The 461,373-nt window shown below is 49.7% G+C and carries 358 protein-coding genes, 11 tRNA genes, 2 rRNA genes, 1 other RNA gene and 2 pseudogenes (2 of these 374 only partly in view); 190 read left to right on the forward strand and 184 right to left on the reverse strand.

Translation table 11 applies throughout. The features are described 5' to 3' along the window. Both AAA857_RS05595 and mvk read right to left on the reverse strand, forming a co-directional pair. Positions 1–291, reverse strand: the 5' end (the start) of a protein-coding gene (locus AAA857_RS05595; RefSeq protein WP_338173972.1) for a TATA-box-binding protein. 324 nt of this gene lie to the left of the window's left edge; only the first 291 of its 615 coding nucleotides appear in the window; the start codon lies at positions 289–291; the stop codon falls past the left edge of the window. A gap of 76 nt (positions 292–367) precedes the next feature. Further along, positions 368–1,468 carry a mevalonate kinase gene (gene mvk, locus AAA857_RS05600; protein ID WP_338173973.1) on the reverse strand — a complete coding sequence of 367 codons (1,101 nt, stop codon included), beginning with the start codon at positions 1,466–1,468 and terminating at the stop codon, positions 368–370. Positions 1,469–1,521: 53 nt separating this feature from the next. On the opposite strand from mvk, the gene AAA857_RS05605 reads away from it, so the two are divergent. The 3 genes from AAA857_RS05605 to AAA857_RS05615 are packed head-to-tail and all read left to right on the forward strand — an operon-like array spanning position 1,522 to position 5,239. Then, a complete protein-coding gene (locus AAA857_RS05605; protein WP_338173974.1) occupies positions 1,522–3,561 on the forward strand; it encodes a (Fe-S)-binding protein in 2,040 nt (679 codons plus the stop codon). 2 nt (positions 3,562–3,563) lie between these two features. Next, a complete protein-coding gene (locus AAA857_RS05610) occupies positions 3,564–4,559 on the forward strand; it encodes an A/G-specific adenine glycosylase (protein WP_338173975.1) in 996 nt (331 codons plus the stop codon). A gap of 41 nt (positions 4,560–4,600) precedes the next feature. Next, positions 4,601–5,239 carry a hypothetical protein gene (locus tag AAA857_RS05615; protein ID WP_338173976.1) on the forward strand — a complete coding sequence of 213 codons (639 nt, stop codon included), beginning with the start codon at positions 4,601–4,603 and terminating at the stop codon, positions 5,237–5,239. Here the strand turns inward: AAA857_RS05615 and AAA857_RS05620 are convergent. Both AAA857_RS05620 and AAA857_RS05625 read right to left on the reverse strand, forming a co-directional pair. Then, the gene (locus AAA857_RS05620; RefSeq protein WP_338173977.1) at positions 5,227–5,955 is read right to left on the reverse strand and encodes a hypothetical protein; all 729 of its coding nucleotides are present in this window, start codon (positions 5,953–5,955) and stop codon (positions 5,227–5,229) included. The two genes, AAA857_RS05615 and AAA857_RS05620, sit on opposite strands and share 13 nt — an antisense overlap. Then, on the reverse strand, positions 5,922–6,941 hold the full coding sequence (locus AAA857_RS05625; RefSeq protein ID WP_338173978.1) for an NAD-dependent epimerase/dehydratase family protein: 1,020 nt from the start codon (positions 6,939–6,941) through the stop codon (positions 5,922–5,924). Before AAA857_RS05625 ends, AAA857_RS05620 begins: the two co-directional genes overlap by 34 nt. 68 nt (positions 6,942–7,009) lie before the next feature. On the opposite strand from AAA857_RS05625, the gene cysS reads away from it, so the two are divergent. Continuing rightward, positions 7,010–8,497, forward strand: coding sequence for a cysteine--tRNA ligase (cysS, locus tag AAA857_RS05630; RefSeq protein ID WP_338173979.1), 1,488 nt, complete (start codon positions 7,010–7,012; stop codon positions 8,495–8,497). On the opposite strand, the gene AAA857_RS05635 is transcribed toward cysS, so the two are convergent. Continuing rightward, on the reverse strand, positions 8,498–11,056 hold the full coding sequence (locus AAA857_RS05635) for an amidohydrolase family protein (RefSeq protein ID WP_338173980.1): 2,559 nt from the start codon (positions 11,054–11,056) through the stop codon (positions 8,498–8,500). Between the two features lie 95 nt (positions 11,057–11,151). Between AAA857_RS05635 and trxA the strand changes: the two genes are divergently transcribed. The 3 genes from trxA (at position 11,152) to AAA857_RS05650 (ending at position 15,456) form a co-directional block, all read left to right on the forward strand. Continuing rightward, a complete protein-coding gene (gene trxA, locus AAA857_RS05640; RefSeq protein ID WP_338173981.1) occupies positions 11,152–11,523 on the forward strand; it encodes a thioredoxin in 372 nt (123 codons plus the stop codon). Between the two features lie 49 nt (positions 11,524–11,572). Further along, positions 11,573–13,381 carry a CocE/NonD family hydrolase gene (locus tag AAA857_RS05645; RefSeq protein WP_338173982.1) on the forward strand — a complete coding sequence of 603 codons (1,809 nt, stop codon included), beginning with the start codon at positions 11,573–11,575 and terminating at the stop codon, positions 13,379–13,381. Positions 13,382–13,464: 83 nt separating this feature from the next. Next, entirely contained in the window at positions 13,465–15,456 is a 1,992-nt protein-coding gene (locus AAA857_RS05650) for a hypothetical protein (protein ID WP_338173983.1), read from the forward strand. 117 nt (positions 15,457–15,573) lie between these two features. Here the strand turns inward: AAA857_RS05650 and AAA857_RS05655 are convergent, their stop codons facing one another. Next, positions 15,574–15,828 carry a hypothetical protein gene (locus AAA857_RS05655; protein WP_338173984.1) on the reverse strand — a complete coding sequence of 85 codons (255 nt, stop codon included), beginning with the start codon at positions 15,826–15,828 and terminating at the stop codon, positions 15,574–15,576. A gap of 7 nt (positions 15,829–15,835) precedes the next feature. On the opposite strand from AAA857_RS05655, the gene AAA857_RS05660 reads away from it, so the two are divergent. After that, positions 15,836–16,243: a hypothetical protein gene (locus AAA857_RS05660; protein ID WP_338173985.1), complete on the forward strand. Its 408-nt coding sequence runs from the start codon at positions 15,836–15,838 to the stop codon at positions 16,241–16,243. 9 nt (positions 16,244–16,252) lie between these two features. Here the strand turns inward: AAA857_RS05660 and AAA857_RS05665 are convergent, their stop codons facing one another. The 3 genes from AAA857_RS05665 to ileS are packed head-to-tail and all read right to left on the reverse strand — an operon-like array spanning position 16,253 to position 21,754. Further along, entirely contained in the window at positions 16,253–17,647 is a 1,395-nt protein-coding gene (locus tag AAA857_RS05665; RefSeq protein ID WP_338173986.1) for a hypothetical protein, read from the reverse strand. A 51-nt stretch (positions 17,648–17,698) separates the two neighbouring features. Next, complete coding sequence (locus AAA857_RS05670) at positions 17,699–18,454, reverse strand: helical backbone metal receptor (RefSeq protein WP_338173987.1); 756 nt, start codon at positions 18,452–18,454, stop codon at positions 17,699–17,701. A 9-nt stretch (positions 18,455–18,463) separates the two neighbouring features. Then, entirely contained in the window at positions 18,464–21,754 is a 3,291-nt protein-coding gene (ileS, locus tag AAA857_RS05675; protein ID WP_338173988.1) for an isoleucine--tRNA ligase, read from the reverse strand. A gap of 163 nt (positions 21,755–21,917) precedes the next feature. On the opposite strand from ileS, the gene AAA857_RS05680 reads away from it, so the two are divergent. Genes AAA857_RS05680 through AAA857_RS05690 form a run of 3 tightly spaced genes read left to right on the forward strand, consistent with a single transcriptional unit; the run spans position 21,918 to position 30,445 of the window. After that, the gene (locus AAA857_RS05680; RefSeq protein ID WP_338173989.1) at positions 21,918–27,782 is read left to right on the forward strand and encodes a hypothetical protein; all 5,865 of its coding nucleotides are present in this window, start codon (positions 21,918–21,920) and stop codon (positions 27,780–27,782) included. Positions 27,783–27,796: 14 nt separating this feature from the next. Further along, positions 27,797–29,563, forward strand: a complete 1,767-nt coding sequence (locus AAA857_RS05685) for an NAD+ synthase (RefSeq protein WP_338173990.1) — start codon at positions 27,797–27,799, stop codon at positions 29,561–29,563. Between the two features lie 39 nt (positions 29,564–29,602). After that, positions 29,603–30,445 carry a rhodanese-like domain-containing protein gene (locus tag AAA857_RS05690; protein ID WP_338173991.1) on the forward strand — a complete coding sequence of 281 codons (843 nt, stop codon included), beginning with the start codon at positions 29,603–29,605 and terminating at the stop codon, positions 30,443–30,445. On the opposite strand, the gene AAA857_RS05695 is transcribed toward AAA857_RS05690, so the two are convergent. Then, on the reverse strand, positions 30,432–32,624 hold the full coding sequence (locus AAA857_RS05695; protein ID WP_338173992.1) for a hypothetical protein: 2,193 nt from the start codon (positions 32,622–32,624) through the stop codon (positions 30,432–30,434). The two genes, AAA857_RS05690 and AAA857_RS05695, sit on opposite strands and share 14 nt — an antisense overlap. 66 nt (positions 32,625–32,690) lie before the next feature. Between AAA857_RS05695 and AAA857_RS05700 the strand changes: the two genes are divergently transcribed. Genes AAA857_RS05700 through AAA857_RS05710 form a run of 3 tightly spaced genes read left to right on the forward strand, consistent with a single transcriptional unit; the run spans position 32,691 to position 35,456 of the window. Beyond that, a complete protein-coding gene (locus tag AAA857_RS05700) occupies positions 32,691–34,073 on the forward strand; it encodes an aconitase X (RefSeq protein WP_338173993.1) in 1,383 nt (460 codons plus the stop codon). After that, positions 34,057–34,470, forward strand: coding sequence for a DUF126 domain-containing protein (locus AAA857_RS05705; protein WP_338173994.1), 414 nt, complete (start codon positions 34,057–34,059; stop codon positions 34,468–34,470). The genes AAA857_RS05700 and AAA857_RS05705 overlap by 17 nt, the downstream gene beginning before the upstream one ends. After that, positions 34,467–35,456, forward strand: a complete 990-nt coding sequence (locus AAA857_RS05710) for an SDR family NAD(P)-dependent oxidoreductase (RefSeq protein WP_338173996.1) — start codon at positions 34,467–34,469, stop codon at positions 35,454–35,456. The genes AAA857_RS05705 and AAA857_RS05710 overlap by 4 nt, the downstream gene beginning before the upstream one ends. On the opposite strand, the gene AAA857_RS05715 is transcribed toward AAA857_RS05710, so the two are convergent. Genes AAA857_RS05715 through bcp form a run of 3 tightly spaced genes read right to left on the reverse strand, consistent with a single transcriptional unit; the run spans position 35,447 to position 37,225 of the window. Then, positions 35,447–36,250: a flavin reductase gene (locus tag AAA857_RS05715; protein ID WP_338173997.1), complete on the reverse strand. Its 804-nt coding sequence runs from the start codon at positions 36,248–36,250 to the stop codon at positions 35,447–35,449. The genes AAA857_RS05710 and AAA857_RS05715 overlap by 10 nt on opposite strands. After that, positions 36,251–36,730 (reverse strand): acyltransferase, encoded by a 480-nt coding sequence (locus AAA857_RS05720; RefSeq protein WP_338173998.1) that lies wholly within the window; start codon positions 36,728–36,730, stop codon positions 36,251–36,253. A gap of 9 nt (positions 36,731–36,739) precedes the next feature. After that, a complete protein-coding gene (gene bcp, locus AAA857_RS05725; protein ID WP_338173999.1) occupies positions 36,740–37,225 on the reverse strand; it encodes a thioredoxin-dependent thiol peroxidase in 486 nt (161 codons plus the stop codon). Positions 37,226–37,410: 185 nt separating this feature from the next. Here bcp and AAA857_RS05730 point away from each other — a divergent pair, with 185 nt between their 5' ends. The 12 genes from AAA857_RS05730 to AAA857_RS05785 are packed head-to-tail and all read left to right on the forward strand — an operon-like array spanning position 37,411 to position 51,628. Further along, positions 37,411–37,845: a hypothetical protein gene (locus tag AAA857_RS05730; protein WP_338174000.1), complete on the forward strand. Its 435-nt coding sequence runs from the start codon at positions 37,411–37,413 to the stop codon at positions 37,843–37,845. Further along, entirely contained in the window at positions 37,838–42,757 is a 4,920-nt protein-coding gene (locus AAA857_RS05735; RefSeq protein ID WP_338174001.1) for a hypothetical protein, read from the forward strand. Before AAA857_RS05730 ends, AAA857_RS05735 begins: the two co-directional genes overlap by 8 nt. Further along, positions 42,750–43,697 (forward strand): hypothetical protein, encoded by a 948-nt coding sequence (locus tag AAA857_RS05740; protein WP_338174002.1) that lies wholly within the window; start codon positions 42,750–42,752, stop codon positions 43,695–43,697. Before AAA857_RS05735 ends, AAA857_RS05740 begins: the two co-directional genes overlap by 8 nt. Before the next feature lie 54 nt (positions 43,698–43,751). Then, complete coding sequence (locus tag AAA857_RS05745) at positions 43,752–44,276, forward strand: hypothetical protein (RefSeq protein WP_338174003.1); 525 nt, start codon at positions 43,752–43,754, stop codon at positions 44,274–44,276. An 11-nt stretch (positions 44,277–44,287) separates the two neighbouring features. Continuing rightward, entirely contained in the window at positions 44,288–44,818 is a 531-nt protein-coding gene (locus AAA857_RS05750) for a hypothetical protein (RefSeq protein ID WP_338174004.1), read from the forward strand. A gap of 33 nt (positions 44,819–44,851) precedes the next feature. Beyond that, complete coding sequence (locus AAA857_RS05755) at positions 44,852–45,712, forward strand: hypothetical protein (RefSeq protein ID WP_338174005.1); 861 nt, start codon at positions 44,852–44,854, stop codon at positions 45,710–45,712. Next, positions 45,713–46,366 (forward strand): hypothetical protein, encoded by a 654-nt coding sequence (locus AAA857_RS05760; RefSeq protein ID WP_338174006.1) that lies wholly within the window; start codon positions 45,713–45,715, stop codon positions 46,364–46,366. Positions 46,367–46,375: 9 nt separating this feature from the next. Next, positions 46,376–46,879 carry a hypothetical protein gene (locus AAA857_RS05765; RefSeq protein WP_338174007.1) on the forward strand — a complete coding sequence of 168 codons (504 nt, stop codon included), beginning with the start codon at positions 46,376–46,378 and terminating at the stop codon, positions 46,877–46,879. Next, positions 46,869–47,603, forward strand: coding sequence for an ATPase domain-containing protein (locus tag AAA857_RS05770; protein WP_338174008.1), 735 nt, complete (start codon positions 46,869–46,871; stop codon positions 47,601–47,603). Before AAA857_RS05765 ends, AAA857_RS05770 begins: the two co-directional genes overlap by 11 nt. Before the next feature lie 15 nt (positions 47,604–47,618). Then, positions 47,619–49,334 carry a type II/IV secretion system ATPase subunit gene (locus AAA857_RS05775; RefSeq protein ID WP_338174009.1) on the forward strand — a complete coding sequence of 572 codons (1,716 nt, stop codon included), beginning with the start codon at positions 47,619–47,621 and terminating at the stop codon, positions 49,332–49,334. 14 nt (positions 49,335–49,348) lie between these two features. After that, positions 49,349–51,151, forward strand: a complete 1,803-nt coding sequence (locus AAA857_RS05780; protein WP_338174010.1) for a type II secretion system F family protein — start codon at positions 49,349–49,351, stop codon at positions 51,149–51,151. A gap of 45 nt (positions 51,152–51,196) precedes the next feature. After that, the gene (locus tag AAA857_RS05785; RefSeq protein WP_338174011.1) at positions 51,197–51,628 is read left to right on the forward strand and encodes a hypothetical protein; all 432 of its coding nucleotides are present in this window, start codon (positions 51,197–51,199) and stop codon (positions 51,626–51,628) included. A 2-nt stretch (positions 51,629–51,630) separates the two neighbouring features. Here the strand turns inward: AAA857_RS05785 and nth are convergent, their stop codons facing one another. The 3 genes from nth to AAA857_RS05800 are packed head-to-tail and all read right to left on the reverse strand — an operon-like array spanning position 51,631 to position 54,490. Beyond that, positions 51,631–52,281, reverse strand: a complete 651-nt coding sequence (gene nth, locus AAA857_RS05790) for an endonuclease III (protein WP_338174012.1) — start codon at positions 52,279–52,281, stop codon at positions 51,631–51,633. Between the two features lie 16 nt (positions 52,282–52,297). Further along, positions 52,298–52,507 (reverse strand): hypothetical protein, encoded by a 210-nt coding sequence (locus tag AAA857_RS05795; protein ID WP_338174013.1) that lies wholly within the window; start codon positions 52,505–52,507, stop codon positions 52,298–52,300. A gap of 48 nt (positions 52,508–52,555) precedes the next feature. Continuing rightward, on the reverse strand, positions 52,556–54,490 hold the full coding sequence (locus AAA857_RS05800; protein WP_338174014.1) for a helix-hairpin-helix domain-containing protein: 1,935 nt from the start codon (positions 54,488–54,490) through the stop codon (positions 52,556–52,558). An 82-nt stretch (positions 54,491–54,572) separates the two neighbouring features. On the opposite strand from AAA857_RS05800, the gene AAA857_RS05805 reads away from it, so the two are divergent. Beyond that, positions 54,573–54,899: a hypothetical protein gene (locus tag AAA857_RS05805; RefSeq protein ID WP_338174015.1), complete on the forward strand. Its 327-nt coding sequence runs from the start codon at positions 54,573–54,575 to the stop codon at positions 54,897–54,899. 1 nt (position 54,900) lies between these two features. On the opposite strand, the gene AAA857_RS05810 is transcribed toward AAA857_RS05805, so the two are convergent. Next, a complete protein-coding gene (locus tag AAA857_RS05810; protein WP_338174016.1) occupies positions 54,901–55,218 on the reverse strand; it encodes a NifU family protein in 318 nt (105 codons plus the stop codon). A 182-nt stretch (positions 55,219–55,400) separates the two neighbouring features. Between AAA857_RS05810 and AAA857_RS05815 the strand changes: the two genes are divergently transcribed. The 4 genes from AAA857_RS05815 to AAA857_RS05830 are packed head-to-tail and all read left to right on the forward strand — an operon-like array spanning position 55,401 to position 59,160. Further along, a complete protein-coding gene (locus tag AAA857_RS05815; protein WP_338174017.1) occupies positions 55,401–56,435 on the forward strand; it encodes a sodium/proton-translocating pyrophosphatase in 1,035 nt (344 codons plus the stop codon). Further along, the gene (locus tag AAA857_RS05820) at positions 56,335–57,546 is read left to right on the forward strand and encodes a sodium/proton-translocating pyrophosphatase (protein ID WP_338174018.1); all 1,212 of its coding nucleotides are present in this window, start codon (positions 56,335–56,337) and stop codon (positions 57,544–57,546) included. The genes AAA857_RS05815 and AAA857_RS05820 overlap by 101 nt, the downstream gene beginning before the upstream one ends. Positions 57,547–57,594: 48 nt before the next feature. Further along, positions 57,595–58,548 (forward strand): hypothetical protein, encoded by a 954-nt coding sequence (locus AAA857_RS05825; RefSeq protein WP_338174019.1) that lies wholly within the window; start codon positions 57,595–57,597, stop codon positions 58,546–58,548. Between the two features lie 9 nt (positions 58,549–58,557). Continuing rightward, entirely contained in the window at positions 58,558–59,160 is a 603-nt protein-coding gene (locus AAA857_RS05830; protein ID WP_338174020.1) for a hypothetical protein, read from the forward strand. On the opposite strand, the gene AAA857_RS05835 is transcribed toward AAA857_RS05830, so the two are convergent. Both AAA857_RS05835 and AAA857_RS05840 read right to left on the reverse strand, forming a co-directional pair. Next, positions 59,153–59,428, reverse strand: a complete 276-nt coding sequence (locus tag AAA857_RS05835) for a glutaredoxin (RefSeq protein ID WP_338174021.1) — start codon at positions 59,426–59,428, stop codon at positions 59,153–59,155. The genes AAA857_RS05830 and AAA857_RS05835 overlap by 8 nt on opposite strands. Before the next feature lie 24 nt (positions 59,429–59,452). Next, positions 59,453–60,034 (reverse strand): hypothetical protein, encoded by a 582-nt coding sequence (locus tag AAA857_RS05840; RefSeq protein WP_338174022.1) that lies wholly within the window; start codon positions 60,032–60,034, stop codon positions 59,453–59,455. Between the two features lie 94 nt (positions 60,035–60,128). Here AAA857_RS05840 and AAA857_RS05845 point away from each other — a divergent pair, with 94 nt between their 5' ends. Further along, entirely contained in the window at positions 60,129–60,629 is a 501-nt protein-coding gene (locus AAA857_RS05845; protein WP_338174023.1) for an NAD(P)H-dependent oxidoreductase, read from the forward strand. A 4-nt stretch (positions 60,630–60,633) separates the two neighbouring features. Further along, positions 60,634–61,473, forward strand: a complete 840-nt coding sequence (locus AAA857_RS05850; protein ID WP_338174024.1) for a pirin family protein — start codon at positions 60,634–60,636, stop codon at positions 61,471–61,473. Between the two features lie 40 nt (positions 61,474–61,513). Here AAA857_RS05850 and AAA857_RS05855 read toward each other — a convergent pair. Together AAA857_RS05855 and AAA857_RS05860 are read right to left on the reverse strand one after the other, a co-directional pair. Then, positions 61,514–61,588 (reverse strand) — tRNA-Glu (locus AAA857_RS05855). A gap of 67 nt (positions 61,589–61,655) precedes the next feature. Continuing rightward, positions 61,656–62,267, reverse strand: a complete 612-nt coding sequence (locus tag AAA857_RS05860) for a VTT domain-containing protein (protein ID WP_338174025.1) — start codon at positions 62,265–62,267, stop codon at positions 61,656–61,658. A 77-nt stretch (positions 62,268–62,344) separates the two neighbouring features. Here AAA857_RS05860 and AAA857_RS05865 point away from each other — a divergent pair, with 77 nt between their 5' ends. Further along, the gene (locus AAA857_RS05865; protein WP_338174026.1) at positions 62,345–62,845 is read left to right on the forward strand and encodes a hypothetical protein; all 501 of its coding nucleotides are present in this window, start codon (positions 62,345–62,347) and stop codon (positions 62,843–62,845) included. 6 nt (positions 62,846–62,851) lie between these two features. On the opposite strand, the gene AAA857_RS05870 is transcribed toward AAA857_RS05865, so the two are convergent. Together AAA857_RS05870 and AAA857_RS05875 are read right to left on the reverse strand one after the other, a co-directional pair. Then, positions 62,852–63,166, reverse strand: coding sequence for a twin-arginine translocase TatA/TatE family subunit (locus AAA857_RS05870; protein WP_338174027.1), 315 nt, complete (start codon positions 63,164–63,166; stop codon positions 62,852–62,854). A gap of 71 nt (positions 63,167–63,237) precedes the next feature. Beyond that, positions 63,238–63,492: a MoaD/ThiS family protein gene (locus tag AAA857_RS05875; protein WP_338174028.1), complete on the reverse strand. Its 255-nt coding sequence runs from the start codon at positions 63,490–63,492 to the stop codon at positions 63,238–63,240. Positions 63,493–63,543: 51 nt separating this feature from the next. Between AAA857_RS05875 and AAA857_RS05880 the strand changes: the two genes are divergently transcribed. From AAA857_RS05880 to AAA857_RS05900, 5 genes are all read left to right on the forward strand, one after another. Next, positions 63,544–64,248: an ABC transporter ATP-binding protein gene (locus AAA857_RS05880; RefSeq protein ID WP_338174029.1), complete on the forward strand. Its 705-nt coding sequence runs from the start codon at positions 63,544–63,546 to the stop codon at positions 64,246–64,248. 32 nt (positions 64,249–64,280) lie between these two features. After that, the gene (locus AAA857_RS05885) at positions 64,281–68,852 is read left to right on the forward strand and encodes an FtsX-like permease family protein (RefSeq protein ID WP_338174030.1); all 4,572 of its coding nucleotides are present in this window, start codon (positions 64,281–64,283) and stop codon (positions 68,850–68,852) included. Positions 68,853–69,045: 193 nt separating this feature from the next. Then, positions 69,046–72,180, forward strand: coding sequence for a hypothetical protein (locus tag AAA857_RS05890; RefSeq protein ID WP_338174031.1), 3,135 nt, complete (start codon positions 69,046–69,048; stop codon positions 72,178–72,180). Between the two features lie 378 nt (positions 72,181–72,558). Next, entirely contained in the window at positions 72,559–86,364 is a 13,806-nt protein-coding gene (locus AAA857_RS05895) for a type IV pilin (RefSeq protein WP_338174032.1), read from the forward strand. Positions 86,365–86,522: 158 nt separating this feature from the next. Continuing rightward, a complete protein-coding gene (locus AAA857_RS05900; RefSeq protein ID WP_338174033.1) occupies positions 86,523–87,203 on the forward strand; it encodes an HAD family phosphatase in 681 nt (226 codons plus the stop codon). 5 nt (positions 87,204–87,208) lie between these two features. Here AAA857_RS05900 and AAA857_RS05905 read toward each other — a convergent pair whose 3' ends face one another. After that, the gene (locus AAA857_RS05905) at positions 87,209–88,858 is read right to left on the reverse strand and encodes a metallophosphoesterase (RefSeq protein ID WP_338174034.1); all 1,650 of its coding nucleotides are present in this window, start codon (positions 88,856–88,858) and stop codon (positions 87,209–87,211) included. A gap of 66 nt (positions 88,859–88,924) precedes the next feature. Then, complete coding sequence (locus AAA857_RS05910) at positions 88,925–89,617, reverse strand: CinA family protein (protein ID WP_338174035.1); 693 nt, start codon at positions 89,615–89,617, stop codon at positions 88,925–88,927. A gap of 81 nt (positions 89,618–89,698) precedes the next feature. Between AAA857_RS05910 and AAA857_RS05915 the strand changes: the two genes are divergently transcribed. Further along, positions 89,699–89,771, forward strand: a tRNA-Val gene (locus AAA857_RS05915). On the opposite strand, the gene AAA857_RS05920 is transcribed toward AAA857_RS05915, so the two are convergent. From AAA857_RS05920 to AAA857_RS05950, 7 genes are all read right to left on the reverse strand, one after another. Next, positions 89,772–90,077: a hypothetical protein gene (locus tag AAA857_RS05920; protein ID WP_338174036.1), complete on the reverse strand. Its 306-nt coding sequence runs from the start codon at positions 90,075–90,077 to the stop codon at positions 89,772–89,774. 4 nt (positions 90,078–90,081) lie between these two features. Next, positions 90,082–91,146 (reverse strand): hypothetical protein, encoded by a 1,065-nt coding sequence (locus tag AAA857_RS05925; protein ID WP_338174037.1) that lies wholly within the window; start codon positions 91,144–91,146, stop codon positions 90,082–90,084. A gap of 4 nt (positions 91,147–91,150) precedes the next feature. Next, positions 91,151–92,866 carry a formate--tetrahydrofolate ligase gene (locus AAA857_RS05930; protein WP_338174038.1) on the reverse strand — a complete coding sequence of 572 codons (1,716 nt, stop codon included), beginning with the start codon at positions 92,864–92,866 and terminating at the stop codon, positions 91,151–91,153. 94 nt (positions 92,867–92,960) lie between these two features. Then, on the reverse strand, positions 92,961–94,355 hold the full coding sequence (locus AAA857_RS05935) for an SPFH domain-containing protein (RefSeq protein WP_338174039.1): 1,395 nt from the start codon (positions 94,353–94,355) through the stop codon (positions 92,961–92,963). A 2-nt stretch (positions 94,356–94,357) separates the two neighbouring features. Then, a complete protein-coding gene (locus AAA857_RS05940) occupies positions 94,358–94,981 on the reverse strand; it encodes a hypothetical protein (RefSeq protein ID WP_338174040.1) in 624 nt (207 codons plus the stop codon). An 18-nt stretch (positions 94,982–94,999) separates the two neighbouring features. After that, positions 95,000–95,263, reverse strand: coding sequence for a hypothetical protein (locus tag AAA857_RS05945; protein WP_338174041.1), 264 nt, complete (start codon positions 95,261–95,263; stop codon positions 95,000–95,002). 1 nt (position 95,264) lies between these two features. Continuing rightward, entirely contained in the window at positions 95,265–95,648 is a 384-nt protein-coding gene (locus AAA857_RS05950) for a hypothetical protein (protein WP_338174042.1), read from the reverse strand. Between the two features lie 121 nt (positions 95,649–95,769). Here AAA857_RS05950 and AAA857_RS05955 point away from each other — a divergent pair, with 121 nt between their 5' ends. Beyond that, entirely contained in the window at positions 95,770–96,753 is a 984-nt protein-coding gene (locus AAA857_RS05955) for a hypothetical protein (RefSeq protein ID WP_338174043.1), read from the forward strand. Positions 96,754–96,777: 24 nt separating this feature from the next. Continuing rightward, the gene (locus tag AAA857_RS05960; protein WP_338174044.1) at positions 96,778–99,561 is read left to right on the forward strand and encodes a hypothetical protein; all 2,784 of its coding nucleotides are present in this window, start codon (positions 96,778–96,780) and stop codon (positions 99,559–99,561) included. 1 nt (position 99,562) lies between these two features. Here the strand turns inward: AAA857_RS05960 and AAA857_RS05965 are convergent, their stop codons facing one another. From AAA857_RS05965 to AAA857_RS05990, 6 genes are all read right to left on the reverse strand, one after another. Beyond that, positions 99,563–101,125, reverse strand: coding sequence for an acyl-CoA carboxylase subunit beta (locus AAA857_RS05965; protein WP_338174045.1), 1,563 nt, complete (start codon positions 101,123–101,125; stop codon positions 99,563–99,565). Positions 101,126–101,162: 37 nt separating this feature from the next. Then, complete coding sequence (gatD, locus tag AAA857_RS05970) at positions 101,163–102,518, reverse strand: Glu-tRNA(Gln) amidotransferase subunit GatD (RefSeq protein ID WP_338174046.1); 1,356 nt, start codon at positions 102,516–102,518, stop codon at positions 101,163–101,165. Positions 102,519–102,556: 38 nt separating this feature from the next. Beyond that, positions 102,557–105,004: an FtsX-like permease family protein gene (locus AAA857_RS05975; protein ID WP_338174047.1), complete on the reverse strand. Its 2,448-nt coding sequence runs from the start codon at positions 105,002–105,004 to the stop codon at positions 102,557–102,559. A 9-nt stretch (positions 105,005–105,013) separates the two neighbouring features. Then, the gene (locus AAA857_RS05980) at positions 105,014–105,727 is read right to left on the reverse strand and encodes an ABC transporter ATP-binding protein (RefSeq protein ID WP_338174048.1); all 714 of its coding nucleotides are present in this window, start codon (positions 105,725–105,727) and stop codon (positions 105,014–105,016) included. A 5-nt stretch (positions 105,728–105,732) separates the two neighbouring features. After that, a complete protein-coding gene (locus AAA857_RS05985; protein ID WP_338174049.1) occupies positions 105,733–106,389 on the reverse strand; it encodes a TetR/AcrR family transcriptional regulator in 657 nt (218 codons plus the stop codon). A gap of 78 nt (positions 106,390–106,467) precedes the next feature. Continuing rightward, positions 106,468–106,597: transfer RNA gene (locus AAA857_RS05990), tRNA-Met, on the reverse strand. A 130-nt stretch (positions 106,598–106,727) separates the two neighbouring features. Here AAA857_RS05990 and AAA857_RS05995 point away from each other — a divergent pair. Continuing rightward, on the forward strand, positions 106,728–107,645 hold the full coding sequence (locus AAA857_RS05995) for a hypothetical protein (RefSeq protein ID WP_338174050.1): 918 nt from the start codon (positions 106,728–106,730) through the stop codon (positions 107,643–107,645). 230 nt (positions 107,646–107,875) lie between these two features. Here the strand turns inward: AAA857_RS05995 and AAA857_RS06000 are convergent, their stop codons facing one another. Continuing rightward, the gene (locus tag AAA857_RS06000; protein ID WP_338174051.1) at positions 107,876–108,832 is read right to left on the reverse strand and encodes a replication factor C small subunit; all 957 of its coding nucleotides are present in this window, start codon (positions 108,830–108,832) and stop codon (positions 107,876–107,878) included. A gap of 149 nt (positions 108,833–108,981) precedes the next feature. Here AAA857_RS06000 and AAA857_RS06005 point away from each other — a divergent pair, with 149 nt between their 5' ends. From AAA857_RS06005 to AAA857_RS06015, 3 genes are all read left to right on the forward strand, one after another. Continuing rightward, a complete protein-coding gene (locus tag AAA857_RS06005) occupies positions 108,982–118,161 on the forward strand; it encodes a DNRLRE domain-containing protein (protein ID WP_338174052.1) in 9,180 nt (3,059 codons plus the stop codon). A 16-nt stretch (positions 118,162–118,177) separates the two neighbouring features. Continuing rightward, positions 118,178–120,817, forward strand: coding sequence for a hypothetical protein (locus tag AAA857_RS06010; protein ID WP_338174053.1), 2,640 nt, complete (start codon positions 118,178–118,180; stop codon positions 120,815–120,817). 96 nt (positions 120,818–120,913) lie between these two features. Next, positions 120,914–121,333 carry a ferritin-like domain-containing protein gene (locus tag AAA857_RS06015; protein WP_338174054.1) on the forward strand — a complete coding sequence of 140 codons (420 nt, stop codon included), beginning with the start codon at positions 120,914–120,916 and terminating at the stop codon, positions 121,331–121,333. A 15-nt stretch (positions 121,334–121,348) separates the two neighbouring features. Here the strand turns inward: AAA857_RS06015 and AAA857_RS06020 are convergent, their stop codons facing one another. Continuing rightward, positions 121,349–122,761: a Rid family hydrolase gene (locus AAA857_RS06020; protein ID WP_338174055.1), complete on the reverse strand. Its 1,413-nt coding sequence runs from the start codon at positions 122,759–122,761 to the stop codon at positions 121,349–121,351. After that, complete coding sequence (locus AAA857_RS06025; protein WP_338174056.1) at positions 122,758–123,660, reverse strand: hypothetical protein; 903 nt, start codon at positions 123,658–123,660, stop codon at positions 122,758–122,760. The genes AAA857_RS06020 and AAA857_RS06025 overlap by 4 nt, the downstream gene beginning before the upstream one ends. A gap of 99 nt (positions 123,661–123,759) precedes the next feature. Between AAA857_RS06025 and AAA857_RS06030 the strand changes: the two genes are divergently transcribed. Then, the gene (locus AAA857_RS06030) at positions 123,760–124,287 is read left to right on the forward strand and encodes a hypothetical protein (protein WP_338174057.1); all 528 of its coding nucleotides are present in this window, start codon (positions 123,760–123,762) and stop codon (positions 124,285–124,287) included. Here the strand turns inward: AAA857_RS06030 and panB are convergent, their stop codons facing one another. From panB to AAA857_RS06065, 7 genes are all read right to left on the reverse strand, one after another. Continuing rightward, complete coding sequence (gene panB, locus AAA857_RS06035; protein ID WP_338174058.1) at positions 124,288–125,109, reverse strand: 3-methyl-2-oxobutanoate hydroxymethyltransferase; 822 nt, start codon at positions 125,107–125,109, stop codon at positions 124,288–124,290. 72 nt (positions 125,110–125,181) lie between these two features. Beyond that, positions 125,182–126,630, reverse strand: coding sequence for an aldehyde dehydrogenase (locus AAA857_RS06040; protein WP_338174059.1), 1,449 nt, complete (start codon positions 126,628–126,630; stop codon positions 125,182–125,184). 2 nt (positions 126,631–126,632) lie between these two features. Next, positions 126,633–127,748, reverse strand: coding sequence for an asparaginase (locus tag AAA857_RS06045; protein ID WP_338174060.1), 1,116 nt, complete (start codon positions 127,746–127,748; stop codon positions 126,633–126,635). 9 nt (positions 127,749–127,757) lie between these two features. After that, a complete protein-coding gene (locus AAA857_RS06050) occupies positions 127,758–129,005 on the reverse strand; it encodes a hypothetical protein (protein ID WP_338174061.1) in 1,248 nt (415 codons plus the stop codon). A gap of 50 nt (positions 129,006–129,055) precedes the next feature. Beyond that, positions 129,056–129,907 carry a hypothetical protein gene (locus AAA857_RS06055; RefSeq protein ID WP_338174062.1) on the reverse strand — a complete coding sequence of 284 codons (852 nt, stop codon included), beginning with the start codon at positions 129,905–129,907 and terminating at the stop codon, positions 129,056–129,058. A gap of 9 nt (positions 129,908–129,916) precedes the next feature. Further along, positions 129,917–130,732: an SDR family oxidoreductase gene (locus AAA857_RS06060; protein WP_338174063.1), complete on the reverse strand. Its 816-nt coding sequence runs from the start codon at positions 130,730–130,732 to the stop codon at positions 129,917–129,919. Positions 130,733–130,767: 35 nt separating this feature from the next. After that, positions 130,768–131,514: a prolyl oligopeptidase family serine peptidase gene (locus AAA857_RS06065; protein ID WP_338174064.1), complete on the reverse strand. Its 747-nt coding sequence runs from the start codon at positions 131,512–131,514 to the stop codon at positions 130,768–130,770. 86 nt (positions 131,515–131,600) lie between these two features. On the opposite strand from AAA857_RS06065, the gene AAA857_RS06070 reads away from it, so the two are divergent. Beyond that, positions 131,601–132,017, forward strand: coding sequence for a hypothetical protein (locus tag AAA857_RS06070; RefSeq protein ID WP_338174065.1), 417 nt, complete (start codon positions 131,601–131,603; stop codon positions 132,015–132,017). A 4-nt stretch (positions 132,018–132,021) separates the two neighbouring features. Continuing rightward, positions 132,022–132,714: a type II CAAX endopeptidase family protein gene (locus AAA857_RS06075; RefSeq protein ID WP_338174066.1), complete on the forward strand. Its 693-nt coding sequence runs from the start codon at positions 132,022–132,024 to the stop codon at positions 132,712–132,714. 2 nt (positions 132,715–132,716) lie between these two features. Here AAA857_RS06075 and aspS read toward each other — a convergent pair whose 3' ends face one another. Both aspS and AAA857_RS06085 read right to left on the reverse strand, forming a co-directional pair. Further along, on the reverse strand, positions 132,717–134,123 hold the full coding sequence (aspS, locus tag AAA857_RS06080) for an aspartate--tRNA(Asn) ligase (protein WP_338174067.1): 1,407 nt from the start codon (positions 134,121–134,123) through the stop codon (positions 132,717–132,719). Next, entirely contained in the window at positions 134,120–134,383 is a 264-nt protein-coding gene (locus AAA857_RS06085; RefSeq protein WP_338174068.1) for a hypothetical protein, read from the reverse strand. The genes aspS and AAA857_RS06085 overlap by 4 nt, the downstream gene beginning before the upstream one ends. 24 nt (positions 134,384–134,407) lie before the next feature. Here AAA857_RS06085 and AAA857_RS06090 point away from each other — a divergent pair, with 24 nt between their 5' ends. After that, positions 134,408–138,394, forward strand: a complete 3,987-nt coding sequence (locus tag AAA857_RS06090) for an NEW3 domain-containing protein (RefSeq protein WP_338174069.1) — start codon at positions 134,408–134,410, stop codon at positions 138,392–138,394. Here AAA857_RS06090 and AAA857_RS06095 read toward each other — a convergent pair whose 3' ends face one another. Then, positions 138,395–139,180, reverse strand: coding sequence for a hypothetical protein (locus AAA857_RS06095; protein ID WP_338174070.1), 786 nt, complete (start codon positions 139,178–139,180; stop codon positions 138,395–138,397). Positions 139,181–139,316: 136 nt separating this feature from the next. Between AAA857_RS06095 and AAA857_RS06100 the strand changes: the two genes are divergently transcribed. The 5 genes from AAA857_RS06100 (at position 139,317) to AAA857_RS06120 (ending at position 147,869) form a co-directional block, all read left to right on the forward strand. After that, on the forward strand, positions 139,317–139,826 hold the full coding sequence (locus tag AAA857_RS06100; protein ID WP_338174071.1) for a hypothetical protein: 510 nt from the start codon (positions 139,317–139,319) through the stop codon (positions 139,824–139,826). Next, positions 139,750–142,836, forward strand: a complete 3,087-nt coding sequence (locus tag AAA857_RS06105) for a hypothetical protein (RefSeq protein ID WP_338174072.1) — start codon at positions 139,750–139,752, stop codon at positions 142,834–142,836. Before AAA857_RS06100 ends, AAA857_RS06105 begins: the two co-directional genes overlap by 77 nt. Positions 142,837–142,910: 74 nt before the next feature. Continuing rightward, a complete protein-coding gene (gene lonB / locus AAA857_RS06110) occupies positions 142,911–144,965 on the forward strand; it encodes an ATP-dependent protease LonB (protein ID WP_338174073.1) in 2,055 nt (684 codons plus the stop codon). 83 nt (positions 144,966–145,048) lie between these two features. Further along, positions 145,049–146,392, forward strand: a complete 1,344-nt coding sequence (locus AAA857_RS06115; RefSeq protein WP_338174074.1) for an MFS transporter — start codon at positions 145,049–145,051, stop codon at positions 146,390–146,392. Between the two features lie 43 nt (positions 146,393–146,435). Next, positions 146,436–147,869: an AI-2E family transporter gene (locus tag AAA857_RS06120; protein WP_338174075.1), complete on the forward strand. Its 1,434-nt coding sequence runs from the start codon at positions 146,436–146,438 to the stop codon at positions 147,867–147,869. A 3-nt stretch (positions 147,870–147,872) separates the two neighbouring features. Here AAA857_RS06120 and AAA857_RS06125 read toward each other — a convergent pair whose 3' ends face one another. Then, entirely contained in the window at positions 147,873–148,139 is a 267-nt protein-coding gene (locus AAA857_RS06125; protein WP_338174076.1) for a UPF0147 family protein, read from the reverse strand. 72 nt (positions 148,140–148,211) lie between these two features. On the opposite strand from AAA857_RS06125, the gene AAA857_RS06130 reads away from it, so the two are divergent. Continuing rightward, positions 148,212–149,207, forward strand: coding sequence for an A24 family peptidase C-terminal domain-containing protein (locus tag AAA857_RS06130; protein ID WP_338174077.1), 996 nt, complete (start codon positions 148,212–148,214; stop codon positions 149,205–149,207). 13 nt (positions 149,208–149,220) lie between these two features. On the opposite strand, the gene AAA857_RS06135 is transcribed toward AAA857_RS06130, so the two are convergent. Beyond that, positions 149,221–149,370 (reverse strand): 50S ribosomal protein L40e, encoded by a 150-nt coding sequence (locus AAA857_RS06135; RefSeq protein ID WP_338172776.1) that lies wholly within the window; start codon positions 149,368–149,370, stop codon positions 149,221–149,223. Between the two features lie 123 nt (positions 149,371–149,493). Here AAA857_RS06135 and AAA857_RS06140 point away from each other — a divergent pair, with 123 nt between their 5' ends. After that, a complete protein-coding gene (locus AAA857_RS06140; protein WP_338174078.1) occupies positions 149,494–150,255 on the forward strand; it encodes an MBL fold metallo-hydrolase in 762 nt (253 codons plus the stop codon). Here the strand turns inward: AAA857_RS06140 and AAA857_RS06145 are convergent. The 3 genes from AAA857_RS06145 to AAA857_RS06155 form a co-directional block, all read right to left on the reverse strand. After that, on the reverse strand, positions 150,252–150,821 hold the full coding sequence (locus tag AAA857_RS06145; RefSeq protein WP_338174079.1) for a hypothetical protein: 570 nt from the start codon (positions 150,819–150,821) through the stop codon (positions 150,252–150,254). The genes AAA857_RS06140 and AAA857_RS06145 overlap by 4 nt on opposite strands. 70 nt (positions 150,822–150,891) lie before the next feature. After that, the gene (locus AAA857_RS06150) at positions 150,892–151,170 is read right to left on the reverse strand and encodes a hypothetical protein (RefSeq protein ID WP_338174080.1); all 279 of its coding nucleotides are present in this window, start codon (positions 151,168–151,170) and stop codon (positions 150,892–150,894) included. 39 nt (positions 151,171–151,209) lie between these two features. Further along, positions 151,210–152,223: a TFIIB-type zinc ribbon-containing protein gene (locus AAA857_RS06155; protein ID WP_338174081.1), complete on the reverse strand. Its 1,014-nt coding sequence runs from the start codon at positions 152,221–152,223 to the stop codon at positions 151,210–151,212. A 260-nt stretch (positions 152,224–152,483) separates the two neighbouring features. On the opposite strand from AAA857_RS06155, the gene AAA857_RS06160 reads away from it, so the two are divergent. After that, entirely contained in the window at positions 152,484–153,785 is a 1,302-nt protein-coding gene (locus AAA857_RS06160; protein WP_338174082.1) for an adenylosuccinate synthase, read from the forward strand. Between the two features lie 59 nt (positions 153,786–153,844). Further along, positions 153,845–153,920: transfer RNA gene (locus AAA857_RS06165), tRNA-Ala, on the forward strand. A gap of 81 nt (positions 153,921–154,001) precedes the next feature. Here the strand turns inward: AAA857_RS06165 and AAA857_RS06170 are convergent. Continuing rightward, on the reverse strand, positions 154,002–156,995 hold the full coding sequence (locus AAA857_RS06170) for a hypothetical protein (RefSeq protein WP_338174083.1): 2,994 nt from the start codon (positions 156,993–156,995) through the stop codon (positions 154,002–154,004). Between the two features lie 185 nt (positions 156,996–157,180). Here AAA857_RS06170 and AAA857_RS06175 point away from each other — a divergent pair, with 185 nt between their 5' ends. From AAA857_RS06175 to AAA857_RS06200, 6 genes are all read left to right on the forward strand, one after another. Further along, positions 157,181–157,750 (forward strand): hypothetical protein, encoded by a 570-nt coding sequence (locus AAA857_RS06175; RefSeq protein WP_338174084.1) that lies wholly within the window; start codon positions 157,181–157,183, stop codon positions 157,748–157,750. Positions 157,751–157,913: 163 nt separating this feature from the next. After that, positions 157,914–158,750: a hypothetical protein gene (locus AAA857_RS06180; protein ID WP_338174085.1), complete on the forward strand. Its 837-nt coding sequence runs from the start codon at positions 157,914–157,916 to the stop codon at positions 158,748–158,750. Beyond that, positions 158,743–159,378: a HEAT repeat domain-containing protein gene (locus tag AAA857_RS06185; RefSeq protein ID WP_338174086.1), complete on the forward strand. Its 636-nt coding sequence runs from the start codon at positions 158,743–158,745 to the stop codon at positions 159,376–159,378. The genes AAA857_RS06180 and AAA857_RS06185 overlap by 8 nt, the downstream gene beginning before the upstream one ends. Further along, positions 159,375–159,569: a hypothetical protein gene (locus tag AAA857_RS06190; RefSeq protein WP_338174087.1), complete on the forward strand. Its 195-nt coding sequence runs from the start codon at positions 159,375–159,377 to the stop codon at positions 159,567–159,569. Before AAA857_RS06185 ends, AAA857_RS06190 begins: the two co-directional genes overlap by 4 nt. Next, positions 159,566–160,696, forward strand: a complete 1,131-nt coding sequence (locus AAA857_RS06195; RefSeq protein ID WP_338174088.1) for a metallophosphoesterase — start codon at positions 159,566–159,568, stop codon at positions 160,694–160,696. Before AAA857_RS06190 ends, AAA857_RS06195 begins: the two co-directional genes overlap by 4 nt. After that, entirely contained in the window at positions 160,696–163,341 is a 2,646-nt protein-coding gene (locus tag AAA857_RS06200; RefSeq protein ID WP_338174089.1) for a hypothetical protein, read from the forward strand. Before AAA857_RS06195 ends, AAA857_RS06200 begins: the two co-directional genes overlap by 1 nt. Before the next feature lie 645 nt (positions 163,342–163,986). Here AAA857_RS06200 and AAA857_RS06205 read toward each other — a convergent pair. The 3 genes from AAA857_RS06205 to AAA857_RS06215 all read right to left on the reverse strand — a co-directional run bounded on the left by AAA857_RS06205 (position 163,987) and on the right by AAA857_RS06215 (position 167,489). Continuing rightward, on the reverse strand, positions 163,987–165,351 hold the full coding sequence (locus tag AAA857_RS06205; protein WP_338174090.1) for a S8/S53 family peptidase: 1,365 nt from the start codon (positions 165,349–165,351) through the stop codon (positions 163,987–163,989). A 423-nt stretch (positions 165,352–165,774) separates the two neighbouring features. Continuing rightward, on the reverse strand, positions 165,775–166,035 hold the full coding sequence (locus tag AAA857_RS06210; RefSeq protein WP_338174091.1) for a hypothetical protein: 261 nt from the start codon (positions 166,033–166,035) through the stop codon (positions 165,775–165,777). Between the two features lie 131 nt (positions 166,036–166,166). Continuing rightward, a complete protein-coding gene (locus tag AAA857_RS06215; protein ID WP_338174092.1) occupies positions 166,167–167,489 on the reverse strand; it encodes a hypothetical protein in 1,323 nt (440 codons plus the stop codon). Between the two features lie 159 nt (positions 167,490–167,648). On the opposite strand from AAA857_RS06215, the gene AAA857_RS06220 reads away from it, so the two are divergent. Both AAA857_RS06220 and AAA857_RS06225 read left to right on the forward strand, forming a co-directional pair. Further along, the gene (locus tag AAA857_RS06220; protein ID WP_338174093.1) at positions 167,649–168,416 is read left to right on the forward strand and encodes a pseudouridine synthase; all 768 of its coding nucleotides are present in this window, start codon (positions 167,649–167,651) and stop codon (positions 168,414–168,416) included. Next, the gene (locus tag AAA857_RS06225) at positions 168,413–169,645 is read left to right on the forward strand and encodes an aminotransferase class I/II-fold pyridoxal phosphate-dependent enzyme (RefSeq protein WP_338174094.1); all 1,233 of its coding nucleotides are present in this window, start codon (positions 168,413–168,415) and stop codon (positions 169,643–169,645) included. The genes AAA857_RS06220 and AAA857_RS06225 overlap by 4 nt, the downstream gene beginning before the upstream one ends. A 1-nt stretch (position 169,646) precedes the next feature. Here the strand turns inward: AAA857_RS06225 and AAA857_RS06230 are convergent, their stop codons facing one another. Genes AAA857_RS06230 through AAA857_RS06240 form a run of 3 tightly spaced genes read right to left on the reverse strand, consistent with a single transcriptional unit; the run spans position 169,647 to position 171,389 of the window. Continuing rightward, complete coding sequence (locus AAA857_RS06230; protein ID WP_338174095.1) at positions 169,647–170,255, reverse strand: hypothetical protein; 609 nt, start codon at positions 170,253–170,255, stop codon at positions 169,647–169,649. A gap of 59 nt (positions 170,256–170,314) precedes the next feature. Then, complete coding sequence (locus AAA857_RS06235; protein WP_338174096.1) at positions 170,315–170,971, reverse strand: hypothetical protein; 657 nt, start codon at positions 170,969–170,971, stop codon at positions 170,315–170,317. Positions 170,972–171,002: 31 nt separating this feature from the next. Further along, positions 171,003–171,389 carry a DUF309 domain-containing protein gene (locus AAA857_RS06240; RefSeq protein WP_338174097.1) on the reverse strand — a complete coding sequence of 129 codons (387 nt, stop codon included), beginning with the start codon at positions 171,387–171,389 and terminating at the stop codon, positions 171,003–171,005. 107 nt (positions 171,390–171,496) lie between these two features. On the opposite strand from AAA857_RS06240, the gene AAA857_RS06245 reads away from it, so the two are divergent. From AAA857_RS06245 to AAA857_RS06260, 4 genes are all read left to right on the forward strand, one after another. Next, positions 171,497–173,434: a hypothetical protein gene (locus AAA857_RS06245; RefSeq protein ID WP_338174098.1), complete on the forward strand. Its 1,938-nt coding sequence runs from the start codon at positions 171,497–171,499 to the stop codon at positions 173,432–173,434. After that, the gene (locus AAA857_RS06250) at positions 173,431–175,491 is read left to right on the forward strand and encodes a DnaA/Hda family protein (protein WP_338174099.1); all 2,061 of its coding nucleotides are present in this window, start codon (positions 173,431–173,433) and stop codon (positions 175,489–175,491) included. The genes AAA857_RS06245 and AAA857_RS06250 overlap by 4 nt, the downstream gene beginning before the upstream one ends. Further along, entirely contained in the window at positions 175,488–175,964 is a 477-nt protein-coding gene (locus tag AAA857_RS06255) for a YkgJ family cysteine cluster protein (RefSeq protein ID WP_338174100.1), read from the forward strand. The genes AAA857_RS06250 and AAA857_RS06255 overlap by 4 nt, the downstream gene beginning before the upstream one ends. Before the next feature lie 99 nt (positions 175,965–176,063). After that, positions 176,064–177,230 carry a citrate/2-methylcitrate synthase gene (locus tag AAA857_RS06260; protein WP_338174101.1) on the forward strand — a complete coding sequence of 389 codons (1,167 nt, stop codon included), beginning with the start codon at positions 176,064–176,066 and terminating at the stop codon, positions 177,228–177,230. A gap of 2 nt (positions 177,231–177,232) precedes the next feature. On the opposite strand, the gene AAA857_RS06265 is transcribed toward AAA857_RS06260, so the two are convergent. Continuing rightward, positions 177,233–178,396, reverse strand: a complete 1,164-nt coding sequence (locus AAA857_RS06265; RefSeq protein WP_338174102.1) for a glycerophosphodiester phosphodiesterase family protein — start codon at positions 178,394–178,396, stop codon at positions 177,233–177,235. Positions 178,397–178,515: 119 nt separating this feature from the next. On the opposite strand from AAA857_RS06265, the gene AAA857_RS06270 reads away from it, so the two are divergent. Then, on the forward strand, positions 178,516–179,970 hold the full coding sequence (locus AAA857_RS06270; RefSeq protein ID WP_338174103.1) for a phosphatase PAP2 family protein: 1,455 nt from the start codon (positions 178,516–178,518) through the stop codon (positions 179,968–179,970). A 5-nt stretch (positions 179,971–179,975) separates the two neighbouring features. Further along, positions 179,976–180,764, forward strand: coding sequence for a twin-arginine translocase subunit TatC (locus AAA857_RS06275; RefSeq protein WP_338174104.1), 789 nt, complete (start codon positions 179,976–179,978; stop codon positions 180,762–180,764). Here the strand turns inward: AAA857_RS06275 and AAA857_RS06280 are convergent. The 5 genes from AAA857_RS06280 to AAA857_RS06300 all read right to left on the reverse strand — a co-directional run bounded on the left by AAA857_RS06280 (position 180,751) and on the right by AAA857_RS06300 (position 184,001). Next, positions 180,751–181,638, reverse strand: coding sequence for a PHP domain-containing protein (locus AAA857_RS06280; RefSeq protein WP_338174105.1), 888 nt, complete (start codon positions 181,636–181,638; stop codon positions 180,751–180,753). The genes AAA857_RS06275 and AAA857_RS06280 overlap by 14 nt on opposite strands. Before the next feature lie 42 nt (positions 181,639–181,680). After that, positions 181,681–182,667 (reverse strand): hypothetical protein, encoded by a 987-nt coding sequence (locus AAA857_RS06285; protein WP_338174106.1) that lies wholly within the window; start codon positions 182,665–182,667, stop codon positions 181,681–181,683. A 40-nt stretch (positions 182,668–182,707) separates the two neighbouring features. Then, positions 182,708–183,583 carry a bifunctional 5,10-methylenetetrahydrofolate dehydrogenase/5,10-methenyltetrahydrofolate cyclohydrolase gene (locus tag AAA857_RS06290; protein WP_338174107.1) on the reverse strand — a complete coding sequence of 292 codons (876 nt, stop codon included), beginning with the start codon at positions 183,581–183,583 and terminating at the stop codon, positions 182,708–182,710. A gap of 51 nt (positions 183,584–183,634) precedes the next feature. Further along, a complete protein-coding gene (locus AAA857_RS06295; RefSeq protein WP_338174108.1) occupies positions 183,635–183,865 on the reverse strand; it encodes a hypothetical protein in 231 nt (76 codons plus the stop codon). A gap of 59 nt (positions 183,866–183,924) precedes the next feature. Further along, positions 183,925–184,001, reverse strand: a tRNA-Thr gene (locus AAA857_RS06300). A gap of 99 nt (positions 184,002–184,100) precedes the next feature. On the opposite strand from AAA857_RS06300, the gene AAA857_RS06305 reads away from it, so the two are divergent. The 5 genes from AAA857_RS06305 (at position 184,101) to AAA857_RS06325 (ending at position 188,204) form a co-directional block, all read left to right on the forward strand. After that, positions 184,101–185,387, forward strand: coding sequence for an aminotransferase class I/II-fold pyridoxal phosphate-dependent enzyme (locus tag AAA857_RS06305; RefSeq protein ID WP_338174109.1), 1,287 nt, complete (start codon positions 184,101–184,103; stop codon positions 185,385–185,387). Positions 185,388–185,396: 9 nt separating this feature from the next. Then, entirely contained in the window at positions 185,397–185,774 is a 378-nt protein-coding gene (locus tag AAA857_RS06310) for a hypothetical protein (RefSeq protein ID WP_338174110.1), read from the forward strand. Between the two features lie 62 nt (positions 185,775–185,836). Then, positions 185,837–187,321, forward strand: coding sequence for a phenylalanine--tRNA ligase subunit alpha (locus AAA857_RS06315; protein ID WP_338174111.1), 1,485 nt, complete (start codon positions 185,837–185,839; stop codon positions 187,319–187,321). Positions 187,322–187,367: 46 nt separating this feature from the next. After that, positions 187,368–187,706, forward strand: a complete 339-nt coding sequence (locus AAA857_RS06320; protein WP_338174112.1) for a YbjQ family protein — start codon at positions 187,368–187,370, stop codon at positions 187,704–187,706. A 9-nt stretch (positions 187,707–187,715) separates the two neighbouring features. Then, entirely contained in the window at positions 187,716–188,204 is a 489-nt protein-coding gene (locus tag AAA857_RS06325) for a heavy metal-binding domain-containing protein (protein ID WP_338174113.1), read from the forward strand. 3 nt (positions 188,205–188,207) lie between these two features. On the opposite strand, the gene AAA857_RS06330 is transcribed toward AAA857_RS06325, so the two are convergent. Next, positions 188,208–188,681: a hypothetical protein gene (locus tag AAA857_RS06330; RefSeq protein WP_338174114.1), complete on the reverse strand. Its 474-nt coding sequence runs from the start codon at positions 188,679–188,681 to the stop codon at positions 188,208–188,210. 94 nt (positions 188,682–188,775) lie between these two features. On the opposite strand from AAA857_RS06330, the gene AAA857_RS06335 reads away from it, so the two are divergent. Then, complete coding sequence (locus AAA857_RS06335) at positions 188,776–189,243, forward strand: DUF120 domain-containing protein (RefSeq protein ID WP_338174115.1); 468 nt, start codon at positions 188,776–188,778, stop codon at positions 189,241–189,243. Here the strand turns inward: AAA857_RS06335 and AAA857_RS06340 are convergent. From AAA857_RS06340 to AAA857_RS06385, 10 genes are all read right to left on the reverse strand, one after another. Further along, a complete protein-coding gene (locus tag AAA857_RS06340) occupies positions 189,232–190,149 on the reverse strand; it encodes a hypothetical protein (protein WP_338174116.1) in 918 nt (305 codons plus the stop codon). The genes AAA857_RS06335 and AAA857_RS06340 overlap by 12 nt on opposite strands. 10 nt (positions 190,150–190,159) lie before the next feature. Then, positions 190,160–190,678 carry a hypothetical protein gene (locus tag AAA857_RS06345; RefSeq protein ID WP_338172371.1) on the reverse strand — a complete coding sequence of 173 codons (519 nt, stop codon included), beginning with the start codon at positions 190,676–190,678 and terminating at the stop codon, positions 190,160–190,162. A gap of 59 nt (positions 190,679–190,737) precedes the next feature. Next, a complete protein-coding gene (locus AAA857_RS06350) occupies positions 190,738–191,775 on the reverse strand; it encodes a PH domain-containing protein (protein WP_338174117.1) in 1,038 nt (345 codons plus the stop codon). 67 nt (positions 191,776–191,842) lie between these two features. Then, positions 191,843–193,051 carry a hypothetical protein gene (locus AAA857_RS06355; protein ID WP_338174118.1) on the reverse strand — a complete coding sequence of 403 codons (1,209 nt, stop codon included), beginning with the start codon at positions 193,049–193,051 and terminating at the stop codon, positions 191,843–191,845. Between the two features lie 9 nt (positions 193,052–193,060). Further along, positions 193,061–194,374, reverse strand: a complete 1,314-nt coding sequence (locus AAA857_RS06360) for an ABC transporter permease (protein WP_338174119.1) — start codon at positions 194,372–194,374, stop codon at positions 193,061–193,063. Then, on the reverse strand, positions 194,371–195,360 hold the full coding sequence (locus AAA857_RS06365; RefSeq protein ID WP_338174120.1) for an ABC transporter ATP-binding protein: 990 nt from the start codon (positions 195,358–195,360) through the stop codon (positions 194,371–194,373). Before AAA857_RS06365 ends, AAA857_RS06360 begins: the two co-directional genes overlap by 4 nt. Continuing rightward, on the reverse strand, positions 195,357–196,373 hold the full coding sequence (locus AAA857_RS06370) for an ABC transporter permease subunit (protein WP_338174121.1): 1,017 nt from the start codon (positions 196,371–196,373) through the stop codon (positions 195,357–195,359). Before AAA857_RS06370 ends, AAA857_RS06365 begins: the two co-directional genes overlap by 4 nt. Continuing rightward, on the reverse strand, positions 196,370–197,380 hold the full coding sequence (locus tag AAA857_RS06375; RefSeq protein WP_338174122.1) for an ABC transporter ATP-binding protein: 1,011 nt from the start codon (positions 197,378–197,380) through the stop codon (positions 196,370–196,372). Before AAA857_RS06375 ends, AAA857_RS06370 begins: the two co-directional genes overlap by 4 nt. Positions 197,381–197,447: 67 nt before the next feature. After that, entirely contained in the window at positions 197,448–199,685 is a 2,238-nt protein-coding gene (gene tgtA, locus AAA857_RS06380; protein WP_338174123.1) for a tRNA guanosine(15) transglycosylase TgtA, read from the reverse strand. A gap of 61 nt (positions 199,686–199,746) precedes the next feature. Then, complete coding sequence (locus AAA857_RS06385; protein WP_338174124.1) at positions 199,747–200,199, reverse strand: hypothetical protein; 453 nt, start codon at positions 200,197–200,199, stop codon at positions 199,747–199,749. A gap of 434 nt (positions 200,200–200,633) precedes the next feature. Here AAA857_RS06385 and sufC point away from each other — a divergent pair, with 434 nt between their 5' ends. Genes sufC through AAA857_RS06415 form a run of 6 tightly spaced genes read left to right on the forward strand, consistent with a single transcriptional unit; the run spans position 200,634 to position 205,769 of the window. Further along, a complete protein-coding gene (gene sufC, locus AAA857_RS06390; protein ID WP_338174126.1) occupies positions 200,634–201,395 on the forward strand; it encodes a Fe-S cluster assembly ATPase SufC in 762 nt (253 codons plus the stop codon). Between the two features lie 2 nt (positions 201,396–201,397). Beyond that, the gene (gene sufB / locus AAA857_RS06395; protein WP_338174127.1) at positions 201,398–202,804 is read left to right on the forward strand and encodes a Fe-S cluster assembly protein SufB; all 1,407 of its coding nucleotides are present in this window, start codon (positions 201,398–201,400) and stop codon (positions 202,802–202,804) included. Positions 202,805–202,815: 11 nt separating this feature from the next. Next, positions 202,816–203,841: a SufD family Fe-S cluster assembly protein gene (locus AAA857_RS06400; RefSeq protein WP_338174128.1), complete on the forward strand. Its 1,026-nt coding sequence runs from the start codon at positions 202,816–202,818 to the stop codon at positions 203,839–203,841. 4 nt (positions 203,842–203,845) lie between these two features. Beyond that, positions 203,846–205,036: a SufS family cysteine desulfurase gene (locus AAA857_RS06405; RefSeq protein ID WP_338174129.1), complete on the forward strand. Its 1,191-nt coding sequence runs from the start codon at positions 203,846–203,848 to the stop codon at positions 205,034–205,036. Next, positions 205,033–205,449, forward strand: a complete 417-nt coding sequence (locus AAA857_RS06410) for a SufE family protein (protein ID WP_338174130.1) — start codon at positions 205,033–205,035, stop codon at positions 205,447–205,449. Before AAA857_RS06405 ends, AAA857_RS06410 begins: the two co-directional genes overlap by 4 nt. A gap of 2 nt (positions 205,450–205,451) precedes the next feature. Next, a complete protein-coding gene (locus AAA857_RS06415) occupies positions 205,452–205,769 on the forward strand; it encodes a metal-sulfur cluster assembly factor (protein ID WP_338174131.1) in 318 nt (105 codons plus the stop codon). 122 nt (positions 205,770–205,891) lie between these two features. Here AAA857_RS06415 and AAA857_RS06420 read toward each other — a convergent pair whose 3' ends face one another. The 6 genes and pseudogenes from AAA857_RS06420 to AAA857_RS06445 all read right to left on the reverse strand — a co-directional run bounded on the left by AAA857_RS06420 (position 205,892) and on the right by AAA857_RS06445 (position 210,805). After that, the gene (locus AAA857_RS06420) at positions 205,892–207,379 is read right to left on the reverse strand and encodes an MBL fold metallo-hydrolase (protein ID WP_338174132.1); all 1,488 of its coding nucleotides are present in this window, start codon (positions 207,377–207,379) and stop codon (positions 205,892–205,894) included. A 52-nt stretch (positions 207,380–207,431) separates the two neighbouring features. Further along, positions 207,432–208,016, reverse strand: coding sequence for a glutathione S-transferase (locus AAA857_RS06425; RefSeq protein WP_338174133.1), 585 nt, complete (start codon positions 208,014–208,016; stop codon positions 207,432–207,434). Between the two features lie 31 nt (positions 208,017–208,047). Then, a complete protein-coding gene (locus tag AAA857_RS06430) occupies positions 208,048–209,163 on the reverse strand; it encodes a GTP-binding protein (RefSeq protein WP_338174134.1) in 1,116 nt (371 codons plus the stop codon). 81 nt (positions 209,164–209,244) lie between these two features. After that, positions 209,245–209,682 (reverse strand): thrombospondin type 3 repeat-containing protein, encoded by a 438-nt coding sequence (locus tag AAA857_RS06435; RefSeq protein WP_338174408.1) that lies wholly within the window; start codon positions 209,680–209,682, stop codon positions 209,245–209,247. Then, a pseudogene (locus AAA857_RS06440) lies at positions 209,665–209,769 on the reverse strand (thrombospondin type 3 repeat-containing protein); the annotation flags it as partial. The pseudogene AAA857_RS06440 and the gene AAA857_RS06435, both read right to left, overlap by 18 nt. 502 nt (positions 209,770–210,271) lie before the next feature. Beyond that, positions 210,272–210,805: a hypothetical protein gene (locus AAA857_RS06445; RefSeq protein ID WP_338174135.1), complete on the reverse strand. Its 534-nt coding sequence runs from the start codon at positions 210,803–210,805 to the stop codon at positions 210,272–210,274. 101 nt (positions 210,806–210,906) lie between these two features. Here AAA857_RS06445 and AAA857_RS06450 point away from each other — a divergent pair, with 101 nt between their 5' ends. Next, positions 210,907–211,590, forward strand: coding sequence for a hypothetical protein (locus tag AAA857_RS06450; RefSeq protein ID WP_338174137.1), 684 nt, complete (start codon positions 210,907–210,909; stop codon positions 211,588–211,590). A gap of 38 nt (positions 211,591–211,628) precedes the next feature. Then, positions 211,629–212,213, forward strand: a complete 585-nt coding sequence (locus AAA857_RS06455; RefSeq protein ID WP_338174138.1) for a nucleotide exchange factor GrpE — start codon at positions 211,629–211,631, stop codon at positions 212,211–212,213. Position 212,214: 1 nt separating this feature from the next. On the opposite strand, the gene AAA857_RS06460 is transcribed toward AAA857_RS06455, so the two are convergent. Continuing rightward, the gene (locus AAA857_RS06460) at positions 212,215–212,766 is read right to left on the reverse strand and encodes an adenylyltransferase/cytidyltransferase family protein (RefSeq protein ID WP_338174139.1); all 552 of its coding nucleotides are present in this window, start codon (positions 212,764–212,766) and stop codon (positions 212,215–212,217) included. Between the two features lie 9 nt (positions 212,767–212,775). Further along, entirely contained in the window at positions 212,776–213,960 is a 1,185-nt protein-coding gene (locus AAA857_RS06465; protein WP_338174140.1) for an alanine--glyoxylate aminotransferase family protein, read from the reverse strand. Positions 213,961–214,071: 111 nt separating this feature from the next. Between AAA857_RS06465 and AAA857_RS06470 the strand changes: the two genes are divergently transcribed. The 5 genes from AAA857_RS06470 to AAA857_RS06490 all read left to right on the forward strand — a co-directional run bounded on the left by AAA857_RS06470 (position 214,072) and on the right by AAA857_RS06490 (position 217,516). Beyond that, positions 214,072–214,767 (forward strand): hypothetical protein, encoded by a 696-nt coding sequence (locus AAA857_RS06470; protein ID WP_338174409.1) that lies wholly within the window; start codon positions 214,072–214,074, stop codon positions 214,765–214,767. A 14-nt stretch (positions 214,768–214,781) separates the two neighbouring features. Then, positions 214,782–215,849, forward strand: a complete 1,068-nt coding sequence (locus AAA857_RS06475) for a radical SAM protein (protein WP_338174141.1) — start codon at positions 214,782–214,784, stop codon at positions 215,847–215,849. A 45-nt stretch (positions 215,850–215,894) separates the two neighbouring features. Further along, a tRNA-Val gene (locus AAA857_RS06480) sits at positions 215,895–215,970 on the forward strand. Between the two features lie 78 nt (positions 215,971–216,048). Then, a complete protein-coding gene (locus AAA857_RS06485; protein ID WP_338174142.1) occupies positions 216,049–216,693 on the forward strand; it encodes a hypothetical protein in 645 nt (214 codons plus the stop codon). Next, a complete protein-coding gene (locus AAA857_RS06490; RefSeq protein WP_338174143.1) occupies positions 216,644–217,516 on the forward strand; it encodes a hypothetical protein in 873 nt (290 codons plus the stop codon). Before AAA857_RS06485 ends, AAA857_RS06490 begins: the two co-directional genes overlap by 50 nt. On the opposite strand, the gene AAA857_RS06495 is transcribed toward AAA857_RS06490, so the two are convergent. From AAA857_RS06495 to AAA857_RS06525, 7 genes are read right to left on the reverse strand one after another with little or no spacing between them, the layout of a single operon-like run. Further along, complete coding sequence (locus AAA857_RS06495) at positions 217,497–218,255, reverse strand: phosphatase PAP2 family protein (protein ID WP_338174144.1); 759 nt, start codon at positions 218,253–218,255, stop codon at positions 217,497–217,499. The genes AAA857_RS06490 and AAA857_RS06495 overlap by 20 nt on opposite strands. Then, positions 218,215–219,366, reverse strand: a complete 1,152-nt coding sequence (locus AAA857_RS06500) for a hypothetical protein (RefSeq protein WP_338174145.1) — start codon at positions 219,364–219,366, stop codon at positions 218,215–218,217. Before AAA857_RS06500 ends, AAA857_RS06495 begins: the two co-directional genes overlap by 41 nt. A gap of 10 nt (positions 219,367–219,376) precedes the next feature. Further along, a complete protein-coding gene (locus AAA857_RS06505) occupies positions 219,377–219,898 on the reverse strand; it encodes a hypothetical protein (protein WP_338174146.1) in 522 nt (173 codons plus the stop codon). Next, positions 219,898–220,584, reverse strand: coding sequence for an ATP-binding cassette domain-containing protein (locus AAA857_RS06510; RefSeq protein WP_338174147.1), 687 nt, complete (start codon positions 220,582–220,584; stop codon positions 219,898–219,900). Before AAA857_RS06510 ends, AAA857_RS06505 begins: the two co-directional genes overlap by 1 nt. Then, on the reverse strand, positions 220,577–222,349 hold the full coding sequence (locus AAA857_RS06515) for a hypothetical protein (protein ID WP_338174148.1): 1,773 nt from the start codon (positions 222,347–222,349) through the stop codon (positions 220,577–220,579). Before AAA857_RS06515 ends, AAA857_RS06510 begins: the two co-directional genes overlap by 8 nt. Positions 222,350–222,358: 9 nt before the next feature. Further along, on the reverse strand, positions 222,359–223,483 hold the full coding sequence (locus tag AAA857_RS06520) for a thiamine ABC transporter substrate-binding protein (protein ID WP_338174149.1): 1,125 nt from the start codon (positions 223,481–223,483) through the stop codon (positions 222,359–222,361). Beyond that, positions 223,484–224,344: a thiamine-phosphate synthase family protein gene (locus AAA857_RS06525; protein ID WP_338174150.1), complete on the reverse strand. Its 861-nt coding sequence runs from the start codon at positions 224,342–224,344 to the stop codon at positions 223,484–223,486. A gap of 401 nt (positions 224,345–224,745) precedes the next feature. On the opposite strand from AAA857_RS06525, the gene AAA857_RS06530 reads away from it, so the two are divergent. Together AAA857_RS06530 and gcvT are read left to right on the forward strand one after the other, a co-directional pair. Then, positions 224,746–226,176 (forward strand): aminotransferase class V-fold PLP-dependent enzyme, encoded by a 1,431-nt coding sequence (locus tag AAA857_RS06530; protein WP_338174151.1) that lies wholly within the window; start codon positions 224,746–224,748, stop codon positions 226,174–226,176. 26 nt (positions 226,177–226,202) lie between these two features. Further along, on the forward strand, positions 226,203–227,342 hold the full coding sequence (gene gcvT, locus AAA857_RS06535) for a glycine cleavage system aminomethyltransferase GcvT (protein ID WP_338174152.1): 1,140 nt from the start codon (positions 226,203–226,205) through the stop codon (positions 227,340–227,342). Here gcvT and AAA857_RS06540 read toward each other — a convergent pair. Then, entirely contained in the window at positions 227,339–228,484 is a 1,146-nt protein-coding gene (locus AAA857_RS06540) for a glycosyltransferase (protein ID WP_338174153.1), read from the reverse strand. The two genes, gcvT and AAA857_RS06540, sit on opposite strands and share 4 nt — an antisense overlap. A 120-nt stretch (positions 228,485–228,604) precedes the next feature. On the opposite strand from AAA857_RS06540, the gene gcvPA reads away from it, so the two are divergent. The 7 genes from gcvPA to AAA857_RS06575 all read left to right on the forward strand — a co-directional run bounded on the left by gcvPA (position 228,605) and on the right by AAA857_RS06575 (position 235,286). Next, positions 228,605–229,978: an aminomethyl-transferring glycine dehydrogenase subunit GcvPA gene (gene gcvPA, locus AAA857_RS06545; protein ID WP_338174154.1), complete on the forward strand. Its 1,374-nt coding sequence runs from the start codon at positions 228,605–228,607 to the stop codon at positions 229,976–229,978. After that, positions 229,975–231,471: an aminomethyl-transferring glycine dehydrogenase subunit GcvPB gene (gcvPB, locus tag AAA857_RS06550; protein ID WP_338174155.1), complete on the forward strand. Its 1,497-nt coding sequence runs from the start codon at positions 229,975–229,977 to the stop codon at positions 231,469–231,471. The genes gcvPA and gcvPB overlap by 4 nt, the downstream gene beginning before the upstream one ends. Positions 231,472–231,517: 46 nt before the next feature. Continuing rightward, positions 231,518–232,195, forward strand: a complete 678-nt coding sequence (locus AAA857_RS06555) for a hypothetical protein (protein WP_338174156.1) — start codon at positions 231,518–231,520, stop codon at positions 232,193–232,195. Positions 232,196–232,256: 61 nt separating this feature from the next. Continuing rightward, a complete protein-coding gene (gene purE / locus AAA857_RS06560) occupies positions 232,257–232,736 on the forward strand; it encodes a 5-(carboxyamino)imidazole ribonucleotide mutase (RefSeq protein ID WP_338172723.1) in 480 nt (159 codons plus the stop codon). 1 nt (position 232,737) lies between these two features. After that, positions 232,738–233,685 carry a glutamine-hydrolyzing GMP synthase gene (gene guaA / locus AAA857_RS06565; protein ID WP_338174157.1) on the forward strand — a complete coding sequence of 316 codons (948 nt, stop codon included), beginning with the start codon at positions 232,738–232,740 and terminating at the stop codon, positions 233,683–233,685. A 298-nt stretch (positions 233,686–233,983) separates the two neighbouring features. Then, positions 233,984–234,664 (forward strand): hypothetical protein, encoded by a 681-nt coding sequence (locus tag AAA857_RS06570; RefSeq protein WP_338174158.1) that lies wholly within the window; start codon positions 233,984–233,986, stop codon positions 234,662–234,664. A 214-nt stretch (positions 234,665–234,878) separates the two neighbouring features. Further along, the gene (locus tag AAA857_RS06575) at positions 234,879–235,286 is read left to right on the forward strand and encodes a hypothetical protein (protein WP_338174159.1); all 408 of its coding nucleotides are present in this window, start codon (positions 234,879–234,881) and stop codon (positions 235,284–235,286) included. A 237-nt stretch (positions 235,287–235,523) separates the two neighbouring features. On the opposite strand, the gene AAA857_RS06580 is transcribed toward AAA857_RS06575, so the two are convergent. From AAA857_RS06580 to AAA857_RS06610, 7 genes are all read right to left on the reverse strand, one after another. After that, a tRNA-Asn gene (locus tag AAA857_RS06580) sits at positions 235,524–235,596 on the reverse strand. 43 nt (positions 235,597–235,639) lie between these two features. Then, positions 235,640–236,953, reverse strand: a complete 1,314-nt coding sequence (locus tag AAA857_RS06585; RefSeq protein WP_338174160.1) for a thymidine phosphorylase — start codon at positions 236,951–236,953, stop codon at positions 235,640–235,642. 9 nt (positions 236,954–236,962) lie between these two features. Beyond that, complete coding sequence (locus AAA857_RS06590) at positions 236,963–237,910, reverse strand: 2-oxoglutarate and iron-dependent oxygenase domain-containing protein (protein WP_338174161.1); 948 nt, start codon at positions 237,908–237,910, stop codon at positions 236,963–236,965. A 7-nt stretch (positions 237,911–237,917) separates the two neighbouring features. Continuing rightward, positions 237,918–238,682, reverse strand: coding sequence for a Bax inhibitor-1/YccA family protein (locus AAA857_RS06595; RefSeq protein ID WP_338174162.1), 765 nt, complete (start codon positions 238,680–238,682; stop codon positions 237,918–237,920). A 31-nt stretch (positions 238,683–238,713) separates the two neighbouring features. Beyond that, positions 238,714–243,609, reverse strand: a complete 4,896-nt coding sequence (locus tag AAA857_RS06600) for a lamin tail domain-containing protein (RefSeq protein ID WP_338174163.1) — start codon at positions 243,607–243,609, stop codon at positions 238,714–238,716. 18 nt (positions 243,610–243,627) lie between these two features. Beyond that, entirely contained in the window at positions 243,628–245,130 is a 1,503-nt protein-coding gene (locus AAA857_RS06605; protein WP_338174164.1) for a tripartite tricarboxylate transporter permease, read from the reverse strand. Positions 245,131–245,139: 9 nt separating this feature from the next. Further along, positions 245,140–246,897 (reverse strand): hypothetical protein, encoded by a 1,758-nt coding sequence (locus tag AAA857_RS06610; protein WP_338174165.1) that lies wholly within the window; start codon positions 246,895–246,897, stop codon positions 245,140–245,142. A gap of 100 nt (positions 246,898–246,997) precedes the next feature. Here AAA857_RS06610 and AAA857_RS06615 point away from each other — a divergent pair, with 100 nt between their 5' ends. The 4 genes from AAA857_RS06615 to AAA857_RS06630 all read left to right on the forward strand — a co-directional run bounded on the left by AAA857_RS06615 (position 246,998) and on the right by AAA857_RS06630 (position 250,802). After that, a complete protein-coding gene (locus AAA857_RS06615) occupies positions 246,998–248,299 on the forward strand; it encodes an HD domain-containing protein (protein ID WP_338174166.1) in 1,302 nt (433 codons plus the stop codon). 45 nt (positions 248,300–248,344) lie between these two features. Next, a tRNA-Ile gene (locus tag AAA857_RS06620) sits at positions 248,345–248,418 on the forward strand. A gap of 100 nt (positions 248,419–248,518) precedes the next feature. Then, positions 248,519–249,448, forward strand: a complete 930-nt coding sequence (gene coaT / locus AAA857_RS06625) for a choice-of-anchor T family protein (protein WP_338174167.1) — start codon at positions 248,519–248,521, stop codon at positions 249,446–249,448. Between the two features lie 91 nt (positions 249,449–249,539). Then, positions 249,540–250,802 carry a hypothetical protein gene (locus AAA857_RS06630; protein WP_338174168.1) on the forward strand — a complete coding sequence of 421 codons (1,263 nt, stop codon included), beginning with the start codon at positions 249,540–249,542 and terminating at the stop codon, positions 250,800–250,802. A gap of 299 nt (positions 250,803–251,101) precedes the next feature. Here AAA857_RS06630 and AAA857_RS06635 read toward each other — a convergent pair whose 3' ends face one another. Further along, positions 251,102–252,946, reverse strand: a complete 1,845-nt coding sequence (locus AAA857_RS06635; protein WP_338174169.1) for a hypothetical protein — start codon at positions 252,944–252,946, stop codon at positions 251,102–251,104. A 91-nt stretch (positions 252,947–253,037) separates the two neighbouring features. Between AAA857_RS06635 and purD the strand changes: the two genes are divergently transcribed. The 5 genes from purD (at position 253,038) to AAA857_RS06660 (ending at position 272,540) form a co-directional block, all read left to right on the forward strand. Then, the gene (gene purD / locus AAA857_RS06640; protein WP_338174170.1) at positions 253,038–254,321 is read left to right on the forward strand and encodes a phosphoribosylamine--glycine ligase; all 1,284 of its coding nucleotides are present in this window, start codon (positions 253,038–253,040) and stop codon (positions 254,319–254,321) included. Positions 254,322–254,472: 151 nt separating this feature from the next. After that, the gene (locus AAA857_RS06645; protein WP_338174171.1) at positions 254,473–264,093 is read left to right on the forward strand and encodes an STT3 domain-containing protein; all 9,621 of its coding nucleotides are present in this window, start codon (positions 254,473–254,475) and stop codon (positions 264,091–264,093) included. 66 nt (positions 264,094–264,159) lie between these two features. Next, positions 264,160–265,374, forward strand: a complete 1,215-nt coding sequence (locus tag AAA857_RS06650; protein WP_338174172.1) for a S8 family serine peptidase — start codon at positions 264,160–264,162, stop codon at positions 265,372–265,374. A 202-nt stretch (positions 265,375–265,576) separates the two neighbouring features. Beyond that, positions 265,577–269,992 (forward strand): right-handed parallel beta-helix repeat-containing protein, encoded by a 4,416-nt coding sequence (locus AAA857_RS06655; protein ID WP_338174173.1) that lies wholly within the window; start codon positions 265,577–265,579, stop codon positions 269,990–269,992. Positions 269,993–270,119: 127 nt separating this feature from the next. After that, positions 270,120–272,540 (forward strand): tetratricopeptide repeat protein, encoded by a 2,421-nt coding sequence (locus tag AAA857_RS06660; RefSeq protein ID WP_338174174.1) that lies wholly within the window; start codon positions 270,120–270,122, stop codon positions 272,538–272,540. Here AAA857_RS06660 and AAA857_RS06665 read toward each other — a convergent pair whose 3' ends face one another. The 4 genes from AAA857_RS06665 to AAA857_RS06680 are packed head-to-tail and all read right to left on the reverse strand — an operon-like array spanning position 272,541 to position 277,185. Continuing rightward, complete coding sequence (locus AAA857_RS06665) at positions 272,541–273,017, reverse strand: hypothetical protein (protein ID WP_338174175.1); 477 nt, start codon at positions 273,015–273,017, stop codon at positions 272,541–272,543. Continuing rightward, positions 273,014–275,248, reverse strand: coding sequence for a hypothetical protein (locus AAA857_RS06670; RefSeq protein ID WP_338174176.1), 2,235 nt, complete (start codon positions 275,246–275,248; stop codon positions 273,014–273,016). Before AAA857_RS06670 ends, AAA857_RS06665 begins: the two co-directional genes overlap by 4 nt. After that, positions 275,245–276,306 (reverse strand): hypothetical protein, encoded by a 1,062-nt coding sequence (locus tag AAA857_RS06675; protein ID WP_338174177.1) that lies wholly within the window; start codon positions 276,304–276,306, stop codon positions 275,245–275,247. Before AAA857_RS06675 ends, AAA857_RS06670 begins: the two co-directional genes overlap by 4 nt. Positions 276,307–276,363: 57 nt before the next feature. Further along, positions 276,364–277,185 (reverse strand): MBL fold metallo-hydrolase, encoded by an 822-nt coding sequence (locus AAA857_RS06680; protein ID WP_338174178.1) that lies wholly within the window; start codon positions 277,183–277,185, stop codon positions 276,364–276,366. A gap of 189 nt (positions 277,186–277,374) precedes the next feature. Here AAA857_RS06680 and AAA857_RS06685 point away from each other — a divergent pair, with 189 nt between their 5' ends. The 4 genes from AAA857_RS06685 to AAA857_RS06700 all read left to right on the forward strand — a co-directional run bounded on the left by AAA857_RS06685 (position 277,375) and on the right by AAA857_RS06700 (position 289,859). Beyond that, positions 277,375–283,128 carry a hypothetical protein gene (locus tag AAA857_RS06685; RefSeq protein ID WP_338174179.1) on the forward strand — a complete coding sequence of 1,918 codons (5,754 nt, stop codon included), beginning with the start codon at positions 277,375–277,377 and terminating at the stop codon, positions 283,126–283,128. Between the two features lie 70 nt (positions 283,129–283,198). Then, positions 283,199–288,580, forward strand: coding sequence for a hypothetical protein (locus AAA857_RS06690; RefSeq protein ID WP_338174180.1), 5,382 nt, complete (start codon positions 283,199–283,201; stop codon positions 288,578–288,580). 9 nt (positions 288,581–288,589) lie between these two features. Then, positions 288,590–289,036: a hypothetical protein gene (locus AAA857_RS06695; protein WP_338174181.1), complete on the forward strand. Its 447-nt coding sequence runs from the start codon at positions 288,590–288,592 to the stop codon at positions 289,034–289,036. A gap of 37 nt (positions 289,037–289,073) precedes the next feature. Next, positions 289,074–289,859 (forward strand): hypothetical protein, encoded by a 786-nt coding sequence (locus AAA857_RS06700; protein WP_338174182.1) that lies wholly within the window; start codon positions 289,074–289,076, stop codon positions 289,857–289,859. Here the strand turns inward: AAA857_RS06700 and AAA857_RS06705 are convergent. Continuing rightward, positions 289,831–290,178 carry a hypothetical protein gene (locus AAA857_RS06705; protein WP_338174183.1) on the reverse strand — a complete coding sequence of 116 codons (348 nt, stop codon included), beginning with the start codon at positions 290,176–290,178 and terminating at the stop codon, positions 289,831–289,833. The two genes, AAA857_RS06700 and AAA857_RS06705, sit on opposite strands and share 29 nt — an antisense overlap. 94 nt (positions 290,179–290,272) lie before the next feature. On the opposite strand from AAA857_RS06705, the gene AAA857_RS06710 reads away from it, so the two are divergent. Continuing rightward, positions 290,273–291,286 (forward strand): NUDIX domain-containing protein, encoded by a 1,014-nt coding sequence (locus AAA857_RS06710; protein WP_338174184.1) that lies wholly within the window; start codon positions 290,273–290,275, stop codon positions 291,284–291,286. Here the strand turns inward: AAA857_RS06710 and AAA857_RS06715 are convergent. Continuing rightward, a complete protein-coding gene (locus tag AAA857_RS06715) occupies positions 291,272–291,787 on the reverse strand; it encodes a hypothetical protein (protein WP_338174185.1) in 516 nt (171 codons plus the stop codon). The genes AAA857_RS06710 and AAA857_RS06715 overlap by 15 nt on opposite strands. Positions 291,788–291,876: 89 nt before the next feature. On the opposite strand from AAA857_RS06715, the gene AAA857_RS06720 reads away from it, so the two are divergent. From AAA857_RS06720 to dnaJ, 3 genes are all read left to right on the forward strand, one after another. After that, positions 291,877–292,914, forward strand: a complete 1,038-nt coding sequence (locus AAA857_RS06720; RefSeq protein ID WP_338174186.1) for a glycosyltransferase — start codon at positions 291,877–291,879, stop codon at positions 292,912–292,914. 112 nt (positions 292,915–293,026) lie between these two features. Next, positions 293,027–293,905 (forward strand): hypothetical protein, encoded by an 879-nt coding sequence (locus AAA857_RS06725; protein ID WP_338174187.1) that lies wholly within the window; start codon positions 293,027–293,029, stop codon positions 293,903–293,905. 57 nt (positions 293,906–293,962) lie between these two features. Further along, positions 293,963–295,093, forward strand: a complete 1,131-nt coding sequence (dnaJ, locus tag AAA857_RS06730) for a molecular chaperone DnaJ (protein ID WP_338174188.1) — start codon at positions 293,963–293,965, stop codon at positions 295,091–295,093. A gap of 1 nt (position 295,094) precedes the next feature. Here dnaJ and AAA857_RS06735 read toward each other — a convergent pair whose 3' ends face one another. Further along, the gene (locus AAA857_RS06735) at positions 295,095–297,311 is read right to left on the reverse strand and encodes a hypothetical protein (RefSeq protein ID WP_338174189.1); all 2,217 of its coding nucleotides are present in this window, start codon (positions 297,309–297,311) and stop codon (positions 295,095–295,097) included. Positions 297,312–297,396: 85 nt separating this feature from the next. Between AAA857_RS06735 and AAA857_RS06740 the strand changes: the two genes are divergently transcribed. The 5 genes from AAA857_RS06740 to AAA857_RS06760 all read left to right on the forward strand — a co-directional run bounded on the left by AAA857_RS06740 (position 297,397) and on the right by AAA857_RS06760 (position 303,183). Then, positions 297,397–299,169 (forward strand): DUF5591 domain-containing protein, encoded by a 1,773-nt coding sequence (locus tag AAA857_RS06740; RefSeq protein WP_338174190.1) that lies wholly within the window; start codon positions 297,397–297,399, stop codon positions 299,167–299,169. An 84-nt stretch (positions 299,170–299,253) separates the two neighbouring features. Further along, positions 299,254–299,712, forward strand: coding sequence for a 30S ribosomal protein S15 (locus AAA857_RS06745; protein ID WP_338174191.1), 459 nt, complete (start codon positions 299,254–299,256; stop codon positions 299,710–299,712). Positions 299,713–299,783: 71 nt separating this feature from the next. Continuing rightward, positions 299,784–300,707 (forward strand): hypothetical protein, encoded by a 924-nt coding sequence (locus AAA857_RS06750; protein ID WP_338174192.1) that lies wholly within the window; start codon positions 299,784–299,786, stop codon positions 300,705–300,707. Positions 300,708–300,732: 25 nt separating this feature from the next. Further along, positions 300,733–301,083: a hypothetical protein gene (locus AAA857_RS06755; RefSeq protein WP_338174193.1), complete on the forward strand. Its 351-nt coding sequence runs from the start codon at positions 300,733–300,735 to the stop codon at positions 301,081–301,083. Positions 301,084–301,149: 66 nt separating this feature from the next. After that, positions 301,150–303,183 carry a hypothetical protein gene (locus AAA857_RS06760; protein ID WP_338174194.1) on the forward strand — a complete coding sequence of 678 codons (2,034 nt, stop codon included), beginning with the start codon at positions 301,150–301,152 and terminating at the stop codon, positions 303,181–303,183. On the opposite strand, the gene AAA857_RS06765 is transcribed toward AAA857_RS06760, so the two are convergent. Genes AAA857_RS06765 through AAA857_RS06780 form a run of 4 tightly spaced genes read right to left on the reverse strand, consistent with a single transcriptional unit; the run spans position 303,184 to position 308,624 of the window. After that, positions 303,184–303,594: a CBS domain-containing protein gene (locus AAA857_RS06765; protein ID WP_338174195.1), complete on the reverse strand. Its 411-nt coding sequence runs from the start codon at positions 303,592–303,594 to the stop codon at positions 303,184–303,186. 38 nt (positions 303,595–303,632) lie between these two features. Then, entirely contained in the window at positions 303,633–305,366 is a 1,734-nt protein-coding gene (locus AAA857_RS06770; RefSeq protein ID WP_338174196.1) for a glutamate--tRNA ligase, read from the reverse strand. Between the two features lie 29 nt (positions 305,367–305,395). Then, positions 305,396–306,136, reverse strand: a complete 741-nt coding sequence (gene rnhB, locus AAA857_RS06775; RefSeq protein WP_338174197.1) for a ribonuclease HII — start codon at positions 306,134–306,136, stop codon at positions 305,396–305,398. 10 nt (positions 306,137–306,146) lie between these two features. Next, positions 306,147–308,624 carry a hypothetical protein gene (locus AAA857_RS06780; protein WP_338174198.1) on the reverse strand — a complete coding sequence of 826 codons (2,478 nt, stop codon included), beginning with the start codon at positions 308,622–308,624 and terminating at the stop codon, positions 306,147–306,149. 93 nt (positions 308,625–308,717) lie between these two features. Here AAA857_RS06780 and AAA857_RS06785 point away from each other — a divergent pair, with 93 nt between their 5' ends. Continuing rightward, a complete protein-coding gene (locus tag AAA857_RS06785) occupies positions 308,718–309,110 on the forward strand; it encodes a hypothetical protein (RefSeq protein ID WP_338174199.1) in 393 nt (130 codons plus the stop codon). Here AAA857_RS06785 and AAA857_RS06790 read toward each other — a convergent pair. From AAA857_RS06790 to AAA857_RS06800, 3 genes are read right to left on the reverse strand one after another with little or no spacing between them, the layout of a single operon-like run. Continuing rightward, positions 309,101–309,778, reverse strand: coding sequence for an SOS response-associated peptidase (locus AAA857_RS06790; protein WP_338174200.1), 678 nt, complete (start codon positions 309,776–309,778; stop codon positions 309,101–309,103). The genes AAA857_RS06785 and AAA857_RS06790 overlap by 10 nt on opposite strands. A gap of 9 nt (positions 309,779–309,787) precedes the next feature. Continuing rightward, positions 309,788–311,536 (reverse strand): phenylalanine--tRNA ligase subunit beta, encoded by a 1,749-nt coding sequence (gene pheT / locus AAA857_RS06795; RefSeq protein WP_338174201.1) that lies wholly within the window; start codon positions 311,534–311,536, stop codon positions 309,788–309,790. Between the two features lie 10 nt (positions 311,537–311,546). Then, positions 311,547–313,124, reverse strand: a complete 1,578-nt coding sequence (locus AAA857_RS06800; RefSeq protein ID WP_338174202.1) for a hypothetical protein — start codon at positions 313,122–313,124, stop codon at positions 311,547–311,549. An 81-nt stretch (positions 313,125–313,205) separates the two neighbouring features. Here AAA857_RS06800 and AAA857_RS06805 point away from each other — a divergent pair, with 81 nt between their 5' ends. The 12 genes from AAA857_RS06805 to purC all read left to right on the forward strand — a co-directional run bounded on the left by AAA857_RS06805 (position 313,206) and on the right by purC (position 329,077). Next, entirely contained in the window at positions 313,206–314,312 is a 1,107-nt protein-coding gene (locus AAA857_RS06805) for a type II glyceraldehyde-3-phosphate dehydrogenase (protein ID WP_338174203.1), read from the forward strand. A gap of 70 nt (positions 314,313–314,382) precedes the next feature. Continuing rightward, the gene (locus AAA857_RS06810) at positions 314,383–319,383 is read left to right on the forward strand and encodes a S8 family serine peptidase (protein ID WP_338174204.1); all 5,001 of its coding nucleotides are present in this window, start codon (positions 314,383–314,385) and stop codon (positions 319,381–319,383) included. A gap of 41 nt (positions 319,384–319,424) precedes the next feature. Continuing rightward, positions 319,425–320,051 carry an adenylate kinase gene (locus AAA857_RS06815; protein ID WP_338174205.1) on the forward strand — a complete coding sequence of 209 codons (627 nt, stop codon included), beginning with the start codon at positions 319,425–319,427 and terminating at the stop codon, positions 320,049–320,051. 11 nt (positions 320,052–320,062) lie between these two features. Further along, positions 320,063–320,410: a hypothetical protein gene (locus AAA857_RS06820; RefSeq protein WP_338174206.1), complete on the forward strand. Its 348-nt coding sequence runs from the start codon at positions 320,063–320,065 to the stop codon at positions 320,408–320,410. Next, complete coding sequence (locus tag AAA857_RS06825) at positions 320,410–320,676, forward strand: YhbY family RNA-binding protein (RefSeq protein ID WP_338174207.1); 267 nt, start codon at positions 320,410–320,412, stop codon at positions 320,674–320,676. Before AAA857_RS06820 ends, AAA857_RS06825 begins: the two co-directional genes overlap by 1 nt. Positions 320,677–320,739: 63 nt before the next feature. After that, entirely contained in the window at positions 320,740–322,488 is a 1,749-nt protein-coding gene (locus tag AAA857_RS06830; RefSeq protein ID WP_338174208.1) for an ArsB/NhaD family transporter, read from the forward strand. Positions 322,489–322,552: 64 nt separating this feature from the next. Then, complete coding sequence (locus AAA857_RS06835) at positions 322,553–323,071, forward strand: hypothetical protein (protein WP_338174209.1); 519 nt, start codon at positions 322,553–322,555, stop codon at positions 323,069–323,071. A gap of 17 nt (positions 323,072–323,088) precedes the next feature. Beyond that, positions 323,089–323,988: a hypothetical protein gene (locus AAA857_RS06840; RefSeq protein ID WP_338174210.1), complete on the forward strand. Its 900-nt coding sequence runs from the start codon at positions 323,089–323,091 to the stop codon at positions 323,986–323,988. A gap of 246 nt (positions 323,989–324,234) precedes the next feature. Beyond that, positions 324,235–327,093 (forward strand): 23S ribosomal RNA (locus AAA857_RS06845). A gap of 101 nt (positions 327,094–327,194) precedes the next feature. Next, positions 327,195–327,314, forward strand: a 5S ribosomal RNA gene (gene rrf, locus AAA857_RS06850). 137 nt (positions 327,315–327,451) lie between these two features. Then, complete coding sequence (locus tag AAA857_RS06855; RefSeq protein ID WP_338174211.1) at positions 327,452–328,114, forward strand: translation initiation factor IF-6; 663 nt, start codon at positions 327,452–327,454, stop codon at positions 328,112–328,114. Positions 328,115–328,171: 57 nt separating this feature from the next. Next, the gene (gene purC / locus AAA857_RS06860) at positions 328,172–329,077 is read left to right on the forward strand and encodes a phosphoribosylaminoimidazolesuccinocarboxamide synthase (RefSeq protein ID WP_338174212.1); all 906 of its coding nucleotides are present in this window, start codon (positions 328,172–328,174) and stop codon (positions 329,075–329,077) included. 2 nt (positions 329,078–329,079) lie between these two features. On the opposite strand, the gene AAA857_RS06865 is transcribed toward purC, so the two are convergent. Then, positions 329,080–329,766, reverse strand: a complete 687-nt coding sequence (locus AAA857_RS06865) for a hypothetical protein (RefSeq protein WP_338174213.1) — start codon at positions 329,764–329,766, stop codon at positions 329,080–329,082. Positions 329,767–329,814: 48 nt separating this feature from the next. Then, positions 329,815–335,571, reverse strand: coding sequence for a CARDB domain-containing protein (locus AAA857_RS06870; protein ID WP_338174214.1), 5,757 nt, complete (start codon positions 335,569–335,571; stop codon positions 329,815–329,817). A gap of 273 nt (positions 335,572–335,844) precedes the next feature. Here AAA857_RS06870 and AAA857_RS06875 point away from each other — a divergent pair, with 273 nt between their 5' ends. The 4 genes from AAA857_RS06875 to AAA857_RS06890 are packed head-to-tail and all read left to right on the forward strand — an operon-like array spanning position 335,845 to position 337,117. Beyond that, on the forward strand, positions 335,845–336,411 hold the full coding sequence (locus AAA857_RS06875; protein ID WP_338174215.1) for a DNA-directed RNA polymerase: 567 nt from the start codon (positions 335,845–335,847) through the stop codon (positions 336,409–336,411). Position 336,412: 1 nt separating this feature from the next. Then, positions 336,413–336,616 (forward strand): transcription elongation factor subunit Spt4, encoded by a 204-nt coding sequence (spt4, locus tag AAA857_RS06880; protein WP_338174216.1) that lies wholly within the window; start codon positions 336,413–336,415, stop codon positions 336,614–336,616. 10 nt (positions 336,617–336,626) lie between these two features. Further along, on the forward strand, positions 336,627–336,950 hold the full coding sequence (locus AAA857_RS06885) for a hypothetical protein (protein ID WP_338174217.1): 324 nt from the start codon (positions 336,627–336,629) through the stop codon (positions 336,948–336,950). Further along, on the forward strand, positions 336,950–337,117 hold the full coding sequence (locus AAA857_RS06890) for a 30S ribosomal protein S27ae (RefSeq protein ID WP_338174218.1): 168 nt from the start codon (positions 336,950–336,952) through the stop codon (positions 337,115–337,117). Before AAA857_RS06885 ends, AAA857_RS06890 begins: the two co-directional genes overlap by 1 nt. 5 nt (positions 337,118–337,122) lie before the next feature. Here AAA857_RS06890 and AAA857_RS06895 read toward each other — a convergent pair whose 3' ends face one another. Further along, entirely contained in the window at positions 337,123–338,085 is a 963-nt protein-coding gene (locus tag AAA857_RS06895; protein WP_338174219.1) for a hypothetical protein, read from the reverse strand. 75 nt (positions 338,086–338,160) lie between these two features. Between AAA857_RS06895 and AAA857_RS06900 the strand changes: the two genes are divergently transcribed. Both AAA857_RS06900 and AAA857_RS06905 read left to right on the forward strand, forming a co-directional pair. Beyond that, positions 338,161–339,120: a D-aminoacyl-tRNA deacylase gene (locus AAA857_RS06900; protein ID WP_338174220.1), complete on the forward strand. Its 960-nt coding sequence runs from the start codon at positions 338,161–338,163 to the stop codon at positions 339,118–339,120. A 39-nt stretch (positions 339,121–339,159) separates the two neighbouring features. Next, positions 339,160–340,137, forward strand: coding sequence for a proline dehydrogenase family protein (locus AAA857_RS06905; RefSeq protein ID WP_338174221.1), 978 nt, complete (start codon positions 339,160–339,162; stop codon positions 340,135–340,137). On the opposite strand, the gene AAA857_RS06910 is transcribed toward AAA857_RS06905, so the two are convergent. Further along, positions 340,138–340,935 (reverse strand): HVO_0476 family zinc finger protein, encoded by a 798-nt coding sequence (locus tag AAA857_RS06910; RefSeq protein WP_338174222.1) that lies wholly within the window; start codon positions 340,933–340,935, stop codon positions 340,138–340,140. Between the two features lie 66 nt (positions 340,936–341,001). Between AAA857_RS06910 and AAA857_RS06915 the strand changes: the two genes are divergently transcribed. Beyond that, positions 341,002–341,742 (forward strand): hypothetical protein, encoded by a 741-nt coding sequence (locus AAA857_RS06915; protein ID WP_338174223.1) that lies wholly within the window; start codon positions 341,002–341,004, stop codon positions 341,740–341,742. Here the strand turns inward: AAA857_RS06915 and AAA857_RS06920 are convergent. The 3 genes from AAA857_RS06920 to AAA857_RS06930 are packed head-to-tail and all read right to left on the reverse strand — an operon-like array spanning position 341,734 to position 345,276. Continuing rightward, positions 341,734–342,921 (reverse strand): S8 family serine peptidase, encoded by a 1,188-nt coding sequence (locus tag AAA857_RS06920; protein WP_338174224.1) that lies wholly within the window; start codon positions 342,919–342,921, stop codon positions 341,734–341,736. The genes AAA857_RS06915 and AAA857_RS06920 overlap by 9 nt on opposite strands. 4 nt (positions 342,922–342,925) lie before the next feature. Then, on the reverse strand, positions 342,926–344,143 hold the full coding sequence (locus tag AAA857_RS06925; protein ID WP_338174225.1) for a cysteine desulfurase: 1,218 nt from the start codon (positions 344,141–344,143) through the stop codon (positions 342,926–342,928). Next, the gene (locus AAA857_RS06930) at positions 344,143–345,276 is read right to left on the reverse strand and encodes a hypothetical protein (RefSeq protein WP_338174226.1); all 1,134 of its coding nucleotides are present in this window, start codon (positions 345,274–345,276) and stop codon (positions 344,143–344,145) included. Before AAA857_RS06930 ends, AAA857_RS06925 begins: the two co-directional genes overlap by 1 nt. Positions 345,277–345,387: 111 nt before the next feature. Here AAA857_RS06930 and AAA857_RS06935 point away from each other — a divergent pair. The 4 genes from AAA857_RS06935 to AAA857_RS06950 all read left to right on the forward strand — a co-directional run bounded on the left by AAA857_RS06935 (position 345,388) and on the right by AAA857_RS06950 (position 347,546). Beyond that, positions 345,388–345,473, forward strand: a tRNA-Ser gene (locus AAA857_RS06935). Positions 345,474–345,588: 115 nt separating this feature from the next. Beyond that, positions 345,589–347,100: a hypothetical protein gene (locus tag AAA857_RS06940; protein ID WP_338174227.1), complete on the forward strand. Its 1,512-nt coding sequence runs from the start codon at positions 345,589–345,591 to the stop codon at positions 347,098–347,100. 57 nt (positions 347,101–347,157) lie between these two features. Further along, positions 347,158–347,232 (forward strand) — tRNA-Thr (locus tag AAA857_RS06945). Positions 347,233–347,360: 128 nt separating this feature from the next. Further along, on the forward strand, positions 347,361–347,546 hold the full coding sequence (locus AAA857_RS06950) for a hypothetical protein (protein ID WP_338171660.1): 186 nt from the start codon (positions 347,361–347,363) through the stop codon (positions 347,544–347,546). Here the strand turns inward: AAA857_RS06950 and AAA857_RS06955 are convergent, their stop codons facing one another. Further along, positions 347,547–349,022 carry an RtcB family protein gene (locus AAA857_RS06955; RefSeq protein ID WP_338174228.1) on the reverse strand — a complete coding sequence of 492 codons (1,476 nt, stop codon included), beginning with the start codon at positions 349,020–349,022 and terminating at the stop codon, positions 347,547–347,549. It lies immediately after the preceding gene. A gap of 110 nt (positions 349,023–349,132) precedes the next feature. Here AAA857_RS06955 and alaS point away from each other — a divergent pair, with 110 nt between their 5' ends. Next, positions 349,133–352,000, forward strand: coding sequence for an alanine--tRNA ligase (alaS, locus tag AAA857_RS06960; RefSeq protein WP_338174229.1), 2,868 nt, complete (start codon positions 349,133–349,135; stop codon positions 351,998–352,000). A gap of 2 nt (positions 352,001–352,002) precedes the next feature. On the opposite strand, the gene AAA857_RS06965 is transcribed toward alaS, so the two are convergent. Together AAA857_RS06965 and rmuC are read right to left on the reverse strand one after the other, a co-directional pair. Then, a complete protein-coding gene (locus AAA857_RS06965; RefSeq protein ID WP_338174230.1) occupies positions 352,003–352,728 on the reverse strand; it encodes an NUDIX hydrolase in 726 nt (241 codons plus the stop codon). A 48-nt stretch (positions 352,729–352,776) separates the two neighbouring features. Further along, on the reverse strand, positions 352,777–354,066 hold the full coding sequence (gene rmuC / locus AAA857_RS06970) for a DNA recombination protein RmuC (RefSeq protein ID WP_338174231.1): 1,290 nt from the start codon (positions 354,064–354,066) through the stop codon (positions 352,777–352,779). Positions 354,067–354,145: 79 nt separating this feature from the next. On the opposite strand from rmuC, the gene AAA857_RS06975 reads away from it, so the two are divergent. Continuing rightward, positions 354,146–354,856 carry an MBL fold metallo-hydrolase gene (locus AAA857_RS06975; protein ID WP_338174232.1) on the forward strand — a complete coding sequence of 237 codons (711 nt, stop codon included), beginning with the start codon at positions 354,146–354,148 and terminating at the stop codon, positions 354,854–354,856. Positions 354,857–354,859: 3 nt separating this feature from the next. Here AAA857_RS06975 and AAA857_RS06980 read toward each other — a convergent pair whose 3' ends face one another. Further along, a complete protein-coding gene (locus tag AAA857_RS06980; protein ID WP_338174233.1) occupies positions 354,860–356,011 on the reverse strand; it encodes a hypothetical protein in 1,152 nt (383 codons plus the stop codon). Positions 356,012–356,111: 100 nt separating this feature from the next. Here AAA857_RS06980 and AAA857_RS06985 point away from each other — a divergent pair, with 100 nt between their 5' ends. After that, positions 356,112–357,095: a hydroxyacid dehydrogenase gene (locus AAA857_RS06985; protein WP_338174234.1), complete on the forward strand. Its 984-nt coding sequence runs from the start codon at positions 356,112–356,114 to the stop codon at positions 357,093–357,095. A 55-nt stretch (positions 357,096–357,150) separates the two neighbouring features. After that, positions 357,151–358,281, forward strand: coding sequence for a DNA polymerase IV (locus tag AAA857_RS06990; RefSeq protein WP_338174235.1), 1,131 nt, complete (start codon positions 357,151–357,153; stop codon positions 358,279–358,281). A 2-nt stretch (positions 358,282–358,283) separates the two neighbouring features. On the opposite strand, the gene AAA857_RS06995 is transcribed toward AAA857_RS06990, so the two are convergent. Continuing rightward, positions 358,284–360,776: a class I tRNA ligase family protein gene (locus AAA857_RS06995; protein WP_338174236.1), complete on the reverse strand. Its 2,493-nt coding sequence runs from the start codon at positions 360,774–360,776 to the stop codon at positions 358,284–358,286. 171 nt (positions 360,777–360,947) lie between these two features. On the opposite strand from AAA857_RS06995, the gene AAA857_RS07000 reads away from it, so the two are divergent. From AAA857_RS07000 to AAA857_RS07055, 12 genes and pseudogenes are all read left to right on the forward strand, one after another. Further along, on the forward strand, positions 360,948–363,950 hold the full coding sequence (locus tag AAA857_RS07000; RefSeq protein WP_338174238.1) for an MMPL family transporter: 3,003 nt from the start codon (positions 360,948–360,950) through the stop codon (positions 363,948–363,950). A 37-nt stretch (positions 363,951–363,987) separates the two neighbouring features. Continuing rightward, entirely contained in the window at positions 363,988–364,467 is a 480-nt protein-coding gene (locus tag AAA857_RS07005) for an EVE domain-containing protein (protein ID WP_338174239.1), read from the forward strand. 46 nt (positions 364,468–364,513) lie between these two features. Further along, positions 364,514–365,725: an aminotransferase class I/II-fold pyridoxal phosphate-dependent enzyme gene (locus AAA857_RS07010; RefSeq protein WP_338174240.1), complete on the forward strand. Its 1,212-nt coding sequence runs from the start codon at positions 364,514–364,516 to the stop codon at positions 365,723–365,725. Between the two features lie 48 nt (positions 365,726–365,773). Continuing rightward, positions 365,774–368,821: a tetratricopeptide repeat protein gene (locus AAA857_RS07015; protein ID WP_338174241.1), complete on the forward strand. Its 3,048-nt coding sequence runs from the start codon at positions 365,774–365,776 to the stop codon at positions 368,819–368,821. 64 nt (positions 368,822–368,885) lie between these two features. Then, complete coding sequence (locus tag AAA857_RS07020) at positions 368,886–370,199, forward strand: serine hydroxymethyltransferase (RefSeq protein ID WP_338174242.1); 1,314 nt, start codon at positions 368,886–368,888, stop codon at positions 370,197–370,199. Positions 370,200–370,210: 11 nt separating this feature from the next. Next, on the forward strand, positions 370,211–371,254 hold the full coding sequence (locus tag AAA857_RS07025; RefSeq protein WP_338174243.1) for a hypothetical protein: 1,044 nt from the start codon (positions 370,211–370,213) through the stop codon (positions 371,252–371,254). 111 nt (positions 371,255–371,365) lie between these two features. After that, entirely contained in the window at positions 371,366–374,449 is a 3,084-nt protein-coding gene (locus AAA857_RS07030) for a hypothetical protein (RefSeq protein WP_338174244.1), read from the forward strand. 18 nt (positions 374,450–374,467) lie between these two features. Then, entirely contained in the window at positions 374,468–376,105 is a 1,638-nt protein-coding gene (locus AAA857_RS07035; protein ID WP_338174245.1) for a PKD domain-containing protein, read from the forward strand. A gap of 3 nt (positions 376,106–376,108) precedes the next feature. After that, on the forward strand, positions 376,109–376,351 hold the full coding sequence (locus tag AAA857_RS07040) for an aminopeptidase P N-terminal domain-containing protein (protein WP_338174246.1): 243 nt from the start codon (positions 376,109–376,111) through the stop codon (positions 376,349–376,351). Between the two features lie 16 nt (positions 376,352–376,367). Further along, a pseudogene (locus AAA857_RS07045) lies at positions 376,368–376,514 on the forward strand (aminopeptidase P N-terminal domain-containing protein); the annotation flags it as partial. Between the two features lie 180 nt (positions 376,515–376,694). Continuing rightward, entirely contained in the window at positions 376,695–377,483 is a 789-nt protein-coding gene (locus AAA857_RS07050; RefSeq protein WP_338174410.1) for a M24B family metallopeptidase, read from the forward strand. A 9-nt stretch (positions 377,484–377,492) separates the two neighbouring features. Then, a complete protein-coding gene (locus tag AAA857_RS07055) occupies positions 377,493–378,686 on the forward strand; it encodes a CofH family radical SAM protein (RefSeq protein WP_338174247.1) in 1,194 nt (397 codons plus the stop codon). Here AAA857_RS07055 and AAA857_RS07060 read toward each other — a convergent pair. From AAA857_RS07060 to AAA857_RS07080, 5 genes are all read right to left on the reverse strand, one after another. Next, positions 378,673–381,711: a peptide-N-glycosidase F-related protein gene (locus AAA857_RS07060; RefSeq protein ID WP_338174248.1), complete on the reverse strand. Its 3,039-nt coding sequence runs from the start codon at positions 381,709–381,711 to the stop codon at positions 378,673–378,675. The two genes, AAA857_RS07055 and AAA857_RS07060, sit on opposite strands and share 14 nt — an antisense overlap. 25 nt (positions 381,712–381,736) lie before the next feature. Next, positions 381,737–382,894 carry a hypothetical protein gene (locus AAA857_RS07065; RefSeq protein ID WP_338174249.1) on the reverse strand — a complete coding sequence of 386 codons (1,158 nt, stop codon included), beginning with the start codon at positions 382,892–382,894 and terminating at the stop codon, positions 381,737–381,739. Between the two features lie 9 nt (positions 382,895–382,903). Continuing rightward, the gene (locus AAA857_RS07070) at positions 382,904–384,118 is read right to left on the reverse strand and encodes an NAD(P)/FAD-dependent oxidoreductase (RefSeq protein ID WP_338174250.1); all 1,215 of its coding nucleotides are present in this window, start codon (positions 384,116–384,118) and stop codon (positions 382,904–382,906) included. Between the two features lie 57 nt (positions 384,119–384,175). Continuing rightward, positions 384,176–386,923 (reverse strand): DNA topoisomerase, encoded by a 2,748-nt coding sequence (locus AAA857_RS07075; RefSeq protein ID WP_338174251.1) that lies wholly within the window; start codon positions 386,921–386,923, stop codon positions 384,176–384,178. A gap of 100 nt (positions 386,924–387,023) precedes the next feature. Continuing rightward, positions 387,024–387,461: a hypothetical protein gene (locus AAA857_RS07080; protein WP_338174252.1), complete on the reverse strand. Its 438-nt coding sequence runs from the start codon at positions 387,459–387,461 to the stop codon at positions 387,024–387,026. Between the two features lie 54 nt (positions 387,462–387,515). Between AAA857_RS07080 and AAA857_RS07085 the strand changes: the two genes are divergently transcribed. The 3 genes from AAA857_RS07085 to ffs all read left to right on the forward strand — a co-directional run bounded on the left by AAA857_RS07085 (position 387,516) and on the right by ffs (position 389,413). Continuing rightward, on the forward strand, positions 387,516–388,637 hold the full coding sequence (locus tag AAA857_RS07085) for a quinone-dependent dihydroorotate dehydrogenase (protein WP_338174253.1): 1,122 nt from the start codon (positions 387,516–387,518) through the stop codon (positions 388,635–388,637). A gap of 34 nt (positions 388,638–388,671) precedes the next feature. After that, positions 388,672–389,064, forward strand: a complete 393-nt coding sequence (locus tag AAA857_RS07090; protein WP_338174254.1) for a cytochrome c maturation protein CcmE — start codon at positions 388,672–388,674, stop codon at positions 389,062–389,064. Between the two features lie 42 nt (positions 389,065–389,106). After that, positions 389,107–389,413, forward strand: an RNA gene (gene ffs / locus AAA857_RS07095) — signal recognition particle sRNA. Here the strand turns inward: ffs and AAA857_RS07100 are convergent. From AAA857_RS07100 to AAA857_RS07110, 3 genes are read right to left on the reverse strand one after another with little or no spacing between them, the layout of a single operon-like run. Continuing rightward, entirely contained in the window at positions 389,412–389,906 is a 495-nt protein-coding gene (locus tag AAA857_RS07100) for an archease (RefSeq protein WP_338174255.1), read from the reverse strand. The two genes, ffs and AAA857_RS07100, sit on opposite strands and share 2 nt — an antisense overlap. 9 nt (positions 389,907–389,915) lie before the next feature. Continuing rightward, entirely contained in the window at positions 389,916–390,977 is a 1,062-nt protein-coding gene (locus tag AAA857_RS07105) for a PfkB family carbohydrate kinase (protein WP_338174256.1), read from the reverse strand. A gap of 18 nt (positions 390,978–390,995) precedes the next feature. Then, a complete protein-coding gene (locus tag AAA857_RS07110; protein ID WP_338174257.1) occupies positions 390,996–391,949 on the reverse strand; it encodes a hypothetical protein in 954 nt (317 codons plus the stop codon). Positions 391,950–392,045: 96 nt separating this feature from the next. On the opposite strand from AAA857_RS07110, the gene AAA857_RS07115 reads away from it, so the two are divergent. After that, a complete protein-coding gene (locus tag AAA857_RS07115; protein ID WP_338174258.1) occupies positions 392,046–393,134 on the forward strand; it encodes a hypothetical protein in 1,089 nt (362 codons plus the stop codon). Here the strand turns inward: AAA857_RS07115 and AAA857_RS07120 are convergent. The 6 genes from AAA857_RS07120 to AAA857_RS07145 all read right to left on the reverse strand — a co-directional run bounded on the left by AAA857_RS07120 (position 393,120) and on the right by AAA857_RS07145 (position 400,538). Next, positions 393,120–395,234 (reverse strand): M6 family metalloprotease domain-containing protein, encoded by a 2,115-nt coding sequence (locus tag AAA857_RS07120; RefSeq protein ID WP_338174259.1) that lies wholly within the window; start codon positions 395,232–395,234, stop codon positions 393,120–393,122. The genes AAA857_RS07115 and AAA857_RS07120 overlap by 15 nt on opposite strands. Before the next feature lie 60 nt (positions 395,235–395,294). Next, positions 395,295–396,605 (reverse strand): twin-arginine translocase subunit TatC, encoded by a 1,311-nt coding sequence (locus AAA857_RS07125; RefSeq protein WP_338174260.1) that lies wholly within the window; start codon positions 396,603–396,605, stop codon positions 395,295–395,297. Between the two features lie 9 nt (positions 396,606–396,614). After that, entirely contained in the window at positions 396,615–397,571 is a 957-nt protein-coding gene (locus tag AAA857_RS07130; protein WP_338174261.1) for a choice-of-anchor V domain-containing protein, read from the reverse strand. Between the two features lie 72 nt (positions 397,572–397,643). Next, positions 397,644–399,065 carry an NAD(P)(+) transhydrogenase (Re/Si-specific) subunit beta gene (locus AAA857_RS07135; RefSeq protein WP_338174262.1) on the reverse strand — a complete coding sequence of 474 codons (1,422 nt, stop codon included), beginning with the start codon at positions 399,063–399,065 and terminating at the stop codon, positions 397,644–397,646. A gap of 1 nt (position 399,066) precedes the next feature. Next, on the reverse strand, positions 399,067–399,378 hold the full coding sequence (locus AAA857_RS07140) for an NAD(P) transhydrogenase subunit alpha (RefSeq protein ID WP_338174263.1): 312 nt from the start codon (positions 399,376–399,378) through the stop codon (positions 399,067–399,069). Further along, positions 399,375–400,538 (reverse strand): NAD(P) transhydrogenase subunit alpha, encoded by a 1,164-nt coding sequence (locus AAA857_RS07145; protein WP_338174264.1) that lies wholly within the window; start codon positions 400,536–400,538, stop codon positions 399,375–399,377. Before AAA857_RS07145 ends, AAA857_RS07140 begins: the two co-directional genes overlap by 4 nt. A 215-nt stretch (positions 400,539–400,753) precedes the next feature. Here AAA857_RS07145 and mdh point away from each other — a divergent pair, with 215 nt between their 5' ends. Then, positions 400,754–401,692, forward strand: a complete 939-nt coding sequence (mdh, locus tag AAA857_RS07150; protein WP_338174265.1) for a malate dehydrogenase — start codon at positions 400,754–400,756, stop codon at positions 401,690–401,692. On the opposite strand, the gene AAA857_RS07155 is transcribed toward mdh, so the two are convergent. From AAA857_RS07155 to AAA857_RS07165, 3 genes are all read right to left on the reverse strand, one after another. Next, complete coding sequence (locus AAA857_RS07155) at positions 401,686–402,339, reverse strand: hypothetical protein (protein WP_338174266.1); 654 nt, start codon at positions 402,337–402,339, stop codon at positions 401,686–401,688. The two genes, mdh and AAA857_RS07155, sit on opposite strands and share 7 nt — an antisense overlap. Positions 402,340–402,348: 9 nt before the next feature. Then, complete coding sequence (locus AAA857_RS07160; RefSeq protein ID WP_338174267.1) at positions 402,349–402,729, reverse strand: iron-sulfur cluster assembly accessory protein; 381 nt, start codon at positions 402,727–402,729, stop codon at positions 402,349–402,351. 78 nt (positions 402,730–402,807) lie between these two features. Further along, positions 402,808–405,150 carry a tetratricopeptide repeat protein gene (locus tag AAA857_RS07165; RefSeq protein ID WP_338174268.1) on the reverse strand — a complete coding sequence of 781 codons (2,343 nt, stop codon included), beginning with the start codon at positions 405,148–405,150 and terminating at the stop codon, positions 402,808–402,810. 104 nt (positions 405,151–405,254) lie between these two features. On the opposite strand from AAA857_RS07165, the gene AAA857_RS07170 reads away from it, so the two are divergent. From AAA857_RS07170 to AAA857_RS07180, 3 genes are read left to right on the forward strand one after another with little or no spacing between them, the layout of a single operon-like run. Continuing rightward, a complete protein-coding gene (locus AAA857_RS07170; protein WP_338174269.1) occupies positions 405,255–405,803 on the forward strand; it encodes an NADPH-dependent FMN reductase in 549 nt (182 codons plus the stop codon). A gap of 10 nt (positions 405,804–405,813) precedes the next feature. Beyond that, entirely contained in the window at positions 405,814–406,563 is a 750-nt protein-coding gene (locus tag AAA857_RS07175) for an SUMF1/EgtB/PvdO family nonheme iron enzyme (RefSeq protein WP_338174270.1), read from the forward strand. A 23-nt stretch (positions 406,564–406,586) separates the two neighbouring features. Then, positions 406,587–406,940: a hypothetical protein gene (locus AAA857_RS07180; RefSeq protein WP_338174271.1), complete on the forward strand. Its 354-nt coding sequence runs from the start codon at positions 406,587–406,589 to the stop codon at positions 406,938–406,940. On the opposite strand, the gene AAA857_RS07185 is transcribed toward AAA857_RS07180, so the two are convergent. The 4 genes from AAA857_RS07185 to AAA857_RS07200 are packed head-to-tail and all read right to left on the reverse strand — an operon-like array spanning position 406,917 to position 412,006. Next, positions 406,917–407,423, reverse strand: a complete 507-nt coding sequence (locus tag AAA857_RS07185) for a hypothetical protein (RefSeq protein ID WP_338174272.1) — start codon at positions 407,421–407,423, stop codon at positions 406,917–406,919. The two genes, AAA857_RS07180 and AAA857_RS07185, sit on opposite strands and share 24 nt — an antisense overlap. A 9-nt stretch (positions 407,424–407,432) precedes the next feature. Beyond that, positions 407,433–407,606: a hypothetical protein gene (locus tag AAA857_RS07190; RefSeq protein WP_338174273.1), complete on the reverse strand. Its 174-nt coding sequence runs from the start codon at positions 407,604–407,606 to the stop codon at positions 407,433–407,435. Between the two features lie 12 nt (positions 407,607–407,618). Beyond that, on the reverse strand, positions 407,619–411,194 hold the full coding sequence (locus AAA857_RS07195; protein WP_338174274.1) for a CARDB domain-containing protein: 3,576 nt from the start codon (positions 411,192–411,194) through the stop codon (positions 407,619–407,621). Positions 411,195–411,253: 59 nt separating this feature from the next. After that, a complete protein-coding gene (locus AAA857_RS07200) occupies positions 411,254–412,006 on the reverse strand; it encodes a hypothetical protein (protein ID WP_338174275.1) in 753 nt (250 codons plus the stop codon). A gap of 242 nt (positions 412,007–412,248) precedes the next feature. Here AAA857_RS07200 and AAA857_RS07205 point away from each other — a divergent pair, with 242 nt between their 5' ends. Genes AAA857_RS07205 through AAA857_RS07235 form a run of 7 tightly spaced genes read left to right on the forward strand, consistent with a single transcriptional unit; the run spans position 412,249 to position 414,836 of the window. Then, a complete protein-coding gene (locus AAA857_RS07205) occupies positions 412,249–412,737 on the forward strand; it encodes a 30S ribosomal protein S19e (protein WP_338174276.1) in 489 nt (162 codons plus the stop codon). 23 nt (positions 412,738–412,760) lie between these two features. Further along, positions 412,761–413,120, forward strand: a complete 360-nt coding sequence (locus AAA857_RS07210; protein ID WP_338174411.1) for a DNA-binding protein — start codon at positions 412,761–412,763, stop codon at positions 413,118–413,120. A gap of 13 nt (positions 413,121–413,133) precedes the next feature. Next, a complete protein-coding gene (locus AAA857_RS07215) occupies positions 413,134–413,289 on the forward strand; it encodes a 50S ribosomal protein L39e (RefSeq protein WP_338173090.1) in 156 nt (51 codons plus the stop codon). Between the two features lie 10 nt (positions 413,290–413,299). Beyond that, complete coding sequence (locus AAA857_RS07220; protein WP_338174277.1) at positions 413,300–413,575, forward strand: 50S ribosomal protein L31e; 276 nt, start codon at positions 413,300–413,302, stop codon at positions 413,573–413,575. Positions 413,576–413,580: 5 nt separating this feature from the next. Next, on the forward strand, positions 413,581–413,772 hold the full coding sequence (locus AAA857_RS07225) for a 30S ribosomal protein S17e (protein ID WP_338174278.1): 192 nt from the start codon (positions 413,581–413,583) through the stop codon (positions 413,770–413,772). Between the two features lie 25 nt (positions 413,773–413,797). Beyond that, positions 413,798–414,010 carry a hypothetical protein gene (locus AAA857_RS07230; protein WP_338174279.1) on the forward strand — a complete coding sequence of 71 codons (213 nt, stop codon included), beginning with the start codon at positions 413,798–413,800 and terminating at the stop codon, positions 414,008–414,010. A 13-nt stretch (positions 414,011–414,023) separates the two neighbouring features. Then, positions 414,024–414,836, forward strand: a complete 813-nt coding sequence (locus tag AAA857_RS07235) for an RNA methyltransferase (protein ID WP_338174280.1) — start codon at positions 414,024–414,026, stop codon at positions 414,834–414,836. Here the strand turns inward: AAA857_RS07235 and AAA857_RS07240 are convergent, their stop codons facing one another. Genes AAA857_RS07240 through AAA857_RS07260 form a run of 5 tightly spaced genes read right to left on the reverse strand, consistent with a single transcriptional unit; the run spans position 414,837 to position 417,846 of the window. Next, positions 414,837–415,286 carry a 6-carboxytetrahydropterin synthase gene (locus tag AAA857_RS07240; RefSeq protein WP_338174281.1) on the reverse strand — a complete coding sequence of 150 codons (450 nt, stop codon included), beginning with the start codon at positions 415,284–415,286 and terminating at the stop codon, positions 414,837–414,839. Then, a complete protein-coding gene (gene msrB, locus AAA857_RS07245) occupies positions 415,283–416,443 on the reverse strand; it encodes a peptide-methionine (R)-S-oxide reductase MsrB (RefSeq protein WP_338174282.1) in 1,161 nt (386 codons plus the stop codon). Before msrB ends, AAA857_RS07240 begins: the two co-directional genes overlap by 4 nt. An 8-nt stretch (positions 416,444–416,451) precedes the next feature. After that, a complete protein-coding gene (locus AAA857_RS07250; protein ID WP_338174283.1) occupies positions 416,452–417,111 on the reverse strand; it encodes a radical SAM protein in 660 nt (219 codons plus the stop codon). Positions 417,112–417,120: 9 nt separating this feature from the next. Further along, a complete protein-coding gene (gene folE / locus AAA857_RS07255; RefSeq protein ID WP_338174284.1) occupies positions 417,121–417,696 on the reverse strand; it encodes a GTP cyclohydrolase I FolE in 576 nt (191 codons plus the stop codon). Between the two features lie 9 nt (positions 417,697–417,705). Next, a complete protein-coding gene (locus AAA857_RS07260) occupies positions 417,706–417,846 on the reverse strand; it encodes a CopG family transcriptional regulator (protein WP_338174285.1) in 141 nt (46 codons plus the stop codon). A gap of 153 nt (positions 417,847–417,999) precedes the next feature. On the opposite strand from AAA857_RS07260, the gene AAA857_RS07265 reads away from it, so the two are divergent. Then, positions 418,000–419,499: an aminotransferase class III-fold pyridoxal phosphate-dependent enzyme gene (locus tag AAA857_RS07265; protein ID WP_338174286.1), complete on the forward strand. Its 1,500-nt coding sequence runs from the start codon at positions 418,000–418,002 to the stop codon at positions 419,497–419,499. On the opposite strand, the gene AAA857_RS07270 is transcribed toward AAA857_RS07265, so the two are convergent. The 8 genes from AAA857_RS07270 to AAA857_RS07305 form a co-directional block, all read right to left on the reverse strand. Then, the gene (locus AAA857_RS07270) at positions 419,496–420,713 is read right to left on the reverse strand and encodes an ABC transporter permease subunit (protein WP_338174287.1); all 1,218 of its coding nucleotides are present in this window, start codon (positions 420,711–420,713) and stop codon (positions 419,496–419,498) included. The two genes, AAA857_RS07265 and AAA857_RS07270, sit on opposite strands and share 4 nt — an antisense overlap. After that, complete coding sequence (locus AAA857_RS07275) at positions 420,706–421,527, reverse strand: ABC transporter ATP-binding protein (protein WP_338174288.1); 822 nt, start codon at positions 421,525–421,527, stop codon at positions 420,706–420,708. Before AAA857_RS07275 ends, AAA857_RS07270 begins: the two co-directional genes overlap by 8 nt. Before the next feature lie 7 nt (positions 421,528–421,534). After that, entirely contained in the window at positions 421,535–421,786 is a 252-nt protein-coding gene (locus tag AAA857_RS07280; RefSeq protein ID WP_338174289.1) for a hypothetical protein, read from the reverse strand. Between the two features lie 100 nt (positions 421,787–421,886). Beyond that, on the reverse strand, positions 421,887–422,324 hold the full coding sequence (gene mce / locus AAA857_RS07285; protein ID WP_338174290.1) for a methylmalonyl-CoA epimerase: 438 nt from the start codon (positions 422,322–422,324) through the stop codon (positions 421,887–421,889). A 9-nt stretch (positions 422,325–422,333) separates the two neighbouring features. Beyond that, positions 422,334–423,983: a methylmalonyl-CoA mutase family protein gene (locus tag AAA857_RS07290; protein WP_338174291.1), complete on the reverse strand. Its 1,650-nt coding sequence runs from the start codon at positions 423,981–423,983 to the stop codon at positions 422,334–422,336. Beyond that, entirely contained in the window at positions 423,958–424,461 is a 504-nt protein-coding gene (locus AAA857_RS07295) for a peptidylprolyl isomerase (protein WP_338174292.1), read from the reverse strand. The genes AAA857_RS07290 and AAA857_RS07295 overlap by 26 nt, the downstream gene beginning before the upstream one ends. Before the next feature lie 4 nt (positions 424,462–424,465). Next, complete coding sequence (locus tag AAA857_RS07300; protein ID WP_338174293.1) at positions 424,466–425,179, reverse strand: hypothetical protein; 714 nt, start codon at positions 425,177–425,179, stop codon at positions 424,466–424,468. Between the two features lie 191 nt (positions 425,180–425,370). Further along, positions 425,371–426,378, reverse strand: coding sequence for a bifunctional N(6)-L-threonylcarbamoyladenine synthase/serine/threonine protein kinase (locus tag AAA857_RS07305; protein ID WP_338174294.1), 1,008 nt, complete (start codon positions 426,376–426,378; stop codon positions 425,371–425,373). 51 nt (positions 426,379–426,429) lie between these two features. Here AAA857_RS07305 and hutI point away from each other — a divergent pair, with 51 nt between their 5' ends. The 4 genes from hutI (at position 426,430) to AAA857_RS07325 (ending at position 428,639) form a co-directional block, all read left to right on the forward strand. After that, complete coding sequence (gene hutI / locus AAA857_RS07310; protein WP_338174295.1) at positions 426,430–427,698, forward strand: imidazolonepropionase; 1,269 nt, start codon at positions 426,430–426,432, stop codon at positions 427,696–427,698. 69 nt (positions 427,699–427,767) lie between these two features. Beyond that, positions 427,768–428,091, forward strand: a complete 324-nt coding sequence (locus tag AAA857_RS07315; RefSeq protein WP_338174296.1) for a hypothetical protein — start codon at positions 427,768–427,770, stop codon at positions 428,089–428,091. Between the two features lie 231 nt (positions 428,092–428,322). After that, positions 428,323–428,502: a hypothetical protein gene (locus AAA857_RS07320; RefSeq protein ID WP_338174297.1), complete on the forward strand. Its 180-nt coding sequence runs from the start codon at positions 428,323–428,325 to the stop codon at positions 428,500–428,502. A 60-nt stretch (positions 428,503–428,562) separates the two neighbouring features. Then, positions 428,563–428,639, forward strand: a tRNA-Val gene (locus tag AAA857_RS07325). 64 nt (positions 428,640–428,703) lie between these two features. Here AAA857_RS07325 and AAA857_RS07330 read toward each other — a convergent pair. Together AAA857_RS07330 and AAA857_RS07335 are read right to left on the reverse strand one after the other, a co-directional pair. Then, a complete protein-coding gene (locus AAA857_RS07330) occupies positions 428,704–429,072 on the reverse strand; it encodes a hypothetical protein (protein WP_338174298.1) in 369 nt (122 codons plus the stop codon). 6 nt (positions 429,073–429,078) lie between these two features. Next, the gene (locus AAA857_RS07335) at positions 429,079–430,830 is read right to left on the reverse strand and encodes an EF-hand domain-containing protein (RefSeq protein ID WP_338174299.1); all 1,752 of its coding nucleotides are present in this window, start codon (positions 430,828–430,830) and stop codon (positions 429,079–429,081) included. Positions 430,831–430,945: 115 nt separating this feature from the next. On the opposite strand from AAA857_RS07335, the gene AAA857_RS07340 reads away from it, so the two are divergent. Beyond that, positions 430,946–431,803, forward strand: a complete 858-nt coding sequence (locus tag AAA857_RS07340; RefSeq protein ID WP_338174300.1) for a DUF835 domain-containing protein — start codon at positions 430,946–430,948, stop codon at positions 431,801–431,803. Here the strand turns inward: AAA857_RS07340 and hutH are convergent. After that, a complete protein-coding gene (gene hutH, locus AAA857_RS07345; protein WP_338174302.1) occupies positions 431,798–433,351 on the reverse strand; it encodes a histidine ammonia-lyase in 1,554 nt (517 codons plus the stop codon). The genes AAA857_RS07340 and hutH overlap by 6 nt on opposite strands. Beyond that, positions 433,351–435,381 carry a urocanate hydratase gene (locus AAA857_RS07350; protein WP_338174303.1) on the reverse strand — a complete coding sequence of 677 codons (2,031 nt, stop codon included), beginning with the start codon at positions 435,379–435,381 and terminating at the stop codon, positions 433,351–433,353. Before AAA857_RS07350 ends, hutH begins: the two co-directional genes overlap by 1 nt. Positions 435,382–435,545: 164 nt before the next feature. On the opposite strand from AAA857_RS07350, the gene AAA857_RS07355 reads away from it, so the two are divergent. Continuing rightward, positions 435,546–437,369: a CocE/NonD family hydrolase gene (locus AAA857_RS07355; RefSeq protein ID WP_338174304.1), complete on the forward strand. Its 1,824-nt coding sequence runs from the start codon at positions 435,546–435,548 to the stop codon at positions 437,367–437,369. Here the strand turns inward: AAA857_RS07355 and AAA857_RS07360 are convergent. Genes AAA857_RS07360 through AAA857_RS07380 form a run of 5 tightly spaced genes read right to left on the reverse strand, consistent with a single transcriptional unit; the run spans position 437,351 to position 442,754 of the window. After that, entirely contained in the window at positions 437,351–438,607 is a 1,257-nt protein-coding gene (locus AAA857_RS07360; RefSeq protein ID WP_338174305.1) for an MFS transporter, read from the reverse strand. The genes AAA857_RS07355 and AAA857_RS07360 overlap by 19 nt on opposite strands. 3 nt (positions 438,608–438,610) lie before the next feature. Beyond that, positions 438,611–440,902: an FdhF/YdeP family oxidoreductase gene (locus tag AAA857_RS07365; RefSeq protein ID WP_338174306.1), complete on the reverse strand. Its 2,292-nt coding sequence runs from the start codon at positions 440,900–440,902 to the stop codon at positions 438,611–438,613. A gap of 36 nt (positions 440,903–440,938) precedes the next feature. Continuing rightward, the gene (gene fdhD, locus AAA857_RS07370; protein ID WP_338174307.1) at positions 440,939–441,736 is read right to left on the reverse strand and encodes a formate dehydrogenase accessory sulfurtransferase FdhD; all 798 of its coding nucleotides are present in this window, start codon (positions 441,734–441,736) and stop codon (positions 440,939–440,941) included. Then, positions 441,733–442,287 (reverse strand): DUF367 family protein, encoded by a 555-nt coding sequence (locus AAA857_RS07375; RefSeq protein WP_338174308.1) that lies wholly within the window; start codon positions 442,285–442,287, stop codon positions 441,733–441,735. The genes fdhD and AAA857_RS07375 overlap by 4 nt, the downstream gene beginning before the upstream one ends. A gap of 5 nt (positions 442,288–442,292) precedes the next feature. Further along, on the reverse strand, positions 442,293–442,754 hold the full coding sequence (locus AAA857_RS07380; protein WP_338174309.1) for a helix-turn-helix domain-containing protein: 462 nt from the start codon (positions 442,752–442,754) through the stop codon (positions 442,293–442,295). Between the two features lie 148 nt (positions 442,755–442,902). Here AAA857_RS07380 and AAA857_RS07385 point away from each other — a divergent pair, with 148 nt between their 5' ends. From AAA857_RS07385 to AAA857_RS07395, 3 genes are read left to right on the forward strand one after another with little or no spacing between them, the layout of a single operon-like run. Next, positions 442,903–444,123, forward strand: coding sequence for a proteasome-activating nucleotidase (locus tag AAA857_RS07385; RefSeq protein ID WP_338174310.1), 1,221 nt, complete (start codon positions 442,903–442,905; stop codon positions 444,121–444,123). A gap of 50 nt (positions 444,124–444,173) precedes the next feature. Further along, positions 444,174–445,220, forward strand: a complete 1,047-nt coding sequence (gene ftcD, locus AAA857_RS07390; protein ID WP_338174311.1) for a glutamate formimidoyltransferase — start codon at positions 444,174–444,176, stop codon at positions 445,218–445,220. Continuing rightward, the gene (locus AAA857_RS07395) at positions 445,217–445,846 is read left to right on the forward strand and encodes a cyclodeaminase/cyclohydrolase family protein (RefSeq protein ID WP_338174312.1); all 630 of its coding nucleotides are present in this window, start codon (positions 445,217–445,219) and stop codon (positions 445,844–445,846) included. Before ftcD ends, AAA857_RS07395 begins: the two co-directional genes overlap by 4 nt. Here the strand turns inward: AAA857_RS07395 and metG are convergent, their stop codons facing one another. Next, the gene (metG, locus tag AAA857_RS07400) at positions 445,847–448,108 is read right to left on the reverse strand and encodes a methionine--tRNA ligase (RefSeq protein WP_338174313.1); all 2,262 of its coding nucleotides are present in this window, start codon (positions 448,106–448,108) and stop codon (positions 445,847–445,849) included. Positions 448,109–448,262: 154 nt separating this feature from the next. Between metG and AAA857_RS07405 the strand changes: the two genes are divergently transcribed. Beyond that, entirely contained in the window at positions 448,263–449,300 is a 1,038-nt protein-coding gene (locus tag AAA857_RS07405) for a CNNM domain-containing protein (protein WP_338174314.1), read from the forward strand. Here AAA857_RS07405 and AAA857_RS07410 read toward each other — a convergent pair. The 10 genes from AAA857_RS07410 to AAA857_RS07455 form a co-directional block, all read right to left on the reverse strand. Further along, entirely contained in the window at positions 449,282–450,292 is a 1,011-nt protein-coding gene (locus AAA857_RS07410) for an alpha/beta hydrolase (protein ID WP_338174315.1), read from the reverse strand. The two genes, AAA857_RS07405 and AAA857_RS07410, sit on opposite strands and share 19 nt — an antisense overlap. 5 nt (positions 450,293–450,297) lie before the next feature. Continuing rightward, positions 450,298–451,152, reverse strand: a complete 855-nt coding sequence (locus AAA857_RS07415) for a hypothetical protein (protein ID WP_338174316.1) — start codon at positions 451,150–451,152, stop codon at positions 450,298–450,300. Positions 451,153–451,157: 5 nt separating this feature from the next. After that, complete coding sequence (locus AAA857_RS07420; RefSeq protein ID WP_338174317.1) at positions 451,158–452,192, reverse strand: hypothetical protein; 1,035 nt, start codon at positions 452,190–452,192, stop codon at positions 451,158–451,160. Positions 452,193–452,292: 100 nt separating this feature from the next. Then, positions 452,293–453,492: a DNA primase small subunit domain-containing protein gene (locus AAA857_RS07425; RefSeq protein WP_338174318.1), complete on the reverse strand. Its 1,200-nt coding sequence runs from the start codon at positions 453,490–453,492 to the stop codon at positions 452,293–452,295. Positions 453,493–453,543: 51 nt separating this feature from the next. Next, positions 453,544–453,756 (reverse strand): hypothetical protein, encoded by a 213-nt coding sequence (locus AAA857_RS07430; RefSeq protein ID WP_338174319.1) that lies wholly within the window; start codon positions 453,754–453,756, stop codon positions 453,544–453,546. 58 nt (positions 453,757–453,814) lie between these two features. Next, positions 453,815–454,348 (reverse strand): HEAT repeat domain-containing protein, encoded by a 534-nt coding sequence (locus tag AAA857_RS07435; protein ID WP_338174320.1) that lies wholly within the window; start codon positions 454,346–454,348, stop codon positions 453,815–453,817. Further along, a complete protein-coding gene (locus AAA857_RS07440) occupies positions 454,314–455,195 on the reverse strand; it encodes an MqnA/MqnD/SBP family protein (protein WP_338174321.1) in 882 nt (293 codons plus the stop codon). The genes AAA857_RS07435 and AAA857_RS07440 overlap by 35 nt, the downstream gene beginning before the upstream one ends. 71 nt (positions 455,196–455,266) lie before the next feature. Next, positions 455,267–456,061: a menaquinone biosynthesis protein gene (locus AAA857_RS07445; protein WP_338174322.1), complete on the reverse strand. Its 795-nt coding sequence runs from the start codon at positions 456,059–456,061 to the stop codon at positions 455,267–455,269. 9 nt (positions 456,062–456,070) lie between these two features. Further along, positions 456,071–457,282, reverse strand: a complete 1,212-nt coding sequence (locus AAA857_RS07450; RefSeq protein ID WP_338174323.1) for a CofH family radical SAM protein — start codon at positions 457,280–457,282, stop codon at positions 456,071–456,073. A 43-nt stretch (positions 457,283–457,325) separates the two neighbouring features. Next, entirely contained in the window at positions 457,326–460,250 is a 2,925-nt protein-coding gene (locus AAA857_RS07455) for a cation-transporting P-type ATPase (protein ID WP_338174324.1), read from the reverse strand. A 114-nt stretch (positions 460,251–460,364) separates the two neighbouring features. Here AAA857_RS07455 and AAA857_RS07460 point away from each other — a divergent pair, with 114 nt between their 5' ends. Continuing rightward, on the forward strand, positions 460,365–461,373 hold the 5' portion of the coding sequence (locus AAA857_RS07460; RefSeq protein ID WP_338174325.1) for an oligopeptide transporter, OPT family. The gene runs 1,037 nt beyond the window's last position; only the first 1,009 of its 2,046 coding nucleotides appear in the window; its start codon is at positions 460,365–460,367; its stop codon lies off the right edge, out of view.

The following is a 461,373-nucleotide window of genomic DNA, read 5'->3' on the forward strand; positions in this document are numbered from 1 at the left end:
GTCCTTGAGGTCCCAGGTTTCAATTCCAGCAGCACGCAAGTCCTTGATCATTCGGTCAATACCTGTGTGGATGTTGTCTTCGTTCTTTCCACCGGTGCAGACAGCACGGCCGGAGCGGAACATTAGGATTGCAAGTTTTGGCTCAGTAACTCGGTAAACGACACCAGGAAATTGTTCGGGTTCGTACTCGCAGTTGAGTTGAATGGCGATGTCAGGAAGGTCAAGTTCTTCAGCAACACGGGTGCTTGCAACTACGTTTACGACAGTTAGGCGTTCTTCATCGGTGGTCATATATAACCCGAATGACCTTTAGTATATAAAAGGAATTTCGGCACCCCACGATTTTATACTCGTGGATGTCGGATGTTCATTCAGGCCAAAAAGCCTCTTTTGGTGCTGTTACGAGGGTAGCGCCTGGGTTTCCAAGCCGTGAGGTGAGTGTCCGACCACCTGCGAGTTCAATGGCTTCACTCGTCGCCTTGGGATTGCGCGTTAGCGCCACCATACACCCTCCGCCTCCGGCCCCGGTCAGTTTCGCTCCGAGGGCCGTTGGTAATGCTGCAGAAATCAGGGTTTCAAGTTCATCAGAAGAGACGCCTAGATTTCGTAAAATAATGTGATTTTCGCTCATGGCGTGGCCCACTGCGTCGTAATTCCCTTGTTGAAGCGCTTTTAATCCACGACGAGCGATACTCCCGATGGCTCGTATCTCGTTGATTCGGCTTGGATTGGCTTCAAGAGCAGCAGCAACCAAGGCGACTTGATGCGATGTAGGTGCGTGAACTCCTGTATTTCCCAAAACAAGGTACACCTCGTCCTGAGGAGGTGTCATCGTGTGAATCTCCCAAGTTCGTTTCCCCTCCGGAGTTTCGAGTTCACGTCTGAAGACCCACTCGCATCCAGTTTCTTTCTTGTCGGAGAGGACCACAATCCCTCCGAGGGTGCTGGTTGAGGTGTCCATTGGGGATGCACGGCCGGATTGAGCGGTTGCTTCAGCCATATGGGCGAGGTGGCTGATCTCATCGTTTCCAAGGTTGGCTTCCGAAATTGGTCGGCTCGCATCTAAAGCAGTACACAAAGCAACGCTTAATGCGGCACTTGAACCAAGACCAGATGCCCGAGGTATGTCTCCAGATACATGGACTGATAGGGGTTTTGGGTCGCTTTCAGTGGGCCATAGTGCATGAACGAGATGATGGATGTGAGGGTGACGTTTTGCGACAAGGGAGCTGCCGTCAATACTCCATGCTTTAGCCGGGGTAATACGGACTTGGAGGCGTTGCTCAAGAGCAACCGCAACCGCAGGCTCACCGTACACAACTGCATGTTCTCCAAAGAGAATGCACTTGGCCGGAGCGCTCGCAGTCGTAGCGTCTCCATCAAGGGCCATGGTCACTAGAAGCGGTCGGCCTTCATATTCCTTCTCACAACCACGAGCCATCCCGTTGATTTTTGACGGTGGTTTCAAAGTGCGTCTCCCCTTCGCAGACCTGCCCGAGCATGTCTTTGGCGGTGAACTGCATGGAACATCCCCTGTTTTTGGACTATGGACCCATTCCTGGATGGGTAATTTTGTTGATGCTCTTCGGCGTATCTGGAGGTTTTTTCCTCTTTCAAGTTCAGAAGGCCACTCGGCTGGTCCTCAAAGGAAAGCCAGAAAACCGGTTTGATAATTGGGGTACTCGAATCAAAGAGGTAGCAACCGGTTGGCTTGGACAAAAGAAAGTACTGAAAGACCGTGTTGCTGGAGGTATTCACGTCCTCATGTTTTGGGGCTTCCTGATGCTCTCAACCGACATGTTTGACCTCGCAACCGGCAATCAATTCTCACAAAAGGTACTGCCGGAAATGCTCCGCGGCCCTTGGAACATCGTGGTTGAAACCGGTTATACCATCGCCTTCATCGGCTGCGTGGCTGCTTTGATTCGTAGGGTTGCCTTCACACCTGAGAAACTTAAGGGCAAATCACAGCTTGAAGGCAACGCTATCTTGCTTCTTATCATGACCATCACCACCACTTCGTTTGTGGTAGAAGCCGGTGAATCGACCATCTCAAAAACATGGGAACCGATTGGCTGGTGGGTCGCGACAACAATGGTGCCCAGCGCCAGCATGGTCATTGCAGCCTATTGGGCTCACATGGTGGCCATCTGCGTGTTCCTGTTTTTGATTCCACTTTCCAAACACATGCACTTGGTCATGGCTTTCCCGAACGTATTTTTCCACGATTTGCGACCTATGGCGACCATGGAACCTCTCGCACGAGGAGAAGACGGCAAGGCCATTATGCTCGACGACCTGGACTTGGAATCCTTCGGGGCAGTTAACTACACTGATTTCACATGGCGAGACCTCATTGACGGATGGGCCTGTACCTCGTGTGCCCGATGCCAGGATGTTTGCCCTGCTTACGCTAGCGGAAAGGCGCTCAACCCAATGGAAATCATTCACGATGTCCGCCACTATGCAAACGACCATTCTGGAACGCTTCTTGCTGGCGAAACACCCGAAGAGGACATCATCTCTCGATTTGGAGAGGACGCCATCTGGGCCTGTACTACTTGCCACGCATGCGTTGAAGCATGTCCCATTTACATCGACCATGTGCCCAAACTTACCGATGCTCGTCGTCATCTGATGATGGAGCGAATGGAGTTTGACGAAAAGGTCGAAGACACCGTCATGCCCTTGATGATGACCATTGAAAACTTAGAATCCGACTCAAACCCATACGGCCTACCGTCCCACGAACGCGGCGATTGGGCTGAAGGATTGGATGTCAAGGTTGCAGAACCCGCCGAGTACATTTACTTCGCAGGATGTGCAGCATCCTTTGACGAGCGTAACAAGAAAGTTGCTCGTGATACCATCAGCATCATGAAGGAAGCAGGTCTTGATGTCGGAATCCTTGGCATGCAAGAAGGATGCAGCGGGGACGCTGCACGACGTGCTGGAAATGAATACCTCTTCCAGATGTTGGCCGAAACAAACCTGGCAACCTTTGAGGAGATTGGTGTCAAGAAAGTAGTGGCTTCATGCCCGCATTGTTTCCACACCCTTGGAAAGGAATACAAGGATTATGGCGGCGAAGACATTGAAGTCATGCATCACTCCCAACTCATCAACCATCTGCAAAATGAAGGGAAGCTTCCGGAGCCTAAGCATGACGGAACGGTGACGTACCACGATCCATGTTACCTCGGCCGCATCGGTGGCGAATTGGATGCACCTCGGGATGCTATCGGGGGCGTTGATGTTGAAGCAGAGCGTCACGGTCGAGATTCGTTCTGTTGCGGTGCAGGTGGTGCTCAAATGTGGATGGAAGAACATGTTGACGATGGCTACGACCGCGTGAACGTCATCCGTTCCAAAGAACTTGCAGCAACCGGTGCAGATACGGTTGCAGTGGGATGTCCGTTTTGTTCAACCATGGTCACCGACGGCCTCAATGCCATCGGTTCCGAGATGGAAGTCAAAGACGTTGCTGAATTGGTTTGGGAACAAATCAAAGCAAACGACGCTAAGATTGAGGCGAAGAAGGCTGAATCTGTCGAAGCGTGAGTGTGAGTGCCTTGAGTGGCCTATCACGTGAAAAATTGCTTCAATGGTACGATGAGAATCAACGTGCGCTACCTTGGCGAGAAACAAGCGACCCTTGGGCAATTTTACTGAGCGAAATATTGCTTCAGCAAACTCAAGTGAGTCGAGGGATTGTGTTCTGGCATCGTATGGTCGATGCCTTCCCAACGATACAGTCAATGGCGGATTCTCCAATGGACAGGGTTCTGAAGGCGTGGGAAGGCGCAGGGTATTACAGCAGAGCACGTCGGCTTCATGCATTGAGTCAGTTGGTCATGCTTCCTTCAGCAGAAGGTGGCTTTGACGGTTCTCTTCCTTCATCATACGAATCACTGCTGTCTCTTCCTGGAATTGGACCGTACACTGCTGCGGCAGTTGCAAGCATCGCTTTTTCTCTACCCCATGCCTGTGTTGACGGCAACATCAGGCGAGTAATGGCCAGGCAACAGCAGATGATGGAGCCCTCCAATCGGGAGGTACAATCTTGGGCAGACCAACATTTAATTCATCATCGTTCTGGCGATTGGAATCAAGCCTTAATGGAACTCGGGGCTACGGTTTGTACTCCTAAAAAGCCTGAATGCTCCCGTTGCCCAATCCAGACTTCATGTCGGGGTAAAGAAACACCTACATCTTACCCAAGGGCAAGAAAAACCAAGGTCAAAGAAGTCACATTTTGGACGTGTGTAGAATTTGACCGGGTTGGAAATCCGATCATCCATCAGCGGAGGCAAGATGGTTTGTTTGGGGGGTTATGGGGGCCGCAACTCCACGAGGGCGAACGTCCTGATGGCGAGGGTGATGAGACTTTTGTCGGCACTGTTGCCCATAAATTGAGCCACCGTGCAATGACCGTCAAGGTGTACGTGTCAACTCAAGCGAGCAACGAATTCGGGCGCAATCCGTCGGAAGTAGCCATGTCTGTGCTGGATCAAAAAATCATAGAATTAGCCACCAGTTCGGGTTATAGCCTCATTTGAACATTGCATATCGTGATATATCACAATGCTGGACCGTAGTTGTGGAGTGGACTACTTTGGGGTCGTTACTGGCCCTTCTTGCTGTTGGGATGGCCGTGCCAGGGCCTAATAACTCGACATGCGCTGCGCATGCATCAATACACGGGCGGCGGTCAAACATCGTGTTGATTGCAGGGCTTGGAATTGGATTCTTTGGCGTGAATGTTCTTTGCGGTTTAGCGGTCAATTCGTTTGATCCGGAAAGTTTTGTTGGGAAATTGCTTCACTATATTGGGTCCCTACTCATGATTGCTCTGGGAGTTTTGCTGATCTTCATCGGTCGTTCAACGTCGGTGTTCAATCTGGTTGAAACAATTCCCAAATTGGGATTGCGGACAGGGATTGTCATGCAGATTGTTAATACCAAGCAATGGATGGTTATTTTTGCCTTGATGACCGTCATGCTAGCATCGTTCGAATCTGAACCAGGTGGTATTCCTGGGGGTGTTGCCGGCACGCTTGTCATAGCGACCATCAATACCACCTTTGGACTGTTTTCGATGGGGCTATGGACCAATATCGGGCATCACGTCCAAGAACGAATCTCAAACCCTAAATGGGGGAGAGTCGTCATATTAGGTTTAGGAGTTCTACTGCTGATTTTGAGCCTACTGATGCTGTTAAGGTATCATTTTGCTTGATTTGAAACGGTTTCAGAGCTGACCGTTTGGTCTTCTTCAGCCTCCTTCAAATCCATTCCAAAGGATGCTAACGCCACCATGAGTCCACCAACAACAAGATATTCTGCTGGTCCTGCAAAATTGATACCAAATTGAGCCTTGTTGAGAAACTCCTCCGTGGTTAATCCGTTGGTGTCAAAAGTACTCACGGCGTACTGGAACGCCACGATCATCACGACCAGTGCGATGAGGGAGGTTGCAATTCCGACCTTCCTTAATTTTGCACCGGGGCTTGTTGTTGAATCAAGCGCGAGGTGCCCCATTGTGGCCCAAACGATGCCGCCTCCAAAAGCAATCATTGAAGCATAAATATGCATGTCAATGTGGTCGTACATGTCGTAGTATGCGACCAGTATCACATGGAAACCAACAACGATACCAGCGCCACACGATGCATTCCACAAGCGTTGATTCTTTGGTTTCAATCCATGGTAGAGATGCCAGGCAAACATCATCTGAAGGATTCCAGAAAGAACAAGCCCTGATGTGAATACGGTTCGTTGGAGTCCAGGGTAGTCTGCTTCAGAAATAAAGATGGGAAACGTCCTTGCCCCACCGGCAAAATGAACGGCCATTGCAACAATCACGGTAATCGTTGGAGCCAACCAACTGAGGACAGCAAGGAAACGTCCTTGATTTTGAGTCAAAGGTAAGCGTCGACCGTATCTTTGATGCATGTGTCAAAACCCTCCCATTCCATACCAAGTACTCGTTCCGCCTTTTCACTTGAATAATTCGTATCTCCTTTCTTAAGAGATTTTACTACTGCGCGGGTTAAATAGCGTTGCTTACCAAGTAAGCCACCGAACCAATCTTGGAACACAGCTATGGGGAGCAAGGCGTTAGGCAGTGCGATTTTTGGGGATTTCGTATCGGGATACAATTCTCGTATTTTCCGGCAGATGGTTGACAGCGTCAAGTTCGTATGTGGTGCGAGAATGAAACGTCCTTCTGCTTCATCGACCTCAAAGGCACGACGATGGGCTCGTGCAACATCACGGACATGGACTACAGCCATTGGAAATTTAGGGGCCACCGGGAAGGCTCCTTTCATCGCATCTTGGAAGAAATCAACGCTGGGTGTGGGGCGTGCAAAACCTCCACCGAGTACAGCGGTTGGATTGATCGCTCGGACATCGAGACGAAGTTGTTCAGCAAGTTCCCATGCCAACTTTTCAGCTTGTGTTTTTGCAGTCGTATAGGGGAGATTTGTGTCCGTCTGCCAGTCGGACTCATCCTTGATTTTACCCTTCGGCTCTGTCCCTACTGCAGCGGTACTTGATGTGTAAATCACTCTTGGGATTTGAGCGTTCGCAGCGGCGTGGAACAAGTGCATTGTGCCCTTGTTCGCTGTGTCAAGAATCGCTTGAGTATCGCCTTGTGTGCTGTAGATGGTGGCTGTATGAAACAATCCATCGCACCCAGCCAAGTGTTCTGACCAACCATCGGCATCCAGCACATCCCCTTCAACAAGTTCCAATCGGTCTTCGACTCCCAAATCCTTTGCATGTTGCAGCACATGGTCAACCTTTGATGGGTCAGTGAGGGAACGAACGGAGCCCTTGACGCTGTATCCATGTTCAAGCAGGTCGCGAACAATATGGTTTCCAATGTGGCCGTTCACACCGGTGACGAAGATACGGCGCCCTGAACTCTCTTCCATACTGTCGCCCAGCGACAGGTCTCGTATGAACCTTCAAGTGTGGCTGCATGCACCGCCGCATGAGACCCATGCCCATTCGCGTTCACGACACGAAACGACGAGAAAAGGTAGACTTCACTACCCTTGAACCGGGCAAGGTTTCGATGTATGTTTGTGGCGTGACGGTCTACGACCGTTGTCATCTCGGCCATGCACGATGTTACCTTGCTTTTGATCTAATTCACCGTTGGCTTGAAGCAAGCGGCTTTGATGTTGATTACGTCCAGAACTTCACCGATATCGATGACAAGATCATCGCTCGAGCCAATGAATTGGACGGGGATTGGAAAGCATTGGTGGACCAAAACATTGAGGCATACTACGAAGATATGGACGCACTCAACATTCTCAGGGCAGATGCATACCCGAGATGCACGGATTATGTTGACAAAATGATCTCAATTACAGAGGACCTCATCGATAAGAAGCACGCCTATGTGACGGAAGATGGCGTCTACTTTCACGTTGATTCAGCTCCTGAAAAATACGGTATGCTCACCGGTCAATCCATTGACGCCGTTCGTTCAGGCGCGGGTGGTCGAGTTGGTGGGACCGGTTCAGGTAAACGTGATCACAAGGATTTCGCATTATGGAAGGCAGCCAAACCCAACGAACCAACATGGGAGTCACCCTGGGGGCCCGGGCGACCCGGATGGCACATTGAGTGTACGGCGATGTCTCTTGACCACTTTGACAAGGAATTCGACATCCATGGCGGAGGTCACGACCTACGATTCCCTCATCATGAAGCCGAAATTTTCCAAGGTGAATGCCACACCGGTCACTCACCGGTCGTTCACCATTGGCTGCACAACGGCTTTGTGAACATCGATGGAGAAAAGATGAGTAAATCTCTCGGGAATTTTTGGACGATTCGCGACATTCTACAGCATGTTGATGCTATGGTACTCCGATTCGCTCTCATCAACGCACATTACCGTTCACCTATTGATATGAATGAAACCCTCCTCAAAGATGCAGAGCGCAACTATAACCGCGTTCTAGAATCGTATGTGTCGGCTTTGAAGGCGCGCTCTGATGAATCTCCCGTGAGCCTTCCCAAGTCCGATTTGACTTCGGAGCAACCCCTCGCCAGGACCTTGGGCCTGCTCGAAAAAATGGCTGAAGGTTTCGCACGTGCGATGGATGACGATTTCAATTCAAGAGAAGCCGTTGCCAAAGTTCTCGGCATGGCCCGTGAGATCGGGAAAATGTTGCAATTTGGACTTGATGAAACCGACATGAATGCATTTGGAAATTACGCGGTCCAACTCCTCGAAGAGACAGCAGGAACCGTCCTTGGTATTCTTCCAAGCCGTGAGATGGCATTAGCAGAACCTGAAGAAGACCCGCGCCGAGCGGAAATTGCTGATGAGGTGGAAGAATTGTTGTTGCAACGAAGCGAAGCAAGAACCAACAAAGATTGGCCCCGTGCGGATGCAATTCGAGATGAACTCAATGCGCTCGGCGTTGTCGTTGTTGATACATCGGAAGGCCCTACTTGGGACCTTGCGTGATCATTCTTCCTCTTTCGGGGGCTCCATCGGAGGCATCGAGGGTACGAACGCAACGTCTTGCAATACTTCCTCATTTCCTTCCTCCCACATTTTCTCAATGCGGACCTCTGCGGCTAGGGCGTCTTCCCCTCCTCGAGATACAAAGAACAAAGCCACAAGCAAGACAATGACAATGCCGAAGAACAACAACAAGGCTTTGTCCCTGGTTTCCTCTTCACTTGATTGTTGGTCGTCGAGAGGATTGTTCGGGATGTCCGTTCCGTCATTATCGGTGGAATCACCGTTGGTATCGGTTCCTCCACTGTCGGTCGAATCGTTGGTAGTATCCGTGTTTCCGTTATTGTCTCCGGAATTATCGTTTCCTCCGTCATTGCAAGGTGGATTGGTTCCATCATCACAGGGTATGACGGTTGGGCCTTCGATCACTTGGAAGTCGGTGACAGCGGGTAAATTTTCTCCACGGTCATAATAACGGTCGTACAACAATGACATGCTGATTTGAGCATTGGCGTTTTCTGAACCGTTAATGACGTTGAAGTAGCGTTCATCACCGTAGGTGTACCACGGGTCAAGTCCAACGTTTGTCATTCCGGAAGTGACGCTGTTAAAGTCAGATGCATCACCAAAAGCTGCTGACATTTCATCGGGGTCAAATCGCATGGCCATGGTAAGGTTTTCAGTAATGCTGGCCCATGTTTGAGCACCTTCAGGTGCTGCGAGGTAGGTGATGTCCAGAGATTTTCCGAAGGCTCCGGCAGGTTCATGATCGGTCCCTTTGAGCGCAGTCATCATGTCGGTATCCCCGTAAATAGCCAGTCCACCAACGATTGAAAGGCGAATGTCAGGGTCAACTGCATTGATGAGATTGCGGTAGGGGTTGGTGTGGATGTTGTCGACGACGACCAAGTCAGCAGCAGTTCCTTTGACAATGGTGCCGACTTCGTTCTGCCAATTTGTAGCCAGTGCGGCTCCAGATGTGACCATCTCGACCATTTCATAATCGGTGAAAATATCTCCAAGCATTTCATCGTCCCACAAATCGGCAACTTTGAGTTCATGAAGCGGCGACTTTGAGCCCGAGGGTGCCCAGTCGGGTGCAAGGGTGATGTGTACTCCTGCTGCCTTTGCTGCTGCGACATCTGCTGTATTTCCGTACAGCAACAGATTGGATAGAGGCGACCAAACCAAGGTCGAGCCTGCAGCGGCCATCTGTGTGAATTCATTTTGTCCAAGCGCTACGCCGTGAATGAGAACAAGTTCACCAACCAGCAAATTATTCTGTACGAGGATGTCAAACTCGGCCCGACTGCGTTCGTCAACGCCTTCAGCGATGTGGACAAACCAAGCATCCAATTCTTTGCTGGCATTTCCGTTCTTGATGTGATTTCCAACGTAATCCGATGTGAGTTCAGTGACCTTGGTATGGATTTCATCTCTTTGGAAATTGTAGTCCTCAATGTTACGGGCTAAGATGGTCCCGTAGCTGTCACTGGGGTTCATTGGGCTGCCTTGGGCAGCGGTAGTCCCGCCGACGATCGATTTCATTTCGATGTATTTCATGGCCTCCGATTCCATGTTCCAATACGGTCCAGAATGAACCAACATCTTGGGCTTAGTTACTTGTTCGCTGTAATCAGGGTGGTTTTTCCACTCGTAGCGGTTGTTGTAGCCACCCCATTCGTTTTGGCTGTTTTGTGAAAGGTGGGTGTCCATGTCCCAAAGTGGGGCTTGATTGTAGTGCAAGTGATTGTGGAGGTCGATCAAACCGGGGTAAATCGTTCCGTCAGTTTCGATCACAGGAACGTTAGAGATTTGAATGTTTGAAGGAGCGGTATCTCCCCATACAGCCTCAATCATTCCGTCTTGAACAAGGATGTGCCCTTCGTTGATGACATGTGCTTCGCCCGTCATTGGAACGACCCTTCCCTTGAGGATGTATGCACCCTCATGGCTGTTATCGCTAAGGCCGTAGCAACGAACCATATTTTGAGCGACGATATAGGTTGCTGAACCATCCCATCCTGGTGTGGGTGGGCTAACTTTGGTAACGGTTCCGGAGAGGTCTTTCATGTACGAAGTATCCCACCATGAGTCTTCAGCAGGATATGAAAGCGAGTCGATGAGGTTTCCATTGGCGTCAGAGATGCTGGCTGAGTCAGGGTCAAAGTAATCCAGTTCGATTCGGGAACTGTCTCGGAAAATCACGATGTATCCATCAGCCTCAATGGTTGTGTTCCAAGCCAAGCGACATGGTGCAGATCCTGCCTCTGGTGAATCGTCAAGAAGCCAGTTTGAGACATCAATCGGTTCAGACCCGCTGTTCCAGAGTTCAATGAACTGGTCGGAAGATGATCCGGTATAACCGTCGTTGTTCCAATCCGTACCGTTGTAGTCTTCGGAAGATGCCGATACGAGGATTTCACTGATTCGGATATCACTGGAATCCCGCCCTACTGTGGGCATGATTTCAGTATCTTCTTGCATCGAGATTGCAGGTCCTACCGTGGACATCAGGAACAAGGCTGACATGAGTATGGCGAGTATTGTGCCGTTTCGCATGAATGGTGGGAGAACGATTCAGCACATCAAGCAATCCCTTGTTGTCTTTGAGAGCAGGACATGAGTTCAAAAGGCATCAATGCCCAGCCCTCGCTATGGCCACCCTCGATTTGACCGAACCCATATTTGCTGAAACCATTGAAAACAACGACATCGTTATTTTGGATTTTTGGGCCGAATGGTGTGGCCCGTGCAAGGCTTACGGTCCTGTTTATGAGCGAGTTTCGGAAAAATATCCGGATGTTGTATTTGGGAAAATTGACACTGAAGACCAACAAGAACTTGCAGGGATGTTCGGGATTCGTTCGATTCCAACCACCATCGTTTTCAAGGAGGGAATCGGTGTATTCATGCAACCTGGAGCACTTCCCGAGGAGGCACTTCAAGACCTCGTTGAAAAAATCAAGGAAATCGACATGGACGAAGTGCGAGCTGAAATGGCCGAAAAAGAAGCCAATGAATCCTAAGGCCCAAGCATCCGATTGGTTCAAGAAACGCCGCCTCACCGGATACCATATGGACGTCAAGCCTTGGCTCGTGATGCTGCTCTTTACCACGAGCATGCTCGCTGGATGTTTCGGAGAGCAAAAAATTGATGACGGAGGCATAGAAACCCCCTATGACGTCTACCCTGACCCTTGGGACAGAACCAACCTTTCCTACGATGACAGCGATATTTTCTCCCGTGTTTCCATGAACGGTTCACATGGAATTGGTGCGGTACAATCCGTGTATGTTGAAGTCCCAAGCATCACTGCGGCAGACGGCGGTTCGGGACTCACCGGTGGAGCACAAGTCCACCTCGGCCTCTGGCTACCAGTGATTGAGGGATGCGATTACGAGAGCGAAAGTTTGGACGAATCCTGTCTTGTTCCAGTCATTGCCGAAATCGGTCCGTATTATGACGATGGAGATGTTGACGCCTTGACTCCAGCTGACCGCCTCGGAAAGATGTTGATTGAAAATTATGTTCCGCATGGTTTTGGCGTCGCCCAAGTTTCAGTGTTCGGGACGGGAGAATCAAATCATTGTATGGACCTCATGGGGACCGACGAACAACGAGGTATTGATGCTGCAGTGACCTGGTTAGGGACGCAAGCATGGTCAAACGGCAAAGTCGGTCTCATCGGTAAATCCTATGACGGGTCAACACCATGGCAGGCTGCTACCTTCGGCAATCCCCACTTGGCTACCATCGTCCCAATGTCCGGTCTCATCGGAGTTCATGAGTTGATGTGGCGAAACGGAAGCATGGAAGCAAGAGGTATGATCATGCATAACGGTGTTTACGGTTCATTTGGAATTGATGGAGACGCTGAAGACCCGGAAAATCTTTGCGAGGGTTACCTCGAAGGATACGCTAACGGACCAGCAGCCTACCTTTCAGGAGGAATGGTAGATTATGCCGGCAATACCTACTGGACCGAACGCTCTTTCTTGGACCGTGTGGTTGAAAATTACAACGGTTCGGTCTACATCATTCAAGGCATGCAGGATTGGAACGTCGACCCGCACATGGCCTTTCCAACGCATCAAATTGTCGAAGATGCAGGCATCGAAATTAAAACACTAGCAGGTCAATGGGCGCACGATTACCCGGACCGAAGCACAGGTCACAGCACGCTCCCGTCCGGCAAGGGCTTGGAAGCTTACCCCTACACGCTTAGATGGGACTGGGCGGATGAGATGTTGTACTGGTTCGACTGGTACCTCAAAGGAGAAGGGCGAGCCCCTGAACTTGGAGTTGAAATGCAAGACAATCGTGGAGGATGGCGATTTGAGTCCACATATCCTGCAGAGGATACCTTCTATCTCGAAGTTGGTGCGGCTGATATGAGCCCGTCCAGCGCTTCAATGGTCACGGGCACTGAAACCATCACGCTCACGTATGGGCCGTTTGACTCGGATGTTTACATTGCAGGAATGCCTACCTTCCATATCCCCATCACCCCCCACACGGCCAACGGAGCTCACGCATTCTTGGAAATGACCGATGGGTCAGGGTTGCGACTTGGCCATGCTGTTATGGATTTCCGATTCGCAGACGGAGGGCGCGACGGAGGTGTCGCTCTCGTTGCGTTCAGCACCGTTCTTGGAAAGATGGAATTCATGCCCATGGATGTCTTCATTGAAGAGGGTGAGACCATCACCATCACCATGACACAAACCGGAGAAGATTACGTACCATCACCAGCCGCTCTTGGGGGATATTCAGTCAATTGGGCTGGTGCGAGCATGACGCTCCCGATCGTCAATCGTACTTGCGCTGACTTGTTCCAAGCTCCAATTCACGGCTACGGCGAAGACGGGTCGCGTGTTTGTTGAAGGTTCACTTTGACTCCAAGAAGCCAAGTTCAGCCGCATCCCCTTGCGTCATCCTCTTAAGCCCTTGACAAACGATGGGTCGTATGGTTTTGAGCGCTCTTCCAGGTGTAAGCGAACGAATGGCTAAGAAAATGACGGAGCATTTCGGCTCTGAAGAAGCCGTAGTATCAACTCTGGAATCCGGTGATGTAGGCCGTTTGGCAGAGGTGGAAGGCCTCTCAGTGAAGCGAGCGCTTTCTCTTGCACGAAGTTTTGCTGGCGATGCCGGTCAGTTCTTAGCGACCAAGGAAGCAGTTCGTCTCCATCAACAACTCATGGCTCATCTCCAATCCTTCGCTGCATGTGCTGCATCTCGGGAACGTATGAGCCTCCTCACTCCTATTGCCCAACCGGAGCGCCGTCAAGAATACGTTAGAGCAGCCATGAAACTTTCCAACGAATGGCTGGTTCAACAACAGCAAGCATGGTCTTCGTTAACCCGTCTCCGTGACGTCAATGAGCGCTATGAGCGCGTGGTTGTAAGCCACGAACCCATGGACGAACTGAAAAAATATTGCCGTGTTCTTCAGCCCGGTGAAAACGAGACATGGAAAGACTATACCGTATTCAAGACCGTAACTTGGGTCGGAAAAGGTGCACCTATGGAGACCCCAGACGGTTGGCTCGTTCTTGGACAACCGAGCGAACCTTCTCTTCTGGTTCCAGAACGAACCATTGACTGGTTCAACATCAATCGCAAGACCCTCAATACGCTTTGCACGTTGATCGATGAATTCAATCAAGGCGATTATGCCAGCAATCATGCTCTTTCTGATTTAGCAGAGAGTTTGGATGAACTCGTTGAACTCCCCCAAGCCCTTGACGCCTTGGGGGACGGTTCAAAAATTGAGGAGGTTGAACGCATCAAAGATAATCTCTGGAAGGAGGCCAAGCGGCTTGAAACAGAAGTGAACAATGAGGTTGAGCAAGCGATGAACGATGCTAAAATGGCCCTCTCTGGTGCCGAATTGTTGGAAGCGTTAGCGGATGGAGCAGCCTTTCAACGTAAACTCAAGGAAGCAACAGGTCATGTCATTCAGGAGGCCATGCAGCGAGCACGCGACCATCTGGCTGAATTCTTGGAACCCGCAGGAATGCGATGCCCGTATGAGATCTTCACGAAGACATGGCCTGCGAAGATTGACCGTCAAACGATTGACGGCATCGACGGGACGCTCGAATCCAAGCTCAAGGCTGAGCAAACAGAACATCTCGTAACTCTTGCTCGTTTGCTCGGTCCGATGAAGATGCGCTGTGAGCGAGCCGTTCAGCGCATGATTGAATGCGACCAATGGCTCGCCATCGCGAGATGGGCCCATCACGATTCCTGTGTGATGCCGGAACTTGTTGACCATGGGATTTGGCTTGAACAGGGCCGTCACATCCTTCTTGGGGTGGCGCCAGACCCTGTCACTTACGGACTTGGCATGGCTGCCGAGAAGGGCGATAAGCAAACCTTAGCCCTGCTAACAGGAGCCAATTCAGGGGGTAAGACAACCCTGCTTGAATGCCTCGCACATGCCTCGATTTTAGCTCACATGGGCTTGCCAGTACCGGCAGACAAAGCCAGAATCGGCAAGGTTGATGCGCTTCACATTCTTGCAAAAGCAGGAGGCACTCAGAGCGCAGGTGCACTGGAACAGACTCTGATTGAACTTGCCTCTGTTGTGAGTGATAATATGCCTAAACTCATTCTTGCTGACGAACTCGAAGCCATTACTGAACCCGGAGCAGGTGCACGAATCATCGGAGGAATGCTTCTTGCAGCAGCCTCACAACCCGATACAACAATGATGCTTGTAACTCACCTTGCTCCAGCCATTCTAGAGGCCACAGGCCGTGATGATTTACGGGTCGACGGTATTGAAGCCCGAGGGCTTGGCGAAGATTTAGAATTGGTTGTTGACCGAACTCCACGGAGAAATTATTTGGCGAGGTCAACCCCTGAATTGATTCTAAGACGGCTTGAGAGAAAAACAACAGGAGCGATACAGGATTTGTTTGTATCCATCCTTGCTGGTTTTGAAGACGCGTGAAAACATGGTTTTTAGCCTGTTTCAGCCTATATGTTCAAATGTAGGATGATTTCATAACTTGGTTCATGCAACTGAGTGATGATGGAAATTTTATGTGGAATGGAACAGAATGGATACCTAATCCCGACGCAGCGTTAGCAACACCGGATCACAAGGTGGTGGAAGAAGTCGTAACCCGCCCCCTGAGCCAACGCCTGAGCCAATGGCTTCTTCAGCCCCTATTGCTGTAAATTCCGCTCCTATGGTCATGGAGCCAATGGCGACGTTGCCTGGCGCAATGGTCGTAGGGCCCCCCATGGCTTCTTCCTCTGGAGCATCTGCAATCAACATGGCTGCAGCACTATCTGTATTCAAATACGGTTTGTTGAGCATACTAGGGATGATTCTGTCAGTGATTGTCCTTTCAATCGTCTGGGCAGGTGCAATGGCCGTTGCTTTTGCAGGATCAGGGGATGACGGTGGCGGTCCAATCGCTCTCATCAGTGTGTTTGGTGCTCTTCTCATCACGGTTATTGGTTACGGTCAAATGATCATTTATCCCGTTGGTGTAGCCTTGAAGGATGGACGCAGCGATGCAGTCGCCTTTGGCTATGTTGATTCATGGAAGACCTCCATTGCTGGATTTATTGAATCCGTCGGAGTCACCGGTGGAATGGCGTTCATCATCGGAATCGGGGCATACCTCGAAAGCGTAGAATTGATGGGGATTGGTGCCTTTGCATTTGTCATTTTCATGGTGGGATACGTACCTTACATGGTGCGTAAAGCTGCAGAAATTATGAACTGATGCAGTTCATCAATTTGGTAGTTCCAACTCAACTGCGAAGAGCGGGTCAGGGTCAGTAGAATCGTGATAGGCAACAACCACCCCACCATCGTTAAGGATTGCTAACGAGGCGAAGTCAAAACGAATGTCATTGCCAGCACCGGAAGTGGAGTCAAGGTCCCCAAGTCCAACGTAGGTGAGCGTGTCGGGACTCATGTCCTCACTGTAGCCCCGGACATGATAGACGGTGTCTACATCTGGGCCTTCTGTGGACTGGTAACGAACATTGAGAACAAAGAGGTCAAGTTCACCGTTGGCCTGGAATTCCCATTCTTCGATGAGAGATGCGGTCTCACCCAACGTGTAGGTGTAATTGCTCCAAGTAACTGCGCCATCGGTTGACATGTAATGCGTGAATGTCGTCCCCGAGTTTGAAACGCAATGCAACGCTCCTGCTCGGTCGATTTGACAGTATTCCGAGGGAAATTGTACTTCAAGTTCGTTCCATGATAGGGTCGTATCCATGTAGGCTGCGTTACCGTTGGTGTAGTATGACGGGAACAGAAGTCCACCGCTTGGGACGGGGAAAGCACGCATTTCCTTGTGAGGTTTGTTGACATCCCAATACGCGGGGAGTTCTTCAGCAGTAAAATCAAGGTCGAGATCAATCGGTGGGTCCCCTCCGCTTCGGTCTGGGAATTGGAAGGGGTAGTAATTCAATCCGTCCACGCTGATTTGACCGCCTGCGTTTTGTGTTTGATGCCAAAAGTTGGAAACGACGATGCTTGCCCACTCTCCGCTTCCAAGAGACGAACTGATTGGCCCGACCACCTCGACCTGCCATGAACGGTCGTAGAAGGGTTCGGTGATTCGGTTGTAACACCACGTCCATTCCCCTTCGGATTCATCGTACAACAGTGCATAGAATTTGTCCAGTTTCAAATCCCCTCCGACATAAGGATACCAAGACATCGAAATGATATCGCCATTTGTTGCTTGTACAATACTCCCTTCGCCTAAGCCTTCCTGGCCAGGATTGGTTGGGATGAACGTACGGCACTGAGCGTCGGGAAGTGCACCTGGGATGTAGGTGTCCCATGCATGGCCACGGTCTGCGGAATACACTGGATATTCACCACCGATGTTCATGATTTGGCCCTCGATTGACGTGGCGAGATAATGTTCGCAACAGTTTCCGCCATAGGTTGCGTCGAAGACAGCCCAGGTGGTGTTGGTGGATAGATTTGTTCGCAGGTCCAAGGTGGTGAAGGTCGCCTCCAAGTCGTGAGATTGGGTATCAGCCCGTTCATAACTCTCCCAGATCGAGACGATTTCCTCTTCCTCAACTGTTCCGGAGCCATCGCCAAAACAACCAGCAAGCAGCATGGAACATACCAATACTAAACTCAACAAAGCCCGTTGCATGATTGTCCGTCCATGCGGCGTGATTTGAAGTCGTCGCTTTGAGGATAATTTTCAAATTGCCGACAATTCCTTCTCAAGTCGCTCAAGGCCTTCTGCAGTGAACGAGCCCATCCAAGTCAATGCTTCCCCGTCAATGCACAAGACCCATGGGCGTTTTCCACCCAGAGATTCCATGACGCTTGCAATGGCTTCACCTTCTTCATGAGCGAACTCATACGGCTCGCTTGAGAGAAGAATACCATCAACTCCATGCTCAATGAGGGTCTCTGCAATCACGACAGGGTATCCGGTGCCTGCTGCTTCAAATTCTGGAACCTCGAAGCCAAGCGCTTGGACCATGCCTGCAGCGTAGGTTCCCGATTGGGCAGCCATGAGCGGTTCATGCCAAATCATTGGAACGACGGTTCCACGAGAAACGGTTTTGTCCACCTCGCTAAGGGCGGCTTCAACACGTAGAGCGAGTTCCTCTCCACGCGATTCACGGTTGATGCATGAGGCCAGTTCGCGCAACATCGCTGGAACCTCATTTGGGTGTTTGACATCACAAACAAAGGTAGGGAACCCTTGTTCCACGCACCACTCATATACTGCTTTTGGATTCTCATCACGATCCAACACAACCAGTGTTGGTTGGGCTGCCTTGATCTTTGAGAGCGTAGGCGTTTTGGTACCTCCTACAACGGGAACGTCGTCGACCTGTTCTGACGGATGGATGCACCATGGCGTCCTTCCAACGATGGATGAGGAATCAAGACCAAGGTCAAACAGGGTAAGGGTCAAACTTGGTACGAGCGAAACGACTCGCATGTGAATTCCTCAAACAACGGTGAAGTGGACAACGGTTCCATCAACTTCGAAACGTTCGGCGCCAGCTGGAGGTGTAGCCTCTTTGGGATGGAAGATGCACGCTGAGGTGCGGGTTTCAGTGGCTACCCATTCTTCATCTGCAGCCATCATCGTAGGGGCATGCTCCATCCAAACTTCCAAATCAATGGTCGCCTCAAGTGCAAGGTCGAGTGTTTTGCGTCGTGCTTGTACTCGACGAGTGATGTCACGAGCCATTCCTTTCGAAAGGAGTTCGGGCGTGTCGTTCATGTCCAGCACAAGACTCACGTGCGATGTAGTCTCACCATGGCTTACCTCAACGGTCTGGGCAGCAAATCCTTCCCGTTCAACTCGCTTGACTTCTACGTCGGACCGCTCGATGGGGATCTCCATGATGGTAGCAGTTCCCGCATCAATTTCAGCGAGAAGACCCACCGGGTCGTCGGTTGATTTGATGGCGTTGGCGACATCGTTGACGTTTGCACGGGCTTTTGGGGCGAGTGCTCTGAAATTCGGAGCCAGTTCAATGCGCTGGAATCGGTCGAGGTCGTTTTCGACTTGAATGAATTCAACATTCAGCTCTTCTGCGAGTAAATCGTGGAAGGCAGACAAATCTGGGCCAGCCACAATGAACCCTTTGGAACAAGGCAATCGTTGTCGGCGGTTGTTGTCAATTCGGACCCTTCGGCCGGCCTCTGCGAGTTCTCGTACCAAATCCATCGACGCCTCAAGAGCAGGGTCATGTGGTGGTAGTGATGCTGTGGCTTTGGCTGCAGCTTCGTCCCAATGGTCTGCCGTAGCTCCTTCAATTGTACCCGGTATTCCAAGCGGCCAATCGGATTGGTGGACGGCTAAACCGGTGAGGTTCCTGTGAATGATGTCGACCATGAAAGGAGACACGGGAGCGATCAGGCGGCATACCGTTGTGAGCACTTCGTGGAGCGTGTGCTGGCATGCTAACTTGTCTCCACTTTCCGCTTCGTCCCAAAGCCGGCGACGGCTTCGACGAACGTACCAATTGGACAGGTCGTTGACGATGAAATCTTCCAAGTCTCGACACGCTTTGTGGAATTGCCAGTTGACGAAACCATCGTGATATTCGGTGGCCACGGTGTTCAAACGTGATAAAATCCATCGGTCCAACTCCGGGCGTTGGGCTGGGTCGCTGCTGGATGATTCGGGGTCAAACCCGTCTAAAGCTGCGTAATCTGCATGGAACTTGTACACGTTCCACAGGGTGAGGAACATCTTTGCATAGGTTTCCCGAACACCATTGGAATCAAACTTCAAAGGATTCCAAGGGGCACCCGCAGTGACCATGTACCAGCGTGTGGCGTCAGCACCTTCACGATTGAAATGGTCCCAAGGGTCAACGATGTTCCCTCTGGACTTGGACATCTTCTTTCCTTCGGCGTCAAGAATCAGACCGAGCGAGAGGCATCGTTTGTACGCTTTGCTGTCAAACACGGTTGTTGATACAGCAAGTAGGGTGTAAAACCACCCTCGGGTTTGGTCAACACCTTCACAGATGTAGTCAACTGGGAACGATGCATCAAATTGTTCTCCACCGTCAAAGGGATGATGCCACTGAGCAAAGGAAGCACAGCCAGAGTCAAACCAACAGTCCATGACAAAGGGTTCTCTGTGCATGGGTTGGCCGTCATCGGAGAGGAGTGTGAAACCATCAACAATCGGACGGTGAAGGTCAACATCATCCGGGCATTCAGGATTTTCAATACCAGATGCAACCGCCTTTGCGACTTCCTCTTGGAGTTCTGAAATTGAACCGATGCATTTCATTTGACCGTCTTCGGTTCGCCATACGGGCAGTGGAGTTCCCCAATAGCGTTCACGTGAAATGGCCCAATCTTTGACGTTACGAAGCCATTCACCAAACCGACCTTCGCCGACCCAATCCGGAGCCCATTCAACTTCGTTGTTGAACTCAAGGAGTCGTTCTTTCACTGCGGTCATCCGTACAAACCACGAATCCATGGCGTAGTAGAGCAGAGGATGGTCGGTTCTCCAGCAATGCGGGTAGTCGTGAGCGTATTCTTTCTCCCTGTAGAGCAATCCACTTTGCGGGCCTTTTCCGTTTGAACCGCCAGTTGCGCTGAGGAGACCGATGATGGTAGCATCACAGTCCTTGACGTAGATTCCGTCGAGTTCTGGGTGAGTCCCTTCGATGAAATTACCGTCCATTCCCACGGTGTGATGGGCTGGAAGCCCGGCATCCATCCCAAGGTTGTAATCGTCCTCACCGTACATGACTGCGGTATGTACGACGCCGGTACCGTCGGTTGTCGTGACCCAATCGGCTTCAAGAACGGTCCAAGCGGTCACCGAGTCCTTACGCGGTACGGCGTCAGGGAACAACGGTTCGTAGGAACGTCCAACCAGGCTGCTGCCGGGGAATTCTTCAACGATTTCAACATGGTGGCGCAACACTTCTTTCATGAGGTCCTTTGCGAGAATGAGTTCTTCACCAACATCAGCGCCTCCAGCACCGGTCCATGACTCACCAGCAGCTTCTTTGACGCGGCATCGAACGTATGTCACTTCAGGCCCAACCGCCAAGCCAACGTTTCCGGGGAGGGTCCACGGCGTGGTGGTCCACGCCAAGATGGATGCATCTTCGTCAGTTAGTTTGAATTTCACATAAACTGAAGGTTCCTCAACTTCCTTGTATCCCAAAGCGACTTCGTGACTGGAATATGAGGTTCCCGTTTGAGGGCAATATGGAAGAACTTTGTGACCTCGGTAGAGGTAGCCTTTGTCGAACATTTGCTTGAGTGCCCACCAACACGACTCAACGTAATTGTTGTCAAGCGTGACATAGGGGTTGTCCAAATCAACCCAGTAGGCCATTCGTTCGGTCATCTCCCTCCAAGCAGCCTCGTAGGTCCAAACCGATTCTCTGCAGGCCTGATTAAAAGCGTCCATTCCGAATTGTTGGATGGCTTCGTTGCTCATGAGATCAAGGCGTTTTTGGACTTCAATTTCTACAGGAAGTCCGTGCGTGTCCCATCCTCCCTTTCGCTCAACTCTGAATCCCTCCATTGTCTTCCAACGGCAAACGAGATCTTTGTAGGTTCGGGCAACAACGTGATGGATGCCTGGTTTTCCATTTGCGGTAGGAGGGCCTTCTAAGAAAATGAACGGTGCTCCATTCTTACGATTTTGAATGGAGGAAACAAAAGCTTGTTCTGATTTCCATTGCTCCAACAGTTCGGTTTCCAAGCGAACAGCATCCAGTTCACCTGCAGAAGAGGGTTGAGCCATACTCCTTCCACCCGCGAACTTGTTTTCAACCTCACTCCCGAAACAGTTCATTTGAGTCAAGTATGAGACCCAATGGGTGAAATGGGGTTTTGTTCCTTAACGGGCTCGTAAAGTAAACTTTTGGAGGCGTATGTTTCAAGTCCTTGGATGCATACCGAAAGGCATGGCGGATAGGTCTACGAGGGGTCAAGCGTTGGTTCTCGTCACATTGCTTCTGTTCAGCACTTGGGCTTCCACGCTTGATTGGAGTCACGAACCCAGCGATGAGGTGGCCTTTGACGAAGTCAACCCGAGTCACGTGGGTGCAGGCTCAAGCACCGATTTGACGGTTTCCTCAACCATGAATTCCAACCTGAAGTTGGATTTGCCCGCTGATGAACCGGTGACGAGTGCAGAATTGAATTTCAAACCAAAGACACTCCCCACTCAATCGGGTTTTGTTTGGGATGACTCAACCGATTGGGAGCACTCCGACGCTCTTGTCAACGGAACCTCAGTATCTAACGGCCACCTCACTGCATCGTCCGCTGGAAACCTCTGGGATTTCAACGCGAACAACAACGGTTGGACCTTTTCCAACAGCCTTGCTGCGAGGGTTACCAGCCCTGCGTGCGGTTTTAACGGCACCGCCCCGGGCGCTTCTCTTCGAACCTACGGCGGTTCAACGTACGCCACCTCCCCTGTCATCAATCTTGCAGGAGGCGCTAACGTCCCCTTCCATGCTTGGGTTCACGAAGGTCGCAGCGGATGCGGCGAAACACCAGACGCCAGTGAAAACCTGCAATTTCAATACAAAACTGCGGCTGGCATATGGACTGCATTCCGAACCTTCAACGGCGGCAGTCCCTCAACCAGCAACTTCCAGTACATGACGACCCTTCCTGCTGCAGCCCTCCATGTAAATTCGCAGTTTAGAATTCATCAAACCGGGGGCAGTGGAGGCAGCGGGACGTGTTGCGACTTTTGGTTCGTTGATGACGTCCACATCGCAACTCCCCCTGAATCCAACTGGACAAGCCCTTCGCTTGGCCATGCAAACAGCGTAACTCAGCCACTGGCGGAAGATACCTATGCTCCACTTTACATCGAAGCACAAATTCCAACAGGGGCTTATCTCAATTGGTCCATTCTTGACGGCTCGGGGGAAGTTGTGCCTGGAATGAAAGGTGTAAACCAAGCGATGATTCCAATCGATCTCCTCGACTACGCTGAAATCGATGAATTCCGTCTCCATCTGGAGTTCAAGGGCTCCGCAGCAGGAATCCCAGTCGTTTACTCCATCACAGGCGATGGTGCACGAACGGAATCATTCCAAGAACCCCCAACTGAGCGCGGATGGGAACTGAACGGTTCTTCCTTTATTGAAGAGGTACCCATTAACACTTCAGCCAGCGGTTGTGGCGTAGATGACTCTTTTGCGGACATTGTGTCGTTCGCCAAATACCCGGTCTTCAATCTCAGTCAATCGTTCCAAGGAACCATGATTTTGAAATGCAACCCGCTTGGAATGCCTATTCGTGCTCAATGGTCCATCGTAGACAACAGCGGGGCAACAGTGGCCTCAGGTTCCTCTCAGGCCGTTCCAGCAAACCGAATATCAAGTGCATACACGTCGTTCAATATCTTCTCTTCGCAACTCAATAACACCGTCCCAAAGGATTACACCCTGCGTACCGTGTATGAGGTCCTTCGTCCAACATCGCCAGGCTACACCCAAGTGGCCTGGTCGAATGCTTCATTTTCAACGGTCAATTGGTCAGGTAGCGGTACAAGTCCACTCTTTGCGGCAAATCCATGCATCTCCGACCCATCCTTTTCATCCGTCGATGTGTTCGCAACCCAAGACGCTTATTCCCGTGGGGAACTTTTGGACATGGTCATCTTTGGTGGTTGCTATCCAAGCAGTAACTTTCCAACGACACGAGCATCTTGGGAACTTGTGAATCCTTCCGGAGGAGTGCTGCATTCAGGCCAAGTATCACGCAATTCGGCAACCCCCGTCGTGAGCCGGTCAATCAACGGCCTTTCCCTCACCAACGCCGTTCCAGGCATCAACAACATCAACGTGTATTTAGAAGCCTTCAACACCTCATCCTCTCAATGGTTTGCACTGGACACGAGCACGTTTGAGGTCACGATTGATGAGAGATTACCCAACACCGTTCACGGCGGTGCATTCGATTCTGTAACCTCGCCTTGGTTCCTTGGTAGTTCAACGCTTTATGATCTTGAGGTCAATGCAATTGCCACGAACGCCCAATTCGAAATACGTCATCATCCGTTGCAGCCTTGGACCGTTGTCACACTCCCGCACAACCCCACAGTGGATGCAGAATCTGTTGGACTTCAGATTCGTGTTTCTGCACTTCCTCCAACCGATGGAAACATGAGCAATTTTTCATATTGGTACCTTGAAAGCAACGAAGTAGGCCTCTACGGCGGTCAAGTTCCGTCTCAAGCAGGATTGGACATCAACCTCGATGGTCGGTTTGAATGGGGCAGGGATGAAGCTCGCGTTGGGAGTTGGGGCGCTCAGGACCGGTTCGGTAATACCGAAGAACGAGCGGAAGTGACGCTTAATGCCGGCTCACCGGCTGTGGTCAAGGCATTGGTGCCTTCCGATGATTTGACATCATTCAGGTTCAGTTATCTCGTAGAAAACGGCCAAATAAACGATGTCGCTCTCTTCGTTCAAAACACACCCATCGCCAATTATTCCTCATCGAACTCAGCCGACACATTCGTACTGACAACAAGTGAATTCTCTGCGCTGGTTGCCGAATTGGGCCAGGTTGGAAATACGATTTCTGTATCCGGAACTGAATTCACCGAAGTCCGAATTGAATTGGCCGGGCAAGGCACAGCCATCCTTGGAGGATTGCGAGCCACGTACAATGCATCTCACAACTTCGTGGCCGATGCCGACTCGCCCTTTGTCATGAATCTCAATCAAGCACGAACATCTGTACCAAACATCGGGGGAATTCAATCGGTCCCATTGCCGTTTTTATCGAGTGAGCGTGGAGGCCTGACGGTTGAAGTTGTTCAATTGGATACTTCAAGCGCAGTTGTCCTGCAAAACGGTGAGATGCATGATGTTCAAACCGTCCTAACGCCCAGTCAAAAATGGCAGACCATCACCACCGAATACGAAGTTTTAGGAAGTTCCATTACACACCATAGACTCGACGTGTTCAGTGCGACCCATCAAGCAGTCTGGCTTTTCCCAGCTGGTGGCGGATCCCCTGCGGGTATCCTTGATTCCAACTTGGTTGAACTTCACCCAACCATGCCCATTGAATCGATTGTAGACGGCACGACGGTGACTACGAACATCACGTTCCGATTGCGACCGATGTGGGACGATGAAATGCTGGTCACGGCGACATCACGTCTGGTTCTGCAAAGCAGTGTTATCGCCATCCCATTTTCTCACACATGGGGCGACTTCAACACACAGGGTTATGAAAACGACCTCGAGATTAAAGGTGTAGAATTCTCCAATCAATTCGGCCTCTTCACTGAAAGCCGACAATATCTGAAAGGTGGCGAGCAAATGAACGTGTCCGTCAACATTGGATTTGAGGGGCTCTCAACAGATGAAGCGTTCCAAGATGGTGATGCAAAATTGACCCTCTACCGTGATGGAAACGAACTCTTCAACACGACCTCGCTGGATGGAACGTATTGGAATACAACCCTCAACATTCCGTTCACCTATGCCGATGTGACTTGGACAATTGGTTTTGAGGCCCTCAATGGCTCAACCATCCTCGAACCGGTGGAAGTGTCTCGTACGTTCACCGTAGATTCTGTAAAACCGCGTGTGATGTCTTCTTCCGTTGAACGCTATGACCACCGCACGCCAAGTCCAACACAGGTTCTGCAAATTACGATCACCGACCAACCCGTTCTACCGACCAACGTGAACGCCATGGTATGGAAGGAGTGGGTCGACGATTCAAACCTCAACGGATGGCCTGACGAGGGAGAATACAACTCTCAGTCCATGCTTCTGCCGAGTGATTTGACGGCACTTACAGGTGTTTACACGCTGATGCTTGACGATACTGCGGCGAGTTTAGGCCAGAAGGTTGCCGTCTACGTTGAAGGGACCGACCCTTCAGGCTACTCCATTCTTGATGGAGGGTCATCCGATGAAGGACAACAACTCTTCGTTTACCAACTCGCTGTAGACGGGGCACCTTCGCTTGAAGCCGATGCATTCGCATGGCAGGGTGGACGAAAAGCATGGCTTCATCCAGCACAGCCCTATGAACTGGATGTCAAAATTACTGAACCCAACGGTGGCTCAGACCTTGCGACCGTAGAAATCCAACTTGCTCATAATCAAGGCAGTGATACGATGTCCATCGTGTGGGATTTCAATACCGGAAATTGTACCACAGAATCGATTCACTTACTCATTTCAGATTGCGAGATGATGGGTGCAAACGGTCCTGCTGATCCGTTTGAAAAGGATATGTTGTTGAATGTTGAACTGCAGTTCGGGTGGAACACGCCCGATTTGGGCGATAACCGTCGTGAACCATCGATTCGAGTTGTTGACCGAGCAGGACAAGAGTCCGTGAAAACATTCCCCGAACACCGTTGGCGTTTCTCTGCTGGATTGGGTGTCCCTGATGAAACCGTCAATCTCTTCTTGACCTCAGGTTCCTTCCTCGGCGACGGTGCACGTGTTACTCCATTGACTCAAATGGAAGTCTCTGGGGCCTTGGAGTTCGTAGAGACTCATACGATTCCAGAATTCGACTGCGATGTTGAAGTTCTGTTTGCGGGACAGACTGTTCGAGCAATGGCGGTTGATGGCATTTGGTCTGTTGAATTACAGGCGCCTGTGGTTTCAGGCTCATTTTCGTTAACATGGAATGTGGCTTGCCTTGAGGGACAAGGTACTGACCTCACGGACAAAGAAAATTCAGTCCGCTGGATTCGAGTGGATGGAACCGGTCCTGAACCGATTGAAGTTCTCTCGCCCCGTCCGCAGGCCATCCTTGGTGGTGAAGACCACGAAGTCCGTGTAGTTCTCCAAGAATTGGGCGGTTTAGACGTTCAATCGTTGGAGTTGGTTTGGCGTGTTGAAGACTTCCTTACCGGCGATACGCTTCGCTCTGGACGCGTTCCAATGAGTCTTGTTGGAGACGAAATTGATGGCAATTATCTCGAGGTTTATGCCAATATGGACCTGACTGAAATCACCAATGAGATGATGTTGGACCGAATGATTGTGTCCATTCGAATCGACGGTCGTGACCTTGCTGGTAACGATGTTCTCAGCATTGGAGGAGAACCTGCTGGCCTCATGATTTCGACGTGGAACATGGAATGGCTCCAACCTAAATTCGAACTTTCACCGTCTGCAGTGTCCTATTCGCGTCTCTTGATCGATGTTGGTGAGACCACTTCGGTTCAACTTGAGGTAGAAAACACAGGCTCCCTTGCAGGCTCAATCGATGTCATCTTCGAATCGGTTGAGTTTGATGGAACCCGTGAACTGATCCAACGAACCTCCGTCACTGCCGAAGCAGGTGGAATTGGGCTTGTGACCTTGGATTGGGGACCGACAAGCCCAGGTGTTCAATGGGTCGTCGCTACCCTTGATAATGGCGCTACCAGCAGTGGCCCTACTGTGGACGTCCGTGCTGCAGTAGAACCATCCCTTGGAGAGAAGGTGTTTGGAGACGTGAACCCCATCATTGGAACCATTACGGGTCTCCTCTTCTTCTCCATCATCGTCACCCTCTTGGTCATGATGAAACGCATGACTGCAAATCAAGGTTCAAAAATATCGTACGATTGGGACGAATACTCCTCGGAACTTGAGGACGATGAAGAGGATGACTATGAGGACGATGATGATTCAGATTCTGGTGAAGCCCAACAATCCGATGGCGGGCTTGAAACCGACTGGGTCAAAGGCGCCGATGGTTACTGGTGGTATCACGATAAAGCAACGAATGAATGGTGGTACAAAGACGCTGATGGCGAAATTGTCAAACATCCTTGATTTGAGGTGAATGTATGAGCATCATCGCACTGTTGCAAATGGATGCTACCGTAGGCGATTTGAACGGTAACGCCGCTCGCCTTTCGCAACTTGCTCAACAGGCACACGACGCAGGAGCAACCCTTGGTATTTCGACCGAATTGGCCGTGTGCGGTTATCCGCCGCGTGACCTTTTGCTCGAGCAGGATTTCGTTCAACGGTCGTTGGATACGGCTCTTGATATCACAGCCCCAATGCCTCTGTTGATCGGCACACCGATTCCTCCTGCCGATGCTCGTTCATTACCGACCAACGGCGTCATTCGATGCGGGCCTGATGTTGCCTCGATCACGGCCGATAAGAGTTCACGAGTTGTTGCCCAAAAGCAACTTCTTCCGAGCTATGATGTCTTCGATGAGGCTCGGTATTTTGCTGCAGAAAACCGGTCAGGCCTCGCCCGTTCCATCGGAGGGATGACCCTCGGTGTTACGGTATGCGAAGATGCCTGGCAGTCGGCAGGGAAAACACCGTCTGCTTACGAACAAGACCCCATTGAACACATTGCGGAATGGTGCCGTCAAGGCGTTGATATCAATGCCACAGTGAACCTCTCTGCATCTCCTTTTCACAGTGAGAAATTCAGCACTCGTTTGGAGGTTGCTCGTCACGCAGCGCTTGTTCTCAACCACCCCTTCTTGTTAGCAAATCAAGTGGGCGGGAACGATGATCTTCTGTTTGATGGCCGAAGCATGGTTGCGTGGCCTGACGGTCGTGCAGTTGTTGCCCCATCATGGCAGGAAGGTGTGCTGCTCATTGATCTTGACGACCCAGAGGCTTGTACCTGGGTGAGGAGTTCTGCAGATGATGCCCTTTCCATTGGCCAAAGTGAATTCATCATGCTTCAACCGAACGATTCAGACCTCCCCGGAGAACACACGATTGAGGAAATCACCGACGCCGTAGTCACTGGGTTGGCGGATTATTGTCGCAAATCCGGAATTACTTCCATCGTTTTGGGGCTTTCTGGAGGAATTGATTCAGCAGTGGCTGCATGCGTTGCAGTTGCAGCCCTCGGCCCATCAAACGTAACCGGTTTGGCCATGCCGAGTCGACATTCCTCACAACATTCGATCGATGACGCAGAATACACGGCCACGTCGCTCGGAATGCATCATCGGGTTCATTCCATCGATGGGATGCATCAAGCAACGGAACTTGAGTTTGGAGCAGTGCTGGTCGACGGCCAAGCAGTCGCTGGGGAGAACCTTCAAGCACGCTTACGAGCCCTCCTCGTGATGGGTTACGCCAATGCTCAATCCAGCATGGCCATCACCACTGGAAATAAATCAGAAATTGCCCAGGGATACTGTACGCTCTACGGCGATATGGCCGGAGGATACGCTCCGTTAGGCGATGTCTACAAAATGGAGGTTTACGCTATGGCGGAATTGTTCAATCGTCGCGCTATCAATGCAGGAAATGCTCCACCGGTGAACCAATCAACGCTCACAAAACCTCCGTCTGCTGAACTTGCTCCGGATCAAATCGACGAGGATACCTTGCCGCCCTATGCGCTCTTGGACGAACTTCTGAAAGCGCATATTGAACTGGGGATGAACGCAGAACAGATGATTGAGCACGGCTATGAAGCGGCCACGGTCGCCGATGTATTGTCACGGTTGGAGCGAAACGAACACAAGCGTTGGCAGATGGCTCCAGCGCCACGAGTCACTTCTCGTGCCTTTGGACAAGGATGGCGCAGGCCGTTGGCCTCCCATCACGATTGGAGAAGTTCATTGTAGCGTCGGTGGAGTCAAGAAGCCAAAACATGACGGCATGGTATGGCGGGGCAAATTCACAACATTGCGGGCTACCGTTTTGTGAACCTCAATGATCGTGACGAATTGCAAACGTACTATCGCAGCGTTTGTGAAGACTTGGGATTGAAAGGGACCGTTCTTCTTGCACCTGAAGGGATTAACTTCTTTGTTGCCGGAACTGAACCTTCAGTTGATGGTTTCGTGGAACATCTTGAACGGGACAAACGCTTCACAGCCATTCAACTCAAGCGCTCGTTTACCGAATATCAACCCTTTAACCGAATGAACGTCCGGAAAAAGAACGAGATCATCTCCGTAGGCATGGACGGCATCAACCCTGCTGAATTTACGGGAGATGATATTCAACCAGAAGCCTTCAAAGCCATGCTGGACAAAGGTACTCCGGTTCATGTTCTGGATACGCGCAACGACTACGAGCTACGGGTTGGAACGTTTGAAAATTCCATTGACCTCGGCATCCGCACGTTTCGTGCCTTTCCCGAAGCGATTTCAAAGTTACCCGAATCGATGAAGGACGAAGAAATCGTTATGTTTTGCACGGGTGGTATTCGTTGTGAGAAAGCCAGCGCCATTATGCTCAATGCAGGTTTCACCAAGGTTAAGCAACTCAAAGGCGGTATCCTCGGTTACTTTGAAGCCGTTGGAGGTGCCCATTGGGACGGTGATTGTTTTGTTTTTGACCAGCGTGTAGCCGTCAATCCAGAGCTTGAAGAAACCGAGGTGGTGATCTGCTTTGCATGTCGAGAACCTCTGTCTTCCAAAGAACAAACTTCGGACGATTACACCATTGGTGAATCGTGTCCGTATTGCATCGGGCGCAACCCTGACGTTACTGCACGCTGAGCACGATCCAATCATCGGAGAGTTCACCATGGCTGAAGCGGTGCCATTCATGGCCAGTCGTTCCATCATGTGCGATGAAGAAGGCTTGTGTGGCCGTGAGGAGAAGTGAACCGTATGTCCCTCCAAGTGAGGAATTCGAGGCGCCAGGCCAAGGATTGTATTGCATGGACATGCCGCTGCCGTCCGTCGACCAAAGCGATACGCCATGCACGATGGATTCATCTTGTCCCGATGAGAGAACCAGCCATTCACCGTTCAACGGTACTGCATCAATCAGCGTTGAAGAACTCACGCCAGGAGTCATGTCCTGAATGAGCGATGTTCCATTCGCTGTCCCGTCAGTCACACAAAGTTCGGTTCCGTGTGCTCCCATGAAGCAATCAAACAACAAGCGATGTCCGGAAACAAACCCGCCAAGCGTTGCTCCTGGCGCGAAAAGGGACGTTGATAATTGGCTGGTTTCACCGCTGCTCAGGTTGGTTGCCCACAGCATTGCATCGGTTCCTGAAAGTAAGGCGTCAAAAACCAACGTGTTGTTGAGCAAGTGTATTCCAAGCCCTTCGCCAATGTGCGAATCTCCAGAAGAAGGGGCGAGGTTGGTCAGCCACTGCGAAGTCCCGTTGTCCATCAGATGAACCACCTGGCGCACGCTCCCTCGTAGAGCAACTGCGAACAAGTCTTGCTCATGACTGACCCAATTCGTAACCAGCGTATCTCCCGAAGGGCTGAGGTTCCAATTGAGGAGTTGGCCTTCCGAGTTCAGCCGATAGGGCTCATCGTCACCGTTTCCATCTTCTGCGTTGAACCACAAATGGGTCCCGTCCCCATGAAGCATACTGCTGCCGGCCGAGGAGAGCACCGCCAATCCGTCCGCAACAGTTGTTGAAACCGATGCCTCCCAAGACGGATGAAGATCGATGGAAATCAACTCAGAACCGTTGGTCCAGAGGAGGCCACCGCTCGTTGAACGAAGTACGACTCCGTCCATCCAATACACGGGCTGATTCAAAACGGCAGCGCCCAGTGCAAAGGTACCCGTTTGCGTTCCGTTTGTGACCCAAATTTGCCGTCCATTGACGCCATCATCGGCATCGAAGATGAGTGCTTCCGCAGTTGATTGGTTGAGGTAGGTGAATCCAATGTCCCTTCCGGGTAAACTTTCGCCAGTCGGGTTGATGTTTGCTAACAATCCCGTAGTTTCCGCGGTTCCATCGCTCATGTAGAGTTCACAGCCGTTCACCCCATCGGTGGCTGCGAAGATGAGTTGATGTGAATGCGGAAGAAAACCTGCGTGTTCACAGCCAGCAGTGAGGCTATCGCCTACTCCAGTAGAAATATCGGTGATGCGTTCTGAGATCAGTGGTGAAAAGCAAAACTTGAGCGACGCACGAAGTTCATCCTCATCCAAGCGTTCGTCACCGGCAACACCGTTGCCCCGACCATCGTCAACCCCAAACAAGAGAATGAACCCTTCGTGACAGAGATAGGCAGGGGCGTCGTGCCGCTCAATGAGGGCAGATGACCCGTTGACGCCAGAGCCTCCATCGCTTCCGTCCTGGCCGCTCGTTCCCGCTGCTCCATTGGCTCCATTGCAAATGGTATGAGAACTTTCAAGTTCCTCCTGTTCAAGAATGCCGTTGATGTTCTCATCAATTCCAGTGGTGATGGTAGCCCCACCTTGCAAGCATTCACTGGCTCCAGGAGCAATTTGAGCAGTATTCACGATTGAGGGGGGTGCGGATGCCCCGTCAATCCCTGGGAGTCCTGACGACCCGGAACTTCCTTGGATTCCGTTGCATAAGACGGCCGATGTAGAAACTTCATCCAAGTCCAAGGCCTCGTTTCCGTTGAGGTCAATTCCTGCTTGGAGCTCAGTTCCGCCATCATAGCATACATCTCCGTCTTCGACCTCAAGGCTCTGTACCAACATCGTTTCTGAAGTCCGTTCATCGTCGAACTGCGAGAGTAAGAATTGGTTGTATCCTGCAAGCCCTAAGGCGGACATGATCAGAACAATATGAAGTACAGTCCACATTTTGTTTTTGGAATCTTGTTCGTTTTCATGATGCCCATCGTGTTGATCTTGTTCTTGATTTCGTGCTCCATGACGTTCTTCTTGACCTTGGGATTCCATGGAATGGCTATTGCATTCATCCGATTCAAGGTTATTCCCGTTCATCATTTAGCGAAGCATATCTTTGCAATGAAGGGGTGAATTGATGAAGCATCGTGTCTTGGAGGGATTATGGACATCCCAAAGCGGTTGCTTGGTCAACTGAACGGTGACGAAGGGCCAACTCGGCAAAAAGCCGCTCGACTGGTTCTTGACCTCGCTGAAACCGCTAAAGCCGATGGATTTGTTGAAGCAGTACACGCCCACGTTTCAGGCGTTTCAGTGATCACTGGAGGGCACGGCCTTCGTCAATTTCTGGCTGACCTTTCAGCGAGCAGCGACGGCAAGGTCTCGATTCCAACTACGCTCAATTCAGCAGGCTGCGATCATGAAAAGATGGACGAAATGGACATAGCATGGCCAAATTTCCTCGAACAGCAGTTTGAAATCATTCAAGCGTACGAAGAACTTGGAATTCAAGCCACCCTTTCCTGCACGCCATACGACCGCGGAATCGATGACGGCTCGGGCATTGCTTCTTGGGCGGAATCCAATGCGGTGTGCTTTTCAAACACATGGACGTCGCTCTTGACCAACCGTGAATCCGGTCTTTCTGCCCTTGCTACTGCATTGACTGGATACGCTCCACGCTGGGGCCTGCATTTGCCCGAACACCGAATGCCGAACATGTTGGTTCATGTTGAGGCGAACCTGTCGGATTTGTCCGATTGGTCCGTGCTTGGTGATTGGATTGGAAAGCAAGTGCGACCGGAATGGGACATGCCTTTTGGTCCAATGCCTTTGATCACGGGGCTGCCTTCATTCATCAGTTTCGCCTCCAAGAAAGCCTTGACTGCTGCTGCAGCAAATTACGGCTGTGCGCTTCTTTGGGCCGATGGCCATTCTGCTGAACCTCCATTGACTCGAACAGAAGACGGATGGAATCCACCTGAGGCAGGTTGGCAGGGAAGGTTGACCTTCACTGAAGAGGACCTTGCAAAGAGGTACGATGAATTGGCTCCGACTGGACAAGTTGATCTGGTCGTGATTGGGTGTCCACAAGCCAGCCTTGAAGAAATCAGAACAACGGCTTCCGCGGTGCGATCACACATGGAAATGGGTAAACGCATCCCTGACCATCGGCTATGGGTGTTTACTTCCGGTGAAAATTATGAACTCGCACGAGCCGACGGTTCCTTGGATTTATTGGAAGATGCGGGAGCATTGATTCTCAAAGATACATGCCCTGAAGTAACACCTTACAATCGGGCCAAATACAACCACTTGCTCACCAACTCACTGAAGGCTGAGCATTACCTCACGAGTGGGCTCAACCGTTTGCCCACCAGCGTTATGCCCATTCAAGCATGTGTTTTACACGCCTTTGACCCAACACTCAGTGCTGGAGAGCGCCCAACGCTTCAGGCAAAAGCACAGCCTCAACATGCGAGCAACAAGACCCATCGGGCCGGTGAAGCGTGTCTTTTGGGTGAAGGGATTGAACTCCCAAGATGATTTCGTCGTCAAAGGACCTGCAATGGTCAGTGATGTACCCATCACCTACCTTGGTTATGTCAACCGAGATACGGGTGTCATTGAGGAAACCGGACATCCACTGGACGGCCAAGCGATCGAAGACACGATTTTGATTTATCCCAAAGGGTCAGGCTCAACCGTCGCTCCCTATGTGTTGATGGGGCTTCTCTACACGGGCAAGGGGCCCAAAGGAATTGTCAATCGAGACGTGTGTGCATTAACGCTCCCAGCCTGTTCATTGCTGAACCTTCCTTACGGTCATGGATTTGATGAGGATCCATGCTTGGCGATTAACAATGGTGATTTGGTTGAACTACGAAGAAGCGGCTCAACCGTGACCCTGACGGTCCTTGAGCGAGCAAAGGTGGACTCATGACGAAACGTATTCTGGTGACAGGGGCTGCGGGTTTCATTGGTTCTTCCTTGTGTGAACGCTTGGTCCGCGACGGGCATCGTGTTGTTGCCGTAGACAACTTATTTCGAGGCCGTCGTGAACATCTCAGCGCCCTTGAAGAGGTTCACGACTTCTATTTTATCGAAGGAGATGTCCGTGAAGAATCTGTGCTGAATGCCTGTGAGGCTATCTTTGGGGGTTTTGATCTCGTTCATCATCTTGCAGCAATCAACGGGACGCGTTGGTTTCACGAGGCTGCGAGGGACGTCATTGACGTGAACATCAATGCAACACTTTCCACGCTCGCTGCGGCTGAACGCTGGAATGCGAGGTATGTGTTCGCATCTTCACCTGAGGCCTTTGGAGAAGAGGAAGTCATGCCGCTAAGCGAGAGAACATCAACGACCTTCCCATCATCACATGAACACCAACGGCATTCCTATGGTGGGAGCAAATATCTTGGAGAAGTGGCCCTGCAACATGCTGTTGGTGCGGGCCTTGATGCCCGAATTGTCCGCCCATTCAATGCCTATGGGTCGAGACTACTCGGTGACGCCTATGGCCAAGTCATCGGAATGATGTTCCAAGCAGTGAAATTGAAACAAGCCGTTCAAATCCACGGTGACGGTTCTCAAACACGCTGTTTCACTCACATTGATGACGTTGTGAACGGCTTCATTCTTGCTGGGGAATTGGATGTTGGCCTTCTTCACGGCCAACCATTGGCGGGTTGCTCGTTTAACATTGGGAGCACTGAGGAAATCAGTATCGCAGAATTAGCTCGTTGCATCAAAGCCGCCGTTGATGATGCTGGCATAGAGGTCATCCATTCCGAAGGCTATTACGGCGATTCAAAGCGACGGGTCCCGGATTGCACTGCAGCCGAACAGTTGCTTGGTTGGCATTGCACGACAAAATTAGGGCCTGGCCTGAAGCGGGTTTGGCGGGAACTCGACGTTCAGCCGTAATGCTTGGTGACCCGTTTTGTCCATCCGGTTGGGGCGGGCGTCATGTCGTCCCTTCCATGCTGGCAGAGAACCGCTAATCCTCCTGCCGGTGCAGTTGTTGAGGAAAACCAGACAGCCGTGACGCGCATCACCGCTATTCTCGCCACGGCGCCGGGAAGCTCGTGTTCCTCCACGTATTCTGCTTCAATCGCTGCGATACCTTCCGATAACAAGAGGGGTTGTGAATCAACGGTTGCAAGAGCGTCGAAGAGCAGCCCTTCATCCTCTCCCGGTGGGAGTGGCGTTGCGGTCTCATCAACCAGTTCGACACCTCTTTGGGTGGCTGGCATCAAATTGAGTAGAATTCGCCCTGTCGAGCGCATGTTGGCCAGCGTATCACGGTGACGTCCGTCTTTGTGGACCGAAAAAGAAGCCGTGAGATAAGGGGGTGCGGTTGAAACGGCCATGACCGATGAAAGGGGCGCGAAATTGCGAATTCCATTCGAATCAAGGGTTCCCGCGACCACAACAGGTCGTGGTGAAAGCACATTGTTCAGCCATGTACTGCGTTCAACATGCGTCATCGCATCGACATCAAGACGATTTAGAGGCTGGCTGTGTTGGTTGTTTTCTTCAAACCAACGGTTGAGGGTTCCGTCTGCAATTTCCTCAATGGCGTGCTGATTGAATTCAACATAGGCTTCCCATCGAGGGATTTCTTCATCTTCTCCTCGTTCTATTTTCCTCGCAATGGATGCTCTGGCATAAGTATTGCAGCGTTCCAAAAATGCCGTGATAATTGATTTTTCATCCATTTAAATCGCCTCTTGTTTATCGTTGTACTCTTGTCGAGTCATCAGGAATGAAGCTGGGTTTCCGGCCCATACTTCGCCTGCTGGAAGATCTTTGGTAAGAACCGAACCAGCACCAAGAACACTTCCTTCACCAATATGGCAGCCGGCAATGACCGTGGCATTTCCTCCAAGGACTGCATGTTCAGCGATGCGAATTGGAGCCCACTTGGTCGAGTCGCCAGAAGGCGGGTATCGGTCATTGAGCAGGGTGGCGTTTGGCCCCACAAATACATTGTTTCCCAAAACAGATCGGTCAGCAATGTATGCAGATCCTTGGATTTTGCAATTTTCACCGAGGTTGACATGCTGGCCTACGTGGGCCAAAGCACCGATGGAAGTGTTTGCCCCAACGGTTGTCCCTGTTCCAATATGACACGGCCACCAGGCAACGGAACCGTGTCCAAGGTCGATGCGTTCTCCAGTAAGTGGGTGTTGCGACATAAAATCGCCTCAATCGTTGAGGGATAACTCACGCATGAGCATGTCCACGTGTCCTTTGGCTTTCACGTTGTACCTGCACCAAGTTAGAGCCCCATCCGAGTTAATGACAAATGTTGAACGAGCACAACCCATGTATTCTCTACCGTAGTTTTTCTTGAGGCGCCACGTGCCGAAGGCATGATGAAGAGCAAGGTCTTCATCAACGAGAAGAGGGAAGTTCAGCTCCTGCTTCTCCACGAACCGGCCATGGGATGCTGATGAATCCTTAGAAACTCCAAGAACGATATAACCCTCGGTCACGAAGCGAGCCATGTTGTCACGAAAATCACAGGCTTGAGTGGTGCAACCGGGGGTAGAATCCTTTGGATAAAAATAGAGAATGACCTGCTTACCTTGCGCCATGTATTCGCTTAATGTGTGCACCTTGCCATCTTGGTCCGTTACGCTAAAGTCAGGGGATTGTTCACCAGGGGAAAGGGATACGGTGTCGCTCATGGTAAAAGGCAGGGGCCCATCCTCCTAAACCCATTGCATCTCGTTTTGTCCCTAGGGGTGAGCGCACTGGCCCTCAGTTGTCTCTTTTTTAGATTATGCAGGTTGAATAAAAACCCACCCAGTCGTGAATGAAATCACTGTTTCGGACCGATTCTTTCAATAACCGGCGGGCTACAGTCCAAGCCATGGTCGGCTCACGTATGTCTCGTAAGGCACGCCGCCATTTTAAGAAAATTCAGCGTGCTACGACCAAGTTCATGCTTCAGGAAGTAGCCAGTGCAATTCAAACTGACCTTGACAAGCGTCATCTTTCCTACGATGAAGCGCTTATGCTCGGCAATCTTATCCAAAATCGAGCTGACCAGGTGCCCGGAGATGGTATCGTCTACGCCATATCGGACCGAGATGCCTATCGGCGAACGTTGGAACTGTATCTAAGGGACGCCCTTCTCACCCGAACAGAACAATTGTTACTTTGGGAGGAGCGGCGTCGATTGGGAATCAGTGAAGACGAGCACGAGCACCTCCTCACTCAACTTTTGTCCCAATGGAAGCGCCAAGGCAAGAACGTCACCATCGATCGCTTCGTCAAACCGAGTGGAGGTGCGGGCAATGTCTAATCGCACCTCCCCGCTTTTCTTAGTGGGGTTGCTTCTCTTTACGAGCCTTGCACCGCTCACTATGGCTGATGAAGGCGCTCGTTCGTCTCCGGATTTCATCGTCACTTCATTCACTCTCGATGATGCAGGCTCCATCATTGATGGAGGCTCTGTGGTTGCAGAAGCTGCTACGCATATCGTTCGAATACAAGTTCAAAACATAGGTCTCGCCGCCGGCCAAGCATCTCTCGCCCTTTACCATCAAGGCACATCGACCTCAGGAGAAACTGTAATCGACAGTACTGATTTGGGCGTCATCAACGCTGGTTCCAGCAGCAATGTCATCGTCTTTGCTTGGGCAGCAACCCTCGGCCCTGACCAAATACTGAAGGCTAAAGTCTCGTCATCCACGGATATTAACACTGTAAACGATGAAGAACAGTTGCTCGTTGATGTGACGACCGATCAGGCGGCATCGGTGCCGAGCATCATCGACATACCAGAACCTGCGGTTGGCCAAACAAGCGTCGTTTGGTCCAAATCCATTCATGATTTCAACATCAACGTCCGCAATGACGGGGTGAAGAATTTCTCGGCCTCGTACGATCTCGTATTCACCGACCCCTCAAATCCGGGCAACACCTTCACAGAAACATCCGCCACGGTTCCAATCGTGAGGCCCGGGTCTTTGTACGACGGCGGAGCCACCCCTTCAATCGTCTCTCTCAATTTTGATGCTACGGCCCGCACGGGGGAATGGGCGGTCGTCGGCACGATGACTGCAACCGGTATTGGTTGGAGTCAACAGGTACAATTCCTGGACTTTACGGTTGTATTTTCAAATTTCAACGCTGAAGTCACTGCGGCTCAGGACAGAAGCGTTGAGCCCGGCCAAGGAACTACGCTCACCTATCTGGTCAAGAACGTTGGACTGCTAAGCGATGACTATTCAATTGGCTTGACTTCTGCAAGTGGATGGGTGGATGCAACCGCAACTCCCGGAAGTACTGCGACGATTTCACCTGGCGTGACAACCTCCGTTCTCGTACAAGTTGATGTGCCCAATACAGCACTTCGAACGGATTCGGACCTCGTTACCCTTACCCTCACATCAACAGGTAGCAGTTTCGTGTACACCATGCAAACCACCGTATTGGCGGGGGAGTCGTACGACGTTACTGTAACCATGCCTCCAGCAACCGTTATGCTGGTGCCCGGTGATGAATCACCGATTCTCTTTGATGTAACAAACGATGGGAATTCGCCGAGTTCATTCGCGCTCACTGCTGGGCTCACCACAAACGCCATCGGGTGGGACTTGGAATTCACCCACCCCGTCACGGGTGTACTGCAGGCAGGGGAGACCGTCAGCGTGTCGCTTGGCGTGACTCCACCGACCATCAAGAATCCACTTGTTTCATCTGAGCACAATCGCGCTGGAGATTCCATGGGAGTCTACGTGCAGGCCCAATCCGTTTTGGGCGGGCTTCCTGGCATGGGTTCAACGCCAATCGAAATACGCCCGGTCATCATCGTTGACCCTGGCCTCCCATCTGAGGCCATTGACATGACCGTTGAACAGGTCCAGGCAGCACGTGCAGGAACCGGTTTAGAAGAAATCCTTGATCTTGAGGTCGAGGTCCGTCATAACCTTGTGAGCGAATTGACTGAAGAAGTAGATGCGACCCTTTCCCTTGGAACTTCAGTGTTCACATCGGATTCTTCAGGAGGCTTCGACGAAGCCTCACGATGGGCCATCGGTCTCACGCCCACTTCCTTCCCGACCATGTCTCTTGGAGATACAGAATTGTCTAAATTAACCATTCAGGGGCCAGCCGATGATTACCCCGTGTCGGGGCAACTCTCCATCCCGATCACCGCCACCCCCACATTAGGAGCCGTCCATCAAGGTTCGAACGTCATCCCTTCAGCCATCACTCAGACGCTTCTCCTCAATGTCCCTCCAGTGCTCGGCGCAGAGGGATATTCAGGCGGCCCGTTGGATGCCGTAGTTGGCGAAATGACCGAGTTTCCCCTTAGCCTTGGCAACTCGGGGAACAACATGACCTCCTATCGCTTGGTCATGGAAGATACTTTGCCGGAAAATTGGGTCGCTTCGTTTTCGTCAACAACGGCCCTCGTTTCGACCACGCTCGTTGATGTTCCAGCGAACGTTGCTGATTATCCGACTCTAGGAGACTCCCATATCAGCGACTACACTGTCGTCGTAACAACCGACCAATTTGCGCCTGCTCAAAGCATAGAGAATCTTAGAATCCGGGTCGAAGAACTTGGAACTGGGACGGTCATCACCCATTACGACCTGCCGATTCGGGTCGGCGAAAAGGTCAACGCAGACCTCAGTCCTGCGACCCAAGAGGTCAACCTTACCGCTGGAGAATCCCTCACAACGAGAATTACAGTGAACAATGTAGGCAATACTCCTGCGGATTTCTTGGTTTGGATTGATGATACAGATGCTGGTGAGATTTCCTTCACAATGGAGACTCCTGCTACCCTTTCAATTGGAGCAGGATATGCGGAAACCATCAAGATTCGCCTGACTCCATCCGATGACGCACGAGCCGATGAGGAATACAAAGCGATCGTATGGGTCTCAAACCCCGAATCCGACCTTCTCGTATCCGCTGAAATTATTGGAAACATGGGCGAAAGCCACGGAATGGCGATTTCGACGGTGGAAACCATGGGTGTTATCCCCGGGAAAGTGGAAACCGTAGACTTTGAAATTACAAATAACGGAAACCTCGATGAGGATGTTATTGTTGAAACCAAGGTGAACGGCGATTGGGTCGTTACCGATGCAAACTTTTCACTCAGCCTTGAAATTGACGAACTTTATCAGGGCACTCTTGACATTACAGTCCCTTCAGTTGGAGGAGATGATCAGTTGACTAACGGCGCTATCTACCCAGTGACCATTCGTGTCCTAAAGCCGGACACTTACGAGGAATTGGGTACCCATAGCTTCAATCTCGTCGTTGCCCCATTATTCATGGTAGAGGCGGATGAATGGCCTTCTAAAATGTTCTACCACGCGACCTGGACCCGTACTTGGAACGTTGAATTGACCAACACTGGGAACAGTGATGTTGAAGTTAGTGTCGACTATACGCTCCTCAAGGGAGGCCTAGCAGCTCCCTCCACAGATTGGGCTCTCGTCAGCCCTGCTCCTGAAACGCTGCTTTTGCCCCAAGGCCGTGCAACCAGTTTCACCTTTTCAATTCAATCAACCAATACAGAACCTGACCTCACGCTCGCAGCCAACTTGGCGGTAAAATTCACACCGACAGATACAGATGTTGAAGGAAGTGCAGAATTTTTCACCGACCTCACGATGAACCGGTTCTTTGAGGTCTCCGATACCAAGGTTAACCCCGGCGATGGGATAAGCGCGACTTACCCGATCTCCTATTCTCACATTCCAAACGGCCCAGGAGTTCCGGTGGCCTATGAAGTAGAACTTTGTAAATCTGAACGTTTGCTTGACTTCTCATCTTTGGGTCAAGATGAGACTCTACACCCTTGGTCGTTTGCAATTGTTGTAGATGAAACAGAATATCCTCTTGATTTGACCCAAGAATGTGGTTCCGATTCGCTTGGAGTTGATTCTAGAATTTCTCTACCCACGCGAAATGCATACGAGACCACTGCGCCAATCTCTCTGAAGGTCACGCCGCCAAGGGTTGACATTCTTCCAGGAGATGGTTGGGATCTGACGATGCGACTTTATCATCCTGGTGAGAACGCCGGGTATACCGTTTATGACGACGCTACCTTCACTTACGAACTTGCAGTATTCGCAGACCCCGCAATCGTCGACTATGGGCCAACTGCGGATGTACTCTATGAGGGCGAAGAGGCCAAGTACTCTGTCTCCATCAAGAACAAGGGCACGGCAATCGCCCTTGGCGTTTCAGTACAGTTGGACTGTGGCTCCGATATTGCAGTCCTCACGGCCCCTGAAAGGTTTGAAGACGGAAGTATGATTCCAATTCTTACCGCTGGTCAAACAGTGGATCTTGAATGGACCATCATGCCCGATACCATCGATTGGTGGGAAGTGCGCTCGCAGGCTGATTGCAATATATCCCTCACCTCCATTTACGCTGGAGACAACAACCTTGAATCCAACGACCAAGAATTGGTCGTACAAAACGTTCAATCCGCCTCCCCAGGTCTATCCATTGCTTTCATAGCATGTATCGTTGCAGCTCTTGTATCCTTTGCCTTTACCCGACTTGCTTCGCAATCTGAAAAGTGGCAGTTGGGCGGAGTATATGCCGGCGTCCTGAGTTTTGGATTTGCATTCCATCTTGGATTTGGCTACGAAGTCCAAGGGGTCCCCATATGGGGTCCAACAATTTTGATTCTCAATGCCTTGTGGATTTGGCGAATGACGTGGAAGAGCAGCGAAGAATTCCGCCTCATCCACGAAGATTACCAGCGAGCCCGCAAGGGGATATCAACGATCTATTCGGACCACTTTGAAGCACTGGGAGACGGTCGTCGCCAATTAACCATCATTCTTTCAATTCCAGTGCTTGGTATGTTGGCTATCGTTTTGGGCCTCCCCCCTCAACTCTCAGCGAACTCTCAGAACCTCGTTGTCATGGGGTCATACTTCCTCATTATCATGATCGGAGTTTGGTACTTCCTCAAGCGTTCAGACAAGATGTACGGTAACCTCTACGGTCGATTGACCGATGCTGAAATCAAGAGTATTCGTATCGAGCGAGACCTCGGCGACCCAGCACGTTTGCTCAACGATCTGGCAGACGATGGATTGGACCTGAGTTCGTTGCTCGGGGCAAGTGACAACGGCAACGAAGAGATGGTGGAACCTGAGGCCCCGAAGCCGATTGATGTTGGCTCCCTAGCCCTTGAGACGGAGGTGGATACCGATGTCTGAGGATGCTGAGATGGATTTCGAAGAGTCCTCACCAGAGGATCTCGCCTCACGAGAAGCGGGCATTCTAGAAGCGTCACAAACGTTAGAACGAATTGCTCGAAAGGCAGCTCGCCGAAACAATGCCTCGTTGACAGAATCTGAACTTGACCTTGGAGAAGCCAAGGTATACCTCGGCATGCACAACCTTTCGCGAGCCAAGAAAAACATCAAGCATGCTGAATCCATTCTCGAATCTCTAGAGGAGGATGTCTTGCATCTTCGCCGAAGCATTGCGATGCTTCACAGGCTTTTGGTACACAAGCGCATCAGCCTTGACGAGGCGGAACACATCCTCTTCAAACTACGAGAATCCACAGCGGCTGCCGAAGTAGGTGACATCAGGGCGGCAACGGAGGAAGTAGAATACCTCCTCGAAGACCTCATTGGAGGCAATTCCTCGACGCTTAACCCCTTCCTGTTCCGTCACTTCTGGATGGGTGTAGATACACGATGGCCAGCAGGCGGTGACGCGGGTGTCCTTCTTGTTCGGATCATCAACGACGGTCCGATTCCAATGCCTATGCTACGCCTCAAGCCACCGGTGCCAGAGGGTTGGACTGCATTCCCTCCGAACGTTGACCTACCAATTATTGCACCTGGCGGGAACATCCCGTTGCGATTTGAGATTAAACCGGATTACCGGATGACTTCCGAAGACATCCCCCTCACCCGCAAACTGTCGGTAGCAACCTCTTATGAGATGCGCTCCGGAGAGATTACCATCACCATGCGTGCACAAAATCGTTCAATGGAACCCCTCTCAGAGATTCTTCTTTCCCCATGGCTTCCAGCAGGTTTTACTGCTGAAGAACTTCCATTTATTCGTAATCTCGCTCCAGATGAAGTGGCCATCATACGCATGCCACTTCGAATTAACCTCGGTCAAGGAGGCTCTTCTTGACCCATCACATTCCACTCGCAGAGACGAGTGAACAAAACAAAAATGGTGAAAAATATGAAAAACGAAAAAACGAACGAAAACCGCGATGAACTTGCGGCTATTGGTATTGGTGCAATGATTGTCTTCATTGCTCTGATTCTTGTAGCTGCAGTTGCTGCAGCCGTCATTATTCAGACGGCTGAAAAATTGCAACAAAATGCACAAAAGACTGGCGACGATACTCAAAAGTCTATGTCCAACAAGATCAACATTATTGGAGGCGTCCGTGGCGCAACCAACACTGTTGTCTTGACCCTTGAACTTGCAGCCGGAAGCAGCACTGTTGCCGGTGTGGACGTCAAGTGGACTGCTATTTGTGCTGCTGGTGTAGATGACGGAGACATGGCAGCTGCTACCAACATCAATACAGTTGGAGTCAACCCTGCTGCATTTGCTCCTAACGAGATGTACTCGTACACAATGGCTCTTCCAACTTGCTCCACCGATGCGGACGTCACTCTCTTGATTGACTCTGCAGGTGCAGGATTTACATACGAACGATTTGATGCAACGGTCTCACAAGGCCTTGCAGTTATTTGAGGTGATGAAAGATGGAGAACAAAAATAATTCACAAAAAGAAGACACAGTTGCAGCAATCGGAATCGGTGCTATGATCGTGTTTATTGCTTTGATTTTGGTTGCCGCAGTTGCTGCAGCAGTCATCATCCAAACCGCTGAAAAACTTCAACAAAATGCTCAAAAGACCGGTGATGATACCGCAAAGCAGAGCACATCTCGTTTCATGGTAAACGCTGGTTCTGAAGATGCTGCAAACGATTACATGTTGTTTGTCAAGCTCGCACCCGGCAGTACTGCCGTTGCGGATACTGATGTTGTGGTCCAATTGTACTGTGGTACACAAAGCGACACAATCGACTCAGGAAACCACGTCTTCTATGACATGGACGATGTTAACGGGGCCGCCCAGGCAACTGTTAACCCCGGTACGGGATACGCATTCGTTGTTACTCCCAACAACTGTGGTGCGGGGACTGTAACAATGTGGATCCACATTGAAGGTAGCGGTTCAACCTACCAAGTGCTCGAAGTTTCTGGTACCGCTGGCCAGCCAATTATCTGATTTCTAAGCATTTTGCTTAGAGGAGAGATGAATATGGCATGGCCATTTAGTGGAATCTCAGGCGGAAATAAAAGTGCAGACCAATCGTTAAGCGAAGAGCGACTGAAGATATTGGCCAATGTGGCCATTGAACAAGTCCCATTTCCCGAACAGGGAATGCTGAGCGACGAAGATGCATGGACCATTTCCCCTGGACCGACCAAAGCTCGGATTAACAGTCAGCAGAGCGTACCAAACGTGGCAGCAACACTTGCTCCACAAGCCGCACCGGTGAACCTTCCCCCTGCGACGGTTGATACATCAGGTCTTGAACGACTCATCAGCAGTCGTCTCGACATGGTGGAAGACGTTCTTCGAATGGTTGAAGGTCGCTTAGAAGACGGAGCACTTCCTCAAGCCTCGGCAGATGGAACTTCATCTTCTGATGATGAATCCTCTTCCGACGACGAAAGTGACGAATTAGGTGCAGGAGATCGCATCATTACAGCCACCGGAGAAGTTGTTGAAGTTGGAGGGCAATCCCGAATGATGGAGCATGATGAAGCTCCCTTGGTTGAATTGTATGAAGCCCAAGCTCTCGCTGCTAATCCGTTCTTGAACGCACCAGCGGCAACAGTTACTGGCTCGGCAAATCAAATTGGTGCTCCGACAGTTTCTGCACTTTTGCTGGACCACATGTCCGGCATGGCTGCAGTGAGTTTTACTCAGAAGGCTATTGATTCAGGAATGTTGACAGACACTGAAGGTACAAGCGTTATGGCGATCGTCCAACTTGCTGAACCGGGTGACCCTGAAACAGCATTGGAAGACCATCTCCCACATCGTGAACTGTTGACCTTTTCGGCTCTTGTGTCTTCATGGCGCCAAATGGAACTCCTCAGAGGTGAAGAGTGAATGGGCGCATCGGTTGGAATTGGTGGATTGATCATAGGCATTTCGATGCTCGTCGTTTTTTCAATGGCGTATCAATCCATTTCATCTCAAATCGATACCGGTCTTGAACGACTGGACGATGCAGATGAGCCTATTCCGACCTTTACGATCGATGATGCTACGCTATGGGAGGGGGCAGTCGTTGCCACCACCATTGCGACACCGGGCACAGGATATACAAACGGAACCTTGAGTACCACAACAGGCAACGGTGGATTTGCAGGGACGTACACGGTAGGGTCAAGTGGAGAAATTATTGACGTGGTAATCACCAGCCACGGAAATTACTCCTCCGCACCGACCCTTGTTACGACCTGTTCAACCGCTTGTGTTGGAAATTCTGGTACTGCAAGCGTGACAGCAACATTAGGTGCTGCCGTATATGCTAACTTCACCAATTCAGGAACGCTGACCATTGACTACGATGAGATGTGGGTGTTCACTGACGGAGCCAACCCTGAACAGTTTGACACCATTTACACTTCGACGATATCGTCGACCAACTGGTATTCCGGGGAAACGTTGTTTCTCCAGTGGATTGATGCAGGTGCAATTGGAGAAGACAGGATTTCAATGACCGTTGGACCAACAACCGTTGGCCATATTCTTGCTTGAGGTGATGGCATGGCGGACGGCGGAGCATCTTCATTTATCATGCTGATAACGGCATTGCTGGTCTCTGGCGGTGCAAGTTCCCTTCTGATTAACGAATGGTCCGACGCAGTTCAAGTCACCACCAAGGCTGACCGTAAGGCGATGATATCTGGAGAAATAAGCGTGACTTTTGCAGGGGACCCAGCGATGGTCTCCTACGATGACAACCCAACGCTTCCAGCTTTTGAAAGCATGACATTTTATCTGTTAAACGATGGATTGCATGAACTTTCAACGACCAACTACCAACTGCTGATCGATGGAATTGAACCGTCAGGTGTATCCTTCGCCTTCGTGGCCTCTGCTACATCATGGGGTCCCGGTGACATGGTTGAAGTCACAGCTGATGACACAAGTTTTGGATACAGTAACGGCGACGATGTTCGAATATTTTTTACAGGTTCATCGGTTAAAGTTGGTGGATTCATACACTCTGTAACAACCGACGAAGAGGTGCGTTTACATGTCGTTTGAAGATAATCCATTCCTAATTGCTCACAAACCAGTGGAAGATGGCTTCCCCTTTGATGTTGAAACCGACTCGCTCGGAGACTCAATGGGTCTTCGAATGCCAAATCGTTCGCTCTATGTGTTGCAAGGAAAAGTCGGAGCGGGTAAATCGTTGATTTCTCAGCGCCTTGTACACGGTATGATTCAGAACGGAGTCAAGGTTCTCGTCGTTACGACCGAACTCACGACTCGTGGCTGGATTGAACAAATGGAAAGTGTAGGCTACGGTATTACCAATGCAATTCGGGAAGGCCGCTTGATGGTCATCAGTCGGTTTGGAACCATTGCCGAATCAAAAGGTGATGTGACGCTCGCGGATGTGCTGGCCAGTCCAGCAGTTCCCTCTGCTGACGTCATCCTCTTTGACTCTGGAAGTTCGCTCATGCCTGACAATCTTGATGATAATGGCCGTTTTCAATTAATGCAACAAATGCGCAAGGTCGCTTCCGAAGGACGTTCGTTCATGCTCTGCTTGGACCCGGACGAAATGGACGGCAAACTGCTTCACACATTGCGTGCATCGGCCGAGGTTGTTCTTGACTTGGAAAACGCACTTATCGGTGGAGAAATCAAACGTAATATCGTTGTCACACGGTTCCTACGGGCAGCAGGGCCCATTCAATCAAGTATTGGATGGCGTGTTGAGCCAGGAATGGGTTTTATCGTGGACATCACGGCGGTCAGTTGAGGAGGTGGATGTATTATGAGCGACGAACCTCGATTTGCTAAAGGAGACCTGAACGGTGTCATGGCGGCTTATCCTCACGTAGCCGACTGGGTTCGTGACTTTGAGCAACGCTACGGTACTCGGCCAATGTACTACGGCCCATTGGACCGTGACGCCATGAAAACTCGCCCTCTCAACTTGATTTATTTGACGAGGGAACCGATTTTTGTCCATATCTACGAACCTCCGGCAGATGACGATGGCGGTGGTACGATTCTTTGGTTCGGATTGGAGCCTCAATTGACTGAGGAAGAGGAAAACATCCGTCGTGAACTCATTGAAACACTTCTCCAAGAAGCTCCCTCAGCCCCTTCGTTTACCACCGATTCAGAATTTGAAAACATCTTGAGTCAAATGATTGACAGATACACCATCCTTGATACAGAAGCCAACAACCTCGTTCGTCGACAGGGTCGGCTTTGGGAAATGATCGGCATGGATGACAAGCGTCTGACCGTGAATGAAAAACAGCGGGAACGACTAACTTATGTCGTTATTCGTGACCTGATTCGAAACGGACCGCTTGAACCTCTGCTCTCTGATGAGATGCTGGAAGACATACACTCGGTAGGATTGAAGCACATTCACATGGATCACAAGGTCTTCGGAATGGTCACTTCCAACATTCGATTCCGTGAACGAGAACTTCTCTCCCGTTACCTCCGTGCTATGTCGGAACGTATTGGTAGGCCTGTTTCGGACAACAAACCGATTATTGACGGTGTTCTTCTTGATGGTTCACGTATCAACATCATTTTCTCCGACGACGTATCTATGCTTGGTCCGTCGTTCACCATCCGTAAATTCGCAGAAGAAACCATCTCGATTACTCAACTCATCCAGTGGGGTACGATGTCTTCTCAAGTCGCAGCCTACATCTGGATTTGCCTTGAATACGGTATGTCCGTTTTGGTGTCTGGGGAAACAGCATCCGGTAAAACAACAACCCTAAATGCGATTCTACCGTTCATTGACCACAACGTTAAGATTTATTCTGCTGAAGACACGCCTGAGGTTAAGGTTCGCCACAAGATTTGGCAGCGTCTCGTCACCCGTGATGCAAAAAATGAAGAATCTCGTGTCGAGATGTTCGACCTGCTTAAGGCTGCATTGCGAAGCCGTCCACGATACATCATCATCGGTGAGATTCGTGGTGTAGAGGGTGCTACTGCTTTCCAAGCCATGCAGACCGGCCACCCGGTCATCGCTACGTTCCACGCATCATCAATTGTCAAGATGATTCAACGTTTTACCGGCGACCCGATCAACGTTCCCATTCGTTTCTTTGACAATCTTAACTTTGCGATTTTCCAAGAAGTGGTTGAGGCCCCAGGTGGAGGTATTGCCCGTCGTATCACAGGAATTGACGAAGTCATTGGTTACAACAAACACAGTGACGGTGTGCTGACCCGTGGTATGTTCGAATGGGACCCTGTCAAAGATAAACACTATTTCCGTGGTATGTTCCAATCACATTTGCTTGAGAACAAGATCGCTGCAATGGCTGGTTTTGCGAACAAGCGAGATATCTACGATGAGATGCTTCGTAGGGCCGATGCCATTCAGCGAATGGTTGACCGTGGCTTGACTCATTATGACGACGTGTTTGACCTCCTTGGGCTCTACTATTCCAACGGCTGGGACCATTTCAGCCGAGCTATTGACACATGGGTCGGCGTCAACCAGAAATGAGGAGATGATGAGACATGGAGCGCATGCCGATCTGGCACATTGCACTGCGTCGTCTTGAGATGCCTATTGGGCGTTTCCTTAGCCTCTATGTTCTTCCGGTTTCGATTTTCACCTTCATCTTCTCGATTGTTCTTGTAGTTCTTACCGGAGGCCTCAGTGAAGGGGCGCTCTTTTCTGGAATTACTGGAATTTTACTGGTCATCCTCCTCACTGCTATGGCCTCTGTTGCTGCAATTGGCTTCCCAATCCTCGATGTCCAGCGTTCTGCCAGTCTCATTGAAGCAGAAATGCACATGTTTATCACGCGCATGGGTATCCTTTCAATTGGTGAGGTCGGAGCTCAATCAATCTTTGACATTCTCAAACAGATGAGGGATTATGGAGAACTCGCTACTGAAGTCCAACGAATTGAGACCTTGGTTGACAAATGGCACACGTCGCTTCCAGAGGCTGCTCGGATTGTTGCACAGCAGAGTCCAAGTCCGCTTTGGTCTGATTTTTTGAGTCGAATGGCGTTTTCAATTGAAGCAGGCCAGCCCATCGATCAGTTCATGCGTTCCGAGCAGGAAACGATTGCTGAACAATACAATACTCTGTACGATACACGACTGGAGTCGGTTGACACGCTCAAGGAAATTTATGTTTCCCTGGTGACTGCTGGGCTGTTTGGTCTTGTGATTGCAGGTATTCATTTGGTTCTCTTCGAGGTGGGCTCCGATACCGATACACCCATCGAAGTAGCCAGCCGTCTTCGTTTTCTTCTTCTGGCTTCCTTGGTGTTCGGATTCGTACAAATGGGGGCAGTTTTCGCCTTCAGGGCTACGATTCCAAAGGACCTCACCTTTGCCCGTGATGAAATGGATACACCCTTTAGAATTAATTTCAGACGCTCGTTATTGATTTCAGGCCTGGTCACCATCGTTCTCGTTGTGACCAGTGTTTTAACGCTCATTTGGGTCTTTGAAGAGTTAACATCCCAATGGGATAAATACGGTCTTCTGTTCATCGCAGTTCCACTTTCACCCCTTCTCATACCATCATTGATGATTCGTAGGGAAGAAAACCAAATCCAGCGTAGGGACCAAACATATCCGGATTTCATTCGGGCACTGGGTGGGACCGCACAAGCTCGTTCCTCAGAACCTTCTGCAACCATCAAGGCGCTCCGAGGTATTGACTTTGGAATGCTTGACAATTCCATTGACCGATTGGAAAAGCGCTTGTCGACCCGAATTGACTCGGACCGTGCATGGGACTATTTTACTGCAGATACCAATTCCGCCGTTATCTCTCGTTACACTCGAATTTACATTGAAGGCTCTCAGTCATCCGGCCAACCTGCAGCAACAGCAGAAATGGTATCAAGATCTGTTGGAAATCTCCTCTCACTGAGGAACAGAAGGTCATTGTCTGCAAATACCATGTGGGGAGTTGCCCTCGGTCTTTTGATTTCGAGTGTAGCCGCTCTTAACGTAACGACCGCCATTGTGCTGCAACTTGGAGAATCGATTGCTGGGGTTGCAGGTGGCCTTACCCAAACCGATGTTTCTGCCCTCTCTGATTTCGGGGCAGGTGTTGCTCTTCCCGTCATGGAAGATGCATCATCTGTAGATGACAACATCAGGATGTTCAAAATCATCATTTCCTTATTGATTTTGATGCAAGTGGTCGCCGTTTCGTCGATTGCCACACGGCTTCGAGGTGGTACTCGCTCAAGCGCAGTGGGGCAAATGATTCTCCTTACATGGGTTTCGGGTATCGCCTCCCTTTTGACCGCCATTATGTTAGAGAGTGCTTCAGGCGTCTTTGGGTCCTGATGAATCTGAGGAATGTTCATACCCTTCGTTTTGGGTGGGATGGATATGCAACCGCCCATGCCCCCGGCAATGAATCCTGCTGCTTCACCGTACCAACCTCCCGCTAACATGGCGAAAGGATCGATGTATTCTTTTCAAAAATGGTTGATGATCGGTCTCATCGTCCTTGTTTTTTCGACCGTTTTTGCTGAATTCCCATTGTCATCATCGTCCCCAAACGCTTCAGATTATGACCTTCTGACCGAGAAGGGAATTGATGACTTGGCTGAAGCGAATGATAGTTTTGAAGGTCAAGTGGCTCTTTTTGCGGCCATGAGCGCAATTCTCCAGACAACAGCCTTGTCGCTTGTTGCCTATGCATTCATTCGTGAGGCACACGAAGAAGAAGGGATGCATGTGGCCATGCGTGTGACGATGGTTCTCGCTGCAATCATCCTTGTCACGAGCATGGTTGGCCGCAACTTCTCGTTGTTCTGAACTCACTTACGAGCTTCTTCCCGAATTCGCTTTTTGGTGGCCGACCATGAGCAGATGGGACATTTCGCTAGGTCGTGGAAACGAGCGGGACAGTACTCACGCCCAAAGAAAATAATTTGGAGATGCAAATCGTTCCATTTTTCTTTTGGGAAAACTGCCTTCAAGTCCCGCTCTGTTTTGACAACATTGCTTCCATCGGAGAGCCCCCAGCGAGCAGCAAGCCGGTGTATGTGGGTGTCGATAGGAAATGCTGGTACGCCAAAGGCCTGTGCCATAACAACGCCAGCAGTTTTGTGCCCAACACCAGGAAGTGCTTCAAGGGCCTCAAAGGAATCGGGGACTTCCCCCCCATGCAGTTCGTTGAGCATTTCAGAAAGTCGGCGAATGTTCTTCGCTTTGGTAGGGGCCAAGCCGACTTGCCTGATGTCGTTAAGAATGACATCAACTGAGAGATTCGCCATCGCTCGTGGGTTGTCAGCTTTTGCAAAAAGGGCCGGTGTGACTTCGTTGACCTTGAGGTCGGTTGTTTGTGCGCTCATCAGCACGGCAACGAGCAACTCAAACGGATTGCTATGGTCTAGAGGAATAGGGATGACCGGATAGAATGCTTCCAACTGTTGTGCAATTCGTTCTGCCTTTTCTGAACGCTTCACGGGCCGACTCTCCTGCTTATTCCGTATTTCTTACGTCGTATTCTTCACCGGTCTTCCATCCAAAGTAGAGTCCCAAAAAGATTGAAGTTAACGGAATAACGTTGCAAATGAGGGATTCCAAAGGTTCAGTCGTAGGTTTCCCTGCGATGTACCAAATAACGAATCCAAGAATAAGACCTGGTATGATCATCATGCTTCCCATGATGATGGTGCGAAGGGTGCGCATAACACCCCCAAGCGGAGGTGTGTCATGAAGGTGTGCTTAGCCCTAAGGTCAATTCATCCTTGCAGCGAGTCCTTCACCAGAAAGTGAGTTGAGGACATCCTCCTCTTCCAACCACCCTTTTCGAGCGGTCATGAGGCCGTAGGTGATGTCGCTAAGTCCTCTGATTGAATGCGCATCAGGATTGATGACGACCGGAACGCCGAGGCCCTTTGCATGTTTGCACAAGCGCCAATCTAAATCCAGACGGTATGGACTTGCATTGAGTTCAACGGCCTTGAGGCGTCCTTCTTGATTGTGGTCCGCCATGTGTTCCAAAACAGCAAACAAGTCGACCTCATAGCCATCTCTCCCCTGCAAGATTCGTCCAGTTGGATGGCCAAGCACGGTCGTAGCGGGGTGGTCAATGACTTTGAGTAGTTCTTCGGTATTCTCGACTTCATCTCTTGAACGCCATTTCGTCATGGCGTGTACGCTTGCTACCACATAGTCCAGTTCACTGAGCACTTCATCCGGATGGTCCAACTTACCTCCAGCGAGTATATCGGATTCGACACCGTGAAATAAGCGGAAATCTACACCTTCTTCTGCCCATTTTTGATTGTAGGCTTTGATGGTTCGACCTTGGTCAAGGAGGTCTTGAGAACTTGCCCCGTTTGCAATTTTAAGGGAGGGGGAATGGTCAGCAATACCCAGCCATGACCAGTTCATCTTCCGGGCTGTATCCGCCATTTGCTCAAGACTCGCTTCACCGTCAGAAAGTGTGGTGTGGTTGTGGAGTGCCCCTTTGATGCTGTTCATCTCCAAAAGTTTGGGAAGGTTTCCAGAGGTTGCAGCCTCCACTTCGCCCATGTCTTCGCGCAATTCAGGCACCACATATTCCATGTCGAGATGAGCATAGATCTCTTGTTCGCTAAGGGCTTGGAGGGAATGAACTGCTGCTTCCATTCCTTTGAGGTCGCCTGCCTTATCTTCAGGTATGAGTCCAAACTCGTTCAATCGAAGGCCACGGTCAATGGCTCGTTGGCGCAAGGCAATGTTGTGCTCTTTGCTGCCTGTGAAGTAGGCCAGGGTGAACGGTTCGACGTGTGGAGGCACGAGGCGAACTTGCGCATCAATGGTTCCGCCCGCTTCAAGCTGCTCGTAATCATCTCCTCCAATGGCGTCCAGTACATTCGGGTCAATGTGGCCGACTGCGAAGGTATCGTCAAACACCGATGTGTCAAGAATGAGGCTGATTTTAGAGTCGCCTGCCCCTTTCACATCGGCAATGCCTTGGAGTGAGAGAATTCTTTCCGCCACGATTTCATGATGAGCCGCATCAACTGATACGACCAAATCCAAATCTCCGATGGTATCTTTCCGCCTACGAGCGCTTCCTGCAAGCGTAGCACGATTGACGCCGTCGATTCCTGCAATTTTTCTCTGAAACGCTTCTCCATATCGCAATCCTATGTCGAGGCGCCTTCGTTCTCTAAACCGTGCAAGGAGTTCTATTCCGTCGAGCATTCGTTGCTGAGATTTTGCACCAAAACCCTTCATCGGGGCGATTCTGTTTTCTTCAGCAGCCTCTTTGAGGCTGGCCACTGAATCCACTCCAAGTTCGTCATGCATCAATTTGATTCGCTTGGGGCCGAGGCCAGGGATACCAAGCATCTCAATCATTCCAGCAGGCGTGGATGCATGCTTGTCGACCCAATCTTCAGGCCACTCTCCTTCGAGGACGGCTTGAGATAGGGCACTTCCAAGGCCCTTGCCGATTCCCTTCATCTCAAAGAGTTGTCCCGAGGCAACAAGTTCACCAAAGTCCTGAGTAATCGTACCCAACATCCTGCTTGCATTTTGATAGGAGCGGACTCGGAATACGTTGGCCCCCTGAAGTTCAAGCAATATCCCCATTTGATGCAAGACCTTAGCCACTTGGTTTCTGGAGAAGTGAGGTGGCGTCGGCCGAGGCGTTGGGAGCGTGAAGGAGCCGACTGCCATGGAGCGAAACAAACGACGACCCTAAACAAAGGTTCGCAAACCTCGCCCCCACCTTCAAGAGGGTCCTTCTCTTGGACATTGCATGGTGGATGTTGCGTTCTTGGAACACCTGGCCGAGGCCTTGTGCGGTGTGTCTGCAGTCCTGTTCACGTTTATAGCCACACTTTCACGGTCGGAAATGGCCGAAGAGATCGCTCAAAACATCATTTTCTTCACCCTCATGCTGGCTGCAGGAGTTCTCTGGTGGCTGTCCTATGCAGGTGGAGTATTGTGGGGCTCAAACTATCTTCCAAAGCCCCTTGCTTTGTTCTGCGTGATTCTCGCGGTGTCGGCTCGAATGAACATCAAAGGAGAAAACCTGTCCTTTGGCGCCAACCCTCACAGCATTGGCCGGGATTCTGAAGAGTGATTCAGACGATTTCGCCAGGTGGGTCATCGCCACCGCTTTGTGCTTCTTTGGCCATTTTTTGGTCAATGAAGGTCCGCATGTATTCGGGCAATTCTCCGTTCACGAAGATGACATCGTTGACATGGTCCAGTTTCTTCAAGGCGTAATAAATTTGCATGGCGGTCATCGGAGTGGATGAACAGCCGTTGCAGCCTCCGTCCAAGGAGAGCATAATGTTCCCATCGGTTGTGTCAATCACGTTGACAACGCCGTCATGTTCGTCGAGGATTTCTTGGACTGGACCAATCTCAGCCAAAATCTCCTCTGCACTGATGGACATATCTTTACCCAAACCTCTCTCCTCTTTGAACAATTGCCTGTTGAAATCATGGTGTGGGCCATTCAACTGCGTATGCTCGCTCGGTACAATGAGAAAGTACTCTAAATCAGCACAGTGGCTTTTTTTTGGAGGGAACCACTTATGAGGGGTTCTTAGGTCGCCAAATCAACAGGTGTTCTATAATGATGGGAAATATACCAATGATAGCTGCGGGTGCAGGTCTTTTCGGACTTGCCGTTGCGTTTATGCTGTATCAACAAGTAAACAAAGTGAAAATTGACAACGAAAAGGTTGCTAATATCACTGAGGAAATTCAAAAGGGAGCCATGGCGTTTCTCTTTGCAGAATACAAAGTTCTCTCGGTATTCGTCGTGGTCGTCGGCCTGGTGCTGATACCACTTAACGGCCTGGATACCGCAATCGCCTTCTTCGCAGGTGCTCTAGCCTCTGTTGCTGCTGGATTCTCTGGTATGCGTGCTGCAACCTCTGCTAACGGTCGAACAACAATGGCTGCAAAGAATGAGGGTAAGTCTGGAGCGCTTGCAGTTTCTTACAACGGAGGAGCCGTTATGGGTCTTTCAGTTGGGGGTCTCGGTCTACTCGGAATTTCTCTCGTAGCCTATTGGCTTGGTGCAGGTAATGCTAATCCAGACCTTGCAGCCGCAGCAGGATTCGGTATGGGTGCTTCATCCATTGCTCTCTTCGCTCGTGTTGGTGGCGGTATTTACACCAAGGCTGCTGACGTTGGCGCAGATTTGGTCGGTAAAGTCGAAGCAGGAATTCCTGAAGACGACCCACGAAACCCTGGTGTTATCGCAGATAACGTTGGTGACAACGTTGGTGACGTTGCTGGAATGGGTGCAGATATCTTCGAATCCTTTGTTGGTTCGATTATCGCAGCAATGATTATTGCAAGTTCCAAGGGATTTGGTGGGGATCTCTTCACAGGGAATTCGAGCGATTACATCATGATGCCAATTATGCTTGGTCTCATTGGTTATGTAGCATCCATTGTTGGTGTGTTCTCAATGTTCGTTCTCAAGAACGGCAAAGACGCAGCAGCAGCGCTACGTAACACCACATTCATTGCAGCAGCTTTGTTCTGGGCAGGCGGCTATGGGTGCCATCCAGGCTGGCTTAATCGACGTCCATCTAGGTGTTATGCATTCAGTCGTACTGGGCAGTATTGTCGGAATCCTCATTGGATTAGTCACTGAATATTACACCGGTATTGAGCCAGTCTTTGGAATCAAAACCAGGGCCATTCCTCACATCGGTGAAATGTCCAAGACTGGACCTGCAACCAATGCTATTGCCGGACTTTCAGTCGGTATGATGTCAACTTTCATCCCAATCCTTCTGATTGCAGGTGGAATTCTTGGTGCAAACCACTTTGGTACCCTGGGCGATGGAGAATTTGGCCTCTATTGCATCGCAATGGCTGCAATGGGCATGCTTGCTACAGTTGGTGTGACCATGACCGTCGATGCTTACGGACCGGTTGCTGACAACGCAGGTGGAATTGCCGAGATGAGCGGACTTGGTTCCGATGTTCGAGCAATTACCGATGAACTTGATTCAATCGGAAACACGACTGCAGCAGTCGGAAAAGGATTCGCTATTGGTTCAGCAGCATTGACTGCACTTGCACTGTTCGCCGCATACACTGCGGCAGTGGGCACAGACAATCTCGACCTTACCTTAACCAATCCAATGGTTGTCATTGGACTTCTCATTGGTGGCGGTCTACCCTTCGTGGTTGCTGCTATGACCATGACTTCAGTCGGTAAGGCTGCGGGCGACATGGTTGTCGAGATCCGACGCCAGTTCGCTATCATGAGAGAAAGTTTGTCCAACGACAAATCGTTTGAAGGCGACATCGAGGATGCGACAACATGGCCAGAAAAGGTCGTTTCAGGCAACATGACTTACCCAGATTCACAAACTTGTGTTGATATCTCAACAAAGGCAGCTCTCCGAGAAATGGTAGGTCCTGGTGTTGTTGCGGTTCTCGCACCCGTCATCGTTGGATTGGCCCTTGGAGCAGATGCGCTTGGCGGGCTTCTTGCTGGTTCTCTGGTTACCGGTGTTCTCATGGCTTTGTTCATGGCCAATGCTGGTGGCGCTTGGGATAACGCCAAGAAAGCCATCGAGCAAGGTCACATTGAAGGTGCTAAGAAAGGCGACGATGCCCACGAAGCAGCCGTCATTGGTGACACCATCGGTGACCCGTTCAAGGACACATCCGGTCCATCACTCAACATTCTCATCAAGTTGATGTCCATTGTTGCCGTTGTTTTGGCTGGCATTGACGGACTACTTGTCTGAGACCCTTAGAAGCGTTACCCTTTCAAGAGGGGCCGTGAACGGATGGCCATGCGAAGCACATGTGCACTTGCCTTGATGATGGTCTCCTTGTGTTTGGCTGGATGCCTCGATGGCCCCACTGTGAATTCAGGGATGGGCGACACCACTGAAGAGGAACTTGCTCTTCCCGACTGGAATATTGGGGACCAGTGGCTCTACACCTTCGTAACACCTCAATTCGGAGAAGACAGTGCTCGTTTGGTTGTTGCTGAAAAAGACAACGAGTCTGGAAACTACCGACTCGGTATTTCCTCTAAAGAAGAAGCACAACGGCACGCTGTCATCAATCACAATCCCTTCCTCGGTCGAGTGACCATGGACGGCCTATCGGTCTATGAGCAAGGTGACCCACAACCGGTTTTCAACTTCCCATGGAACGTTGGCGACTCGTGGGACTTTACCTTGTTCGGTCAAGAATGGACGGCTGAAACCGATTCCATCTACAACGGGGCCGTTGAAGTAAGTGCAACTTCCAGCGACGGCCACTCACTAGCCTATTCGTTCAGCGGTAGGGACGGTTTTGTTGACTCATTGATCTGGTCCGATGATGAAGGTACTGAGCAACTCATGATGCAGCTCACACAGACAAAAACAGATTATGAAGGCGATGTGTACTTCTATCAAGCCCGTGATTTATTGGATTCGGTTTACGAGAACAACGAAAACGACATTTCTGATTCTTTCCTTGACAGCGGACATCCCGATGGAACAGACTGGGACGTCCTTGTTTGGTACATTGACCTTGATATCTCCGGAGGGGGTTCAGGAACTCTGTCCCTTAAAGACCACCAAGGGGCTTCTCCACTGGTTCGTACATGGGGTTCTGGAGCAACTGAAAAAGGCTCAATTGGTACAATTCCTTCTCTTTCAGGAGACTATTCACTCACCGTGACGCTACGGGGAGGAGATTCAACGCTTCACTTCAAAGTCGCCGGCGGCATTTTTTCGCAGTGGACGTTGTGAGGGGCAACCATGCCTACGCTCATTATGATGCACGGCATGACAGGCGACGCCTCAATGATGCGACCCTTTGCGGAAAAAATACTTCCAATGGGGTGGACGCTCTTGGTGCCCCAAGCACGATACAAACACCCAACTCGGGGTTTTACCTGGTGGAGATATGAGAATTTTGACGCCGATGTGACGCGTCGAATGAATCTCTCACGAAAGGAACTTATCGACGTCGATGCTAGTCTTTCTCAGTTGGAGCATCTCATTGGAGCCGAAGCACCCCTTGGGCCGTTGGTTGTCGGTGGTTTTTCTCAAGGAGGTGCAATGGCACAGGAACTCCTTCATTTGCCGATTGCAGACCGCATCCAAGGAATTGTTTGTATTGGTACGCGGCTGGTTCGGCCGATGGAACTGAGAATACGACTTTCGGAGTTGGATTCAAAGCGTCTTTTTTGGATGCACGGTGAAAAGGATGTCCGAGTCCCGATTGAAGACGGATGGGCTGTTGCCCACCAGTTTGAATCCGCAGATTGGGCAGTGGAACTGATTGAGCACAAGAAGGGCCACATGATTCCAATCGAACATCATGATGCCCTCAAAGAATGGCTTGAGACCTTCATTTGAGATACCTGTTGGTCTCGTCGAATCCGCCAATAAAGCGCGGTTCATCTTCCCGTATGTCAAAGACGACGGGAACCGTGCGGTGGCCAGTTGCAGCCACGATCTGCTTTCGTAAGCCCGTGTGTTCATCAAAATTATATTCGGTGAAGCTGTAAGAACGTCCGTCCAAAAGACGCTTTAGCGCTTTGCAGTAACCACAGAAGTTTCCAGTGTAGACGAGGAAGTCCGTGTCTGCTTTTTCAGCATGCTCTAGAATCAGTTCTGCGGCCATGATGGTTCACTCGCAGCGTCTGCTTTAACCCTCTCGCGAGGGTGCCCACTGTTCAGATGATATTTCGGAACTGAACTCACCAGTCGAATCCAGACATAAGGCAGTCCATCCGTCGAGGTCGGGGATTCTTGGATTGTGAAAGGAAGCGAGAGCACCTTCCGAATGAATAAGGGCATGCGTCAAATGCAGGTTGACTTCTCGCTCAGACGCATGTCCAACGCGAATTAAAACAACTTCCATACCTTTCAAAGCCGCACTTCGAGCCAATACTTCAACGATGAGTTGCCCCATGCCGTGAATTGAATTGATGCTTGCTCCCATGGATGAGGACCATGTCTCGTCTTGGGTTTTCCAACGTCGCCCCTCAAGACTGCTCGTGTCACCTAGAACGATCACTCGTTGCAAACCGTTAGCGGTTGCAATTCCAAGCGATTCGTGCATGACCTGGACGCTGTCTTCCAATGCTAATATGCCTTCATGGCCGTTTCTTTTTGTCACGAGAAGAAGCGTGTCACAGCCGTTAACCGTTGAATGAAAGGTGACCCCGTTGATGCCGAGAAGTCTTGGGTCGTCAAGGGTAATGCCCACACACCATACATTGCCCATGGACATCGGATGAGGATGGAGGACATTTGTCTTCCCGTTGAGGTTGCTAGGATGAAACCACCCCCTCCATATACCTCGGCATCCTGAGAAAACCATGGCCCACCTGGTTTTTGTTTTGGCTTCAATGGGAAACAACAAAACACTTGCCAAAAGCGTTAGCATTCGGGCTCAAGAACTTGGTCACACCGTTGACATCCTTTCGCTCAACGATTATGAATTTCCGCTCTATTCTACCAAAATGGAAGAAGAAACTGATGATTTACCCGGTCTAGGGGACTTGATAGGTCGCTTGATTCAAGCCGATGCTTGGATGGTGTTCGCACCGGAATACAACGGATCTTATCCTCCGGTTCTCAACAATATCATCGCATGGTTGAGTCGGCAGGGTGACGACTTTCGTCGGCTCTTTCGAGATCGAACGGTTGCCCTCGCAACACACTCTGGCGGAGGTGGCTCCCATGTCATCATGGCGATGCGGATGCAATTTTCCTACTTGGGGTGCAACGTGATAGGCCGTTCTCTGATGACGAACAGCAAAAAACCAGCCAACCCAGATACCGTCACCGCGATAATTAACAGCATGACAATGAAGTGATCTTATGAACCGAAAACTTGCAAGTATTGTACCGACTCATACCGTTCTCGAAGGGGGTGGATTCAAAGTCCGCAGGCCAGCCGCCATGGGTCGATTGATGAGCCCTTTTCTTCTTCTTGATGAGATGGGTCCTGTTGATTATGCTCCAGGTGACGCAGTCGGCGCTCCGTCCCATCCGCATCGGGGTTTTGAAACCGTGACCTACCTCCTTGACGGAGGTATGCGTCACGAGGATTCTGCCGGTAACAGCGGTGACCTCAATCCGGGGGACGTCCAATGGATGACTGCCGGCCGAGGCGTCATTCACTCTGAAATGCCTCAGGAGCACATGATGCGGGACGGTGGGCGGATGCATGGATTCCAAATTTGGGTCAACTTGCCCGCCAAGGATAAAATGATGCAGCCGCGTTACCAAGACATCCCCTCCAAGGACATCCCCGAAGCTACCAATGAAGATGGAACGGTTTGGGCTAAGATTGTCGCAGGAGAAGCCCTCGGAACCACTGCGGTCATTGATACGGTCATACCCATCACCTACATTCACATGAAAATGAAGGCAGGGTCATCCTATATTCACCAATGCGACCCCGATCATAATGTCATGATCTATGCGTTTGGAGGGTCAGTTGACATCGAAGGTCGTTCACTCCATGATGGTGGACTCGGTTTGCTCGATAAGGGAGACGAGTTGGTGCTCACGGCTGAGGACGATGGCGCTGAATTCTTGATCTTAGGAGGCCCAGAACTCGGAGAGCCGATTTCACGGTATGGTCCGTTCGTCATGAATACCAGAGAAGAGATCTATCAAGCGATTGAAGATTTTAACAATGGAACCCTCGCTTGAAATGAATAAAGCGGCTGCTGCGCTCTGTTGTTGAGTAAGATGCTCGTGCCGGGATTCGAACCCGGGTCGGCGGGATGAAAACCCACTATGATGGACCTGGCTACACCACACGAGCGCCATTTGCGTCCACCGACCACCTCTTCATAACCGTTCCCGTCGCAACGCATGCCGCATGGAGGGATTCACTGCGATGGTACTGTGGCTTCTGAATCCAGATTCGACCACCACAGCCAAGCATACCAGGTCAGTGCTAAACCGGTCAAAAGAAGAATTGCAAGCAGTATTTCATTGTCAAGAAACCAATTCATGACGTCCAATGCTTGGCTTCCATAAATACCGATGAGCACAGCCTCCAGGCCAAATCGAAGCCCTCGTCCCAAGAAACCTGCCGCAATAAACGGTTTCCGCTCCATGTGGCCCATTCCAGCCATCCACCCAAGGACTTTGTACGGGATTGGCGAAAATGCAGCAATGAATATTCCCCAAGAGCCGTATCGCTTTGTCAACTGTTCCAGTTTGGATAAATGTCGCTCTTGTCCAAAACGAATCATGAGTGACGTTCCCCATTTTTTACCGATGAAATAGCCCACGAGTGAGCCCAACACTGAGGCGACTGTCACCACAAGCCAAAGCCAAACAACAAGCGGGGTGTCTCCCATGGCATTCGCCAACATCGGTAGGTAGAGCACGTCTGGAGGCACGGGTTGGATGATCGCTTCCGTAAACGAAACCACCCCAAGCGTGGCTGGTCCAAAGATTTCGAACGCTTCGAGCGTCTGTTCTTTCCAACCCATGATGGACGCAGCAAGGCTTCTTTGATGAAGATAGGGGTGAACGGTGTCTTCATCATGGTGATTCTCATGACCGTTGCATGAACCGGGTGCTTGACACTGCAGCATTGCTCCACTGGCCGGTTCCTGAGTTGACCGGGGGCATCTGCGCATACTCTCAACTGGATGAACTCGCTTCCGTCAGTGAAACGCGCTCTCTTCTTTTGGAATCTGCGCCAATCGAGTGGAGGGCAATCCCTCCTCAGTGGCTTGAGGACGCAAAAGCCGTTGCATCAGCAAGCGGTGATCTACCACGGCTCTCCGATGTTGACATGGACGTTCTCGCTCTTGCAGTGGGCCTCTCGCTTGAATTGGTAACCGATGATTATCGGCTTCAAAACGCGTTCAAACATCACGGTGGAACGGTTCGTTCGGTCAATACAAAAGGAGCCAAGCAGGTATGGAAGTGGGAACTGAGGTGCACGGGTTGCCGAGCAACGTTCCCCGTTCCAAAAGACGCAAAGCGGTCAAAACGAGGTGCTGTTGGTGAATGCGAACGGTGTGGCTCACCAACGGAAATCAAGCGAATGAAGAAGCGATGAAGAAATTCACTCGTCGCCTTCGAGGGCTTCAAGAGCTGCGACTTTCTTTTCGAGGTCTTCAATGGCCATGCCGGCGGGGTCAATCCCTACTGCTTTAGCACGGTCCATCAGGATTTGCTCGGGGGTCCGGCCACCTGCTTCAAGGTCAGTGACGGTCTTCACTGGGTCGCCAATTTGAGTTGTTTCCGCCAATCCTTTTTGGAATTCGCCTTTAGAACGGCCCAGAGCATTCGCAACTTCTGGGAGGCGTTGGGCCCCAAACAAAAGAAAAAACAAGCCCAAAAGGATGACGAGTTCAAGAGGTCCTGGTGTGAATGCCATGTTGCTTCCTCATGCTAACGGTGGTGCTCCCCGTTGTTGAAGGCTTTCCTTCAAATCTCACCGATGAGGGATTATCCGCCACTCACTGGAGGCAAGAGGGCGACTTCATCCCCGTTGCTCAACGTCGTATCGACATCACAACGTTCGCCGTTGATAGCAACGGCAAGACCGAAGGAGATCCATTCGGACAATTCAACTTGGTCGATCAATTCCCGTACGGTGGTTCCATCTGGGAGTTCGTATGCATGCTCCCTTCCACCCAGCCGTTCGGAGAGTGGGCCGAATGCAAGCACGTTCACCATGATGTGCTGCGTGGAACCAGTCATGCTCATGCCTGCGGGCAGGACTTTATCAACGCAGTTCTCTTTGGAGCAGTTATGACCCATGCACTTGAGGCCACTGCGCTGTGGAAACTCTACCAAGCTGGTGAATCAACGGTCCAAGCCGTTCGAGGTGTTGAGTTGTCTGTACGCAACGGAGATATGGTCGCTGTAATGGGTCCTTCTGGCTGCGGAAAAACAACACTCCTCAACATTCTTTCCGGAATTGACGAGCCCTCGTCAGGAAACGTGTCCGTTAACGGTTCCCCGCTATATGGAATCAGTGACAATGCCCGTACTGATTTACGGGCAGAGCATTTTGGATTTATTTTTCAAGATTTCAACCTCCTTCCTGTTCTTTCAGCAGTTGAAAATGTTGAACTCCCGCTGCTTCTCTTGGGACTGCAACCCTCTGATGCCCGCCGAGAAGCCCTTGAGGCCCTTGGCCGGGTTGGTTTGTCGGATCGAGCAGAGCACAGGCCTGCTGAACTTTCAGGTGGTCAGCAACAACGGGTGGCGGTTGCTCGTGCAATCGTACACAAACCTTCCATTATCCTCTGTGATGAGCCGACAGGAAACTTGGATACCTCTACCTCAAACGAGGTCATGACGCTTCTTAAAACCATGAACAGAGAACTCAACACGACGTTTCTTATCGTGACTCATGACCGAGAAATCGCCAAGCAATGTCAACGAATTATCACGATGAGTGATGGATTGGTTGTTCAGGACCAGCGGAAACCTGGTGGCGAGGAGGAATAATCCTGCTTTTTACAGCCGTACTTCTCATCGTGTTGGTCACGACACTGAGTGCGGTTGCTTTGCTTGCAGCGGGACGAATTTCTACCATCCCATGGCCTTCGAAAATGGTTTTGATTTTTGGCCCATCCGTGGACGCCTTTCTGATTCTATGGTTTCTCCTCTGGCTTGGTTTGTCCACTGTTAATGCCTTCATGGGCGGCTTGCTCGTCGGAATCATCTCCCTCACCTTGCTACAACCGTTGTTAATTCCTCAGCGCCTTGTGGTCTGGCGATTGGCTTGGGAAAACATCCGACGACGTCGCAGGCAATCTGTTCTGATGGTCGCAGGTCTCGTGATTGCCTCATCGATCATCACCTCTTCATTGGTGGTCGGGGATTCTTTGGATGCTACCGTCGGATACGAGGTTGAAGCCGCTTGGGGAGAAACCGATGTGCTTCTTTCCGGACTCAACCCTCAAACCGGCGTTTCGGTTCTCTTTGATGAACAGACGGCAGAACGTGCATGGAGCAGTATGGAACGCGATGCATCTCTCAGCCCCCTGCTCAAGGGGCGGCAATACGGTTGGGCTACCTCGGTAAGTTTGAGCGGGACCGATGGGGTATCGGAACCTTCAGTCTCCTGGTTTGCTCGTAATTCAACGGTCGATGCGTTAGGTGTTTGGTCGCCGCTTGGCGGAGTTGACGGTCTGCGTTTTTCAGAACTTGCGGCAGCAAATGATGGAGCCACTCAACCTCATATTGCCATCAATTTAGCCGCAAGTGAAGAACTTGGTCTTGAGGTTGGCGACCGTACAGATATGGGTTGGTACATCACCGATGAAGACCAACAGCGTGTTCGGCGAGTACAAGAGGTTATGATTGCCGCCATTGTAGCCAACGAAGGGCAAGGAGCAATGGCTGGGTCACAATCACCAGCCGTCTTCACGGACCTTGTTACTGCACAATCGTTGGCCGAACTTGAGAACAGGATCAGTCGTCTCTCAATTGCCCTTGACGATGATTTGAGCGACGAAGATGTGGAGCAGGTGGGTTTGCAGATTCAGGAACACTTGGACGCTGCTTTTACTGCCTCGGATGCGGGGCTCAACATTTCACTTGACTCGGGAACAGGGGCCGTGACAATTTCATCCACTTCGAACTTGGGCCGGGTCAATGGAGATGATGTTCGTGGGCTGCGTGAAAACCAGACTTCCCTTTATCCAACTGGAGTGATGATGGAGGTCTTGCAAGCCCCTCTTATCGATGCTGTCGTCGCCGGTGAACCTCTACTCACGCTTGCAGACAGTGATGTCACGGTACTCAAGGACAGTACCACTGCGCTATGGCACGCCAGTCCTTCGGGGGCTGGCTTCCAACTCCATGACACAAATGAGGCATGGATTTGGCAAGTGGACGCCGGTGATACGCTTAATGACATAGCTTTCACTGATGCAGGAACCTCTGCATCAATAGCACACGGTGAAGGGATTGTCTTGGCGGATGAACTTGAGTTGGACGAACCATCGGTGGCGACCTATGATACGAACCATCCCGTGGAGGCAGTGGCGTATGGCTCAGACAAATGGTGGGCAATTGAAGCAGGAGACGGTGCGTTGAACCTTCACGTGCTATCTGAAGGTTACAACGATTTTGAAATGCATAACCTCAGTATCATCCCTCCGTCCTCCGTACTCTCATACGACCTCTTTGTTGACGAGAATGTCCACCTTCGTATTGAGGGTCTCCTTTCTACATCGTATTACATCAGCAACGGAATGGATGATTTGTCCTTCGTTGCCTCCAACGCATCAGCATGGACCAACGATGACTCTCCTGATGGCATCGAACTTCACTCGCAATGCAATGGAGTCGCTTGGGCTTCAGTCGGGAACAACAGTGCTTGGTGTACACAAGAACATGGATTGTTACGATGGAATACCTCAACGGGTGTCATTGAATCGGTAAGGCTGCCAGTCATGTCCGATGCACCAGGTTTTGGACGGTTCCCTCAGATGTTCCTCGCATTTGGGGGAGAGAATTCAACTCTTGATGTTCCTGTCGGTCATGTTGCAGTTTCCAATCGTCTTCAAGGCCTACCGCTTAACGATACCAATTTGACCGTTTCAGTCAAAGGTGTGATTCCATATGCATACGGTAACGATACGGCCATACTTCTGCAAAACGATGGCGTGTACGCTACACTACCAGGCTTTGAACAACTCACTGACCTTGAAGCCGTTGTCCTCGGATTAATCCATCTGGAAGATGCAGAACGATTGTCGCTTGCTGACGATGATGAACGCTCACTGCTGCTCATTTCAGATGGATCATTTGCTGGAAACAGTTCTGCATCCGCTGTGGCGAACCTTACCGTCTGGCTTGACGAACAAAGTACAATTGACGATGTATTTCTAGGCGTTCGGGCCGTTAAGGTAGAGGCGGCACGTCAAGCAGCAGAATCATCTGGGTTGCTTTCGGCCATGTTCCTCGTGTTTGGAACGTTCACGATCGCAGCAGGGGTTTTGCTCGTCCTTACGATCATCATGCTCCTTGCCGATGTTCGCAGAAGCGAATTGGCCATCGCACGAGCTTTGGGCTTGAGGTCAAGCGATGCTCGGGCCTTCTTCGTTCAGGAAGGCCTGGTACTTTCCGTGGTGGCGGGTGGTCTCGGCTCCCTTCTCGGGTTGGGACTGGCATGGGTCATATCAGTCGGGTTTTCCTCGATATTTGCTTCAGTGGGTGCTCAATCCTTCCGGTTTGATTGGACGCTTGATTCGTTTTTATCAGGATGGATCTGGGGTTCACTCCTCGCTATTGGCTTACTGTGGGCCACAGCTTTTTGGAATGCTCAATTGAACATCGTTAAAGCTCTCCGTGGCGGGCGTTTGGTGCTTTCAAAAGGAATCCCATGGGGCGTCTATTTGATTCAAATCATTGGACTAGGCGGCCTCGTCATGTGCCTTGGCGGGCTCTTCTTCATCGGGACTTCAAGCGGCTTATCCTACGCCGCATACGTTCTCAGTGGCGTATTTGCGATGCTCATCTTTGTCCCATTGGTCACCTGGGAACTTCCAGTATGGCTCTCGTCTCGGCCGAGATGGAGTCGATGGAGCCGACATGGTCCGAGAAACACGCTTGGAGCTCTCGGAAGCTTGTGGCTGGTTTGGACGCTTCTTTTGGGACCGTTTGACCCGATTCGCTCCTCAATGAAGGCCGATGAATTGACCTTCATCGTCCTCGGTCTCCTTCAGGTGTTCTCAGGGGTCATGGTTCTCACCAGTATTGCTCCACTCGCAGTCAAGCGGCTCACCAAATCGCGGATGTTCACTCGTAAATTTGGTGTCGTTGGTCCGGTCTCATTGGCTCATCCTCTCGCACATCCTGTGCGGACTGCAGTCGTCATGGGGATGTTTTCCATCACTATGTTTTCTGTTGTTGTGCTTTCAGGCTATACGGCGCAATTTGATACCTATTCCTCGACTTTTGTAGAGGATGCAGAAGGGGAATTTGAACTGCTCCTCACATCGTCTCGCTCCCGCCCGATTGAATTGGACAGCGACCCCGAGTCATGGGGTATTGATCACGAAGCCATGGACAACATCGATGCCGTTGGGAGAATTCATCGAGCACCGGTCCATCTTGAGGACGCTTCCGGTGAGCGAATGCCCTACCTGCTCAGAGGTTTTGATGAGGGCTTCTCTTCCCATGGCGGGCTGCCTCTCTACGCGTGGGATGATGGATTGGGTGAGACTGAAGAAGAGGCATGGGAATCGATTGAGAACTTTGAAAATATTGTCTTTTTAGATGCGTCCTTTGGACTCGAATCAACAACGGATGGGGCCACCATTGTGCCCTTGCAATTTTCAATTGGAGATTCAATTACCCTAATTGATTTTTCAAATCCCAAAAACACCCGAATTGTCATGGTTGGAGGCTTCCTTCAGCAGTCCTCCTACATCTTTTCGCCAGGAGTCTGGATGAACGGGGAAATCGTTGATGAACAATTTGGAGGTGAAGTCACTCGGATGTACGTGAGTGTTTCAGATTCAGCCCAGCCGATCATTCAACCAGAGGCATCAGGTGAGGTCGCCGCTCAAGGGAAATCGGAACACGTTCGTCTAGCGGCTCTCGAACTCGATTCCATTCTTGCTCAATCGCTAGCGGAACAAAGCGTATCGGTTCAAACCGTTTCAGAAGAAGTCATGGTTATTCAGTCGCTCGTCCTTGCAATTTTATCTCTTTTCCAGGGGTATTTGGCCCTCGGCCTCATCGTTGGAGTTGCAGGAATCGCAGTGGTAACGGTGCGCAATGTGAGCGAGCGAAGAACCACCATCGGTATGTTACGCGCCATTGGATTTCGGCAAAGTCATGTTTTGGCCATCTTCATTATTGAAGTTTCTTGGATTGCCGCCTTGGGCATGTTGAACGGGCTGTTGATCGGTTACGGCTTCCATCTTGTTCTTTACAAAGCGATTTGGGAGGCTGAAGGGGCAGCCTTTGTGTTCCCGTGGGCCTCCACGCTGATGTTATTTATCTGCGGCTGGTTGATAGCGTTAATAGCGACCTATGGGCCGACGAAACGGGCATCAAGGATACCTCCCTCGGCAGCATTGCGGAACATATGATGGTTCCAAGTTATCTAACTTGGGTGGAAAATTACAAAATTTATGCACTACTTCCGTCCAGTACGGGGTGCTGCGGCTTATTTTATGACGGCCATGGGCTTGAAGTTCACGATATTCTCTATCCGCATCTTCGCGTTAGTATAAATACGACAGATGGCGTGGGAAGGGATACCGAACCTTCGGGGGTATAGACATGAAGAATATGACACCTATGATTCTCGGATTGCTAATGTTAACCAGTTTATTCGCTGGCATTGACTTTACCGAGCTGGAAGAAACCGTGGTGATTGAGGACACAGGAGCACGCTCAGGCGCTGACCCAGCCGTTCTTGCCATTACGACACCTAAAGAAACAGTTTGCGACACCACAGGGTGCCGTAACGAACTAAAAGTTGGTGAAGCCACCAACTTTGCCGCATACATCCAGAACATCGGTGATGCGTCGGTTGATGAATTAGCATACACGGTTACCGTATATCTTACAGATCCATCCGGTGCAGTCGGCATGATCGCCAACGACTCTACTGGAAATCCATTGCAGTGGGAAAACCTCGATGCAATTTGTGACGATGGTAGCGTTTGTGACTTTGATTCATCCGTGACGCCGCACCCGTTCACAGCAAACTCTTACTTGGGTGGCGGAAAATATACGCTACAATATGCGGGTCAAGACATTGAATGGACGCCTACTGCAGGTATCTACCTCATTGAAATCGCAGTTGATTCTCCGACAGATGCTGACATTGCCAACAATGCTCAACAAATTGAAGTGACCGTTACTGACTGGTACGATGTCCAAGTTGAATTGGAATGGGACGACGGAACAACATCTGTCACAGGAACCGACCCTGTTGGTTTCACCCTCACGGTGCTAGCTGACGGTTCCTCTTCTTTTTCCCCTCGTGAGGTAGAGATCCGACTTGGCCTTACCGGCGTCGTGCAATCGGCAATCGGTGGTGTAAACAACGACGATCTGACATTGAACGGTGGAATCACCACCTTCATGGCTGGAACTTCAACCCCGAACACACTAACCTACCAAAACGAGTCAGATGTTAACGATACAACCTCGGCAACAAGGACGATTTTGGATTACCAATCTGCTTGGACCTACACCGGACTCATTACTCCGGATGCACAGCAAAACTCAAGCAAGTTCGTTTTGGAAGCATCGGTTCTCGGATACGTTACCTACGGTCAATTCCCTGATTGCCTTGAAACCTTTGAAGACGATGGTAACGTCACAACATGGGCCCACTTCTGTGAAGTTACACAAACAGGTGATGACCGCCCAGCTACAGACTACGCCGAAATTACCGGTGCGGTTCAGAACTATCACGACATCCGAATTTCCCGAATGGGCGTGTACCAAGGATACAATTCTGACGGAACCGGTCAATCATCTAACTTCGTGGAAGACACTGCAGGAGGCGACCTCAACGTGGGCGCATCTCGAATTTATGCAGAAGTTCAACATCGGGGTGCCAATCCTACGGTTGGATACGACTGGAACGTTAGTTACACCGTATCTCTAGGGACCACGGTCGTTGATTCCGGTGTTGTGTCCAGTTGCATGGAAGGTACAGAAGCTCCGTATGAGTACAACATGCTGGGCGCTGGCGGTCCTGAAATTGGTAACGTTTGTATTCTTGTTACTTTGGAGCCAGGCGAATACACCTTTGAGTTTGATTTGGTCATGGCCAACAAGCCAACCACAATCGGCGCAACGGGCGCATTTGACATGCGTGAAAGCAACAACGACCGAACGATGGTTTCCAACGTTGTCAACAACCTCCCCCTCATCACTTCGTTTGAATTGGTCACTCAAGGTGACCTTGTCGTTGGCCAAGAAGACATGTTGCAATTCGCTGTAACTGCCTTCGACGTTGATGACCCATCCGGTGAAGGACTGAACTTTACCTACAACATACCAGGAGGTACTATTCCTGGATGCGGTGGTGCGCAATCGACCGGTGGTACTGTTTGTACCGCTATGGTCCTTGCTGAATACGTCACCATCTTCCCGGTCACCGTTGTTGTCACTGATAACCACGGTGGAGAAGTCAGCCAAGAAATGATCTTGAGCATCTGGAACAATGCTATCGGAACCGATTCGACTGCTACCGGCATTGAAGTGACATACCCGATTCAGTACTTCCTGCAGAGCAACTTTACCATCTCCGTTACAGATGGAGATGTTGGTGACTATGCAGACGTAGAATTGGAAGGATTCGCTGGTAAATACGATGCAGTCGCAGTCGTTGATTACCAACCGTCGACCACGTTTACCACCAGTGATATCTTGACTCAGTCACTCTCAGTGTCTGTTGACAAGACACTTGAAGCCACCAGCCTGTGGTACATTGATGGAAGCGGCAAGTGGATTGTTTTGGATGACACATCGGAAGACAGCACTGAAGACGCCACTAAGGCAGTCTTCACCTACGCCATCCCTGCAAACAGCCCGGTCATTCCTACAGGAACAATGGTGCTTATGGGCGGAGAACTTGTTGGTGGAGAGCTCCCTAATGCAGCAATCAGCAACTTTGCAATCGAGGCTCTGAAAGGAGGAGCAATCGGTATGAGTTGGGACTTTGAGAACCTGCCTCTGCGTGCTGGAGACAACGTGCGCCTCATCATCACCGATGGGACAACCGAAGTGGTCAACCAGACCGTTCCTGATTCAGACCGTACGTACACTCTAGCAGGACCTTCCACTACTCACGGTACGACTTACTCTGCAACCATTGCCGTTTGCAACCTTGAAGGTTGTTCGACACCAGGTATCGGATCGGCTACTGCGGACAAGCGGGTCGAAGGCGATGTCACGGCAACCAACCTCACCGTTGAACAAGATGGTGAGAACTGGATTGTTAAGTGGGACGTCACAGGAGATTCCTCCGATGTGGCTATGTGGCACGTCTGCTACCAACGCACTGACGACTTTGACGCAGCCAACATGCCTACCAATTGCCCGGACATGGTCGCAGGTGCCTCAGGTGACACGGTTACCATCCCTCAGCCAACAGCAGCGGGATCCTTTACCTATTACTTCACAGCAGTTCCAATGGATGCTTTGGAGAACATGAATTCTGCGGCGTCAATGAACAGTATTGACTATTATCGACAAGCTGATAACACAAATACAGACGGTAACGGCACCATTGGAGACGATGCAGATTCGTCCAGCGGTAGTGTCCCTGCAGGTGCATGGGCTGCTATCATCGGAGTGATCATCGTAGCATTCGTAGTTGGAGCTTTCATCCTCACTCGAGGAGATGGCGAAGGCGGCGAAGGTGCCGAAGACGGAAAAGACTGGGATTACTGATTCCAGAACAAGCTGAACCTACAGCAACTTCCACCCCACACATGCGGGGCTGGACAACGCTGGGAGGGCCGCTTCGGCGGCCCTCTTGGCCTTCCAATCTCATTTTCTTGCTACTGCGCTTATCCTGCCATGGATGTACGGGGCGAATCCGATCATTACTGATTGGGAAAGATAATGACGCTTTTTAGAACGAAACACTCATCGAATTCGTGTTATTTTCCTGCACGATTTAGGTAATATCATGAAACTGCCCTGTAGTTCATCTTGTGCCGGTATGGGTTGATTCAATTTCCTTTTCAAACGTTATGCACCCCAACTCCTATAAGGGGTGTAAATCGTGGGACGCACTGCATACAGTCCGTATGAGGTGAATGACCTATGTTGGGAAACAAGAAAAACCAGAATAAGACCGTCTTCGGCGGAATTGGAATTGCACTGCTATTGTGCGCTTTGATGGCACTCATGCCAATGAGTGGATTTATGAGCAACGACAGTGCAGATGTTGAGTTTGTTGAATCAAGCACAACTGGAGAGGAAGATTTCTTCCGCCTCCCCGATAAAATCGAAGAGATCGAATACGAATATGACCCATCGCTTGAACTACAAGGGATGAGAGACGAGAAAACCAAAGCCTACCTTACTGAGGACGGTAACATCGCACAATTGATTGCCACAGAGCCAGTGCATTACCGAACAAATGAAGGAACCTGGGAAAACATTGATGTTAACATCAAAGCTATGCCAGAAGGCTGGAGTGTTACCGAGAACACCTTTGTAACTCATTTTGGACCTGAAGCCGGCAGCGGTATCATGGTTCAAGCCAATCAGTTTGTGGATCCTGTACTTTCAGGATTGAATCCTATGCTGGTGACGCTCGATGAGACAGGGACTGCTCCGGAACCTTACTTCTCCGCTCCAAGTACAAGCGGTATCGAAGTTGGTGGAAACGTCATCCGATACCCTCTCGCTGAAGGATTTGACCTGGATTACACTGTTGACTCAACGCAAGTCAAGCAGAACCTCGTCGTCCGTGAAGCACCAGTACTCCAAGAAAACGCAGTATGGTTTGGCCTCTCAGAAGGCCTACGAATTCCTGCAGGCTACGCCCTATACTCCGGTGAAACCCAGTTGGGTGAGGATGTCTTCCAAACCAGTGAAGCACTCCACATCCGTAGCATCGAAACCGGGGAAGTTCTTTTGGAAATTCCTACTCCAGTCATCATTGATGCAACCGGTGCAGAACCTTACACAGGTACCTTCTTCGTTCAAGTCTATGGACCCGATGTGATTCTCACTACCGTGGTAGAGACTTCATGGCTTCTTTCCGAAGACCGAGTTTATCCAGTTGGAATTGATCCAACGCTCAAGGTCAACGTGGGCTCTGGAGGTTACTGTTATGTTTACTACGCCAACTGTTACAGCAACAACCTGCGATACTTGTACAAGTATTACAGCAGCGTATACTACCTCCCTTGGCACAAGGTTACCTTTACCTCAAGCAACGCCCTTCCTACTGGCGCTGCAATTCAGAGCATTCAGTGGAAGGAACACATTTCCTCCCTCAGCTATGCTTCAAGCAGTGCTAACGTTAACGTCAAGATCATGCAATCCTGCGGCCTTGACAATAAATACAACTCAGCTGTTACAACACGAAGCTGCAGTTCGAGCGCCATTTCCCCAAGTTATGTAACCCAGAACTACGGTGGAACTGCTGGACGTTCAATGGTTTCATCGATATGGAACTCTGCTACAGTCGGGACAATCAAGGCCGGCGGAACCGGATGGAAGACCGGAACGCTTTGTAACACTGCTACAGCCTGCTCTTCTACAAGTGGCGGAATTGGATTGATCAACTCGGCTTTGTCGAACGCCGGTACCTCGAGTGGGTCCGTCGGAGTCGGCGAACAATACACCGGTTCCCGAATCTTGCGATACGGATACTCGAGTGGATCAAACGTTTACCACCTTGCAATGGTTTACACCGGCGGTACAGATGCGGATGCCCCAACCTCCGACTATGTGCCTTATACTGGAATCGATTCTTACATTGAAGGAGAGCGAACGTTCTTCATCACCTTGACCGATATGTCCGGAATTGATACAACATCATCCAACGCTCCTAAATTGTTCTACTCAACAAACGGTGGGACCTCATGGGCTTCGACAAGTTATGGCCTCGGTTCAAACAACCAATTTGATGCGGGTGAACTCGTATCCATTGGTTCGTGCAGCTCAACAACAACCGATTGCAAATTCAAGGCCCGAACACCTGATGTCACGTTTGGAGATGACTTCCGATACTATTGGAAGTATCAAGACCTGAACACAGGAAGTAACGGACCTAACGTTGGACACGAGCCTGCATTGACAGGAGCTCAACAAACGCCTACTCCTTATCAGTTTGATGTAGTGGATCCAGCCAATGCACCGGCGACCTCTAAGAAGATGACCGTCTTGACGACCGATGTCACTGCCTACAGTTCCTGGAACGCTGGTGGAAACTTTGACCGTCAACTGACCTACTTCGCTGCTAACGATGAGTACTACTTTGAATTTGATACATCTGCATGCGGTACGGGCTCCTCGTCCTGTTTCTACACAGGAACCAGCACGACCTACGGAAACTGGCTCGCTCGCTGGAGCGACAAGCCTGCGTACGGTTACTGGGGAATGAACTCCTACACCAACAAGGGTAACCAAAACCTATGGAACAACAACGGTAACGGTTACCTTCAGGTTGCTGCTAAGGACGGACCTGGAATGAACCTCATCATGCACTACGACAGCGTAGACAACGCATGGGCAACTGTAGGAATTGGTACAGAAACCGGTATCGAAGCGGCCTTGACAGGTGGCTCCTCGGCTTCCCTTTCCTACTCCTATGGTTCATACACCAAGGCGTACAAGTTTGCAATCCCTGGAGACATCACTGGCGACTTTGGAATGTTCACCTTCAACAGTACTGCAAGCTCAACCACAGCTAACCGATTGTGCGTTACGACCAACGGGTGGTACTACTTCTACCGTGCTACTAGCAGTTACGACCGATGTACTCCTGCTTACTACATGATTTACGGGAACCAGAACTCGTACCGCTGGAGCGGCTTCGCAATGGGTAGCAGTTACTACGGCCGTCAAGCAAGCACAGGCGATATCACCTACAAGGTCGGTAACGTCGCCCCTACGCCAGATATCTACAAGCCTACGTTTACGCACACCGCTATGGCGGATTCTCACTCGAAGATCCGAACTGTTTCTGTAAGCATCATTGATGCTGGAGATCCTGCGAGTGGAGTAAATACCAGTACCTCTGCAGGTGTTGGGCCAACGCTCTACCATCGGATTACTCCTGATGGTGGCTCTGCAGGCACCTGGACTACAACGGTCATGGACCATGAAGCTGGCAACCAACGTGACGACTGCTCACTCAAGGAATGCACATGGACTGCTGAAATTGAAGACTTGGAAGTTAACGACTCGGTTGAATATTACTTTACCGCTCGTGACGTCTCAACGGTATCTGCTGGAATCAACATCAACACCTCATCTACATACTCCTTTGAGCGTGGCGACCCTAACAAGGTATTCGCTGTTGAATGGCATGACATGAGCTACTACACGTACGGTTACCTCTGTACTGTGCAGGCTCTCTTCTACGACGTCACCAACGAAATTGAATTCAAGTATGATTCAGGATGTTCTGCTAACTACGAATCCTGGGAAATTGGATACATGGACCAAACCCGAAACAAGGGAGACAGTATCTCCAACAAGGGCGGCAGTTACAACAGTCAAGGGTACACACCTATGGCCAGTAACTTCAGAATTCACACAAGTGCTACCGCTGACGGTTGGGAAACCTTCGATAAAGGACTTGTTGAGTTGGCGAATGCTAACACCGCACTGAGTGGCTCTTCCAATGGACGACCGTATGCGTATTACTGCTGGTATTACTTCTCCAGCTACGCTAACCAGTGTTCTGCTAACATCGACATTCCTGCAGGATTTGAGTTTGATTACTTCGGAACAACCTATGATGGTGATGACAGCAACGATCGTGTGCAAATTAACCGACAAGGTTCAATGTTCTTCCTCGACAACGGAAACACCAACGTACAGCGAACACTCTGGACATGGCATCAACCAGAACTTCCATACAAGGGAAGTTCATATGCCAAACCCGGTTTGATTGCTCCTTTCAATACAGTTTACAACAACTACTATTGTTTCGTTACAAGCAACCAGGACTGTTCCACATACTACCGTGTGATGCCTTACGAAGGTAAGGGTACAGATGTCTCAGCAGATATTACTGCCGACCCTAATTGGGACCTTACCGACAGCCCAATCCGAATCAACCCATCCAGCAAGTACCTCGTGGTCAGCTCAGATTTGACCATCGAGCCTGGTGTGGAAATTCAGATTGCAGCGGGCAAGGGGATCTCCTTTGACGGCGGATGTACCAAGTTCTTTGCTAACGGAAGCGCTACCGCTCCGATCAACTTTACCGGAATGAACGGTGCGGATTGGCTCGGAATGGCGTTCACTAACGAATGTACTACTGCCGGTGGAACCGATGATCGCCACGTGTTCAAGAACGTTAACTTCAACGACACCACCGATTCAGTCTTCCGCTCTGGAAGTCGCCATGACGGTACAGGACCTTCGTGTGGTTCGGCAACAGCCGACTGTAACACAGGAAACTTCACCATGAGTGATGTGACCTTTGAGAACGTAGGCTCTGTCTTCACCCACGGAAGTGGACAAGGCACATCTGTTTCAATGACTGATTTCACCGTAAGTGGTGTAACAGGGTCATGTTTCGACTTTGCAGAAAACACAGTTGCTGTCCTCATGGAGGGAACTGTAACCAACTGTAACACAGCTGGAACAGCAACCGATGGAGCAGTCATGAGCGTTCCTGGTTCAACTTCTGGTCTCCTCCACATGGAGAACATGAGCTTTACCAATTCGTACAAGAACTTCATTGATGTTGATTTGGAAGACCTCTTCCTCAGCAACGTTACAGTCGTTTCACCATCGACTTCTGGAGCTACTTCTGGAAGTGCTATCACCTCTGATGCTGGTCCTGACAGTGATGTTTACATGTACAATGTTGAATTCTCAGGACAAGCATATGCTAGCGCTACTGTTGCTGCAATGGAATCGATTTACATTGATGGCTTGGACTTGATGACGACCTCATTGGATGTTATTCCTGGTGGCAACTCGCAGACTGGAAACGGTCCTTCGAGCACCAGTATGACACTGATGGACATCACCAGCGGGGACCTCACAATGAAGAGAGTCCACCCTGGCGTATTTGATGACATCACAGCCAATGCGGTTTCCCTTACTGGAAACCACATTACTTCTGAAGTATTGACAATGAACGGCTTTGATGCTGACTCCTTTACCGTCACAGGTTGCGGATGGAGCGTTAACATGGTTGCACCAACTCTAGACCGAGTCAAGAGTTCTGCATCGTGTGCTACTTCCAAGAACACAATGACAGTAAGCGATGCGACCTTTACGCACGGCTCCTCAACCGAGCACGTGATCGATGGACGTAACTCTCACATCACTGTGGGTGAATCGAGCATCTCAAGCACAAGTGCGGCCGCTTCAGGACCGTATGTTGCTAAGGCTCGTTCCGGTACCAACATTGTTTTGATTGCGAGTGACCTTAACGGAAACGATTGTTCAGGGTCAAGTGGTGACACAGGAAGCTGTTCGATTGATGTTTCCTCATCAAGTTCCAATCCTTCAATGGTGTACTTTGGTGGCCTTGCTTCCGTTCGTCTATATCGATTGGATTCCTCGAACCAACCAGCATACAAGGCTAATCACGTCGTGACCACATCACTGGTTGATGCCAGTTTGTCTGAAATGTTCCAAGTTGGACTTCACAAGACCAGCTCTGTACAAAGCGACCTTGGTAACGCATCTGTCTGGGTTGTAGTTGGCGACAGTGATTCCAACTCGTTCGAAGACCATATCATCCGTGCATTCGGATCGGCCGGTCAGAATGAGACCTACCCGGATAACTTCCCTGACGCTACGCTTAACAGTTCGTGGTACCCTGCTGCAGGATTCACCCTTGGAACACATATGGATCTCAAATTGGAGCCTGCTCCAATTACGTTCAATGACCCAGCAACCGACTGTAACGCAATGCGAAACAACGTCAACTTGTCTGGTGCATACACCCCCTCAACCGATACGTTTGCTTGGGATGACACTAAGATTACCATCACTGAGAATATCTTGATTGATGGATGTCACCTTCGCATGGATGGTGGTGTTCTCCGTGTACAAAGCACTGCAACGAACGCTCCAGTGATCACCATAACATCCGGTGGCTCATTGACCGTTACAAATGATGGTACAGAGGCAACTCCAGGTACCATTCGTGCAGTGTCTCCGACCTATGGATTGAACTTGGATATCCAAGATGGTTCCCTCGTCCTTGACAACGGCATTCTTCGTGATGTTGCTTGTGATACCACAACAATGGGATGTTTGAACATCAACAATGGAGCTACGCTCATCATGATGGACAGCGGTACAATATACGGTTCCTCTGCTACTTCTGATGAAATGGCTACAGTGAAGGTTGACGGTGGATCGGTCAACATTGATGGTTCCTCAATCATTAACGATGGACAAACAGGAACTGCTCTTTGGGTTCAAAATTCAGGTGGAACGATCACCGACATCACCGTGAAAAACGCTGCTGTGGGTATTCAAGCCTACAACGGAGCTCCTCAAGTTGATGGATTCATCGCTAACGGTAACACCGTCGGTATTAGCGCATACGGTGGTATGTCACTTCCTACCATTTACCGCAGTACTATCCTTTCAGGAATGTCTGCTGGATGGGAAACATATGAAATCGATTTGTCCACTTATCTTGGAACAGGGGAATACCTACAAGTTGGAGCCAATTCCATCTATGCTGGTGGAAACGCTCACCCAACGTACAACTACTTTTCCAGTAAGTACTACTTCATTACGGACCGAATGAACATTCAGTTTACCGATGATAACGGAAACTCCTGGAACGTTACAGATGGAGACCAAAAGGGATACTATCCATACTCCAGCAGTGACCCAGCCATCAACAGCAATGCTGATGTCGGAAGTTACAGCGGTGGTGTTGGTGGTGCTCCTTCATGGCATTGCAACTACTACGGTTACGATTACGGACCTAACTACCAAAGCCAAGACGGTTACTATTACTACATGCATCGTTATTGGCTCAACCAAAACGGCAATTCCTATCAGCAACCTGATGAATTCGGATTCCGCTGGGAAAGCATCGAAGATGTCTCGCCCACTGGCTACTACCAGTCACGATACCCGTACAAGTACTGGGGCTACTATTCCCCTGCTAACTACTTCCAAGGTGCGTTCTCTCCTCCTGAAGGAGCGAACGGACAAAGTGGATGGGTCGGAGCAGGTAGCCCACCTAGCTACGCTCAAGGTGGATACCCTAACAACTACGGAATCTGTCTTGATTATGCTTACACCTACTACATGAACGCTGGTCAAGGTGCCCGAACTACCTTCCCAATCGTTGACATTTCTGGTGCAACAGCCTACGGTGGAAACATCTCCAAGGTTTCGCTTTGGATCGACGTTCTTCACAAGGGAGCAGACAATTACCAGGACCGCTATGACTTCGTAGCACGTTCCGGTAACGACCCTGCTTCACTTGGCGAATATGTCCGTGAATCCGGAACTGCCAAATTTGAGAACGGCCAGATTATTGGATCCGATGTTGGACTTGACATTGGTGGCGCTTACGCTGCTGGTGTTTTCGAGAACATTGAAATCACAGCCCCAACAACTGCGGGTGTTTACGTGACAGGTTCCACTGCAGCTTCATCCTCGAACATTAACGTCACCGGTGGAGACTACGCAGTACTCGCTGGAACAAGTGCTTCAGGCCGTTTCGACCTACAAAATGTGGACTTTGAAAATCAGAATCTTGCTGGAATTTACTACCTCAAGAATTTGAACACAGAGTTCTCGGGAAGCATCACTGGTGGACAAGGTCCAGCATTGAAGTACGGGTTGGACACGGACCGTTCAGTTGAACTGAGTGGATTATCTATCAAAACGAACGCTATTGGAATTGAATCTCTCGGTTCCACTGACTTTGTCCTCAAAGATGTTGAATTGAACAACACACAACACGATGTGGCAATGTCCGGTAGCTCATCGATGGACTTCATTGAAGGCGACCTGAATATCTCAACAGTTGAAGTCACAGGTACTGGTGTCTTCACACGAATGCGTGAAGTTGACATTACAGTGACAGCTGACGTCGTTTCTGGTAGTACAACCACCACCGAAGATGTCGAGGGAACCAACGTTGTTCTCAAAGATCCTGATGGTGTAGTAACTGGAATGGCGGAAACCGACAGCAACGGTGTCGCTTCAGACTTGACCTTCGTCACACAAACTGTTGATGCGGGCTCTTGTTCATCGGTCTGCACGCCTAGTTTGACCGGGTACACAGCCGTAACAGTGGCCACTATCGACTATTTCTGGACAAGCAGCTCAAACAACGCTGACTTCCGATACGCCTTTGAAGAAATGTCATTGAACAATATGCCTGACAATGTAGAAACCATTGACCTGGTGGAAACCTTTGATTCCCGTATCTGTTACCGCTATACAAGTACCTCATACATCCAGCAGAACGCGTGTTCAAGCCTGGGTACCGGAAGTACACGAACATTCAGTAACGGCCTTGTTGAATACGGATACTATTACACGATCAGTGGAAACGATATTGCAGGTGAAACGGTTATGTTTGATGCCCCATTCCTATACCTTGATGGGGGTACTCACAACTGGAACCAAACTGATATCATCTCAACCGCTTCCTACACCTTCGACAACGCAAACCGATTCTACCCTAGTTACAGAGATGAAGTCAACCTTTGGATGCACAACACCAACATCACCGCTACAGCAGTAAGTAGCGAAGGGGAAATGCAAGGGTTCCAACTTGGATACCAATACTACAGCATGAACCTGGACATGGACCGAAGTTCCATCTCTGGACTTGCTAGTATTTGGGGTTCAATTGGATACGGTAGTTACAATGAATATGAATTGGATCACTTCCAGATCACCAACAGCACCTTTACTCACTTCAAGGGATACACCGCACTGAACAGCGCTATCCAAAACACCGACATCTGTGTCCAGATTAACGGTGGAGAAGAAAGTCTGATCTACAACAACACATTCTATGACTGTGGTGCAGGTGTCCAATTGGAGCGCTCTCCGTACTATTACTCCCACTCTGCGAGTGAACTTGGTGCCGACAACGTAACCATTGACAGCAACAGATTCTACGACGGTGGAGAAATCGCAGACGTTTGGGTCTATTCATCGAGCCAAGCCGACGGGACGATCATTACCAACAATGAGTTCAATCCTAACGGTGGAAGAGCGATTTCAGTATATGCTGGAAAGGCAACAGACATGTTGATTCAAGACAACACAATTGTAGGCGGTAAAAACGCCATCAGTTTGAACACTGTTAGCAACTTTACCATCCACAACAATACCATTGGTGGTATCAGTGACCCTGCGTCAACCGGTATCCAGGTGTTCAAGGGAACAGGTGATGTCACGAACAACACTCTAGTGGATGCCGACGGCGGAATTTACCTCTCGGAAATGCGCAGTCCTCCTCAGCCCACGAACTCGTTGTGTTCAATCTCCAGCAGTGGATATCGAACCTCTGACAGTTGTAATTTCAACCTCGCTTCAGGAAAGTCTGCAGACGTCAACCTTGGTACAGACAATTGGGGATACGAAATCAGTATCACCATTGACCTACCTGACGGCACAACCGATTCATGGGGTACATACTCCTTCGGTAGTAACACAGAATACCTGCCTTTGAAGACCTACAGCGATGCAGGAGCCTACACACTTACCGTGCGAGACTCCTTTGGTGACGGTGGCGCTACAATCAACGTCCTTGAATCAACCGGTGGATCTACTGGATACGCCGGACCTGACATCAGTGGAAACACCATTGGGCTCTCTGCTGGGCGAGTATCTCCTAACGCAGTCGGAATCACTGCCGTAGACTGTGATGCAGTCACAATCCTTTCAGGAAGTAACACCGTTACACTCGGTGACAATGCAATTGTCATCGAGGACTGTGATTTCAGTGACGAAGGTTCAACGCTGACCGGAAGTGGAGATGCCTCCACAGCTGGTATCGTCGGCGATGACACAAACACCTTCATCAACCTTGATGGAACCACAATCAGTGGGTATGCAGTCGGACTAACCAAGGAAAACGGCGACCTCTCGATGATCGGTGGAACCGATATCGCTGGCTCTGATTACGGTGTCCAAGTGGAATCCACATCGGTTACTGCAATAAACGCAGCCGTTGATGGTGGAGCTACTGGAACAGGTCTCTATGTTGTAGACAGCAGCGACGTTTGGGTTTACCCAATGGATGCATCCGGTCTCATCGGTGTTCACATCGATAATACCCCGTTCCGCTGGGACGGTGGTATTTCGGATGCTACAACCGCAATCTACGTTGAAGATTCAATCGGTAGCGTGGAGAACCTAACCTGGTCTGCATCAACAACGCAGATTAACGCAGGACCTCGCTCCCACGTAACTTCAATCGGTAACACACTGCTCAGCGGTGCTATCACCATTGACTCGACATCGATTATTGACGAAGCCAACCTCCTGTCGATTGAAACGACTCACCTTGGTGACCTACCACAGGACGAAGTTGCACTTCTCGTTACATCAACTGACGACGAGCGGGCTTCCTACGTGTCGACTTCCTTCCAACCAGAGACCATGTCTGTGGACGGAAGCAATGATGACTGGGTCGGCGGAAACGCACTCAACCCATCAGGCTATGCAATGCCTGGTAACATGAGCGGAGACGGAACCGATGACTTCTATGTGACCTATGTTGAAGGAGACAGCCTGTACTTGGGTATGACCGGATCAGATTTGACATCCTCTGACGTATTGATTTACCTCAGTGTAGATGGTAGCGGGTCCGATGTTGGATACAACGGACTAGGTGGAGCTCACAACCTCCCATTCAGTGCGAACTACGTGCTTTGGGCAGACAGTGACTCCTCATATGACCTCTACAGTTACGGTTTCCTTGGCTGGACTCGTTCCGCATTGAGCACCGCTAACGTGGATGCAGACTTCTCCTCTTCACTTGGTGAAATCTCGATCCCATGGAGCCGTATCGGTGGAATGCCTGACCAAATCGACATCGTCGCAATCGTTCAAGAAGAAACTACTGCAGACATTACTACAGTTCACCCATCCCAAGCATTGGATGGGACCGCAACGCTTCAGAACCTGACCAATTTCATGACCGTGGAATTGAACCATGGCGATTTGATGACAGGAACCCTCAACGATGAAGTTCTCGTGTACCGCTCCTACAAGGGTGTTGCAACCGCTAGCGAAGCAAAGAACTACAACATCATGTTGAAGACACCAGCTGACTGTGCTTACGACTGGGCAACCATCGAAGATGTTTCAATGGCTACCAACGTGGCCTTTGACGACAGTTACACTGCTGGAACCGGTGATACGACAGACGTTCGTGCAACCGTTGACATCTTGCGTGCATGTCCAGTGATCGATACTGAAGCTACTGCTTCTCCATCGGATGGTCTTGCATCGTTCGATAAGGATGAGGACTCTTCGGCATTCACGTTCAGTCTCACAAACCTTGTGGACGATGTTCAGGATGCTGAAATTGACCTTGACTGGGTCGTTACTGAAGGAACCCTAGTGGCCTTTGACAACGTCTTGGTTGATTGGGCTCAGAACGGCCAAGATGTCACCATCACACCGCTCACTGACCAATTCGGAACTGTAGTCTTCTCCTTTGAAGTCACAGACAGCAACGGTTTGACCGACAGCCACAACATCACTTACACAGTGAACAATGTGAACGACAAGCCAGTGATCTGTAACAACGAGCGTGTTCTAACTGACTGTATGCCTATCATCTCTGAAGATGGTTCGTTTAACAACATCCTGCCTGAAGGGTTCGGAATACACACCAAGTTCCTTGGTGACGTATCCAACGCTACTCGCTCCTACATCCGGGACATGGCTAACGAGCAATCGCCAAGCCGTCAAACCTACACATGGGGCGCAAGCATCCCAACAACCTGTGAAGCATTCACAGTCGATGTTGTCAACAACGAGTTGACCATTACTGAGAACACAGCAAACGAAAAGGGTGGCACTTGTATGATGACCCTCTCTCTATCTGATGATGGAGCAGAGAATGTCGATGCAGACACCTTTGATGTTGCCTTCTCCGTATCACCGGTCAACGATGCACCAGTGATTCGAGATTGGGATGCCGCTAACGGTACAACGATTGTGAACAAGGCTAACCTACCGATCAACCAGGCTTGGAAGCTTGTCATGACCGAAGACGATACCAACGAAGACAACCTAACGTTCGACCTCTCTGCTGTCAAGGCTGATGTTGACCACGAAATGGACGACCTTCTTTGGACCGTTGAATCGACTGACCAGTGCACATACACGAACTACTTCACAGCAACCATCATCGGAGACGACCTCGTCTTTGACCTGATTGAAGATGCTGCAACTGACGTGCCTAACGAAGAGCGTGACTACCTCAACAACGCTGGTATCCACCAGATTCCACCGACAGGCAGTTCATACTGTGAGATCACTCTGGTTCTACGTGACACACCAACTGCACCTATCGTTGATGGCGAATACAACACTCACATCCCGAACTACGATACCAGTTTGATGCCTATTGCTGATTACGAGCAAGGTGTTGCAACCAAGACCATCGGTGTGAAGGTTACCAACGTCCCAGAGCAAGTCCCAGACTATGCCTTCGACGCTGTGACCGGATTCAGCTTCAATGGAGTTACTAACGTCATGACCGGAACATACATCCCAGTCACCGTCACCATTGACGGCGCTGGAGACCCTGGACCGTACCGTTACGACCACATGCTCGCTGTGACCTACCATTCGGATGGACACACAGACATTGAACAAACTCGTTACTACGATGTGCCTGACTACAACACTGCGGTGAAACTCACTGAGGACGTTTACGTCACCAGAGATACAACACATGTTTGGGTCGAAATGGATGTACTCACTTGTTTGGATAACCCATGTGACTTGACGAAATCAACCACTGATCGTTTCATCGCTGACAACCCTGAATCACACTACCGTGTGATCAACGGTGTTCAATCCGATGAGCCATGGTCCGCCCCTGGTCGATATGGACAAGATGCAACAGCATCCTCTATCCGTCGTCCATTGCTTGAAGACAGCAACTGGTGTAACAACATCATGACCTCGCTTCCAGCCGCTGACCCATGTAACGCAGCCGACCAAGATACCGCTGACAGTTCGTTCCTCTCGACAAGTCAAGACATCCCAACCGTTGTCGACACTGTTGGAGCAAGCGCAGTTCCTTCCTTTGCCCCAAGCATCATTGCTGTGTCTATGGTTGGTCTCTTCGTGAGCGCCCTAACCTTCTCCAGCCGCCGTGCTGATGACGAAGAAGAAGTGGTCGAACGCATGAAAGACGATGAAACTGCAGTCAGCCCTGTGATCGCTACCATCCTGATGGTTGCTATCACCGTGGTTCTCTCTGGTGTCATCTATGTCTGGGCGTCTTCGCTCGCTGAAACCGACGTCAAAGGCGTACCTCGTATCACCTTCCAAATGGAAGATGTGAACGGTGTTGACGCTGATGAAGGCCACTGGAGAATCTCTGTGATGAACGCACAAACGGCACTTGCAACACAAGCTGTTGAAGTCCGTGTGATCTATCAGAACTCAACAGGCGGTCAGAGTGTGGTTACGGTTAATCTTGCTGAAAGCGCTGGCGTGTACGGATTTAATCCGGCGAACAGTGACTCGTTTGTAACGTTCGTTGATTCTGTCGACAGAGACGGTAATCGGTCAATTTCGACCTTCAACTCTGGCGATACAATCTTTGTTCGCACACACGCACCAGACGGTACACCGCTCACCGGTGTTACGATCACCATCACCTATGCTCCGCCTAACGGCAATGGAGCAGAATTGACGAAGTGGTCGAATCTGGCTTACGACAAGAAGGCTTGAAGTCTCAGTTGAGTTGTTACGACAATACTTCACCTGCAAGCAGGTGTCTGCAGCCGTGAGGCTGTATCCCAGCGGGGAGCCCCTAACAGGGCTCCCTGCCTTGGGCGATCCCCTAGCCAAAAGCGAACCCTTTCAAACTGGAGTTGGCTGGTTGGGTTATGGTTCAAGAGAATGGGAACGTCAAACCAAGAATCGTAGTCTTTGATTGCGATGGTGTGCTTGTCGATGCAGTGAGCTCATGGAGAACACTTCACGATGCATTTGGTACGGACAACGCGTTGAACCTGAACCGGTTTATCCGTGGTGAACTCAGCGATGTTGAGTTCATGCGCTCCGATATCCAGATGTGGAAAGAAGTGCAAGATCCTATTCACCGTGACGAGTTGTTTCGTGCCTATGCTGGTGTGAAACTCATGCCTGGTGCACGTGATGTTGTCGAGAAACTTTTGGCTGAGGGCGTTTTTGTAGCCATTGTCAGCGCCGGTGTTGACATCTTTGTGAGTTCCATTGCTGGTATTCTCAAAGTTGACGATTGGATTGCTAACGGGTTCGTCTTTGACGATGATGGGTTTCTCACCGATGAAGGTGTATGCCGGCTTCACGCAACTGGAAAGAACGATGTCATTCAGCGTTTACTTGACATGAACGGGTTCAAACCCCAACATTGTGTATCGGTTGGGGATTCTGAAATGGATCTCTCGATGCAAGTCGAAGGTAGCGGTTTTATCGGCTTCAACCCAACCCGTGAATCTTCTCATGTTGCCTTTAAGGATGCAGGGGTTCCCGTTGTTAACACCAAGGATCTGAGGGATATTCTACCCTATCTTGGAATGTCTTGATTCCATCAAGCGAAGGGAATTGATATTGATTTGTGACTTTTCAAATTGATGATAGTCAACATACACGGCTTTGGCTGGAATCCGAGCATGCGCTGGTAGGATGTTTGATCCTGCCATGTGCTAGAGCAGACAAGTGTTGTACCCCTGAAGTCCACACATTCGTGACCATGAACGTGACCCGTGACAAAGATGTCTGGGACTTCCCGAATGACCAAGCCATCTTCGGGTTCGGGAGATAACGGTGTTTTTCCACCCCATTGGGGGGCTAAATGACGACGACGCAGCATTTCTCGCATGGCTTCAACGGGGTCAGCATACGTCACTGTTCTAAGGCCCGCTACGAAATCATCGATTGACTTTCCGTGGTATGACAACAACCGCACATCATGGAGGGAAAAGTCACAAGGATTACCAACAAATGTGGTGGTGTTGTAATCCTGCTGAATGTCTTTCTCAAAGGTTGGCTGCGGTTCAGCAGGACGTACTGCATCGTGGTTTCCAGGAAGCATGACGCACTCTACCCAATCGGGGAGTAATTCCAACAAACGAGCGAATTCAGTGTATTGGGCAAAGAGGTCAGGAATGGCGAGTTCCTTGTCTTGCCCAGGATATATTCCGACTCCATCAACACAATCTCCTGACAGGATGAGGTACTTGATCGTCTTTGCAAGAGGGTCAGAATGGAACCAGCGAACCATCTTATGCCACTGCGCTTCAAGGAAGGTCTTCGAACCGACGTGAATGTCTGAGAGGAAGGCCACACTAACACCTTGTTCAGCGCTGACTTTTTGATGCCGGGTTTCCAAGGGGAAATGGAGGTCATCCACATAAAATAAATCACCCGTTTGGCTGAAGGTCCCCGATACGCCAAGCACATCATCAGGCATCAGTCCTGCCTCAAGTATCGCTTCATGGGCTCTGTCCCGGTCCTCTCCTTTTCGCTTTGTCAGAAGGCAGGTCATTTCTCCAGTCTCATCTTCAAGGCCCCATATGAGGTGACCGTTTTTTGTGTATCTCGGTTCATTGACTAGACCAATTGCAGCGGCTTTGTTTTCATGTCCCTGATAGCGGTTGGTTTCAGCGAGTAGACGGGCAATTTCTTGGTGCTTTCGTGGAAGGTTTGAATTTTGAACGATGAGTTTACGGATACTTTTCAAGCGGTCGTTAAAACACGCTGTGATGTCGGACATTTTCCCTTCGGTAACAGAGTTTCCAGTGATGTCAAAGTGGACGGTAATGTCCGAACTCACATCACTGGCGTGTGTTGAAAAGTCGGATTGGTTCCAATCGGGAAGGTTGTTTCTGAATTTGATGTCCAAGGGTTTTGGCTCCTCAATCGGGGCCACGGTTCTTGCGAGGTCCGTTGGTGTTTGAGCTACAATTTGCTCAGGTCTCGATCGTAGAGGGACAGCTGTTGCTGCTGCTGGTGTTGCTTTGGTAGAACTGCCGGAATGGCCCACTGTGCTGCTCACATGTTCGATCATGGCGGTGAGCATGGAATCGTTGAGGACGGATGAAGAATAATTCAATGGTCCTGCCGCAGCAATGACTTCCATCGGGTTGTCAAGAGCCATAAGTTGAGTCTTTATGGAAGTCATGGCCAACAATTTGTGCTGTTTGAGCAGAGCAGCGATTTCGGCCCATCCCTCACCCATGGTTGCCCTTGTGCGACGACGCTTCAAAAGGTGTGTGATGAAGAATGATGAAGTTTGAATGGAAACTCATTCTTCTTCTGACCACTCGACGTCAGAACCCATTTCTTTGTCGGTGGCTGCTTGTTTTTCAGCCCAGGCCTCATCCTGCCACGGTGCTGTTTCCCGAGCAGCGGCGTCTCGGCGTTCGAGTTCGTTAAGACGCTCTTCCTCTTTCTTCACGGCCTCTTCCATTGCAATAATTTCCTTCGCTTCAGCTTCTTTGGCCTGTACCATCGCATCATCCCAGCAATGGATGGCTGTTTGCAAAGCAAATTGAACGAATCCAGATTTATTTTCGGCTCGTGTACCGCCAATCTGCGTGTGCAGAGCATTGGCCCAAGTACGTGATGCAATTCCAACATACACGGTTCCAACAGGCTTGGCTGAACCATCGTTATTTGGTCCTGCAATTCCTGTGATTGCGATTGCTATCGAAGCCTCTGCACGCTCACGAGCACCTTGGGCCATCTGAATGGCTACCCGGGCTGATACTGCGCCTTTGCTGTTGATGACCTCTTCCTCAACTCCGAGTTCTCCGACTTTTGCATCATTGGCGTAAGTGACCCATGATTTCTTGAACCATTCACTTGCACCTGCAATATCGGTCAGAGTACTCGCCAACAAACCACCCGTGCAGGACTCGGCAACGGTGATGGTGTGACCACCTTCTTTGAGTCGTCGAACAAGGCGTGCAGCCGACGCTCGGATATTGTCATCCATTGGTTCACGCTCAGCGCCGAACGGTTTTGAGGTTAACCCATTGAACGGACTCTTGAAAAAGGAAGTCCAACAGGACCGTATGGGTCTGTGGTCTAGTGGCTATGACACCTCCCTTACACGGAGTTGATCGAGGGTTCGAGTCCCTCCAGTCCCACTACCACAAATATTGTTCAATGCCACCTGTATTTTGAGCGATAACCTTCGTAATTCCAGATTGCAGTTGAAGCCCCTCAGCATCGGTTTCCTCATCGACGAGGAGAAGATGTACTGCTCTCATCCAAAGCCCATCTACTGGCGGTAAACCTCTGTGGTCAACGGCCACAAGGACATCTTCCAATTCGCTGAACATCAAGGCACCCGTTGCTTGATGCAATTCTTTGGCGCTCACGATGAGCCACCGTTTTCCTTGCAGTGCATCACGTGGAGATTCTCCAAGGTCTGCAAAATGAATGACTTCCACAATCTCACATCCGATAGCGTAACAGAGCAATTGCTCCACCCATTCCATTCAATTGGCCACCGTCATCGTGATCCGTTGAGCACTGAACCAGTGTCCCACCTAGACTTTTGAGCTGTGAGGTCCACTGCTCCCAACTCTTGCCGTTGATTTGGGCGGTTGCATCACGAAGTAGGTCTGCTGAAATCAGAAGTGTGTCTATGGCTCCCTCGTTCATGGCCTTGATCAGATTATTACTTCCATAGGCCACGGCACCATCGGTTGAGATTCGTTTCCATGCTTCTTCCAAGAGTGTGATTTCTTTCACCATTTGGTGTTCAGATAGCATCGCCCCTGCAAGCCCTTCACGTAAAACCTCATTGGCGGCGCTCCGGCCACCCATGCTGGTGGCGATTGAGACCATGGTTCGCTTGTGTCCAGCCGCTTTGAGGTCAGCCATCACTCGGTCACGATTATGTCCTGGACCACAGATGACCAACGGCAATTCCTCGTTCAATTGTTGGGTCAATCCACTGACGACCGTAGCACGAAACTGTTGATTAATGCCTTCATTTTGGCGTAAATCTCCACGCTTTCCTCCACCCCGCATGGTCCACGTTGCGCTTTCACGCAAACCTCGTCCGGTCACGAAGTACAGAATCATTTCATCCCCCTCGACAACCAGCAACGCCACCTGGCCTCGCTTGGATGCAGATACGGCTTCAGAGAGCAAATCACGGTCCATTGCGCTGAATCCTTTGTTGGAGCGGAGGACGATATCATCTCTAATTTCAACCAAATGGGTGTGGTGGAGTCCAACATCAAGAGGTGCTTGTTCAATGATGCCGTGAACGCGTAGTGTGTCGGAAAAAGTTTGATGCTCAACGGATTGGACGTGGAGTTGGATCCACATTTTTTTGCGCTCCGATTGTTTGGAACGACCTCCTTCCTCGCCTCCTGTGGTTTGATCTCTGCGTTCACCAAGCATGGCGAATGAACATCCAGGGCGAACCAATCGAGCCAAAACCCACATGTCATCAACCGACTCGACACGAAGTTTCCACTCATGCTGGTCCCGCTTGAGAATGTTCATTGCTTCACCCAAATACGCCCAGTAGATTTCCGTTTTCATCCATGTCCATGTCCAATGCAGCCGGCCGCTTTGGTAGGCCAGGCATGGTCATCATGTTACCAAGAACAGCGACAATAAATCCTGCTCCAGCATTGAGTCGGAATTCTCCGATTGGAATGGTAAAGCCTGTTGGTGCACCGAGTAAACCTGCATCATGCGAAAAAGAATATTGTGTTTTTGCCATGCAAACGGGTAAGTGCCCGTACCCCCAAGAGCGAATACGGTCAAGTTCACGCTTTGCTTTAGCCGTCATCGATATTCCATTGGCTTTGTACATCCGGGTTGCGATTGCAGTGGCTTTCTCAACGACATCAACATCGGGTTTGAACAACGGCACGAACGGCCGTCCAGAGGCTATGTGATTTTGTACAGCCTTGACAACGGCTTGAGCCAGGTCTTTGCCTCCCTCTCCACCATGTGCGTGCACTTCTGTAATGCAAACTGAAGTTGCGCCACTTTCATGCGCTGCATCTCGTATTGCATTGATTTCTGCATCGGTGTCGGATGCGAATTTGTTGATCGAAACCACTACTGGAATACCAAATGCAGCCATGTTCCTGATGTGTCGGTCGAGGTTCGTTCTTGCCCCCGAAACAGTCGCCTTCACGTTCTCTGCCTCAAGCGTAGCCTTATCCGGCCGAATTCCACCTCGGTCGCCAAATGCCCCTCCGTGAAGTTTCATTGAACGAACGGTGACGTTCATGACGACACAATCGGGCGCCTTTCCGGATGTTGCTGCTTTGATGTGCATGAATTTCTCTGCTCCCATATCGGAGCCAAAACCAGCCTCAGTTACTACAAAATCAGCACTTGCCAGAGCCATTCGGTCAGCGATGATGCTGGAGTTCCCATGTGCAATATTTGCAAAAGGTCCCCCGTGGATGAATGCAGGATTGCCTTCAAGGGTTTGAGCCAGATTAGGTAGGAATGCTTGTCGAAGCAAGAGAGCCATTGCCCCAGCCCCACCGATTTCGCTTGCCTTGACTGGATTTCCATCCGTGGACGTGCCGACGACGATTTCTCCGAGACGCTTTCTAAGGTCTGCATAGTCGCTTGCCAGCACAAGGATGGCCATGACCTCGCTTGCAGCAGTAATGTCAAAGCGGTCCTCTCGGACCAACCCGTTCGCTGGCCCACCTAGGCCTACGGTGACTTGGCGAAGTGAACGGTCGTTCATATCAATGACACGAGGCCAAGAGATTCGTGACGGGTCAAGTTTGGATTCATTGCCGTGCTTGAGATGATTGTCGATCAGTGCAGATAGGAGGTTATGTGCAGATGTAACGGCGTGCAAGTCTCCAGTAAGGTGGAGGTTGATGTCTTCCATCGGAAGAACCTGAGCGTGACCGCCTCCGGCTGCTCCACCCTTGATGCCGAAAACAGGCCCCATGGACGGTTCTCGAATGACGCATGTGGCCGCTTGGCCAATATGGCAGAGTGCTTGAGTGAGCCCAATGGTCGTGACGGTTTTTCCTTCTCCAAACGGAGTGGGGTTCACTGATGTTACCAGAACCAAATTGCCTTGTGCTTTGTTGAATCGGCTCTTGAGCGCATCCCAGGTGATTTTTGCAACCCCTTGACTCATGGGAAAAATCTCGTGAGAGGAGATGCCTAATTTCCACGCGATGGCTTCAATGGGTTCCATTTTTGCCGCTCGTGCAATCTCAAGGTCACTGGTCATGAACGCCTTTGCGTATCGTTGAGCCTTTGAAGCCGTCGCTTCATCTTGTCATCGGGAGGCGATTTTCGCACCCTGTCAAGCCTGCGGAGGAGGTTCACTCTTCCTTCATGCTGCCCAAGTAATCGGGCAAGTCAACGCCAGCCATCTTAGCAACGTCGTGAACAGGAGGTAGGCTTTGCATCAAAGACGAGACAAAGTTGGAGGTTGAACCGCCGCCTTCTGCGTTGTTGCCTGAATCCCAAACGGTAATCTTGTCAATCTTCAAGTTTGCAATGGCTTCAGTTTGACGTGCAACCAAGCCTTCAATCTTCTCAACCATCAGTAGCGTTGCAGCAGCCTTTGCGTCGCCACCTGCACTCTTGACGAGTTTTGCGTATCCTTCAGCCTTGGCTTCAAGAACAGCTCGCTGTCCTTCAGCCTCTGCGTTGTATGCTGCGAGTGTAGCGTCAGCAAGACCTCTTGCGATTCGGCGTTGGCGTTCTGCTTCTGCCTCTGCAGCAATCTCGATCTGTTGCTTGGAAACTTCTTCACGAGCAATTTCTTCTGCACGAAGGCGTTGGCCTTCAAACTCATACTGAGCCTTTTCAATTTCTACTTGGGCGACACGCTTTGCAACTTCAGAACGTTGGTAAGCGGACGCTTCACGTTCTGCAAGGTCTGCGTTGTATGATGCGATGTCAGCACGAGAAATGTTCTCTCCTTCGACCGCTTGTGCTTCTTGTTGTTGTACGAAAATACGTCGGTCGGATTCAGCGGACTTCTGACCCTTATCAGAGGCAGCTTGGTTCTTAGCGACTTCAATCTCACGCTCTCGGTTTGCGATCGCTTGTCCAACTGCACCTTGGCGAGTGGCGTTAGCACGGTCGACGTCAGCAGATGCGATTGCCTCGGCTGCTGCCTTTGCACCGATGGACTTGATGTAGTCAGCCTCGTCAGTAATGTCGGTGATGTTGACGTTGATGAGGTAAAGTCCAATCTTGTGCAATTCTGTGTCCACGTTGTTAGCAACCAACGAAAGGAACGCTTCACGGTCCTGGTTGATTTCTTCAATGGTCAACGATGCAACCGTAAGACGGAGTTGTCCAAAGATAATCTCCTTGGCCATGTCTTCAATTTGAGGTGGTTGTAGGTTAAGGAGACGTTCTGCTGCGTTTTGCATGATGGACGGCTCGGTCGAGATACCGATGGTAAAGGTTGATGGGACGTTAATACGAATGTTTTGTTGAGAAAGTGCGTGTTCCAAATTGATGTTGATGGTGAGGGGTTTCAAGTCAAGCATGGCATAATTTTGGATAAGCGGCCAAACAATTCGACCACCACCGTGGTAACATGCTGCGGCTCCTGATCCCTTGACGTTACCGTAAACGACCAGGATTTTATCCGAAGGTGCGAGTTTGTATCTGTTTGCTGCGATGTAAACGGTTGCAAGCAACACGAAAACAAAAAGTCCAGTTCCGATAAGTATCAATGATCCAACAATGTCTGCCATAATTATTCCTCTTCTTTTCTTGTGGTGGCTTTTCGGTCAAGGGGTGCTACGATGAGAATTTCTCCAATCGTGTCAACCACCTCAATCAATGAGCCGGTTTCAAGGGTTGCTGCTTCGTCGTCTGAACGAGCAGACATGGTGCGCAGCGCACCCTGGAATTCAACTTGTACTTGCCCGGGTTTGTTCGGGTCAATGCGACGGTAAACGGTCCCTCTGGCGCCAAGAGCTTTGTTATGGACTACGGTTCCGTCGGATTCCAAACTTTGCATGGCCTGGAATACTTTTGCAACGACGTACATTGAGGCTGTTCCAGCAGCGGTACCTGCTAAAACGGCCAGTACCGCATTGGTATTGTTTCCTGATTGGGATACAGCAAGTCCGAAAATTCCGAACATCATAATGAAACTGAGCAGACCCTGTAAAGTGAACATATGGAACACGCCAGCGGCGTCCATTTCAAGGTCAAAGCCAGCGACTTCAAGCATTCCATCTGCGGCTCCCGTAAGCATCACGAGCACGAAGTAGAGTAGGAAAAGGATGGTCCCAATGATGGCGCATGCTGCAAAAAGAACATCTACACCCGTGATGCCTTCAAGACCGAAAAAACCGAGAATTGAGTCTAGCATCGGTTCACCTTATTCAGTCTAGTCGGTTTTACGCTTTGATACTTTGCCCGCTTTTAACGCAGGACGAATGTAGAGGATGTAGTAATGACCGTACACAATAGGTCCAAGGGAGAAGCCAACAGCGAGCCCAATTCCCCATGCCGGTAGGTTCAACGCCCAAGCAACGGCAAGGACGATCAACAACGACAAAAGAATGGATGCTTTTTCGAGGACCATTGCATAGATGTTTGTGCCTTCATTCACTTGGTCTTTCATTAGAAAGACGTCTCCGAGGCCGCTCATTTCATCCCCACAGTACGCTTGCCCAAGTTCGCTCACAAGCCCAGATGATGAATCCGACTGTTACCACCATTCCTAATGCGGATGAACGTTGTTGCTCTTGATTGGTCTCTACTACTTCGTAAGTACCCAAGTTATTCTTGATGATTTGAGTGTATGGGTTGGTAATATAACCACCCTCCAGCTCGTTTTTCTTATCGATTTTGATGATTTGGTAGCCCGCAAGCAAAATGGTTCCTATGATGATGGCTGGTGCGGCTCCGAATATCTCTCCGAGTGCTTCCTCAAATTGTTGATAACTGGCCAAAGAGAGGTACATGCTGAGCAGTCCAAACATCATTTGTCCAAACTTGGATTGTTTATTTGCCTGCGAAATGAGGTTGTCCATGGTAACTTTAAGCGAGGGCTCGTCTTTTAATCTTCTCCTGTATTCGCTGAACAAGAATTCCAATTACCGAATCGAGAAATAGCATGAATGAATTGAAATGAGCGATAGTTATGGGTTATTCATGGGCGAAATCCGGTATGGGATTGCGGGTTCTCCCATCACCCATAGTTTGTCACCGCTGTTGATGGCGCTCGTTTGTGACCATCTCGGCCTCGTGAGCCGAACGCGGTCACTCAGCATTGAATTGGTCGATGCAACTTCCATCTCTGACGCACTGGCGTGGGGGTACGCTGGTTCGGTGCCCCGCCCACAAGAATGGGATTTGACACAGGCAGTATTCGGTAAATTCAGAACGACTGCACTGCTTGAAAAAGCAGTAACCGCGGCACGAGCAGTAAAAATCCCTGCAGCAGCCCTTGCTCCGAAACGAGAGGCCTTTGATGGAGCGGTGGCTTCCAAGCATGCACAAAGCCTCCCGACCCGAATGTTTGAGAATGAAATCTGGATGAATCTCACCTCGCCGCTCAAGCATCAATTGGATTCTGAGGCTGTAATTTGTATCGACACCTCTCGCGACATCAAGAGTATTAATGCACTCAGATGGGATGGCAAGGGTTGGTGGAGTGCCGGTTTTGACGGCCTCGGCATATGTGCCGTCATGACACATCATGGTTTTCATCCTCAACATACCGTTCTCGGTTTGATTGGTGGCGGAGGTGCAGCACGTTCAACTGCTCATGCTTGGTCGCAGAACGGCGGCTTAATTCGTTCATTAGGAGGAGGGCGAGAACTTGGGAGCGGTCCTTGGATGAATTCAATGACGGCCAAAGAGCCAGATGTCGTCGTGAATTTTGAATCAGGAACGCCAAGTTTTGATGTTGACGTCCTTCTTCACGCATCCTACTCCAACATGGATGGGGCACTTGACGAACGAGTGGACCGAATGATTGCTATGCCTCTCGACGGACGATGGTTGCTCGTCGCTCAACATCTTGCTTGTTGGAAACATCTATGGGCTCCGGAACGAGAAGAAGAACTTCCTTCCCTCGAACTGCTCTTGAATCGCTTGATTGTGGCTGAAACTACTCTTGACAAATACGCATGACTACGAAGCCTCTAAGGAGAAGGAATGGAAGGAGAAGGCGTGAACATGGTGAAGAAGAATCCACAACGTTGGCTCGGGGTGTTCCTGGCAATGCTGATGTTCATCACGCCTTGTTCCGCTCTGTTGATGGAAAATCCGAATTTTCAAGAAAGTCATGATGGTGTTGATTTCCCCGTCGGTTGGACTGAATTTCGCCTTGATGGGGTGTTCTCGCCTGAAGTTAGAATGGTATACCCAGCAATGAATGACGGTGAGGATAAGGACATGGCCGGTAACGGGCCGTTTCCTTGGACGGTTTTCATCGGGGATTCAGGTGAAAACCTTGATGCATACACGCTTTTTGTTGAAGAACTTGCCAAGCGTGGTTTCATTGTTGTCGTGACTCAACCCGTGCAAGACGAGACCGATGTCGAAGAAACCCTAAGTTTTCTAACCGACATCGCAGAGATCATGGGTTCGCAAAACCAAACCAATCTCCATGTGATGGGGAGTGCCGGGAATGTTGATGTTGACCATTGGGGAATCGGTGGTCACGGTAAAGGCGCTGCAGCGGCTTATGTTGCGCTTCCTTACTTCAATCAAAGTCAACGTGCCGATACCGTTCAGCCACCTCGTAGTCTGTTTGGACTTGGTTTGGACCTGGACAGGTTTGATTCTGGTGAAGATTGGTTCAATCCCTCGTATTCTCCAGTTTTCCCACGCCCAAACACCGGCCTATTCATCACTGGGACTGTGGATGAAGTGGCTCCATCGACTGCTACGATGGAACGCTTAGAAAATGCAGGAGGGTATGGATGGCACTGGATGCACCTCTTAGGCGCAAACCATTACCAGTTCCAAGATTCGCAGTCGTTCTTTGAAAGCGATGGGGATGCAACCATGAGTCAAAGCGCCCAAATTGAATTGAGTTCTGAGCACGTCATCGCTTACTTGGACGCCGTGTTGCACGGGGACAATGATCGTTTCAGAGATGCACTTAATCGTGCTGAAGGTGCGCAAATCGTGAGCGATACCAATGCCTATGTTGACGAAAACCTTGAGCAAAGTTCCTTCCTTATTCTCAACAATACGACCGTCTCCCCTGACACACAAGATGCTCTTAATGCGACACAGACCTTCGTCATGCAAACCAATTGGACCCTGCGCGACGGAACGGTGTTCGCCGAACTCCCTGCGAATTATGATGTGAACGTGAGTTGCGGGTGGATTGGTGAAGCATGGCCCACTGCAGGTTCAATTTCTTCCGGCGGGACAGCAACGTGTGAATACCCAATGGCTCCAGTAGCTCCTGGTTCCCACAAGGCATGGATGCGTATTTCGGTTGAAGGAGCACCCTCCACAGTTCATTCAATGGTGGCAAGGACCAACACGCCAATGATTCTCGCCTCCCCGCCCCCAACGATTTACTTGCCTCAACATGGGAGTTCAACCTTCACTGTTTCAGACGCAGCCACCGACCCTGATGGAACACTTGTCCGCGCGGTAGAAGCAACCTTGATTGGGCCAAATGCCTCACATTTCGGTGTGATTTTGGGTGGAGACGGACTTACGCTGGAACTTGTTCATGCTGTTGAAGAAGAATGGTTAGGGGAATGTTCACTTGAACTGAAACTCAGAAGTGACGGAGGGGTCATTGACGAACAGAACATCACCCTTCGCGTGTTCCTGTCTCCGGTTGACGACCCCGTGGTGAAGATTGGAACCGTCCCGCAACAGGTGCTGCTGGAAGACGGTCCAACTCTCAATTTTGATTTTAGCGATGTTGTGCTTGACCCTGAAGGTGAATCACTTCTCGTGTCGGTTAACGGTGCAAACTCGGGAACAGATGGCCCTGTCCAGTTCTCTGTTCAAAACGGTATTCTTACTCTGACGCCTCTTCCCAACCAGTATGGCGCAGTTGTCCTTGATGCCTTGGTGGGTGATGGAACAACGCCTGGGCTTGAGATTGAGGTTCCTGTTCTTGTAGAATCCACAGACGACCCCATTACCATCAACCAGTCGGCTTGGGTCAACGTCACCATGGATGAGGATTCGACTCATGTTCTGAACCTGACATTGATGGCCTACGACATCGATGGAGATGTTCTCACATGGTCCTCTTCACATAACCATTCGGAATTGTCTGTTCAAAGGGTATTGAATGAGTTTTTGATCACTCCACAGCAAGATTACAACGGGCAATTTGACAGTGTTTGGGTCAATGTTACGGACGGGACCACTTCCTACAACCATCCGTTCACGATTACAGTACGGCCAGTGGGTGACCTTCCCTTCGCCTCGGTTACCAGCATACAGCGTGTGGATGGCAGCAATACAGCAACCATGCAATGGAGCGTTTCAGATGTTGATGGTGTGCTCAATACGAACGCAACGGTATTCTTAGACGAACAAGAGATTGATGTTAGCCACTCGTGTTTGAACGAAGGGCTTTCTTCAGCACAATGCGTGACGCTCATTCCGGTTTCATCGGATTTGGACACGATCGTCATGGTAAAACTCAAGGTTCACGATGACGAATTGGATCGAGATGTTGTTGCCACCTACGCCCTTGACTTGACAACATCTTCAACCAACACAAATTCTGGGGGTGGGGGTGACTCCACCGGCTCCTCAGTGGGTTCACAAACCACACTGGTCATTGCAGGCCTTGTTCTCATCGTTTTGGGTGGGCTCCTGATGTATGCAGTCCGTTCTCGGAGTGCAGGTGCCCTGGCTCAGAGCGGAATCAAAACCGTAGAGGTAGAGGTCGAAGTTGATGCTGAGGATGAACCAAGTGGACTGCTCGCACGAGCCAATCGACTTCGCTGAATCACAACGGTATGTTTCCATGTTTCTTTGGAGGCGACCATTCACGCTTGGACTTGAGAATGTTCAATGCACGTATGAGTCGCAATCGGCTTTCAGAGGGTTCAATGACGTCATCAAGCCATCCATTTCGAGCAGCAACATAGGGGTCGCCAAACTTTGCCTTGTATTCGTCAACAAGCCGGAGTCGGACGTTTTCCTTTTCCCCATCAGGGACGGCTTGGATTTCTCTTCGGTGGATGATGTTCACGGCTCCTTCGGCTCCCATCACCGCCAGTTCAGCGGTTGGCCATGCAACGTTGTAATCACTTTGCAAATGCTTGCAGGACATAGCAAGGTAAGCTCCTCCGTAAGCCTTGCGTGTGACCAAGGTCAATTTTGGTACGGTAGCCTCGGCGTAGGCGAACAACAATTTGGCCCCGTGGCGGATGATTCCACCCCATTCTTGGACCACTCCGGGGAGGAATCCAGGCACGTCTTCAAAGGTAACAAGCGGGATATTGAAAGCATCACACATGCGAATGAAACGGGCAGCTTTGACAGATGCATCGATATCAAGACATCCAGCAAGAACTTTTGGTTGATTTCCAACGACGCCAATCGGCATTCCATTGAGGCGTGCGAACCCGATAATGATGTTGTCCGCGTAGGCAGAAAAGAGTTCCATGAACATGCCGTCATCCACGACTTCCTCAACAACTGCGACCATGTCATAGGGCTTGTTTGGGTTGTCGGGGACAACATCCTCCAGGGCCTCGTTTGACCGTTCAATAGGGTCGGCAGTTGGGACGAAGGGTGGGTCCGCCATATTGTGGTCGGGGAGATAGGAGAGGAGCATGCATGCTAAATCACACGCATCTTCCTCATCGTCAGCGATCAGCGAAGCGATACCTGAGCGGGAAGCATGGAGGTTCGCACCACCTAAGCCAGCCGCATCGACTTCACCGCTCATCACTTCAGGCGTTTCAAGCGGCGAGGAGAGGAACAATTGTCCGTTTTCTTCCCCCAATATGGTGAAGTCGGAAAGTGATGCAGCAAGTGCAGATGCGCCAACAACGGGCCCCAGTACGATGCTTATGGTAGGAATTCTTCCACTGCATTGGACCAAGCGGTCCAACAATTCGCCGGTTCCTGCAAGTGCATTGACACCGTCTTGGGCGCGTTGCCCACCTCCATCCCACATGGCGATGAGGGGGGCTTTTGCCCGTTCAGCCATCTCAACGATTTTTGCGATTTTAAGGGCATGCATCTCGCCCATGCTACCGCCGTGAACGCTGAAATCTTGGGCGAAACAATAGATTCTTCTTCCATCAATGGTGCCTTGTCCAGCAACAACTCCATCCCCGAGTGTTTTGTGAAGAAACATGTTGTGGTCATCGGTTCGGTGCGTGACGAAAGCATCGATTTCAAGAAATGAGCCTTCATCAAGTAGCATTCCTAGGCGGTCCCTGGCAGTGCCTCTCCCCGATGAGCGAATGGCTTCTTGGCGTTTTAATCCACCACCCAGGCGGGCTGCTTCTTGCTTTGCCTTGAGGTCTTCAAGCCGATGCGCTGAATCCCTCTGCATGTTCCTTCCACTCCTTCTCGGTTTTTGATTGGTGCGCTCATTCAAACAAGTTATCGCGGTGTTCTCCACAGAGATTTTTTGCCAACATCTTCTTCAGTTCCATTCCTTGAGACAAGCACCAGTGTGTTTTGACAGTGATCGCTTCGGGTGTCGAATTGATACCGTGTCCAAGAAGCCCCATGTCAATTTGTTTTCTTCCCTTGGAATAGACGTTCATGTCTACGGGGCCATTGATGCATTGATTGACGACGACAACCGGAAGTTCCCGGTTCATGCAGCGGGTCAAAACGCGCCACAATTGCGTGTTTTCTGGAGCGTCTTTTTGCGGGTCATCAATCGGGAGGTGCCCAAGTCCAGTCCCATGGATGACCACGCCCTGTACCCCGGTAGAGATGACGGCCTCAATGTGTTCAGCATGAAGCCAAGGGCCAGCCAAGAATTGTGCAATGCGCTGACCTGGTTCATACCTCGTAGGGTACTGGGTTTTGGGCCGGCCAGGGTTGTTTTCTTGCATTTGCTGGTACTCCGGACTCAGTTTTGTTTCGAATCCTTCTGAGGTGATGGAGATGTGTGCGAGAGCTTGGCCGTTAACCGCTTGGAATGCATCTCGCCTTGAAGAATGCATTTTGCGAACAGCAAATCCTGAATGAACTGCCATGGTTCCATCGCTTTGGGAATCGTGCATGACGACCGTACATGCATCGCCTGCATCGCCGGTTGGTGCTGGGCCGTATGCGGCCCAATGTACGGCTGCGAGCAAGTTCTCCGATGCGTCAGATGAACCTCGGTCACTTGACCTTTGGGAGCCCACCATCGCTATGGGCCCAGGGGGCGTCTCTCCCTTTCCTGCGAAAGCAAATCCAACAGCTGATGCAGTCATGTGCATGGTGTCTGTTCCGTGGGAGATGACAACGCCTCGGCACCCATCTGCAAAGGCTGCTGCACAGGCTTCTATGATGAGGTTCCAATGTTGTGGGCGGATGTCGTCGCTGAACATGTTTCCTATTTTGATTGCATCAAGTTGTGCGATTGAAGCCAGTTCAGGAACTGCATCAAGGAGTTCTTCGGGCTCAAATCGTGCTTCAACGGCGCCCGTTGCATAATCCACTTTTGAGGCGATCGTACCTCCGGTATGGATGAGGCGCACTCGAGGGAGGTCAGTTGATGCCTCAGGGGCATTGAGGGACGCCGACGGTGTTGATGGTTTAACCGATGCGTGCTCCCAAGAGACGATGTTTTCTTGAGGATAGTTGACGTTGTATCCGTTGTCAAGTTTGATCGAGATGTGACGGGGTGCAGGTGACGGTAAGACCAAACCTTCGTGCGTCACTTCACCGTTCAACGTTGAGACCGTGGCGGTGACGCGTTCACCGGGTGTTGGGAGGCCTTCCATGGCCTGTGGAGGAGAAGACGCCACATGAAGGGTTCGCTTCACTGAGATAGGTCTTTGATTTTCTCGACCAAATCCATACGTCGGAGTCTCCAGACTCCAATCGGAGTCATGGCGATGGCGATGGCGATGACTCCTCCCATGAGTTGGAATGCAACACCCGGTACAATCGTTACCGGGACGAAGAATTGCCAAGATGAAAATGATGCTGCTAATCCAACCGCTCCTCCGTATGCAAACAAAACCCCAACAATACCACCGATGATTCCAATCAGTAGGCTCTCAAACAGAAGCATCGTCCCAAGACTGCGCGTGGATGCACCAAGAACACGTAGTGTAGCCAGTTCGAAATCACGCTCAGCGACGTTCATAATCATTGTATTGAACATGACAACAATCGTAAACAACAGGCCAAGGTACATCATGGTCTGGAAAATTTGGGTCTGTTGGTCAAGCAGACTGTTGATGCCATTGAGGAGTGTTTGTCTCTCCACAATTCCCATCGAGGCCTCTCCTAGAGCAGAATCAACCTCAACACCTTCAGGAAGGTCAAGGTAAATCGAGGTTGCATTGACGCCTAAAATCCCGCTCAAATCTTCCCGTAAGAAATACATTGTTCTCGCTAATTCTGCCGTAGATGTGGCGGTAACCTCGACTTCGGTATCAGCGCCATTGAGGTTGACAGTGTGCTGGTCTCCAACGCTCCAACCTAGGAATGTCATGCTTCCTTCATCCATCATCACCTGAGTTAATCCAGCAGATGAAGTTGGAGCATCTCCGTCTAAAATTGAAACTGAACGCATGCCCTCATCAAACGAATCAAGGCCAACAAGAGTGAACACTCTGTCAATTCCATCGCCGTCAGCCACTGAACCAAGTGGCATTTCAATAATCATCTCATACGAGGCTGAATTGTCGGTTGCCCAATCAACGACGGGGCCTTCGGCCTCCGGCATGATGTAGACTTGTGCATCCCATGTCTGGTCGTCTTCCAGGCCTCCAACCACCGTTTCTTGGAGTCCAGCAGACATCATTTGAATCGAGCCGAAAAGCATCAATGAGATCCCTACAGCCACAAAAGTCATCGTTAGACGAATTGGCTTACGCACGCTTGAGCGAATAGAAAGTCCAAGCGTTGTTGGCATCCAAGAGGTGAGTTTTCGCAGCAGGTTTGACCCCACTCGCATCTCGTTTTGACCGCTTAATACGGCTAGAGGATCCAGACGGCTTGCCTTCCACGCAGGGAAAGCACCCGAGAGGAACACGACGAGCATAGTCGAGCCGATGACAGATACAACAACTGAAGTTGGAATCGAGCGTTCCACAATTGGAACACCAACTAATTCTTGGTAAAAGTCCAACATTCCATTCATGCCGCTTGGCCCTGCTAATGCCCCAAGTGCACACCCGAGCCCACCAATCGCCAATGGAGCAATGAGGTAACCAGTCATGAGCGATGAGCGTTTGACCCCGAGTGTTCGCAGCACTGCGATTTCCTTGGCTTGACTTTGAACCAGGCGTTGAAGACTCAAGACAATCGTGATGGCTGCAATTGAAGCGATCATGACGGTAAACGGGACGGTCGTTCGCTTGGTTCCTTCCAAATCTTGTCGCATGACTTCGACGGGTTCGTTTTGTCCCCGGTCGCGAATACGGGCGTCCAACGCTGCTTCGCCAAGAGCGGTATTGACAAGTTCCTTCACGCCATCGATCTCATCGCCTTCTTCTTCGCTTGTATCGGGTAAATCAAACGCTGGTGTGCCTTCGACATCCAACAGAATCATGTTGCTGGTGCCCAGGACTTCACCGGTGAGACGAGCCATTCCAGCATCGGAAAGGTAACCAACGACGTATTGACCTGGCTCGGAAGGAAACAATTCACCTTCAGGCGCAAAGAGAACGTGAAGGGGGTGGTATCCCATACCCACAATCGTGAAATCGGCAGTTGCATTTCCAGCCCCAATACTCACAGTATCGCCCAGGCTGAGTTCAAGGGCTTCAGTAACGTGAGCATCGATGACAATTTCATCAGCAGCAACCGCAGTTCTGCCTTCTGAATGTCCTTCAGGCATCCATACGCGGTCGGCATTGGCGCCGTCAGGGATGCCATGCCATAGTGAATTGATGATGTGCTGACCGGTATCGTTGGTATGGAACATCGCACCTTGTGTTACGGTTCGACCCTCGCAAGAGTCAAGCGATGGAGAAACGGATGAGGATTCCCACGCCGTATCCAAAGCAGCGCAGAATGAATTGACTTCTTCGGGCGTCCAAAGAGCACTGCGGTTGTCAACCCACAGATCTGCAAGGTTCGCCCCGTTTTCATCGTCGGCTTGCATGGTATCGTACATGCCGCCTAGGTTGTGAGCGTAACCCCCAAAGGTAATACCGGCAAAAACACCGACAAACACCATCAATACCACGGCCAGAAGCCGTAATTTGGTTCGCCATAGGCTTCGAGCCAAGCGCTTGTTCAAGAGAGCAGACATGGCAACACCTCACTCCGAAGAATCGTTGTTCGTTTGTTCGTCTGAGACAATTTTTCCACTGTCGATTCGAATAACTCTAGTTGCATACTTGACTAAGCCCTCGTCGTGTGTAACGAACACTGAGGTGATGTTTTCTTGCTTGCAAGCACTCACCAAGGCTTCCATCACTTTGTTCGAAGTTTCGGTATCGAGGTTGCCGGTGAGTTCATCGCCGAGTAAGAGGGTTGGTCGCTTTGCGATGCTTCGAGCAATGGCTACTCGCTGCTGCTGGCCCCCACTGATTTCACCAGGAAAACGGTCGACTTCAGCTTCTAGACCAACGAGTTTCAACAATTCCTTGGCTCGAGCTGGGTCTTTTTTACCAGCCAATTCTTGGATCAGAAGGATGTTCTCAAGAACGGTGAGGTCTTGCAAGAGATTGAAAAATTGGAACACATAGCCAATATTCTCTCTTCGAAAAGAGGTCATTTTCTCGGAACTGTTCCGGGGGACGTCATCCAAACCACCCGTTTGTTTGGACATGAAGGTGTAGGCTCCGCCGGTTGGACTGTCAAGGGCTGAAAGACAATTCAAAAGCGTGGTTTTTCCGGAGCCCGACGGGCCGAGAAGAATCACACGTTCGCCTTCGTGAATTTCGAAACTTACACCATCTAGGGCTTTAACAACGCCTGCAGGTGTTTCATAATGCCGTTCTAGGTTTTCCATTTGTAATAATTTGCTCATTTGTTTCACCTTTTTGTTTCAAAGAGTTGCTTAAACATCTCGAAGGATTTGTCAGGCACTTGTTGTTCACTCACACGCCCCTCTTGCGTTTCTTGCATCAGCCACACCTCATATTCGGTGTTCATGCGAATGAGTACATTGAGGGGGACATCATCACGGATTGCCCCAATCTCTACCCCGTGTTCGAGAATGGCCATAATGTCACCATACTCACTCAAGCCCTCGCATTCTGCGTTCAACTTACGGAACATCGGGTGATCGGTCCCCAGCGAAACCAATTGACGCATGAGGGACATCAGGACTGGGTGCTGAAAAACATCATTCCATTGCTTTGATGAAATCGTTTTGAATGAATCCCAATATGTTTGCTCGTCACTCCCCGTCGGGAATGAAGCGTTTCCAAAACCGAAACTCCCTGTTCCAAGTGCTTCATCCAGAAAACACGTAACGAACAGGTCTTCTTTGTTTTCAAAGTAATAGTACATCGATCCTTTTGAGATGCCTATTTTTTGAATGATTTTGTTGTACGAAGCGCCATCGAAACCGTGGGCAGAAAATTCACCCTTAGAAACATCAAGAATCCTCATTTTGAGGGATTTGTCAATGGATTCGTAGCGTGCAAGAGGCATTAGACCGGTTGGTCCGACCGGCTGGTCTAACATAAGGTTAGTGGCCGATGAGGCACGACAAGGATTCCAATGAGGCTTACACTGCGCACCGTCTCATGCTAAGGGGTGTACTGGTGCCGGGAGCGGGGCTCGAACCCGCGACCTTCGGATGTCTCAGACACCACAAGGGGCTTGCACGTCATACGATTGCCTTGGAGGCTGCCCTATGAGTCCGACGCGCTACCAACTACGCCACCCCGGCTTACCCAGCGCTGACCCCATCCCTCTTTGAAGAAATCGGAAGTCAATCTTCCTGATTGACCTGAAAACGAGTCCAATTTTGATGCCGTCTTACCGTAGTGTTCTAACACCCCCTCGTCTCCCGACGGGTTATGGTGGACCTCCAAACAGCCATGGCCGCGGCCCAAGCATCCGAACGGAGGTCCAAAGGCGGGCGGGGTGCATCCGATGAGAAAAAGAAGCGCCGCTCTGGTTCAGATATGGGGATCGAACCCTTTGACCCAGTAAAGTATGTGGGCAAAGAAAAGGCAGACACCTCATCCATGTGGTTGGTGATTTTGTTTGCTTTCACCGTAACAGCCCTGATGCGTTATGTTCTCATGCCTTCCACCACAATGGACAAAACCGACATTCTCTACATGCTGCCTTTGGTGATGATTATTCTCATCCCACAAATACATCGCACCGTTATGCCTGAACGCTTCCAGGAACATTATACGAAAGGGACATGGTTCAGAGCGGCTTTTCTTTACACGTTCACGTTCCTTTCGCTGTCCTTCCTTTTGGTCAACCCTCCGTTTGGAGACATTGTTGCTCCTCAGGTATCCAACGATTGGGCCATTGCTGTTGATAATGGCGAAAATTTCACCTTTGCAGACGGGAGCGGAAAAGATGGGCTCATTGAGTGGCAACTGACCGATGGTGAGTACCTTGAAGGAAGTGTTTGGTTGCTGTTTGGTCTCGCCGACAACGTCGGTAATGAAGATGCCAACGTCACGGTGACCCATCGCTTCCAAACTACGGATCTTGACATCGAATCCAATGCGACCTTCTGGCCCGAATATGAAGATGAAATAGGTACATGGAAAACGGTCAAGAATCGTAGCGCTCCAATCTTGCTTCCGCATGGGGAGCAGGACCAAGCTTTTGCTCTCAATATTGGTGACTCGTTGGCGGTTGGTGACCACCGGTTTACGGTTGAAATTGTTGAACAGGGAGACCCATGGGTCAACACTCGCATCTACGAGTGGACCTTTTCCATTCAAGCACCTGTTGCCTCAGCCGAGTAAGTCGCTGTGGGCCAACATAATGTGATTGAGAAGGGAATCAATTCGCATAAAGTCGTACTGTTCTCTCGCCAAAATAGTTTGCTGTCTCCTCCTATGCCATCGGACTAACGGGGCAAGGGCGGTCCAACACAAGGCGTTTCCAATTCGTTCGGTAACGTGGTTCATATCTTGTCCTGATGGGGCCGAGATACCTTATTTCCCTAGGCCCCTTGTGAAAAGTGAAACTGAAGTCAAGGGACCAAGTGTTTCACAATTTGGGCGGTCAACGCATCGAGTTGAATCTGTTCTCCCCCGCCTTCAACCAATCGGTAATCAATTTCAGCCATCCATTCGGTTAATTCGAGCTTGGAGCGCTCCTCGAGGAAGTCAGCACTGTACAGTTCCCGGTGCAATTGATTGACAAAATCTGTGCCTGCTAGGCCGAACTGGTCCAAGAGTTCCCTCAGCCTCCGGCGTGCAACATGAAAGCCATCGTCACGGCACGACATGAGGTAGGCATGCAGGGCTTCTGGTGGCGCTGTTGCTGAGGTTTCATAGACCAAGTCCCTTGTGACCGTTGTATTGAGAGCGGCGGCAACCTGCAAGGCGGTAAGCGCCTTTCGAAGGTCTCCTTGAGAAATTCTTGTCAATGCTTCCAGTGATCCATCCTCCATCGTCAATCCTTCGAGTTGGGCTACATGGGCGACTTGTGAGGATACGTCTGCATCAGCGAGGGGGCGGAATCTGAACACCGCGCAGCGTGACTGAATGGGCTCAATAATCTTGGACGAGTAGTTGCAGGAAAGAATAAACCTACATGTTTCCGCATATTGTTCCATAATACGACGCAATGCTCCTTGGGCATCGTTGGTCAAGGCATCTGCTTCGTCAAGAAAGATGATTTTGAACGCTGCGCCACCATAGGGCTGGGTTCGTGCAAATTGCTTAACCTTTGTACGAATGCTTTCCAATTTTCGTTCATCCGATGCGTTCATCTCAAGAAGATTTTGTCTGTACTCAGGACCAAAAATGTCCTTTGTAAGAGCCATTGCTGCAGTGGTTTTACCGGTTCCAGGTGGGCCGGCGAAGAGGAGGTGTGGGAAATTCTTGGTCCCCGCATAGGTTCCTAATCTCTGAACCACTGCGGCTTGTCCACGGATTTGGTCAACCGATTGTGGACGGTGTTTTTCAACCCAAAGTTCACTCATGCTGTGGCCCCTCTGCGACGAGCCTCCTTCAACATTCGCATCGTATTTGGAATGAAGCCTCACCGAGAATGAGGCGGTTTTAGAGGTGAAATCCATGACCTCCGAGGGAAAAGACCGTATAACGGTGAGTCGTGTAAGGGACGAGTCCCATGAGTCGTATTCCGTCAAACACTCGCAGCAGTACTGCGCTCCTCCTTGTTATGATGTTCCTTCTAGCAGACCTTCTTCTGCCCCAAACTCTTGAAGGATGGACCGAACTCGATGACGAAATTTCACCGCAGCACGTCGTTTCCACACACAGTCCAACGGCTGATACGTACATCAGTATGGCCAGTCCAAGCAGCACTTACAACACCTCAGCCTCGGGCGTTCTCTCCTCGGGCTTGATGGCTGATTCACGACTTCTCTTGCGGTTCCCGATGAATTACACATCGAGCGATACCGTTCACAGTGCGACCATTGATCTGCAATGTACAACCGATGTTCTCGGGCCGACTGCGATGTCGGTGTATGCTGGAGAAATGAAGCGATCATGGAACGGCTCATACGCATCATGGTCGGTTTATGCTGACAACATGATGTGGTCTGAATTGGGTGCGAATGGTGCTTCCGACCGTGGCGTGTGGGAGCCTCCGGTTGAAGTAACTGGAAACGGGACCGTATCGCTCAACGTGACTTCCATTGCACAAACAGCAGCACGAAATAACCTCGGCAACCTTTCCGTCATCGTGTCCTCTTTGGGTGCCGAATACGAATGCCATCTTCTTGAGACGACCTCTACCTCAAACCGCCCCCAACTCATTTTGAATACCACCAGTAGCACTCCCAACGCCCCCCCGACCATCGAAACGGCCCTCCCAATCCCTGACGGTGCGCCGTGGATGGAAAGTGATTTCCTCCTCAAGCCAGTGACGACGCCTTCTCTTTCCTATGACAACAACAGCGGGTCAGATGTTGAGATTCAACTGAGCAACAATGAGGATTGGCGGTCCGAGACCGACCAAGACTGGGTTTTCTCCACCCTTACAACCACGTTTGGAGCCACGGGCACTTCTGGATACTACACGATCCCCTCATCTCTATCGCTCACCAACGGATCCACCATGCACATGAGGGTCCGTTCGGTTGATTCAACCGGTCAGATTGGGAATTGGGACGTCACGAGTTTCAAACTTCCTTCTCTTGATGTCTCCGACAACGGTGACGGTTCGGCGACCATGACGTTTTCACCGTCTTCCGTAGGCCTTGTTGAAGATTTCATCCAAGACTCAACAGTAAGCGAAACCGCAAAGTCAGTGGCTCACGGTGAATTGGTGACCCTGGAGTCAAGCATGACTTCCAGCAAGGAACGATTGATCCATATTCGCACATCGCTCGACCAAATTGGGCTGCATGATAACCTCACCATCGTTTCAGCAAAGATGGACCTCACTCGGTCAAGCTACACCGGTGACCCGGTCGTGTCACTGCACGGCATGGAAGATTCAGGTTTATGGGATGAGGAAGAAATCACATGGAACAAAATGTCAGACACCGGCATCACTTGGTATGACGGCGGCCGTGGAAACGGGACGGCGACAGTTGCACTTGCTGATGGCAATAAATCATCCTCTGCCTTTTCTTTCGAAGCAACTCAGGCCGTTCAGAACTATCTGGACAGTGGAGACGAATTCCCTCTTGACATGATGCTAGCGGTTCGTGGAAAGTACCAAAGTCATACCAACGGCGAAGGAATCCAATTCCATTCAACAGAAGCAGCGAACAGCGCAGACATGCCCTCCTTTACATTGACCTACAAGTGGGGGAATGGAACCGCTCCAGCCCCCGTTCAACTAACTGCACCGGTTGACGGTCTTGCGATCTGGAACAAATCCGGGCACAACTTGTCCGGAAACACACAACCAACCCTCAATTGGACGCAGCCGTCAACAGGCGATGATATCATCTTCGAGATGGCCACAGACCAAGATTTCCGTCTCCGTACATGGCGAGTCGACACAAGGACCGATAACGATTTCTCAGCCAGTGATGGTACGCTAAACATGACCGGGGCCAATACACTTGACCTGGGCAACATGTACTTTTGGCGTATGTCTACCGTCGACAGCGACGGCCATTACGGAGAATGGATCAGTTCCAGTTTCCTCATCTCCAACCTTGAGAGCACTCATTTGGGTAACGACCGATACACGTTCCGACTCAAGCACGGTAACGGTACCAATGACAACCAGTATCCGGAATGTATGGATACTTACATCGATAGTGGTGGGCCAAACGACAATTATAACGGTGACGAGGAAATTATTGTGGATTACAATACCCTGCCGTCCGAGACGACCACCCTGCTCGGATGCAATCTCGTTTCCAATCTTCTTCCCGACGGATACGCTGTAGAATCTGCATATCTCAGTATGATGCTAAGTACGGACCCGTTCAACGCCCCAAACGTTGCACTTTGGGAAAGCAATCAAAACAATTGGTCCGATGATGATGCAACTTGGTCCAGTTTCGATGGGTCCAATTCGTGGGCGACCGCTGGAGCAAAAGGCGCAGAACGAGGCTCACTCCTTGACAGCACAACGGTAGGCACGACCTACAGCGAAGGTGACCGCGTAGAATGGAACGTCACTCTTGCAGTACAAAACGCCATGCGAGAAGACCGCCGAGTTGACTTTGTAGCAGGCATTCTTGGAGCAGGGTCAGGAAGTTCCCGAACGGCTTACTTTTACGCAGCAGAAGCAGACATGAGCGACCGACCAGAACTTTCCTTTGTCTATGTTCCGGGTTCAGATGCAGTCCCCTCAAACCCCTTGCTTTCTTCCCCCCTCAACGGCTCATGGTCGATTGGAACTGGCGTGGACATGACTCCGATTGCTCGACCAACTCTCAACTGGTCTTTTGCAGGGACCATGAACATTGGAGGCTATTTGGTCCAATTGGACCGTCAACCGGATTTCGCTTCAGTTAACGCTCTAACGGTAGCATCTTGGAACAATGTTGGCTTTGATACCACTAACCTCACCTACACGCCTTCTTCTGACCTGGACAATGGAAGTACGTGGTATTGGAGAGTGCGTGCAGTCTCCGCCACGAACCAGATTGGAAACTGGTCCAATGTGTATCATTTCCATGTACCCGACCTCACGACTACCGTTTACAATTCGACGAAGGCATCGGTTGAACTGAGGCACCATGGTGCACTCCCTCACATGAACCTTCCACACTTTGTTGACACCTATGTCATCGAGAACGGCAGTGGTTCTGACTCCACGTATGAAAATGCGACCACCTTAGAGGTCGGTGAGACCAGTTCTGGATATCAATCCGCAGCTCTCATTCGCATTCCACTTAGCCAAGTGCCTCAGCCAACAAATTCACGAGTAACAGGGGCTGAACTCAGCCTCTTTGCAGAATACGATTCAGTCGAAGGTGAGCCTGTTGCAGTACGTCCAGTATTACAGAGTTGGACAACAAGCGCAAACGCTACCACGTACGACGGCGTGAACAATTGGTCTTTGCGAGGCGGACGAGATATCGGCGTGGACATTGGTGGATACGTTGACCTTATTGACAGCGTAAGCGATGACTGGATGGATTTCGATGTGACAGAAGCTGTTCAAGGGGCACTTGCAAACGGACAAACCCATCTCTCATTGATGATTTACAGTTCGTACACTCCTACTTCTGATTTAGTCAAATTCACCTCATCAGAAGGCAGTGCGTCCGAACGCCCTTATCTCACGCTAACATGGGAAAATGGATTGGTTGCCACTCCGACTTCTTTGGGCCAAAACGTAGCCCCAGCCAGCAACAGCATTGCTTGGGACACAACATCCCATGCACTCACTCCAGATTTCCAGCCGACCCTGTCTTGGAATTACTCCGGTCAATCGACAGTTACCGATTGGCGCTTGTTTATCCTCGAAGATGCTGATGACGATATGTCGGGACTCAACTCCTACGATTCGCGAATTGAAACCTCATCCTTTGATCTCACTAACCTCACGTTTACACCACCAAATTCTTTGGACTTCACACAAGAAATCCGATGGATGGTTCAACCTGTTAACAACGGAATGCTTGGTCCCCGTAGCGCTTCAACCAATTTCTACATACCTGAAGAACTTGGCTCAGAAATCAACTCAACGGATGCAACCCTTTCAATCCAAGAAGGAGCATATGTGACAGACCTCGCCTATCCTGCTGTGATGGAAGATACGTATTTGGACAGCGGAAATACGATGGCGAACAAAGGTGGCGACACGATTCTATCAATTGGCCGAAGCCAGTCGTCCTACACAAACGCCGCATTGCGAACAAGTTCATTGATCGATATTGATTTCACAAATCTCCCGATGCCGGGGACATATGAGGTGTTGAATGCAACACTCGAAATGGATGTTCTGAACGCCAACGGAGTCGTCTTCATGACCGTGTCTGAAATGACATCCACTTGGAGCGAATCATCGGTTTGGGCTTATCCTGCAGGAAACACGACCACATGGGCAGGACCCGGAGCTTACCATTCTGCAGATTCTGAAGCACCGTTCAACGGTGGCTTTTGGGTCAACAATACCGGTTCTTTCGCAGCCAATGTCACGGCCCTCGTCCAACACGCACTTGCTGGTGGGCAGAACGGTATCAATGTGATTTTGCAGCCCGAAGAGGTCAATTCAGGAGTCAATGGACGCCTCACTCTTGCAAGCAGTGAGCACCCAAGCGTTGACCTGCGACCTCGTTTGAACATCACCTACCGAATTACGAATCCATTCCTCGTCGTTGCACCAAGCGGCCTTCAGCCCGTTGACGGTGCGACCCTTTGGGACACCACACAACCACGACCATCTGGACAAAATGAAACGGCCTTCTCTTGGAACAGCACCGTCACGAATGAATCTCAAATGGTTGCCTGCTTTGCTTCCAACATGCGGTTTACGAACGATTTGGAATGCTTCTCCACGGTTGAGTTGCTGAGCGGCTCAATTGATAATGCGACTTACGATGCGCAAAACAACACCGTTACAAATTCAGCAATGGACAAGGGTGACGAATGGGTGTACTGGCGTATGCGGTCGGACCAAGGGGACCGTATCGGTGAATGGTCCGCAACTCAGAAGTATCGAAATCCAGATGATTTCGGAACAGGCGATGGGAACGGAAATCATACGCTTTCCTTGCAGAGAGGAAGCATCTTTTCGGAAACAAGTGTTGTGCCCATGGTCCCTGACCTTTCGATCGATTCACAAGCCACGGTGAACAACGGTGGCTCATCAACCCTCATTTTGGGCACCCCGGCCGCTGGTGCGGGTGAAAGCCGTATTCTCATCGAATACGATCTCTCCACCCTCCCATGGCCTTCAGCCATGACCCCAACATCGATGGTCATGCGGTTGTATCAAAACACGTTCAGTGGAAGCGTTTCCACAACTGTATCTGCCCATGCATGCCCTGCGTTCAGCGAATCTTCTACAGTTTGGGCAAACGCACCAACCTGTTCTTCCTCAGAAATCACTCGAACAACCATCCCTGCAATGTCGCCAAGTGGATGGGTGGATTGGGACCTCACCAGTCTCGCTCAGAGCAATATTGCCAACGGGAACACGACCATGACCGTGATGCTAAAGCGTGTGGGTACATCCTCGGCCACGATTGTTTTTGATTCATCTGAAGCATCAACACAATCCCAGCGCCCAACACTGGTGCTGGAATACATCGACAACGTGAACGGTATTGTTCCGCCCAGTCAGCCGGTCCAGATTGCACCGCCTGACGGCACCGTGCTGTACTCGGAATCAGGTGGTTTGCTCTCATCACTCACAAACCCAGTTCTTTCATGGTCTCCTGTCACTGGAGCCACGGGTTACATTCTCACAGTAGCCAATGAATCCGGTGTTTACAAGTACAGGTCTTGGGAAGATTCAGAGATTACCAATACAACCTTCCGTTTCAACAATAATTTGACGGCCGGTTCGGTATTCACATGGTGGGTTCAGGGTGTCAATCAGTCCATCCCTGGCCCTTCATCATCTCGATGGAGTTTTGCCGTTGGTGATCCGAACCATGTTGATAACAATGATTTGACGTTCACATACACCTTCCAAACCGGAAACGAAGTGGCTGCCTATGGACATACCAACATCCAAGATACCGGTTTGTACTCGGAATCCGGAAACGATAATTTTGGTGACGATTCATCCCTCGCAGTAGGAACATTCTGTGGCGTTTTGTGGACGGCCGAATGCCGTGCTACTCTTTCACTGGATACCGGCCAAATCCCGTTCCCTGTCTATCAACAGGTTCACTCCGCATCCCTTGGTTTGTACATCAATGATTGGACTTCTGCTGGTGGAGCAACATCGGTTTCTTTCTCACTTCATGAAGTGCTGAATCCAAATTGGTCCCACACCTCAGCAACGTGGAACGGCTCAACTACCGGCGTCAATTGGGGTTCGCCTGGAATGCAAGCAGGGGTTGATTACGCGACATCGCCAATTTCCACTACTGTTCTCAACGTTGACAGCACAGGATGGGCGTGGTTCGATATTGGAGTTGAAGGAATGTCCGTCAACAGTCAACACACATGGATCATGATTGGAACTCCTAACTCTGGAGATGCTCATGCCTCGTTCTACTCGAGCGATTCTCCGGCCTATGACAATCGACCTAAGATCTTGCTCAACACGACCAATGTGTCCTCCATTGACATCACTCCTTCAGGGTCAGTGAGTACCGATGCAGACACAGCCATCAATTTCAATTCAGTAGCATACGACCACTTGAGTATGGTTCAATCGCCACCGGTGCTTTGGACTTCAACCTCGGGTTCGATCGGTCTAAACGGACTGTTTACTCCAACCATCGCAGGCACGCATCAAGTTCAGTCATGCTTTGGATTGGTGTGTGGTGTTCAAAACATCACAGTGACCCCCGGCGCTCCGATAACCCTCGTTGTTTCTCCACTCACTGCAACAATCTCTGCTGATGACACGCTTGCCATCACAGCTGAGATGGTTGACCAACATGGAAATGCAGTCCCTGGCGAACCAATTCTCTACACCCCAACCAATGGAAGTATGAATGCGGTTACGCCCAATGTCTTCGAACCTTATTCATCGGGGACGCACATCGTTCAGGTTCGTCATGCTGTCACGGGAGGTTCGTTCGTTGATGTGAGCATTACGGTCACAACCGGTGCTCCTTCGTACTTTGAACTGAGCGGTTGTGCAGGAACAGTGCCTGCTGGCGTTTGGTGCGGTATTACCGCAGAAGTATACGACCAATTCGGAAATCAACTCGACATTACAGAAGCGGGTAATTTGACGTGGACGACAACGAATGGAAATTATTCAGAATTGAATGAACAGTACTTCCCTGATCATGTCGGCACTTGGTGGCTCAACTTGACTTCGACCTCTGGTGCTGGTGATGATTTGATGATCACCGTAGGCCACGGAGCGATTCAATTCCTAGAACTCAATACCTCCTCGACTTCGGTTACTGCAGATGACAGAGTATACATCAATACTACACGGGTTGACGTCCGGGGCAATCGCTTAGCAGTGATTCTTCCATCGGATAACTGGACCAAGAAGGCAGACGGGCAGTTAACAGCCGGTGCTCCTGCAATTTGGGACCCTGTTTCACGAGGTTCAAAAACCATTGAAGCACGATATGAATCAACACTTTCTGAAGTGGTGATCACCGTTGTGGAGGGCGAAATCCAGACCTTGATCATCGTTGTTGATGACGAGGAGTCAACTTGGGAAACCTTTGACATTACATCGGATGAGACGCTTGAGGCTAAGATACGAGCCATTGATGCCAAAGGCAACAAATGGGACGTTCAGGCGAATTGGAGCCTGGACCACCCAACAATGGGTGAATCCTCCTCGTTCCTTGAAAAGGTCCTTGGAGATTCCACAGTGTTCACTCCATATTTCGCAAGTGAAGATGCCTACGTGATGACGGCAACATACTTCGATGGAGCAGTTTTACACGCTGTCTCAATCAACGTTACCGTGGGTCATGGTTTCCTCCACACTGTTTCCATGTCCGCAACAGCAACCAACCCTCAACAAACAACGGGTTCAACCTTCGACATGACTGCGGATTACGGCGTTGATTTCATGGCTGAACTTTACGATTTGGACAGCAACCGAATCAATGCAAGTCAATTGACTTGGCTTGTGGATTTGCCGAACGGTGAAACAATAGATGCGACAACAGATTTGTTGCTCAACGACATGAGCTGGATTCCAGAGACGGTCGGCGTTTACACCGTGACCGCATACAGCATCAGTGAGACCGGTTACAACATCTCGGATTCAGTTAGTTTCACCGTTTATCACGGCGTACCAACGACGGTTACGGCCTTGGTGACAAATTCGAATCCGACCGCTGGCGACTTCATCCAATTTTACGTGAATGCTACGGACCAATACGGTAACGTATTCGCTCAGAACGTTCAATGGACTGAAAATGAAGGCGAAGTCGCTGGATTGGTCGCAGATGATGATGCCGATGGTGCGTACACCTACGGTGCAGAAGTTGCCGGAGTTCACACGCTCGTTTATCGAGTGAACACCAATGTTGAATCCGTTCTCCAAGTGAATGTTTCTGCGCAGAGTTTGGTTGACCGACTTGAAGTCAATCTAAGCAAAACTACCTTGGAACAACTTGCATCATTGGAAGTGAGCATAAGGGCCTTCGACGCCTTTGACAATGAAATTCCTGTTCCTCCAAGCATCAAGGTTGATGCATCAGGACGCGCAACGGTCACCATGATCAGTTCAGAACTATGGACCATAACCACATTGGATGACGACACCCAAACCATTAGTGTCAATGTAGGGTCGGTTCGTGTGGATTCGGACATCACAGTGACTGGTACCACTGCCGGTTTCTTTGAAGCAGGCGGAACATTGTATTACGTTGGGGCGGGTCTTCTCGGACTTGTAGCGATTGTGTTGCTGGTCTTATTGGTCATGTTCATGCGGTCAGGTAACGAAGGCTGGGATGAGGATGATTACGATGATGATGACGATGATGATGCTCCAGCACCGGGTCCAAGCGGTCCAGCACCGGGTCCAAGCGGTCCGGCACCGGGTCCAAGCGGTCCGGCACCGGGTCCAAGCGGTCCAGCACCGGGTCCAAGCGGTCCAGCACCAAGTACGGTTGAACCTGAAGCAGAAGAGGAAGTTGAATCCTCAGTTGAGGATGATGACAGTTACCGCGTCGATGAAGATGGAACTGAATGGTGGGAAGATGAGGAAGGGACCTGGTGGTTCCGCCTATCCGGCCAAGAAGAATGGGAAGAATGGACGGAATAAATTGGAGTGGATTTAGATGCAGGCTAAGGACATCTTGATCGTGATGCTGATTGCAGCGACCATGGTCGTGCCTTCGCTTCATTTGGATACGCCTTCTGAACTCGACCATGAAGATGTTCTCGCTCATTCAGGGACTACCGACAGAGTTGTTGTCGACGGTTCCCCTTCTGACATGTCAGCGGATGAGGTGATTCAGTTTGAAGCAATCATTTACGATGCAGTCAATACGGTCATCGTTGGAAACGTGAATTGGTCCGTATCAAACGGTACCATCAGCGATGATGGATGGTTTTACCCTTGGTCCTCAGGAACGGTTGAAATCACTGCTGAATACGAAGGTGTAGAGGGCAGTTTTAACATCACAGTAATGCCTGGTGTTGCAACGTCAATCGAAGTGACGAGCACCCAATTCTTTGCGAAAGAATCGGCTCCACTAACAGCTGATTTGATCGACGGCCGTGGAAATCGTATGGCTGGTGGACCAGGAATGGTGTGGGACATTGATGGCATGTATTTTGGCCAAGGAACACCGACGTTTACTCCAGATAGCACTGCGTCCTTTGAATTGAAAGTCCGCTACAATCAGCTTGAAGATTCGACCGTCGCTACTGTTTCAGCAGGCGCTCCATTCGAATTCGTCTTTAGCCAAAACTTGCAAGTTCGTGCAGGAACACTAACGCTCATCCAACCAACACTGGTTGACCAGAACGGTTACGAGATGTCTCTTTCCTATACCCCCTCAATTGGGTGGTATGCTGAAAACGGTTCATTCAATGCCCAAGGTGAATATTCTGCAACCAATACCGGCCGTTGGGCCATTAGCGCAACCTCGGGGAACATCACTGGAAGCGGATTCATCGATGTCATCCCAGGCGACGCAGTTGCTTCAGAACTCAAGTTCGTTGATGACCCAGAAGTATTTGTCGCTGGAGAACGGTACGAAGTTGTCTTTGATCGAAGGGATGAAAATGGATACATCGGTTTTGTTTCACCCGATATTGACTCAATCGCAACAGATTCGGGGGGCTTGTCAGCCGACGATGGACATGTTTACTGGAGTCCTTCCGAAGTGGGCAGTGCGACGCTCACGGGTACGGATGGAAGCGTTTCCACTCAACTCGTTGTTGAGGTAGTACATGGGCAAGCCATTGAAGTGGTCATGGTGAGTGAGCCCATGGTTGCATTTGCAGGTGACCAAGGAGCCATTTTACTCAATGCTGTTGATGTTAAAGGAAACACTTGGGTGGTGAACGGAACCATCACCATGAACATGGGTAATGCTACGCAAATATCCGACATGGGAACCTATCAACTGGTTCAAGCCACTACGACTCAATCTTGGTATTTTGAAGGGAATTGGTTTGATAATGAAACAGGGTCAATGTTTGTGACGACCTATGATTTTGATGTTCAACCAGGGCCACTGGCTTTCATTATGCTTGCAGGTGACGGTGAACAAGTTCCCGCAGACGGGGAAATTGATCTTTCTCCAGAGTTCTACGATGCTTACGGCAATCAACTCTCTGAAATTGATTTGAATTGGACGCTTGATGATTCAGACATCACTCTTGAGATGATACTCAATTCCAATCGTTGGGTTCCATCTTCTGTGGGTGGCCACGAAATCAGAGTCAATGCAGACGGTGTTTTTGCTACGATTCGACTGACGGTGACAGCAGGAACCGCTCACGGGCTGGTTACTGACATGGATGATGGTCTTCTCGTCAAGGCAGGAGAGCCTACAGACCTCTTCGTTCAAGTGGTTGACGTCCATGGAAATCTTGCAGAAGCTACCGCTGTTACGACCCCGTTAAATTCCAGTCTCGGAGAACTTGATGCATCCCCTACTGGCCTCGGCTTCTGGCAGTTTACCGGAAAAGAAAGCGGAGTATACGAATTGATTCTCCAAGAAGAAAGTGCCCTTCACGTCATTCCGCTTACGGTGGTTGCTGGTGAGCCCATTCGTATCCAAGCCAGTTTGAATCAAGAATCAATGGCTGAAGGTGATGTTGTTCTTCTCGAAGCATTTGGAATCGATGAATTCGGGAACATTGTCGCTATGGAAGGCGAAAATACCTCCGTTGAATGCAATGCAGGAGATACGAACTTCGTTACTGAAGGAACATGGGAACTCAGTTTGACGGATGGTGGGACTGACCGGACATGCACGCTTCGTTGGAACGGATTGCTCGCTCAGACATTCTTTGACGTGGATGACGTACTCCTTGGCGGAGCCGTCGGTTCTACGAATACAGCAATGTCAATGGCTGCATTATTGCTTTGTTTGATTCTTGCCGTCCTGGTCGTTCTTGCTCGCAAGGCATCTTCTGTTGAGGTGGCGGATTGGGTCGACGACGCGTTTGATAGCGATGATGATGATGCCGATTACGAAGACGATGATGATGATGATGGCGATAACGGTGAACAGGAAGCATTCTCTGAATCTTCAGAGGTTCAAGACCACACACCGTCAAACAAACATCACGGGTTATCTCCTGAAGACATTACCAAACTTGCAAAAGAGGCTGGAAATGTTGGCGTTATGCAGGCTACTCCTTCAACGAAACAAGGTCAGACGGGATGGTATGTAGACGTTTCAGAGGAACTGCAATACTGGGAAGTTACACCTGAAGGCGATTGGATCCGTCAAGAGTAGTCTCATCATAATTTCTTGAATAACATGGGTTTATGACTTGGGCCCGCTCACAAGGAAACAGAGATGGCTCACTATACCGCTCTAGGACTGATGTAAATGGATACAAAACAATTGATTGAACAACTCAACGATGCACTCGGATGGGAAATCCGTGCAGTGAACATGTATGCTCACTATGCTGCTAACATCCGTGGAATTCATCGGCTTCAACTCTCTCCAATGTTTACCACCGAATCTACTGAATCTTTGACGCATGCTGACATTGTTCGTCAGGCAATTGTCAAGCTGGGAGGCATTCCTGTCACCGAACGCAATCCTCATGAAATCGTTCACAGCGTAAATTATGAAGAAATGCTTCAGAGAAGTTTGGAAACCGAAACCAAGGCCGCAGAGGTTTACGGTCAAATTATGGAGACCATCGGCGACGCTGGCGACCAAGAAATGTACGATGCCATCGAGCAAATTTATCTCGCTGAACTGCGAAGTCTTGAGTCGCTTCGCTTGCTCTTGTCGTGAAGGCAGCAATGTTCTTCATTCACCGAGATGAACAATGACTTTCATCTCTACCGCAATGGGAGTCGGGAGTGCATCAATCGCTAATGTTGTACGGGTTGGACCAACCTTCCCAAGAGTTTCTGCCCACACCTCATTGTAGCCTGAAAAGTCGCGTTTCATATCGACCAAGAATGTTGTAACATCAACAACTTGCTTCATTGTTCCGCCTGCTTCTTCCACAACTCGTCGAACGTTTTCAACCACAGCATGAGTCTGTGCTTTGATGTCGTAATCCAGTGGTTCTCCGTTTTCATCATGGATCGGGCCGCCAGGAATTGCGTTTGTTCCAGGTTGGCGAGGTCCAACACCTGAGAGATAGAGCATGTTTCCAACCCGTCGTGCATGGGGATAAGCTCCAACAGGTTTGGGGGCACTATCGGTATTCACCGAGCCCTCAATTTTAGTAGGCTCCCACAGTGCTGGTCCGTTGCTTTGAACCGCAGTTGCCGGCTGTTCTTCGATTTCAACGTCTTCAACCGCGTCCAAAACCCCACGCTCGCCGTGGAAATATTCCACGTCTTCCTCATCGTACTCTTTGTCACCCACACCCGATGGCGTTGGGTCAAGATGTACGACGGCTCCTCCAGCTCCATGAATGGCTTCGTAAGCCATAACGTCCCCTGTCAAATCGTTACGGTTTCCGTTCATGGCGGAAAGCCACCACATCGGTTTGAAGGCAACCACTTTCTGTACACGGATTTGCCGCTGAATGGTACGGGAGAGTTGCCCAACATCTTCCAATCGCCCTTGCCTCAAGAATTCAAGGATTTTCTGATTCCATTCATGGTCTTTGAGCGAATGGATCTTGTCTTCAGACGGTTCAATGAAGTCAGTGAACATGCGGTTTGAAAGCGACATTGCAGTGACAGCTACGACCCTTTTTCCTTGTGCCTTGACCACGTCGAGGCATGCCTTTGCCATAACGGTCGTCTCCGAACGGTTGGCGTAAACATTTGACGATACGATGACTGCAGGGATTTTGTTGTCGGGATTGAGTAATGTAAGAGCAACGACGGACCCCACGTCAATAGGGAATCCCTTGTAATTGACACAACGACTTTGCAACCCTCTGGCCTTATTTGCATCATCCCAAGCATGGGCAAACTCTTGGTCGATGTTGAACGAATATGGGATGGAACCAAGGTCGTGAAAATCATGGTCAACCATAACCCATTCTGGATTGGGATCGGACTGGATTTGATGGCCGATGACCGAAGGCCAAGTGGTCGAGTAAACGACGATTAAATCCGCTTCAAGTTCACGAATGGTTTGTGCTGCTTGATCAAATGCTTCCCTCAATTTTTTCCATCCTGGGTTTTGGTCAGGAGCGAGGACGGTGTGGGGGTGGACAGGGACGACAAAAGAAGCGACAATCTTGCCTTCACTCATTCGTCTCCCTCCTCATGAGCATAGCACGGCCATTCGACAATGGCATTCCCAGTTCCGATAATGGTTCCATAGCCGTGAAGAATCGCAGGGTAGTCCGGGACATTCATTGCTGAAAGCAACCACGAAAATGCCCCACCGTCACTTTCAGCGATGGCTTGTTCGGTAAACTCCGGCATTTCATCCAGGATGCGCTGACTCTGTCCTTTGACCATATAATCGATAATACGCATGTCCCACAGGTGCATGGCATGGCTCGTTATGTGCTCTTTGCTCATGTCTTCTGGAACTTCTGATTCGGTTGTGAAATGTCGGTGTGAAAGAGAGTTACTTGCGATGACAACGACCCTCTTTCCACTTTCTTCAATCGCCTTGCGTGTTACCTTTCCAAGTTCAATCATCATGTCCTGCATGACTTCAACAGAATAGTATTGGCTTGAGCGGTTACTGGAAACGACTACCATTGGTTTGTCCCATGATGGATTGAACATGTGTCCTGTGACAATGGTGCCATAATCAACCCTGAAATCTGGGTTCTCCATCAGTTTAACAGACAGTCCCGAAGCTTGTGCTTCATCGTGGATTGCCTTTGTTAGGTCTACGTCAATGTTCATGTCATAGTGGTAGCGAAACAAATTGGGGAATACTGGGTCAACCGACAGACCCTCAAAATGCGGGAGGCCGAGGAAATGGGTTCCAACATAAGTTTGCCAGTGAGGTGAAAGGACGACGATGGCGTCGTACTCTACATCGGCCAATGATGCGCGAAGTCGTTCATATCCCCATCGGAGTTGTTCCCAGCCACCTTCAGCAGTGGGCTCATTTTGAGGTGGATTTTCAGCGTAAACCAAATGCGGTGGATGCGGCGCAAGACATCCTGCGACAATTTTTCCTTTCCCCATGATTCTCCCAGACTGAACTGCCCTAAAGGGGCATCGCATTTGCATTCTGTTTGGCCTCTACAGGCCAAGTCTCAAACACCACGAAGATTTGGAAGATACATGGCAGACGTCAAGGATGGCGACGCTCCTGCAGAAGGAGAGTTTGAAGGTTCTGAAATTCAGATTTCTAGCGACCCCGCCATCCCAACCTCTGCCAGTTGGAACGAGACATGGACCAATGTGGGCATTCCTGCCTTTTTTGGAGCCATCGTAGGTTCGTTATGGCAGTTGCAAATTCAACCCCAGTTGGGTACTGTTTGGCCTAATCCAGTACAAGCAGCCTTGCTCACGATGCTGCTGTTTTCGCCGCTCTTCCACCGTTGGCTAACCCCCCACGATCAATCCAAATGGATGGAATATTCGTTGGGTGTTCTCCTCCCAATTTTGTATCTCGTAGGCATATGGTTCGTACCTGGCTTGACTGGCATGTTCTGTGGGGGTTATCTTGCCTCCATCGTTTGGATCTGGATGTGCACTTCATGGTGGCGTTTCCATTTGCCCCCGTTCCGAAGTGCCTTATGGCATACACTTGGCGTAAACATCGGTGCATTGGGTGGGTCCGTACTGACCTACAACCTCTTCCTGTGATCAGGACGTATACGATTCGTCTTCACTTGGGAACTGGCCCGAGCGAACATCGCTACAGTATGACTTCAGTGCCCCATCGATTTCTTCTGCAAGATTGAGATAACGGCGTAGGAAGCGGGGTGAGAAATCCATGGTGATCCCGAGAACGTCATGCAGAACAAGGACTTGTCCATCGACGTCAGGACCCGCTCCGATTCCAATGGTGGGGATGTCAATGGCTTCTGTAACTCGCTTTGCGAGTTCACGGGGAATCTTTTCTAGCACAATAGCGAAACAACCTGCCTCCTCAAGAATTTTAGCATCTTCAATGAGTTTTTCAGCCTCCTCATCTTCTTTTGCTCGCACGGAATAGGTTCCAAATTTGTAAATCGATTGAGGTGTCAATCCGAGATGGCCCATGACGGGAATGCCGGCGGTGAGAATGCGCTGAACGGATTCTACGATTTCAGCCCCACCCTCGAGTTTCACTGCATGGCCGCTTGATTCTTTCATAATGCGAATGGCGGATTCTAGAGCGTTGCGGGAATTGCCTTGATAGGTTCCAAAAGGCATGTCAACCACGAGAAGTGCTCTATCGACGGCTCGTTCCACACATTGGGCATGGTAAATCATGTGGTCTAGCGTCATGGGCACTGTTGTGGCCTGTCCAGCCATGACATTGGATGCAGAATCTCCGACTAAAATGACATCAACGCCTGCTTGGTCTACGAGGCGAGCCAGGGAGTAATCGTAGGCCGTGAGCATGGTGATTTTTTCTCCAGCACGCATCATTTCTTGGAGCGTGTTGGTCGTCACTTTACGGGCCTTTCCATGAACCGACATGGTTCCTCCAATGCCGCAGTTGATTTGAATGCCTCGCCTCGGGTTTCGGCAGTTGATGCAGGCGGTTTTCGTCTAGGGTTGCATGACACAAACATTGGTCATTTCTGAAAAGAAACTCATGGACCAGTCGCCCCCTTCTCGGCCGACGCCGGATTGTTTGACGCCTCCAAATGGGGTTCTCAAGTCTCGATTTAACCACGTGTTAACCCACACAATTCCCGTTTCCATGCGTTCAGCGAAGGCTCGCCCTCGTTCAATATTAGACGTCCACACCGAGCCTGCAAGTCCATATTCAGTGCAATTGGCCATCTTTACAGCTTCATCTTCGTCGTTGTAAGCGTGCAAGGTGACGACGGGGCCAAAGATTTCCTCCGTAGCGGTTCGTGAAGTATGGGCAAGCCCTCCAATCACGGTGGGACGGAGAAAAGCCCCTTCAGGATGAACTCCTGATACTCCAGCATTTGCTTTTGTGCCGCCGGTGAGCAGGATTCCCCCTTCTTCGACTCCAAGGTGGATGTAAGATTCCACTTTTGCGAGATGGTCAAGCGAAATGACCGCTCCCATTTGGGTGTCATCATCCAGTGGGTCTCCAAGTTTGAGTCGTTCAACGCCCTCAACAAACTTGGCCGAAACTTCGTCGTACATCGATTGAGGTATGAGAACTCTTGAACCGCACAAACAGACTTGTCCAGAATTTGTAAATGAGGCCCGAACGATGTCATCAACGATGTCATCTACGGGTGCATCATCAAGAATAACCGTGGCGTTTTTCCCACCGAGTTCAAGCGAGAGTTTCTTGAACATCGGTGCCGCAGTTGCAGCAACAATCCTGCCGGTAGAAGTGCCTCCGGTAAATGAAATAGCCTTGATGTCGGGATGTTCAACGATGGCTTGCCCGACTTCGGGACCGAGGCCGTGCACGAGATTAAACACGCCAGGGGGAAGGTTGAGTTCATCAAGTGTTTCAGCGAGCAAGTTCGCTGTCAATGGTGTCATTTCAGACGGTTTGGCGACGATGGTATTTCCCATTAACAACGCAGGTGCGACCTTCCAGGTGAGGAGATAGAGCGGTAGATTCCAGGGCGTGATCAATCCTACACATCCGACCGGAGAGCGATGAACGTAATTGATGGCCCCGTTTGCTTCAAAGTTCATTGGCTCTTGTTCTCTTGCATGGTGTGCGAAGAAACGAAAGTTGCTGACAGAACGTGCTGCGTCCACGCGGCGAGATAGGGAGATCGGCTTTCCAGTATCCGTCGTCTCGAGCTGAGCAATCTGCTCAGCCTTTGCTTCAAGGGCATCAGCAATCCGGTCCAGCCACAGAATCCGGTCTTCGAATGGCGTTGCTTTCCAAGAAGCCTCTGCAGCAACCGCAGCGAGGGTGGCTTGGGCAACATCGTTGGAGGTTGACCGAGGTATGGTGGTGATGACCTCATTGGTAGCAGGGTTGATGTTGTCGAGGGTACTTCCCGAATGAGCAGGAACGAATGAACCACCAATGTAGTTGAGCAGAGGCTTCATGTTCACACCTCGGTTTCGTAGTTCCAGCGGTCTTGGTCCGGGTCCCACTCATCCCAAGTTGGGACGGTTTCAAGGATATCGACATAGGCTTCTGGAACAATTCCAGGGACAATGAATGCTTTTTGGCGATGGAGGGGGTACGGATTTCTCAAGTTAATCCCCAACACTCCAAGGAGGGCACGGGCCACATACCATGTTGCTTGAGAATTCCAGCCATGAGCAATTTTCACAACAATGCCCAACCCCTTGGGGTAATCCGGGTGTTCAATGGCCATGCCGAGAAGCCCGTCTGCACCTTCTTTAGCGATGACTTTCCCCTCACCTGCTTTGAGAACGGTTGAATCCAATCGGTTGAATCCTCCCACGAGGTCAGGGTGTCGAATCATTGATTCCCAAATCCAATCGTCATCTTTGTCCCGAACCAAACCAGCATAAATCTGTGCGAGTTCAGATACCGTGTTGGAAACCGTAGGCAGGCCACAACCGTCTTTGGCGATGCGAAGCGGCTTCCAGTCTTCTCCGAGGTAGGTTCGAAGTTGTTCCATGTAAGCCCCAAATACTTCGTGCGATGGCAGCGTGTATCCAGCCCTTGGCCATCCTTTGAGTTTACATCCGCGTAAAATTGCAGCATGTTCGCCCGAGCAGGTGTGAAACCAGCGACGAGGCCGTCGGACTTGCCGTCCAAATTGAATGAGAGGAACATCCAGAGGGGTGAGCATCAAGGGCCATTCCGCTTCGGATAGAAGTGATTGAGCTGCAGCGACGTGTTCGGTATCACCGTTGTGGGAGGCGACTGCGATTGCTTTTTGCTCCCAACTGCAATCGGCAAGTTCTTCGGTGAAAGCTTTGAGCATGAAGGGTTTCATCATTGAGCGCCCATAGCAGAGTACGTTTCCACCAAACGAGTGAATCACTTCGTCCCCATGCGCCCATGCGACTGCTCCATGGATGGTGGTTTCAGAAACGCCGTTTCGCCGGTAATCTACCAGTGGCTCCCAAGCCACTTCGCGTCCTGTTGGAATCCCCTCTACTCGCTCACCCAAGGGAGAAGTGGGATACATTGCTGAGCCGGGTTTACCCGGTTGCACAGCAGAGAATGTGTCGTGATGAATGCCCATGTTCGTTCCTCATTGTTTCAACATTGACTCCACTTGGGGTACGACCTGTTCCATGTAAGCCGTCATGTTACGGCACACGCGGTCCGAGTCATGGTTGAAGAAATCAAACCAGGCCATGATTCGGTCCTCTGGATGGAAACGGTCAACCATTTGATGAGCGATTTCGTCGACGTTTCCAATGAGGGCATTGTTGGTTGCCCGCTCAACCTTTGACGGGTCGATCGTTCCTTCGAGTGCGTTCCAATAAGCGTTAAGAGCAACCTTTGCTTCTTCTTTGGCCGCTTTTGATTGTTCTTTTGGCGTCAAGCCTTCCTCTGCGTTGAGGAATACAAAAGAGGTGCGGGGCATGTCCCTGCGCCGCCAGGAGCCACCATCCGGATGGTACACTTCAGCCATCCGTTGATGGGTTGAATCGATGATTTCAGGTGCGGTGATCGAGAGGTTGAACACCTTGACTGGTAGAATGGAGTTGACGAAGGTTTGTGCTCTTGGGTCGTGACTGCCGATGATGAGCTCGAGGAGTTCTCGGCGGAAGTTTTGGGGGATGATTTTCAGCGACTCAAAGGTATAGCGCGATGGGATTTCGATGGAATCTGGGGACTCATTTAGCCCCTCAAATTCAACCGCTGCTGACCGAACCCGTTCCCAATCCTCATCGCTTCGAAAATTCGTGCGAGTGAGCACGGTGGGATTGATGTCTTGAGTGCTGATCACATCTCCTCGCAACAAGCGAAGGAAGATTTCAGCGGCTTCCATGAACACTTGTCCACGCAGTGCAGGCCAAGCGGCTTCTTCGATAGAGTTGCGGGGGACGACCCCATAGGGGCGCGCCATAAATTCAAACCGGCCAGCAGAAAAACCAACGTGCAGTTTGCGGTGTTCATTCGGGTTCATGCCCAGATACGTGAGGACGTTACCGATTCGTTCGGCTTGAGCAATCGGTCCACCCGACGCTAAAATGGCCATGACCGCGCTTCCGATCTCGATGTTGGTTGTACGACGGAATGACTCCAGAGCAAGTTGAGGGAAGTCAGTACACAGGCCGACTTCTCCCTGCCAGTGTGGGACCACAGGTCGAGAATTTGATTTTTGCTCTTCTGTGGAAAGGTGGGCTTGTGCGAGCCAACCGACGTTGAAACCAAGACGGTCCGCACATTCCAATTGCTCGAAGTAATTCTGAAACATGGTGGCTTCGGAAGGGATATGTCCGTCTTCATCAGGGGTTTGAGAAATTGAAAAGAAGATGTCATGTTCCATTCTGCCACCGTCCCTTCCATATCGCCTTGGCTCATAATTCGTGCGTTCCATTATTGTGGTGCATCGTCCCCTTTTTGGGCAGTTGGCTTGAGTTCTGTAAGAGCCTCAATACGTCGTTTCACTTGTTGTGGTGCCGGAAGGCCTTCGGCCATGTAGACGTGGATTAAATCGGAGAGAACCAGCATTGCCGATTCGTAATCTTCGCCAATTTCAGCAAGGTCGGCAAGCCCCCATCGGGCAACAAGTTGGCCCGTAATACTTCCCAGTTCAACGGCCAGTTCAAGGGAATCGTTGTAAAGTTCCCGCGAGGCTTCAAAATCGCCAATCGTAGCTTTACAGTGGGCGAGTTCTGCGACAGCCTCCATCTGGGCTACATGTTTCTTGAGCTTTTTTACCAATTCCAACCGTTCGGTTCCAAGAGCAATAGCGGTTTCAAAATCGTTTTGTTTCTTCGCGATGGCCATCAATAAGGCTAGGCCATAAGCCATGCCATTGAGGTCTTGGAGTTGCTCTCGTAAGCGAAGGGAACGAGTGGCGATTGCTCGTGCCTCATCCAGCGCACCATCGGACATGTGGAGCAGAGCAACGTGATGGTGAACGGCAGCAGCAAGAGGGTTCCCAAGGTCCATTGATTCGGCACGTTCAGCAAGGGCGAGCATGCTGTCTGCTGATGATTTCATGATTTTCATGCCCTCAAACCGTGCCCAGCCGCGCTCAACATCGTCTTCGGCAATAGTGGATGCATGGTCCAAGAGTCGATTGACGAGTTCATCGTCCTTCAATTCCACTGCAAGGGGTATCAGTCGCAGAGCCAAAGATGTATTGATTCCGTCCATGGCTCCACCGTGCGTGAGCATGTCCAACACTTGCCGTGCGCGTTCTGGAGACAATTCATTGACCATGGTTTCACCTCAAATTGAGCGAAGACGCCCGCCATCCACTGCGAGACTAACGCCACGAATGCCCCCCGATGCAGGGAGGGTCAGAAAGAGGATTGCGCTTGCTGTTTCCAATGGGTCAATCAATCGCTTTATGGGGACTTGGGATAGCCAGGTGCTTTGAACTTCATCAGCAGTTTTCCCAGTCCGCTCTTGGATGGACTGAGCGAGTGAATCCAAACGGGAGGTGTTGGTGAATCCAGGCAGCACGTTGTTGATCGTGATGGAGGGGTGCAATTCATTGGACAAGGATTTCGCCCATGAAGCCATGGCTCCACGAAGGGTGTTGGAGAGTCCAATGTTAGGGATGGGTTCCTTGACAGACGTTGAGATGATTTGGATGATGCGACCAAACCCTTGTTCTTCCATTTGAGGGGCAAGAGCTTGAACGAGTGTGTGAGCGGCGTGAAGATGACGCCTGAAGGGGGCCTCAAAGTCAACAACGCTGTTGTTCATGAGCGGGCCGCCGGGTGGGCCTCCCGCATTGTTGATGAGGATATGAACCGGACCCGATGATTCGACCAGGGAGTTGACGGTAGAGGCAAGGTTTTCAGTGTCTTCAAGGTCCAGTTTGAGGGCGGTGTGGTTCCCGCTTCCAAGGGTGTTCAATTCTTCAACGAGTGTGTTGAGGGCAGATTCATTGCGTGCGCAAACCGTGACATCCGCACCGGCTTTAGCCATCATTTTTGCAGTTGCAGCCCCGATTCCTTTGCTGGCTCCGCAAACCATCGCATGTTTGCCGTGGAGGGCTTCTTGAGCGTATGGGAAGTCCTTTCCAAGCAGGTCCATGCATCGCCCAAGAAGCCGATGGTCATAGCCCTTCGCTACAACCAATCAAGAATTGCGTTGAGCTGAACCAGCCAATCGTCACTTGCTGCATCGATGATGTCGTAGTGGTTTCCCGGAAGCCAGATTTTCTGAACCTCTGCACCCTTGGCCTTCATGATTCGAGCGTAAGTTTCGGATTGGAGAAGGGGTACATCGGTATCTTCCTCACCGTGGAACAACAGTACGCTGGTTTTTGGTGGATGATCTACGGGATTAATCTGTGACCAAATTTCGGGGTTTTCATCAGGAGAACAACCCAACCATTTCCTCACAGCGTCTCCTTCGTCGGACAGGCGAGCGCGGTCTGCGCCGATGAGGTCGGTTAGAGGTGCCTGAGCTATGGCGAGCCATGGCTTCCGGTCTGCTTTCGCAGCGAGAATGAGGGCGAGTTGTCCACCGGCGGAGTGACCCATGACCATTGAACGGGTGATGTCAATTCCAGGAAGCAGTGCGAGTTGGCCCCACGCCCGAAGTACATCGGAAAGCGTGTCCATCCATACGCCTTCATCGCCTTCAGCCCAGCGCTTGAATTCCACATTCCAAACGGCCACTCCTGCTTCTGCTAAGTCCTCAGCGATGGGTTGCATCAAATCCAAGGTGTACTTTTCTTTCCAAAAGCCACCGTGCAAGAGCATGATGCAGGGGACTCCAACATTCCGTTGAAACGGCGACGGGTCGTCCGGCATGTAGAGGTCAGCATACTGCCATTCTTCTGCTCCCCACTGCATACGGTCAACGGGCATACGAGGGACTCATTGTGGCGGCTCTATCACTGTTGCGAAGTGGATGTCGTGGGAAGTCCTTTCTAGTAAAAAGAACTAGCAGGAGCGTGAGATGGCACATTTGGGCACTTCTCTTTATTCTGTTGTCGCCCTCATGGGTGACGGTCGCAGGAACCGGTGGCCGAGCGATGACCACCGATGTTTCGGTCCAAAGGTACGATTGGTTCTCAAACGAAACCGTCATCATTGATTTCTCATTACGAGACGCCCCTTACCAACAATCCCTTACAGCCTCATGGTCCCTATTCGACGAGGACGGTGTCAAGCGAAATCGGACAAGCGATGGGGTCGATTCGTTCGGGGCACTCAACGAGTTCCACCAAGAAGCACTCCTTACGGAGGCATCCAAACCGCTTGCCCCTCCGCCCATGGATACCTTTTCTGCACCGGTGCCGTCCGAACACGAAATTCCCGAACCGATCGAACATGCACCCTACCCATACTTGCCCCCACCAAAGGTGTGACTCCATGCATGATTCATCTCGAAGGAATTCGCTTATCGCTTTGATCTTGGTCGGAATCGCTCCTTCGGTTTCCATTTTTGCATCCTTTGGTTCAGGTAACGGACTTGTTGGGCAACTTGCCTGGTTGACCTCAAAGGCATGGATGCTTGGCCTTCCATTGGTTTGGATGTTGTACGTGGATAAGAAACCGTTCTCTTGGTCACTCCCTCGGCAAGGTGGTCTTGGCGTCGGATTTGGAGTGGGTGTAGTGTTCAGCGCCGTCATGGTGCTCGCTTGGGTGTTCATTGGTCAATCAAGAGTTGACCAAGACACATTCCGAGCAACACTCGAACCTTTTGGCCTCACCGTTCAAAGCACCTACATCGCTGCTGCAGTCTTTTGGACCCTTGGGAATTCTGTCCTCGAAGAATACGTATTCCGTTGGTTCATCGTTGAGAAAGCAGAGGCTCTTCTCGGCGAGGGGTGGGCTACCGTCTCTCTGTCCGCCGGAATATTCGTGCTTCATCACTTCTTTGCGCTCTGGTTCCTGGGTTTCGCCATTGAGGCTAATCTGCTGGCCTGTCTTGGCCTGTTCATCGGCGGCGCTACGTTCAGTTGGCTCTACATGAAGTACCGAAGCATTTGGGTGCCTTACATCACCCACGCTTTGTGTGATGTTGTGGTCTTTGGCGTCGGGTACTTGCTCTTATTCGGTTGAACTCAAGGGCAGAAACGCTTCCGGTCACGTGGGAACAACACGGTCTCTCGCACGTTCTTTGCCCCTGTGAGTTTCATCAAGATACGTTCGACTCCAAGACCCCATCCGGCATGCGGCGGTACACCGTGGCGGAATCCAGCGACATAGAATTCAAATTCCTCAGGGTCCAGTTCCATGCTCTTTAGGTTGTCAATGAGAACATCAATTCGGTGTTCACGTTGCCCGCCAGAAGTCATCTCATCTCTTCCAAAGTTGAGGTCAAATCCACGGGAGAGCTGCTGGTCAGTGCTGCCTTGCTCGCCTTCTACATGATGAATGTAGAAGGGTTTGAGTGACATTGGCCAGCGCGGTAGGAAGTAAAATTGTGGGAGGTCTTCAGCAAGGAGGTCAGAGTTTTCAGCGTCAATATCGTCACCCCATTCGATGGTACCTCCCTTTTCCTTGATGATGCGAATCGCATCGCAGTATTCCATGCGTGGGAAGGGCAATTCGGGAACAATCACTTCAATGGCTTCTTCTTCTTGAGTGGCCCGATAAGCGTTGATGGTTGCGATGAGTCCTTGGGATTCTTCTTCATCGGCTACGGACTTCCAAATGTGGTGGAGCATGCGTTCAAGGACACCCATGACGTCGTCATCGTTCGCCCAACTGCATTCAATATCAAAGGAAATAAATTCGTTCAGGTGGCGGTAAGTGTCGTGTTTTTCAGCGCGGAAGGCGGGTCCGATTTCGAACACTCGTTCCAATCCCCCGCTCATGCACAATTGCTTGAACAACTGCGGTGATTGGTTGAGGTATGCAGGCGTTTCAAAATATTGCATGGGAAACAAGTCAGTTCCTCCTTCAGTAGCAGTAGCAACGATTTTTGGAGTATGCGTCTCAATGAAACCTTCAGTGATGAGGTGTTGGCGGCCAAACTGCAAGACTTTGCCTCGGAGTCGGAACATAGCGTTGACATGGGCTCTGCGCAGGTCGAGGAAGCGATTGTCCAATCGGGTATCAAGTTCAACATTGACAGTGTCCGTGACACCTAACGGCAGCGGGGCTTCAGCTCGTGCAATCACTTCAACAGAGGTTGCGAGAACTTCGTAGGCCGGAGGGGGCGTCGGTTCGCCTTCCTTGACCTTGGGCGGTCGCTTGAGCGAAACAGTGCCGGTAAATTGTAGGGTTGACTCACGGGTCATCCGTTGAACAACATCCAACGGTTCTTCGCCAATGTTGTCTGCCTTTAAGAAAATTTGAGTGGTTCCTGTTCCGTCTCGTAGGTCAACAAAACATATGGCTCCTTTTCCTCGGTTGGCCTCCATAAATCCTGCAACCGTTACGGTTTGGTCGATAAGATCGGCGCCCAGAGTCTGGATTTCGCCAAGGGTGTGCGTTCGGTAAGCGGTTGGAACCCAAGTGGTCATGGGTGGTGGGCTGCGGTGGAGAACATGAAGCATTCGCCCTTGTTTTTTGATTTGAGGAGCCAATGGGCCACGATTAACCGTGCATCTCCCTCAAGGGCTTCGCCCCGAAGACGAAGCCAATGGCCTCCATCACGGCATCCTCCGGTCATTTTGTTCATGTGCCGTTGGACCGTTATTTTCTCGGGCACAGATGGATGATGCCTTGTTTCATGCCCGCGTTGAATCGTGATATTATCGGGCCACGGTTCCCGAAGTCTCATGAAGAGGTCCCTGCTGGTCTTTCTATGTCCAGCCGCCCCACTCGCGCTCTTGGCTTCACCCTCTTGCTGTTGCTGACAGGGCTTTCGCCCCTCGTGATGACTGCATCGGCCGACCCGAGTATTCATCTCTCCGTCGATTCAAGCCACGTCATTCTTGAACCTGGACAGTCAACGAACGTTACCCTTACCATCAACAATAACGGTTCGAGCATTGAGAGCTACAATCTCAGTATTGATGATTCCGGTCTTGCAACATATTGGGACATCGTTGCTGTTGAAGCAACGGTTGACAGCGTCTTTCCGACCTGGTCGGAAAATACGACCATCATCGTTCGCCTTGGCGAAGGTGCGACGACAACCGACAGTGGCTCATTTGACATCACCATCACTGAACCCGATCAAAACCTCAGTTCGTCCATTACCGTATTTCTCAGCGTAGCACCTCATTATCAGCCTTCATTGAATCCTGTTGATTCCTCCCTGGCCACCACCTTAGCGGGGAGTAATTTGACGGTGAACTTCACTGCAGAAAACCTCGGTAGTGTTTCAGATACATTCCTCCTCGACGTGGAGGTCGAACCTGACTTGTCCGGATGGTGGGCCAATCAGACCAATTCATCCAACGGATCGAACTCAACAGGTAACTCATCCAACGGAACCAACACGACCGCATCACTTTCCGTGCTCATGTACGGAAACAGTTACACCTCCGCAAATTCTCTTCACACCTTGGTCGAAGACGTCGTTGATTCGGCTGGAATCAACGGAACAGTTGATGCAAATTCCGGAGGGGGCATGAACCTTGGAGATCACCGGCAAAACATAGCGACCTCAGGCAATCAATGGAATACCTCGTTGCGTGGGTCCGACTGGGATTATGTTGTTCTTCAAGACCAGAGTCAAATCCCTTCTCTGCCGACCAACGATACGAACTGGCAGGCGAGCAAGAGCGGGGCAGTGGACATCAGCACAGAGGTAGAGGCTGAAGGTTCAGAAACCGTTCTGTTCATGACATGGGGGCGCCGAAGTGGAGAGTCAGGTCCCCAATGGCACCAACAAAACATCAGTCAAAACTACACCATCATGCAAAGCCGCTTGACCGATGGCTACCTCCGCTACGCAGAAAACATCAGTGCGGCAGGAAATACGGTTTGGATTGCTCCTGTTGGTCTCGCGTTCAAAACCATTCACGATGGAGTAGAGGCAAGCGGCAACAACGCAAGCCAGAGTGGAAATTTGTTTTATGACCTCTATACTTCAGACGGAAGCCATCCATCTCTCAGGGGCTCATATCTCGCAGCTTGCGTCATGTTTTCAACCATCAGCGGGGAGGTTTGCGCGGCAAGCAACGATTCAACTTCTCTTCCTGCTTCGGTCAAACTTGAACTTCAGCAGGCTGCTGATGACACGGTATTCAACCAAACCACTGGAATGTCCTTTTACCCCTGGGAAGTGAGCGGGACGTCCGCTTTCGGTATGGGGGCTTCTGTACCACCCGGTTGGAACGTTCAGTGGAATGAGGACGAAGTCGCTCATCTCGCTGCAGGAGCCGAACAAACGGTTGCACTTTCAGTTTCCGTGCCTGAGAATGCAGTGCCAGACTATTATGGATTCAGGCTCACCATCGGTTCAACAAACGGGAACGTAACTTCATCGACCCTACTTGTTGTCCAAGTCGAAGCAGAAAACGAACTGAGCATGTCGTTCACTTCTCACGATGACCAGTTCCTTCCAGGCCAAACCACACTGACCGAAGTCAATGTCACCAACATCGGCAACGGAGTTTTGGACATTAATTGGGTTGCTGGCCTCTTTTCAGCGGGGCTGTGTCAAGTCGCTTTACCAGCTCCTCAGAACCTCGGTGTACAACCCGGTGATGTTGTTGCCGTGCCTATGGCGATCACAATACAGGCCAGTGCAAGCGTCGGTAACTCTTGTTCCATCATGCTCGCTATGGAATCCATCACACAGGAGATTGTGCCGGGGAGTCTGCTCGCTTTTGCAATAGATGTTGACGAACTCGTCGACTTCTCGCTCACCGGTCCCTCAACAACCGTTGACTTGGTTCCAGGGCAGGGCGTTAATTACGAAGTTCGCATCAACAATAACGGCAGTGAGGAAGTTACGTATTTCCTCGACCCTGTCCAACATCCCAATCTCACTACTTCACTTGTCTCAGCATCCGGCGTAACCGTGGCTTCGGGCGAAGTCGGGGTTTGGACCGTAAATACAAACGGACCCGCTGGTCTTCTCGGACTTCTTCAACAAGAATTCACCGTGACCTACGGGGGCGAAGTCGCATCATTGAGTGTAGACATCAACGTCCTAGAAGTTCCAGAGCTCGCTGTGACTGGGCCAACAGATAGCCGAATCATCGTTAGGCCAGGTCAGTCTGTCGTGACGCCGATTGAAGTCTTTAATTCAGGTACTTCTAACCTTGAACTGACAGCCAGCCTTCTTGGTCTACCTGCTAACATCAACGCAGAATTAAGCGATGTCACCATCGTTCTTGCTCGTGGCGATTCAACGACCGTCAACCTCACCGTCTCTGCTGCGTTGTCCGCAGTCGCTTCTACGAACCCTTTTACAATTACCTTTGAGGATGGAGCCATTGAAGCTGTGTTGTCGATAGGACTCATCGTCAATGATCGACAAGAAGTCGTCATTAATGGCGTGGAGAACCTCATCTATGCCCACCCCTTGGGTGAAGCTAACCTCACGGTTCAGGTCACCAATTTGGGTACTGCAAGCGATACCTACATCGTTGAATTAACTGCTGTACAAAGCAACAGTTGGTTTACATTCAGTCTTTCACACCTCTCGTTTTCCTTGGATGCAGGTGAGACGAAAACCCTCATCGTGTCGGCTCGTGAAGCAAACCAAGGGGCCTTGGGAGGCGTGGCTTACTCCCTCAACGTGACGTCTACTTCCACCGGTGAAGTAGGAGATACCTTCGCCATCACTGTGCGCTCAGTGGTTGCCGGTGGAGCTATAACATTGCTTGGAGATACTGCAACTGCAAAGCCAGGCTCTTCTGTTTCTGGAAACATCATATTGACCAATACAGGCTCAGGTGAAGACACGTTTACCTTGAGTTCTATCGGAGAGGACTGCGGTCTTTCAACCTCGGTTACCCTTTCCCCTGGCGTGTCATCCGAAGCGCTTCCATGGTCTTGTGCGGTTCCAGAAGGTGCACCTGCTGGACTGAAGAGCATTACGTTCCGGGCCGTGAGTGCAATGCGCAGTAACGTCGTCATCAATCAAGCGGTTGGGTATCAAGTTGAACCATCATGGCCAAGCGATGCTTTGGTGGCGGTTGGTCTGACTGAAAGCAAGGTCTCGCTCGGCATGGACAGTTCAACGAGTACGGTCATCACGCTTCAAAATCTGGGGAACATCGAAGTTACCGGTCAATTGGATGCAATAGGAGCCGATACGGGTCTGCTTCGAATGGAATGGATTCGAATGAGCGACGGCGTCTCCACAAATGAATACACCCTCACGCCAGGGTCGTCCGCAGAATTCAAACTCAACCTCACGTCCAACGTTGCTCGTTCAGCAACTGCAACGCTTACCGTCAAGGCTACGTCCCAGGGTGGCAATGTGTTGACCACGGACGAATCGGTTTCAATGGCCGTTCAAATTGAAGGCCCTGCTCTCCCTCCTAACGGGTTGTCATTGCCGTTGGGTGTGAGCGTAAGTCAACCGGCTACGCTTACTGCAATGGGTCTTGGCTGGCTCATCGCTTTGCTCGCAGTTCAGTTGTTGCGTCGTTCCCGAAGGAATGACTCGGAAGGAACAGAAGATGTGGGCGATGAGGATGAAGAGGATGACGAGGATGACGAGGTGAAGGACCTTCCAGAACTAGGATTCAATGAATGCCGCCTTGATGAGGACAACAAAGTCAACTGTCCGGAGTGTGAGGCTCGCCTTGGTGTCCCTCGAGGCAGTCAACCACCGTTTAGGTTTACATGTCCAAAATGCGACAATAAGATTCGTGTTGTGGAATGATCACAAACGCTGGGCGATCAGCAAGAATGCGGTGTGTCCAAACGGACCGTTAACCGGGCGCATGCCTCCTTTTGATGCTCTCCCCCACTGGCGTTCCATCAACTCTCCAGCCCATTCAACATTCAGTCCTGCTTCTTCACAAGCCTCCCATGCTCGTTCAAGTTGCTGAGTCACTGGACAATAACAGGCTATACGTCCGCCAACAGCCAGCATAGGGGCTACTGCAGCTATTGCGGGGGGGTGGTCCGGAAGGTCCAACACGATGGCTTCAAAGGATTCACAGTGGGACTGAATCGTATCGGTTACAGTTTCAATCGTACCCTCTATGTGATGATGATCGGGAAACTCGGCCCAACTTTCTCGTGCTCTGCGTAAATTTTCAAGGCCAATTTCTGCGTGTTCTGCACGTGGCTCGACCGTGATATGAGTTCCGCTCCCCCCGAGTGCTCTTGCGAGATGAAGGGACAATCCGGCGCTCCCAATTCCTGCTTCAAGAACACGGTCTCCAGAGCCGATGCCCAATCGAGCCGTGAACCAACCAGCATCTTTTGAACTGATGGTTTGAGCCCTGCGTAACATTCCTTTGTTAAGTTCGGGTAGACGGGTGGGCATTCTCGTGAGCAACTTTTGACCGATTCCTACTTGCTCACCGATGGCTACCGGTGAAATGATTTCCAACGGGTCAAAGACGCCGAGTCCTTTGATTTTACGAGAGCCTGAGGTCATCTCAACAACATGGACTTTCCCATCTTCTTCCACAAGTACAGCCCATGCCTCATTGGTCATGTTTTCGCGACCTTCTTCTTGTCCTTAAAGTTACAAGAGATGAATTAAAAATTTATGATATTGTAACATTTCTTGAAAGCCCTTTTTTTGACATTAAAGCGGGTGTTTCATATACTGTCCGGAACTTCGCAACATTATGAAAGGAACCGTTCGCACCATGGCCTTCTCAATCGTCCTGCTGTTTTTCATCAGTACCATGACTGGATTGACAACAGATTTGAACCCTCTTGAACAACAACAATCGCTGGATGAAGAGCCTGTAGTCTACAGCGCTGCAACCTCTCCCGGTCACGTTGTGTTCGCACAATACATCTCGTCAGACAATTGCCCTCACTGCTACAAAGCGGGTGGCGGCTCTGCAGCTCATCACAAACTCAAGGTCGACTTCCCTGACGAGTATGTTTACGTTACATACATGTCAGCCTCCTACGGCTCTACCAACTCCGCACGTGCTGGTAACGTCGCTCCATATTCATGGCAGTGGCCTACGGGCGGTGCTCCGGATGCATATTTCGGGGACCGTACAGACGTCCGTCAGTCTGGTGCATCATCAAACTATGACTCCTATGATGACGAATTCACCGCAGGGGGCGGAATGCACAGCCTCTACCAACGATTATGGTATGACCGCTGCAATATCTGCTAACGGTGGTACATTTGACATTGATATCTCATACAAGTACACCGGCTCGGGCTCGGCCGCATCAAACATGAAACTCTATGCAGCCATCGTTGAAGAAGAATGCACGACCTACACTTACTCGAGCAGCGGTAGTGCACTCCCGCACGGATACAATTGCTGGATGGGTTGGCTCACATCAGGTGATACTTACAAGACAAAGAGTACCGGTTCAGGATCTGCTTTTGCGAGCGTATCTCCTACCTCCAGCCAACAATCACTCTCTTGGACCAGCGTCCCTACCAGCCTGATTGCAGGTGGAACCTCAAACGCAGTTGTTGTTGCCGCCCTCATCAGCGGAAATCAAATCAGCGTTGGCGGCAACAGTCCCCACGTTTATCATGCCATTGATTCGACCATGGGTCCTAAGATGGACATCGGCATCACTGACTTTTCAGTAGCCAATTCCATGGGTGACCCCACTTACATGACCGGAGACATCGTTACCTTGAGTGCTGATGTCAAAAACACCGGTGATTTGGACTACACAGACGGTGGACAGGTTGAATTTTACTACAAAAACGGTGTTTCAACAACCGTTATTGATTCTGCATCTGTCCCATCGTTGAACGTTGCACAGGGGTCGTCGTACCTTTCTGCTACAGCAAACTTTGACACATCATCCCTTCCAAGCAATGCCTGGAAGACTACCTTTGGTAGCCGTTTAGTGAGCCTCACAGGAGACATGGCTGCGAGCAACAACATGCAGGAAACACAACTCGACCATGACCGCCCACCACTCGCCAAGAAGGCACAAGTGATTGACAACAACGTCGTAGAGCGAGGCAGTCACTTGACGGTTCTCGCCAAGGGAAGCGCCGACGACAACATTGACACCATCGATTCCATGACCTTCGAAATAGAAGTTTCGCCGACTGGATTGAGTCAGTGGGATGCCAGCATTGTCACTGGAGGCGACTCGATCGTCTACCGTGACACTCCCAACGAGGGACGCCAATACGTGATTTCTCCAACATTGGACATGCCAGCAGGTGTGTATGATATCCGGTCGCGAACCTTGGATGCACGTGGACAGACGAGCGCCTGGGCAGTCTCAACAGGGTCGGATGGATTCGAACTCGCGAACGGTGAGCCAACCGTTGTTGCGGACCCAGTCCCGACTGTGATGTGCGACATCCCCACAAAGGTAAGCATGATTGGACACATTTCCGACCCGGAAACGCCGCTTTCACAACTGATCGTTACTTCCAGCAGTCCTAATTTCGTAGCATGGCATGCCGCAACCCAAGAAGTGGAAGTCCTTTTCCCCTACGATAACGGATGTCCTCTAGGCCAAAAGGGAATTGAAGTCGTTGTTGATGATGGCGGAGATTACTCCGATACAGGCATCACACCCTACGGTACTCTTTTGTTCAACGTGATTGAAAACGGTCAACCACGATGGTCTGGACTCCCTCTACAACTCATTGATGAAGCCGGAACTGGCTCGTTGATGCTCAATCAATATGTGTCAGACACGGATTCAAACGGCGCCACTGTAAACGCCGCAGGCCTTGACATTCAGGTCATGTCTCACACCAACCCTGATGCATTTGTCATTGAACTTGTTGAAACATCAACCGGTGTAACGCTCAACTTCTTTACGGTTGATGATGATAAGACTGGAGAAACCATTGTGACTCTACGTGCTAGCGACGGAGAACAATTCTCCGACCAAACAATCACCATCCGTATCAACCCGGTCAACGACGCACCACGAATTGACCTTACCGATATTGAAGACTTCCAACTCAAGCGTGGAAAGCAGATGGTCATCAATCTCAAGACACGAATGACTGATATCGACAGTCCTGTAGAACAAGCGTTCATCACAGTGACGCCATCAGAGCCGGGTGCTGCTCGGTACAACATTCTTGACGGAAACATGATTTTGAACTTTGATGAAACAGGTGAACAAACTGTAACGATTGCAGCTACCGATGGATTTGCAACAAACGTTTACACCATGACGGTTGATGTATTCGATGCATATCCATTTACGCTCTCAACTGAAGACGATGGTAGCGGTTTAATGTTCATCAGTTTGGAGGACACCTATGTCGGCCAAACACCAACTGCTACAATGATCCTTACCGATTCCGCACCAGTTTTCACTACAATTGATCTCACATGGAACCTTTGCAGTGACTTAACCGGCACCTGTGAGGGTCTACGTGAAACCTCACTCAATGTTGCAAAGTCGAACGTCGGATGGTCAGAAGAACTTGACATCAAGTCAATCTTTAACGAAAATGATCTGGCTCGCCCAACCGGTTCAAAATATATGGACTATTACAAAATCGAAATCTCTGGCGTTAGCGATAGCGGCGATGAATACCGAAGTTTGGACGGTGGGATGAAGTTCACCATCACGGAAAATCTGCCTGCCCCTGGCGACATGAGTGACAAAATGTTAACCGATTATGTTGCTGAATTGACCTCTAAAATTGAACTCCTAGAGGCGTCCATTGATTCAGAAGATGGCGACGTTGAATCCATGGAAGCAGAACTCGCTGAACTCAACATAGCATTCGAACTCGCATGCGAGGCCAACAAGACGAATTGTCCAACAGATGATGTCAAGAGCGCTAATGATTCTGGAGAGTCCAGTCTTGATACCAATCTCATCATCATGGTCATCGGTGTACTCATCGTCGCATCTCTCCTAGGATTGATGTTCATACGAGGCGGTAGGGATGAAGTCATCGAGACCAAATGGAACGAAGCATCGCTTCCTGCCCACGATGCGATTGCAAATTCGATGTATGGTGGAGCCCAAGAGATCTTCCAACAACCTGTTGCAGCCTATGTGGCTCCAACTGCTGTGGCCCAGCCTGTGGCTCAACCGGTCGTCATTCCCGCTCCAGCGGCAATGGCGGGTCCACCGTTGCCTCCAGGCGGCCTTCCAGCAGGATGGACCATGGAACAATGGACGTACTACGGCCAACAATATCTTGACCAGATGAATCAATATTGATTGCATCTTTTTATCGGGTAAGCATTTCTAGCCTAAAGCATACCCCTAAAGGGAAGCACAACTGAGGTGAGGATATGGCTGACGAAGACACTCTAGAAACAGCGGCGCCCGCCGCTGAAGAGGATGTTGTTGAAACTCCTGATGAAGAGGTCACCATTTGGGCCCCTGAAGCAGGCGGTACAGATGAAGTACTGAACTCATCCATTGGAGATTGGATTTCCACAGTTGATTTCGAATCCACCTCGGACGTGCCCATCCCTGAGCGGCTTGTTGACCAAGTCATCGGGCAAGAAGCAGGTTCTGTCGTCATCAAGAAAGCAGCAGAACAACGCCGTCACATGCTGATGATAGGGGACCCCGGAACAGGGAAGTCCATGCTGGCTCGCTCGATGACGGATTTACTACCACGAGATGCGCTCGAAGATGTCCTCGTCTATCCTAACGAAGAAGATGAAAACGTCCCACGAGTCCGCACGGTTCCGTCAGGCCGTGCAGATCGCATTGTCAAAGTCCAAAAAGAAGCCATCCGCCAACAACGTGAGAAATCACAGAAGATGTTGTTTATTGCTTTTGCAGCAATTGGTTTCTTGATCTTAATTGCAGCCCTTCAGTCCGGAGATTTGTTCACCCTCCTTTTCGGAGGTTTCCTTCTTGTGTTTGGATACATGTTCATTCGTAGCCGACTCGGTTCGGTCGACAACAGCCGTATCCCGAAAGTACTCGTGAAGCACGAGCCAAACGCCCTTCCATCCTTCATTGATGCGACTGCAACGCTTTCTGGCTCTTTACTCGGAGACGTTCGTCACGACCCGTTCCAATCAGGTGGTATGGAAACCCCTGCTCACGACCGAGTTGAACCAGGTGCGATTCACCGAGCACACAAGGGTGTTCTCTACATCGACGAGATCAACCTCCTGCGTCTTGAGGAACAGCAAGCTCTACTCACAGCAATGCAAGAGCGTGCATTCCCTATTTCGGGCCGCTCCGAGCGTTCATCCGGAGCCTTGACCAAAACGGAACCCGTTCCCTGTGACTTTATCCTCATCGCTGCGGGTAACCTTGACGCGATACAAGGAATGCACCCCGCGCTCCGAAGCCGTATTCGTGGCTATGGATACGAAGTCTACGTGAATTCTGAGATGCCCGATACCTCCAGGAATCGTCGCCGCTTGATCCGATTTATCGCTCAAGAAGTTCGTCGCGACTTGGATACCGTCCGAGAAATCCCTCACTTCGACAAAAGTGCAGTCGCCATAATTTTGCGAGAAGCTCAGCGCAGGGCTGGTCGCCGTGGAAAACTGTCCCTTCGTCTTCGCGAACTTGGCGGACTTGTGAGAATCGCTGGCGACCTCGCTGTTGAAGCCGGTGCCCCACTTACTACCGCAGAACATGTTCTGGGAGCGCGTAATATTGCAAAACCCCTTGAGCAACAAGTTGCAGACCGAATGATCGAGCGCCGTCAGGATTACGCAATGCTGGTCAATACCGGCGAGCGAATCGGCCGAGTCAACGGTCTAGCGGTTCTTGGAGCCAATTCTGGACTTTCAGATTTCAGTGGAATTATGCTGCCGGTTGAAGCACTGGTCACTCCATCCCTTGGTGGTGGAGGTAAAATCCACGCTACTGGAGGGCTTTCTGACCTTGCAAAGGAAAGCGTCACGAACGTCAGTGCAGTCATCAAGAAGCTCACTGGGAAGGATATTTCCGATTATGATATCCACATTCAATTCGTTGACACTCACGGTGTCGACGGAGATTCTGCTTCCATCACCATTGCAACTGCTATTATCTCAGCATTGGAAAACATACCGATTCGCCAAAATTTAGCAATGACCGGGTCGCTATCGGTTCGTGGAGAAGTTCTTCCTATTGGTGGAGTCACCGCCAAGATCGAGGCAGCAGCTCGCTCAGGTGTGAAAACCATCGTCGTGCCCCGAGCCAATATGCAAGATGTTCTTCTTGATGAGCGATTCGAAAACATGGTTGAGGTCGTCCCCGTCGATACATTGGATGAAGTCATGAAGTATGCACTGATTAAGCATGAGCAAAAGGCAGGACTCGTGGAACGTTTGGAAGCAGTGATTGACCGTCTTACCCCAGAGGTTCAATCCAAGATTTCGCTCGTTTAATCACCAACCCAAACCAGTCAAGTTGTCCAAATACAGTGGTGGACTACAAAAACAAGACATGTGTGGCTGAGTACGGTGAGTTGATGGAGCAAGAGGAAGTTTCATCAACGGGGAAAGGTGCACTTTTCGTTCTGTTCATGGTCACCATGATCGACATGATCGGTTTTGGAATCATCATTCCGTTTTTGACCTATCTTGTCAAAGACCTCGCAGAGGCTCAAGGAATCGTGCAAATCGGACTTTGGGTCGGTTTGCTGATGACCTCTTATTCGGCTGCTCAGTTCCTCTTTTCTCCTTTTTGGGGAGCGCTTTCAGATCGAATTGGGCGACGGCCTGTTTTGATGATCGGTCTGGTGGGGAACACTGTATTCTTTACCGCCTTTGGATTTTCGAACACCCTTATGTTTGCATTTGGCGCACGTTTCCTCGCTGGCGTATTTAACGGAAACATTGCCGTTGCTCGTGCTTACATTGGAGATGTAAGTACGCCTCAACAATTGGCGACTCGCATGGGTCTAATCGGTGCGGCATTTGGGCTCGGGTTTACGATTGGCCCATTTTTGGGCGGAGAGTTCTCAAGCCCAGCAGACCGGTGGGACTTTTTTATTGGGACGGTATTTGAGACCTATCCATACCTCCTGCCCTGTGTCATTGCCAGCGTCCTTTCAACCGGTTCGTTCATCCTAGCACTTCGATACCTTCCCGAATCACTTGACCTGAGTTCACAATCCAAACATGACCGACGCTCGTGGGGTGATGAAATGGAAGGAATGTTCACCAACTCACTCTCCATGCTCAAAAAAGGCACTGTAGGCGCCATGATTTGGGTGTCGATGCTGTTCACGCTCGGCTTCACAGTCATGCATGCTGTATTCATCCTGTATACGGAGATGGATGTGGCGAACGGTGGTTTAGGGTTTAGCGAAAAAGACAACGGTAGAGTCTTCGCAATGATCGGTCTCTTTGGAATTTTCACTCAAGGTGCCCTTATCGGTCCGCTTACTCGTAAATTTGGAACTCGACGCCTCATTCCCTATGCTGCTATGACAACAGGGCTTGGGCTGGTTTTGGTTCCTTATACCCAAGCCGGTAGTGCTTGGCTAGGTCTGTTGGTGGTTTGTTCTCTCATCGCCATTGGGAACGGTATTTTCCAACCTTCATCCTCGACTTACTTGACTCAAATTGCTCGTCATGAAGGATATGAATTGGGTTTAGTCATGGGTGCACAAGAATCCCTGGGAGCGTTTGCTCGAATCCTTGGCCCCCTAACGGGTGGAATCGTATGGGAATTGACCGTTCGGGGAACCTTTCCTTGGGATTATCACACGGCTTTTCACCTGTGTGGATTCTTGATGATTGTATCCACCCTACTCACCTTGCGTCTTCCACAATTTGAAGGTTCTGAACCTCGCTCATCTGAAGAATGAATGCATGAGATGTCTTGAAGAGGTCAACGGTATTAGCGGGACCATGGAAGAGAAGAGCAACATATGGGACAGCCATAATTTCCGTCACCGCCTCGGTATGTTCTCACATGCAGCCATATTGATGACATTGGTCACCATTTGGCTCATCTACTTGATCGATGTTCTTCAGCCGTTATTCATTGCTTTAGGGATTTATTTTGTCCTCAAACCCGGAGCCAATACCCTGTCAAAACAGGGATTCCCAGTGATGCTATCGTACATCACAATGCTAATGCTTGCCATTCTCGTGGTGCTTAGTGCTGGATTCTTTGCATATGAGCAAGCAGCCAATTTTGCAGAAGATGAAGTGCGAATGGAGGAATATACGGAGTCACTGAATGACCGCTGGTATGACCTAAAAAACTCCTCACTGTTTAGCGATGCCATCATGGATTCGGGTGCAACTGAAACTGGAACCTTTGAGCAGGATATGGCTTCCATGGGCGTTTTCTCAGATGGCTCTGAACTTTCAGACCTTTTCACACGAATGCTCTCAAGTATTGGTTCCCTGTTCATCATGGGAATTACTGTAATTTTCTTCCTTTTGTTCATCATTTTTGAAGCAAGTTTGCTCCCCGGACGCATCGAGCGAGCATGGCCCGGTGGCGCTAGTGAACGTGTTCACATGATACGAGACCAAATCGAAGCCAGCGTTAACACGTATGTTGTGGTCAAAACCGGAGTCGGTTTTGGTACAGCTGTTTGTGCCGGAATTGTCATGTTGTTCTTCGGAATTGACCTGTGGTTCACTTGGGCACTTCTGACGTTTATCCTCAACTATGTTCCTTACATTGGTTCGCTTCTTGCAACGATTCCACCGTTGATCATCGGATTCATTGTCCTTGGTCCAACTTCGGTCATCCTCTTGTCGGTATTGCTTCTTTCAAATCAGCAACTTTGGGGTAACGTGATTGAAACACGATGGGCAGGGCGAGCATTGGACATCTCTCCGGTGTTGCTCCTTGTCGTGACAGCATTCTCGTTTTGGCTGTGGGGTATCATCGGAATGATTCTCTCCATCCCCCTTGTCGTTATTCTCAAGATTGTCCTTGAAAACATTGAGGCTACCCGACCGTTGGCGATTCTGCTCTCAGAGCGAGCACCAACACTGGAAGAGGCTTGGCGAGAGGCCATCAAAGACGGTCGTATCACGGCCTATGAGGAGCGTATGCTCAACGAATTGCAAAACGTGCTCGGTTATACAGACCAACAAGTTGCCATCATGTCTGCCCGAATCGCAGCTGAATACGCTCTTCGCAGGGGACGCCTAAGTCTGGACCAAATCGACCTCATCAACATCGGCATTGGATTGATGCCAGCGCCCAAGAAATGGAAAAATCAATTTGACGAGATTGTCACCGAAGGCAAACTAAGCGTCATGGAACGTGTATTCCTAGGCAAACTTGTGTTTGCTTTGGAAGATGATGAAGAAGAGTGAATCTCAGAGTACGGCAGTGAGAATACGTTCCAGTTCAGTGTTAATCGTAAGGATGAGGGTTCCAAACTCCGGTGGGATGTTTGGGTCTTCGTAGAGTTCTTCAAGCTTCGATTGAGCCATGGCGATGCGCACGTCCAATTTCTTTCCTTTATTGAGCAGCCAATTATCGCATGCTTCTTTCGCTTGTCGGCGGATGTTTCTTGGAACCTTTGGGTCATCGATTTGGTTGATGACGCTGGCGACTTGTTGTAATCGTTCTTCGATATCCATGTTCTCACCAGTTGGGGGTAAAGTTAGGTCGTCGGTGACCGTCTTTAAATTGATGGCCTTCCTCCTCTGCCTATGGAGGTCACTACAGACCATGTTCTGGGATGGACCCGTGTCGGAGTTTTGTTCCTCGGAATGGCCTGGGCTGCATGGATGGATCACAAAGATCGTCGTGTTCCAAATGAGCATTGGATTGTATGGGCAAAGCCCGCCATTTTTCTTTGGGGTCTCGACCTTATGGTACAAGGTGCGGACTGGACCATCTACCTCACTGCTTTCGGCGTTGTAGCTTATGCTGGTGTGTCTGTATTCGGGCGACCAACGCTAAGAGATGCACGTGCTGGTTCCGGAATGGACCGAGTGTTCATTGCTTGGTACCTTGTTTCTGTGATTGGGTTCATTGCAGGTGCAATCCGTTATCAAGCGACCAGCCCAATTGAGGTGATTCTGGGTGATGGTGATGAACTGGGAATGCTCTGGTGGAGGACGGCTTCAGTCTTCTTGGTCATTTTCGTCATTGATGTTGCCTGGCGATTGCGTCTTTTGCACGGGGGTGCTGATGCAAAAGCCCTGATGTGGGTTGCCCTGGTCTTTCCCTCGTGGGCGACCGTTCCAACACCTCTCTCTTCCGTGATGGGGGATACACTGGTTGCTCTTCCGGTCGCAGTGGCTTTGTTGATGTGGGGAGGACTTGCCTTTTTGTTGATACCATTCATCATGCTCATTCTAAACATCAAGAAAGGTTCCCTTCGTTCCTTTGGAGACCTACGACTTGCGTGGCATGCCACTAAAATTCCAATCGATGAGGTCTTACAACGCCACGTTTGGATGTTAACGACGACAATGGTTCGGCCAGACGGCGAGGGTGAGGTCATTCACCGCTCAAGAGCACCTCGGCGTACGCCGAATGAAGAAGAACTCCAACAACAAATCATGAGTTTGAAAGCCCTCGGCGTCGAAGACGTGTGGGTGAGTTTCAAAATGCCTCTGCTGGTCTTTTTGTTCCCAGCAGTTCTGCCATTGGTGCTCTTGGGTGAACCCACAGCATTGGTAATGACTTGGCTGGGTTAAATTTGAAAGGACATCATGCGCCTTTGCGCTCGATGTTCTTGGGACGGAGTCCCTTGTAACTGCACTTGCGGCAGCGGGCGGCACGAACGGCATTGCGTGCGTTACATCGCATGCAAATCTTGCGGTGGAGCAAGCGGGCTTCTGCTTCTGGGAATCGTGCCATGGTGGGGCCACAGATTTCCCCTATTTAATCACAACCTCAGTGGTTCGGAAGCGGTTGCTGGTTGACTTATGCTAACCTGAGGCATCGGGTATGTTGAAGTTCTGCGTCTTCTTCCGTGAACGCATGAAGGTTGTCAGGCTTCCCGCCATCCATCACGATGGGAATGCTGTTATCGTTTCGGGGCGTTTGGGGAGCCTGTTGATCGATGCAGGGACCTCGTGGTATCAGTCCCTTCAAGTTGAACGAATCAGAGGTCAACTCGGAGATAAGCCTCTCGATCGTATCGCTTTAACCACTCGGCGGTATCCTTGTTCTGGAGGTGCCAAACACATTTCAGAATCGTTTGATAACATTCCAATCCACATTCACGGCGTAGGACAAGCCGCTCTCGAAACAGGAGATTTTTTCACAACATGGGCGAACCGGTACGATTCCGACATGCCTCCAACCCAAACAATTCCAGTTGATGACAAAGAAGTATTTGCTCTTGGTGACGGCGATGTTGAAGCCCATTGGCTGCCGGGGCATGCGCCCGAGGGAATGGGATATCTCATTCCACATTTGGCTACACTCATTGTCGGCCCGCTCTTGCCTCGGGCAGACCGACCCACAAGATGGGATTTGCCGGGCGGTTCACTCATTGACCTCATCAAGAGTTTTGAAACCATGAAGCGGCTTCAACCAACATCGATTGTCCCAATGCAGGGTCCAGCTATCAGGGGGAAAGAACACATCCAGAGCGTTCTCGACCGACATCTTGAATTCTTTAACCAGGCCGTTGAAAACGAGGGCAAGCCTCCAAAGTCTTGGCACAGGCCAGCTCCAACTGCTCTTTGGCTAACACCCATTTCTCCTTGGCCTCTCGTGGAAAAAGAATCCGTCTAAGCGGGTTGAACCGAACTGAGGACATAGGAACGATCCAACCTCTTGTGCCCTCCTCGAGAGTAATCTTTTGCCGTATCATCTTCACTGATGTGTGAGCCATCCCAGGCATGCATGTGATGAATCCAACCGCTTCGAACATGGACCATCCCATTTTCCAAGTGAAGGCTTGAAACCGGACCGTTGATGGTAAACAGCACTTTTTGCCGTTCACTTTTACGGTCGTCAAGTGACCACACGCTTCCATTTTGAGTTCCAGCAAGGAGATTTAAACTCCCTTGGTCAATGAGCGATAACGCTCGAATGCATCCTCCTTTCAGTTCATATTTTGAAATCATTTCCAATCGAGGGAGGGTGAAAACAAGAACTTCTCCACGTGCATTGCCTACAATGGCTGTGTCAATGGTGTCCATCGGGCCTCGAACAACCAACAGAACGGTGGGTATGGCTTCCAGGCGTATTCGTTGAGCTCTTCCATTCTTTGGTTTCCATGCAATGAGCCCGTCATCCATGGCTACAAGTGTCCCTTCTGCGGTTGTCAAACTGCGAACAATCATTCGGTTCTTCATAAGTAGGGAATGACTACCTTCGGTCTACTTTCTTTTGGTAGACCCCTCAGAGATAAAGTGAAACTGAACGTCAGTACATATCGTCAGATTTGTTGTCTTTCTTCCACTTTCTGTAACAGGACTTGCATACACGAACTCGGCCTTTTCTTGCTTCGTAACCGCCCGATCCCCAGGTGTCGATGGCGTTGTCAATGGACAGTGACCGCCCACCCATGTCCTTGTCAGCGAATTTGGCGCAATCTTTGATACCGCACGAAATCTCTCCTTCTTTCGATGAAGATTTCTTGGTCGATTCCGAATCTTCGCCGGAGTCAGAGCGGTGTTTGCGTGCTTTGGCCTTAAATCCCATGACCAATGCCTTTCGCGGGTGCTTCATCAAGGTTCGCCTTCATTCCAGCGCTTCACGGGCTTTGATTTTCTCAATCAGTCCATCGATGAGTCTTAGAAGTCCTCGTAGGGTCACTTCAGACACATTAGCTACCGTACAGACTTCGGACTGGGTCCGCGGGCTGCCGATTTGATTCGATGTTTTGTAGATGAGAGCTGCGGCCACACCCATTGGTTTCTTTCCCTGCCATACATCTTCGTGCGGTTGAATGGTGGCCCACAGTTCCTCAAGAGGGGCACGGATGTTGGGCGATAACGCAAGATCTGAAACGAATTTGTCAAAGTACTCGTTTGGTCCGGTAATTTTGTGAAGGTTGAGTCGGCGTGAAACTTGTCGTATTAACCGGGAGAGGTCCTTTTCCGTGATGTCAAAAGCCTTTGAGATGTCAGGTATTTGCCGGGGGAGTTCCTCCTGTCGGGCTACCAGGTAGGTGCACGCTGCGGTGACTCCAGCAATCGAGCGTCCGGTGACGAAACCTGCGGTGGACAACATACGATAGAGTCTCGCTGCTTCTTCCTGCAAGGGTTGAGGTAATCCAGAGCGGTCCCGAATAAACTGATTGGCCTTGACGAGGTTTCGTTCTCGGCTCTTTCGAGTTTTTGAGCGTTCGTCAATCACTCGGCGACGACGCCATTCTCGACGTGCTTGAGAACTCATTCCGTGTCGGGATGCAGTCCCTGTGTTGAGGTCTCGAACGTCGATCGTAGTGTTCAATCCTTTGTCAGCGAGCGTGTAGGTCATGGGTCGGCCAACTCGAGAGCGGTCTTCCCCTTGGTCCCGGTTGGTCCATTCAGCACCCGGGTCCGGTACATTCTCTTCAACGACAAGGCCACATGATCCGCAGGTAATTTCTCCGCGTGTTACATCCATGTCCCACTTGACAGCTCCACATTCCTCGCATGGCCTTGTGTGGCCCTCGACTACCCTTCTTGAGGGCCGTTGTGAGCCAAATCCTTCACGGGTGGGTGTTGACATTGTTCGGGGAGCGTCTTTGCTTTCTCGTTGTTGTTTCATCTTCTAAACTCCTTGTTTAGTAGTGGGGTGCCGTATTATATAAACCAATGGTTGCTCTGATGATACTTGGTACAGAGCAAGGTACGTTTACTAGCGGTTTTAATATCGGTCCTCTACAACCTCTACTTATCGCTGGAGCATATAAAGCGTCGTTCATAATCACGCCCACTGAATGAGCCGATGCTCGGTTGAATCTTCCTTCGCCGGCGTCCACAGGGTTCAAAGACGGCCTTCACCGACGGCGTCATGAGGACAAGGACATGCCTGCTACGGTCATTCTCGGTGCCCAATGGGGCGATGAAGGAAAAGGAAAATTGGTTGATAGACTTGCAGAACAAGCCACCTGGGTGGCTCGTTTTCAAGGCGGGAACAATGCAGGGCATACGGTTGTACTCGGTGAACAAGTTCTGAAATTCCATCTCCTTCCTTCAGGGATCACAAGAAAAGAGTGCCATCTTGTCCTTGGTGACGGAATGGTCGTTGACCCATGGGTCCTTGACAGCGAACTCAACGGATGGATGGAATTGACAGGAGAAGACCCTCGGGGTGAACGTCTGTTTGTCAGTGAACGTGCTCACATCATTCTTCCTTACCATCGGTACATGGACAGTCTGGATACGAAAATCGGTACGACCGGTCGTGGAATCGGACCAACATACGCTGACAAAATCAATCGTGTAGGTTTGCGATTTGGAGATGTTGCAGAAGTCTTGAACGACATGGAATGGGCCAAAACAACCGTCCAGCGCATGAACGCTTCTCTTGAAGCAGCAGGCTCAGAGGACCGTACCTCTGTTGAGGGATTGATGGGCGATATTGAATGGATTCACAATGCTTACCGCACCTCGATTGGTAATACCGGTTTGATGTTGGACAATGCTCTCAAACTCGGAGAACACGTCATTCTTGAAGGAGCCCAAGGCTGTCTCCTTGACATTGATCAAGGGACTTATCCTTTCGTCACCTCATCGGTAACCTCCCGCGGAAATGCATCACATGGCGCAGGGATTCACCCCGGTCACGTAGAGGAAGTCATTGGAATTACCAAGGCCTACATCACCCGTGTTGGTCACGGTTCAATGCCAACAGAGCTCGAGGACGAAGTTGGAAATCACCTCGGGACCGTCGGCCATGAATTTGGAACCACAACAGGCCGCCCCCGTCGGTGTGGATGGTTTGATGCAGTGGTCATGCGGCATGCTCAACGAATCAACGGATTTACGGGCCTTGCGCTAACGAAACTGGACGTCCTTGGCGGGCTTGATGAACTGAAAATATGTGTTGCTTACGAACTAGACGGGAAAGAGATTACTGAACTTCCTTCTACTGCTTCAGCCATCGCTCGTTGCAAACCAATCTACATCTCAATGCCCGGTTTCCCTGAACTTTCATTGTCCGAGTGGCTTGCTATGGCCGTTCACGCCAATGAATCTGGGAAGGGAATTTCAGTACTTCCCACAGCAGCTCAACAGTACATCGCAAAACTCGAAGCGATCGTAGGTGTACCTTGCACCAGCGTCGGCGTAGGCCCTGACCGTGATGCAACGATTGACTGCGTCTGATTCCTCTGCTGTAGAGAGGTGAAGGCTCAAAAGGGAGAGGCTCACCGCCACAACTACGAGGGCGCTTAGCTCAGTTGGAAGAGCGTCTGGTTTGCAACCAGAAGGCCGGGGGTTCAAATCCCCCAGCGTCCACCATCCCTTTTTGGCCTCGCAGTGTGCGGGTTTTGTTTCCAAAATACACGACGCCTCTGCGTCTAAACCCCGTTGGGTGTGGACTTACAAGTCTTCCAGGAGAAAAGGCAGATTGTATGCTTCCAGCGTCTTCCCCCAGAGGATGCTTCGTCCCTGAGGTGGCTTGGATTTTCTTGACTCAATGTTAGAATCATGTTGATTCAACTCAGCAAAGGAAGTGCCTGACCGTAATATACGCCCGTCAATTGTGAGCGGGAAGAAGGCAAGCCTGGCCCATAAGATCCATTCTCTGTCGGTTTCTTCGACCAAATGTTCGTATGCCTCCCTCACGTGTTTTGGATGAATTCCCACATTCGTAGAATTCAGTTTAATCTTCTCGCCCAGTGTTTCAAGGGTTTCTAATTCTTCATCTACCAGATCCTTTTCTGCTTCAGCACGCCTAAAAATCGAATTACGCAGCAACGAATTCCAATCACTTCCGATGGTTGATTGGAAATCCATTCTTTCTCGCAAAGAAAACATGAAGAGGTCCATTTCTTCATTTGTATTGAAAAATTGGGACATGAGATAATTCAAGGCCACGTCGTTGATTGGTTTTGAAATCCCTCTCTTTCGGTCCTTGAAATTCTCAGGGTCGAATTGTTTGGATTGGTGTCCTTTGTTTTTTGTTAAGTATTGATTCAATTCGTCAAAGTGGTCTGGTTGGAACTTGGTCGAATGGATGTCATAAGATGGAATGATCGAGTTTTCCAGAGCCGTCCTCCAATCGGTTATGTGGTATCGGATGAGGACCCTGATTTGGTCGATGATGAGTGCACAACTGCTCAAGTACGGTTCTCGGATGGGGTGTTGAGAAATTGCACGGGCCATCTGTTCCGTTCGGATTGCAAGCAGGCTCAACCTTCCAAGGCTGTACCTCAGGATCATCCTCACGAAGATTGCCTTTGCATCTTCATCTCCAAGCATGTCATCATCCACTTCGGTGAGCCACATAGGACTTTGACTGATCTCCTGTGCTGCATGGATGACGTCATGGATGTGGACGTTCTGTCCATCGATAGAAAATGGCAGAGGAGAGCAAGCGCGTGCAGCATCGTTAAACATGCGCTGGGAACGCTCGCCCCCCAACTCTTTGGAAATTAAATTTTCAATCAAGTTCAGCGATGTGCCAAGATACATCATCGAATCCATTCGATTCACTCGTTTGAGTTGTGACCGAAAACTTGTGCTGTATTTTTTTTCCTTTGATTTGTTGTTATTTTCAGATAATTGTCGATTTATTTTTTTCTTTCCTGGTTTAGAAATATGTCCGAGGGTAAACTGGGGTTTGGGATTTAGATCGGAAAGAACCCACTTGTCGGAAAATCGGATGGATTCGCTGAGTGTTCCAAACATTCCTTGGGTTGTCCGTGATTCATCGTGCCCAACCAATGCTTGCATATAGGCCATCATCATGCAAATCTGTGCTTTGTTGATGTTGCCTTGTGGAAAGTGTTTGATGTGCTTAGAGTTGTGTTGCTTTCCTTTTCCTCCCCAGAGGAATTGCGTGAAGGCAGAGGAATTTAGAGGATTCAGCACACTGGGGTCGCCGATTTGCATTTCCATGCTGCGCAAAGCAGGCTTGGGTGAAGACGTGGCTCTACGTATGAAGTCTTGGAATACGGCTTGCTGTAAACTGTTCGATAGCCTAACGGGACAGTCCCACTGATCATCCCAACCTTGGTTGATGATGTTTATGACTTGTCTTCTCAGGTCTGAGTCGGCGTCGTTCCCGTCCTGTCGGAGGTGTCGTACCTTTGCGATGTTGGAAAATGCCATTCCAGAATTTTGTTTGATTTTGCCATCGATGATTCCCGATGACCATGCCGTTGAATTTTCAAGTTTCGTTGAGATATTTTGATAGATGGAAACCATCATTTCAAGGAATAAATCAATGAGAGGGTATGGCTTTCCTTGATGCTTCACCTCGGCCGAAGAGATGTTGAAGCAATAACTTGCGTTGAGGATAAGTACGCGAAGTGCGCTTTCAATATGGAGGTAGGATGAAATCGCAAATTGTTCCTGATGGAGCATGAATTTGTTAGCGATTTTCAACCAAACTTCGATGAGTCTGTTCGGAGTTTTGTTTGTCCAGTCTTTCAATCCTTCCGAGGCAGCGCCACTTGAGTTTAGGGTAATACTTTGGGACATCGAAGAAAGATACTTCGCTGCCTCTAGGTAAGCCTGAACACCTTTGTTTTCGGTGAACACCTGAGGATTGAACGCCACCATGCCTGCGATGGTTTGTCTAGAAGCCGGCATGAATGCTAGCGTTTCAAACCGTTTGGAGAGGTCAAGTGAATTATTCACCTCCGAGTTTTCGGAAAACCTCCTCTGGCCGTCGATTTTTACTAATCCGGTCTCTGCTGCAACATGCAATGTTTTAGCGTAGGTCAAGGCTAAGGAGACCTTCTTTCTTGACCTCAAGAGCAGCGTTGCCTCATGGAGGACGGCCAATTCATACCATGGTATCGCCGTTCCGGGAATTCCGAGATCCTTCCTTCGGTTGTTGAGTCGATGGAAGGTGTTCTTTGCGCTGTCGAGAATCAAGAGATTGAGCCGAGAACAAATGGTTTCCAGTCGCCTTAGCGTCGTGCTCCTGCTCTTGTTGTCGGAGTCTGTTTCGTGTTCGACCTGAATCGCCAATTCAGGATTGACGGCCAGCAGAGTGCGCCAGAGGATTCGCCGTAGAAAGCAGAGTTCATGCCAGAGATGGTGGGTAATGTAGAAACAAAGCTGGATATCCTCTGACTTCTCTCCTGTAAAATCCGCCAGGATCTCTATTAACTCCATCCGATTTTCAGCACGTCTAAACAAACGACGGAGTAACTCCTCCAGGTGATGGGTGATCCTTTCTTCATCGTGGTGCTTAGGGAGCATCCCGTGAAGGTGGTCGACGAAGAGGCTGGTCAACGCGTCGCCTTCGACCAAGTCCGCCGGGTCAACTTCAAACGGAATCTCTCTGAGTAAAGGTTTCGCAGTACCGTTCTCGTAACCCTCAAGCCATGCGGTGGCGGATGCGATGTAGGACTTGTTCACCGTTTTCCCTCGGGTTGACTCAGTGCCCGAGGGTTTTTATGGGTTGTTCATTATCGGACATCAATTCTAGATTTTTTGAGCACTGCGATGTTTTTTACCTGGGTATTCGACTAATATTTGCACACATAGGCTAATAAAAGGCGGCTCTGTAGGACCCTCCATGACCAGAGGAGAGGTGCCCACGAATGTCTTTTGAAATCCGTTCTGAAATTGTCGCCGTGTTGGCCGAACGGGGAGGGAAATTTGCCGCACCAATGTTGGATGCTGTTGGAGTTTTCGACCCTGTAGAAATGGAAGATGCATGGCCACACGATGGAGTTTGGATTTCCATGTATATGGATATCCGCGATTTCCACTCCGCTATCGTCCGCCGGAGTCCAATCTCATATGTAGTTCCAACTCAAAAGCAGTTTCTCGCTATTCGTAGTGTGGCTGAATTGCTTACAAGTTTGGTTGCTCAGAGCCATTTTGTGGACATTGACCGAAAGCAAGAGGCAGGAGACGAGGCAGTGGTCAAGATGCTGATCAACATGGTCTCCCAACCTGAGTACGATCGAAACACTGTAATTGGTTTTCTCATAGCTTATTCGAAGGTCTTCGGAGAGTCCAATCTGCTGTTGCGGCAACTTGAGCTTGCACAGTGCCGGCGCAACGTTTCGGGGGAAGAGGTCCTCGACATCTTCTGGACTCATTCTTCCGCTCGAATGTCCACAGTTGTGACGTTGGCAAAAGCTTCCGCAGTGGGCGGTGCTTGAGTATGGTAGATTCTCCCCTCCCCTGGCAATACCGTGGCGATTGGTGTACCTGCGGAAGCTCGGAACCCAATCCTGATTGCGTCTGCATGAAAGCCGTGGTTGACAAGATCGGATTCGCGTTTCATCGTGAATACGTTGAGATCAATCGGGGAGGGTCCCTGGAATGATCGCGACCACATTTCAGCCATCCGACTTCACGGTCGACCGCCTCTTGGCCTTGAGTGAAGCGACCTTTGATCGTGTCATCCTCATCACCGGCGTTCCGGCTAGCAAGGACGGTGGACCTGCCTGGTCATCCCTGGATGAGGTGGCCGTGTCCGGGCACCACCATGGATTGTTGGCAGCCATCGACACCATCATCCACGTGCACAAATGGATGTCAATGCTCAATTCAATTCGAAATCAGATACCCCTTGAATCATTGAACCTCCGCTGGTCGACCACCATTGAGGGTGCATTTGACGGCAAACCCTCAACCACAAACCCGTTCGGATGGATTCACCTCGGCCATGGTTGTGAGGTCCATGCTTTTGAATTGGTCGAAGACGACCTGAATCTTTGTAGCGAGGAATACATCGCAACCCCTGGCATCTCGAACGGCAATGAAGACGAGAACTACATCTCCTGCAGCGAAGTCAAACGCCGCATTAAGCAGCAATCTGGGACCATTGGATTCATGGCCCTCCCGCTGTGCTATGCCAACCAGATTGGCAACTTTCTGGCCGAATCTGGCCGAATCCACCTTGCCCATGCTCCCGTAGATTTTCGGGTGAACGACTCCAATCAGTTCTATGACGCCGAGCATGGAGCCACACTTCGTCCTTATCGTTTGAACGGATGGACAGCGTGGGTGGCTACTGCGGAATCAGCATGGAGGGATTGGGCCGTCAACATATACAAAGGTGAACACATGAAAGAACAAAAGCATGAAAACAAAATGAAGCAAAGCACTGAGAACAACCAAAACAAGCCAGACGAGGGAGGGAATTCGCTTGAGTAAAAAACCAATTGAGGGCCCTCAGGGATTGCTTGATGCACTGGGCAGCAAGGATGCACCTCGGATTTTGGATGCACTTCTTGCATTGCACGAATTCGTTGACCTCCATGATGGAGTTGAGCTGGATGAACTGATGTACCAGTGGAACAACGACGCTCAATTTGATTCCAGCAAGCTTGACCCCTTTGTCAATCCGCTCGGCGAGTTGATGCAGTGCGACTTGGATGGTGAACGAGATTTGGTGTACGAAATTCGGATGCACGCGTGCGATATCCTCTCTCTAACCAACAAGGATGCCGTCCCGTACTTGCTGATGGGCGTCGAAGGTCCTCACGCAAGTGTTGATACGCTGAAATCTGCCTTGATCGGTCTTGTCCGTTTCGAAGCCACGCATGCTGTAGATGCGATTTACACGTCAATCTTTGACCAGGATTTTGAATCGTTTTTTGGCGATGACATCTTGGCTGCCGTTGAAGGGGGCTACGATCAGTTGGTCGCCCTGGGCAAACTTGGCGATGACCGGGCGTTTGACCTTCTCGTCAAAGCTCTCGCCCACGAGGATTGGGGCGACATGTCGGCTGAGGTTTTGGCTGAAATTGATACGCCACGCTCGAAGGAGGTGCTTCGATGATCGACGAGGCCTGCCACCATCAGAAATCGAACAACCGACTCGAGGGGGATTGCAACATGCAAGAAATTCAAGCAAGCCCCACACCTGTCCAAACCATTTATACTGTTGATGCATACGAACTATACCACGGTGGTCTTCCTAACGTTGACCTTTCCCGTGAGGATATCAAAATAAGCGGGGTGACGCAATGACGGTTAACATTCTCTGCACCGGTGACACACAAATCGGAAAAGCCTTCGGAACCCTCGGGGCCTCTGCCGGGGATTTTCGAAACCAGCTCTTTGAGACCTTCAAGCGGGTCATGAATGATGCGAAGGAATACGATTTGGTGTTGGTGGCGGGCGATGTGTTTGATCGTGAGGGAACGCCCACGAGCCTCATCGAGGCCGCTGCCGATGTGTTTGCTGCCTGCAAGACCCCCACGGTGGTCTTGGCAGGGAATCACGACTCGCTCAAATCAGGGATTCCTCAAGTTCTCAAAGCGGCGTTGGTACGACGAAAAGCAGACCATGTTTTCGTCCCGCTTCAGCGTGAGCCATTGCCATTTCCTAAGTTGGGTCTGACAGTGTATCCTGTTCCGCTTTTGAACAAGGGGGACATCTCAAACCAATATGCCTGGATTCCCGAGCGGTCTACCGAAGATGGTCTCCGTGTGGCTTTGATGCACGGAGGCTTGGACACCTTGCCAGATGGAACCATTCCTGCCGATGTAGCAAGCAAAAAGGACTTGGATCTGGTGGTTTGCGGCGACCAGCACGGCCCGTCGCAAGGGGGCGAAGATGCCTCGGTGTTGTTCAACGGAGAGACATCAATCAAACGACGTCTCGTCTATTCCATGGCGCCAGAAGCTCAGCACATCAATCAGGGCTTTGTTGGCGCTTACACCAACGTCTCGTTGGCCGAAAACGGAGAAATCGTAGCGTTGACTCGAACCGAGGTCGGTGAACTTCGATTCTTGAATTCAACCGTTACCTTCAACGCTGAGACCGACTTGAATCTTGAATTAGAACAGGCGTTGAGTCCAGTGGCTGACCGCCCTCCAAACCTGACGAGCATCCGTCTTACCTTGGTGGGCGAACTGACCTCCGAGGGCGCTGACCTCCTTGACATCGAGATTGCAAAACTGAAGTCGATATGGCCGTTGTTTGAGGTCTTCAATCAAACCACCGTTGTTCAGAACGGTGATGACAATACGGTGCAGATGGATGACCCTGTGTTGCGAACCTTCCTCGCCAAAGCCCATGATGTCGGTCTGGATGACCACATCTTGAAGCGCGCCATTGAATTTTATCGTATCAACAAAGGACGGTGGGTTTGATGCTTCGTCGTGTTCACAAGTTGGTCGTCCGGGATATTCGAAAGTGGGTCAATGAATCCACCTTTGAATTCGATGACGGCGTAACGCTCGTGAAGGGCTTGAACGGGTCCGGGAAGACCACTCTCGCCATGGCGCTCACCCTCACCATGTGCCACTCTGCGAACTCAGATCGCTTGAAAGAGGCCCTTTCCCCTCATCGGGGAGGTTCACCGATGTCCAGTGTCACCTTCACTGCGGATGCCGGCAGGTTCACCATTACGAAGGTGTGGGGGGATCGGAAGAAAAGCACCTTGAAGGATGAGGAGAGCGGCGAAATCATTTGTCGAGGAATGGAGGCAGAGGACGAAGTAAGTCGGATTGCGTTCGGTATCACCGAACCGTCGGGCAATTTTTCCGCAGCCAATGGCCTCCTTTTCAACCTCAATAAGCGAATCATTGGAAATCTGGCCTCGTTGTTTTTCCACGCTCAGGGGACCCTAAGCGACCTCCTCAACATGGGAGAGGCGCTTCGAAACATTGGGCTTCAAGTGGATGAACAGGAGCTCGCAAGTGCGTTTCGTTTGGTGTCGGAAGGTGCAGAAAAAGAGGCCAAAGGCTACGTAAGTTCATGGAACAACGACAACAGCCCACATGCACGTGCCAGGCAAGACAGCAAACTCGTCAAAGCCATGGCCGAGGTTCAGACGACTCGTGATCGACTTAACACAGCAGAGCAGCATGAAAAGGACTTGATTGAAAATCAATCCAGGCTCCTCAACCTTCGGTCCAATGTGCCGACTGACGAAGACTGGAAACAAATTCGAATCGACATCGAGGACTTACGAGCATCGGCCGAAGCCCACCAAGCCCTCCGGGAGAAAGCCTCTGCGAAATTCATCGCTTTGACCGAGATACTCGCCCCACTCAAAGAGGTACTTGCTGAACGTTTTCGTCTCATGGAACTCGTTGAGACAAACAACGAGGTGCTTACGGAAAAAGTCGGCCAAATGAACACAAAGACGGCGCTCAAAGAACAAGCTGTTCGGGCCCGTACTGAATTGGAGGGGCGCAAGCGACGAGCCTCTGATGAACTTTCAATCGTCGATGAGTGGTTGCTGTTCAACAATCATGAAGCAGCGATTGCGATCGCTTCAAACCAACATGAGGACTTGACTGGGAAGCTTGCCCAACTCAGGGAGACCATAACTCGAAAGAGTGAACGTCAAAATGAGTTCGAACAACTGGGAGCGCCGACGGAAGAACAATGGCAAACAATTCGGGAGTTGCGTACCAAGCGAGAGACCTTGAGCACGCAACAAAACCTCAACATCGAGGTTCTTGGGGCCACGCCAGAAGGCCTTGACCTACTCGCTGACGGGGAGGCCCTCACAGAAAGCGGGGCGGCAGCAGAACATCTCGACATCGTCTGGGAAGGAAACCAAATTGTTCGGATTGCACCAAACCTCGAACTTGAAGAGACCATTGAGGAAATCAATGCTCAATTGAACGTCCTCCTCGCTGAATTGAACGCCGCCGATGTTAAGGAGTTGAGTGAGCGACAACAACGAAAAGCTGAACTTCTCGTTCTCATCAAGCAAGATGAGGCCATTTTGGCTGCCTTGCGACCCTTTGAGCAACTCCAAGAAGAAATTGCCCGTCTCAAAAAGCAGATGGATGGTCAGCCCTCAAAACCCACTGAGGACCCGCCTGAAGGTGACCTGAGCGAGAAAAAGTTGGCTCTTCAAGCGCGAATAGAGGAACTCCAAGGCCAACTTGATTCGGCTGAAGCATCCGTCTCGGTCTCAATCGCGGAAGCCGCAGCGGCTGATGCCGACCACAAGACAGCGCAGGAACATCTTCTCAACGCACAAACCTCACTGGACAGCCACAAACTCGAGCATGGCCCAACAGATGTTCTCGAAGAAAAAGAGCGGAATGCTCGGGAGGCGATGGAATCCGCAAAAACCGAACATCAACGGCTCATGGATGCGAAGCCCTTGGAAGAGGATGCTCCAAAAACGAAGGCGAGCAACCTGTCCAAGCAACTTGGAGCATCTGAACAGCGGCGTACTGAGGTGGCCAAGTTGGAAGAACGAGTGGAACTCATGCGGAACGATGCTTTGTTGAGTGATCTTCCAGAACTCAAAGCCAATCTTCACGCCCTCGAGTCAAACATGCGTATGCTGCAGACGGATTTCCTGGCCTATCGATTCATCATGGATGCAGCCAACGAAGCGCGTGAAGAGGCACAGGCTCAATCTCGCTCTCAAATCACTGACCAACTTGACTCGCTTCTTCGTCACGTTTGGGGGCATGAACCTCAAACGACCATGAAGGACGACGGCACGCCTCACACCATCGGTGGCTTAGATTTTTCAGACGAATCGTATGGAACTCGAGAACAGTACAACATCGTGTTGCGAATGGTCTTGCTCGGTCTTCTTCGGTTTGACGAGGAAACTGGAGAACCTATGCCCCTCATGGCACCAATGATTCTGGATGATGCATTGGTGTTTGCTGATGAAGGTCGTTTGAAGCGTATGAAGGACGCTATTGTGAGCAAGGTGGGCGATGATGGCACTGGTCTGCAAGGGATTATCTTCAGCTGTCGTGGCGATGACTACCTCGACATTGCAAACAAAACCATCGACCTGGACTTGTTGTGAGGTCGAGGGCTTGGCGCGATGGCGAGAAAGCGGAATCGGCTTGATTGAACGTGATTTCATCATCAAGAATTGTCAAGGCCATCTCGTACCGCTGGGCGCGAATGAGGGAGGCTAAAGCGACGAGGATTTCCTGATGTTCTGAAGCAGGGACGACTCCCCAGCGTCCACTTTGCCTCTTTTTGTAGGAGACGTAGCCGCTTTACCACGGGCTTGCCTCGCTGTGCATAGTTCAGCCCGTTGCCCCCAGCGTCCACTTTGCCTCTTATCGCTGAGGATTGATGATTAGGCCGACGTACTTCAATTGCTATTTACACTCGGAACCCCTGCTTTTTATGGGGATAACTATCAGATGCCTCACCAAGACGAAAATTCATGTCGGTGAATATGCAAGAGAGCCGTGCGGCATGATTTGCAACCGTATGTGCTCTCTATTTCGCCCAGGGTGTGCCGTGGTTCTTCGTTGCAACTGCTTTGGTCACCTTCCTTGTTGACAATGGTTCAATGGATGATGACCGTGATGAGGTGGAAGATACTTTGACCAATCATAAACCCAAAAACGAACTCCTTGGTATAAATTTTAACCCGGCATTCTGCAAGATTAATCAGTAAATTACACGCTTTACGAGATTAACATCTTTGAGAATGTTAATCTCGTCGTTGTACGCCTTCTTCACCGATGACATGAAGTTGGGTTGGTAGGGTTGGATAGGCGCCCCAATAGGCTTCACGTGCTGCTTGGTTGAGGTTCATGCAAGCGACGACATCGCCCGCACGGTCGGGCAGAGGTTCACTTCCGTTCAAGTGCTTGATGATGGGTTCAATGTTTGAAAGATTGACCAGGCCCCAGCCCGTCTGAGTACAAGGTGCGACTGGAGATATGGGCATGGTTCCCGAGGTAGGGTCCCAGCCCAGATCAGGATACCAGGCTGAGAGATTGATCGCTTCACGAATTTGGGCGTTGTCAATTGAAACTGCGTTTCCTTCCGCATCGGTTCCGTTGACGAGATTCTTGGACCGTGTATCAGGAGATGCGCCGGAGGAAGCGTCTTGGTATTCATCACGAAGAGATTCCAATACAAAGGAAATGATTCCAGCGGTACGTGGAGTGGCGAAGGATGTTCCTGAAGTTTCATGGTAGCCATCGATATCATCGTGGTTTGGTAGTACTTGGGTCCAATCTGCAGAAATATCGGGATATGAACCAGACATGATCTCCTTCTGGTCGTCACCCTCTTCGGCGTATCCTGCGATTCCGATTGACCATGGTGGGCCCGCAGTTGCGTCCTGTACTGCAGGGGATGGGCTGTTGTCTGCAGCACCGGTATGGATCTTCCCGAATTCAACAACGGCAGATTCCGTAGCTCGTTCAATTCCTGGAACAGGGATTGAACCAATGGCCCCAAATGAGGTCGTGATGACATCGACCAGCGGTTGGTCTGCAGCAGATTGAACGGCCTGTTCTGAAAATCCTTCAACGAAGAAAATTACTGCATTTGGATTGGCATCAAGTACTGCTCCGGTGACTGCAGAACCATGACCGTCAGAAGGGTCATCAAGAATGAGAATGTCACTGTCGCCGTCGGGCGAACTGCCGATGATTTTTGTCCCTGTGAAGTAGACAATATCGCTCGGTGCAAGCGTGTCCCAGCAAGTTTCCTTGTCTGCATCATAGCGCTCTTGCCAACTTCCTTCCATCGTTATGTCACAGACCTTGTTAACTCCAAGACCGTCCAGTAACCCCTGTGGATAGGTTTCATTGGTTCGGAAATGGTCGTGATAAACGTTGATTCCGGTGTCGATTGGAGCCACGACAGAGAAGGCTCGCCAACCGTCCTTTCCAGCAAATGCATCGGATGACTGTTCCTTGTTTGATGCGTCGTTGAAAAACGACATGCCTGCAACAATGGATACAACCAGTAGTGTGGCGAGCGACAACGCAAGAAGTTGCTTCCGCGTCATCCCATGGAGGACCTCCTCAACGACGAGGCTAGCTTCCAATACCTCTCCCATGGTTTTACCTCAACTACAATTCCTCAAGAACCCTGCGCTTTGTTGTAATCTTTGACCTTCTGTTGTTAAATCCAGATGAACCGGATTTAACGAGAGCCGTTAACAAAGATGAAATTGATGACAAATTGGAACATGAGAAACCACACAAAACCGACGATTCCAATCCATAAAAGCGAGGGGTCTTCGCCGCCTGATGTGCTCACTCTAGCAAGTGTTCCAGATTACGCAACGAGAGGAGCGATGCGAGGGGATGGAAAAGAATGGATTGAATTCCCAGCGGGTAGCAGTAATCAGTTTTTCAGAGATCCACTCACGGGGCAATGGACTCGCGGAAAATGATGGACTTCTTCTAAAGTCTGATTGAAACAGTCTTCTGGAATAGAATGAACGATCAGGCCGCTTCGATTCTCGTTGGGTGATTGCTCACCAGTTCATCATTTTTCTAAAGGTTGGAGATGCAAACAGAAGGTCGATTGATTGAGAGGTGAATTGATCCGCTTCAAGACTCCTGCGAACATCTTCTTCACTTGCACCGGTGTTGACGCCGGACATGCCCATGACTCTGTCGTATCCATTGCCGCTTGAACCGCGACTCGTACGACCGTTGCCGAACGAATAACTTGGATTCACACTGAGGTTTCCCTCGCCTTTGAGAATCTTGAGGATGAAATTAAAAATTCCCATTTGAATCAGCTCGTGACTGCGGGACTGTCCGAGTCCCGCAGTCGGTTGGATTCCCCCGATATTATCGGGAAGGTCATCGCCGTTAAGCTCTCTTGGACATTAATCATGTTGAACAGGCGGCATATAAACGTTCACGTTTTTGTAACAATTCGCATCGCTGGCTCCGGTCGGCCTGCGGTTTCACCCTCCGCCTCCACAATAACGCCCAATCGTTTGAGGGCTTCAAGGTGGGTCGCTGACCAAGGAACCTTGCTGTTTGTTTCGTCGCTATCGTCCAATCTACACTTGAACGTAAGTTCGGAGTTTTGTTCTTCATCTTCTGGGTTGTGGTAGCTCATGTCGACCCAATAGTGTCCCAATGAACCGATCTCTGTAGAAAGTCGTTGCAACCCCAGTTGAGGCAGTTGCTTGCGAAGTTGGGGGGTTGGGATTGCACGCGGTATGAGTATGAATTCATGAGGGCCTTGTCGGAACTGAAACACAGGGACCCATTCCTTTTCCTTGACGGTTTTGATGAAATATTCACGCTGCCCTTCCCCCCACCGCTCGGGAATCCACGCCATCAGAGCACTCCTTCCTTTGGTTCCAACTACCTGACTGCTCATTTGCATGCTCAGGGATTTTGGAGGAGTGCCCGCATGGTTTGCTTGAATTAGACTTGGCGCGGTTGTTTTCTTGAACGGTCGTTTGATGGTCGATGAAACAGCGTTCCTGATGTCTTTGAAACCAATCGGCCAATGTCTCATCGGTTGAGCCCGTTGGTGTTTTGGGAGGGTTTCTTTCCATGTTTTGAGGGGCCGCCTTAATTGCTCACGGGAGATTCGGGTGCAGCACCAACCTGTCGTGCCATGGAGCGAACCAGGCAATCGAATGATTCGCCGAGTATCAGCAGTAACGGTCGTATCCACGTCAAAACCTGCGTCAAGGACACGTTGCAACAATTCTTGGCGAGAGGCCCTAACCAGCTCTTCACGGAGGCGAGGTTCGGGTGTTCCAAACAAGGTTCGGTCGTTGTCTCGCAATACAAGGTGGAAACCTTTTCCTCCGCTGTAACTGATGTATTGCAACGTGAGGTCTTCATGCTCATCAAGCCATGTTAACAAGCCGTCTGTGACGCTTCGGGCTTGCTCCAATCTACGATAGCAAAACGGGCGGAAGTCAATGTCAAACACGACCAGATGGTCAAGAAGAATGGGAGCCGGTTCGTCAATATCCTTCAATCGGGGGAGGTCAACCGGATTGAGCCATGCTGAGGTGCCGATGTAAAGGTCACGTGGTGCATATTTCGCAAATTGCTTTCGTAGCGTCTGCTCGTTACTGACCTGACGGGGAAGGGTTGCCCACCGATCGTTTGGAAGGCGCCATCGGAATTGGTGGCGGGACGGCTTTTCAAGCCAATCCAAATCCACCGGCATGGTCGAATACCACGCTTTGAGTTCGTCATTGGAAAACATCGTTATTCCTCACACGATGTCCTCCGTGTCAATCTTTTCCTTAACCAGCGATGGGATTTGATTCCTCTTTGATTTGAACTTTTTGAAGCAGAATATTCGCTGTTGGTTTCATCGGAGCCTTGATGAGGGTAAGGCGTCGCCTTGCAAACGGTTGACAGAATGAAATTGCGGCTTCATCAATTTCTTTCGAAAACCGGATTCTTCTCGTCAAAGCGAGAAGTGAAGGAAGCGATTTGGAACGGGGACATCACCGTCAACGGATCGGTTGTGAAAGAAATCAGTTTCCAGTTCAATCCAAAAACCAAGCCTGTTCTGTACAGAGGCCAGCGTCTTGAACTTTCAAACGAACACACCACCTTTCTCCTTTACAAACCCAGGGGATATCTCTGTTCTCGACTGAGTGAACAAGAACGTTCGCTGAACAAACGCTCGGTCTTTGAATTGTTTAGGGAAGCAGTTGATTCGAGTACCTACGAGCGCCTGGTGACGGTTGGTCGTTTGGATGAAGCAACAACAGGCCTTCTTTTGGTCACGACCGACGGTGATTTGGTTCACGACATCACCTCTCCCGAGAAAGACATTCGTAAGATTTACGAAGCGATTACACGGGATTCCGTCTCATCGTCTCAAATGGAAGCGCTTCAACATGGCGTTGATATTCACATTGAGGATTCAGGCGTAACGACCTCCTATACCTCACGCCCTGCTGAGGTCCACCAAATTGAACCCGACATCATTGAATTGACCATCCAAGAGGGGAAGAAAAGGCAAGTTCGTAGGATGTTTGAAGCCCTTGGGAACGAGGTTGTTCATCTCCATCGCTTGGGGATTGAAGGCCTTCATCTTTCAAATTATGATCTCGAACTCGGAGACTTTTGCCCGATTCAAAAGGGAGAAATTACTCGGCTTATCTTCCAGCACGGGTGAGACAAAAGACCTTGAACAAGGGCCTGTTGGTAGGCATGAGGATTGTTGTGCCCGGTGATATGTCTTGGATGAAATCTCGCTACGATGAATTGAGTGAAAAATCTCTACTTTGGGAGCCGCCAACGCTCGAAGGGCCCAATCAACCCCGTTGTCAAATGGACGGTAAACCAACCATCATGCTTTCAGCGAACAACTATCTCAACTTGACAACCCACCCTAAGGTTGTATCTGCAATGCAGGATGCAACAGCATTTTACGGGGCAGGAAGCGGCTCTGTTCGTGCCATTGCGGGGACCATGGACATTCACCTTGAAGCCGAAAAGAAAGTGGCTGAATTCAAGGGAGTTGAAGCATCGTTGATTTACTCTGCAGGATATACGGTCAATGTTGGATTGATTCCATCGCTTGTCGCAGGCCCTCAAGATGTCATCATTTCCGACTCACTCAATCACGGTTCCATCATCGATGGTGTTCGCTTGACGAAGGCCTCACGAGCCGTTTACGGGCACAACGATATGGGTGAATTGGAAGCTGTTTTGAAAGCCCACGAATCATCAGATCGTAAACTCATCATCACCGACGGTGTGTTTTCGATGGACGGGGATATCGCTCCACTCGACGAAGTTACGGCCCTTGCTGAAGAGTATGGCGCCATGGTCTACGTTGATGACTGCCACGGTGAAGGCGTCTTGGGCGATGGTGGTGCAGGGATTGTCGACCACTTCAAACTTCAAGGAAAAGTCGACTTTGAAACCGGTTCGTTTTCCAAAGCCCTCGGAGTTCAAGGAGGCATTCTTGCCGGGACTGAAATGACCCGAAATCACGCCTTGAACCATTCGCGTTCATGGCTTCTTTCTGGCTCACAGCCACCTGGTGTTGCTGCTGCACAAAAAGCAGCGATTGAGGTTCTTATGGACGAGCCAGAGCATCATGCACGTCTGTGGGAAAATACCGATTACTTCCGCAAGGAACTGCAAAGCCTCGGATTTGACACTGGCGATTCAGTGACGCCAATCATTCCAGTGATGTGCGGTGAATCCAGTGTTGCAAAAGCAATGACACAAGAACTGGGCAAACTGGGTGTCATGGCTGGGGCAATTGTCTTTCCAATGGTCGCTCGAGACAAAGCCCGAATTCGCACTCAAATGTCGGCAGGTCTCTCCCGAGAAGATTTGGATACGGTACTCTCGTGCTTTGAGAAGGTCGGGCCCAAACTCGGGCTGATCTAAGTTACTCTGATTCGAAGTTATCAACGACTTCAAGCAACTCAGTATCGTCTCCGGCAATCTCCTCAGCCTCGGAGTTTTCTTGCTTGACCTCCATTCCAAGGAACGGGTCTTTGCCGTCTTCAACCATGCACAATAAGCGCCATCGTGGGGCCCAAGAAAGGTGAACGTACACTGGCCCAGGAAGAAGAAGAAGGCCCCAAATGAGCAGGCTCGGAACGGTCAAAAGTTCCGTTCTATCAATTGAAAGAAGAGCCAGTCCAATGAAGGGCATTGGGTACAAGATGTACCGAGGCGGCGCCATTGGATGGCGTTTTGAGAAGGCGATGAGCAAAATTGATACAAAGCCTGTAAGTGCACAAGCCACGATCAAAAGGGCAGTGTGGAAGATCCACTCAACAGCCCAGACATCGTTGTTTTTTCCACCGAATGCATAGGGGAGGATAAGTGCAAGAGCGACGAGAAGTCCGTAGAATGCCCCAATGTTTGCAGGATGGCTTAACCACAATGGGAGTTTTGAAAACCTGCGAGAAAGCGAGGTTCCCAGCAACGTGTCTTGCTCATGCGGGGCAAGGTTTTCGACCCGACCCATCCAAGTTTCCGTGGTTGACACGGCCAATGGGTCAAGCAGACGGGTTTTGAAGGTAGAGGGTCGCCGCTCCCGAAAAAGCGCTATTCTTCACGCTTGAAGAAGGATACGAGGGGACTCTCGACTTCAATTTCTTGTTCTTCTTCTAACCATGACCGTTCCAGAAGCCCGCTGTCTTTTGTTTCACGGTCTCTGGCTTCAGCAATCGGATCGGGAATGTTGTTCATTGCATCCCGCAGCGCAATGGCTTGATTGATGAGAGCCATGTGTCTTGTCAACAAAGCCGTACGTTTTTTAGAGGGTGAAAAATGTCCCAACACGGGAAAATCAATGGTGTCGTGAGCGATGTTGAATCCACCAATAAGGTCATCGGAGATGGCCTTAATTCGGTGCTTGCCGGGGTCAATCCAACGGCCGTCCGACAGTTGGACCTCCACTTCTGCTTGCCCAAATGAAGTTCCATCCATGAATGGATGGTTGAGGTTCACTGCAAGGGGCGTAGATGCATGACCAAGGTATCGGTACATCACGAACGATGCATTGGCTGCGAAACTGACGACGGCGAGGCTGAATGCAACGGCATTGGATGTTGTCAGCAGGGCGGAGATCCCACCGAGAACTACCGAGGCTACAAGGGCGCTCACAAAGCCAATGTTTCGAGCTTGGATAAACGGCTGAGCAATCGGCGTGTTGATGAAACGAATCATCCCCGCAGAAGGTTCTCCCATCGATTCACCCATGTCGGGTTGACGGGGCCGATTCACTTGAAGGTCACGCTCGCGGAATTTGATGGGAGGTTGGGTTTTTTGTCCAAGAACCGACATCGTTTGCGAATTCACGGATGACGGAACAGTGCAGTTCAATATCGAGGCCCCATGCAACCGTCCAACCCGCCAATTTTGGTTCAAGTTTGAGCCATTGATTGGTCACGCCTCGTTCCTTCCTGTTTTCGTAATGGAGCAAGAGTGCGGCAGTTTGTATGAGTCCTTGGACCAGGAGAACTTCTTCCGATGGAGCACTCCGACGTTTAAGGGCGTTCCACAAGTCTTCCCATGATTCGTGTGCATGCCAGTATCTTCCCGTATCAAATCGAGCCAACCCCTCCCCGAGGAGAACTTCTTCTTCGGTCGTCAGTTCACCGGCCTCCTGAAGGGTCATGTTGGGGGGAGGGTGTCGTCCTTGAAACAGTATGTGTTTCAGCCGTTTTCTCCGCACTCTTCAAGAGGGGGTTTGGGGGATGTGGTGTACAACGGTGGCTTGCCTCAATGGAAATTCAACACGGCGACCTCATTGAACAACGACGTGGAGGCGTTGATGTTCTTCGTCTGATGGCTCGCGATTTGGCTGCTCATGGCCAATCTGGTGCCGTGTTGATCCGCCCTCATCAGACGCAAACAAACGGCTGGCTTCTGTTTCGTTTAGGGCATCCAGTGATGGCTTTTCATCAAGGAGAAATTCATTCCTTCGGACTTGATGCCTTGATGTCAATTGAAAGCGATGCGTTGGACGTTGCCAATGAAGTGAACCTGTACGAATTGAGCATGTCTGCAATTCGTCAAATGATGGAGGCATCGCCTGAGAGTATCTTGCATCTTGAACTCCAACAGTCCACTGATGATTCATCCTCATGGTGGTCCAGTGTGCGCCTCCCCTCGTCCTCTTGGAGAAGAGCAGACCGGCCAGAGGAAATGGAGGGGTTCGTCATCGAGCCTGAATTTCAACGGCGTCCTTCTTTTGATGTGATGAGCAACTCAAACAAAACCTTGCTTCAACCCGGTGGAGCATATGTCTTTGACTCACCCGACCCGCATCCCATGATTGAATTGGGTGTTGAGTTGGCTGAGCGAGGTCTTTCCCTCTTGGGGCTGTTTGGACTTCCTCATGCCTCGACAGAGATTACGAACCGCTTGCCGGGCCCCACAAGTTACTCCCTGTTCACTCCACGCGGAGGGTTTGAACTTTTGAGTGATGAAGTCGAAATCCTACGCTGTGTTGAAGCATTCTTATGGGCCAATGAACGGGCTGTTGTTCTGGTTGATGGCTTGGACCGTGTCGGCAATGCGCTTGGCGATTCGGGCATGTTGGATTTGATTCGTTCCATCATTGACGGCGTGAGGTTTAACGACCATACGCTCCTCCTTACCACCGATTTAGGGGTGTTTCAACTCCCTGTCCGCCACAGCTTGATGACTGAATTTGTTCCCTTGACAAGCGTTCATCTCCAGGATTGGTTAGCCGATCCGGACGGCCTCTTTGACCACCCTCTTCTTCTTCCAATCGATGAGGATGAAGCCAGATGGGTTGATGCACAACTGCGACATCATGTTGGTGATACAAGCAGTCCTTCCTCGGTTGCCGCAGACTTTTCCATGGAAGGTGGCGGAGTTGAACCTACTGAAGAAGAACGAAAGGCAGCGGTTGAGGCATTGAGCGAAGTGGTTGAATCTTGGCCCGAGTCCACCGGTGATGGTGGTGTGGCCCCGAGCGCTGAGGCAGGGGACCATTCTCAAAGAGACCGAGAATCTTCGTTCATGCAAGGTCGTTTTATCAGTGAAATTCCTCATCGCCAAACGAACGATGAAGCAACGCCCCATCCATCGCCTCGTGCACAGCGTTCAACGCCTGCGAAAGTAGTTCCTACCGCATCTCCTCAAGTACGAACGCCTCAGCGGTTGCCCGCTAGAAAGGTCAAACCCAGCCTCCCTCAAATTGACCCTGGCCTTGCGCATCAACGGAGCTCCGCAGTATCTCGTTCGGAACGCGACTTGCCGAATTGGCCCCAAAAGAAGAGTACGAAAGACCGTTTTATCAAGGAAAACTTGGATGTGTTCCAAGCGAGGCAAGACAGGGCGTCTTTGCGGCATCAGGAAATCAACGTACCAACTCAGACCCGAACTCTGGGGGACACACTTCACCCAAACCCGACGTTAGATTCTGCTCAATTGCCTGAGATGAACACTCCTCAGACCGTCCCCCTCAGAGCAAGTTCAACTTCACATCCGCTGCCTCGCAGCTTCGATCGTTCTTCTCAAGAACCGCCAAAGGCTGCTCGTGAATCCTCCTCCAAGGACCAAAAGGAATCCACCATCGATGAAATGTACGAACGATGGAACCAATGGGAAGATGAGGATTATGCCTCCTCTGCAGCTCTTTACAACGAAAAAGGCGAGTTGCTCAAAAAATTCAAGGAGGATGAATCGTGAGTTCACCCCCAACAAAACTGCGATTAGCGTTGGAAGATGCAAAGGATAAATTGCGTGATTCAATTCACACACACAGCGCCCCTGAATCATTGGCCATTCCCGAAAAATCACCTCAACCAAAGCGACAAGCTCAATCCAAATTGAACACGCTCTTGGGCAAAACTGAGGTAGAAAACGGTCGTCTTTCTTTGTTCCAACGCGTTGGTGTTTCACAACGACCCACGTATGACCTCATTGCCGACCGTGTTCTTGGTCCGTCTGTCGACGAGCATACCTCATTTCTTGATGTAAATTCATCGTACGCAGACCATGTTGCAGAGCGTTTAAAGAAACTTAGAAGAAGCAGTCTAGAGGAAAAGAAGTCTGACGCTCTACCTGATGGTGAAGATGGATTTGTCGGGCTTGAAGGTGACGGGCGACCGGTTTGGTCTCACATCTTGGATGAACATCGAGGTCGACCGTCGGTCGGTCTTGAATCGGACCTTGTTCCAGTTGACCAAAACCATCCGCTTCACGCTCGGAATGTGCTAGAGATTCGTGGGGATTGGCCAAAACGGATGCATTGGTCAGACCGTTTAACATTCCGACAGTGGTTCGTTACGGATGAAAATATGCGAGCCACCAGGGCCTGTGAATCCATTGTGGACTCGCCAGGTGGCCACCTCAACCCCTTGGTCGTCGTTTCGGAAGTCCATGCGGGTTGCTCTCATCTTCTTCACGCCACCGGGCAGGCATTGTTACGACGTCAGGAAGGTGAAGTTTTGGCCCTTAGCGCGGCTGACGCGGTAGGCCTTGATGGGCTTGAACATGAATGGCAGGATGCACTTTCAGGTGCAACAGCGCTTGTGATTGATGATCTCCATGAATTCGGTCAAGATTCAGAGTGGGCTCACCAACTTGGAATTCTCGTTGACCATGCTCTTAATCTCGGTGTTCAAATTCTTGCTGGAGGCCGAATCCATCCTGATGATTTACCCGCTTCACGTTTGAAAGAAGTCCTTCGAAATGCTTCGGCAGTTCTTCTCACCGTTCCTTCCGTCGCTTCGCTTATGGCCTATGGTTCATGGCGTTGTGCTCAGCGTAACCTCCTGTTAAACGACGTTCATTTGGCCCGTTTGGCCCGTCTTGAACCCTCTGGCTGGCGAGCGATGGAGGGCCGGTTGGAGCAGGTCTCCATCGCTTTTGAAGCAGGTGAAGTTTTGCTTGACAACGATGATATCATTGACTTGGTCACTTCCTCAAGACCTGCTCTTCAATCTCAAGGGCAGACGTTGGAGGCTCAACGTGTTGATGATTTGGCCGCTGCATTGGTGAGTGAGGCCATTGACCAAGTCTATTCTAACGTTCAGCCAGGGGGTATTGAACTTCATTCGGAACTCAAACCATGGGGCGAAGATGAATATCAGCCCCCTGAATGGGACGGGGCGGAGTTCATCTCAAAGGGAGACCGTATTGTTGACCAGCGGGTCAATGAAATAATGGAATCGATTACACCAGCACGACCATCGGTTCTTGATGTCAATGAACGAGACCGCCACCTCATCGCTCGTAATGAACGAATCGAGCATGGAGATGCTGGCCGAGCTGCTGATATCTTGGTGGACTTGGACGTCGCCATCGATGAACGGATGAACCGTTCAACTCGAGATACATTGGATTCGTCCTTTGAACTCAATCGGCTGGAAGAACAAATGGTTCATTTGGCTCAACGAGCGGTGGATGCCGATATTGACGCCTTGATCGATATTGCGGATGAACTGCGAACACTTGAAGAACGGTTGGTAGAACTTGACCCAGACCGAGAACCTCTTCCGCCTGTTGAACCCGATGTGGCGGTCAAACAACGGAGGCCCATCGGGCGAAAAGCCTCATCGACGTCCACTCAGATTCAGACCGTCGAGGCGTTGGACGATTATGAGCCCGACGGTGAATGGAACATCGACGGGATTGGAATTACAGCCGAAGACCTACTGGATGACGCCAATGAGCCCAACTACACGCTGGTTCATCTTGGACGACTCCATCCAAAGAAGATCCTCATGGGTGAAGAAGAATGAAGCCTCCATGGTGGATGAGCGGAGTTAACTTTTCTTGTCAGAGTGGCTGCGGTAAATGCTGCGACCAACCCGGTGGAATTGTTTACCTTTCCATTACCGATGCCGAGCGTATCTCCCAACATTCAGGTTTGTCGGTGGAAGATTGGTTGGAGCGTGATGCTCGCAAGACATACGACGGCCGTTTTGTCCTTAAAAGCCGGGATGATGATGGAATTTGCATCCACCTCAATGAAAACCAACAGTGTTCAATCTATCAGGTGAGGCCTCAGCAATGCAAGGCTTTCCCGTGGTGGGGTGAAAATCTGGTGAGCGACCGAGCATGGAGTCAGGTTAAGGAGCAGTGTCCTGGCATTGATGCTGAAGATGCTCTTCTTGTAGAAGGGACCACAATTCGCCTCCACATCTTTTCTGACCGTGAATCGACAAAAGGATTTAGAGAATGGCCGCCGCAAGCCAGACGGAACAAACGGTAGTCTGCGGCGGTGTTGCTGGCTACACCGTTTTCACTGGCTGTCCAAGAGAAGAGCCGCATTTATACGAGGGTCTCTTGTCGGTGTCTTTGAGGGAAGAGAATGTCAAACGATAATGGCTTGTTCAATGTGACTGAAAAACACTTGAACATCGGTCTTCGTGGAATTCCTGTCGGCACCTGCCGTACATCGTTTGTTACGCCCACTGAAGGTGTCCATTATTGCGGATATCCGATCAGCGAACTCGCTGGCCAGTCTCCCGAAGACGTGGTCTATCTTCTGTTCAACAAAGAACTACCAACACCAGCCCAATCTTCAGCATTCCGAGAGAACCTTGCTGGGCGAGGTCATGTTCCTGACAGCGTTGCTGCAGTGTTCCACACGCTTCCAAAAGACGGTCATCCAATGGACTGGTTGAGTGTAGGTATCCAAACTCTTGGAATGCTCGACACGACTGGAGATTGGAAAGAAGATGCCCTCAACCTCATCGCCCGTATGCCTCGGCTTATGGGGCTCTTGTTCCGGATCCGAGAAGGCCGTGGAGCTGACATCCCTGAAGATGACCTTTCAGCCACAATGGTCAAGCGTTTTGCTCGTACCTTGGACTTGGACGGTATCGATCAAGACCAAATGGAACGTATCCTTTCCACTTACCTCGTGTTGCACATGGATCACGGTGGGGGTAACCTTTCCACCTTTGCAGGAAAAGCCATTGCATCGGGTCATGCAACCGTGTATTCCTCAATCTCGGGAGCGATGAACGCTCTATCAGGTCCCCTACATGGGCGTGCAAATCAGTCTTGCTTGGAATTTGTCCTACGCATTGGTACAAGCGACCCGGAAGAAGTTGAAGCCTTCGTGCGCGGTGAACTTGATGCTAAGCGCCCAGTGTTTGGGTTTGGCCATGCAGTGCTACGAGCAGAAGACCCAAGAGCCACCGTTCAATTTGCGTTGGGTGAAGTGATGTGCCCGGATGATGAGAATTTCAAAATCATTCGTACCCTTCGTGAAGTCGCCCCTAGAGTCCTCTCAGAGAATCCCAAGATTTCCAATCCAAATGCGAACGTTGACATCGCAAGTGGAGCCCTTCTCCACTACGTTGGATTCAAGGATCCAACCTACTATACTACATTCTTCGGATGGGCCCGAGTCGCTGGAATCGGTGCGCAAATCATCGATGAACGAACGGTGATGAGGGACGGCAAGGGTATACCGATTTACCGACCAAAGTACATTGCTGAACAACAAACATTGCGTCACATTGAGTGATGTTAGTTCAAGACCGGTCGGGATGTTTTCCCAGACCCTCGATGACCGATAATTCGTGGAGCCGACCAAGGAGGAGTTGTACCTTCAGATCGAGCCATTACCTCGTCAATGGATTCGCTCCAACTCCACTTTTTCTTCCATTCGCCGATGAGCAAACGTCGCCGTGTTGAATCGCATTGTTCCCACGAAGGAGTTGTTTCCAACAGTTCCGAATGAATCTCGCGATGGTTCTCGTATGTTGCTTGTTTCAAAATCGACCACTGGGACTCGTCAAGGGGACGAGTGCCGGGTTGCCTCCATCGCAAATGACCCGATGGTAGCCATAGGAGGTTCGGGTCTGCTTTGTCGGTAAGTGCAGTAAGTCCAGCTCGAATGAGGTCATGCTCAAGCAATGGGCGAGTTGGCCATACATAGGTAGGCATCCCGCTTCGAACCTGAGTCAATCGCTTGAGTCCCTTTCCTTTGAGTGAAACATGCCGTCCGAGCGGCACCGATCGTGTGAGGCCGTCAAAGTATTCAATCGCACAAGGGAGCATGGAACTGCCCTGGCGAAGATGAGTTTTCACCAATCTTCCAAACGAAGTGGTCAAGTAAGTTGGAAAGGCTTTGATTCGCTGAAAGGTTCGGTTTCCATACGGTGGTATGTAGGGTATCAGTGCAGCCCACGGTCGTTTTGTTGCGGATATTTTAGCCGATTGAGGCATGTGTTTGTGAAAGGAATAGAACACCGTGTTTTCACGGGGAACCTCATGTTGGTCAAGAAGCCCTTCAGCCATCGTCATCGCATCCGCAACATGTTGAATGTGGTGATGACGTCCAAAGTAACCGCCCCCTGAGGGAGATTTTGGGTGAGGTCGCTTGATTTCAATACAGCCCATTTTACCCTGTTCAGCCCAATGCTTACGGATTGTAGGGTCCTCCAACAGTTCTTCAAAACCTAAGAATCCAACCTCTGTCAACTCATCCAACGTCCATTGCTCAGCCCATGCTGGGCGCCCCTCAAGGCGTTCCTTTGGAAGGGATACGTTCCGGTCATGATGGATTGCAAGTTGACGGTCCGCTGTGATTCGAATATCAAACTCGATTCCATCAAACATTTTGATGCCGTGCTGAAGACTCAGCAGGGTGTTTTCAGGAGCTGGCTGCCATGGCTTTTCCACCTCCATGCCACGACCACATGCCTGCATCTCAACAATGTTTGCCCTTCGCCATGGTAATTCCCAATCGGGGTTTGTACTGCATGAGAGGCGGGAACTCCTAAAGCAGGTATCATTTCCCCTCAAATATGGAGCCCTACGATATCATGATGGGTATGATACTCGTTCTGACTCCTATCATCTGTTGGTACTTCACCCGCTCTCAGAAGGAATTCCGAATCCCATGGAGGGAATGGGCTCATGAATTTCATGAGAAACGATACTACCTTCACGCTATGGGCTACATCGTCATCATCCGTTGGAAATCGATTACTGACAAACTGAATGAGCCCATGAAAATCAGGACAGGTCACTGGACAGATTGGGTTTATGGAATCGAGGGCGAATTCACGAAATGGATTCAAGAATCGTTCAAAAACGACTTGCTAACTGATGTTCTTAATTTCCATTATCTCTTTGTATATCTTTTCTTGATTTACGTGACAACGGTTTACTTTGCCTTTTCTGGCGATCGTGAAATGACCGATAAGGTCACCTTGAATTATCTGTTCATTTATGCATTGGCCGTACCGTATTACCTGTTTTTCAATGTTGAAGTGACGTCCTCCTGGATTCCTGGAATGGAAGCGCTGCTTTACCATGATGGTTGGTATACGGCGTTTTATGCCCTTCACGACCCTCTTGACAATGCGGTCCCAAGCCTCCATGTAGCCATTCCCTTTGGTATTCTTATGCTCAATTACCTCCATGTCCGGGAACGTGGCGAACGTCTCCGTGACTGGCGTCATTGGAGGTACCACCGGTTTGTTTTGGTCAACACCCTGCTGTTCGGCTTCACCATCCTGTACCTCGGAATCCACTGGCTGGTCGATATCCCGCTCGGCATTCTCATTGGTGGAATTGGTGCATTGTTCATCCACCACCTTCAGCCACGGATGCGAAACGACTACGGCCCAATGTTCAAGGGCGTGACCCAAGAAAAAGTTCGTCGGCACATTTTGGTTGAAGGTATTGTCGGATTGATCTTGTTGACCTTAATCCTCATGGCCGTCAATGTTCAGGAGGAGGGTTTGGATGAGAGAGTCTCCTATCAACTTGGACCCGATGACAGTACCCTTGAAATTATTCAGAAATTTTCCGCAGGTGATTATGTCCTGACCAACATTACCAATCTTAACCAAGCCGGTGACCTTGAGGTGGTGGTGATTATGGTTGAAGAAAGTGCTCCAGCGATGTCTTCAGGATCCATTGATTGGAGTCATCTTTCTGAATTGGGGGAACATCATACAGTCGCACCTCAAACGACTCTTTCGCTCAACATTACCTCTCCTAAAATCTTCCATTATGTCGGACTCCATTACGCCCACGATGAAGGAGATGATGCGATGATGGAAGTCCGCCTCATCAATGATTATGGCGACGATAAACTTGGACAGGCTCTCCTTCTCAGCCTTCCTTCACTTTGGATGACCGGTTTCGTAGTCTATCGCTTGTATCGGTTGAAGAAGGAAGGAAGAAGTTTGATCGATTCCACGCCCTCATATGTGTGGGCCACATCAACAGAGCATGGCGAAGAGGGGTGAGGTGCATGCAGGATGAGTCCATTGCAGTAACGGTGGACCGCTTGATGCAATCTCCCGGCGGAGTCATGGTCGAGGATTTACGTTCCTATATTCAACGCTCGTTCAAATTCTATGTGCTTCTCTTTGCAGTTGGTTTTTCTGCAGCCTTCCCGTTCACAAAACGGGTTATCGCATGGTTGATTGAACCGCAACGTTTGCCCCAGGATGTATCCATCATCGTCGTCACTCCGGTGGAGTTCCTTCTACTTCAGCTGAGAATTGCGGGTGCTGTTGGGCTTGCTTTAATCGTGTTCTTGGCCCTCGTCCATGGTGCATGGAAGGGGAGCAAAAACGAAGCGGTTCGTTCACGTTTGTCTGAACTTGACCTTCGCGTACCAAGGCCGGCCCCTGCTCTCGTGGTCACGGCTCTCAGCAGTTTGGTACTGCTTGGTCTTGGTGTATTCTACGCTTGGGAATGGCTTACTCCAATGCTGCTGGAGTACTTGACAAACGATGCTCAACAAGCAGGCCTCTCGACAGAATGGAGGCTTTCTGGTTATGCCGGCTTCATCATTAATTTGGCCCTAGCATCCGCCATCGGTTTTCAAGCACCTGTCCTAACGACGGTTGCCCTACGGATGGGTTTTGTAGATCGAGCCAGCCTCATCATGTATCGTAGGCACATTTGGTTCAGTGCGTTCGTAATGGGGGCCTTGTTGTCTCCCCCGGACCCACTGTCGTTGTTCTTGGTAGCGATGCCCGTCATTGTTTTCTTTGAGTTGGCACTGCTGTTGGACCGGTTTATGCGTTCTTAATTTGTGCAATGAGAGCCTCGAGCATAACCGGCATGTGTCCTGGGTGTTGTTGATAGCTTGTTCCGTGGAAATCTGAACCAACGGTGATTCCTAAACCCTGAGATGTGGCTTGTTGCATCAGTTCATACCTGTAGGCATCATCATGGCTGCGGTGGACGGCCTCAACGGCATTGATTCCTTGAGTCTTTAGAACGTCAATAAGTTGTTTCACGGGCACTCCGTAATAAATTGGGTGAGCAAGTGAAGTTACTCCACCGGCCGCTTTGACCGCCGTTACAGCCTCTTGAATTGTCGGTTTTTCGTGAGGTACAAATCCTGGGTTTCCATCTCCAATCCACCGCTCAAAAGCCTCTTGTTTGTCCTCTACATATCCGGCGTCAACCATGGCTGCTGCAAGATGTGGGCGTCCTACCGAACCTTCCGCACGCGCCAGTACTCCCTCAACATCAACGGGCATCCCCAATGCCTCCAATCGGGCACACATTGCACGCATGCGTGGTTCTCTTCCGTCCTGCTTTGGTGCTAGCCATTCAAGGAAAGAGGCCACGGTTTCATCGTTTTCACCAGGGACATGGTTTGGGAAGTAAGCCAAAAGATGCCACGAGGCCGATGCACGCTCTCGTTCTCTTCGTGTCAACTCTTCCTCCATCGGAGCATGAGCGGGTGTGCAGGTGATCTCTACGCCCGGAATAAAGGTCATGCCGTTTGCTTTTGCAACATTGGAGGCCTCAGCCCACCCCGATGCGGTATCGTGATCCGTAAGAGCCCAAGTAAGGACGCCGTTGTCTGCCATAAGTTTGGCCACATGCCCCACTGGATGTTCACCATCACTGTGTGTTGAATGCGAATGAAGGTCATAGGTTTCAGCCCACATGTATTGGATGTCGCCGGCGAACCCCTTTCAATCATTCGTCGTTTAAAACAAATCATCGAGGTCCGGAAGGTCTGGCGTATCCGGAACGGATGGGGCCATTGCTGGTGAGGGTTCGGCAAACAAATCATCAAGATTCGGGAGTTCGGGTGAAGATGTCAGTGTGATTTCAGCATCATCCAGGTCAGAGAGGTCCGGCAACGCCGCTTGCATGACCTCAGGGGCCGGCAGGTCTGGAAGTGCAGGAGCCAATGGCTGAGTGGCGGCTTCCATAGGTAATTCTGGAAGTTCAGGAAGATTCGAAGGAGTCGGATCAATATGGATTTCCTCAACAATCGGTTCAACATGCATGACTTCCGTTACGATTTCAGGCAGTACAGGTAGCGGGACATGGTTTACGCCTTCTGTCACGAACACTCGGTCATGTTCAAGCCCAGGAATGGATGTTGGGTCGACGACAGGTGTATTTTCCCGTCCGGGAAGTGGGACGGGTTGAACGACAACTCGCGTCAACGCCGCTCCGGTTTCTGCATTGGTTGGGGCCGAATCACGTCGGTGATTGTCCTCTTGAGCAAATTCTGTAGTCTTTGCTTCTTCTTGGGCCCGCATGCCGAACTCTCCCGTTGAAAGCGTAGATATTGCGGAGCGGACATCCTCTTCGTTGGTCTGTTGCTCCTGTCCTAGAATTGATGAGAGTATGTTGGCTGTCGTTTGATTGGAGGGTGAGGTAGTCCCTTGTTGATATGAAGTGGTCCTCGAGGAAATTGGAGTTCGCACATCGTCAAAATCTTCAAAGACGCTTGTCGCCTTTGTGGTTGATGCATTGAATTCAGGAATTGCATGTTCGGTGTTGGCCCACTTTGCGAGTCCTCCGAGGATAAGAGCTGCAATCAAAAGCCCAATTTCTTCCAGTCCAATCCCTGATTGCCCCACTACGTTCAGTTGGGAATTTGCTGCGGCTGCTGCGATAAGGAACAGGGCCAACAAGATGGACCCTGCGGCAAGTTTCGGTGCGCGAGGGTCGTGGGCCACAATCACAGCAAGCCGTTCGGGGATATATTGATTCGCACGCTCATTGCATTCGCAATTCTGCTGAACGAACGGTGTTTTCCATCAACATAGCGATGGTCATTGGGCCCACTCCACCGGGAACGGGGGAGAGCCACGATGCCACCTCGCTAACATCTGCACAAACATCACCAGCAAGCCTCCAACCGCGCTCACGGGTTGCGTCATCCACACGATTGATACCAACGTCAACAACGACTGCCCCCGGTTTTATCCAATCCGATTGGACCATTTCAGGACGGCCAACAGCAGCAACCACAAGATCAGCATCCATGCATTCTTCTCGGGGGTTTTGAGTCCTGGAATGAACGATTGTCACCGTGGCATCTGCTCCTTTAGCAGCGAGCAAGAGTGCTTGTGTCATGCCCACGTTAAAGGAACGTCCGATGACGACTGCCTTTTTCCCGGAAAGGTCAATATCGGCCCATTTTAGCATGCGCATGACTCCAGCAGGAGTGCACGGTATCATGCCATCAAGTCGGCCCTGTACGATTCGTCCAAGGTTTGATGGATGGAATCCGTCGACATCCTTACTCGGGTCTATCAAATCGGTAAGGGCTTCTTCATTCACATGAGAGGGCAAAGGCGATTGAATCAAGATTCCGTGGAGGTCCTCCCGTGAATTCATTTCTAATATGTGCTCTTTGAGTACCTCTTCAGAAGTTTCTGTTGGTAGTTCGAGGTGGGTTGAGCGGATTCCCAGACGCTTGCATGTTCTGACCTTAGAATTGACATAAACGTGGGATGCAGGGTCGTTACCGACAATAATGACTGCTAAGTGAGGCTCAACACCGTTCAATTGAAGCGATTTGATTCTTCCAAGAAGTTCTTCCTCAACAGCGGTTGCACATGCTTTTCCATCAAGTCGCTGTGCGCTCATGGCCAATTCCACAAGGTAGCGGGTTTTGAGTGTTCGCTTTCAGTAGGCCGTTCACAGCGGGGTGCGTATGCCCATTGCACGGACGACACACCATCCAGCTCTTGCTTCGTAAATTGCAAAGGCACCGCCAAGAGTCAGGCCGGCAACGGTGATCCATCCCGGTCCGAATGTGAGTACCTCTGCGGCCAGTAAGCCAGCGAGGAGAAGTGCTGCTGCAATCGAAACGACCCCACTAACGAAGCGTGCTACTTTCCCTCTGGCGTCAATATTGCATTGTGGCATGAACAGTGATTACGACCTGGAGTATATCAAGAACTGTTTTCAAACATCAAACGATGATGTGGAGCCAACGGAGGGACTCGAACCCCCGACCGTCTGATTACAAATCAGACGCACTACCAGACTGTGCTACGTTGGCTTCATCCGTTGCGTGTGGGCACCCCTTGATGAATGAAGCGGATGGTCATCCAAGAAAAAGTGGGGTCAAGTCAAAGAACAATGGGGCTAACGGTGGGGCATGGATGATTCACCTGGTATGCAATTTTTGTCATCGCATGGCAAATCCAAAAGCGGCAGTGATGTCATCTTTAGCTGGTTTGCTCGCTATCAAAATGCCGCTGGTGCAGGGGCAGATGCTGTCAACGGAACGGTAGGGGCCTTGCTTGAAAACGATGGAAGTCTTGCCATCAACACCGTTGTAGATTCTGCCTTGCGAGAAGCACCTCCCGTAGAATTCGCCGCCTATGCTCCTCTCAAGGGCCTCCCGAACTTTCTTGACCTTGCCCAAACCTTGGCGCTTGGGGAACACCGTAACACGTTGGAGCGTCTCGGTGTGAATGGAATGGCTACGGCCAGCCCGGGGGGCTCAGGGGCCTTGTTCTTAGCCGCTTCTAATTTCGCTGAACCCGGTCATTCAGTCCTCCTTCGTGATCGGCATTGGGGGCCATACTCTGGTTTCTTGAAGGGATGCAATCTTGAGATTGCAACCTATCCACTCCTCCCAAAGAACGACGAGCCCGACCATCCACATTTTGATGCTAACGGGTTTCAGAACGCTCTCGAATCATTGGCTACCACCCAATCAACGGTCATGACATGGCTGAATGACCCAGCTCACAATCCTACAGGACTCTCCCTTTCCAGCGAAAGCAGATACGCCCTTCTCAATTTGTTCATGGAGAGCGCGACTCGACACGAAGACGTGGGTCATACGCTCCTTATCGATGCAGCTTACCACCTTTATGCAGACGAACCTCATGGATGGGCAGAAACCATCCACGAGGCACTGGACAACGGGCTTCCTTGGCCCGAAAACCTCTTGATATGTTTTGCAGTTTCCCTTTCCAAATCGCATACCATCTACGGTCTAAGAACAGGGGCACTGGTTTGCATTCATCCAGATGAAGCCACCTTAGAAAAATTACGAGAAGTCATGGGAGTCACTGGTCGCCAAACATGGTCGGCTGCTCCACGAATTGCCCAGTATGTTCTCAGTGAAATGCACGGGTCGGAAGAAGGTGGAGCGTCCTGGGGGAAGGAACGTGACCGACTCGCCTCTCTTTTGATTGAGCGTAGGGATGCGTTTGTCAAGGCATGTGCTGAATTGGAGGTGCCCGTTAATCCAACCCATGATGGCTTCTTTGCGTGGTATGAATGCTCAGATCCTGTCGCAGTAGCCGAGGCATGCGCCGACATGCATGTCTATTTGGTTCCACTTAACGGGGGTGTTCGGATTGGACTCTGCGCCATTCCACTTGAGCAAATACCCAAAGTCGCTGAAGCCCTCAAAGCAAGTCAACAATGATGTGATTTCATGACTCGTCTGTCCCGTGAGAATTTCCTCATTACCGGTTTTATTTGCATTGTTTTCGGTGCTTTCATGACCGTTGCAGGCCTTGGTTCAATGGCCGTGACGGTGGGTTTGTTTGGAATTGTATTTTTCTTGGTCGGTATGACGATGAGTCGACAGGTCGGCATGTCTCCCGAAGCCGTTGCTGAATGGTCTCCTGGCGGTGAAATGCTTCCGGATGCTGGGCGCGTGATGTACAGAGTTGACGTGACTCTTGATGAGCCGGTTCGTTCCTCAATTTTATGCGGTCCGTGCGGTCATGTTGAATTGGTTGTGGGGGGCAAACCGTCCACGTATACCTGCCCCTCCTGCAAGATGATGCTGTGGGATGAAGAAGAATAACTTCGCAACATTTGAATCATTTTAGACGGTGATTTCAAGTCGGGTGTTCTGCTGGAAGATGCATGGATGCTCCGAATCTGCTGAATCCAGAGCGACGGATGTTGCTCAAGATGCAGCAAAGCGAGCAGACCGTTTGGTCGCTCGAAGAAATTTTGGTGGCGTGTGAATGGTCCGACCAAGCCGTTGCAGTTGGAGCGGGTCACGGCCTTGAAAATCATGGTTTTGTTACAGTTGAAGAACACCTGACCACTGAAATCCGGTTGGATGCAGAAGGCGAGAAAGCCATTGCATCTGGACTTCTTGAACAGCGACTGTGGGATTGGATGACCGCTGTCAATGAACCATCCATGCGAGCATTACAAACCGAATTTGAGCGCCATGAAGCAGGACCTGGTGTCGGATTACTCAAACAACTCGGAGTGAGTATTGACGGTGGTATTCTCGTTGCTCAAGACCCTTCCCATGTTGAATTGGTTCTCAAAAAGCGTCTGGATTTTCTTAATGCTTTGCCGGCTGAAATGGTTGAAATAGATAGCGAAATGCTCCACCACTTTAGACAACGCAAGGGCTTGATCACTTCGCTGGAACAAACGATTCGGTCATGGTCGATCACCGTTGCGGGAAATGCAGTACTTGGTGAACAATTGAAGGAAAGTGTGGTCATTTCGGAACTCACTCCTGAATTGCTTCAAACCGATGATTGGAAGGATGCCGAATTCAGAGCCTTTGATGTAACGCTTGAATCAGCAACACCCCGTCGAGGACGAAGCCATCCAATGCAAGCCTTGATCGAACGAATTCGTTCGGTGTTCTTGGAAATGGGATTCTCGGAACTGGTCGATGATTATGTTCAAACGGCCGGGTGGAACATGGATGCTCTCTTTATTCCCCAAGACCACCCTGCTCGGGAAATGCAAGATACATTCTACCTCAAAGAGCCTGCGAAAATGGAATTGTCAGAGGATTTGATGGGCAAATGGAAGTCCATTCACGAACATGGTGGAGGTACAGGTTCCACTGGATGGGGCGGCTCTTTTTCTTTTGATACTGCCCAACGTCCTCTTCTTCGAACCCACACGACAGTGAACACCATTCAATACCTCGCTCAACATCCAAAAGAAGCATGTCGGGTCTTTTCTGTTGACCGGGTGTTCCGTAAGGAAGCGATTGACCGCACCCACTTGCCCGAATTTCACCAGATTGAAGGCATCATCATGGAGGAAGGAGCCAACCTACAGATGTTGGTGACGACACTCAAGACCTTCTATGCGAAAATGGGATACCCAGAAGTCCGAGTTCGACCTGCTTACTTCCCATACACGGAACCAAGCCTTGAAATCGAGGTCAAATGGCATGGGAAATGGCTTGAACTGGGTGGAGCAGGTATTTTCCGCCCCGAAGTCACTGAGCCTCTAGGCATTGAATCTCCAGTACTGGCTTGGGGGATGGGGCTTGAGCGCCTCGCTATGCTCGTCCTCGGACTTGACGATATTCGCCAACTTTACATTTCTGATTTGGATTGGCTTCGGCAGCAGCCTCTGCTTTGATGGAGTAACCCTAACTTTGATAGAGTAAATCCGTCCTCATTAGTATATGGAACCCCCTCAAACCATCTCTCTGATGCTTTCCAACGTTGAAACAATCCCTGGCCATTCCGTAGTCTCTTCACTCGGATTGGTCACCGGTTCTACCGTACGTGCAAAGCATATCGGGAAAGATATTTTTGCTGGTTTAAAGAACATCGTTGGGGGAGAGCTCAAGGCCTATACAGAATTGCTCAACGAGTCGAGAAACGAAGCCCTTCAACGAATGATGGTTGACGCCAGTTCACGAGGAGCAAATGCAATTGTGAACGTCCGTTTTGCAACATCCAATGTTGCAGCCGGTGCATCTGAACTTTTCTGCTACGGAACAGCAGTTGTCGTCCAGTGAGGGGATGACATGGATTTTGAACTCATTCTATTTATTCTCCTTGGGTTATTCGCACCTCTTGCTTTTCCCTTATTTTCTTGGGCCATCGGCCGTTGGTATCAGGGCACGCTCTTGAATGCGCTTAACGAACAAGAGAAGCAAAAGAATGCTGCATTTGGGGGTCACCTCGTTGGTTCTACGTCAAGCAAGATGACCACTCTTTCCGCACAGAGCTCAGTACTTCTCCATACAAGCATTGTTGTTGGTCCGTCCATAGGGCAGATGTTCTTCATGTGGGGTAAATCCATTTTTGGCGGACGACTTCATTCCTATGATGTCGTCATTCAATACGGGCGAAGAGAGGTTACTCGCCGGTTGCAGGAACAAGCAACTCAACTCGGCTGTTCATCCATCGTCAATCTACGTATCGAAACTTCGACCATCAGTTTTGCAAAAAATCAGAAAAATAAGACATCGTCAATGGAATTCTTAGCCTATGCTACCGGAATTCGTAACTGATTTTTATTCCCACTCTTCTCGAAATCGCTCCCGGCGACCGACAGCTTCGTCTGTTGAATGTTCTCCATCGGGTGTTGCTTCACCTGGGTCAATGAAGAGGGTTTCATCCTCAGATTCATCTTCATCGTTATTGGCGTCCATTTGATGGCGAAGAAATCTCTTGAAGTTCTCTTTGCTGGCTGCTTTGAAATTGAAATCCTCCTCATCACCGTTTGATTCCCGATTACGCCTTCGTTCCATTCGTTCGTCGTTCATTCGCTGACGATGCCGTTGCTGCCAGAACATTTGAAACAACATTCGCTGCATCTTTGGGTCTTCCGTTAACGGATGTTCATCGGGCCATTCAAACTCCATTACCTGTTGAATGAAAGCGTTGTACACAGTGAGGAACTTCTCCATGTCTTCAATGGTGGTATCAGCATCAGATTCCAGTGTGGTTTCATCGTTTTCTTCTGCACTTTTGTCGTTTTCGTCCATGTCATTCGCCGAGGAATAAATTGGCTGAGAGTATATCAACTCCCGAGGTGGATGAGAACGCATGCTCAAAAAGGGGAAATCTGTCGGGGGTACCATGGAACTGGTCGGGATCGTGAGTAGCGGGCTAGGCAGAGCACATGTTTTCATGGCGCAGCCCCACTATCAGGAACAGTTCCGTGAGATTCTAGGTCAGACTGCTTGGCCGGGCACACTCAATGTCCACATCGAGCCGAGCATCTTGAGCCAATACATCGCTCTGCGCCAACGAGCCGGAATTGATACACTTGACGCTCCAAAACAATCCAGGGAAGATGCACAACATCATGACGTCTCCGCCTACGAACTGATACGGGTTCGCGGTTTTCTGCGAGACGGTGTATCGTTTGGAGGAGCCTCAGCGTTTGAAGCCACCATCACAAGCAACGATGTTTCAATGAAATGCGCCCTGCTCATTCCTGACTTAACCCGCCACGTTGATGTTATCGAAGTGATTTCTTCAGCCTTTCTTAGAGAACATTTTGACCTACGCGATGGCGATGAAGTAACGCTTTCACTCCCCTGAGTTGTGATAACTCAACGGTAGGGTTCCAATCGTAGCCCATTCGCTGTAAAGCATGGTTTTGACTTCGTGTTGTGCAGCACGTTGCCATCGAGAGCGCCGGGTCCGCTCAGCCGTTCGTCCCGTTGGCGGTGGGGAAAGTGAGGTTCTATGACTTGACTCGGGTAGCGGGAATTCATCCCATGAGACACCCCACAAAACAAGCCATTCCGGCGGGGCAACGCCAAAATCTACCGGCTTCATCGGTTCTTTTATGGCTTCCACAATTTCTTCGAGGGCCAATTCGCCGATGGCCAAACGGAAGAGGGCGTTTGCTGTCCTCCTCACCTGATTCCACAAAAAGGCCACTCCGGTCAACTCGAAGCCGATCAATCGACCGTCTTCCATCCAAGGTTCAGCCTTGAGGATGGTTCGCATCGGATTCTTTCCTTCTTCCAAGCGAGCAAAGTTGCGTGCATCGTAAGTTCCAACAAAGCATTGAAGCCAGCTTGTGAACTCTTCAACATCGGGAGCCCTCCAAAACTCCATCCCTTCTAAACGATACCTGTAGACTCGAAATGCGGCCATTCGTGGGTTCCAGTCTTCCTCGACTTCTTCTACGGTAAGAAATGCGATGTTTTTGTCCAAACGATCATCAATGGCTCGGATCATTTTTTTCGGGGTAAGGGCGTTCCAAAGTTCCCGTTCAAGTGTCACAATGCCACCGTTTACACGAACGTGAACGCCTGCATCCGTGCGACTTGACAGTACGAGAAGATGATCTTCGTTATCCTTGTCAAGCCATTTAAGCGAACGGAAAACGTTGATGAGTTCGCCTTGGACCGTGCGAACATCGGGTTGAATTTGGCTGCCGTGGAAGGCGTCTCCCAGATAACCGATGCGAAAGAAAAGGCGAACCGTGGAGGTCACCCTTCGCACCTCATTCTTCGGAGCCGAGGGTTTCAATGGCTTCCTCTACCGAGTAGCCAAGAGCCCCAACTGCCCATTGGAGGGCCTGCTTGAGCCAGGGTTGGACCATTGCATTTTTGCGGGACGGGTCCATGACTTCAATGGCGTCTACAAGATTACGGCTGGCGGTGAAAAGGATTTCGTCAACCGGAATGTCTTCCAGTTCAAGGCGCCGTGCATAGCGTTGGAATTCCTTCACAGCAACCGGGATTCGGCGGCATTCAAGGGCAAAGGATGCGAAATCAGCGATGTACTCCATGTTTTCTTCATCGAGTTCCATTGCGGTTTTGTAGGCTTTCATGATTTTTCGGCCAGCGATGACATCGTCTTGGGCTTCAGTATTTTTCATGTTTGCAAACTCTGCCCACATGTGGTGGAGTTCAGGAACGTCTGCATGGTCTTTGATTTTCCCTTCAAGGTCTGCAAGTGCACCGTCAAGGTCACCGTTGCTGAACATTTCAATGGGGCCTTGGAGTAATTCTTCTGACATCGTTACCATCTCGTATCCCTGCGTAGGGCACAGTACTTTTCAAGCCTCGCTTGAAGCATTCAAGCATCTTCTTTTGAGATAGCGGTCTTGAGGTCTTCAAGCAGATTCGACGAGGAATGCTTCTTGTGCATCTCATTAAGCATCAGTTTCACATTTTCCCACTTGCGAATTTTGTAGAAGCAGTGCTTTGGGTCCGGGTCAACACGGCGAGAGGTACGTTGGTAACTGAGGAAGGCGAAAAAGGACTTGAAGAAACCTTTTCGAACCTTGCTTGCGGTTGAATCTCCGGAGTTCTCCGATGACCCACCACCCGATGAGCCTGCGCTGATGCCGACCGACTCATCCACAAGTCCAATTCCGGAATCGGTCATGATGGTCACTGTCGCATATCCAAGCAGGGTTCCCATAGGGGTACGCTCGACCATGACTTCTGAAATGCGGTCAAAGAGAATGCGTCGGTGGGAGCGTGAGAGCATAAACGAGTGTTGGAAGATGACTGCATTTGACGTGACTGCGTAAGAAAAACTGCGTTGGTAAAACCAAGTCGCCCCCCAGAATCCTAATGTGAAGACAATCCCAAACCAAAAGTAACTGTAATCAATAGGGATGAAAGGTTCCATGTTTTCCGCCAGGAATATGTTTGCAATCGTGGCTACAAGTTGGTCAATTTGAACGATAACTGGGGCGAGTGTAATGACGAGAAGAGCCATCGTTGTCCACCGACCAGAGGTTGAGACATTGAGCATTCGGTTGATCCAAGTGATTCCACCCATGACGACGACGAAACCGATTGGAAGGTCTTCACCGGATGAAAGATCGAGGATGGTACTCAAAAGTTTGAGACCAAACGATGCATCACCGCTGGCTTCAGGCGGGTTGGTGAACAGAAGGTGGACCCCGAAAACCAGCAGTCCAATCAAGTACATTCCCAAGAATGCAAGCGTACTTGGTCGCGCTTCACCGTTTTCCAGAACCGATTCGCCAGATATCAATCTGTATTTCTTATTTTGCGCATCAATACGGGCGCTTTCGGAAGATTCGAGGGTCGTTGCTTCGGTCTTTTCGTCTGTTTCGGGTGCCGGTGAATCTGCGGACATGTCAAGGCCTCTATGCTAGGTTAGAATCACTTATGACAAATACCTTACCCCGTTTGACCCTTAAAATTCAGTGAAGGAAGCCCCATGAGTGTTCAGCGTTTCCTCTTGCCCAACCGTAACTTTTCCGAGTGCGCTGGCCGAATTCGTCATGGATTTCCAATTTCTTTAGTTCAAGTGGATATTCATTGTAGGTGAGGTGTGACCAGAGCCCGCCTCGCGTGGGTTGGTCAAAATGCCAGTGTGCTCGGTCAACTGCTTCAACCTTGAATTGGACCGTCGTTCGCCCATTCCACATCCGAACAGAAAATTCGGGTAGAGGGGATCCTGGGCTTTGTCCATGTGGTCCTTCGACACGATGTGAAACGGTTTTGATGACCTCGACCCTCGCAAAACGTTCGGTTCGCTGATGTTGGGCATCATGGAACAATCCACCTTGTGAGAGTCCGATGTGTTGGATGTCTCGGCGTTTCCATGGTCTTGGGTTTCGAGCGGTGATGGTCGGCGCTAAATGGGGCAAAAACCAATCCAGATATGAGCCGTCTTCAAAGTGCAATACACCCCAATACCACGGAGGCGATGGAGCTTGTACGCACACCTTTTGGAAGTATGCGCTTCCTTGGACCTCTTCTCCGGCGATTGTTCCTTTGACCTTTGTCCCATGAACTCGTAAAATGTCATAGCCCATATTGGCGGCGTACGTTGCGGTTGACGGTCGAGCGACCGACATCGCCGGATTCCACGGTGTAAATTGAAGCGACATATCTTTTGGAGCACCGCTGTTGACCGCCTCCTCATCGCCTTTCAATTCCAACCAAAAGTTGGTCATGTCACTGGTAAGGCCCATCGACAAATCCTCTGTTAGCAGCGGTACAACTGCTCCGCCACCGTTTCCGAGCCCCTTCCCTGGCCAAGCAGGATGTGTGTCGTTCATTGCGATCATTCTGCAAATACGTTTGATGTAGGGTTCATGCATTCTGGCTCCATCAAACCACCATGCGCACACCATGCCGTCAATGGCCATCCCCTCATGTTCATCAAATCCAGGCCGTCCTTTCGGCGTCCAGTCTTGCCCGTTGACATCGACCAAGTCATTGTCTTTCGTTGACCACAGTACCATCAGTTGGCGTCCGCTTGGATTTCCATTCGGGTCGTCCAACATTACCAGCCACCACCACCAATCCCATGTGAGGTGCCACAAGGGTTTTCGTTGGCCAAGGGCCCACATCGTTGAGAAATCTCCATCAAAGACTGGGGGTTCAGGCGGCTTTGAATCCATTTCCTCACCTCAATCGATTTCTTTGGATTTGAACAATGCTCCACCGACAAACCAGAACGTTGCGGCTTGGAAAAGCATGACGCATACAGAAACGACAATCGTGACCAAAGGAGTCATTCCCAATCCCGAATCGGAGGCGAATATTTCCAAAGCGAGCGAGCCAGTCAGCGGCTCAGAACTCTCGTAGGAGCCTCCTGTGTTGCCGCCAGCCCAGAGCCCGAGGGCGATCAAGAGGGAGGTGTCCGTCCATGTGAGAGCAGCCCCCGCATCAACAATATTCATCGCCCATCCAATGACTGAAAACCGTAGTATGGCTGCATCTGGTGCCCCCAAGGTCGTGAGAATCATGCCGAGTTCCCATGCAGCAAACGGCAGTGCCAGGATGATGCCGTGCTTCCAGAGAACGCCGAGCAAACAAAACAGCATGGCGTAAACGAGCATGGAGAGAAGCGATGCAAGAAGCACCGCCATCCAGACTCCAAGGTCACTGAATCTGAAAAAGCCCTCACTTGGTCCGAAGAACCCAGTAACCAATGCAGCCAGAACGACCATGCCCGTCATGTAAGGCCAAGCGAGACCAAGGAATCCCATGATTCGGTAGAGGAATACCTCAGACCTTGCAATTGGTTTGGAGAGCATGTAATGCATGGTCCCCGAAGACATCTCGTCCCGAATAAGTCCAGTCGCCATAAACAACGGGACAAAGATTCCAATCAGGAACACAAATCCAAATTTGCCCAGTGCTAAAACAAACGCACGATGGATGGATTCCTTAGCGTATGCATCTTCATCTGGGTCTTCATCTACATCATTGTCGCTGTTGATAATGGCTTCATTGGAGTAGACTTCGGCAGAAATTTGAACGTCACAAGCGATATTGTTGTTGTTCGTATCCTGTTGTGAGGCAGTTTTTTCTTCGGTTCTACAATCTCCATCATCGTCGTAACCATAACTCCCTTCCGCCAGTGAGTCAATATCAAAACCGTCTTCATTGATCCACTTAGAAGGGTCATCGGGGGCCACGGGCGGGTCGAGTAGCCCTGGGTGCGATTCGGAATCGAGGATATCGGTTCCATAGAGGTTCTCTTGCCCGTTGGGATATCCATCCATGTCAAAATCTCTTGAATCACCATCGTTATCGATAGCATCGTATTCCCTGAGCATTGAATCGATGTAAAACATCGTTAGCACGGCCATTGCAATGAATCCGACACCCATGACAACCCACGTTGACAAACGTTTTCGTTGCTGCCGTAGGGTAAACTCCGCAACCGCCATCGCTTTGCGGTCCAAGGCTCGCCAAATGGTCTGCTTCTCGCTCATGCTCCGCCCCCAGTAAGGTGGCCAAGTAACGATTCAAGGTCGTCATCTGGGTTGTCGATGAGCGTCACTTCATGGCCGTTGTTCACAATCAATCCCGGCAGCTCCGAATGGAGTGATCCGAAATGATAGGTCTGGATGAGAAGTTCTGTTTCGCTTGGGAAACTCAATCCAAACACTGCGGGATGTTCAAGAATATCTTTAGCGAGCGAGCGAGCGTCCTTCCCAACGATTCGAATGGTATGTGGGATTTCATCCAATCGCTCCCTAATGGCGTGAAGGTTCCCGAGGGCTACAAGTTTGCCTTGGTGAAGGATGATGATTTGTTCCGTGATTCGCTCAATTTCGTTGAGAATATGACTGCTTACCAAGACCGTGCGGCCCATTTTCCCAAGTTCTCGTATCACGTTCATCACGGTCGTTCGGGCCAGCGGGTCGCACCCTTGGAGTGGTTCATCCAATACGATCAGTTGTGGGTCATTGACCAATGCATGAGCAATTTTTGCACGTTGCCGCATTCCTTTGGAAAACTTTCCAATTTGTTTGTTAGCAACGTCAGACAATCCGACGAAGTCAAGCACTCTGGCCGCTTCAGCGTTCGCCTTTTCTCGCGTCATCCCGTGCAGACGTGCAAAGGTACTCACAAAGTCAAGGGCCGTCATCCAATCATGCATTTTTTCATGCTCGGGAACAAATCCTACTTTTGCGTAGGGTGCGGGGTTTTTCCACGGGTCTGTTCCAAAGAGGCGTATTTCTCCGGCTGAAGGTTTCAATTTCCCCATGAGCAGCTTGAACAGTGTTGATTTGCCAGCCCCGTTCATCCCTAAGATTCCTGTGACGCCTCCGCTGAGTCCAAGAGTGATGTTGCTCAAGGCATGAATCCGGCCGTAGGATTTTGAAACACCTTGGAAGTAAACGACAGGCATGTCGACATCGGGCTTCCAATCTCGGGTCTGTCCCTTCCCTTCTTGTGTTGGGTCGGGCATCATTCACGGGTCACCTCCATTGACGACACCCTTGAAGACAAAATGTACAAGGCGATTGAATTCATTGCAACAAGAGCCACCAAGGAATACGTCCAAGGATACTGGTCGTAGGTTTGTTGTGTACCAATAAGGGCTTGTCCGACATGGGCTACGCAATCGTAGGGGGAGAGGAGGTACAGAATTTCCCGTTCAAACAGGTTCTTCACGATGGATGCGAGGGTTTTGGAGCCGAAGATGATGGCGATGAGCCCAATGCCGGGGAAGAATTTCCCTTGGGATACGCTGGAGAGTGCAAGTCCTATACTCGTGTAGGTGATGATGAGGATGATGCCGGCAATGAAGCCAGAAAGAAACATTGGGAAGACATCAACCATCCACGCCCAACCTCTTCCAAATGCCAGTATTTCCGCCATAAAATACAGCATGTAGGTCAACAGAACGACAAGCGATTGGATCAATGCAACGGAGAGATACTTCATTCCGATGTAATCAAACCTCGAAACAGGTCGAGAGAAATACAAAGCCGAAGTACCGTGTTGTCGGTCTTCGGAGATCACACTCCCTACCAGGAGTGCTGCAACCAGCGGATAGAACAGGACGTTTCTAGGGAAGAATCCCAGTACATGTCCGTACAGATTGTCCCGGCTCACACCGAACAATGAGTGGAACTCTGCACTTCCAACGAGACTGGCGAGGAGTGTAAATGCGGCATCCGTTAAGGAGCCAATGAAGGCGATGAGAATGAAAATTCGTGTAGGCATGGACCACGGCCGGTGCCCTTTCTTGAAGATTCCAAGCAGGTGATGCCTTAGGATGGACCAGTTTCTCATCCATCGCGGGTTCAAGGTTCCGTTCCAGCTGGTGTATTTTTGCTCAAAGATTTCGCCTCCTTGGGCGGTTTGAGCGCCGGTTTGAGTGGCATCAACTTCATCTCCACTGTTTGAACCCCAAGCCACATCCATACGACCCGGGCCGGTGATGGGGGCTTCCGCTTCGGGGGCAGGCTCGTCGTTCATGCCGCTCCACCTCCGAGCGATTCTGGTGCGTCAACCCGACGTCCTTCTATCGGAGAGGACAAAAGGTCGTCACTGGATTTCACATCGTATCCAAGATTTTCCATAATGGCCAGAAAGAGGTCTTCAAGCGAAGCTTCGTACTCATGCATTCTACGAATTTGAGCGCCGACCTCACTCGCTGCTTGCAGGATATGGGTTGTTGTACGCTCTTGAGTGTTCGCAACACGCATGACACGACCTTCTCTTCTCACCCTGAATCCGCGGTCTCTTAGCAGTTCTTCCAGCCGAGTCGCTCCTCCCCACACGTGGATTTCAACTTCCCTATCTATCGCTTTAAGGTCTTCAATTCTCCCTTGTGCAGCCAATTTGCCCTTGTGGAGTAACACGATGTTCTCACAAACACGCTCAACATCTTCCATCAAATGACTTGCCATAAGGACCGAGCGTTGGCCTTCATTGACCATCGTATTCAGGGTTGAAATCATAAATTCCCGTGTTTTTGCATCAAGGCCGTTTGAAGGTTCATCAGCAATAATCAATTCCGGGTCATGGATAATGGCACACGCCAGTTTCGTGGCTTGTTTCATCCCAGTTGAGAAGCTTTTGATTTCACGGTAGCGTTGTTCTCCCATCCCCACAAACTGAAGGGCTTCATGGGCGCGATTAAGGGCGACAACGGGATTCATGCCGAGAAGTTCCCCCGAATATCGTACTTGGTGAATTGCATCCATTTCAGGATTCAATGCATCGTATTCGGGCATGTATCCGATACGGGAGCGGATGGCTTCTCCTTGAGTTTTGATGTCGAGCCCAAGGACGGTTGCTTCTCCTGATGTGGCTTGGATAAGGCCCAAGATCGTTTTCAAAAAAGTGGACTTTCCAGCTCCGTTCGGTCCAAGAAGAGCGGTTGCTCCCCGAGGGACGGAGAGGTTAAGGTCGGCCAGAGCCACATGCGGGCCATAGGATTTGGTAAGGCCCTTACTGTGAATGACAAGGTCATCATCCATAGGAGCCACAAAAATACGAGATAAACGGCGACCCTTGAAGCCTTTGCCTCTATGGGAACAAGTTGCTTTATTCCTCTTCGAGTATCCCGCCTCGAGTCTTTACGGCAATTCCTTTGGTAAATACGCCGAGTTCATTGGCGTTGCATTGAGATATTCCGTGACCCAACAACGCTCCTGATTCATTGAGGATGAGGCATGCTTCTCCAGGAAGGACCCACCGGTCACAAGCGATTACAAATCCATGAAATACATTTCTTCCCTGACGAACGTAGGGTTCAGCATCACTCGCTACCACCACACAAGCGGGGCCGTTTCCTGACGTTCCGTTCCATTCGGAAATTGGTATTGTTTTGGGCAATGGCTCCGTACGCTTACCGAACATATGGAGCGCACCAGCGTTTGCCAGGGAAAGTCCACCGTCTCTCAATCGAGGACTGAGCATGTGTTCGCCAGAGGAATCCAAGACGTTCTTAACACGGCCTTGTCGGTTGATGACAAATGTTGCGCCTTCTGCAATCGCTTCTGAACCGAAACGGTCCATGTTCAACATCACCATCATTTTCTCAATGGCCTGATGTTGATTTAGGACACCATCAATCTCCTTTCTGTCTTCGCTTTTCATCGGAGCATGAAGATGTTCTGATGACAAATTTAATTGATCCAAGGCGCTTTCCATGCGAGCCTTGATTCCATCTCCCTTCGCATCAATGCATGCATAGGGGACATCCCCCATCCCCAATCGTTCGAGTTCTCGTTGAATCCACAAATCATCGGGGCGATGGTCAAGAACCCAATCAGGGGCGTTGACGTGCGCGAATGGATTGACATCTTCAAGAGCCACGGGTATCAGGCCCAGTGGTGTTAGCATGAGGGTTTGTACGTTAGGGAAATGATGTTGAAGCCAAATGAATTGGTCAATAAGTCGGTCTCTGAACGGGCCGCGAATCCCATGAAAAATTACCGCACAATTCGTTTCACCTCGCGATGTCCATCGCGTGTGGATTGCTCTACGCGCTTTCTGAATGTGAGGGCGGACAAAGGTATCATCTCCCGACCATTGGACGCCGCCGGTTCGTGGTGTGTGCTGATTCCAAACGACCCAGTCCCAGGCATCTTCCCACATTCCTCGGTCTGTTTGGAGGTCCTTTGCAGCATCGCGGTCGTTGTAGAACAGGTCGGGGCGTTGGTTGCTGTTGAGCGCCGGCCGGGTTGATAACCAAAGGAAGGCTTCTCGCAGAGCAGGGTGTTGATGGCTACGCTGTTCTGCAAGCTGCCAAATCTTGCCGTCACGCACTGCCTGTTTGCATCGGGCAAGTTCCGCAAGCGTGACCTCAAGGTTATAGTGAGCAAGGCATTGTTCTTTCTTCAACGCAGGCATCGCTCGGACATCTGCTGGACTCAGCATGGCAACACAAGGCATCAGCATGGGCCAATCGACCAGGTCGTCAATGCGTTCGGTCCCCCATGGGGTGAGCAGTCGACCATCTCTTGCAAACAGTGCATAGGCTGCTGAATCAAACAAGTCAGCTCCAAGTGCAATTGACATTGGAAACAGCATGGGATGTCCGCAACCAAACATGTGGATGGGACGGTTCGGGGGCAGATGCGGTAACGTGGCCATCATGATTTTTGCATAATCCTTGTACCGTTGCTGTTCCATCACAGGAACGATGCCACCGATTGGATGGACTGAGAAGTCATGTGGAGCCATCAGTTGTGCGGAAAGTTGGCGCAATTTACGAAAGACGCCACCCTGAATCGGGCCGTTCAGCATGGTGTCACCTGAAGCCTCAACACTTGCTTTGGCCCTTTTCACCGTCTCATGCACCGCTTCTTCTACTTCGGATTCTGTCATGTCAGGGCGTGAAAATACATCGAGCATTGTGGCGATGTCGACGCCAATAGAGCGTTGGAAGGTTACAATCTCTTCAACCCCGACCTCAACATCTCCGTAGATGTAGGATTGAAATGTTCCCGAATCGGTCATGACTACACCCGGGAAATCCAACAGAGCATGGACGCCGTTTTCTTGCGCTTGGGTTTTTAGATTCTCATGCTTCCAAATAATGTAGGAATTAGTGATCAGGGCTCCGATGCCGTATCTGTCCCACATTTCCCGTGGTTCTATGGTTCGAATGTTTGGATTGACAACTGGGAGAAGAGCAGGTGTATCCAGAACGCCATGCACGGTGTGCAGTCGTCCCAGGCGGGCGCGGCCATCCCTTTGGGTGACTTCGAATTTCCCACGGTCTTGTTCACGGCAGGGCTTAGGGTCTTTGCGAGTGCCTTCCTTCCATGCGACCATGTCCGACCCTCGGGGCTTGAATTATCAAAGCCTCGGCTGGGATGGGTGGGGTGGATTCTGATTAAGCGTCAACAAACTCGACTTTGCCATGGGCCAAAATGAATTCCCTTCCGAGCTCATCAAACGTGTCAAGAAGAGCAGACGAGAACAGAATCGAGTGGATTTCATCATCGTTCTCGAGGTCTGTTTTCACGCCCTCAAGCGTACCGGGTGCAGCTCCGCAAGAGAGGCATGCACCGGTAAGGTCCAATACGATGTCAAGGCCGCTTTCCGTACTCGAACAGCGGGTTACTGCAATGCCTCCACCGTGACCGTCTAGGGCCGCTCTGACCGCTCCCAAGCGTGAGAGCAATGCGGGAACGAAATGGTCGGACGTTGTGAGATTTTTGAGGGACATGTTTCGCAGTCGTTCTTCCTCTTCTGGGTTCGTTGTTTCGGCAATTCGGCGTTGTGACTCTGCATCCATTGCCGCTTTTGCCTCAGCAGCATATTTCGCCACCAAGTCGTCTTCCATGGGTGAAGGTGGAAGCGGTTGGCTATCAACTCTCGTCTACAGCACCCATATGCTTCCATGGATTGCGCTTTGATTCAAGTGGGAGAAGTGGTATCTGCTGCGATACTTTAGTTGTTGAAAAGGAACTTTCCCATCTTAATACAGGCTGCTTTTGGAACGGGCAAGGAGGAATGAAGAACATGAGCAAATGCGGGTGTGGACGATCGCCTACTGGGATGTGCAAAGGATGGCACGGACTAAGTGAGGAAGCGTACGAGAAAAAACTGTTAGAGCACAAAGAAGAAACCAAAGAAGAGTCATCATGAACTGGAGTCAAAAACAGATAATGGCCCAAGCCAAATCGGATTCCATCGATCATCTTTATGCAATTGGTTGTGCGAGTTGGGAATCTGACCCACAACATCCCTTCATAAAGGATGGACGGGAGCGTTGTAATGGGTGTGACTGGAGTGGAAGAGATACTGCGTATTGAAAATCTCCATGTGAGTGTCGACCAAACCCCGATCATCAAGGGCTTGAGCCTCACCATTCACCAGGGGGAAATCCACGTGATCATGGGTCGCAATGGCGCTGGTAAATCGACGCTAGCAAGCGTCCTCATGGGCCATCCTGCATACGAAATCACCGAGGGTACAATTCACTACTTGAGTCAGCCCTTGGAAGAACTCAGTGTCTTTGAACGGGCACGGGCTGGTATGTTTTTGTCATTTCAATACCCTGTTGTGATCCCTGGAGTACAGGTCGGGACGTTCTTGAAAAAGTCCGTTCAATCGGTTCGCGATGAACCCATCAAAGGGCGAGCATTCAGAAAAGAACTCAATGAAGCCATGAATACGCTTGACATGAACAAGTCCGTTCTCTCAAGGTACGTCAACGATGGTTTTAGTGGTGGTGAAAAGAAGCGCTTGGAGATTCTCCAAATGCTGATGTTGAATCCGAAACTTGCGCTCTTGGACGAAACAGACTCCGGCTTGGATATTGACGCACTTCGCATCGTGGCCAAAGGAATCAACCAAGTCGCTCCCCAGGCAGGCTGTCTCATTATCACACACTATCAACGACTTTTAGACCATGTCAAACCCACCTATGTCCACGTTATGATCGACGGTCAGATTCTGCTGACAGGCGGTCCTGAACTGGCTGTTGAGTTGGAAGAGAAAGGTTACGATTGGATCGATGACGCACCGGAGGCCTGAACATGAGCGATGAAGCACACGACGCAGTTGGAGATTACCAATTTGGATTCCACGACCCTGAACATTCTACCATCCGATTTGACAAAGGACTGTCGGAACAAGTCGTGAGGGACATTTCCGCTCTCAAAGACGAACCACAGTGGATGACCGACATTCGAGTGAAGGCCTACAGGCACTTTGTAGAACGGCCAATGCCCGATTGGGGCAACTGCCATTCACTCAATCAAATTAATTTTGAAAATGTCACGTACTTTCTGCGCTCATCTGAATCAACTCAGAACGATTGGGATGAGGTCCCTGAAGACATTAAAAATACCTTCAACCGATTGGGGATTCCTGAAGCTGAGCAGAAATGGCTCGGTGGAGTCACTGCTCAGTATGAATCAGAAGCCGTTTACCATTCCATCCGCGAAGACCTCGAAGAACAAGGCGTCCTGTTCCTTGACATGGACAGTGGATTGAAGAAATTCCCTGAAATTATCAAACAATATTTTGGAACCGTAGTACCCCACACGGACAACAAATTTTCCGCTCTGAACACCGCTGTTTGGTCTGGAGGTTCCTTCATCTACGTTCCCAAAGGAATTCATGTTGAAATGCCTGTTCAAGCATATTTTAGAATCAATGCCAAGAATATGGGGCAGTTTGAACGAACCCTAATCATCGCCGATGAGGACAGCAGTATTCACTATGTTGAAGGCTGTACTGCTCCGACGTATTCAACCGATTCATTGCATTCTGCTGTTGTTGAACTCATCGCCATGAAGGGTGCAAAAATTCGCTATTCAACCATCCAGAATTGGTCTGCTAACGTGTTCAATCTTGTTACCAAGCGAGGCGTTGCATACGAGCGAGCAACCATCGAATGGGTTGACGGAAACATCGGTTCTAAATTGACGATGAAGTACCCCTCTGTTCTTTTGAAAGGCGAAGGCGCTCACGCCGAGGTCATATCTGTAGCATATGCTGGCAAGGGTCAACATCAGGATGCTGGGGCCAAGGTCCACCATCTTGCACCCAACACCACTTCGAACATTCTCTCAAAATCCATCTCAAAGAACGGAGGGCGTTCCTCGTACCGAGGCATGCTGCAGGTCACGCCAAAATCTGATGGATGCCGTTCTAAAATCGTGTGCGATGCTCTGATGCTGGACAGTGAATCTCGTTCCGATACCTATCCAACCATGGAAGTTGGCAATCCGACGGCCGACCTTGAGCATGAAGCAAGCGTGTCAAAAGTATCCGGTGACCAACTGTTCTACTTGATGAGTCGGGGATTTACGGAAGAGCAGGCCATGGGACTCATCGTCAATGGATTCTTTGAACCGTTCACACGAGAGCTGCCGATGGAATATGCTGTTGAACTCAACAAACTCCTTGAATTGGAAATGGAGGGTTCGATTGGATGAAGTACTCCAAGATGGAACTTCCCTCAAGGGCTGACCATTTGTGGAGATACACTCCCTGGAAACGGATCCACCCTTCTACCGTTGAAACCATACCTGATGCCGTCCCCTTCCGTTGGACCATTGATGAAGGCGGTTCTCTCATTGATGGCGTGCCTCGGGTCATGACGGACGGAGATATTGCTCGGGTCTTTCTCAGCGAACTTGGCCGGACTGGAGTCTCTCTTTCCCCCGACGGAGCAACCCCAGTAGTCCACCTTCATGCAGTAGCCTCAGGTCATGTCTCCGTGGGCCACCTTCACATTGATTTTAACCATGATGTGACCGTCATCGTCCACCTCTCCGGAGAAGCAGGGTGGGCAGGCCTCCATGTTACGGGAACTGCACAATCGAATGTCCGGGCAGCAATTGGTTTCATCAACGAATTGTCAGCAAATTCTAAACTGCTTCGTTGCGAAGACTGGACCGTTCAACGTGACGCGACGCTTGAGATGGCTTCCCTCTCAATTGGAGGATTCCGCTGTAAGAACGATCTTCGTACTCGTCTCATCGCCGGCGGAGGCAGTTTAACCCAAGCAATATCCGTTCATGGTCACGACCAGCGTCATGTTGACCATCACATCGAGATTCACCACGACGTAGGTCATACCAATTCCGACCTTCACATTCACGCAGCTTGCAACGATGAAAGTCACTCAATTTCAACCGGGCTGTTGACCATTGCTGAAGCAGCCAACCACTCCGACGCAGGTCAGGTATTCAAGAATCTACTTCTTTCTGAACGCTCCCGAGCTGAAGCCATCCCTGAACTGGAAGTTTTAGCGGATGAAGTCTCAGCCAACCATGGGGCTGCGAGTTCTCCTGTTAACGCTGAACAGATGCATTACCTCATGAGCCGTGGAATCGGTGCTGAAGAGGCAACGGCACTCATCATTGAAGGATTCATGCAAGACGGTTTTACAGCGCTCAATTCAAAGGCCCTGGTAGACGAAATGCGCACCCGCCTCACCGTACACTTAGAGTGCGAATTGATGAGGTGAAACCATGCTTCGTGATCAGTTCCCAATTTTGCAACGAAAGGTCAACGGCTACCCGTTGATTTATCTTGACAACGCCGCAACGACACAAAAACCTCAGGTCGTTCTCGATGCAATGAACGATTACTATTCCAAATCCAATGCCAACGTTCACCGTGCAGTTCATACCCTTGCAGGAGAAGCAACCGAAGGGTACGAATCGTGCCGCAGTAAACTCAAACAGCGGTATAACGCAGACCGTGCAATTCTTACAAGCGGGACAACCGAAGCCATCAACCTGGTTGCTCATGCTTGGGGGAGAGCCAAACTGACGTCTGGGGACGTCATTGTACTCACGGAAATGGAGCATCACTCCGATATCGTCCCTTGGCAAATGCTTGCTGAGGAACGAGGGGTTGAGTTACGCTACGTTCCAGTTGCGCAAGATTTCACTTTGGATATGGAAGCCTTCGACCATGCGTTGGACGGGGCTGCATTGGTATGTGTTGTTCATACTTCAAACGTTCTTGGCGTTCGAAATCCACTGGAAGAAATTATTGAGAAATCACAAGCCGTTGGGGCGCGTGTTCTCATTGATGCTGCTCAGGGACTCCCCCATTCCACCGTGGATTTCCAAGCTTTTGGGGCGGACTTCATGGCGTTCTCAGCCCACAAAATGTGCGGACCTACTGGGATTGGTGCACTTTTGGTGACTCAGTCGGCTTTTGATGAAATGGAACCTTTCATGGGAGGCGGTGACATGATTGAAACCGTGACCATTGAAGGCTCAACGTACCAAACCAATGAACACAAATTTGAGGCAGGAACACCCCGTATCGCAGAAGCGGTCGGATGGACAGCTGCGCTTGAATGGATGGAATCGTTTGATTTGGACAAAGAACATTCACGGTTGATTGCAATTGCCTCATGGGTTGCTGAACAATTACGGGGGCTTGGAATGAGTGTTTACGGGCGGCATGGAGAACAAGATGCTGCGGTTGTGTCTTTTCTCCATCCAACCATCAACAGTGAAGATATGGCTCATCTTCTTGATGCACGAGGTTTTGCAGTACGAACCGGTCATCATTGCGCCCAACCCCTTCTTCACCGACTCGGGATCTCAGGGACCGTTCGTGCATCGTTTTATGTGTACAATACACGGGAAGAGGCCGAAGCTTTCGTTAACGAATTACGTAGCATTGTGGAGAAGTTTGCATGACGTATCCTGAAGCGCTTCAAGAACTGGTTGAAGAGTTTCAGGCTATTGAAGATAAACGAGAACGCCTTGAAATGTTGTTTGAACTCGCTGACGAAATTGTGGAACTTCCTCAAGACCAGTGGACTGATGATACTCGAGTTCGGGGCTGCCAATCTGAGGCTCACGTTAGAATCGGTATCGCCGAAGGTCGCATTCAATTTCTCTCTTCTGCCGACGCAAGGATGGTTCAAGGATTGATGGGCATTCTGACCATTGCTTTGGACGGTCTCACACCCGCTCAGGCCGTACTTATTCCACCAAGCTTTGCTGAAGAGATGGGCCTTCTCAATACCCTTACGCCAAGTCGTTCCAATGGGTTTCGAAACATGTATGATAAAGTGATGACTGAATTACGTCAAAACAGAGGGGATTAATGATGGTGACCAAAGAAGAAGTGATTGAGCAACTGGATGAAGTGGAAGACCCCGAATTGGATTTATCCATTGTTGAACTTGGTTTGGTTTACGATGTTCGATTTGAAGAGAAAGAGGAAGGTACTCACGCTGAAGTTGACCTTACGCTAACCTCTCCAGGATGCCCTGCTGCCCCCGAGATCATGGCTGCAGCTCATCGTGCAGCATTGTCCACAAAAGGTCTTGAAACCGTTCACATCAATTTGGTTTGGACACCGCGCTGGGACCCTAAAATACATGCGAGCGAAGATGCCAAAATGGACATGGGCATATGGGACTGACCTCTTCATGATGTTCGGCTGTAATACCTAAGGAACGTTCAGTAGTCCCTGTTCGTCACCGGGTCTTCAAGCCGCTCTACGAGCCGCAGAAGTTCTTGAACGAATGTTCCGCCAAATGCGGGTCATTCTTCAGCATCGTCATTGTTTCGTTTTGCTTGGCGTCCTGCAATCATCCATACGATACCAACGAGGTTGAGAGGCGCAAGGGCAATCCCAACCAGCGGATTGGTTTTCAAAAACGAAGGTGTTCCAATCGATACGCCCTCCCACCATGGTTCACTTGGAAGCGTTTGGTTGAGCAGGAAGGTCTCACCGATCATCGGTGTTGTGATGGTGAGGTTTTGTTCAGCCCCTTTTGATGAGACAAGTCGAAGTGGCTCGTCCCAAGGGTGAAGGGCCAATTCGAATTTAGAATTATGAATCGGCAGTACCGAACGGGCCTTCAAGTCATGAGCAGCTTGGATGACCTCATCCGGAAACATATGCACGTCTTTCCATGCAGGGTCGTACTGGCCCGATTCAATAAACGCAAGGTCGAACGGACCGTATTTCTCGCCAATGACAGAAAATTCATCGGTGTATCCACTGTCACCGCTGAAGTACATGGACTTGTTGTGAAGTTGGAACACCCAAGAACCCCACAACGTCGTGTCCATGTTGAACAAACCTCGGCCGCTAAAGTGCTGCGATGGAGTGAATGCCACTTGGAATTCGTTTGATACGGTAGCCTCATCGTACCAATCCATCTCAATGATGTTGGCCTCTTCAACATTCCATCGCAAGAGGTGAGCTTTGACGCCGAGAGGGACATAGAAGGTGGAATCACGAAGTTCGTGAACAGTGTCCATGTCAAGATGGTCATAATGGTCGTGCGAAATGAACACATAATCAATTTGAGGCAATTGACTGGGACTGTAGGTGTGTTCGTAAGGAAATGGAGTAGGGCCAAAGAAGAGGGGGTCGGTATGTTCATGTCCAAACAACGGGTCAGTGATGATGGTCATGTTGTACGATTGAATCAGAAGCGTTGAGTGGCCCAACCAGGTAATGCTAATCTCTTCGCCCTCGAGTTCTAAGGGCTGGTATTCTCTTGTAGGTAATACCGAATTTGGAGACCGTTGACTGTCACTCACCATGAAATTCCGGAGTGTACCCCAAAATGAGTCGTTGGCCTTTGTTTCTTCCGAATCCATGTTTTGGAAGGTTCCGTCATCAAAATGAGGAGATTCAAACGATTCAGCGGCCCCTCCCGGTTGCGGGGAGAGGCTCAAAAACAGTGCACCTCCAAGCAGAATGAAGATGAGAAATGACCCGATCACTAGACCGCTAAGTTGCCATCCACGCTTTCTAGAACTGGAAGATTTAGACAATGGCTCAACGGCAAATAAGGTTGTTTTAGAGAGAAGCCAAACTCCGATGCGAAACGCGATGAATATGAACAGGAGATAGATGATGGGTTCCAAGTTCCAACGGTAGAGAAGGAGGAAAAATGTTGTTCCAAACAGAATGAAGCCTCGACGAGCCGTCCCTTCATTTGATGCATCATCACCCGGTAATGGTAATCTGGAACCTTCCAGTTCATCATCAGAGGCCATGCTATCTGCAACCATGTCATTAACCCTCATTGACGTATTTGAAATTCTGTGTACCACGCTTCGCAGTTCACTCGTTCGGCTTCCATTGTTTGTGTTTCTTCATGCAAAGAGAGAACTCTTCTGACCCAAGACATTCTGCCAGCCATTGATGAACACGGGGCCAAGGTTGCAGGTCAAACCACTCCCGATTATGATTTGCAAATTGGCGAACAAAGGGGAAGATGGCATCGCTTAGATGGCCTACAGGCAGTTGGTTCTCGAGTGACATGATGTATTCACAAGCCGCAGTCCTGTGCTCGGTTTCATCAACATCATCGTAACGGTTTGGATATTTGTAACGGTCGAGATGAAACTTGAACTCCCCATCATTACGTTCAATCCATTCTTGTTCATTTGGGTTAAGATTCCAGTTCAAGACATGCTGCATGATTTCGAGACTCTCTTCGATGACGGTTCCATCGTTCAATAACAATACTGGGACGGTCCCTTTTGGAGAAACTTCCAGCATGTGAGCGGGTCGGTCTCGAAGAATCACTTCTCGATGTTCGACTTCGTATCCAGTCCGTACGATGGCCATTCGAGCTCGCATGGCATAAGGGCAGCGACGAAAGGAGTACAAGATGGGAAGTTTTCCCTCGGTTCTTTCGTTCAATGGTTCACCTCTTCATCAGGGATTGAAATGTTCAGCGTTTGACGACGATGGTCAACACATCTCCGTCCTTTAGTTGGTGGTCCAGGCCGACCCTCTGGTCGTCGAATTTAGCACTGGGTCCACAAATTCGTGCAAATCGGAATTTCCTCACGAAATCACGGTGAAGTTTGATGCAAATGTTTTGAACCGTTGAATCGTCCTTAACGATGAGAGGTTCTTCCATGTCAGCTTCTTGACCTTGCGGTTTGAGGTACACTCGCATAAATCCTAGATTGTCATAGATAAAATCCTTCATCTCATCCAATCCAATGTCCTTGAACGCTGAAATGTTCATGATTGGCCATTCCTGAGGAAGTGCTGCACGTGCTCTTGCGATATCATGGTCGGTTGCAATGTCAATTTTGTTGATCGCAATAACCGCAGTTTCATAGATACGATTTCCGGCGAGACAGTCTACGATTTGTTCAGCAGTGGAATCTTCACGCAGGGTGACCAGAGCAGAGGTGTAGCCAAACGAACGAATGATGTCTGCCATTTCTTCATTCGTCAGGTGAGTCTGCTCAACAGTGCTACGGATTTCAACACCACCTCGGTCGGTTCGCTTGATGAAGATGGGTGGTTTCTCTTCGTTCAAGCGAAGTCCAGCATTGTGCAATTCTCTGTGAAGAACATCAAAGTGGCCGTCTTGGAACGGGTCAACGATGTAGAGGACCATGTCTGCGCTACGAATCACGTTGAGGATTTCTCGACCACGGCCTTTCCCTTCAGCGGCTCCTTTGATGAGACCGGGCAAGTCCAGAATCTGAATTTTTGCTCCACGGTGTTCCATCACACCTGGAATACACGTGAGGGTTGTAAAAGCGTAGCCACCGATTTCTGAGTGTGCATCTGTGACCTTCGAGATGAGGGTTGATTTACCAACTGAAGGGAAGCCAACGAGGGCAACGGTAGCATCTCCGGATTTACGAATCTCAAACCCTTTGCCTCCACCGCTCGCTTTCGAATGTGCGGCGACCTTCTCTTCCTTGAGTTTGAGTTGAGCGATTTTGGCCTTCAACTTCCCAATGTGAGCGTTGGTGGCCTTGTTTTTCTGGGTCTTATCGATCTCAGCGCGAATCAACTCGATTTGCTCTTTAATCGTCGCCAAGACAAGACCCTCCTGCTTCGGGGTTCAGCACGTCGTTCTTGAAGGCTCTTACAAAAAAGGCACTTCAACGGGCCGATGGACTCAATCCCGACGAGTCATGATAGTCGCCAAGAGAACGACCAGACCGGTTGCAGCAAGGCTGATGGCCGGCACGGCTGGGGTTTCGTCTTCAGCCTCATCAGCGTCACATGCTGTGCCGACGCCGTCGTTGTCTGCGTCGGCCTGGTCAGCGTTTGCAACCAGCGGGCAATTGTCGCTTTCATCCACAATGCCGTCACCATCATCGTCTGCATCTGCATTGTTTCCAATACCGTCTTCGTCAGTGTCTGTGGTTTCATTGGCGTCGTTGTCAAATGCGTCTTCCGTGTCGTTCAAGCCGTCGTTATCATCATCAGCGTCTGCGTTATCACCGGTTCCATCGCCGTCAAAGTCAGATTGTTCGTTGACATCAAATGGGAATGCATCATCAGAATTATCCACCAGGTCGTTGTCAATGTCATCATCGCAAGCGTCTCCCATGGTATCGTTGTCAATGTCTTCTTGGTTTGGATTTGCATCATCGGGACAATTGTCTGCCTCGTTGTTAATACCATCAGAGTCCGAGTCAAAAGATACATCGGATACGACAATTGCTCGCTCAATCACAACATCCACGACAGGCCGGTATTCTCAGTAGATACTTGGCTGATGTCGTCAACTACATGATGTGCCATCCATAACCTTCCCAAACACAGTGTGAACTCCATTTAGATGAGGTGTTCCAGGAGTTCCATCGACACTGCGTCAGGTCAACAATAAAGAATTGAGAGCCACCGGTATTTGGGGCACTGTCTTTGGCCATTGAAAGCACATAAGGAAATGATCAATCCATTGTTTGCTTCATCTGGGAATGGTGTATGACGTCTGCATGAGCAATCATTGGAGAAGCGCTGCTGTCCGTTACAAACCCTTAGAATTTGCAGCATGTCCTCCTGTGCCATCGTAGTTGGTGAAATCGCCACCTTGAATCATGAAATTATCGATGACTCGGTGGAAGTGGTGCTATCATAACAACCCATGATGCTCAAGAGTGCGAAGTTCTCTGCATGGATTGGGGCAGCAGAATAATTCAGTTCAAGTGTGATGTTTCCACATGTTGTGGTTGCACCTTCACGTTCCTTTCATTGGAATTGAATGTATTGGGCGTAGTGGTTGCATTGGTAGTGCAGCCATTCGCGCTATAATTGTGTCCAAAGTCAAACAACGTGTTGGCTGATGTGGATGCTGAGTTGGGCGGCGGAACATCATTCATGGCAGTTACACTTGCAGTGGTTGTAATGGTGCGTACTGAATCAGGGTCAACTCCAGCATCCCATGCGACACTGACATTGAAGGTTACATTTCCGCCCGCAGAGACGTTGAGATAGGCTGGAGCGTCAACTTCAAGCCCGTCGCCAGTAACTCCTATGCTGATGTTTTCAGTGTATGTTGTTGGGTTTGACACCGTACACTCAAAGGATTCGTTTCCTCCGGCGAGTGGGTCCGTGGGCATGTATGACTCTGTGCATTCGAGCGAAACAGCAGCCCCAGTCATTTGCGCATTTGCATTCATGGGGAGGCCGAGCAGCGATAGGCAAAAGAGAATCGTAAGAATCCTGCGCATGCCTTCACTACAATTGAGGCGTACAAAGTACTTTCCCAACCGTTCCTGTTGAGGATTGGTGGAGCGATGGCCTCAAACGAGACCGTGGCTTCCAATGGCGTATGGGGCTTGAGATGATTGGACTTCTTGTCCACGCCCCAACTCTTGAGTTTCTCATGAATCGTTCGTGGGCCGAACTCTCAACCGGAATGGCTTCCGGTGGTTTTCGTGATCGTCGGCCTGAGCAAGACAATGAACTGACCAACAGCTTTGCAATTGATGCAGAGGCCGAATTGTTGGATTGGATGGATGAGCAAAACATTGGCGAAGACCACTTAGTGCGCGATGCGCTTTCATCGTGTCAAGACGGTGAAGAAGGACTTCTTTTACTCATGAAATGGGCCAGTCCCGGGCAATGGGAAGTTTGGGAAGGACGGGCATTTCTCTACCTGGAAGAAGCCCTTCGCTCTGACGTTGCCGATATTCATGAACTCTACACTCAACACGTTTGGGAGAAGGTTCACGTGAATCTCAAAGGCATATCTGCCGATGAATACGCAGAACGGGTTGTCCTCAATTGGATGACGAGAAGGAAAGCTCTTGGTGAATCGATCGATGAAAAAGACGATCCGAAAATTGTCCCAACATTTCAAGCCCACAATCGTGCCTCGAAAGCCCTGGTGTATGCGGTAAACCGTGCGGCGGATGAGAATGATTTGGAATGGGTTCTGGGGCGGGAGCATCTTGAGGCTACCAAATGGGGCTACGGAGCGTGGAATCTCACCTCCTATCTTCATTCATCCTAAGCGTGGGGTTCAAAATCCATGCGCGGAACCGCCAACTGATGTCCGACGAATTGTCTGAAGAATCACCGGTCGACGAAACTGAAGTGGAAGCACAAATTCCACCAGCAGTGGAAGAGGAGATTTCCGAGCCTTTACCAGAAGAAGAACTTGAGATTGAGGTTGAAGAAGAGCGAGACCCTCTTGAAATCGCTCTTGAGCGTGCGGAATTCGCTGAGAAAGAAATAGCATACAAGGATGCAGAAATCCAAAATGTTCGAAAGCGAATGATGGGTGAAAAGGCCGAATTGATTCAATACGGCGGAATGGGCCTTGCCCGTAGAATGTTGACCATTCTTGGAGATGTTGACCGTGCTATGGTCGGTATTGAAGCAGAAGACGATACCCCCATTGCACAGGGATTGCGCTTGCTACGAAACAAAATGTGGCATGAACTGCAGGCGGACGGGGTCGTTCTTATCGACGCAAAGGAAGCCTCTTTTGACCCAGCCAAAATGGAAGCCATTACAACAATACCTTCTTCTGAACACTATCCTACAGGGACGGTTGTTGATGTTTTAGAACAGGGTTATCTGTACAAATCAAAGGTCATACTCGCAGCCCGAGTCGTCGTTGCTTCAGATTGAATTATCCTGCGTGTACGCCGGTATCAAACGTGGAACAACGGAACATGGCATCGTTGTCAATCAACCACTCAATCACCGATGGTGGGACGCTCGTTTTCAAAACTTCACGAGCAGCATCGTCATCAAAAACCGTTGAAAGCATGCGGATGGTTTGACGTACACGCCAGCCTTCAAGCGTTTCTCGTTGCGACAAATCAACCCGTTTAACGGTCCATCCACTCGCCTCGTAAAGGTCAGCCGTTGGCTCATCCGAGGTGACCAGCACTCCTTTTCCGTGCATCTTCGTTGCATGCTCAACCCAATTCGGTGGGTCGTTGATGTCTTCAATGCCCACCACTTCCAAAGCGATGTGTTCTTGTTCAGCCCACGTTCGTATCATCGCTTCACGTTCGCTCACGGTCCATGGGTTTCTTGCTTCCCACTCGGCTTGTGATGAACCGATGGCGACGACCACTTCTCCTTCAGCACCGGCATGCTTGCCTGCGGCTTTGACGAGGGCTGCGTGTCCAAGATGGAACGGTTGAAACCGTCCCAATACGATGCATCGTGTCATGGCGTTCCCTCACTGAAAATAGGATCTCACATCAACTTCTTGAAGTTCTGCTCCGAATTCAGCAAAACATGCGAGCATACGGATGCAGCCCTCAACCATTTCTTCGACCGGAGTTTCTCCCATTGAACCTACCCGGAACATCTTGCCTTTGAGATGGTCTTGAGCTCCTATGACCTGGGTGTGATACTTGTCCTTGAGTGCCGAACGCCAAGAGTCGTCAATGCCTTCGGGATACATGATTGCAGTGACGGTATTGCTACGCTGTCCTTCGTCGGCAAGAAGAACAAAGCCAAGGTCTGAAAATAAATTCCGAACACCGTTCGCCAGGTGTTCACAACGGTTCCAGCGCCCTTCATTGGTTTCTTCTTTGAGAACTCCGAGGGCTGCTGACCAACCCATGGCCAAGTTGATTGCAGGTGTCCAGGGTGTTTGGTCATCGTCACCCTTCTTCAGAGCCGCCATCATGTCGAGATAATACCTAGGATTCGTATCGTTTTGTGCATGAATGGCATTCATGCGTTCAACGCAATGAGGGCTGACGGCAACGGCTGCAATGCCCGATGGTCCTGCTGTGCACTTTTGTGCGCCCATCACTACCGCTTCCGCCTTCCATTCTGCTGGGTGAACGGGCATGCCGCCTACCGAGGTGATTCCGTCCAAAATGAACGCTGTTTCATGACGTGCACACATCTCCGCAATCGCAGCGGCGTCTTGAGTGATTCCAGTGCTGGTTTCGTTGTGACAAATCAAGACTGCTTCGTAGCACTTGCGTTCCAGTTGCTGTTCCAATTCGTACAGGTCAAAGGAACGCCCCCAATCGTATTTGAGGTGCTTCACATTACAGAACTGTTCACAAATCTGAGCAACACGTTCACCGAACTTGCCGTTGGTAGGGACGAGAACCAAGTCGTTTTGACGGAAGCGGTTTGCAATCACCATTTCCATGGCTGCAGTTCCACTTCCGGATACGACGACGACCTTGTATCCGTCTTCACCGGTCCAAGATTGCTGCTTCATTTCAGGTGATGATGGGCTGAGATTAAACGCATAGCGAAGGCCCGAATTCAACCCCGCCATCACCTGTCGGAATTCGGGGCCTCGGGCCGTCATTACCGGCGTGGCCATGGCTTGCAAACAAGCGTCGTTCATTCGCACCGGGCCGGGGACAAGAAAGCAGTCGCCACTGTGGGACATGCTTCAATGGCGTGCTTGACGGTTCTTGAACTGAATTGTGTCTTCCCCTACTCATGACTTGTTTTCTACACGAGGCGTTGGACTGATAGGGAAGAGGCGTTAGGGGTGGACATGCTCAGTGTTGGCTTGGCCATGCTTCAAGGCGCTCGCCATGAACATGCCGAAGCATTACGGGGCGCAGCAGGTGAGTTGGGGCTTGAACTGAACATCGTTGAATGCCGGCGCGCATCGCATGTGAGTTCGGATTTGGATGCATTGATTCTACCCGGGGGCGAATCCACAACCATGCGAATCGCCAGTCAACATGAATCGCTCCTTGAAGCCCTCTTTGACTGGATGAACAACCATCCTAACCGACCGGTAATGGGAACCTGTGCGGGAGCTATTTTGATGGCTTCTCCTGGCGAAGAACGGACACCGTTCTTGCAAGCATCCATACAACGAAATGGATGGGGCCGACAACGCCAATCGTTTGAATCAACGGTTGATGTGATGCTTGAAACTCCTCAGGGTGATGCATGTGATGTCGCTCCTGCAGACCGGGACATGTTTGCTCATCAACCACTGGAAATGAAATCACAGGCTGCTCAAATTGTAAAAGAAGGATTTCCCGGAGTCTTCATTCGAGCACCGAGGTTCGTAGCAGAAGAGCTCTCGTGCACTCCGGTTGCTATGCTCGGAGATGAAATCGTTGGTGTTCTTGACGGCATGCGATTGGGTCTAACCTTCCATCCTGAATTGACATTGGACCGACGGTTTCATCGGTGGTTGCTCTCTCAGGCAGAACATACCAAGGGGGCCGAATGATGCGAAGTCTAACGATGGCCACCGAAATCTTACCCGCTGAGGACGGTGAAGCAGAGGGTTGCATCCAATGTCAACAAGGAAGCAAGTTGGTTCTCTTCGTCACAGGAAAGTGCCATTGGGGTTGCGATTACTGCCCGTTATCGGAAAACCGTCGTGAAACTCCCGACATGTTTGCCAACGAACGTCGATGCACATCTTGGGATGAAGTCATTGAGGAAGGGCAAGCGATGAACGCAACCGGTACCGGAATTACGGGTGGCGACCCGATGCTTGATTTGGAGAAAACACTTGAAGCCGTGCGTCAATTGAAGGCTGCATTTGGTCCTGAGCATCACATCCATGTCTACACGTCAATTCCCTTTGACCCTCTACGTGCAAAGGATTTCGGCGAAGCCGGGTTGGATGAAATCCGCTTTCATTTATTGAGCGGAACGACGGACAAATACCGCGCTACGATGGAGGCTTGCAGCGAACACAACATCACGGTTGGTGTTGAGTTGCCGTGTGAGCCCGATAACGAGGAAGGGCTCTTTGCCCTTCTTGACGAACTTGAAACCGTTCCGGTGGAATTCCTCAATCTGAATGAATTGGAAATCACGGTCGGCAATCAAGAGAACATGGACGTCAGAGGATTCAACCTCAGTGGAGGGATCACTGCAGCGGCTGAAGGTTCGGCAGAACTTGCTCTGCGTCTGAAAGAAGCCGCTCAAGATAAATCCTATCACTTGAAATTCTGTACTGCGAAATACAAAGATGCAGGACAACTCCGAAATCGGTTCAAACGCCGTGGTCAAGCGACCCTGCGTCCTTACGAAGTTCTGAGTGATGATGATACCATTTTGTTTGGGGCCATTCCTGCTGAACTTCAAGATGCCAACGATGACATCAGTGAACTCAAGGAAGAATTGGGAATTGCAGATGGATGGATTCGCTACGATGGAGCAACACAGCGCATCGAATTACCGCTCACCCTCGCAGAGGAACTGGCTGCGGTGCTGGAGGTGCCTGTGATGCTCGTGGAAGTCCATCCAACGCACGAGCGTCTTGAAGTCGGACTGGTCCATCTCAATCAGCACCGATGAGCACAGTATGGCTTAAACCCGTGAGGCGGGTGGGCGATTTACCTAGGGCTCGTGGTCTAGGGGTTATGATGCCGCCTTCACATGGCGAAGATCGAGAGTTCGATTCTCTCCGAGCCCACCATTAGTTGACAAGTCTATCCATTGGCATTGAAAAACTGAGTGGGCTACATTATTGAACGTCCGGCTCCCAGTACGGGTCATGGGGTTCCTTGACCAAGTCGATTTTGGCGTTTTCAAGGAGAAAACGACATGGCAGGCATTTGGAATTGCCCTTATCATGTTTGGAACCATTTCCTTCGCTGCGCTATCCATGTTTGACAGCATGGATGAATTGTTTCAATCGGACGCCGAACCGGCTCCAATTCCAAACATCGTCTTTGAGTCCCTGAATCGCTCTGATATCGATGCGGGCGTGACCAATGAAACGGGTTTCATCAATCTTGATGACCATCGTGGAAGCATCATCATCTTGGACCTCATGGCTCGTGATTGCAGCAATTGTCACGCTGTTCAAAGATATATTGAGGCGAATATGGATGACTGGCAACGCAGTGCCGAAGAGAACAACACTTCCCTCAAAATCTTCGCTTACGGTGCCTGGTACGGTGAAACCCTCGAATACCTTAACGAAAGCAAGAAATCCTACACGGTCCCGTTGTATCCTACCGGCCTTGGTTCAGAAGATGCAGCCCTTCTTGAGGATGGAACAACAACTGACCCCGTCCGTCTTTTCACCACCAAAGGGGCTGGGCAAATCCCTGTTGTCATGATCATTGATGAGGAGGGTTACATCATTGAGCAACAACCGACGGGCACTCCTGCCGACCTCATGGTCCTCTTTTGATGGGACCTTGATGACCGCCATCTCCAGCAATGTGAGTGAAACATTTGATTCCAGGATCGGTTGGGAAGAGCCTGAAACATCGGTTCTTGCTGTCTTTGTACTTGGAATGGTCCTATCCATTCTCGTATATTTCTCACCCTGTGCCTTCCCCGTTCTACCTGGCTTCATCTCTTACTATCTCTCTCTCGGAGCAAGAGAGGATGAATTAATCGAGCAAGGCAAACTGAAAACAGGAATGCCGAGTTCCTTCAATATTGGAATCCTTTCGGGTTTGGGCATGTGGACGTTCTTTGGTTTCATCGGGATTCTTGCGCTGTTAATGGGTGAATTTTTCGCCTCTTCTGGAATCATTCACACCATCGCCATTTTCGTTGCCATCCTACTCATCGTACTCGGCTCGATGATGCTGCTCGGCGTTACTTCACATGTCATGGGATTCGTTCAAAAATGGGTTGACAAATACAGTACGACTGAGATGGATGAAACCTTCACGCCTCGTCGTAATATGTACCTCTATGGTATTGGATACGCAGCCGCATCCATTGATTGCACAGCAGCAGCAGTTCTTCCTTTCGTCATCTTCCTCGGGACTCTGGGTGCCTCAGCGATTGCATTTGGTGTGGCCGGTTTGATGGTTGGCTTGCTTCTGCTCATGGTGGCGGTTACCATGCTCGTTGGAATGGGTCGTCAAGTGATGATCAACTTCCTGCGAAGGGCAACTGGTATGATCAAAATGGTTGGTTCTTGGATGATGATTATGGCCGGAATCGGGCTCACCATCTACCTTACAAGTCCTCAAACGGTCAATGTTCTGTTTGGTTGAGTTTAGGTTGACACAGGTACAACCAAACCAGCATTGCAAACACACATCCAGTTATGGCGTCAAACATGTAATGCTGCTTGATTCCCATGGTCGACAGAACAAGAAGGCTCCAGCCGATGCCCACGAGGATTGAATGAGCCCTGGTCCATTTCCCATCTTGTACCATCCACCGACGAATGACAAGGACGATGAGAAGGCTCTGGAACACGTGGAGTGAGGGCCATGAGTTGAACGGTGGGTCTGCGTCGTAGAGGGATTTTAGAAACGGGTCCAATAATCCATCATCAATGGTGACTTGGTGTCGTAGATTGACTTTAACTGGCGTGACGATGAACAGCAGACAAGCCATCCATGTTGCGAGTGTGAGGTATGCGTGAAAGATGAGTCCCTCGACACGTCGATTCCCATCACCAGAACCGTACCATGCTACGACGGGGAAGTACAGGTAGAACGAGAAGTAAAACACGATGGTCCAAGGCATGTAAGGTATCATGTCATCAATGAAATTCTCTGGATTGAAGAGGGACACATCCCTCCACGCTGCAATCTGGTTCGTGACAAAGTACGGTACAGCTGCTGTAAAAAGATAGATAGAAAGTAAAAACAGAGCCGTTTGAGGGCGTGACCATGAGAGATAATGTGGAAACCAGCGGTCCATAAAAGCCCACGAATTTGTGGGTGCGCCCTCTACCACTGCCTCACCCTTGCTGTTGTCCTGCGCCGCAGTGTGGGCAAACATTCCACTCTGGTTGGACAATTTGTTGACATGATGGGCAAGGATGCGGGACAGCAAGCGGTGCTTTTCCGCCTTGTTGGCGGAGGAACTCTTGCATGACTTCTGGCGTCAATGCGCCGTTTTCAGCAGCAAGTCGCATCATGGACTCTTGGAGGTCGTTGGAGGTTTTCATACGCTCTTTCTTTCGCTCTTGAACTTCATTGAACAACGACATGGCTACAGCGGTTTTGTCTTCCATTTTCTTGGCGTCGAGTTCTGCTCGTGCATGGTCTCGCTTCAATTCAGCTTCCCATACGGCTTCCTGTTTGCGCAATTCATGGAGTTCTTGTTCCACTTCTATCATGACTTGACCTTTTGCCTGCCCTCGTTGAATGTTCATTTCACATTCAATCCGTCGTAGCGTTACCGATTCACGATGTGCAAGGCGTTGGACTTCAGCTTCAGCCTGTGCGCCCTCGGTGTCGGTCGCTGCTCTAAGGCTATGTTGGAGTGCAGACAGACGTTCAAGGTCGGTTTGATGGGTAATGAGCATAGCGCCCAACATGGTCAAGCCCATGGCTTGGAGAAGGGGACGAAGTTCCTTGTCGCTGCGCATTTGGAACCGCTCTTGGAGTTCAAATCCTCTCAGTTCAGGGAGGGAGTCAACCGATGAAAGGCTTGGTGCAATGACGCGGTGGGAGGCCTCTTGTCCAATGATGAGGGAGAGATTGACCCGATCAAGAACCGGTGCTCTATTGGCGAATAGATTGAGAAGTTTGGGGAGGTCTCCCTTTCGAATTTGCAATCGGAATTGAGCGACACCCTTGGCGCTTTGTCCGTCGCCGAGAGGATGAATAAACGGCACACTGATGTCCATTGGTCCGGTCATCGCAAAGAGCATGCGGCGGTCTTTCGCTTTGCGGCCAAGAAAGTCACCCATGAAACGAGCGAATCCTCCGCCGATGTTGCGGACGACTTCTTCGCTCAAAACATCTCCAATTTTCCCGTCTTCAATGAAAGCACATGCTTCGTTGGGGTTGAGCGTGACATCACTTGTTTTCCATGTTTTGATCGTCTCAGTCTTCACCAAGCGTGCTATTGTTTCTGGGCTTTCTCTCCACCTGAATTTCGTCATCATATCCCCCCTAACTGTTGAGACCGTTCAAGAGTGTTGAACGTTCACTGTAAAATCCCCTGCAGCTTGAAATCATCTGCTGGCACCTTTGAATGGTTGCCGCCAATTCTTCACTTCCCTGTTGTTGAGCTCGCTCAGAATCATTGGAAAGATTGACTGCATTGGTTACCATCTCGATCATTTCATGGTCGTGGACGATCAATGCCTTCATGTCCTTGTTAGAAACGGTACGTTGACCGGAAAAGAATGCATGTTGGGTTCCCGATGAGGATTTGTCTACATCTTCAATCAGGGCATCAATTTCCTGCATGCATGAGCGAGCATTACGGACCATTTGCAAGTCGTCGTTGTCTACTGAACGATCGTGAATGTTTTGCATGTGTTGGCGTACACGAATTGTTGTGCGCACGATTTCATCTCGGATTTGCTTGTCGGTTTCTACCCGCTTTCCTGTTTTGTATCCGCTGTATCCATTGAGGAGAATCTGAACAGCCCGTGTGTACTTGAGAATATCAGCCGGCGTTCCTATCATCATTCCTCACTGTCTGTACCTTGTGTTTCCTCCTTCATAGGAGTTGGTATGCTTTGTGATGACGATACAAGATCTTTCCATGAAATGACGCGGTCTGCCATAATCACTGCCTCCTCTTCATCATGGGTGACGTGGATGGTGGTTATGCCTCGTTCTTTCAGACGCTTTCGTGTCTCCCGTGCGAGACGATGCCGTTGCTCCAATCCAAGGGACGCAAAGGGTTCATCGAGCAACATCACATTTGGAGACTGCAACAATGCCCGAGCAAATGCTACCCTTTGGGCTTCGCCTCCAGATAAGGTCGTGATGTTCTTGCCCTCGGTACCAGGCATGTCAACAAAGTTCAAAACTGCAGATATTTGTTTGAGGAGTTCATCCTTTGCTATGCCTTGTTCGCCTCCCAATCCAACGTTTTTTCCGACATTGAGGTGGGGGAACAGAACCGGCTGCTGGAAAAGCATGGCGATGGTCGGTGAAATGGTTCCGTTTTCGATGCGACCTTCAGCGGTCCGACGCTCTCCCGCATCAGCCTCAATCAAGCCACAACAAATGCGTAACAATGTGCTTTTGCCGCAACCACTCGGGCCGAGTATTGAAACGATTTCACCCTTTTCACAACGGAGATTAAGGCCTTCAAACAGGGTTCGTTCACCGTATGCTTTTGTTAATTGGATGAGTTCAATCATTCGCATCACCTTGGGTTCTTCGCAGTTGTTCACTCAGCCACAATACAAGCAACGTTGTCAGCATCAACGATGCCGCCACCGCCATTGCCGTGGGCATGATCAGAGGGTCGAATTTAGGGCGGCCAAGCAATTGGTCCACCATAATGGATAGGGAGTCCCATGAACCCACCCGAATTAACAGATAGGTCGCTCCGAATTCACCAAGGGAAAAGGCCAGGCAGAGCGATGCCGCCATTGTCATTGGGGCCACCATCGAGGCACCCTTGCTGTGCCACCATGACTGAAGAGGGGGGAGATTGAGGAGACGCACTTGTTCACCAAAAGCTGGTTCAATTCTCGAGAATGCAGGGCGAAGCATTCTGACGAGGAAAGGCAAGACCAGCATGACATGCGGTAAGACGGGTAAGTATCGAAACATGAAAAGTCCAGGATACCATCTCAGCAGACCAAGAACAACTCCCAGTCCAATCATTACGGCCGAAGCGGAAAGGGGTATCATGCAGAATGTGTCAAGCAAAGAAGCCAAACGTCCCTTTCCATCCTGTTCAAGTCGGTGAAACATGGATGCGAGCATGTAGCCGATCGGAAGGGCGATTATCAGCGTAAGGCCTGCGTAGACCAGTGAGTTTTGAAGGGCCTCTAAGAGGGTGATTGTTGAGTTGTCGCCGGCCCAGGCGCGCTGCCATCCTTCAAGCGTCCAATGGAATTCAGTTGAGCCACTTTGAGTGGTTGACCGTTTTCTGAACGAAGCAACAATGACTGAAACCAACGGAAGCATACTTGCAAGCAACAACGAATAGACAACGAACCGAGATTTCAACGGAGGAGGTCCACGGATGTTCCGATTTGTATGCTCTTCGTGAAGAGAGATCATCATTGCATGCTTTCGTTCAAGAAGACCTGCGCTGGCGAGAAGTATTAGCATCAAAATAGCCTGTAGTCCCGCAATTGCGAGTACGCCAAGACTGGTATCTATCCTGTAATTGTAGATGCCTGCTGAACCCCCGAGGTCTGCAAGAAGGGATTCAAGGGTGTTGAAATCTGGTGTCAACCACTTGACCAATGCAAACGAGGTGAAGGAGAAAAAGAAGGCGTAAGTTGCAGCAACGGCAACACTTGGGCCAAGAACAGGTAGCCAAAGATGGCGCCAACGACCGGTCGTAGACTGCCCTTGGGGGAGCATCCGGAGTTGCTCCTCCCACGTCGGGTTAAGTTGGGCAATGACTGGCTCAACAAAGCGAATCATCAGTGATAGGTTGAACCATGCATGGGCGAGAACCAGGGCGATCATGTGACCTGGATGCTGCCAGCCAGTGGTATGGGCAAGCCATCCAATCCATCCAGTTTCACCGCGCAGGTCGATTCCAGTCGCATGTAAGATTCCACCCGGAGACGTAAGGGCTAGAAAACCAGCCGCGGCGACAATTGGAGGGGTGACGAATGGAAGATAGAAGAGTGCCCGTTTTGAGCGAATCCTCCTCCATTGGTAACGACCCAAAGCCCATGCAACTGGGAGCCCGAGAATCACGGTGAGCAGTGTCGATAGCAGGGCTTCAATAAGGGTAAACCGCAATGCATCCACTGCGCCGATTTGCTCAGGGAATTGGCGTAGGGCTTCCAGGGGAGATACCTGAGTCACGTTCCAAAGACGAAGGATGGCCAGAAGAAGAGGCGCAGTGCCTAGAACGACGACACAAGCAAGGGCGAACCATTGGGCAGCATGGTATGCATTTGCAGGGGCAGTCTTGCGTTGGTTCAACGCCATATGTTCATCTCACTGAGTTACCAGTTGCCATTGGTTTAGCCATGTATCCATGTTTTGAGCAATGCGTTCCATCGAGACATTTGCATTCATTGTTGGCGTGTCAGTATGCCATTGGTATCCATCGGTCTCTGGAAACGTCGGTTCTTGTAGAACCGAGAGCATGAGGTTGTTTTCCGGCATGTTTCTATTGACATCCTCTGAAAGAAGATAGTTCAGGAAGGCATTGGCCCCGTTAACGTTGGTTGCCCCGTTGGTAAGTCCAGCATACTCGACTTGATGGAACGTGGAGCGCTCCAGAGTTATTGAGGTGGAATGGGTACTGTTACCGCTGTAAAAGGCTTCAACTCCAGGTGAGTGACAGTACGAGACCGTAAGAAGAGAATCGCCAATATGTCCCTCTGTCCATTCACCGTAACCTCCAGAGTAGTGGACTTCGTAAGCTTCGGTCCAACCTGATGTGAACCGTGCATCATTATCGGCCATAGCCTCCCACCAATCGAATGCGTTCGTGGATTGATTCCCATCGTTTTCAAAATAGTCAATGGTCGCAATCATGAACGCCCTGCCTGGCGATGATGTTACTGGGGACGGGAAGGAAGTCTTCCCGTTCCATTCGGGTCCAGTGAGTTCCCACAAATCCTCAGGGAATGTTCGTTCGGTTTCGTTCAAACCGTTTTCATCAACGTTGAGGCAGACATCTCCCTGGTCAAAAGGAAGGGCGTATGTTCCATCGTAGGGTTGGGTGGCCGAGGGGTCTAACGCTGGTGCTGTTATTGAATGAGGCTGAAGGAGGCAGAAATCAAGAGCCGTTTGGAGGTACGTATTGTCAAGACCTACTGCTATGTCCGATTGCGGAGTTCCTTGTGTTTGCAACAACTGTTCTAGAATTCCACCAGCATCGTCTGCTCGAATGAGTTCGATTTCGTAGCCAGTGCTGTTGGTAAATTCATCGAGCATGGATTGCGAAAATGCGGCTATATCATAGGTTAAAATACGAACTGTGGTCGAGTTGGATGTACTGGTTTCAAGAACACTGCAACCGTCCTTCGAATTGGTTACTGGTTCCAAGCATCCACTCAACGGTGTAACCAATATCAAGAACATGAATGCCGATGCACAAAATTTCATGTCCATTCACTCCGTGTTCATGGCGTCAATAATGACATGGCATCGTTCCACGAGTTCTGCCGTCGTACTGCCGAGAATGTACAGAGACGGCTCCCAGCCAAAGGCACCTTCGTCAATAAGGATGTCAAGAGGGCCTTGTTGTTCCTGCAATTCACCTTTTGGTGCAAATCCTAGCTGGAATCCAAGTTCATCTGAAATGTAATCGAGGTCGCCTTGGTCGACCATCCCGTCAACCATGGGCGGGCGTAAATTAAGAATTGCAGTTTTACTTCGGTCAATGTCACGGACGCGCATGAGAAGGCTGGCAAGGTGATTTGATGCTCCAAATACCGGAGTCTCATGCCGTCGCAACAATCCTTCAACCACGGTCATTCGACCGGGATATGCTGCAACCTCATCTGTTGTTGTGGCTTGACTTGTACAAGCGGCCATGTTCATGCCCACAGCCGGCATGTAGGAGGCGAGCCGTTTCAAATCCAATCGGCCTGCGGACCATTCAAGGCGTCTCAATATGGCGAGAGAGGCTTGGTCCGCATCGAGATTCATACCGGTGAGCGTTTTGTCATAGCGAATGTTTTGGTTGCCTGTAAATTGAAACTCAATGATCAAACGTTGGCGGATCACTTCGGATTCCTTACCCATTTGGGTCATCGAATGTGCAAGTTCTTGAGCCCATCCGTCGATGGTGACTTCATCTGCACTTGCTCCAAGTTTCAGTGCTGCCTTGGTAATTTGGCGGGATACAGTGCTCTGGGTTGAACCAGTAGCCTTTGCGATCTCCATTTGTGACCATCCGTTGGAACGGAGTTCTTTCGCAAGTTGTTGGTGGAGGCGGTCCAGCCATTTGTTCCCAATCGTGCCGAGCATGACCTTGCGAGGATCCCTTCTTTATTCAAACTTGCTATAAAATTATGCAAGGTGAATGGGCCAAGGCCTGAAAAAAAGGCCTTCACCCCAATTTTTGCGGCTATTCGAGCCATCCTTTGAAAAGAATGAACGATTATAGCGATCTCAGGGAACTTGTGAATTCAGAACGATTGATTGGAAAAATTACTCCTTGGTTAAGGATTTTTAGAATCATAAAGCATCTTGCAGTGTCGTTTTTATTCAATATGAATTTTAAATTACTCACCAGCGATATGTTCGCATCTGTTCAACCGCTCTTGGACCTTATTTTGGACTGTTGACCGTCGTCAACTGAAACATTTCAACAATATTTCCAACCGGTTTCACAATCAGCCTCATAAGTCTCCGACGATGCCCACAGCATGGAGACCAACATGGATACAGAGGCGTTCATCAACGAAATAGCCAGCCGCCTGGTCCATTACATCGATTCCAAAGACAAAAATGAACGGGTCAACCCTGAGTTGGGAGCAAGTTCTCTCAAGCGGGTGTTGGATGTTAGCGTTCCTCTTGAGGGGATGGGAATCAACACCGTACTTGACGACCTTGATACCTTCATGGCCAACAGCGTAAAGACCCACAGAGCGGAATTCATGAACCCTCTATGGGGGGGGCTCTCATTACCTGCACTTGCAGGTGAAATCATCGCATCAGCTACCAACAACTCAATGTATACGTTTGAATTGTCACCCATCGCCACTCTGATCGAGCAAACGGTGCTCAAGCGAATGTGTGAGATTGTAGGCTTTCCAGATGGATTTGGTACGCTCACCACGGGTGGTTCAAACGGTAACATGATCGGTATGCTTTGCGCTCGTGAGCATGCGCTTCCTGGCTCAACTAAAACTGGATTTGACGGCAGCAAGATGGTTGCGTTTGTTTCCGCCGAATCCCACTATTCTGTTTTGATGGCCGCTAACGTCATTGGAATTGGCCATCAGAATGTGGTCAAGGTACGCTGTGATGAAGACGGTTGCATGCGTCCTGAAAGCCTCCGTGAAGAAATTGAATTCGCTGTCAAAGAGGGCCTCACTCCTTTTTGTGTCGTCGCAACATCAGGGACGACGGTCCGGGGAGCGTTTGACCCTCTCAATGACCTGGCTGAAATCGCTCATGAACATGACCTATGGCTCCATGTTGATGCTGCATGGGGCGGAACCTGCATGTTTTCACCCACGCACCGTAAACTCATGGATGGCATCCAAAAGGCAGACAGCATCTGCTGGGATGCGCACAAAATGATGGGCTTGCCGTTGATTTGCAGTACCTTCCTCATCAAAAAGCCGCAAGTTCTTCGAACCTTGTGTGGCCATGCTAATGTTGCTCACTACCTTTTCCTGGATGATGCCGAATACGATGACTTGGGGCGCTATTCACTGCAATGTGGCCGACGAAACGATGCACTCAAATTATGGCTTGAATGGAGGGTAAGAGGGGACGCCGGTTGGTCAAAGATGGTCGACCAGTACATGGACCATGCTGCCCATCTTGAGTCCTCGGTCAGAGAACACCCTTCGCTGGAACTCATGTCATCTCGAATGTGGACCAACGTTTGCTTTCGCTATGCTCCAGAGGGAACAGAAATGGACCTGAACGAACTGAATGGTGAACTCAGAAACCGTCTTATTCAGGAGGGGATCTTCATGGTAAGCCGCAGCAACATCGGAGACGATGTCATTCTACGCCCCGTCATTTCGAATCAAAATGTCACGGTAGGCAGTATTGACCGTTTTGTTGAGACCGTTCTTCGTCATGGAGATGAAATCCTCCGTGGATTACCATCAATGAATTGATGAATTCTTGAACCGATGTTTATTTGATGTCCCGTTTTCCAACGGCCATGAGCGACCAGCCACCTGTAAGGACCGCCCTCTTCGATGAACACCTCGCTCTTGAGGCAAACATGGTCGATTTCCACGGTTTTGAATTGCCCATTTGGTATTCCAACATCAAAGAAGAACATCTTGAAACCCGTCGTTCCGCAGGTCTCTTTGATGTCTCACACATGGGTTCATTCCGCTTCAGCGGTGACCATGTGCGTGAGTGGCTCGAGGGTTTGGCCACACAACGTGTGACAGCGATTTCCCCCTCTCGGTGCGCTTATACACACTTCCTCGATGATAACGGCCACCTCATTGACGACATGATTTTTGCAGTCGTCAGCGATAAGGAACTTCTCGGAGTTCCAAATGCATCAATGATCGATGTCATGTGGGATTGGTTCTCAAAGCACCTGCCGGAAGACGGCTCAGTAGTTTTGGAGAATTTATCGGATGAGATGTCAATTCTAGCACTCCAAGGTCCCAAAGCCAAGGAAGTGTTCGCTTCTGTGATGGGAGATGACCAACATGTTGCTCGGTTCAAGTGGCGAGAATTAACGGACAACCCACTGGGAATCTCGGGATGGATGCAAGGCACTGGATATACGGGTGAGGCGGGATATGAAATCTTCATTCCAAATGACGATGCACCTGCCCTGTGGCGTGCTTTGATCGCATCAGGGGCAACCCCTGTGGGGCTCGGAGCTCGTGATACCTTGAGATTGGAGAAAGGATTCCTCCTCTCGGGTGTAGATTTTTGTTGGCCACCGCTTAGCGAAGAAGAAGACCCTTCCTTCCTTGCCAGAGATTCATGGGAGACAAACGTGCCGTTCGGCCTCGATATTGAGCATGAGTTCATCGGACGCCAGAGTGTTGTAGGCCACGCAGAAGACGATGCTCGATGGTGGGGGGTTCGGTACGTCGAGAAAGGACCCCTGCCTCGCCCAGGCAAAGAAGTCGTTCTTGATTCCGGCGAACACGTTGGCCGCCTCACTTCTGGTGCACCCGCTCCCAGTCTCAACAACCTTGGAATTGGTATTGGATATTTACAAGGCGTCAAGGAAGGCGATGAAGTCCTCATCGTTGCGAGTCCACGTAAATCGGTTCGAGCCGTTGTCGTCCGCCCGCCATTTTTCTAAAGTTGAGTGAGAACAGGTTCCATAGCAGCCATCCAGCGAACCTGCTCACGCTCTCCACTATGACTTAATTCAACCTTCATGCTCTTGGCTTCCATGAGTGCATTCTTCACAGAAGCAAGGTTGCCCCAGGTTGCAGACTTGCCCATCCGTTCCAAGGTGGCTAACTCTCCCATCAAACAACCGTCGTTAACAACACTCGGTACTCCATGAGCCGCAGCATCAAACATCTTGACAGGAATCGCTCCTTGGAGTATGTTTCCTCGCAGAGGGGAATACATCGCATACATCACGTCAACACTTTGGATGATCTCTCCAAACTCTTTGGATGTAAATGCGCCCGTGACATTGGCTTCGACCTCACCAGCCTCTACTGCTTCCATCATCAACCGTCGGACTTTAGGTGCAGCCGGACCATCGCCTGCAATTCGGATGTTTGGACGTTCCAAAGCAGGAAATTCTTTGACGCTATTAAGGAGCAATTCAAACGATTTCACGTCGCGAATTCGGCCAAGATAACCAACCGTCCATCCTTCGGAAGAACGGGGTAAACGTTCTGGAAAGGGTGGCATGGGCCTGTTTTCAACAACATTTCCCACCAGGCCGTGATGGGCAAGCCATTCCACAAATCCTCGTTGGCTCCCTCCGTCAATGCTTCCACTGGACGTAATAATGCATTCAGCATGCTTTGCACGGGTCAACATCTTCTGTTTGAATCTGCGACTCACGAGGGTTCGCGGTAGAGAATTGGGAGCATCCATGCGAACCCACGTGTGCTGAAGGTCGTGCATATCAAAAACGAAAGGGACTGATTTAGCCCGTTTGAGAGCGATTCCAATGTTGAGCGTGTCTGCATCATGACAGTACACCAATCCTGGCGGGTCGTTAAGGAGCGTCTCCCGGACTTGTCGATTGAATTTTTTGAGCCCCATCAGTGTCTTAATTCGTCCGCCATAGGGTACCTTTCCAACACGATACCGCATGATTCGGACGCCGTTGTTGTTCTCGCTCAAAGGATGGGTCTCGGAACGGTCAAATGCATGGATGGTGACTCGATATCCAGCTTTGGCAAGCCAACTGGCCTGACGTAAAACTCTCGGGTCAGGAGCGCATGAATTGGTCACTACCATCGCCACTCGGACCATGACTTTGCGAGACCGTCCACCGCCATGAGGTGTTCCCTTGATTCATGTGGGGCAAAGCAATGCATTATGAGCGGGACGCGCATGGATTTCATCATACACCCATAGGGTGAGGTGATTCCAATGGTGGACCAACTTCCAAACCTTGGCCGAGAAGATGAGATGTTGAAGGCTATGGGCCTTCAAAATATGGAAGATTTGTTCGCCGACATTCCGGATGATGTCAGATTCAAAGGGCCCCTCCCGCTTCGCCCCCCGCAGTCTGAAGAAGAGATTCTTAGTGATGCACGCCGTCTTCTTGGAGCAAACATTGCAATGGGGAGTCGGACATCATTCTTAGGTGCCGGGTTGTACAGGAATTACATTCCAGCATCGGTCTTTCAACTCGTCACACGGGGCGAATTCTTAACAGCCTACACACCATACCAGCCTGAAGTAAGCCAAGGGATGCTCCAAGCCATGTGGGAGTTTCAATCACTTATCTCTGAGTTGGTCGGACTTCCAATCGCAAACCTCTCGTTGTATGATGGTTCCACAGCGGCTGCTGAAGCCTTGACATGTGCGGTCAGAGTCCACAACAGAAAAGCAAACCAACCAAACACTGTTTATGTCTCATCTTTGACCCCTCCTGACAAAATGTCTGTGATGGAAAACTACTGCCAGGGTGCGGAGATCACCATCAAAACACTGGAGCACAACGCCGACGGAACCCTTAATCTTGATTCCCTGAAGAAGGCCGCTGGTTCATGCGGAGTCTACCTCGAACAACCAAATCCACTTGGCGTCCTCGATGAAGGGCTGACAAAGACAAAAGAAATCATTGGAGAGCATACAGCACTGATTGTTGGAGCCCAGCCAGTCTCGCTCGGCATGGTTGAAGCACCGGGCCATTACGGGGCAGACATCGTCGTCGGGGAAGGGCAACCGCTTGGTAGCCCCGTCACTGCGGGTGGTCCTCTCTACGGGATTTTCGCCTGCAGCAAGCCTTACTTGCGTTTGATGCCCGGACGAATCGTAGGCCGTTCCATCGATGTCGATGGAAAAGAAGCGTACTGCCTCACCCTCTCCACTCGAGAGCAGCACATACGTCGTCATCGTGCAACCTCCAACATCTGCACCAATGAAACGCTGATTGCTTTGATGGGTGCAATGCACATGGCGCTGCTTGGACCCGAAGGCTTGCATGACCTGGCTTATCGTAACGCTGCTGCCTGCCAGAAGGCAAAGGAAACTTTGGCTGATACACCAGGGGTCAGAATCGTACATGACGCATCTCACTTCAACGAATTTGCAATTGAAATTGAAGGCTCAGCCGAAGCCTGTCTTGCCTACCTCGATGAGAATGGAATCATCGGTGGGTTTGACCTTGGGCGCTGGTACCCATCCATCACCAATCAAATTCTCATTACCACGACCGACCAGACCACAGTGCAGGACATTGAAGCCTTGTCTGCTCAATTATCAATGTGGGCAAGCCATCAGGGGGTGAGTGCTTGAGTCATCTGTTCAATCACAACGGTGCTCCTAACACCGGTTACAGTCAACCTCCAAGCATTGAGACAGCGGTGAACCCATCCATTCCCTCAGGACTTGTTCGCCGACAACAGGCACGCTGGCCTCGTCTTTCTGAGCCCGAGATGGTCCGACATTATACTTGGCTCTCAAAGCGTAATTTCGGAATAGATACCGGTTTTTATCCACTCGGTTCCTGTACGATGAAGCACAATCCACGAGTGAACGAAGTCATTGCTCAACTGCCAGGTATTGCCGACATCCATCCTCATCAACCTGAACATCACCTCCAAGGACTTCTTTCGATCTATTATGAGATGCAACACATGCTCGAAGTGTGTGCAGGCATGGACCAAGTGACGCTCCAACCGGTCGCTGGTGCTCAGGGCGAATTCACTGCAGTTCGCTGCATTCAAGAGTACTTTAGACTGAAAGGGGACACAAAAAGAACCAAGGTCATCGTTCCTGATTCAGCCCACGGTACCAACCCAGCGAGTGCAGCAATGGCCGGTTTTGAAATCGTAGAAATCCCAAGCCGTGTTGACGGTCGCATCGACCTTGACGCCCTTCGGGCTGTTGCTGACGAAACCACTGCAGCCATGATGATCACCAATCCAAATACCCTCGGCCTGTTTGAAGCGGATATTTCCGAAGCAAGTCAAATCGTCCACGATGCAGGCGGACAAATGTACTACGATGGAGCTAACTTCAACGCCATTCTTGGAATCACTTCACCGGGACTTATGGGCTTTGATGCGGTTCACTTCAACCTCCACAAGACCTTCTCCCAACCGCACGGCGGCGGAGGGCCTGGGTCTGGGCCGATTGGGGTCAAGGCGCATCTCGCCGAATTCTTACCAGGTCCGCTTGCCGACCGACGTGCACCAACCGCTGCTGAACAATCGACTGCTGTTGACGAGTTCTGGTACCATTGGAGGGAACCAGCCCACAGCATCGGCAAGGTTCAGCAATGGCACGGCAACGCTGGTGCAGTCATACGCTGCTGGGCTTACTACAGGCGTTACGGTTCAGGACTGACAACGATGTCGGAGCACGCTGTATTGAACGCCAACTACCTTCGTCACGCAATCCACAAGGCGGCTCGGGAAGAGGGCGTTGACCACCTGTTTGTGGACGGTGCAGAAACCGATGTAGCAAAGCACGAGTTCACGCTCTCAATGCAACCCGCCAAAGAGCAACTGGGGGTATCTGCTATGGACGTCGCTAAGGGATTGCTGGACCGAGGTTACATGGCGCCTACCGTTTACTTCCCGTTGGTTGTTCCGGAATGCATGATGATCGAACCGACCGAAACCGAGTCTAAGGACACGCTTGATACCTTTGCTCAGCACTTCGCAGAAGTGCTGAAAGTCGATGCTGAAACATTGCATGCAGCACCAACCACAACACCTGTACGTCGTGTTGATGAAGTCTATGCTGCTCGCAACCTGTGCCTTCGCCATCCCTTTGATGAGTGAAGGTCCGAAGCGAAAGTGCTAATGTAAAAAATCTCCAGCAGGACATATGGGCGTAGATAATCACCAGCGGATGGGCTGGAATTCTGTTCCTCCGAAGGGCGACTTTACCGCCACCTTGTTCCTTTTTGCTTGGGCCCTTCTACCCGTTGGTTTCATGGGAATGATGCTTCTCTTTCACAAGTTTGAATCCTTCAGGCTTCCTCTCTTGGCTGTGAGCGAGGCCTTGTTGCTGTTGACGTTTGCCAGTGGGTTCTCTCAAAGGAAGGGCAGCAAATACGATTCAAGGGTACAACTGGCCGGTGTGCTTCTTGGCGTCTCTGTGATGATTCTGGCGGTTCTCTATCTCGGTGAACTGTCACAATGGTGGTGGCTCGGATATGCATTTTGTATCGGTTCGGTTCCCTATCTTTTCATTGCCCTCAACGGTCTTGCAGCCTGCGACCATGAAGTTTATCAACGCCCATGGGAAGCTAAAGATTTGGTTCCAGTTGAGCGTTGTTTGTCAGGCTGGACTGTAATGTCCGCCCGTTGGAAAAGTGGAATAATGGCTTCGAAAACAATTGGGACGCGAACGGTGGTCATGTTCGGCAGTAGAGATGAGGATCTGTTGTTACTGAACATTGAACTTCTTGCTCCAAAAAGCGAAGAACTAGCCGAAGCGGATTGGGGCGTTCAGTGGGACGGTTTCTCCGCTACTTCATCCGATAAAGATGCTGAAGAATGAAGCATTTTCTCCGTCCTCATCAAGAGGCATCTAAATGAACCACCCGCGCCGGCAGGGTAGCATGGATGTAACGATTCTACTCGGCTCCTCTTCGGACCTGCCCATTGCCCAAAAGTGTACTAAAATCTTGGAACTGTTTGATGTCCCATACCAATTGCGTGTGGCCTCCGCTCATCGGTCTCCCAAATTCGTGGAAGAAATCGTGGGGGATGCTTTGGACGACGGTTGTCAAATTTTCGTAGCCATGGCTGGACTTGCTGCGGCACTTCCGGGTGCAGTTGCAGCCCTAACCACCAAGCCTGTCATCGGCGTCCCATGCGGTGGAAAGGTCCCATTCGATTCACTTCTTTCCATCGCTCAATTGCCCCCTGGTGTTCCAGCAGCCACCGTTGGTGTTGACCGTGGAGACAATGCAGGCTATCTTGCCGTTCAGATGCTCGCTCTCATTCACCCCAAATATGCTGCTGCTTTGGAACAAAACAAACTGGACCAAATCGAGCGAGTTAAGGCCCAAGACCGTGATGTCAACGGCGGTGCCTGAAATGTTTGATACCGAGGAATTCATTTCAGAAAGTATTGAATCCCTCAAATCGACTATTGATGACATCGCCATTATCGCCTGCTCGGGTGGAGTAGATTCAACCGTAGCCGCAGTGATCGCAAGCCAAGCAGTCGGGGATTTGCTTCATTGCGTCTACGTTGACACCGGGTTCATGAGAAAAGATGAGACCGAACAAATCGAAGCCCTTCTCGAAGAGCAGGGGATTAACCTGGTTACTGTAAAGGCAGCAGACCGGTATTTTGAGGCGCTGGAAGGCGTCACCGAGCCTGAACAAAAGCGTAAGGTCATCGGTGAATTATTCATTCGTATTTTCGAGGATGAGCAGAAGAAATGCGGAGCTAAATATCTCGTTCAAGGAACCATTGCCCCCGACTGGATTGAATCCGGTGGTGGCGTCCGTGACACCATCAAATCCCACCACAACGTCGGTGGTCTTCCTGAAGACATGACCCTCACTGTTGTTGAGCCACTGCGTGATTTGTACAAAGACGAGGTCCGTGAATTGGCCCGACATCTCGACATTAACGTGGCTGAGCGCCAACCTTTCCCAGGCCCAGGCCTTGCTGTTCGTACACTCGGCGAACTCACACCTGAGCGTGTTGCCGTTGTACGGGAGGCGTGCGCCATCGTTGAAGAGGAATTTGAAGCTGCTGCAGAGCGTGGTGAAATGGAAATTCCATGGCAGTACTTCGCTGCTCTCTTGCCGGTTCGCAGTGTCGGTGTTCACGGAGACGTACGGGCATACGGTGAGACCATCGTCGTACGTGCGGTCCAATCCATGGACGGAATGTCCGCCCGTTATTCGGAGATACCCCACAACATCCTTCAGAAGATCAGCACTCGGATTACAAACACCGTTAAGGGTGCAGTGAATCGTGTTGTTTACGATATTACCCACAAACCTCCGGGTACCATCGAGTGGGAATAATCCCCTCCGCACAGTTTTTGGTTTCCTTTTGGTCCATTCTTTGGAAAACCTTTGTTCTTCAACCTCACAGAAGGTTGCGAAATATAGGACTGAGCCGCCATGCCGAACCATAGCGCTCAATAGAGGGCACGGAAAACCTCACAGCACAGTCACAAAATGCCAGGGGTCGATGATAACCCTTACAACACCCTTGCGTGAGATGCCTGTTGTATCGGTACCCTCTCATGACACGCCTGTACAGTGGGTGTTCAGAGGGTGGAACCGAGTTAATTATAACCAAGCCCCGCATAGTGAGAGTATGAAACCAGGGCAAATTCTCGCAACAGGTTTACTTTTTTTCCTTCTTTTTATGCCATTATTTGCTCTTATTGGAGACATGAGAGTCCAGTGTGAATTTAATGTTGAAAATGATTGTTCTGATTACTCAAATATGCAAGGATTAATTGGTGCAGGATTATTGTTCGGCCTAATGCTTTCAGTTGGTGGCGCATACAAAATGAGGAATCTCTCGAAGGGAACAGGAAGTCCAACATTTGGTAAGTATTCCTTACAAGATCACAACATGAAAGGTAGTATGTGGGATTCAGACTCAAAATCTAATGACGTTTCTTTCGTTGAACAATATGGTATAGATGATTCTGTTCTCGTAGATGTCCTTAAGATTCTTCAAAGCGAGAAGGATAATGCTCTGAACGATTCAAATCAACTGCTTTCTAAAATTGAACTTAACAACGATTCAAGTTCAGAAATTGGTGCCTTAATGCAGAAGCAGATTCACCAGAAAACAAGAGTGGGCGATATCGAACAAGCCATGACAAAAATCAAGGCTGAAATGAAAGGCATCAAAGAATCACAAACCGAATCAAATCTTGACATGAAGGATTCAGTTATTTCTGGAGACGTGATGGTTAATAACCCTCATGAAATTGCTGAGGCTGCAATAAAGGCGTACAAAATGGGTCAACAAAGCAAAGATTAGTTTTTTGATACGCAACAACCGACATATCATTTCCATGAAATCACGAGGGTTCTCTCATACCCCTCAAGACATTATGGAAGAGTACAATGGGTGTTCAGTCCCCCATTACACACGCTACCCTTTGACTCGTATACGAACGCAAGGGGGCCCCTCTAATTCATTATTTTCTCGACTATCTCGGTGATATTATATCACTGCACTTCTTGGTATTTGCATGTCTGTTGGCTTAGGCGATGGAAAACCGAGGGTGACATTAGAAAAAATTTCACAATGGCAAATTGATTTAATGGTCAGTTTTCCTAATGACAATTTATTGGGAAAGACCCATAAATTCCGCATCAAATATGCAAAGTGGGGACTAATAATTGGCAAAATTGGGTTTAAGATTCGATTTAGTGATGTATTCTGGAAAATGCGCATACTGAAGGAGAATCGCGTGCCACCATACCGTTGGTTTCGTGGCGGATTAATTACATTCCCAAAAACTCAATTTGAATCTCCATTTCAAGATTTTACTCTTGAATTTCAATATGATATGCCTGGGGCCTCTATTTTCAGTAACAAGTGGAAGATTTTCACAATTTATTACAAGGATGAAATCATTTTCTCAACTGGTGCATAGGGTGTCAACATAACACCCTCACGCTCATAATTTCTGATGCATGGGTTCACAATGGGTGTTCAGTCCCTCAGTACAGACGCTACCCTTTGTTTGTACGGGTAAGCAGTGAGCCGTATTCTCGTTCGGGACATGGCCGTGGGTGCTGAACAATTGGTGCAAAAAGTGGGTGCCCTTGAAGCATAACTTCCAACTTTTACTCACGGATGGCGTGCTTTCAGTATGACGGTTCTATTCAGGCGCCGATTGTGGGGCTCGAACCCACGACCTTGGGATTAACAGTCCCACGCTCCACCAGCTAAGCTAAATCGGCAAGGTTGGCGACAGGCCTCCCCTTTATCACGGCTTCGCCACCATCAGTCCACGATGGCCATCAGGCGTTCAACCGGTGGCACAAAACCATTCACCGTTTCAATGAGGTTTTGCAGGGTTGAATGCTCTTCATCGGTCAATTTTTGATTGTGATGGAAGGTCAGCAAGGGTTGGTTTTCTTCGATGCTTGTGCCCTTGGAAGCATGGAATACGAAGCCGATTTCAGGAACCACTTCGTCGTCAAGTGCGTATCGTCCAGCCCCATGTTGCTTGGCCAAAAGTGCTGCAGCCATTGAGTCAATGGTTCGTACGTGTCCCTGCTGGCGGGACAAGACTGTGGTTTGATGCTCACTTTTAGGTAAAACCGAATGAGGGTCCTTGACCAGCAAATCAGCAATTTCCTGTGATACTCCTTGTTGAATGCACATGAGCCTAAACTTTTCAAGGGCATCACCACGGTCCAGCGATCGTTCAATTTGTTTGTTTGCTTCTTCAAGGCTCAGGCCATCCTCGGTCATGGCTAGAAGCGCACCACCTTGAAGAATGACGAGGTTTCTAGTGTCAACGGAACCTTTGCCTTGCATTACTTCGATGCTTTCAATGATTTCTAACGCATTTCCGACGTGACTTCCAATCGGTTGTTCCATCGATGTGATGTGTGCAATGGTCTTGATGCCGAGTCCCTCTGCCGTTCGTACCATGGATTTGGCCAATTCCTCAGCTTGTTCATGCGTTTTCATGAAGGCTGCGCTTCCGCATTTCACATCAAGAACAAGGGCTTGCAATCCTTCTGCTGCTTTTTTTGAAATGATGGAGGCGGTGATGAGAGGGACACTATCGACGGTATCCGTGACGTCACGAATCGCATACAGGACACCATCGGCGGGAGCGATAGCATCGTTTTGAACGGCAATGCAGCATCCGATGGCATTGACAGCGTCGTTCATCTCTTCTGGGTTGAGTCTGCAATTAAAACCAGGAATCGATTCCAATTTGTCGATGGTCCCGCCCGTATGGCCAAGCCCTCGTCCAGCAAGCATTGGAACACGACGCCCGCATGCAGCCAGCGCTGGCGCAAGCATCAGTGACATCTTGTCTCCGACCCCTCCTGTGCTGTGTTTGTCCACAACGGGAGGTCCATCTTCCCAAGTGAGTTGGGCTCCTGATGCGATCATTGTTTTTGTGAGTTGGACGGTGTCCTCTACGCTGCAGCCAAAGGTATGCACGGCTTTTAGCCAGGCTGTTGCGTCTTCTACAGCAACTTCTCCATTGGCTACGCCCTTCACAAAGTCGTCAAGAAGTGCGTGGTCTTGACCTTGTTGAGCCACAACAGATTCAATCAGTTGAGCAACGTTCATCTCTCAACCTCAAATCAGACCTATTTCACGCAGGCGTTGTTGGAGATAATCTCCCGCCTTGATGCTCTGATATTTTGCAATACCACCGGTTTTAGCGACAAAATCAGAGTGGGGGGTGAGGTCGATTTCGTTTCTTGGATGGACAAACATCGGCATTGAATATCGGCGAGAAGTGGAATCTTGAGGATTGACCACTCGGTGAGTGACGGAACGAAACAATCCGTTGGTAAGGTTTTGGAGCATGTCTCCTGAGTCAACAATGATTGCCTTTTCATCCCCCTTGACCTGTATCCATGAACCATCGTGGTCCATCACTTCGAGTCCATCAGCCGTAGCGGTTACCAGGAGCGTGATGAAATTGATATCTTCGTGGGCAGCTGAACGAACAGCACCTTCGGGCATCGTTGGGTCAAGAGGCGGATAGTGAATCATTCGCATGATGGTATTCCCTTGGTCAGCCATTTCGGGAAGCCAATCTTCTGGCATGCCAAGGTAAAGAGAACATGCTTCAAGCAATTCTTTTGACAATTCTTCCATGTCGGTGTAGAGGCGGTCAATGACGCTACGAAACGCTGGAGCGTGGTCGTTGGGCCACACGTTTTGAGGGTAGGTTGGTGTTGGTCCGTCAATTGGATAGCCCCTTCCGGTCTGCCAGAATTCTTTGAGGTCAGGTGCTGGATTGTCCTTTGCGTGTTCAACTCCAAAAGCCGTATAGCCGCGCTGGTGAGCGATTTCTGGAAGAAGATACGACCGTTTGGTGTTCTCGTCCAATTCAAAGAAACGGTCGCACTGTGCGTAAGCATCCATGATCAGTTCGGTATCAATTCCGTGATTGACCAAGGCAAAAAACCCGATGTCATGGAGTGCGTCTCCGACCTGTTGGACGAACGCCTTTCGCTCGTCTTCGTTTGAAGATTGAGCGAGTGTGAAATCAACGGTCGGTATCGTTCTTGTCATTGTGGTCTCAGTCCTGCATGAAGGTTCTTAATTTGGAGAGGAGTCTCAATGTTTCAATGTAAATCCAGATGAGTGAAATGAGTATCCCAAACGCAGCATACCATTCCATGTTCTTTGGTGCACCGTTCTTGACTCCCGCTTCAATAAATCCGAAATCGCTGATTAAGGTAAGAGAGGCGACGACAAGAATGAACAGTGTGAGTCCGATTCCAATCGGTCCTGAACTGTGGAGGAAGGGGACATCGTATCCGGAAAACATGCTGAGGACGAAGGAAGTCATGTAGAGGAAACAGATGCTGATGACAAGTCCTCCAATGACCTTGTTGAACATGGGTGTTGGGCGGATGATTCGTGACGCATACATGGCGTACATGGTGCCGGTAATGCAAACGGTTCCAAACGCTGCCTGGAGTACAATGCCCGGATAATATGCCTCCATAACGAGGGACATGCCGCCCACGAGTAAGCCTTCAAAAATAGCATAAAGACTCATCAAGGCTACGGGATTTTGCGGTCGAGTCACGAAGGTGATCATGGCTAGAATAAAACCGAAAACGGCCCCTACGGTCGAGAATAGGCCGGCGTAGAGGAACATGTTTTCGCCAGCAGTCAAACAGACAAGGGCAGTGGCGAATGAACTGATGATGGTCAATGTTAGGAGGAAACCAATCTTGCGGAGGCTGCCCTGCAGGCTCATGGTCTCGACACCGGTAAGTGCCGCCATGAATTTGTTGTTAAGCACGGGATTGCTGCTACGGTATGCGATGGCCATAGCGTTTGGTCCACTCGGTCCCGTTTGAATGTTATTCTGTTTGACCGTGCTGAACGACTTGTTCTTGGTAGTAGTTGGAGAGTTGGTCCATCGTCCATCCTTGGAGGAGATAGTCCTTGACCATGTCTTGACTCCAGCCGGGAACCAGCGCCATCATTTCAGGAGTAACGGTCGGTCCAGATGCATCCAGAACGGGTGCATCCCAGGCGGGTGTTTCTCCTTCCGGCATGACTTGTGCCATAGCAAACGATTCAGCGGTAATGCTGTCTTTGACATCTTCAGAATCGCTACGCTTGTTCTGAAGGATGACGTAGGCTCCTCCCGAGAGTATAAGCGCACCAATCATCAAACCGAGGAACAAATTCTCTCCAGAACTTCCCGATGTATCATCTCCGTTATTGTTGACCAATTCTGCTCGTTGTTGGGATGAACATCCATCCGGGTCGGTTGCGGCTCCTGCTGGTGTGTTCGGACATTTGTCTTGCTCGTTGAGGATGGTATCGTTATCCTCGTCTGCCGAAGGAGTGGTTGTATCGTTGGAGTTGTTATCGGATGGCGGGTTGACCACAATGCCTCCAAGGTCACAACCAAGTGCGTCGGATTCGTTTTCTCCGTCGTTATCGGCGTCAGCCATGGTCAGCGCGTCACGCGGCGAAACATCGGCTACACTGTCGCTAAGAATTGAGGCCTGAGCCCAAGCAACTTCAATACCGTCAAGGATGCAATCTCCATCGGTGTCAGGATTGAGCGGGTCGCCTCCATGCAGCAGTTCAGCTTCGTTGGTGAGTCCATCAGCATCGGCGTCGTACATTCCTTCATCATAGGATTGTCCGATGACCGTTCTTCGGGTTCGGTTCAATCCGAACATATCTTCCCATTCATCGTTGAGTCCGTCTTGGTCGGAGTCCACTTCGGGGTCCAATCGCTGCCAGTCCTCATTCCATGAATCGATGTAAACCGAAGCGACATCATTGCTGCTGATGAGCAGCCCCATCTCTCGGTTTCGAACCAAGGCGGAGTCGCCCCAGTTGATTGAAGATACAAGGACGGCTTCTTTGTCAACGATCGCACCTTTGTTGTGCAATTTGTTAACGCCATCTCCAGCACTCATGACAACAGCATTTGTGTCGTAGCCCAGAGTGGCGTTCCAATCCTCATTCATTTGGTCAACGACCTTTTGGATGTCCTCGTCGAGGTAGGCGCCGTTCAAAATAAGGCGGATTTTAATCCCACGTTGAGCTGCATCTTCCAATGCAGATACAATGGGGTTGTCTCCCCAGCCGTAGGACCAATCCATGTCAAGGTATTGCAGAGAGAGAAGGATTTCATCATCTGCACTGTCCAACATCTGAACCAATTCATTGATGCAATTATCTGGACAAACCAACAGTGTGGCTTCAAAGGCCCCGTCAATCGATGTTGAAAGGTTTCCAACAATTGGGGACGATTGAGGCATAACCCAGCCGGATGGCGCATCCGCCATGGTGACGGGCGTGATGTGAGAGCGTTCAGCGGATTCATCAAAGGCCAAATGCGAGCGTACGAGGGTGGCTAAGGCCGCATCATCAACGATGACACCCCAGTCTCGATTTCCAGCATCACCGGGTGCAGGTTGAGATGAGGACTTCCAGTTTCCTGAACCGATCCAAACGCTTTCATTATCTCGGACAGCGACCTTGCTGTGGATGTAAGCATAGGGTGTTTCCCCCATGTCTCCAAACCAAAACACGTCCACTCCAGCAGCGAGCATGGTCGTTGCCATCCCATGGTTTGCATCCAGGTCGTATTCAGGCCACCAGTTGTCACCGTAATCCATGACGACGGTCACTTCAACACCGCGTTGGTCCGCTTCGATGAGGGCCTCCACGAGATGAACTTCTTGAAGTTGGTACATGTGAACTTGGATGGATTCATCGGCATCACCGATCCAAGCCAAGAGGTCAGTGAGTCCGTATTCAGGAGCGAGGAGTGGGGTGATGTTACCCGAACTGGTCACGGTAGGTTCGAGGCAGAAATTGCTTCCACCAAGGCGGCTCCATCGGTGGTGCCAGTCCGCAACAACATCGTTGTCTGGTGCGTCACCGCAACCGTCTCCACGAAGGTAAATGAGATTGTCCAAATTTGTCAAAGGTTCAACCAAAGCAATTCCGCTCCATCCATCAACATCAACTGGCCCGTTGCCGTAAACAACCGTGTCAACAGCATTGCCTGAGGGGTCAAGCAACTGCACCGCAGCCCCCGAGTTGGCGAGGTAGAAACTTCGGTTAAGCGCCGAATCAAGTTCAACAACCATTCCATCTTCGTAGAGAGTTACTGCTGATGCGTCATTTGCGAGGATTGTTGCACTTTCTGGTTGAATCATGAAATTGGTGAACGAGGTATCGTAAGGAACTCCAGCGCTCGATGTGGTTCGCAGCTTCCAGCCGTCCATGACGGCAAGTTTGTCACCGGAATTGGTGATCTCAAGGAATTCCATGGTGCTCGAAACCGACGACGAAGCATCGGGCATCAATCGTGTGAGACGGAGGTCGTCTGGACTTGCAAGGTTGCCTGCATCAGGCTCTTCTTCGCCCGGTGTTGGCCAAAGCGTATGGGTCCATGGGTCATTGCTCGTGGGACCTGCTTCCAATGTTTGACAATCGGTTTCTATGATCCAACTCGCACTTTGAATGAGGTCGCCGTCTGGGTTCAGCAACTCTGCACTGTCTCCGAGGCCGGAAAGTACGTCCTGATCCATCAAAAAGACGGCGCGTGCTCCAGCAGCAAGGACGGTTGACGAAGTTGCGTTACCGTTGGCCCACATGCTGTCAATGCGCATGAATCTACGATGGTCGTCAGGAGATGCAATTGACCACCTGCTGAGATTGATGTCTTCCATGCCCGTGTTGAAAAGTTCAACCCAGTCTGCATCCGGGTCAATGGTTTCATCATCGCAATAAGGCAAAATTTCAGTCATACTAACATTGCTTGAGCCTGAATATGCAGGCCATACGGGGTTGAGTTCGCCCGGTGTCGCCCATGCAGATTGTTTCCAATCACCGATGTTCATAGCACCGGATGAACCAACTCCAGCGTGCGTGCTGTTGGGTGGGATGAGCGATTCACCTTCAGCCGTTGCTGACCAAGAAATAGTGTCTACTGTGGCTCCAGCCAGGTCCAATAGCCCAATTGAGTCGGCACTGGTATGCTTGAGATAGAAACTGCTTGTTCCGTTAAGGGCAACCAGTACAACCTCTCCAGCAGGAATGATTGTGCTGTTTTGAAGCGGCATGTTGTATTCATGCAAGGTTAAACTTCGGGAAGGGGCTTGGAGTTTCCATCCTGCAACATCAATATCTTCATCTCCATAATTGAGGAGTTCGAGCCATTCCCCTTTTGGCCATGTTTGACTGTCACTTCCAACCGCGTCGGGCAGAACCTCTGTAAATCGGACGTATCCATCGGATAGAACACTGCCCGGTTCAGGATGACCAGGTGTCTTCCAAGCTGCTGGAGTCCACGGGTCTGTCGGGGCTTGGGAACGAATGAGAGCTACGTCTTCGCCATGGTCAGTGACATACATGGCTGTATCTTGGATTTGCCCGGTGAAGTCACGGAGCATAATGTGATTGTAATTGTCCCAAAGTTCAGTGTCTCCAGTGAATTGAACGAGTCTTCGTTGGTCGGGGGAAATGCCCGTTGAGCCCTGAGTTGAATTGAAGACGAGGGTTGCAGGGTCAAGGAACGTGATGTTGCCCATGCCGTCAATCAACGACCAGCCCATGAGGTCAAGTTCTAACGTACCGGTATTGTGGAGTTCAATCCACTCACCGTCGGGGAAGGCAGCACCTTCTGTTGTTGCATTGACGAGGATCTCGGAGATTTGAATATCATTCATCTGGGTCGGCATCATGATGAGTTCCACAGGATTCATTCCTTCTTGTGTTGGATAGGGTGCAGCGCCCCACATGCCGTTGGGTGAACTTGTTGCCATCAAAGAAAACCCTTGCTCGGTTGACGAATAGGACACTTCTTGAGACGGGCTTCCGTTAGGCCATTTGAGGGTGAGCGATTCGGGGCCATTGTTGAGGATTCCGTACGCACTGCTTCCGTTGACTGCTACGATTCTGTGTTGCCCAGGGGAGATGATGTAACTCGAGGGTGATGAGGTAGCATTCACCAAGTGTGATGCATTGACCGGGAGAAGGTTTCCTGCTGCATCCTCAAGGGTCCAGCCGGTCAAATCAATATCCGAGGTTCCCGTGTTGTACAACTCCACCCATTCGCCACCGGGCCACGATTCATTGTCGTAGGACGGCCAAGGATTCGCCATGATTTCACTGATTACAAGGTCCGATGGGACCATCACAGCAGCCGTGCCAGCCGAATTGACTTGTCCTGGGGACGGTGAACCCGTTTTAATCCAATTTGCCGTTGCATTTGTAGGGTCTTGTTCGTAACTCTTACCCGAGGTTGCTGAGGTCCATGTTGCTTCGTGAACGTTGTTGTTGTTTTGGTCGTAAAGGGTCAATGTCATTCCTGTGTTGGTCAGGTAAAAATTGCTGTCCCCGTTTCTTGCTATGACGATGTAGTCGCCTGGGGAAATGGTCCATGACGATGCGTTTCCTGCTTGATAGCCAACGATTGTATTGGCATCGAAATTAAGCGTTTTACTTCCACTGTTGACGGCTTTCCAGCCGCTCAAATCAACGTCAGTTGTACCGTTGTTGAACAGTTCAAACCATTCACCATTTGGCCATGCTGCATCATCGGCGCCGCCGGGATTTGGAATCACTTCGTTCAGGCATACATCTCCCGAACAAGCAGTCGACCGGGCGCTTGTGGGCATGAGTTCAGATTCTTGTTTGAGGTCGGTTTGAGCGAGAGGGCTCGTCAAGGAGACAAGGAAGAGCATTGTTAGGGCAAAAGCAAGGTTTCGGTTATTCATAGTATCACGTTCTTTGGTTCAGATAAATCCGAAGGAATCGAATTTTTGTGCGAAGGTATAGATCATAATAGGAACAAGAATAATTCCCATTCCGTGAGAACGGCGGATGCCGATACGAGGGGGAAGTAAGCCGATGATCGTACCTACGATGAGGACGCCGATTCCGACAAATCCGGTCGAGAGCCAAACAAGAGCAGCAACAAAGATAATGACTCCCATGACCATTTGCTGGAGAGGAATTGCTGCGTGAAGTTTCAGCATTCCCTTGCCCACATAGCGCATCATGGGCATGGCGAGCAATCCAGCGGCCAGTGTGACGGCCAGTAGGCGGATGAAATCCGATGTTGGCTCAAGAGCCGACCATGTTTCAATAGGATACATCATCTTGAGCGCTAGTGTTGCACCGGAACGTGAGCGACTGATGATGTAAAGGAATCCAAGGACCATGACAGTGACGGCGGTGTTGACTGCAGAAAGGATGGCGATGATTTCCAAATCTTGTTTGGTTTGTGGGCCTTCTACACCCTCTGCAGCTTCAGCCTTGGCGACTTCAAGCAATTCGTCGTCGGTCATCTCGGTCAGCCTTCGGGTTTCCCAATCCATTCCATATCCTTGTTTCCCCTGTGCTTTTGCAGCGAGGTTACGTCCACCCATCACGAGAACTGTAGCTTGGGATGCGGTCATCCCAGGCAATACACCCATGCTGGCTCCAGCAACACTGGACCAAAAACAGGGTATCATCAAGGGACGAACAGGAGGAAGTTCCCAGTTCTCCTTTTGTGGAGGTAGGTGGGAGGTGGTGGCGTAAATATCGAGAAGGTTGGCTACACCAAAGAGTCCAGCCAAACTTGGTAAGAGCAGGCTTGCATCAGGCATACCTATGGGTGAACGGGCAGGTAGAGTAAACACACCCCATCCATACAAGCCTGCAAGTAAGAAGAATGCCGATGCTGCGATGAATCCTACAAACCTAGAGTCTCGCCCGAGTCGCCCTCCCGTGAGTCGTTGGATCCACAAAGGCCAGTCGAGTCGTGTGGTTTCGGTGGCGAGAAGAAGGAGAGAGATGGTCAGCAACACAAAGGGAAGGACTGAACGCAGTGAGTCGTACCATCCGAGTTCCGGACCAAAAGCGATTCTTGCGAGGATGATCAAAGGGAGTGAAAGGAAAAGCCCGAGTTGTGAGCCCCGAGCAGACCAGGCCACTCCTCGGGCAGCGTTACCTGAAAGAAGCATGCGGTGGCCCGGAAGTAAGGATAAAGCCGTGTCCCCATCAGGTGCTCCGATGAGTGCCGAGGGAATGTAATTCAGGAACGTGTGTACCGTTCCAGTCGATACGATGATCGCAGCTACTGCTGAAAGGGGAATGCCCAAGTCCAGCAAGGCTGGAGAAAGCGCTAGTAAAATGAGAGCGACGTTGTTAACGTGGAACCCCGGAATGAGTCCGGTTAGCGAACCCATCGCTACACCGAAGAACAAGGCCCCATAGAGCCAAGCCAAATCCAAAAAGTACCCTTCGAGCATGTTTATCCCTCAACTGTTTAGTGACGCTTCATATTCAACTCGGTCCGATACACCATCGTTATTGCTGTCTTCATTGAGTGCCGAGTATCCGTTCAAACCATCTTCTAAGGTGTCGCCGAGGCCGTCCCCGTCCGTATCCAATACGTCAGCACTGTCAAGAGAGTAAATCAAACTCATTCCGTCTGCACTTTGCACTTGACGGAATCGTCCCGTCCATGTCATTGACTGGTCAGCATGCAGTGAGTCGGTTCCGATGCATTGCGATTTTGTGTTGAGCACAATGGATTGATTGGAACCGTCCCTATACAAGAGCCATTCTCCGTCTTCCATCATCGCTTTTCCATTGATCATCACGTTTTGGTCTCTTGAGTAACTCCACTGTGTGGCTCCGTCGTCCCAAAGAAGCGTCCGTGCAGAGGGAACCGTTCCTAGCGTGTAATCATGGATCAGCAAGCGAATACGCATGTCTTCATCGTCCCACGTAACCGATACATTCGCAATGACATTCTGCCCCGTTTCCAACCAAGATGTACGTGGGCTAGGGAAGGTGACCGCAACGGTTGTCCAACCAGGAGAATATGCCGCAGAATCTACGAGGTATCCTTCTTCGTCCTCAACCGACGGTTCGATGGCGTACTTGACGTAGGCAGACAGCGTGTATCTGGCATCAGGGTCATCGACCATGCCGACAGGATTTGCAGATAACATGGCCAAGAGATTCATTGGGGTTTCTGGGTTGACCAGTTGGGGTGAACTTCCCTCAGTGGCATCAATGCACCATCCTGATGTAGCCGTTGACCACAGCAGTCGGCCACGAACGGTTTGGATGGTTCCATCCATTGAAGCCGCTTCTTCGTTGGCTCGGTCCTCGTCGCTGGGAATCAAACATATCTCGCGACTGTTAGGTCCAATCAACCTCCAGGCCTCATCTCCGGTAAGGAGCATGCCCGACATGTCGACGGTCTGCCCCGATTGGTAACTCCATGTTGCCTCCGCACTCCAATCGAGCTGAGGGATGTTGATGGTGTGCGTGCGGTCTTCCAGAATATCAGTTCCTTGAACTTGAAGACTCCAGCGTAGGTCACGTTGTTGGTAGGAGAGAATTCCTTGAATCTCGACCTTGGAGGTGGCTTCAATCCATGTGCCGGTGGACGAACGAATCGTTAGGTGCATCTGGTGTTCCGAATTTCCATAATTGGGGTGGTCGCCAAGATAGGCCGAAGTAAAGGTGGCATCGGGGCTGATCGATTCGCCAATGAATCCGGTCAGTTGGATTACTTCACCGGAATAGGCTGCTGGGTCTTTGGCCACGTCGGCAAGAGCGAGCCTTTGTACCTCCGGATAATCCGATGGTGAGAACTCAAATGCTCCGGCACCAAGAGACTGAAGCCATATTCTGCCGTCGTATTCAATGACGTCTCCCATGACCGTTACGTTGGTTCCAATGGGGGGCATGTCTCCCGGGCGATACCAACGGGCCTCCACCACTCCAGTGCCGTCGTCGATGATGGCATCAATACGGTCGTCACCCGAGGAGTAAGGGTCTTCAACCCATGATATGAGTGTACCCTCAACCTTCACGACTTCGTTTTTGTACTCGAGCAAGGAACCGATTTCAATGGTCTCCGGTTCACGAACATAAGCATACCAATTCAAGGTCGCTACCAAAAACATTGCAAGTGCAAACATCACCCAAAGTTGTTGACCCCGAGTTTCAGGATCTTCATTGGTGATGCGGTCCATGAGTCCCTTTACTGCATCGGCCATGTTCTCTGGAGTTGGACCATGTGTTTATTCATTCTCATCCACAAAGATGGTGGGTTTTACCGATAATGGCTTTAATATGATGCGTTGAGGCCTTCACAATATGACTGCACCTGACCGCGTCATCCGTGACGAGATTCATCGGGACATTTTAGTCCCCGCAAACCATGCACAAATCATCGATACGCCTGAGTTTCAGCGCCTTCGCTCCATTCAACAACTTTCAACATGCGAATACGTGTTTCCCGCTGCGACACACAACAGGTTTGCACACTCACTGGGCGCATACCATCTTGCTGGTCGGTTGATCCATCACCTCGAGACGGCTCACCCTGGAATCATCAGCGACGGAGATGCTGAATTGGTTCAGTTAGCGGCTCTGCTCCATGACATTGGACACCCACCCTATTCCCATCTGTTGGAAACTCCGAAAGTGTACGCAACGTTTGCATCCCATGAAACATGGGGGCGGCGTATGCTTGAATCCAATGAAACCGCAATCGGAATCATCGTTGAGGAAGTGCTCGGGAAACACCGGCTTCAACGTCTTTTTGCCATCATGGACGGCTGCGATGAATATCAAGGCGTTTCCATCCCTAAGTTCCTGAAAGAAATCGTCAGCAGCCAAGTTGACGTTGACCGTATGGATTACATGATTCGAGACCAAGCCAACACAGGGGCTCAAATCGGAGGTTTTGATAGTGCTCGTGTCATGCGTGCTTTACGAGTTGGAGACGACGGAGGATTGTTTGTCAAACAATGGGGTTTGCCGGCTATTGAAGCCTATTTAGTTACTCGATATCACATGTACCAGCAAGTGTATTTCCATAAAGTCAACATGTTGACTCAAAACTACCTGGTCAACATGCTCGGGCGGGCGCGTGTTCTTGCGCAAGAAGGTTCGTTGGCGCTGACCGAAGAACTTGAGCAAATGCTGCTCAATACGGAACTTACTGCTTTGCAGTATGCAGCGCTTAACGATGCTCATGTCAAAGTGGCCCTGCCTCGTTGGGCGCGTCATGACGATGAAGCATTGTCCGGTTATGCCAAGCGGTTATTGTCCCGCAAAGACTTCCATAAATCGTTGCGGATTGACGATTTGACCATTGAGATGAGTGAAGTGATTCTTCCTCGTCTCCGAGAATCCATTGAGGAAGCAGGGTACAACCCTGAATTGGATGTCATTCAAGCCACCATTCGTAAGCGGGGATATTTGCCTTACGTTGAAGGCATCGTCCTTGAAGACGGGAGGGATGCTTCGGAACACTCAGCCTTGATTCGGTCGTTGGCTCAGCCGGACGAACGGTCGATGGTTTTTGTTCCTGAATCCATCCGTGATGAAATGGAGTTAAAGGTTAGGGAATGGATCAAACCAACCCAATCCTCCCTCGCTCATTTTGATTGAGTTTGGACAGAAGGTTCATTTCACCTACCGTTGCCCACCGGAACAGGGCCTGTAGCTTAGTAGGTTAGAGCACCCGGCTCATAACCGGGAGGTCAGGGGTTCAATTCCCTTCGGGCCCATCCCATGTCACCAATTCAATGTATGAAAATCCTTTTTTCGCACAAGTCGCCCATAACGGTTATGAGGTGGTGGGGGTTGGAAGGACTGTTAGGTGAGACAATGTCAGCATACAAACGCGTCATCGCTCTTTTGAGTATTTATCTGTGTTCGCTTCTTCTGGTTGCTGTTCCTGCATCGGCCCAAATCTCAGGTGCCGCAGTTTCAATGACCTGCGCACCCGGTCAAATTCAGGTTGAAGTTAAGCCCGGTGCTACTTTGACTGGCTACACCACATGCACCGTTACTAACCCAACAACCTATGTTGAGAAAGTCAACATTCAGGTGACAAGTGATGGTCTGGCGACTGCAGCCCCTGGTGACCTCTATGTGGGTGCCGGACAAGAAGTCGACTTCCAGGTTGTTGTTCGGGCAAATCCATACATGCAAATGCAATCTCGCCAACTCACAGTTTCTGCCGATGTCCAGGAATTGAACAACCTTCCACCCCCCAATCCTGCATCCTCCAGCGTTAACGCACTGATCAACATCATGCAATTCAGTATCGTCCAAGTTGAAGCAGTTGAACCCTTTGTTCAACTCATGCCGAAGACCGACAAGAACTTCCAGTTCAAGGTTTACAATTTTGGAAACCAAATTGACCGGATGAAAATTGGTGTGACCCAAAACACCCGTGACTCTCTCGAAGAAGCCGGATTTACCGTCAACCTCCCACAGACGGTTGTTACCATTGAGCCAAACACCGCCCCAGAGACTGCTCGAATTATGGTTCGTACGCCCAAGAACCAAGGTTGGTCGGATGCCTACCACGTCCTCGAATTCTATGCTGAGTCGGAGTTTGCATGTCAAAACAGCGGCTGTAACACTGAATCACAAATGATCACGGTCTATGTCCGTGGTGTTTACCTGCCTGGCTTTGAAGTCGTTCCTTCACTCTCCATGATCGCACTCGCTGGTGCAGCCATCGGTCGTCGTCATTTGAACAATGATGAAGATGACTTGGAATGGCGTGATGGTGCTCCTGGCCTTTGAGACTTCGTCTCAGAACTACAACATTGACCGCACGAACAGGGGTTGGTTTCATAATCCCATCACGGCAACGGGATGATATCGGGGATGTACTATGGGTGGATTATTGGACAAAGCGAACGCCGTAAAAGATGCTGAAATTGACACTGAGGAGCCAACTCCTGTCAAATCTGAAGCGAAAACTGTAGATGCTCCAAAACCAGTTGCATCAAAAATAGAATCATCTTCTACTCCATCACTTGGAGGAAATCCAGACACAGCCATGAAACTCAATCTCGGAGGTTGGGTCATCATCCTTATTGGTGCGATTCTATCATTGCAAGGAGGTGCATGGGGATTCCTCGCTGTCAGTGTTGTTCTGGTTCTTGGAATCGGAGCAATCGTGCAAGCAGACCGCATGCGTGGTGGATTGAACAAGCCTAAGTTGTATGCAAGCATTGGTGTTGCCTTACTTATCGCAAGTGGCCCATACGCTGTTGTTATGCTCTTCCCAACCAATGCAAACATTGCTGTTACTGATGTGATAGTCGATGAGGACAATGATGAATTGGATTTTGCAATTAGAGGGAGTTTCAAATCGGTTGAGCTCAATATTCAATCAAATGGAGAAATTCTTTGGGAAGGTTCCGGAGACATGGCTAATGATTTAAAACGATTCAATGTTCCATTTGATGATTTCTTTGACGGTAATACTGAAGATTATGACGGGAGGATCATAAAGACATACACTATTCATGCAACGTCATCAAACGGCAATGAAGTTGATTTAGATATAAATCCCAGACATCTCACTCGCCAAGCCCTTGACGGTGGAGTCCAATTCACGCCTTATGTCTCAACCGACGAAGGCTCAAGCAGCACTGATGCCTCTTCTGAAATCGAGGGTATCCGAGTTCAAGCCTTTGTTGGGCTGTTTGCAGATGGTGAAAAAGAAATGGATGATGGCAAGCACAGTTATGCAGCTACGACTTCTGATGGCGGAAGTAAGTTTAGAGAATTCACAGGTCAGCAAGTTTACACACTCACGATCTCCAAAAGCGGCTCCTCGGGCTACAGTCATCCACAAGTGACCCTCGACGGAGATCTTGCAAAATGGACCTCTGAATATTCTGGAGCAACAACTAGAGATGCATTTGGATTTGTTTATTTATCCGGGACTGCTCTAGATGATGATGGATTTGAATACATTGAATCTGAGGACTTTTATGACGACGACGGATGTTATGATTTCACACTTACTGTCACCAATCAAAATATTGGAGATGACCATTCAACAACTTTTACCGTTGTGAACTCTTGGGAGTTTAATTGGATTGATGGTACTGAACAAACCCGACATACATATCCGACCTGCTGATTTGGACTATCCTTGTAAATGTTATAATTAATATATACACAAAGCATATTTATTATGCTCCGATTGTGGACTGTTGTTGTGTTTGATTCTAATGATCTGGTCTTCGGACGATAATACAAATCAAACCCTCTAGGTTAGTCGTGACCGATTCTTCACAACGAGTAGTTTGGCGAGTTCACGGTTGCTAACCACGATGTCATTAATAATCTCCAACGAGGAAAGTAACTTCCGTCAAAGATGAGCACATTAAGACGTCCTCACGTGACTTTACTCATTCAATGGAGAAGCAAACAAAGAACTCAATCTGTATCTTCCTCGGATTCTTCTGTCTCACTTTCATCGTCGAAATCATAAATTGAATCGTCAGATTCGGGTGATTCATCCTTAGATTCGTTCTCCTGAGCAACTTCGACAGCAGTCTCTTCCTCATCTTCAACGAATTCGTCTTCAGCAAGTTCAGGCAGTTCCTCGTATGATTTTTCCGAGGCTTGTTTCCTCACTGCGAGTGCAACCAACATGAAGGCAATAACAGCGACAATGTAGATGATGTACGGAGTTTCCGCAATTTCTTCGGCAAAAACCCAATTGACTTCATCCGATGAAGTTCCGTTCAGATCTGCCACCATGTCTCCAATTTCAGAGAACGTTACCGGCAGGAATGCTTTACAGTTGAGTGATTGCATTCCCTCATCGTACATGTACCAAACAATCGGAATGTCCTTTGATTCCCCTGCAGCCACGGTTGCAATGAGCGTGGAAGGTTGCGTTTCTGCATCCTTTCCGTTAACATAGCAGCGGAAGTTTGCAGTAGTACCAACATCACCCGTGTTGGTGACGGTGACCATGGCCCCAATGCTTCGATTGACGGTTGCTGTGTTGGCTTCAGGTTCAATGGATGACACTTCAAGATAAGGCAACGGGAGTTCTATGGTGCCGAATGCGGTCATTGGTGCGTCTACTGTTGTGGAGTAAGAGCCCCATGAACTTGAGGAGCCGATGGACAGTGTGATGGTTGCGCTTTCTTGTTGTACGGTACCATCTCCATTCATCCATTCTACAATTCGCTTGTGTTCGGTTGTTGGACCTTCTGCTACGAGAACAATTCTTCCCGTCGAATCGGTGAGGTCGTTCCAATCCGATTTCCCGTATCCCAAATCAGTGATGTCAAGACTACCGTTGGGTATGTTGGTTTGAATCACACGTTCCGAAAGCAGACGAATCCAGCCGTCTGTTGAGCCCCCTGTTCCCTGGGAATTGACGTATGAGATGGATGCATCATCGTGGAGAATGATATCTTCGTCTGAACGTGAACCGGTGATGTTCGTGTCCGACACCGTCACTGCAGCAGTTGTTGATGCTGAGATTGGTGCACTTCCCATCAATGTTGAATCTTCAATGTTGCAAAGCGCATCACAGGTGATGTTTGCTCCGTTGACTTGGCTTGAGATAATGGCGAGGCTTCCGTGTGCAACGATGTCGTATCCCGATTGGAACCAATACATCGGAGCATTGCTGGTGTTCGTGATCTCAGATGCGGTTTGCGTGATGATGGTCCCGCCACCGTAAATGGCCTTGGCCCACAACAAGTAAGTCGGCGTGAAATAGTAGGTGTCAAACGAAATCACTAAGTTTTCGCCAGAAAAGTTTGCATCAAACTCAACGATAGCATTACCGCTGGCTTGCATGGACATGGATGCATTGACCGTTGTTTCTCCTAAGGTGATGTTGAAGAGCGTATCTGCTGGAATTGAATGGTCAAATTTCAACTGTATGATGCCTTCTTGCCCGATGTTCCCGAAATTGAGGGAAACGGTGGCAAGGAAGTCATTCACCCGAATCCCTGAGTTGAGATCGTCGCTCAGCAATGCTCCGTTGGTAACGATCAAATTACCGCCCTCTTCTACCGTGATGGAGGAGTCAATTCCCATGGTGATGTTGGCGCTCACGGTAAGGGTGGACCCGTTTGCAACGGTTACGTGGCCGTTCATGTTCCCGTCTTCTGTCCAACTCTCGTTGGTTGAAATGCTGACATCCTCGCCGGAAGTTGGTGGTGCTGCAGAGGTCAGGGGCACCCCTAAAAGGAGCAGCACAAGAACGATTGCAGTGGGGCGGAATGGAGTTCGCATGGAGTGTTCACAAGTCATGAGTGAATAATACTTCGTCTTTCTTGGGGGGATGCCCAAGGATATGTCTGCCGCGAAGAACTTATGCGTCGGCTTCCAACCAGTAAGAACAATGGATGGAGCAACTGTTGTCGTCGTCGGCAGTGGCGGGCGTGAGCATGCACTTTGCTTAGCGTTGAGTCAATCTGCACAAGTCGCAACAATTCATTGTCTTCCAGGTAATGCAGGGACCTCACTTGTCGCAACAAACCATCAATTGGAAGACGCTTCAACTTCAGGAGTTGTGGCGTACTGCACATCGATTGGTGCATCACTGGTTGTCGTGGGCCCTGAAGCACCCTTGTGCGACGGCCTTGCGGACATGTGCGCAGATGCAGGAATGCCATGTTTCGGTCCCGTTGCTGCTTTGGCCCATCTTGAAGGGTCCAAATTGCATGCGAAAAAGGCCATGGAAGAAGCCGGAGTACCTACGGCGAACTACATTGAACTTAACGGAGAATCTGATGTTGAGGCAGCACTGGACCGATACGGTTCGAACCCATGGGTCATCAAAAGAGATGTATTGGCTGGAGGCAAAGGTGTGGTTGTAACCTCCGATAGAGGCGAAGCTCGTCAGTTCATATTAGCGTCGATTGAGACGGATGGTTTGGTCCTCCTCGAAGCCTTCCTCCCCGGAGAGGAGGCGAGTATGTTGGTCGTAATGGATGGCGTTTCCTTTGTCACACTGCCGGCGAGTCAAGATCACAAAAGAGCATTTGATGGTGATTTAGGTCCAAATACCGGTGGTATGGGTGCATACTGCCCCGCCCCCGTTGTGACATCGAGCGTTTACAATAAGGTCCTTGAGCGAATCGTCAAGCCAATGCATGAGCACTTATCCACCAAATCAACGCCCTATCGCGGTGTGTTGTTCATTGGGCTCATGATCGACGAACACGACGACCCTTATGTCGTCGAATTCAACGTTCGTTTTGGTGACCCTGAATGCCAGGTAACACTGCCGCTTGTATCCAGTGATGTCTTCGATATGCTGTACGGGGCGGCTACCGACACGCTCGATCCATCAATGGTTGCATTTGACTCCTCTTCTGCCCTCACCGTAGTATTGGCTTCTGAAGGATATCCTGCTCGTCCAATAAAAGGAAGAACGATCGAAGGTCTTCAGGAAGCATTGACCCAACAATCCTATCGGCATACTTGGGTGAATGTTGCAGGTGTGATTGAAGGCGATTCAGGAGCATTGATTTCAAGCGGAGGTCGTGTGCTTTCTTGTACTGCAATGGGCCCCTCACTCAAAGATGCACAAGCATCCGCGTACAAATTGTTGAACGGCCTTGAACTAGAAGGCAGTCACTTCCGAACGGACATTGGTTTTCGGGGCATCTCCGGCGAATAAATTCATCACTGCATCAAAGCCATGAAATACGGGTAAAAAGGGTACTGATACGCATAAGGGACTGTATCTAAACCCGTCACCTTCAAGAGGGGTTCACAAGTGGGCAAAATGCATCAGCCTTGAGGCTGAGCCTTGAATAGAGGGATACAAGATGAATGATGAAAAAGATATGAAGGCTGCACAGCCAAATATTGCCTTGGGTTGGCTCTTTGCTCCCTTGGCTGTATTGCTGGCTCTTGCTGCTATGCAAATCGTGGGAATTTCCTACGAAATGGACGTAAATAACCTGATGCCGATGATTGTTGTCGCCATCGCAGGCATGTTGGCCCTTGTGCCTCGTGCTGTTCTTCGTCACCGTGAGATCTCCTCATCACTTCTCTCCCTCGGAGTGTTGGTGGTTTCCATCGTCGGCGCAGAATTACTGTACATGTTCACTGAAGTTGGCGCTTTAGCCGCTTTCATGTTTGCATTCGTCCTTTTGTTTGGAACGAACCTCGACATGCGTGGACGCCATGAATGGAACACCATGCTCATGTTTTCTTCAATCGGTATCTGGCTTGCTTTGGCCGCTTCCGGTGACTACCTTTCCGGACTTGAGACCACGTTCACAAATTCGGATGGACAGTTGCAGTCAACGCTTAGCGTCGGCCGTCAAGCAACAGCATACGTTTTCTTCGCATACTGGACCATGTTCACAGCTCTTGGGTTGCTTGTTGGTTTGCTTGCACGAGGTATTGCTAACCCAGCAGGACGCGAAGGATGGTTTTCCTTTGTCAGTGAAAAAGGTGGATGGAATGCATCTTCTGCTCCGCTCATTTCCGCTCTTGCCGTTTGGGTCCTTGCTTTCGCAGGTTCTCTTTGGCACTTCAACTCGGTTGAACTTATCGACCAGTTTCGACTGACAACCGAAGAAGGCTACCATGGCTATGTTGGCTATTGGGCAGCGTTCCTTACCGGTATTGTCGCTCTAATTGTGGCTGGAATGGTTGCTGAACGATGGTTTACACGAGCAATGCTCACCGGATCGATGTGGACTCTATACCAAGTGTCCTCATGGTACGAAGACAAGATTTGGTACACCGAAAACCTTGCAGGCACTTGGGGTGCATTGCTTTGGCTTGGTATCACGTTCTTTATCTGCGTTGCAATTTACTACATCTCAATTCATGAAAAGTTCGGAGGTTGGGCCAACCGTGGGGAACACGAACCGTCCAACGCTCGGCTCTTCATGAACGCACACGGCGCTGGATTGATGATTGGCCTTGCCTTCATCATCGGGCTCACCATTCGCATCCAATGGTATGCTGTCCCCTCAATGAACGCCTTTGGAACCGGCAACTGGGACATGACCGGAGGTTCTGACCCTTGGTACATGAAGCGAGTTGTGGATTACATCCTCGCCAACAACGCTCACCTCGTTTTCGATGCAGACCGTTTCTACCCGATTGGTGGAATCAATCCTCGTCCACCGCTCTTCACGTGGTCGTTGGCTGTCGGAGCAATGCTCCTCGGACCCTTCCTTGAGAACCCTGAAGATGCTGTTTGGTGGAGCATGCTTGGACTTCCTGCAGTTTACGGAGCTCTAACCATTCTGCCCGTTGCAGCAACAGCAAGGGACCACTTCGGAAAAGGAGCTGCAGTCATCGCAGCATGGCTCATCGCTTTCATGCCGGCTCACGTCACCCACTCAACTTGGGCTCTCGCAGACCACGACTCCTTCGTTATGCTGTTCATCAGCATTGGTTTCATGTATTGGCTACGAGCAGTCAAGTACGCTGGAACGGCTCGAATCACAAAAGAAACATCAGCCCATCCGCTGTCTTTCATCCGTGCCTTCCGAGACGTTTTCACTCACCGACAAGCTGCTGTGTCAAACGCTATCCTCGCAGGTGTCGCTTTCGGTATTGCATCTCTTGGATGGAAAGGATTCGTTGTTGGACCCTCGATTCTCTTCCTTGCCTACGCACTGCAAGTTGCATTGAACATGTTCCGCCGCCGGGACTCAACCGCATTGAGCGTCATGTTCCTGACCATGCTTTCCGTCATCTTCCTGATGGCTATACCGTTCTATGGGCACCCGCATCTTGCACTTGTGTTTAATTCAACTGGACTGCAACCCTTCTTGTTCATCTTCGGGTTCACTCTCGCCATTGCATTCGTCACTACGGGTTACCGTGACAAGCCTTGGTTGCTTGTTCTTGGAACCCTTGTAGGTCTGGCAGCCATCTTCTTTGCATTGCTGTTTGTCCTCAAGACCTTTGAAATTTCAGACGCATGGGATGTTCTCTTCACCGGAAGTGGGTACTTTGCCAAGACCAAGGTTTTCGGAACCATTGCAGAAGCAAACGCACCGAATCGAGCACAACTCTTTGCGTCCTTTGGACCGATTACCTTCCTGCTTGCTCTCGTTATGGGTGGCACATTCCTTTGGCGAGGACTCCGCCACCGACGCTCAACTGACCTTGTCTTCGGTGTTTGGGTCTTTGCGGCGACCTTCATGGCCTGGAACGCAGCACGTTTCATGTTCAACGCCACACCCATCATGGCCATTCTCGGAGCCTGCGGTATCGCAGCACTCGCGAAGTGGGCCAACTGGAGTGGACTGGTCCGCTCTTGGAAGAAGCTTGGAATCCGTACACCTGCAGACCGAATTGCAGGGGCTCGCAAGGCAGTTTGGCGAACACCTCAATTCTCCGCCATCTTCCTCGTGATGTTGATGCTCTTCAGTCAGCAAATGACATACGGGCTTGACTCTGCAATCCCAGGTTCCTCTTCAAGTGCAGAAGGCGACCTTGACGAACGAATTTACGATATCGTCCCCGACATTCTTCGTTTCGACGGCCTCGGTTTCTCCATCCTTGACAGTGCAAGCCACGATGGCCGCTGGTACCTCGGCAACTTTGGTTCCAGTTTCAACGACGACGGATGGAACAGGGGCTATGAATGGCTTGCTGGACAGGATACAAACGTTACCTATTCCGAACGCCCAGCCTTTGTCTCATGGTGGGACTACGGTTTCCAAGCACTCACTACGGGTGGACATCCCTCTGTTTCCGACAACTTCCAATCCGGTATTACTGCAACAGGTAACATGTTGCTCGCCCGGAATCAAGATGACCTGACGGCAATGTTCGTCTGGCAACTTTCGGAAGGAGACCGAACATATGCTTCTACCTCCACCACCGAACCTGGGCCGTTCACAGTTGGATTCCAAAATGTGTTGGAAGATTACCTCACAGAAGAACAAATCGGGGAATTTACAACCATGCAAACTGGTGAGGCTACGATCGACTTCATTCAAGATCGCTCCTTTAGTGTCATCAAGACCAACCGTGGCATCGTTATGGCTGAAGGTTACCATCATGATGGTGGAATCTTTGACACCTCCACTCCAGTGATACGTCTCTACAGTGATGGCGTCCAGATTCCATGCGAATCAACCGTCACGGATGTTTGCATCGGTGATGATTGGGATAAAGAAAATCACATGAGTGCGGCGGAAAGTGAATTCCAAAACAGTATTCGAAGCGGTGAAGACACCGTTGTGGCTTCAACTCACACGATCTTTGGCGATTACTGGTACACAGAGGATTTAATCGATGAATATGAAAGTGTTTCAACCGCTATGCACCGGCAGAATGCCCGTCTCGCAATGTTGACTCAACTTCTAACAGCGGCTTTCGCAGCAAACGATGATGCAACCGTCCATGACATGTATGCTGACCTTATCGACCTTGGTGGAGATGAGGGTTACTACAGTGTACAGGATTACAATGGAGTTCCTGGAGAAACAATCACTCGTGACCACGAGATTCGTTACTTTGCAGTCGACAACCGCCTTTACCCCCGTGCAGGTCGCTACACCGCAGACTACAACTACAACGGCGGTCAACCAATGGGTATTTTCGGAGCACCTACTATTCTTTCAGGACAAGACACTGGAACCTACATGAATGAAGTTTACGAAACCATCCGTGGAGATTTCTCCGACGAAATGACACGTGAGGAAGTCGACCTCGCCATGCAAAAAGATTTCTTGAACCAGCAATCTGGTGCAGTGATTGACCCGTTGCAGATCGAGGATGTGCGAGTTGACCACATGCCTGCTTTCTTTGATACCATGGTTGCACGAACCTACGTCGGTTACGGCGCCTCAACCTTAGGTCTTGATACTGCTTCGTCAAATCCTCAACCGTCTCAACACTTTATGGTTTCAGGAACACCTGGTAGCGTTCTGTCTTCGGCTCTACCGCTCCCCGGTGCAATGATGAATCATTATGTTATTGCGAACTGGTACGACGATGAAACCGAATCTGGAATCACCGATTCCAATACCAAGGTTAAGATTCTCAAATACTATCCTGGAAGCGAAATCACAGGTCAGGTGACCATGAGTGATACGGGCGAAGGAATCCCTGGAATCCGCCTCCTTGTTGAGCGGGACGCTTTCTCTGGCGAAGGCCCTGAGGATTTGGACACCGATACCTATTGGGTGCCGATTGGATTTGTTGATGCAGATGAAAACGGCAACTACGAATATACGCTTCCAGCCGGTCGAATCCGAGTCTCTGCTTTTGCTGGTGAATACGATCCAGTGGCTGCACGTGACTCAATCCGGGACGGTTCTTATGCACAGGTGAACAACAACAACCTGGACATCACCAGTGAAACCAACGGTGAACGTGACGTATACGCTATCACAGCGCTTCTTGGCCAAGTTGCTAACATGACCTGGCTTGGCGATTCAGTGATGAACGTCACTGCGGCAATGGCCAACCGACAAGTTCCTGCCGATGCACCTCTTGATGTTGCAGTCAAGAGCAGCGGTGTTTCTGGAACCGTTACTTGGGCGGGAGACGAAGCATTCAGTGGAGACCCAGTATCCGAAACAACCTTTGTTCTGCGTAACATTTGGTCGATGACTGAAGATTATACCGTCACGACCACAAGTGGCTCGATCATAAGCGAGGAAAGCCGTATTCTCCAAGGAACTGGAGAAGCTACCTTTGCCGAAAATGGAACCTTCCAAAGCACCGGTATCGCTGTTGCTAAGAACTTCATCGGTACCTTTACCCGAGAACTAGGTGATAACCGCATGTTCTTTGCTAACGGTACATGGGATGGAGCTGGTACAATCAAGGCCACATGGATTGAATCTGTGAACTCAACGGACTGCGAATTTGACAACGATTCAATGCCTATCATGCCGGATAATTACACCGTTTGTGCGATTGGTATTGAAGACGGACTTACGAACTACCGTATTGAAGGCGCAGTTAATGCTTCAGGAACCTTCACTTCAGATGGAGTCACAACGCTCACCCGTACCTACGGTGATTACGACTCCGGCAGTGGTGATACCTTCGAAGGTGCTGGATTTTACGAAGGAATCGGTACGTTCAACGGTACTGGATTGTTCATTGGAGCAGGTTCCTTCTCAGGCCCGATGGTTGAACCAGGTTCGTTTTACAGAACTGGACTCTTGCCCGGTACATACAATATGGTAGCACTGCTTGAAAACAACAAATCTGTTCTCTTGCCTGACCCAGTTGTGATTGGAGTTAATCCAACCTATGACTTGGAGATGACCATGCCTGGAGCAATCTTTGAGGGAGTGCTTCAAGACATGACGGGAGAACTTCTACCAAACCAAACCATTGAGTTTGTTGATGTTGATCTTGGTGAAGACTTCATGACTGAAATCAACACCGATGAAAATGCTAGTTTCAGTCATGGCCCAATTCCTAAGGGCGATTACTATTACCGCATTGATGTTGACAACGATGAATGGTATGATTTGAACGAAACAGCAACCGTTGGTGATGATACAACCAACATCACGATTGCATTTGGTGTCCCTGAAACCATTGACGTAACACTTCATCTCGTGTCCCCAATCAACCCAACAACTCAAGAACCACTTTTCAACGTCTCAAACCGCATGATTACATTTGACAATACTGCAGGTATTCTCGACCCGGTTAACGTGACTTCTGACGAAAACGGTCGTGTTTATGCTGAATTGTTGTTTGGAACCTACGACATTCGAGATGATGTGAACAGTGACTACGTGCTCTTTGACCAAGTTGAACTCGAACCCGGTTCCGATGACATTGAACGAAACATCACCTACGCTGAATCCGTTTACATCAACGGGAGCCTGCGCGCTTACCCCGGCTCCGCTGAAGACTTCAGTTTGTGGCTAGAATCGCCTGATGAAGACAAGGTCGAAACAAGTGATGCAGCTTCTGGAGTAACAGTTCTCTTCCAAAGCGGAGTACTTTCGTTCACATCAGTTACCAACACAACTGGACACTATTCAGTTCGCGTGCCTGCCGGATTTGAGTACCACATGACGACAAGTTCCTCTTTCACCAACCTTGGTGGAGGGCAACTCATCAATGTCGCAACGGCCGATAACTTGGATATGGGCATCATGTATCTTGAACCAACAACACAAGTGAGCGGAATCATCTTCCTCTACGATAACGAGACTCGATGGAGCAGCACAATTCCTCGCTGGGTAGCCCCTGAAATTACAGCAACGAATCAAGATGGACTCCAATGGACAACCACCGCTAATGAAGTAGGTGAGTTTGATATCAATCTGTTAGACGGTACATGGACGCTAAGTGTTGAGGAAGAACTTCTGAACATTGAGTCCATCACCGGCCTTGAAATCAACGGAAGCCGCAACGGTTCTCAGATGGGTGAAGAAATGTCACTCATGGAACTTTTCGCACAGCCGGCTGCTGTTGATGTCTCGTTTGAGATCTTCCTCAACTCTGCAGAAGACGGTTCATTCGAGAACGGAACAAAGGTCTCCCCCGAGTTCCGGCTGGTACCTCTTGATGAAACAAGAGATGATCTCTACATCACAGCAGACAACTACACCAGCAACGGTGTAGCAAATGTTTCGTTAACACCAGGAACCTACACGCTCACGTTCAACCGAACAACAGCAGATTCCGAAAACGCCACAGATTACGACCTGATTGGTGAAATTATCTTTGATGAGATTTACATCGGTCTTGACGGTCCTGAAGAGGCCCTTCCGGTTCCGCTGAAGGAAACCTATCGTGTCACAGGTACGCTCTTGAATTCTACCGATGAAGGTATGATGAATGCATTCTTGCTCTACAATGAAGAAGAAGACCGTTGGTTCTCAGATATCGGTTCCGACGAAAATGGAACTTTTTCAGCCTATGTCCCATCCGGTGACTGGTTGATGATCGTCGCACCGTTCATGAACGGAGAATCCACCGAGACCCTGCGTGCTACGCTAAGTGTAGGCGATGACGCATCCACTCGACTCAACCAGACCTACACGACCGTTCCAGCAGTGAACGTTCTGGTCCAACTTAAGGAGCTGTTGACACTGAACAACCTCGCTGACATGAACCTCGTAGCAGTGAGCGAAGATGGGTTGGGTAACGTGACCCTTGAGAAAACTGACATTGATGGAAACACCTCCGAAATGCTCATGCCGGGCAGTTGGAGTTTCTACCTAAACAAGTCTTCTGGCCAGCAAACCTGGTACTTGGACACATCAGCAGATCCATTTGACATGACCGACGCAGTCAACAATTCGTTGACACTCGACCCAATCTTTGCCGAACTGGAAGTTGAGATTGGTGGTAAGGTGTATTGGGACCTTGACAACAACAGCGCCCCCTCCTTTGGAGAAGGCCTTGGTGGATTCAACGTTACCGTAATTGGTACCAACAACACCGATGTTAACACCAACGTTACAACCGACGAAAACGGTGTTTGGACGCTCTTTGTCCCAATTCAGGATGTATACAACGTTACGGTCGAAAAGGAAGGATTTGATACAGTCTACTACATGAACGACAACGAATCAGGCTTCCCAGTTTACAACAGCACACAATCTACCGACATTGAAGTTATTGCTGGTATGGTGGACGTTTCTGGTACGATTACGGATCAAGTTGACTCCAGTCGTTTGCTGGGTGCAACCATAGAACTCCATCCTAAATCTGGCGTTGAGCGAGATTCAGTTCTTGTCTTGGGCACGATTGTTAACGATACACTGGAATGGTCCACCTCGGTTCAACCGGGTGAATGGATTGTCGTCGTCACCGATGCTAACCCTTCGCCAAACGGTGGCGGTGTCACCGTTGGTATCCTTGACGCAAGTGTTTCCAATGGTGGTAATCTCTCGATGGAGATGGCTCTTGGAGGCAACCTTGTGCTTAACAGCGAATGGTATCCTCTCGGCGCAACCTCACCGTTGCATGCTGGTTCGGACAACGCTCAAGCGGAAGTCATGGAATCTGATGCGGAACTCGAAATCACGTTTGACGGAATGTCCTGGATGGTCCCTCTACCAGCAAGCGGTACGCTCAATCTGCTTATGCCGGAAGGTAGCATCGTCTTTGACAGTACCTTCATGACAACACAACATGCGAACAACTTGGAAATGGAATACTTCGGTGGCCAAAGCATGACCGTTGCTTCTGATTCAACCATAACGGCTACTCTTGAGTACAATCGACGTGTGAACTCAAACTTGGACCTCGAATTCAACAGTGTTGAAGGAGCGACTCTTGTGAATGCAATTGATGTTGAAATCGGAGCAGTCGTGTCAACGACGAACAACAGCGCCTATGACCAATTCACCTTCTCGGTTGATGCGGTTTACAACGGAACTGAAACCCTTGATGTATTCACAGTTACAGCTGAAATGGGCTTGGCTCAAGATTCAGACCTATGGACCGTTGAACTTTACAATGAATCGAGCAAAGAATGGGAGGCATCCACCTTGATGACGCTTGGAATTGGAAATGAAACCGGTGCAGACGCAGTTCTCAGCGGTAACATCAGCGTTCGTGTTACGCTACCATCGGTTGAAGATGCCTGGCATCTTGACGACGGACATCGTATCTCACTGCGACTTGAAACCGAATTGGGTGAAGCCAGTCAGATCACTGTTAAAGCAGTCGTTCCAACGGATTATGCGTATGAGATTACTGGGGCAACAGAGGTCATCGGTATTTCCCCATTGGTCTCTCGAGAATTTAGCTTTGACGTGACCAATAACGGTAACGGACGAGACACCTTCACCATGGAGCTCCTCGAAAGCGGAATTCCGGAAGGCTGGTCTGTAACCCCAATGGATTCATCGCTCACACTTGCTAAGGGCGAGACACGGGTTCAGCCATTCACGGTCTTTGCACCAGCAAACTTCAGCGAAGACGATGGCTTTGACCTCAAGGTCTACATCGAAAACCTTGGACAAGAAGCCCAGCAAGTTGATGTCACCATCCAGTATGCACAAATCAAACTCTCCGTGGACCATGGGGATATCCAAACTGAATCCGATGACATCGCTGGTGAAGCAGGTGATGTCGTGATTCCAGTGAAGAACAGCGGTTTGCTAGATGCAACGTCTGTCATCGTTTACTTCTTGCCTAACGGAGAAACTGTAGAGCGGCAACAAACGATCTCAGTCCCTGCTAACACGACTGTGAATGCGGTGTTTGATAACATCACAAACCCACAGGGTGACCATCGGTTCGAAGTACGAATCGAAGTCGTAGGAGAAGAGGCAAACAATGTTGAATCCATCATGCATGATGGAAAGGTCGTTGAAAACGGTGCCTTTGATTTCCAACTTCGTTATGACCCTGCACCTTCATCGGGCTCAGAGTCGATCTGGCTTACACTTGGTGTAGTTGTTCTGGGACTCCTCGTCATCTACGGTGGTGTCAAGACAGCACGTAGCGGTCGCTCCGGTTCCAAGTTCTGATTTTAGAACAATTACGTCCCTTGTCAAACAAGGGTTCATGAAGCAAACGATGTGATAGTCGCCACTATGGAGGGTCTTGACCACGTTGAGTATCTTCCTGAGCCTCATGACCGGAGCATTGTTTCTGCTGTGGATCCTGCAGTTGTAGGTCATCAAGACGGTTGGCGTTCTGAAGTCATGGGATGGGCTCCAATGGTTGCACAGCCAGTGGTTCGAGCGAGAAGGCGGGCATTGACTGCGACGAACATGCTTGGTTTTGCCGTGTTCGTTTCCATTAGCATGCTGTTGTGGCAAAATGACCTCCTCGTTGTTGACATTCCGCTACCGGATTCAGAATGGGCCTTTGAGGCCACAGGCGTCCGAGGCCTCAATGAAGACGGACTGAGTGGCGAAGGAATCCGCCTTTGCATGGTCGATACTGGGATTGACAATCAACATGAGGCCTTTGCTGGAAAAGATATCCGGTTTCACGACCTTATTGGGGATTCATCTGCACCTAGGGAATACGGTGCAGTCGCCCACGGGACCTTGATGGCTGGAATATTGATTTCCGGTAGCCATCAAGCCGGCATTGCTCAAAACGTGACGTTTGCAATGGTTGCAGCACTCCAAGATGACGGTTCGGGACAAAACAGCGGATTGGAGTCTGATGTCGGAGACGCCATTCGGTGGTGTCAATTTCAATTTGAAGCGGACATCATCTCCTTGTCGCTAGGTGGTACTCCAAATATGGACGGCCAGCGTGAAGGAGATTCAGTATCAGCAACACGGCAAGCCACCGATAGCGGAATATTTGTCGTGGCTGCTGCCGGTAATGACGGGGGTTCCGGTGATGACGGAGACGTGGCTGCACCGGGGAACGTCCCCAGAGCCATCTCGGTTGGCGCTACGACTCGACAGGGCCAAGTGTGGGTGAATTCCTCTGTTGGTAGCGATACTGGGGACGAGACCCCACGCCAACACCCCCACATGAAACCCGAAATTGTAGCTCCAGGTCACCGAATTATCAGCACCGGTGAAGATAATCTTTGGTACACGAGCAGCGGTACCTCTGACTCGACTGTTTTTGTCGCCGGCGCCCTTGCGTTGTTGTTGGAAGCCCACCCTCAACTTCGCCCCGACGGTCAAAGCGATGGTTCGTGTGTCGACCTCGTCAAAACGGCTCTGATGAATTCGGCCCAATCCATTGGGCAGGGGGAAGATCATCATCCTTATGCCGGCTACGGTCAAGTTGATGCTAGAGCCTGGATCGACGAAATCAAACCAGGAGCCGCCTGCTAAGAACGTTTTACCCTTCTCAATGTTTGATTTGGAGCGTTGGAATACAATACTGTCTTCGTATTTTATGACCTTTTTCCGGTAGAAAACTTTCTTTATTCGGCGAATTCATTGATATTATTAAGCCTAATTGATACTTTAAGGGCGACAATCATGGAGCAGTATTATATTCGGCCCGTTCATGGGGAGAATAGGTGCATCCCTCATGTCACAAAATTTGAAAGTCAAAAGTTTCTCAATCGTAACACTGTTTTTGCTCTCTTTCTTACTCGGCCTAGTTGCCTTGCCTGAAGTCTCAGCCGTCAATGAAACAACCAAAGGAACCGTAACCGGTGTTGAGACTTGGTCAGGCACCATGACGCTCCAGGGCGATGTTGAAGTTGCAGAGGGTGCAAAACTCATTGTCAATGCGGGTACTACTGTGAATATTCCGTACGGTAATTTCATTGATGTTCGTGGAGCCATATGCATCGGGGATTCGGCTTGTGGCGCCAGTGCGGGCTCTTCCTCCAGTCAGGCTCGTTTCATTTGGACCAAGCCAACAGCACAAGGATACACCGAAACTGGACGTTGCCTGAGCAACCAATCACAATTGCTCAACAATCCCGATGCAGCTTGCGGTTCTGGTGTGATCATCCGTGATACCATCGACCAATCGTTGACCTCCATCAATTATGCACACTTTGAGAACGGGTACGGATATCCTACCTTTGTGGGCGCAGGCACCCAGAGCCAGTCGATAAAATACGGAGTTCTGGTCTTTGACGGTTCGAGCACTACCGCACGAGGATTGTCGTTCAAGGACACCAACACATCCAACGTTTTGGCGGTGGATTTCGCGGCTCCAATGATTTCAGAATCCGAATTTACGAACGGCATTGACGAACAGACGTTCAAGGCCTCCGCCGTGCGAGCCTACGGGGCCGGGGCAGGAATTCTTTCCACGTTCAAACTGGAAAGTTCAGTATTCACCGGTGATGATGCAGATTGCGGTAGCCAAGGCGGTGGCCTATCGGTCCTCGTTGTGGAGGAAAGCTATGTCGATATGGACGACCTCGAAATTAAAGACTCATCTTACGGAGTTCTCATGGAGCGAAGTTCAGGTTCCTTGACCAATTCGGACATCACTGTCAAGTGCAATGCAGTTGATACCACCTCGGTAAAAACAACGGGAACCATCAACCACATACTCACCGTTAACAACAACATACTCACGACCACAGAAGGGGCTGGACTGACCGCCTATGAAGGTGCAAACGTCTACGCAGAAGGAAATACTATTTCTGGTGCAAGTGAAGCATCTGGCGTTGGAATAAGTGCCTCAAAAATTGAACTTCACGGCAACACCATTGGACCAATTGGCGGTTATAATGGACTGTGGATCTATGGAAAAGATTCAGATGTTATCGCTGAAAACAACACCATCAAAGAAACGACCAAGGAAGCCGTTAACATCGGGGAATACCATCACGAAGACTACAGTCAAAGCAAGGACTACGCAGCAAAGCGTCTTTATTTCGCTAACAACATCATCCAAAACAACTCCGGCACGTGCGAGTCGGTCATTTATGGTGGAGAATTTGCTTGCCCTGCAATCCACGTCTTCATGGCTTCTGCTACCATCATTGACAACACGATTTCTGGCAATACGGGTGACATCATTCGAGCAACAGGCAGCATTGTGAACGTCCAAGGAAACACTGGCGACTCAGCCTTTGGCTATGCGGGCAACATCTCGGTTCATGACGACCCAACAACCAATATGAAGTACGGCTCAGTGGCGTACTTTTCGGGCAATACTTGGACCGGTGTTTCTCAAGTTTACAACGTCACAGAATCTCGACTCACCGTTCAAAGCGAGCAGATCCCATCCCCAGGTAACAATGAACTCTACCCGATTTCCATAAGCTGGATGAGCGCTGAATGCCCCTACGTGCAAGTCGAATGTTTGTCGCTATCTGAAGCATCCACCATGCCTCCTGCACAAATGCCTCTCGCGATTGAACTGATCGAAAATGCTACCGTGTTTTCCTTTGCAGACCTCCAGAACTTTGACTCTTCAATGATTCACGTCCAAAACCAAAACTCGGCATGGGGCTCACAAGTTCGTGAAGGTGAACTCGTTCGATACCAAGTTAAGGCTAAGAACAGCAACGTTGCTGGTGCAACGGTCATCATCAAAGACGCAACTGGTTTGCCCTTGTATGAGTTGACGACCGACGCATTCGGATTTACGCAACAAGTTTCACTTCCTTCGGACTTCCTCCTTGACCGCAATTGGAATCACAAAGTTGGTGACAAGAATGCTATCATCCCTGGCTCAGGCAACCCGCCCATCACAATGGATGAAGATTCTTGTGCGGATGGGATTGATAACGATGGCGATACACTCATTGATGACGACGACGCAGACTGCATTAACGGACGTGAAATGCCGTTCTACACGGTTGAAGCGTTCAAGTTCGGAAGCGGTACTAAGGACTTCTCATATGTTCTCTCAGGCCCAATTGATGACGTCATCAACCTTGACAATCTACGCCCGGGCGTTACCGTAACTCAGCAAGACGGTGTTTCGTTCGCAACCAAGGTTGACCTCACCGGACAAGCGTGGGACGGCGTCAAGTGGCCTTATGCAAACGACAACACAGCCAGCACGAAACAGTTTGGTATGATCACCGCTGTTGAAGTCCAACCGCCAGGCACCAATGATTGGTATTCAGCAGTTGACACCTCTGGTGCTAACGGTATGATCACAATGGAAAACCATCCGTTCAAGGATTGGTCGTTTGTTTGGGATATGTCTGCGCATGCTGGTGGAGAGGGAGACGTAACATTCCGTGTTCGCTCCTACGACGGACTTGACTATTCCCCTGTTTCCGTTCGTCAATACAAACTGAATCTTGTACCTCCTACCATCGTTGTTGATGTTCCAAACTCGGGAAGCACTCATACAAATGGAAAAGTGTTGTTCCAAGGAACAGCAGCAGACCCCTACGCAGGGACATACGGTAGCGACGTTCAGAAGATTTGGTTCCATATCACCAGTCCAGAAAACGATTACATTTCCCATTATTACGAAGAAGGCTCAACAAGCTGGTCCCACGAGTGGGACTTTTCTGAACTTCCATCCGGTGAATACACCTTTGAGGTCTGGGCATCGGATAGCGACTTTTGTATCGATGTAGCAGTAGCACCAGAAGACGGTGGAGTTTGTGTCATTGAGACTCGAGTTCTGACCATCGTCAATGAAAACACTCCGCCTCAGTTGCAACTCACCTGGATTGGTTCTGCAGACCAAATGACCGGCGGTATTGATGGAGATACAGTACGAGCATCCGATGATACAACAATTGTTGGTGTTGCTCGTGACATCGGCGGACAGGTAACTCGTGTGGAAATTGAGATCGTAGACCTCGGTACCAGTATCACTCTCAACAATGGACCTCTTCCAGTGACCTCCTTCAATCCCGATGGCTCATGGTCGGCGACCTGGGATACCTCCAAACTTGACCATGATGGTGTATACGAAGTCACCGTACGCGCATACGACGGTGAGGACTATTCTGTGGATACGGTCTGGCGTATGACCATTAACAATCCAATTGACGCCAACAACATTGACCCTGTCTTCAACGATGCCGGTTGGATTGGAAGTGTGACCATCTTCTGTGATTCTCAATCAAATTCGTTTGACCGATGCGGTGGAGGGGCTACGATAGACCTGACTCAATTTTTCAGTGACCCTGATGGTATTGGCGAGGCTAGCGATGCACTTTCCTTCTATGTTTACAACGATGCCGGAACACTTGAAGATGACGACTATTCATCGTACATCCGTATCACTGCAGATGGAAAAGCGATCTATGATCCGATGGATTCGATTGCACAGGTCACCAGTGAAATACCTGAATGGTCACTCAATGGAGTGATGTTTTATGCAGAGGATGACCAAGAATCCAGGGCCTATTCAATCAAGGTAAACTTCCTCGTACGAGCAGTTGCTTTCAGCGTTGAACGTGTTGATAGCGGACCAATCACTCCAGATGATCCAGCATCCTTCCAGGGTGAAGGACTGCCTGGTAGTACGGTCAACATCAGGTTTGCTAATGGAAACGCAAAACTCAACTCGACGAGGGTTCTTTCCGATGGAACATGGACCATGGACTTGACAAACAGCCAACTCAGCATGGAAGGAAATGAAGAAATAATTTTCGAAATGGACGGTCAGGTTTTCAAATTTGCAGGAGAGACTGAAAACGGAGAGTTCAGCATTGTCGTTTCAAGCGGTAATGATGATGATTCTTCACTCTTGAGCATCATCTTGATCGTAGGCGGTATCATTGTTCTCCTCGGTGTTGGAGCCTTCTTCTTCGTTGAATTTGAAGAGATTCCAGATGTCTCAGAAGAGGACGATGAAAACCTCGCTGCTGCAGAAGACCCCTATGCATGGGCCAAAGCCAAGAAGACGGTAGAAATTCCCCAGCAAGAAGTAACGGCTCAAGCGGTAGCAACTCCTGAAGTTGCCGCTGTACCTGCGGAGACATCTCAGCATCCTGGCTGGATCTGGGACGAAGGAACAAACCAGTGGGCTCCTGACCCTGACTACACTCCGGATCAGTGACGGTTGAATCGAGTTGAATCAAATGGCAGCGCAACCTAAGCCAGGTGTACAAGAGAGAATCCTCTTGCACCTCCTTGACTATTCGGATTTCAAAAATAGCATTGAGGTACCTTTTGCTTTGTCCCAAATGGGAATTGCCAACGCCGTTGCAATTGCAAGGTCAAATGTGCCTCGTGCAATTTCGGGATTAAAAGATCAAGGTATATTGGTAGAACGGCAGGCTCACGTCAAGGGAGTTTCTCGGAAGAGGAAAGCGTATTTCCTTACCGACAGCGGCATCATCATGGCCTCGGAAACTTGGACTCGGTTGTCAGAATTTCCTCTTCGCTGTATCTTAGGCGAAGAGCAACCAGTGGACACCACTCTTGGCGGTGTGAAGTCGGTTTTGCCCTTCGAAATGCGCCCCGTCGACGTGATTCGATACATGGACGAGAACGGTTGTCTTGATGCTCGCTCCTTGTCTCAAGATTTGATTGAGCGTGACCTTTCCAAACACGTGGAAAAGCAGTTGGTGACCTCTCTAGCAGATTTGCCTCGGCTTCGACACTTTTACGGAAGAACAACCGAACTGGACAACATGGGTAATTTGATTGAAGCACGGGCAACAACTCTTCTGGTTCCCGGAATTGCAGGTATCGGGAAAACTACCGTGGCCTCAAAATTGATTGAGAGATTTATGCATCGTCGCAACCTTCTCTATCATCGCTGCCAGGATTGGGAAGGTTCTCGTTCGTTTTTTGAATCCATTGCTGATTGGTTGTCCAGTATGGGCAATTCGGAATTTGCGAGTTACCTTGCAGCAACGCCAATTCCGCAACCGGCTGATGCTGCCCGTTTGCTCATTGAAGCGCTTGAAGGTTCACCTTCACTCATTGTCATTGATGATTTCCACAAAGTTTCCGATTTGGTACTGCATCAGACGTTCCAAGCCATGTCCATCGCTTTACTCGGAAGTGAAGAAAAAATTGGCTTGGTTATCTTCTCGCGTTCATTCAAGCCAGTTGTTCCCACGAAAGACGCTGAAGGTAGAATTGCTAGTTTGGTCCTTCCATTGGACGGACTCGACCCTGAGTCGGGCCGAAAGTTGCTCAGCAGTTTTTCAAATCTTGAAGACGAGCAGTGGCTTCACATCCATGGGCTCTCCCGAGGCCACCCTCTGGTGCTCGAACTCATCAACCGTGGGGCATCAGCCGGTGCCTTCCACGAAACCTTGGAGCATTATGTCACCGTAGAGATTTTCTCCAAATTAAGCGCTGAGCAAAAGCGTGTGCTTTCTGCCCTTTCCATTTACCGAGAGCCGATGGTCCTCGAGGCGCTTGCATTGCAGCAGTTGGACACCGACGAACTTGATAATTTAGTGGAATCTGGCCTGGCTCGTCAGGCAGATTCAACCACCTATGACGTCCACGATTTGATTCGTGAGTTTTTATTACGTAGCCTTTCTACATCGCTTAAAGAAGAATTCCACTCAAAATGCATGGAGTGGTATGAAAAACAACCTCAATCCAACGAAGTTACGATTGAACTTATTTACCATTCAATTCAGTCCAATCAATTTGAATCAGCCTCGGAACTCATCATGGACAAAGGACGGCATCTCGTATCCCAAGGACACATGGAATTGCTTGGCCTGTTGGAACGAATTGATACGGCAGATCTGGAGTCAAGCACCGTTGTTCTTCTCGCTCAATTGCAGGGTGATATTCTTGCGCTTCTTGGTAGGTTAGCGCATGCTGAAGAGGTTCTCAACAAGGCGCTTGAAGGGGCGAAAGAAGCCAACAATCCTTCAATTGAAGCAGAAATTCTCTCGTCACTTGCAGACGTAAGTCGGAAGCAAGGGAACAGTGATGTTGCTCTGGCTCGCCACAAACAAGCTCTCAAGCACTACATCAGCCAAGGCAATGCAAAGTGGGCTGCCCGTACATACAACAACATTGGCTACCTTCTTCGAAGAAAAAACGACCGTAATAAGGCCCTAGAGGCATATGGAGAGGTTGAAGCGATTCTTGCTCAGTCAAAAGGTAATGAACTGCTGAGCAGTCAAATCACGCTTGCCCGGGCTCTTCTCGACCTCGGAGAGGTTCAACGTGCACGTGAACATGCAATGGATGCCCATGAAGCAACAGAATCAATGGGTGATGCTGCACTTCATGCACGTGCGCAAGCGGTTCTTGGGCGGTACTATTCGAAGATAGAACAATCAGAACTTGCTATGTTCCATTATACCGCTGCTTTGGAGGCGATGAACGAAGCTGGTGACCTTCAAGCCTTGGTCGAAATTACCATTCTTCTTGGGGAAGTGCTCCATGACGCAGGACGAACTGAAGATGCGATGGAGCATTATCGTGAAGCTCTCGTTATTGCTGAAGCCAATGACCTACGTATGCAAATCGGAGAACTTCTCACCCGCCTCGGCGGTGCGGCACCGGACCGGCAAGGACGCATGGAATACCTTCAGCGCGCCCTTTCGGTGTTCCGTGAACTGGGTGCACGCTCTCGTATGAAGGAAGTGCAGATGATGGTCCACCGTGCGGTTATGGGTCGATGATCACTGAACTGCTTGCGGCCGATCAAGAGTAACTGTAGTGGTGCCGTTTTCATGGACCACCCATATCTGTTGGGCTCCAGCAAGTGGGATTTCACCGCTATGTTCACCACTGCCTGTTCCGGATAAGGCCACGGTCATGTCAAGAGGTCCCCCCTTGTCAATCAGTTTCAACGAAGTATCGCTTAGGCGTAGCCAAAACATCGATTCATCCGCTTCCGATGGTCGCCATGCGACCGACTCAGCATAGCTTACATTCCCAATACGGCTCGCTTCGTCTGCTCGCTCTACAGCAGCGGCAAGGTCGTTCAGATTTGCTTCAACGGCTTCTTCGTTCCATCGAAGTCGAGTATTTGTTTCAATATCCCAGGCCCATACGCTGAAAATCGTCATCAACAGTACGCCAAGGAGGAACGTAAACACGTATCCAAGTTCGGTAGCAGCAGCACGGGTATCCCGTGACAATCGGACCTGTTTCATGTCAGCGCCTCCCGAGTCGTGACGTCCAGTGATGAAAGTTGAAGTGTGAATTCAATGGCTTGGCCGTTGGTGTGCCAGACGGCTTCGGACGTACCATAACTTGGGTCCGGCACCCATCCTACATAATCAGTCAAGAGGTCCAATTGCCCCGGATATACGGTCCAATCTTCACTGGCTTCGAGTCCGATTCCAGCACTGTCGGCAATCGCTGCGCCGTAGGGCTCCGACCAGCCCCGCCTCACTTCGTATGCCGGTGTTGATGCAAGGGAAATACGGTGGACGAGTTCGATGTCGAGTTCCAGTGTGCCGGCTCCAGAGGCACTGTCTGCCGTGGGGTGGAGTGACGGAATGGTTGCTGCAAAGCGGGGGCCTGGTCCACCACGGTCGGATGGGGGGACGACCACATACGGTTGGAATTCCGGGTGGTTGGTCACAACAGCACCTCCGCTGAATGCAACTTCCATTCCAGTAATTGATGATTGGAATTGATAGGCGAGTCGTGAAAGATGGAACGCCCAAACTGTACCGATGGTGGCGTGTGTTGATGTTCCGTCACTCCCCAAGACTTCTATGGCTACACTTGAGGGGTGGCGGCCTTCTCTCCAAGCCTTTTGGATGTCAATCTCTCCACGACCTCCCATTCGTTCCCAAGGAAGTTCTGTCGTAATCCACCCGCTGGCTTGGGTTGCTATTTGGGTGCAACGTTGTTCGCCATCGTGGGGGAGGTGGTAGAGTCCGTTTTCACCGCTGAAGCGTGTGATGCGAACAGGGTGGTCTTTCTCAACCGCAACATCTGTTGTTCCCTCGTTAAGCGTTAGATTGTATCGGTTATTCTCGCCCAAAAATACTCCTGTTTGGTTGGCGACTCCACTCGCATTCCATGTGGACGTGTAGCCTGCAAGAACAATGTTGAGGTGTTCATTGACCGCGTTATCCGTATTGTAATAAGAAAAGGCTGCTCCCGAAATTGAACCGGTATCATCAGCGGGAATCATCGTGATTCCAGAGACTGCGTCAGTAATGTTCGTCGTTCCCGATGCCGCCCATGTGACGAAAAAATCTCCGTCTGCATCGAGGGTTGGAGCCCCAAGAATCTCCTCCGGAGGCCAGGCTACCTGCTCAATGGAATTGGGTTGGACCGATATTCCTCCACCTCTCCAAGTCACCGTTACGATTGCATCACCTGGATTGGTGAAGCGAAGTGTTCCTTCTAGATTAGGAGGTGTGAACGAGTGGCCTAGGTAAGCCCCAGTTGTTGCTGGCCAAGATGTGATGCCCGTTGTATTGGCTGGTTCTGATTGATACATCATTCTTGAAGCAGCACTTGTTGTAATTTGAACAACCTGATCGGAAGTGAGATTGAATTCATGTGTGAATGTGACTGCTGTGCGGGACATGTCACTTGGTTGAGCGTAGAACAATTCTGTTCCATTGGAAGTGGTGACTTGAATTTGATTGGCCTTATCGCTCAACAGGTGAACCTTCGATATTCCTGCTTCCATAGGGATTGCCCATGATTGGCCCCTCTTATCGGATGGCTCTTTGTCCGTCGGCTCAAGATAGGTCGTCCCACCGGTCCCAATTTGGGCGAGGACGACCAACTCATGACTTGATGACACGGTGACGACGCCGAGTGCTGACAGATCAAACGATTCCAACTCATCAACACGAAGGTCCAACGTCGAAATCTCGGTTCCTGATGAGCTGAGCGTGACATCAACTGGACCCAAAGGCATGGCGAGACCAGGCGCCACCGAGACGAGGGCTTGGTCAACTTGGGCGTCAACGGTGTAGAAATAATGACGGTCCGGTCCTTGGCGAAGGTCAGAAATGCACACCGAGGAAATAAATGTCTCTGGATGGCGAATTTCAAGCGAGTCGTCAAAATCAAGGGCTCCTCTCGCTCTTAGACTCATGTCCTCATGCCATGTTGCTGAGTACCACATGCCTCCTCGTAAAGAGTCCCAGACGAGGTTTCCATCAACAGGGACAAGGGTGGAATGTGTGGAATCTCCGGGCATACCTCGCTCGCTGAGTTCTGAGGTTTCATGAGCGAGAAGGGTCATTTGGGCCGACATGTCGTGACGCTCCACAGAGCCTTCTAACTCCTCGATGACCGGCATCAATGATACCATCATCAACCCGATAATTGATAATACGCCTCCGAACAAGAGAACCGTGGCAACTGCAGCGGAAACTGCCTCTTCATCACGCTGCAGGTTGTGCTTCATCTGCCCACCTCTACTCGCTGATAGTCCACTTCAAAGTACAGGGGTGCTCCCTGGGAGGCGATGGTAAATCCATCAGAGCCACTCGCTCTTTGATAGGGTGAAAACCCGATGAAGGAATCAAGGGTTCCTGCAGAGCGTTGAATGGTATAATCAGACAGCCATGTTTCATGGTACTGTGGAGTCACGACATCATGGAGGACATTGGTGACACTAAAACGGACGTTGAATGCCTCTCCAGTGAACAAGGTTAACGGGCCAAGCGATACGAATTCCATCCCGATGTTCGTTCCGCTCCCAATTGAGCCGTTTCCGATGATATCGGTGAGCAGGATTGACAAACGCAGTTCTTCGTTAGCCATCCGGTCAAATTCAACAAGCGGCATGGCTGTGACATCCCATGCGCCATTGGGAAACCGCTCCGCTCGACCGTTGTTCATCATCACGATTTCATGCGTTCCTTGACCAAGTGAGGTGGTGACTTGGATTCCCGATAAGGATGCATATACTGTACGGTGCAAGGCGTCGCCTTGTTCATCGAATACGGTGACGATCATCCAATGAGGGTGCGTTGCATTGTGGTCGATGAAGACTTCCTGAGAAGTCGTAGGCACGGTCCGTTCAACCGTGATTGCAGGCGATTGTATGGTCATGCTCCTTGCAGATTCATTGGCGGCCGTTACAGCGATGACGGTGTCATTGACTTGGCGAATTTCGATACGCTCTTGAGAAGTGAAATCAGCAGAAATGGTCCACTGTTCTATGTTCTGGACGGTGAGGATGGAGGTGGACTGCATGGCTAATGTGTTTCGAAATCCAGTTCCCTCAGGTGCATTTCCCGCTACTTCGACCCTGTCTTCGATTCTGTCCGCAAGACCTGTTGCGGATTTCCAGTTGGTGTTGTCTTCAAAGTCTGAGAGATAGGGGTTGAGGAAAACCCACACCCCGCCCATGATGGTTATGACCATTGCGAGGAGCATGACGACCCCCAATACTTCGCTGACCGCTTGCTCTTCGCGACGTAGGCGAGGGGAGCGTAATGCGGCGGCTTGGCGGTTCACGAATGATGACACGATGAGGTATCATTTAGCCATTGACCTTGTTTTTAGGTTAAACCGTCATTTGGTGACTTGTTTTTTGGCATTCGGCGCATCCTCATGATGCCCTTCTTTCCCAACATAAAGAGAAAAGTCTGGGCCCGTTTGAAGTGAAATGGTGAGGTCTCCATTGAACACTTCATCAATGTAGTAAAGTACCGTTGATTCGGCAATGTGAGGCTGGTTGTTCTTTTCACTCAAATGGGTTAGCGTTATGCTGCGGGTGGAATCGGTGCAAACTTCCGCCAGGAATTGTCCCGTTTGGTCGTTTGACAAGTGGCCGCCACGGCCCGTGATTCGGTCTTTTAATGAGTAGGGGTAAGGCCCCGATACCAAGCGATTATGGTCATAATTGGCTTCGATTGAAATGTGCTCACAGCCACGAACATGAGCGATGAGTTCATCGGTCCATGATCCCAAGTCGGTGATGATTGCAGCACGCTCTCCAGCATGACTGGCGACGAATGCGACGTTATCTGATCCGTCGTGCGGGACCGGTACGGGGAGTACGGCGAGATCGTCTCCGATATGGACGATATCGAGTGAGGAAAAGAACGTGGTTAATTCGGGATTGAGGCCGAGTTCAAGGGCGGTTCGTTCGTTGGCGAGAACCCGCATCTCCCATTTGTTTTGACATACTGCAGCACCACCTCCGTGATCACCGTGATGGTGGGAAATTAACAAACAATCGATATCGGTAGGTTCGAGGTTGAGCCGGGCAAGGCGTTTTGCTAATTGAGTGCCGCTAAAACCCTGGTCGACAAGGACCTTGACCTTTGGAGTCTCAAGAAGCGTGGCATTGCCGCGGCTTCCTGTACCAAGGTGGGTGATGGTCATCGGCATGTGAACGCTGCAACCCCTGCGCGGAAGGAACTTGAATACACCGATAATTCCCGCTGTTAAAACGCTTTTTTCAGAGGTTTACGGAGTGGCGGGAATTTGAATTTGTATGAACATTGTTCCATCATCCTCATAAGCAATCTTTCCAAGGTGCCATTGTAGCGAAGCGTATGCTTTGTAGCGGGTGATTCAATGCGAAGAAGTCAAACAACCCTTCTCACGACCTTAGCAGTGATATCGAGCCTTCTGTTCATGTCTCAATTTCCATCCATTTCTAGCGTTGCCAACGTTCACCCTGATGATACGGATCAGTCCCCACCCCCCAATACCGATACAGACGGTGACATGATTCCAGACGTTCATGAAATACTGTTTGAGGAATGGATGAACTGGACTGCAGTCGATGGGCGGAGTGTCTTCATGCAAGGCATGGACAAAGACAACGCATCGGACGCCTCAATGGATTTTGACCGGGATGGGTTGAACGCTACCGAAGAATTCTGTTGGCCTTATCCAGCAAATTGTACGGAACCCGGGTTTCCAAGAGGGCTTACCGGAATTCTCGATGAGAACAACGAGCGAACCTACCTTGATCCACGCATGTCGGATACAGACGGCGACGGTATGCCTGACGGTTTTGAGGCCTACATGTGCCTCAGAGTCGGTGGTTTTGATGCCGCATCGCTTCGTTATGATTGCGGGTCGTACAATCCACTCAACGGCAGTGACCTCACTCTTGACGGGGATAACGATGGATTCGATGTTGACCGAGATGGTACGCTAAGTCTTGCGGAACGATTCACAGCGCCAGAGGAATATGCCTTTGGAACCACGGCAAGTTTCACGACTGAACTCGACGGATTGTGGTGTCATGCAACACTCCCTGGCGGCTCTCCGCTGAAAAATTGGCCGTTCTTACCCTCGGGGGCGAATGCAACCTTCCACAACATTTTGCCCGCATGCACAACAAATTCCACTGCTCCAATTGGGGAAGACCTTTGGTTGGGTACCGACCCTCTCCTTGACGATTCAGACCGTTATCATTGGGATGGGTTCTCGATTCGTAATCTCTACCCTTCCTTCGGCGACGGAATTCCCGACGGTTGGGAAGCACATTTCGGTTTGAATCCCCTCAATCGAACCAATGCTCTTGACGACCCAGATATGGACGGTTGGGATTTCAATCGAGATGGGGCTGTCACTCCCGACCTTGCCCGTACATTCACAGCCCTGGAACTGGGTGAAGCGTTATCGACACTGGAAGAATACCTCGTTCACTATGACGGTGGAAACACGGTTTACCCTGGATTGAAATCTACGGGAGTCATGACCGGTTCTGATGAATTCATTGTTCATCCTCTCGTTTATGATGCGGAAGAAGACGCAATGTCCGTCAATCACTACGATGTACGTTCCCTCGACCAGAACGGTGACCATCTGTACGTCATGACAAAATACGGAGTGAGTGTCCTCAATCTTGAACAACAGACGAGTTTGCATCAATGGTTGCCCGAAGGTATTGAACTCCACGACGGGACACTGGTTTTCAACGGTGATGAACCGTTTGCATTGGCGCTTTCAACAAGCGCAGGAGTGGCGGTAAGTCCCTTGCTCGCTGACGGCTCACTCGGCCCGCTTTCATCCTGGGATTGGAGCATGATGGGTGAGGTCAGTGCTGTTGCACAACTCTCCGGAATGGATGGTAATCAACAAATCATTGCCCTCGGTCATGCAGGGGAAGGGGCAGTTTTGGAAATTGGCCCAGACGCGTCGATCGTTTCTACCTACGCCCTCGGTGCTGGTCTCCGTGACGCTCTTGAAATCTCGAATGCATCGGTAACGGTAATTCAACACGGAGCTGCTGGAGGTTCGACTTACACGCTCTTTGTCGGTACCGACCGTGGCTTGTTGACGGTTGAGACTGCATCTGCTCGTGATGAAGCCGTTGCTGAATGGCAGTTCTTCTTCACGACCGAAAGCACACCAATTGGAACATCCATCAGCCAGCTTCACGGCCTTCCACTTGGTGTCGTTGACAATCCAGCCGAAGTACGTGATATGGCGCTTGACGGTCCATCCGATGAAAATGCACAAGCCCTCTGGTTTGGGACGCCTTCTGGAGTTCACAAAATGGATTTAGTTAGCGGTTCAATCGACCATGGCGGTCTTTTAGTTCACCCTGGTATTGATGGAACCCTTGCCCAAGAAACCAATGACGTTTATGCCATCCTACCAACGGGTGATGAGATTCTCGTCGGTTCGGATTGGGGTCTCTGGGCAATTGCCGGCGATTACATGGCCGTCTATGGGCAACAAGACCAGACTCGTCTGCCCGGTCAAATTACAACGCTAGCCAGCCTCGATATGAACGGAAATACAACGGTCTTCGGAGGCGCTTCACCCGGCAGATTTGCTAACCTCCAACTGATTGACCCTGGAGCAAACGATTCAGATGCTGACGGCATGCCTGACGGCTGGGAAGTAGTCAATGGATTGGACCCGACTGACCCCTGGGATGCATTCTACGATACCGACGGCGACGGAATTGACTTGGACCAATCTGGAGATTTTTCATTGGACCGTTTGTGGACAAACCTCGATGAATTCCGATACGTCAAGACAACCCCCGATGGTTATAATTCAACAACACCGTCATTAGGGGATACTGACGGTGATGGAGTCAAAGACGGCGCTGAATATTTCGGCTTCTTTTACGAGAACAGCAATTTGTGGTGCCACTACACGGTACAACTGGACTATGTTTGTGACGATGCTGCAGGACAATCAGCAAACGCCACCTACCTCAATGTAGCCAATGTCGATTCAGGGACCGACCCAACAAATCCAGACTCTGATGGTGATGGAATGCCCGATGGTTGGGAAATTCAACACCGACGTTGGGTGGGTATGTCATTCACGGGCGGTAATAACTGGAGTCTCGATCCGCTGCGTGCAGACGACGCAAACTGGGATGCTGATGGCGATGGACTGCCCAATCTCTGTGAATATCAATGGTCACTCGTGAGAAACATGGGCCTTGCAGGTGAATTGATGGAACTTTACGGCGAGTCTCCTGAAAGCGTTGAGCAGTGGGCACTTGCGGACCCTAATGCGATTGACTCCGATGGGGATACTTTGCCCGATGGATGGGAGTCAAAGGGTCTATGCTCATGGGACCCAAGCCGAATTGGTGTTAATCCGCTCAACGGATCTGATGCATTTGAAAACCCTGATGGAGACGGATACGACATCAACCATGACGGCGTCTTGGACCTCAATGAGTCCTTCGTCAATTACCTCGAATATCATCTACGCAGCGACCTCTTTTTGGGCAACCAAACATTGGACGGGCAAACCCTTCCTGGTGGGTTTTCAACCAACCTCTTTGACCATGTCAGCGACTATGGTATTCCTGAAGCGACCTTCGCAGAACGGGCATCTGGGGCGGTAACCTCCGGGCAATCCACCTACAGCATCGGTGCATCTGACCCGTTGAGTTCTGACTCCGATGACGACGGGATGCCCGATGGATGGGAAATTTGGTTTGCAAGGTGGGATTTACTTGATGACGAATGGACGTTGAATCCCTTGGATTCAGCTGACCGTTGGGACGATACCGACGAAGACGGCATGACAAATTGGGAAGAATACAATGTGATTGCACCTGAATTGTCTGAAACCGATAATGAACGCTCGTCCCCGCAATGGTTTGTCACCACCATCGGCCAAGCATATGCCCTCCAACAATGGCCAGGCGTGACCACCGAGGAATCCTTTGGTAGTTTCATCACGCAGGACCAAATCAACCTGACGGGACTCACATCCGACCCAAATAACGTGGACACGGACGGTGACGGAATGCTGGACGGAGTCGAACTCCTATTCACAGCTTGGAATTCAACTGCAGGCACATGGACCCTCAATCCTCTCGTCGCTGGAGACGGGCTCTTCGATGGAGACGAGGACGGTCTTATTGACCTACAAGAATTTAATCTCGCCGAAGCACAACCGGATAACGGCATTGCCCATCCAAGCGACGCACCGTTGATGCACATTGACGGAGATTTCCAACAACCCACCGAAAAGGCTCAACGAGTGTTCAATATCCTCATTACAAAAGATACCCGTGGTAAGCGATTGCTCAATGATTTCAACGCTTGGCAGCAAGGTGAACCTCCAACCGCTTTCATTGACGTTATCTTGGGCATGACCGATCCGACCATTGCCGATACGGACGGCGACGGGATGATTGATGGATTCGAATACTGGTTTACCAATTGGGACTTGGATCAGAACAGGTGGAGCATGAACCCACTGATCGATGGCGACGTTAACCTTGACTCCGACGGCGATAGTTTCGATTGTAACGGTGACGGAACCATCGATGTCAATGAAACCTTTAGCAATCTTCGTGAATGGGAATCTCGGACGTACGGTCATTACCTCAACAGAGGGACCGTTCCAGCAAATTTAGGGCTCGTGGATTTCGGTGAAGATGCTATGGCTGCGTATACCGAAGAACTCGGTTTCACTGCTATTCAGGCCCAACAAGCCCTCTACCAAGATTTCGTCAAGAAAGGTACAGATTCCCAAGACCGGATGGACGAAATCAATACTTATGACGCTGAAAATTTCAATCGGAGTCTACGTGGAGCGGCTGACCCGACCCACCCTGATTCTGACAGTGACGGTATTCCCGACGGTTGGGAGTATTGCTATGCAATATTTGCTATGGATGACCCCACAACCATCAATCACTGGGCAGCTAATCCAATCAATCCATGGGACGTTGACTATGATGGCGACCATGATGGCTGGTACGACCGTACCAGTTTTGACGTTCCTTCAACCCAAGGGGTTTGGGTAGAGCGTGCCCTCGTTCCTTCGGGTCAAGTCATTCAAAACGGAATCGGTTCGTTACCGTTCACGAATATTATGGAGTTCGAGAACGAAACACGCCCCGACAGCAACGACAGCGACGGCGACAGTATTTCCTACATTACCACGGTGGAAAACGGTGCTGTGATTTCTCACGTTCAAGATTTCAATTATTCTGACGGCCGAGAGGTGTTCAAGTACGGTTCCAATCCAAGCGATAATGATTCAGACGGTGACATGATTCCGGATTGGTACGAATACAAGCGGGCTTGGAATGAGTCAAATGACAATTTCAGTTCGTATCTTTCCATCCGTGTTGTTTGGATTGACGTGGCTACCGGTGGAGCCTGCGATACCAGTACCAACTCCTGTTTGCCTCTATCACAGGACGGCTCTGGCGGTACATTGGGCCGACCCGACATCGAATTTACATGGTTCACAATGGATCCAAGTGATCCCAATGATGCGAATCAAGACCCGGACCAAGATGGGAACTGGGACTGCAGTGGGGCTGGATGCACCTACGAACCGTATACGAACTTCCAGGAGTTTTACGCCATTACACTTTCAGAGTATTCGTCCCCGAATGCCGTCAGATTGAGTGGACTCACCTTTGAGGGGAGTCCGGTCACCGAAGGTTGGCAGTTTAGGGCAGCGATTCTTGGATTGGGGCAGCCTGATGAGTTGATTCAAAATTACCTCAAACTGGACCAATATTCTGGAATCGACCGTCAGTTCGGTTACATCGTCAATGATTACGACACAAATTTCCTTACTGTAGATAGCAGCGATGACGTGATTCTTATGGCTGGTAATCTCACAGATGCATGGGAGATCTACTACCAAGGCTCCCCAAATACGCCTCCTGTTCGAAATGTTGGAGAGCACGAATACGGCTGGTACCTCCTTGACTTTGATGACGACCACCTTGCAGAAGGAAGCGACCCCACAAATTGGGATACAGATGGTGATTGGATGAACGATTGGTTCGAAGTTCGAGACGATGAGGAAGACGGTGTCCGAGGAGATTCTTCACCGATTCGATACGATTCAAGAACGACAGAATGATTCATTTGGATTAATTTTGGTGTGACTCCTAACCGCATGGTTAAAAATCTAAGTCGTGTCTCTACGAAGTATGCAGGGTAGCGATACGCATACACTTTTCTCTCGCGGCGCTTTTTGGCTGCTCGTTATTTTGATGGTAACGACACCTCTCAGCCCCCTCACCTCCTTCATTTCGGAGGACTCTAATGCGGCAGCAGGTACTCGTCACGTGTACGAGTTCCATGACGGTTCTACGGAATATGTTGCTCTCTACCAGGGCGCCAATCCAGACAATGGGGCAAAGGTCAACCTCCCGCGCGGCGCCTTGGTTACCGATGTTAGCATGACGTTGTCCGGGGCCTCTGCAACCGGATGGTCACAAGTGGTTTCCGACACACGTGCACAATGGGTTGCCGGACAAGAGACGAACATGGATGACCGCAGTGGCGACTTGACGCTTTCAATGGACAGCATCAGCGAATCCTTCCACCCCCACGGGTTTGATGAAGAAGCCGACCCCAATTCCGATGCCTGGTTGGACAACGGTTCCTATGCTCTGCGTCAACCACACACCTCAAACGCAACAGAAGGGCTCTTCTCTCAACAAATAACCAAAACCTCCTCGAGTTTCATGGCTCAAAGTCAAGGAGCGATTCTCAAGCACCACGATTGGCTGTTCCTGTCAACTTGGTCCTCTTCATCCTTCAACAATGTTGTTCATCGGCTTTACCCCAATAACGCAAGCCGAGAATCCATTATCACACTTGACGAGGCTCAATGCAATCTGCCTCAGAAACATTCTTCCTCATACTATGGATACTATGGATTTAGAGATTGGACGGTCACGGACGATGAACGACTGTTCGGAATTTTATCTGGATACCGATACACCTACGGTTCCAATGCACCTGTGAATTACCACCGTGTTTTGGAAATGGACATTTCCAGGGACAGTGTCTGGACGTGCATCGATTCATACGATATTTCCGCAGGTGCGGGTGATTATACCGGAATTGCTTACGACAGAGATACCGATAAGGTCTGGGTAGTTCACAATCAAGGGGGCAAGATTGTATCTTACGATTTCAGTGGCGATGGTACCTCAACATGGGACCGCGATGAGAAGTACTACACCTTCACATCGTCCTCATCAAGCAGCCGTGAGTGCGGACAATCCAATCAAATGGTTCGTGGATTAGAGGTCAACTCAACGACGTTTTTCATGCGTTGCCAGAAGGATTCATACTACAACGACAAAGATCAACTGGAAGCATGGGACATCTCCGGCTCTGCTCAAGCACTTATTCCACAATCAAACACACGCCAAATCTCACGCCTCGGTTATGGATTGCAGTTTGATGGAGACCGCTTCATCACCGTTGATTCCGGCTATTCAACTTGGTCAGGGGCTTCGTTGTACTACCGTGAATTCGGGACGAGTTGGATGTATGAAACAACCCCTGCACCAGGAACCACCACATGGTACGGTCCAGTGACCGAGTATGCAGACGATGTTTTGTCTGCTAACGTTCAGACCTACTGGTCTGCGGCATCCATTGGAGACCGTGTTGATTACTGGATTTCTGCCGATAATGGGACCCACTGGGAACAGGTGGTCTCCAATTCCACGATTCACTTTGATTATCCTGGAAAGGAATTGGTTTGGAAAGCTCAATTAATCGGCTCAACTGCAGTCTCATGGTGGGTTGATATTGATACAGCAACGGCATATGCTCCCACTGGAGATTGGACCTCACCGTATTACAATACGGGTACGAAGGTCGGTAAAGTGCGGCCAGCATGGGTTGCGGATGTCCCCGCTGGGACGACCCTTCAAGTATCTGTTTCTAACGACAACGGAAGCACTTGGTTGGATGCCGAAAACAATGTTGAAACAAGTTTCTCAACCGATGCTGCAGGGAATACCTTGCGTTATGCAATCTTCATGACCACCAACAACACTGCCGTCACGCCAACCGTTGACAGTTTCATTCTGTGGTATGAAGAAGGATATCCTGACCGGCCAATGATCGATATTGGAGGAGATGGAGTTTACGATTGGGAAGCGATGATTTTCCTCAACGAATCTGCCGTAATAGCTTCAGATGAATCCCAAGTAGGCGTCATTGTGAAGAAAGCTCCATCGTTGATCGATGCCTTTAACGATTACATTCCCGAAAACGGAGAAGGAATGCTTGAGATTCCTATTGCAATCAAAGCAGCTACCTCTGGACGCATCCGTGTGTCCAATATTGACGTGACCTACGCCATGCAAACTCGTGCAATTGATGCCTCCTTTGAAGGGGGGTTGGCTTCACCCGATGGGGCCTATCGAAACCTCATTACTCGAGTTGCTCCGGGAGACGATGTCGACCGTGTCACCGAGGTTACCATTGAACTGAACCACAGCCACGGTGCGAATCCATCGTTCACTTGGCTGCGAGGCGATTCATGCAACACCAACAGTGACGCCGGTGGAATCGTGGTATTTGACACTGGGAACTGTACCTCAACAGTTGATGCCCTCGGCGTTGTTTCAATTTGGATTCCGACGTTGGTCAATTGGAGTTGGGACGATGAAACAGACCTTGAAGCCACAATCACGGTCAAGGACGACCTCGGTGTCGCTGTCGACCGATGGGATACTACGAGCATGAATTTGGTCATTGAAAACGACATTCAACTGGACGGTCTTCAAGTTTGGGAAGAAACAGGTCGACAGTTATACCCCATGGATTGGGTCCGTGGAGGATTCAATCTTAGCTTCGCTGGAGGACTTCACTTCCAAGATTCACAACTCATGCCTCCAGCAGGTAGCTTTAGTTTGCGAGTCATCGGCCAAAACGTCACTTACGACGGAGACCCTATCGGGGCTTCAGTTTTGCTTCATGAAGAGGTTAACCCTGCATTTGGAGAATATAACTTAACCTTTGTTTCCCCGGTCGAATCAGCTCCTGGTGGAATGATATTCTACGTTCAAGCCGTTGATTTAGAAAACGGTTCAACGTATTCGAATCCCGGTTATAATTCAATTCGTTTGATTCTTGACGGTAATTCACCCCTTGTTCTGTCTGCAACTCCTTCGGATGGAGAAGAGCGCCATGCAGGTTCTACCGGCGTTGGGCAAGCCGTTTCATTGGTCGTCCAAGATTCGGTTGACCCGCCACAACAAATCACATTGAATTATTGGGTGGGATGCAGAGCGAGTGACGCCATTGGTTGCAACGATTACAACTTCGATGGGTTGCCCAACGAAGATGAGTACGAACGTAAAACCCTCTCCTCACCTGAAACAAGGGCTGGGGGACTCAACATCTTTGAGGGACTCATTGACGATTCAATGTTGCTTCACGAGCAACGGGTGTCATACTTCATCACCGGAAAAGACCAGCAAGATAACCTCATTGCAATGGGTGGAGGACCCGTCTGTCCAGTTACCAACGTGGTTTGCGGAGACCGACCAGGAGAAGTTCTCCCCGATTGGTCTGCAGACCTTTCCACATACACCATCAGGCAAGAGTTTGAACCCACGGTCGACCTGGGGAATTCGTCAATTCTAGGTCATGATGACTATGAGCCACTTCACCCTGGTATTCCTTACACCGCACGAATTCTTATCAGTGACCAAAACGGTTGGGATGATATCCAATTCATTCAAGTTGCGCTTGGTGGAGATCTGGACGATGACGAGTCCTCATTGTTCATCAGTCTCGCACCGGATGAAAACGGAGACCCCGTTGCTGTAATGGAGACTGGCTCGGATTTCATCGCTGTATCAAACCTTTATTCAACAGTAGAACTTGATGCGACTAACAAGAGTGTGGTTGTCATTCAGGCTCGCTTCCAATTGACTTGGCAGTTCCCTGAATCGTTTGATACCGATGGAGTGAGTCATTTCATACCGAAGGTCTTGGTTGCCGACTTGCCGTGCAATGAAGGAGAAATCGAACCCTGCTTTGAAACACGTTTCGGTATGGGTGATGATTGGTGGAGTTTGGACAATGACTTCCGATTTGATACTGAAGCTGGCCACATTCGTGCAGTGGAACTCCGCAACAGCGAAAACCACTACAATTCAGAGAACATCGAGACCATTATTGGTGCAGGCCAAGCCCTCCGTGTAAACGGTCGTGTGTTGTTCTCAGAAGACGAGACACCCGCTCCCGCTGGTGCCTTTGATGTCGTCTTTGGAGATTTTGAAAACAACTGGCGCACGTCCACTCGAGCCGACGGAGAATTCAGTCTTGATTTGCTCGTCCCTGCAGTTCGTTCAGGTCATCTCGACCTCAGATTGAATATGGATGACCTGCCTGGTCTTGCCTTCGACGAAACACCCGTTCAACCTCGTGTTCGCTTGGCGGTCGACAGTGTTCGGCCGACCATTGAAAGCATCGGTCTCAATACCGTTCTACCAGGGGCACCTCTGTCCATTGGAGATGCATCCAACCTGAAGGTCATGCTCGAGACCAACGACGAAAATGGATTTGATTACAGTGAACCGGCTCTGTTACATTACAGAGTCAAAGCCGGCGAAGCTGAGATTTCTCGAGGCAGTGTTCTCCTTCCGGACATCGCTCCATTTGGATCCCAATTCTTCTGGAGTGGTAATCTTGATCTGACGGATTCGGGGGCGACGACCTTACTGCCCTCCTACACGGTTGACGTATGGGTTTCAGGTTCTGATGAAGCTGGAAATCCATTTGATACCTTGGGCAATTCAATGACAGACCCGTTTGCCTCTTGGCCGCTGGCTCTTCTCGGACCTCGTGTTGACCTTCAACACGAAGCCACTGTTTTACAGTGGGACAATCCAAGCCCAAATGAAGGCGAATTGGTTTCAATGTTGGTTACTGCGGATAACCTCGCAGGCGATGGTAGCGTGACCTTTGCCCTCCAACGGCTTGTCGACGGTGGATTTTGGTCTACAACCTCTGAGGCGAGTTTGGAAGCAACTTCTGGCCGAACCCTTCGGGCCAGTTTGCCGACTGTTGCAGATGTGCCTGCTGGACAATCCGTGCAATACCGAGTTCTTGTTCTCGTTGATGGTGTCGAAATGGACCGCCATACGGTGGATTCACTGATGGTCAAGGAAGAAACAGCACGTGATGGAGATGCTTTATCTCAGCAAGTATCTGATGATATTTTCAGCATTACGCTCTTCCTCATCGCCCTGATCTCAGTTTCATTTGGCTTATGGGCCATGGTGATGCGCCGAAGATTCCTGAATCCTGAGGAAGAGGATGAAGCGGACCAAACCAACGTTGTTGACGAAGAAATGAAACAGAACACTAAACTTGTTCCCGATTTGATGGAAGCACCTGCCCCAACCTCACCTCAGCCCAATATGACTGCTTTGCCCGGACTTGATCGAACCGTTCCACCTCCTGTGCCTCCAACTGGACTACCCAACGGGTGGACGACGGAACAATGGGATTCATATGGATGGCAGTATATTGACGCCCTCACAAAGTGAGATGATTCAATGGAACCCTCTGCTGGAGATGTTGACGGTCTTGTGACCCTACAGGAACGAATGGTGAACCTCATCAATCAGTTGAACATGCCCCTCGTCGAAGTTTCACTTGTTCTTCAAAAGCACATCAAGGGCCTGGGACAATCACTTGATGAGTACTTGGTCTCAACTGGAGGCACCGTTCCCGAACGCGTCTCTCAACCTTGGCCGGTTTCGGAAACCTCAACTGCTCCACCGTCGAACTTTCCTCTGGAAAAGGTTCTCAGCATTGTTGACCATCAACGAATGGACATTCTTGAAACGCTTATCCGTGTGACCCTCATCGAAATTGAAGTATCCCTTATCGATGGAATTCTTGCGTTGCGGGCATGGGAACAATTGGCTAGAACCCAACTTTCTCTCGCATCAGGACCCGGACAATTGTTCTCCCCCCTTGAAATTCCAGAAGACTGGTAGGGATGAGATTCAAAAACAACCGTGCTGAGGGACTGGTATGGGGACTGAACGTGCGAAGGTTACTCTTTTTGTCCTCGCCCTGCTTTCAGCCAGTTTATCAGGCTGTTTCGGAGATAGTCTTGATGTCTTGCCGGAGCGAAAAGGTATTCCTGGAGGGTTAACCCTTGCTTGTCTCCAAGACGATGCGTACACGTCTATGGTGATTGAGATTGACTACGAGGCAGGTTACAAGCCAATGACCAGCAGTACGGATATGCTGGTAGACCGTCTGGAAAGTGTTTGCGACAAACCCGGCGGGATTTCCATCGATTTCACGGAAGTTGACTTTGGCCACACCGGGGATTGGTCTGCAAACGATGTGCGAGAAAAGGCTTGGGAGAACAAAGACAATTCTCCTCGTGAAGGGTCGATCTTGACCTGGCATATCCTCTTCCCTTCAGGGACCTATACTGACAGTTCGGTTCTTGGAGTAGCCGTAGACGCGTCCTCAGTAGCTCTTTTCAGTGATTCAATACAAACCGCAAATGGCCCTTTTAATCGACCTTCTGTTGAAGACGTTGAAAACAGTGTGATCGTTCATGAAGTCGGACATCTTCTCGGATTGGTCAATTTAGTCTACCAGTCGCCAGTTGACCATGAAGATGAGAACAATGAAGGACACTCAAACAATGACGATTCTGTGATGTACTGGGCGATTGAGTCGGCGGACCTTGCGAATTTCATCTTTGGAAGCCTTCCCAATGACTTTGATGATGACGACCTGGCTGACCTCGCTGGAATGGCCGATGGTTCAATCAAAGTGACGGATCAGTTGTGGAGTTAGGGTCAAACGCGAGGGCATCTCGCCACGCATCAAAAATCGACCATAGCCACAGGGCAATCCACAAAACGATGGTCAATGCAAGTGGGATTTGAAGAAGAAACCAGTCAAAACCTCGTCGGTGCTTGCGATTAAAATGCTGGCCAAGAAACAGCCCTGGGACGACGGCGAGAAGGGCTGCGAAGAGGGGGCGAAATGCCCCCCACGTCCCAACACCAAAGGTGATTTCCCGCCAAATCTCTTTGACGAGCCGAAACGGCATGAAACCGGTCCGTTGTTCATGGGCTTCTGGCGAAAATTGGACAACCAATTCTTCCTCCATATGTCCCACTGCCTTTTGGTGGAAACCGTTCCTTGTCAATCTAACCCCTGTTTTGAGCCGGATGGATGAAAAACTGAACCCTCTTGAGAAATACATGGGCACTCAACGAATTCTCGTTACAGGGTACGGGCCCTTTGGAACCCACAACACCAATCCGAGTCAAGAAGTAGCGCTTCGGTTGAAAGGGATGCACCAGGTTTGTGATTCCTCAGGTCGGGTGACTCAGGAGTTTGAAATCACCTCCAGGATCCTTTCAGTAGACCATTCCGGTGCTACTGAAACATCAAAAGCGATTCTTTCTGGTGAGCGATGGGATGCCATTCTTCACATCGGCTTGTGTGGCTCATGTGAGCGCCCACGGCTTGAACAACGGGCCCAGGACTGCCTTGACATGAGTATTGAAGATAACAGTGGTAGGGCAGTAACATCGTCCAAAATAGAGGGACACGGTCATCTTGGTGCTTGGATTGACCTTGGGAAATGGAAGCAATCGTTGCTCCCCACTGCGGTTGACATCTCCCATGATGCGGGTTCATTTGTCTGCAATGAGACGTATTATCACACGCTGTTTGCGCTGCAATCACTTCATGAAGGCAACCTTCCACCGCCATGCCTCTTTCTCCACATCCCTACTGAGGACCGACTCGACGTAGAAACAAGTTCACTCTTAGCGATGCAATGTTTGGAGAACATGCTGGCCGTGCAGGATGGTTCAGTGATTGATGTTGTCGCCGCTCTCATCCATAATGAAGACGGTAGGGTGCTTCTTGCTCAACGCAGTGACGATGAGACGTGGGAATTCCCAGGTGGGAAGTGTGAGCCTGATGAGCGTTGGAACGAGGCGATCGCCAGGGAATTACGGGAGGAATTATCCGTTCAAATTGCAGCCAAGCGGATTATTGGAACTTGGGAGCATCTCAGAAACGATGTTCTTCTTCGCATTCATTTGATTGAATGCAGTATCGAAGGTGGCTATCTTCAAATCGACCCGAAGGTACATGGGGGCGTAAAATGGTACACCCCCTCACATCCACAACCACTGAACTGGACGGGGCGTGATGGGGAGATGATGGAATACATTGCCCTGCATGAATCAAAGCCACGTTGATGCCTCTCCATCGTCAAGCATGGAGCGTTCATCGTTGATTGTTCGTGGAACCTGCGCACGACCGTTGTGCCAGGTTGCTGCCTCGAGCCATTCTTTCAAACCAGAACCTTCGAGTCGGACGGTGATCACTCCACCAACCGGTTCCTTGCCCGGTATCGGGAAGGATACTTTCTCGACAACAGCAGCCTGTCGTGAAATGGTAAATTCTGTGTGCTCCTCTACGATATTACGACTCATGAAATCAAGAGCAGTGTCAAGGATTCGTTGCTCGTGTAAGGCGGCTAGAAAAGTTTGCATGGGGAGGCCCTCAAAAGACCACAATGCATCAACGGCAGACCCGAACGAAGGCTCATCTGGCATTGTCTCAACCTTCGCCTCCGGGAAAAATGAATGAACGGCTTGCATGACTTTTTGCGGAGAGTCAGCCCCAGATAATACGGTCATTACCGTGGTGCTGAGTCCTTCTCCGATACCGGTTAGCCGGAGTCTTGGCCCATCCATGTGCGGGCGAGTGGTTCGGCCTTCAAGAAGATGCTGTGGAGGTCCATTAGAAGGCGAAGTGTGAAAATCTATGCAGAGTTCCAGCGGTTATGGACACATCCGCTGGCCCCGTAATCGCCACGGTAATTCCAGTACTCAACGAAGCATTGCATATTGAGGCGTGTTTAAACGGCCTTCTCGAACAGACGGTTCCTGAAACCTCTCACATGATTTTAGTCATGGATGGTGGCTCAACCGACGGAACCGTTTCGCTCGTGAAAAATCTTATTGAAGAAGCCAAGGGTTCCTCAACACCTCGGATTGAATTGCATCATAATCCGGGGAAAACAGTAGCCCACGGCCGTAATCTTGCACTTTCACACCTTCCCGATTCGGTCGATTTCATCATAGAACTTATTGGACATGCAACCATAGAACCCACTCACATTCAACAGCGACTTGATGCGTGGAATACATGCGAGCAAAAAGCAGGTCCAACCCTAGCCGGTGTCGGTTGTAGGGTTGTTCGTCGCCAAGGAGAAATGCAGGGCGTGGAACAGTGGATTGAGGGTTGCCTTTCCTCCCCTCTTGGTCATAGCGATGGTCAGTTCAGTCAATTTACAGAAAACGGACCAACTCGGATACCAGCCTTCGTTATGCATCGCCGCACCAGCGTTGAAGCAGTCAACGGTTGGGATGAGAGCTTCATCACCAGTCAAGACAGTGAGCTTTCCATGCGCCTTCTCAATGCCGGTTTTTCACTTTACAGGGACACTGAACCAACGGTTAGTATGGTGAAGCGAACATCACTGAAGCAATGGTGGAGGATGGGCCATCGCTATGGTTTTTGGCGGACGAAAGTGCTCTTGAAACATCCAAAGCGGGCGAGTTTAGCAGAGTTTTTGCCCTTCTTTGGGCTGGTCCTTTTGGTTGGATTATTCGCTAGCGAACAGGCGCTGTGGTGGCTTCCAATTCCAGTATACTCCGTCGTGCTTATGATTGAGGGAATTCGGCATAGCGTTCGTGCAGGTTCGTTGACTTCGGTTTTTGGCGTTCCGTTATGTTTGGTGATGTTGCATACAAGTTTCACCCTCGGTCTCGCTGACGGTTTGGTCCGTAAAGGAAGGCCGCCGAAGGACCGTAAATGAGGCGCAACAAGCCCATAGATACTTGAATACAGCAGCCGACAGGAATTTGAATCACATGGGACCTCCACGCAGTTTCACTTCCCGAGGTTTGGCATTGTTGCCCCTCTTGATCATGGGAGCCTGCCATTTTTCCATTCCACCGCTTCGTGCAATGTTTGAACTTGAACCTCGAATTATGTATGGGTGGTACGTTTTTTCCCTCCTTCTCGGCCTTATTGTTTTCAGAAAAACTCGGGTGGTCAAGGATTTTGAATACAACCGTGTTAAGGCAATGAAGAAGATTAAGCACGTCTATGAGGCAGAAGAGCGTGGTGTTTGGAACACTCAAGTCGAACTGGATTCAACAATGGACAATGTCACAAAAGCTGGATTATCTCAGCCCGTTTCGAATCTTTCCAAAGAGGCCCCTGAGATGCAGGTCCCCGAAGACAACCAAATCGAAGTCAGCATGCTCAATGAAGCCAGACATATCGTCAAGGCTAACGCCAGAGTGAGCGGCCAGAATTCATTTGACGATGAGCAAATCACAGGGACGATTGGAGCCGTTCGAAAACCAACTCCGATGGATCGTATCTTTGATTTTATTTCCTCGCTGTTCGGTAGAGATGCACGAGCGGAACGAGAAGAGCAAAGAAGAAATCGGCTTGCAGCGGCAGCCGCTTCATCACCGGTAACAGCTCAACGTCCAGTTGCGCCCCTCCGAATTGAAGGTCCACGGGATGACGTGGAAGTTAACATGACCAGTTACAGTGATTCTGGAGGCGTTAAGACCGTTATCAGTTCGTCAGGTAAGGAACTCAAAAACAGCAGCGAACCGACAACTCAGGCACAAATAAAGAGTCCATCAGAATCGTATGAATCCATGGCCATGCTCGGAACTACGGTTGTTCAATCCCGTCCTGCAACCACTTCAGGTTTGGTCTGCAGAGGTTGCAATTCTTCCGTCACCGCGGGTGAACGGTTTTGCGCAAACTGCGGGTTAGATCTTTGAGACCTGTTCCGTGAGATTCAAAGGTGTCCTGTTCTCGTCATGGGTTGGGGCGAGGCTATGGCTGACAAACGAGACTATTACGATGTCTTGGGCGTTGAACGTTCTGCAAGCGAAAGCGACCTCAAAAACGCATTCAGGCGACTGGCGAGGAAATACCATCCTGACCGCAGTACTGAAGAGGATGCCGAGGACCGTTTCAAAGAACTTCAAGAAGCATACGCTGTACTTTCAGACCAACAGAAACGAGCCCAATACGACCGTTTTGGTCATGACAGTCCACAGGGTAACCCGTTCGGCGGATTTGGTGGCGGAGGGTTCAATATCAATCTCGAAGACTTGCTCGGTGGAGATTTCTTCTCGAACATGTTTGGTGGAGGGGGCAGAGGCAGAAGGCGTGAACGCCGAGGGAGCGACATTCTTATCCGCCATTCGATTGACCTCAAAGACGTTCTCAACCAATCCGAAAAAGAGGTCGTCATCGATTTGCCCGAAGCCTGTGGTTCATGCGATGGGACAGGGGCGATGGACGGAGAAATGAGTTCATGTCAACGCTGCGGTGGACAAGGTCAAGTCCGTGTTCGTCAACAAGTCGGCCCGTTCATTCAACAATCGGTCCAACCATGCGACGAATGTTCGGGACGAGGCAACATCAGCGACAATCCATGTGGGGATTGCAGTGGCTCAGGCCAAGATATGAAGAGCAAGACGCTTCGCTTCAGTGTTCCACTCGGTGCTGAAGATGGCACTCGCCTTCGCATGCGTGGGAACGGTGAACCCGCCCCTCATGGCCAAGGACAGCCTGGAGATCTGTTCATTGAACTTGAGATTGAACAACACCCTTGGTTTGAACGGAGCGGTTCGGATTTGATTATGTCGCTTCCTCTTGGATACACGGACATGGTGTCCGGAACCACGGTTTCTATTGATCATATGGACGGCAAAACATTGGACATCAAAATACCAGCAATGTCCAATTCGGGAGAAACCATCACCGTGAGTAAGCGTGGATTGCCGCGTCAGCGAGGCTCTGGGCGTGGTGACGTGATCGTTCTTCTCAAACTTCACATGCCCAAGAAATTACCCAAGGCTACCAAGAAAGCCCTCGCTGCACTCAAAGAAAGCCTCTCACCAAAGGATGTTACACAAAGCATTCTCGATGATGCAATTGACCGAAGGACTCGGTCTTGATTCATTCCTCTTCATCTCGAGTGAAGGTCGTAGGGATTCGGGATGCAAAGGGTATGGTGTTCATTCGACCGTTGAGTTCAATATCAACTGCGGGCGCATCTCCTTCCAATTCGACCATGAGGAACATACGATGTCCCTGTTTGAGGGTGTCAAGGAAGACTTCTTCTCCCTGGAATAAGAACCTCGGCTCAACGTTACGTATCGTGTAAGCTGCGCCACCGGGGGCATCGAAACGAATCGCCGCAAGGTCCCATTCACCTTCGAGGACGTGAACCCCGAGCACCAGAGGCCAAGTCCCGGGTGTCTTGGCCATTCGCCGATCAATTCTCCAAACTGCGAGATCCAAACCTTCGGTTCGGTGGTGGAGTGATGGCTTACCCCATGTGTTCAATCCATCGTTCCATTCGAGTTGTGCAACAGCATGAAGCGATCGCACCAGGTCTTTCTGGGAAGCGGTAACATTTGCTTCGCCAGAATCCAATCGTGTTCTGTACCATTCAAGTCGTTCTTTCTTGGAAAAGATCTCTCGGCCATAGTTACGGCTCCGCTGGAGATGTGCTAGAAGGTATACAACTGGGATGAGGAACGCAGTTCCCAGAACCCACCGAGCAACTCCACCCCAAAACACAGCATCTTCGCTTGGAGGGAACCAAGGCTCTTCTCCTTCATCAATTAAGGAATAACTGGGCGAGAGCGTGTAGTCAATTGATGGGACCTCGCTCCCCCATGCATGTTGGGTGACATTGCTAGAGTTGATGGCTCGGATTTGAAGATAATGTGTTCCTCTTCCTACTTGCATGCTGATTCGAAGTGAGTCCCCCGATACCACTGAAGGGACCGTATCAAGGACTTCTGATGTCATTTGGTCGACATCCCACAGTTGTGCTTCAATTTCTGAAACATTCCCTGTGATGGTAAATTGAATGAAGTGAACTGAATCTTCCCACCCGTCAACGACGAACCGATAGGTGTCAACGGTGTCATGGACGGCCAACGTCAGTTCTCCCGAACTTGCTTCGGTCAGTTCGATGGCTGGCCATGAGGTATTGTCAAGGTCGAGTGAGGCGGGAAGGTATGAGGGTGCATCAAGCCCGGCATTGTTATCCGAGTATTCATTGGTTTGAAGTTCCAGTGAAAACACTGAAACATCGTTGATGACGATTCGGCCCCCAACGTTTCCGGGGTAGGGGTAGATGGTCCTTGAATCCCCTTTCTCCAACGTATCAGTTTGACCTGTAACCCACGCCCCGTTGAGCAGTTGGTCGACACGTAGAGTCATTTGGCCTAAGCGACTGTGAAGTTCAAGGGCTTGGGTTTCATTCCAATCAAAAGCAGATATTGTGGACCCGTGCCCGAGCAGTTCTGCTCCATAAATAAGGTCTTGACCGATGAGCGGGGTTGTCGGGGTATTGGTATGGATCATGGCGTGGGCAGTCCAAATAGCAGGGAATACTGGACTTGATATCCTCACGATAAATCGCCCGTAATCCGGTGCAGTCCACCATTCCACCGGCAGCGGCAAACCGTTAAGTTCGGTGTGTCCCGATGTACTTGATAGGGTGGATTCAAACATGATTTCACCCGTCATGTTTTGGAAGTAAACGGTTACGGTTGTTTCTTCAGTGGTGTCGAGCCACTGCCATTCCAGAGTGTCCCCGTTGCTCACATCAATCGACATGTATTCATCGGCTGTTGAATTAACAACACCGGATTGCAACACATCGAGGTCGGTGCTGTCATCGACGACCGCAGCTAACGTTCCTCGTAACGTATCCATGCAAGCCACTGCATCGGTACAGACGCCGATTGGATGATGCGGTGAGGCATCAGGCGGGCCCGGTCTAACATGAGGGAAGGAATCCATCACATCGTGGTGGAGGGTGAATTGAACGGTCTCTGTTTCCGTAGTAACAATGTTCAGGGCGATTGAAGTGGTGTTCACAGAGAACAATTCGATTCGTTCGGTTCCTGATGCGTTCATGTTGTCTCCAGTCAAACTCGCTGTGCATGCTCGGCAGATGAGCGTAAGTTGAATGAAACTGTTTTCATCAAGATCAACTGTAGTTTCATATGAGGTGTTTTGGTCCAAAGCGACAACAAAAATTCGCCCTTCAAGGATTGTTGGTTCAGGGTTTGAAGCGTCGACGACTGGGAGGGTGGACGTGGCAAAAAGAACCACAAGGAAGAGGGCCAACGATGGCGTTCTCATTCTTCCCATGGCTTTGGGGCAGCGGCGAAGTCTTTCAAATTCACTGCTAAATGTTGTTCAAACCCTTGAAGAAGCAAAGGCGGCACGCCGTACCATGACGGGCCCTCTTGCACGCACAGTCCTTCACCGGCTTCGATTTGCTCGGATATGGGGCTTAGGTGACCGAAAGGCACCAGCAAGTACCACGCCATGCCTTGTGCTCATGGAGGGCGACCCTTCGCTTGACATCGCATATGCATCGTTTGAAACTCAAAAAACAAACGAACTTCCAGCCCGCCTACAACTCACAGCACGGTGCCCGTTATCGCCACCTGATTTCAGCGCCAATTCACCGGTCTATGATGTGAACATCGGACACGTTCTCCCTCCATCTCTTGAGGAGGCTAATGCTGGAGAAGAACAAGGAACTTCCCCGCTGCTTCCGGTCTCCTGGCAGCGAATGAATCATGATTCATCGCTCATGGATGATGACTTGAATCCAGAAATTGTTGTTCTTACAGATGCGGTTCAACTGGCGGCTCAACCCGGTAAATTGGTTGATGCACTCATGGTTCTCAAACAACAATTCCCTGGTGCATTGATTTGGACACCTGGTTTAGGCGGACCGGACAACGCAGCAGTACTGACATGGATGGGAGTGGATTTGTTTGACATGGGTCGAAGTCACGAAGCATCTTCTTCTGGAGTTCTTCTAACAGTACAAGGGCCACGCTATCCTTTGGGGCATGAAACTGCTGACATGGAGGCCCAAAGCCGACATTGGCTTCAGTCTCTTGACGAGGTTCGTTCAGCCCTTCAAACCGGGACCTTACGTACTCTCGTTGAACGCCAGTCGCTCTCCAGCCCTCGGCTCGTGGAGCACCTCAGGTATCATGACCAAGCTGCGTCAAAGGTCAAAGGGCTTCTTTCTTCACACGTGTCTCGCGATGTGCGTTTCCCATGTTATTCGACGACCATGCTTGAAGAACCGCTTGTGACGGATTGGGAACGTTTTATGACAACACAATACGAAACGCCCTCCGAAGTCCGTGAAGTCATGATTCTGCTTCCGTGTTCAGCACGTAAGCCGTACCGTCTTTCTCGTTCTCACAGCCGATTCATACAGGCCATTCAGTCAACAGCATGTCATGAAGTCATGATGACCTCGCCGTTAGGGTTGGTACCCCGGGACCTCGAGGATGTATGGCCTGCCTCACAATATGACGTTCCAGTCACAGGAGATTGGAATCGTGATGAATTGGCCCGTGTTGAACGAATGCTTCGCAATCTTGTTGATCGGACCGGCTACAAACGGGTCATCAACCACACCGATATGGACCTCTCATTCCTTGAATGCGAAGTGGTTGAAACACGACAAGGTCGTGGAGCCGGTTCCCATGATGCCTTGAACGATTTGAAATTGGCCGTCAAGGATGCCGTCCTAACCTATGAACTACGCAACCAAAAGAATTCGCTTCGGCTTCGTGCAAATTACATGAGCATTGCTCGAAAAAACATGCGCAGTGATGAATGGCTCAAGGGTGTGGCTGTACGAGGTAAGGTCCCTCGCTGGCGTTTGGAACAAGAGGGCGTACAAGTTGCGGTATGGTCCATTGATCGCAATGGGTTTTCATTCTCTAAATCCTCCATCGACCTCCTCTTTGAACATGATGCCTTGCCTAAAATTGAAATCAAGAGCGGCCTCACATGGAAAGGGGATGTATTTTCCCACATGGTTGCTGCATATGATCCGAGTATTCGTCAAGGGGACGACCTCCTTGTCGTCCAGGATGAGAAGGTTCTGGGACTTGCTCGGGCAGTTGCCGCAGGATGGGAATGGAAGGGTACTCCCGGCACACTTGCAAAGTCTCACCAACGCAAAAAATAAGCCTTCATGACAAGGTTCTGCGCCATGGTGTTGCGGAGTGGTTAAGAAGGGGAGATTAGTCGGAAGGCCGCTTGGTGATTGTAAATGGCACGAATGTTCAAGTCCCGTAAAGGCCAAAGTGGCTCCTCCCGACCCCATGTAAACGAAGCTCCTGATTGGTCCAATACGGACAAATCAGCCGTTACATCCCTCATTCTTGACCTTGCCAAGTCCGGTAAGTCCACAGCAGAAATTGGTACAATTCTACGGGACAAGCACGCCGTTCCCGACGTCCGTTTGGTCCTTGGAATGCGCATCGGCCAAGTCCTCAAAGAAAACGACATGACCAGTAGCTACCCCGAGGATATGATGAACCTCATGCGCCAGGCTGTCGCCATCATCAACCACCTTGGTTCTGGAAACCACAAAGACATTCACAACAAGCGAGCCTTGGAGATCACAGAATCCAAGATTCGCCGCTTGGCCAACTACTACAAAGGCGAAAGTCGCCTCCCAAGTGACTGGCGATACAAGCGAGACGAACTCCGCCTCATGGTTGAGTGAAGCAGAATTGGAATCAACTCCTTCAAGGTCAACTTGATGAGGGGTAGCAACCTAAGAGTTACGGGACCACCATGCGAAGCCTCTTAGAAACGTCATTTTTCGTTGAATCGAAAGATCGTCTCATGAAGCAGGTTGCTCGCATTCAAAGCGCTAAGATGATTCACCTTCATGCCCCATCGACGCTCATTGGAATCTTAGCACTCGGCCAATTGGAAGCCGCCTGTCTTGATGCAGGATTCAAATATCGCCGCAGATTCTATCCTGCTGGACATCATCGCCCACGCGATGAACTGCTTTCCATAGAAACTCCCACAACGGGTTTGGGCATTGTCATTCTCCCTGAGGAAGACACATGGCAATTAGAGGACTTGAACGAGGAAGATTTGGTCCGTATTGTGCCGTTAGCAGCCCAAGTACAACTTGGCGCCCAAAACAGAATTCATCATGGAGCCTTGGATTGTGTCATCCAAGCATCAGCCCTCGCCTCATGCTTGGCTCCAAACGGTAGACGAGTACGCCAAATGCGACCCTTTTCATCCCTCGGACTTTGGTTGCGAGGTTCGCTTGATACCACCATCGATCCCATTTACACCGCAGTCAATATGCACCTCAAAGAGGAAGGAAGCGTTCGCATGGTGGCTCTTCCCGAAGTAAAAACCCCACAACCTAACATGATTCCCGGGCTCGCCGAACGTCGCCTCAAAAAATTGCAAGGTGCGTGGTCTGGAATGGATGTGGAACAGAGAACTCAAGCTCTAAGCGAACTTGCACTCCCTTGCTTGGCTGACATGACCCTTTCAACACCTCGCCTTGAGGAATTGTTGTGGCATAGAATGCTGGTTGGTGATGTTGAAGTCGATTTGGCGAGTCAAATCTTTGCAGCGCAGCACACATGGCCAGAGGGGCTCAACGAAGAACGCTTACACGCATCAAAACTGATCGACAAGTGGCTTCAAACGGGCCATTTGGATCTGGAACTTGAAGCGACGGGTTGAAACATCATCCCCCCATGCCCTTACCATGGCCATTGAACGATTGTTGACTGGAAGTATCCAAAATCAGATACAAGAACTGATGTCTACGGAAGACCTTGTTATCGAAGCCTTTCGTGATCTGGTGAAGGATGAACTCAAGACCCACATCCGTGCAAAGGTTGACGAAGACCCCGATTTGAAAGCAGAAATAAAAGAAGCCGTTGCCTATTATTTCCATTCAAAAGCTCGGAGCATTTACGCCGAACTCAAAGCAACTCGTGCTGCAACCCGCCTTGGACTACGGTTGCTACCCGATGAACTGCAGGGCGAAGTTGGAGAAGCCTTGGTCACCTTGTTTGAAAAAGAACTCGGCGCCCTACTTGAGAAGGCGCTTTAAGCATATTTCGGCCCAAATAAGAGTTCAAGTTATGTGCCGGAGAACTTTCGGCGTCATGTCGGTCATATGCGTACAGCATCATTCATCATCTTCATCCTTGTTGCAACAATGGTTCTGCCATTTGTTTCACCAACGGTGCAGGCTGCTGACGAAGAAGACGATGTCATCGTTTGCTGCGAGGCATCTACCGTTGAATTGTATCTTCTTGGTAGCGACAGCAACAAGCAATTAACACCGTTTTTTGCTGAATTAAGCACCGAATCCCAAACGGTATCAATGAGAAACTCGATCCAATCTCAAGAAACCATCGGTAAATGGACGCTTTCCAATTCGTGGGGAGGCGAAGTGCCCAGTTCAACTTGGTCTTTCTCGATGGAGTATGAAGTCTCGGGAGCAGCAGGTGCAACAATTAACGCCACAGCCTCCATCGCAATTGGTTCCAAGAGTTACAGTGCCCAAACGGAACCAAACGGAGCCTTCCTCAATCAGGGGAAAGGTTCTCTTGATTTCTCAATTGACGTAGACGAATCGTTTACTCTAGCTGAATCTTCAACCATCGTCCTCGAACTCAAAGCACAGACGCTTATCTTTTCATTCCCTGAAGGAACCGATGCCGAAATCAAATTCCTATGGGGTGGAGAAGAAGACCCGTCTTCAATTGAGGGAACACTGCCTCTGCTCGATATCATGATGCCTGAACCAGAAGTTGAAGGGTCGGACGTTTACTTAGCCGTAAAATTGGATTCCCCCTGGGGTCTTTCTACACTGGCTCTTGCAGAATCGATATCCCTCAATGTCAACGGGGCGGAAGTCACCGGTGACCCCATTGAAACAGCATCTGGTGACACTGTTCGGGTCACATGGACATGGAGCAAAGCAATTGGAGGGATCGAATCCATTAATGTCGAAGTTTCGTTGAAATTCCAACCTGAACAGCCCGCACTCAAGGGTTCGACGACGTTTGAGATCGAAACCTTTGACACCGATTCTGGAACCGGGACGTATTATCCTCCAGATGAACCCCTACGCACCAACGGCGATGGGAGTTCCCTTGTCGTGGACATCCAAATGGAACTCTCAAAGGATGGTGATACATTGCTCCTCAGGAAAGTCACTACACTGACGATTGGTGATGAAATGGCCTTTTGGATGCGATGGGGCATGGACCACATCGGGGACGAGAACCCTGCGCTATCCTCAACCCTCCGTGCCTTTTCAGAAGGTGCAGTTTCCGAAGAGGACCGTGTGAGCCGGTTAATTGAGGAGACTGAAATTGGAGAGTTTGAGCGACAAATGGTTAGCCTTGGACCCATGTACCTCGCGGGTGGACTTGGGATTCAAGCGAAAGATTTGCTTGGAACATTCCGGGAATTCTCTTCATTGAAAGTGGACTTGGACCTCAACGGTGAGAATGCAGTAGTCAATCATCCCGTCACCCTTCGTTTTTCAACAACCGAAGTCGTTGCAGAGGGGACTCAAGTGGATTTAATCAATCGGTTCATCGTAGTTCAGCCGGCCCCCCTTTGGAGTTCCTTTTCATTATCGCTTACCGCAAAAACATCTTCTTTCACCTCTCTTAGCAACAATGTATTGAGAGAATCAACGGAGTTTCAACTCTCCGTTCTCCGAATGCCTTGGGGCGATGAAATCACCTTAGAGGGCGAAGGAATTTCCCAAGAAGAGGCATTCCGATTGAACTCAGTGCCCACTTCAGCAGTGTCGTTCACGCCGATGCCTCTAACACTTCTTTCTGTGTTTGGTTTACTTGGGGCGTTCATGATGGGGATGCGAATCACTCGCCAGCGAAAAAGAACGGTCATGTACTCTGAACTCGTTCTTGTCCCCGTCGTTGGACTCGTTCTCGTTCTTGGCTACCCGGCAATTTTTGTCGGTGGGGCAGTGATTGCAAGTTCCTTGATATGGTGGGTTACGGCTATTGCGAGTCCTCGCTTGAGTCCTCGTAATGCACGCAAGCCTCAGAACTCCTATCCAGTCATTCCGTGTCCTGCTTGTCAGGTGTCAAACCCGGTCACCTCAACTGAACGTCCGCATCGATTTGCCTGTGCTGGTTGCGAGCGAGTGATCCGACTTGAAGCTTGATTAGAGCTTGAGGTCTTGTAGGTTTGAAACCAAATTAACCGCGTCTTGATAATCACTGGGTGAAAAGTATCCCACAAATTCCTCATTCTCGTCAACAGCGACGACGGCTTGTGGACTGCGAAGTTTAATGTTCTCAAGAACGGCTTTGAGTTGGTCATCGAGGTGGACGAGCATGAAGTCCATTTCCATGTGGGCATGGCAGGACGCCGTGGATGCATCGACCCCCTCACTTAGAGCTTTGATCATTTGGCGTTGACCGATCACACCCTGGACACGGTTATCATCGTCAAGGACGATCAAGATTCCCCCTGAAATGCTGAGAAGCCGTTTTGCACCCTCTTGAAGGGTGTCTTGACCCCCGATTGTAGTGTGTTCATCCTCAAGTTGCAAACTGGAAACTGTCTTGCCCATGTGTGTCCCACGGTGGAAGTCTTCTATCTAACTTGCTTTCACTTCTCTTCAACAGATGCTTCATGGCACAAGATGAACGAACCGTCCTCTTGAATACGGGCATATCCAATTCGTTCGAGTTGAACGATGGTCCCTGTTTTGAGGCTGTGCTTCTCAATTCGCCCTTTTTGCACGTGAATTTCATTGTTAGAAGTCGATACGAGCGTGCCTTCTGTACTGTTTCCTTCTGTAATCCAATGAACGATCGGACGTTTATCACTTCGTTCAAAGGAAGTAATGATGGCTTTGGAGCCGTGGAGGTCAACATCTGCGAATTCCTTCAACCTGAGGGACCCTTTTTCGCAATCTTCCTGTTCAATGTAAACGGCTCCATCCGTCATGTCCCAGGTGCGTAAGCCCATTGATTCATCGTTTGGATTGACGGGGTGGGATACCGACTCTGGTACCTCGGCCCCTTCGAGTGAACACAAAACTGCATCGCGAATGAAGGAGAGCCTCGGTGCCTTCGCATCCACTACTTTCGTGTTGTGTGCATAGAGGGTTGAGAGGGGGACGGATATGTCTTTTTGTGTGATTCCAAGTTCGAGCCAAAACGCCCTCAACGCTGCATCGGAGATTCCCCGTCCCTTCAACCCTTCAAGCGTAGGCAGGCGTGGATCACCCCACCCGGGATATCTGCCTTCTTCAATATCCAATCTCATTTTCGATGTGGAAAATCCACCCCATTCATGGACCTTTACTCGACCCCAGTACATGGTTTCTGGATACTTCCAACCGAAGTGTTCGTAGAGAAGCGTTTGCTTTCGGGTTGAATCCATGAGATCTTTTCCTCTGACGATGTGAGTGACGCCTTGAAGATGGTCTTCAACGGCACTTTGGAAATCGAGCAATGGCCATACGACATACTTTGAGCCCACTTCTTTCCGTGGATGTGGGTGAGCTTGAGTATCTTGTAAGCGCAGTGCAGGCCAATCTCGGAGTGCAGGGTTTTTCAGCGTCATATCCGTTTTTACCCGAACGACTGCGTCGCCTGGGTTGAATTCACGATTGAGCATTTGCTGCCAGAGTTCAATATTTTGATGCGTCGTTTGGTTACGGCAGGGGCATTCAGTCTTTCCAACTCGATGTTCCTTAAACGCCTCAGCAGAACACTGGCAAACATACCCATACCCTTTCTCGAGCATCATGGTTGCATGCTCATAGTACGCATCCATTCTGTCAGATGCAATGACGACGCGGTCTGGTTTACGCCCAGTGAGCCATGCAGTTTCTTCTTGAATGCGCTCGTATGCTTCAAGCATTGGGGGCTTGACCTTGGTATCGGTATCATCGAAGCGAAGGATAAAGACGCCATCGTACATTTCACGATAGATGCTGTTGATGACAAGACCTCGTGCGTGGCCAAATGAAAGAGGGCCGTTGGGGTTTGGGGCAAAGCGGAGAACAACATTGCCTTTCTCGGCGTCTTTGAGTTCGGGAAGCCCTGTCCTGCGTTCCTTCACTTCCCTTTTTTCCAAGAGGTGAGGTGCCTCACTTGTAAGAATCTCTCGAAGCGATTCGAGACCGTCAGTTGCGGCTGAGGCATTTGCCTTGTTGACTTCTTGAGCTACCAAACCCGTGACGATTTTTCCATGTTGGCGGAGGTCGGCACGCATGCCCATGATTCGGCCAATGACAGAACCAATGGCTCCTTTTCCTTCGTATTCGATGGCGTTTTGGATGGCTACATGACGGATTAAGTCCAGTGTGTCTTCATCAGGTGTCCAGTCCATGGCGCTCAAGCCGCCCTGGTCGCATCCCTTCATGAAATGCTTGCATCATCTTCGTCAAACAGGGAGTGTTGAACGGTCCGAGGTGCCCCTCGAACGGGAACGTCGCCTATGCAATTGTTGTTCCAGTAGCGGGTCGCAGTAGCCCACCCCCAACGGACATCCTCATGAATTCCTTCATTGGAAATCAAGAGGTGAAGTGCATTCTTTGTGTTCGGGTCACTGGGGTAGCCAGAGCCCACCGATTGACCAATCATTGCAGCGAGTTCTGCAATGCACCGATCTCGTTCTTCCTTCGCCAGTATACTCGCCATGCTCACTATCGGAAAACGCTCGTCTGCTTTGTGGAAACTTTGCATTTGGGAATCCTTCCAGGGCCAAGTTAGAAGTTGATCGGATATGCGTTGAGTGAAGCGTTGTTCATTGACATCACAAGCGTCGTTGGTGATGTTCACTGACTCTCGTAATTGTAATCCGTTCAATGCTTCCCCAAATGCTCGTACTTCTAACCAATTGAGCCCGTCCGCCATAAGAGCCATGTCGATTCGTTTTGGAGTGCAGTTGATGAGCGATTTCTTCCATCCCCGTTCTTCTGCTTGTTCATTGAACCATGTTTCAATCTCTTTTCGGCGTTTGGAACTGAGATACTTCGAATCCTTGACACCTATGGCCTTTAGAAGCGGTATGTCCTTTGTTGGAATTGCACATGCTGCGACAACGAGGGGGCCAAGAACTGGCCCTCTGCCGGCTTCATCAACTCCAATTTCCCACATGGTGTTCCACCTAAAAGTCCAGGTCGTCGTCAGCCTCTTGGTTCAGGCCTGGTAACGGGACATGAGCCATTTCTGTTGGACTGCTTGGCGGGGCAGGCATGACATTGTGCGGGTCCTGACGAACGGTGAGGGTGGACGAGTGGTTTTGTGGTTCTAATTTCTGGTTGAGTGGATGGGGCTGAGCAGTTCCTTTTGTTTGAATCTCTCCGAGTAGAGAATCTGCTTTTTCCAAACTGGCCTGGGTTGTCCTTGCGTCAAGAACCAATGTGGCGGCATCCCTGAGTCTTTCGTCCACAGGTGGTGCGGAAGGATGCGAAGTTCCAGCTTGTTGTCGGAACACTGCTTCAAAAGCTTCTTTGGGTACTTGAGGGGCATCGTTCATGAGTGTGGGTTCACTTGCGGGGACCGTTGCGGGTTGGAATTTATTCATCCAATCCGATGCATCGGATTCAACGTTCTGGTAAGGCAAAATCGCATCGCTCTGTATTCTACGTTGGCGGTCTGTCAGGGCTTTATAGATGATCAAGCCGGAAAAGATGATGGCGAAAATCACACCCGACCAAGCCTTTGTGTACGCCCATGCGGTGGCTGCAATCTGGTTCCAATTACGCCCTTCATCAACTTCCTTTGAATCCTGCCATGGTGTGCCCAAATAATCAGCTTGAGATGTGTGCAAAAACATTTGTTCCTCGGATGCAAAAATCGAAGTGATGGTGGTGTTGATGAACACCGTTCCGTTGCTTGTTTGGTCGGTTGGTAAGTCAATCCATGCCCGAATGGTTAGGTTCGAGCCCAACGGAACACCGTTGAGTTGGAAGGACCGTGGGTACTCAATATCCTCTTCATAGACTGCTCCTTGGGGCGGGATCAAACCCATGGGGGCTGAATGGCTGGATTGGAGTTGAACAACAAAACCATCGATTGCATTTCCGTCGTTGCGAACATCAAAAGCGATTGATAAGCGATTTTTAGCACTGATATCTTCAACGATTCCACCCAAGGACCAATTTACTACCGGTGCTGCTTTGACAGGAATGCTAACGCTGTCCAGAACTGTGAGCTCATCACCGAGCAGTTCGATTATTACTTCACCTTGAGTGAAGGCCAAAGTACCTTTAGTCACGTTGATGAAGACATCTGAGAATGCCTTTGTCTGACCGGCTTGAGTTAGGATGGACTCTTGGGCGATTGACGCCGTAAATTCATCCGAAACATCATCGATGCGAAGGCTGAACGAATTGTATGAATTCCCTGTGTTTTTGACGGTTAAACTGTTCATGCAGGGTATGTCAGAGATCAGCGCTAAACATCCCTCGTGAGTGTATGAAAGGATTGCACTGGTCGTTCGGTTAATGCTTGCTTTGACTCTTGTCGCCTTGGAGAGTTCTTGAGCACCGTTTGCAAAAACTTGCAACTCAACATTCAATTCGCCACTGAACATGTTCGGGGACTGAATTCCAATTTCAACCGTTCGGGATTCATTGGGTTGGAGTAACAATTCTTCGAGTCCTCCGAAAAGGGCTACTGTCCACCCGGTGTAGTTGAATCGGTCCGATGCAGGGTAGCCTTGCAGTGGTTCTCCTTGTTCGTCCAACCCTTGGAGCGTGAGGTTCAATCGGTTTGGAGTGTTTCCTACGTTTCGCACAGAGACGAGCAAACGACCATCTTCTCCCGGGGCGAGTTCAATGTATTCTTCCACTTCATCGATACTTACGTTACGTTTTTCATTCATATGCAGGTCAAAAGACCACGAAACCATGGCCTTGTCCAGGCCCGATATCGCAGTCAAGGTGAACCTCGGGCCAGTACCAGCTAGAGGCATTCCATTTACAACGGCGGGAACGTCAATCCAAAAATAGACGTAGGCAAGACTGTTTGGATTGAGGTCAAGGTAGGCATTTCCATCGGGATTTGATTCAATGCTCCAACCCCAATTCCAACCAGAGGGGCTGTACAGATCAAACGTGACGTTATCTGGAAGCGAAGCATTGTTGGTGATGTTGACAGCCACTCCTGTTCGAACCAGTTCATCCACCGTAAGTTTCGTTGTATTGTCTGAGCCGAAATTAAGATCGGAATAAGGGGCGATGGTGACGTTCATCCACACGGATTCAGAATAGGTCATGTCATAATCAGTTGTCACACTAAATTCGACTTGATGGGTTGCAAAGACTGCGTTCATGTCGGCTGATATTCCAAAGACCATTTGTCTCAAATGGTTTGGTACAAGCACTTCAGAGAGGGGTAGGTTTCCAGCATTCAGCATTGAAGGCATGGATTCGACAGAAATCGTAAACTCTTGATTGACGGTAACAAGATTGTGCAGCGTAATGTAAGTGTTGACGGTTTCGCCCGGGTGGACAATCACTTCACTGGGCGCCGTGATGCCTGCGATATCTCCTTCTCTTGCATTCGGTTCGGGTTCAGCATGAGCTAGAGGGGCTAGGGTATGCAACATGACAAGAAGCGCCAACCCCATCCATCGCATGGTTCTCCGAAAGGACATTCCCTTTCAATGACTTGCTTATTTTGTTCAATGCTCGTTCGTAGGTTTCTTGAACAGGATGAGGCTCGGAACACCATGGCTCCGATATGGCCCTTCAAGAAAAAGCAAGAGGTCCTCGAATTGGATGAAGCACCGCCTCCTTCAATTACTTACAAAAAAGGAGAAGACCCGAATGCTCGGGCACCTTCCACTACGGTTGATGCATCTGCATACAAGGATGCACTCGCATTGTTTGGTGATGGTTCTTCTGCGGTTGAGGCAGCCACTGACCAATCGGTCAATTATGATGGTGTTACAGACCAATCAAGCGAAGCAGTTCAAACACAAGCTGAAGAATCCAGCAAAGAGCCTTCATTCACTTGGGTTCATCATACCGATGGCTATCATTACAAAAAGAAGGCTGATGGAAGTTTCGAACCCACTCCGCACAGCAAAGACAGCGACGGTACATACGTGCCCTACTCCTGAATGAACAACCTCGGGATGGGCTCTGACAATTCCGGGCCCTCGTTGGTAGTGTTGTTGACGCGTCGTGAAACAGGGTGTCGGTCAACTCGCCCTTCTGGTGTTGGAGTCAACGTCAGTGAACCCTCAAGCCATGATTGCAACTCATGCGTCTCAATCAGGACGGGCATCCGCCGATGAACCTCTTTGCAATCTTGATTGGCTTCCGTTGTCAAAATCGCAAAGGATTCCAATGAAGAACCTTCATGGTTCCATGTTTCCCATAAAACCGCCATGTAGCATGTTGATTCGTCCATGTGAAAATGGTACCACGGTGCTTTCCCCTGTGGCGTACTCATCCACTCGTACCAACCGTCAGCAGGTATGACCCCTCGGCGTTGTTTCCATGCATTGCGAAACATCGGCTTCTCATGAGCTGTTTCACATCGAGCGTTGATGGGTTCTCTTGGGGACGTTTTCGCCCATGAAGGGCGCAAGCCCCACCGCATCAAACGCATGTGGCGAGGGACATTCTTTTCGCTGTGAACACCGGTTTGGGTGATGACTGGTACCCATTGTTGGGGAGATACATTCCATGAAGGTGCAAAGGGGGTCAAATCCGATAGCGGTTCACTGCGAACCTCTCTTGCGATTTCTTCGATTGGCCGTCCTAATGCAAATCGCCCGCACACGACGATTCCTCAGACGGGATCTTCAAGAAGATTAACGAGGGCAGTGACATCAATTTCAGCACCGTTAATCGGGACCCGTAATTCATACTTCATCGCCACAGATGGGTCAATTTCACCAAAACAACCAACCCATGAATCGTTGATGATGAGTTTTGATCCACGTCCAGCAAGCCACGGTCCATCTCCTTCTTCCAAAGGTTCAGCACGCCAGTTTGACACGCCCAAGTCGGTGCATAGGGCTTGTATCCTCCCTCTTACCGCCGCAAAGCCTCCACTGCGCTCAGCCATCAAGAAGGCCATTCGGTCCGAATTCGCATGGTTTCTTACGACGGTCCCAAGCTCATAGACGCCTTGCGGTAGGTCGTGGTGGCGATTGGTTGCGAGTAAACGAAGCAATCCAGGCAATAAAAATTGGCGTAACATGGTGTGGTCGACGGTAATGGGGTTCGTGATGACGGTAGCAGCGTGGTCTTGATTCCAGCGCATGTTGGTGAATTGGTCCGTCTCGTTCGAAAGTGTGAGGGATTGAATTTGCATCAACCCAAGCCCTTGCATGGATTCACGTAGACGTCGCCTCATGTTGTGGTCGGGGCGTGGCTGAGCCGTGAGTTGTGCGACCGGTTGATCTACGCCAAGGTCTTCATACCCGTGCCCAATGGCGATATCCTCGACCAAATCTACGGGATGGAGGATGTCAAAGCGCCAACGAGGCATGGTGAATTCAAGCAAACGATTCCCCTCAGATACCTCGGACATTTTTGTTGCATGTTTTGGTGAACCGGGAGGTGCATCCTTCTTGCCGACAAAACACCCACCCATACGGTTGATTGCATGGTTGAGTTCATCGTCTGAAAAGTGTCGGCCAAGTAAGCCCGTCACCAATTCTTCAGGTACGAGGTGGGATTTTCCAGTGCCGTTTGGTGTTGTTATGACCTCACGGTCGCAGGTCGTAACTTCAACGGTCTCGATCTTCCCACCACGCTCTTGAAGTTGCAAGCAAATCAACATGAGAGACGCTTCACAAGCACGTTGGTCCCATCCGGTTACATCAATGAAAAAGTCTCGAGTAGTTGTCGTCACCGTCGTGTGGTTGCCGTTGATAATTGGAGGGAATGAGAGTACGTCCTCATTCGAGTCAAGAATAAGCGGATAAGCGTTCATGCCATCCAGCAAGTGAGCATAATCAACTCCTTTTGGGTGTTGTGTGAGAATGGTGGTCATGTCCATTGGAACCTCTTCTCCCAGCGGTATGAACGAGTGACTTCCAGGGGCAGCAATGACGTTAAACGGGGGTTTGATTGAATTAAGGTCGTGAACACCGATTGAGGCCCGTTTCCGGCCACGACCAAGTGCAAAGTGTAACTTTTCTTGGTGGTCCATGAGTGCTTTGATGAACGCTTCTTGTTCTTCAGCATCGTCGGTTAAGACGACCCCCTTCACAACCGCCCCCATCACGATGGGTCGGATGGTGGCCAAACTTGGTTCAACGTGCATTGTGATGCCGCTTGGCTTGGTTTCAATCTCCGGTATTGCCGGAGCGCCATGGAGGAACGGACGAATTGCATACGCCAATGTTTCTCCACTGAGCAGGTCAGGGCGGTCGGGGAATATTTCTATGTCGAGCGTCGCTTCGTTGCAGGTGTCAATATCGGTGCCCATCAACGGAAGTTGGTCTCCCATCGTTTCTACATCATGGACGATTCCATGATTGCTGAGGAGCGTTCTTAGCAAGGATTGAGGGACGGATATAGTCGGCATGATCAATCACCTAACGTGCAAACCAATGCGGAAGGGGTCGGTCATAACCTGAAAGTCGTAGTCCGCTCACAGCCGCTGTTTCGTGGTCAAGCGCACGGAGGTAAGAACGATCCAACAGGTCGATGCTATCAACGCCTATGCGTCGAAGATGCTGAGCAAGTTCTTCTTGTGTTCCTTGCAGCCAGTATGCAATGTCCATGCCATCAGCCATCGGTGCTTCGCAGGAGATGATGTTGGCTCCCGATGCGACCAATACAGCCAAATCGTGTCCGTTTGCTGCAAAGCCGAGTAGGAATCCAGTTTGAACTGTTGGCGTAGTAATGTGGGCCTTCTTTGAACGTCCGGTCATCGGAAGTGCGGCTGCTTCTGAAAGTCCTGAGCCATCTTCAATTCTAACCATAGCAACATCGACCGAATGATATTCAGCCCGTTGATGGAGGGACTGAATTCGACTGATGCCTTGAACAAAGATCACGGGAGCATGTTCTTTTGCAAGGGAGCGAAGAGCAACAAGCAAACCGTCAACCTCTTCTGCGTTCATATTGGGAAGGTTATCAAAGTCAATGCCAAATCCACCAGCTGTTGGAAGTTCAGAGCCCAAGTCTAAGAGATTTGAATCGCTGACCAAGAGGACATCTACAGGCCGTGGTTGTTGCGAGGTCATGACCGGATGACGGTTGAGAACTTCTGTAGCTGACTCATCTCCAGTAGCATCATGTTCCATGTTTGATGCTGTTTCCACATAGGGAAGCATCGGTAGGGGGAGTGCCAGCGATTGGACTTCTTCCGAAACCCCGATCAATGCGACGGTGTCAACCGTGGCATAGCGTGGGAGTGGTGGATTTTTGGACCCCATCAATCCTACTTGTGATAGGTCTCCAGCTGAAACAGTATGGCCAAAGGATTCCACTTTGAGTCCATCTTGGGGCGTGAGACAAACAGCGTCACCGGGCACGTGAAGGGTTTCATCGTCCAACAAGGTGTTGATCTCCTTCACTTCCTTGGCACTAAGAGGTCGAAGAACAACACCAGGGGGTGGAGTAGGACATCGTCCGTTGATGACGATGTGGCCACCTTCCATTCCTGCGCCGGGGTCGGGGCCAACGTCACCATGAACTACGATGAGGCCGTCTTTCATGCCTCCGCCAATACGTTGTCCAGAGGCACCTCTTACGACCAAAACTCCTCCTTCCATACATGCCCCAGTGTCGTTTCCACAGCCGTCAAGAACGGTAATGATTCCACTGCGCATCCGGTATCCCGTAAAATTCGCAGCCATGCGTTCACAAACGATGGTTGTGCCGTCATTTCCTGCTCCGAGGAAGGAACCTGCGTCACCTTGGATGGTGAATGAACCACCGGTTCCGAAGGCCGAAACCCAAGAGCCTAACACACCGAGTGCACGGATGCGTGAACCGTTTGGAAGGCCGGGGCAGAGTCCAAGTTCCCCGTTTTTCGGGACAGCATCTCCTGCATTTGTCCATCCGATTCTGAGAATTGCATTTTGTTCTGCGGCGGCTTGCAAGCGAGGACCCAACTTTTCGTTGATGCTCATCGACCGCTGAACCACATCAGACACATCCGCCATGTTCCTATGCTCGTGGTTCCTGCTCAAATATCCTCCCGTCTTTGCCCATCAAAATAACCGTTCTCTTGATGAGGGTTTGTCATGGATTTGGACCCTATCAGTGAAGAAGTGTTTATTGAGGGCCTCAATGAGCAAGGCATGGAGAGGGTCATGAGCATCAAGGTAGCCATCAACGGATACGGAACCATCGGAAAGCGTGTAGCAGATGCGGTTGACGCCCAAGACGACATGGAGATCATCGGCGTGACCAAGACCCGTCCGTCCTTTGGTTGCGACCTCGCCGTAAGGAAGGGATACCCCTTGTATTGTACCTATGATGACGAGGCTAAGATCGCCGCTTTTGCTGCTGGTGGTTACCAGTGCGATGGTGGACTTTCGGACCTCCTTGCAATAGCTGATGTCGTTGTCGATTGCTCACCGGGCAAGGTTGGTGCATCGAACAAAGAGAAGTACCTCGCAGCGGGTGTAAAGTATATCTTCCAGGGCGGAGAAAAGCACGCCATGACCGGAATGTCGTACACTTCCTCGGCCAACCACATGGAGAACATGAACGTCCAAGGGACTCGTGTTGTATCATGCAACACCACCGGCCTTTCCAGGACATTGGTTCCATTGTATGAGCACTGCGGTTCGCTGTCGGTTGAATGTACCATGATACGTCGTGCTGCGGATCCAGGGGATTCGGCAAAAGGTCCGATCAATGCCATAAAGCCGGTATTGAAGGTTCCATCTCACCACGGTCCTGACGTCATGACAGTCAAGCCAGAAATTTCCATCAACTCGATGGCCGTTGCGGTGCCTACCACACTCATGCACTGCCATTCCATCGTTGCCACCTTGCCTGAAGGTCACGGTATGACGACCCAGTCGGTACTGGATTTGTGGAAGAGTAACCCTCGAATCATCATTATGAACGGCAGTGAGACCAACATCACAACCACTGCAGAAGTCATGGAGTATGCACGGGACATCGGCCGCAAGTGGGGCGACCTGCACGAAATTTTTGTTTGGGAAGACGGTGTTAAACTCGATGGAAACACGCTTTATTACTTCCAAGCGATTCACCAAGAATCAGATGTCATTCCGGAAAATGTCGATGCAATTCGTGCCCTCATGGGTACGGAAGATGATTGGAGAGTTTCAGTGGCCAGAACCGATGCGGCAATCGCAATTTACAACGGAATTTAATCTCAAAATATTTGTGTTTGTTCACGCACAGAAGAGCATCCTTCAAAAGTGGAGTGCTGTTGGTTAAAGCATGCGCTCCAATATCGGCTTTGGTTTTGTCTTAGCGCTCATGGTATTGACGCCGCTTTCTACCATGGTTGACCAACCAAACGAAAAGGAGATTGACTTTGATCAAAATCCGACCTTCACGGCCAGTGAAATGTCGGAAGGAGAGCGGCTGGAACTTGCTAAGGAAATGTGGAGTTCCATGCCCGAAGCGTCGCTCGTATCGGTTGAATTGACGCCCGCAAGTGGAATCATCCATATGGCTGCGGGCAGTTTTGATCCGTTGCTTTCTAACGGACCTGATGTTCTTTCATCGTTTTCACGGAACCACGATGCAGCACTTACTGGAATGGCTATGGTCCAACTTCATGACGGAAATCGCGATGCCTTCGATGCGTTGACCGCGGAATACGACCTCACTGTGCTTGATTTTTTCCATGACGAGGGATGGTTGGTTCGCCTCCCCTCACCGCCCATGGACACCTTCACACTCCTCGAAAACGACGACCGAATTCGTTGGATTGGACATCAACAACCGCAATGGAGGATTGCACCCGATTTAATTCAAGACGGTATCACTTCCCCCTCGCTCACTTTCATCCCTGCATCTGACTTAGGCTTCGGGGGATATCCCGCCCTTGCAACAGACCTCGTGCGCTATGGAGCCGATGAAGCATGGTGCGATGCCTGGTTGTGTCGAGCCGTTGTTTCAGACGGGGAAGGCCTAACGCTTCTGAGAAACATCGCTCATGATGGCCGAGTCATCTGGACTGAACCCTCTGCAGAACTGCGTGTTCACAACGCTCTGGCTTGGTCCATTGCTGGTGTTCAAGACGTCAACAACAACGCCACATTCACCCTCGATGGTTCCGGTGAAATGATTGCAGTAACCGACACAGGACTGGATAAAAATCATCCTGATTTGACTGGAAGAGTTGCTGCCACCTACACTCAGTTCGGACTTGACCCCTCTCCTGACGATACCAATTCAGGTCACGGAACTCACATCGCTGTAACCGTTGTCGGAAACGGCACGGGTGACTCATCTGCACGGGGCGTTGCTCCTGGTGCAAACATGGTCATGTACGCTCTTGAACACGACCCAACCGGAGTGTTCGGGCGCATCGGTTCAATCTACGACATTCTCAGCAATGCAGAACAAATGACGGCAAGAATCGCCGTAAATGCTTGGGGCCTTAATGGAAATTACGGGCAATACACAGCCGACGCACGCTCGGTAGATATGTATGTCAACGACCGTTCGGACTTGACTCCAATCTTTTCAATCGGCGACCGAGGTGGCCTGGGCGCCTCCCAAATCACCTCTCCAGCAACGGCAAAAAACACCATTGCAATCGGAGCCTCTACAACGGGCGTTGACGGAAGCGTAGCTGCTGGCGCAGTCGCTAATTTTTCATCCGATGGCCCAGCACTCGACGGTCGTATCAAGCCTGACCTTGTTGCCCCCGGAGTCGGTGTTTGTTCGGGTTTGGCTGAAGAGGCGAAATTCCCTGCGGGTCCTTCATGCCTTACAGGGTCGCATTCTACCGGGAATTCATATTACATGCAACTGTCGGGAACCTCACAAGCCACTGCGGTGGCCTCAGGCGTTGCGGCATTAACTCGTGAGTTCATCCGAGAGCAAGCAGGAGTGAGTTCTCCAACAAGTTCTCTCGTTAAAGCTGCAATGATTAACGGAGCCCAAGATTTGGGAACTCCAGACATTCCAAATGCGAATGAAGGGTGGGGTCAAGTTGACCTCTCAAGAACGGTTCTACCCATGGACGGAACGACTCCATTGAACACATTCTTTGACGATAACAAACCCCTCTCTCCTGGATTTGGTCTGCTCTATTCTTTCTCACTTGACCCATCTCACGGCATTGATATAACTCTGGCATGGACCGACGAAGCAGGCAGTGCGAATGCACCACAAAATCAACCTCGGTTGGTTAACAACATGGACTTGGTTCTGGTCGACCCTAACGGTGCTGAGTGGATTGGGAATCACTTCTCGGCTGGAGTCACCACATCCGGTGGGACGGCTGACGATGTCAACAACGTCGAGCGTATTCGTATTCCCCCAGGTGCCCTGTCCGCTGGCCAGGGTCAATGGATCGTGAAGGTTCTGCACCGTGGTGGGACGACCCAAGATTTTGGTCTTGTCTTGTCAGCCCTTGCTACTCCAACACCTCAAGCAGACCTCGTTGTCTTTGACGGTAGTATCGTTCCCTCATCGGTCAACCCACTGCGCAATGATTTGATCGCCATCAGTATAGCATGGATGAATCAAGGCACGAGCCCGTCTGGCGGTTTCGATGTTCTCTTTGAGGATTTGACGACTCAGCAAACGCTGACGACCGCTTCACGAAACGGCCTGCAAGCCGGGCAACTTGACGCCATCACCATCTACCATCAATTTGCAACAACGGGAATTCACAGTCTTCGCATCTCCATTGACACGACCGATCAAGTGGTTGAAATGAACGATGCAAATGCAGGAACGGACAACAACATGTTCACACTTGATGTGGAAGTCATGGCCTTGGGCGTACGGGTTGTTGTTCCAAACAGCGACGGGACCCTCCCTGAAACTACGGAAGAACGGGAGTCAAATGCCAACATGGTTCTCGACGTTCGCAACGATTCTGGAATTGACATACCGTTAGTCGTTCTCCATGAAGGTACGGGGAATCAATCCGTAGTCATCTCTTCTTCAATGGTACAGGTTCCCTCCCCAGACCGAGCGGACTTCTTCTTGCCGAGTCAAGACCAGTGGAGTCGTACATTTGATGAAACAACGAATTTCATTCTCACTGCCCAAGGCTCACCAGATGCAAATAATACCATCAATCTACGCCTCGAGGACATTGATGCAGACCTCATGACAGACCCCGACAGCCCACGCTACGTCCGTGCAGGCACCTATGTTGTAGACATCACAGCGCGCTATGAATTCCAACCCACAGTTGCCCACAGTCAACGTATTTACATTGAAGTCGAACAGTTGGATCAAGTGAGCGTTGTCGCCGCTGGAACCAACGGATTAGAGGCTGAACCGGGGGCATCCAGCTTCTTCTCGATCTCCGTGAAAAACACGGGCAATGCTCCAGCACAATACAGTGTGGAATGTTTTTCAGAGCACCGATGGCAGGTCATGCTTGGGGGTTCAAACTCTTCCCAACTGGACTTTGAGCCACTCAATATTCAGGAATATCTTCCCATGGCAGTTCGAATCATCGTGCCCTTGGTTGCAGGTGGTATTCCTGCTGCCGGTGACACCGATACGGTGACATGCTACGTCACCTCTTTTACTGATTTGACCATGAACTTCACGGAAACGGTATCCATTGAAGTGCTGCCTCAAGAGTCCTTTGATGTTCATCTCTCCAACGATAATGGGCGGGTTGGGCCTTCACATTTGGCCAGCGACAATGCAGTTGACAGCGGCCAGAAATTGTACATGAATCTCACTGTTGAAAACACGGGTAACTTGGCTGTGGCTTTGGATGTCCGTGTTCAGCCGTCCAACCCGCTATGGGCCATACGAGTCAGCCATGATGGCCAAAATGATACCCGAACACTTGGTTTCAGCATTTTACCGGGTCAATCCACCGTTGTTATGCTCGTGTTCACGGTACCAATAACCGCTGCAGAAGGTGACTCAAACAGCTTCAGCATCCGCACGGAGCGTTCGTCCTCCAATTTCCGCCTCAATACAACCGAGCTGGTCGTTCGCGATGAATTGGCTCTCAGATTGATAGGCCCCGAAAGCGGTCAGTTTGACGTGGTTATCAGCGACCTGTTTACATATTGCGAGTTCTCTATCAAAAACACAGGAAATACAGAACTCGGATTGGAATGGACACACGGTTTGACACCCGATGGATGGTCAATAGGTTTTGCAAATCCAATTCTTTACCTGGAACCAAGGGAAGAGAAAGTGGTTCGCCTTGGTCTCACACCACCGGTTCAAACCAACGCTTCTGCGAACTCCTTTGAGATCCTTGTGTCCGTAACCGGAACCAATGCAGGTCGAATTGTTGAGGCTTCCGAAATGCTGACGGTCGGTGTGTTGGAGTCTACCTACGCTAATCTTACGGTTGAAGATGAGACGATTAGGCCCCTTGAAGGGATTTCAAGGGATGGGTCCGCAAGCCAAAAATTCGTTCTCCTCAACGATGGTAACGTTCCTCTCACAGGCTCTCTCGGAGCAATGATGTTGGATAAAAATGGTGGGCAAAGGGGCGACTGGACCATTGCTGTCACACCAGACTCAATAACCGACCTTGCGGTTGGGGATTCCGTGACCGTCACCGTGAAACTATCTCCGAAAGAAAATGTCTCAAGGGCCATCGGTTCGTTAACCATTACGGTCTATTCGGGAGATGAACAGCTTACAACCTATGCTATCGAAGCGAGTGTACAGGCAGCAGTTGGTAATCAAGGTCTTCTCAGCGGGCTATCCACCGGGGTGACGGTGTCCATTCTTGGCGTTGTCATCCTTGCCCTGGCTGTTGTTGCCCGTCGCGTAAAACGGTCAGGTGAACTCCAAGACGATGGTTTAGAACTCGTTGCTCCCGATTCTCATACAAACCCAGATACGATGGGGGCGAGAAGGGATGAAGTTTTGGACATCAGTAGTGCAGTCCACGATTTAACAAGTGGAGAAGTCAGTCAGGATGAGATTGCAAAAGCTCTCATGCAATCGATGGATCTACCCTCTGCTCCCGCCGCAGTCCCCGCTGGTCTTCCACCAGGTATGCCACGTGCTGGATTGCCTCCTGCTGGAATGCCTCCTGCGGGCATGCCTCCATTGGGCGTCCCACTCGCAGGTCTACCTGTGGCTGGAAAGGCCTTGCCGCCTCTCCCACTTCCGTCCCAACCGGTTCAGCCCATCGTCCCGGTTCAGCCTGATGTTCCAATTGCCCAAGGCCCACCCTTGCCCCCATCAGGACTCCCCCCCGGATGGACGATGGAACAATGGACACATTACGGCCATCAGTGGCTTCAGCGTCAAGGTTAATTCCGTGTCAATCTTGAAAGGGATGAAGGCGTAGGCCGGCCATGGGCAGCATTGTACTCTTTGGACCCCCTGGTGCTGGAAAAGGCACTCAAGCGCAGCGAATCATGGAACATACGGGGCTCCCTCAAGTCTCCACCGGTGACATGCTAAGGGCTGCGTTGAAGGAAGGCAGTCCGATTGGGTTAGAGGCGAAATCGTTCATGGACCGAGGGGCGCTCGTTCCAGATGGCATTATTTTAGGTTTAATTGAAGAACGAATCAAACACAAGGATGCCGTTAACGGTGTTATGTTCGATGGGTTTCCACGTACCATTCCTCAGGCAGAAGCCCTTCAAAATTTAACAGAGATCACTCACGTTTTGGCCATTGAAGTCCCTGATGAGCGAATTGTTGAACGAATTTGTGGGCGCTCAACATGCGGAACCTGCGGGACCGTTTACCACGATACGTTCAACCCGGTACCCGATGATGGCTGTTCATGCGGTTCCTATGTCGAAAAGCGTAGGGTTGATGACAATGCAGAGACCGTTCAAACTCGGCTTGGGGCTTACCATGAGCAAACTTCACCGTTGGCTGATTGGTACGATAACCTCGGTCTTTTTTTCCCAGTAGACGGTGATAGAGATATTGCTGACATCACCAAAGATTTGCTAGAAATATTGGACTGAGGCTTTAGAGAATGGCCCGAAATCGTCGTCGAAATCAGCGCCAACAACGTGGTGCAGCGGCTGAAGTTGCCCAAACTCATTTGATTGAAATTCTATCAAATCCGCAGGATTACACCATCGATGTCGTTGATTCTGCTGCCGTCCATCTCATGAAAGTATCACGGCGGCATCGACTTTCATTGCCTCAACATTCCCGACACCTTGTTTGCAGAAAATGCTGGGCAGCGCATTCGCTACCCGGTCGTCTCAGGGTCCGTATTCGCCTAGGGCAACGGACTACTACCTGTCTTAAGTGTGGGACGATTCGGAGGTTTGGTGGCGGTCCGAAACACCATCGACTTCAACGAGGTGAAAAGTAATGTCTTCTGTTCCTGACCGTGTACTCAAACAAGCAAAATCACGTGAATTCCACCCAAGCGTTCGTATTGGGAAATCCGGATTAACGGATACGGTGATTGAAGAGGTCGTCAATCAATTAAAGTCCCGAGAACTCGTAAAGGTCAAGATGAACAAGGGATTGTTCGAGAGAGAACAGCGCTCTGAGGTCTGGGCTTACATTGCAAATGAGACGAAATCTACCCTTGTTTTGCAGCGTGGAAATATTGGTGTTTTGTGGCGCTCCTAAGCAGTCCATAGGCAAACGGTCAAAGGGAGAACCCCTTTGGCTAGGAATAATAGGTGCATTCCAGTGAACTCCAATCTCCTTTCCAATAAAAGTCGCAGCATTTCCTTCGGCTTACTGATTTTTGTCGGTTCCATGATCTTCGTCGGTTCATCTCGAGCTGGAGGCGGTGGTGGTATTGACCTCAATTTGCACATCAGAGAAGGTCTTGAAACCCAGGCCGTGTGGGTTGGTCTCGCCATTCTCCTTGGAGTTTATGCTCTGATCATCACCGAAGTGATTCATCGTACTTTGGCCGCTGCAGTTGGTGGTTTGGTGGCCATGCTTGCTCTCAACTACTACACTGAGGAGGCTGCTCTTTCGTTGGCTCAGGTCACGACCATGATCGATTGGGAAACCATTGGGCTGCTTCTCGGTATGATGGTGATGGTTGGAATCCTTTCACATACGGGAGTATTCGAGTACTTTGCCGTTCTCGCTTACAAGAAAAGTGGAGGGTCAATCTGGACCCTTGTTGTCATCCTTTGTTCGGTAACCGCCGTTCTTTCAGCCTTCCTTGACAACGTCACAACCATGTTGCTCCTCACGCCTGTGACCATTCAACTTGCTAAGGTACTGGACTTGAAGCCCATTCCGATTTTGATTTCCGAGGTTCTCTTTTCGAACATTGGTGGCGCAGCCACAATGATCGGTGACCCACCCAACATTATGATTGGCTCCGGACTTTCCGAGTCTGCCATTCGAAACGCAAAGTCTCCTAATGGTGGAGGTTTTAGCGAAGAAATGATCGCTCAAGGTGTGACCTTTAACGACTTCATCATAGAAATGGCACCGGGGATCCTTATGACCGTTGTTCCCTCATTTATGTTCATCAAATGGTTCTACAGAGAGGAATTTTCCGGTACTCGAGTTCGAGATGTAGCTGAATTGGAAGCGAAGTACGGAATTAAGGACCCAGCCATGCTCAAAGTAAGCGGTTCCATTCTCATCCTCGTGATCATCAATTTCTTCCTTCACCCGATCACCCACATCGCAGTTTCATGGATTGCACTCGTTGGTGCGGTATTGATGCTTCTCGCAACCGATCGTCATGAACTTGAAAAACCGCTGGAAAAGGTCGAATGGGCCACACTCCTCTTTTTTGCAGGATTGTTCGTATTGGTTCATTCTCTACAGGAACTGCAAGTCATAGCCTTCATTGGGGAGTACGTTGAGAAAGCCATTGCGTACTTTGGTGACGATACGCCCGAAGGCCAAACGGTACGACTTGCAGCAGCCATTCTCATCGTATTGTGGGTTTCTGCCGTTGCATCAGCATTTATTGACAACATCCCCTACACTGCAACCATGATTCCAATTGTCCTCCAAATTTCCGATAATTTGGGCTCTTACCTTCTTAGCCCACTGATTTGGGCGTTGGCCTTTGGGGCCTGCTTGGGAGGCAATGGAACCCTCATTGGGGCATCTGCAAACGTTGTCACGGCAGGGATGGCGGAAGAGGCAGGTTACCCAATCTCGTTCAATGAATTTTTCAAGGCAGGATTCCCTGTAATGATTATCAGTACCTTCATCGTATCGTTCTACATGCTCCTCGTTTACGTGGTCGGTAGGGATGGCAGTGAATCCATGATCAAGCTCGCTTTGATCTTTGTAACAACGGTGAGTATCGTTCTCCAGGTCATGCGTGGCCGCAAGAAGGGAAAGAGTCTAGCCGATGCACTGGTTGATGACGACTTGGATGCAATTGTAACTCTCGTCAACGACGTTAAATCGATCCCAGGAGAGATTGTGGGTCGACTACGCCAAGAAGAATGAAACAAGGTCAACAGAGCGTTGCTTTCAAGGCAGACGGCGAGTCCCGAGGTTTGAGGCAGGCCGTATGTTTGAGTGTGAAGTCTGTGGATTGCTCTCGCTAGGAGGGTCCGCATGTCCTGCATGTGGGAGTCAATTACGAATTGATTTATCACAAACATTGCTGGCTGAGGAAGGCCTTCCATCAGAAGTTCCCGGACTTGATGATGCCGCTGAATCGTGGTATGAACTCGAAGGTATTGAGCCACCTGCTCCGGAATCGGACGGCGCTCCACAAGGGCTCCCTGGTACAGAAAGTCTGCCTTTTGGTTTTCAAGGGGAATCCAATGTCGTAAGTTCCCGATTACCGTTCGGAATTGGAAGCTTCGCTGAAGGTATACCGTTTGAGTCCGACGGGGACGGCCTACCAGAAGAAACAATCGAGCCTGCTCCTGCTCCTGCTCCTGCTCCTGCTCCTGCTCCTGCTCCTGCTCCTGCTCCTGCTCCTGCTCCTGCTCCTGCTCCTGCTCCTGCTCCTGCTCCTCTGCTCCTGCTCCTGCTCCTGCTCCTGCTCCTGCTCCTGAAGCACCCCCGGCTGAGGCGGTAACACAAGTCCCAGAGCCGATGGTAGAACTTCCATTGATTCCGGACCCACCACTGCTCGAAGCAGTTCCAGAGCCTGTTCCGGCTGTTGCAATCGCACAGCCTTCCACACCAGAGCCCGTTCGTCTTGATTCTGCTCGATTGGTGAAATCATTGGAACCGGAAGCATTGGATGTGCCGGATTATTGGAAAATTGATGCTCCTATTCCTAACTATGAAGAAATTTACGATCAAGGGGACCAAGTTATTGAGGTCACTTATGATTCTCTTGACGATGATGTCCTCGTCTACGACCACGAAAGCGACTCGCCTGCTGCCGTCTTCTATTCTCCGCTGGAGGCTGCGCCAACCGGGGAAACTAAGCAAACGATCCGCCTCAAATTGCATCCGATTATGGCCATGGGTGTAGACATCACAGGCCATCCGGAACTCAATGAATTCCTCCAGGCTGGCTTTGATGCTCTTGTCAACCGGCAATGGGTCCAAGCAGCCCGCTCATTCCAGAAAATCGCATCAAAAAAGCCGACTGACCCTTATGTGTTCAACAACTACGGCATCGCTCTTCTTCAACGAGCTTTGGACATGAAAGACGGTGATGATGAACGGCAGCGTGAGATGGCCGATGCACAATTTGAATCTTCAATTCTCGCTCTCAGGGAGGCGGCCAAGAATGCACCTGCAGAAGGCGAGATTCTCCTTAATCTCGCCCATGCCCTCATCGAAAGCGGGCGTTCGGAAAAGGCGCTTGGGATCATGAACGTCCACAACCAACGCACTCCAGATTCAACCAGCGGACTGAACTCAGCGGGCGTTGCAATGTTCCATCTCGGTCAACTTTCCCAGGCCATGGAAACTTTCCGGAAAGCAGGCAACGACCCCATCGCTCAAGAGAACCTTTCTCAGTTTACCAAGGCCAATTGAGGCCTATAAGCCTAAAATCGCAATTTCGTAACCTAAATCAGCGACCTGTACCACAGTTTCAGTACAAGTGCGAACCGATTTCTTCATATACGGGCGGTAGGTCGGGGGGTTGCTTAGCACCCTGTTATGCACGTCATGGCGGGGGTAGGGCTGAGGAGAATCACCCCGAGGAGGTGGTTTTCTGAGGAGGCCGAATAGGCATGATATAGATACCGAAGGGTTACTCATATGGTGTGGTAACATACACATGTGATGCTACAACCCAACTGGGGGATCGCTCGGCTCGAGTGCCGATGAAGGTCGTGACAAGCTGCGATAAGCTGCGGGTAGGCGCATGTATGCCTAAGATCCGCAGATGGCTGAATAGGACTTCCTGTTTCTTCGGAAACGGTCGCATTAGCGATAGGGAACCCACCGAATTGAAGCATCTTAGTAGGTGGAGGAAATGAAATCAATAGAGATTCCGTTAGTAGTGGCGAATGAACACGGATCAGGACAAACCGAATCCCAAATCGAAAGAGAGGGAGATGTGGTTGGCAGTCTTTTGTCTAAGTTATGGAAGGTGAACTCGCCTGGAATGGCGGATCCATAGAGGGTGAAAGTCCCGTAACCGTACATAATATGACCACGTGACTGTCACAGAGTAGCATGCGTTGGAAATCGCGTGTGAATATGGGAGGCAAATACTTCCAATCCTAAATACAACTCGAGACCGATAGTTTACAAGTAACGTGAGTGAAAGCTGAAAAGTATCCTTAGCGGGATGTGAAAAGAACGTGAAACCAGTTGGGTACAGGCTGATTGGGCGTGAAAGCGAAGATATGAGCAGCGTCCAGTCGTGCGTTTAGAAAAATGCCCCAGGGAGTCTTGATCATTGGCGAGGTTAAGTGGTTGATCCACGAAGCCGAAGGGAAACCGACAAGTCCGCAGCAGTTTACTGTGAGGGACGAAGTGTGCTCGCTTGGAGTCAATGGTGGAGGACCTGAAGCCCGACGATCTATGCCTGGCCAGATTGAAGCCCGTTGAAAGATGGGTGGAGGATCGAACCGTTGCTGATCTGCAAATCGCTCGGACGAGCTGGGTATAGGGGTGAAAGTCCAATCGAGTTGGGCAATAGCAGGTTCCGCGTGAAACTACTCGTAGGTAGACGTTAGTGGAGATTGATTACGCTGTAGAGCACTGATTGTGCGTTTAGGGGGAGCGATCCCTCGGCGTGCTGCCAAACTCCGAAGGTGTAATCGTTGTAGATACTAGCAGTGAGTGATGGTGGGTAAGCTACCATTACGCAAGGTGAACAAACCAGCCTGAAGTTAAGGTCCCTAAATATCAGTTAAGTGTCACAGACAAACCGTGTCCGTGGTCGAAAACAACCAGAAGGTGGGCTTAGAAGCAGCCATCCTTGAAAGAGTTCGTAACAGATCACTGGTCTAGCTTGCGGGCCGGGAAAAGGGACGGGGCTCAAACTGATTACCGATACTTCAGACCATCGAAAGATGATGTGGTAACGCGGCGTAGTGCATGGGTGGAAGGTAGGCTTTGAGGTCTACTGGACCGTGTACTAATGAGAGTCTTGGGAAGAGTAGCAGCACAGTGTGGTGAGAATCCGCACCGCCTTATAAACCAGGGTTCCTCGGCACTGTTTATCAGCCGAGGGTTAGCCGGTCCTAAGGTCATTCTTAACCGAAATGATCGAAAGGGAAATGCGTTAATATTCGTATGCCCCTTACACAATATATGGTGACGGCTTGGGCAAAGTCAATGGATCATATGCCAGGTCCATCGATAACTAATTTCTGGAGAACTGTCACAGTGAGAAGGAAAGAAAGTCCCAGGTCCCATGAAAAGCCGTGTAAGGTGACCGTACCGAGAACTGAAACAGGTGTTTTTGGGTGAGTAGCCTAAGGCGTATCGGATACAAATATCGCGAGGGAACTCGGCAAAATAGCTCCGTAACTTCGGGAGAAGGAGTGCCAGATTGGGAACAATCTGGTCGCAGTGACTAGGGAGCTCCGACTGTTTAATAAAAACATAGGGGACTGCCAGATCGAAAGGTTGTGTATAGTCCCTGAATCCTGCTCAGTGCTGGTATCTTAAATCGGGTTTCAACCTGACGAAGGACCAGTAAACAGCGGGGGTAACTATGACCCTCTTAAGGTAGCGTAATACCTTGTCGCTTAATTGGCGACTTGCATGAATGGTCCAACGAGGGCTCCACTGTCCCCGCGATATGTCCGGCGAAATTGACTTTACTGGCGCACAGTCCAGTACATTCTACCCGCAAGCGAAGACCCCGTAGAGCTTTACTGCAGCCTGTCGTTGCATTGTCGCTTTCCATGTACTGTGTAGGTGGGAGATGTTGATCCCTGGGACGCCAGTCCTGGGGGGAGTCGAAAGAAGAGACACCACCCTTGGAAGGTAACAATGCTAACTCTTAATGAGAACACCGATTGGTGGGCAGTTTGGGTGGGGCGCCACGCGCTCGAAAACCTAACAAGCGTGCCCAAAGGTCAGCTTAGGTGGTTCAGCACTCCACCGTTAACTGTAAGGGGAAAAGCTGGCTTGACGTGGATCCGCACAATAAGGATCGACGATGCGAAAGCAGGGCCTAACGAACCTACCAGGCTTATATTTGAGGCCGGTAGATAACAGAAAAGTTACCTCGGGGATAATTGAGTTGTCACCAGCAAGAGCTCACATCGACCTGGTGGCTTGCTACTTCGATGTCGTCTCTTCCTATCCTGGGTCTGCAGCAGGACCCAAGGGTGGGGTTGTTCGCCCATTAAAAGGGATCGTGAGATGGGTTTAGACCGTCGTGAGACAGGTTTGTTGCTTGGTGGTAGAATCGCGTAAGGTGTCTGATGGAAGGGGTCCTTTAGTACGAGAGGAACGAGGGCTCGGGGCCACTAGTTTACCAGTTGTCTGGCAAGGCAATGCTGGGTAGCCACGCCCTGAAGGATAAGAGCTGAAAGCATCTAAGCTCGAAGCCACCCCAAAGACGAGACACCTCAGAACGCTCGTAAAAGACGAGATGATAGACTGCGGATGTAAGTACGAAGCTTCGGCGACGTATTCAGTCCAGCAGCACTAATGTTCGAGCATCTTTTTCCGTGTATGTAACCGCACCATGAGTGCCCTTCGTCTAAAATATCATGCCTATTCATTAGCGACGCTATGTCGCACCTCAGATCCGATTCGAAAAGAGATGGGTGCACGGTCACAGCGAAGGTGTTTACCTGGTCCCATTCCGAACCCAGAAGTCAAGCCCTTCTGCGTCTCTCCCATTACTGTGGTACGAGAGTCCACGGGAAAGGAAGTCACTGTGCCCCTCTCTTTTCACCCCGGATCTATCCTCGACCCGTCAGGGCGCTTAAGGCCGGTTCTCCTCCATGGAGACCGGCCTTTTTTGCGTTCTGTCAACCATCACCATGTTTTTGAACCAACACACACAGAAGGAAGTAATCCCATGCCGATCGACACCGTAGACATTTTTGGAAGCGACCAAGTTGGCATCCATTTGGCCAGTGTCGGACGTGTGGTGTTCCATCCTCCTGAAATGCCTACTCCAATCCTTGAAAAAATTGAACAGGCTCTTGAGCTTGAACTTCACCCAATATCCATTGGTGGTTCCAATTTAATTGGGGCCCTTATTTGTGGCAATCAACGCGGAATCGCCGTTGCCGACATCGCTACTGAAGGTGATATTGACCAGTTGACAGCATTCGGGGACGTGGTGGTCATGGAAGGCGGTGTGAACACTGCTGGAAACCTTCTCGTTGTCAACGAGAACGGTGCAGTGGCCTCGCCCAGTATTCCTCACGATGGACTTGAGATTCTTGCTGAAGTTCTTGGTGTTGACATCGTTCCTACAACAGTTGCCGGCCATGATGTTGTCGGAAGCCTTGCCGTTGCTAACGACCAGGGCGTTCTTCTTCATCCCGACGTCACTCCTGATGAAGCGATGCTCATCGAAGGAATTCTCGGCGTACCGCCAATGGTGGGAACCGTCTCCTTCGGTTCTCCATACGTTGGCGCTGGTGTCTGTGCCTCGAATACTGGTGCTGTTTCTGGGACAAAAACCACTGGACCTGAACTGAATCGTATTGAAGATGCCCTCGGATTTTTGTGACGAACTACCGTTCAGACCATGTGAAAGGTTCAAAGGCCGTTTTCCCAACCAAAACACATGGGAGAAATGCTCTACCAAGGAAAAGTGAAGCAAGTATGGTCAACCGATGATCCAAGCATGTTGGAATTTCGGTTTACAAATCAGATTTCTGTGTTTGACCAAATCATACCCTCTCTCATTCCTCGGAAGGGAGAATCATTGAACCGGACCACTGCGCACTGGTTTAATTTGGTCGAAGCTGCTGGGATTTGCAAAACTCATTTGATTGAAGTTAACGGTGCGGATCGATGTCTTGTTCGTAAGGTTGAGATCATCAAAGAACCTGGAGCCATTCCTCGGGATATGGAATGGGTGTTTGTCCCCCTCGAAGTTATCGTTCGGCATTACCTTTCTGGATCCGCTTGGAGAAGGTATGAACGAGGAGAATTAACTGCTGAGCAACTCGGCGTTTCCCCGAATTGTGAATACGGTGTTAAACTGAATGAACCATTCGTTGAAGTGACTACAAAGTTCGAGAAATTTGATCGAAATATCGGTCGCGAAGAAGCCTTGGCGATCTCTAACATTACTGAAGAAGAATACGAGGCCATCGTCAAAGCAGCACTTGCAGTCGATGAGATCATTGAAGAAGAAGCGGCGAAAAATGGACTTATTCACGTTGATGGTAAGAAAGAGTTTGCACTGGGTGATAATCGTGAAGTAGTTCTTGTTGATACCTTTGGGACACTCGATGAGGACCGATGGTGGGACTCGGAAGCCTATGCTAACGGTGAATGCATTGAACTCTCCAAAGAATTCGTTCGTTCTCATTACATTGGGACCGGTCACCAAACCGAACTCAAAATTGCCCGTGACCAAGGTGGAGAAGAGCCTCCGATTCCAGCACTTCCGCAATCGGTTATTGACGAAACGGCTGCTCTGTATGCATCAATGTACGAGCGGCTCACTTCTCAATCGTTCTGAACCTAAGCATGGGTGCGAAACATCACACCTACATCTCTGCGTTCTGCAGACTTAAGCAAGGTCATGAAGTGTTTAGCAGCATCAGCAACACCACCATCCAGGGGTTCATCATACGAAGCAGTCCAGGTTCGACTGGATAGGTTTCTACGCAGAAGTTTGACTTCATCTGTCGTGATGAATCCTTTGATGTTCATGCCACCAAAACCATCTTCATAATTTCTGTGTCCGCGATGCTGCTCGGTACAATACGATGTTAATTTAGTCAATAGAGAGACAATGCTGTCATAGATATCTTGTCCATCGTTTTCCGTTATCGCACGGTTTGGTCTGATGTAGGCGAGGAGATAACCGAGGAGTGAACCGTCATCCCACGGAAACCTTCCAAATCGCTCTCGTGTCAATATTTCCCCAAGGGGTACTGGTCGTCCATCCTTAGAAAGTTCAATGGTCGTAGTGAACAAGAGTGTGGCTTGATCCCAATCAATTGATGCGAGTTCATGTGGACGTTGAATTCCTTGTGAATTGAGACGGGTAAGGAGTGCCCCTTCCTCGGTAACAAGCTTCTCCCAATCTGCTGCTGAATCGCCGTTAACGCCCTCAAGTGCATCGATGATTTTCTCAGCCAGTGAACCATTACATGCATCAAGCGTGTAAAACGGTGATGTGGAGGCGAGCGGGAGGTCTTCCATGGTTTCTGCCCCCTGCCGAACCGTCATAAGGGCTTGGTTCAACTTTCTTCAGTTGCCAAAGAAGCGGTTCATTCTGTCTTCAAGGGGTTCACTGGGTTCCGCCTCTTCACCTTCGCCAAGTTCTGAACGTAGGGATGCGAGCCGTCCGCTTGGGGATGCATCGACGGGTTCTGGGGCATCAAACACCTCAATTGTACTGGGCAACACCTGATCCTCAATGGAACTTTCTTCAATTGCAATGGCCTGAATTTCTTCAACGCTGATGTCTTCCTCTTGCTCAACAACTTCGATATCATCGGATGAGGGTTGAGGGGTTGCTGCTGATGTTGACGTTGCTTGCTGTGTGCTGCTGGTCGGCCCATCAACCCGCTTCTCCTGCGGTCGTATCATCCCACCAAACCAAGCCAAGGCAAGAACCACTGAGGCAATCCCAACAATCCACCCAGCATCACTTGATGACACGCTTAGGATGTTTTCCGGTTGGTAATAAATTGATTTTGAATCGTCATCAGGATTGTCATCAATGTGATAAGGCGTACCACAGGCAATGGTGGCGGTTAGTTTGTCATCCTTACTCAAAACTCCAGGGTCTTCGATGAAAAAGATAGGAGCGAAATCAGAATTTGCAACATCAACTACGTATTCAATTGACCATCCACTCTCTGCTTCAACAGTAAGACGACATACCGATTGGTCAAGCAATTCGTATCCAACTCTGTTGATTCCTACAGTGATTGAACCCTCGCTGCTGAACGAACTGATTCCAACATTCCAACCGCTTTCTCGGGCGGTTACTGGTTGTTCATTTTGGCTTAGTGTCCGGCCGTATTGGTCCAGAATGACAATGGAAATCACAAATTCTCCTGGAGCAGGGTCCCAATTGTCCAAAGTCATGTCAATGGTACGATTGCCCCCTGCAGGGACGAACCAAGAAGTATCTTCGAGAGGTATTCGTTCTCCATCCGATGTGATGGCTGTGATGACCGCTCGCAAATCTTCATCCTCCCCTGCGATAAGTTCACAGGTGCCGATCAGTCCATCCAATGGCTCAGTCCCTAAGTCCGTCAGGGCCTGAAGGTCCAATTCACATGCTGCTGAAGAATCTGGATAGGTTCGTGCCACAATATAGAGGGAAAGCGTTCCTTCTGTGGTTCCGTTGGAATATTCAACGTTAATCTCTCCTGAAGTTGTCGGTTGCGTAAAGAGGAGACTGCCTTGTGCCTCTTGAACATCCAAACTTGAGGTGTAGGCCCAATTGCTCAGGCTGTGTCCATTGAGAGAAACTGAACGGTTCACGCCGATGTATGCGTCAATTACAGGGGATTGCGAGAAGGATACGACCGAGCGTTCAATTTCTATGTCATGGATTGTTGTTCCAAGAAGTGGGTGGTCTACATGAAGGGCTACCAAGAAGCGCTGCCCGTCCCATTCTGCTGCTGGTTGCAAGTTAAGAGGAACTCCTTTGATCTCGTTTGGGGCCAATACAAGTTGGTGACCTTGTTGTGTAGTCCATCCTTCTGGGAGTCCACTTACGCTAAAAGAGAGCAAGGCGATGTCGTTTCCATTGTTTTCAACCCACGCCGTTGGGTAACCACCCTCATCTGAAACCATCCACGAACTTCTATGGTCCACGGTCATGTTTGGTGCAGCACCAATTCGAACTGGAACTTCCTCGACTACCAGCCCTGATAGGTCCTCATTAGAGATTCGAATGGAAATCATTCCGACTTCCCCCGCTACTGCGTCCGCAGGTGGTTGGACATGTACGACCAAGGTATCGGTGGCGAACGGGGAGATTTCGGAGTGGTCATTTGGTAGGGTGATGTTCCACCCCGCTGCGGCTTTGCTGAAGAACGGAACTTCATACCCGTTGCCCAGGTGTTCCAATTTGAGTGTCATGTTCTGGCCTGCTGGGTCGATTTCAAGTTGGGCGTCAGTAAGGTTGAGTTTCCAACCAAATGTTTGTCCAACCGTCAAGGAGACGTTCGTATGTCCAAGGACAAATCCGTTCGATTTGTGTTGAATCATAACCGTTGTTTCGGTCCCCTGCCATGCTTCATCAGGAATAAGAATCGTCACCGTTCCGTTTGTGGATTGATTGATGTCCACGATTTCGCTCGTGGACGGTAGAGCAGACCATAGGGTGGTGTCAGAACCCATGTGCTCAACCGACAAGATGGGGTCAAGGGTGAGGGTGTCTGGTGCGTTTCCTAGGTTCACTCCAGTCAGGTTGATGGTGACTTCATCTCCAGGGTATACCGTGAGGTTTTGTGAATCAGCGTTCGCAACACTCCATTCCCTGCTCGGTGCGGCTTGAATCAATACGGAGGTCGTATGAACAATCTCCACGCCTCCAAGAGACGTCCATGTGAATTCCAACACGAAGGGCACCTGTGCAGGAATTTCTTGAGATAGGGATACGTCAACTCGCCCCACGCCGGTCGACCTTGCGCCAAGCGTTGCTTCGTAGTGGTTGTTATCATCACCAAAATAAGTGAAATTGACATCAGGTGTGACCGAGACTTGATGCGTTCGGGCTTCGGCAGTGAGCAGGAACGTGTCTTCACCGTTACCTGGGTTTTCGAGATAAACCAGGAACATGTGCTCCTCAGTTACGTTGAGAGAGAGGACACCCCCTTCTTCCGCAGGGAGGGGTTCAAGAATTGAAACATTTGACCGGAAAATCTGGAGTACCTGCAAGGATATGTTGAGTTCAAGGAGGTTGTCTAGATCATCCAATTCAATGAAGGAATGCCGTTGAGGTTCAGCATCCGGAGGGAGGAACAGCGTGAGTGAGCCACCAATCGCCTGTCCACCGGTTCCAGATGCTTCGAGGAATGTCCCGTTAATGCTCCAGTCCCCACTTGTGGACCACTGCCATTCACTATGGAGCATCTGAGCTTGAGCCATATTCCACTGAATCATTCCCGTACCGGGCAGGTTCCCTTCAAGTTGCCACGACAACGTAGCATTTGGAAGTGAACGATGGTGTGAGGGCATGGCGGATATTTTGACGGCGGTAAAGGCAACTTCAAGGGATTCACAGAGGGAGTTTTCGCCGCTGCCGAGACAAAGGGTCAGGGTCGTTTCGGTTTGGGAGCCCCAAGATGCGCTACTCGGTGTGTTCAGATGGGCAAACAACTCCCTGGATTCTCCGGGTAGAAGTGTGATTGAGAACAACTCATTTCCATTGGTATCATGGAGCGAGGGCGACCCACCCCATGAGGGAGCGGTCCACGTTAGCGATGTAGTGGTTTCCTGAGCATTCCCTAAATTCTCGACCATGAACCATGCTTTAGCAACGGTATTGGGTCTTCCCTGACCCATTGTTTCGTTCACACCAGATGGCCCAGCCAAATCCAGGCCGCGGGTTCGAAATACTTCAACAGGAAGTCTGTAGGTTGCATTGATTGTTGAGTCGCTATCAAGTTGGAGCGTGAGGTCAACGTATCCTGACTCGTCCCCTAGAGCAGACGAGGGCAGCGAGGCGTCAAAGATCACAGATAACGGTTGTTCGGGGGTCAGTTCAGGATTGAGGTTTTGTGCACCACTCGGGCCAAACGACCAACCGTCGGGAAGCGAAGAAATATCATATGTGAGGGTCCAAGAAGCAGTCTGTGAGCCAATGGATGTTAATTCGATCTCGATGCTTTGAGATGACCCCGGGTTAATTCGGGGCGTAGCCAGTGGTCCGTCAATTCGTGCAACATAGGGTTCAACAACCGTATACGTCATGGTTTCTATGTTGTTGTCTTCCCTGTGTTCGCTGATGTTGCTGTTAAGGTCAAGTACGAGTTCAAATTCATGAACGCCTAATTCAGCAACGAATTGTGCTGTGAAGGTGAGGGGACCGCCTTCACCCGACGGTGATACCGGCTCGCTTGTTGTGAAACGAACCCTCTTCATCTCAACCCCGTTTTGATACAGAGCAGCGTCCAGGTCATCTTCTGCTTCTCCTGTTCCAATGTTTGAGAACTGGCCAGTGACGGTGACGGTGTCTCCAGGGTCGGCTTGTGCAGGATTGAAGGAAATTCCTCGGTTGTCCGCAGATGGAGCAAAGTCTGGTGCACGATGCGATACGAGGGTGTCTCCGTATAGGAGGTCAATATGGCCGTCTCCATCGACATCTCCTGCTGCAGGTGCAGCCCAAGTTCGGTGAGGCATGGTCAGGGATGTTGACCATTCCTCGTTGATGTCTGCGGAGGCTCCAGTGTCTCCATCAAAAGCCCATAGCCTACGGCCAAAAGCAACAACGATTTCATCCGTACCTTCACCGTCAATGTTCATACTAATTGGGGGTGAGACGCCGATTTCGTCGTTATCATTTCCGCTTCCACGTTGCAGATCCCTGGTCCATTCTACGACCGGATTCTCGTCACTGATGTCTGTACATCCAACCATTCCCTTGCGGTTGAAACTAATCGTTGATTCTGAATACCAAGTGACCCAGCACAAACGGTCTGCAATCTCATCTGCGTCCGTGTCAAGGGGGAGTGGTTGCGCGTCAGCATAACCGTTCTGAGCTCGGAAATTGAACACTTCTTCGGTTGATGTGATTTCCATGCCGATAAAACGGGCTCCGTTTCCTGAACTACGACCGTTTGCGTCCGTTGGAACCGTGAGAATCATCTCGGGGGCATCATCGGCATCAAGTTGCGTAATAACCGGCCCAGGCAAGCGCAAACGTGGCGCATCTGAGTCGGAGTCTGTACCTTGGACAGCCACACGTTCCCAGTCAAGTGAGCCAGTCCCACCGTCAATTTGCCAAATCCACATGTTGCCGGATGTGTCGTCAATGGTCGTCAACAATACGGAGGTGGTTGAATCATCAAGTTGAGCCCAAACCGGGTCAGAGGGATGTGTTCCTCTGTCGAGGGTGACGCTCCAAACTGCTTCGGAGGGTTGCGTTGAAGTGAGGGAAAAGGATTGTACCTTTACGACAGGATTGTTTTCTGGGTCGTCCACGACAGACAAAACCAATTCAGGTGTGCCATCGAGTTGCAAATCAGCAAGGAGCGGCTGTGTGACGGCCTTATGGTTGCTGTTTGATGTTGCAAAATGTGGCGATGGTGAGCCAATCCTCAGGTCAGAATCACTGTAGGACCACATAAGTTCGTTTGAATGCCCTGATGTCTGCCAGTTGGATTCCGTACAGGTTAAACGGGGTGACCACACATCAATATTCAGAGCACCACTTGTGTCGTATACGACGATGATCTCTTGAAAACCATCCCCATCAATATCATTGATGATTGGCGTGGATCGAATGGCTTCGGTGGATCCTAAGCTTGCTTTCCAAGCAATTTTGGCGTCATTACCACTGATGATGTTAAGGAAACTTTCTCGAACACCTCCGCTAACGGTGCTTGACACCAAAACTGGGGATAGCGTTCCAATACCACATCGTTCCAGGGCTGCTTCAGTTGCGGTGATGCTCTGAGTAAAGTCACCAAGGACAGAGCCATAGGCGTCACTTCCGTCTTCTTCGCCGGAAAACACCTGCCAGTTTACTACCGGGTCAACGACACTTGCGAGTTCGGTAACGTCGCTAACATTACCCTCTCCGGGGCCACCGTCGGGGCTGTGGTTAGGCATTGTGAAGTTGTGCGTTGGAGTGTGGCCATATTGGCTCCATGGTTGCCCGTAGTAATCCCATGATTCGCCTGATGAGGTCGGCTGGACCGCTTCGTTTTCTCGTAGCGGTTGATGGGTCATTACAGGCGAGATGACGACAGTGAGCATCAACAAGGCCATGAGCAAACTTGCCCGTGCAGGGGCGTTTGACGGGCCACGGCTTGCTGACATCATATATGACCGCCTTCGGGGGGTTGTTATGGGTTATGGCTACTTGAACTACTAAAACCCCATTTACCCAATGTTTCGAAGAAGCCACCTTATCCCCGTTTGATTCCATGAGTGGGACGAAGTTCCTGCCGCTTGAATTAAATAGGGGTCGTCGGTGGACAGAATGACTTCGGTCGCTTTCTCTCCTGAGGTAACCCCGGTGAAGGACGGATTAGTCTTCATGGCTTCCGTCTTTTTCCGCACCTCAGTAGAGTCTCAAATGAGGTGAAAAATATGTACAAGGTAGTAACCAAGGAAGACACCATCCGTATTCCTGCGGAATACATGCGAAAGGGCCAATCATTGGACCAGCACATCGACCGCCTCTCAATGAGTGCTTTTGAAGGTAGATTTGACGAACAGAACCGCTTTATTCTCGTCACAAACAATCACAAAACCATTGGACGAGGACGAATTATCCACGGAGATGGAGCAATCTATCAACGGGTTCAATTCGACGCTGTTCTCTTCTGCATGGACGACTATGAAGTCGTTGAAGGGGCAGTTTCCGAAATCAATGAGTTTGGAGCATTCGTCCGGATTGGTCCAATGGAAGCCCTTCTTCACAAGTCGCAAATTATGGAAGACACCGTAGAAGCCAACATCGGTAAGGGAATGATAGAAGGACGAAAAACCGGAAAGCAAATCGGCGTCGGTTCATTCGTCCGAGCCAGAATTGTATCCTTGTCTCCAGATACTTCTGACCCTCGACGCTCCAAGATTGGACTCACCAGCAAGCAACCTGGCTTGGGATGCCCTGAGTGGAAAGTAATCGATAAGAACAACGAAGGAAGTGATTGATGTGGCTAAGAATCCATTTGCATGTGGCGAATGTCATCTCGTCCTCGCAGAGCCGATCGACCAGTGCCCACGTCATCCTTCTGCCCCTGTGTCCTCCGATTGGACAGGCTACGTCATCATCATGCAACCAGGTCGCTCGGAAATAGCCAAGCGCTTGAAAGTAGAACTACCGGGCCGATATGCTCTCAAAGTCAACATTCGATGAGGTGAATACCATGAACATTAACGAAAGAATAGAAAATAAACTCCTAAACCGCATCGAAATCTCCTTCAGTTGGAAACACGAAGGAAAAACAACACCTTCTCGAAAGGATATCATGAATTTGGTTCGCACACTCGAGCCAGGTTCAAACCCAGAGTGGATTGTCGTCAAGGACTGCGAAACTCGATACGGGCAACCGTTGACCACAGGGACTGCATACATCTACAGCTCAGAAGAAGCAATGGCTGTAGAACCAAGTTACATCAACAAGCGCCATGAACAATTCCGCTCGGGCTCTTCAAAATCCGATGATTCCTCCAACGGAGGTGACCAGTGATGGGTGACGGTCCTAAGGCCTCTGCAAAGTGGTCAAAATACAAAGTCGAAGACGGCAAACTCGTCCGTGCTGAACACTGCCCAGAATGTGGTCCAGGTGTTTTTCTTGCCCACCATAACGACCGGAAGTCTTGCGGTCGCTGCGGCTACACAAGCATGAACGAGTGAGCGATTCACTCCTCTTCGTCAACAACCGGTGATGTCCCTTCAAAGGGGCTGTTGCGCCATGTACCATTGTTGAACAGAACCAATGCTCCGCCTTTTACGGGTTCGATGTGGACTGGAATCTCGTCCCATTGTTGGCGTTCAATACGAGTTGCTGTAATGAGAAACTCTTCGCGCCACCCTGCAATTCTCCATCCCTCTAACGTAGAATCCCACGATGCAAACTGAATGGGGCCGTTGAGTTTGAGTGTACGCAATAGGTTTCCCTCATGGATCCATGTCAGTTCACCCGTTGTGGAACAAATGATTTCATGCAAGTCATGTTTGAAATGATGTTCAAGCGGTGCTTCGGGACCGACAGCGATGAATTCCTCAAGCAAAGCCCCAGTTAACAAGGAGCGACGTTGTATTCGACCTCCTCGTGAGGTCAATGTGAATGAATCATCGTTAAGATGAAGGGCGATGGTCTCAGAATCCCTTGGTCGTTTTTTCGGATAGTTCCATGTTGGTTCAGCCATTCTCCATAATTCATCAGCCTCTGGAGTGAGTCCGTAAAGACCCTTCCTCCACAAAACAAAAACCAGACTGTTACCGTTTGCAGCGAGGGCTAAAGGTTCAGAGTTGAGGACATGGGACCAGATGTTTCCCTCGGGATGCTTCGCTTGTTCGACTGTACTTGTTGTTCTCAGGTCTGCACGTGGTGGTCCGCTTTTTGGAGCAGAATCCAGCGGTATGCACCCCATTCGAGCCATCATAAGTTCGCCGTCAATCCAAGTAGCGTAGAGTCTGTCATTCAATACGATCGAATTGCTGATGGTCATCGGAAATGGCTTTGCATGAGGATAACGAGGTTTCAATTCCTCGCCCAAGAGAAGTACTTCTCCATCCATTCCCAGCACCAACAATCCCCCGTCGTATTGGTGGACCCGTGAGGGGAGGAAAGGAATTGCTGGAGGCAGGCCTTCGTCCATGGACATAAGTTGGGCCTTTCATATGTGAAACCTTGTCCTCGGTGGGGTCAAATGTAGGGAGTGGGTGGGAGAGCCATGGGGGCCAATACGATCGCTCTCATCGTGGTCAACTGTTCAGATGTTGCGAGTTTGAATCAAGGTGAAGCCTTGAGGGGAATGCGTTCTTGGGATGAAGGTTCCCATGTAGAAGGGCACCGTTCATTCGCATCAGAAAACGTACGAATGTGGTACCTCCCCGAACATGTTCTTAGCGAGAATTATCTTGACCGCCGTTGGTTTGAGGCGACGGGAGAACGTGTGACGGAGGTAATTTTCCCTTCACGACACTCAGCTGCGAGTGGTCAAGCCTCCTTAACACTGCATCCGATTGGAATTCCACACATGCCGGCTGGGGAATTGGGAACTTACGGCGGCATCGGAGGCAGAGCCCCTCCGCCAAACAGCCGTCTTGCACCCTGGTGGAGGATGCTAAAGCAACGATGGGCCGATCAACCTGAACTTTCAAACTTTGACCTTTCCCTAGAGGTCACTCATCATGGACCTTACTTGGATGCCCCCTCGTTGTTCATTGAGGTTGGGTCTACTGAAGCCACATGGGGGCATATTGGAGCCGCTCACCTTCTTGCGACCATCATCCATGATGGGTTGTTTGAACCATCCATGGGGCCCTCTTGGAATGAATCCGAACATAGAGATTCCTTGGTCCTCGTTACTCTTGGAGGTGGCCATTATGCTCCTCGTGCGAATGTCCTCGCAAGTTATGATGGAGTTTGGCTCGGCCATATGCTTGCAACTTATGCTCTGCCTTTTGTGAAACAGGACGGCCCTCCGGGAGGAACTTGGGCACAAGCCATTGAAGAAGCAGTCCGTTCAACTCAGCAGGCTTTTCCAGGGGGAACCGTTGTTGTTTACATGGATAAGAAATCGTTCAAGGGCTGGCAGCGCCAGGCCATTCGGGACTATTTGACGGCTCACGATCTCCCATTAATGACTTCAAAAACGTTTTTGGTAGCGCTTGGATTAATAGAGAATTAAACACAAAGGGTCAAAGAGCGCCGTTAGGGAGAGAGAAGCATGGTGGGCTGGGTATCTCGCACAATTGTAGGGGCAACCGTACGCATGCCCAAATGGTTTGTCCGTTGGGTCAGCAGGCGATATGTCGCTGGACCCGACCTCTCAGACGCTGTCGCCATCATGAAACGACTTTCTGGAGAAGGGACGTGTTTCACCATCGACGTGTTGGGCGAAGAAATCACTTCAATGGATGAGGCGCAATTTTTCTACGACGAATATGTTCGGGTTATCGAAGCCATCCATGCGGGGCAATTTGATGCAAACCTCAGCATCAAACCTACTGCTTTCGGTCTCCTCATCGACAGACAAAAGGGTATGGATAATATTCGTAAACTTGTGGAATTGGCTTCAAAGAACGATATGTTTGTCCGTCTTGACATGGAGGACCATCGGGTCACAACGGATACCATTCAGGTGGTCAAAGACCTTCATTCTGAAGGGCTGACCAACGTGGGGACGGTGATTCAAGGGCGTCTCTTCCGTTCGCTTGGGGATATTTCACATTTAGAACAAGAACTTGGGCCATTGGCCGACTATCGTATCTGTAAGGGCATCTATTTGGAACCAGACGATATCTCCTTCACTCAATACAAAGACATCGTTGATGCTACAAACAGTTGCATCGACCGAATGCTCGACGCTGGTGCGTATGTCGCAATCGCCAGCCATGACGTTCCAGTGATTGAATATTCTAAATCTGCTCTTGAATCGTTTGGGATGGGTCCTGGAAAAGAAGACCCACGTCCTAATGCCAACAAAAGTCGTCGGCATAAAGGACCAGGATATGAATTTCAAATGCTTCTTGGTGTGCGTGGGCCGATGCGAAGGAAACTTGCGAGTCAAGGCCACCGCACACGCATTTACATCCCGTATGGCCAAAAGTGGTACGAGTACAGTATACGCCGACTCAAAGAAAATCCAACGATTGGTACACAAGTCGCTAAGGCATTTTTGATGCCTTGGACGAACCGTCCATAATCACCTGCGTGGCTGTTTCCTTCGTTTGAATGAAGGTGCGACTCCACTTTTGATCTCATCCTTAGGACGGATAGGATTAGGGTTGTGGCCCAATTTACCTTCCTTCCATGCTTGCCGCCGTTCTCGAGGTGTTCGCGGAGCAAAGTACTCCGGTCGTGGAGGTTCATGGAGATACATTCGCTTGATATCAGGGGCGTGGACGGTTCCTCGTAGAGTGCGACCGGTTCCTGTGTGGATGGCTCGAATACGCCATGTTTCTCCCTCATGTTCCATGAGTTTGGACGCTGTAAAAGTCGTTTCTTGAGGGACGATGATGACTTCGGAGTATGAGTCTTCTCCTCTCGTCAACGTCATTTTTACACGAACTTTGTCCGTGCGAATGGCCGTAATTCGCTCAATGTCGGTAGCGAGAGCATGTTCTGGTTGTTTTCCATCGGTCGTTTCAATCTGATGAACTCTCCAAAGTTTTTCATCCTCATCAAAGACATCGTTGAGTACGAATTCTTCATCAGCGTCAATGACCAATACAATACGATGGGAGCTTGGGCCATCGGTGAGAATGAATGGAATGTTCTTGGCGGGTGGTGGGCGGAATTCGACGGTATGGACGTGTGAACATACTTGGCACCGGACCAGGAAATCAGCACCATCGCCGATTTTCTTCTCTTTGAGAATGTCATGCCCTTCGAGTTCATCACATGTTGGGCAATGTGTTGCATTGTCGAGAATCTCTTCCTCTTCTTCCCATTCATCGCCATCTTCCACGGTAAGGCCCCAATTGGTCCGCGTTGGACCCACCGTTTGAACCCATCGTAGGAGGCCGTCAAGCGAGGCTTGAAATTAAACGGACGAAAGGAGGGGGGCATGGGGGAGCAACATCCATCACCTGAGCGTGACGAAATACTCACTCATCTGCTTGCCCAAGACACGAACCAGCCTAGAGATGAACCCGAAGTGGCGGCGAATATCGGTGAACAACTGAAGCATATGGGTCTGTCAACTTGGTCCATTTCCATCCACCGGAGATTGCGAGATGCTTTAGGAGCATTATCTCCAGAACGAATCCTGGAAATTGGAGGAGGGATTGGACATCGAACGGCTTGGTTATACGACCTTTTTGAACGTCAAGAAGGATCCCCCACACGTTTCACTGTAGTTGAACAGGGAGCGAAATTCGGAGTGATTATTCACAGACTCATGACGCGTTACGGGGCTGAGGATTGGACCAATATTGTCGTTGGCGACCCCATCCAACTTGCAGCAGAGCACGCCGCATGGTCGTTGGCTACCACAACAACCGCTGAGATTTCAGAAACACCCTTCGTTTCCAATTACCAAGCCATTGTTGTTGATGGGCCATCGCCTCAACGAGCCAGCCTCGTCAAAACCTACATGCCGTTCTTGGATCAACAAGGAGTTCTGTTTACGGTTGAGCCGGATATGCCCACGGGGGATGTCGACCCAGAAGACGAACAAGGAATGGCATTGGTCGATGGATTCAATTCTTGGATGGAGCTGATTCAAGAAACACAATCAACCCATCATGTCGCATTTATGCCCTTATTTGGAGGCACGTTGGTGGCTTGGCTCCCCCGACTACTGTGAGTTCGCTTGGTCCAACAAGGCCTCGATTTGGAGAAGGCCGTATCCGAACCTGTCGTCATGGCCACTTTGGTCCTCCTGTGGAACTGCCGAGTCCATTAACCAATTTTTGACAAGATTGATGTTATCAGCGCTTCCCTGGGAACCGTTTGCTTTGAGTGAAGGATTTTCCTCGAGGAGGAGAGCTAACGCACCAGTGACATACACGGTAGCAGCACTTGTGCCGTCGGCTAAGCCCCAGCCGCCATCCATTGTGAGTACGGGGACACGTTCGCCGGGCGCAACGATCTCGGGTTTCTTGTGCGGGTCGTTGCGTGGAAGAAGAACAGGGAGTGGCAGGAAACGACCGTTGTTGTCACCTTCCGAAGACCCTGACCAGGACGTCCCTTTCAGGGTGGACCCACCGACTGAGATGACGGCAGTTTCGCTTGAAGGATGTGCAACGTCGCCGTCATCGTCCTCTCCACCGTCGTTTCCTGCGGCAGCGACAACGTAGACGCCTGCATCGATCGCTTCGTTAGCAGCATCACCCGAACTCCGGCCGGAGCCAGGTAAAAAAGGCAGGGCGCCGGGAGCCCCTCCAAGAGAAAGTGAAATGATGTGAGCGCCTCCGGCGACGCACCAATCGATTGCATCAGCAACCACCGAATCTTCCCCTGAGCCACTCGCTCCAAGTGCTTTTGCTATCAACAAATCCACATCGTTTGCGACACCCTTTAGCCAACCGTTCGCCGATATGATTCCGGCCATTGAAGTCCCGTGTCCGTTATCGTCGTAAGGCGTTGACCGCCCATTGACAAAATCTTTCCAATCCTTCAGCTCCATATCGTTAAAATCGCTGTGGTCAAGGTTGATACCTGAATCAACGATGCAAACCGCAACACCACTACCATCGAGAGACCCGCTAAGATGAATCAAATCGTTGTAATCTGCATGACGCTCAAGAGCTACCTCACTCGGACGGAGTAAGATGGCCCCATCGCTAAGAATAACAGCAACGAGGTATCCTGTAGCCAGGAGAAGAGTCATTCCAAGGGTAATGCTCACAATCGCTTTGATCATACCCAAATCATCGGTGGCTGATTCTGCGATGAGTGGAGGTGATTCAACGTGTTGATCCCCAAGTTCGCCATTGGCTCCATCCCAAAAAAGGACAGATCCATTGGGTTGAATTTCATCCATAATCTCAGCCTAGGGTGTGGACTATTTCAGTTAATGTATCAACGAACCGTTTGACTTCTTCTTCCGTGTTGTAAAAGTAGGCTGAGGCACGAAGTGAGCCTTGATTGTGCCCGTGGTGCTCAAACCAAGAGTGGACGCAATGTTGACCACTACGGACCATGACGCCAGCGGCTTCATCGAGGAGAATGGCGACATCATGTGGAGGCAGAGAATCCATGAGAATCGAACAGATACCGCCTCGCTTTGATGGGTCATTGGGTCCAATAATGCTTAGCCCAGGAAGGTCCTTCACTCCGTTTGTCATGATGCGATTCAATTTGATTTCGTGTGCTTGGATTTCATCCATGTCAATTTTCGAGAGATAATTGATGGCTGCTCCTGAAGCCATCATTCCTGAAAAATTACCTAGACCTCCTTCGAAGCGAGCCGGTGGTTTGGCCCATGTTGCATTTTCATAGGTTGAGGAAGTAACCGTTTGACCTCCGGCCTGTATGGTACGTAAACCGTCAAGATGTTCGTATTTACCCCATAGCCCACCCATGCCGGATGGGCCACACATTTTGTGAATTGAAAAAGAAAGAAAATCGACATCCAAATGTTGAACATCAACGCTCATATGAGGCATTGATTGAGCACCATCAACTGATACCAATGCGCCGTGGTCATGAGCAATTTTTGCCACTTCTCTCATTGGAATGGTAACACCGTCAAGGTTACCAACGTGACTCATTGAAACCAATCGTAACTTTGATCCAGCTTCAGCACAGGCGTGTTCAAACGACTCCAAATTGAACGAATTGTCTTCATTGCTGGCTACTACCCGGTGGTCAATACCTTGCTCTTTTTCAAGTTGGAGCCAGGGGACCAAGTTTGAATTATGCTCACGGTCAGATGTGAGTACCACATCTCCTTTGTTCCAAGTTAGGCCGTGCGCTACTTGATTGAGGGAATGGGTTGCATTTCTCGTGAATACCACTTCGTTTGAATCGTTGGCGTTTATGAACTCCCCTAACGCAACCCTTGCATCTCGGACAGACTTGGAAACCGCAGTCCCATAGCGATGAACAGAGCGGCCTCCACATCCAGGGACTTCAGTGTAATAGTGGTGAATGGCATCAATGACAGGCTGGGGCTTAAGCGTGACACATGCGTTATCCAGATACGCCGGGGCTTTATCTTCACAAAGAGTGGGGAAATCTTTTCTTAAACCTTTGAAATCCATCACCATGCCTCCTGGTCTGGGAAATAATCAAGCGCTGGAGCATTCACCCCGCAAGAAGAACACTGAAGGCGACTGGACATCTTTGTTTTGCAAGAGGGACATGATTCTCCAATGACGACCTGTGCAGTACAACCACTGGACAAACATGGGTGAGCCACCGAGCCGTTATCGAGACGATGAAGCGGAGATTTAGACCCGCATTCGGGACATTTTGAATCGGTTTGCATTGCATGAGTGCTGGGGCCTTCCAATTCTAAAGAAGCATCCAGTGCCGCCTTCGTTCTGACGTTGGCATCATCTCCAAGCATCCGTTGGGGGTACCAAAGGACGATGAATAAAAGGGGCAATGAAGCAATCCCCGTGATGAGATGGAGGACAAGGAACATCGTCTGGGAATCTCCCAGAGTTGCAATGTGATGAACACCTGCCCATGATGATATCAATACCAGCGCAATCCATGAAGCAAAGAGTGCAGTCCATCCTGCGAGCGAATGTTCAGCCATCTCCGCCTCCATCACTCGGACATCTTCATGCAAGTGATGGATTTCAACATGAAGGTCTCGGGTTTCGATGACCGCCTTCCAGAAAAAGAAAACGAAGAAAAGAACGACAAGAACAATCAGCGTCCCTTCCATCATGTTCGAAAGTTGGGCTCCGATGGGGAATGAACCGTTGTTGCTGTGGAAGAACACTTGAGCAAACACTAAGCCGTTCCACATAGCAAGCAGAGAGATGGCATGGACTCTCATAACGGGAAATAAATTCCATGCCTGGAATGCAAACCATGTCCAAAACAAAACGGAGATGAGGATTTGGAAAAACTGGAATCCGTTGATTGCTAATACTCCGTTCACTCCTGTGACGGTTGCATCTCCACCATCGAACAATTCTGTAGATACGGATCCGAGAATGAAGGCGATGAACCCAAACACAAGTGTGGTGTAATGGGATTTATTCCACTCTGCTGTCAAGAGTTTGAATTGGAACATCCACTCAATGAGCAGTTTGTTCATGACGTCGGCTCCAGGGACGGAGTCCGGAACAGGTCGGTTCAGCGTTACATCGCCCATTCGAAACGGCAAGGACATGTGCTCTCGCTCGGTTGATTCAACCGGGCTGATACCCTCGCTCATGGGTCTCGGTGTATGTCTTACTTTTGAGTCCTTTCGCCGATTCGTTCTCTTTAGAGACCGTCACTCTCAAGGGTGACGGTTAAACGAGGAAGGCGGTTCGCCCGAAGTAGAGCCGAGATCGCATAGCCTGGTAGTGCGCGCGACTGGAAATCGCGTGGGCCTGTCCCTCGGGAGTTCAAATCTCTCTCTCGGCGCCACTCCCACGAACGAGTGTTCAACCCGTTCGTCAAGGGAAAGTATGTTATCCGCTGTTTTTGTCGGAGGTCTGTGAACCTTCATTTTCTTCAAGAACGGCGCTGGTGGTTCGGGTTCTTGGTTGTGGGGCTTTGTCTCAATGGACTGGCGGCACTCAACAGCGACCTTGGGCTTGATGTCCATGTCAGACTCAACGTTGCAAACGACGAATCGAACCATGGCGACGATTATCCTTGGGGACCAACCCGTTGGTCCGAAGGAGATGTTCAACAGCCCATTCCATCGGGTGAATACGATGGTTACATCGGTCCATGGTACTCATCCCAACTTGCAGTGGGAGTTGTTTCCCTCTTGGGAATCATTGGCCTATCGCTGCTTGCTGGCTACGTTCCATTTTGGAGAAGAGGCTTGTCTGGCGCGGCTTTTGATCCGATGTGGAGCGCTCTAGTGGCATGGAGTCCATGCTTGATGTTCGCAACCGGAAGAGGCTATGATGAAGCCATTCTTGCCCTCATCCTCGGAGGTTCAACCTCCTGGTTATGGTTTGTCGATGGGAGTAAAATCCGTCAACTACGGTTTGGTATTTTACTGATGGCTACTTCGGTATTGTGTGTTTTAGGGTGGAAGGGCTTTGACCCGCTATCCTCACTGTTGGCTTGGGTGCTGGTTTTGGGCACTGGGATGCTTTGGTTAACGCTAGATGGGTACCTATCGCGCTCAAATGATGTGCCCGTGACCCAACGACCTTGGCTGATGAGTTCTGTAAGTTTTGCCTTGACCTTGTTGGGCATTACGTTCATTGGTTCGCTTGGTTATGGAGGGACATTTTCAATCATTCAGGGGAATATTGGAACGTTTCTCATGAGCATTGTCTTCGCCTTTCTCGATGGAATCGTCCTTTTCCTACTGATTGGCTTTTGCCTCTGGCCGTTTATCACGTCAAACCCTTCGCTCCGATATGTTCGTGGAAGAGTCGTGACGATGGTCGCAGTGTTTTGTGCAGTCCTTGCTGCAGGCATTGTGGCCTACATTGGAGCATTGTGGACTCTTGAATCCAATCTATGGGGGATTTCTCTGCTTCAATGCATGATGCTACTTGGTAATAACGGCAGGTACGCCACCGTTCTTGTCCTACCGATGTTGATGCTTCTGCATTTATGCCATCGTACCGAAGGGACAACATCTCCATCAGTCCTTCCAATTCAACGGGTCCCAGCAAAGCCGCTCCTTCTGACCATTCTCCTCCTCTTACCTTTGGTGATGTTCACCGGCTTCAACGGTCAGCAACTCTGGCAGGAAGATGCCGGAGAAGCCTTGGCTGACGCATTGGAGGTTGAAAATTCCACTTTTCTTCTTGTAGCCGACAATTCACTAGCGATGCATTCGCTCTATGTCTTAAAATCAGAAACTGACCTTTCCGGAGAACTCAATCTCAGCGGATACTGGCGAACACCAAACGATGCCCACATATTTCTTAATTCAACATCGGTAGATGCCATTGTTCTTGCTCCGGGAGTGGACTTTGCCATGGATGGTGGGTTGTGGACTCGACAAAAGGCTCAAGCTTCACCTTTCACGCTGTCATCTTGGTCCTCCTCGGACGAGTGGGTACTTTACCTGCCTTCATAGAATCCTACCGAATGTCGCGAAGCGATTATATCCATTTGGCCGGTCGCTCGGTTCACTGCCACCGTGGCTAAGGGGTATAGCACCTCATTGGTAATGAGGAGGTCGCGAGTTCAAATCTCGCCGGTGGCTCCAATCTTCTTCAGTTCCCTGCGACATGCACGGTCTGAAAAGTACCATTTTTTCTTTTGTTCCACCTCAATGTATAAGAGGTGATTTTTGAAACCTCGGCATGAGAAGGCAACTTCTCATATGGGATGCACATGGAGCGTACGCAGGAGACAGCCAAAGAAATGAACCAAAGAGTTCGTGACTTACAAGATCAAGTCGATGAATTGAAAGAACTCGTAAACACACTACTCAGCGTTATCGTTGAGGAACCCGATGGGGTTCATACCGGTGATGCACCGACGCTCCCTGGGCAAGGTATGGCTCAGGTCTGTATGTGATCATCCCTTGATGACCGCTAACGGATTCAACCGAACCACAGGCCGAGCAAGGCCTGCTTCGCTCGTAAGTCGAATGACTTCATCAACATCTTTGTAGGCTCCAGGGGCCTCTTCTGAAAGAACATTTGGTGTTGAGGCATGGACTCGGATTCCTCTAGATTCAAGCTCTTTTTTCAAGGCCTTACCGTCGATTGATTTTTTGGCTGCTGCACGGGACAGCGCTCTTCCTGCACCGTGGCATGAAGAGCCGAAGGCCTGATTTTGCCCCTTCATTGGCCCAGCCAACATCCAAGAACCTGTGCCCATGTCACCTGGGACGATTACGGGTTGACCGGTCTTGGCGAATCGAGTACTTACATCGTCATGAGATGCAGAGAACGCTCGGGTTGCCCCTTTCCTGTGGACACAACATGAGCATGAAGTGCCGTGGATTTCGTGAGTTTCCATCTTGGCAATGTTATGCGCAACATCATACAGCGTTCTTGCTTCTCCAAAATCACCCATCTCCAATTCAAGAACCGTTCGCAATCGAGAAGCCAAGACCGCACGATTTGCAAACGCAAAATTTGCTGCTGCATTCATCGAATCAAGGTATGATTGTCCTTCGGCAGAGTGGATGGGTGCAGAAGCAAGTTGTCGGTCGGGGAGGGAAAAGTCCCACTCTTCATTGGTCCACATGCCTTCAGTCAATTTGTATTTACTTTCCAATAGACGAACATGATCGGTGCAAACCTGGTGGCCGAGTCCTCGACTCCCTGAATGAATCATGGCGACAATTTGGTCATCATACAGGCCCCATTCCTTTGCAGTCTGCTCATCGACAACGGAACCAACGGTTTGCAGTTCAAGGAAATGATTTCCACTACCGAGCGTCCCAAGTGATTTCATTCCACGTTCAAGAGCCCGTTGAGACACTTCGGCATTGACGGTTTCTAATACCCCCCCGGATTCCAGAGAAGCCAAGTCATCATCATGGCCGTATCCCAAGTCCAATGCGGCTTCTGCACCTCCTTGAAGCAACTCTTTGAGTTGACTTTTTGTGATGTCGACGCCTCCTTTTCCAGAACCTCCCGCAGGTATTCGTCCGGCCAACCGTCCGGCTAATTTTTTGAGGTTAGGAATATCGCTTGCCGTGGCATCAAGAGCGAGAAAGCGGACGCCACAATTAATGTCAAATCCCACGCCGCCGGGAGATATTGCTCCGCCCAACTCGCCAGCGTTTTCATCCGTGGCAACAACACCGCCGATTGGGAATCCGTAGCCGTAATGCCAGTCTGCCATGGCCCAAGCCTCACCGACAATTCCGGGCATTGATGCGATGTTCACCAACTGTTCAGGGCCTCGGTCATCTTGATGGGTCTTCATATGGTTGGCGTCAGCAACGATGCGCGCATCGGTGAGCATCGATCCATGTGCTTTGATTCGCATGGTGCCCTGGCCCTCATCGACCAAGTGCTCTCGCCATGACTCACCCATAGGACGAACCTCACGCCCGTTGGTTTTGAGGCTTTTCACAAATGGGGGTCTCACCCAAATGGGTAGCATAGCCTTGAAGGGGGAAGTCGTTTTGGAGGAAGCGTTCACACTTGGACGGTGATTCCCACATGGCGCTTCCCCCAATTGATTTGGCTGTTTTTCACGAAAATGGCTACGTCCGTAGACAGTGTCGTGTGACCTCGTTGTGGTTTTGGACTACCGACCCGAACCGAGATACCTGTGGGGATACCTCCGAAGATGAGTATTCCTTCATTGGAGCGCCTCTCATCGATGGATTTGAGCAACGTGGTAAAGCTCTCAAAGACGCTATGAGAGAAGCCTTTTTGTCGTTCTTTGAGTCTTCTTCCCATACTCGAATTAAGCCTTATCCGGTACTTGCTCGCTGGCGTGATGACATTCATCTGACCATTGCGTCAATTGCAGACTTCCAACCCCACGTGACATCGGGCGATGTCCGGCCTCCGGCGAATCCCCTGACCATTTCACAACCGTGTATCCGATTGACAGATGTTGATGCTGTGGGGAGGTCTGGACGCCATTTGACCACCTTTGAAATGATGGCTCATCACGTATTCAATCGAGCAGATGAAGGCGAATTCTTGTACTGGATGGAGGAATGTGTGCAGTATTGTCATGATATGCTCACGGTAACCTTCGGGATTGATTCGGGAGAAATCACCTATGTCGAGAACCCTTGGTGTGGGGGAGGGAACGCAGGAGCTGCCGTTGAAGTGATCGTTGGTGGTCTTGAACTCGCTACACTCGTCTTCATGGATATGGAAGAACATCCGGATGGGGACGTGGAACTCAAAGGTGACCGTTACAGAACAATGCCCCTCCAAATTATTGACACCGGATATGGGCTTGAGCGGTTTTGTTGGGCTGCAGCAGGAACTCCAACGATTTACGAGGCCATTTATCCAGAAACTGTTGCATGGTTGAAGGAACTCGCCGGGTTTGATGATGTCGCACAACAGTGGCCTTCGCTTGACCTTGACCGCTTGCTCGGAGAAATGAGTCGCCTGAACGGGATCATGAACATTGAAGCAGGAGTTGATGGTGACGAACTTGTTCAGATCTTCCTCTCAAGACTGTTAGAACGAGGTGTTGAGGTCACTGCGGAACAATTCTCAGCCGTGACTGAGCCTCTCGCCAACATCTATGCAATTCCCGATCATCTGCATGCTCTTTGCAATATGTTGGGTGATGGGCTCGTCCCATCCAATGCTAAGGCAGGATACCTTGCTCGTATGTTGGCTCGCCGAGTCTTGCGTATGCGGGATGAGTTGTCCGTTGATGTCTCGCTATCAGACCTCGCTGAGCATCACCTTGAGGTTAATCTTGGAAACCATCTCAACAAGCAAACTCGACAGGGATTATTGACCATTCTAGGACTTGAAGAGGAACGGTACGAAGAGATGTTGAGAAAGGGTAAGAATGTCATCCTAACTCAACTCAAAGGTGTCAAAAAGGATGCTGCTTCGATACCCGATGAGTCGTTGTTTACCATGAACGATTCACATGGGCTCGCTCCCGATATGGCCATTGCCCTTGCCCGGGATGCTGGCTGGACTGAAGTGCAATTGCGAACGGGTTTTTCAGCTGAAATGGCTGAACGCCATGCCAAATTGGCGAAAGAAGCAGCAAAAACGGATGATGAACAAGGTTCGATGTTTCCCGTAAGTGAATACACGGCGACACAGCCATTGTATTACGGCGATGTTTCAATGAAGTCATTTGAATCCGAAGTCGTTGGAGCATTACCGCTTACAAAAGATCAAGGTCCAAAGAATGCCTCACACGCTGTGATTCTAGCTTCATCAGCTTTCTATCCAGAAGGTGGCGGTCAAGAGGGGGATTACGGACACCTCGTTCAAGGCGACACTACAGTTCATGTTCTCGACACTCAGAAAGTCGGCAACGTAATTCTACACATGTGCAGCGGTGCCCTTGAGGTCGGGGAATCCGCCACGGGGCATCTGGATTGGAAAAGGAGGAAACAACTCATGGATCATCACACAGCAGTCCATATCGTTGGTGGAGCCGCTCGACGAATTTTAGGACCGCACATCTATCAAGCGGGGGCTAACAAGTCTGTAGAGAGTGGACGGCTCGACATCACTCACTTCAACCGACTTACTCGGAAGGATTTGGACGCCATTGAAGCCCTAGCGAATTCTGTCCTCGGCGATGTGTCCAGGACTGAAAAGACTGAACTCAATCGCAAAGACGCTGATGAACTTCATGGCTTTGACCTCTATCAAGGGGGAGCTCCAAAAGGGAATTCCATTCGAGTACTCAAAATTGCAGAACACGACATCCAAGCCTGTGGAGGAACCCACCATGATGAGCCCGGGCAAATCGGTTCCATCCGGGTAGTTCGGTCGAATGCTGTTCAAGATGGTGTAGAGCGACTTCACATTGTTGCTGGAGAGGCTGCGCTTCATTATGCTCGGGAGCAAGATGAACTCCTTCGTGCTTCAAGTGAAATCTTTGGCGTGCCTTCCAGTGACCTTCCCAAGGCAGCAGAACGGTTTTTCTCTGAATGGAAGGAGCAACGTAAAACCATTGAACAATTGGAAGCAGAGATTGTTCGTCTTCGCACCTCCGGCGGTGGAAGTGATTCTACTGAAGTTGATGGGGTTCGAATCGTCATTATGGAAGTTGATGGTGACTTGAAAACCATGACAAAGATGCTCAAGGAATTGACCTTGGACAAGAACTTACCAACGCTCGCGGTCTTGGGGTCACCTGATGGAGGTGGCAAATTGATGATTGCCGTTACAGATGATACCGTGGCGAGTGAACGTTACAATGCGGTTACCTTGCTCCGTTCTATCTCGCACCATATCAAGGGAGGCGGTGGCGGTCGTCCAACCCTCGCTCAAGGTGGAGGCTCATATCCGGAAGGCCTGGGCGATGCCCTGGCAGCGGCTAAATCCGAGATCGGCCTTTGAAATCATTCGTTCAGGAGACTACGAAGCGCTTGTTTGTCAAAATATGACACGGCTTGTGCGTAGGCTTCTCGTGGGGAAAACCACTTTGCCTCAGAAATTTCTTCGGTTTGTAATTTCAAATCAGATAGTTCTCCGTCCCACGTCGATTTATAGGTGAATGAAACAAAAGAAATTCCTTCATCGTTGAATATATTTTGCGTCACGACAGGTTCGGTTGGTTCGAGTATTATTTCGAGTCCAAGTTCCTCCAGTGTTTCACGAACGCATCCGATGGCTGGATGTTCGTCATGGTCCATGTATCCCCCAGGTAATGTCCAAAATCCATGAAAGTGTCCTCGCTCCACCTTACCCATCAATACATCACCATTTGAGTTCTGAACCATCACTTTGGAAACAAGTCGATGCAGTGAACGATATATTGCCTCTCTCGCTACAGGGTGGACGCAATTATCTGCAATGCAATTGTCTTTCCATGCCCAATTCCTGGGCCATTCAATGTTGGGATAGCACTTGAGCACCTCGTATGAATGGTCCTCAAAACGTAGTACTGTGGTTCTTTTTTGCTGGATGGGAATACCCAATGATTCCACCTCAGCGAGGGTTGGAAAGCGAAGGAGTTGACCTTCTCCAATACGACCTTGAACGGGCTTTAACGGTCCATTACCATCCAGGTCAACAAGAAGCACCTTGCCGTCATGCTCGAGATGAACGACTTGATTCGGGTGCATGAGTATCCGAGTCCTTCGCTGGTCATCAATGCTCGTATGCGGCGATGTTCACTCTTCATCCGATTCCAATACAATCGGCAACCGAAGGTCTTCGGTGATGGTTTTCGGTTCGATCAGGGTTTTCGTTTGGTTCACGTTGATGTCCAATTCCTCCAATTTTTTCCCTTGCGGGAGGACATTTCTATCCCATGAACCCACTGCCTTGTTGTAGAATTCTGTGGCTTTTTCAAGACGCTTACCGACCTCAGAAAAGTGCTGACTCCATGTAGCCATTCGCTTGTAAAATTCTTGGGAAACTCCAACGACTTGAGCTGCTTCTTCTGCAAACCGAACTTGCTGCCAGTACAGGGCTGCGGTTTTGAGTAGGGCAATCATTGAGGCGGGTCCAGAGATGATGACTCCTCGGTCCATTGCATCAGAATGCAGGGACGGGTCGACTTCAAATGCTGATGAAATCAATGCCTCAGAAGGAACAAACATCACCACAAATTCTGCCCGTCCGCTGACGCCGGAGAGGTAATCCTTCCGAGTCAGTTCAGTCACGCGGCCTCGCATGGATTTAGCGTGAAGTGCAATTTTAGCAGTCCTAGCGTCTGGGTCATCCTCATCCAAGGATTCGAGGTAGTGTTTTGCCGTTGTTTTTGCATCAATCGGTATTGCTCCGTTACCGGGTAGATTCACTACAAAGTCCGGTCGCTTCCCTTGTTCGTCTCCCTTCTGTTCAAAGAAATCCGTATTTTTTGTCATTCCAGCCATCTCCAAGAGGTTGCGAAGAGCAACTTCGCCCCAATCGCCACGTACACTGGAACTCTTTCTGAGAGCGGTTGACAAAGCATTGGCTTCTTTGCCAAGTCGATTGGTATTTTCTTCAAGAAGTTGCATGTGCCTCTTCATTCCCTGATATGCTGCAGCCCGCTCTTTTTCTAAGTCTTGGGACATCTTGTCGAGGTTTGAGAGGGATTCAGTCATGGGTTTAATCAGGTCAATCATTTCTTTCTTACGGGCTTCATGGTCCTTCTCAGCAGATGTACTTACCTTGCCCAGGCGCTCCTCGGCCAATTGCAAAAACACCTCGGAATTTCGCTGTGATACACGATTGGCTACGTTTTCCATTTGTGCCTCGAGGAGTTTGGACTTTTCTTCAAATGCAGTCTCACTCGCCGAAAGTTGCGCCTCAAGCAATTTCGACTTTTCCTGGAACGCCTGTTCTCTCGCCTCCGATTGTGCCTCTGCCCGTACGGCATCTGAACCAAATTTGTTCTTAGCCAAAAGCCAACCAAGTGCGATTCCGATCGAACATCCTACTACCAGAAAGCCATATTCTGCAATACCCGCCATGTTTCCTCATGCTTGTCAACGGTATTTGAAGGAAATGTTTGTCTCAAAGTTCAAATCCTTCCTCCGCTTCAAGGTGACCATGCTCTTTGAACAGTTGAATCAAAACGGTTGGGCAATGACCTATCTTGTTGTCGATGAACAATCCAATGAGGCAGCTTTGATCGACCCGGTCTATGATTTTCTCAACGCATATTTAGAACGCCTCAAAGCCGATGGGTTGACACTCAAATATGCGATTGCTACCCACATGCATGCAGACCACATCACTGCATGCTTTTCATTGCGGGAACGGATGGGATGTCAATATGTCATGTGGAACTCAACAGCGAGCCTGGGCGTGGATCGTTATGTCGATGACGAAGAAAAAGTGATGCTTGGGAGTATACCGATTCAGTTTCACCACTGTCCCGGCCACACATCGGATTCAATGATCGTACATGTTCCAGGTCGTATGATGACGGGTGATTTTTTGTTCAACGGTAAAGGTGGAGTCGGAAGGGACGACCTTCCAGGGGGGCGGTTGGAACTGCATTGGGATTCTCTTTCCGTTTTGGACCGATTTTCTGGTGATACCCTCGTTTGTTCGGGCCATGAACCCCCTGGGACGCAGATGATGTCTTTGGACTGGAACCGTGAGCATAATCCCATATTGAACATGGCCGATTTTGAAGCATTCAAACAATGGCAAGACGCTACTGCTGAGCGACTTGGAACCGTTTCTAAGATTAAAATAGCCGTTCCTGCGAACCTCTTTGCTGAAGTGCCCGACGTTATTCCGTGGATGAACTGATGTTTACTTCAACGGATTTGAAGGAGCTTTGACGTTCTTTGGTTTCGAAGGCAAGTTTTGTAAGTCTTCAAATGACATTTGTTCGGTACTTGTCTCTTCAATCGCATTGAGTCGTTCCTCCATGCCCATTCTAACGTTGAAGTCAATTCGACCTTTGTTCCGTGTCAAATCGTACGATAAAGGGTTGAGTGTATCAATGACTTGTTCTTGAAATTCTTTACGAACTCGCTTTCCTCGCCAGGAAGAATATCCCCACCGGTACGAGATGCCGACGATTGCAGCACCGTACATCAATGAAAGAACAACCGCAGCAAACAATACCGCATTCCCACCAACATCTCTTGATTCCTCCAAAAGGTTCCGTCCAAGTAAAAACACCAATCCTATTCCCACGATGGGATTGAGAACACCCTCGAGCCACTGGTCAACAGGAACGAGCCTCCCTCTGGCGGGGTCAACGAACACCAGGTCGGCTTCAAAAGCAGTATTCAGGACGGAAAGAATGGAGAGCAAAACCATGTACAAGAGCGATGAAACAATCAGTTCAATCGTCCATGAATCAAGATTTAACACCCAATGGACTATCAGCCAGGCAAACAATCCAAGAAATGCTGCCTGTGGAACGTAATTAAAATGCTCAATATGTTGAGAAAATTCAGTGATCGACGTTTCGTTTTCCTTCGTCCCACGGTGCGGCTTTGGTATGTGGATGACCTGCCAGTGCATCACACGCTCAATGTAACGAAGTCCAGAGATCAAAAATTTCCGTCGGATAAGGACGAACTCGATAAACAGCATGAAAGGAAACCCAATGAGGACGACAGGCAAGGCCATGATGGCAGTTAGAGGTAAAATGAGCAGGGCGGGTAGAAGCAGGAAGTGAGAAAGCGTGAGAGGGTGAAGCATCTCTGCCTCGATCAGTCGTTGTTTTGCAGGACTGATTCGAAGATTCCGTGCTATGTCATCAAGAGTCTGCGAGAATGAAGAAACTTGATTGCCTGAATCAACAATCTGACGTACGATCGTTCGATATTCCGATACCTCATGCCCAATTCCAACCCAAATCTGCCAGGCAAGACGCATTGGGAGAGCCATAAAGAGGGGGAGGGCAAGGATTCCTGCACCCCATAGCAAGGCTTGAACGTCGGTCGCCATACCTCTCCCTCGTACCGTCCAAGCGCTTGGGGTTGTTGAAAGCCATGGTTCGTTTTTGTACGAAGCGAAGGTTCATCCACTTCACGCAAAACCCGGTGTTATGGGGAGAATTGCGATTACCGACGGGATGGACAAAAAAGCGGTTGCTATTCTTGAGAAAGCTGGTCATGAACCGATCGTCAAATCCATCTCTGCTGAAGATTTATTGAATGGAGCACTGCAGGATTTCGATGCTATTGTCGTTCGCAGTGCTACGAAATTAACCGGTCCTGTTCTTTCTGCATCGGGGGGTCGACTCAAAGTCATCGGTCGAGCGGGTGTTGGAGTTGACAACATTGACCTCAAGGCTGCCGGTGAAGCAGGCATTGTCGTTGTGAACGCTCCCCGTGCGAGCACACAGTCGGTGGTTGAACTCACTCTGGGGCATCTTCTGTCATCCATCCGTCACATACCAAGAGCTGACCGAGGACTTCGCGCCGGCCTCTGGGAAAAGAAGGCGCTCAAAGGTTCCGAACTTTCCGGCAAGGCGCTTGGCCTGATTGGTTTTGGCCGCATTGCCCAATCGGTTGGAAACGTGGCCCAAGCCCTTGGCATGGAAGTTCACGCCTACGACCCGTATTTACCACCTAAAATCGCAAAGTCACAAAACACGCGGCTTCACAAAACCGTTGACGCGTTGTTTTCCAATTGCACCCACGTTTCAATCCATTGCAATCTGACGGATGAGACCCATCATTTGGTCAATCTTGAGCGCATCGCATTGATGCCTAAGATTGGTAAAGATGGTGCTGAGTGCGGCAACCACATCATCAACTGTGCCCGAGGAGGTATTGTGGACGAAGACGCTGTACTCCAAGCATTGGAATCGGGAGATTTGTCCACTGCTGCACTTGATGTGTTTGAGAACGAACCGGTGCCTGCAGAACATCCGTTGCTTCAGGTCACCTCATTCCATGGAACGCCCCATATTGGCGCTGCAACCATTGAGGCACAAGCACGTGTCGGGGCGGATATTGTGGCGAATGTGATGACTGTTTTAGACGGAAATGATTCCGATTGTACCGTTAATCGTCAATTTCTTTGACATCTCTACGACGCTCATGCACAAGTTCAAACACGGTTGACATGAACCGTCGGATGTGAACAAAAGGGTTGAGGAAGCAATGCCAAACGATCGTATACTGATTCATTGTGACCTGGACGCCTTTTTCGCAGCGGTTGAAGTATTGCATCATGGATTTGATGATGAAACTCCACTCATCATTGGTTCGGACCCTAAACAAGGAAGAGGAAGAGGCATTGTTTCTACATGCAATTATGCTGCTCGTGTGTTTGGAATACGGTCGGCTATGCCAATCTCTGAAGCATGGCGGCGTTGTCCAGGGCATCCCTACGGCTCTGCTCGGTATATTTCTGGAACCCGTGGACTTTACTCAAGAGCGAGCCGAAAAGTTATGGCGATACTAGGGGAGGCATGCTCAATTTTTGAACAGGCAAGCATCGATGAGGCCTATCTTGATGTGACCGATGAAGTGGAAGGCGACTGGGATCGTGCCCTTGCACTGGCTCGGGAACTTCAGCGCTCCATACAAGAACAACTTGAACTATCGGCCTCATTTGGTATTGGACCTACTCGAATTTTAGCTAAAATGGGAAGTGAGGAACGAAAGCCGAAGGGTATCTTTAGAATTATGCCGGATGAAATCCAGGATTTCTTCAGTGGGCGCTCAATGCGAGAAGTTCCCGGTATTGGTCCCAAGCGGGCCACTCAACTGGCGGAATGGGGATTGACCACGGTTGATGAAGCGAGTAACTTGGGTGAATTGGCTTTAGCTCGTATTTCCGGTGAGCGTTTTGCCTCGTGGTTGCAAAGGGTTGCCGATGGTGAAAGCAGCAGCGAAATTAGTCCGATTAGGAGTCGGAAATCCATTGGTAAAGAGCACACCTTTGATACGGACCAATCCGACCATGAATCTGTACTTCAGCAACTTGAAATATTGGTGAATTTGGTGATGAACCGTGCTCAAGATTTGGGCGTTTCGGGGCGACTTGGTGAAGTGAAGATTCGTTACACTGGATTTGAAACTCACACCTCTGGAAGAAGCATTCCGGTGGCGATGGACGATGAAGGTGTATTCCTTCGACTGGCGAGGCAACTCTTTGCTACGAATGTGGATTCAAGTGCATCAGTTCGGCTCGTTGGGTTCCGACTGGGTCAGTTGGAGATACCTCAAACAAAACAAACCATGTTGTTTGATGAGGATGAATGAGGTCACTCCAACTTGTGCATTCTTGTGAGGGTGCCGTTGAACTCAGCGAGTGATTCGGGGACTTCTATGCCTTGAATCGGTTGATTGAGGGAGGTGCCAGCTTCTTTCTTTGCACCCCATACATGTCCATTGAATTCTTGAAGTTCTGTGGATAATTTACAAAGTCGTTCACCTTCTTGAGTACCTGCTGCGACCTCTGCAAATGCTTGCGGAGGGAACGCATCAACATCCACTGAAGAGTTGCCGTAGACCGTTTGTGAGATGTGGTGCGTGAAGAATGGACAAACCGGACTAAAGGCCGCCATGAAATCTCGCACAACTCGGTGCAGAGTCCATGCGGCAGCGGTATCGTCGTCGTAGAGCCTTGACTTGACCATCTCGAGGTAATGACTTGGAAGCAAGCCGGTTCCGAATGTCTTGAGTGCTTGAGTTGCCGTGTAGATGTCCAAGTCGGCCCATGCTTGTTCAACTGTATTCATGGTGCGTTGGAATTCGGCGAGTACCCATCGGTCTTCAGGTTCAAGATGTTCTGGTTCTTCATCGAGATTTCCTGGAACATCAAATTGAGACGCAAAGCGAGCAACATTGAACAGTTTGGTGAGGACTCCAAAGTACTTCTTTTCAATCTCTTCAGGATTGATATGGAAATCATCACCAACTTGTGCATCGCAGGCTTTCCAGAGGCGGAAACATTCACTTCCAATTTTATTTGCCCGAAGACTGACCGTCTTATCGGGCCCTTTGACCTTCCATGAACCTGTTCGCCCACCAGCTCCACATTCAAGGACAGAATCGGCATCAATCCCGTTCCCTAATGATTTGCTCATTTTTCGGCCCCATGGGTCCATTCCGAGCCCATCGATCCAAACATGTTTGAAACCCGGTTGATCAAGGACCAATGTGGACTTCAAGAGGGTGTAGTACAACCATGTTCTGACGATTTCTTTGCCTTGTGGCCTAAATGCAGTAGGGAATGCTTTCTCAAACACCTCTGGATGATTCAAGTAACCACTCACAAACAGGTTTGAGTTGGATGAATCCATCCATGTGTCAAACACTTTCTCTTCTCCAGTTACCTGACCAAGTGACCCCTCAAGGTCCTGATAAGAACCGAGGTCTTCACGGCTCATACGGTCGAGAACTCGACTTCCAGTAGGGGGTGCTTCCCTCCAAGGCTGGACATAAGTTCCTGACGGAGGTACGATGACTTTTGACTCATCCTCGCTGTACCAAATGGGGATCTCAGTATGGTACCAACGCCGACGGCTAATCGGCCAATCAATACTGATGTTGTCCATCCAGTCCAAGAGGAATTGTCGGTTGCGAGGTGGGTGGAATTCGATTTCATCAACATGCTCCTTCATTTTGTCTTGGATGTGAGTCTGCCGAACATACCACTCTTTCAAAAGGATAATTTCTACAGGGTTTTTTCCACGTTCAGATACCGGGATATCTTGGTTTCGTTCCACGGCTTGAACGAGGTCTCCTTGGGCTTCAAGTGCTTCAATAGCTGCATGACGAGCATCGATGACTTTCATACCGGAAAGAGGTCCCGAAACATCGGTCATTTTCCCTTCCAAATCAATGGCCTGGAATGGAGTGAGGCCGAGTTCACGGAACACTGCAACGTCGTTTTGGTCACCAAATGAACACACCATGAGGATTCCAGTTCCAAAATCGGACTTCACCGAGGGGTGGGTCATGATATTGACGGTCTTTTCCCTGCCGTTTGTTTCCAAGGGGAGGGTGACCTTCTGTCCGATTAGATGGGCATATCGTTCATCGTCAGGGTGGACTACCACGACACCGCAAGCACAGATCATCTCCGGTCGAGTTGTTGAGATCACCAATTCTGTACCGTCTTCGCATATCCAACGAACGTCAACAAGTTTGGTCTTTCGAGGGAGTCGCTCAACTTCAGCGTCTGCAATTGTTGTGCCTTCAACAGGGTCGTAAATGTTCGGGCGGAGGTCTTCTACAACGTCACCTTTCTTGAACAGTTCAACGAAAATGGATTGAGTGACGCTTCTGTAGTCAGGCGCATCAGTGAGGTATTCACGTTCATAATCGCATGAAAGACCAACCCTCTTTCCAGTGTGACGCATGGCTTCTGTGAATTCCTCGATGGTCGTTTTGCACAGTTCCAAAAATTCAGCACGGTCGTATGTTTTCATTTTTCGCTTGGTATTCTTTTCCACAACAAATTCTATGTTGATACCATTTCGGTCAACGCCCCATGGGAAATAGACTTCCTTGCCGAGGAGGCGTTGACTCCGGGCGATGACATCGATCATCGAATATTGTGCTACCGCTCCAATGTGCCAGGTGCCTGAGGGGTAAGGTGGAGGCGTGTCGATTACGAAGAGTTCCTTCCCTGAATCGGGGTTGAATGCATAACGTTTCGCGTACAGCGCGTTGTCTGCATAATGGGCCTCTTGAATGCTTTTTTCTAGGTCAATTGACCATCGTTTTTCTGGTAATGCTGGAGATGGCATGTGCCTCACCTGGCCCCGTCTCGGTGAATAAGGGGGTCCAATCTGCGCTGTGGCGGTCCTCATTTGAACCCCTCGCATCATTTTGAAAGAACGCATATAGGTTTCCGTATCATCATTTGGTGGTTAAGGCTTTCAATGAAGGGCGCCTCGGCTAAGCGAGGGGTGAATCAGATGGGAAAGAAAGACGATTCCACACCTGCCTCAGATGGACGAACATCCAGCAGTGAAAAAATGCGAAATTTACGCAATCAAGTCGTTGGGCAACTCAAAACGATGGATTCCAAACGGGGAATGGACGCTGTTCTTGATGCACCGAAGCGGATGAAACGAGAGTGGCAGAAATCAGGGGCTACCGGCGCAATAACTCGATTCCCAATCCCAACCGTTCTCGTATTTTTATTGCTCACCGTCTATTTTGTCACTCAATCTGGATTCCTTGATGATACGCGTTTTGATCAGGACCCGAACAACCCGGCTCTCAACGTCAATGGAGATATGGAAGTTTACCTTCCTGACGGAAGTCAAGTTGCCGAATTGTTGGCCAAGGTCGAAGAAGATTGGTCCACTAACGTCATGGTAGTTTACATTGAATCTGACAATCAAAACATAACCGATCAACGAATTTTACAAGAAATCAGTTATGTTGAGAATATTTTAAATCCATACCTTTCCGATGATTCAGATGACGTCATTTACATTCTATCGCTTTCAACGGTCCTCAAAGAGGTCAACTCGAGTGCACCCCGAATTCGTGAGGCATTGGTTACCGAGGCTGGAAACCTTGGCTGTGCAACTGGCCAAGAAAACTGTGCTACTGCAGGTCTTGCCGAACAACTCAACGACGCCCTCGAACTCACCGATGAACAATTTGGCGGCTCGTATGAGATTCCGAGTCAAACCACCATTGACCTTGTCGTTGAAGAGATGTACGAGGAAGACGGTTCTCCCAGTTCGGGATTAAACAAGCTCGCTCGGGACATCGCTGGTGGAGAAAACGGAACGCCTGATGGTTTGCTGGACAGAGCGATCATGGCGATTGCAGTCACTGAGGAACGGCCAGCAAAGGACATTATCGCTGACACTCAATTTATTCTTGACAACATATCATCAAAGGACCGTCCTTGTTTGTTTTCAGATGATGGAACTCCCGCTGATAACAGTCTGTGCAATTGGGATGACCTCGGCCTCTCAATGGTTTTGACCGGTCCTGTTCCTATCACCAACGCCGTTACGGAATTTTCGTTCCGTTTGTTCTGGGAAATCTTCCCCATGGCCGTCGTATTGGTTGCTATCGGATTGTTCCTCTTCCACTCTGACTTATTGCAAGCAGGTTTGACAGGTATGCGTCCAATTCAAGGTTTGAAAGTACTCATCATCGCTGGGTTGCCTACGTTATGCGCCGTCTTTTGGACGTTAGGTCTAATCGGTGCTACGAATTATGAAGTCACGATGACGGTGATTATTGTAGGGCCCATTTTACTCGCGTTGGGGGTCTCTTACGGTCTCCACATCACCAACCGGTATGCAGAAGAAGAAGGAACGCGTTCAGAAAAGATGAGAGCGTCCATGAGTTCAACTGGGAAAGCTGTGTTCTTATCGGCCGTAACCACGGTTATCGGATTCATATCTCTTGTATTCACTCCGATGGCTCCAATCCAAACCGTGGGTATCGCCCTCTCTGCAGGAATTGTCATTGTGTACATTTTGACCATGTTTATGGTACCGAACTTAACCCTTATTCTCGACCTCAAGAAGCCTAAACATCCTCCCCTGCGAGCCTTTGACATTCTGGTTGAGGTTCCTGTGAAATACAATAAGGGTGTCATCGGCGTCTTCCTGCTTCTTATTCTTCTTTCAGCCAGCGTTGGCCGAGCCAATGTTGAAGAAAACATTGACCTCCTTGGAATGGCCCCTGAAGGTGAGTCCTCCGTTGTTAAAATGAAGCAATACAGCGAGGAATTTGAGGCGGGTCAAGTCGGTATGGTCCTCATCAACGCCAACGTGAGTGGTGATATCAGAGACGGTGACCCATCCAACGATGACCCAGCTGCTATGCTGAAGAAAATTGATAATCTTGAATCTAAACTCAACGGTATCGAAAATACCACCGCCGTATCTGTTGTGTTTTTGATGAAATCCTCTGGTGTGAAAGCAAGTGTTTCAGGCGAACAAGCTAATGCTTTCATTCAAGAAACACCGTGTATTGTTGCGCAAGAGCAATGCGATGATTTCAAGGATTTGTCCGAAGTCCTTCTCGGCAACAATTTGGCCATCAATACCTCGTTTTGGGACCTCTTAACCGACCCGAGTGAATTCGGCCTCCCGGGTTCTCGCCAATCTCAAATTTTCCTCCTTGATGTATTCTATGCATCTCTTACAAAAGAAACTCGTGAGATTTTCGTTAGCGATGATTTCAGCCGTTCCCTCATCTATGTAGATATGCCGTTCATTCCTGTAGCAGATACGGCTCGCAGTGTTGAGGTTGTTAACCAGAATACAGATTCATTCAGAGGTGACTTTGGAGAAACAGCAGAAGACCTTACTGGAGTGGCTGCAACAGCCATTGAAGTGAATCGGCTGATTGTTGGGTCCCAGTGGACCTCTCTCGGCTTCGCCATCATTCTTACACTGATTACCCTCGCCATCGTTTTCCGTGATGTGAGGTATTCAATTTGGACGACGTCACCCGTTATCGCCACAGTTGCCTTGCAGTGGCTTGTGATGTGGCGCATGGACGTTCCGTTATCGCTTGTAACGGTGATGATCGGTTCCATCCTTGTCGGCGTAGGCGTTGACTTTTCCATTCACATATCAAACCGCATTCGAGAATTAGGAGGAGGAATCCAAGCCATACGTAGTGCGGCTGTCGGTACAGGGATGTCATTGTTTGAAGCGGCTGTCGTGACGTCACTGGGCATGTTTGCAGCTTACGATATTCCCATTCCAGAAATACGACCGTTCATCACCGTCATCTTGATCCTTCTATGGGTGGCTGCAGCAAGTGCGCTGATTCTTTTGCCTGCAATCTTCGTGACGCTAGAGAAAATGGGTATTGGTGCGGTTGGTGGAGCCAACGGTATGGCGAGGCGACTTGGATTGGTTCAAGACGGATCATACGTACTGGATGATGTCATGGATGCCTCGCTTGTTGATGATGTCGTCGATGTTTGGTGAGCGAGCATTCCATAGACCTCCTGTTCCACGGAACGTCATGAACTACTGGTTGATGAAGTCTGAACCTCATGTCTACCCTTACAAGCAACTTGTTGAAGACGGTCAGACGCATTGGGATGGAGTTCGAAACTATCAGGCTCGAAACATGATGAGAGATTCCATGAAGGTCGATGATTTGGTCCTGTTTTATCACTCAAACACCAAACCTCCTCATGTCGCTGGAGTCGCCAAGGTCGTGAATGAAGGATATCCTGACTTCACATCATGGGATGCGGATGGGCATTATTTTGACCCGAAGTCAACGCCCGAAAACCCACGCTGGTTTATGATCGATATTGCACCTGTTCTTGGATTTGAAACCATCGTCAGTCTTCCGGATATGAAAGCGAATCCGAGGCTTGAGGGTATGCCACTTCTCCGAAAAGGTCAGCGACTGTCCGTCCAGCCGGTTGATGAAGTGTACTTTGAAGAAGTTCTTGGGATGGCGGGGCTTTCTCGGGCCACCATCAGCGAATAAGCACTGAAAGTTGAAGAAACGTCATCGTTTAGGAATGTTGAGCCCCATGTCCAACCAAGTGCCTGTGTCAAAGCGAGCGGCTAACATTGAGTATGCCATTCGTGATGTTGTGGTCCCTGCAACCAAACTTGAGGAGGAAGGTCATCGTATCCTTAAACTCAATATTGGGGATCCGATTGCATACCCTGGGCTTCCAACACCTCAGCATATGGTGGATGCATATGCTCAAGCACTTCAAGATGGAAGAAACGGATATTCTCCCTCATATGGCCTCCCAGAATTGCGTGAGGCAATTGCCAGGGATGAACAGCACAAAGGGTGGGATGCTCGTGCAGAGGACATTTATGTCTGCCATGGGGTGACCGAAGCATTGCAAATAATTTTTGCAGCCATCTTGGAAGAGGGTACAAAGGTACTCGCGCCAGGCCCTCATTATCCACCATACATGGCATATCCTCAGATGTACGGGGCAACGACCGTTGAATACAAACTTCAGCATCAAAACGGTTGGAACTTGGATTTTGATGATATTGAGTCTAAAATGGACGATGATGTTCGACTCTTGGTCCTCATTAATCCAAACAATCCTTGCGGTACTGTTTCCGGGGCTGAGGACATTGACCGTTTGATGTCAATTGCAGCAAACTATCCAAACTGCGTGATCGTTGCTGATGAGATTTACGATGGATTGGACTTTACCGGCCGTCATGTCTCGGTTGCGAGCAGAAACAGCGAACTCCCCGTTATTGTTCTCAACGGTGTGTCCAAAGTATACTATGCACCAGGCTGGCGTATTGGATACATGGCTCTCCACGACCCGAAAGGACGAATGAACGACCTTCGTGATGGCATAGAGCGACTCCTCCGTTCCAGGTTATGTGCGTCAACGCCTGCACAAATAGGATTTTTAGCGGGTTTGACAGGTGACAAATCATGGATGGTGGAGTACCGTTCAAAAGTAGAAGCACAAAGGGATTATTGCATCCAGCGAATTAACTCAATTTCTGGTATTGAAGTTGAATCCCCTGGCGGTGCGTTTTACATGTTCGTGCGACTTACCGATGAGAAATGGTCGGATTCCGACAAAGATTTCGTCCTTGAATTGCTCCATGAAGAACATGTTCTTCTTGTTCATGGAAGTGGCTTTTCTCCACAACTCGGGAAAGGACACTTTAGATTGGTGTACCTTCCTGCTGTTGATGTCCTTAAAGAGGCGTTTGACCGAATTGAGAGATTTTTAGAGAGAACACGAATTTGAGGAACCCGTAGCGGAAGAGTTGATGAATCAACTCAATGCCCCCAAGGTATGGGAGCGCGTAGGATTGCGATGATTGGGGTCGTTTCGGCCTTGTTCGCATTTTTGTTCATTCCCACAGCTTCTGCAGTATCAGTCACGCAAACTGAAGGATTTTCAATGGGACTTCTTTGGCCCCTTCTGACTTCGATTTTTGTAGCAGTTCTTGTTCGGCGATGGTTCATACCACAACAACTTAAAAGCCTCCAAGTGGCTTTCGAAATTGATGATGACTTGTACGAGGTACATCGTATCACACGCACTTTGAAGGATTCCCGCCGCCTTCTCAAAGAAGGGCTTGTTGGCTATGGCGTGCTTCTCTACATGATGGGGTTGACCGGTGTCCTGCTTCTCATCGCAGAATTAATGTTTGACCCATCGAACTTCTACAAGGTCAACCTCTACGTCATTGGTGTACTGATTCTCGTTCCGGTAATTATTTCGCCATGGGAGACGCTGAACGGACAACTCCTCGGAAGGAGAACAAGGGAAGTGAAGGCATCCAAAACGAATGATTTCATCCGAAGAGTAATCACAATGGCACTCCTGATCATCGTAACCCTCATTGTAGTGGTCTACGGCTACAGTATCAACGGCTCCATTACTCCAACATGGCTTGCTTTTGCAATGCTTACCTTCATGGCCCCCACCATCTTAGCCTATGGCCGAATTATGGGGGCCTCTTGGAACATGCTCCTCATCAGCAAATGGAGGACATTTAGGGGGAGGCCCAACCCAATTGACCCGATTATCCCATCTTTTGTTGGACGTACGTTTTCATTCATCCTCGTTTTATTCCTTCTCACCATGCCCATCACTGCACTAAATGGCATCGTGACGGTGCTGCATGTCATGCTTAACAAACCAACAAACGCTGAAGAGGTGTTGAATTATGGAGGAATCATTGGACATTCAATTTTCGTTCGTATCGATTTGATTTCAGAACTTTTATTCCACTGGGAATTTATTAAAGCACTCCCCCAATTCCTCTCGCTTTACCTTACAATGAACATCGCAATTGTTGGTCTTGCCTTCATTTTTGAACTCACACGTAACCTGATTCTCGGAGGGCAAACCTTCGGTGGACTGTTTGGAGTTACCTTGGATACACCTCGGGAGATTCGGACGGAAAAGTCTGCTCAGGCTCGTCAATTGATTTTTGCTTTCGCCGGTTTTTCGGGCTATACTGTACTCTTGCTCGTCCTCGTGTGTTACAAAGAATTTGGTTCGTTAATGCCCATGACCGCTTGGCTTGAAGGAAGAGGATTTGATGAAGAAATGCGCCTGCTCACTGTTTGGCTGTTTATCGGAGTCGGTCAAGCTGTTTTTATGTTAACATGGATCTTGTCGATTGTTCGTTTCGGCTCTCTCCGAAAACTTCGCTTTGACCTCAACCCTGATGAGCGACGAGAAGGTGCGGTGAAGGTTGAGGGTGGAGATCGCCTTCAACAGATGGTTGAAACAGCGGCTTACAATGAAGACATTGATTTGTTGATCCGGGTCCAAACGCATGACTTCCCCGGTGACCAAGCATTGATTCGGCAGGAACAATCCCGCGCTTCAATGTGGGAAAAGGCACTCCGTGGACTTTGGCCGCAAGCGATTGAAGAGAGTCGTAAACTTCTCGCACAAGCAGGTGGGGACGATGATGAAGCCAGGATGATCATCGCCACAGGCTACATGGCTTTGAGACGACTTGATGCCGCCCGTGAAGCCCTTCACGGCCTTCAACAGCCCGAGGGGTACGATGAACCTGAACTTCTTTCGTTCGTCTGCGAATGGCTGGATCCATGGAATGGAACCGTAACAGAAGATGACCTTTGGGATTGGGAAAACAATTCTGTTATTGACCACTTGCAAATGCTCCAAAACATGATGCGTTATTGGAACCCTCAGCCAAAGGAACTGAGCATGCATAAGGATCGAGTTTCTCTGATCGGCCAACTGTCCATGGTGGCGTTGTTGAGGGCCCAAAGGAAATACGATGAGGCCTTGGAATTGGCTCTTACCCTCGTCCGTCAAGACCCGATTGGGGTACGCCCCCGTATTGCAGTTTCTCTTTGCCTCTTGGATACAGGTGAGTGGCATGATGCTAAATCAGTCTTGGATGAACTCATCAAGAGCGACGCCAAAGACCCCCGTGTCATGGCCTTGGCGGTTATATTTGGATACGGTAAGAAAGGTAAAGAACATCTTGAGGTTTCACTCCTCCTTAGCGATCAAAAGGAGAAAAGGCGATGGGTTGATGCTGCCCCAGTTAACGCTTTTGCAGGTTTGGCCGTCAAGGGTGGTTTGGATGAAGCCATCACTGCAAACGTAATGATTGCAGCACACGAAGCAACCCGACATGTGATGCCGCCTCGTTATTCGGCAAGTCCACTCTCAATCATTTTCACGTTCTTTGTAATGGTCCCGCTTTGGTTTGTTATCAGTATACTCACCTACCAAGAGGTGGGTAAGAACGAAGGTGCTGCCTTACTCCTAATCTTGCTCTTTTTGCACTTCAGTTACCGTAGATTTATGATGCAGCAAGAGCATTTAATCAAACATCGTGATCAGCGTGGTATGATGAAATATGTTCGTAGAATGAAGCGATTTAAGGCGACTCCCAATGAAAGCAATATCCCGATAGGAAACCACCTTCTCTTGTCCGGTATACTGGTTTCTGTTAACGGAGTGGTATTGGACATTGGTATGCCGGCTTGGTTGCAGGACCGACTGCCTAAAGAGTCTGAAAAGAAGGTCAAGGGTCGACTCAAGCGCAGAGCAGTTTCAATGGCTAAAGGTCGCCCTCCTCGGGTTCAACCGTTGGGCAAAGCTTGGTGGTTAAAGCGTCCAAAAGAGCACGACGAACCGGGGCCCATGTTGGAACGTTTCATCGGTCCAGTCGCCTATCGAGGTCGTGCAAATTACATTAAGAAAAAGAGTAGAAATTATTTGAATGCAACCGCCCAAGGAAAGGAACAGGATACCATGAGTGATCGCATCATTCCACGAAACACCATTCGGAGCGAAAACCGCCCAGGTGGGCCTCCTAACAGGCGACCCGGTCGAATGTGAATGATATTTTTCCTAAAGTTCTCATTGCAATCAATTCAAAGACCGTAGATGATGTGTGTTCGTTATGGGCAACTCTCAGGGTGCATGGACACCATCCAAAGAAAATTGGGCCAACGGGAAAACCGTCTTGGACGCTGTAACATCAAGTGGGCGCCTTTATCGTGATGGCTTAGGCATGATCGCTTCGGAAAACATTGTGTCACCAATGGTCCAGGACATTGTTTCCAGCGACCTCCATGGCCGGTACGCCGAAGGCCTCCCCGGAAAGCGGTACTATCAAGGGTGCGACGATTTTGACACCATCGAGTCTTTGGGTATTCGCCTCGCAAAGTCAGTCTTTAATGCTCCATTTGCCAACATTCAATCGGTCTCAGGCACGGTGAGCAATATTGGCGCACTCAAGGCACTGGCTAAGCCGGGAGATGCAATTACCGCAGTTTCTACCGCTGATGGTGGACACATTTCTCATGCTCGTATGGGAGCAGTTGGATTGAGGGACCTGAATTTGACAACTTATCCCTGGGACGAGGACCGCATGGAACCTGATGTTGAGGCGGCATGCAAAGTCATTCGAGAAGTAGAACCTAAAATCGCTTTATTTGGACAATCAGTATTTTTGTTTCCAACACCACTGAGGGAAATGGCGGATGCTGCGAAAGAAGTAGGAGCCAAAGTGATGTACGACGGTGCCCACGTATTGGGCCTCATTGCCGGAGGAGAATTTCAAGATCCGCTCCGAGAAGGTGCAGATGTCATGACCGGTTCAAGCCACAAGACATTTCCAGGTCCACAAGGAGGATTCCTCCTCTCCTCCTCAGAGGATGAAGCGTTTCAAAAGAAATTAAACACCGCTATATTCCCTGGGGTTTGTTCGTCTTATCATCTTCATCACGTTGCTGGTAAGGTCATGGCCCTATCAGAATTCCAAGAATACGGAGCAGCCTATGCAAGAGATACGGTTCGTAATGCGAAAGCATTTGCTCAAGCACTCGCAGCTGAAGGATTTGATGTGTTGGCGGAAAGTCGTGGTTACACTGCATCACACCAAGTCCTAACTCGTCATGGAGATGCAGATTCTGGAGCAGGTACTAAGGCCGCTCAGTTGCTAGAAGACGGTGGAATCGTAACCAACATGAACATGTTACCCGGGGATACCAAGGCGTTGACGCCCTCAGGTTTACGCCTGGGCGTTCAAGAATTAACCCGAGTTGGCTTCACCCCTGATGAGATGCAAGATGTTGCCCGTTTTTATGCTCGAATCTTGATTCATGGTGAAGACCCATCAAAGGTGCGTGTTGATGTTAAAGATTTGAAGTCCCAATTCCAAACCATTCGTTATTGTTTCAATGAAGACGGAAGAAGTGGATATCCTCTTTGAGGTGCGATTGAATGGCCGGTGAATCGTTTCCACTTCATTCGGAATTTCTTCTCACGGATTCAGGAACGATCATTGATTCTCATGGGTCAACTGTGGTGTTGTTCGGTGTTCACGAATTCAATGAATGGTGGAGTTGTTTTGAATCCTATTTCCAGGCACCTATTGGTCGAAAATTAATCTATGCAGCCAGCGATGATGAGGAACATCATTTGGGAATGAATTCGCTGTATACGATTCCAAAATGGTTCGGCAGAGCAGCGGTTCTTGAACGAATGGAACGACGTTGGATTGAGATGGGTTGGGGTGTGCACATGCCCCTCGAATCACGAATTCAGTCACCCTGTCATGACGCCTTGAGTGCAGGTTTTGCTTTGGCTCACCATGAACATAAAAACGCTAAGAGGTACCAGATGGAGTGGAGACAACTTCATTCCGAATCCATTCAACTTGAATACAATGAAAAGTTAGATGATATACCTCTTGCGCCAAAAGCCATGACTCCACCATGGGTCCCAAAAGAAACACTTCCAGTTCTTACGACCCTCCCTCTTGACCATGACCTTGAACCCCGTTCCTTTGGTTTTTTTATGGGCCAAGAGCGTGCTATTTTTGTACCAAATTCAGTCTTTTACCGACTCTATAACGGTGTTCTTGGACGACCGTTTCACCCGGACCAGAAGTGGCCTAAATCGTTGCATGTCTCAGGGATAGATGAAACGCCATCTTCCATGACAAAGGCTCTCGCTGCATCATCATCTTCAATGTTCAAAGCTTCCAATTACATCATCTTTGTACAAACTCAACTTGATTGGGAATCTCACATCAATACGCGGATTACTTCCCGCGGGCTAGGCATCGTCAACATAGAAACATTCGAAATGGGCTCCACTCCCTCGGTCCGCATGAACCTTCATTCCCCACTCCCAGGGTTCACTCTCGGTCTGCTGATTGCAATGTGGGAGAGGGCTCATGGAGCACCTTGCAGTGCAGAAGTCGTTTTCAGGGAGCAATCTGCGTTAATTTCATTGCATCCACGCAAGGTAGAATATTCCTAAGAAACCTAACGCAGAGTCCATTTCAAGTCGTTCAAATTGCCCATCTGTGGTCAAGTACTATAACCGATACGACGACTCGGAAGAGTTGCACAGATGTGCGGGGTATGTCAAATGAGCTTAACACACAATCAAATGGCCTATGTTGCAATTGTATCAACATTGATTTTCGGTTCCCTTTTCGTTGGCGTTTCCGGTTTCTTTCAAACCAGTGAGGACATCGGTGGTTTTGAATCAGCAGTTGAAGACGATTTGCGTGGGGATACCGATGCAATCGCCGATTCAAAGGACACGGACGAAGATGGTCTTTCAGACCGGCTTGAAGAGACTCAATACGGTACCGATCCCAATGATAAGGATACGGATAATGACGGGATGGAAGACGGTTGGGAAGTTCAACACGGCCTGAATCCCCTCGATAATGGAGACTCCGAAGACCTTGAAGTAGATCCAACTCAAACCGACGAAACTGAAGATGCTTCCATTGAAAATGAAAGTGATTCATGGCCAGACCCCAACCAGGGACCAAATGGAGATCCTGACCAAGACGGTCTAACGAATCAAGCAGAACAAGAATTGGGAACAGACCCACAACGTGCCGACACTGACAATGATGGACTGAACGACCGTTGGGAATCTCAATACACGATGGTTCGCCAAACCCCTGGCGGTGATGTGACATTTTTTAACCCGCTTGATGGTAACTGGGATTGCATTCTCCTCGACGGAGCCATGGAAGATGCCTTAGAGAGCCGATTTAACGGAGAGAATGGCATGCCAGAGTGGGATGACCTCGCTTCAAATGATCGTCATTCCTGTGACATGGTCCTTGACAGCGATAACGATGGACTCGCAAACTTTGAGGAAGAATCGTATGGGACGAATCCAACAGAAAAAGATTCTGATATGGATCTTATCGACGACATTGTGGAAGTTGCAAATGCTACATTATTGATGTTCACCGATCTCGGTGAGAACTGCAATGTTGGCCTCGAAGTTGCTAACGAACACGTTGGTCCATTCTACGGAAAGGAACGCAGTTGGTTCCTTCTTGACATGGATGGTGACGGTTTACTAAACGGACCATCTGACTGGGATACGGATGGAGACGGAATGCCTGACGGATTTGAATTCTGTTATTCAGACCCTTTGATGGGTGCTCCAAATCCTGCCTATGTATTGGACCCTGCTAATGCTTCCGACGGTTACAACGACTGGGACGAAGACGGTATGAACAACGTGGAGGAATACCAAGTTGCACAAATTTTTGGACCAACAAACTTCACATCTCCATGGAGACTTGATACCGACCTTGACGATATGCCCGATGGCTGGGAAGCCAGTAACGGGCTCAATCCTAGAGACGGTAACAACCGAGATGATGACCCAGATCGTGATGGATGGGATGTTGACCAAGACGGTAACGTTGTCTATGCAACACTCGAAAACACAGCGGTCGTTCATGGAATTGATGTTGCTCTGAACGAATTTGTGGAGGAAAATGAAACCGTGGTCCGTGCTCGAATCACACTCGGTGGAGGAAATCAACAAATTGTTGCATTAACCGCCCCAGTTTCTGGATATGTTTATTCAATCAATGTTGAAGTTGGCCAATCCATCGATTCAAGAATTTTCACTTGGGCATCCATCGTTGAAGAAGAAGAACGGTTCACCAATGTTATGGAATACGAAGCCAACGACCGTGACGGCGACGGCGTGATTGACGGACGAAGTACAGACCCTCTCAATGCCGATACCGATGCAGACGGTCTTATCGACGGAATCGAAGTAATGGGATGGGAGATTCTTGTTGTCAACCGGGGAGTTCAACCCACATGGGTTACATCTGACCCTGGATTGTACGACACCGATGCCGATGGACTGAGTGACTTTGCAGAATTTTCATCCGCATGCAACGGTGGAGGCTCCAATGCATCCAACCCAGATACAGATTCAGACGGTCTCAGTGACTTGCAGGAATCTGGAGACAATTTCATGTGGGAAGGGGAAGCCTATTCCACGAGCCCTTGTATGTTTGACACAGACAACGACGGACTCGAAGACGGTGAAGAAGTCATTGCTGGTGAAGATAACTTCCTCACCCATGCTAACAACTCAGATACCGATAACGACGGGCTCGTAGACGGCCATGAAGTTCTCTTCGTACCGCGTCCCTTCCAGAACCCTACAAATCCCCTTCTCAATGATACAGATTCCGATGGAATGCTGGACGGATGGGAGATGCAAGTGAAATCTGCTGAAGACAATACCAATTCTCACAGTCTTTGGGTCGCTACCTCCCCGTGGGAGCGGCCTGGTTGCGATGCCTCTCAGAGCAACTCTTGCACCATGCAACCCGGAGGATATGTCTGGCAGAATTGGCTCGGAGGATTTGCGCTTGAACCCAAATTCCAAGTCAATGAGATGAACATCACAGGCTTCCAAATGCCGAGCAACTCACTGTGTGATGGATGCAATGGTCGGTGGGCCCTTGACCCTTCACTTGATTCACTAAAGGATGATACCTTTGACATTGACAACGATACGTTGGCCAACGCTCAAGAAGCTCCAGACCGATGGAACACCAACCCGGTTGATGATGATTCAGACGGCGACCTTCTACCAGATGGGTGGGAAGTTTACTACTCGCAGCAAGCACTGGAACTCGGACTTGTTGACAATGAAACGATCGGTGCATACGGTGCCCGTGGTGTCATGGACCCGTCCATGCCAGACAGCGACCTTGACGGTATTGATGACGGAAATGAAGACCCTGACATGGACGGACTCAATCGTTCAGGCCTCATCAAGCGATATTGCCCAGGATACAACGATACAACCAACTCCGAATGCAACATCGATCCGGATTCGCCGGACGGTCAACGTTTCTACGATAATCTAGAGAACTACACAAATTTTGAAGAAATGCAGAACGGTACAAATCCAATTACCAACGATACCGATGGTGATGATTGGAACGACGGCCCAGAAGTCTACTATCAAGACCATGATGACGATGGAATGGCTACCGGTTGGGAGTACCACTTCCAATTTGATCCGTTCGATGGTAATGACCGAATGGTTGACACCGATGGTGATGGACACGTTAACTTCTGTGAGTACAAATGGGACACCAACCCAAGAAACCCTGTATCCTATCCTGGCCAGGGTGAATTGTGCGACCCCTTCTCGGATTGATGGCTTCAGGGAGAATGCATGAATCGAACACGCAAAAGTGCCTTTCAAGCACAATGCTGTTTGCTGATTGCACTGATGTTCTGTGTGTCATTAACACCCATCTCATCAGCGAGCCATGGACCAAGTCATGGGAGCAATAACGGTCTTCCCGTTGTGTTCACTTTTGACCAAGAGCAGGGTCTCAAGGTGACGGATACGTTGGAAATATCGGGTGAATCCCGTTTTCAATTAAAAAATACTGAATGGAACCTCTACAATCTACTGGACGGACTAGAACTACTGTCGCACGGTGAATTCCTAACGGCTGTTTTTCCAACAGCCGAAGGGTATTCTTGGAACTTATCGGTCAACGTTTCCGGTTATGATTGCACGTGTGTTATGGAAATTTCAGTTCCCGATCCCGATGGAGGAACACACGTCCATCCATTGTTCGTTTACATCGGTTCAGTCAACCACGAACCGGTCCTATTGCCGGCAAACTATCAACATCAATTCCGTTCGGTGATGAATGTATCTTTGCTGGATTCCAGCCAAGGGGAAATGTCTTCTCAGGTAGACGCTCAGTCAAGTTTACCCTTCAATCTTCTTCAAGACCGAAATCTTGAGTTCAGTCTCATTACGCCAAGCGGTAATTTGAATGGGACCACACTCAAAGCCAATGTTTGCCAGGCACCGTATGGAGTATGCTTGGATGAAGGGAATACCATGACCCTTCCTTCGGAATTTCAAGACGATACAGTATCTGTTCAACTCAATTCCTCATTGGTCAACAATGAGGAAGGTATCTGGAAGTTTTCATTTTTTGCCCAGGATAACCTGTTACGTACCTCTCCTGAGCAAACTATGTTCTTTATCCATGATGCAACACCTCCATCTCTGAAAATCAATATGGATTCCTCGGCAGACGAGTCTGAACAATTATCTGTATTTTCAGAAACGATTGACGGATATACAGGTGCGGCCATTCAAGAAACATGGACCATTACGCTACCAAACGGGTCAATTCGAGCTCCGTTCACGGATGAACTCATTGATTCCAGCCATCTTATCCTTAACTTCAGTCAATCCGGTGAATATACGTTGGAATTAACCGGGAGGGATAAAGCAGGGAACATGAATTCAACAAAGATTCAATTCAGCATCATCAATCAACCACCCGTTGCAGTCATTTCGATTGATGGTCTAACGGCTACAAATAATCAGATGGTTCAGATGACCGAGCGTGGAAATTGGACCATCCATGGAACGGAAAGTTACGACAATGAAGCCATTGATTACTTGTGGATTATTGACTCTTCGACCTCAATTCGTGGTGTGGAGTCGCTCTCATTTGAAGATTTTAAATCACCAGGCACGTATTCGATTGAACTCATCGTTTTCGATGATGACGGGTCGACGAACTCCACCCAAATTCTGTTGGAAATTCAATCTGAGGATCCTGTGGCTTCTTCGGGACCGGACATGGCTGTAATCGCTCTTGTAGGTCTGGTATTATTTGGAGCAATTTGCTTAACTACATACCTCATATTCCGAAGAGATGAAACGGTATCATTACCAAAATGGTCTGCTTCCAACCCGGTTGAATCATCCCCGTCAGAAGTGGTGGATGAAGGTTTGAATGATGCAACGATTGAAGAAGCCTCGGCTCTTGGGTGAGTCATGTTCGCTGATGCAATGGACCGGTTGCCTCCTCAGCCCGCACCAACACCGTTAGCAGAATACAAGCAACGGCAGGACCGACTAACTTCGCAGTTTAAGAAGGACGACTTGTTCATTCTTGCTGCACCACAAGAAGCAGTCCATTCGAACGATGTCCACTACCGGTTCAGAACTTCAAGCGATATCCTCTATCTTACAGGGTGGTTTGACCCAGAGGCATCGGTAGTTCTTCGATTTCGATGAAGGAACTTGGAAAACATGTTTGTTTGTCCAACCCAAGGATACCCTCAAGGAAATTTGGGAGGGGCGTCGGCCTGGTGTTGAAGGGGCTCTTGCTCACTACGCTGTTGATGAGGCTTATCCCAGTTCTGAATTGGAAGAATGCCTCAGTGCTTGGTTCCCCGAATGCAAACGAGTGTTTCATCGTGGAGGCATCAATGTTCACCTCGACGCACTGGTAGATTCGGCAATCCTTCGTCGAGATCGAGCTCGCCAGCACTTTGGAACCGGCCCCTTTGTTGTTCAAGACCCTGCCTCGCTCCTTGCGGAATTGCGATTGCGTAAATCAGCATCTGAAATTGAACAAATGAAGTACGCCAGTGAAGTCGCAAGCCTCGCCCATGAACTCGCCATGAGGCACAGCAAAAATGGCGTTAATGAAGGTCAATTACAAGCCATCATTGAGGGATTCTTCTCGTATGCAGGAGCCTCGGGGTGGGCCTACCCATCCATCGTAGGTTGCGGTGAAAATGCTACAATTCTTCATTATACGGTGAACAACGACGAATGTCGAGATGGAGAGGTCATTCTGATTGATGCTGGGGCCGAATATCGCGGTTATGCCAGCGATATTACTCGTTCTTGGCCCATTTCCGGAACGTTCACAGAGGCACAAACCGAAATATACAGTCTTGTTCTCAAATCCCAAGAAGCTGCTATTGCTGCTTGTAAAGTTGGAAATGCATACACCGCGCCTCACGACGAAGCACGTCGGGTCCTGGCCGAAGGACTGATTGAACTTGGTATCATCTCGCAGACCGTCGACGAGGCTCTAGACCCAACAGATGGGGAACTTCGCAACTGGTACATGCACAACACCAGTCACTGGATTGGACTTGATGTTCATGATGTTGGAGTGTACAAACCAGGCGGTACTCCAAGAACCCTTGAGTCCGGGATGTGTCTTACTGTTGAGCCGGGATTGTATTTCGGTGCTTGGCGACCTGACGTCGATTGTCCAAAACGATATGCAAACATCGGCATTCGAATTGAAGACGATGTCTTGGTAACTGAAACTGGACCGGTTGTATTGACCGAAGCATGTCCGAAAACAGTAGACGACATACAATCCATCGTCGGTCAACCTTTGTCGTGAGAGGATTCTATGAACTGGTCGGTGGTACTGGAGCGGCAGCAGGATTGGACACCTGCGAATGCTAACCAACTCCGTTTAACAGAAGAAGAAGCAACGTTGCTCTATGAGACTGCACCGTTGCATGCTCTTATGCAGGCAGCTCACCGACGAAGACTAGCGATGCATCCTGAAGGGAAGGTCACGTATCTCATCGACCGTAATATCAACTACACGAATGTCTGTACAATCAATTGTCAATTTTGTTCATTCTATCGACCGCCTGGTCACGAAGAAACCTACACTCAAACCTTTGAAGAAATCTCCAATCGCATTATCGAACTTGAAGCCATTGGTGGAGTTCGTATCTTAATGCAAGGAGGAGTCAATCCAGATTTGCCTTTCAAATGGTACACAGACCTGATTGCTCACTTGTGCAAACAACACCCGACCATTCATTTGGATTGCTTTAGTCCTATTGAAATTGAAGGCATTGCCGAGGTATCAGAGATGTCTACGCTCGAAGTTCTTACACTCTTGAAAAGAGCTGGAATGCACGGTCTTCCTGGCGGTGGGGCAGAAATGTTGGTTGAAAATGTTCGTAGCGATGTTTCCCCCAAAAAAGGACACCCTTCAAATTGGTTAAGGGTCATGGAGGAAGCCCAATCGTTGGGACTCACCACCAGTGCAACAAACGTCATAGGTTTTGGAGAATCAATGGCTCAGCGCGTTGAACACATGGCCCGAATTCGAGAACTCCAGGATGCTTCATTGCAACACTATGGTAAAGGGTTCACTTCGTTTATTGCGTGGCCAGTTCAACTGGAGACAAACACCTTTGGAAAGCGCAACAAGGGCCAAAACAAACACACCCTTGGTGCAGGATCAACTGAATACCTTCGCCACATTGCGATTTCCCGACTTTATCTGGATAGCATCGAACACATCCAAGCATCGTGGCCCACCATGGGTCTCGCAATTTCACAAATGGCCCTACTTGGAGGAGCTGACGATGCTGGTTCAACAATGATGGAAGAAAATGTTGTATCGGCATCTGGAACAAAGAAATTGGAAGCCTCCGAAATTGAACTTCAAGACTCCATCCGGAGAGCAGGCTTTATCCCACAACGTAGAGACAGTGATTATCTGGCGTTGAATACGACCCTTGTTGCCGTGGATCCCAACGTGATGGCAGCACCCACACCGGATGCATCTAAGATGTCGTAGGTCCGTAGTATACGACCCATATCACGGCACGAATGTTTCGTTGACCGTTACCAACACCGTCTGACGGCACGTATTCTTGGCCGTTGTAATAGCCCCTGTAGACCAAGTGGTTGTTGTTATCTGTACTGTTGTCCACCCAATCGGTAATGTCGTATGTCCATTGTTTCACGTCTTGACCGGCACACCATCCTGCCCTTCCAAATGGCCATGAGCCAAATTGGTTCGCGACTACACCGTTACGAACCTCATTTTCACAACCTTCGTTACTGTAAACGATAGGATGCCATTCATGAATTTGGTTTGACCCCATCGTGTAGTAATGTTGATGGTCACAGAATTCGGCACAATTGGCGTTATCCTTTCCAAAACCATGGCCAGTGATGGTGGCTACGATTTCCACTTTTGTCGCCCATGAAGGCGTGGTGAAATTGAGCTGTCGGTCGTATCTGGACTCGTTGTTATAGGTCCCGTCAAACTGCCCGCCACTGAATGCATAGGTTGCATTGATTGCCCGTTCACCGCTTCCCCAATTACTGAACAGGAAGGTAACGGTCAAGTCCCCTTTATTTGCCCCTCCGTACTTGAAACGACGTTCTTCTCCATCGTTAATCATGAACAAATATGGAGAAATATCAGTGAGCCATTGTCCTTCTCGGCCATAGGTAGTGATCCACCTCATGATTTCCGTGTTGCACTTTGATGAATTGCTTGCATCGCAAATGTAGAGGTTTGCTAAATAATCCCATTCGTGACATCCTCCATAACTTTGGTCAGAGTTTTGGTATCGATTCTTCCGTTCATAACAAGCATGTTCGTGATACACTTCCAACGTGTCATAAGTCGAAATATCATCTGGTAAATCAAAGGTAGAATTCGTAAAAGAAGAGAATCCTCCACCCCAGCCACCGGTATGGCGTTGAAAATCAAGAACATCAATGGCGTGAACACCCGGGTCTTGTTCACGGATTTTCACAGGGAATTCTGCGACCCATTGATTGGGCTCATGGGACAGATGAAACGGGTCATTTGATTGAGATGTCCATGCATACAGGGACCCCGTTTCCCGGGAGAGTTGAAATCTGTCAATTCCCATGAAAAACGGGTTGTTAAAGGATGAAATCATTTGGCCTAAGCCACCTCCAAGATTGCTTGCATCAACGTCGATGTAGTGTATTCTGTCGTTCCATTGTTCTTCTTCGGTTGCAGTTAGGCCCGCAAGAACACTGCTGCGCTGTTGAATGACATCATTGTGATATGAGTTGTCGAATGAACCATAGAAAAGGTGCATGTTTTCAGGCAGATTGCGGATGAACTTACCTGGGTTTTGACCCCACGTCGCTGAATTTGAAGACCCGCTTGAATCGGTATACTTGAACATGAACATGTACACATCTTGCCCGCTCCATTCGTTTTGGAAACTGTATGTTCCGCTTAATGTAGGAAATGAAAAGTTAGGGACGGTTTGCATCGGTCCGCTCAAGGCCGATGCACTGGTCCAATTCACTGGAATTTGAACGACCGCACACCCGAGTGTATCGACGGTCCAGCGTTCGGGGGATTGCGGGCAGAGGTCAACGTTTGCAAACACTCCGTCTCCATCAAGGTCAGCACATCCGACCGTGTTAACATTCAAGCCGGACGGGGTTCCCTCGCATTGGTCGGCTTCATCGTTAATCCCGTCTTGATCTGTATCTCGCTGAACTGCAGCACATCCCACTTCGTTTACCGTTGTAGAATTAAGAGGAGTTTGCGGGCACAAATCCAATGTTGCACCGGTTGAATTCACATCGTTAACGCCATCGTTATCATCGTCGGTGTCCTCTGTAGAATCATTGCATCCGTCTTGGTCCCAGTCGGAGGTTGAATTTGTCTGCCAAAGAATGGTACCTTTGGGACACTGGTCGTTGATATCAACAAAGTCATCGTTGTCATCATTATCATCTTCATCGAGGTCAGAACATCCATCTCCGTCCCAATCACTGTAATCATTTGATGACCATCCAAGCAGTCCAACGGGACACCGATCGTCGGCGTCCAATACACCGTCTCCATCGTCATCCATGTCTTCATCAGCATCATGGCATCCATCGGAATCATAATCTGCGCTAGGTGTACTCAACCAGCCATAGGAACCAGGGCATTGATCATGGGCGTCAAGGATTCCATCGTTGTCATCATCTTCGTCTTCACTGCTGTCTTTGCATCCATCTCGGTCACCATCTGTCGCCTCGTTTGACACCCATCCCTCATCTTTTCCAATTCCTTGTGGGCAGTTGTCGTCAACCGTTGGTATTCCATCTCCATCCTCGTCATCTCCAGCTCCTTCAATCACGACCTGAGTCACGAATGTGTCACTCAGTTGGGTGAATTGACCGCAGACCGCATGGGTTGTTATCGTAAGAGTTTCAGTTGAATCAGTAAAGTCCATGAGTTTCTTCCAGGTAAAATCAGGAGTCAATCCCAAAGAACCTGTAGTGCCGTCATTGATGGTGTAGGTTAGCAAACAGGTTGTAGGGCTGTCATGTTCAACTGAACCCTCAAACCATAGTACATCGGGTTGTTCCAATACAATACGGGCTGGAGCCGTAATGATCGGAGCCTCTTCAACTGGCTCAATGACTTCAAGAAGGTGAACAAGAGATTCAATTTCCGGTACCATTGAACTTTCTCCAATGTTGGTGAATGTTAACCGAATAATATAATCACCAACAGATTCAGTGGGGAAGGATAACTTGTACCCGTCTGTTTGTTGAACCCATGTGAGTTCTTGGACGGAGGAGAATGTCGGAGAAAGAACAGATGGCGTGACATCAAACTCACCAGCACCGATTCGTTCTACATTAACGAGAAAGGTGGCGACCTCTCCCATGGTTATGGTAGCGGGTGCAAGTGCCCATGATGCCTTGATTTCGTAGGTATTGATGACCTCTTCCTCAATGATTGGTTCGGGTTCTGCTCCACTTAGGCATCCCGAGATCAACATCAGTGATACAAAAAATATGGCGGATAGACGGTGCTTGTCCATGACGCTTGGAGTACCTTTCCGTCCATCAATGTGTTGATGAAATGACGTCGGACTCAGAACGCCCATCATGCAACGGTAGGGTTCTCAAATTCAATTCGGTCGAGGAATGATGAGCAACCTTCAATGGTTGCACCCACAACAATGCCCCACCTTTTTCACGCTCAATACGAACGATACATTCCCAATGGATTCGGAGCAATGGACTGCTGACCGTTCCTGGCCAAAACGGTTCAGGAGGGGACAATTCAATGGTTTCCCCCTCCTTCCAACGTTGAACGCTTCCTTGAGCCATGATTCGCATTGGGCGTAGGTAAAGGCCACCCTTCACTTGTTGCAACTCCATGGGGGCGTCTTCACCACCTGCAGTGCCATCGTCAAGTCCTGCTTCCCAATGATGAGGGAGTTCTGTTGAGAGTCCAGGTGGTGGTTGACGTAGCGTACTACGACCAAGGGTTTCGAGTAACGATTCACGGGCGGGGGGGAGGATCCCAACGCGCCAGGTGACATCTGCATGTCTCCATCCAGCATCCCATTCTGGGAATTTGAGGTCAATTGACAAATGTTCATTTGAAACGCTGGTCTTCATAAACTGGATGTCAGGAAATTCCAAATTACGCCGAAGAAAGGTGTTTTGTCGTCGGAGTTCAATTAGATTTGCGAGAACACGAATGAGGAGGGGTGCAAAAAGAAGCGGTACAACCACTGTTGCGAGAATTGGATAATCAAGCAGCCCCCAACGTACACTTTCCAATCCATAGACAGGTACGCCAAAGAACATCAAAAGTGGTGAAATTGTGAGGTAAGCAAGACTCAACAGGAGAACTATGACGACGGAATTGATGAATCTCCTCAAAATGTTGTGGATCGGATTGGGGATCAAGTACCATCCTCTACGTTGTCGTTTTACGATTCTTGGAAACTTATTAGATTCCAACCAAGGTTCATCTTGCACGGTGCTAAGAATTTCACCTTCGTATCTGTATCGTCGTTCAATCATCCATGAATCTTCCTCACCCAATTTAAACGTCGGACAGTGTGAAAGGAGTTCCTCTAACGCAAGGTCCTTGCTATCAAACGACCCTATGGTGACGAGATGTTCGGCTATTGGAAGCGCTTCGGGGCGCCATCGGTTCGGCTCAAATGGAGGGTATCTGATGCGTTGCTCTTCGATCAAATCAGACACAACAACACCTCAAGAAAGCAATAATTTAACACCAGCACGCAGGGCTAATTTACGAAATGCTGGGACGTTTTTTAGTAGGGCCATACCGAGGGGAACAGGTTTTTCGATATCACCGATCTCATTGATGAGTTGCAATGTATCGGGGTGCGAAAAGTTAGCAAAATGCTTGTCCAATGCATCATCTGTGCAATCGCTAACCAACAAATTACGAAGCGCTCGTGCTCGGTCCTGTTCCTTTTTCATAGCGTCCCAAGATTTCTTGGTGATGCTTCGAAGATGAGCCTGGGAAAGGTTATCCTCTTGAATGGCTTTTGTGAGTGGCTGAAGAATGGATTGAATCTGGTGGAACCCAGGGCCTATTCCCCCACCTGTCGTAGGTTTGGCCATTCCTGCTGCATCTCCCAGTAGGATCACTCGGTCTTTGACAGGTTTCTTCACCATTCCAGAGGGCACTGGCCCACAATATCTTGCAACTTCTTTAACATCTTCAAAACGTTCCTTCCATAAGGGGTGATGGAGCAAATCATCGTAACACGATTCAATGCTCCGTCCTGCAAGATGTTTAGCAGTTGACCATATACCGATTCTATGGGTTCCAAATCCTGACGGGATAACCCATGCAAAAAATCCCGGTGCGATCTCTGAACCGCTGTACATTTCGAGCCATCGATCTCGGCCCTTGTAACCAACAACTTCGGTTTGGAAACCTATCATCAGTTCCTTGGGGTGGCCCATCTTGAACGTTCGTCTGGTCCAACTGTGGGCTCCGTCTGCCCCAATGAGCAATTTTGTGCGTATTTGGTGAAGCGTTCCATTTCTCTTGACTTGAAGTTGGCAGTGGGTTGGGAATACCTCAACGGCTGTCGGAACTGTATTGACCCATATATGGGCGCCAGCTTCGATTCCTTGTTGAACAACGGCTTGATCAAATCGCTTTCGGCATACAACGTATGTTCGTAGCGTTCCTTCTGTTCCTACGGGTACCAAAGTACCACTTGGTCCGTGGATTAAGGCACCATCCACTTCTTCAAGTACGGTTTCATGAACACCAACGGCATTCATCGCGGACGGTGTGACGAGACCGGCGCATTGGAATGGACGACCGATTTCATTGTGTTCTTCGATCATCAGAACGCGCAATCCTTCACCGGCGAGTAAGGTTGCTGCTCGTCCTCCGATTGGTCCAGCACCCACGATGACAACATCGAACTGGTGCTCTTCCATGGTGAATTGTCATCGCGCCCCTCGCTTGAATCTTACCACAGGATTGTGTGGATTGGTTCACTTTTTAGCGAATTTATAAGCAACCGTTTCATTTTTCCTCAGATAAAGGATTGATGTGAAGGGGTTGCCCGTTTTCTTGGAGATGAAGTCTTCAAAGGGACCTACTTCTTTCGCTTCCACCAGTGTTTTAGCTTCTTCTCGAGAGATGTCCCGCTTTGACATAGCCCGCAAGATGTGAATTTTGCACTGTGTACTGGAATCTTCCGTAGTATAGTGTGTTTCGGTTTCAACGATGTTGGCCTTGTGCTTTGGACAGATGCCTACAACACCAGGGGCGATTTCGAATTTCTTGGCATCAGCAGGTGCACCGCGAGGTGGGAAGTCAAAGGCCACACGATTTTTCTGAAGAACCAAGAAGGCACTGAACGGTCGATTACGTTTTGATGTAAAATCATCCAGAAGTTCTGACTTTCCGTTTTTGAATATGGTGAGTGCTTCTTCTTGCGAGATTGGTCGCTTGCACATTTCCTTTTGAAGTCCTCTGAAGGAACACTCGTCGTGGTCACATGCATAGTTAAGTTCCGTGACCCGAATGGTCCCGTGGTCACATACTGGACACGGGCAAAGTTCAGCATCGCTAGAACTTGAAGTTGATTCACCGCTTCCTTTAGATGCAACTCTGCCATCATTCTTCAGTTCCACCGTGGTTTCGTAGCCCTCGCCTCTTTGACTGAAAAATCCGTGGAGGTCTTCCAATTTCTTATCAGAAAGAAGTCTTGAAGCAGTTGTGCGGTCAAACCAGCGACCGGATGTGTCCTTCCAGAATACGAAAGCACACCCTTTGTCCCGCCCTTCATTCTGTTCGCATTGGTATGCTAGGGTGTTCTCCAATACATTCCCCTGGCAGGCTGGGCACTGCCCAACTGGTTCTTCAGAGAGGTAGAGTGTGGAACGGTCATGGTCACGAATTTTTTCAACCATCTCTCGGGTACGGTCAACGATTTTATCCATGTAAATGGTCATGGGTTCTTGTCCACGTTGAACCGCAATAAGTGAGGCTTCCATTTCTCCTGTGAGTTCTGGAGAAGTGATCCACTCTACGGGGATTCTTCGCAAGACGTCAATCATACGAATACCATGGGAGGCGGCACTGATGGTTCCATTACGAGAGCGGCGAATGTAATTTCGGTCGATCAGTTTCTCAATGGTATCTGCTCGTGTTGCAGGTGTTCCAAGCCCCTTTTCTTTCATCGCATCAGCGAGTTCATCGTCTTCAATATGCTTGCCTGCATGCTCCATAAGTTGCAGGAGACTTGCTTCCTTGAGTCTGTTTTTAGGCTTAGATTTTTCTTCAGAAAATTCGTGTGAATCCAATGTTGAAACGCACGGGTTTCCCGGTAGGTTGCCCCAGCCATCCGGCACGTTGTTCTTCTTTGAAACCACATTTCTCCATCCAGGAACTTCAAGCGTTTCTACTTCCTTATGGAACACATGTCCTGCAAGCTCTGCTGTACGCTTAGTAACCTTCCATTCAGACGGTGGGTGCCACGATGCGAGGAAGTTCCTCACGATCAAATCATAGAGTTTCAAATGGTCTCCCGACAAGGATGCGGATGGCTCCTGACCAGTTGGTATGATGGCGTAGTGGTCGCTCACTTTGCTGTTGTTGTAATTCCGGCCAGCATTCTTCAGACCGTCTTTCGCCAATCGCTTGGTATGAGGTGAATAGGCCGTTTGCGCAGACAGTTTGTCAAGGGTTTTCGCAACCGTTTCATGCATGTCTTCTGGAAGGTAGCGAGAGTCTGTTCGAGGGTAGGTCGTCAATTTGAACTTATCATACAAATCTTGAGCAACGCCCAACGTTCGCTTTGCCGACCACGACCACAAACCGTTAGCACGCTTCTGGAGGTTGGTTAGGTCAAAATTGAGAGGGGGTTGTTCTTTCTTGGTCCTGTCCTTTTCTGACGTGTTCACGGAGGCCCCCGATGCGAGTGCCTTCTCGATTTCTGCTTTCTCAGAGGCTTCGGTTATGCGGTGAGCTTTCTTTTCAGGTTGGAGTGGGTCATCTTTGTGTCCGTTTCGTTCCCATCGTGCAGTCCACGTCGCATCACCGGCACTGAAGGTTCCACTCAGTTGCCAGAATGGCATTGGGATGTGGGAGAGAACCTTGAGTTCATGGTCAACAATGAGGGCTAGGGTTGCGGTTTGCACTCGTCCGAGGGAATTGGGTGCCTTTTCGCTCTTTTTACGAGGAAGGTAGGTATTGGCGACACGGGAACCGTTCATTCCAATGATCCAATCTGCATAACTACGGGAATATGCTGCATCGCTGAGCGCTTGGTATTCCGCACCCGGTTTCCGATTTTCAAAAGCGGTGTTCATGGCATCATACGTCATTGATTGCATCCACATTCGTGACACTGGAGTTTTGACCTTGGAATGTTGGACAATCGTCCGGAAAATCAATTCCCCTTCCCGTGCAGCATCACAGGCGTTAACAATCTCTGTGACCGATTTATTCTTGATCAATTTCATGATGGCCGAAAGTTGAGACCGGCTTCGACCGCCGATTGGCTTGTACTCAAACGATTCTGGGACGTATGGAAGGCGGTCGATGGTCTTTCGCCAATCTTTGAACGCAGCATCGTAGTCGTCCATGTATTTGAGTTGGAGCAGGTGACCGATGGCCCATGTGATGATGATATCATCACTTTCCCAGTGTGTGTCTGTCTTTTTACCGACGCCGAGTACGTTGGCTAAGTCTTGTGCAACACTTGGCTTCTCGGCAATGATGACAATAGACATATGGAATAGGGCCGCCGACGACCATACTTGAACCCTCCTTTACCATTTCAATGGCTGCTTTCACGTGCATGAAATGATACATTTCATCACTGGTTTGGAGTCAAGATTCCAGATTCATTCGCTTTCGGCTAGCGGTTTCATCCCACGCTTCTTCAGCACCGGGCCCGCCGCATCCAAGGCACCCGGGATAGCCCGCTTCCAACAAATCATGCATGGTTTGAATCAGTGTTTCCATGAGTGCACTTGCAGCATGAGGAATCCACAATGTCTCCGGGTATTGTGTCATGTTCTCGAGTCCGCAATACATCTTGGGGTTTGGTTCGGATTGAACACGAGGTGTGATCATGACGACGTCCTGCTCAACATTGGCTACCATCGGGAACTGTTGTCGTGCAGCCATAGAATCCCCCATTTTGAGAACAAGTTCCCGCAGTGCGTCATGGAATTCTTTTGGCGCCATTATGGAAGCAACATCCTCTCTCAGCATCATCCTGGCCGCTTCTTGAACAGCAGGCCATGCTGGGTCGGTGATTCGCATGATTTGGTCCAACAAGAGGCAAGTCTTGAAAGATGGTGTCCTTGAGTCCCCAACATGGGCGTGTTCTACCGTTGGTTTGGGCGACCATTGCTCAAATTCCAAGATTCCGAACGGGCTCACCTCCGGAGCCTCAAGTTGCTGAGACTCTTTTCGAATAACCCACTGACTCGTTCTGCACTTCGTTTAGCGTATAAACCGCGTAAAACCGTCCCAGTTGAGGTGTTTGGAACTGTTTATTCCCATCCCTTTGGACTGGCGGCAGGTATGGACAAGAATGCTATTGCGTTGCGTGGCTGGGAGTCCACAGGTCTTGCATTCATCGAGATTGGCGGTGTGACACAACACCGTCAAGAAGGAAATCCAAAACCAAGAATGTTCCGTGCGGACGCCACACAAGCTCTCGTTAACAGAATGGGTTTCAATAACGAAGGTTCAGAACAAATCTCCATTAATTTAGCCCAACACTTCGCCAAATATGGTGCTCCAAAGGTCCCACTATGGGTCAATCTTGGTAAGTCCAAAATCACACCACTGGATGAGGCACATGAGGATTATGGAGCAACAATGCGTGCGCTTTGGGATTATACAGACGTCTTTGTTGTCAACGTTTCCTCTCCTAATACGCCCAATCTCCGAGAACTTCAAAACGATGAAGGTTTGATGCGTATTTTGGAGTCCTGTCACAACGTCAACCAGGACTTAGCACCTGCAGGGACAGAGAAACCAATTCTTGTCAAGGTGGCGCCTGATTTAACCGATCAACAACTCGAGCATGTCGTCATAACTGCACGTTCGAGTGGGGCAGCGGGGATCGTTCTTTCAAACACTACGCTGGTCCGGCCAGAGGGTAAAACGGCCAAGGAAGATTCAATTTTTGCTGAGACTGGAGGTTTGAGTGGCCGGCCTTTATTGAACCGTTCAACCGAGATGATCCGTATTGTTAGCAAAATGACAAAGGGTGAATGGCCCATTGTTGGAGTTGGAGGCGTCATGTCTGCAGACGATGCATGGGAGAAGATTAGAGCAGGGGCTTCTTTGGTTCAAGCATACAGCGGATTTGTTTTTGAGGGACCATCATTAACAAAATCCGTCGTTCATGGAATCCATAAACATCTTGTCCTGCAAGAGTTTTCAACGGTGAACGAAGCGGTGGGATCTGGAACAAGGTCACTTTGAAAGGGTTTCTAAGGGAGATAGAGGTGAAAGATACATGTGGTCAAGGCGAACCCGAATTATGGCCGTTGGAGCCATTGTGACCTTGGGTCTGCTCGCCACCGTACTCGTCCAAGCCCCTGTTCCGACCCGAACCGTTGACGAGATTATGGTTGATCCTGATTCTCACGTCGGTGATGAAGTCGCAGTTCGTGGAGAAGTACTCGATGGCAGTATCGATAACGGTACGATGGTATTTACTTTGGAGGGTGATTCATACACGCTCCAGATACGATACACGGATGCTGCTGTTTCAAACGGTTTAGGAGATAATCGTACGGTGTATGCTGAAGGAGTACTCTTGTTTGAGGATGGAACCTACGTCTTAGATGCCAGCACGATTAAGACTTCATGCCCTTCCAAATATGAAGAGGAAGCAGATTTGGAATAATCTTCTCTGACGCTGATTTCATATAGGCTGGGCAGCAGGGCCCGATGGGATAGGTGGGGAGCTCGGCGTACCCTGTACCACAAAGCGTCGTTATGGTGGACTGAACGCCTTGGGGCGGCGAGAGCGGCTTTGAGGTTCCCGTAGGCGGACGTTGATGTCTCGCCCCCACATGACTCGGGTGTCATGAACCGTATCCGGAAGGAAACGGGAACTGAATAACCGGGGGATTAGGTCAGGCCGGGAACGGAGCAGCCCTACCCGGAGCCATGGGTGCTGTGGGGTGCCGGGATGGAGGAAGCTTGCGGACTTGGCCTCGTTGAACGAGCGTCCACCCTAGGCACTCCCACTCATATGTCAAACACGACATCACAGTACCAGCCAGGTCCTTGAAATTCTGGTACATCTGGATCAGGTGGTTGAAGGGTTGCTCCCTCAGCCACTCGCTCCACTGCAAGTTTGTGTGTTGTGACGGCCTTAATTTCCAACTCTCGTTCAATGAGGTCGGCTTGCACCCATGTGACTTGGACGATTGCCGTAAGTCCTGAATCATGTTGTTCAATCTTTACAGCGCCGTCAAGAAACCATTGATTGTGTATCTCTTGTCGATAAAGGACTTCTTCTAACCATGTCACCAATAGCATGCTTTTGTCATGGGGCGAGTGCTTGCATTGAATTTGCCATTCACCATAATGGCGAATCTGATTTGGTGCTGCAATATTTCCTTCTGGTGAGGCCAATAAGGTCTGTACCCCTAATGCCGATTCTATGAGTAGAGATTCGTAGGATGGGGCAAATGCTCTCAGGGCAACATCAGCAGTCGTTGGCCATGGCCATGCACTCACGAAATCACCTCAGCGTTTGGATACCTGTAAATTCCAAACTTGTTCACCAATTCGATGGATTAAATCCTCTCGACTTAGTACGAACGAGTCGGTTCGTTCAGCTGCAAGAATACATTCACACGCTGCATTTGCGAGCAAGGCAGTAGATTGCACGTCAAGGTTTCTTGATAATGAGAATGCAATGGCTACAGCAGCCGCATCAATGAGTCCAATCATCTGCCTCAAATCTACAAGTCCGCAGGGTGCATGAACGGTATCGTAGTCCCTGGAGTATATGGTGACTCCAGCCTCACCGGACAAGACAACGACGTGATTCCAATTGTACTGTTGAATCAATTTTTCAGCGGCTTCAGCACCAGTTGATGCTCCAACTCTGCGGCGCATAAGTTCCAGACCTTGATGTTGAAACAAAATCCAATCCACGCCTTCAGTGCGATGCAACCCCGTAAGTTTAGGGTCTGCAATCACAGGCAATCCCATCTCTTTGGCTTTAGAAAACAGTAGTTCTGACCCTTGGTCCGTGACGACGCCTTGACCATAATCAGAAACAATGAGTGCAGACGCACCCTCCAAATCTGTCACAGCCTGCTCGTAGAGTGCCTCTGACGCATCAAGAGGTACTGGAGCGTCTTCTTCAATATCCCAACGAAGGAGAAGTTGTTCTTCCTGAATGAGACTTTCTCTTGATGCCAGCATGCGTGTTTTCACCGTTGTGATTCGGTCTTCAATGATGGCAATACCATCAGTGGAAACACCTTCTGCCTCCAGCAATTCAATAATGCTCAGCCCTGCTGAATCGTCACCAACGACACCGAAGAGATGGCTTGTCATGCCCATGGACTTCAGTCCCCTTGCGACGTGCGCCGCAGCACCGACGTCCTCTTCTCTGGATGTTTCTCTCAATACGGGGACTGGGGCACGTGAATTGAGGTTATTCGCATAGCCGTGAATGTAGCAATCCATCATCACGTCGCCGATTAGAACAATCTTTGCATCATCGTCAGAACGCAAGTGGCCCTTGAGGTCCGATAGTACATCGTGGAGCATCGCTTCTTCGTCAGTCATTCCCATAGCATTCACTCCAAGCGATTATTGTCCTTTCAAATCCTTCATGATTTGGTCGTGTTCAGATTCTGATATGTTCAATTGGTTTCTCAATGTTAGAAGAATGGCATGCTCGTCCATCGTGATGATTTTATCCTTAAGCGCTGTTTTTACGGCTTCAGCATAGGTTGAGTAGTGTTCTGAAACAACGGGCATGTTTCGGGCTCGATCCAATAATGAGTTATGGGTGACGGAATCAATTCCAAATGCAATTCGAAAGGTGTCAAGCAATGCGACTTCTTCCGACAATATTTCTCCGTCATCAAGGGCCTGTAATATCATGTCAAAGTAGACTTCTTCAGGTGGTGGGATTTTGAGTTGTTTCCTTGCCTCGTTCGAAAGTCTGCGGGCACGCTCTGGATGCATCCCTAAGAATTCTACGACTTCATTGAGTAATGATTGTTCATCCCTGGTGATTTTTCCGTCTTCCCACGCCCTTGCAAACATTCGGCGAACCAATTCTTCTCCATATTGAGCATCCAGAGAGGCCATGCCTTCTGGGTTGGATACGGGGGATACGAGAGCATCTTGAAAGAAGTTCATTCCTTCATCAACGTGAGAAAGCAATTCAAGAAGAGGCGATGTTGTATCCCACAATGAGCCGAGTTTCACCTCTTGTGACTCATGAGTCACGATCTTGTTGAGGAACTGTTCCCGAAGTTCTTCTGCCCGTTGAGTTCCAGTGTCGGTGAGCGTGTAGACACGTTTACGTTGTTTTCCACCGGGTATGTGACGCTGTTCAACATTGAGAAGCCCATTTTTTTCCATTCGTTTTAGGGTTCTGGGAATATGCTTTCGTTGGACATGAACGGCGGCAGAGATTCCTGCTTGTGTCAGAACCGCTGGGGCTTCCCAGCCTCCACTGGGCAACCGTTGATTGAGCAAATGTAAGAGCGAACGTTGTTCGGTCGTGAGGGTTCCTAAGTAGCCATCAACCATCTTCTCACCCCGCTTGTTTTTGCTCACGCGGTTGTAGCACATAGGACAATCGGTTCTAGGCGACGAAATCAAATGGAGGCAGTCGGTGGGATAATCATGGGGCGTGGGGAACGGACATACACGCCAAGGGTTCGTACTACCCGTCCATTGGGTTCATCGTTGTCAGCCAATGCCCCACCTGCGAAACCTCACCCTCGTCCAACCGCGATGGATGGGCTATGGTACCTACCGTCTCCACTTGCTCAACGACTTCATCAAAAAAGTGCCCTGGGCCAATTGACCAAAGACGGAGGAATCCTTCTATCTGTTGAAGAGGTGATGTTTTCACATTGGTACCGACATGTACCTCTTCCAGGGGACGGTGATTGGCTCGGTGAACAACTTGCTGCTGACCCATCTGTTTTGTCCCGTGTCATTGTTATGGATGTGATGAGAAACGGAGGAGAACTCGTTGTACCTGTATCGCACCTTAAGGACCGATATTCAAACCTTCATCCCGCTACATGGGCCGTGCGTTGGCAGCGTCATGAATCTTGGAAGAAACATGATGGTTTTAGCCAAATTCGATTTCAAAGAACACATGATGTAATCAACTGGGATGAACTTCAGAATTGGGTTGAAACCGTTATTTCTCAGGGGCATCGGCCAGAATTGTGCGTCATGGATGACGAATTGGATCTCACGGTATACATGTTGTCCCATGAGTTACCAGTGGGTGATCAACGAATTCCCCTTGATTTAGATAAAGAGGAAAACCATCAGCTCAAACGCCTTCTCAACCAAGCAGTTGCTATTGAAGGAGGCCATTTCATCTCAGACGACTTGAAATGGGTGTTGCCTGCATTTGGGATTCCACATCTTTCAGGAAGGTACCTACGTGAAGAAGAATACATGTTTCTCGCACATAAGGACCCTTCAGATTCATTGTATCAACATCTCGCTGGACAACGCTTACTGCTACGGCCAGGCTTCAAATATGGCTGCAAATGGCGAGTTTATGAAACCGAAATCAACACTGAGCACGCACCGTGGCTTGTACAACCGGTTGGTATGGCTGCTGAGACTTGGGAAGGTGTATGCCTTTCCGTTCGACTCGCTGAAGGCGTGAATAAGCGGTGGCTTTGCGCAATCCCTGACGAAGCATCTTGGAGTTTCCTCAACATCCGTCGTTCAATCGGAATATGAATCGCTGATTTGGTCGATTGGCCTTCCCCACGGGTCAAGGGTTTCGGATGCAACAATTCTTTCTTGATTCTGTTCAGCCTCCAATGGTGCTGGCTCTTTTGGTTGTCCAGAAGGACGTTTTGGACGCAGCCCCAAGGTGAGATAGATTCCGATCAGTATAGCAGCGAGTCCAAGGGCACGGCCTGGCGTTCGCCATTCAGACAGCAATACATCATCATCACTCGAAGCACTTAATTCAACAGGGATGACCCATTCTCCACCTTCTTCTGTTGTTAACACAAGTTCGCCACGAACCAACATATTGTCGCTAAGTAGGCCGTTGGGATGAATTTCAAGCGTATATAGCCCGTCAGAACTGAGAATGACGAATTCTTCTGCTTCAGCGATACGAGAGAGCGGACCTTCTATTTCAACAGAAATACGTTGATTGTTTTCCCCAATAGAATCAACCGGTACGGAAATTGTAGAATTTGCTTCTGACGAGATGCTGCCTTTGAACGTGGATTGAATCGGTATTCGGTTAAGGGTCAATACCGGATATTGCAGATGATAACTCCCCGCTTCACCGCATTGAATCTGCCCTTCTATGACCGTTAAGGAATTCGCCATTCCTGACTGTGAAAACTTCAGATAAAACCCATCTTCGTCTCCGGTGTCTTGCACAAGTGAAACAACTCTTCCATCGGACGATATGAGGGTACTCGTGCACGGTCCCGGATGATCAATGTCAATCGGAATGGTAGCATTTGGTAACACAGTGGCACTGTAATCTGGTAAATCCAATACAAAGGATGGTGAACAATTGGTTGATGAGAAGGTGATGTTTTGATTATTATCTCCCGTTATTGATGCAGTCCATCCCACCAAAATTCCGTCATGAGTCCGGATCTGAATACCTTCAGCACCAAATTTTGAACCGTTGATGAACAAGTCACTTTGCTCGCCCTCATTGGTTCCGCTAACGAGGTCTTGTTGGCCGTCAGCTTCAATGACCATCAAATAAGGGAATTTAGGATTTGTATTGACCTCGTTTCGGCCAATATCGCCTGCCGACCTGTCAAGGTAAGTCACGAGAATTCCTGTTCCTGGCAGTCGGTTATCGTATCCCGAATCTGTCCGAAGTTCGATGTAGACGGATTCATCTGGGCCAATCGGAACCATCAATACTTCCCCCGAATCGCTGGTTCCCTGCAGTGTCACGGTAGGTCCAATGCACGGTGATGGGCTTTGATTTGGCCATGTTAAATCAAGATCAACGGTGCGGTTAGCTCCAATCATGTCAAGAATTCCTCCACTAGGGAGGGCAGGCCACATACCCCCTCCGTTCCAATTTCCACTCGCCATGACGTCCCAATCTCCCAAACCTTTCCAGGCTTGAAACGACGAGTCATCATGGACTGGGTAAAGATCAACCGCCCCCATTTGATGCATCATTTCATGCATGATCGTACCGATACCGCTTGTTCCGGTTTGGAGGCTCGCCATTGTGTAATGATCTACTGAATGTCCGTTTCCCGTATTAATCGACGAGTCGAATTGCGTGAAATGACTCCATATTCTATTCTTGATGGAAGGGTTTTCTTCTTGTCCCTTGGATGTATGCAATATCAACAAACGGTCAACTGTACCGTCCCCATTGAGGTCAAAAGGTTCCCAATCAATGGATTTAGAAACGGATTCAACGGCTTCTCGTGCAAGTTCTTTGGGCATGAAATTCCCAACGGCGTCAACATCACGATTTGATGAATCGCTTCCATAATATGCTAAATCATTGTTAGCGCGAATCACTTCTGGATATACCGTAAGGCTCACCGTAGTCCGATTTCCGGAAACTTGATGAAAGTAATCAGAGGCACTTGTATTCAATAGATTACGAGCCTCATCAGCCCCCCAATTACCATTTGCAGGATTGGATTCAAAATCAACAATTAGGACCAACCAAGATTCATTTTGTTGAAGCCCAACCAGTTCTTCTGTGCTTGAGTTTTCGATAAAATTCCGCTCAATAATCCACGTGTCAACAACATCTTCGTTAATGAAACTCCATCCACCTATTGAGATGAAGGCAACAGCAGCAAGAAGGGTCAGCCATCGCTGCATGATTATCGCATGGGGAACTTATGTTTCAACGTTCGTTGCTACTGAGTGGGGCTGTAGTGATTATGCAGTGTCCAACAAAAGACGGGTCAAAGGGCTCCATTGTTTCGATTCTGCCTCGATTCGTACAAGGAGGGTTTCATCCTTCGCAAACGTTGACCAGCCCAATGGTCCATCTTCACGCAATAAAATTTCCTGTGGTAATATGGAATTTTCTTTCATGAGGTGAATGAGTCTTCGTGGCATGCCATGTTCTGGAAACGGGTCGTTAAGCGATACAAGGCTCAACTCAAAATCCAATTGTGGCCGCAAGGGGATTCCTGGTCGATGATTTTGTAGCCCCATCAGGTCAAAGCCACGAAGGCTCGTACCGAGCGCATTGAAATTATCCTTCAATCGCTTTGGACATGGTACACCGTCGCAGCCAGTAACGATGACATCCGAAATTCTGTTGCTAAGGACATGTTCCATCAAACGATTCCTGTCTGTTTTGGATTCACAGATCCCTGCGAACCTCATCATGCTATATCCGTCAATTGGATTCACTCCATAGTGCGCATTTGCTCCCAAGCAAGAACAATCTGCAATGAGAATTCGCCGCTTTCTGCCCTCATGGTCCAAGCGTGTTTTGGAAATTCCAAAGTGACTCGGATCCATCGCCAACCAACGTGAACCGATGGCTTCTGAACTGGACCAATAGATAAGGAGCAATAACAATCCAAACCCGGTACTGTGCTCCGGCACAGAAAGCAAGAGCAGGAGCGTACCAAGACCATAAATTCGCCAACGCCAAAATTCAGCAGTTTGTTGGTTGAGTAAGCCCCCCTTTCCCAAAAAGACAAGTGACATCCATGTAAAGGTAAATATCATCAACATCCAAACGCTCAAGACAGCATAGAGCAAAATATCAACTGCATTGTATTGTGCAACGAGGTTGGCCGAGAGATGGTGCTGATGACCTGCATCATATACCCAAGGAAACAACCACCCCAACAATCCCGCAGAAAGTAAAGCAACACCGAACGTTCCACCCCAACACCACCTGCGCAAAGCCCGATATTCACCAGGCAAAAGTCCTGGTTTTGCAAACTGAAGGAAATGATGAACCACCAATGGAAGAGCGCTCAATATTCCGAGAACGATTGCGGTTAACCAGCGGACGACACTCCATTCCGCAGGTTCGTAAACGTTCAAACAAGCATCTGGGCAGGGCTGAAGGTGATCAAGAAGATTAGCGAGAACACTATCGATGACAAACAGCCATGCGAGCGAGAGCACGGCCACGCTCAGGAATACAACGGTAGTACGAAACGTAAGTTCGTCAAAATGCGACTGTACGGGTGTATTTGCGTCCGATTCAAGGAGAATGGACATTGTTCCAACTCATACGAGGTCTGTATATTGCTTGGGTGCTCGTGATTGAACAATTGTTCGGTAAACACCAAAGATGGCCCAAAGGGTAAGCATTCCTACAACCAGGGAATAGCCCCAAGGTTCGGAATTGTCTACAAGATAAGCAAAGAGCAATCCAAGACCTGCTGCGACGGCTCCTCGACGAACACCTTGAGGCACAGCAAGACTGCGGTCAAGGTGAGGCGGTCCGCCTGAGAATCTACGTTCGTAGAATTCTCCTTGGATTACGGCTGCAATGATGATTAAGGAAAGTGTGGTCCAATAGTAGAGATTACCGTTGGTAAAGAATTCGTCAGCGATTCCTTCTTGACGTTCAGCTTCAAGCGCTTCAGGGTTTTCTTCGGCAACGAACAGAGCATCGTAATCGCCAACGCTGATGGTTCTTAGTGAAACATCTTCGTCGGTCACAACTTCTGCTGCACCAGGTTCGCTGATGATGAAGGAGAGAATGTTCCATTTGTCACCTTCGTCAAAGTTCCCGTTTCCATTCACAGCGTTCCCGACAAGTTGGAAGTTCACCGAACCAATGTCTTCGCTTGGAGCCGTCCATGTCACGACCCAATCGTTACCGGGTTCAGACTGGGATAGCGCACCGGGTTCGTCTGGATCTTGTTGGCTTCCTTCTCCAGCAGTGAGGGTTCCAGCATTGTAATCATAAAGGACATATCCGCCAAGTTCGTTTGATGCATGCTGCAGGTTGATTGTGAATTCATAGGTTTGACTCACATTGTATGCTCGAGGCACACCTGAAATAGAAACCACAACTTCTGTGGAAGGGGCTCCACCTCCGTGACATGTACAGCCGGTTTCAACAATGATTCCGCCACCGTTTTCCCATGGGGGTCCGTTGGGGCTACCAAGCACTGGTGCGGCAAGCATGAGAGCCATAATTACCATGATGGAGAAGTTGCGCACCGGTCGTTGCATGTACTCACCTGTTTTTTTCCACTCGGCCCCGCTCTTTGAATGTTGCTTCCTAACCGTAAGCCAAAGCGAGGTTCAGATATCCTTGATGGCGTTGTTTAGGCCGGTCATCATGGCCTTTCCGTCGCCGAAGAGCATCATGGTTTTGTCCATGTAAAAGAGGTCGTTGTCAACGCCAGCGTATCCTACCGACAATGAGCGCTTGATGATGACAACAGTGCGTGCTGCATCTGCATCGATAATGGGCATGCCGGCCAAAGGCCCCTCGCCACTGCGAGCTGCAGGATTGGTTGTATCGTTAGCGCCAATGATCACCGCTACATCACAATCAGGGAATTCTGGATTAATCTCATCCATTTCGATGAGTTGCTCGTATGGGACGTTGGCTTCCGCAAGAAGGACGTTCATGTGTCCTGGCATGCGCCCTGCAACCGGGTGAATTGCGTACTTGACTTCTGTTCCGAATTTCTCAGTGATGAGGTCAGCAAATTCCTTCACCTGATGCTGGCATTGTGAAACAGCCATTCCGTAACCCGGCACGATGATGACTTTCTGAGCACCATCGACCATCATAGCGACTTCATCAGCGTCTGAACCTACTTTTGTACGGGTCAACTGAGCCTTTTCTCCACTTCCACCAAAGGACTTGAAGAGTACATCAGGCAGCGTACGATTCATTGCCTTGCACATGATGAAGGTCAAAATCAATCCCGATGCGCCAACGAGCGAACCAGCAACGATGAGAACCGAGTTTCCAATGATAAATCCAGTGAAGGCTGCAGCGATTCCTGAAAGCGAATTAAGCAGAGAGACAACAACCGGCATGTCAGCTCCACCAATTGGGAGAACCAACACGATTCCGAGGATACAAGAAATGGCAATGATGGCCCAAAGATAGTCTGTGTTTCGTGGGTCACCGATACTGAGGTAGATGAGAGCAAATACCGACAGGACCAACAAGACCTTGACTGGATTGAGCCATGTTGGGCCCCATGTTGGTGTTTTCATCCACTTTCCAAAAACAGATATTCCGCCTTTGAGTTTGAACATGGCGAGAATTGAACCCGTAAGGGTCATCCATCCGACGAGAGCCGAAAGGCCAGCAGCGACCATAATGACCTGAATGTTAAGACCGGTTGGAAGGACAAGGTCGGCATCTTCGATGTACTTCCATGATTCAGATAATGCTACGAGAGCAGATGCAGCTCCACCAAATCCGTTGAACAATGCAACGAGTTCCGGCATTCCTGTCATCTCAACACGAATAGCCATGATGATTCCAATGACTGAACCAACAACAAGTCCTGCAATGATAAGGGTCCACTGGGCATCACCACCTGCCTGTATTTTAACGACCGTAGTTATGACCGCAACGAGCATCCCGAGTGCGCCGTATTGATTCCCAAGGGGAGCGGTTCTAGGATGTCCGAGTTTCTTCAATCCGAAGATAAAGAGAGCAGCAGAAAGCAGGTAACCAATAGGAATCCATTCTTCCATCTCAAGCCCTCCTTTTCTTTCCTGCAATCATATTGAGCATACGATTGGTCACAGCGAAACCACCTACGACGTTGATCATCGCGAGAACAATAGCTACAAATGCTAGGATGCCTGAAAGGAGCGTTTGGTCTCCGTCAAAGGCTACATTGGCTGCAAATAATGCTCCAACAACACTGATTCCTGAAATAGCATTGGCCCCACTCATCAAGGGGGTGTGGAGTGTAGCTGGAACCTTCGTAATCAATTCAAAACCGAGAAAAATAGCTAGCAAAAAGAGCGTTAGGTCTGCAATAAGCGTTGCTTCTGTAATCATTCAACCACCCCCGCCAAGCGTGTTTGCTTGGGATGAATCACTCCATCCTTGCAAATGAGCACTCCACCCATTCCGCCGACATAGAAATCTGAGCCTTCTGGAGCTCCAACGAGAATATCATCTTCTTCTGAAATTTCGACCTTTGATTCCTTTACCAAAGAGGTGAAAAAGGTCGTTAGATTGTTTGAATAGAGCATGCTTGCGGTGTTTGCAAGGGTACCCGGAAGATTGGAAGTTCCGACGATGATCACACCGTTGTCAGTGGTCGTAACCTCTCCTTGAACGGTGCTTTCACAGTTTCCTCCAACATCAGCATTCATGTCAACAACAACTGCTCCGGATTTGAACGTTAAGACAGCGCTTGACGGAACGGTAATGGGTGCAGGGCGACCGAATATGCGAGCGGTCGTGACAATGATATCCGCATCTGCAGCAACGCCACAAACGGTATCGTTCACCTTCTGAATAAATTCTGGTGTCAATGGTTTCGCATATCCAGATTCATCTTCGAAGTCGTCCATGCCATCAACTTCAATGAAACGGCCACCAACGGATTCGATTTGTTCTGCAGCGGATTTGCGAACGTCGGATGCGTATACGATGGCACCGAGACGCTTAGCAGTAGCAATTGCTTGCAGACCTGCAACTCCGCTGCCCATAATGACGACCTTGGCTGGACGAATGGTCCCGGCTGATGTTGTCATCATTGGAATTCCACGTGGGACATGTGCAGCCCCAAGGAGGACAGCTTTGTATCCGGCCAAGTTGTCTTGGCTTGAATTGACGTCCATTGATTGTGCTCTTGAAAGTCGTCGTGGAATCATGTCCATTGAAAGAAGGGTGATGTTAGCATCCATGCACGCTTTGACGTATTGTGGGTTTCGGAAGGGGTCGGATACACACGCAAGGTTGGTACCCGCAGCGATACCCTCGATGCCAGGGAAGCGGATGCATACGAGGTTTTCACAAGCCAAGACATCTTCACGGCTTCCAATTTTAGCCCCGGCGGCTTCATAGTCGGCATCGTTGTAATTTGCCGACATTCCAGCGCCTTTCTCAATGAGAACTTCAAATCCAGCCTTGGCAAGTTTCTTCATGCTCGAGGGTACAATGCCAACTCGTGTTTCGCCTTTAGGTTCTTTTGGGACGCCAAGTTTCATGCCATTACCTCATGGATATCACCCGCCGTTATGGGGAGTGATGACTTTCCCACTGAAAGGGGGTTTTTAGAGGAGTCGCTTGGAACCTATGAAGGAGCCCTGAGGAAATTTGGTGAATTCTCATTCAGTCAGTCCTTTTTCAAAAGTAGTTCCAGTTGATGTCACCATTGTCCTTATGGACTGAAAACTGTTGGTTATAATCAAGCGGTGAAACCATGGTAGCAGGTCGTAGAAAAATTGCAGTAATTGGAGCAGGAAACGTTGGAGCAACATGTGCATTTGTACTCGCTCAGATGAAAGTTGCAGACATCGTTCTGTTGGATATTTATGAGGGGTTTGCAAAAGGAAAGGCTCTCGACATGTCTCAAAACGCCAATGTTCTCAATTATGATGGTCGCATTACCGGTACAGCAGACTACAACGATATCTCCGGCGCTGATGTCGTGGTCGTTACATCTGGTTTCCCACGCCAACCCGGCATGACCCGAGAGGATCTCATCGGTAAAAATGCAGACATTGTATCTCAAGTTGGAGAAGGCATCAAAAATCATGCACCGGACAGTGTTGTTATCGTTGTTACCAATCCACTTGATTTGATGACCTACCACATGCAAAAAGTCACTGGATTCCCATCTGAACGCGTCATTGGTCAAGCAGGTGTTCTCGACAGCGCAAGAATGGCTCATTTCATCGCGCTAGAACTTGGCTGTGCTGAAGAAGATGTGTCACCAATGGTCCTTGGTGGGCACGGTGACACCATGGTCCCACTGCCGCGCTACACAACCGTTGGTGGAATCCCCATCACTCAACTCATGTCCGATGACCGAATTGAAGCCATCAGCAAGCGAACAGCAGGTGGTGGCGGAGAAATCGTCAAGCTCCTTGAACGAGGTTCTGCTTTTTATGCTCCAGGTTCAGCAGCAGCAGTGATGGCTGAGTCCGTACTCAATGACCGAAAGCGTTTGATTCCAGCTTCCTGTTTGATGACGGGGGAATATGGTTTGGACGATGTCTACATCGGCGTCCCATGCATTATCGGTGCATCCGGAGTTGAACGAATTTTCGAACTGGAACTCACCGATGAAGAAATGACTTCACTGCAGGGATCAGGGAATTTCTACAAGGGTCAACTCAAGGATATACTCGGCTATTGAAGACGCTCTATGCACAAACTGTGCGTTTGCCCCGTTGTCGTAGAATTCAGTACTGGATTGAGTTTCCTTACCATGACCTTACCCGATTTCCCTCTGCTCCGCATTCGAGTGAGTATTTCTTGCCCGATATAACATCCCTTGTCAGGGTGGACCAGATGCTCTAGACCGCAAGAGAATGGATGCACCTTCTGAGTAATTTCATGACCGTGAAATGGGACTTCGTTCATAACACGATGCTCATCCCATTGTTGTTGATTCCAAGTAGGTAGGTGGTTGAGGCTCTTCGAAGTAACCATCATCCATCCTAATGCACTTTGATGAACCGTTGCTCCTTCTGGAATTTGATCAGGCTCCATTCCAATGAAAACATCGTTGAGATGAGATACATCTGTAATGGAAATATTTCTTCCAAGAATTCGGCTCATCAGATGAGCCACAAGCTGGTCTTTATATTCGACAAACCCAACCAAGACCACACGTTCACCAAGGAGAAGTATTTCACATACGTCAATGATTTTGGCTTGACTGTTGGTAAACGGTGCCGTGCAAGGGCCGTTGATACGGTTGGTCGACAAACCATCAAGAAATTCGAGAAGATTCTCTCCGCCAAGGAGTAGAACTGAGGAATTGCACCGATAAAGGCCCATGCTGTTTCCTCAGGAGAAGGATTCGCCACAACCGCAGGAAGATTCTGCATTGGGGTTGTTGATTTTGAATCCGCCACCCATGAGGCGGTCAACGTAATCGATCTCAATGCCGTCAAGTAGATGGCTGGATGCGGATGGTACCAGAACTCTAAATCCGCTGATATCCAACTCTTGCACGGCTTGTTCCGTAGATTCTACGATTTGCAAGTCGTACATGTAGCCTGAACATCCCCCACTGAGGACACCAACGAGAAGAGCATGACTACGGTCGTCACCGAATGCGTCTTCAAGCATTGCAACAGCCTTTTCGGTCATGGTCAAATTGACGTCAACCTCTTCAGGTTTTACCATCATGACGGGTGATGCTGAGTCGCAAGTTCCACAGTCCATGATAAGCCCACGCACTGGTCGTTTTTGAAGTTGACCTAATGGTGGAGTATGGAATGTACGATTTTGCGGGAGTGTTAATCAGCGTTTTTTGCGTTTCTTATCCACTGCTTTTTGCAAAATGTTGCACCGTCTGATTTGGTCTTTTGCCCTTTTCGTTGCGGCTATGTCGAGTCCACGAGGTATGGCTTGTTGGAAGCATTTTACGGCGTCGTTATACCGTTCCATTTCAGCATAGGCTGTCCCCATATTGTAGAGGGTTTCTCCTCGAACTTCCGTTGGCCGTATGAGCATGGCTTGGTGATAGGATTCAACGCATTTAGGGTATTCTTCCAAGAAATAGTATGCGTTGCCTCGATTGTTGAGGATTCGGATAATCATGGCGTCGTCCCCTGCAAAAGTTGGAAGCGCTTTGTCAAAACAAGACAATGCTTCTCTGTATTTCCCATCGTCGATAAGCTGGACGCCCTGGTTAAACCACGCAACGTTTTGGTTTGAAATTGCATTTGAGGTGGTACTCTGTGGTATGTTTTGGGCCGCGGCGGTCGTCGCATCCAATGCTGCTTTTGCGAGGTCGACTTGCTGGTTGTATTCCACAGATGGTGGTGCGACTTGAGCCTCCCGAGGGGTCATGAGAAGGTCATTCGCAGCCGTAGGTTGTAGGACCGGTTCAACCGCTGGTTGTACTGGCGTTGTTTCCAGCGGCAGTGCTGCGTACTGCTTTTCTGCAATTGGAGCTGGTTCTACTTGTGTGGGTTGTAGCGCCGGTTCAGGTTGAGGCATTGCTGAAACCGGTTCAGGTGCGGGTGCAACGATGGTAGCCGGCTGTTGTACGGTTCCATCAAGCCCGTTTGCTTTGGCATGACACTTTTGTGCTGTGTCAAGATCACCAGCTTGCTCAAGGGCTCGAGCGAGTCCACGCCAATTGGAGCCGTTTTGACTGTCCTTTTGGATGAGTGCTTTCCACACGAGAACCGAATCTCCGTGTTGAAGGTTGAGGGAAAGCGCGAGTGCACGATGTGCAGTTGGTTCCTCAGACATGTGAGACAGCGCTTCACGGGCCATTTCAGGCCCTGCGGGAAGGGTTGGTGGCAGACCAGTGACTTGGTCTAACACTTCATTTTCTCCAACTGCTAATTGGATGAGCATGTCAACAAATTCTTCCTTGATGGCATGATTTGGCTCCATGGATAACAAGTTGCGTGAACTTTCAAGGAATGTTTCAATGAAACCATTTTCCTTCGCCAAGATGTTTAATTTTTCAGCAGCTTTCACGTAAGTTGAGTCAGCTTCCAACGCCTTCTTGTACGACGCCATAGCATCGCTGAGTAGATTGGAACGCTGTTGGACTGAACCAAGATTGAACCAACCGGGGGCGTGGTCTGGTTCGAGGTTCTGTGAATGCGTCATGGCAGCAATTGCATGGTTGTCAAGGTCCATTCGCGCCATTGCTCCACCTGCAATCCTCCATGCGCCAGGGTGGCGGGCACCGATGGTTTTCAAGTGAGGTTTGAGCAGGCTGAGAGCACCCTTTGCATCTCCTGATTTGAGCATCTCTGTTGCTTCTCCAACAAGAACTTCAATGTCCAATTCCTGTTCTTCTTGGATCGGTTCTGGGGCAACCGGTGTGGGCACCTGAACGGGAGGTGCCTCTTTGACAACTTCTTGTTGGGCGACGATAACATCTGCAGCACTTTCCAATTCTTCGATTGAGAGTTGGTCGTCATCATCATGGTCATGGTGAACTGCTTCTTGAAGCAGTTCTTCCGGATTATCAATACCGGCCTTTTCTGCAATGGCTTCGACTGTCTTCATGTCAAAATCTTGCTTCACTTCAACTGAGGGTTCCATGACCTCAATGGGAACCGACAGCCCACTGTCCTTGGACCGTTGACTGAGTTCTACAAGTGCCGGATGGCCCGGGAAGAACTCCAGTGCCTTTTGGGCCATGGAAAATGCACCCTCAAGGTCTCCAATCCGTTCCAATAGGATAGCCATATTAGCTGTTGCAGGAGCGTGACGTTCATTCAAATCTAAACATATTTGGAACGATTGCCGAGCACCCCTTGCGTCTTGTTGGGCTTCCAACAAAACACCACGATTAAACCACGCCATGTCGCATGATGGGTCAAGGGCTATGGCTTTGTTAAATGCCGCTAAGGCACCCTTTATGTCGTCGTTACGAGAGCGTTCTTCACCGACGGTGAGAAGAATTTGAACCATTTCTTCAGGGTCTTCTACATCATCGATTTCAGGAATAATATTGCTTGGCTTTTTGATTGGCTTTTCAACGGGCATTTCTTCAGGTTGCTCGTCATTTTCAACCGCCATAATGGCGTCTTCAACCGAAGACAAAACGGCATCAGCGAGGTCATCTACTTCAGAAACATCGTTCGTTTTCTCCGATGCCTCTTCGTCAGTCACGGTTTCACCGATTTGTAACCAACACAATACTCCGCATAAGGATTGCTTCTTTACGAGCAGGCAATTATCCTTACATTCAAAGACTATGCCTTACTGCGAAGGTTATGTCATACAATGGATTGAAAGTTCTCGGCCTCGCTGGTGAATACCGCAATACATCAAAATCTGGAATGCTCGTGAGTGAAGCGTTGAAAATTGCTGAATCTAAAGGGGCCGAAATTGTCTTTTGGGACCTCAATGAGAAACCATTGCCCTTTGTTGGGGAAGACGGCTGCTGGAGTCACCCAACGGTCCAAGAATTTCAAAACCTTTTGCTCGAAACGGATGCGTTTCTCGTCGCTTCTCCAGAGTATCACGGCACAATGTCAGGGGTCATGAAGAATACATTTGATTGGATGTACGACAAACATGTTGGCGGGAAAGTGTTTGGATTAATGTCCACTCTCGGTGGAGTTACGAATGCAAATACACTGAACCACATGAGAATTTCTTTGCGTTGGTTGCATGCATGGCCTGTACCCGAACAGCTTGCTGTTGGCCACGTCAAAGAAGCATTCAATGAAGAAGGAGAGCTCTCCGACGGATCTTTACAAGATCGTTTAGAGGCGCTTGTTGAATCCGTGCTTTCCACATCGATGAAACTTCGTTCCTGAGCGGGTTATTATGGACGGTGACCGACCGGCTTTTACGGATTCATGGGGTGGTGTTTACCGTCTTATTGAACCAGGTGAATTCACCCTCGGTGATTCCACCGGTGTTGGGGCGCGAAATGAATCTCCAGCTCATGAGGTTTCGATAACCGAACCGTTTTTCCTTGGCGAACGAGTCATCACCCAAGCTCAGTGGGTTGACTTAATGGGGTCGAATCCTTCTAAATTTCAAGAAGGATGGAGTTCAGGTTTGCGACCTGTTGAATCCATTTCCTTTCATGACGCCGTTGAATTTCTGGCACGCATGAACGAACGTGATGGGGATTCTGAACGTCTGGGAATGATTGGAATCTGGCGCCTTCCATCAGAAGCAGAATGGGAATATTCTGCCCGATGCGGTACGAATGGGCGTTGGTGGTTCGGTCAGCGTGATGTAGAACTCAACGATTATGGATGGCATGCAGGCAATGCGGGCAGCACAACCAAGGAAGTTGGTTTGAAAAAACCAAACCCATGGGGTATTTTTGACATGAACGGTCTTGTTGCAGAATGGTGTGAAGACCAATGGGAGCCGCATTACAACACCTCAAGAACACAAAATCCTCACCGCAATGCTTCCTCTGAACGCCGCGTTACACGTGGAGGTTCATGGTTCACCGAAAGCGATTCAACACGTTCAACAGCCCGTTCATCCTCCATAGAATCGAAAACCAGCGACGGCATCGGAATTCGGTTGGTATGGGAACCGCAATCAACCTCATAAGGTATGACGAGAGCCTGCTTCTCATGGACCTCTACCATTTCAATCGCTGCAGCAAATCAAGGCAAGCGCTCCAATTTTTGGAACAACAATCCATACCATTTACAGTCATTGATTATCATAACAATCCACCTTCGGCTAACACACTCCATGATTTGATTTCGCGCTCAAGGCATGAACCCATTGAATTTGTCCGAATGAACAAGAACATTGACCTCAAGTCATCAGCTAGCATTAACGAAATCGCTACTTATCTCTCAATACACCCTCAGCACATGCAACGACCCGTAGTTGATTCCGGAACTCAGGTAATTATCGCTCGGCCACTTGAACTATTGGCTGCAATTTCAGATTATTCAGGCCTGTTCTCCGCCGAGTAATTCTGTATCGTAGGGATGGCCCTCATCCAAAACCGAGAGTTCTTGATGATCCGGTATTGTCCCTGGGCCAACGCTCCATCGTCCAGAAAGTGGTTCCTCCAATATCAGGAGAATGTTGTGCTGTTGAAAGAGCGCCAATGCAACTGCAGTACGAGAAATGACGGGTGCAATGTCCTCTTTGAACAAACGGTCCATCTCGATGCAAATGGTTTCAAAGGTTCTCGAACCATCGCAGAGTTCCCAAAGAACGCTGTTCATTCTGTCGAGTGGCCTCCGGAGTTCCTTTGGCGCCCTCAACATCCTCGCCAACCATCGTTCATAGCGCTTGAAATTTTTAGCAATCCTTAGCGTCACCAACCGTCCACTTACTCCAACAAGTTCGGAGTCCCTTTCCACAGACCCATGCCGCCCCCACCAAACTGGAACACGACAAGGATACTGCTGAGCAAGTGGATGCGCTTCTATACCGGCCAATTCACTCATGATGTCACCTCAAAAGTCACTCCAGGTCCATGCTACTAGCGTCAGCATGGAAACTGTACCTAAGAGAGCCGATATTCGAGTCCCTTGGTACCTTTCTGTGAAATTACGTAGGTACCAAGTGGTGACACCGCAAATTGCTACCATGAACCATAGCCCGTACCATGCTGGAGGATAGGCTGTCATGATGGTGCGTCTCTAAAGGGTTCCATCAAGGTATTGCTGTCCATAGTACGACCATTGTTCATCGGTCCAACCCGGTGGGAGACCTGAATCCGGAATGGGTGGTGCGGCCAATTGAGTTGATGGTGGGATGAATGTTTGAGGTTCGACTTGTTGAACAGTTTCGGTCATCGATGTAGGCTCAACATTGGTGACCGGGGGGCCGTTTACTGGGGGCACGTTTACTGGGGGGCCACTGATCGCAACGACTTCCTTTTCTTCATAAAATTGCTCCGAGAAGTCATCACCCGTACGCCTTCCACGTATCAAAAACAGAAGGCCAACAATGAAAACTAAACCTCCTGAACCACCGATGAGTATTTCAGCGGTGGAGAAAAGTTCTTCTTCTTCCAAAGCCTCATACTCTAGGGTAAGGGTAGTTGTGAATTCATGATATCCATCAGCACTTCTTAATGTGAATGTTACATCACCAGATGTACTTCCACTCAATCGCAATATCTCACACATTGACTGAGTAGATTGAGGATTGACATGACCTGGCGTCGACCGGAATTCTAGCCCTTCTTCTGGAATCAAAATTTTGTTGCAGGATATTTGCCATCCCTTGGGACCATTTCCAGTAAGAATCATGGTTTCATTAAAGGTAGATGTAGACGTATGGTTGACCCATACATTGGCTCCTGTTCCATCAAGGACAATACCTGTTGATTCCTGAACAAAGTCAACATCAATGGAGCGCTCTTGGTCAAGAATGATGAGGTGTTCAACAGAAAGGATGACCGGGAAGCCGTTTGAGTCAAACGAACCTAGAACTTCAAACAACACTACGAACCTTGTGTTCAATGTGGCATTGACGGGAACCATCACGTCAATGCTCAAATTGATGAGTTCACCAGCCTGAAGCGTTAACGGTATCTCTTCGCCAATGGCTCGAGAGACCCCACCTACGCTCAGAAAGCTCTTGGTATTGGTCAAGGCTGGTGTGGAATATACTGTGGTTTTCAAACGCAAACTGTCATCTCGGGCATTCCCTTGATTTTCCAAAGAGGCACGTGCTGAAAAGACACCTCCTGAAATTGTAGATGTGCTTCCAGGTTGTATCCTCAGCACCGGTGAATGTACGGTGTCTGTAACTGCAGTAAACTCAATGACATTGTCGGAGGTGTTGGCGTCATCGTTTCCACTCGTAGGCTGGACACTAATTGTGACGGTATGCCGTTCTCCTGCGGACTCTTCCATGGGGAGAAGGAGCCATATCTGAATTTCTTTGGTATGTTCCAAATCATAAGACACGGATAGACTGATGGGGCCAGAATGGTTTTCTCCATCAATCATCATCCACCAATCCCACGTGGGCGGTAAGTCAACAATGTCCACGCCTACCTCGGTGTCACCGTTTCCATGATTGGTGATCACAAAGGTTGCAGAATTCGGTTGGCTCGGCGTCAATTTGAGTGGAGTTTCCACAGGTTCTATGCCTATGTTTTCCGTGGTCGTGACGCGGAAGGCATCAAATTCAGGACCCTGTATTGTCATGAGGCTTCGTTGTGATTCTAACACGGGTATGAGCCGTGGGCCTCGGTCATCAGCCTGAGCATTTTCAGGTACGGTAATGTACACATCAAATGTCGTAGTCGCCCCTGAATTGAGAACTGCAGGTGGACCTGTTGGTTGTTCAACGATCCATTGGCCTTGGTCCTCTACAATGAAACTGATGTCAAAAATGTCTTGTCGCGTTGCATTGTTCCAAACGTTGTAGGTCAATTTTACTTCGTCACCTGCGTCCACATACATTCGGTCCATTTTCATTGATTCTACCAAATCTACAGTAGCATCACTTACCATTGATGCTGAAATGTCAACCGATACTGTGTCGGCTCTCGTAGAATCGTTTTGGGCTCTCATCGTGAAGTCAAAAGATACAACGGTGTCAGGGGCGACGCCCACAGGAACCGTCATCGTCATCATAGCTGTTGTTGGTTCGTTGGGCCGCAGTTGGATCGAAGTAGGCTGGGACCATTTGAAACCCACGTCCCATCCAGTTGGAAGCGAAGTCAAGTCATAACTCAGATCAAAGACATCGGTAGCGTCACCGATGTTCTCCAAATCGATTTCAAAAGTGCATGAGTACGACGGAGGGCAACTTGGACGGACCGCGGGAGGGGTTACAATCGGTATGCGGTCTGCCTGTACCAGAAATTGAACGGGTAATGTTGTACTCACCGCACTGTATTGTTCGGATGAGATTTCTACGGACATTTGATGGAGCCCAATGCTCGTATTTTCATCCGGCTGGATCATGATTTGGAATTCTATCGGTATCCCTGGGGTGACTGTAAGTCCTTGCGATGGGTCAAAAGTGGTGCCTGACAATCTCGAATAGTATGCATTCCATCCTGCCGGTAGGCCCTGCAAGAATGGAACAAAAGATTCGGATATGTTCCCCTCATTGATAATTTCAAGGTTAATGCTTCCCCAATTACCCGGTGTTGCGCCGTTCGTAGCAATGCCGCGGGCAGAAACTTGGTACTCGTTCTCTCGAACCTTTTGGTCGTACACAAATACGATGTCGTCAATCCAATAACCTATGTCTGAGCCTGATAAATCTGATGTAAATTCGAATTTAATCTGCGTGGAGGTGTGGAAATAGGATGAATCCATTGGGATGAGTGGTGAGGCTGCTCCCTTATTTGAGACTGAAAACGTCTGCCAATTGACACCGTCGAGGAACGTGCTGTCTACAGTATTTGAGATTGAAGCAACTTGGGTCCATCCACCGAAGGCAGTCTTGGCGTAGATTTTCAAGACGTCATTAGCCGCTGCGCTCCCCGTGTAGAAGAATGAAAAGCCGTTTGTACGTAGTGGATTATCAACGGCATCCGACATGTCCATTTGCGGTGAAATTAATGATGTGGTCATGCTGTTGCTGTAGGATGATGTGGAACCTTGACCGACGTGGCAACTCGTTCCCTTAGAAATCGATGTATCTGTACTTAGGTCCCATTCGTTACCCTTGTTCCATGTACCAAGGGAATCACAGTTGAAGTATCGGTATCCAACGGTGAAAGGTTGCGATTTCATATCGTTTGAGGGCACATCATCCGTTATCGTAGACGTTGCAGCCACAACAAGTGTATGATTTCCAGCATAGCTTGGTGATATTGAGATGGAAATACTGTTCGATTGTCCTGCGTTGAGCGAAGCCATTTGCTTGATCGTGTTGTTCAGTTCAAAAAATTCGTATTCATTGTGGTTCAATGTCACGGTTACATCGATGACACCTGATGCTGCTGTCCCAAAATTTTCTACTTCTATCATCAATGTTGAAGATACATTGACCATTGCATCGATGACAAACAAGGAGGCTGGGCGATTAAAACCCAGTATTGGATGGTTGGATGAAAACATCTTGTAATTTCCTTCATCTGTACTGCTTGTGTACTTGACTGAAATACCGGTCACGCCAACATCAACCCCTGTCTGGCTACGTGAGCTGGACGCAACAGCATTCGAGGAGAGTTCCGTCAATGCGGGTCCTGTGGTTGACAACAGGAGAATGGTTGCAAAGAAAAGTACGCGTCTTATCTGCATGCGGGTCATCTTGATGACATACCCTTAATCTATATGAGAGCAGTGGCGAAAGGTTGTTGTCATTCTGATGAATCATCATTGTCATTTTGGACCTTGCTTTTGGCCAAAACAAGCTTCGCCTCATCCCGCTTCTCCTTGGCTTGTGCGGCAAAATAAACGGTGAATGAAGGTATCAGTACAATGGAAAAGCATCCGACAACAGCTGCCAACGCCCAAACGAATTCTGTTGCTGCATCAACGGAGAATACTTTCACATCCCGCAGTTCTTCATTCACGGTTTCAACGGTGATGAACGGTTGTGTGGAACGGTTCCCAAGTTCAATGACTTCTATTCGGATCAAAGAAGGGGAATGGAAGTAATTGACACTTTCATTTGCCTCCGCCCATGCACCTTCGATGTTTTTAGCAAATACCGAACCGTTCGAACGACGAGCAGGGTCAACTGACGTGAGTCCGAAGAAGGAAAGATCCTCGCCGTCTTCAGAACTTCTTTCATGTGTGACGTTATGGTAACAACGGTCAGCGCATGAAAATTTCTCTTCCAAAGGATTCTCTAGAGAGTAGATTGCACCAAGAAGTGGATGACTGTACAATTTTGCACCGTTCATGACCTTCAAGACAGATCCATCCGAGAGTTCGGTAACCGTGACGTTAACCCATGTCAGATTTTGTCCGTTCGCAGGGACGCTCCACGCCCAAGTTGTCGTGTTAGAATCGCCGTCATAGATCCTATCAACTTCTTCTGCCGCTTGCAAACTGTCGGCATTCGTGACCGTTGCCTCGGTGGTGTATATGTAGGCAGATGGTGACACTGTGGCCCCATAGACGGCATATGAAAGTAGAAATATCAGGGTTAGAGACAAGCCTATGAGGGTCCTAAGCAAGTTAGGATTTTGAGCCAAAGCCTTCTTCATCATCCTAACCCACCCGAAGGGCCTTCATCAAGGCTTGTATGGCTGGCCGTGAATGAGGTGTTGTGCTATGATTTACTGCATGCTTGACCCGTTCTTTTCATATAGGGGCGGGCGGTCGCCAAGTTGCTTGGTGTTTCGTTATGACGACCGTGTATGATATTCCTGCTGACATTCTTATGCCTGCTTTGGCCGATGCAATGGCTGAACAAGACGCTATTTCACCCCCTGATTGGTCTGAATACGTCAAAACCGCTGTTGACCGAGAGCGCCCGCCGACCCAAGACAACTGGTGGTACCTCCGAACAGCAGCTATTCTCCGCAAGGTCGCCCGCAACGGCCCCGTCGGAGTAACTCATCTTGCTCAAGCCTTCGGTGGAAAGAAGGACAACGGAGTTATGCCGAACACACCAGGAGTAGCATCCCGACACATCATTCGAACAGCCCTTCAACAACTTGAAGACGCCGGTTTGGTAGTAAAAGTACCAACCAAGGTCGTCGGGGGAGATGAACCGGTCCAGTTGTACGCTGGCCGTCAAATCACCGCTGCTGGACAAAAATTAGTGGACAACATCGCCCATTCAATGCGTGCTGCAGCCGATGAGCAGTATCCTGGTCTAAACAAATATTGATCGGAGTGAGAGGATTGAGCGCTATGGTATCTGCACAGGATGACGAGTTGTCTGCCCTTCGTGCTCAACGCCTCAAAGCCATCCAAGAGCAAGCCCAGCAACAAGCCGTTTCTCAAATTGAAGCCGAGGAAAAGGCTCACGAAGCAGCCCAAACAGCTGCACAAATCGATTCCACACTACGTGTCGCCATGACACCGGATGCCCGTTCTCGCCTTGCACGCATTGCCCTGGTTGATCCAACCCGTGCAACGTCCATCAAAACGTCCATCGCAGCAATGTACCAATCCGGTCAACTCAATCAACCAATGAGTGATGCTTCTTTGAAGCAGATGCTCTCATCACAATCCAAGAGCCGCAATAATGCGTCCATCCGAAGAATCTGAGAAGGTGCTCGATATGTCCAAGAATAAGCCAGCAGCAAAAAAAATACGCCTCTTGAAGGCAGGAAAACAGAACCGACGTGTCCCCGTTTGGGTCATGCTAAAGACCGACCGAAATACGGTGTCCCACGCTAAGCGACACCACTGGAGACGAAGTAAACTCCAACGATGAGGTGATTATTATGGCAAGACCTAACGAATCCGAACTGATCGTTCCTTTGAGGAACGCCTGGAACATTACTCGATACAAGCGTGCTCCACGAGCAATGCAAATCATCCGCGAACAAGTCATCCGTCATCTCAAGGTGACCGAGGAAGAAGAACTCTACATTGACCCCGAGGTCAACGAACACATCTGGAAGCGAGGAATTGAAAACCCCCCTCGTAAAATCCGCCTTCTCGTGACACGTCACGATGAACCAGGAATTCCAGTTGAAGTCAAATTAATGAAGGAGTGATCACAATGGGAAATATTCGACCAAGTTTCATCAAAATCCGAGCCATCCGTTTGTGCGAGGAGCACGGTGAAAAATTCACCAATGACTTCGACCACAACAAAGTGATTGTCTCACAACTTACCGATGTTGAGTCAAAGAAACTCCGCAACTGGATTGCAGGATACGTGACACGATACCGACAACGCCGTACCGATTGATGCGGTGATTTTCTTGCCGGTCCGAGTGAAATGGGACCGCATGCCAGTGAGCGTTCATAGTGATGACCGTGCTGAGTTGGAGTCTTTGATTCTTCATCTCAAGCATCAACATAATGTTCGTAAGCGATCTCTTGTTATGGACGATAGAGAAGACGGAGGGTACCTCTTCTTCTTGTACCAAATATGCGACCCACGATGGATTGCAAATTACTACGACAATCAAAAAGGGAGCGATTGATTTGGGGGAACGAATGGACATACCACTACCAGGGGGTACATTTTCAATTTCAGTAATACTGGTCGGTGTTAGCCATCCGGGCAATCTTGGAGCAATATGCAGGACCATGCTCAATTATGGATTCGACGACTTACGACTTGTTAATCCCAAATGCGACAAGGATGATGGGGACACGAGAGCCAGAGCCAAACATTCCAAACGAGTCCTTGAGCAAGCAACGGTCCATGATGACCTTAGGGGCGCTACCCAGGATTGTTCATTGGTATTGGGCACTTCAGGTAAACGAGAAATAGGGGCCAAGACTCTTTTTCGTCATTTTATGTATCCATGGGAAATGGTGGAGCGTCTCCAAGAGACAAACATGAATATAGCCCTTGTTTTCGGTGAGGAAGGTAAAGGATTGTCCACAGAGGACTTGTCCGCTTGTGACGCATTTGTAACCCTGCCTACCTGGGAAGGATATCCAATTGCTAATCTAAGTCATGCAGTCAATGCACTTCTGTACGAAATCCAACGGCACCGCGTCATAACAACCCAAGGCCTTGATGATGGTTTGCCGGACATCGTCCCCCTTGAACGTCACATCTCACCCCCACTGCGAACTACACTTGTGGAATCAATTGAACAGTTTGCAAATGAACTCCCCGGCAAGGACGAGCGAAAAGATTCTGTGAATCAAACCTTGAAGCGAACATTGCTTCGTAGCATGCCCACGGAAGACGAAGCAACACGAATCATTGGTGGCTTGGTCGACGGAACAACGGCATTACAACATGCCAATGATAAACCAGAATGGATCAATAAAAGAAGGCGCAAAATTGAGTGATCAAATTCGCCAAGATGCAACGCTTTTGGGTGTTTCTCGACAGTGCATGGCAACCAAACGTAACTGATTACCGTATGTTGTTTTGATATGAGGTTCAAGTGTTTCAAACGCCCATCTCGCCAGATTTTCTGCTGTTGGAATAAATGGAACAACAACTGTTCGATGGTCGTCTCCCATGAGTTTACATGCAGAGCGTGCGATGTCGTCCCCCTCATAAACAACAAATGCGTGATCGATGACATCGTGTATATGAACCGTAAGTAAATGACTTATGTCTGAAAAATCCATTAACATTCCCTCGTCAGATACACCTTGCTGGGTGACTACATCACCTTCTATTTCAGCTTCAAAGCGATATCGGTGGCCATGCATATGTTTGCATTTTGATTTGTGGTTCGGAACGCGATGCCCCGTGTCAGTCTCAATGTATCTTCGAATGGTTGTTGTCATGGTTCATCCTCCTCGTTAAATTTCAGTGAGGCCGAATTGATGCAGTATCGTTCCCCTCCATGTTGCCGTGGACCATCGGGAAATACATGGCCAAGATGGGCATCGCATTGTTCACATCGAACTTCAATACGAAGCATTCCGTGTGTTCGGTCTTCAATTCGTATAATTCCGGCATCATGATGTTCGGTATGGAACGAAGGCCAGCCACAACCGGAATCGAATTTCATTGAAGATGTGAACAACAATCGTTCACAGCAGATACAGAAATATTCTCCAACCCTCTTCTCATCGTAATATTGCCCCGTGAAAGCGCGCTCTGTGCCTGATTCACGCGTCACGTGGAATTGGATCGCAGAGAGTCGTTCTTTGTATTCAGCCTCTTTGTGAGCCTTCTCAGTTGCAAGTGCATGCTCCAGAGCAACATCCCAACTGTCAACGTAATCGATGGGGTCTTTGCGCCCGAGTGAATGGAACGCCAATATTCGTTCCACATCTGAACCCGTACGGCCACTGCTTCTCCCATCCGCATCGGGTGAATAGGAAGTGATTGTCCGAGAAAATACCTCATCGAAATCAAGACCCAATGCCCCTATTGCATGTTCTGCATCCTTGAGAATTCCTTCTTTATTGGAATCAACATAGGGCAGATAGAAATGAACCGCCTCACTCCCCCAATTTCCAATTGCAAATGCGTGGCCAAGGGCATTGTAAAATTCTGGCCTGCAGTCGGGGTAAATAGCGTGATCACCGCTGTGAACGCCAAGAGCGACAGCTGATTTATTCCCACTTTTTTCACTGAGTGATAGAGCGGTGCCATAAAGCAGAGATGAGAAGATGGCATTTCTGTTTGGTACGACGGTGGCCTTCATGGAATCCTCCTCATAGTGACCCTCTGGAACATCCCCTCCGCTCTCAAGAAGGTCACTCTTAAACAAACCAAATGCGCTCTTGAGGTCAACAATCCTATGATCGACCTCATGGCCCTCTCCCTTGAGGTATCCAACGAGTGACTTTGCCCTCTCCAATTCGATCCGATGTTTCTGGCCGTAGTCAAAGGAAAGACACGTTACGTTGAACTCTTGTTGAATGAGATGGAGTAACAGGGATGATGAATCCATGCCTCCGCTCAAGGCCATTACTGCATTTTGTCGGGTCATGCCATCACCTACAAGATTCCCATCCATTTGTGAGTTTGCAGAGAAAGCCTCCACTCTGGATTGTTCTTGACAACTTCTTCGGTTTGAGAAAAATGCTTCCCGTTCCATTCCACACTTTCTGCTTCATGATAACAAGGTTGCAAGAAATGGTGATTAAACCCTGTTTTCATCTCGTCATACATATCCAACGGTTGACCAACATATACGCATTTTAGTTCATCTCCGATTCGCTGGCGCAGAACCGATTGAGGATACAATTGATCTTTTGGAGAAATGCAAATCCAATCCAACAGCCCCTCTGGGATTTCTACAGTCCCATTTGATTCCACTGAGAGGTGATATCCTCTTGCTTTGAACAGTCGGTGCAATGGCCACAGATCATTTAGCATTGGCTCTCCTCCAGTGAATATAATGTTCTTCGTGGGATACTTCAGAACTTCACCCATGATGTCCAATGCAGTCATTTCTGTAAATTCATCAAAGTTGGTATCGCACCATTCACATCTGAGGTTACAGAGGCCAAATCGAATAAAAACATGAGGGATTCCCGCCCTAAATCCTTCCCCCTGGACCGAATGAAAGATTTCTACGATATTGTAAGAGGTTGCCAGGTCACTTGGGTTGTCAACCGATGACGACCCTGCAATCCCACAATGATTGTTTTCCATGGTCATCGCTCACAATGGTGGTTGCTGAATGAGTTTCATTAACTCATTCCTCGCTTCACTACGCTCGAAAAAGACACCGTTCATGGCGGATGTTGTCATGATTGCTTGTTGTTTAGCAACACCTCTGCATTGCATGCACCCATGGGCGGCCTCAAGAATGACAGCTGAGCCCAGTGGTTTCAATTGCCTTTCTAAATCATCTGCGATTCCTTTCGTGATACGTTCCTGATTTTGGAGACGACGCGCATGGAGTTCTAAGATCCGAGCGAGTTTGCTGATTCCAACAATTCGTTCCACTGGAATGTATGCGATGTGAGCCCTTCCGTTAAAGGGCTGCAAGTGATGTTCGCATGTCGAGGTGAACTCAATGTTTCGCAACAGAACGATGCCTTCGTATCCTTCAGCGTTAAACGTCGCATCAAGCAGTTCTCCAGCATCCATCGTGTAACCTGCAAAAATCTCATCCCAAGATTCAACAACGCGCTTGGGTGTGTTCTTCAAACCTTCACGGTCACAGTTGCCTTCTCCTTCAATATACGAGAGTAATGTTTTAACAGCCTTCATGGCTTCATCTTTTGTTGTCATGTATTCACCTCATCTCCCCTGACGCCTGTCGATTTCATCCAACTGATCGAGTAATTTACGGCATGCTGAACGAACTGCGTCAGCGAGGCTAACGAATTTCTTATCTTCGCCAATGTGTTGCTTCAAATCCTCAACCAATTCTTTCGGCATATCCAGCGATATCTTAGGCACAATTTATGCCATTGGTTTGACGGTTATAAGTATTCTTGAGGTATTACCACGGTATTACTTGGATATTACTTGCCTTCTAAACAAAAGATTCATGGGCGAACGTTCAAAGAAGGCCGTCGTTGACAGGTATGCATGGAAGCCATGAGTACATCCAATCCTGTCAAACTTCTTCATGAGATGCGCAGCAAAGTTGGCCAAGCCATCACTACTGGATTAGAAGACTCGGAACTTTTATTCTTCCTGGAGCGAGACGATAAACTGGCTCAAGCGATTGAAGATGCACATGCTGCGCTTCATGGCATCGAAAAAGAATTCGGCTCCTCTTATATCGCAAGGGCTGAACTTGACTTGATCACCGACCTTCAAAGTGGTTTTGTTAACTTTTACAACCCTGCTACCGTCAATCCATATGTTGCACTGGCTGCACGTGGACCTTGGATCGTAACTTCCCATGGAGCAGTTGTGCACGATAACGGCGGTTACGGAATGCTTGGGAGCGGGCATGGGCCAAGTGAAATTATTGATGCTATGTCGGACAACTGGGTCATGGCGAACGTGATGACTCCTTCGTTTTCCCAAAAGCGTCTAGAGCAGAGACTTCGAACCGAACTTGGCCATACCCGTGGACACTGCCCGTTTGACAAATTCATTTGCATGAACAGTGGCTCTGAATCCGTTACCGTTAGTCTTCGAATTGCCGATGTTAACGCCATGCTCATGACGGCTAAGGGTGGGCAGCACGAAGGGGCAACCATCAAAATGCTGGCCATAGAACAAGGGTTCCATGGACGAACGGACCGACCAGCCCAAATTTCGCACTCATGCAAAGGAAAGTACGACCAGTACCTCGCAAGTTTTCAAGACAGGGACAATCTCATCCTAACACCCGCCAATGACATCCCATCACTGCAAGCCGTTTTTGCTAAGGCTGAGGCAGAAAATGTGTTCATTGAACTGATGGCCATAGAACCAGTTCAAGGCGAAGGAAATCCGGGGCAATGTGTTGACCGTGATTTCTATGATGAAGCAAGAAGGCTCACTCTAGAACACGGCTCAATGCTTCTCGTCGATTCTATTCAAGCAGGAATTCGTGGACAAGGTACCTTGTCCGTCGTGGACTACCGTGGGTTCCAAGATTGTGAAGCACCTGACTTGGAAACTTGGTCCAAAGCAATGAATGCAGGCCAATATCCCTTGTCAGTACTCGGGATGAATAAAAGAGCAGCAGACCTCTATCGTACTGGGATTTACGGCAATACAATGACGACCAACCCACGGGCATTGGAAACAGCTGTAGCCGTTCTTGACAACATCACTCCTGAATTGCGTTCGAACATATGTGCCCGTGGAATTGAGTTTGTTGAAAAGTTCACCCTCCTTCAGAAGGAATTCCCAGAGGTCATCACAAAAGTCCAAGGGACCGGTTTGTTATGCAGCGCTGAACTAGAACCAACGAAGTTCCCTGTCGTGGGAATTGATGCTGTAGAACCCTGGTGCCGAAAACGTGGACTTGGCGTGATACACGGTGGAGAAAACGCCCTACGATTCACACCCCACTTTGCAATTACCACAGAAGAAGTTGACTTAATTGTCAAGATCGTTCGTGAATCCTTAATCGCTTTTGGCGCTTAAGACAGACTGGTCACAATATCTTCTCGCTTGAACTGACGTGCTGCATAGAGCGCAGCAGCCATGGCGTATATCCCCGAACTGACAATCCAAGTCACAATATGCTCAACTACAAATCGGTCCATGAGGAGTTCCCTTAATGCAAGAAGGACATTCACTACAGGAATTGAGAACCAAAAGGTCTCGATTCCATCCAGATTTATCACCTGAGTAAAGAGCGCAGGGAAGAGAATCAGCAACAATGCTGGACCCAATATAGAACCCGCTTCTTTTACACTGTGTGCGCGCATTGCCAGGGCGAGTTCGAAGGCCACAACCATGATGGCAAAGAGAAGGACCGCAATACCGATGAAAACGATCGAAGCTACCGAAAGTGTAGGGACGGTTAGGAAATCCGTCGTCGCAAGGTAGCCGATGGCAAATAACAACCCAACCAGTTGTAACACCACTCCAATTCCAGTAATGGTCGCTACAGCGAGCCATTTTCCAAACAAGAGTTCGACTCTTGAACAAGGAAGACCCAGTAACGCTTCTAAGGTGCCGCGTTCACGTTCGCCAGCAGTCATATCAATGGACGGTTGAATGGCTGATGAGAAGGTCCACACGGACAGAACTAAGGGAATGAATAACGACAGGACCATGCCTGCCTGTTCACCGCTTGTCGCAACATCGCTGTTGCCTATTTCACCGTCCCAATTGAGTGGACGAAGTGTCTCATCTGGGTCTAAACCTGCATCGACGAGTCTGCGTTCGGTTTCATTCTCTTCCCATTCAAACAACACGGTTAATGCACGTGTACGGGCCTCCTGACTGCGTTCAGAGGTCGACATGTAAAGCAGAGCATAATCCCATACCGAACCGTTTTCCTTCATTCTAAGAACAGCATCTATGCTCCCGTTTCTCAAACGATCTCCGTCATCGAGCGGGGAAGAAAGATTGGTATCCATCACCAACGGTTCGTAGTTCAATTCAATACCAGAACCGTTCAATTGTTCAGCGAGGTCACTCGGAAAATCATTGCTCTGAATTACTACGTTCACTTCGATAGCATCCAATTCAGCCGCTTCCGATGCAAGAAGGAGTGGGAATATGATAAACAGCAGTGGAAACATGAGCAATGGAATAATCAACAAGGCGAAGATGGTTCTCCAATCTCTTGCGAACTCTACCAGTTCTTTTTTCGAAATGGTTGTGATTCTACGCAGGGAACTACTCACTTTCATCACCTCCCGGAGTTTTGGGGGTGGACAATTTCTGCCACCATCGAGCGATCTTTGACAGTGGCTTATCGGTTACAACACGAGTTCTTGCCTTGTCTGTCGTAAGCGAGACATACGCTTCCTCAAGATTGGCGGTAGATGTTTGCTCCAACAACCCAGCAGGCGTACCATCTGCACGAACCTCACCGTTGTGAATGATGATTATCCTGTTGCAAACTGCTTCTGCTTCAGCCAGTTGATGCGTCGAATAGACGACCGTCCCTCCTGTTTCGCCGAGTTGTTGGACAAGGGAACGGACGGTTCGCGCACTGGTAACATCGAGCCCAGCTGTTGGTTCATCAAGCAGAAGTACATCTGGTGCATGTGCGAGAGCCCGAAGCAAAGCGGTTTTTTGACGCATCCCTCTTGAAAATCCCTTGGTGTGTCGCCCAAGGGATTCTTTCATGTCCAAACGGTCTGCAAAAAACAAGGTCCTGTTCCATGATTCCTCATCGGATGTGCCGTACAGTCTGCTGTGATACCGTATGTTTTCCCACGCAGTTAATCGCGAATAGAGTCCTGTTGATTCAGGAACTACGCCCAGTCGATGACGGGCATCTTCGACCTTGCTACCATCAGACAATACGACCTTTCCATCGGTAGGAGTGTATACGCCGGCTAACAATCTCAATAGGGTTGTTTTTCCAGCTCCGTTGGAACCCACAAGGCCTACAATTTCACCTTCCTTGATGCTCAAACTAACATCAGAAAGAGCCTCTATGTGGCCGAATGACTTCGTCACATGTTCGACTCGTAAGAGTTCAACACTCATTCATACCTCAACTCGCACGGCCAGATTCAACAGCCCAATTGAGCCCAGGATGTTTTGATTCAAGTCGTTGTGCTCGGTCCAGTTGTTCACGCAATTGACCTTGTACTTCGGTCTGCGGGACGCCCATGTCAACCATGTTTGCTATCATTTCAATTGCACCCTGTACTGCACCAGCATCGAGATATGCTTCGTTGCTGATGGAGCGTTGAAGACGAAGTTGTTCAAGACGACCTGCAAGATAATTCACTTCCCCCTTCATTCTTGGTGCATCAATATGTGGCAGAGCCAAAAGCAGGTCAATACAGGTCCTCATCACACCTATGATGAAAAAGACCGATTATAGGTATTGCCATTCTGGCTCATGAATTTCGTTGAGTCAGCTCTACTAAAACTCCACCCGTCGATGCTGGATGAACAAAGGCGATGAGGTGACCACCTGCTCCAATGCGGGGTGTTTCATCAATCAATCGAACACCCTTCTCCTTGAGATAGATTAGCAATCCTGTCAAGTTTCCAACGCTGAAGCACAATTGTTGGATACCTGGGCCCCTTTTTTGCAAAAAGCGTCCAATTGGAGTGGAATCTCCCGTTGGCTTGAGCAATTCCACCTTTGCAGGTTCATCTTCAATCTCACTCAACCCAGAGGTGGAGAAAAATCGCGTGGTGACTCCTTGGTCTTCCACGGTCTCGTCTTGATCGCCTTCAATCAATCCAATCAACCTCCAGAAGGTGCTAGCTTCATCAAGATGAGGTGTTGCAATTCCAATGTGGTCAATTCGTATTGGTCCAAAATCCATATTCACACCTCAAAATCCACTGGGCGCCATGTACGTCCCGAATTCCTCTTTCAAAACGCCCATAATCTCGCCAAGAGTCGCTCTGGCTCGTACGGCATCAATGACATAGGGGAACAAATTTCCACCATCAGAGGCAGCCTTGCTAATCATATTGAGCCATTTATCGACCTCGCTTTGGTTTCTGCTGACCCGTAGTAACTCAAGACGAGCGACCTGTTCTTCGCCTATTTTGGGATTAAGTTTCTGGGCAGGGAAGGTGGATTGCTCATCCATGACGCCATGATTGACCCCCACGATGAGCCGTTGATTGGACTCGATTTCGTTCATGTGTTGGTAGGCTGATTGGTGTATCTCTTGTTGTTGCCATCCTTGCTCAATGGCCGCCATTGCGCCACCCTTTGCTTCGATAATATCGATTAAATTCTTGGCGCGTTGATAGATCGTCTTTGTGAGTGATTCAACATACCAAGACCCACCCAGTGGGTCTACCACGTCCGCGACCCCTGATTCTTCTGCAATGATTTGTTGTGTTCTTAGAGCAACGGTAGCGGATGTTTCCGTAGGTAGGCCGAGCGCCTCATCGTACGAATTGGTGTGTAAACTTTGAGTGCCGCCGAGAACTGCTGCTAACGCTTGAATCGTGACTCGGGCTACATTGTTGAGAGGTTGCTGTGCAGTGAGGCTCACGCCAGCAACTTGCGTATGGAATCGTAACATGGATGACTTAGGATGTTTGGGTGAATATCGCTCCTGCATCAAATCATACCATAGTTTTCTTGCTGCTCTGAATTTAGCGGCTTCTTCAAAGAAATCATTGTGGCAGTTGAAGAAAAAGGATAGTTGTGGGGCGAAGTCATCGATATCCATTCCCGCTTTCAATGCTGAATCAACGTATGCAAGTGCATTTGCTACTGTGAATCCCAATTCTTGGACGGCAGTAGAACCAGCCTCACGAATATGGTACCCTGAAATGGATATCGTGTTCCAGCGAGGGATATTGGTCGAGCAGTACTGGAATATGTCTGTAATTAATCGCATGCTCGGATCAGGTGGAAATACATATGTTCCGCGGGCGATGTATTCTTTGAGAATGTCATTTTGAATGGTCCCTCTCAGTTCATCCATCCCAGCTCCTTGTTCTTCACCTGCAACCACATACATGGCCAGCAGCACCATTGCGGGGGCATTGATGGTCATTGAAGTACTGACTTTGTTCAGTGGGATGCCGTCAAAAAGTGTGATCATATCCTCCACCGAGGAGATGGATACTCCAACCTTCCCCACCTCTCCATACGACAGGTCATCATCCGCATCTAAACCAAGTTGCGTTGGTAAGTCAAAAGCTACCGATAGACCCATTTGCCCCCTCTCGAGGAGTAATTTGAATCGTTTATTGGTCTCAGTAGCACTGGAGAATCCCGCATACTGTCTCATGGTCCATAACCGAGACCTGTACATTGTGGAGTGAATACCCCTCGTATACGGTGGGGAACCAGCATCGGCGAGTGTAAACGGGCCACTAGGGGTCCCTGTGAGTGGCAAATCAATACCGCTAAGGGTTTTCCAACTATCCTTTCTCAAGGGGGCCATGATACCTTCACGAGTCGGGACTTCATCAAGCCTCGCTTGAGTTTCAGTGGTGGTGTCCGCCAGGTCCATGGACGTGACCGTGGGAGAGTTCTTCTTCGGATGCATCTCGAAGTTCAACTACCTCAACCGAAAACGTGAGTGATTTACCAGCCAATGCGTGGTTGAAATCACCGGTTACGAGTTCTTCTGTCAGTTCAATGATGGTAAATGGAGATGGGCCATGGGGCATCTGAGCCACCAGTTGCATGCCTACTTCGAGTTTTGCTTCTTCTTCCAAGGGCGCAAAATTTTCTCGTGGGATTTGCATAACGGCATCATCATCTCGATCACCGTATGCCCGCTCAGGAGTGAGGGTGAATTCTCTTCGCTCTCCAACGGCAGCTCCCATCATTTCCTCTTCAAAACCTGGAATCATTTGCCGGTGGCCAACAAGGAATGTCAACGGGTCACGACCCTCACTTGAATCGAAAACCTCGCCTGAATCGGGGAGGGTCCCTGTATAGTGTACGCTTGCTACTGAGTTTTCTTTTACTGTGTTATCGGACATTGTATCATCTCTTCGTTGTCATTCTTTTGACGAGGTCTCGCAATTTAAGTGCCACATCTGACGGCAGAATCAATTCGAGTTCTTTTTGTTCGATGAATGCTACGGATTCTTCAATACCAATGCGTTCACCTTTTGCCCAAACTTGTCCGAGGACGTTTGAGCGATGCTCTTCTGGGACATTTGGATTATCCAAAATGTCCTTGGCTGCATACTTGTATTCCAAGTACTTTTGCCGGTTGAGTTTGCGTTCTTGCTTCTGCCTTCCGCCACCTTTCTTGTCAAAGCGTCGCTTTCCACGTCGACGGTCGTTTGTGGGAATGGCAACCTTAGTTTCGATTTTCTTGAATACGTTTTTGACACGGATTGCGGCCTCGCTAGCAATAGACTGAGCAGGAAGTTGAACGGCACCTGTAGATTCAACAACGGTTGTTTGTGCTTCGACTTGTTCAACCAATTCGGTCGCCGCTGGTACAGCGCTTGAATCTGCCTTCAGAGCAGCGCCAGCTTTCTTCAATTCCTCAGATTTCCGTCGCATGTCTGCGAGTCGCTCTTCCCGAGTTTGATTGAGTGATGATTTTGGTTGTTGCTTCTGTGGAGCAGTTGGGATCGATGCAGGTTTGACTACTGGAGCCGAAACATCACCTTTCTGGACAAGTTTTTGTTTGGCTTCCCTTTGTTTTCGCTCGAGGTCTGCCTTAATGTCAACTGGTTTAGCCACGGGTTCTGGTGTGGCTTCGGGGCGTCGGACAGGCTGTCGCGCTTGTTCGCTCCGGCGCTTTTGATGCTGTTGAGATGCATCTTTTGCGAATGGATTGAACGGTTCGTTGCGACGTGGCCTGCGGTTAATGTGCTATTCCCCCAACCATTGGCCGGACTCCACCCGTTAAAACCGTATGGATTGAAATCGCATTAGGGCCAAACAATTGGCGTCTGGTCAGTGCGCAGATATTGGTCGATTGCACTCTCACTGAGTTTCGTGGACCTTTTTGTCGCTTCGAGCCAGCCGAGCCGAGCAATCATCGTCCCATTGTCAATGCAATACATTTTGGGGGGGGCGTGTGAAGTGCCATCTCTGTCGGATGCCATCTCATTGCACATGTTACGAATTCTTTCATTGCAAGCAACACCACCACCAAGAAGAAGTTCACGTTTACCCGTATGGGCCATGGCCCGTTCGGCCACCTCTACACATGCAGCAAATGCGTGCTCCTGCAACGACCAACATACGGATTCCAATGATGCACCGTTCTCAATAAGTCGCTGGGCAGCGGTCATCAACCCAGAAAAAGCAAGGTCCATCCCCCGAACTGCATACGGTAGGCGCAACCCCTCCATGGATGGATTAGGGTTGGATTTCAGATATTCGCTAGCCTTTTGCTCAATCACCGGGCCTCCTGGGAAAGGTATGCCTTGAGCCCGTGCGAACTTATCCAACATGTTACCAATGCCGATGTCCAAGGTCTCACCCAATACGCGGTATCGGCCATTTAGCCGAGCGATGACCTGTGTATTTCCACCGGATACATACAGCAAAACCGGGTCGTCACATCCACATTGCTGCCGCCCAATTTCGATGTGGGCAACACAGTGATTGACCCCAACAAGAGGGGCGTTGAGGCGAGAGGATAATCCTCTTGCTATCGCAGCACCTACCCTCAGGCACGGACCCAACCCTGGACCTTGGGAATACGCCACCGTGGTAATGTCGGATGGTGACAGAGATTGTTGCTCTAAAATCTGGCGAAAAAGATGGCCTGCAACATCTTTGTGATGATCGGCAGCCTCTCTGGGATGGATTCCACCCTGGTCAGGCCGTAACGTGTCAGAAGCCGATGGAAAGGGAACTCCGTCGGCATCTACCAGCCCAAAAGAAAGGGTGTGGGCGGTCGTTTCAATGCCCAGCGTCCAACCTGACATGACACGATGAGGAAGCCATTGTTCTTCAACCCTCTTTGCCTAGGAGTGTTTGTGCCGACGTTACTGGTTGATGCTGGACCCATGGTCCACTTCGAAAATACATTGATGCATCCAAGCTCACGCCCTATTGAAGAATCAATATTTGCTGAAGGGATGGGGATTCTTGTAGAAGGCGGCGTAATAACAAGAATTCAACCATCACAGGAGATGCGGGAAGAGTTTTCCTATCATGGCGATGAACCGACTCTGATTGATGAACTCAACATTCGGTCCCTTGGAGGGAAGGCAATCATCCCGGGGCTCATTGATTCCCATACGCATTTGGTATGGGCGGGGGATCGTTCCCAAGAAGTACGATGGCGACAAGAGGGAAAAAACTACACTGAAATCTCGCAAATGGGAGGCGGTATTGCACATACGACTTCAGCAACACGGACCACTTCGAAGGATGAATTGTTTCGTCTTGGATACTCGCGGATGAGGGCGGCTTTACGTAGCGGAACGACCCATTTAGAAGTGAAAAGCGGGTACGGGCTTGATACAACTACGGAATTAAAACTTATTGAAGTTGGCCACAGGCTGGGAGAAATCAAACATCTCCCGACTACCGATTGTACGTGGCTTGGTGCTCATGATGTCCCATCACCTCTGTCGATGGAGGAATATGTTGATGAATTGTTGAGTGATCAACTTCCAGCTGTTGTTGAACAAGGTTTGGCTCGGTCGGCTGATGTGTTCTGTGAACCAGGCTGGTTTTCACTCGAGCACAGTGAATCGCTGTTGAAAGAATCTCGAGCCGCCGGACTTTCACTCAGAATGCATATCGATGAATTTTCAAACGGAGGCGGAGGGGAACTTGCTGCTGAACTGAAAGTGGATACGGCCGACCATTCGTACCATACTCCAATGGACGCACGCCTCGACATGCAAAAGGCAGGCGTCATCACTGGATTTTTGCCTGGGACTCCTTATGCAATGGGTGATTCATGGCCTTCCATGAAAACCATGGTTGAACATGAGATCGATTTCACACTCGCTACTGACTTCAATCCAAACTGTCAAACTTTGAGCCTTCCCTTCATGGGTTCCCTCATGGTGCAACGTTGCGGGATGAATCCCCTCGACGCATTGTTTGCGGTCACGTCACAAGCTGGTCAATCAACGCCACATCCTTCGGGAAACCCCCATGGCCGCCTTTCAATTGGCGCTGTTGCCAACTTCAACGTGCTCGATAGTCCACATTGGGAGTCCTGGGCTTTACAACCGAGTCATACTCCGTTTCATTCAACGGTGCTTGAAGGTGAAGTCCTCATCCATTGAATTACCTGCAATTGTAAGGCTTATGACTCATATATTAATTGATTTACAAATAACGAAAGGATGATTATCATGTATTGGGTTGAAACGATTGTTTGCTCTGGGGCAAAAGGAAAAGATGCCAAGTTACGTAGGAAATTACAATCTCGCCAAGAATACAAACGTAGACAACCAGGGTGTGTTGCTGCATGGCTGGGGCGAGGTCCGGTGGACAAGACCATGCTTCTTGTTCAATCTGTATTCAAGAGCCAAAAAGATTGGAAACGTATTTCCCAAGAAATACAAACAGTACTTGATCCCAAAGACGGAGGTATCGAAGGACTTTTGCTGGGTCCACCCCTTGTAGGTGTGTTCGAATTGTCACCAGATGAGTTGGTTTTGAATTCATCCAGCTAAACTGTAAAATTACGCACCCCCATGCGTCGCATAATGTGAGTTATGCGACAAGTATCCGCAGAGGTGGTAATTTGAGGGGAGACGAATGATGCATTATGCTTCGCAGTATCCCTTTTGGAGGTACACCATCGCGAAGAATTTCCAAAAAGATGGAAAAATCCCCCTCCAAACCTACCCTCGGGGCTGGAAATTCCATGATTATTTGAAAAATTGACGAAGCGTTCAAATTGAATGTGTATTTCGAAGGAATTGAACATCATGTCAGGCGTAGATGGATATTGTTTGAAGTGTAAAACCTATGGTCCAATTAAGGACGGTCAACTCATCAAAATGAAAAACGGCAGAACGCGAATGGCTGGTACCTGCTCTCAGGCAGGATGTACCGGAAAGATCTCTAAAATTGTGAGTTGACCTTTCTCAAGCCTCCACCGAATTGGTTTAATACCGAAGTACGGTGGCTCAATCTACCTAGGGCTCGTGGTCTAGGGGTTTATGACGTTGCCTTGACATGGCAAAGATCGAGAGTTCGATTCTCTCCGAGCCCACCATTGAATTAACATCGTATGCTTTTGCTAAAACGGATTCACTAAATGCCGGCACAAAAGCAAACAATTAATCTTCATCACCTAGGTGTTCCGGCTCAAGTACTTCCACAATTTTAGATTCAATGTGGATTGGTTCATCATCATCTTCAAACATGAAGTCACTGCTCCCACCATCCCAAACTTTGACATCATCAGATTGTTGAAAAGTTTCTTCAGGGACAGCCTGATTGGGTCCGAGTGAGTAATTTCTTGGATCCAAATCTGGCTTTTCGGCATCAATATCTTCCATCGGGGGCGGAGCTTCTCTTTCCTCCATGATAGAGCCTGCATGAAAGGTCCCGCATTCGGGGCAACGGTACGTTCCTTTTCGTTCTAAACAACCACAAACTGGACAGGATTCAATGCCCAAAAATTGGTCAAGATTGTCTTCGGACATTCGGTATCACTCGACAAACATGTCTTCTTGATATCCAGTGACTTCATCGCCAGTCCCGTCTTCTTTGATGGTGACAGTGCCTTCATCGTCATCGAATTCAAGAATGGTCCCGAAGATTTCTTCGTCATCAAAGGTCAATCCGACATGAGAACCAATGTCAATAGGGTCGTCTTCTTCATCTTCATCTGGTTCCTCATTAGAATCGTCATCACCGGCGTCATCTTCATCATCGTATGATTCTTCATCCTCGAGGTCATTCTCACCTTCTTCATCTTCCGATTCGGAATCATCATCATCGGAATCGATTTGTTCTGCTTCTTCCTTGTCCTCATTGACTTCTTTCATAGCACGCGCTCGTGCTCTCCAGGAGGGTACAATTGCAAGATGCGTGATGAGGCTACCCAGTAAACCAGCTATACCAAGGACTGTAAAGATGATTCCATCCAGATAAAACCCTTTGGGCATGGAACTGGATTCTCCAGAGAACGGAGTAAGGGAGTTGGAACATTCCCCTTTCTGATAAATTGGGTCGCAAGCATAGACCATGCCCTCTGTGAGTTGGACATTATCATCTCCCATGATGATTGTACTTGGGTCCTTGGCTGAATATTCAACCATTCCACCACTTCCATCAACTGGACCAAATAATGCGTTTACAAGTAAGAGTACGATCATGATTCCAAAACCAGTGTGGATGAGTGGCCAAACAGCATCGTTCCATGATTTTGACATCATCCGTCGCTGCATTGGAGTTGGGAATTCCTTTTCTTCCCCTTCCTCTTCGTCCTCCACCGACTCCATGGATTCTGTAAATTCAATGAGGTCGATCATCCCGTCTCCGTCCGAGTCCATTTTGTTCATGATTCCTTCTACTTCTTTGATGTCAATGAGATCACTGTATTTTTCATTGATCACCGCGACCAGTTCTGTTAGGGAAATCTGACCGTTTCCATCTTTATCAAGGTCATTAAAGAGACGTTGTGCAGAGATATCATGCTGGTCCATCAAGTCCGCGAGGGCATAGAGGGGAGAATGAAATTCAGATTTTACCTCTTCTTCCTCAAGTTCAAAGTCTTCTTCGTCCATTTCGGCCTCAAGGTCTTCGTCATTTCCATCCGAGTCATCATCCGTTGAGGATTCATCATCTTCGTCTTCATCCGATTCGTCCTCGTTGGCTTGTTCTTCGTCAATTTCTTCTTGATCGGCTTCTTCAGAACCATCATCAATTAGGTCTACGTCAACTTCCGCTTCTTCATCAATCGGCCCTTCATCTGATTCTTGGTGTTCGTCCATTGATGGGTCATGGCTGCCCGTAAGTATGACCTCAAATTCGTCCAAATCAATCAAACCATTTTCATCCCTATCGATTTCTTTAACCAAGCGCTCTACTTGGGTCAAAGGCAAGTCAGCTAGATTGAGACTAAGCAGTCCGCGCTTGAGTTCTCCCGTGTCGATCATGCCGTCTGAATTTTCATCAAACCGGTCAAACAACTTACGAATATCTACGCCCGTGTTATTCACCCAATTCCTCAAAATATCCACGACGTCATCTGCGACGAAGACAACCCCACATTCTGGGCAGCGAGTCGAATCGAGGGGAACTAATTTGTTGCATGCACCGCATTCCCCCAGTGCTTCTTCAGAAACTCCCGAAAATTTGGTTTGACACTCCGGACATTCTTTGGAATCAAGAGGTATTACTGTCCTGCATGCGCCACATTCTGCCATCTTAACAGAGTCGTTTTCATCATCGCTCATGATTCCACCTATTAGTGGGATGACGGGGATAGATATAATCATTCACGGCAATTTCCTAACAGAGGGGATAAAATTCCTTATGGCGCCTCGGTTGTGGCTCGTAATAGGTGAGGGTATGTTGACCGGAATGTACTCCTTGGAAATCTCCAATCACGACGATTTGTTTTCAGAAGTCGAGAGGTTATCCGAAGGGCATGGAGGGAAAAAACTCTGCATCAGTCGATTGCCCCAGCGAACGTTACTGCGTCATTTATCGTTGAATGAATATGATTGTTATTGGTTATCCGAACAGGACACCCCACAGTCCGTACGACCCACTACTCAGGCCATACATGGCCTTCTTGCCTCGTTCATAGAGGGCGAAGAAAACGGGATCTCAGTTGTTGAAGGGCTCAACTGGATTGTCCAAAAGGAGGGGATCGATTCAGCCATGAACCTGCTTCAGAGAATTGAAACTGCAGCCGCCAATACCAACCACACACTTCTCTTTCCGATGGATGCGCTCGCCTTTGACGCCATTGATTGGGCAAGAATACGCTCAATTGCCCCAGCCATCGAACATTCTCAATCAATGGAACCCACACTTACCACTGATCTTTTGTTCACAGAACAATCCAAACTGGACCCATTCACGCCTGATGATGATGATGATGCCCGATTGTTGGTCCATCTCACCACCTTGCCGTCGCTTGGATTCAATAAGAATCAATTATCAAAGCGGATGTTGCAATGGAGGCGTATGGGTTTTGACGTATCGGAATTGGAGCCTGCACTATCGCTTCATGACGATCCCAAAATCCATCAATTGTACCTTTCTGTGGAAGAAAAAATCCGAACGGCCGTAGAATTAGCCCGCTTATTGGATTCACACAAGGCTAAAATTGATGTAACGACCTTTGAGGTGACGATGTTTCGAATTATGCAATTAACCGGTCTTGATGAAATCAGCTCTATGCTTCATGAACTTTCATGATGGGAGTCGGCCGTATTCGGATTCGATTCGAGCCAACCAAGAGCCTTCGAGTAAGATGGCCGAAAGTGCTCGCAGTTCTTTGGATGTTGAACGATCACCCTGCAAGGGCGGAATTATTGTTCGAACGAGTTGGTGAAATCCGGAAATGTGTGGTGCTGGGCTGAGGGGTTCAAATTCCAATGCTTGACAGGCCACCATCGCCTCACACGCAAGTACCTCTGCAAGGCGTTCTGTTGCTTGATACAGGTTCCAAGTAGCTGTAGCCCCCATGCTCACATGGTCTTCTTGTCCAGCCGATGTCGAGGTGGAAAAGGCTGTCCGCGGTGAAGCGTGCCCTCGTAATTCGCCAAGAGAAGCACCGGCCACGTACTGTACGATCATCAAACCCGATTCAAGTCCAGAATGTTGTGCAAGGAAAGCGGGAAGTTCACTTCTGGCTGGGTCAACCATCTGGTCAATTCTTCGTTCACTGATGGAACCCAACTCAAACAGTGCGAGGCTGACAAAGTCTGCCGTAAGGGCCAATATTTCACCATGGAAGTTCCCTTGGGATACAACCTCATGAACGCCAGGCCGTTCCGGCGTAGGGAAGATAAGCGGGTTGTCCGTTGCACTGTTCAGTTCTGTGTTAATCATCGCATCCAGTCGGTGAAACGCCTCAAGAACTGCCCCATGGACTTGTGGTGCACAACGGAATGAGTACGCATCTTGTACGCGGTCACATTCAGCATGACTGCTCACGATGGGTGATTGATTGAGAAGCACACGTATACGTTGAGCCACCAAAGATTGCCCCGGATGTGGTCGTGCTTTATGGACAAGTTCGTTTGATGGGCTAACACTGCATTTTCGAGCTTCCATCGACGTACAAAGAATGATGTCGGCCAACGGTAGAAGATGTTTCAATCGCTGGTGAGATAGCGTTGAATAAGCAGCCATTTGACTGGTCCCGTTGATGAGTGACAATCCATCTTTTGCAGTCAGTTGAACCGGCATAACTCCCATGGTGAAAAGTACATCAGAAGTTGATGTCAGTGTTCCATCGTCTTGGATCACTTCACCTTCGCCAATCAGAGCGAGCGCTAAATGTGAAAGCGGTGCCAAGTCTCCGCTAGCACCCAAACTTCCGATTCTTGGAACCGCAGGATGGATGTGTGAATTCAAGAAGAGGACCAGTTGTTCAATGCAATGGGGTTGGATGCCCGAATGTCCTTTGCAGAGGGAATTGAGTCGAATCACCATCATCGCCCTTACTTCTGTAACCGTCATTAACGGCCCAAGTGCAGTTGCGTGAGATCGAATAAGGTTGACCTGCAATTGAGCCAGGTCATCGGATGAAATCCGTTGATTGACCAACGCACCAAAACCTGTGTTAATCCCATATACAGTTTCATCGTTTTGAACGATGCGCTCTACGACTGCTCGTGATGCATGAATCCCCGGCCATGCATCCGGCGAGACTTCAACCATCGATTTGCCTTCAGCTACCATGAGCACTTCACTTGGCGATAGGGTTTCACCGTCAACAAAAACTGTATGTCCTTCCATCACAATCGCTCCAAGATATCATTGATTAAATCATCATCTGCATGATTGGGAAGGGTTACTTCCAACAGGGGCTCCAAATCCATGGCTCTTTGAATTGCAAATTCAGCACCATCATTACGTGCCCATGCACGGCGTGCTACGCCGTTGTTAACGTCCCAGTGAAGCATTGAATTCAATTTCTTTTCTGCCTCTTCCGTTCCATCCAAAAGGAGGCCGAAACCTCCATTGATGACTTCGCCCCACCCGACGCCGCCACCGTTGTGAATGCTCACCCAAGTGGCTCCTCTAAAGGAATCGCCGATGACATTTTGAATGGCCATATCAGCAGTAAACATTGAACCATCCCGTATGTTTGCAGTTTCCCGATACGGACTGTCTGTGCCCGAAACATCGTGATGGTCTCGTCCAAGTACGATCGGGGCAGAAATTGCTCCGCTCCCAATAGCTCGATTCATTGCAACTGCAATGTTTCTTCGGCCGACATCATCTGCATAGAGGATTCGAGCTTGACTTCCGACAACCAGATGGTTCGAACCTGCCTGTTGTATCCACCTGATGTTATCCTCAATTTGTTGGCGGATGTTCGTTGGCGCATCCTTTAACATCTTGACGAGGACCTCTTCGGCAATGGAATCAGTAACGGCTAAGTCTTCTGGATTTCCGCTCGTGCAAACCCAACGATAGGGTCCAAATCCATAATCAAAGCAAATTGGCCCCATGATATCTTCAACGTACGATGGATATCGGAATCCACCGTCTTCATCCATTACATCTGCTCCAGCGCGGGACGCCTCAAGCAAGAATGCATTTCCATAATCCCAGAAATACATCCCATTTTCGCTAAGCGTATTGATGGCGTTTGCATGACGCCGGAGGGTCTTTTTAACTTCGCTTACGAATTCTTCCGGGCGTTCGGAAAGCATATTCGTGCTTTCTTCATAGGTGAAATCTGCGGGGTAATATCCCCCTTGGAACGGGTTGTGAAGGCTGGTTTGGTCACTGCCGAGGTCAACTCGAATGTCACGTTCTATGCATCGCTCCCATAATTCTACGATGTTTCCGATAAGGCCCACCGAAATCGCCACTTTCATCGATGCTGCAGATACCATCAAATCAATGGCCTCATCAATGCTATCGGTAACGTCTGTCAGCCAGCCCTGTGAGTGGCGTTTTCGTGCTGCATGTTCATTCGTTTCTGCCACGATACATGCTGCGCCTGCAATGGTTGCCGCTTTGGCTTGTGCACCGGACATGCCGCCCAATCCGCTTGTGATGAACGTCACGCCCCCAAGGCCTTCTGAGGCAGATAAACCCAGATGCATCCTTGCAGCATTGAGAAGAGTGATTGTTGTCCCATGGACAATACCTTGTGGGCCGATGTACATGTATGAGCCAGCGGTCATTTGACCGTACTGACTCACACCCATCGCATTCATCTTTTCATACTCATCTGGTGATGAATGGTTAGGAATGACCATGCCATTGGTGACCACTACACGTGGAGCAGAAGGGGAGGACGGAAACAAGCCGAGTGGGTGGCCTGAATACATGACAAGTGTTTGTTCTCGTGTCATTTGACAGAGGAATTTCATTACAAGACGATATTGTGCCCAATTTTGGAAGACCGAACCATTCCCACCGTAAGTGATGAGTTCATGGGGGAATTGAGCCACTGCGGGATCTAAATTGTTCTGTATCATCAACATAATTGAGGCCGCTTCCTGACATTGTGCGGGATACGCATCGATGGGGTACGCTTTCATTTCGTATTCAGTGGGTCGGAATCGGTTCATGACAATTCGGCCGAATCCGTTCAACTCTGCTAGAAACTCAGCAGCTAACTCAGCGTGGTGGCGTTTGTCAAAATAACGTAGTGCATTACGCAAGGCCAATTTCTTTTCTCGCCTGGATAGAACTTGTCTCCTCGAGGGCGCATGGTCCACAGCAGGATCAACGGCCTTGGGCTGTGGGAGTGTGGGGAGAATTCCTTCTCCAATATGCTTTCGAAGTGCGCCCCACTGCGAGTCCATGGTGAGGGGTCTAACTGGTTGTCTTTGAGCATTGTTCCTCATCTTCGTTCAATCTGCAACACGGCAACCTCAAAAATCCCTAGTGATTCCGTTCAAACAGAGGCGGTTTTCTGGAGGGTAAAGATAAGGATGTCGCTGCTGTAAACGTCAAGCGTGAATTCAATTTGGTTTTTGGAGCAACCATCGCCATTTCCCTTGCCTTTCTCTTCGCTGGTGCCCTTTTTGTCGATACCGTCATGGAGGGCTTGGTCGATGAGGAGCCGGCATACAACGGGCGCGTCCCTGTTTGGGAACGGGAAATGCTTGATTTTGAAACCTCAGGAGATTTTGGAATCGCCATTGAAACCGGACCATACACCGTCCTTTCAACCGACAATGAATGGAATTCAACCCATCATTTTGTTGAATACATCATGCCAATAGAAGAAGGGGGGGCTGCTCCTAACGGACTCATTAGCCTCGCTGTATGGCGCCCTAATGTCCCAGAAGGCACTTTGGTCCCCGTGATTGCTGAATTCGGCCCATACTTCCAAGAGCAAAGCGTTGAAACTCCTACAATTGAGGTTCCCGGGACTTGGCTAGGGCAGATGATCATTGACCAACTCCTTCCTCACGGATATGCCTTCGCCCAAGTATCTGTATCCGGAACAGGGCGTTCCAATCATTGTATGGATTTGATGGGCAATGCCGAACAACTCGGCAATGATGCGGCTGTTCGTTGGCTAGGTGAGCAAACGTGGTCCAATGGAGCGGTTGGTATGATCGGTAAATCATACGACGGCAGCACGCCCTGGCAAGCCGCTATGTTCGGGTCGGAACACGATTACCTGAAGACCATTGTTCCCATTTCTGGATTGATCGGTGTGAAAGAACTCATGTGGAGAAACGGCTCTGCAGAAGCGAGAGCTCCAATCATGCACAACGGCGTTTATGGTTCGTACGGAATCGATGGTGATGAGGAAGATTATCAAAACATATGCCCCGATTATCTCATCGGGCCGGGGACAGGAGTGTCCGCATATCTCTTTGGGTCCGAGGTGGCGGGAGAATACTGGGCTGAACGATATTTCCTCGATAGGGTTCTCCAACATTATACAGGAAGCGTATACCTCATCCAAGGCATGCACGATTGGAACGTTGACCCACACATGGCCGTTCCAACCATCAACGCCCTCAAGGATGCAGGTATTGATGCAAAAGGCCTCTTTGGGCAGTGGGATCATGATTATCCAGACCGTCCCGTTCAACTTGATGACAGGTCAGATTTAGGTGGTCGCGGTGGGGAAGCGTTCCCTGAAATGGTGAGGTATGATTGGATGCAGGACCTCCTGGAATGGTTTGATTTCTATCTTAGGGGTGTGGGTGACCAACCTGGGCTATGGGTCGAAATTCAATCAAATCAAGGTTCATGGAGGCTTGAAGACCGATATCCTCCCGCTGATATTTCAACCCTCGAATGGGATTTAGGAGGAGTCATGGAGAACGTTGGTGGGTCAACCACCGTCACGCCGGGATTGTTTTCCGGACCGGTTTGGGAATCACAACCTCTGAACAGTACCCTCTATCTTGCGGGCGTACCCCGGCTCCATGTTGACGTGACCACTGCAACACTGGGTGGGCAATTGTATGCGTTGTTGGAAGATTGCAATCAAGAGGATAATTGCATACACATTGGGCACGCTATTATGGATTTGCGTTATCATGCTGGAGGCGATGAAATTCAAACGTGGGTCCCTGTCGTTGAAACGATCAACGCCAAAATGGAATTCATGCCTTTGGATGCTGAAATTGAAGAAGGACATCGGATCCGTATCTCTCTGCTAGCAAATGGAGAAGATTACCTTCCGGCCAGCACAAGTTCAATCGTGTTCATTCAAGAAGGAGCGTCCTCAACCCTTCAGTTGGATACGTTCTCTCCTGATGAACGACGGTATTTCACGCCACCTGTTTGCACCCACGAACTGTGCATTCAGGCTACTGAGTCATGATTTGGCGAGTCGCTTGTATCCCATAAGGTAAACACTATACCTGAGGCCATCATCAAACCGGCGAAGATAATCAGACCGTTTTGAATTGACAGGTCAGTGTACTCCATCAGATAACCTGCGACGCTGGTAGATGCTGAGAATGCGAGGGACAAGATCAACATGTCCGTGGAAAATACCCTACCTCGAATTTCATCTTCCACCCATTGTTGTGTCAAAATGGTAGACAGAACCCAGTTTGCACCACTTGCGCTGTGTGCGATAACGACAAGGATGACGGTCAACCATAGGTTGATGTCGAGCGTCATCCCTACGAGCAGGTAAAAGAATCCAGAACCCACGATTAATTGACCGACGAGGGATGGCCAACGATTTGGATTTGTGAATACGTTTCGAGCCAAAATAGGGCCGAGGCCAGTTCCTAATCCACGGGCAAAGAAGAACAGGCCAAAACCAAATGCGGCACCGAATCCAGTAATGTCAGCCCCCATCAGGACCAAGAAAACACCAGCTAATCCTCCTCCTGCGATGTTCCAGGACGCTTTTGCAAATACAATCCTAAACAATCGAGGCTCGCTACGTATGCGTTTCCAACCTTTGACAATGTTCCTAAACGCGGTTGAGAAAAGAGGGCCATCCATGTCAATATCTCGCTCTTGTGGAAGTTTCAGGTTAATCAAAAACAGCGTCCCAATGAGGAATGTGATCGAATCAATGATGAAGGCTGCATCAACGCCCCAAACCGATACGACAACCCCGCCGAGCATAGCGCCGATACACAATGCAGTGGACCAAGATGCAGCATCAAGGGCATTGGCAGTGGCGAGGTCCGCTTCATCGACCACATTCGGCAGCGCTGCTCTTTCTGCAGTCATGTAACTTCCATGAAGCATCATCATTACTCCAGAGAGACCAAGCATCCAAACCATATCCTCTGGCCCATCAACCAACAAAAATCCCAATGCAAGCACACTCTGTGCTAAGTTTGAAACTACCATGAGCGTTTTTCGGTTAAATCGGTCCGCAAGGAGCCCAATAATCGGTTGCAGGAGCGCAAAACTTAGCATGCGTACCGTAAACAAAACACCGAGTAGAAACTCACTCCCAGTGTACTCAAGAATGAGAAAAAATAGAGCGATGGTGTTGAACCATTCACCGAGCATGGAAATGACTGCAGCAATCCATAGGTGTCGGAAATCTTTGTTCCTTGAAACAAGTTCAATGTAGGATTTTCCTGACAAGGGTCACTCCTCCTCGCCACGAATGGTATCGGAGGTTGACATTGAACAAACGATCCACTTTGATGTGGGGGTGTTTGATTGCTCAGCCGTCGAATGCAGTGGAACCAGGCTGTTGGCCTCGGGGAAGTATGTCGCGATGTTACCCGACGGAATATCATAAGGTACAATGAGCCAGTTTTCTGAATGTCGCTTCTCACCTTTGAAATGGCTCGTTATGTTCACTTTTGTACGTGCCTTCCAACCCCGTTCTACCATGTCGGTAGCGTTCATAAATACCACACGCCGGTTGCCTTTAACTCCGCGATAACGGTCCGATAATCCATAGATGGTTGTGTTGTATTGGTCATGACTGCGAAGGGTCATCATCACGTATTGGTCGTCATCCACCTCAAGGTTGGGGAGGTCGTGTGCGGTGAAATGTGCTTTTCCATCCTGCGTTGAGAACGATTGTGAGTCTCTTGGAGGATTGGGTAATTCAAATCCATTGGGGCTATTGACGCGCTCGTTGTATTGGTCAAAGCCAAAGAGTGATTGTTCCATAAGATCTCGGATCTTGCTGTAGTCTTGACCAAGAACTCTCCACTCAAGATGTTCAATACCCAGGGTCGATTCCGCCAATTCGGCTACGATCCATGGTTCGCTCCTTAGTGAAGTCGAGGCGGGTTGAAGTCCTCCTTGAGAGCGATGAACAACTCCCATTGAATTCTCAACGGTGACAAATTGCTTGACGCCACCTTGAACGTCCAATTCCGTCCTGCCAAGGCATGGTAGAATGATGGCGGTTTCTCCAGTAACCAGGTGGGAGCGGTTGAGTTTTGTTGAAACCTGTACGGTAAGTGGGATTTTGGATAATCCACGAGCGGTGACGTCGGTATCCGGCGTGGCTGAAAGGAAGTTCCCACCCATGCAAAAGAAGAAATCAATATCGCTCCGAACCATAGCGTCAATGGCGTTGACAACGTCATGACCATGCTCCCTTGGAACTTCAAAGCCTAGACCTTCCTGTAGACGGTCGAGGAAGGCATCGGTAGGCGCCTCCCATATACCGACAGTTCGGTCACCTTGGACGTTGGAATGGCCCCTGACGGGGCAAAAGCCCGCTCCTTTTTTCCCGACATGCCCACCGAGCAAGAGCAAATTAACAATTTCTTGGATGACTGCTACACCGTTTCTGTGCTGGGTCAATCCCATGGCCCAACATGCAATGGTGGCCTTGGAGTTGGCCAACATTCTGCCAGCGACTTGAATATCGCTCTTGGAAAGGCCTGAATCCTTTGTAATTTGTTTCCAAGAGGTGGATGCTGCTTTGGAGATCATTTCATCCATGCCGGTGGTTTTGGAAGTAACAAATTCTTGGTCAATGGCTTGTCGATCAACCTGAACTTTGATGAGGCCCTTGATCAATGCTGCATCTCCACCGATTCTAACCCCGAGATGCAAATCAGCCAATGTGGTTGATTTCAGGTCTCCTTTCATGTAGTCTTGAGGGTGTTTGAATTGCATCAATCCAGCCTCTGGCAACGGATTTACGTGAATTATTTTGGCGCCCTTGTGCTTTGCATCCCTTAGTGCAGTTAGCATGCGTGGATGGTTGGTTCCAGGGTTTTGACCAATGACCATGATCACATCGGCGTGATTAAAATCATCCAAAGTTACTGTGCCCTTTCCGATGCCAATGGTTTGGCCGAGTCCTTTTCCGCTTGATTCATGGCACATGTTTGAGCAATCCGGAAGATTGTTTGTACCGTAGGCGCGAACAAAGGCTTGGTAGAGGAATGCAGCTTCATTGCTGGTTCTACCGGACGTGTAGAATGCAGTCCTGTTGGGGTCGGAAATCGATTTCAAATGATCGGAAATCCGACTAAAGGCGTCCTTCCAAGAGATCTTGGTGTAATGCAATGCCCCCTTTTCAAGGATAACAGGGTGGGAAATTCGACCTTTACGATTCAGTTCATAATCGCTCAACTGTGAGAGTTCGGATACCGAGTGCTTGGAAAAGAAATGAGGCGTAACATGGGCTTTCATTGCTTCGTCAGCTACTGCTTTAGCACCGTTTTCACAAAATTCGAACGTTGTTCTGTGTTCGGGGTCTGGCCATGCGCAACCTGGGCAATCAAACCCTTCTTTTTGGTTGACCATCGTTAGATTTTTGATGGTTTTTGCTAAGCCCATTTTAGCAAGGCCATGCTTGGCTGACGAGAGTACAGCAGGAATGCCTGCAGCTTTGGTCTTAGGCTTTTTCAATCGAAGAGCATTGGTGTCATCAGGTGTTCGTGATGTTACGTGACGTTCCATTGACATACCTCGGTCCAACCGAGATGACTTCCCTTCTCAATCCTTTGTATGGAATCTACCATCAACAGGCCCTATTATGACTGATTTTCCATTGCGAACGAAGGTTACCAGCGTGATGTTTGCAGCACGGGCTGTCTGGGCTGCAAGAGATGATGCTGCGCCTACCGACACGATGACGGGTATGTTTGATTTTGCAGCCTTTGCAACAATATCCCATCCACAACGGCCGGATAGAAACAGAGCCCGAACCTGTTGATTCATACCCTTGAGATATGTTGCTCCAATAACTTTGTCAACGGCATTGTGTCGGCCAATGTCTTCCAACACATCAAACGTACCGTCGGAGAACAGTAGACCTGCGCCATGGACCCCTCCAGTTTTTGAAAATTCAGTTTGCTGTGATTTCATCTTTTCTAGGTGTTTAACGAGTTCGTCCATAGAATAGTATTCTGAAGGAGGTGCTACAATGGGTGTGCTATCGACCAATTCTGAGAGTTCATCCTGATCGCATGCTCCGCATGAACTGACAACGGGTCGGCTACGCTTGGAAATGAGATTCAGGCTTCCGTCCAAGAGGTCAACTCTGACCCCGCCGGAATCTTCGCTGATGGTGATGGCTGGCTTTTTGGAGGGGAGGTCGAGGGAGTATTCTGTATGGAAGTGGCCGCAGATCAATTCTTCCAAGTCATGCTTGGAAGCGAGTAGAGTGGTGATTTTTTCACCGTTGAGGCAAAGGTGAACAAGTGATTCGTCACCAAGGTACTCCTTTACCAATCTAAATTGCCCATGTTCCCAGCGATGAAGGATGAAGTGGGGCGTGTCTTCGATGTTCATTCCTCCTTTGAAGGATCTATATCTACGTCAAAGAATTCAAACTGAACGGCCACAAGTTCCTCGCTTGTTGTAGCATCGGCATATGCATCAAGTGGTTCTTGATTGAGTTGGAAGAACCGTTCACCCCAGCGGAATGCACCTAGAACCTCCCTCGCTTGTTCTTTTCGCCCTATGAGGTAGAGAATGGTTGCTAAGGCTTCAGCGGTAGTCAGTCGACCCGGTTTCCCCCAGTTAACAGGGTTCGCAGCCAATAGTAACGGGAGCATTCGAGGTTGCAATCTCGTTTTCCTCATGACTTGTTCAACACTTGACTCAATATGAGCCCAACTGCAATCAAGTCCAACGATTGCTCCGTGTTGTTCTAACAGAACATGATGGTCTTCAGGGCCGAATACCTTCCCGCACAAAGGCTCAAGAATAAAACCGCGTTTTGGTAGCGTTCTCAAATTCTTATGGAGGCGTAGATTGCCTCGTTTTCCTGCAAGCACGGCAGTGTTTTTTTTCGGATCATCTTGGGCGAGCCATATTGCATGGACCGGTATTGAATCCATCGGGTTCACCGAACATCGTTGAAATAATCGCCGAAGGTCATCCCACGGGACGGCCCAGAGTCCAATCTACGGGTTTCCGTTGACGAATGTTCAACCATCAAGGTGATGTTAAGAATGCGTTCAAACTTCCGAATCAATGAGTCCGTAGGGCGTTTCCCTGACTCTGCTGCTTTGATGACATTGACCGTCTCAGCCATCTTTTTACCGAGTTGTTGGTGGGAAAGATTCATCTTCTTTCGCGCTACTGAAATCCGTTTTCCAAAGTCTTCAGCGAGTTCTTTTTCACCCCGTGACATCAGATCGTTTTTCTTGCGTGGAGTTGAAGGTCGAGGAGTGGATGCCATTGACCGAGCCTTTGCAAGACCTGGCGCAACCGTTTTTGGAATCAAATTCATTTTATCCACGCATCGGGCACAAGCCGTGACTTCCGTTTTACCGGTTTTCACGCTTCTCACGCTTACTTTCATCGCCCCGCAAAGTTCACAATCACCCAATGCAATTCCTCCTCGTGTACTTACCGATGGCGACAACCTTTGAACCCTTTGACAAGGCTGTTTTCGCAAAATACAATCGCTGAGTTCATACAGTGTGGGCAATTGGATAATACTGAATCACATGGGTACTGATGTTGATAGGAACGACAGAAGCATGCCAACTTCTCAGGATGATGACATCCGTGAGTTGGAGGAAGCTTACGCAAAATTGAGAGACGAATCTCAACAATTGATTAACGAGCGCACGTCGCTGGAATCCGAGGTGCGCACACTCCGAAAGAAAGTTGAACGCTTAGATGAAAACGTCAATCTTCTCAAAATGCCGCCGCATATCATCGGCCACCTTCAAGACGTTCTGGACCATGAACGAGCCATTGTCCGTTCATCCAACGGCACGGTATTCCAGGTTTCCCTCAACCAACGCCTCGACCCAGATAAACTCAAACCTGGAACGCGAGTGGCTCTCAACCAAGACAGTCTTTCGGTCATTGAAGTTCTTCATGAAGCATGGGACCCGATGGTGAGTGGTGCTGAGATGGTTGATAAACCCGATATTACATACGACGAAGTCGCTGGGCTTTCAGAACAAGTGGAGTCGGTAAGAGAAGCCATTGAACTTCCTTTGATCAAGCCTGAATTGTTTGAGAAGGTAGGTATTGTCCCGCCCAAAGGCGTTCTTCTTGTTGGCCCGCCAGGGTGTGGAAAGACCCTCCTTGCAAAAGCAGTTGCAAACCATACCGATGCAACATTTATTCGAATGGTTGGCAGTGAACTCGCCCAGAAATATATCGGAGAAGGTGGCCGCATGGTTCGAGAATTGTTTTCTCTCGCCAAAGAAAAGGCGCCGAGTATAATTTTCTTAGATGAAATCGATGCGATCGGTGCCAAGCGGTTGGACGGATCGACAAGCGGTGATCGTGAAGTTCAGAGAACGTTGATGCAACTTCTCGCAGAATTGGACGGGTTCGATGCGTTAAACGATGTGAAAATCATTGCCGCTACAAACCGTCCGGATATTCTTGATGACGCACTCTTACGCCCTGGTCGTTTTGACCGCGTGATTGAAATCCCACTTCCCGATGATGAATCGAGGAAGGCTATTTTAGAAGTTCATGTCAAAGGCATGAATACACAGCGCATACAAATGAAAAGGATTGTAGAAAAGACTCAGGGCTATTCCGGCGCTGAACTCAAGGCAACCTGTGTAGAAGCCGGAATGATTGCAATCCGTGACAACAGGTCAACCGTGACCAATGCAGATATGCTTGCTGCAGTTAGCCGACTGGACCGAAAAAAGACACAAGGCGCTGGCCAATCTTCACCTGAAGCATTGTATTCCTGATGAATTATTCACAAACAACATTCAAAGGCCCTATGACCCGCCAAGAATGCATGGGCAAGCGATTGATCGAATGCGTACCCAACATATCGGAAGGTCGCGATGCGAACCTCATCGAGGCGATTGTTGATGCAGCACGGATCATTGAAGGATGTTATGTGCTTGGAGTAGAGCCTGACCAAGATTACAACCGCACCGTTATCACACTCGCAGGAGAGCCCGAACCAGTGGTACAAGGCGCTATTGCTTTGATAGAACGCAGCGTTGAACTGCTGGACATGCGAACACACACAGGAGAACATCCAAGACTAGGCGTCGTTGACGTGTGTCCATTTGTACCATTGAGTGGCGTTTCAATGGATGAATGTGCGCAGATGGCCCGGGACGTTGTGGCTCATGTTGCTGAGAGAACCGGAGCACCGATGTTTCTCTATGGTGCTGCAGCAACACATCCCGAGCGAGAGCTTCTATCGAGATTGAGGAAGGACCAATATGAGGGGTTGGAAGCAAGACTTTCGGGATTGGAAAACAGGCATTCGGAATTCACACAATATCCAGATGCCGGCTCAAGGGAATGGAACGATGTTGCTGCTCAAGCAGGTGGAATCACCGTTGGTGCACGACCCATTCTCGTCGCTTACAACGTGAATGTTGAAGAACAAGATGCGACCGTTTCAAAGAAAATAGGTTCTCTTGTGCGGACAAGCGGTAGACTTCTCAAAACCGCCCAAGGAAACTCTGTCCGGGTCAACGGAATGTTGCCGATGGTTCAGGGCATGGGAGTAACATTGGAAGAAATGAATATTTCTCAAGTATCCATGAATTTGAGGGATGTTTCGCAATGTCCACTTCACATGGCTTTCAAAGCGTGTGAATCAATTGCTAACGACCATAATACACGTTTGTTAGGTAGTGAAATTGTAGGTTTAGTCCCGCTCAAAGCAATGCTTGAAACGGGTGCATATTTCGACCCACAAGCAACCGAGGAGAGGGCCTTAGTGGCTGCAGCGATTGAAGGTCTTGGTTTGAATCGTATGCATTCTTTTGACCCATCTCAAGGAATTATTGAGTGGGCTGTTGAGAAGGAGATGATGGTATGAACTGGATGGACATGACACAACGTGAATTTTTAGCAGCATTAGCATCATCATCACCCACGCCAGGCGGTGGGACGGCGTCTGCTATTGCTTTAGGCCAAGCGGCATCTTTGGCCTGTATGGTGGCTGATCTCACTCTTGGAAGCGATAAATGGTCGGAGGGTTGGCCTGCTGCCGAATATGTCCAGAGTTTAGCGATCCCAATTATGACGCGTTCCGGAGTTCTCGCCAAAGAAGACAGTGATGCCTTCGATGAAGTCATGGCTGCATTCAAAATGCCTAAACAATCCGATTCGGAGAAAAATCACAGAAAAGTTGCAATTCAAACCGGAACATTACAAGCAGCAAAAGTTCCATTTGAAACTGCAGAAGTCGCTCTAGAACTTCTCAAAGCACTCACGGAACTAGCAACTCTTGGGAATGCAAATGCTGTCTCCGATGTTGGGGTAGCAGGACTCTTAGCTAGTGCAGCAGCAAAAGGGGCGCTCTTCAATGTAGAAATTAATCTCCAATCGTTGCCCGAAGATATGGGCGAGGCTTTGCGAGAGATGATGCCTGACATCAAACAACAGACCAAGTTGCATTCCAGGAGTGTAATGGAGGCCGTACGTCATCGCATGTCGAACTGATCAGCGAACCTGTGATCCTTCTTTCATGTCACCGTCGATGGTGATGAGTTTCACATTTCCTTCGCCGTCGTCAGCGGCCAACATCATGCCCTCTGATGCAACACCTCTCAATTTCCGAGGTTCCAGGTTTGCAACAAAAACTACGGATTTTCCGACCATTTCTTCAGCAGTGTAGTATTCTTTTAATCCAGCACAAATGGTTCTTCCCCCTTCACTTCCGTCGTTGATTTTGACGACGTAGAGCCGATCCGCGTTTGGATGGTCTTCAACCGATACTATGGTGGCGGTACGCAAATCTACCTTCATAAACGATTCAAAATCGAGGTATGTTATTCCTTCTGCTTCTTTCACTTTCTTACCACCTTTTTTCTTCTTTCTGCCACCCTTGACGCCGTGGACGGCATCATCTTGAGGAGGTTGTTCTTCTACAAGTCCTTGCTCCGCTGATAATATTTCATCCAAGTCAAGGCGTTCAAATAGGGGTTCGGGAGTTTCAGTTAACCATCCAAGAGCGGCTGACCAATTCGTTGCTTCACTCCAGTCAACATCTGAAACATTTCCTTGGAGGCCAAGGTTTCCCCATAGTCGCTGAGCCGATGTGGGCAAGAACGGTTGGGTTGTGATGGATAAGAATCGAGCGATTTTCCAACAAAAAGCCAGTGTAGCCAAACTTTCCTCATGGCCCTCTTGAGGTTCTTTGAGGTGCTCCCATGGTGCGGCTCCTTGAAGAATTTGATTTCCATATTGAGCAACGGTCATGATCTGCCTTAGAGCTTCTTTGTATCGGTGCCGTTCTAGTGATTCAGTGATTGATTCGAGAGAACGTTCCAATTCAGCCTCGTGCATACGGACACACTCGTGGTTCTCGTGAGGGGAAAACGGTGAAGCGCCACTTTCAGAGGGAAGACGGGCGCCCAGAGTAAGGACTCTGTGCACAAAATTTCCGTATGCCGCAATTAATTCGGAGTTGACTTTCTTAACAAAGTCCGGCCAATTGAAGTCGGTGTCATGGTTTTCCGGCATGTTGATGCTGAGATAATACCGAAGTGTGTCCGGGTCGTACCGTTGCAAAAATGATGGGAGCCATACAGCATGCTTTCGAGATTTAGAAAATTGACCCCCTGCTAGCATCAAATATTCCATTGCTGGAACATTCGTTTCCAAGGCTAGGTCGCCGGGACCAGGCATTTCAATGGGGTCGGTTGATGTTTTACCATGCGCGGCGTGATTTAGGCCCAAAATGAGTGCAGGCCATATGACCGTGTGGAACGGGATGTTATCCTTTCCGAGGAAATAGAGGTGTCGGGGAACTGTACCGTCCTCAGCAATAGACCACCACCGCTTCCAAGCATCAGCCCCATCAGGATGAGCGTTACCAGCTGCAACATCGGACGACCAAATTCGAGCGCACGTTGAGTAACCCTGAACCGCTTCAAACCAAACATAAACGCATTTTCCGCCCCATTCTTCGCCGTCAAGAGGGACGGGTATCCCCCATGAAAGATCACGGGTAACTGCCCTGGGCCGTAACCCCATGTCCAGCCATTGTTTTGTCATGGCTTTAACATTGGATTTCCAAACAGACTGTCGTTCTGCGGCGTGAGCGGTCAAGGCGTCTTGAAAAAGGTCGAGACGGTAAAAAAGATGGTCTGTTTCCCGAATTTCCACCTTTGAATCTGGATTCATTTTTGAAATTGGGTTCTTCAATTCAACGGATTCATAGGTTGCTCCACAGGCGTCACACTGGTCGCCTCGAGCGCCATCCTCACCACAGGCTGGACAGTTGCCCTCTACATACCGGTCCGGTAGGAAACGACCAGAACCATCTTCGTTGAGTTCGTAATATTGCTCCATGGTTTTTCGTTCAAATAAACCAGCCTTCTCGAGGGCTGAGAAATTCTGCTGGACCATGGTCTTATGCTTTGGGTCAGTTGTTCGGTTGAACAGAGCCCCACCGTATTCGATACCTCGCGGGTCGATCTCAGGGCTCCAAGCGCAACCAAGGTCAAGGAGGGCTTGACGGTTTATTTCGTGATATTCGTCTACCACCTCTTGAGGGGATATTCCCTTTTGTTCTGCTGAGACCGTAATTGGAGTTCCGTGTTCGTCGGAACCCGAGACCATTAAAACTCGATTTCCTTTTGCCCGTTCAAAACGATATTGGATGTCTGGTGGGAGATAACAACCGGCAACGTGACCCAAATGGAGCGGTCCGTTCGCGTATGGCCATGCCACACAAATGAGAACATATTCTCCACTCATTTGACTCCCCGGTCTAAGCCAAAGGCCGAGGCTTCTTGAGGTTCACCCATGGAATTGAACAGCATTAGTGCAGTTCAATACAGCCGTCATTTTGAATAACCCTTCTCTCATGGGTGTAATTACCCCCCCTTCGGAAAGGAGACCTAGAAACCCCATGGCTGACTACACCTTGCTCATTTTCTACTCTACCCTCGCCCTTGGCGTTTCTTTCTTATGTTCCATTCTTGAAGCAGTTGTACTATCAATTCCTCAAACCTATGTATCCGTTCTTGAGAAGGATGGAAAAAGGACTGCTGCAATGTGGTCGTACCTTAAGGACGACGATTCGGTTCGTCCACTGACGGCAATTTTGACCCTCAATACTGTAGCGCATACAATGGGGGCTGCGGGAGTGGGTAGTGAGGTTGCAAAACAGTTTGGAGACAGTGCACTTACTGTCGCCTCTGTCATCCTCACTCTCGCTGTTCTGTTCTTTTCAGAAATCATCCCTAAGACACTTGGTGCTGCTTACTGGAAACGCCTTTCAACACCGTCAGCCTACGTCCTAACATGGTTGACAAAGATGCTTGTCATCCTCATTGGACCAATTCAAATGCTGAAATCCATCCTGCCTAAGGGGAATCAATCGATTGTGACACGGGACGATCTGGTTGCAATGGCTGACCTCGGTGAAATCGAGGGTGCATTAGAAGAATCTGAAGAAACCGTCATCCACAACCTTTTGCGATTGCGGGAAATTATGGTGGAAGAAGAAATGACACCTCGAGTGGTTGTAACTGCATATGATGTTGATGCAACAATCAAAGAAATTCTTGATGAGAACAGCATTCTTAGGTTCTCCCGCATCCCCGTTTACGATGAGCGAATTGACAATGTCATTGGCCTTGTTATTCGATCGGAAATCCTCATGGCGGCAAGCAGAGATGAGTGGAGTATAACCTTGAGGAACTTGATGAAACCCATTCTCTCAGTTCAGTTGGGAAGCACCATAGAAGAAGCGTTGGATATGTTCCTTTCCAACCGTCAACAGTTTGCCCTTGTCAAGGACGAATTCGGTGGTACGTCAGGAATCCTGACCATGGAAGACGTCATGGAAACTCTGTTGGGCAAGGAAATCATAGATGAACTGGATGAAGTCGATGATATGCGAGAACTAGCTAGAAATCAAGCCGCTCAATCCGAAGACGAGTGAAATGATTGTTGGTCCAACCATTGGATAACGACGGCATCTCTTCCGTTGTGAACAGCGCAGCCTGAGTGACGGAGTTCGTCCATGACCTCGGTCGTGAGCAAGTGCCTCGTACCTGCTTCATCATGGCTCCTCTGGAGGCGGAGATAATGGTTCTCTCCCAAGCGTTCATCGTCAGCTGCTTGGACGAGAAGCGTCGGTTCATTTGTCAAACCCCAGTTGGGCGAATCAGTTTCAACGAGTTCAGAGAGATTAGGGCGCTCGTGGTTTAATGAATTGAATTGACTCATCATGCGCCAAAGAACGAGCGGTTGAATGAATTTAGGAATATGGAGTATCTTTGATGTTTCTTGGAATATTTCCGTATAGCCGGTCATCGGAGATTCCAATACCCAACCTAAGATTTGAGGGTTTGATTCCAATTCACCTCTACGATGACTGATTCGTAATCCGATAAAACCACCCATGCTGTGCCCGTAGTAACAAACCCCACTGGAAAAAAGGTGTGGATGCGACCTCGATATATGGTTCAGCGATTCAATCACTGTTGATGTTGCTCGTTCGGCAGTCCACTTGTCCACGGAATCCGATCCACCGTGATTGGGTAGGTCAACGGCTATGACGGCCCAATCGCGGTCAATGAAAACCTTTGAACGTCCAACCATTCGAGACGATGCCGAAGTCCATCCGTGGATTAGAATGAGAGTAGGCGCATTTTTGGATGATGCCTCATGAATATACGAGTTGACACTGCCTGCTAGAGTTGGATGAGCAACAGTCTCCCATCCATCTTCTTCCAAAACAGGTTTCCTGCGCTGGGGCGCTCGGAATGAAAGTTGGGTCACTGTTTCAATGTAAGTCAGAAAGGAGAAGATGAAGACTCCGGTGAGAGCATAGAGGCTCTCTTTGAAGGTCAAATAAGTGAACACAATTGTAAGGATGAGGAATAAAAACGGGAAAACGTTGTTTCTCGTTTGCGAATAACGCCAGAACAAGGAGATCACTTTTCTTCTTCAACTTCAGAAGTTTCATTGGATGATGAGTCGGCATCTTTGGTATCTTTCTTCGCCTTTCGCTCTTCTGTCTTCTTCACCAATTGGTCACCAAAGTTGCCCATGTTTTCCAATCGGGCCCAGATACCAGTGGCCTTCTCGTCCTCGGCAGGAATGTACTTGACCAAAAATGCTCCAAAAGCTAAATCAAAAAGACCTTGGCGCATTTCACTGCCGTTCTTGAGGTAACGGTCTACGAACCAAACGATAACAAAAATTGTCCCAAGAGAGAACATGATGATTGCGCCGGTATTATCTGCTTCTTGGAGATTTTGAAATTGTGTGAAAATCATGATGATGCCGATGAGCGAGGATATACCGATTGAGTTGACCAACAATCCATGGAGTCTATTGGGATTAGAACCATCACCTCGAACAAATTTTGTTCGGGACACAAATTGTCCAATGTTTCTGCTAAATTTAGTTGGAATCACTCCAACGTTAATGATGATGACAAGAATACCAACGGCGTACAGTATTGTGGTGATAATGCTTGTATCGCTAAGTGAGATGAAAATCGCAGCAAAGAGGACACCAAAGTTGACGATAAAATTGACCAACCATGAGATTCTGCGATTCATATCAGAGGATAACTCGTAATCTTCTGAAAGGCCGATGGGGCGTGCCTTCTTGGCGCGGGGAGTCTTCTCTTTCTTAGGACGTGCTGCTTTTGCGACTTTAGCTGCCTTGACGGGTGCAGCCTTGGCGACTGCTTTCGCAACAGGTTTTGCTTTTGCGACTGCCTTTGCAACGGGCTTCTTGTCGTCTTCTGATGCTCCAGCTGCTTTATCCAATAGTCCCATTCGTTTCACGCTTCCTTGTATTGATTGCTGATTGCAAGATAGATTGCAAAGTCCGATGTTTCGGTGAAGGCATTAATTGACTCTTCAGGCATATTGCCGAGTTGGTCATCAACCATATTGTAGAATATATGGCGGGTTTCTTCGTCTGTGATTGCAGGGTCTGCAAGGACACCTTTGTAAATTTCAAAATCATCACTTTCTACAAATGCATTCACGATGGCTTCTGGGAGGTGATCTCCGAGTAAATCATCAACGATTGAAACAAACTGCACGAAGAGGTCATCGTTGTCCGATGAGGATGTCGCCACAGATGCTTCTTGAACATCCGAACCTGAAGACTCAATGGATTGTTTGAGTGCCTTACGTTGAGCCATAAGAGATTGTAATCTGGGCGTCAATTCGGCAAGCGTTGCACTGTCACCAATAGATTTTGCTTCTTTGTACAACGGTTTGAGGGAACGAAGTTCTGCTTCGACTTGCATGAGTTCACCTTCGAGTGTTTCGGGGACGGATGCTTCATCTTCAATGAGTTCAACCACAGGTGCATCGCGTACTTCGGCCACTTTGTCATCCAATTCAGCCTTGCGCATGACGATAATTTCCCGGTCAAGTGCATGGCCAAACCGGTCAGCATAGCGGTCGAGCAAGGACCCTGCTTCTTTGTTTGCGATACGGTCAATATGGCCGTAAATTTGGGGGAGCGGTTTGTTGGACCGTTTTGCCCACAAGTCGTTGTAACCTTTCTCGTCCGCCAAACCAGAGAGGGTGGTGTTAGGGTCATTGACTGTTGGAACTGGTGTTGGAAGTGGAGCAACCGGGAGCGTTGGGGTTGGGGCAGGCAAGGGCTCCGCAGCTGGAAGCGGGGGCAAAGGGGCGCTGGGCAATGGTGCTGGAAGCGGTGCCGCTCCGGGAAGGGGTGGTAGCGGCGACCCACCTGGAGGCATAGGTAGCGGAGGCAATCCCCCTTGTGGCATGGGAAGTCCAGGCGCGGGAAGAGGTGCATCTTGTTTCTTAGATTTCTTACCTCTGCGCAGACCCAAAGGACTCACCCCGTATGAAGGGATGGCGAACCACCCTTGAACCTTACCTCAAAACGCTAAGAGAAAATCGGGTTTCGTATTGTTAAGAACGAGAGCCAAATCAGACCAATTTAGCCCACCCTTTCAGTACCAAAAACGTAGCACCAGTCTCATGTATGGAAATTCGGTCACCCATTTTTGATTCAAGTCGCCGATCACCAAATTGAGCAATGGCGTCATCTACGGTGTATTCTACCTCTATGGACTCGTCCATCCCGAGCGCAAGTGCCTCATGAAGTGGATTGTATGGGTTAGATCCATCGGGGTCCAATCGACTTAAGGGAAACTCTGAAACCCTCATCCCAGATTTCCCATGAAGTGAAGTTGGCCACCGGATTTGGCGTCGCACATCGATGGTAACTACCTCATCCGTTTCTCCAGCCGAACCAAGGACCACCGACGTATCTGATTTGAGAAGATTGAGAAAGAGTGATTGGTATTTTCCGAGGAGCTCAAACCGCCCAGCTTTGAGGCGCTGGACCCGGTCCTGGTGATTGACGACATCTGCAAGTTTCCGTATGGACTCGGCAGTTCTCTGGGAGGTCTGTCCTTCGCGGTCGAGTAGGGATTGCAGTCCTGCTTCAAGTCGTTTCAAATCCTCTGATGATGATGAGTCTTTGTTTGAAATACCTCTTAGGGTTTGAATCATGTCATCCATCCCGTTGCGAATCCGACGCGTCCATCCTTGGGCGCCATCATCATGGTACCTAGCCAGTCCACCTTTGACATCAACGCCCTCACCCCGAATGTGGGATACGAGTTCTCGTCTCGCTTCCGAGTCCAAATGGAAGAGGGAGGGATCACGATAGTGCAAGTGAAATCCTCGATGCCCTGAGAAGGTGACTTGGAGGTGTTCCTCCTTAAATCCAAATTCAGGCTCTAAAAAATCATTCCATAACGACCATGCTTGTTCATGGATCACTTCCAACATACCAGGGAAATCTTTGTCGGTCACTCCCGGTAAGTGGTCTCCATCCAAATCAAAAATCAAGTCAGCACCCTGCCACAACTTATCAGCCATTTTCATTTCAAACGGTCGCTTCCAGTAGGCCGTTGAATAAAACACAGAATGCATAGCACGTTCGGAAAGGAACGACCGGACTTGCTCAACACCAGAAAACGATTTGTGGCGGAGAGGTGGCGCTCCACCAAATGGAATGAACATCCACTCACGAGATTTCACCCGTGGCGGAGACCACAATGGAGAAGTCCGGTAATATTGTCCAAATCTGTGTGCGAAGCGGGCCCATCCTTGTGACATTCAAACCCCCCTTTACCTGCAAGTACGGCTGAGGGTTCTTGAAGGAATCCATCAAGATTCATTCTTCATCCAAAAGCGCTCATCTGCTTCCGAAATCTTCGTTTTCGAACCAGCACCAGTTGCATCAACATAATGGTCCCAGCACATGTAATATTTGTCGACAACCATGGCGTTACCGAACGTTAAGCGGATGCCACATTCGTGACAGCGGGGGCCAAGCTCTCCATTGGGGGCCTGTGCAAGTTGGATATGTTCGTGTGGCATTGTAATCCTTCCTATTTGTGCGAACCCATTCTAGTCTTTGAACTTGAGGGATGAAATCTTACCATTCTGCGGATTCAAACTCGGAACCGCTGACCCAAGCCAATAAATCCAAAGCGACGATGCAGGATTCAGAGACTTCAGGAAGAGGGTCATTTGTGAACCGTTCCAAGACAGGTATGATGCTTCGGTCACCTATAGCTCCCATGGCTTCAGCTGCTTCATGGCGGACCATCACATGCTCGTTTGAATCGACAAGTCGTTCGGTAAGTGTGGGGAGGCAAACGGGATTTTGCATTTGGCCCAAGACATAGGCGAGTTCGTGGCGAAGAAGTGCACTGGATGTGACAAAACCCTTGCACAACGCCAAGCATGCTTCGTCACTTCGTTCATTACGAAGAGAAAATACAGCCCGCATCCGCTGGAACATAGGGAGTGATTCGTTTTGAAGCGCATTGCTCCATTGGGAAACATTCCCGTCAGAGGTCGGTGGAGCAGGGTCTACCGAGCCGTATTGGCTCTGTCGTGGTTTACGCTCATCCTGGGCCATGGATACGACCTCAAGCAGCACCGATGAAGTCAATGTCTTGAACATCAAAGTCGGCCTGTATCAAGCCGAGTTCTTGCCCTTCAACAATAAATTGTCTGACCGAGGCCCTGCCTTCATCTTCGTAGTCAATGGTTCGGTCATTGACGTACATCCCAACGAATTCTTTGTTGGTATCATCATCGATACCCCGACCCCATTCCTTAGCAAATTCAAGAGCATCTTCAGGGGATTTGAGTGCATATTCAATGCTCATCTTCGTGTAGAGTGTGATGTCTTCCATAACCGACTGGCCAAGATCTCTTCGGACCACGTTTCCGCCAAGAGGCATGGGCCAATTTTCTGTCCGCCCATTCCACCACTTGCCGAGATCGATTAAAACATCGAGATCATGGTCCACGTAGGTCAGTTGACCCTCATGTATGATGAGCCCGCTTTTGTATGTGCCATCAAGGATTCTTGGAATGATTTCATCGAAGGGTACAACGGCAACTTCACAGTCACCCCAAGCAAGGCGAAGGCCGAGATAGGCACTGGTTTTCAAACCTGGAACGGCGATCACATTGGAGCGAGCTTCTTCCTCTGAGACTCCAGACATTGTGACGACCATCGGACCATATCCTTCGCCCATGGAGGCTCCACAGTTCATGAGAGCGTAGTGCTTTGCAATCTCAGGGTAAGCATGGATCGAAACAGCAGAAACTTCCAAATCTTGATTCATCGCCCTGTGATTGAGCGTTTCAATGTCTTGAAGTTCGTGCACAAATCGGTACCCGGGGGTAGGAAAGGCCCCGGTGGTCATGGCATGAAACATGAAGGCGTCGTCAGGGTCAGGGCTGTGTCCGATTCTAACGATTTTATTTCCGTCTTCATCCAGGGGTAGTACTGCGTCCATGTACTCGCCAATCTCCAGCCCTTCAAGAACCAACCGTTCAAAAAATTAAACAATAAATCCGAAAGATGGCATTACCATGCAAATTCAAGTTCATCAGGAAGATGACAAGCTTCACTCAAAAAGCGATGCAGGCCGTTCATGTGATGGGGGTCAAGGCGATTGAAGACCTCTCCGAAATATTGATCCAATCGCTCATGAGACAAATCCGAACGGCCCATAGCCCATTGAATCACTGCCTCTCGCTTTTCATCAGAATCTTCAAACGCCACCAGTCCAGTGAGTAGAGCCGCGTGCGCCTCTTGAAGCACATTGATGGGCGTATCCTTACGTGCGACAAATACCCCAAAGATCATCGGCAAGCCAAACAATTCCAGCCATGCCTGGCCGAGGTCAAGTTGAACCATATCGGGGAATTCTTTTGCCGCCTCAAGCGCCCTATCGCCAATTAACAAACAACCGTCCGCCCTAGCGAGCATCGATTCATAATCTGGGCCGGTTGTGAAATAGTCAATGACTCGACCGGATTGAGCAATGAGATACTTCAATAGAGCAACCGAGGTTGCAGAATCCGTTGGAAGAGCAATCGTTTTCATTGAATCAAGAGGAACTGCTCCGAACAAGAGTACGCTCCCAACTTCGCCTTGTGAACCAATCCCGATGTCAGGGAGCAGTACAAGTTCGTTCGCATGTTTGGCGTAGTCCGCAGCAGGGATGGGGGCTAAAACACAATCTTTACGAAGAACATGGCCGGTTAGCCATGCGGGTGGGGCAGAAAGAACGTTCCATTTCTCAGGAAGGTCGTGAAACAGTGGGTCGCAATTGAGGAATGCGACACGACCAATCGTAGATTTCCATGTATCTGTCATCAAACTCACCTATTGGGCCATCTTGAGGTTTCGCCTTGGTGAAGGCTTTGGGGGGACATAAACGTTGAAGGATTCGTAAGTTGTATTTCTTTGGACGGGTTGACAACCAGCATCGGTAATAATTCGAGCAAGTCTTGTCCGGTCATGGTCCAAGGGTGCAGTAGAACCTGCAAGATGCATAATGGACTCTTTTTGAACCGTCCCATCGATGTCGTCGGCTCCATATTGGAGAGCGAGTTCCGCAACATGGTCTCCAATATTCATCCGATATGCCTTGATATGGGGGATATTTGGAATCATCAGCCGGGAAACAGCAATGGTTCGAAGAACCTCGGAACCGGTCGCCAGTTGAGCTTGGGGTAGGCGAGAAGAGTCAGGAAGGAACGGATACGGGACGAAGCATTGGAATCCGGAGGTTTGTGATTGAAGTTCTCTAAGCAAGATCATATGTTGTACCCGTTGAGCAAGGGATTCAACGGTTCCAAAAAGCATGGTGCAGTTTGACGGTATGCCAAGTTCATGAGCCTCCCTGTGAATACGAATGTATTCTTCGGAACTTTCTTTGCCGTTGCAGATGATTGAACGTACATCATCATCCAAAATTTCAGCACCACCGCCGGGCAACGAGGTGAGCCCTGCATCATGCAGTCGGCGGAGCACCTCTTTGGTGGGAATAGAGGACAGTTGCCCGAGATGTTTGATCTCTACAGCCGTCAAGGCCTTGATTGAGACATGTGGAAATTCTTCTCTGACTCGCTTGAACAGGGATTCGTAATGAGCCACATCCCAATCGGGGTGGAGTCCTCCAACCGAGTGAACCTCATCAACATACGGAGCATAGCGTTCGAGGTCAACGATGTACTCTTGAATGTCCATGGAATAGGCATCGTCTGCTTTAGGCCCACGACGAAATGCGCAAAATCGGCATGCAAGTACACAAACATTGGTTTGGTTGATGTGGACGTTGCTGTTGAAATATGCATGATTTCCAAATCTGGACGTTCGAACATAGTGAGCCAATTGACCGACTTCGTGAAGGTTGGGATGCTCATACAATCTTACGCCATCGTCCAAACTAAGGTGGACTCCGTCGGCCACCCGTTGAACGATGTCTTGTATTGCATCAGACCAATCGGACACTGGAAGGAGGGCATTGCTGAGGCGTTCCAGCCAATCGCCATTTGACCCAGCTAATTTTCGGTCGGACGACCAGTTCTCCATGTTGCTACGCTAGCACAACGCCTTCATGAAGATGTGCTTCTCATCACCGGGAGCGAATCACAAAGAATTTTGATTTGACCAAAAATTTTCTAAATTCTTCAATGATAAACACACTTGATGAAACCAGAACAATCACGATCCAATCGTTTTGAGTTAGGGTCGTAGTTGATAGCAATTGCCCGACTTCAATTCCAAGCAATGGAATGTCTGCATTTGCGAGTTGGACAAAGAAGAGGAGTAATCCTGAAGATATGATCAATGCTAAATTTATGGCCCTGTTTGAGAAGAACCCTAGTTCCAATACGCTTTGTTCATTTGAACGACAGTTCATGACGTTGAACAATTGGAAGACGATGAAAACCGCAAAAGTCATTGTTTGAGCATGTTCAAAGTGGCCATCGGCATAGATTTCCCAATCATCAATATCCGCCTGATTGCCTAACAAACATCCATCTCTCATGGCGAGTGAATCGGCTGATGCATCGGTTGACAGGAGTTCGCATTGTGCTAAACCTCCTCCTGCGAGGAAAAATACGGCTAGGGTACCTGTTACCATGACTGCACCCAGATAGAAGATCAATGAGATATCGCCCATATTCGGTAACCCTTCGTCAACGGGTCTCGGAGGGCGGCTCATGACGTTGCCATGCTTTTTCTCGACACCGAGGGCAACGGCGGGTGGCCCGTCCATGAGAATGTTAATGACTAAAATTTGAGTTGCTGTTAGCGGTAAGTTCCAACCAAAAATGAACGTTGAAACAATGATCAAAGCAACTGCTGCAACGTTGGTGGATACTTGATAACGTACGAAATTGCGTATGTTTTGGTAGATCTTACGCCCTTCTTCAACGGCATGAACAATGTTAGCAAAGTTATCGTCTTGCAAAACCATGTCTGCGGCATCTTTTGCAACATCCGTACCGGCAATGCCCATTGCAATGCCGATATTGGCGCGCGAAAGAGCAGGGGCGTCGTTAACGCCGTCACCCGTCATGGCTACAATTTCACCTTGCTCTTGTAGCGATGAAACAATGCGCATCTTTTGGTCTGGAGTTACCCTTGAAAATATGGAAATGTTTTGAGAGACTTCGAGCAAATCTTCGTCGGTCATTTCTTGAAGGTCTTTTCCATCAACTGGAGGCAGTGTCCCCGTGGTAATGGCGAGTTCCTTTCCAATGGCCGCAGCGGTAGCGTGTTGGTCCCCTGTGATCATCTTGACTTTGATACCTGCGCGCTGGCATGTTTCAATCGCATCCTTGACTTCAGGACGGGGTGGGTCCATAATTCCAACAAGACCAAGGAAGGTCAAATTATTCTCCATGGACCTAACATCGGTGATGTCTTCCCCATCTTCGACCTTTCTTGCAAACAAGGCGATCACTCGCATGGCTTGAGAACCCATGTCCCGGTTGAGTTCTTTTACCCTGGAACGATCTTCTTCAGTAAGCGGAACAATCTGGTTGTCAACAATCTTTGAACTGGTAAGCGGTGAGAATCCACCACCGCTTCCTTTGGAAAAGACCCAATGGTCCCCTTCGTATTCATGTATGACACTCATGCGCTTTCGATTCGAGTCAAAGAAGAATTCATTCTGGCGAGGGTGGCGGTGAGAAAATTTCTTGACATCCCCGTTGATTTTCCATCCCGCTACAGCACATGCAGAATCAGTTGGGTCTCCAATCGCTTGCCAGATGCCGTCTGTTTTGGTCAAATTAGAATTGTGACATAGAGAAAGGCAAGCTGCAATGAGTCGGAAGTTGAGGTCGGCATGTTGCTTCGTCAAATCATCATCTTTCAGTTCTTCTCCATTGATGACGACAGAACCTGAAGGCTTGAATCCCTCTCCGGTGAATCCATATTCTTGATTGAGCGTTGATAACCGACGTACTGTCATTTGATTTTTTGTCAAAGTCCCTGTTTTATCGGAACAAATCACGGTGGTGGAGCCCAGTGTTTCTACGGCCTTCATGCGGCGAATTATTGCTTTGTGACGAGCCATGTTGCGCATGCCTAATGAAAGTGTAATGACAAGAATAATGGGTAAACCTTCTGGAACAATAGCGACGAAAATTGCGATGGCTACAGTGAAACTTTCCAATGCAGCTTGTTTCAAATCCGGATTGGGTTGACCGTATTCAACAATCATTTGCAAGGAAACCAAGAGTGTCGCAACGATGAGGGCAATGAACCCAAGGAATCGTCCCAAACTTTCCAGTTTTAGTTCAAGGGGCGTCTTCGGCGTTTCCGCGTCGGCAATATCACGAGCAATCTTGCCCAGTTCGGTTCGCATGCCCGTTGCGACCACCAGACCTAATCCGCGGCCTGAGGAGACCGTAGTCCCCATGTAGGCCATGTTTCTACGGTCAGCTAGCAACGCATCCCCTGATAATTTATCAGATTTCTTTTCAATTGTATCCGATTCACCTGTTAGTGCTGATTCGTCAATTTTGCATTGCTGCGACCATAAAACTCGAACATCTGCTGGAACGTTGAGTCCTTGTTCCAAGCGCACAACGTCACCAGGCACGAGTTCTGAGGTTGGTATTTCGCTTTCAAAATAACCTCGAATAACAACACAATTGGAAATCGACATCTGCTTGAGCGAATCCATCGCAAGTTCTGCTTGGCCTTCCTGCCAGAATCCAAAGAAGGCATTAGCCGTCAAAACAAGGAAAATGAAAATAGCATCACCTGGGGCATCGGGATGTATTGCAAGAGCGACAAGAGCTGCGCCAATCAGAAGGTAATTCAGCGGATCATTGTATTGGGAAATGAACCGCATGAAAGCAGAAGATTTCTCTGGCTCGGCCAATTTATTGAAACCGTATTTGTTTTGGCGTTTTGCAACATCCTCGGGTGGAATCCCTTCTGCCGAGGAGTCCAAAATCGTAGTACAATCATCAACGGCTAATGTGTGCCACTTTTCTTCTTGCAAATTAAACACCCACGCAGGAAGGAGGAAAACCAATGGTTAACCTCATCTACGGATTTATCCGAGCAAATGCTCGCTTAATATCTTGGTGTAGAAAACCCCTGCGCCTCGTAGGGCAGAATATACTTACCCACACCCACTGGGAGGGCCATGGCCGCAGGACATGAACCCTATATTTCTGCGAGTGAAAGCCCGAAGGAATTGACGCTTCGTGTCATTCTTGTTGGAATCGTTCTTGGAGTATTAATGACTGCAGCCAATGCGTACCTTGGTCTGTATGCGGGTATGACCGTTTCAGCCAGCATTCCTGCAGCAGTGATGTCGATGATCATCCTACGTACGATGTTCAAAGATGTATCAATTCTAGAGAACAATGCAGTCCAAACCATGGCTTCTGCGGGCGAATCCTTGGCAGCCGGGGTGATATTCACCGTACCTGCATTGCTTGTGATGAATCTATGGACGTCCATCCAGTGGATGGAGACGCTGATTATTGCCACCTTGGGAGGGCTCCTTGGAACCATGTTTACCATCGCCCTTCGTCGTCTGTTTATTGTGGAAGAAGCACTTCCATACCCCGAAGGAGTCGCATGCCGAGAAGTTCTCGTCGCTGGTGAAGAAGGTGGAGATGGAGCATTGGCGATTCTTTACGCCCTTGGAATCGGTGGTATATACGGTCTCATGGTCAAAGGATTTCAGGTGACTCACCATACCGTAGAAGGGGCATTTACATTTCTCACGACTCGCATGTACGCGGGAATGGATTTGTCAATAGCGCTGTTGTCTGTTGGTTTTATTGTAGGGATACGTATTGCATCATTCATCTTTTTCGGAGGCGTACTTGGATTTGGACTTCTCGTGCCTATGTACGGTCTCATTTATGGCTGGCCCGAAACAGACAATCTGGTGGACGGTTTCTACGCCATATGGTCGACTCAAATTCGCTATGTAGGGGTCGGCGCCATGGTGGTTGGAGGCGTTTACACGCTTTGGTCCATGAGAAAAACAATCATCACAGGATTATCAAAAGCATTCGTGAAGTCCGATGAAGATGTGGGGGAATTGCCAAGAACTGAGCAAGACTTGCCTATGCCCTATGTGTTTTTGACCTGCGGGGTCCTTGTTGTACTCACGTTCTTTTTCTATTGGTGGTCCACTC

Origin of the sequence: Candidatus Poseidonia alphae, from assembly GCF_943787815.1 — an archaeon.
Classification (GTDB): domain Archaea; phylum Thermoplasmatota; class Poseidoniia; order Poseidoniales; family Poseidoniaceae; genus Poseidonia; species Poseidonia alphae.

Excerpts from the sequence above, each read along its gene's own strand:
- AAA857_RS05605 (WP_338173974.1), top strand. The coding sequence starts at position 1,522 with ATGGAACATCCCCTGTTTTTGGACTATGGACCCATTCCTGGATGGGTA.
- AAA857_RS05620 (WP_338173977.1), bottom strand. The coding sequence starts at position 5,955 with ATGCATCAAAGATACGGTCGACGCTTACCTTTGACTCAAAATCAAGGA.
- AAA857_RS05625 (WP_338173978.1), bottom strand. The coding sequence starts at position 6,941 with ATGGAAGAGAGTTCAGGGCGCCGTATCTTCGTCACCGGTGTGAACGGC.
- cysS (WP_338173979.1), top strand. The coding sequence starts at position 7,010 with ATGCCCATTCGCGTTCACGACACGAAACGACGAGAAAAGGTAGACTTC.
- AAA857_RS05635 (WP_338173980.1), bottom strand. The coding sequence starts at position 11,056 with ATGCGAAACGGCACAATACTCGCCATACTCATGTCAGCCTTGTTCCTG.
- trxA (WP_338173981.1), top strand. The coding sequence starts at position 11,152 with ATGGCCACCCTCGATTTGACCGAACCCATATTTGCTGAAACCATTGAA.
- AAA857_RS05645 (WP_338173982.1), top strand. The coding sequence starts at position 11,573 with ATGGACGTCAAGCCTTGGCTCGTGATGCTGCTCTTTACCACGAGCATG.
- AAA857_RS05650 (WP_338173983.1), top strand. The coding sequence starts at position 13,465 with ATGGTTTTGAGCGCTCTTCCAGGTGTAAGCGAACGAATGGCTAAGAAA.
- AAA857_RS05655 (WP_338173984.1), bottom strand. The coding sequence starts at position 15,828 with ATGCTCAACAAACCGTATTTGAATACAGATAGTGCTGCAGCCATGTTG.
- AAA857_RS05660 (WP_338173985.1), top strand. The coding sequence starts at position 15,836 with ATGATTCTGTCAGTGATTGTCCTTTCAATCGTCTGGGCAGGTGCAATG.
- AAA857_RS05665 (WP_338173986.1), bottom strand. The coding sequence starts at position 17,647 with ATGCAACGGGCTTTGTTGAGTTTAGTATTGGTATGTTCCATGCTGCTT.
- AAA857_RS05670 (WP_338173987.1), bottom strand. The coding sequence starts at position 18,454 with ATGCGAGTCGTTTCGCTCGTACCAAGTTTGACCCTTACCCTGTTTGAC.
- ileS (WP_338173988.1), bottom strand. The coding sequence starts at position 21,754 with ATGGCTCAACCCTCTTCTGCAGGTGAACTGGATGCTGTTCGCTTGGAA.
- AAA857_RS05680 (WP_338173989.1), top strand. The coding sequence starts at position 21,918 with ATGGCGGATAGGTCTACGAGGGGTCAAGCGTTGGTTCTCGTCACATTG.
- AAA857_RS05685 (WP_338173990.1), top strand. The coding sequence starts at position 27,797 with ATGAGCATCATCGCACTGTTGCAAATGGATGCTACCGTAGGCGATTTG.
- AAA857_RS05690 (WP_338173991.1), top strand. The coding sequence starts at position 29,603 with ATGGCGGGGCAAATTCACAACATTGCGGGCTACCGTTTTGTGAACCTC.
- AAA857_RS05695 (WP_338173992.1), bottom strand. The coding sequence starts at position 32,624 with ATGAACGGGAATAACCTTGAATCGGATGAATGCAATAGCCATTCCATG.
- AAA857_RS05700 (WP_338173993.1), top strand. The coding sequence starts at position 32,691 with ATGGACATCCCAAAGCGGTTGCTTGGTCAACTGAACGGTGACGAAGGG.
- AAA857_RS05710 (WP_338173996.1), top strand. The coding sequence starts at position 34,467 with ATGACGAAACGTATTCTGGTGACAGGGGCTGCGGGTTTCATTGGTTCT.
- AAA857_RS05715 (WP_338173997.1), bottom strand. The coding sequence starts at position 36,250 with ATGGATGAAAAATCAATTATCACGGCATTTTTGGAACGCTGCAATACT.
- AAA857_RS05720 (WP_338173998.1), bottom strand. The coding sequence starts at position 36,730 with ATGTCGCAACACCCACTTACTGGAGAACGCATCGACCTTGGACACGGT.
- bcp (WP_338173999.1), bottom strand. The coding sequence starts at position 37,225 with ATGAGCGACACCGTATCCCTTTCCCCTGGTGAACAATCCCCTGACTTT.
- AAA857_RS05730 (WP_338174000.1), top strand. The coding sequence starts at position 37,411 with ATGGTCGGCTCACGTATGTCTCGTAAGGCACGCCGCCATTTTAAGAAA.
- AAA857_RS05735 (WP_338174001.1), top strand. The coding sequence starts at position 37,838 with ATGTCTAATCGCACCTCCCCGCTTTTCTTAGTGGGGTTGCTTCTCTTT.
- AAA857_RS05740 (WP_338174002.1), top strand. The coding sequence starts at position 42,750 with ATGTCTGAGGATGCTGAGATGGATTTCGAAGAGTCCTCACCAGAGGAT.
- AAA857_RS05745 (WP_338174003.1), top strand. The coding sequence starts at position 43,752 with ATGAAAAACGAAAAAACGAACGAAAACCGCGATGAACTTGCGGCTATT.
- AAA857_RS05750 (WP_338174004.1), top strand. The coding sequence starts at position 44,288 with ATGGAGAACAAAAATAATTCACAAAAAGAAGACACAGTTGCAGCAATC.
- AAA857_RS05755 (WP_338174005.1), top strand. The coding sequence starts at position 44,852 with ATGGCATGGCCATTTAGTGGAATCTCAGGCGGAAATAAAAGTGCAGAC.
- AAA857_RS05760 (WP_338174006.1), top strand. The coding sequence starts at position 45,713 with ATGGGCGCATCGGTTGGAATTGGTGGATTGATCATAGGCATTTCGATG.
- AAA857_RS05765 (WP_338174007.1), top strand. The coding sequence starts at position 46,376 with ATGGCGGACGGCGGAGCATCTTCATTTATCATGCTGATAACGGCATTG.
- AAA857_RS05770 (WP_338174008.1), top strand. The coding sequence starts at position 46,869 with ATGTCGTTTGAAGATAATCCATTCCTAATTGCTCACAAACCAGTGGAA.
- AAA857_RS05775 (WP_338174009.1), top strand. The coding sequence starts at position 47,619 with ATGAGCGACGAACCTCGATTTGCTAAAGGAGACCTGAACGGTGTCATG.
- AAA857_RS05780 (WP_338174010.1), top strand. The coding sequence starts at position 49,349 with ATGGAGCGCATGCCGATCTGGCACATTGCACTGCGTCGTCTTGAGATG.
- AAA857_RS05785 (WP_338174011.1), top strand. The coding sequence starts at position 51,197 with ATGCAACCGCCCATGCCCCCGGCAATGAATCCTGCTGCTTCACCGTAC.
- AAA857_RS05795 (WP_338174013.1), bottom strand. The coding sequence starts at position 52,507 with ATGCGCACCCTTCGCACCATCATCATGGGAAGCATGATGATCATACCA.
- AAA857_RS05800 (WP_338174014.1), bottom strand. The coding sequence starts at position 54,490 with ATGGCAGTCGGCTCCTTCACGCTCCCAACGCCTCGGCCGACGCCACCT.
- AAA857_RS05805 (WP_338174015.1), top strand. The coding sequence starts at position 54,573 with ATGGTGGATGTTGCGTTCTTGGAACACCTGGCCGAGGCCTTGTGCGGT.
- AAA857_RS05810 (WP_338174016.1), bottom strand. The coding sequence starts at position 55,218 with ATGTCCATCAGTGCAGAGGAGATTTTGGCTGAGATTGGTCCAGTCCAA.
- AAA857_RS05815 (WP_338174017.1), top strand. The coding sequence starts at position 55,401 with ATGATGGGAAATATACCAATGATAGCTGCGGGTGCAGGTCTTTTCGGA.
- AAA857_RS05820 (WP_338174018.1), top strand. The coding sequence starts at position 56,335 with ATGGGTGCCATCCAGGCTGGCTTAATCGACGTCCATCTAGGTGTTATG.
- AAA857_RS05825 (WP_338174019.1), top strand. The coding sequence starts at position 57,595 with ATGCGAAGCACATGTGCACTTGCCTTGATGATGGTCTCCTTGTGTTTG.
- AAA857_RS05830 (WP_338174020.1), top strand. The coding sequence starts at position 58,558 with ATGCCTACGCTCATTATGATGCACGGCATGACAGGCGACGCCTCAATG.
- AAA857_RS05835 (WP_338174021.1), bottom strand. The coding sequence starts at position 59,428 with ATGGCCGCAGAACTGATTCTAGAGCATGCTGAAAAAGCAGACACGGAC.
- AAA857_RS05840 (WP_338174022.1), bottom strand. The coding sequence starts at position 60,034 with ATGGGCAATGTATGGTGTGTGGGCATTACCCTTGACGACCCAAGACTT.
- AAA857_RS05845 (WP_338174023.1), top strand. The coding sequence starts at position 60,129 with ATGGCCCACCTGGTTTTTGTTTTGGCTTCAATGGGAAACAACAAAACA.
- AAA857_RS05850 (WP_338174024.1), top strand. The coding sequence starts at position 60,634 with ATGAACCGAAAACTTGCAAGTATTGTACCGACTCATACCGTTCTCGAA.
- AAA857_RS05860 (WP_338174025.1), bottom strand. The coding sequence starts at position 62,267 with ATGGGTTGGAAAGAACAGACGCTCGAAGCGTTCGAAATCTTTGGACCA.
- AAA857_RS05865 (WP_338174026.1), top strand. The coding sequence starts at position 62,345 with ATGAACCGGGTGCTTGACACTGCAGCATTGCTCCACTGGCCGGTTCCT.
- AAA857_RS05870 (WP_338174027.1), bottom strand. The coding sequence starts at position 63,166 with ATGGCATTCACACCAGGACCTCTTGAACTCGTCATCCTTTTGGGCTTG.
- AAA857_RS05875 (WP_338174028.1), bottom strand. The coding sequence starts at position 63,492 with ATGACTGGTTCCACGCAGCACATCATGGTGAACGTGCTTGCATTCGGC.
- AAA857_RS05880 (WP_338174029.1), top strand. The coding sequence starts at position 63,544 with ATGACCCATGCACTTGAGGCCACTGCGCTGTGGAAACTCTACCAAGCT.
- AAA857_RS05890 (WP_338174031.1), top strand. The coding sequence starts at position 69,046 with ATGAAGAATATGACACCTATGATTCTCGGATTGCTAATGTTAACCAGT.
- AAA857_RS05895 (WP_338174032.1), top strand. The coding sequence starts at position 72,559 with ATGTTGGGAAACAAGAAAAACCAGAATAAGACCGTCTTCGGCGGAATT.
- AAA857_RS05900 (WP_338174033.1), top strand. The coding sequence starts at position 86,523 with ATGGTTCAAGAGAATGGGAACGTCAAACCAAGAATCGTAGTCTTTGAT.
- AAA857_RS05905 (WP_338174034.1), bottom strand. The coding sequence starts at position 88,858 with ATGGGTGAGGGATGGGCCGAAATCGCTGCTCTGCTCAAACAGCACAAA.
- AAA857_RS05910 (WP_338174035.1), bottom strand. The coding sequence starts at position 89,617 with ATGGATGACAATATCCGAGCGTCGGCTGCACGCCTTGTTCGACGACTC.
- AAA857_RS05925 (WP_338174037.1), bottom strand. The coding sequence starts at position 91,146 with ATGAACATTCTCAAGCGGGACCAGCATGAGTGGAAACTTCGTGTCGAG.
- AAA857_RS05930 (WP_338174038.1), bottom strand. The coding sequence starts at position 92,866 with ATGACCAGTGACCTTGAGATTGCACGAGCGGCAAAAATGGAACCCATT.
- AAA857_RS05935 (WP_338174039.1), bottom strand. The coding sequence starts at position 94,355 with ATGGCAGACATTGTTGGATCATTGATACTTATCGGAACTGGACTTTTT.
- AAA857_RS05940 (WP_338174040.1), bottom strand. The coding sequence starts at position 94,981 with ATGCTAGACTCAATTCTCGGTTTTTTCGGTCTTGAAGGCATCACGGGT.
- AAA857_RS05945 (WP_338174041.1), bottom strand. The coding sequence starts at position 95,263 with ATGAGCGGCCTCGGAGACGTCTTTCTAATGAAAGACCAAGTGAATGAA.
- AAA857_RS05950 (WP_338174042.1), bottom strand. The coding sequence starts at position 95,648 with ATGGACAACCTCATTTCGCAGGCAAATAAACAATCCAAGTTTGGACAA.
- AAA857_RS05955 (WP_338174043.1), top strand. The coding sequence starts at position 95,770 with ATGGGCGAAATCCGGTATGGGATTGCGGGTTCTCCCATCACCCATAGT.
- AAA857_RS05960 (WP_338174044.1), top strand. The coding sequence starts at position 96,778 with ATGGAAGGAGAAGGCGTGAACATGGTGAAGAAGAATCCACAACGTTGG.
- AAA857_RS05965 (WP_338174045.1), bottom strand. The coding sequence starts at position 101,125 with ATGCAGAGGGATTCAGCGCATCGGCTTGAAGACCTCAAGGCAAAGCAA.
- gatD (WP_338174046.1), bottom strand. The coding sequence starts at position 102,518 with ATGGAAGGCCTCCCAACACCCGGTGAACGCGTCACCGCCACGGTCTCA.
- AAA857_RS05975 (WP_338174047.1), bottom strand. The coding sequence starts at position 105,004 with ATGTCTGCTCTCTTGAACAAGCGCTTGGCTCGAAGCCTATGGCGAACC.
- AAA857_RS05980 (WP_338174048.1), bottom strand. The coding sequence starts at position 105,727 with ATGAGCAAATTATTACAAATGGAAAACCTAGAACGGCATTATGAAACA.
- AAA857_RS05985 (WP_338174049.1), bottom strand. The coding sequence starts at position 106,389 with ATGTTAGACCAGCCGGTCGGACCAACCGGTCTAATGCCTCTTGCACGC.
- AAA857_RS05995 (WP_338174050.1), top strand. The coding sequence starts at position 106,728 with ATGGTGGACCTCCAAACAGCCATGGCCGCGGCCCAAGCATCCGAACGG.
- AAA857_RS06000 (WP_338174051.1), bottom strand. The coding sequence starts at position 108,832 with ATGAGTGAACTTTGGGTTGAAAAACACCGTCCACAATCGGTTGACCAA.
- AAA857_RS06005 (WP_338174052.1), top strand. The coding sequence starts at position 108,982 with ATGAGTCGTATTCCGTCAAACACTCGCAGCAGTACTGCGCTCCTCCTT.
- AAA857_RS06010 (WP_338174053.1), top strand. The coding sequence starts at position 118,178 with ATGCAGGCTAAGGACATCTTGATCGTGATGCTGATTGCAGCGACCATG.
- AAA857_RS06015 (WP_338174054.1), top strand. The coding sequence starts at position 120,914 with ATGGATACAAAACAATTGATTGAACAACTCAACGATGCACTCGGATGG.
- AAA857_RS06020 (WP_338174055.1), bottom strand. The coding sequence starts at position 122,761 with ATGAGTGAAGGCAAGATTGTCGCTTCTTTTGTCGTCCCTGTCCACCCC.
- AAA857_RS06025 (WP_338174056.1), bottom strand. The coding sequence starts at position 123,660 with ATGGGGAAAGGAAAAATTGTCGCAGGATGTCTTGCGCCGCATCCACCG.
- AAA857_RS06030 (WP_338174057.1), top strand. The coding sequence starts at position 123,760 with ATGGCAGACGTCAAGGATGGCGACGCTCCTGCAGAAGGAGAGTTTGAA.
- panB (WP_338174058.1), bottom strand. The coding sequence starts at position 125,109 with ATGTCGGTTCATGGAAAGGCCCGTAAAGTGACGACCAACACGCTCCAA.
- AAA857_RS06040 (WP_338174059.1), bottom strand. The coding sequence starts at position 126,630 with ATGAAGCCTCTGCTCAACTACATTGGTGGTTCATTCGTTCCTGCTCAT.
- AAA857_RS06045 (WP_338174060.1), bottom strand. The coding sequence starts at position 127,748 with ATGGGCATTCATCACGACACATTCTCTGCTGTGCAACCGGGTAAACCC.
- AAA857_RS06050 (WP_338174061.1), bottom strand. The coding sequence starts at position 129,005 with ATGGAACATGACATCTTCTTTTCAATTTCTCAAACCCCTGATGAAGAC.
- AAA857_RS06055 (WP_338174062.1), bottom strand. The coding sequence starts at position 129,907 with ATGGTCAATGAATTGTCTCCAGAACGCGCACGGCAAGTGTTGGACATG.
- AAA857_RS06060 (WP_338174063.1), bottom strand. The coding sequence starts at position 130,732 with ATGGACCTGCTTGGAAAGGACTTCCCATACGCTCAAGAAGCCCTCCAC.
- AAA857_RS06065 (WP_338174064.1), bottom strand. The coding sequence starts at position 131,514 with ATGCCCGTTGACCGTATGCAGTGGGGAGCAGAAGAATGGCAGTATGCT.
- AAA857_RS06075 (WP_338174066.1), top strand. The coding sequence starts at position 132,022 with ATGCATGATTCATCTCGAAGGAATTCGCTTATCGCTTTGATCTTGGTC.
- aspS (WP_338174067.1), bottom strand. The coding sequence starts at position 134,123 with ATGACCACTTGGGTTCCAACCGCTTACCGAACGCACACCCTTGGCGAA.
- AAA857_RS06085 (WP_338174068.1), bottom strand. The coding sequence starts at position 134,383 with ATGAGACTTCGGGAACCGTGGCCCGATAATATCACGATTCAACGCGGG.
- AAA857_RS06090 (WP_338174069.1), top strand. The coding sequence starts at position 134,408 with ATGTCCAGCCGCCCCACTCGCGCTCTTGGCTTCACCCTCTTGCTGTTG.
- AAA857_RS06095 (WP_338174070.1), bottom strand. The coding sequence starts at position 139,180 with ATGACCAATGAGGCATGGGCTGTACTTGTGGAAGAAGATGGGAAAGTC.
- AAA857_RS06100 (WP_338174071.1), top strand. The coding sequence starts at position 139,317 with ATGAAAGGAACCGTTCGCACCATGGCCTTCTCAATCGTCCTGCTGTTT.
- AAA857_RS06105 (WP_338174072.1), top strand. The coding sequence starts at position 139,750 with ATGACGAATTCACCGCAGGGGGCGGAATGCACAGCCTCTACCAACGAT.
- lonB (WP_338174073.1), top strand. The coding sequence starts at position 142,911 with ATGGCTGACGAAGACACTCTAGAAACAGCGGCGCCCGCCGCTGAAGAG.
- AAA857_RS06115 (WP_338174074.1), top strand. The coding sequence starts at position 145,049 with ATGGAGCAAGAGGAAGTTTCATCAACGGGGAAAGGTGCACTTTTCGTT.
- AAA857_RS06120 (WP_338174075.1), top strand. The coding sequence starts at position 146,436 with ATGGAAGAGAAGAGCAACATATGGGACAGCCATAATTTCCGTCACCGC.
- AAA857_RS06125 (WP_338174076.1), bottom strand. The coding sequence starts at position 148,139 with ATGGATATCGAAGAACGATTACAACAAGTCGCCAGCGTCATCAACCAA.
- AAA857_RS06130 (WP_338174077.1), top strand. The coding sequence starts at position 148,212 with ATGGAGGTCACTACAGACCATGTTCTGGGATGGACCCGTGTCGGAGTT.
- AAA857_RS06135 (WP_338172776.1), bottom strand. The coding sequence starts at position 149,370 with ATGGCACGATTCCCAGAAGCAGAAGCCCGCTTGCTCCACCGCAAGATT.
- AAA857_RS06140 (WP_338174078.1), top strand. The coding sequence starts at position 149,494 with ATGAAGGTTGTCAGGCTTCCCGCCATCCATCACGATGGGAATGCTGTT.
- AAA857_RS06145 (WP_338174079.1), bottom strand. The coding sequence starts at position 150,821 with ATGAAGAACCGAATGATTGTTCGCAGTTTGACAACCGCAGAAGGGACA.
- AAA857_RS06150 (WP_338174080.1), bottom strand. The coding sequence starts at position 151,170 with ATGGGATTTAAGGCCAAAGCACGCAAACACCGCTCTGACTCCGGCGAA.
- AAA857_RS06155 (WP_338174081.1), bottom strand. The coding sequence starts at position 152,223 with ATGAAACAACAACGAGAAAGCAAAGACGCTCCCCGAACAATGTCAACA.
- AAA857_RS06160 (WP_338174082.1), top strand. The coding sequence starts at position 152,484 with ATGCCTGCTACGGTCATTCTCGGTGCCCAATGGGGCGATGAAGGAAAA.
- AAA857_RS06175 (WP_338174084.1), top strand. The coding sequence starts at position 157,181 with ATGTCTTTTGAAATCCGTTCTGAAATTGTCGCCGTGTTGGCCGAACGG.
- AAA857_RS06180 (WP_338174085.1), top strand. The coding sequence starts at position 157,914 with ATGATCGCGACCACATTTCAGCCATCCGACTTCACGGTCGACCGCCTC.
- AAA857_RS06190 (WP_338174087.1), top strand. The coding sequence starts at position 159,375 with ATGATCGACGAGGCCTGCCACCATCAGAAATCGAACAACCGACTCGAG.
- AAA857_RS06195 (WP_338174088.1), top strand. The coding sequence starts at position 159,566 with ATGACGGTTAACATTCTCTGCACCGGTGACACACAAATCGGAAAAGCC.
- AAA857_RS06200 (WP_338174089.1), top strand. The coding sequence starts at position 160,696 with ATGCTTCGTCGTGTTCACAAGTTGGTCGTCCGGGATATTCGAAAGTGG.
- AAA857_RS06205 (WP_338174090.1), bottom strand. The coding sequence starts at position 165,351 with ATGGGAGAGGTATTGGAAGCTAGCCTCGTCGTTGAGGAGGTCCTCCAT.
- AAA857_RS06210 (WP_338174091.1), bottom strand. The coding sequence starts at position 166,035 with ATGGGAATTTTTAATTTCATCCTCAAGATTCTCAAAGGCGAGGGAAAC.
- AAA857_RS06215 (WP_338174092.1), bottom strand. The coding sequence starts at position 167,489 with ATGTTTTCCAATGACGAACTCAAAGCGTGGTATTCGACCATGCCGGTG.
- AAA857_RS06220 (WP_338174093.1), top strand. The coding sequence starts at position 167,649 with ATGAAATTGCGGCTTCATCAATTTCTTTCGAAAACCGGATTCTTCTCG.
- AAA857_RS06235 (WP_338174096.1), bottom strand. The coding sequence starts at position 170,971 with ATGGGTGAATCGATGGGAGAACCTTCTGCGGGGATGATTCGTTTCATC.
- AAA857_RS06240 (WP_338174097.1), bottom strand. The coding sequence starts at position 171,389 with ATGACCCTTCAGGAGGCCGGTGAACTGACGACCGAAGAAGAAGTTCTC.
- AAA857_RS06245 (WP_338174098.1), top strand. The coding sequence starts at position 171,497 with ATGGAAATTCAACACGGCGACCTCATTGAACAACGACGTGGAGGCGTT.
- AAA857_RS06255 (WP_338174100.1), top strand. The coding sequence starts at position 175,488 with ATGAAGCCTCCATGGTGGATGAGCGGAGTTAACTTTTCTTGTCAGAGT.
- AAA857_RS06260 (WP_338174101.1), top strand. The coding sequence starts at position 176,064 with ATGTCAAACGATAATGGCTTGTTCAATGTGACTGAAAAACACTTGAAC.
- AAA857_RS06265 (WP_338174102.1), bottom strand. The coding sequence starts at position 178,396 with ATGGAGGTGGAAAAGCCATGGCAGCCAGCTCCTGAAAACACCCTGCTG.
- AAA857_RS06270 (WP_338174103.1), top strand. The coding sequence starts at position 178,516 with ATGGAGCCCTACGATATCATGATGGGTATGATACTCGTTCTGACTCCT.
- AAA857_RS06275 (WP_338174104.1), top strand. The coding sequence starts at position 179,976 with ATGCAGGATGAGTCCATTGCAGTAACGGTGGACCGCTTGATGCAATCT.
- AAA857_RS06280 (WP_338174105.1), bottom strand. The coding sequence starts at position 181,638 with ATGTGGGCTGAAACCTATGACCTTCATTCGCATTCAACACACAGTGAT.
- AAA857_RS06290 (WP_338174107.1), bottom strand. The coding sequence starts at position 183,583 with ATGAGCGCACAGCGACTTGATGGAAAAGCATGTGCAACCGCTGTTGAG.
- AAA857_RS06295 (WP_338174108.1), bottom strand. The coding sequence starts at position 183,865 with ATGCCACAATGCAATATTGACGCCAGAGGGAAAGTAGCACGCTTCGTT.
- AAA857_RS06305 (WP_338174109.1), top strand. The coding sequence starts at position 184,101 with ATGGATGATTCACCTGGTATGCAATTTTTGTCATCGCATGGCAAATCC.
- AAA857_RS06310 (WP_338174110.1), top strand. The coding sequence starts at position 185,397 with ATGACTCGTCTGTCCCGTGAGAATTTCCTCATTACCGGTTTTATTTGC.
- AAA857_RS06315 (WP_338174111.1), top strand. The coding sequence starts at position 185,837 with ATGGATGCTCCGAATCTGCTGAATCCAGAGCGACGGATGTTGCTCAAG.
- AAA857_RS06320 (WP_338174112.1), top strand. The coding sequence starts at position 187,368 with ATGGAACCCCCTCAAACCATCTCTCTGATGCTTTCCAACGTTGAAACA.
- AAA857_RS06325 (WP_338174113.1), top strand. The coding sequence starts at position 187,716 with ATGGATTTTGAACTCATTCTATTTATTCTCCTTGGGTTATTCGCACCT.
- AAA857_RS06330 (WP_338174114.1), bottom strand. The coding sequence starts at position 188,681 with ATGGACGAAAACGACAAAAGTGCAGAAGAAAACGATGAAACCACACTG.
- AAA857_RS06335 (WP_338174115.1), top strand. The coding sequence starts at position 188,776 with ATGGAACTGGTCGGGATCGTGAGTAGCGGGCTAGGCAGAGCACATGTT.
- AAA857_RS06345 (WP_338172371.1), bottom strand. The coding sequence starts at position 190,678 with ATGTCAGAAGAATTACTCCAAGGCCCCATTGAAATGTTCAGCAACGGT.
- AAA857_RS06350 (WP_338174117.1), bottom strand. The coding sequence starts at position 191,775 with ATGTCCGCAGATTCACCGGCACCCGAAACAGACGAAAAGACCGAAGCA.
- AAA857_RS06355 (WP_338174118.1), bottom strand. The coding sequence starts at position 193,051 with ATGGATTCAAAGCCGCCTGAACCCCCAGTCTTTGATGGAGATTTCTCA.
- AAA857_RS06360 (WP_338174119.1), bottom strand. The coding sequence starts at position 194,374 with ATGAGCGAGAAGCAGACCATTTGGCGAGCCTTGGACCGCAAAGCGATG.
- AAA857_RS06365 (WP_338174120.1), bottom strand. The coding sequence starts at position 195,360 with ATGATGCCCGACCCAACACAAGAAGGGAAGGGACAGACCCGAGATTGG.
- AAA857_RS06370 (WP_338174121.1), bottom strand. The coding sequence starts at position 196,373 with ATGAACGACGAGCCTGCCCCCGAAGCGGAAGCCCCCATCACCGGCCCG.
- AAA857_RS06375 (WP_338174122.1), bottom strand. The coding sequence starts at position 197,380 with ATGGATGATGACCTTGTCATTCACAGTAAGGGCCTTACCAAATCCTAT.
- tgtA (WP_338174123.1), bottom strand. The coding sequence starts at position 199,685 with ATGGTCGCATGGAAGGAAGGCACTCGCAAAGACCCTAAGCCCTGCCGT.
- AAA857_RS06385 (WP_338174124.1), bottom strand. The coding sequence starts at position 200,199 with ATGGAAGACGACTTGGTGGCGAAATATGCTGCTGAGGCAAAAGCGGCA.
- sufC (WP_338174126.1), top strand. The coding sequence starts at position 200,634 with ATGGGTGTGACTGGAGTGGAAGAGATACTGCGTATTGAAAATCTCCAT.
- sufB (WP_338174127.1), top strand. The coding sequence starts at position 201,398 with ATGAGCGATGAAGCACACGACGCAGTTGGAGATTACCAATTTGGATTC.
- AAA857_RS06400 (WP_338174128.1), top strand. The coding sequence starts at position 202,816 with ATGGAACTTCCCTCAAGGGCTGACCATTTGTGGAGATACACTCCCTGG.
- AAA857_RS06405 (WP_338174129.1), top strand. The coding sequence starts at position 203,846 with ATGCTTCGTGATCAGTTCCCAATTTTGCAACGAAAGGTCAACGGCTAC.
- AAA857_RS06410 (WP_338174130.1), top strand. The coding sequence starts at position 205,033 with ATGACGTATCCTGAAGCGCTTCAAGAACTGGTTGAAGAGTTTCAGGCT.
- AAA857_RS06415 (WP_338174131.1), top strand. The coding sequence starts at position 205,452 with ATGGTGACCAAAGAAGAAGTGATTGAGCAACTGGATGAAGTGGAAGAC.
- AAA857_RS06420 (WP_338174132.1), bottom strand. The coding sequence starts at position 207,379 with ATGGTTGCAGATAGCATGGCCTCTGATGATGAACTGGAAGGTTCCAGA.
- AAA857_RS06435 (WP_338174408.1), bottom strand. The coding sequence starts at position 209,682 with ATGGGAGACGCTTGCGATGATGACATTGACAACGACCTGGTGGATAAT.
- AAA857_RS06445 (WP_338174135.1), bottom strand. The coding sequence starts at position 210,805 with ATGCGCAGGATTCTTACGATTCTCTTTTGCCTATCGCTGCTCGGCCTC.
- AAA857_RS06450 (WP_338174137.1), top strand. The coding sequence starts at position 210,907 with ATGGGGCTTGAGATGATTGGACTTCTTGTCCACGCCCCAACTCTTGAG.
- AAA857_RS06455 (WP_338174138.1), top strand. The coding sequence starts at position 211,629 with ATGTCCGACGAATTGTCTGAAGAATCACCGGTCGACGAAACTGAAGTG.
- AAA857_RS06460 (WP_338174139.1), bottom strand. The coding sequence starts at position 212,766 with ATGACACGATGCATCGTATTGGGACGGTTTCAACCGTTCCATCTTGGA.
- AAA857_RS06465 (WP_338174140.1), bottom strand. The coding sequence starts at position 213,960 with ATGTCCCACAGTGGCGACTGCTTTCTTGTCCCCGGCCCGGTGCGAATG.
- AAA857_RS06470 (WP_338174409.1), top strand. The coding sequence starts at position 214,072 with ATGCTCAGTGTTGGCTTGGCCATGCTTCAAGGCGCTCGCCATGAACAT.
- AAA857_RS06475 (WP_338174141.1), top strand. The coding sequence starts at position 214,782 with ATGGCCACCGAAATCTTACCCGCTGAGGACGGTGAAGCAGAGGGTTGC.
- AAA857_RS06485 (WP_338174142.1), top strand. The coding sequence starts at position 216,049 with ATGGGGTTCCTTGACCAAGTCGATTTTGGCGTTTTCAAGGAGAAAACG.
- AAA857_RS06495 (WP_338174144.1), bottom strand. The coding sequence starts at position 218,255 with ATGTTTGCCCACACTGCGGCGCAGGACAACAGCAAGGGTGAGGCAGTG.
- AAA857_RS06500 (WP_338174145.1), bottom strand. The coding sequence starts at position 219,366 with ATGACGAAATTCAGGTGGAGAGAAAGCCCAGAAACAATAGCACGCTTG.
- AAA857_RS06505 (WP_338174146.1), bottom strand. The coding sequence starts at position 219,898 with ATGATAGGAACGCCGGCTGATATTCTCAAGTACACACGGGCTGTTCAG.
- AAA857_RS06510 (WP_338174147.1), bottom strand. The coding sequence starts at position 220,584 with ATGATTGAACTCATCCAATTAACAAAAGCATACGGTGAACGAACCCTG.
- AAA857_RS06515 (WP_338174148.1), bottom strand. The coding sequence starts at position 222,349 with ATGGCGTTGAACCAACGCAAGACTGCCCCTGCAAATGCATACCATGCT.
- AAA857_RS06520 (WP_338174149.1), bottom strand. The coding sequence starts at position 223,483 with ATGGACATGAAATTTTGTGCATCGGCATTCATGTTCTTGATATTGGTT.
- AAA857_RS06525 (WP_338174150.1), bottom strand. The coding sequence starts at position 224,344 with ATGCTCGGCACGATTGGGAACAAATGGCTGGACCGCCTCCACCAACAA.
- AAA857_RS06530 (WP_338174151.1), top strand. The coding sequence starts at position 224,746 with ATGGAGACCAACATGGATACAGAGGCGTTCATCAACGAAATAGCCAGC.
- gcvT (WP_338174152.1), top strand. The coding sequence starts at position 226,203 with ATGTCCCGTTTTCCAACGGCCATGAGCGACCAGCCACCTGTAAGGACC.
- AAA857_RS06540 (WP_338174153.1), bottom strand. The coding sequence starts at position 228,484 with ATGGTCCGAGTGGCGATGGTAGTGACCAATTCATGCGCTCCTGACCCG.
- gcvPA (WP_338174154.1), top strand. The coding sequence starts at position 228,605 with ATGGTGGACCAACTTCCAAACCTTGGCCGAGAAGATGAGATGTTGAAG.
- AAA857_RS06555 (WP_338174156.1), top strand. The coding sequence starts at position 231,518 with ATGGGCGTAGATAATCACCAGCGGATGGGCTGGAATTCTGTTCCTCCG.
- purE (WP_338172723.1), top strand. The coding sequence starts at position 232,257 with ATGGATGTAACGATTCTACTCGGCTCCTCTTCGGACCTGCCCATTGCC.
- guaA (WP_338174157.1), top strand. The coding sequence starts at position 232,738 with ATGTTTGATACCGAGGAATTCATTTCAGAAAGTATTGAATCCCTCAAA.
- AAA857_RS06570 (WP_338174158.1), top strand. The coding sequence starts at position 233,984 with ATGAAACCAGGGCAAATTCTCGCAACAGGTTTACTTTTTTTCCTTCTT.
- AAA857_RS06575 (WP_338174159.1), top strand. The coding sequence starts at position 234,879 with ATGTCTGTTGGCTTAGGCGATGGAAAACCGAGGGTGACATTAGAAAAA.
- AAA857_RS06585 (WP_338174160.1), bottom strand. The coding sequence starts at position 236,953 with ATGAACGTTGCTCAACTGATTGAATCTGTTGTGGCTCAACAAGGTCAA.
- AAA857_RS06590 (WP_338174161.1), bottom strand. The coding sequence starts at position 237,910 with ATGACAAGAACGATACCGACCGTTGATTTCACACTCGCTCAATCTTCA.
- AAA857_RS06595 (WP_338174162.1), bottom strand. The coding sequence starts at position 238,682 with ATGGCCATCGCATACCGTAGCAGCAATCCCGTGCTTAACAACAAATTC.
- AAA857_RS06600 (WP_338174163.1), bottom strand. The coding sequence starts at position 243,609 with ATGAATAACCGAAACCTTGCTTTTGCCCTAACAATGCTCTTCCTTGTC.
- AAA857_RS06605 (WP_338174164.1), bottom strand. The coding sequence starts at position 245,130 with ATGCTCGAAGGGTACTTTTTGGATTTGGCTTGGCTCTATGGGGCCTTG.
- AAA857_RS06610 (WP_338174165.1), bottom strand. The coding sequence starts at position 246,897 with ATGGCCGATGCAGTAAAGGGACTCATGGACCGCATCACCAATGAAGAT.
- AAA857_RS06615 (WP_338174166.1), top strand. The coding sequence starts at position 246,998 with ATGACTGCACCTGACCGCGTCATCCGTGACGAGATTCATCGGGACATT.
- coaT (WP_338174167.1), top strand. The coding sequence starts at position 248,519 with ATGTCAGCATACAAACGCGTCATCGCTCTTTTGAGTATTTATCTGTGT.
- AAA857_RS06630 (WP_338174168.1), top strand. The coding sequence starts at position 249,540 with ATGGGTGGATTATTGGACAAAGCGAACGCCGTAAAAGATGCTGAAATT.
- AAA857_RS06635 (WP_338174169.1), bottom strand. The coding sequence starts at position 252,946 with ATGACTTGTGAACACTCCATGCGAACTCCATTCCGCCCCACTGCAATC.
- purD (WP_338174170.1), top strand. The coding sequence starts at position 253,038 with ATGGATGGAGCAACTGTTGTCGTCGTCGGCAGTGGCGGGCGTGAGCAT.
- AAA857_RS06645 (WP_338174171.1), top strand. The coding sequence starts at position 254,473 with ATGAATGATGAAAAAGATATGAAGGCTGCACAGCCAAATATTGCCTTG.
- AAA857_RS06650 (WP_338174172.1), top strand. The coding sequence starts at position 264,160 with ATGGAGGGTCTTGACCACGTTGAGTATCTTCCTGAGCCTCATGACCGG.
- AAA857_RS06655 (WP_338174173.1), top strand. The coding sequence starts at position 265,577 with ATGTCACAAAATTTGAAAGTCAAAAGTTTCTCAATCGTAACACTGTTT.
- AAA857_RS06660 (WP_338174174.1), top strand. The coding sequence starts at position 270,120 with ATGGGAATTGCCAACGCCGTTGCAATTGCAAGGTCAAATGTGCCTCGT.
- AAA857_RS06665 (WP_338174175.1), bottom strand. The coding sequence starts at position 273,017 with ATGAAACAGGTCCGATTGTCACGGGATACCCGTGCTGCTGCTACCGAA.
- AAA857_RS06670 (WP_338174176.1), bottom strand. The coding sequence starts at position 275,248 with ATGAAGCACAACCTGCAGCGTGATGAAGAGGCAGTTTCCGCTGCAGTT.
- AAA857_RS06680 (WP_338174178.1), bottom strand. The coding sequence starts at position 277,185 with ATGCCGATGACCATCACCCACCTTGGTACAGGAAGCCGCGGCAATGCC.
- AAA857_RS06685 (WP_338174179.1), top strand. The coding sequence starts at position 277,375 with ATGCGAAGAAGTCAAACAACCCTTCTCACGACCTTAGCAGTGATATCG.
- AAA857_RS06690 (WP_338174180.1), top strand. The coding sequence starts at position 283,199 with ATGCAGGGTAGCGATACGCATACACTTTTCTCTCGCGGCGCTTTTTGG.
- AAA857_RS06695 (WP_338174181.1), top strand. The coding sequence starts at position 288,590 with ATGGAACCCTCTGCTGGAGATGTTGACGGTCTTGTGACCCTACAGGAA.
- AAA857_RS06700 (WP_338174182.1), top strand. The coding sequence starts at position 289,074 with ATGGGGACTGAACGTGCGAAGGTTACTCTTTTTGTCCTCGCCCTGCTT.
- AAA857_RS06705 (WP_338174183.1), bottom strand. The coding sequence starts at position 290,178 with ATGGAGGAAGAATTGGTTGTCCAATTTTCGCCAGAAGCCCATGAACAA.
- AAA857_RS06710 (WP_338174184.1), top strand. The coding sequence starts at position 290,273 with ATGGGCACTCAACGAATTCTCGTTACAGGGTACGGGCCCTTTGGAACC.
- AAA857_RS06715 (WP_338174185.1), bottom strand. The coding sequence starts at position 291,787 with ATGGATGGGCCAAGACTCCGGCTAACCGGTATCGGAGAAGGACTCAGC.
- AAA857_RS06720 (WP_338174186.1), top strand. The coding sequence starts at position 291,877 with ATGGACACATCCGCTGGCCCCGTAATCGCCACGGTAATTCCAGTACTC.
- AAA857_RS06725 (WP_338174187.1), top strand. The coding sequence starts at position 293,027 with ATGGGAGCCTGCCATTTTTCCATTCCACCGCTTCGTGCAATGTTTGAA.
- dnaJ (WP_338174188.1), top strand. The coding sequence starts at position 293,963 with ATGGCTGACAAACGAGACTATTACGATGTCTTGGGCGTTGAACGTTCT.
- AAA857_RS06735 (WP_338174189.1), bottom strand. The coding sequence starts at position 297,311 with ATGGGAAGAATGAGAACGCCATCGTTGGCCCTCTTCCTTGTGGTTCTT.
- AAA857_RS06740 (WP_338174190.1), top strand. The coding sequence starts at position 297,397 with ATGACGGGCCCTCTTGCACGCACAGTCCTTCACCGGCTTCGATTTGCT.
- AAA857_RS06745 (WP_338174191.1), top strand. The coding sequence starts at position 299,254 with ATGGCACGAATGTTCAAGTCCCGTAAAGGCCAAAGTGGCTCCTCCCGA.
- AAA857_RS06750 (WP_338174192.1), top strand. The coding sequence starts at position 299,784 with ATGCGAAGCCTCTTAGAAACGTCATTTTTCGTTGAATCGAAAGATCGT.
- AAA857_RS06755 (WP_338174193.1), top strand. The coding sequence starts at position 300,733 with ATGGCCATTGAACGATTGTTGACTGGAAGTATCCAAAATCAGATACAA.
- AAA857_RS06760 (WP_338174194.1), top strand. The coding sequence starts at position 301,150 with ATGCGTACAGCATCATTCATCATCTTCATCCTTGTTGCAACAATGGTT.
- AAA857_RS06765 (WP_338174195.1), bottom strand. The coding sequence starts at position 303,594 with ATGGGCAAGACAGTTTCCAGTTTGCAACTTGAGGATGAACACACTACA.
- AAA857_RS06770 (WP_338174196.1), bottom strand. The coding sequence starts at position 305,366 with ATGGACTGGACACCTGATGAAGACACACTGGACTTAATCCGTCATGTA.
- rnhB (WP_338174197.1), bottom strand. The coding sequence starts at position 306,136 with ATGTGGGAAATTGGAGTTGATGAAGCCGGCAGAGGGCCAGTTCTTGGC.
- AAA857_RS06780 (WP_338174198.1), bottom strand. The coding sequence starts at position 308,624 with ATGCGATGGATGGGGTTGGCGCTTCTTGTCATGTTGCATACCCTAGCC.
- AAA857_RS06785 (WP_338174199.1), top strand. The coding sequence starts at position 308,718 with ATGGCTCCGATATGGCCCTTCAAGAAAAAGCAAGAGGTCCTCGAATTG.
- pheT (WP_338174201.1), bottom strand. The coding sequence starts at position 311,536 with ATGCCGACTATATCCGTCCCTCAATCCTTGCTAAGAACGCTCCTCAGC.
- AAA857_RS06800 (WP_338174202.1), bottom strand. The coding sequence starts at position 313,124 with ATGGCGGATGTGTCTGATGTGGTTCAGCGGTCGATGAGCATCAACGAA.
- AAA857_RS06805 (WP_338174203.1), top strand. The coding sequence starts at position 313,206 with ATGGATTTGGACCCTATCAGTGAAGAAGTGTTTATTGAGGGCCTCAAT.
- AAA857_RS06810 (WP_338174204.1), top strand. The coding sequence starts at position 314,383 with ATGCGCTCCAATATCGGCTTTGGTTTTGTCTTAGCGCTCATGGTATTG.
- AAA857_RS06815 (WP_338174205.1), top strand. The coding sequence starts at position 319,425 with ATGGGCAGCATTGTACTCTTTGGACCCCCTGGTGCTGGAAAAGGCACT.
- AAA857_RS06820 (WP_338174206.1), top strand. The coding sequence starts at position 320,063 with ATGGCCCGAAATCGTCGTCGAAATCAGCGCCAACAACGTGGTGCAGCG.
- AAA857_RS06825 (WP_338174207.1), top strand. The coding sequence starts at position 320,410 with ATGTCTTCTGTTCCTGACCGTGTACTCAAACAAGCAAAATCACGTGAA.
- AAA857_RS06835 (WP_338174209.1), top strand. The coding sequence starts at position 322,553 with ATGTTTGAGTGTGAAGTCTGTGGATTGCTCTCGCTAGGAGGGTCCGCA.
- AAA857_RS06840 (WP_338174210.1), top strand. The coding sequence starts at position 323,089 with ATGGTAGAACTTCCATTGATTCCGGACCCACCACTGCTCGAAGCAGTT.
- AAA857_RS06855 (WP_338174211.1), top strand. The coding sequence starts at position 327,452 with ATGCCGATCGACACCGTAGACATTTTTGGAAGCGACCAAGTTGGCATC.
- purC (WP_338174212.1), top strand. The coding sequence starts at position 328,172 with ATGGGAGAAATGCTCTACCAAGGAAAAGTGAAGCAAGTATGGTCAACC.
- AAA857_RS06865 (WP_338174213.1), bottom strand. The coding sequence starts at position 329,766 with ATGGAAGACCTCCCGCTCGCCTCCACATCACCGTTTTACACGCTTGAT.
- AAA857_RS06870 (WP_338174214.1), bottom strand. The coding sequence starts at position 335,571 with ATGTCAGCAAGCCGTGGCCCGTCAAACGCCCCTGCACGGGCAAGTTTG.
- AAA857_RS06875 (WP_338174215.1), top strand. The coding sequence starts at position 335,845 with ATGTACAAGGTAGTAACCAAGGAAGACACCATCCGTATTCCTGCGGAA.
- AAA857_RS06885 (WP_338174217.1), top strand. The coding sequence starts at position 336,627 with ATGAACATTAACGAAAGAATAGAAAATAAACTCCTAAACCGCATCGAA.
- AAA857_RS06890 (WP_338174218.1), top strand. The coding sequence starts at position 336,950 with ATGGGTGACGGTCCTAAGGCCTCTGCAAAGTGGTCAAAATACAAAGTC.
- AAA857_RS06895 (WP_338174219.1), bottom strand. The coding sequence starts at position 338,085 with ATGGACGAAGGCCTGCCTCCAGCAATTCCTTTCCTCCCCTCACGGGTC.
- AAA857_RS06900 (WP_338174220.1), top strand. The coding sequence starts at position 338,161 with ATGGGGGCCAATACGATCGCTCTCATCGTGGTCAACTGTTCAGATGTT.
- AAA857_RS06905 (WP_338174221.1), top strand. The coding sequence starts at position 339,160 with ATGGTGGGCTGGGTATCTCGCACAATTGTAGGGGCAACCGTACGCATG.
- AAA857_RS06915 (WP_338174223.1), top strand. The coding sequence starts at position 341,002 with ATGGGGGAGCAACATCCATCACCTGAGCGTGACGAAATACTCACTCAT.
- AAA857_RS06920 (WP_338174224.1), bottom strand. The coding sequence starts at position 342,921 with ATGGATGAAATTCAACCCAATGGATCTGTCCTTTTTTGGGATGGAGCC.
- AAA857_RS06925 (WP_338174225.1), bottom strand. The coding sequence starts at position 344,143 with ATGGATTTCAAAGGTTTAAGAAAAGATTTCCCCACTCTTTGTGAAGAT.
- AAA857_RS06930 (WP_338174226.1), bottom strand. The coding sequence starts at position 345,276 with ATGAGCGAGGGTATCAGCCCGGTTGAATCAACCGAGCGAGAGCACATG.
- AAA857_RS06950 (WP_338171660.1), top strand. The coding sequence starts at position 347,361 with ATGGAGCGTACGCAGGAGACAGCCAAAGAAATGAACCAAAGAGTTCGT.
- AAA857_RS06955 (WP_338174228.1), bottom strand. The coding sequence starts at position 349,022 with ATGGGTGAGTCATGGCGAGAGCACTTGGTCGATGAGGGCCAGGGCACC.
- AAA857_RS06965 (WP_338174230.1), bottom strand. The coding sequence starts at position 352,728 with ATGCACCCGAATCAAGTCGTTCATCTCGAGCATGACGGCAAGGTGCTT.
- rmuC (WP_338174231.1), bottom strand. The coding sequence starts at position 354,066 with ATGGCGGGTATTGCAGAATATGGCTTTCTGGTAGTAGGATGTTCGATC.
- AAA857_RS06975 (WP_338174232.1), top strand. The coding sequence starts at position 354,146 with ATGCTCTTTGAACAGTTGAATCAAAACGGTTGGGCAATGACCTATCTT.
- AAA857_RS06980 (WP_338174233.1), bottom strand. The coding sequence starts at position 356,011 with ATGGCGACCGACGTTCAAGCCTTGCTATGGGGTGCAGGAATCCTTGCC.
- AAA857_RS06985 (WP_338174234.1), top strand. The coding sequence starts at position 356,112 with ATGGGGAGAATTGCGATTACCGACGGGATGGACAAAAAAGCGGTTGCT.
- AAA857_RS06995 (WP_338174236.1), bottom strand. The coding sequence starts at position 360,776 with ATGCCATCTCCAGCATTACCAGAAAAACGATGGTCAATTGACCTAGAA.
- AAA857_RS07000 (WP_338174238.1), top strand. The coding sequence starts at position 360,948 with ATGGGAAAGAAAGACGATTCCACACCTGCCTCAGATGGACGAACATCC.
- AAA857_RS07005 (WP_338174239.1), top strand. The coding sequence starts at position 363,988 with ATGAACTACTGGTTGATGAAGTCTGAACCTCATGTCTACCCTTACAAG.
- AAA857_RS07010 (WP_338174240.1), top strand. The coding sequence starts at position 364,514 with ATGTCCAACCAAGTGCCTGTGTCAAAGCGAGCGGCTAACATTGAGTAT.
- AAA857_RS07015 (WP_338174241.1), top strand. The coding sequence starts at position 365,774 with ATGGGAGCGCGTAGGATTGCGATGATTGGGGTCGTTTCGGCCTTGTTC.
- AAA857_RS07020 (WP_338174242.1), top strand. The coding sequence starts at position 368,886 with ATGGGCAACTCTCAGGGTGCATGGACACCATCCAAAGAAAATTGGGCC.
- AAA857_RS07025 (WP_338174243.1), top strand. The coding sequence starts at position 370,211 with ATGGCCGGTGAATCGTTTCCACTTCATTCGGAATTTCTTCTCACGGAT.
- AAA857_RS07030 (WP_338174244.1), top strand. The coding sequence starts at position 371,366 with ATGAGCTTAACACACAATCAAATGGCCTATGTTGCAATTGTATCAACA.
- AAA857_RS07035 (WP_338174245.1), top strand. The coding sequence starts at position 374,468 with ATGAATCGAACACGCAAAAGTGCCTTTCAAGCACAATGCTGTTTGCTG.
- AAA857_RS07040 (WP_338174246.1), top strand. The coding sequence starts at position 376,109 with ATGTTCGCTGATGCAATGGACCGGTTGCCTCCTCAGCCCGCACCAACA.
- AAA857_RS07050 (WP_338174410.1), top strand. The coding sequence starts at position 376,695 with ATGAAGTACGCCAGTGAAGTCGCAAGCCTCGCCCATGAACTCGCCATG.
- AAA857_RS07055 (WP_338174247.1), top strand. The coding sequence starts at position 377,493 with ATGAACTGGTCGGTGGTACTGGAGCGGCAGCAGGATTGGACACCTGCG.
- AAA857_RS07060 (WP_338174248.1), bottom strand. The coding sequence starts at position 381,711 with ATGGACAAGCACCGTCTATCCGCCATATTTTTTGTATCACTGATGTTG.
- AAA857_RS07070 (WP_338174250.1), bottom strand. The coding sequence starts at position 384,118 with ATGGAAGAGCACCAGTTCGATGTTGTCATCGTGGGTGCTGGACCAATC.
- AAA857_RS07075 (WP_338174251.1), bottom strand. The coding sequence starts at position 386,923 with ATGTCTATTGTCATCATTGCCGAGAAGCCAAGTGTTGCACAAGACTTA.
- AAA857_RS07080 (WP_338174252.1), bottom strand. The coding sequence starts at position 387,461 with ATGCGAATCACCGACCCAGCATGGCCTGCTGTTCAAGAAGCGGCCAGG.
- AAA857_RS07085 (WP_338174253.1), top strand. The coding sequence starts at position 387,516 with ATGGGCGTGTTCTACCGTTGGTTTGGGCGACCATTGCTCAAATTCCAA.
- AAA857_RS07090 (WP_338174254.1), top strand. The coding sequence starts at position 388,672 with ATGTGGTCAAGGCGAACCCGAATTATGGCCGTTGGAGCCATTGTGACC.
- AAA857_RS07105 (WP_338174256.1), bottom strand. The coding sequence starts at position 390,977 with ATGGGAATGACTGACGAAGAAGCGATGCTCCACGATGTACTATCGGAC.
- AAA857_RS07110 (WP_338174257.1), bottom strand. The coding sequence starts at position 391,949 with ATGGTTGATGGCTACTTAGGAACCCTCACGACCGAACAACGTTCGCTC.
- AAA857_RS07115 (WP_338174258.1), top strand. The coding sequence starts at position 392,046 with ATGGGGCGTGGGGAACGGACATACACGCCAAGGGTTCGTACTACCCGT.
- AAA857_RS07120 (WP_338174259.1), bottom strand. The coding sequence starts at position 395,234 with ATGCAGCGATGGCTGACCCTTCTTGCTGCTGTTGCCTTCATCTCAATA.
- AAA857_RS07125 (WP_338174260.1), bottom strand. The coding sequence starts at position 396,605 with ATGTCCATTCTCCTTGAATCGGACGCAAATACACCCGTACAGTCGCAT.
- AAA857_RS07130 (WP_338174261.1), bottom strand. The coding sequence starts at position 397,571 with ATGCAACGACCGGTGCGCAACTTCTCCATCATGGTAATTATGGCTCTC.
- AAA857_RS07135 (WP_338174262.1), bottom strand. The coding sequence starts at position 399,065 with ATGGAAGAATGGATTCCTATTGGTTACCTGCTTTCTGCTGCTCTCTTT.
- AAA857_RS07140 (WP_338174263.1), bottom strand. The coding sequence starts at position 399,378 with ATGATTACAGAAGCAACGCTTATTGCAGACCTAACGCTCTTTTTGCTA.
- AAA857_RS07145 (WP_338174264.1), bottom strand. The coding sequence starts at position 400,538 with ATGAAACTTGGCGTCCCAAAAGAACCTAAAGGCGAAACACGAGTTGGC.
- mdh (WP_338174265.1), top strand. The coding sequence starts at position 400,754 with ATGGTAGCAGGTCGTAGAAAAATTGCAGTAATTGGAGCAGGAAACGTT.
- AAA857_RS07155 (WP_338174266.1), bottom strand. The coding sequence starts at position 402,339 with ATGGGCCTTTATCGGTGCAATTCCTCAGTTCTACTCCTTGGCGGAGAG.
- AAA857_RS07160 (WP_338174267.1), bottom strand. The coding sequence starts at position 402,729 with ATGGACTGTGGAACTTGCGACTCAGCATCACCCGTCATGATGGTAAAA.
- AAA857_RS07170 (WP_338174269.1), top strand. The coding sequence starts at position 405,255 with ATGTCATACAATGGATTGAAAGTTCTCGGCCTCGCTGGTGAATACCGC.
- AAA857_RS07175 (WP_338174270.1), top strand. The coding sequence starts at position 405,814 with ATGGACGGTGACCGACCGGCTTTTACGGATTCATGGGGTGGTGTTTAC.
- AAA857_RS07180 (WP_338174271.1), top strand. The coding sequence starts at position 406,587 with ATGGACCTCTACCATTTCAATCGCTGCAGCAAATCAAGGCAAGCGCTC.
- AAA857_RS07185 (WP_338174272.1), bottom strand. The coding sequence starts at position 407,423 with ATGAGTGAATTGGCCGGTATAGAAGCGCATCCACTTGCTCAGCAGTAT.
- AAA857_RS07190 (WP_338174273.1), bottom strand. The coding sequence starts at position 407,606 with ATGACAGCCTATCCTCCAGCATGGTACGGGCTATGGTTCATGGTAGCA.
- AAA857_RS07195 (WP_338174274.1), bottom strand. The coding sequence starts at position 411,194 with ATGCAGATAAGACGCGTACTTTTCTTTGCAACCATTCTCCTGTTGTCA.
- AAA857_RS07205 (WP_338174276.1), top strand. The coding sequence starts at position 412,249 with ATGACGACCGTGTATGATATTCCTGCTGACATTCTTATGCCTGCTTTG.
- AAA857_RS07210 (WP_338174411.1), top strand. The coding sequence starts at position 412,761 with ATGGTATCTGCACAGGATGACGAGTTGTCTGCCCTTCGTGCTCAACGC.
- AAA857_RS07215 (WP_338173090.1), top strand. The coding sequence starts at position 413,134 with ATGTCCAAGAATAAGCCAGCAGCAAAAAAAATACGCCTCTTGAAGGCA.
- AAA857_RS07220 (WP_338174277.1), top strand. The coding sequence starts at position 413,300 with ATGGCAAGACCTAACGAATCCGAACTGATCGTTCCTTTGAGGAACGCC.
- AAA857_RS07225 (WP_338174278.1), top strand. The coding sequence starts at position 413,581 with ATGGGAAATATTCGACCAAGTTTCATCAAAATCCGAGCCATCCGTTTG.
- AAA857_RS07235 (WP_338174280.1), top strand. The coding sequence starts at position 414,024 with ATGGACATACCACTACCAGGGGGTACATTTTCAATTTCAGTAATACTG.
- AAA857_RS07240 (WP_338174281.1), bottom strand. The coding sequence starts at position 415,286 with ATGACAACAACCATTCGAAGATACATTGAGACTGACACGGGGCATCGC.
- msrB (WP_338174282.1), bottom strand. The coding sequence starts at position 416,443 with ATGACCCGACAAAATGCAGTAATGGCCTTGAGCGGAGGCATGGATTCA.
- AAA857_RS07250 (WP_338174283.1), bottom strand. The coding sequence starts at position 417,111 with ATGGAAAACAATCATTGTGGGATTGCAGGGTCGTCATCGGTTGACAAC.
- folE (WP_338174284.1), bottom strand. The coding sequence starts at position 417,696 with ATGACAACAAAAGATGAAGCCATGAAGGCTGTTAAAACATTACTCTCG.
- AAA857_RS07260 (WP_338174285.1), bottom strand. The coding sequence starts at position 417,846 with ATGCCGAAAGAATTGGTTGAGGATTTGAAGCAACACATTGGCGAAGAT.
- AAA857_RS07265 (WP_338174286.1), top strand. The coding sequence starts at position 418,000 with ATGGAAGCCATGAGTACATCCAATCCTGTCAAACTTCTTCATGAGATG.
- AAA857_RS07275 (WP_338174288.1), bottom strand. The coding sequence starts at position 421,527 with ATGAGTGTTGAACTCTTACGAGTCGAACATGTGACGAAGTCATTCGGC.
- AAA857_RS07280 (WP_338174289.1), bottom strand. The coding sequence starts at position 421,786 with ATGAAGGGGGAAGTGAATTATCTTGCAGGTCGTCTTGAACAACTTCGT.
- mce (WP_338174290.1), bottom strand. The coding sequence starts at position 422,324 with ATGGATTTTGGACCAATACGAATTGACCACATTGGAATTGCAACACCT.
- AAA857_RS07290 (WP_338174291.1), bottom strand. The coding sequence starts at position 423,983 with ATGGACCTGGCGGACACCACCACTGAAACTCAAGCGAGGCTTGATGAA.
- AAA857_RS07295 (WP_338174292.1), bottom strand. The coding sequence starts at position 424,461 with ATGTCCGATAACACAGTAAAAGAAAACTCAGTAGCAAGCGTACACTAT.
- AAA857_RS07305 (WP_338174294.1), bottom strand. The coding sequence starts at position 426,378 with ATGTCAGGTTGGACGCTGGGCATTGAAACGACCGCCCACACCCTTTCT.
- AAA857_RS07315 (WP_338174296.1), top strand. The coding sequence starts at position 427,768 with ATGTATTGGGTTGAAACGATTGTTTGCTCTGGGGCAAAAGGAAAAGAT.
- AAA857_RS07320 (WP_338174297.1), top strand. The coding sequence starts at position 428,323 with ATGTGTATTTCGAAGGAATTGAACATCATGTCAGGCGTAGATGGATAT.
- AAA857_RS07330 (WP_338174298.1), bottom strand. The coding sequence starts at position 429,072 with ATGTCCGAAGACAATCTTGACCAATTTTTGGGCATTGAATCCTGTCCA.
- AAA857_RS07335 (WP_338174299.1), bottom strand. The coding sequence starts at position 430,830 with ATGAGCGATGATGAAAACGACTCTGTTAAGATGGCAGAATGTGGCGCA.
- AAA857_RS07340 (WP_338174300.1), top strand. The coding sequence starts at position 430,946 with ATGTTGACCGGAATGTACTCCTTGGAAATCTCCAATCACGACGATTTG.
- hutH (WP_338174302.1), bottom strand. The coding sequence starts at position 433,351 with ATGGAAGGACATACAGTTTTTGTTGACGGTGAAACCCTATCGCCAAGT.
- AAA857_RS07350 (WP_338174303.1), bottom strand. The coding sequence starts at position 435,381 with ATGGACTCGCAGTGGGGCGCACTTCGAAAGCATATTGGAGAAGGAATT.
- AAA857_RS07365 (WP_338174306.1), bottom strand. The coding sequence starts at position 440,902 with ATGGAACGTCACGTAACATCACGAACACCTGATGACACCAATGCTCTT.
- fdhD (WP_338174307.1), bottom strand. The coding sequence starts at position 441,736 with ATGAACATCGAAGACACGCCCCACTTCATCCTTCATCGCTGGGAACAT.
- AAA857_RS07375 (WP_338174308.1), bottom strand. The coding sequence starts at position 442,287 with ATGGATTCAATACCGGTCCATGCAATATGGCTCGCCCAAGATGATCCG.
- AAA857_RS07380 (WP_338174309.1), bottom strand. The coding sequence starts at position 442,754 with ATGAAAGTAAGCGTGAGAAGCGTGAAAACCGGTAAAACGGAAGTCACG.
- AAA857_RS07385 (WP_338174310.1), top strand. The coding sequence starts at position 442,903 with ATGGGTACTGATGTTGATAGGAACGACAGAAGCATGCCAACTTCTCAG.
- ftcD (WP_338174311.1), top strand. The coding sequence starts at position 444,174 with ATGGGCAAGCGATTGATCGAATGCGTACCCAACATATCGGAAGGTCGC.
- AAA857_RS07395 (WP_338174312.1), top strand. The coding sequence starts at position 445,217 with ATGAACTGGATGGACATGACACAACGTGAATTTTTAGCAGCATTAGCA.
- metG (WP_338174313.1), bottom strand. The coding sequence starts at position 448,108 with ATGAGTGGAGAATATGTTCTCATTTGTGTGGCATGGCCATACGCGAAC.
- AAA857_RS07405 (WP_338174314.1), top strand. The coding sequence starts at position 448,263 with ATGGCTGACTACACCTTGCTCATTTTCTACTCTACCCTCGCCCTTGGC.
- AAA857_RS07415 (WP_338174316.1), bottom strand. The coding sequence starts at position 451,152 with ATGGGACTATTGGATAAAGCAGCTGGAGCATCAGAAGACGACAAGAAG.
- AAA857_RS07425 (WP_338174318.1), bottom strand. The coding sequence starts at position 453,492 with ATGTCACAAGGATGGGCCCGCTTCGCACACAGATTTGGACAATATTAC.
- AAA857_RS07430 (WP_338174319.1), bottom strand. The coding sequence starts at position 453,756 with ATGCCACACGAACATATCCAACTTGCACAGGCCCCCAATGGAGAGCTT.
- AAA857_RS07435 (WP_338174320.1), bottom strand. The coding sequence starts at position 454,348 with ATGTTCAAGACATTGACTTCATCGGTGCTGCTTGAGGTCGTATCCATG.
- AAA857_RS07440 (WP_338174321.1), bottom strand. The coding sequence starts at position 455,195 with ATGGACGCAGTACTACCCCTGGATGAAGACGGAAATAAAATCGTTAGA.
- AAA857_RS07445 (WP_338174322.1), bottom strand. The coding sequence starts at position 456,061 with ATGACAGATACATGGAAATCTACGATTGGTCGTGTCGCATTCCTCAAT.
- AAA857_RS07450 (WP_338174323.1), bottom strand. The coding sequence starts at position 457,282 with ATGGAGAACTGGTCGTCCGACCGAAAATTAGCTGGGTCAAATGGCGAT.